409 protein-coding genes, 3 tRNA genes, 1 pseudogene and 1 riboswitch (1 of these 414 running past the window's edge) are annotated in these 424,245 nt (G+C 67.5%); of the genes and pseudogenes, 232 read left to right on the top strand and 181 right to left on the bottom strand.

The annotated features are described in order from the left end of the window. Window positions 1-351 precede the first annotated feature (351 nt). The 4 genes from GR702_RS02870 to mdoH all read left to right on the top strand — a co-directional run bounded on the left by GR702_RS02870 (window position 352) and on the right by mdoH (window position 6,007). A complete protein-coding gene (locus GR702_RS02870; protein WP_237449503.1) occupies window positions 352-1,401 on the top strand; it encodes an outer membrane factor lipoprotein domain-containing protein in 1,050 nt (349 codons plus the stop codon). After that, window positions 1,394-2,587, top strand: coding sequence for an efflux RND transporter periplasmic adaptor subunit (locus GR702_RS02865; protein WP_160984408.1), 1,194 nt, complete (start codon window positions 1,394-1,396; stop codon window positions 2,585-2,587). Before GR702_RS02870 ends, GR702_RS02865 begins: the two co-directional genes overlap by 8 nt. Before the next feature lie 94 nt (window positions 2,588-2,681). Beyond that, window positions 2,682-4,181, top strand: coding sequence for an OpgD/OpgG family glucan biosynthesis protein (locus GR702_RS02860; protein ID WP_160984407.1), 1,500 nt, complete (start codon window positions 2,682-2,684; stop codon window positions 4,179-4,181). Continuing rightward, complete coding sequence (gene mdoH / locus GR702_RS02855; RefSeq protein ID WP_160984406.1) at window positions 4,178-6,007, top strand: glucans biosynthesis glucosyltransferase MdoH; 1,830 nt, start codon at window positions 4,178-4,180, stop codon at window positions 6,005-6,007. Before GR702_RS02860 ends, mdoH begins: the two co-directional genes overlap by 4 nt. Here mdoH and GR702_RS02850 read toward each other — a convergent pair. Continuing rightward, complete coding sequence (locus GR702_RS02850) at window positions 5,989-7,302, bottom strand: cobyrinic acid a,c-diamide synthase CobB (protein WP_202407995.1); 1,314 nt, start codon at window positions 7,300-7,302, stop codon at window positions 5,989-5,991. The genes mdoH and GR702_RS02850 overlap by 19 nt on opposite strands. A gap of 72 nt (window positions 7,303-7,374) precedes the next feature. Continuing rightward, window positions 7,375-7,565, top strand: a riboswitch (cobalamin riboswitch). Between the two features lie 112 nt (window positions 7,566-7,677). Between GR702_RS02850 and GR702_RS02845 the strand changes: the two genes are divergently transcribed. The 9 genes from GR702_RS02845 to cobU all read left to right on the top strand — a co-directional run bounded on the left by GR702_RS02845 (window position 7,678) and on the right by cobU (window position 16,395). Then, complete coding sequence (locus tag GR702_RS02845; protein WP_160984405.1) at window positions 7,678-9,615, top strand: TonB-dependent receptor plug domain-containing protein; 1,938 nt, start codon at window positions 7,678-7,680, stop codon at window positions 9,613-9,615. Continuing rightward, a complete protein-coding gene (locus GR702_RS02840) occupies window positions 9,615-10,022 on the top strand; it encodes a DUF1636 domain-containing protein (RefSeq protein WP_160984404.1) in 408 nt (135 codons plus the stop codon). The genes GR702_RS02845 and GR702_RS02840 overlap by 1 nt, the downstream gene beginning before the upstream one ends. Further along, window positions 10,019-11,035 carry a nicotinate-nucleotide--dimethylbenzimidazole phosphoribosyltransferase gene (gene cobT / locus GR702_RS02835; protein WP_160984403.1) on the top strand — a complete coding sequence of 339 codons (1,017 nt, stop codon included), beginning with the start codon at window positions 10,019-10,021 and terminating at the stop codon, window positions 11,033-11,035. Before GR702_RS02840 ends, cobT begins: the two co-directional genes overlap by 4 nt. 7 nt (window positions 11,036-11,042) lie before the next feature. After that, a complete protein-coding gene (locus GR702_RS02830) occupies window positions 11,043-11,603 on the top strand; it encodes a histidine phosphatase family protein (protein WP_160984402.1) in 561 nt (186 codons plus the stop codon). A gap of 78 nt (window positions 11,604-11,681) precedes the next feature. Continuing rightward, window positions 11,682-12,392, top strand: a complete 711-nt coding sequence (locus tag GR702_RS02825; protein ID WP_160984401.1) for an adenosylcobinamide-GDP ribazoletransferase — start codon at window positions 11,682-11,684, stop codon at window positions 12,390-12,392. Next, window positions 12,389-13,372: a threonine-phosphate decarboxylase CobD gene (gene cobD / locus GR702_RS02820; RefSeq protein WP_160984400.1), complete on the top strand. Its 984-nt coding sequence runs from the start codon at window positions 12,389-12,391 to the stop codon at window positions 13,370-13,372. Before GR702_RS02825 ends, cobD begins: the two co-directional genes overlap by 4 nt. Beyond that, window positions 13,365-14,393 carry an adenosylcobinamide-phosphate synthase CbiB gene (gene cbiB / locus GR702_RS02815; RefSeq protein ID WP_160984399.1) on the top strand — a complete coding sequence of 343 codons (1,029 nt, stop codon included), beginning with the start codon at window positions 13,365-13,367 and terminating at the stop codon, window positions 14,391-14,393. Before cobD ends, cbiB begins: the two co-directional genes overlap by 8 nt. Then, the gene (locus GR702_RS02810; RefSeq protein WP_160984398.1) at window positions 14,381-15,889 is read left to right on the top strand and encodes a cobyric acid synthase; all 1,509 of its coding nucleotides are present in this window, start codon (window positions 14,381-14,383) and stop codon (window positions 15,887-15,889) included. The genes cbiB and GR702_RS02810 overlap by 13 nt, the downstream gene beginning before the upstream one ends. Further along, window positions 15,886-16,395 (top strand): bifunctional adenosylcobinamide kinase/adenosylcobinamide-phosphate guanylyltransferase, encoded by a 510-nt coding sequence (gene cobU, locus GR702_RS02805; RefSeq protein ID WP_160984397.1) that lies wholly within the window; start codon window positions 15,886-15,888, stop codon window positions 16,393-16,395. The genes GR702_RS02810 and cobU overlap by 4 nt, the downstream gene beginning before the upstream one ends. A 47-nt stretch (window positions 16,396-16,442) precedes the next feature. Here the strand turns inward: cobU and GR702_RS02800 are convergent. Beyond that, window positions 16,443-16,519 (bottom strand) — tRNA-Arg (locus GR702_RS02800). Window positions 16,520-16,634: 115 nt separating this feature from the next. Between GR702_RS02800 and GR702_RS02795 the strand changes: the two genes are divergently transcribed. From GR702_RS02795 to GR702_RS02735, 13 genes are all read left to right on the top strand, one after another. Then, window positions 16,635-17,120 carry an MmcB family DNA repair protein gene (locus tag GR702_RS02795; RefSeq protein ID WP_160984396.1) on the top strand — a complete coding sequence of 162 codons (486 nt, stop codon included), beginning with the start codon at window positions 16,635-16,637 and terminating at the stop codon, window positions 17,118-17,120. 296 nt (window positions 17,121-17,416) lie between these two features. Continuing rightward, a complete protein-coding gene (locus GR702_RS02790) occupies window positions 17,417-18,835 on the top strand; it encodes a DEAD/DEAH box helicase (protein ID WP_160984472.1) in 1,419 nt (472 codons plus the stop codon). Between the two features lie 93 nt (window positions 18,836-18,928). Beyond that, entirely contained in the window at window positions 18,929-19,693 is a 765-nt protein-coding gene (locus tag GR702_RS02785) for a sterol desaturase family protein (RefSeq protein WP_160984395.1), read from the top strand. A 14-nt stretch (window positions 19,694-19,707) separates the two neighbouring features. Next, on the top strand, window positions 19,708-20,109 hold the full coding sequence (locus GR702_RS02780; protein WP_160984394.1) for a DUF2141 domain-containing protein: 402 nt from the start codon (window positions 19,708-19,710) through the stop codon (window positions 20,107-20,109). Between the two features lie 42 nt (window positions 20,110-20,151). Continuing rightward, the gene (locus GR702_RS02775; RefSeq protein WP_160984393.1) at window positions 20,152-21,462 is read left to right on the top strand and encodes an MFS transporter; all 1,311 of its coding nucleotides are present in this window, start codon (window positions 20,152-20,154) and stop codon (window positions 21,460-21,462) included. 96 nt (window positions 21,463-21,558) lie between these two features. Continuing rightward, window positions 21,559-22,962: a PAS domain-containing protein gene (locus GR702_RS02770; RefSeq protein WP_160984392.1), complete on the top strand. Its 1,404-nt coding sequence runs from the start codon at window positions 21,559-21,561 to the stop codon at window positions 22,960-22,962. A gap of 155 nt (window positions 22,963-23,117) precedes the next feature. Next, entirely contained in the window at window positions 23,118-24,479 is a 1,362-nt protein-coding gene (locus GR702_RS02765) for a M48 family metalloprotease (RefSeq protein ID WP_160984391.1), read from the top strand. A gap of 40 nt (window positions 24,480-24,519) precedes the next feature. Continuing rightward, window positions 24,520-25,218 carry a DsbA family protein gene (locus GR702_RS02760; RefSeq protein WP_160984390.1) on the top strand — a complete coding sequence of 233 codons (699 nt, stop codon included), beginning with the start codon at window positions 24,520-24,522 and terminating at the stop codon, window positions 25,216-25,218. Window positions 25,219-25,310: 92 nt separating this feature from the next. Beyond that, window positions 25,311-26,474, top strand: coding sequence for a sensor histidine kinase (locus GR702_RS02755; protein ID WP_160984389.1), 1,164 nt, complete (start codon window positions 25,311-25,313; stop codon window positions 26,472-26,474). A 46-nt stretch (window positions 26,475-26,520) separates the two neighbouring features. Next, window positions 26,521-27,318, top strand: a complete 798-nt coding sequence (locus GR702_RS02750) for a LytR/AlgR family response regulator transcription factor (protein WP_160984388.1) — start codon at window positions 26,521-26,523, stop codon at window positions 27,316-27,318. Window positions 27,319-27,391: 73 nt separating this feature from the next. Beyond that, the gene (nadC, locus tag GR702_RS02745; RefSeq protein WP_160984387.1) at window positions 27,392-28,267 is read left to right on the top strand and encodes a carboxylating nicotinate-nucleotide diphosphorylase; all 876 of its coding nucleotides are present in this window, start codon (window positions 27,392-27,394) and stop codon (window positions 28,265-28,267) included. Further along, window positions 28,264-28,716, top strand: coding sequence for a hypothetical protein (locus GR702_RS02740; RefSeq protein WP_160984386.1), 453 nt, complete (start codon window positions 28,264-28,266; stop codon window positions 28,714-28,716). The genes nadC and GR702_RS02740 overlap by 4 nt, the downstream gene beginning before the upstream one ends. Then, on the top strand, window positions 28,713-29,417 hold the full coding sequence (locus GR702_RS02735) for a ribonuclease T2 family protein (protein ID WP_237449502.1): 705 nt from the start codon (window positions 28,713-28,715) through the stop codon (window positions 29,415-29,417). The genes GR702_RS02740 and GR702_RS02735 overlap by 4 nt, the downstream gene beginning before the upstream one ends. Before the next feature lie 21 nt (window positions 29,418-29,438). On the opposite strand, the gene GR702_RS02730 is transcribed toward GR702_RS02735, so the two are convergent. Beyond that, window positions 29,439-29,894 carry a nucleoside deaminase gene (locus GR702_RS02730; RefSeq protein WP_160984385.1) on the bottom strand — a complete coding sequence of 152 codons (456 nt, stop codon included), beginning with the start codon at window positions 29,892-29,894 and terminating at the stop codon, window positions 29,439-29,441. Between the two features lie 116 nt (window positions 29,895-30,010). Between GR702_RS02730 and rpmB the strand changes: the two genes are divergently transcribed. Next, the gene (rpmB, locus tag GR702_RS02725; protein WP_160984384.1) at window positions 30,011-30,295 is read left to right on the top strand and encodes a 50S ribosomal protein L28; all 285 of its coding nucleotides are present in this window, start codon (window positions 30,011-30,013) and stop codon (window positions 30,293-30,295) included. Window positions 30,296-30,417: 122 nt separating this feature from the next. On the opposite strand, the gene GR702_RS02720 is transcribed toward rpmB, so the two are convergent. From GR702_RS02720 to xseA, 4 genes are all read right to left on the bottom strand, one after another. Beyond that, complete coding sequence (locus GR702_RS02720) at window positions 30,418-31,413, bottom strand: esterase-like activity of phytase family protein (RefSeq protein ID WP_337192508.1); 996 nt, start codon at window positions 31,411-31,413, stop codon at window positions 30,418-30,420. A 77-nt stretch (window positions 31,414-31,490) separates the two neighbouring features. Further along, entirely contained in the window at window positions 31,491-32,333 is an 843-nt protein-coding gene (locus GR702_RS02715; RefSeq protein WP_237449526.1) for a M23 family metallopeptidase, read from the bottom strand. A 75-nt stretch (window positions 32,334-32,408) separates the two neighbouring features. Then, on the bottom strand, window positions 32,409-32,612 hold the full coding sequence (locus GR702_RS02710) for a DUF2093 domain-containing protein (RefSeq protein WP_160984383.1): 204 nt from the start codon (window positions 32,610-32,612) through the stop codon (window positions 32,409-32,411). A gap of 21 nt (window positions 32,613-32,633) precedes the next feature. Next, window positions 32,634-34,166, bottom strand: coding sequence for an exodeoxyribonuclease VII large subunit (gene xseA / locus GR702_RS02705; protein WP_160984382.1), 1,533 nt, complete (start codon window positions 34,164-34,166; stop codon window positions 32,634-32,636). 5 nt (window positions 34,167-34,171) lie between these two features. Here xseA and purD point away from each other — a divergent pair, with 5 nt between their 5' ends. From purD to GR702_RS02690, 3 genes are read left to right on the top strand one after another with little or no spacing between them, the layout of a single operon-like run. Further along, a complete protein-coding gene (gene purD / locus GR702_RS02700) occupies window positions 34,172-35,455 on the top strand; it encodes a phosphoribosylamine--glycine ligase (RefSeq protein WP_160984381.1) in 1,284 nt (427 codons plus the stop codon). Beyond that, the gene (locus GR702_RS02695) at window positions 35,448-35,975 is read left to right on the top strand and encodes a hypothetical protein (protein ID WP_160984380.1); all 528 of its coding nucleotides are present in this window, start codon (window positions 35,448-35,450) and stop codon (window positions 35,973-35,975) included. The genes purD and GR702_RS02695 overlap by 8 nt, the downstream gene beginning before the upstream one ends. Window positions 35,976-36,033: 58 nt before the next feature. Next, window positions 36,034-37,275, top strand: a complete 1,242-nt coding sequence (locus GR702_RS02690; protein ID WP_160984379.1) for an alkaline phosphatase family protein — start codon at window positions 36,034-36,036, stop codon at window positions 37,273-37,275. 35 nt (window positions 37,276-37,310) lie between these two features. Here GR702_RS02690 and GR702_RS02685 read toward each other — a convergent pair whose 3' ends face one another. Both GR702_RS02685 and GR702_RS02680 read right to left on the bottom strand, forming a co-directional pair. Beyond that, window positions 37,311-37,817 carry a 3'-5' exonuclease gene (locus GR702_RS02685; protein ID WP_160984378.1) on the bottom strand — a complete coding sequence of 169 codons (507 nt, stop codon included), beginning with the start codon at window positions 37,815-37,817 and terminating at the stop codon, window positions 37,311-37,313. A 16-nt stretch (window positions 37,818-37,833) separates the two neighbouring features. Next, window positions 37,834-38,829 carry an adenosine kinase gene (locus GR702_RS02680; RefSeq protein ID WP_160984377.1) on the bottom strand — a complete coding sequence of 332 codons (996 nt, stop codon included), beginning with the start codon at window positions 38,827-38,829 and terminating at the stop codon, window positions 37,834-37,836. A gap of 205 nt (window positions 38,830-39,034) precedes the next feature. On the opposite strand from GR702_RS02680, the gene GR702_RS02675 reads away from it, so the two are divergent. Beyond that, a complete protein-coding gene (locus tag GR702_RS02675) occupies window positions 39,035-39,505 on the top strand; it encodes a hypothetical protein (RefSeq protein WP_160984376.1) in 471 nt (156 codons plus the stop codon). A 49-nt stretch (window positions 39,506-39,554) separates the two neighbouring features. Here the strand turns inward: GR702_RS02675 and GR702_RS02670 are convergent, their stop codons facing one another. Then, a complete protein-coding gene (locus GR702_RS02670) occupies window positions 39,555-40,484 on the bottom strand; it encodes a cation diffusion facilitator family transporter (RefSeq protein WP_160984375.1) in 930 nt (309 codons plus the stop codon). Then, window positions 40,481-41,086: a pyridoxamine 5'-phosphate oxidase gene (pdxH, locus tag GR702_RS02665; RefSeq protein WP_160984468.1), complete on the bottom strand. Its 606-nt coding sequence runs from the start codon at window positions 41,084-41,086 to the stop codon at window positions 40,481-40,483. Before pdxH ends, GR702_RS02670 begins: the two co-directional genes overlap by 4 nt. Window positions 41,087-41,355: 269 nt before the next feature. On the opposite strand from pdxH, the gene GR702_RS02660 reads away from it, so the two are divergent. From GR702_RS02660 to fabI, 3 genes are read left to right on the top strand one after another with little or no spacing between them, the layout of a single operon-like run. After that, window positions 41,356-42,318: a DnaJ C-terminal domain-containing protein gene (locus GR702_RS02660; RefSeq protein ID WP_160984374.1), complete on the top strand. Its 963-nt coding sequence runs from the start codon at window positions 41,356-41,358 to the stop codon at window positions 42,316-42,318. Next, entirely contained in the window at window positions 42,308-43,273 is a 966-nt protein-coding gene (locus tag GR702_RS02655; protein WP_160984373.1) for a YihY/virulence factor BrkB family protein, read from the top strand. Before GR702_RS02660 ends, GR702_RS02655 begins: the two co-directional genes overlap by 11 nt. Further along, complete coding sequence (fabI, locus tag GR702_RS02650) at window positions 43,270-44,073, top strand: enoyl-ACP reductase FabI (RefSeq protein WP_160984372.1); 804 nt, start codon at window positions 43,270-43,272, stop codon at window positions 44,071-44,073. Before GR702_RS02655 ends, fabI begins: the two co-directional genes overlap by 4 nt. Window positions 44,074-44,165: 92 nt before the next feature. Here fabI and GR702_RS02645 read toward each other — a convergent pair whose 3' ends face one another. From GR702_RS02645 to GR702_RS02600, 10 genes are all read right to left on the bottom strand, one after another. After that, window positions 44,166-45,020 carry a sulfite exporter TauE/SafE family protein gene (locus GR702_RS02645; RefSeq protein WP_160984467.1) on the bottom strand — a complete coding sequence of 285 codons (855 nt, stop codon included), beginning with the start codon at window positions 45,018-45,020 and terminating at the stop codon, window positions 44,166-44,168. Between the two features lie 148 nt (window positions 45,021-45,168). After that, window positions 45,169-45,759, bottom strand: a complete 591-nt coding sequence (locus GR702_RS02640; RefSeq protein WP_160984371.1) for a hypothetical protein — start codon at window positions 45,757-45,759, stop codon at window positions 45,169-45,171. 179 nt (window positions 45,760-45,938) lie between these two features. Continuing rightward, window positions 45,939-46,460: a demethoxyubiquinone hydroxylase family protein gene (locus tag GR702_RS02635; RefSeq protein WP_160984370.1), complete on the bottom strand. Its 522-nt coding sequence runs from the start codon at window positions 46,458-46,460 to the stop codon at window positions 45,939-45,941. Beyond that, a complete protein-coding gene (locus GR702_RS02630) occupies window positions 46,457-46,957 on the bottom strand; it encodes a disulfide bond formation protein B (RefSeq protein ID WP_160984369.1) in 501 nt (166 codons plus the stop codon). The genes GR702_RS02635 and GR702_RS02630 overlap by 4 nt, the downstream gene beginning before the upstream one ends. Before the next feature lie 14 nt (window positions 46,958-46,971). Then, window positions 46,972-48,351 carry a S41 family peptidase gene (locus tag GR702_RS02625; RefSeq protein ID WP_202407992.1) on the bottom strand — a complete coding sequence of 460 codons (1,380 nt, stop codon included), beginning with the start codon at window positions 48,349-48,351 and terminating at the stop codon, window positions 46,972-46,974. A gap of 174 nt (window positions 48,352-48,525) precedes the next feature. Next, window positions 48,526-49,773, bottom strand: a complete 1,248-nt coding sequence (locus GR702_RS02620; RefSeq protein ID WP_337192506.1) for a murein hydrolase activator EnvC family protein — start codon at window positions 49,771-49,773, stop codon at window positions 48,526-48,528. A 52-nt stretch (window positions 49,774-49,825) separates the two neighbouring features. Beyond that, window positions 49,826-50,251 carry a 23S rRNA (pseudouridine(1915)-N(3))-methyltransferase RlmH gene (locus tag GR702_RS02615; protein ID WP_160984366.1) on the bottom strand — a complete coding sequence of 142 codons (426 nt, stop codon included), beginning with the start codon at window positions 50,249-50,251 and terminating at the stop codon, window positions 49,826-49,828. A 141-nt stretch (window positions 50,252-50,392) separates the two neighbouring features. Next, window positions 50,393-50,803 (bottom strand): ribosome silencing factor, encoded by a 411-nt coding sequence (gene rsfS, locus GR702_RS02610; RefSeq protein ID WP_202407991.1) that lies wholly within the window; start codon window positions 50,801-50,803, stop codon window positions 50,393-50,395. A 114-nt stretch (window positions 50,804-50,917) separates the two neighbouring features. After that, window positions 50,918-51,571 (bottom strand): nicotinate-nucleotide adenylyltransferase, encoded by a 654-nt coding sequence (locus GR702_RS02605; protein WP_160984465.1) that lies wholly within the window; start codon window positions 51,569-51,571, stop codon window positions 50,918-50,920. A 23-nt stretch (window positions 51,572-51,594) separates the two neighbouring features. Continuing rightward, complete coding sequence (locus GR702_RS02600; RefSeq protein ID WP_419880279.1) at window positions 51,595-52,890, bottom strand: glutamate-5-semialdehyde dehydrogenase; 1,296 nt, start codon at window positions 52,888-52,890, stop codon at window positions 51,595-51,597. Between the two features lie 374 nt (window positions 52,891-53,264). Between GR702_RS02600 and GR702_RS02595 the strand changes: the two genes are divergently transcribed. Together GR702_RS02595 and GR702_RS02590 are read left to right on the top strand one after the other, a co-directional pair. Then, window positions 53,265-54,338: a M23 family metallopeptidase gene (locus GR702_RS02595; protein WP_237449501.1), complete on the top strand. Its 1,074-nt coding sequence runs from the start codon at window positions 53,265-53,267 to the stop codon at window positions 54,336-54,338. Window positions 54,339-54,361: 23 nt separating this feature from the next. Then, window positions 54,362-54,787, top strand: coding sequence for a bactofilin family protein (locus tag GR702_RS02590; protein ID WP_160984363.1), 426 nt, complete (start codon window positions 54,362-54,364; stop codon window positions 54,785-54,787). 200 nt (window positions 54,788-54,987) lie between these two features. Here the strand turns inward: GR702_RS02590 and GR702_RS02585 are convergent, their stop codons facing one another. Both GR702_RS02585 and GR702_RS02580 read right to left on the bottom strand, forming a co-directional pair. Continuing rightward, the gene (locus GR702_RS02585; protein WP_160984362.1) at window positions 54,988-55,692 is read right to left on the bottom strand and encodes a DUF1013 domain-containing protein; all 705 of its coding nucleotides are present in this window, start codon (window positions 55,690-55,692) and stop codon (window positions 54,988-54,990) included. Window positions 55,693-55,895: 203 nt separating this feature from the next. Continuing rightward, window positions 55,896-56,873: an NAD(P)H-quinone oxidoreductase gene (locus GR702_RS02580; RefSeq protein ID WP_202407990.1), complete on the bottom strand. Its 978-nt coding sequence runs from the start codon at window positions 56,871-56,873 to the stop codon at window positions 55,896-55,898. Window positions 56,874-56,999: 126 nt separating this feature from the next. Here GR702_RS02580 and GR702_RS02575 point away from each other — a divergent pair, with 126 nt between their 5' ends. From GR702_RS02575 to GR702_RS02555, 5 genes are all read left to right on the top strand, one after another. Further along, window positions 57,000-57,218 (top strand): DUF1192 domain-containing protein, encoded by a 219-nt coding sequence (locus tag GR702_RS02575; RefSeq protein WP_160984360.1) that lies wholly within the window; start codon window positions 57,000-57,002, stop codon window positions 57,216-57,218. A 162-nt stretch (window positions 57,219-57,380) separates the two neighbouring features. Continuing rightward, entirely contained in the window at window positions 57,381-59,753 is a 2,373-nt protein-coding gene (clpA, locus tag GR702_RS02570; RefSeq protein ID WP_160984359.1) for an ATP-dependent Clp protease ATP-binding subunit ClpA, read from the top strand. A 96-nt stretch (window positions 59,754-59,849) separates the two neighbouring features. Continuing rightward, window positions 59,850-60,854: a ligase-associated DNA damage response exonuclease gene (locus GR702_RS02565; RefSeq protein ID WP_160984358.1), complete on the top strand. Its 1,005-nt coding sequence runs from the start codon at window positions 59,850-59,852 to the stop codon at window positions 60,852-60,854. A 54-nt stretch (window positions 60,855-60,908) separates the two neighbouring features. After that, on the top strand, window positions 60,909-62,516 hold the full coding sequence (locus tag GR702_RS02560; RefSeq protein ID WP_160984357.1) for a cisplatin damage response ATP-dependent DNA ligase: 1,608 nt from the start codon (window positions 60,909-60,911) through the stop codon (window positions 62,514-62,516). A gap of 74 nt (window positions 62,517-62,590) precedes the next feature. Beyond that, window positions 62,591-63,001, top strand: coding sequence for a globin domain-containing protein (locus tag GR702_RS02555; RefSeq protein ID WP_237449500.1), 411 nt, complete (start codon window positions 62,591-62,593; stop codon window positions 62,999-63,001). 55 nt (window positions 63,002-63,056) lie between these two features. Here the strand turns inward: GR702_RS02555 and GR702_RS02550 are convergent, their stop codons facing one another. The 6 genes from GR702_RS02550 to GR702_RS02525 all read right to left on the bottom strand — a co-directional run bounded on the left by GR702_RS02550 (window position 63,057) and on the right by GR702_RS02525 (window position 69,535). Then, complete coding sequence (locus GR702_RS02550) at window positions 63,057-63,335, bottom strand: DUF167 domain-containing protein (protein WP_160984355.1); 279 nt, start codon at window positions 63,333-63,335, stop codon at window positions 63,057-63,059. Then, window positions 63,335-63,898: a gamma carbonic anhydrase family protein gene (locus GR702_RS02545; RefSeq protein WP_160984354.1), complete on the bottom strand. Its 564-nt coding sequence runs from the start codon at window positions 63,896-63,898 to the stop codon at window positions 63,335-63,337. Before GR702_RS02545 ends, GR702_RS02550 begins: the two co-directional genes overlap by 1 nt. Beyond that, a complete protein-coding gene (locus tag GR702_RS02540) occupies window positions 63,895-66,138 on the bottom strand; it encodes a fused MFS/spermidine synthase (RefSeq protein WP_160984353.1) in 2,244 nt (747 codons plus the stop codon). The genes GR702_RS02545 and GR702_RS02540 overlap by 4 nt, the downstream gene beginning before the upstream one ends. Before the next feature lie 79 nt (window positions 66,139-66,217). Then, window positions 66,218-66,772, bottom strand: a complete 555-nt coding sequence (locus GR702_RS02535; protein WP_160984352.1) for a GNAT family N-acetyltransferase — start codon at window positions 66,770-66,772, stop codon at window positions 66,218-66,220. A gap of 1 nt (window position 66,773) precedes the next feature. Beyond that, window positions 66,774-67,781 (bottom strand): porphobilinogen synthase, encoded by a 1,008-nt coding sequence (hemB, locus tag GR702_RS02530; RefSeq protein WP_160984351.1) that lies wholly within the window; start codon window positions 67,779-67,781, stop codon window positions 66,774-66,776. 86 nt (window positions 67,782-67,867) lie between these two features. Beyond that, window positions 67,868-69,535 (bottom strand): M23 family metallopeptidase, encoded by a 1,668-nt coding sequence (locus GR702_RS02525; protein ID WP_160984350.1) that lies wholly within the window; start codon window positions 69,533-69,535, stop codon window positions 67,868-67,870. Between the two features lie 161 nt (window positions 69,536-69,696). Here GR702_RS02525 and GR702_RS02520 point away from each other — a divergent pair, with 161 nt between their 5' ends. From GR702_RS02520 to GR702_RS02500, 5 genes are all read left to right on the top strand, one after another. After that, window positions 69,697-72,333, top strand: a complete 2,637-nt coding sequence (locus GR702_RS02520) for a helicase-related protein (protein WP_160984349.1) — start codon at window positions 69,697-69,699, stop codon at window positions 72,331-72,333. A 19-nt stretch (window positions 72,334-72,352) separates the two neighbouring features. Further along, window positions 72,353-72,646 (top strand): S4 domain-containing protein, encoded by a 294-nt coding sequence (locus GR702_RS02515; RefSeq protein WP_202408027.1) that lies wholly within the window; start codon window positions 72,353-72,355, stop codon window positions 72,644-72,646. An 18-nt stretch (window positions 72,647-72,664) separates the two neighbouring features. Further along, window positions 72,665-73,003 (top strand): ferredoxin FdxA, encoded by a 339-nt coding sequence (fdxA, locus tag GR702_RS02510; RefSeq protein ID WP_160984347.1) that lies wholly within the window; start codon window positions 72,665-72,667, stop codon window positions 73,001-73,003. A gap of 340 nt (window positions 73,004-73,343) precedes the next feature. Next, window positions 73,344-73,877 carry a CarD family transcriptional regulator gene (locus GR702_RS02505; RefSeq protein ID WP_160984346.1) on the top strand — a complete coding sequence of 178 codons (534 nt, stop codon included), beginning with the start codon at window positions 73,344-73,346 and terminating at the stop codon, window positions 73,875-73,877. Window positions 73,878-74,038: 161 nt separating this feature from the next. Continuing rightward, window positions 74,039-74,347, top strand: a complete 309-nt coding sequence (locus GR702_RS02500; protein WP_160984345.1) for a hypothetical protein — start codon at window positions 74,039-74,041, stop codon at window positions 74,345-74,347. A 19-nt stretch (window positions 74,348-74,366) separates the two neighbouring features. On the opposite strand, the gene GR702_RS02495 is transcribed toward GR702_RS02500, so the two are convergent. Next, window positions 74,367-75,314, bottom strand: coding sequence for an L-threonylcarbamoyladenylate synthase (locus GR702_RS02495; RefSeq protein ID WP_160984344.1), 948 nt, complete (start codon window positions 75,312-75,314; stop codon window positions 74,367-74,369). A gap of 49 nt (window positions 75,315-75,363) precedes the next feature. On the opposite strand from GR702_RS02495, the gene GR702_RS02490 reads away from it, so the two are divergent. Next, complete coding sequence (locus GR702_RS02490; protein ID WP_160984343.1) at window positions 75,364-76,212, top strand: DUF815 domain-containing protein; 849 nt, start codon at window positions 75,364-75,366, stop codon at window positions 76,210-76,212. Between the two features lie 60 nt (window positions 76,213-76,272). Here the strand turns inward: GR702_RS02490 and GR702_RS02485 are convergent, their stop codons facing one another. Continuing rightward, window positions 76,273-77,748 (bottom strand): PQQ-dependent sugar dehydrogenase, encoded by a 1,476-nt coding sequence (locus GR702_RS02485; protein WP_160984342.1) that lies wholly within the window; start codon window positions 77,746-77,748, stop codon window positions 76,273-76,275. Window positions 77,749-77,810: 62 nt separating this feature from the next. Here GR702_RS02485 and GR702_RS02480 point away from each other — a divergent pair, with 62 nt between their 5' ends. Continuing rightward, window positions 77,811-78,293, top strand: a complete 483-nt coding sequence (locus GR702_RS02480; RefSeq protein WP_160984341.1) for a GAF domain-containing protein — start codon at window positions 77,811-77,813, stop codon at window positions 78,291-78,293. Between the two features lie 141 nt (window positions 78,294-78,434). Then, window positions 78,435-79,181: a glycine zipper 2TM domain-containing protein gene (locus tag GR702_RS02475; RefSeq protein ID WP_160984340.1), complete on the top strand. Its 747-nt coding sequence runs from the start codon at window positions 78,435-78,437 to the stop codon at window positions 79,179-79,181. A 55-nt stretch (window positions 79,182-79,236) separates the two neighbouring features. On the opposite strand, the gene GR702_RS02470 is transcribed toward GR702_RS02475, so the two are convergent. From GR702_RS02470 to GR702_RS02445, 6 genes are all read right to left on the bottom strand, one after another. Beyond that, complete coding sequence (locus GR702_RS02470) at window positions 79,237-80,211, bottom strand: ParB/RepB/Spo0J family partition protein (RefSeq protein WP_160984339.1); 975 nt, start codon at window positions 80,209-80,211, stop codon at window positions 79,237-79,239. Then, the gene (locus tag GR702_RS02465) at window positions 80,208-80,987 is read right to left on the bottom strand and encodes a ParA family protein (RefSeq protein ID WP_160984338.1); all 780 of its coding nucleotides are present in this window, start codon (window positions 80,985-80,987) and stop codon (window positions 80,208-80,210) included. Before GR702_RS02465 ends, GR702_RS02470 begins: the two co-directional genes overlap by 4 nt. Continuing rightward, on the bottom strand, window positions 80,984-81,625 hold the full coding sequence (gene rsmG, locus GR702_RS02460; RefSeq protein WP_337192505.1) for a 16S rRNA (guanine(527)-N(7))-methyltransferase RsmG: 642 nt from the start codon (window positions 81,623-81,625) through the stop codon (window positions 80,984-80,986). The genes GR702_RS02465 and rsmG overlap by 4 nt, the downstream gene beginning before the upstream one ends. Then, complete coding sequence (gene mnmG / locus GR702_RS02455; protein ID WP_160984337.1) at window positions 81,622-83,469, bottom strand: tRNA uridine-5-carboxymethylaminomethyl(34) synthesis enzyme MnmG; 1,848 nt, start codon at window positions 83,467-83,469, stop codon at window positions 81,622-81,624. Before mnmG ends, rsmG begins: the two co-directional genes overlap by 4 nt. Window positions 83,470-83,550: 81 nt before the next feature. Then, window positions 83,551-84,825: a tRNA uridine-5-carboxymethylaminomethyl(34) synthesis GTPase MnmE gene (gene mnmE, locus GR702_RS02450; RefSeq protein ID WP_160984336.1), complete on the bottom strand. Its 1,275-nt coding sequence runs from the start codon at window positions 84,823-84,825 to the stop codon at window positions 83,551-83,553. 46 nt (window positions 84,826-84,871) lie between these two features. Continuing rightward, entirely contained in the window at window positions 84,872-85,147 is a 276-nt protein-coding gene (locus tag GR702_RS02445) for a DUF6489 family protein (protein ID WP_160984335.1), read from the bottom strand. A gap of 115 nt (window positions 85,148-85,262) precedes the next feature. Here GR702_RS02445 and GR702_RS02440 point away from each other — a divergent pair, with 115 nt between their 5' ends. Both GR702_RS02440 and GR702_RS02435 read left to right on the top strand, forming a co-directional pair. Further along, window positions 85,263-85,961: a dienelactone hydrolase family protein gene (locus GR702_RS02440; RefSeq protein ID WP_160984334.1), complete on the top strand. Its 699-nt coding sequence runs from the start codon at window positions 85,263-85,265 to the stop codon at window positions 85,959-85,961. 20 nt (window positions 85,962-85,981) lie between these two features. Beyond that, window positions 85,982-86,950 carry a quinone oxidoreductase family protein gene (locus tag GR702_RS02435; protein ID WP_160984333.1) on the top strand — a complete coding sequence of 323 codons (969 nt, stop codon included), beginning with the start codon at window positions 85,982-85,984 and terminating at the stop codon, window positions 86,948-86,950. Window positions 86,951-87,047: 97 nt separating this feature from the next. Here the strand turns inward: GR702_RS02435 and GR702_RS02430 are convergent, their stop codons facing one another. The 5 genes from GR702_RS02430 to hemE form a co-directional block, all read right to left on the bottom strand. After that, window positions 87,048-87,767 carry a TerC family protein gene (locus GR702_RS02430; RefSeq protein ID WP_160984332.1) on the bottom strand — a complete coding sequence of 240 codons (720 nt, stop codon included), beginning with the start codon at window positions 87,765-87,767 and terminating at the stop codon, window positions 87,048-87,050. A gap of 15 nt (window positions 87,768-87,782) precedes the next feature. After that, a complete protein-coding gene (gene rho / locus GR702_RS02425; protein ID WP_132264295.1) occupies window positions 87,783-89,039 on the bottom strand; it encodes a transcription termination factor Rho in 1,257 nt (418 codons plus the stop codon). 220 nt (window positions 89,040-89,259) lie between these two features. Then, complete coding sequence (locus GR702_RS02420; protein ID WP_160984331.1) at window positions 89,260-89,613, bottom strand: hypothetical protein; 354 nt, start codon at window positions 89,611-89,613, stop codon at window positions 89,260-89,262. A gap of 43 nt (window positions 89,614-89,656) precedes the next feature. Next, window positions 89,657-90,097 (bottom strand): CopD family protein, encoded by a 441-nt coding sequence (locus GR702_RS02415; RefSeq protein ID WP_160984330.1) that lies wholly within the window; start codon window positions 90,095-90,097, stop codon window positions 89,657-89,659. A 47-nt stretch (window positions 90,098-90,144) separates the two neighbouring features. Next, window positions 90,145-91,179 (bottom strand): uroporphyrinogen decarboxylase, encoded by a 1,035-nt coding sequence (hemE, locus tag GR702_RS02410; protein WP_160984329.1) that lies wholly within the window; start codon window positions 91,177-91,179, stop codon window positions 90,145-90,147. A 347-nt stretch (window positions 91,180-91,526) separates the two neighbouring features. On the opposite strand from hemE, the gene GR702_RS02405 reads away from it, so the two are divergent. The 12 genes from GR702_RS02405 to GR702_RS02350 all read left to right on the top strand — a co-directional run bounded on the left by GR702_RS02405 (window position 91,527) and on the right by GR702_RS02350 (window position 99,643). Beyond that, on the top strand, window positions 91,527-92,372 hold the full coding sequence (locus GR702_RS02405) for a pyruvate, water dikinase regulatory protein (protein WP_160984328.1): 846 nt from the start codon (window positions 91,527-91,529) through the stop codon (window positions 92,370-92,372). 8 nt (window positions 92,373-92,380) lie between these two features. Further along, window positions 92,381-92,965: a Maf family protein gene (locus GR702_RS02400; protein ID WP_160984327.1), complete on the top strand. Its 585-nt coding sequence runs from the start codon at window positions 92,381-92,383 to the stop codon at window positions 92,963-92,965. After that, window positions 92,962-93,819, top strand: coding sequence for a shikimate dehydrogenase (locus GR702_RS02395; protein ID WP_160984326.1), 858 nt, complete (start codon window positions 92,962-92,964; stop codon window positions 93,817-93,819). Before GR702_RS02400 ends, GR702_RS02395 begins: the two co-directional genes overlap by 4 nt. Continuing rightward, window positions 93,816-94,403, top strand: coding sequence for a dephospho-CoA kinase (coaE, locus tag GR702_RS02390; RefSeq protein WP_160984325.1), 588 nt, complete (start codon window positions 93,816-93,818; stop codon window positions 94,401-94,403). The genes GR702_RS02395 and coaE overlap by 4 nt, the downstream gene beginning before the upstream one ends. Before the next feature lie 50 nt (window positions 94,404-94,453). Continuing rightward, the gene (gene dnaQ, locus GR702_RS02385; protein ID WP_160984324.1) at window positions 94,454-95,137 is read left to right on the top strand and encodes a DNA polymerase III subunit epsilon; all 684 of its coding nucleotides are present in this window, start codon (window positions 94,454-94,456) and stop codon (window positions 95,135-95,137) included. Between the two features lie 24 nt (window positions 95,138-95,161). Next, window positions 95,162-95,731, top strand: coding sequence for a ribosome hibernation-promoting factor, HPF/YfiA family (hpf, locus tag GR702_RS02380; RefSeq protein ID WP_160984323.1), 570 nt, complete (start codon window positions 95,162-95,164; stop codon window positions 95,729-95,731). Window positions 95,732-95,881: 150 nt separating this feature from the next. Next, a complete protein-coding gene (locus tag GR702_RS02375) occupies window positions 95,882-96,343 on the top strand; it encodes a PTS sugar transporter subunit IIA (protein WP_160984322.1) in 462 nt (153 codons plus the stop codon). Then, window positions 96,333-96,830: a PaaI family thioesterase gene (locus GR702_RS02370; RefSeq protein ID WP_160984321.1), complete on the top strand. Its 498-nt coding sequence runs from the start codon at window positions 96,333-96,335 to the stop codon at window positions 96,828-96,830. Before GR702_RS02375 ends, GR702_RS02370 begins: the two co-directional genes overlap by 11 nt. Before the next feature lie 4 nt (window positions 96,831-96,834). Further along, window positions 96,835-97,176 (top strand): DUF1491 family protein, encoded by a 342-nt coding sequence (locus GR702_RS02365; RefSeq protein ID WP_160984320.1) that lies wholly within the window; start codon window positions 96,835-96,837, stop codon window positions 97,174-97,176. A 183-nt stretch (window positions 97,177-97,359) separates the two neighbouring features. Beyond that, entirely contained in the window at window positions 97,360-98,004 is a 645-nt protein-coding gene (locus GR702_RS02360) for a cell wall hydrolase (protein WP_160984319.1), read from the top strand. Window positions 98,005-98,299: 295 nt separating this feature from the next. After that, window positions 98,300-99,070 carry a LuxR C-terminal-related transcriptional regulator gene (locus tag GR702_RS02355; RefSeq protein ID WP_237449499.1) on the top strand — a complete coding sequence of 257 codons (771 nt, stop codon included), beginning with the start codon at window positions 98,300-98,302 and terminating at the stop codon, window positions 99,068-99,070. A 339-nt stretch (window positions 99,071-99,409) separates the two neighbouring features. Next, the gene (locus tag GR702_RS02350) at window positions 99,410-99,643 is read left to right on the top strand and encodes a response regulator transcription factor (protein ID WP_160984318.1); all 234 of its coding nucleotides are present in this window, start codon (window positions 99,410-99,412) and stop codon (window positions 99,641-99,643) included. A 41-nt stretch (window positions 99,644-99,684) separates the two neighbouring features. Here GR702_RS02350 and GR702_RS02345 read toward each other — a convergent pair whose 3' ends face one another. The 7 genes from GR702_RS02345 to GR702_RS02315 form a co-directional block, all read right to left on the bottom strand. Then, window positions 99,685-100,365, bottom strand: coding sequence for a 4'-phosphopantetheinyl transferase superfamily protein (locus GR702_RS02345; protein WP_160984317.1), 681 nt, complete (start codon window positions 100,363-100,365; stop codon window positions 99,685-99,687). Window positions 100,366-100,378: 13 nt separating this feature from the next. After that, window positions 100,379-101,368, bottom strand: a complete 990-nt coding sequence (locus tag GR702_RS02340) for a glycosyltransferase family 2 protein (protein ID WP_337192504.1) — start codon at window positions 101,366-101,368, stop codon at window positions 100,379-100,381. After that, entirely contained in the window at window positions 101,365-107,865 is a 6,501-nt protein-coding gene (locus GR702_RS02335) for a type I polyketide synthase (RefSeq protein ID WP_160984315.1), read from the bottom strand. Before GR702_RS02335 ends, GR702_RS02340 begins: the two co-directional genes overlap by 4 nt. Before the next feature lie 3 nt (window positions 107,866-107,868). After that, window positions 107,869-112,590, bottom strand: coding sequence for a MupA/Atu3671 family FMN-dependent luciferase-like monooxygenase (locus tag GR702_RS02330; RefSeq protein WP_160984314.1), 4,722 nt, complete (start codon window positions 112,588-112,590; stop codon window positions 107,869-107,871). Window positions 112,591-112,716: 126 nt separating this feature from the next. Beyond that, a complete protein-coding gene (locus GR702_RS02325) occupies window positions 112,717-113,637 on the bottom strand; it encodes a glycosyltransferase family 2 protein (protein ID WP_160984313.1) in 921 nt (306 codons plus the stop codon). Beyond that, window positions 113,634-114,848, bottom strand: coding sequence for a glycosyltransferase family 2 protein (locus tag GR702_RS02320; protein ID WP_160984312.1), 1,215 nt, complete (start codon window positions 114,846-114,848; stop codon window positions 113,634-113,636). The genes GR702_RS02325 and GR702_RS02320 overlap by 4 nt, the downstream gene beginning before the upstream one ends. After that, on the bottom strand, window positions 114,848-115,711 hold the full coding sequence (locus GR702_RS02315) for a 2OG-Fe(II) oxygenase (protein ID WP_160984311.1): 864 nt from the start codon (window positions 115,709-115,711) through the stop codon (window positions 114,848-114,850). Before GR702_RS02315 ends, GR702_RS02320 begins: the two co-directional genes overlap by 1 nt. 195 nt (window positions 115,712-115,906) lie before the next feature. On the opposite strand from GR702_RS02315, the gene GR702_RS02310 reads away from it, so the two are divergent. Both GR702_RS02310 and GR702_RS02305 read left to right on the top strand, forming a co-directional pair. After that, window positions 115,907-117,169: a glycosyltransferase gene (locus GR702_RS02310; RefSeq protein WP_160984310.1), complete on the top strand. Its 1,263-nt coding sequence runs from the start codon at window positions 115,907-115,909 to the stop codon at window positions 117,167-117,169. Then, window positions 117,166-118,599 (top strand): oligosaccharide flippase family protein, encoded by a 1,434-nt coding sequence (locus tag GR702_RS02305; RefSeq protein ID WP_160984309.1) that lies wholly within the window; start codon window positions 117,166-117,168, stop codon window positions 118,597-118,599. The genes GR702_RS02310 and GR702_RS02305 overlap by 4 nt, the downstream gene beginning before the upstream one ends. 11 nt (window positions 118,600-118,610) lie before the next feature. Here the strand turns inward: GR702_RS02305 and GR702_RS02300 are convergent, their stop codons facing one another. Genes GR702_RS02300 through GR702_RS02290 form a run of 3 tightly spaced genes read right to left on the bottom strand, consistent with a single transcriptional unit; the run spans window position 118,611 to window position 122,818 of the window. After that, window positions 118,611-120,305: an O-antigen ligase family protein gene (locus GR702_RS02300; protein ID WP_337192503.1), complete on the bottom strand. Its 1,695-nt coding sequence runs from the start codon at window positions 120,303-120,305 to the stop codon at window positions 118,611-118,613. Next, on the bottom strand, window positions 120,302-121,861 hold the full coding sequence (locus GR702_RS02295) for a hypothetical protein (RefSeq protein WP_160984308.1): 1,560 nt from the start codon (window positions 121,859-121,861) through the stop codon (window positions 120,302-120,304). The genes GR702_RS02300 and GR702_RS02295 overlap by 4 nt, the downstream gene beginning before the upstream one ends. A 33-nt stretch (window positions 121,862-121,894) precedes the next feature. After that, window positions 121,895-122,818 (bottom strand): WecB/TagA/CpsF family glycosyltransferase, encoded by a 924-nt coding sequence (locus tag GR702_RS02290; protein ID WP_160984307.1) that lies wholly within the window; start codon window positions 122,816-122,818, stop codon window positions 121,895-121,897. Between the two features lie 241 nt (window positions 122,819-123,059). Here GR702_RS02290 and GR702_RS02285 point away from each other — a divergent pair, with 241 nt between their 5' ends. The 5 genes from GR702_RS02285 to GR702_RS02265 all read left to right on the top strand — a co-directional run bounded on the left by GR702_RS02285 (window position 123,060) and on the right by GR702_RS02265 (window position 128,220). Beyond that, window positions 123,060-123,773, top strand: coding sequence for a polysaccharide biosynthesis/export family protein (locus tag GR702_RS02285; protein WP_337192502.1), 714 nt, complete (start codon window positions 123,060-123,062; stop codon window positions 123,771-123,773). Between the two features lie 71 nt (window positions 123,774-123,844). After that, window positions 123,845-124,954, top strand: a complete 1,110-nt coding sequence (locus tag GR702_RS02280) for a hypothetical protein (protein ID WP_237449498.1) — start codon at window positions 123,845-123,847, stop codon at window positions 124,952-124,954. Beyond that, on the top strand, window positions 124,951-126,447 hold the full coding sequence (locus tag GR702_RS02275) for a GumC family protein (protein ID WP_160984305.1): 1,497 nt from the start codon (window positions 124,951-124,953) through the stop codon (window positions 126,445-126,447). Before GR702_RS02280 ends, GR702_RS02275 begins: the two co-directional genes overlap by 4 nt. Beyond that, the gene (locus tag GR702_RS02270; RefSeq protein ID WP_160984304.1) at window positions 126,444-127,229 is read left to right on the top strand and encodes a CpsD/CapB family tyrosine-protein kinase; all 786 of its coding nucleotides are present in this window, start codon (window positions 126,444-126,446) and stop codon (window positions 127,227-127,229) included. Before GR702_RS02275 ends, GR702_RS02270 begins: the two co-directional genes overlap by 4 nt. Window positions 127,230-127,251: 22 nt before the next feature. Beyond that, a complete protein-coding gene (locus GR702_RS02265; RefSeq protein WP_160984303.1) occupies window positions 127,252-128,220 on the top strand; it encodes a phytanoyl-CoA dioxygenase family protein in 969 nt (322 codons plus the stop codon). A gap of 26 nt (window positions 128,221-128,246) precedes the next feature. Here GR702_RS02265 and GR702_RS02260 read toward each other — a convergent pair whose 3' ends face one another. After that, entirely contained in the window at window positions 128,247-129,674 is a 1,428-nt protein-coding gene (locus tag GR702_RS02260; RefSeq protein WP_237449497.1) for a glycosyltransferase family 4 protein, read from the bottom strand. A gap of 63 nt (window positions 129,675-129,737) precedes the next feature. On the opposite strand from GR702_RS02260, the gene GR702_RS02255 reads away from it, so the two are divergent. Both GR702_RS02255 and GR702_RS02250 read left to right on the top strand, forming a co-directional pair. Continuing rightward, window positions 129,738-130,973 (top strand): cell wall hydrolase, encoded by a 1,236-nt coding sequence (locus tag GR702_RS02255; protein ID WP_337192501.1) that lies wholly within the window; start codon window positions 129,738-129,740, stop codon window positions 130,971-130,973. A gap of 140 nt (window positions 130,974-131,113) precedes the next feature. Beyond that, entirely contained in the window at window positions 131,114-132,262 is a 1,149-nt protein-coding gene (locus tag GR702_RS02250) for an acyltransferase family protein (protein WP_337192500.1), read from the top strand. Between the two features lie 32 nt (window positions 132,263-132,294). Here GR702_RS02250 and xth read toward each other — a convergent pair whose 3' ends face one another. The 3 genes from xth to GR702_RS02235 all read right to left on the bottom strand — a co-directional run bounded on the left by xth (window position 132,295) and on the right by GR702_RS02235 (window position 133,913). Beyond that, window positions 132,295-133,068, bottom strand: coding sequence for an exodeoxyribonuclease III (gene xth, locus GR702_RS02245; protein ID WP_160984302.1), 774 nt, complete (start codon window positions 133,066-133,068; stop codon window positions 132,295-132,297). Beyond that, window positions 133,065-133,397 (bottom strand): HesB/IscA family protein, encoded by a 333-nt coding sequence (locus GR702_RS02240; protein ID WP_160984301.1) that lies wholly within the window; start codon window positions 133,395-133,397, stop codon window positions 133,065-133,067. The genes xth and GR702_RS02240 overlap by 4 nt, the downstream gene beginning before the upstream one ends. Window positions 133,398-133,487: 90 nt before the next feature. Then, window positions 133,488-133,913, bottom strand: coding sequence for a CBS domain-containing protein (locus tag GR702_RS02235; RefSeq protein WP_160984300.1), 426 nt, complete (start codon window positions 133,911-133,913; stop codon window positions 133,488-133,490). 174 nt (window positions 133,914-134,087) lie between these two features. Between GR702_RS02235 and GR702_RS02230 the strand changes: the two genes are divergently transcribed. After that, window positions 134,088-134,378 carry a hypothetical protein gene (locus GR702_RS02230; protein WP_160984299.1) on the top strand — a complete coding sequence of 97 codons (291 nt, stop codon included), beginning with the start codon at window positions 134,088-134,090 and terminating at the stop codon, window positions 134,376-134,378. 64 nt (window positions 134,379-134,442) lie between these two features. Here the strand turns inward: GR702_RS02230 and GR702_RS02225 are convergent, their stop codons facing one another. From GR702_RS02225 to GR702_RS02205, 5 genes are all read right to left on the bottom strand, one after another. Then, window positions 134,443-134,838: a (2Fe-2S) ferredoxin domain-containing protein gene (locus GR702_RS02225; protein WP_160984298.1), complete on the bottom strand. Its 396-nt coding sequence runs from the start codon at window positions 134,836-134,838 to the stop codon at window positions 134,443-134,445. Then, entirely contained in the window at window positions 134,835-135,266 is a 432-nt protein-coding gene (locus GR702_RS02220) for an acyl-CoA thioesterase (protein ID WP_160984297.1), read from the bottom strand. The genes GR702_RS02225 and GR702_RS02220 overlap by 4 nt, the downstream gene beginning before the upstream one ends. Before the next feature lie 64 nt (window positions 135,267-135,330). After that, complete coding sequence (locus GR702_RS02215) at window positions 135,331-135,783, bottom strand: DUF2497 domain-containing protein (RefSeq protein ID WP_160984296.1); 453 nt, start codon at window positions 135,781-135,783, stop codon at window positions 135,331-135,333. A 100-nt stretch (window positions 135,784-135,883) separates the two neighbouring features. Continuing rightward, window positions 135,884-137,350 (bottom strand): TolC family outer membrane protein, encoded by a 1,467-nt coding sequence (locus GR702_RS02210; RefSeq protein ID WP_160984295.1) that lies wholly within the window; start codon window positions 137,348-137,350, stop codon window positions 135,884-135,886. Between the two features lie 2 nt (window positions 137,351-137,352). Continuing rightward, entirely contained in the window at window positions 137,353-137,973 is a 621-nt protein-coding gene (locus tag GR702_RS02205; RefSeq protein ID WP_160984294.1) for a protein-L-isoaspartate O-methyltransferase family protein, read from the bottom strand. Window positions 137,974-138,196: 223 nt separating this feature from the next. On the opposite strand from GR702_RS02205, the gene GR702_RS02200 reads away from it, so the two are divergent. From GR702_RS02200 to GR702_RS02190, 3 genes are all read left to right on the top strand, one after another. Beyond that, a complete protein-coding gene (locus tag GR702_RS02200) occupies window positions 138,197-139,720 on the top strand; it encodes a fumarate hydratase (protein WP_160984293.1) in 1,524 nt (507 codons plus the stop codon). Between the two features lie 301 nt (window positions 139,721-140,021). Next, window positions 140,022-141,404 carry a sensor histidine kinase gene (locus GR702_RS02195; RefSeq protein WP_160984292.1) on the top strand — a complete coding sequence of 461 codons (1,383 nt, stop codon included), beginning with the start codon at window positions 140,022-140,024 and terminating at the stop codon, window positions 141,402-141,404. Continuing rightward, complete coding sequence (locus tag GR702_RS02190) at window positions 141,397-142,191, top strand: LytR/AlgR family response regulator transcription factor (protein ID WP_337192499.1); 795 nt, start codon at window positions 141,397-141,399, stop codon at window positions 142,189-142,191. The genes GR702_RS02195 and GR702_RS02190 overlap by 8 nt, the downstream gene beginning before the upstream one ends. A 134-nt stretch (window positions 142,192-142,325) precedes the next feature. Here the strand turns inward: GR702_RS02190 and GR702_RS02185 are convergent, their stop codons facing one another. Further along, the gene (locus tag GR702_RS02185; RefSeq protein WP_160984290.1) at window positions 142,326-142,643 is read right to left on the bottom strand and encodes a UrcA family protein; all 318 of its coding nucleotides are present in this window, start codon (window positions 142,641-142,643) and stop codon (window positions 142,326-142,328) included. 494 nt (window positions 142,644-143,137) lie between these two features. Between GR702_RS02185 and GR702_RS02180 the strand changes: the two genes are divergently transcribed. After that, the gene (locus GR702_RS02180) at window positions 143,138-144,019 is read left to right on the top strand and encodes a diacylglycerol kinase family protein (RefSeq protein WP_160984289.1); all 882 of its coding nucleotides are present in this window, start codon (window positions 143,138-143,140) and stop codon (window positions 144,017-144,019) included. After that, window positions 144,019-144,918 (top strand): metallophosphoesterase family protein, encoded by a 900-nt coding sequence (locus GR702_RS02175; protein WP_202407988.1) that lies wholly within the window; start codon window positions 144,019-144,021, stop codon window positions 144,916-144,918. Before GR702_RS02180 ends, GR702_RS02175 begins: the two co-directional genes overlap by 1 nt. A gap of 86 nt (window positions 144,919-145,004) precedes the next feature. Here the strand turns inward: GR702_RS02175 and GR702_RS02170 are convergent, their stop codons facing one another. From GR702_RS02170 to GR702_RS02160, 3 genes are read right to left on the bottom strand one after another with little or no spacing between them, the layout of a single operon-like run. Further along, entirely contained in the window at window positions 145,005-145,736 is a 732-nt protein-coding gene (locus GR702_RS02170) for a GIN domain-containing protein (protein ID WP_160984288.1), read from the bottom strand. Between the two features lie 27 nt (window positions 145,737-145,763). Next, entirely contained in the window at window positions 145,764-146,330 is a 567-nt protein-coding gene (locus GR702_RS02165) for a DUF1700 domain-containing protein (RefSeq protein ID WP_160984287.1), read from the bottom strand. Next, the gene (locus tag GR702_RS02160; RefSeq protein WP_160984286.1) at window positions 146,320-146,706 is read right to left on the bottom strand and encodes a helix-turn-helix transcriptional regulator; all 387 of its coding nucleotides are present in this window, start codon (window positions 146,704-146,706) and stop codon (window positions 146,320-146,322) included. The genes GR702_RS02165 and GR702_RS02160 overlap by 11 nt, the downstream gene beginning before the upstream one ends. Before the next feature lie 201 nt (window positions 146,707-146,907). Between GR702_RS02160 and GR702_RS02155 the strand changes: the two genes are divergently transcribed. Beyond that, window positions 146,908-147,141: a ribbon-helix-helix domain-containing protein gene (locus tag GR702_RS02155; protein WP_160984285.1), complete on the top strand. Its 234-nt coding sequence runs from the start codon at window positions 146,908-146,910 to the stop codon at window positions 147,139-147,141. Window positions 147,142-147,166: 25 nt separating this feature from the next. Here the strand turns inward: GR702_RS02155 and GR702_RS02150 are convergent, their stop codons facing one another. The 3 genes from GR702_RS02150 to murA form a co-directional block, all read right to left on the bottom strand. Continuing rightward, complete coding sequence (locus tag GR702_RS02150) at window positions 147,167-147,649, bottom strand: phosphoesterase (protein WP_160984284.1); 483 nt, start codon at window positions 147,647-147,649, stop codon at window positions 147,167-147,169. Between the two features lie 145 nt (window positions 147,650-147,794). Further along, window positions 147,795-148,016 carry a hypothetical protein gene (locus GR702_RS02145; RefSeq protein ID WP_160984283.1) on the bottom strand — a complete coding sequence of 74 codons (222 nt, stop codon included), beginning with the start codon at window positions 148,014-148,016 and terminating at the stop codon, window positions 147,795-147,797. An 88-nt stretch (window positions 148,017-148,104) separates the two neighbouring features. Next, a complete protein-coding gene (gene murA / locus GR702_RS02140; protein WP_160984282.1) occupies window positions 148,105-149,388 on the bottom strand; it encodes a UDP-N-acetylglucosamine 1-carboxyvinyltransferase in 1,284 nt (427 codons plus the stop codon). A gap of 157 nt (window positions 149,389-149,545) precedes the next feature. Here murA and GR702_RS02135 point away from each other — a divergent pair, with 157 nt between their 5' ends. Beyond that, complete coding sequence (locus GR702_RS02135) at window positions 149,546-150,424, top strand: UTP--glucose-1-phosphate uridylyltransferase (protein WP_160984281.1); 879 nt, start codon at window positions 149,546-149,548, stop codon at window positions 150,422-150,424. A 70-nt stretch (window positions 150,425-150,494) separates the two neighbouring features. Here GR702_RS02135 and GR702_RS02130 read toward each other — a convergent pair whose 3' ends face one another. From GR702_RS02130 to GR702_RS02110, 5 genes are all read right to left on the bottom strand, one after another. Then, window positions 150,495-150,689 (bottom strand): hypothetical protein, encoded by a 195-nt coding sequence (locus GR702_RS02130; RefSeq protein ID WP_160984280.1) that lies wholly within the window; start codon window positions 150,687-150,689, stop codon window positions 150,495-150,497. A 16-nt stretch (window positions 150,690-150,705) separates the two neighbouring features. Beyond that, the gene (locus GR702_RS02125) at window positions 150,706-151,404 is read right to left on the bottom strand and encodes a lytic transglycosylase domain-containing protein (protein ID WP_237449496.1); all 699 of its coding nucleotides are present in this window, start codon (window positions 151,402-151,404) and stop codon (window positions 150,706-150,708) included. Window positions 151,405-151,559: 155 nt separating this feature from the next. After that, a complete protein-coding gene (locus tag GR702_RS02120; protein ID WP_160984279.1) occupies window positions 151,560-152,669 on the bottom strand; it encodes a phytase in 1,110 nt (369 codons plus the stop codon). Next, the gene (locus GR702_RS02115; RefSeq protein ID WP_160984278.1) at window positions 152,669-155,497 is read right to left on the bottom strand and encodes a TonB-dependent receptor; all 2,829 of its coding nucleotides are present in this window, start codon (window positions 155,495-155,497) and stop codon (window positions 152,669-152,671) included. Before GR702_RS02115 ends, GR702_RS02120 begins: the two co-directional genes overlap by 1 nt. Before the next feature lie 177 nt (window positions 155,498-155,674). Further along, a tRNA-Thr gene (locus GR702_RS02110) sits at window positions 155,675-155,749 on the bottom strand. 132 nt (window positions 155,750-155,881) lie between these two features. Between GR702_RS02110 and GR702_RS02105 the strand changes: the two genes are divergently transcribed. The 9 genes from GR702_RS02105 to GR702_RS02065 all read left to right on the top strand — a co-directional run bounded on the left by GR702_RS02105 (window position 155,882) and on the right by GR702_RS02065 (window position 163,987). Next, entirely contained in the window at window positions 155,882-156,061 is a 180-nt protein-coding gene (locus GR702_RS02105) for a hypothetical protein (RefSeq protein ID WP_160984277.1), read from the top strand. A 119-nt stretch (window positions 156,062-156,180) separates the two neighbouring features. Then, the gene (gpmA, locus tag GR702_RS02100) at window positions 156,181-156,867 is read left to right on the top strand and encodes a 2,3-diphosphoglycerate-dependent phosphoglycerate mutase (protein WP_160984276.1); all 687 of its coding nucleotides are present in this window, start codon (window positions 156,181-156,183) and stop codon (window positions 156,865-156,867) included. A gap of 72 nt (window positions 156,868-156,939) precedes the next feature. Continuing rightward, window positions 156,940-157,395: a 5-(carboxyamino)imidazole ribonucleotide mutase gene (purE, locus tag GR702_RS02095; RefSeq protein WP_160984455.1), complete on the top strand. Its 456-nt coding sequence runs from the start codon at window positions 156,940-156,942 to the stop codon at window positions 157,393-157,395. A 112-nt stretch (window positions 157,396-157,507) separates the two neighbouring features. Next, entirely contained in the window at window positions 157,508-158,566 is a 1,059-nt protein-coding gene (locus GR702_RS02090; protein ID WP_160984454.1) for a 5-(carboxyamino)imidazole ribonucleotide synthase, read from the top strand. Window positions 158,567-158,577: 11 nt separating this feature from the next. After that, window positions 158,578-159,081, top strand: coding sequence for a dihydrofolate reductase (locus tag GR702_RS02085; protein ID WP_337192498.1), 504 nt, complete (start codon window positions 158,578-158,580; stop codon window positions 159,079-159,081). A gap of 11 nt (window positions 159,082-159,092) precedes the next feature. Beyond that, window positions 159,093-160,025, top strand: a complete 933-nt coding sequence (locus GR702_RS02080; protein WP_202407987.1) for a bifunctional riboflavin kinase/FAD synthetase — start codon at window positions 159,093-159,095, stop codon at window positions 160,023-160,025. 96 nt (window positions 160,026-160,121) lie between these two features. Beyond that, window positions 160,122-163,037: an isoleucine--tRNA ligase gene (ileS, locus tag GR702_RS02075; RefSeq protein ID WP_160984274.1), complete on the top strand. Its 2,916-nt coding sequence runs from the start codon at window positions 160,122-160,124 to the stop codon at window positions 163,035-163,037. Beyond that, the gene (lspA, locus tag GR702_RS02070; protein ID WP_160984273.1) at window positions 163,034-163,564 is read left to right on the top strand and encodes a signal peptidase II; all 531 of its coding nucleotides are present in this window, start codon (window positions 163,034-163,036) and stop codon (window positions 163,562-163,564) included. The genes ileS and lspA overlap by 4 nt, the downstream gene beginning before the upstream one ends. A 3-nt stretch (window positions 163,565-163,567) precedes the next feature. Continuing rightward, window positions 163,568-163,987, top strand: coding sequence for a DUF3035 domain-containing protein (locus GR702_RS02065; RefSeq protein WP_160984272.1), 420 nt, complete (start codon window positions 163,568-163,570; stop codon window positions 163,985-163,987). Window positions 163,988-164,123: 136 nt separating this feature from the next. Here the strand turns inward: GR702_RS02065 and GR702_RS02060 are convergent, their stop codons facing one another. Next, on the bottom strand, window positions 164,124-165,458 hold the full coding sequence (locus tag GR702_RS02060; RefSeq protein WP_160984271.1) for a CNNM domain-containing protein: 1,335 nt from the start codon (window positions 165,456-165,458) through the stop codon (window positions 164,124-164,126). 190 nt (window positions 165,459-165,648) lie between these two features. Here GR702_RS02060 and GR702_RS02055 point away from each other — a divergent pair, with 190 nt between their 5' ends. After that, window positions 165,649-166,323, top strand: coding sequence for a YiaD family glycine zipper/OmpA-like lipoprotein (locus GR702_RS02055; RefSeq protein ID WP_160984270.1), 675 nt, complete (start codon window positions 165,649-165,651; stop codon window positions 166,321-166,323). A 186-nt stretch (window positions 166,324-166,509) separates the two neighbouring features. Beyond that, complete coding sequence (locus tag GR702_RS02050; protein WP_237449495.1) at window positions 166,510-168,078, top strand: DUF1570 domain-containing protein; 1,569 nt, start codon at window positions 166,510-166,512, stop codon at window positions 168,076-168,078. Between the two features lie 120 nt (window positions 168,079-168,198). Here GR702_RS02050 and ctrA read toward each other — a convergent pair whose 3' ends face one another. From ctrA to GR702_RS21980, 3 genes are all read right to left on the bottom strand, one after another. Further along, entirely contained in the window at window positions 168,199-168,894 is a 696-nt protein-coding gene (gene ctrA, locus GR702_RS02045) for a response regulator transcription factor CtrA (RefSeq protein WP_007688003.1), read from the bottom strand. Window positions 168,895-169,149: 255 nt separating this feature from the next. Then, window positions 169,150-170,514 carry a putative O-glycosylation ligase, exosortase A system-associated gene (locus GR702_RS02040; protein WP_160984269.1) on the bottom strand — a complete coding sequence of 455 codons (1,365 nt, stop codon included), beginning with the start codon at window positions 170,512-170,514 and terminating at the stop codon, window positions 169,150-169,152. Continuing rightward, entirely contained in the window at window positions 170,507-170,776 is a 270-nt protein-coding gene (locus tag GR702_RS21980; protein WP_202408026.1) for a hypothetical protein, read from the bottom strand. The genes GR702_RS02040 and GR702_RS21980 overlap by 8 nt, the downstream gene beginning before the upstream one ends. A gap of 66 nt (window positions 170,777-170,842) precedes the next feature. On the opposite strand from GR702_RS21980, the gene GR702_RS02035 reads away from it, so the two are divergent. From GR702_RS02035 to GR702_RS02010, 6 genes are all read left to right on the top strand, one after another. Next, window positions 170,843-172,078, top strand: a complete 1,236-nt coding sequence (locus GR702_RS02035) for a TIGR04063 family PEP-CTERM/XrtA system glycosyltransferase (RefSeq protein ID WP_160984268.1) — start codon at window positions 170,843-170,845, stop codon at window positions 172,076-172,078. 41 nt (window positions 172,079-172,119) lie between these two features. Then, entirely contained in the window at window positions 172,120-174,129 is a 2,010-nt protein-coding gene (locus GR702_RS02030) for a hypothetical protein (RefSeq protein ID WP_160984267.1), read from the top strand. 276 nt (window positions 174,130-174,405) lie between these two features. Continuing rightward, window positions 174,406-179,058, top strand: coding sequence for a glutamate synthase large subunit (gene gltB, locus GR702_RS02025; protein WP_160984266.1), 4,653 nt, complete (start codon window positions 174,406-174,408; stop codon window positions 179,056-179,058). A 17-nt stretch (window positions 179,059-179,075) separates the two neighbouring features. Next, window positions 179,076-180,509: a glutamate synthase subunit beta gene (locus tag GR702_RS02020; protein ID WP_160984265.1), complete on the top strand. Its 1,434-nt coding sequence runs from the start codon at window positions 179,076-179,078 to the stop codon at window positions 180,507-180,509. A gap of 173 nt (window positions 180,510-180,682) precedes the next feature. Then, on the top strand, window positions 180,683-181,006 hold the full coding sequence (locus GR702_RS02015; RefSeq protein WP_160984264.1) for a putative quinol monooxygenase: 324 nt from the start codon (window positions 180,683-180,685) through the stop codon (window positions 181,004-181,006). Window positions 181,007-181,317: 311 nt separating this feature from the next. Continuing rightward, entirely contained in the window at window positions 181,318-182,109 is a 792-nt protein-coding gene (locus GR702_RS02010; RefSeq protein ID WP_337192497.1) for a class I SAM-dependent methyltransferase, read from the top strand. Between the two features lie 70 nt (window positions 182,110-182,179). Here the strand turns inward: GR702_RS02010 and ung are convergent, their stop codons facing one another. Further along, on the bottom strand, window positions 182,180-182,860 hold the full coding sequence (ung, locus tag GR702_RS02005; RefSeq protein ID WP_160984262.1) for a uracil-DNA glycosylase: 681 nt from the start codon (window positions 182,858-182,860) through the stop codon (window positions 182,180-182,182). Between the two features lie 92 nt (window positions 182,861-182,952). Here ung and GR702_RS02000 point away from each other — a divergent pair, with 92 nt between their 5' ends. The 3 genes from GR702_RS02000 to GR702_RS01990 are packed head-to-tail and all read left to right on the top strand — an operon-like array spanning window position 182,953 to window position 184,778. Continuing rightward, window positions 182,953-183,576, top strand: a complete 624-nt coding sequence (locus GR702_RS02000) for a ribonuclease D (RefSeq protein ID WP_160984261.1) — start codon at window positions 182,953-182,955, stop codon at window positions 183,574-183,576. Window positions 183,577-183,603: 27 nt separating this feature from the next. After that, the gene (gene lptC / locus GR702_RS01995; RefSeq protein ID WP_160984260.1) at window positions 183,604-184,251 is read left to right on the top strand and encodes an LPS export ABC transporter periplasmic protein LptC; all 648 of its coding nucleotides are present in this window, start codon (window positions 183,604-183,606) and stop codon (window positions 184,249-184,251) included. Further along, window positions 184,248-184,778 carry an LptA/OstA family protein gene (locus GR702_RS01990; RefSeq protein WP_160984259.1) on the top strand — a complete coding sequence of 177 codons (531 nt, stop codon included), beginning with the start codon at window positions 184,248-184,250 and terminating at the stop codon, window positions 184,776-184,778. Before lptC ends, GR702_RS01990 begins: the two co-directional genes overlap by 4 nt. A 129-nt stretch (window positions 184,779-184,907) precedes the next feature. Here the strand turns inward: GR702_RS01990 and GR702_RS22245 are convergent, their stop codons facing one another. The 5 genes from GR702_RS22245 to GR702_RS01965 all read right to left on the bottom strand — a co-directional run bounded on the left by GR702_RS22245 (window position 184,908) and on the right by GR702_RS01965 (window position 191,074). Further along, window positions 184,908-186,305, bottom strand: coding sequence for a sugar transferase (locus GR702_RS22245; RefSeq protein WP_160984258.1), 1,398 nt, complete (start codon window positions 186,303-186,305; stop codon window positions 184,908-184,910). A 139-nt stretch (window positions 186,306-186,444) separates the two neighbouring features. Beyond that, the gene (gene holA, locus GR702_RS01980) at window positions 186,445-187,500 is read right to left on the bottom strand and encodes a DNA polymerase III subunit delta (RefSeq protein ID WP_160984257.1); all 1,056 of its coding nucleotides are present in this window, start codon (window positions 187,498-187,500) and stop codon (window positions 186,445-186,447) included. Window positions 187,501-187,505: 5 nt separating this feature from the next. Next, window positions 187,506-188,006: an LPS assembly lipoprotein LptE gene (gene lptE, locus GR702_RS01975; protein WP_160984256.1), complete on the bottom strand. Its 501-nt coding sequence runs from the start codon at window positions 188,004-188,006 to the stop codon at window positions 187,506-187,508. Then, window positions 188,003-190,534 carry a leucine--tRNA ligase gene (gene leuS, locus GR702_RS01970; protein ID WP_160984255.1) on the bottom strand — a complete coding sequence of 844 codons (2,532 nt, stop codon included), beginning with the start codon at window positions 190,532-190,534 and terminating at the stop codon, window positions 188,003-188,005. Before leuS ends, lptE begins: the two co-directional genes overlap by 4 nt. Window positions 190,535-190,606: 72 nt before the next feature. Next, entirely contained in the window at window positions 190,607-191,074 is a 468-nt protein-coding gene (locus GR702_RS01965; RefSeq protein WP_202408012.1) for a DUF3576 domain-containing protein, read from the bottom strand. Window positions 191,075-191,353: 279 nt separating this feature from the next. On the opposite strand from GR702_RS01965, the gene GR702_RS01960 reads away from it, so the two are divergent. Continuing rightward, entirely contained in the window at window positions 191,354-192,103 is a 750-nt protein-coding gene (locus GR702_RS01960) for a hypothetical protein (RefSeq protein WP_237449494.1), read from the top strand. 172 nt (window positions 192,104-192,275) lie between these two features. Further along, a complete protein-coding gene (gene phbB / locus GR702_RS01955; protein WP_160984254.1) occupies window positions 192,276-192,998 on the top strand; it encodes an acetoacetyl-CoA reductase in 723 nt (240 codons plus the stop codon). 646 nt (window positions 192,999-193,644) lie between these two features. On the opposite strand, the gene rpsI is transcribed toward phbB, so the two are convergent. From rpsI to GR702_RS01940, 3 genes are all read right to left on the bottom strand, one after another. Next, the gene (gene rpsI, locus GR702_RS01950; protein WP_160984253.1) at window positions 193,645-194,163 is read right to left on the bottom strand and encodes a 30S ribosomal protein S9; all 519 of its coding nucleotides are present in this window, start codon (window positions 194,161-194,163) and stop codon (window positions 193,645-193,647) included. After that, window positions 194,163-194,642 carry a 50S ribosomal protein L13 gene (rplM, locus tag GR702_RS01945; protein WP_160984252.1) on the bottom strand — a complete coding sequence of 160 codons (480 nt, stop codon included), beginning with the start codon at window positions 194,640-194,642 and terminating at the stop codon, window positions 194,163-194,165. The genes rpsI and rplM overlap by 1 nt, the downstream gene beginning before the upstream one ends. Window positions 194,643-194,791: 149 nt before the next feature. Continuing rightward, complete coding sequence (locus GR702_RS01940; RefSeq protein ID WP_160984251.1) at window positions 194,792-195,862, bottom strand: COX15/CtaA family protein; 1,071 nt, start codon at window positions 195,860-195,862, stop codon at window positions 194,792-194,794. 142 nt (window positions 195,863-196,004) lie between these two features. Between GR702_RS01940 and GR702_RS01935 the strand changes: the two genes are divergently transcribed. The 3 genes from GR702_RS01935 to GR702_RS01930 are packed head-to-tail and all read left to right on the top strand — an operon-like array spanning window position 196,005 to window position 197,441. After that, a complete protein-coding gene (locus GR702_RS01935; protein ID WP_160984250.1) occupies window positions 196,005-196,376 on the top strand; it encodes a MerC domain-containing protein in 372 nt (123 codons plus the stop codon). Between the two features lie 18 nt (window positions 196,377-196,394). Further along, window positions 196,395-196,607 (top strand): sulfur carrier protein ThiS, encoded by a 213-nt coding sequence (gene thiS / locus GR702_RS22625; protein ID WP_237449493.1) that lies wholly within the window; start codon window positions 196,395-196,397, stop codon window positions 196,605-196,607. 51 nt (window positions 196,608-196,658) lie between these two features. Beyond that, the gene (locus GR702_RS01930) at window positions 196,659-197,441 is read left to right on the top strand and encodes a thiazole synthase (RefSeq protein ID WP_337192496.1); all 783 of its coding nucleotides are present in this window, start codon (window positions 196,659-196,661) and stop codon (window positions 197,439-197,441) included. Between the two features lie 13 nt (window positions 197,442-197,454). Here the strand turns inward: GR702_RS01930 and GR702_RS01925 are convergent, their stop codons facing one another. After that, window positions 197,455-197,628: a hypothetical protein gene (locus GR702_RS01925; RefSeq protein WP_160984249.1), complete on the bottom strand. Its 174-nt coding sequence runs from the start codon at window positions 197,626-197,628 to the stop codon at window positions 197,455-197,457. Between the two features lie 216 nt (window positions 197,629-197,844). Between GR702_RS01925 and GR702_RS01920 the strand changes: the two genes are divergently transcribed. Continuing rightward, entirely contained in the window at window positions 197,845-198,369 is a 525-nt protein-coding gene (locus GR702_RS01920) for a hypothetical protein (protein WP_160984248.1), read from the top strand. On the opposite strand, the gene GR702_RS01915 is transcribed toward GR702_RS01920, so the two are convergent. The 4 genes from GR702_RS01915 to GR702_RS01900 form a co-directional block, all read right to left on the bottom strand. After that, window positions 198,336-199,523: a zinc-binding metallopeptidase family protein gene (locus GR702_RS01915; protein ID WP_160984247.1), complete on the bottom strand. Its 1,188-nt coding sequence runs from the start codon at window positions 199,521-199,523 to the stop codon at window positions 198,336-198,338. The genes GR702_RS01920 and GR702_RS01915 overlap by 34 nt on opposite strands. A gap of 106 nt (window positions 199,524-199,629) precedes the next feature. Beyond that, complete coding sequence (locus GR702_RS01910) at window positions 199,630-201,450, bottom strand: AMP-dependent synthetase/ligase (RefSeq protein WP_160984246.1); 1,821 nt, start codon at window positions 201,448-201,450, stop codon at window positions 199,630-199,632. 110 nt (window positions 201,451-201,560) lie between these two features. Further along, entirely contained in the window at window positions 201,561-203,315 is a 1,755-nt protein-coding gene (ggt, locus tag GR702_RS01905; protein ID WP_160984245.1) for a gamma-glutamyltransferase, read from the bottom strand. A gap of 10 nt (window positions 203,316-203,325) precedes the next feature. Further along, entirely contained in the window at window positions 203,326-204,372 is a 1,047-nt protein-coding gene (locus tag GR702_RS01900; RefSeq protein ID WP_160984244.1) for a quinone-dependent dihydroorotate dehydrogenase, read from the bottom strand. A 428-nt stretch (window positions 204,373-204,800) separates the two neighbouring features. Here GR702_RS01900 and GR702_RS01895 point away from each other — a divergent pair, with 428 nt between their 5' ends. Genes GR702_RS01895 through GR702_RS01860 form a run of 8 tightly spaced genes read left to right on the top strand, consistent with a single transcriptional unit; the run spans window position 204,801 to window position 210,893 of the window. Continuing rightward, window positions 204,801-205,253: an RrF2 family transcriptional regulator gene (locus GR702_RS01895; RefSeq protein WP_160984243.1), complete on the top strand. Its 453-nt coding sequence runs from the start codon at window positions 204,801-204,803 to the stop codon at window positions 205,251-205,253. A gap of 49 nt (window positions 205,254-205,302) precedes the next feature. Beyond that, complete coding sequence (sufB, locus tag GR702_RS01890) at window positions 205,303-206,793, top strand: Fe-S cluster assembly protein SufB (RefSeq protein ID WP_202408011.1); 1,491 nt, start codon at window positions 205,303-205,305, stop codon at window positions 206,791-206,793. Between the two features lie 53 nt (window positions 206,794-206,846). Further along, on the top strand, window positions 206,847-207,338 hold the full coding sequence (locus tag GR702_RS01885; protein WP_160984242.1) for an endonuclease domain-containing protein: 492 nt from the start codon (window positions 206,847-206,849) through the stop codon (window positions 207,336-207,338). Between the two features lie 16 nt (window positions 207,339-207,354). Continuing rightward, entirely contained in the window at window positions 207,355-208,110 is a 756-nt protein-coding gene (sufC, locus tag GR702_RS01880) for a Fe-S cluster assembly ATPase SufC (protein WP_160984448.1), read from the top strand. Next, window positions 208,107-208,844: a SufD family Fe-S cluster assembly protein gene (locus GR702_RS01875; protein WP_160984241.1), complete on the top strand. Its 738-nt coding sequence runs from the start codon at window positions 208,107-208,109 to the stop codon at window positions 208,842-208,844. The genes sufC and GR702_RS01875 overlap by 4 nt, the downstream gene beginning before the upstream one ends. Further along, window positions 208,841-210,046, top strand: coding sequence for a SufS family cysteine desulfurase (locus tag GR702_RS01870; protein WP_160984240.1), 1,206 nt, complete (start codon window positions 208,841-208,843; stop codon window positions 210,044-210,046). The genes GR702_RS01875 and GR702_RS01870 overlap by 4 nt, the downstream gene beginning before the upstream one ends. After that, the gene (locus tag GR702_RS01865; protein ID WP_160984239.1) at window positions 210,043-210,534 is read left to right on the top strand and encodes an SUF system Fe-S cluster assembly protein; all 492 of its coding nucleotides are present in this window, start codon (window positions 210,043-210,045) and stop codon (window positions 210,532-210,534) included. Before GR702_RS01870 ends, GR702_RS01865 begins: the two co-directional genes overlap by 4 nt. Further along, entirely contained in the window at window positions 210,534-210,893 is a 360-nt protein-coding gene (locus GR702_RS01860) for a HesB/IscA family protein (protein WP_160984238.1), read from the top strand. The genes GR702_RS01865 and GR702_RS01860 overlap by 1 nt, the downstream gene beginning before the upstream one ends. Before the next feature lie 57 nt (window positions 210,894-210,950). Here the strand turns inward: GR702_RS01860 and GR702_RS01855 are convergent, their stop codons facing one another. After that, entirely contained in the window at window positions 210,951-212,114 is a 1,164-nt protein-coding gene (locus GR702_RS01855; RefSeq protein ID WP_160984447.1) for a serine hydrolase domain-containing protein, read from the bottom strand. 32 nt (window positions 212,115-212,146) lie between these two features. Between GR702_RS01855 and GR702_RS01850 the strand changes: the two genes are divergently transcribed. Beyond that, complete coding sequence (locus tag GR702_RS01850) at window positions 212,147-212,566, top strand: hypothetical protein (protein WP_160984237.1); 420 nt, start codon at window positions 212,147-212,149, stop codon at window positions 212,564-212,566. Here GR702_RS01850 and mnmA read toward each other — a convergent pair whose 3' ends face one another. Further along, window positions 212,567-213,724 carry a tRNA 2-thiouridine(34) synthase MnmA gene (mnmA, locus tag GR702_RS01845; protein ID WP_160984236.1) on the bottom strand — a complete coding sequence of 386 codons (1,158 nt, stop codon included), beginning with the start codon at window positions 213,722-213,724 and terminating at the stop codon, window positions 212,567-212,569. Window positions 213,725-213,869: 145 nt separating this feature from the next. Between mnmA and GR702_RS01840 the strand changes: the two genes are divergently transcribed. The 6 genes from GR702_RS01840 to GR702_RS01815 all read left to right on the top strand — a co-directional run bounded on the left by GR702_RS01840 (window position 213,870) and on the right by GR702_RS01815 (window position 221,370). Next, a complete protein-coding gene (locus GR702_RS01840; RefSeq protein ID WP_160984235.1) occupies window positions 213,870-214,226 on the top strand; it encodes a hypothetical protein in 357 nt (118 codons plus the stop codon). Continuing rightward, window positions 214,223-214,522 (top strand): CtrA inhibitor SciP, encoded by a 300-nt coding sequence (gene sciP, locus GR702_RS01835; protein WP_160984234.1) that lies wholly within the window; start codon window positions 214,223-214,225, stop codon window positions 214,520-214,522. Before GR702_RS01840 ends, sciP begins: the two co-directional genes overlap by 4 nt. A gap of 297 nt (window positions 214,523-214,819) precedes the next feature. After that, window positions 214,820-216,058 carry an efflux RND transporter periplasmic adaptor subunit gene (locus GR702_RS01830; RefSeq protein WP_160984233.1) on the top strand — a complete coding sequence of 413 codons (1,239 nt, stop codon included), beginning with the start codon at window positions 214,820-214,822 and terminating at the stop codon, window positions 216,056-216,058. A 17-nt stretch (window positions 216,059-216,075) separates the two neighbouring features. Beyond that, window positions 216,076-219,510 carry an efflux RND transporter permease subunit gene (locus tag GR702_RS01825; RefSeq protein WP_160984232.1) on the top strand — a complete coding sequence of 1,145 codons (3,435 nt, stop codon included), beginning with the start codon at window positions 216,076-216,078 and terminating at the stop codon, window positions 219,508-219,510. Window positions 219,511-219,613: 103 nt separating this feature from the next. After that, window positions 219,614-220,822: a DUF445 domain-containing protein gene (locus GR702_RS01820; protein ID WP_160984446.1), complete on the top strand. Its 1,209-nt coding sequence runs from the start codon at window positions 219,614-219,616 to the stop codon at window positions 220,820-220,822. After that, entirely contained in the window at window positions 220,819-221,370 is a 552-nt protein-coding gene (locus GR702_RS01815; protein WP_337192495.1) for a GNAT family N-acetyltransferase, read from the top strand. Before GR702_RS01820 ends, GR702_RS01815 begins: the two co-directional genes overlap by 4 nt. Window positions 221,371-221,449: 79 nt before the next feature. Here GR702_RS01815 and GR702_RS01810 read toward each other — a convergent pair whose 3' ends face one another. The 4 genes from GR702_RS01810 to sucC form a co-directional block, all read right to left on the bottom strand. After that, window positions 221,450-222,310, bottom strand: a complete 861-nt coding sequence (locus tag GR702_RS01810; RefSeq protein WP_160984231.1) for a hypothetical protein — start codon at window positions 222,308-222,310, stop codon at window positions 221,450-221,452. Between the two features lie 113 nt (window positions 222,311-222,423). Next, window positions 222,424-223,353, bottom strand: a complete 930-nt coding sequence (locus tag GR702_RS01805) for an electron transfer flavoprotein subunit alpha/FixB family protein (RefSeq protein ID WP_160984230.1) — start codon at window positions 223,351-223,353, stop codon at window positions 222,424-222,426. Window position 223,354: 1 nt separating this feature from the next. Further along, the gene (locus tag GR702_RS01800) at window positions 223,355-224,101 is read right to left on the bottom strand and encodes an electron transfer flavoprotein subunit beta/FixA family protein (protein ID WP_160984229.1); all 747 of its coding nucleotides are present in this window, start codon (window positions 224,099-224,101) and stop codon (window positions 223,355-223,357) included. A gap of 251 nt (window positions 224,102-224,352) precedes the next feature. Continuing rightward, on the bottom strand, window positions 224,353-225,552 hold the full coding sequence (sucC, locus tag GR702_RS01795; protein ID WP_160984228.1) for an ADP-forming succinate--CoA ligase subunit beta: 1,200 nt from the start codon (window positions 225,550-225,552) through the stop codon (window positions 224,353-224,355). 186 nt (window positions 225,553-225,738) lie between these two features. On the opposite strand from sucC, the gene GR702_RS01790 reads away from it, so the two are divergent. Continuing rightward, the gene (locus tag GR702_RS01790) at window positions 225,739-226,533 is read left to right on the top strand and encodes a 3'(2'),5'-bisphosphate nucleotidase CysQ (protein ID WP_160984227.1); all 795 of its coding nucleotides are present in this window, start codon (window positions 225,739-225,741) and stop codon (window positions 226,531-226,533) included. Window positions 226,534-226,537: 4 nt separating this feature from the next. Here the strand turns inward: GR702_RS01790 and GR702_RS01785 are convergent, their stop codons facing one another. Both GR702_RS01785 and GR702_RS01780 read right to left on the bottom strand, forming a co-directional pair. Then, window positions 226,538-227,236 (bottom strand): LrgB family protein, encoded by a 699-nt coding sequence (locus tag GR702_RS01785; protein ID WP_160984226.1) that lies wholly within the window; start codon window positions 227,234-227,236, stop codon window positions 226,538-226,540. Continuing rightward, complete coding sequence (locus GR702_RS01780; RefSeq protein WP_337192494.1) at window positions 227,233-227,649, bottom strand: CidA/LrgA family protein; 417 nt, start codon at window positions 227,647-227,649, stop codon at window positions 227,233-227,235. Before GR702_RS01780 ends, GR702_RS01785 begins: the two co-directional genes overlap by 4 nt. A 93-nt stretch (window positions 227,650-227,742) precedes the next feature. Here GR702_RS01780 and trmB point away from each other — a divergent pair, with 93 nt between their 5' ends. Together trmB and GR702_RS01770 are read left to right on the top strand one after the other, a co-directional pair. Further along, window positions 227,743-228,474, top strand: a complete 732-nt coding sequence (gene trmB / locus GR702_RS01775) for a tRNA (guanine(46)-N(7))-methyltransferase TrmB (RefSeq protein ID WP_160984225.1) — start codon at window positions 227,743-227,745, stop codon at window positions 228,472-228,474. A gap of 152 nt (window positions 228,475-228,626) precedes the next feature. Continuing rightward, window positions 228,627-229,901 (top strand): MFS transporter, encoded by a 1,275-nt coding sequence (locus tag GR702_RS01770; protein ID WP_160984224.1) that lies wholly within the window; start codon window positions 228,627-228,629, stop codon window positions 229,899-229,901. A gap of 52 nt (window positions 229,902-229,953) precedes the next feature. On the opposite strand, the gene GR702_RS01765 is transcribed toward GR702_RS01770, so the two are convergent. The 7 genes from GR702_RS01765 to GR702_RS01735 form a co-directional block, all read right to left on the bottom strand. Beyond that, window positions 229,954-230,922: a family 8 glycosyl hydrolase gene (locus tag GR702_RS01765; RefSeq protein WP_237449515.1), complete on the bottom strand. Its 969-nt coding sequence runs from the start codon at window positions 230,920-230,922 to the stop codon at window positions 229,954-229,956. A 109-nt stretch (window positions 230,923-231,031) separates the two neighbouring features. After that, a complete protein-coding gene (gene bcsD, locus GR702_RS01760; RefSeq protein WP_160984222.1) occupies window positions 231,032-231,493 on the bottom strand; it encodes a cellulose biosynthesis protein BcsD in 462 nt (153 codons plus the stop codon). After that, entirely contained in the window at window positions 231,494-235,117 is a 3,624-nt protein-coding gene (locus tag GR702_RS01755; RefSeq protein ID WP_160984221.1) for a cellulose biosynthesis protein BcsC, read from the bottom strand. Further along, window positions 235,114-239,595: a UDP-forming cellulose synthase catalytic subunit gene (gene bcsA / locus GR702_RS01750; protein ID WP_160984443.1), complete on the bottom strand. Its 4,482-nt coding sequence runs from the start codon at window positions 239,593-239,595 to the stop codon at window positions 235,114-235,116. Before bcsA ends, GR702_RS01755 begins: the two co-directional genes overlap by 4 nt. After that, window positions 239,592-240,344 (bottom strand): cellulose synthase operon protein YhjQ/BcsQ, encoded by a 753-nt coding sequence (locus tag GR702_RS01745; protein ID WP_160984220.1) that lies wholly within the window; start codon window positions 240,342-240,344, stop codon window positions 239,592-239,594. Before GR702_RS01745 ends, bcsA begins: the two co-directional genes overlap by 4 nt. Continuing rightward, window positions 240,344-240,721, bottom strand: coding sequence for a hypothetical protein (locus GR702_RS01740; RefSeq protein WP_160984219.1), 378 nt, complete (start codon window positions 240,719-240,721; stop codon window positions 240,344-240,346). Before GR702_RS01740 ends, GR702_RS01745 begins: the two co-directional genes overlap by 1 nt. A gap of 13 nt (window positions 240,722-240,734) precedes the next feature. Beyond that, entirely contained in the window at window positions 240,735-241,043 is a 309-nt protein-coding gene (locus GR702_RS01735; RefSeq protein WP_160984218.1) for a hypothetical protein, read from the bottom strand. Here GR702_RS01735 and GR702_RS22235 point away from each other — a divergent pair. After that, a complete protein-coding gene (locus tag GR702_RS22235) occupies window positions 241,042-241,557 on the top strand; it encodes a hypothetical protein (protein ID WP_237449492.1) in 516 nt (171 codons plus the stop codon). The two genes, GR702_RS01735 and GR702_RS22235, sit on opposite strands and share 2 nt — an antisense overlap. 19 nt (window positions 241,558-241,576) lie before the next feature. Here GR702_RS22235 and GR702_RS01725 read toward each other — a convergent pair whose 3' ends face one another. Then, window positions 241,577-242,650: a S66 peptidase family protein gene (locus GR702_RS01725; RefSeq protein ID WP_160984217.1), complete on the bottom strand. Its 1,074-nt coding sequence runs from the start codon at window positions 242,648-242,650 to the stop codon at window positions 241,577-241,579. A gap of 104 nt (window positions 242,651-242,754) precedes the next feature. Here GR702_RS01725 and GR702_RS01720 point away from each other — a divergent pair, with 104 nt between their 5' ends. After that, window positions 242,755-243,630 (top strand): LOG family protein, encoded by an 876-nt coding sequence (locus tag GR702_RS01720; protein ID WP_160984216.1) that lies wholly within the window; start codon window positions 242,755-242,757, stop codon window positions 243,628-243,630. Window positions 243,631-243,706: 76 nt separating this feature from the next. On the opposite strand, the gene GR702_RS01715 is transcribed toward GR702_RS01720, so the two are convergent. Next, window positions 243,707-243,913, bottom strand: a complete 207-nt coding sequence (locus GR702_RS01715; RefSeq protein ID WP_160984215.1) for a hypothetical protein — start codon at window positions 243,911-243,913, stop codon at window positions 243,707-243,709. A 215-nt stretch (window positions 243,914-244,128) separates the two neighbouring features. Here GR702_RS01715 and GR702_RS01710 point away from each other — a divergent pair, with 215 nt between their 5' ends. Next, the gene (locus GR702_RS01710) at window positions 244,129-244,296 is read left to right on the top strand and encodes a hypothetical protein (RefSeq protein WP_160984214.1); all 168 of its coding nucleotides are present in this window, start codon (window positions 244,129-244,131) and stop codon (window positions 244,294-244,296) included. 67 nt (window positions 244,297-244,363) lie between these two features. Here GR702_RS01710 and thiD read toward each other — a convergent pair whose 3' ends face one another. The 3 genes from thiD to glmM are packed head-to-tail and all read right to left on the bottom strand — an operon-like array spanning window position 244,364 to window position 246,717. Next, window positions 244,364-245,113 carry a bifunctional hydroxymethylpyrimidine kinase/phosphomethylpyrimidine kinase gene (thiD, locus tag GR702_RS01705; RefSeq protein WP_160984213.1) on the bottom strand — a complete coding sequence of 250 codons (750 nt, stop codon included), beginning with the start codon at window positions 245,111-245,113 and terminating at the stop codon, window positions 244,364-244,366. A 36-nt stretch (window positions 245,114-245,149) separates the two neighbouring features. Next, a complete protein-coding gene (locus GR702_RS01700; RefSeq protein ID WP_160984212.1) occupies window positions 245,150-245,377 on the bottom strand; it encodes a DUF1272 domain-containing protein in 228 nt (75 codons plus the stop codon). After that, the gene (gene glmM, locus GR702_RS01695) at window positions 245,377-246,717 is read right to left on the bottom strand and encodes a phosphoglucosamine mutase (protein ID WP_160984211.1); all 1,341 of its coding nucleotides are present in this window, start codon (window positions 246,715-246,717) and stop codon (window positions 245,377-245,379) included. Before glmM ends, GR702_RS01700 begins: the two co-directional genes overlap by 1 nt. A gap of 699 nt (window positions 246,718-247,416) precedes the next feature. Here glmM and GR702_RS01690 point away from each other — a divergent pair. Next, on the top strand, window positions 247,417-248,703 hold the full coding sequence (locus GR702_RS01690; protein ID WP_160984210.1) for a dicarboxylate/amino acid:cation symporter: 1,287 nt from the start codon (window positions 247,417-247,419) through the stop codon (window positions 248,701-248,703). Window positions 248,704-248,765: 62 nt separating this feature from the next. Here GR702_RS01690 and GR702_RS01685 read toward each other — a convergent pair whose 3' ends face one another. Beyond that, on the bottom strand, window positions 248,766-249,374 hold the full coding sequence (locus GR702_RS01685) for an HNH endonuclease (RefSeq protein ID WP_160984209.1): 609 nt from the start codon (window positions 249,372-249,374) through the stop codon (window positions 248,766-248,768). 131 nt (window positions 249,375-249,505) lie between these two features. On the opposite strand from GR702_RS01685, the gene gluQRS reads away from it, so the two are divergent. The 5 genes from gluQRS to GR702_RS01660 all read left to right on the top strand — a co-directional run bounded on the left by gluQRS (window position 249,506) and on the right by GR702_RS01660 (window position 252,625). After that, a complete protein-coding gene (gene gluQRS / locus GR702_RS01680) occupies window positions 249,506-250,351 on the top strand; it encodes a tRNA glutamyl-Q(34) synthetase GluQRS (protein WP_160984208.1) in 846 nt (281 codons plus the stop codon). After that, on the top strand, window positions 250,348-250,581 hold the full coding sequence (locus tag GR702_RS01675; protein WP_160984207.1) for an HIG1 domain-containing protein: 234 nt from the start codon (window positions 250,348-250,350) through the stop codon (window positions 250,579-250,581). Before gluQRS ends, GR702_RS01675 begins: the two co-directional genes overlap by 4 nt. A gap of 57 nt (window positions 250,582-250,638) precedes the next feature. Next, window positions 250,639-251,229: a cob(I)yrinic acid a,c-diamide adenosyltransferase gene (locus GR702_RS01670; RefSeq protein WP_160984206.1), complete on the top strand. Its 591-nt coding sequence runs from the start codon at window positions 250,639-250,641 to the stop codon at window positions 251,227-251,229. Between the two features lie 63 nt (window positions 251,230-251,292). Continuing rightward, on the top strand, window positions 251,293-252,162 hold the full coding sequence (locus GR702_RS01665) for a 3-hydroxyacyl-CoA dehydrogenase NAD-binding domain-containing protein (protein ID WP_160984205.1): 870 nt from the start codon (window positions 251,293-251,295) through the stop codon (window positions 252,160-252,162). Window positions 252,163-252,298: 136 nt separating this feature from the next. After that, on the top strand, window positions 252,299-252,625 hold the full coding sequence (locus GR702_RS01660; protein WP_160984204.1) for a hypothetical protein: 327 nt from the start codon (window positions 252,299-252,301) through the stop codon (window positions 252,623-252,625). Window positions 252,626-252,688: 63 nt separating this feature from the next. Here GR702_RS01660 and mutS read toward each other — a convergent pair whose 3' ends face one another. Further along, window positions 252,689-255,295 carry a DNA mismatch repair protein MutS gene (gene mutS, locus GR702_RS01655; protein ID WP_237449491.1) on the bottom strand — a complete coding sequence of 869 codons (2,607 nt, stop codon included), beginning with the start codon at window positions 255,293-255,295 and terminating at the stop codon, window positions 252,689-252,691. A 115-nt stretch (window positions 255,296-255,410) separates the two neighbouring features. Between mutS and GR702_RS01650 the strand changes: the two genes are divergently transcribed. Next, entirely contained in the window at window positions 255,411-257,672 is a 2,262-nt protein-coding gene (locus GR702_RS01650) for an NADP-dependent malic enzyme (protein WP_160984203.1), read from the top strand. A gap of 84 nt (window positions 257,673-257,756) precedes the next feature. Here the strand turns inward: GR702_RS01650 and GR702_RS01645 are convergent, their stop codons facing one another. From GR702_RS01645 to polA, 3 genes are all read right to left on the bottom strand, one after another. Then, the gene (locus tag GR702_RS01645) at window positions 257,757-259,745 is read right to left on the bottom strand and encodes a TonB-dependent receptor domain-containing protein (protein ID WP_337192493.1); all 1,989 of its coding nucleotides are present in this window, start codon (window positions 259,743-259,745) and stop codon (window positions 257,757-257,759) included. Window positions 259,746-259,846: 101 nt separating this feature from the next. Beyond that, complete coding sequence (locus tag GR702_RS01640) at window positions 259,847-260,755, bottom strand: LysR family transcriptional regulator (RefSeq protein ID WP_160984202.1); 909 nt, start codon at window positions 260,753-260,755, stop codon at window positions 259,847-259,849. A 159-nt stretch (window positions 260,756-260,914) separates the two neighbouring features. Then, window positions 260,915-263,785 (bottom strand): DNA polymerase I, encoded by a 2,871-nt coding sequence (gene polA, locus GR702_RS01635; protein WP_160984201.1) that lies wholly within the window; start codon window positions 263,783-263,785, stop codon window positions 260,915-260,917. Between the two features lie 225 nt (window positions 263,786-264,010). On the opposite strand from polA, the gene GR702_RS01630 reads away from it, so the two are divergent. Further along, complete coding sequence (locus GR702_RS01630) at window positions 264,011-264,337, top strand: hypothetical protein (protein WP_160984200.1); 327 nt, start codon at window positions 264,011-264,013, stop codon at window positions 264,335-264,337. A 101-nt stretch (window positions 264,338-264,438) separates the two neighbouring features. Here the strand turns inward: GR702_RS01630 and GR702_RS01625 are convergent, their stop codons facing one another. From GR702_RS01625 to GR702_RS01610, 4 genes are all read right to left on the bottom strand, one after another. Then, window positions 264,439-265,521, bottom strand: coding sequence for a serine hydrolase (locus tag GR702_RS01625; RefSeq protein WP_160984199.1), 1,083 nt, complete (start codon window positions 265,519-265,521; stop codon window positions 264,439-264,441). 391 nt (window positions 265,522-265,912) lie between these two features. Beyond that, on the bottom strand, window positions 265,913-267,556 hold the full coding sequence (gene groL, locus GR702_RS01620) for a chaperonin GroEL (protein ID WP_160984198.1): 1,644 nt from the start codon (window positions 267,554-267,556) through the stop codon (window positions 265,913-265,915). A 52-nt stretch (window positions 267,557-267,608) separates the two neighbouring features. Beyond that, on the bottom strand, window positions 267,609-267,896 hold the full coding sequence (gene groES / locus GR702_RS01615; protein WP_160984197.1) for a co-chaperone GroES: 288 nt from the start codon (window positions 267,894-267,896) through the stop codon (window positions 267,609-267,611). A 215-nt stretch (window positions 267,897-268,111) separates the two neighbouring features. Continuing rightward, window positions 268,112-269,539, bottom strand: coding sequence for an MATE family efflux transporter (locus tag GR702_RS01610; RefSeq protein ID WP_160984196.1), 1,428 nt, complete (start codon window positions 269,537-269,539; stop codon window positions 268,112-268,114). A 121-nt stretch (window positions 269,540-269,660) separates the two neighbouring features. Between GR702_RS01610 and GR702_RS01605 the strand changes: the two genes are divergently transcribed. Continuing rightward, the gene (locus GR702_RS01605; RefSeq protein WP_160984195.1) at window positions 269,661-270,119 is read left to right on the top strand and encodes a c-type cytochrome; all 459 of its coding nucleotides are present in this window, start codon (window positions 269,661-269,663) and stop codon (window positions 270,117-270,119) included. Window positions 270,120-270,241: 122 nt separating this feature from the next. Here the strand turns inward: GR702_RS01605 and rplL are convergent, their stop codons facing one another. The 3 genes from rplL to GR702_RS01590 form a co-directional block, all read right to left on the bottom strand. Continuing rightward, window positions 270,242-270,619, bottom strand: a complete 378-nt coding sequence (rplL, locus tag GR702_RS01600) for a 50S ribosomal protein L7/L12 (protein WP_160984194.1) — start codon at window positions 270,617-270,619, stop codon at window positions 270,242-270,244. Window positions 270,620-270,705: 86 nt separating this feature from the next. Further along, the gene (gene rplJ, locus GR702_RS01595; protein ID WP_160984193.1) at window positions 270,706-271,221 is read right to left on the bottom strand and encodes a 50S ribosomal protein L10; all 516 of its coding nucleotides are present in this window, start codon (window positions 271,219-271,221) and stop codon (window positions 270,706-270,708) included. Between the two features lie 375 nt (window positions 271,222-271,596). Then, window positions 271,597-272,031: a hypothetical protein gene (locus GR702_RS01590; RefSeq protein ID WP_160984192.1), complete on the bottom strand. Its 435-nt coding sequence runs from the start codon at window positions 272,029-272,031 to the stop codon at window positions 271,597-271,599. A 460-nt stretch (window positions 272,032-272,491) separates the two neighbouring features. Here GR702_RS01590 and rpoB point away from each other — a divergent pair, with 460 nt between their 5' ends. The 3 genes from rpoB (at window position 272,492) to GR702_RS01575 (ending at window position 281,925) form a co-directional block, all read left to right on the top strand. After that, window positions 272,492-276,655 carry a DNA-directed RNA polymerase subunit beta gene (rpoB, locus tag GR702_RS01585; RefSeq protein WP_160984191.1) on the top strand — a complete coding sequence of 1,388 codons (4,164 nt, stop codon included), beginning with the start codon at window positions 272,492-272,494 and terminating at the stop codon, window positions 276,653-276,655. Window positions 276,656-276,734: 79 nt separating this feature from the next. Continuing rightward, window positions 276,735-281,039, top strand: coding sequence for a DNA-directed RNA polymerase subunit beta' (gene rpoC / locus GR702_RS01580; protein WP_160984190.1), 4,305 nt, complete (start codon window positions 276,735-276,737; stop codon window positions 281,037-281,039). Window positions 281,040-281,322: 283 nt separating this feature from the next. Next, window positions 281,323-281,925, top strand: coding sequence for a hypothetical protein (locus GR702_RS01575; protein ID WP_160984189.1), 603 nt, complete (start codon window positions 281,323-281,325; stop codon window positions 281,923-281,925). Between the two features lie 252 nt (window positions 281,926-282,177). On the opposite strand, the gene ispG is transcribed toward GR702_RS01575, so the two are convergent. Continuing rightward, a complete protein-coding gene (ispG, locus tag GR702_RS01570) occupies window positions 282,178-283,305 on the bottom strand; it encodes a flavodoxin-dependent (E)-4-hydroxy-3-methylbut-2-enyl-diphosphate synthase (protein ID WP_160984188.1) in 1,128 nt (375 codons plus the stop codon). Between the two features lie 91 nt (window positions 283,306-283,396). Between ispG and GR702_RS01565 the strand changes: the two genes are divergently transcribed. Beyond that, complete coding sequence (locus GR702_RS01565) at window positions 283,397-284,410, top strand: zinc transporter ZntB (RefSeq protein WP_160984187.1); 1,014 nt, start codon at window positions 283,397-283,399, stop codon at window positions 284,408-284,410. Between the two features lie 34 nt (window positions 284,411-284,444). Here GR702_RS01565 and GR702_RS01560 read toward each other — a convergent pair whose 3' ends face one another. The 9 genes from GR702_RS01560 to GR702_RS01520 all read right to left on the bottom strand — a co-directional run bounded on the left by GR702_RS01560 (window position 284,445) and on the right by GR702_RS01520 (window position 292,944). Further along, window positions 284,445-284,966, bottom strand: coding sequence for a GNAT family N-acetyltransferase (locus GR702_RS01560; protein WP_160984186.1), 522 nt, complete (start codon window positions 284,964-284,966; stop codon window positions 284,445-284,447). A gap of 88 nt (window positions 284,967-285,054) precedes the next feature. Then, window positions 285,055-285,540, bottom strand: a complete 486-nt coding sequence (locus GR702_RS01555) for a GNAT family N-acetyltransferase (protein WP_160984185.1) — start codon at window positions 285,538-285,540, stop codon at window positions 285,055-285,057. Window positions 285,541-285,543: 3 nt separating this feature from the next. Beyond that, window positions 285,544-286,494, bottom strand: coding sequence for an RDD family protein (locus tag GR702_RS01550; protein ID WP_160984184.1), 951 nt, complete (start codon window positions 286,492-286,494; stop codon window positions 285,544-285,546). Continuing rightward, the gene (locus GR702_RS01545) at window positions 286,491-287,528 is read right to left on the bottom strand and encodes a stage II sporulation protein M (protein ID WP_160984183.1); all 1,038 of its coding nucleotides are present in this window, start codon (window positions 287,526-287,528) and stop codon (window positions 286,491-286,493) included. The genes GR702_RS01550 and GR702_RS01545 overlap by 4 nt, the downstream gene beginning before the upstream one ends. Beyond that, a complete protein-coding gene (locus tag GR702_RS01540; protein WP_160984182.1) occupies window positions 287,525-288,910 on the bottom strand; it encodes a DUF58 domain-containing protein in 1,386 nt (461 codons plus the stop codon). Before GR702_RS01540 ends, GR702_RS01545 begins: the two co-directional genes overlap by 4 nt. Continuing rightward, on the bottom strand, window positions 288,907-289,884 hold the full coding sequence (locus GR702_RS01535) for an AAA family ATPase (protein ID WP_160984181.1): 978 nt from the start codon (window positions 289,882-289,884) through the stop codon (window positions 288,907-288,909). Before GR702_RS01535 ends, GR702_RS01540 begins: the two co-directional genes overlap by 4 nt. After that, window positions 289,881-291,203 (bottom strand): DUF4350 domain-containing protein, encoded by a 1,323-nt coding sequence (locus GR702_RS01530; protein WP_160984180.1) that lies wholly within the window; start codon window positions 291,201-291,203, stop codon window positions 289,881-289,883. Before GR702_RS01530 ends, GR702_RS01535 begins: the two co-directional genes overlap by 4 nt. Then, entirely contained in the window at window positions 291,200-291,856 is a 657-nt protein-coding gene (locus GR702_RS01525; RefSeq protein WP_160984179.1) for a hypothetical protein, read from the bottom strand. The genes GR702_RS01530 and GR702_RS01525 overlap by 4 nt, the downstream gene beginning before the upstream one ends. Window positions 291,857-292,044: 188 nt before the next feature. After that, the gene (locus GR702_RS01520) at window positions 292,045-292,944 is read right to left on the bottom strand and encodes a prephenate dehydratase (RefSeq protein WP_160984178.1); all 900 of its coding nucleotides are present in this window, start codon (window positions 292,942-292,944) and stop codon (window positions 292,045-292,047) included. A gap of 136 nt (window positions 292,945-293,080) precedes the next feature. On the opposite strand from GR702_RS01520, the gene GR702_RS01515 reads away from it, so the two are divergent. Next, on the top strand, window positions 293,081-293,788 hold the full coding sequence (locus tag GR702_RS01515; protein ID WP_160984177.1) for a c-type cytochrome: 708 nt from the start codon (window positions 293,081-293,083) through the stop codon (window positions 293,786-293,788). A gap of 540 nt (window positions 293,789-294,328) precedes the next feature. Here GR702_RS01515 and GR702_RS01510 read toward each other — a convergent pair. Next, on the bottom strand, window positions 294,329-295,000 hold the full coding sequence (locus GR702_RS01510; RefSeq protein ID WP_160984176.1) for an RlmE family RNA methyltransferase: 672 nt from the start codon (window positions 294,998-295,000) through the stop codon (window positions 294,329-294,331). After that, on the bottom strand, window positions 294,997-296,457 hold the full coding sequence (locus GR702_RS01505; RefSeq protein WP_160984175.1) for a Ppx/GppA phosphatase family protein: 1,461 nt from the start codon (window positions 296,455-296,457) through the stop codon (window positions 294,997-294,999). Before GR702_RS01505 ends, GR702_RS01510 begins: the two co-directional genes overlap by 4 nt. A gap of 200 nt (window positions 296,458-296,657) precedes the next feature. Between GR702_RS01505 and GR702_RS01500 the strand changes: the two genes are divergently transcribed. The 3 genes from GR702_RS01500 to GR702_RS01490 all read left to right on the top strand — a co-directional run bounded on the left by GR702_RS01500 (window position 296,658) and on the right by GR702_RS01490 (window position 298,981). Continuing rightward, window positions 296,658-296,731 (top strand) — tRNA-Gln (locus GR702_RS01500). A 149-nt stretch (window positions 296,732-296,880) separates the two neighbouring features. Further along, entirely contained in the window at window positions 296,881-298,224 is a 1,344-nt protein-coding gene (locus tag GR702_RS01495; RefSeq protein ID WP_160984174.1) for a phage integrase central domain-containing protein, read from the top strand. Continuing rightward, the gene (locus GR702_RS01490; protein ID WP_160984173.1) at window positions 298,184-298,981 is read left to right on the top strand and encodes a helix-turn-helix domain-containing protein; all 798 of its coding nucleotides are present in this window, start codon (window positions 298,184-298,186) and stop codon (window positions 298,979-298,981) included. Before GR702_RS01495 ends, GR702_RS01490 begins: the two co-directional genes overlap by 41 nt. A gap of 504 nt (window positions 298,982-299,485) precedes the next feature. On the opposite strand, the gene GR702_RS01485 is transcribed toward GR702_RS01490, so the two are convergent. From GR702_RS01485 to GR702_RS01475, 3 genes are all read right to left on the bottom strand, one after another. After that, window positions 299,486-300,295, bottom strand: coding sequence for a DNA adenine methylase (locus tag GR702_RS01485; protein ID WP_160984172.1), 810 nt, complete (start codon window positions 300,293-300,295; stop codon window positions 299,486-299,488). A 143-nt stretch (window positions 300,296-300,438) separates the two neighbouring features. Beyond that, complete coding sequence (locus GR702_RS01480; RefSeq protein ID WP_160984171.1) at window positions 300,439-301,476, bottom strand: phage portal protein; 1,038 nt, start codon at window positions 301,474-301,476, stop codon at window positions 300,439-300,441. After that, complete coding sequence (locus tag GR702_RS01475; RefSeq protein WP_160984170.1) at window positions 301,473-303,335, bottom strand: terminase large subunit domain-containing protein; 1,863 nt, start codon at window positions 303,333-303,335, stop codon at window positions 301,473-301,475. Before GR702_RS01475 ends, GR702_RS01480 begins: the two co-directional genes overlap by 4 nt. 175 nt (window positions 303,336-303,510) lie before the next feature. Here GR702_RS01475 and GR702_RS01470 point away from each other — a divergent pair, with 175 nt between their 5' ends. From GR702_RS01470 to GR702_RS01430, 9 genes are all read left to right on the top strand, one after another. Continuing rightward, window positions 303,511-304,389, top strand: coding sequence for a GPO family capsid scaffolding protein (locus GR702_RS01470; RefSeq protein WP_160984169.1), 879 nt, complete (start codon window positions 303,511-303,513; stop codon window positions 304,387-304,389). 52 nt (window positions 304,390-304,441) lie between these two features. Next, complete coding sequence (locus GR702_RS01465; protein WP_160984168.1) at window positions 304,442-305,473, top strand: phage major capsid protein, P2 family; 1,032 nt, start codon at window positions 304,442-304,444, stop codon at window positions 305,471-305,473. Between the two features lie 100 nt (window positions 305,474-305,573). After that, window positions 305,574-306,323: a phage terminase small subunit gene (gpM, locus tag GR702_RS01460; RefSeq protein WP_237449489.1), complete on the top strand. Its 750-nt coding sequence runs from the start codon at window positions 305,574-305,576 to the stop codon at window positions 306,321-306,323. A gap of 100 nt (window positions 306,324-306,423) precedes the next feature. Further along, the gene (locus GR702_RS01455; protein WP_160984167.1) at window positions 306,424-306,897 is read left to right on the top strand and encodes a head completion/stabilization protein; all 474 of its coding nucleotides are present in this window, start codon (window positions 306,424-306,426) and stop codon (window positions 306,895-306,897) included. Beyond that, on the top strand, window positions 306,897-307,121 hold the full coding sequence (locus GR702_RS01450) for a hypothetical protein (RefSeq protein WP_160984166.1): 225 nt from the start codon (window positions 306,897-306,899) through the stop codon (window positions 307,119-307,121). Before GR702_RS01455 ends, GR702_RS01450 begins: the two co-directional genes overlap by 1 nt. Window positions 307,122-307,311: 190 nt before the next feature. Beyond that, window positions 307,312-307,530 carry a tail protein X gene (locus GR702_RS01445; protein ID WP_160984165.1) on the top strand — a complete coding sequence of 73 codons (219 nt, stop codon included), beginning with the start codon at window positions 307,312-307,314 and terminating at the stop codon, window positions 307,528-307,530. Between the two features lie 4 nt (window positions 307,531-307,534). Next, entirely contained in the window at window positions 307,535-308,020 is a 486-nt protein-coding gene (locus GR702_RS01440) for a phage tail protein (protein WP_160984164.1), read from the top strand. Further along, on the top strand, window positions 308,020-308,496 hold the full coding sequence (locus GR702_RS01435; RefSeq protein WP_160984163.1) for a phage virion morphogenesis protein: 477 nt from the start codon (window positions 308,020-308,022) through the stop codon (window positions 308,494-308,496). The genes GR702_RS01440 and GR702_RS01435 overlap by 1 nt, the downstream gene beginning before the upstream one ends. A 532-nt stretch (window positions 308,497-309,028) precedes the next feature. Continuing rightward, window positions 309,029-310,219: an acyltransferase family protein gene (locus tag GR702_RS01430; protein WP_160984162.1), complete on the top strand. Its 1,191-nt coding sequence runs from the start codon at window positions 309,029-309,031 to the stop codon at window positions 310,217-310,219. Window positions 310,220-310,265: 46 nt separating this feature from the next. On the opposite strand, the gene GR702_RS01425 is transcribed toward GR702_RS01430, so the two are convergent. From GR702_RS01425 to GR702_RS01380, 11 genes are all read right to left on the bottom strand, one after another. Then, on the bottom strand, window positions 310,266-311,384 hold the full coding sequence (locus tag GR702_RS01425) for a glycosyltransferase family 4 protein (protein ID WP_160984161.1): 1,119 nt from the start codon (window positions 311,382-311,384) through the stop codon (window positions 310,266-310,268). Then, window positions 311,362-312,684, bottom strand: coding sequence for a lipopolysaccharide biosynthesis protein (locus GR702_RS01420; RefSeq protein WP_160984160.1), 1,323 nt, complete (start codon window positions 312,682-312,684; stop codon window positions 311,362-311,364). Before GR702_RS01420 ends, GR702_RS01425 begins: the two co-directional genes overlap by 23 nt. A gap of 186 nt (window positions 312,685-312,870) precedes the next feature. After that, window positions 312,871-313,434, bottom strand: coding sequence for a hypothetical protein (locus GR702_RS01415; RefSeq protein ID WP_160984159.1), 564 nt, complete (start codon window positions 313,432-313,434; stop codon window positions 312,871-312,873). Then, complete coding sequence (locus GR702_RS01410) at window positions 313,431-314,018, bottom strand: lysozyme (RefSeq protein WP_160984158.1); 588 nt, start codon at window positions 314,016-314,018, stop codon at window positions 313,431-313,433. Before GR702_RS01410 ends, GR702_RS01415 begins: the two co-directional genes overlap by 4 nt. Next, a complete protein-coding gene (locus GR702_RS01405) occupies window positions 314,008-314,250 on the bottom strand; it encodes a DUF7940 domain-containing protein (protein ID WP_160984157.1) in 243 nt (80 codons plus the stop codon). The genes GR702_RS01410 and GR702_RS01405 overlap by 11 nt, the downstream gene beginning before the upstream one ends. Beyond that, window positions 314,247-314,444 (bottom strand): hypothetical protein, encoded by a 198-nt coding sequence (locus GR702_RS21970; protein WP_202408025.1) that lies wholly within the window; start codon window positions 314,442-314,444, stop codon window positions 314,247-314,249. The genes GR702_RS01405 and GR702_RS21970 overlap by 4 nt, the downstream gene beginning before the upstream one ends. 7 nt (window positions 314,445-314,451) lie before the next feature. Continuing rightward, a complete protein-coding gene (locus tag GR702_RS01400) occupies window positions 314,452-314,694 on the bottom strand; it encodes a hypothetical protein (RefSeq protein WP_160984156.1) in 243 nt (80 codons plus the stop codon). Between the two features lie 14 nt (window positions 314,695-314,708). Then, window positions 314,709-317,633, bottom strand: coding sequence for a hypothetical protein (locus GR702_RS01395; protein WP_160984155.1), 2,925 nt, complete (start codon window positions 317,631-317,633; stop codon window positions 314,709-314,711). A 2-nt stretch (window positions 317,634-317,635) separates the two neighbouring features. Next, a complete protein-coding gene (locus tag GR702_RS01390; RefSeq protein WP_160984154.1) occupies window positions 317,636-318,841 on the bottom strand; it encodes a gp53-like domain-containing protein in 1,206 nt (401 codons plus the stop codon). After that, window positions 318,841-319,473: a phage tail protein I gene (locus GR702_RS01385; RefSeq protein ID WP_160984153.1), complete on the bottom strand. Its 633-nt coding sequence runs from the start codon at window positions 319,471-319,473 to the stop codon at window positions 318,841-318,843. Before GR702_RS01385 ends, GR702_RS01390 begins: the two co-directional genes overlap by 1 nt. Next, on the bottom strand, window positions 319,470-320,363 hold the full coding sequence (locus GR702_RS01380; RefSeq protein WP_160984152.1) for a baseplate assembly protein: 894 nt from the start codon (window positions 320,361-320,363) through the stop codon (window positions 319,470-319,472). The genes GR702_RS01385 and GR702_RS01380 overlap by 4 nt, the downstream gene beginning before the upstream one ends. 112 nt (window positions 320,364-320,475) lie before the next feature. Here GR702_RS01380 and GR702_RS01375 point away from each other — a divergent pair, with 112 nt between their 5' ends. From GR702_RS01375 to GR702_RS01335, 9 genes are all read left to right on the top strand, one after another. Then, window positions 320,476-321,012, top strand: coding sequence for a phage baseplate assembly protein V (locus GR702_RS01375; RefSeq protein ID WP_160984151.1), 537 nt, complete (start codon window positions 320,476-320,478; stop codon window positions 321,010-321,012). After that, entirely contained in the window at window positions 321,009-321,365 is a 357-nt protein-coding gene (locus GR702_RS01370; RefSeq protein ID WP_160984150.1) for a GPW/gp25 family protein, read from the top strand. The genes GR702_RS01375 and GR702_RS01370 overlap by 4 nt, the downstream gene beginning before the upstream one ends. 10 nt (window positions 321,366-321,375) lie before the next feature. After that, window positions 321,376-322,524, top strand: a complete 1,149-nt coding sequence (locus GR702_RS01365) for a phage tail sheath subtilisin-like domain-containing protein (RefSeq protein WP_160984149.1) — start codon at window positions 321,376-321,378, stop codon at window positions 322,522-322,524. 40 nt (window positions 322,525-322,564) lie between these two features. Continuing rightward, window positions 322,565-323,074, top strand: coding sequence for a phage major tail tube protein (locus tag GR702_RS01360; protein WP_160984148.1), 510 nt, complete (start codon window positions 322,565-322,567; stop codon window positions 323,072-323,074). Between the two features lie 117 nt (window positions 323,075-323,191). Further along, complete coding sequence (locus GR702_RS01355; RefSeq protein ID WP_160984147.1) at window positions 323,192-323,548, top strand: phage tail assembly protein; 357 nt, start codon at window positions 323,192-323,194, stop codon at window positions 323,546-323,548. A gap of 20 nt (window positions 323,549-323,568) precedes the next feature. Then, complete coding sequence (locus GR702_RS01350; RefSeq protein WP_337192492.1) at window positions 323,569-323,685, top strand: GpE family phage tail protein; 117 nt, start codon at window positions 323,569-323,571, stop codon at window positions 323,683-323,685. Between the two features lie 208 nt (window positions 323,686-323,893). Further along, the gene (locus GR702_RS01345; protein ID WP_160984146.1) at window positions 323,894-325,465 is read left to right on the top strand and encodes a phage tail tape measure protein; all 1,572 of its coding nucleotides are present in this window, start codon (window positions 323,894-323,896) and stop codon (window positions 325,463-325,465) included. Then, a complete protein-coding gene (locus GR702_RS01340; RefSeq protein WP_160984145.1) occupies window positions 325,465-325,839 on the top strand; it encodes a phage tail protein in 375 nt (124 codons plus the stop codon). The genes GR702_RS01345 and GR702_RS01340 overlap by 1 nt, the downstream gene beginning before the upstream one ends. Continuing rightward, on the top strand, window positions 325,836-326,870 hold the full coding sequence (locus GR702_RS01335; protein WP_202407986.1) for a contractile injection system protein, VgrG/Pvc8 family: 1,035 nt from the start codon (window positions 325,836-325,838) through the stop codon (window positions 326,868-326,870). Before GR702_RS01340 ends, GR702_RS01335 begins: the two co-directional genes overlap by 4 nt. A gap of 223 nt (window positions 326,871-327,093) precedes the next feature. On the opposite strand, the gene GR702_RS01330 is transcribed toward GR702_RS01335, so the two are convergent. Further along, window positions 327,094-327,720: a hypothetical protein gene (locus GR702_RS01330; protein WP_160984144.1), complete on the bottom strand. Its 627-nt coding sequence runs from the start codon at window positions 327,718-327,720 to the stop codon at window positions 327,094-327,096. On the opposite strand from GR702_RS01330, the gene GR702_RS01325 reads away from it, so the two are divergent. From GR702_RS01325 to GR702_RS01270, 14 genes and pseudogenes are all read left to right on the top strand, one after another. Beyond that, the gene (locus tag GR702_RS01325; protein ID WP_160984143.1) at window positions 327,719-328,087 is read left to right on the top strand and encodes a carph-isopro domain-containing protein; all 369 of its coding nucleotides are present in this window, start codon (window positions 327,719-327,721) and stop codon (window positions 328,085-328,087) included. The genes GR702_RS01330 and GR702_RS01325 overlap by 2 nt on opposite strands. Then, window positions 328,084-328,539 (top strand): hypothetical protein, encoded by a 456-nt coding sequence (locus GR702_RS01320; protein ID WP_160984142.1) that lies wholly within the window; start codon window positions 328,084-328,086, stop codon window positions 328,537-328,539. The genes GR702_RS01325 and GR702_RS01320 overlap by 4 nt, the downstream gene beginning before the upstream one ends. 3 nt (window positions 328,540-328,542) lie before the next feature. Beyond that, complete coding sequence (locus tag GR702_RS01315) at window positions 328,543-328,911, top strand: Ogr/Delta-like zinc finger protein (RefSeq protein ID WP_160984141.1); 369 nt, start codon at window positions 328,543-328,545, stop codon at window positions 328,909-328,911. A 13-nt stretch (window positions 328,912-328,924) separates the two neighbouring features. Further along, a complete protein-coding gene (locus tag GR702_RS01310; RefSeq protein ID WP_160984140.1) occupies window positions 328,925-329,101 on the top strand; it encodes a hypothetical protein in 177 nt (58 codons plus the stop codon). Between the two features lie 20 nt (window positions 329,102-329,121). Further along, window positions 329,122-329,334, top strand: a complete 213-nt coding sequence (locus GR702_RS01305) for a hypothetical protein (RefSeq protein ID WP_160984139.1) — start codon at window positions 329,122-329,124, stop codon at window positions 329,332-329,334. Then, entirely contained in the window at window positions 329,331-329,471 is a 141-nt protein-coding gene (locus GR702_RS01300) for a hypothetical protein (RefSeq protein WP_160984138.1), read from the top strand. The genes GR702_RS01305 and GR702_RS01300 overlap by 4 nt, the downstream gene beginning before the upstream one ends. Then, complete coding sequence (locus GR702_RS21965) at window positions 329,468-329,644, top strand: hypothetical protein (RefSeq protein ID WP_202407985.1); 177 nt, start codon at window positions 329,468-329,470, stop codon at window positions 329,642-329,644. The genes GR702_RS01300 and GR702_RS21965 overlap by 4 nt, the downstream gene beginning before the upstream one ends. An 8-nt stretch (window positions 329,645-329,652) precedes the next feature. Beyond that, window positions 329,653-329,835: pseudogene (locus GR702_RS01295) on the top strand (DNA translocase FtsK); the annotation flags it as partial. A gap of 42 nt (window positions 329,836-329,877) precedes the next feature. Further along, a complete protein-coding gene (locus GR702_RS01290) occupies window positions 329,878-330,141 on the top strand; it encodes a DUF2312 domain-containing protein (RefSeq protein ID WP_160984437.1) in 264 nt (87 codons plus the stop codon). 205 nt (window positions 330,142-330,346) lie between these two features. Next, a complete protein-coding gene (locus GR702_RS22530) occupies window positions 330,347-330,469 on the top strand; it encodes a hypothetical protein (RefSeq protein WP_272916638.1) in 123 nt (40 codons plus the stop codon). After that, window positions 330,466-330,738: a hypothetical protein gene (locus GR702_RS01285; protein ID WP_160984137.1), complete on the top strand. Its 273-nt coding sequence runs from the start codon at window positions 330,466-330,468 to the stop codon at window positions 330,736-330,738. The genes GR702_RS22530 and GR702_RS01285 overlap by 4 nt, the downstream gene beginning before the upstream one ends. Beyond that, a complete protein-coding gene (locus tag GR702_RS01280) occupies window positions 330,731-331,366 on the top strand; it encodes a hypothetical protein (protein WP_160984136.1) in 636 nt (211 codons plus the stop codon). Before GR702_RS01285 ends, GR702_RS01280 begins: the two co-directional genes overlap by 8 nt. A 46-nt stretch (window positions 331,367-331,412) precedes the next feature. Next, the gene (locus GR702_RS01275; RefSeq protein WP_160984135.1) at window positions 331,413-332,399 is read left to right on the top strand and encodes a PcfJ domain-containing protein; all 987 of its coding nucleotides are present in this window, start codon (window positions 331,413-331,415) and stop codon (window positions 332,397-332,399) included. A gap of 467 nt (window positions 332,400-332,866) precedes the next feature. Beyond that, window positions 332,867-333,067 carry a helix-turn-helix transcriptional regulator gene (locus GR702_RS01270; RefSeq protein ID WP_160984134.1) on the top strand — a complete coding sequence of 67 codons (201 nt, stop codon included), beginning with the start codon at window positions 332,867-332,869 and terminating at the stop codon, window positions 333,065-333,067. 279 nt (window positions 333,068-333,346) lie between these two features. Here GR702_RS01270 and GR702_RS01265 read toward each other — a convergent pair whose 3' ends face one another. The 4 genes from GR702_RS01265 to GR702_RS01250 form a co-directional block, all read right to left on the bottom strand. Continuing rightward, window positions 333,347-334,579: a phospholipase A gene (locus tag GR702_RS01265; protein ID WP_160984133.1), complete on the bottom strand. Its 1,233-nt coding sequence runs from the start codon at window positions 334,577-334,579 to the stop codon at window positions 333,347-333,349. A 238-nt stretch (window positions 334,580-334,817) separates the two neighbouring features. Next, window positions 334,818-335,840 carry a zinc-binding dehydrogenase gene (locus tag GR702_RS01260; RefSeq protein WP_160984132.1) on the bottom strand — a complete coding sequence of 341 codons (1,023 nt, stop codon included), beginning with the start codon at window positions 335,838-335,840 and terminating at the stop codon, window positions 334,818-334,820. 45 nt (window positions 335,841-335,885) lie between these two features. Further along, window positions 335,886-336,356 carry a MarR family winged helix-turn-helix transcriptional regulator gene (locus GR702_RS01255; RefSeq protein WP_160984131.1) on the bottom strand — a complete coding sequence of 157 codons (471 nt, stop codon included), beginning with the start codon at window positions 336,354-336,356 and terminating at the stop codon, window positions 335,886-335,888. Window positions 336,357-336,361: 5 nt separating this feature from the next. Continuing rightward, window positions 336,362-336,787, bottom strand: coding sequence for an organic hydroperoxide resistance protein (locus GR702_RS01250; protein ID WP_160984130.1), 426 nt, complete (start codon window positions 336,785-336,787; stop codon window positions 336,362-336,364). A 271-nt stretch (window positions 336,788-337,058) separates the two neighbouring features. Between GR702_RS01250 and GR702_RS01245 the strand changes: the two genes are divergently transcribed. Next, window positions 337,059-337,511 (top strand): tRNA (cytidine(34)-2'-O)-methyltransferase, encoded by a 453-nt coding sequence (locus tag GR702_RS01245; RefSeq protein ID WP_160984129.1) that lies wholly within the window; start codon window positions 337,059-337,061, stop codon window positions 337,509-337,511. Window positions 337,512-337,561: 50 nt separating this feature from the next. On the opposite strand, the gene GR702_RS01240 is transcribed toward GR702_RS01245, so the two are convergent. Beyond that, a complete protein-coding gene (locus GR702_RS01240; RefSeq protein WP_202407984.1) occupies window positions 337,562-338,365 on the bottom strand; it encodes a hypothetical protein in 804 nt (267 codons plus the stop codon). Then, complete coding sequence (locus GR702_RS01235; RefSeq protein ID WP_237449488.1) at window positions 338,365-340,440, bottom strand: TonB-dependent receptor domain-containing protein; 2,076 nt, start codon at window positions 340,438-340,440, stop codon at window positions 338,365-338,367. The genes GR702_RS01240 and GR702_RS01235 overlap by 1 nt, the downstream gene beginning before the upstream one ends. A 251-nt stretch (window positions 340,441-340,691) precedes the next feature. On the opposite strand from GR702_RS01235, the gene GR702_RS01230 reads away from it, so the two are divergent. The 3 genes from GR702_RS01230 (at window position 340,692) to GR702_RS01220 (ending at window position 342,561) form a co-directional block, all read left to right on the top strand. Further along, window positions 340,692-341,855: a mechanosensitive ion channel family protein gene (locus GR702_RS01230; protein ID WP_160984128.1), complete on the top strand. Its 1,164-nt coding sequence runs from the start codon at window positions 340,692-340,694 to the stop codon at window positions 341,853-341,855. A 229-nt stretch (window positions 341,856-342,084) separates the two neighbouring features. Then, a complete protein-coding gene (locus GR702_RS01225; protein WP_160984127.1) occupies window positions 342,085-342,291 on the top strand; it encodes a cold-shock protein in 207 nt (68 codons plus the stop codon). 66 nt (window positions 342,292-342,357) lie between these two features. Next, on the top strand, window positions 342,358-342,561 hold the full coding sequence (locus GR702_RS01220) for a hypothetical protein (protein WP_160984126.1): 204 nt from the start codon (window positions 342,358-342,360) through the stop codon (window positions 342,559-342,561). A gap of 76 nt (window positions 342,562-342,637) precedes the next feature. On the opposite strand, the gene GR702_RS01215 is transcribed toward GR702_RS01220, so the two are convergent. The 4 genes from GR702_RS01215 to GR702_RS01200 form a co-directional block, all read right to left on the bottom strand. Then, window positions 342,638-342,790 (bottom strand): hypothetical protein, encoded by a 153-nt coding sequence (locus tag GR702_RS01215; protein WP_160984125.1) that lies wholly within the window; start codon window positions 342,788-342,790, stop codon window positions 342,638-342,640. A 35-nt stretch (window positions 342,791-342,825) separates the two neighbouring features. Continuing rightward, window positions 342,826-343,089, bottom strand: coding sequence for a translation initiation factor IF-1 (gene infA / locus GR702_RS01210; RefSeq protein ID WP_160984124.1), 264 nt, complete (start codon window positions 343,087-343,089; stop codon window positions 342,826-342,828). A gap of 323 nt (window positions 343,090-343,412) precedes the next feature. Then, on the bottom strand, window positions 343,413-345,722 hold the full coding sequence (locus GR702_RS01205; RefSeq protein ID WP_160984123.1) for a CDC48 family AAA ATPase: 2,310 nt from the start codon (window positions 345,720-345,722) through the stop codon (window positions 343,413-343,415). 682 nt (window positions 345,723-346,404) lie between these two features. Continuing rightward, entirely contained in the window at window positions 346,405-347,262 is an 858-nt protein-coding gene (locus GR702_RS01200; protein WP_237449487.1) for a universal stress protein, read from the bottom strand. A gap of 251 nt (window positions 347,263-347,513) precedes the next feature. On the opposite strand from GR702_RS01200, the gene GR702_RS01195 reads away from it, so the two are divergent. The 5 genes from GR702_RS01195 (at window position 347,514) to GR702_RS01175 (ending at window position 351,331) form a co-directional block, all read left to right on the top strand. Then, window positions 347,514-348,221 (top strand): CoA transferase subunit A, encoded by a 708-nt coding sequence (locus GR702_RS01195; RefSeq protein ID WP_160984122.1) that lies wholly within the window; start codon window positions 347,514-347,516, stop codon window positions 348,219-348,221. Next, complete coding sequence (locus GR702_RS01190) at window positions 348,221-348,871, top strand: CoA transferase subunit B (protein WP_160984121.1); 651 nt, start codon at window positions 348,221-348,223, stop codon at window positions 348,869-348,871. Before GR702_RS01195 ends, GR702_RS01190 begins: the two co-directional genes overlap by 1 nt. Window positions 348,872-349,008: 137 nt before the next feature. Next, a complete protein-coding gene (locus tag GR702_RS01185) occupies window positions 349,009-349,698 on the top strand; it encodes a glutathione S-transferase family protein (RefSeq protein ID WP_160984120.1) in 690 nt (229 codons plus the stop codon). 5 nt (window positions 349,699-349,703) lie between these two features. After that, window positions 349,704-350,672 (top strand): NAD-dependent epimerase/dehydratase family protein, encoded by a 969-nt coding sequence (locus GR702_RS01180; protein ID WP_160984119.1) that lies wholly within the window; start codon window positions 349,704-349,706, stop codon window positions 350,670-350,672. Window positions 350,673-350,785: 113 nt separating this feature from the next. Continuing rightward, on the top strand, window positions 350,786-351,331 hold the full coding sequence (locus GR702_RS01175; RefSeq protein WP_160984118.1) for a glutathione peroxidase: 546 nt from the start codon (window positions 350,786-350,788) through the stop codon (window positions 351,329-351,331). A 22-nt stretch (window positions 351,332-351,353) separates the two neighbouring features. On the opposite strand, the gene GR702_RS01170 is transcribed toward GR702_RS01175, so the two are convergent. From GR702_RS01170 to GR702_RS01155, 4 genes are all read right to left on the bottom strand, one after another. Next, window positions 351,354-354,293: a CHAT domain-containing tetratricopeptide repeat protein gene (locus tag GR702_RS01170; RefSeq protein WP_160984117.1), complete on the bottom strand. Its 2,940-nt coding sequence runs from the start codon at window positions 354,291-354,293 to the stop codon at window positions 351,354-351,356. A gap of 127 nt (window positions 354,294-354,420) precedes the next feature. Next, entirely contained in the window at window positions 354,421-355,269 is an 849-nt protein-coding gene (locus GR702_RS01165; RefSeq protein ID WP_160984116.1) for a sulfurtransferase, read from the bottom strand. Between the two features lie 98 nt (window positions 355,270-355,367). Then, window positions 355,368-355,907, bottom strand: coding sequence for an inorganic diphosphatase (ppa, locus tag GR702_RS01160; RefSeq protein WP_160984115.1), 540 nt, complete (start codon window positions 355,905-355,907; stop codon window positions 355,368-355,370). Window positions 355,908-356,156: 249 nt separating this feature from the next. Further along, window positions 356,157-358,127, bottom strand: coding sequence for a M61 family metallopeptidase (locus GR702_RS01155; RefSeq protein ID WP_160984114.1), 1,971 nt, complete (start codon window positions 358,125-358,127; stop codon window positions 356,157-356,159). Window positions 358,128-358,232: 105 nt separating this feature from the next. Between GR702_RS01155 and hisS the strand changes: the two genes are divergently transcribed. The 6 genes from hisS (at window position 358,233) to metK (ending at window position 365,744) form a co-directional block, all read left to right on the top strand. Then, window positions 358,233-359,477, top strand: coding sequence for a histidine--tRNA ligase (hisS, locus tag GR702_RS01150; RefSeq protein WP_160984113.1), 1,245 nt, complete (start codon window positions 358,233-358,235; stop codon window positions 359,475-359,477). Window positions 359,478-359,565: 88 nt separating this feature from the next. Further along, on the top strand, window positions 359,566-360,636 hold the full coding sequence (prfA, locus tag GR702_RS01145) for a peptide chain release factor 1 (protein WP_160984112.1): 1,071 nt from the start codon (window positions 359,566-359,568) through the stop codon (window positions 360,634-360,636). Further along, window positions 360,629-361,483, top strand: a complete 855-nt coding sequence (prmC, locus tag GR702_RS01140; protein ID WP_160984111.1) for a peptide chain release factor N(5)-glutamine methyltransferase — start codon at window positions 360,629-360,631, stop codon at window positions 361,481-361,483. The genes prfA and prmC overlap by 8 nt, the downstream gene beginning before the upstream one ends. Before the next feature lie 231 nt (window positions 361,484-361,714). Next, entirely contained in the window at window positions 361,715-362,710 is a 996-nt protein-coding gene (locus tag GR702_RS01135) for a DUF4167 domain-containing protein (protein WP_160984110.1), read from the top strand. A 60-nt stretch (window positions 362,711-362,770) separates the two neighbouring features. After that, window positions 362,771-364,486 carry an apolipoprotein N-acyltransferase gene (gene lnt, locus GR702_RS01130; protein ID WP_160984109.1) on the top strand — a complete coding sequence of 572 codons (1,716 nt, stop codon included), beginning with the start codon at window positions 362,771-362,773 and terminating at the stop codon, window positions 364,484-364,486. Window positions 364,487-364,526: 40 nt separating this feature from the next. Beyond that, complete coding sequence (gene metK, locus GR702_RS01125; RefSeq protein WP_160984108.1) at window positions 364,527-365,744, top strand: methionine adenosyltransferase; 1,218 nt, start codon at window positions 364,527-364,529, stop codon at window positions 365,742-365,744. Between the two features lie 127 nt (window positions 365,745-365,871). Here metK and GR702_RS01120 read toward each other — a convergent pair whose 3' ends face one another. Beyond that, window positions 365,872-367,323, bottom strand: coding sequence for an NAD-dependent succinate-semialdehyde dehydrogenase (locus GR702_RS01120; protein WP_160984107.1), 1,452 nt, complete (start codon window positions 367,321-367,323; stop codon window positions 365,872-365,874). Between the two features lie 226 nt (window positions 367,324-367,549). On the opposite strand from GR702_RS01120, the gene GR702_RS01115 reads away from it, so the two are divergent. From GR702_RS01115 to GR702_RS01055, 13 genes are all read left to right on the top strand, one after another. Further along, window positions 367,550-369,007: an aldehyde dehydrogenase family protein gene (locus GR702_RS01115; protein WP_160984106.1), complete on the top strand. Its 1,458-nt coding sequence runs from the start codon at window positions 367,550-367,552 to the stop codon at window positions 369,005-369,007. 64 nt (window positions 369,008-369,071) lie between these two features. After that, the gene (locus tag GR702_RS01110) at window positions 369,072-369,872 is read left to right on the top strand and encodes an SDR family NAD(P)-dependent oxidoreductase (protein WP_160984105.1); all 801 of its coding nucleotides are present in this window, start codon (window positions 369,072-369,074) and stop codon (window positions 369,870-369,872) included. 2 nt (window positions 369,873-369,874) lie between these two features. Beyond that, window positions 369,875-371,194, top strand: a complete 1,320-nt coding sequence (locus tag GR702_RS01105; protein WP_160984104.1) for a cytochrome P450 — start codon at window positions 369,875-369,877, stop codon at window positions 371,192-371,194. An 8-nt stretch (window positions 371,195-371,202) separates the two neighbouring features. Then, window positions 371,203-372,228, top strand: a complete 1,026-nt coding sequence (locus tag GR702_RS01100; RefSeq protein WP_160984103.1) for an NADP-dependent oxidoreductase — start codon at window positions 371,203-371,205, stop codon at window positions 372,226-372,228. Between the two features lie 429 nt (window positions 372,229-372,657). Continuing rightward, window positions 372,658-373,659, top strand: a complete 1,002-nt coding sequence (locus tag GR702_RS01095; protein ID WP_160984102.1) for an LLM class flavin-dependent oxidoreductase — start codon at window positions 372,658-372,660, stop codon at window positions 373,657-373,659. A 221-nt stretch (window positions 373,660-373,880) separates the two neighbouring features. Beyond that, complete coding sequence (gene thrC / locus GR702_RS01090; protein ID WP_160984101.1) at window positions 373,881-375,284, top strand: threonine synthase; 1,404 nt, start codon at window positions 373,881-373,883, stop codon at window positions 375,282-375,284. Further along, a complete protein-coding gene (locus GR702_RS01085) occupies window positions 375,284-376,189 on the top strand; it encodes a class I SAM-dependent methyltransferase (RefSeq protein WP_160984100.1) in 906 nt (301 codons plus the stop codon). Before thrC ends, GR702_RS01085 begins: the two co-directional genes overlap by 1 nt. Window positions 376,190-376,199: 10 nt before the next feature. Further along, window positions 376,200-376,571 carry a dihydroneopterin aldolase gene (locus GR702_RS01080; protein ID WP_160984099.1) on the top strand — a complete coding sequence of 124 codons (372 nt, stop codon included), beginning with the start codon at window positions 376,200-376,202 and terminating at the stop codon, window positions 376,569-376,571. Next, window positions 376,571-376,912 (top strand): Rossmann fold domain-containing protein, encoded by a 342-nt coding sequence (locus GR702_RS01075; RefSeq protein WP_237449486.1) that lies wholly within the window; start codon window positions 376,571-376,573, stop codon window positions 376,910-376,912. Before GR702_RS01080 ends, GR702_RS01075 begins: the two co-directional genes overlap by 1 nt. Next, complete coding sequence (moaA, locus tag GR702_RS01070) at window positions 376,912-377,931, top strand: GTP 3',8-cyclase MoaA (protein WP_160984098.1); 1,020 nt, start codon at window positions 376,912-376,914, stop codon at window positions 377,929-377,931. The genes GR702_RS01075 and moaA overlap by 1 nt, the downstream gene beginning before the upstream one ends. A 3-nt stretch (window positions 377,932-377,934) precedes the next feature. Next, window positions 377,935-378,195, top strand: a complete 261-nt coding sequence (locus GR702_RS01065; RefSeq protein WP_160984097.1) for a MoaD/ThiS family protein — start codon at window positions 377,935-377,937, stop codon at window positions 378,193-378,195. 1 nt (window position 378,196) lies between these two features. Continuing rightward, a complete protein-coding gene (locus tag GR702_RS01060) occupies window positions 378,197-378,640 on the top strand; it encodes a molybdenum cofactor biosynthesis protein MoaE (RefSeq protein ID WP_160984096.1) in 444 nt (147 codons plus the stop codon). Window positions 378,641-378,719: 79 nt separating this feature from the next. Further along, window positions 378,720-379,139: a hypothetical protein gene (locus GR702_RS01055; RefSeq protein ID WP_160984095.1), complete on the top strand. Its 420-nt coding sequence runs from the start codon at window positions 378,720-378,722 to the stop codon at window positions 379,137-379,139. Between the two features lie 93 nt (window positions 379,140-379,232). Here the strand turns inward: GR702_RS01055 and GR702_RS01050 are convergent, their stop codons facing one another. Further along, window positions 379,233-379,760: a hypothetical protein gene (locus tag GR702_RS01050; RefSeq protein WP_160984094.1), complete on the bottom strand. Its 528-nt coding sequence runs from the start codon at window positions 379,758-379,760 to the stop codon at window positions 379,233-379,235. A 241-nt stretch (window positions 379,761-380,001) separates the two neighbouring features. Here GR702_RS01050 and rplU point away from each other — a divergent pair, with 241 nt between their 5' ends. From rplU to GR702_RS01030, 4 genes are all read left to right on the top strand, one after another. Continuing rightward, on the top strand, window positions 380,002-380,298 hold the full coding sequence (gene rplU, locus GR702_RS01045; protein WP_160984093.1) for a 50S ribosomal protein L21: 297 nt from the start codon (window positions 380,002-380,004) through the stop codon (window positions 380,296-380,298). Between the two features lie 25 nt (window positions 380,299-380,323). Further along, on the top strand, window positions 380,324-380,596 hold the full coding sequence (rpmA, locus tag GR702_RS01040; RefSeq protein ID WP_160984092.1) for a 50S ribosomal protein L27: 273 nt from the start codon (window positions 380,324-380,326) through the stop codon (window positions 380,594-380,596). Window positions 380,597-380,821: 225 nt separating this feature from the next. Further along, complete coding sequence (locus tag GR702_RS01035; RefSeq protein WP_160984091.1) at window positions 380,822-381,391, top strand: GNAT family N-acetyltransferase; 570 nt, start codon at window positions 380,822-380,824, stop codon at window positions 381,389-381,391. Between the two features lie 191 nt (window positions 381,392-381,582). Beyond that, a complete protein-coding gene (locus GR702_RS01030; RefSeq protein ID WP_160984090.1) occupies window positions 381,583-382,167 on the top strand; it encodes a GNAT family N-acetyltransferase in 585 nt (194 codons plus the stop codon). Window positions 382,168-382,170: 3 nt separating this feature from the next. Here GR702_RS01030 and ygfZ read toward each other — a convergent pair whose 3' ends face one another. Continuing rightward, window positions 382,171-382,920 (bottom strand): CAF17-like 4Fe-4S cluster assembly/insertion protein YgfZ, encoded by a 750-nt coding sequence (gene ygfZ / locus GR702_RS01025; RefSeq protein ID WP_160984089.1) that lies wholly within the window; start codon window positions 382,918-382,920, stop codon window positions 382,171-382,173. 31 nt (window positions 382,921-382,951) lie between these two features. Continuing rightward, window positions 382,952-383,866 carry a LysR family transcriptional regulator gene (locus tag GR702_RS01020; protein ID WP_160984088.1) on the bottom strand — a complete coding sequence of 305 codons (915 nt, stop codon included), beginning with the start codon at window positions 383,864-383,866 and terminating at the stop codon, window positions 382,952-382,954. A gap of 114 nt (window positions 383,867-383,980) precedes the next feature. On the opposite strand from GR702_RS01020, the gene GR702_RS01015 reads away from it, so the two are divergent. The 5 genes from GR702_RS01015 (at window position 383,981) to GR702_RS00995 (ending at window position 387,975) form a co-directional block, all read left to right on the top strand. Beyond that, complete coding sequence (locus GR702_RS01015; protein WP_160984087.1) at window positions 383,981-384,679, top strand: pirin family protein; 699 nt, start codon at window positions 383,981-383,983, stop codon at window positions 384,677-384,679. Window positions 384,680-384,758: 79 nt separating this feature from the next. After that, window positions 384,759-385,337 carry a nitroreductase family protein gene (locus GR702_RS01010; RefSeq protein WP_160984086.1) on the top strand — a complete coding sequence of 193 codons (579 nt, stop codon included), beginning with the start codon at window positions 384,759-384,761 and terminating at the stop codon, window positions 385,335-385,337. A gap of 129 nt (window positions 385,338-385,466) precedes the next feature. After that, the gene (locus GR702_RS01005) at window positions 385,467-385,799 is read left to right on the top strand and encodes a hypothetical protein (protein ID WP_160984085.1); all 333 of its coding nucleotides are present in this window, start codon (window positions 385,467-385,469) and stop codon (window positions 385,797-385,799) included. Window positions 385,800-385,870: 71 nt separating this feature from the next. Then, window positions 385,871-386,551, top strand: coding sequence for an HPP family protein (locus GR702_RS01000; protein ID WP_160984084.1), 681 nt, complete (start codon window positions 385,871-385,873; stop codon window positions 386,549-386,551). A 98-nt stretch (window positions 386,552-386,649) separates the two neighbouring features. Then, the gene (locus GR702_RS00995; RefSeq protein WP_160984083.1) at window positions 386,650-387,975 is read left to right on the top strand and encodes a dihydroorotase; all 1,326 of its coding nucleotides are present in this window, start codon (window positions 386,650-386,652) and stop codon (window positions 387,973-387,975) included. 22 nt (window positions 387,976-387,997) lie between these two features. On the opposite strand, the gene rarD is transcribed toward GR702_RS00995, so the two are convergent. Further along, a complete protein-coding gene (rarD, locus tag GR702_RS00990; RefSeq protein ID WP_160984082.1) occupies window positions 387,998-388,915 on the bottom strand; it encodes an EamA family transporter RarD in 918 nt (305 codons plus the stop codon). Between the two features lie 227 nt (window positions 388,916-389,142). On the opposite strand from rarD, the gene GR702_RS00985 reads away from it, so the two are divergent. Further along, window positions 389,143-389,568: a glycine zipper 2TM domain-containing protein gene (locus GR702_RS00985; RefSeq protein ID WP_160984081.1), complete on the top strand. Its 426-nt coding sequence runs from the start codon at window positions 389,143-389,145 to the stop codon at window positions 389,566-389,568. 259 nt (window positions 389,569-389,827) lie between these two features. Then, window positions 389,828-390,541, top strand: coding sequence for a hypothetical protein (locus tag GR702_RS00980; protein WP_160984080.1), 714 nt, complete (start codon window positions 389,828-389,830; stop codon window positions 390,539-390,541). Window positions 390,542-390,575: 34 nt separating this feature from the next. Here GR702_RS00980 and GR702_RS00975 read toward each other — a convergent pair whose 3' ends face one another. Continuing rightward, window positions 390,576-391,988, bottom strand: coding sequence for a succinylglutamate-semialdehyde dehydrogenase (locus GR702_RS00975; protein WP_160984079.1), 1,413 nt, complete (start codon window positions 391,986-391,988; stop codon window positions 390,576-390,578). 155 nt (window positions 391,989-392,143) lie between these two features. Then, window positions 392,144-393,559 (bottom strand): protein adenylyltransferase SelO family protein, encoded by a 1,416-nt coding sequence (locus GR702_RS00970; protein WP_160984432.1) that lies wholly within the window; start codon window positions 393,557-393,559, stop codon window positions 392,144-392,146. Between the two features lie 85 nt (window positions 393,560-393,644). Between GR702_RS00970 and GR702_RS00965 the strand changes: the two genes are divergently transcribed. The 5 genes from GR702_RS00965 (at window position 393,645) to GR702_RS00945 (ending at window position 399,356) form a co-directional block, all read left to right on the top strand. Continuing rightward, on the top strand, window positions 393,645-394,514 hold the full coding sequence (locus tag GR702_RS00965; protein WP_160984078.1) for an alpha/beta fold hydrolase: 870 nt from the start codon (window positions 393,645-393,647) through the stop codon (window positions 394,512-394,514). 3 nt (window positions 394,515-394,517) lie between these two features. Further along, on the top strand, window positions 394,518-395,645 hold the full coding sequence (locus GR702_RS00960; protein WP_160984077.1) for a glycosyltransferase: 1,128 nt from the start codon (window positions 394,518-394,520) through the stop codon (window positions 395,643-395,645). 122 nt (window positions 395,646-395,767) lie between these two features. Beyond that, a complete protein-coding gene (locus GR702_RS00955) occupies window positions 395,768-396,559 on the top strand; it encodes a tetratricopeptide repeat protein (RefSeq protein ID WP_202407983.1) in 792 nt (263 codons plus the stop codon). Window positions 396,560-396,582: 23 nt separating this feature from the next. Then, window positions 396,583-397,929, top strand: a complete 1,347-nt coding sequence (locus GR702_RS00950) for an outer membrane protein assembly factor BamB family protein (RefSeq protein WP_237449485.1) — start codon at window positions 396,583-396,585, stop codon at window positions 397,927-397,929. A gap of 83 nt (window positions 397,930-398,012) precedes the next feature. Then, window positions 398,013-399,356, top strand: coding sequence for a methyltransferase family protein (locus tag GR702_RS00945; protein WP_160984075.1), 1,344 nt, complete (start codon window positions 398,013-398,015; stop codon window positions 399,354-399,356). A gap of 46 nt (window positions 399,357-399,402) precedes the next feature. Here the strand turns inward: GR702_RS00945 and GR702_RS00940 are convergent, their stop codons facing one another. Then, window positions 399,403-400,776, bottom strand: coding sequence for a glutamate--cysteine ligase (locus tag GR702_RS00940; protein ID WP_160984074.1), 1,374 nt, complete (start codon window positions 400,774-400,776; stop codon window positions 399,403-399,405). A 57-nt stretch (window positions 400,777-400,833) separates the two neighbouring features. Then, window positions 400,834-401,592, bottom strand: coding sequence for a 16S rRNA (uracil(1498)-N(3))-methyltransferase (locus GR702_RS00935; protein ID WP_160984073.1), 759 nt, complete (start codon window positions 401,590-401,592; stop codon window positions 400,834-400,836). Between the two features lie 139 nt (window positions 401,593-401,731). On the opposite strand from GR702_RS00935, the gene ubiA reads away from it, so the two are divergent. Further along, window positions 401,732-402,646, top strand: coding sequence for a 4-hydroxybenzoate octaprenyltransferase (gene ubiA, locus GR702_RS00930; protein ID WP_160984072.1), 915 nt, complete (start codon window positions 401,732-401,734; stop codon window positions 402,644-402,646). A 103-nt stretch (window positions 402,647-402,749) separates the two neighbouring features. On the opposite strand, the gene mqo is transcribed toward ubiA, so the two are convergent. After that, on the bottom strand, window positions 402,750-404,432 hold the full coding sequence (mqo, locus tag GR702_RS00925) for a malate dehydrogenase (quinone) (protein WP_337192491.1): 1,683 nt from the start codon (window positions 404,430-404,432) through the stop codon (window positions 402,750-402,752). 345 nt (window positions 404,433-404,777) lie between these two features. On the opposite strand from mqo, the gene GR702_RS00920 reads away from it, so the two are divergent. Then, on the top strand, window positions 404,778-406,127 hold the full coding sequence (locus GR702_RS00920) for a glutamate--tRNA ligase (protein ID WP_160984070.1): 1,350 nt from the start codon (window positions 404,778-404,780) through the stop codon (window positions 406,125-406,127). A gap of 227 nt (window positions 406,128-406,354) precedes the next feature. Next, the gene (locus tag GR702_RS00915; protein WP_160984069.1) at window positions 406,355-407,383 is read left to right on the top strand and encodes an aspartate-semialdehyde dehydrogenase; all 1,029 of its coding nucleotides are present in this window, start codon (window positions 406,355-406,357) and stop codon (window positions 407,381-407,383) included. 49 nt (window positions 407,384-407,432) lie between these two features. Here GR702_RS00915 and GR702_RS00910 read toward each other — a convergent pair whose 3' ends face one another. The 3 genes from GR702_RS00910 to GR702_RS00900 all read right to left on the bottom strand — a co-directional run bounded on the left by GR702_RS00910 (window position 407,433) and on the right by GR702_RS00900 (window position 412,239). Further along, complete coding sequence (locus GR702_RS00910) at window positions 407,433-408,212, bottom strand: 3-hydroxybutyrate dehydrogenase (RefSeq protein WP_160984068.1); 780 nt, start codon at window positions 408,210-408,212, stop codon at window positions 407,433-407,435. A 22-nt stretch (window positions 408,213-408,234) separates the two neighbouring features. Next, window positions 408,235-409,398, bottom strand: coding sequence for a patatin-like phospholipase family protein (locus GR702_RS00905; protein ID WP_160984067.1), 1,164 nt, complete (start codon window positions 409,396-409,398; stop codon window positions 408,235-408,237). An 84-nt stretch (window positions 409,399-409,482) separates the two neighbouring features. Further along, window positions 409,483-412,239 (bottom strand): [protein-PII] uridylyltransferase, encoded by a 2,757-nt coding sequence (locus tag GR702_RS00900; protein WP_160984066.1) that lies wholly within the window; start codon window positions 412,237-412,239, stop codon window positions 409,483-409,485. A gap of 222 nt (window positions 412,240-412,461) precedes the next feature. On the opposite strand from GR702_RS00900, the gene lgt reads away from it, so the two are divergent. Together lgt and GR702_RS00890 are read left to right on the top strand one after the other, a co-directional pair. Next, window positions 412,462-413,361, top strand: a complete 900-nt coding sequence (lgt, locus tag GR702_RS00895; RefSeq protein WP_160984065.1) for a prolipoprotein diacylglyceryl transferase — start codon at window positions 412,462-412,464, stop codon at window positions 413,359-413,361. Window positions 413,362-413,372: 11 nt separating this feature from the next. Further along, complete coding sequence (locus GR702_RS00890) at window positions 413,373-414,437, top strand: class I SAM-dependent methyltransferase (protein WP_160984064.1); 1,065 nt, start codon at window positions 413,373-413,375, stop codon at window positions 414,435-414,437. A gap of 28 nt (window positions 414,438-414,465) precedes the next feature. Here GR702_RS00890 and GR702_RS00885 read toward each other — a convergent pair whose 3' ends face one another. Together GR702_RS00885 and GR702_RS00880 are read right to left on the bottom strand one after the other, a co-directional pair. Next, window positions 414,466-416,229, bottom strand: coding sequence for a bifunctional metallophosphatase/5'-nucleotidase (locus GR702_RS00885; RefSeq protein ID WP_160984063.1), 1,764 nt, complete (start codon window positions 416,227-416,229; stop codon window positions 414,466-414,468). A gap of 58 nt (window positions 416,230-416,287) precedes the next feature. Beyond that, a complete protein-coding gene (locus GR702_RS00880) occupies window positions 416,288-416,689 on the bottom strand; it encodes a metallopeptidase family protein (RefSeq protein WP_160984062.1) in 402 nt (133 codons plus the stop codon). A 161-nt stretch (window positions 416,690-416,850) separates the two neighbouring features. Here GR702_RS00880 and nagZ point away from each other — a divergent pair, with 161 nt between their 5' ends. The 6 genes from nagZ (at window position 416,851) to tatC (ending at window position 420,947) form a co-directional block, all read left to right on the top strand. Then, window positions 416,851-417,858 carry a beta-N-acetylhexosaminidase gene (nagZ, locus tag GR702_RS00875; protein ID WP_160984061.1) on the top strand — a complete coding sequence of 336 codons (1,008 nt, stop codon included), beginning with the start codon at window positions 416,851-416,853 and terminating at the stop codon, window positions 417,856-417,858. A 3-nt stretch (window positions 417,859-417,861) separates the two neighbouring features. Continuing rightward, the gene (locus tag GR702_RS00870; protein WP_160984060.1) at window positions 417,862-418,650 is read left to right on the top strand and encodes a segregation and condensation protein A; all 789 of its coding nucleotides are present in this window, start codon (window positions 417,862-417,864) and stop codon (window positions 418,648-418,650) included. Continuing rightward, window positions 418,647-419,291 (top strand): SMC-Scp complex subunit ScpB, encoded by a 645-nt coding sequence (gene scpB, locus GR702_RS00865; protein WP_160984059.1) that lies wholly within the window; start codon window positions 418,647-418,649, stop codon window positions 419,289-419,291. The genes GR702_RS00870 and scpB overlap by 4 nt, the downstream gene beginning before the upstream one ends. A 110-nt stretch (window positions 419,292-419,401) precedes the next feature. Next, window positions 419,402-419,656 (top strand): twin-arginine translocase TatA/TatE family subunit, encoded by a 255-nt coding sequence (locus GR702_RS00860; RefSeq protein ID WP_160984058.1) that lies wholly within the window; start codon window positions 419,402-419,404, stop codon window positions 419,654-419,656. A gap of 19 nt (window positions 419,657-419,675) precedes the next feature. After that, the gene (tatB, locus tag GR702_RS00855) at window positions 419,676-420,095 is read left to right on the top strand and encodes a Sec-independent protein translocase protein TatB (protein WP_160984057.1); all 420 of its coding nucleotides are present in this window, start codon (window positions 419,676-419,678) and stop codon (window positions 420,093-420,095) included. Between the two features lie 21 nt (window positions 420,096-420,116). Beyond that, entirely contained in the window at window positions 420,117-420,947 is an 831-nt protein-coding gene (tatC, locus tag GR702_RS00850; protein ID WP_160984056.1) for a twin-arginine translocase subunit TatC, read from the top strand. A 126-nt stretch (window positions 420,948-421,073) separates the two neighbouring features. Here the strand turns inward: tatC and GR702_RS00845 are convergent, their stop codons facing one another. Together GR702_RS00845 and GR702_RS00840 are read right to left on the bottom strand one after the other, a co-directional pair. After that, window positions 421,074-422,786, bottom strand: a complete 1,713-nt coding sequence (locus GR702_RS00845; RefSeq protein WP_419880278.1) for an amidohydrolase — start codon at window positions 422,784-422,786, stop codon at window positions 421,074-421,076. Continuing rightward, complete coding sequence (locus GR702_RS00840) at window positions 422,783-423,703, bottom strand: NAD(P)-dependent oxidoreductase (protein ID WP_160984055.1); 921 nt, start codon at window positions 423,701-423,703, stop codon at window positions 422,783-422,785. The genes GR702_RS00845 and GR702_RS00840 overlap by 4 nt, the downstream gene beginning before the upstream one ends. Before the next feature lie 149 nt (window positions 423,704-423,852). On the opposite strand from GR702_RS00840, the gene GR702_RS00835 reads away from it, so the two are divergent. Beyond that, on the top strand, window positions 423,853-424,245 hold the 5' end (the start) of the coding sequence (locus GR702_RS00835; RefSeq protein ID WP_160984054.1) for a threonine ammonia-lyase. The gene runs 864 nt beyond the window's last position; only the first 393 of its 1,257 coding nucleotides appear in the window; its start codon is at window positions 423,853-423,855; the stop codon falls past the right edge of the window.

Genomic DNA, 424,245 nt, shown 5'->3' with positions numbered 1-424,245 from the left:
ACATCCCCGATTTCTATCTCGAGGAGCACGTTGCCCGTCATGTCAGCAACCGCAGAAGCCAGTAAAACCGGTGCGTTCCGCTGCGGTGAACGGCCCTCTAAAGCTACCCCTCGATTCGGTCAACACCCTTTTTCAAAAAACTTTCATGAAAGCGGCGTATCAAGCTTCTCCCGCAGGTTTCCGGATGAAGCTACTCCAAGGGAGAGCCGGCGCTTCTGGCCCCTTTGCATGCTTCCGCCCACATTTGCGTGGCCCGCACTGCAGCCTGCGGCCTTCTGCGGCGTTCGCTGTCGCAGCAAGATTGCTTCACACCATCCAGGTGCTATCGCGTTGCCCGTGTCGACAAAGTTCATGACAGTAGCCCGCACCGGGCGCCCGGCCGCTCTCGCCCTTCTTTTCGCGAGCGCGGCATGCACGGCGAATGGCAGCCGCGTGGCGGATACTCCGGCCGTGGCAGGAAGCGACACGTCCGTGCAGAGCGCGCAACCTGCGGCACCCGCTTGGTGGACGCAGCTGAGCGACCCCTTGCTCGCCGCCCTCGTCAGGCAGGGGCTCGAGGCCAGCCAGGAGATTTCCTGCCAGATCGCGTCGCTTCGCAGCTTTGACGAGGAGACCGCAAGCGATGCCCGCCGCATCGGTGCGCGGATCGGGCGGTTCCTGGGCGACAGGAGCACGGCGCCCGGTCCCGCCGCGCGTGAGGAGCGCGTGGAGCGTGTCGCTTTGCGCCGTGCCCGCCTGGCAAGGCAAATCGCCGCTGCCTACGTCGATGTGCGCCGCCTGCAGCAGGACGTCGCCATTCGCAGTGCGCTGCGGAACCAGTTTCGGGACAACGCCGAAGTCGCGCAGTTCCGCCGGGAAGCAGGGCTTGTTCCCGCTCTGGACGGAGCACTCGCCCGCTCGCAGGACGAAGTGGCCCAGGGCGAACTCGGGTTCGCGCAGGGCCGCCTGGAAGACGCGGTGGGCGAGCTTGCCCGGCTTGTCGGCGAGAGGCCCGAGGCGCTGGCTGCCCGGCTCGCCCCCCCTTTGCCCCTTACTGATCCGCCGGTCGATCCGCTTGCCATGGCGCAGGCGGACGATCCCCGCCGGGCGAAGCTGGCCGACCAGATCCTGCGCGAGGCAAGGCTGGGCCAAGCCCTGGCGGAATCGCGCCGAACGGTTCGTGACGCGCGGAGTGCCTATCGCGGCGGGGCCGGCAGTTTCGCCACTCTCTATGTTGCCGAGGCTGCGGCTAACGCGGTCGAGCTGGCGCTGCTTGACGCACGCGCCGGCCGGATCGCGGCGACGCTCGATCTCTGGGCCGGGCAGGATCGCGACTGGGCGCGCGAAGGACTTGCGCCGGTTGTGGGCACGCATCCGCCCGCCACGGCGGAAACGATCACGGTGATGGCCGCTTGTGACTGAACAGGACACCCATACCCCGCTCGACACCCTGCTCGGAGCCTCGCCCCGGCATGTGCTGCGCCACTGGCTGAGCCTGCTGGTGCTGGCGATCGCCGCGCTGGCCGCGCTCGTCTTCTTCGTTCGCTTCGTCACTGGCGAGGATTCCCCGTACTATTCCGCGCCCGTCGAAAGAGGAGACCTCACGCCGCTGGTTTCCGAGCGCGGGATCGTGCGCGGAGCGGGCGAACTGACGGTCCCGGCCGGAGTGGCCGGGCGGATGACGTGGACCTCTGCGAAGACCAATGGAGCCGTCTCCAAGGGCGAGCTGCTTGCGGTGATCGACGCAGGGCAGGTGAAAACCGCGGTGGAGATCGACCGTTCTCGCCTCGCCGCCGCCGAGGCCTCGCTCGAAGGCGCGCAGGCCGCTGCGCACGATACGGGCGCGCGGCTTGCCCGGTTCGAGAGCGTCTGGAAGCGTTCGGGCGGACGCGCACCCTCGCTGAACGAGATCGAGCGTGCCCGGACCGAGGCGAGGCAAGCGGCACTGGCCGTCTCCTCCGCCAAGGCGGAAGTCCGCGCGGCGCAGCTGCAGCTGGGTGACGATCGCAGGCTGCAGGCGGGCGCAGAGGTGCGCGCGCCCATCGACGGCACGCTGGTGATGCGCCACGCGCAGCCCGGACAGGTGGTAGCGCAGGGCCAGCCGCTGTTCACCATTGCCGCCGGCCTTTCTCCGCTGACCGTCGATGTTCCCCTTGCCGGTCAGTCCAGCGCGCAGATCAAGGCGGGCACGCAGGCGCAGGTTCGGCTCGACGCGCTTCCCGATGTACCCCAGTCCGCCGCACTGACGCTGCTTCGCGTCACTCCGCCCCCGCAGTCCACCCCCCCGCGCGCGGTGTTCACCCTCTCCCGGCCTGATCCCCGCGTGAAGCCCGGCATGCCCGCCACGGTAGAGATCGAGCTTCCCGCCCGACGCGGCGTGCTGCTGGTGCCCGATGCTGCACTGCAGTTCGATCCGGCCAACCGGCACGCCCGCCGCCGCGAGCGGATCTATATCCTCGAGGCGGGCGAGCCGCGCCGGGTCTACGTCACCGTGGGCGGCAGCGACGGCAAGCGGACGGAGGTGTTCGCCAACGGGCTGGAGCCGGGCCAACAGGTGATCATCGGTTGGCGGGACGGGACGAGTGGACCCGAGGCGTCAGGACGCTGAAAGGTTTGCAGTGCAACAATCGGGCGGCCCATGCGTATGGGCACCGATTGCCAACTTGCCACCAAAGGGGTCAGTTCTGAATATCGACGGGCAGATGTCGCGCCGCCATGCGGTCAGGCTTATGGCAATGCTTGCGGCGGCAAGCGCGCTGCCGCAAGGCGTGAGCGCTGCCGTGAGCGGCAGGTTGGGCGCGCCTGCCCCGTTCTCGTGGGACAGGCTGGTCGCGCGTACACGTGCTCTGGCGCGCAGGCCCTTCGTCGAGACACCCGATTCGCCTCGTGCCGCCGCCGACTATGACGCGGCCGTGAAGCTGACCTACGGCAACGGCGAGGCCATCGCGGGCAACGTCCGCCTGTTCCCGGCAACGCGCGGCACGGCGCCCAAGCCGGTGCGCATCGCCATCGTGGAGAACGGACAGGCACGCGAGATCATCGACACCGACGGGCTCTTCGTGGGCGGGAGCAACACCGATCCCGTGGGCTTCCGGGTGATGGACGCCACCGGCCGGAGCGACTGGCTGGCCTTCCAAGGGGCGAGCTACTTCCGCTCCTCCGGTTCGCGCGATCAGTACGGGCTTTCGGCGCGGGCGATCGCCGTGGACACCGGCCTTGCCAAGGGAGAGGAGTTTCCCGCCTTCACCCACTTCTGGATCGAGCAGACCGGGCCCGACACGGTGCGCGTTCACGCCCTGCTCGATGGACCCAGCGTTGCGGGCGCCTATGCGTTCGAGTGCCGGAAGGGCCAGAATGCGGTGACGCAGGATGTCACGTCCGCCCTCTTCATGCGGCGCAACGTGGAGCAGCTGGGCCTTGCCGCTGCATCCAGCATGTTCTGGTACGACCAGTCGAGCCCGCCGGCCAAGCGCGATTGGCGACCGGAGATCCACGATTCGGACGGGCTCGCCATCTGGGCCGGCAACGGCGAGCGGATCTGGCGACCGCTCGAGAACCCGCCCGTGGCCAAGCTCCACGCATTCCGGGCGGAGGCCCCCAAGGGCTTCGGCCTGATCCAGCGCGACCAGAACTTCGATCATTATCAGGACGACGGCGTCTTCTACGATCGCCGCCCCTCGCTCTGGGTGGAGCCGAAAGGCGACTGGGGAGCGGGCGCGGTGTACCTCTACGAGATGCCGACCGCGAGCGAGACTCTCGACAATGTCGCCATGTTCTGGCGCGGGGACAAGCCCGCCAGGGCCGGCGAGCGGCGCGACTTCGCCTATCGTCTCACCTGGACATCGCAGGATCCCACCGCCGACAAGGCCTCGCGCTGCGTCGAAGTCTACGACGGGCCGGGCGGCATCCCCGGAGCGCCCCCGGTAGCGGGCGTGCGCAAGTTCGTGTTCGACTTCGCGGGCCCTGCCCTGTCGGGGCTGGACCGCGAAAGCGGGGTCACGCCCGAAACGGACCTGCCCAAGGGAGCCATCGTCTCTGCCGTCGCTTATCCCATCGCGGGGTCCGGCGCGCGCTGGCGGGTCATGATCGACGTGAGGAGCAAGGACGTGAGCCAGCCCCAGTTCCGCCTCTACCTCAAGCGGGGCGACACCGCGCTCAGCGAAACGGTCATCAAGTCGCTGGAAAGCGGGACGCCGGCATGAGCGCCACCCCTGTCCCGACCCTGGCGATGCTGCCGGCCGAAGCTCCGATGGCGATGCCGGTGCAGAACCTTTACGGCAATCCGCCCGGCGCCCGCGAGGTGCTGACCAGCCCGCACGGGATGCTGGTGAAGCGCCTGCTGCTGCTTGCCCTCACGGCCGTGATCGGCCTTGCCGCATCGAGCACGGTGCGCATGGAGCTTTCGCGCGACGGGCTGAGCCTGATCGAGATCGTGCTGCTGGCCTTCTTCGTCCCGCTGTTCTGCTGGATCGCCTTCGGCTTCGTCACTTCGACGATCGGTTTCCTCAAGCTCATCACCGGCGAGCATCCGGGCTTCACCGCCCTGCCCAGCCCAGCGTCGAGCCTGCGCCATCGCACGGCGGTGCTGATGCCCGTCTACAACGAGAGCGTGGAGGAAGTCTTCGCTCGCGTGCGCGCCATGGCGAACTCCATCGCGGCGGCGGGCGGCGCGCCGTGGATCGACTTCTTCGTGCTGAGCGATTCCAACCCCTTCCACGGCAAGCGCGAGGAAGCCGCATGGCGCGAACTTGCCGCCGAGGCACCGATCAAGGTCTATTACCGCCGCCGCGAGAAAAACATCGCCCGCAAGCCCGGCAACATTGCCGAGTGGGTGAAGCGCTTCGGATCGGCTTACGAGTGCATGCTCGTGCTCGATGCCGATTCGATGATGAGCGGCGACACCATCGTCGGCATGGCCTCGATCATGGAGGAGCGCCCGTCCATCGGCCTGCTCCAGACGGTGCCGATGATCACCAATGCGCGCACCCTGTTCCAGCGCTGGATGCAGTTCGCGAGCGAGGCCTACGGGCCGATCGCCAGCGCCGGGCTGCTCTGGTGGTCGGGATCGGAATCGAACTTCTGGGGCCACAACGCCATCGTGCGCACCCGCGCCTTTGCGCAATCCTGCGGCCTTCCCGAACTGCCGGGCAAGCCGCCGTTCGGTGGCCATATCCTCAGCCATGACATGCTGGAATCCGCACTGCTGCGCCGGCGCGGGTGGGCGGTGCACATGGTGATGATCGGCGGCTCCTACGAAGAGTTCCCGCCGACCATCGTCGACATGGCGATCCGCGACCGCCGGTGGATGCAGGGCAACCTGCAGCACCTGCAGCTGCTCGGCGCGTCTGGCCTGCACTGGGCCAGCCGCCTGCACCTGCTCATCGGTGCTTCGGCCTATCTCACCTCGCCGGGCTGGCTGCTGCTGATCCTGACGATGATCGGGCAGGTGGCGGCCGAAGGCACCGGAGGTTTCGTCACTCTCGCTCCGCCGAGCGTGCTGGCGCTTACCTTGGTGCTGCTGTTCGGGCCGAAGGTCATGGGCACGATCTGGATGCTGGCGGACCGCGACCGTCGACGCGCCTTCGGCGGTGCAGGCGCCATCCTGCGCACCGTTCCGCTCGAGATCGTGCTGGGCATGCTGCTTGCCCCGATCACCATGGTGACCCAGACCAAGGCGCTGCTCGGGCTGCTGCTGGGCATCTCGGCGGGCTGGAACACGCAGTCGCGCGATGCCCGGCGCATCACCGTGCGCGAGATCCTGCCCGACCTTCGCGAGCACCTGCTGCTGGGCGCGGCGTTCGCCGCCACCGCCTGGCTCGACCCGATGACGGCGCTGTGGCTTTCGCCCATCATTGTCGGCCTTGTCGCCTCTCCCTGGCTGATCAGCCTGACCTCGAGCGAGACGCTGGGCAGCCGCGCCGCCGCGGGCCGCTTCTTCCTCGTGCCGGAGCCAGGCATCACCGAGACGCCGCGCTTTCCCACGCCTGCCCCGCTGGCATCGGTGGAAGGTCAGGCGGTCGAGGCCTGAGCCGCGAAAAGGCGGGCGGCTGCGGCCGGAGCCGATGGGAAATAGAAGTGCATGTAGCTCGCGGTGAGCGAGCCTGCGCGGTAGATCGCCTCCCCCGGTCGGCCATCCGGGGTGCGGGCACGGACGACAGGCGGAAGCGCCGTTTGCATCCGCGAGTAGTGGAATGTGTGCCCGCGCAGGGTGCCGCCGGGCAGATCGACCTCCTGCATGCCGAGCGCCGCCAGCCGGGGCTGCATCGTCGCCATGCCGGGAAAGAGCCCCAGAAGATCGGCGCGTGCGCCTTTTCCATCGTCGAGCGCTTCGCAGGCGTAGAGCAGCCCCCCGCACTCGGCGAGGATCGGGCGGGCCGCGGTATGGTGCGCGCGGATCGACGCGAGCATGCCCCGGTCCGCGCAGAGTGTCTCCAGGTGAAGCTCTGGATAGCCGCCCGGCAGCCATAAGGCGTCGCAAACAGGCAGGCAGGCATCGCGCAAGGGAGAAAAGAACGAGAGCTGCGCTCCTGCCCGCTCCAGCCAATCGATGTTGGCGTGGTAGAGGAACGCAAAGGCCTCGTCCCGCGCTATCGCGACGCGCAATCCCGGCAGGAGGCGGCCGGGCTCAGCGCGCGAGGCGGCAGGAAACGCGACCGGCGGCGGCAGGTGCAGCGCGGCGTCTGGCAGAAGCGCGGCGGCGCGGGCCAGCCGCTGGTCAAGGTCGGGCAATTCGCTTGCCTGCACCAGGCCCAGGTGTCGTTCGGGCAGGGTGACGGCGGCTTCGCGAGCAAGGGCGCCGAGCCAGCGAACGCCTTCCGGCACGCTCTGGGCAAGCAGCTGCGCATGGCGTTCGCTGCCCACCCGGTTGGCGAGAACGGCGTGAAGGTCGAGCCCCGGGCGATAGGTCGCAAGTCCATGGACAAGCGCTCCGAAGGTCTGCGCCATGGCCGATCCATCCACCACGGCGAGCACCGGCAGGCCGAAGCGCTGCGCCAAATCGGCCGCGCTCGGGCTGCCGTCGAACAGGCCCATGACCCCTTCGACCAGGATCAGGTCGGCCTCTCCCGCAGCTTCGTGCAGCAGTGCGCGGCACTCCTCCTCGCCGCCCATGAACAGGTCGAGCTGGTGGACGGGCGATCCGCTGGCCGCTTCCAGCACCATGGGATCGAGGAAGTCCGGGCCGCACTTGAACACTCTCACCCGCCGACCGGCGTCGCGGTGCCGCCGGGCCAATGCGGCGGTGACGAGCGTCTTGCCCTGCCCGGAGGCGGGGGCGGCGACCATGAGCGCCGGGCAGTGTCTTGGGAGAGCGATGCGGTCCATCGCCCCGGCACCTATTCCCCGGGATCGCCCGGCGCAAGCATCGGCCACTTGCGCCGCGCCCGCTCGCACGATAGTTGCCGCACCGCGACAGGTTCCCCGAAGGGGGATTGAAAGGGAACGCGGGTGTAAGACCCGGGCTGCCCCTGCAACTGTAAGCGGAGAGCCACCGGCCACTATGCCATTGGGAATTCATCCTCCCGAGAAGGCGGCCGGAGCGGCATCGACCCGTGAGCCAGGAGACCTGCCCGTCGCAGTCGTTCTTCGACCGGACAGGGTGTGCCGGACGGACGGGGCCCGTTCCTCGCGTGACGACAGTGCAGCCTCGCAGGCGCCTTGCCTGCGGGGTCGATACCGTCTGCTTGAAGGAATGATCGCTTGAACACCCGCATTCTCACTGCCGCCCTGCTTGCCGCCGCCCCGGCCACCCCCGCCCTCGCCCAGACCGCTCCCGAACTGGCTGGCGGCAACGGCAACGAGGGTATCGTCGTCACCGCGCTGCGCACCCCGCTTGCGGTGGAGCGCATCTCCTCAAACGTCACCGTGCTCGACGAGGACGCGATCGTCGCTCTCCAGCCGGTCGCGGTGACCGACGCGCTGCTGCGCACGCCGGGCATCAGCCTGTCGCGCAACGGCGGCTACGGCACCACCACTTCGCTGCGCATTCGCGGCGCCGATGCGGGGCAGAGCGTCATGGTGATCGATGGCATGCGCATCTCCGATCCCTCGTCCACGGCGGGCGGATACGGCTTCTCCAACCTCTTCACCGACGACATCGACCGCATCGAGATCCTGCGCGGACCTCAGTCGATCCTGTGGGGCAGCGATGCGATCGGCGGCGTCGTCAACGTGCGCACCCGTCGTCCGACCCGGCCGCTCGAAGGCAGCTTCGCGCTCGAGGCCGGCACCTACGACACGGTTTCCGCGCGCGCTGGCATCGGCGGCACGTCCGAGGCGATCGACTGGCGCCTTGCCGGCTCGCACTTCACCACGCGCGGCATATCGGCGCGCGCCAACGGCACCGAGGCAGACGGCTTCACCCGCAGCAGCGGCAGCGGCACCGTCACCGTGCGGGTGGCACCGGGCGTCAGCCTCGACCTGCGCGGCTACTGGTCCACGTCCGACAACGACTTCGACGGCTTTTCGGGCGACACGCGCGCCTATGGTCTGACGGAGGAATGGTCGGGGTATGCCGGGCTCAACTTCGAACTGTTCGATGGCCGCCTCGTCAACCGCGTCGCGGTGCTCCAGACCGAGACCGACCGCGAGAACTACGACCCCACGCGCACCATCCGGCAGATCGACTTCGATGCCCACGGCCGCCTGCGCCGCTACGAATATCAGGGCACCTTCACCGCTTCCGAGATGGTGCAGGCGGTCTTCGGGGCAGAGCGCGAGGAGCAGCGCATGACCACCGCCTCGCCGTCCGACAGCACCGCGCCCTACACGCTCTCCCCCAACAGCGTGGACACCAACAGCGTCTACGGCGAACTGCGCGTGATGCCGCTTGCCGGACTGACCCTGAACGGCGGCGCGCGCTATTCCGACCAGTCGCGCTTTGGCGGCAACACCGTGCTCAGCGCAGGCGCGGTCTATACGCCGAACGAGGGCGCGACCGTGTTTCGCGCCAGCTACTCCGAGGGATACAAGGCGCCCTCGCTCTACCAGATGTTCAGCATCTACGGCGTCGACGATCTCTCGCCCGAGAAGGCCAAGGGCTGGGAAGTGGGCGCGGAGCATGCCTTCGGCGAGGCGCTGAAGCTCTCCGCCACCTGGTTCCAGCGCGACACCGACAACCTGATCGACTTCGCCTACTGCCCGACCAGCGGCGCGCAGCCCGAGGTCTGCTACATCCCGGGGACGCAGACCACGCGCTTCGGCTATTACGCCAACGTGCGGGCCGCCAAGGCGCGCGGGCTCGAGCTTGCCGCCGCCGGCAGGCTCGGCGTGTTCTTCGCGGAAGGCAACTACAGCTGGATCAAGGCCGAGGACCGCACCGAGGGCAGCAGCACTTATGGCCGCCAGCTGCAGCGGGTGCCGCGCCATCTCGCAAATGCCGAGGCCGGGATCGACCTTCCGCAGGGCCTGCGCGCCAGCGTCGCCGCGCGCTATTCCGGCGAAAGCTTCAACGCCGCCACTGGAACCGCCAAGCTCGACGATTACTGGCTGGTGGACCTTCGCGCGCAGTGGCAGGTCATGGAAGGCCTGATCGTGCAGGGCCGCGTCGAGAACCTGACGGACAAGGACTACGAGACCGTGGCCGGCTACGGTACGCTCGGCCGCACCGTCACCCTGGGTCTGAGGAGCCGCTTCTGATGCTTGAACCTGTCGCGCCCGGCCCCTCGGTGGTGGTCTGCAGCACCTGTCGCCTGAGCGCCGAGGAGCGCGAGGACGAGAGCGGCCGGCGCGGCGGCGCCTTGCTGGAGGATGCCCTGCGCGCCGTGCAGGGCCAGGACCCGGCGCTGCAGGGCGTGGAAGTGCAGGCCATGCCCTGCCTCTTCGCCTGCAGTCGCCACTGCACCGTCCACATCCGGGCGCCCGGCAAGGTCGGCTACGTGCTGGGCGACTTCGCTCCCGATGAGGACGCGGCCCGCGCGATCCTCGAATATGCAAGCGCCCACGCCGCGAGCGAGGAAGGGCGCGTGCCGTTCCGCGAATGGCCGCAGGGCGTCAAAGGGCATTTCATCACCCGGACCCCGCCCGAAGGCTTCGTCTGCACATGATCCGCTTCAGCGACCCTGCCGCCTTCGCCGCCGCGCTTGCCGCCCTGCCCAAACCCAATGCCGCCAGCCGGAACGCGGCGGAGCAGCGCCAGTCGCGGCTGACCAAGCCTGCCGGCTCGCTCGGCCGCCTGGAAGACATCGCCGGGTTCATGGCAGGCTGGCAGGGGAGCGAACGCCCCCGCGCCGACCGGGTGCAGGCGGTGGTCTTCGCCGGGAACCACGGGGTCGCCGCAAGGGGAGTGAGTGCCTACCCTCCCGAAGTCACTGCGCAGATGGTGGCCAACTTCGAGGCTGGGGGCGCTGCGATCAACGCCCTCACGCGTGCCTGCGGGGCCCGGCTCTCCGTCGTCCCGCTCCACCTTGAGCGTCCCACCGGCGACATCACGCGCGAACCCGCGATGAGCGTGGAAGACTGCCTCGATGCGCTGAACCAGGGCGCGGCCTCGTTGCAGGAGGGAACCCAGCTCTTCCTGGTGGGCGAGATGGGAATCGGCAACACCACGCCCGCCGCCGCCCTGTGCGCCCATGGCTTGGGCGGCGAGGCTGCGGCCTGGGTGGGGCGTGGCACGGGGCTGGACGATGCCGGGCTTGCCCGCAAGGCCGCTGCCGTGGATGCGGCGCTCGCCCTCCACGCCCACGCCTGCACCGATGCATTCGAGACCCTACGCCACCTTGGCGGGCGCGAGATCACGGCCATGGCGGGCGCGATCCTTGCCGCGCGCCTGCGCCGGGTGCCGGTCCTGCTCGACGGGTTCATCGCCTCCGCCGCGATCCTGCCGCTGGCCCGCGCGAACCCCTGCTTCACCCAGCATTGCATCGCCGCGCACTGTTCCGCCGAGGCCGGGCACGAGCGGCTGCTCCAGGCGCTGGGGCTGGAGCCGCTGCTGCGTCTCGGTCTCAGGCTTGGCGAGGCCAGCGGCGCCGCGCTTGCAGTGCCGATCGTGCGCGCCGCGCTGGTCGCCCACGACGAGATGGCGACTTTCGAGGAAGCCGCCGTCGCGGGCAGGCAATGAGCGTGGGATGAGCGGCATCCTCGTCCATCTGATGCGCCACGGCGCGCCGGAAACCCCCGGCCTCCTGCTGGGGCACCGCGACGATCCGCCGCTCCCATCCGGCATTTCCCGGTGCATCGACAATGCGCAGCCCCTCGGATTCGAGCGGGTGCTGTCTTCGGATCTCGCGCGCGCGCAAGTGCCCGCCCGCGCGATCGCCGGGTCGCGCGACGTACCCCATGCCTCTGACCCTCGCTGGCGGGAACTCGATTTCGGCGCTTGGACGGGCCATGCTCCGGGCGAGGTCGATCCGGCCGCCCACGCCCGGTTCTGGGACGATCCGGAGGTCCACGCTCCTCCGGAAGGCGAGCGCTGGTCGCAGTTGCGCCGCCGCGTGGGGCAGGCTCTTGCCGGGATCGAGGCGCCCACCCTCGTCGTGACCCACGCCGGTGCGATACGCGCGGCGCTGGCGGAAATGTTCCACATGGAACATCGTCAGGTCTGGGCTTTCGACCTGCCATGCTCCTGCGTGCTCTCTCTGCGTATCTGGCCGGGCGAGGCGGCTCAGATCGTGGGGCTGAAAGCATGAGGATCACACCGGGATGACGCCGCAGCAGCCTGCCCCGCCTGTGCTTTCACCTGGTCCTGCCCGGCGGGCGGTCGCGGCATGAAGCATCTTGTCCTTGCCCTGCAGTTCCTGACCCGGCTTCCCCTGCCCCCGGTGAAGGCGGATGCGGAGGATTTTGCCGCGGCCATGCGCTGGTTTCCGGTTGCGGGCCTTGTCGTCGGCGCTGCGGCGGCGCTGCCGTGGTGGCTGCTGGAGGGGCGCGACGCATGGCTAGGGGCACTTGCCGGCCTTGTCGGCTGGGTGGCGATCACGGGCGCGCTGCACCTTGACGGGCTGGGCGACGTGGCCGACGGGGCGGGTGCCGCGCATGGCGGTCGCCACCGGCTTTCCGCCGTGATGGCCGACCCGCACGTGGGCAGCTTCGCGGTGGTGGTGATCGTGCTGCAGCTGCTGGCCAAGCTGGTGCTGCTGCATGCGCTGTCGCCCGCGCAGGTCTGGGCACTGGTTGCGGTGCCCGCGCTCGCCCGCATCGCCCCGATCGGGTGGACGCTGTTCCTGCCCGCCCTTCACGAAGGGCTCGGCAGCCGCTTCCGGCCTGGCGTAACCACCCTCCACCTCGCCCTCTGGAGCCTTGCCGCGCTCGGTGTCGCGCTTGCCCTTGCTCCCGCGCTGCTGGCAGGGTTCCTTGCCGCGGCGCTCTGGGGCCGGTGGCTGCTCACCCGGCTGGGCGGGATCTCTGGCGACGGGCACGGCGCCGGGATCGAGCTGGTGGAAACCGCATTGCTGATCGCTCTGGTGCTCGCCCCGTGACCTCGCCGTTCCTTCACCATGGCGGAAGACTGGCAGAGGCTGCCCGGCGGTTCGGCGGCGCGCCGGAAGACTGGATCGACCTTTCCACCGGCCTCAATCCCGTCCCCTGGCCCGTGGATCGAGCACCGGCCGCCGACTGGCGCGCGCTGCCCGCCCCCGATGCGCTCGCGGCGCTCGAGCAGGCGGCGGCCCGTCACTTCGGAGCGGACCCGGCGCTCGTCTGCGCGGTTCCCGGCAGCGAGACCGCGCTGCGCCTGCTGGCAATGGTGCTGGGCCTGCCGGGGCGCGCTCTCGTTCCGGCCTACCGCACGCACGCGGAAGCCTTCGCCGCCTCCGCCCCGATCTCCTTCGGCGAGAGTCCCGCCACGTGCGAGGCGGTCGTCCTGGCCAACCCGAACAACCCCGACGGCATCCTGCGCGCGCCTGCCGACGTGCTTGACTGGCATGCGCGCATCGCATCCCACGGCGGCTGGCTCATCGTCGACGAAGCCTTTGCGGACTGCCATCGCGAAAGCAGCGTCGCTGCGCAGGTGGAGGAGGGGACAAGGCTGGTCGTTCTGCGCTCCTTCGGCAAGTTCTTCGGCCTTGCTGGGCTGCGCCTCGGCTTCGTCATCGCCCCGCCGGAGCTGGAGCAGGAACTGCGCCGCCTGCTGGGAAGCTGGCCGCTGCATGCCGCCGCGCTGGAAGTCGGGCCTGCCGCCTATGCCGATGCGCCATGGATCGAGCGGACGCGGCGCGAACTTCCCCGCCGGGCAGACGCGCTCGACCGGGTGCTCGCACGAAGCGGCCTTGCTCCCCAGGGTAACTGCCCGCTTTTCCGCTACGTGACCGGCCCCGGCGCACGCGACCTTTTCACCCGCCTTGCCCGGGCGCGCATCCTGACCCGCCCCTTTGCAGAGCGGGAGGATGCCCTGCGCCTTGGCGTACCTGCCGATCCGGGGCAGCTCGAACGGCTGGAACAGGCGCTCGCCCGTGGCTGAGCCTGTCGCCGCCGCGGCCCTCGCGATAGAAGCGCTGCTGGGCTGGCCGGCACGCCTCCACGCCGTCACCGGCCATCCGGTGGGCATCTTCGCAAGGATCATCCGCGCCTGCGACCGGCGGTTCAACCGGCCCAGCCTTGCGCCGCATCGTCGCCGCCTGGCAGGCATCGGCGCCATGGCGGCGCTTGTCCTTCCCGTGGCAGGCGTGGCGGCGCTGGCGGAGCATTATGCACGCGCGGCGCTCGGCCCCTACGCCTGGCCCGTGCTGGCGCTGCTCGCCTGGCCCGCCATCGCCGCGCGCAGTCTCGACGACCATGTCCGCCCGATCCTCGCCGCGCTGGAAGCGGGCGATCTTCCCGCCGCCCGAGTGTCGGTAGGCATGATCGTGGGCCGCGACACCGCCGCTCTCGATGCCCCCGCCGTTACCCGCGCCGCGATCGAAAGCCTTGCCGAAAGCTTCTGTGACGGCGTCGTCGCGCCCTTGTTCTGGCTGCTTGCGCTCGGCCTGCCGGGAGCCTGGGCCCTCAAGGCGATCAACACCGCAGACAGCATGATCGGCCACATGGAAGAGCCTTACCGCGACTACGGCTGGGCCGCCGCCCGGACCGACGATGCCGCGATGCTGCTGCCTGCCCGCCTTTCCGCGCTGCTCCTGTGCCTTGCGGCGCCGGGCGGCTGGCGCGTCATGGCCCGCGACCACGCGCTCCATGCCTCTCCCAACGCCGGATGGCCCGAGGCCGCGATGGCAGGCGCTCTGAATGTGCGTCTTGCAGGGCCGGTCGCCTACGAGGGCGTCGTCGCCGAAAAGCCGTGGATCGGCGGGGAAGGACGAGAGGCAGGACCCCACGACCTGCGCCGCGCCCTTGGCGTCTATCGCCGCGCCTGCGTGCTGCTGGGCGCGTTTGCCCTTACCGCAGCCCTGGGCGCCGCAGCCTTGGGCGCCGCAGCCCTCGGCGCCGCAGCCTTCGGAACCGCAGCCTTCGGAACCGCAGACTTGGGAGCCGCTTCATGGCAGGGCTGATGTTGCAGGGAACGGGGTCTGACGTCGGCAAGTCGGTGCTGGTCGCCGGGCTTTGCCGCGCCGCCGCCAATCGCGGCCTGCGGGTACTGCCCTTCAAGCCGCAGAACATGTCGAACAATGCCGCCGTCACTCCCGAGGGTGGCGAGATCGGCCGGGCGCAGGCGCTGCAGGCGCTGGCCGCGCGCGTGCCGCTCCAGGTGGACATGAACCCGGTGCTGCTCAAGCCGCAGGCGGACCGCACTTCGCAGCTGATCGTCCACGGCAAGGTGCGCGGCACGATAGGCGCGGCGAACTTTCGCGAGGCCCGTCGCCCGCTCCTGCCCGAAGTGCTCGAAAGCTACCGGCGCCTCGAGGCGCGCTGCGATCTCGTGCTGGTCGAGGGTGCGGGCTCGCCCGCAGAGATCAACCTTCGCGAAGGGGACATCGCCAACATGGGCTTCGCGCGGGCGGCAGGCGTGCCGGTGGTGCTGGCCGGAGACATCGACCGCGGCGGAGTGATCGCCGCCATCGTCGGCACCCGCGCCGTGATCGCGGCCGAGGACGCGGCCATGATCCATGGCTTCCTCATCAACAAGTTCCGGGGCGATCCCGCCCTTTTCGCCGATGGCTACGGCGCGATCGAACGGATGTCCGGCTGGCGCGGGTACGGCGTGCTGCCATGGGTGGCGGAAGTCTCGCAGCTGCCGAGCGAGGATGCCGTCATCCTCGAACGCGGGCTTCGCGGACGCGAGGGGAAAGTGCTTGTCGCCTGCCCGATCCTGCCGCGCATCGCGAACTTCGACGACCTCGATCCGCTGCGACAGGAGCCGGGGGTGGAGCTGGCGATGATCCCGCCCGGCACGCCCATCCCCGCCGAGGCGGACCTGGTGGTGCTTCCCGGCTCCAAGGCGACGATCGCGGATCTGGCTTTCCTGCGCGCGCAGGGCTGGGACATCGACGTGCTCGCGCACCGTCGGCGGGGGCGTGCGGTGCTGGGCATCTGCGGCGGCTACCAGATGCTGGGCCGCTCCATCGCGGACCCGCTCGGCATCGAGGGACCGGCCGGAGAGGTTCCGGGGCTCGGCCTGCTCGATGTCGCGACCGTGCTGGGGGACCGCAAGGCGCTGCGCCAGGTGGAAGGCACTGCTTGGGGCGCAGACTTCACCGGCTACGAGATGCACATGGGGGTGACGCAGGGCGCCGATGCCCAGCGCCCCTTCGCCCGCCTCGCCGACGCTCCAACGGCCGACGCGCGACCAGCCAACACGCGACCGACCGACACCCAGCCCGATGGCGCCACCAGCCGCGACGGGCTCGTGACCGGCACGTACTGCCATGGCCTGCTGGCACGCCCGGGACTGCGCGCCCGGCTGCTTGAGCGCATCGGCACCGCCTCCGACGGGGCGGACCACGATGCGCGCGTCGATGCAGCGCTCGATGCTCTGGCCGCCGCCATGGAGAGGCACCTCGACATCGACGGCCTGCTCGCGCTCGCCGGAACGGGAGCACACGGATGACCACTTCGCTTCTCGTCCTTGGCGGCGCCCGTTCGGGCAAGAGCCGCTATGCGCAAGGCAGGGCGGAGGCGCTTGCCGGAAACCTCGTCTACATCGCCACGGCCCAGGCCTTCGACGCCGAGATGACAGAGCGCATCGTGCGCCACCGCGACGACCGGGGACCGCGCTGGACCACGCTGGAGGAGCCTTTCGACCTCGCCGGCACCATCGCGCGGGCCTCGGACAGCGCTGGCGCCGTGCTGGTCGATTGCCTGACGCTGTGGTTGTCGAACCTGATGCTGGCGCAGATGCCGCCGGAGGCCGCGACCCATGCGCTGGCCGACGCGATCGCACGCTGCCCCTGCCCGATCGTGCTGGTATCCAACGAGGTCGGGCTCGGCATCGTCCCCGACAACGCGCTCGCCCGCGCCTTTCGCGACGAGGCCGGCCGCCTCAACCAGACCATCGCGGCACAGGCAACCGAAGTGCAGTTCATCGCCGCCGGACTGCCCCTGCGCCTGAAATGACCGCGACCGGCCGTGTCCGCGGACGAGAAGATGTCTTGATGAGGAAATGGTGCACCCGACAGGATTCGAACCTGTGGCCTCTGCCTTCGGAGGGCAGCGCTCTATCCAGCTGAGCTACGGGTGCAGTGGAGGCGCGGGTAGCAGAGGGCGGCGGGGGTTTCCAGCGGCAATTTGAGCACTTTGTGGAAGAGCGGCCGCAGCGGCTTGCAAGTTCTTCATATGTTCCTAAGATGGCGGCCATGGCCGAAGCCGATTCCCTTCCCTTCCTGAACACCGCCGCCGAAGTCGCGCGCGGGATCGCACGCCTGTTCGCGCGCAACGATGTGTGGTGCATGCCCGAGATGCCGCTGCGGTGCGGACGGCGCGCCGACCTCATGGGCATCGATGCCAAGGGGCACGTAATCATCGTCGAGATCAAGGTCTCGCGCGCGGACCTGCTCGGCGACGGCAAATGGCCCGACTATCTGGAATACTGCGACCGGTTCTACTGGGGCCTGTCGCCCGCGCTCGACAGGTCGCCGCTGGAGACCGACGCGTTTCTTCCCGAGCAGTGCGGGGTGATCGTCGCCGATGGCTACGATGCCGAGATCGTGCGCCCCGCCCCGCTCCATCAGCTCGCCGCCGCACGCCGCAAGGTCGAGACCGAGCGGCTGGCACGCGCCTCGCTGCGGCGCCTCGTCAACCACGGCGATCCCCATACGCGGCAATGGGGCGCGGAAGGCTGACCCGGCCTGGCGGCGCGCTTCGGGATGGTGCGGGCAATTTTCTTGCTTTTCCCTGCATCGGCCCTTATGTGAGCGTCCAGCAACCGGCGCGGGAAATCCGTTCCCGCCGCAATCCGCGAGCAGCGTGAGGTCGAGGCGCCTGTCGCCAGGACCGGTCCGGACTTACGGTTGCCACCAGCAAAAGCTTCCTTCCTCACGCAGGGTCGCCCGTAACGACACCTTGCCGTGCGCGCCCTCTTCGCAAAGCCCGTCTTTTCGAAAGCTGTGCGCCCCCGTGCCCTTTTGAAAGTGACATGATGTCCTATTTCTCCGAACTTGGCCTTGCCGAGCCCATTCTCCGCGCGCTCGAAGCCAAGGGCTACACCGATCCCTCGCCGATCCAGCGCCAGGCCATCCCGGCGCTGATGGAAGGCCGCGACCTGCTTGGCATCGCGCAGACCGGAACCGGCAAGACCGCCGCGTTCTCGCTCCCCTCGCTGCACCGCCTTGCCCAGGATCCCAAGCCGCGCCAGAACGCTGGCTGCCGCATGCTGGTGCTTTCGCCCACGCGCGAACTTGCAGCGCAGATCGCCGAGAACATGCGCGGCTACGCCAAGTTCCTGAACCTCTCGGTCCAGTGCATCTTCGGCGGCGTGCCGGTGGGCAAGCAGGCCCGCGCGCTGGAGCGTGGCTGCGACATCCTCGTCGCGACGCCGGGCCGCCTGCTCGACCTCATCGACCAGCGCGCGCTGACGCTCCGCCACGTCGAGATCTTCGTCCTCGACGAGGCCGACCAGATGATGGACCTTGGCTTCATCGTGCCGCTGAAGCGCGTGGCCGCGCTGCTGCCCAAGTCGCGACAGAGCCTGTTCTTCTCGGCCACCATGCCGCAGGCCATCGCCGAACTCGGCCGCCAGTTCATCAACGATCCCGTGAAGGTAGAGGTCGCCCCGCAGTCGACCACGGCCGAGCGCGTGGAGCAGTACGCGACTTTCATCAACCAGGCCGAAAAGCAGGCGCTGCTGACCCTTTCGCTGCGCGCCCGGCTTGCGCCTGACGCCGCGGAGAAGGCCGAACACGGCGCGATCGACCGTGCGCTCGTCTTCACCCGCACCAAGCATGGCGCGGACCGGGTGGTGCGCCACCTGGTGGCAGCGGGCATTCCCGCCGCCGCGATCCATGGCAACAAGAGCCAGGCCCAGCGCACTGCCGCTCTCGGCGGCTTCCGCCAGGGCACGATCCGCATCCTCGTCGCAACGGACATCGCCGCGCGCGGCATCGACGTCTCGGGCGTGAGCCACGTCTACAACTTCGAGATCCCCAACGTCGCCGAACAGTACGTGCACCGCATCGGCCGCACCGCGCGCGCCGGAGCAGACGGCGTGGCGATCAGCTACGTGGCGCCTGACGAGAAGCCCTATATCCGTGACATCGAGCGCCTGACCCGGGTCAAGCTCGCTGCGCTGCCGCTGCCGGAGGACTTCCAGAACCAGGCCGCGCGCCTTCCCGCTCCTGCCCGCAGCGCCCCCGCGCAGCCGCAGGGCAGCGGCCGCGGCCAGGGCGGGCGCAGCGCCGGCGGCAAGAGCGGTGGCGGCCAGCCCCGCCGCGACGGGCAGCGCTCCGAGCGCCGCGAAGGCGCGCCTGCCGAGGAGGGCGGCGAGCGCAAGCGTCGCTTCCGTCCGCGGGGCCCCAAGGGCCTGGGCTCGCACAAGGGTGCGGTCCGCCGCGCAGGCTGACGAGCGGACGGGACGGCCGGTGTGGCGGGGCTCGCGCCCTGCGGCCCGTCCATCCCTTCGCCACGAACTCGCGAAGTTCTAGTTCGAACGGCCATGGCGCCTGAGGCTTCCTTCATCGCGATCATCGCCAGCGCCGCTGCCATGACGGCGATCGTCGGCGGGCGATACCTCGCCACCTCCGGACTGTTCGCCTGGATCACCGGGCGCGTGCTTCCGGGACACTATGCAGGGCTCGATTCGCAGATCCGGCGGGAAATCCTGTGGTCGCTGGCGTCCGCTGCCATCTACGGAATACCGGCCGGCGTGGTCGCCTGGGGATGGCAGGCGCACGGCTGGACGCGCATCTACACCGACGCGGACACCTGGCCGCTGTGGTGGCTGCCGCTTTCCGTGCTGGTCTACCTGCTCCTTCACGACACCTGGTTCTACTGGACCCATCGCTGGATGCACCGGCCCCGTGTGTTTCGCGTGGCCCATGCGGTGCATCATGCCAGCCGCCCGCCCACGGCCTGGGCGGCGATGAGCTTCCACCCCCTCGAGGCGCTGACGGGGGCCATTGTGGTGCCTGGCCTGGTGTTCCTCGTACCCATCCACGTCGCCGCGCTGGGCACGGTGCTCACGATCATGACGGTGATGGGCATCACCAACCACATGGGCTGGGAACTGTTTCCCCGCCGCCTGGTGCATTCGCGTATCGGCCACTGGCTCATCACCGCCAGCCACCACCAGCGGCACCACGAAAGCTACCGATGCAACTACGGGCTCTATTTCCGTCACTGGGATCATCTGTGCGGCACCGACAGCGGGCTATCCGAGGCGTTCTCCCGCTCCTCGCCCTCGTCCCCGGCGCGGCCCTGACCGGCGGCGCGGCGATGGCGGCACCGGCGGCAGCCGCCCCGGCGCAGACCGGCGTGCAGGTCACGGTGACGCAGCTGCGATCCGCCAAGGGGCAGGTTCTGGCCTGCCTCACCGCGCGGGCCGATGCCTTTCCCGACTGTCACAAGGATCCGCTGGCCCGCAAGCTCACGATCCCCGCCGCCGAGCAGGTGGTGCTGGATTTCGGCGCCGTTCCGCAGGGACGCTACGCCGTTTCGGTGATCCACGACGAGAACGCGAACGGCAAGCTGGACACGCGGCTGATCATCCCGCGCGAAGGCTATGGCTTTTCGCGAGATGCCGCCGTGCGCATGGGGCCTCCAAGCTTCGATCGCGCCGCCGTGAGCGTGGAGGGAGAAGCCGTTCGCCTCACCATACGGATGCGTTATCTGCTCTAAGCGGGCTTGCCGCCCCCGGCCTCGCGGCCTACCCCTTGGAGGGTGCATGGCAAAGAGGACGCGATAGAGCACGCCGTCGAGAAGACGGTGGAGGTGACGACCGCCGGACTGGCCCCGCCACCCGCGCGCGGCAGCACGTTCTCGCCTTTCCGCTATCCGGTGTTCCGCGCGATCTGGACGGCCAACCTGTTCTCCAACCTGGGATCGACGCTGCAGGGCGTGGGCGCGGCCTGGCTGATGACCGAGCTGACCGCCTCGCACCAGCTCGTCGCCCTGGTGCAGGCCTCGGCCACGGTCCCGATCATGCTTTTCGGCGTGTTCGCGGGCGCCATCGCCGACAACTACGACCGGCGGCAGGTGATGCTGGTGGCGCAGGTGGGAATGCTCGTCGTCTCCTCCGCTTTGGCGGCGCTGGCCTATGCCCATCTCCTCAGCCCGTTCCTGCTGCTCGCCTTCACGCTGAGCGTCGGCATCGGCACTGCGCTCAATTCGCCTGCCTGGCAGGCCTCGGTGCGCCAGCAGGTGGAGCCGCGCGAGATACCCCAGGCGATCGCTCTCAACTCCATCTCGTTCAATATCGCCCGGTCCGTCGGACCTGCGCTGGGCGGGCTGCTCATGTCCATCTGGGACGTGTCCTTCGCCTTTGCCATCAACGCGGTAAGCTACATCGGGCTGATCGGCGTGCTCCTGTGGTGGCGGCCCGAGGCCCGGCCGGTGCAGGCAGACAGGCGCCCGATCCTGCCCGCCGTGGCGGTGGGCATCCGCTTCTGCGCGGCCAACCGCCCACTGCGCCGCCTGCTGCTGCGCGGTTTCGCGCTGGGCTTCAGCCTTTCGGCCTACCAGTCGCTCCTGCCCGCCGTGGTGAGCGGCAACCTTCGCGGCACCGAGCTCGACTTCGGGCTGATGCTGGGTCTCTTCGGCATCGGCTCGATCATCGCCGCGCCCCTTACCGGCACCATCCGGCGCCGCATCGGGCTGGAGGGCATCCTGGCGCTGGGCGCGGGGATGTTCGTGTTCTCGATGTCGCTCGTCGCCGAAGCGTTCGACATTCGCCACGCCCTGCCCGCCGCCTTCGTGGCGGGGCTGGCCTGGGTCATGATCCTGACGACGCTCAACACCGCCGTGCAACTGCGCTCGCCCGACGCGATCCTGGGCCGGTGCCTGTCGATCTACCAGGCGGTGACTTTTGGCGGCATGGCGGTGGGATCGTGGATCTGGGGATCGGTGGCCGACTGGAAGGGACTGCCGTTCGCGCTCCACGCCGGCTCGATCTTCCTCGCGCTCTCCTTCGTGCTCCTGCGCATCGTCGCGCCGCTGCCGAAGCCGGGCGAAGGCGTGCTGAAGCAGGATTGAAACAGCCGATCGGTGTTCGCCGCGCGGGCGCCTTAAAGGTTATTTCACCATGGTCGCGCACAACGGGGTTCCTACAGGGGCGAGTCGGGATACGGCATGGACAATCTGCGCGGTCAGTTTTCGGGGGATGACGAGCCCACCCAGCCGGCCCCCGGCGACGACGGCTCCACGGCGGACGGCTCGGCCGGGGCTGCCATAGCCGATGCCCCCCGCGCACCGGCGAAGGGGAACGACGAGCGGCGCATGCAGGTGCGCGCCTACAACTTCTGGGCAAGCCTCTTGGGCACCCGCGCCTTCCCCGACGTCGCCGACCTCAAGCCCGAGACCCTGCCCGATTTCGGCCCGCGCAGTGTCCTGCTCGACTTCACCCAAGGACTCGAGAGCCCCGCGATCGCGCATCTGGGCGCCCTGCTGGCGCAGGAATGCGAGACCGAAGAACCGCTGCGCACGCTCGATGCCGTGCCCAGCCGCTCGCTGCTCTCGCGCATCACCGACCACTACATGCAGATCCTCGCCAACGAGGCGCCGATCGGGTTCGAGGCCGAATTCGTCAACCACGCAGGCGTGACCATCCTCTACCGCGGCATCCTCCTGCCCTTTTCAAAGGGCGAGGACGAGGGCTCGGGCCGGATCGATTACATCTACGGCGTAATCAACTGGAAGGAGCGTGCGGGCCCCCTTGGTGACGAGGCACCCAAGCCCGCGCCCGCCCCGGTGCTCGGAGACGACAGCCAGGACGTGCGTCCCGCGATGCTGCGGGGGCTCGAGCCGCTTACCGAGTGGGCCGACGGACCTGCCGACCTTGGCATTTCGCCTGTCGACGTCTTTGCCCCTCTCGAACTGCCGCCCCCCGGCTTTGCGATGGACGCCGAGCCCACCTCGTTCCAGCCGGAACACTTCGCCCTCGCCGACTGGCTGGCCTCCGCGCGCGATCTGGCGGCGCAGGCGCGCGGGTGCGAGGAACGCTCGCGCCAGGCCCTCTACGATGCGGTCGGACGCGCCTATGACTTCGCCCTTGCCGCCGCGCAGGCGCCCGAGGACCTTGCCGAACTGCTCGAGGATGCCGGGATTGCGGAGCAGTCGCGCACGCCGATGCTGCCGCTGGTCAAGCTCGTATTCGGGGTCGATTACGACAAGACCCGGCTCGCCGAATATGCCGCCGCCGTCGCTCAGGCCGAGCGCCTCGGCCTTGCCCGGGGAACGCTGGCGGACCATCTCTCCCGAACTCCGGGCGGCTTGAAAGCCATGGTGCGGGCGGAACGCAGGGCGCGGCGCGGCGAGGAAGGAGCGGCGCCGGGATCGCTCTCGAGCGAGCGGGAACGTCTGGCGTCGGACCTGCGCGCCATGACCACCCGCCCGCTCGGCACCTTCGCAGACGATGGGGAAGAGTTCACCGTCCTCGTGGCGCGCCGCCTGCCTGGCGGCGAAGTCGTGCTCGTGGGCGAGGTGAGCGGGGACGACGCCCTTCTCCAGCGCGCGGCAAGGCACTTGCTGGGCTGAATACCCGCGTGGCCTTTGGCTTGGCCGGTCTGAAAGGAACGGGACCGGGCCGGGGAATTGTTGCAGCCCTTCCCTCGCGCCGCCGGGCTCTCTAGACAGGGCCCCTCATACCGGCTTCATCGCCGGTTAAGCCCTCTGGCCCCCAAAGAGGACCGATGCCGAAGCTGCGCCTTCCCGCACTGCTGCTCGCGACGATCGCCCTGCTGGGGCTGCCGGGCGCCCCGGCAGCCGCGCAGTCGATCCTGCGCGACGCGGAGACCGAGGCGCTTCTGCACGACATGGGCGCGCCGCTGATCAAGGCCACCGGCCTTGGCGTTAACAACGTCGATATCGTCCTCGTCAACGACATGTCCGTGAACGCCTTCGTCGCCGGCGGCCAGGCGGTCTATGTCAACGCGGGCCTCATCAACGAGGCCGACACCGCGGCCGAGGTGCAGGGCGTGATTGCGCACGAGCTCGGCCACGTCACGGGCGGACATGCGGTGCTCAACATGGGCGGCAAGAGCGCCACCAACATCTCGCTGCTTTCCCTGCTTCTGGGCGCGGCGGCGGCGGCCGCCGGGGGCGGCGAGGCGGCGATGGGCGTCATCATGGCGGGCCAGCAGGCGGCCATGGGCAAGTACCTTGCCTATAACCGCTCGCAGGAAGCCTCGGCCGATGCCGCCGGTGCGCAGTACCTTTCCGCAGCCGGGATCAGTGGGCGCGGCTCGCTCGACTTCTTCAAGAAGCTGCAGAACCTGGAATTCCGCTACGGCTATCGGCCCAAGGACGGCGACGAGTTCTATTCCAGCCACCCGCTCACCGCCGATCGCATCACCACGCTTCAGGACACCTACGAGGCCGACCCCGCTTGGACGAAGCCGGACGATGCCACCATCCAGAAGCGGTTCATGCGCGCCAAGGCCAAGCTCTATGGCTATCTCGCCAGCCCGCGCGAGGTGCTGCGCAAGTATCCCGTCACCGACAAGTCGGTGCCCGCCCGTTATGCACGCGCCTATGCCTACCACCGCGAATCACAGTTCGACCTTGCCCGCGCGGAAACCGAGGCTCTGATCGCAACCGATCCGGACGATCCCTACTTTCTCGAACTGGACGGGCAAATCCTTCTGGAAGCGGGCAAGCCGGCACAGGCCATGGTTCCGCTGCGCAAGGCGACCGAGCTTTCGGGCAATTCGCCGCTGATCGCCACGCTCTTCGGCCACGCCCTGATCGCGACGGAGGACCCGGCGAACTTCCGCGAAGCGCAGAGCGTGCTCAAGACCGCTGTCGCGCGCGACCGCGAGAATCCCTTCGCCTGGTACCAGCTGGGGGTCATCTACGCCGCCAACGGCGACTTGCCCCGCGCCTATCTTGCCAGCGCCGAGCAGCAGGTGCTCGCCGGGCGAATGGAAGAGGCCCTGCGCAGTGCGCAGGCCGCCGAGGCGGGGCTGCCCTCCGGCACCCCGGACTGGCTGCGCGCACAGGACATCGAGATGCAGGCGCGCGCCGAACTGGAACAGGACAGGAAGCGCCGCTAAGGCCCGCTTCACGCCGCGCGCACCAACCGACAGGAATACAATGGGCAACGCTTCCAAGTTTGCAATAATCGCCGGATGCCTCGTGCTGGTGGGTGTCGGCGGGTGGTACGGCGGGCGCGCCGCGGTCGAGAATGTCGTCCATGACTACATCCTGGGCCATCCCGAGATCCTGCCCCAAGCGATGGAGAACCTGCAGAAGCGCCAGGCCTCGCAGGCGCTGGCAGGCGTGCGCCAGAACGTGGAGACGCCTTTCCCGGGCGCTGTCCTGGGCAATCCCAACGGCAAGGTCACCCTGGTGGAGTTCACCGATTTCGCCTGCGGATACTGCCGCCAGAGCCTGGGCGACGTGGCGCAGCTCATCCGCAAGAACCCCGATCTGCGGATCGTCGTGCGCGAACTGCCGATCATCAGCCCGCACAGCCCGGATGCCGCCAAGATGGCGCTCGCCGCCGCCGAGCAGGGCAAGTACGCGCAGTTCCACGACGCCATGTTCGCCGCCGGGCAGGTCGATGGTCCCACGATCGATGCGGTGGCGCGGCAAGTAGGCCTCGACATGGATCGCGCGCGCCGCATCTCCGCGAGCCCGACGGTGGAGGCCGAACTTGCCCGCAATCTCGAGATCGCGCAGCGGCTCGGCTTCTCCGGCACGCCAAGCTGGATCGCGGGCGAACGCCTGATCGCCGGCGCCGTCGGCATAGAGCAGCTTTCCGAAGCGGTCGCCGCCGCGCGGGGGAACTGAACGTCGCCGCTTCCCGCCCGCGCGACCGGGTCGTCCGGGAAATCGGCCGAGCACGTTTTGCAACCGTCTAAAGGTTCGGCTAGGCTGGTCAGATGAGCGTCCTGCCCATTCAGCCGATCCCCTTCTTCGCCGACAAGGACAAGGCCTTCTGGCGCCTCCAGATCATCGGCTGGGGCGGGGCCATGGTCCTGCGCACGATGTCGACGCTGGCGAACAACCTGCCGCTCGCCTCGCTCGTCCTGGTGCTGATCGCGACGATCACGGGCTTTTCCATATCGCTCGTGCTCTCGGTGATCTACCGGACACTGATTTCCAAGCGCGCCCTCGTCACCTGGGGGCTCACGGTCCTGATTCTGCCCTTCGCGGTGGGGCTTCACGCCTTTATCGACGCCTGGGTGATCTCGCTGTGGCGGACCGAGGGCGACGCCAGCTTCACGCAGCTGTTCCTGGGCGTGTTCTACCTCGACGCGACGCTGCTGGGCGCCTGGACGGCGCTTTACTACATGGTCAACTTCTACCTCCAGGTGGAAGAACAGAACGACCAGCTGATCCGGCTCGAGAACCAGGCCACCAGCGCCCAGCTCGCCATGCTGCGCTACCAGCTGAACCCGCACTTCCTGTTCAACACGCTGAACTCGATCTCCACGCTGGTGCTGCTCAAGCAGACCGAGCCCGCCAACGCGATGCTCAGCCGCCTCTCCTCGTTCCTACGCTACACGCTGGTGAACAAGCCCTCGGCCCGCGTGACCGTGGCGCAGGAAGTGGAAACCCTGCAGCTCTACCTCGATATCGAGCGCATGCGCTTCGAGGACCGGCTGCGCACGACGTTCGACATCGATCCCGCCACCCAGAGCGCGCTTCTGCCCTCGCTGCTGCTGCAGCCGCTGGTGGAGAATGCCATCAAGTACGCCGTCAGCCAGCAGGAAATGGGCGCCGAGATCACTATCGCCTCGCAACTCGTCGGGCCGATGCTTCGCATCACCGTCTCCGATACGGGGCCGGGCTTGCAAAGCCCCACCACCGACAACAGGTTGTCAGGCATGACCTACGATGGAGGGGAGCCGGTATCGACCGGCGTGGGACTAGCCAACATCCGCGACCGCCTGTCGCAAGCCTACGGCGAAAATCACCGTTTCGAGACGATAGAGCCGCTCGAGGGCGGGTTCGCCGTTGTCATCGAAATCCCCGTCGATCGCCGCGAAACCATCGAGGACATGACCGAGCCACAGCGCCAGCCCGTTTCGGCGGCGCGATGAAACCTTTTTGGCCCGCACGCGTTTGGCGGGCCGGAGAAAGACACACATGACCATCCGCACGATCCTTGTCGACGACGAGAAACTCGCCATCCAGGGCCTGCAGCTTCGGCTCGAGAAATACCCCGACGTCGAGATCATCGACACGTGCGCCAACGGCCGCGAAGCCATCCGCAAGATCAAGACCGAAAAGCCGGACCTGGTCTTCCTCGACATCCAGATGCCCGGGTTCGACGGTTTCTCCGTCGTCAAGGGCGTGATGGAGATCGAGCCGCCGCTGTTCGTCTTCGTCACCGCCTATCAGGAGCACGCCGTTCGCGCCTTCGAAGCGAATGCGGTGAACTACCTGATGAAGCCCGTGGACGAGAGCAAGCTGGACGATACCCTCGCCCGCGTGCGCCAGCGCCTCTCCGAGAAGCGCTCCTCCGAAGAGGCGGAAAAGCTCAAGACCGTGCTGGCCGAAGTGGCGCCCGATGCGGTCGACCACATGCCCGAGGAAGCCGATCCGGGCTCCGACCGCTACGAGAAGCTCATCAACATCAAGGATCGCGGGCAGATCTTCCGCATCGACGTGGATTCGATCGAGCATATCGAAGCTGCCGGCGATTACATGTGCATCCGCACCGCCGACAATTCGCTGATCCTGCGCGAAACGATGAAGGACCTGGAACGCCGCCTCGATCCGCGCGTGTTCCAGCGCGTCCACCGCTCCACCATCGTCAACCTCAACCAGGTCCGCCAGGTGAAGCCGCACACCAATGGCGAGTGCTTCCTGGTCCTCGATTCGGGTGCGCAGGTGAAGGTCTCGCGCTCGTACCGCGACGTGATCGCGCGCTTCGTCCACTAGTCTAGGCGCACGCGTCCGCACGGGCTCTCCTGCCCTCTCGACAACCTGCGGATAACGCGCAAAGAACGCGGCCATGACCCACTTTGCGCTTCCCGCACTCGACCCGGCCGCCTTCGATCTTGCCGCATTCGTCAGCGCCACCCTCGCCGAAGATCTTGGCGAGGGTTTGCCGGGCGGTGGCCGCGACGTCACGTCCGAGAGCGTGATCGACGCGGACGCCCGGTTCTCCGGCGTCATGGACTCCCGCGATGCGATTACCGTCGCGGGCCTGCCGATCGCGGCGGCGTTCTTCCGCCAGCTCGACCCGGCGATGGAGATCGATATCCTCGTCGAGGAAGGCGCGCAGGTCTCGCCCGGCACCAACCTCATGCAGCTGAGCGGCAATGCGCGGGCCATGCTCACGGGCGAGCGCAGCGCCCTCAACACCGTGCAGCACCTCTCGGGCATCGCCACGATGACGCGCCAGTACGTCGATGCGATGAACGGCAACGCCACGCTGCTCGACACGCGCAAGACCATTCCGGGCCTGCGCCACCTTGAAAAGTACGCGACCCGGATGGGCGGCGCGAAAAACCACCGCATGGGCCTGTGGGATGCGGCGATGATCAAGGACAACCACGTCCTTGTCGCCGGCGGCGTCGGCCCGGCAGTCGCGCGGGCGAAGGCAGCGGAGGTCGCGCAGATCATCTGCGAGGTCGACCGTCTCGACCAGATAGAGCCGGCGATCGCGGCCGGCGCGCACCACCTGCTGCTCGACAACATGGGCCCTGACATGCTGCGCGAAGCCGTGGCTCTCGTCTCCGAGCGCGTGCCGACCGAAGCTTCAGGCGGCGTCAACCTTTCCACCATTGGCGCGATTGCCGCCACGGGCGTGACTTACGTCTCGGTCGGCCGCCTGACGCAAAGCGCGCCTGCAGCCGACATCGGACTGGATTTCACGCCGCTGTGACCTCCGACGAGGGCATGCGCAATCGCCCCAAGGTCATGCATCTGTTCAGCCGGTTGCTGCTTGCCGGCATCGGCTGCAACGTCGCGGCGATCCTGCTTTACCACGACCGCTTCCGTGCCGAGGCCGTGGCGGCGGGCCAGTCCGGCGCAGCCTGGCTTCTCTCGATCGTCTTCGTAGTGACGCTCTTCGGGTTCCTCTGGTGGCGCATCGCGCGCCGGGCGGGCAATCTCGCAAGGTGGCTGTTCATCGCGCTGAGCGTCACCAGCCTGTGGGAGATCGGCAAGTTCTATCGCCTGGGGCTGAAGTACGGATGGTTTTACGGCGTGCTCATGGTCTGCTCCTACCTTCTCGTCGCTGCGTGCAGCGCGATTCTCGTGCGCCGCGATGTCTCCCGCTGGCTTCGCAGCCGTGCCAGGACCGGCGAGATCGATCCGGACGTATTCGCATGACCCGCAGCGGATGGGCCGCTCTCGCCGCCACCGCCTTCATGCCCGGCTTGGCTTTAGCGCAGGCCTATCAGTGTCAGCTGCCGCCCCGGATCGCGCCGGTCCGCCCTGCCGTGCCGAGCGGCCCGGTGCGCCGCACGTCCATCGGCGCCTACACGCTCGCTGCCAGCTGGTCGCCCGATTACTGCAAGACGAGCGGCGATACCCGCTCGCTGCAGTGCTCGGCAAAGCGCGGCCGCTTCGGCTTCATCCTGCACGGGCTCTGGCCCGAGGCGGCACGCGGCCCCTCGCCTCAGTGGTGCGCCCTTAACCCCGTGCCTTCCCCGCAGCTCTTGCGCGAACATTTGTGCATGACCCCCTCGCCCGGTCTGCTGGCCCACGAATGGGCGAAGCACGGCAGTTGCATGGTGGGAACGCCGGAAAAGTACTTCCGCGTGAGCGCGATCCTCTGGCGCTCGATCCACTGGCCCGATGCGGACCGCCTCTCGCGCCGCAAGGACCTGACGGCAGGCATGCTGCGCGACGAATTCCTCGCCGCCAACCCCGGATGGAAGCGCGAATCGGTGGGCATCGAGGCGAGTCGCAAGGGCTGGCTGCGCGAACTGCGCCTCTGCTACCGCGCCGATTTCCGGCCCGGCCGCTGCCCGCCCGCGCGGTTCGGCCCGGCCGACACGGCTCCGCTGAAGATCTGGCGCGGGCTCTGACCGGGAAGCGGAGGTGCGCCCTCAGCGCCGCTCGCGAAAGAAACCGCGCAGGAGATCCGCCGATTCGGCCTCGCCGATGCCTGCGTATACCTCCGGCCGGTGAAGGCACTGCGGATGCTCGAACACGCGTGCCCCGTTCTCCACTGCCCCGCCCTTGGGATCAGACGCCCCGTAATAGAGACGCGCGATCCGTGCGTGGGCGATCGCGCCGGCACACATGGCGCACGGCTCCAGCGTGACCCACAGCTCGCATCCTTCGAGCCGTTCGTTGCCCAGGATGCGGGCGGCGGCGCGAATCGCCTCGATTTCGGCATGGCTGGTCGGGTCGTGCCTTTCGCGCGGGCCGTTGCGCCCCTGGGCCAGGACCCGGCCCTCCTTAACGACGACCGCGCCGATCGGGACTTCCCCCGCCTGAGCAGCCTCGCGCGCTTGCGCCAGGGCGAGCGCCATGTATTCGGGAAGGGGCCAGCGAGTCATGATTTCGCGCTAGCGCGTCAAAAACCTGTGCGCAACTTGACCTCGCGTGGCAGAATCGCTAATGGCGCGCCTTCCCGTGATCCACGGCATCCGATTTTTTTCGAGCGAGAGTAGACATGTCCCGCATCTGCGAACTGACCGGCAAGGGCCGCCAGGTCGGCTGCAACGTCAGCCACGCCAACAACAAGACCAAGCGCGTCTTCCTGCCCAACCTCCAGAACGTGACGCTTCTGTCGGAAGGCCTGGACCGCAGCTTCAAGTTCCGCGTGTCGACGCACGGCCTGCGTTCGGTCGAGCATAACGGCGGCCTCGACAACTGGCTGCTGAAGACCTCGGACACCAAGCTTTCGCCGCGCGCCGTCAAGGTGAAGCGCGAGCTTAAGAAGCAGCAGGCCGCCTGATCCGGCTGCCCTCCTTCGGGAGGGCACGATCGGCATTTGCCTGAAACGGCGTGCGGGACTTCGGTCCTGCGCGCCTTTTCGCTTTGGCTTGCCATGTTTCTGCGTTCCCTGAGCCGGCCCGCCTAGCGTGGCCACGGCAGCTTCGCCGGATCCACCGAAAGACGCCAGAGCAGCGTGCGCTGATAGTCCGCGTGGTTGTCGTCCGAGATCAGCCAGACCGACAACCTGCCATCGGCGCGGGGCTCGATCGTCATTCCTTCCAGATTGTCGATCGGCAGGACAGACGCCAGCCGCGCCACTTCCTTGATGCGCCAGACACCGCCTTCGCGAATCAGGCGCGGGTCACCGATCGCAAGCCGCGAGGCGAATCGCATCGGAAAGGGCCAGATCAGTCGCCGCATCAAAACGAGCACGCGCCCGTCGGGTATCTGCGCCATGTCCGTCACCGAGAAATGGTGCGGCCCTTCGATCGTGAAGCGCACGGGCTTGCCGCCCGCGATAGGATCGCGCGGGAACAGCAGCCCCGGGTTGCCGGTGCTCGCAAGGAAACGCCCCTGCACCTCGCGCACCGTGAGGAAGCGGCCGTCGGCCAGCCGCACCAGACTTTCCGGTCCACTGTTGAGCCCCCAGTGGCGCATCCCGGGCGGCCGCGCCCTGCCGTTCATCACCAGTCGGCGGTCGAGGCGGATGATTTCGTTGCGGCCTTCCAGTCCCACCCAGAACTGTCCGCTCGCCGGATCGCGCGTGGCCGACTCGACGTCGTTGAAGTCCTTGCTGCCCTTTGCGCTGAGCTTCAGGTCCCGCGCGCCGGGACCGGGTCCGGCCCGGTCGGGCGGGGTGAAGCGCAGCAGAGCGCCGCTGTCGCTGATCGCCACCCAGCGCTCGCCCGGCATGGCCAGCAGCGCCGAATAGCCGCCGAACCGAACGGAGCGGCTTTGCAGATGCCAGATGCGCTCAAGCCGGAATGCTCCCAGCCGCGCCGTCTCGCGCCGGGGCGGCAGCGGCAGCGCCTTCACCTTGAGGTTGAGCGGAAAGATCGGCTCCGGCGGCTTTTCACCGTGAGCCCACGTCATGGCGAGCAAGCCGATCAGGCCGATGGAACCGATGATGCGCTGCACGCGCGCTGCCTAGCGGCTTGGAACCCGGGCGCAAGACAGTTCGCGACCAGCGCCTGAAATCAACGGGGGAGAAGCTTTCAATCCGCCATCGGGCCGGTGAACAGCAGCGGGTCGAGCCGCGCCTCGTTCCACTTGATCGACCAGTGCAGATGCGGGCCCGTCGCGCGGCCGGTCATGCCGATGCGGCCGATCACCTGGCCTTGCCGCACGTGCTCGCCTTCCTTCACCAGGATCTGCGAGCAATGCAGGAACGCGCTGTTGAGGCCCATGCCGTGGTCCAGCATCAGCAGGTTGCCTTCGAGAGTGAAAGGCCGGTCTGCCGCCAGAATCACCACGCCGTCCGCAGGCGCCACGAAGGCTGTGCCGCTGGCCCCGGTGCTGACATCGAGGCCCGAGTGATAGGCGGCGGGCTCACCCCGGTAGACGCGCTGCGAGCCGAACCGGCCGGAAATGCGTCCCGTGACCGGCCAGACGAAGGCCTGCCGCCACCCTTGCGCCTGCGTCGGCATCGCCCGCGCCGCAGCGATGCGGGCGAGTTCCGGGCGACGCAGGGCCATGAAGGCTTCCGAAGGGCCGCCGGGCTTGCGGGCTACATTCACATGCTCGATCCGCCAGTCCCGAGGCTGCACCGCCACGCGCTGCTCGCCGATCGTGCCGTTCGCCAGCACCGTGCGCAGCACCGCCTGCGGCCCTGCATCGCGATCGAAAGCGGCAAACCACGTGCCGTCCGCCGCCACCTTCACGGGCGTGCCATCCAGCGAAAGCGTGCGCATCCCCTGCGGCAGCGTGCCGCGGATCCAGCCCCCCTGCGTGAGCTGTCCCGAGAAGGGCAGCAGTACCGCCTGTGCGGGCAAGCTCGGGGCAACGGGCGCGGGGACCAGCGGCCCGCCGAGAGAAGCAGACGCCGCGCGCAGCATCATCGGCACCGCCAGCGCGGTGCCGACCGCCACGGCGACCAGCAGCGCGAATACCCGCGAGGGTGCGCTCACAGCCGGTCAGGCCTGGCCGATCAACCGCTTCGTCGCGATTTCGGCGCTGGCGTAGGGCTCCTGCCGCTCGGCGCTCCAGTAACGGAGCAGTTCGAGCGGGATCTTCTCGCCGGTGACGGCACAAGTGACGTAGTGGCCCGCGCTCAGCACGCGGAAGCCGTTGGGGCCGTAGGCGAGCTTGGCGGGGCGATCTGCGGAGGACATCAGCATGGCTGCATGCTTAGCAGACCATCACGATCCGAACAAATCGTCCTGTCGCGGCGAACTTGGCGCCGGTCGCGCCGGTCGCGAGGGTCGCGAGGGTCGCCGCGGGGAAGTGGCCGGGGCCGGAGCCGGGGAAGCGGAGGTATCGGCAGCGGGGCCACCGGGCGTCACCGCAAGCTCCCCGTCGCGGAACTCGATCACCAGACCTGCTTCGCGCAGCGCCGCCTCGCGGCTCGTCACGGTCTTGCCCGAGGGCGCCTTGACCAGGGCATAGCCCCGCTGAAGCGGCAGGCGGGGATCGAGCTGGGGCAGGACCCGGGCGTAAGGGGCCAGCGCATCGCGCGCGAGGTCGCGCCGCCTCTCGAGCAGGCGCGGGACGAGGCCGATGCGGCCCAGCCGCTCGTCGCAGGCCTGAACCCGGTGGCGCAGCAGCGGAAGCGAAAGCCGCCCGGCGGCATGCTGCAGTTGCCGGGCCTTCGCCGTCGCCTCGTCGCGAAGGCCGCGGCGCAGGCGCTCGGACAGTTCGTGGAGCTTCTGCGCCTTGCTGGCAAGGATCGCCTCGGGCCGGGGCAGGCGCTGGACCCGCGCTTCCAGCCGCTCCCGCCCGAGCGTAACCGGGCGCAGGGCGCAGCGCCGCTTGCGATGAGCCAGGTCTCCAAGCTGCGCCAGCAGCTCGGCGCGCACGGGCACGGCCATTTCGGCCGCGGCCGTTGGCGTAGGCGCCCGGCGGTCGGCCGCATGGTCGCACAAGGTGGTGTCGGTTTCGTGGCCCACCGCCGAGATCACCGGAATGCTCGATTCGGCGACCGCGCGCACGACGATCTCCTCGTTGAAGCTCCAGAGGTCCTCGATCGACCCGCCGCCGCGCGCGACGATGACGATGTCGGGGCGCGGCACCGGTCCGCCGGGCGCGATGGCGGAAAAGCCGCGCACCGCATTGGCTACCTGCGCGGCCGCGCCCTCTCCCTGCACCAGCACCGGCCAGACCAGCACCCGGCTGGGGAAGCGGTCGGCCAGGCGGTGGAGGATGTCGCGGATCACCGCGCCAGTGGGCGAGGTGACGACACCGATGGTTTGCGGCAGGAACGGCAGCGCGCGCTTGCGTTCCGGGTTGAACAGTCCTTCGGCCGCGAGGCGGGCGCGCAGTTTCTCGAGCAGCGCCAGCAGCGCGCCCTCGCCCGCGATCTCCATAGTCTCGATGACGATCTGGTATTTGGAGCGGCCCGGATACGTCGTCAGCTTGCCCGTGGCGACGACCTCGATCCCGTCCTCGGGCCGGAAGGCGAGGCGCTGCGCACCGCCTTTCCACATGACCCCGTCGATCACCGCCTTGTCGTCCTTCAACGCACAATAGAGGTGGCCGGACGCCGCGCGCTTGACGCCGGAAAGCTCGCCGCGCAGGCGCACGAAGCCGAAGCGGTCCTCCACGGTGCGCTTGAGGAGGTTGGAAATCTCGCTGATCGAGAGCGGTGCGGCGTTGTTCCCCGCCGTCTCCTTCGCTACCAGCCCGCCTGAACCGTCGGCATGGTCATCGTCGTCGAAGAACGGATTGGAAGGCACGGGAAATGAACATCCTGCTATTGGGCTCGGGCGGCCGCGAACATGCGCTGGCGTGGAAGCTGGCGCAATCCCCGCGCTGCGATAGCCTGTGGGCCGCGCCAGGCAACCCCGGCATCTCCGAGGTCGCGACATGCATCGACCTCGACGCGCAAGACCACGGCGCGGTAATCGCCTTTTGCGAGGCGAACGTGATCGGCCTCGTCGTCATCGGGCCCGAAGCGCCGCTGGTGGATGGCCTTGCCGATTCGCTGCGGGGCGAAGGCTTCGCGGTGTTCGGGCCCAGCCGCGCGGCCGCGCAGCTAGAGGGATCGAAGGGCTTCACCAAGGACCTTTGCGCGCGCGCGGGCATCCCGACCGGCGGATACGAGCGCGTATCCTCGCAGGAGGCGGCCCTTTCGGCGCTCGCAAGGTTCGGCGCGCCTGTCGTCATCAAGGCCGACGGCCTCGCCGCAGGCAAGGGCGTGACGGTCGCCATGACCATGGCCGAAGCCGAGGAAGCGGTGCGCGACATCTTCGCCGGCCGCTTCGGTGAAGCAGGCGCGGAAGCCGTGATCGAGGAGTTCCTAGAGGGCGAGGAAGCCAGCTTCTTCGCGCTGACCGACGGGTCCACCATCGTCCCCTTCGCCTCGGCGCAGGACCACAAGCGCGTGGGCGACGGGGATACCGGGCCCAACACCGGCGGCATGGGTGCCTACAGCCCGGCTCTCGTGCTCACGCCCGAACTGCAGGCCGAGGCGATGACCAAGATCATCGCGCCCACCGTGCGCACTCTGGCGAACGAGGGCATGCCGTATTCGGGCGTGCTGTTCCTGGGGCTGATGCTGACAGCCAAAGGCCCGCAGCTGATCGAATACAACTGCCGCTTCGGCGATCCGGAATGCCAGGTCATGCTGATGCGCCTCGAATCCGACCTTGTGGAACTGCTCCACGCCTGCGCCGAGAACCGGCTGGCCGCGATCGAACCGCCGCGCTTTTCGGACGATGTGGCGCTCACCGTCGTCATGGCCGCGCGCGGCTATCCCGGCACGCCCGAGAAGGGCGGCGCGATCCGCGCGATCCCCGAAGCCGAGGCGCAAGGCGCCAAGGTCTTCCATGCGGGCACTGCGCTCGTGGCGGGCGGGCTGGTGGCGAACGGCGGGCGCGTGCTCAACGTGACGGCGCGGGCGGGCTCCGTCACCGAGGCGCAGCGCCGCGCCTATGCGGCGGTGGACGCGCTGGACTTCGACACCGGCTTCTGCCGCCGCGACATCGGGTGGCGCGAAGTGGCGCGCGAAAAGGCCGATGCCTAAGAACCCGGACACCATCCTGAAGCTCTCGCTGGCGGCGGCGGCGTTGATCGCCGGTGCGGGCGTGGGCTATCACTACGGCATCTACCTGCCGGCGCAGGACCTGCGCCGGCAGACGCAGGCGATGGCGGCCGAGCAGGCCAGGGCCGAGGCCGAGCACAAGGCGCTGACCGAGCGCGCCGCGCGCGAGGCGGCGGCGCAGACCGAATACCAGGACTGCACCGCTTTCGCCGAAACTTCCTACAAGGCGCGCTGGACGATGAGCTGCCGCAGCCTCCACGATGCGGACCTGGCTGCCTACGAGGACTGCGCCGACAACCTCTTCGCCACCGAGGAAGGCTGCCGGGCCAAAGTGCCGGTGCGCCCGGAACGCGACTGCGCCCTGCCCGCGCAAGTCGCCGATGCACTCACCCGTGCGCGCGACGAACGCAAGTCGCAGTGCCTGGCGAGGCTGGAAGCCATGCAGCGGGGCCGCCCCGCTTCCCCATTGCCGCCGACAGGGGATGCGACCGGCCTTCCCTGAGAGCGCGGCGAACCAACTTGCAATCGCATCGTCATGATTGCCGACCTAAAGGGCGGGCATGACAAGACTTTTCGCTTTCCTTGCCGCCGCCTTCGCCGCTCTTCTGCCCTCGCTGCCGGTTCACGCGCAGGCGTCGAAAGACGCGGTGACCATCCTTGTCTCGATAGACGGTTTCCGCGCCGACTACCTGGACCGGGGAGTGACACCCCATCTCTCGGCCCTTGCCCGGCACGGGATCAGCGCCGCCATGCGCCCGTCCTTCCCCAGCAAGACCTTCCCCAACCACTGGGCGATCGCGACGGGCAAGGTGCCCGACCGCAACGGCATCGTCGCCAACCGCTTCGAAGACCCCCGCCGCCCCGGCGAAGTGTTCACCATGGCAAGCCAGGACCCGTTCTGGTGGGGAGAGGCCGAACCCATCTGGGTCGCGGCGGAGCGCCAGGGCATCCGCACGGCGGCGATGTTCTGGCCGGGTTCGGGTATTGCCTGGGGCGGTGCCTATTCGGCCAAGCCCTTCCCCAGCACCGAGGGCGGAACCCGCCCGCAGGACTGGCAGCATTTCGACGGTGAAGTGACCGCCACGCAGCGCGTGGAAACCGTACTCGACTGGATGCGCCGTCCCGCCGACATACGTCCCCGCTTCGTCACCCTTTACTTCGACACGGTGGACACAGCAGGCCACCGCCATGGGCCGGACGATGCACGCACCACACAGGCGATCGCCGAGGTGGACCGCAGCATCGGCTCGCTCGTCGAGGGGCTTCGCAAGCTCGGCCGCGAGGCGAACCTCGTCATCGTCGCCGACCACGGGATGGCGGCGATTTCCGGCGAGCGCCACGTGACGCTGGACACCATCGTGGACGCCTCGCTTTACCGAGCGGTCGAGACTGGCCCGTTCGCGTCGCTCTACCCGACCGAAGGCAACGAGAAGAAGCTCGCCAAGGCGCTGCGCGGCCGCCACGAACACATGGAATGCTGGCCGCGAGAGGAGATCCCGGCGCGCCTGCGCTACGGCTCCAACCCGCGCGTCGCGCCGTGGTTCTGCCTTGCCGAGGTGGGCTGGATGATCGTGCCTGCCCGGCCCGAGGAGCCGGTCACGGGCGGGACGCACGGCTATGACAACGCCGCGCCGCAGATGGCTGCGCTGTTCGTGGCGGCAGGGCCCGCCTTCGCTCCGGCCGGTCGCCTCGCACCCTTCGACAACGTGGACGTGACGGCGCTGCTGCGCACGCTGCTGGGAATGCCCGCCGATCCCGACGCCGACGGCAACCTGGCCGCGTTCGGCAAGGCGCTGCGCTGAGGGAGCGGCAGCTATCGGGAGGAGGATGGGCCGCCTTAGGCCGCCTGTCCTTCCAGCAGCAGCTTCACAACCAGCGCCAGCCGCTTGGCGTCTTCACGGGCAAGGTGCTCCTGTGGCAGGCGCCGCTTCGCCTCTTCCAGCGCGGCGACGACCTGGGGGCGGGTGAAGCCCTGCTCGCTCATGAACTCGCCGAGGTAGCGCACCGGGAAAGGCAGCGGCTCGCGGATCGCATGGCACAGGACTTCGAGCCAGTATTCGTCGAGATCGGCATCGGCGTAGACATTGCAGCCGCGCACGAAGTCGATCATCTCGGCAAGGACCTGCTGCGGCGGCAGGCCCTCGCTCTCGAGCATTTGCGGGCTGATGCCGTGAAGCGCCTCGGCCTCGTCCGACCAGTCCCAGTAGCGCCACGCCTCCACCGGGCGGATCAGCCATGCCCGGCTGGAGCCGTCGATCCGGGCCACCGCGACCTCGATGGGATAGGACTGCCCGTATTCGGGCAGGCAGCTCGCCTCGAAGTCGATCAGTGCCGGACAGCTCAAACGGTGGCTCCTCGGTTCAGTTCATCCGCTTTGCGACGAAATCCGCAAGGTCGCATTCCGGCCGGGCGCCGTAGTGCGATATGATCTCGCTGGCGCAGATTGCGCCCATTGCAAGGCAATCCGCAAGGCCCTTGCCGCGCACGTGGCCATAGAGGAACCCGGCAGCGAAGAGATCGCCCGCGCCGGTGGTGTCGACCACCTTGTCGATCGGTTGCGCGGCCACTTCGACCCGCTCGCCTCCCGCGATCGCGACCGCGCCGTCCGCACCGCGCGTGACGACGAGAACCGGCACCCGCGCGCTCAGCTGCGCGACGCCATCCTCGAAGGAGGGCTTGCCGGTGAGCGTTGCCATCTCGTGCTCGTTGCAGAACATGATGTCCACCGCGCCGTCATCGATCAGCGACAGGAAGTCGAGCCGGTGCATGTCGATGATGAAGGATTCTGACGGCGTGAAGGCGATCTTGCGTCCTGCGGCGCGTGCCGCGGCGATCGCCTTGCGCATGGCCGCGCGCGGCTCGACCGGGTCCCACAGGTATCCCTCGAGGTAGAGCACGGCCGCGTCGGCGATCATGCCTTCGTCCACCATGTCCTCGGACAGGAGGTGCGATGCGCCCAGGAACGTGTTCATGGTGCGCTGCCCGTCGGGCGTCACGAAGATGAGGCAACGCGCGGTCGGCGTCTCGCCCGCGCGGGGCGGCACCGAGAACGCGATGCCGGCGGCGTGGATGTCATGGGTGAAGACCTCGCCCAGCTGGTCCGCGGCGACCTGGCCGACGAACCCGCACTTGGCGCCCAGCGCGGCGAGGCCCGCCAGCGTATTGGCCGCCGAACCGCCCGAAACCTCGCGCCCGGGGCCCATCGCGGCATACAGCGTGCGCGCCTGCTCGGCATCGATCAGCTGCATGCCGCCGTGGGTGAGGCCGAGTTCGTCGATCAGGGTTTCGGGGCAATGGGCGATGACGTCGATGATGGCATTGCCGATGGCGATGACGTCCAGCTTGGGTTGCGTCATGAGGGGCGTAAGATCCTTCGGATAAGAGCGGTATTCCCTGCGCCTAGCCTGCGCGGCGCGAAGGGACAAGGTTCACAGCGGAAGCAGGGTCTGCGGATGTACGGCCCCTGCCCGGACGCCCCTGACCTGCATTCGCCGCAATCAGGCGCATGTCCGGCGAAGGAGCGTTGACTCGCCCGGTGCGCCGCGCGATGTCGCCTGGACCATGTTCACGACCGTCACCGGCCCTGCCCGCCCGTCAAGCAGCCTCCGCCGCGTTCTTTCCGTCTCGCTCGCGCTGGGCCTGGCGATGGCGCTCGCGGCCTGCTCCTCGGGCAGCGGCGGCGTGGCGAGCGCGCCCCGGCCGCCCAAGCGCACCTCCGCCGTTCCTCCGGTGCGCCAGCCCACGCGAACCACGCCCCGCGATGCCGCCGTGCAGAACGTGCCGGGCCTGGAAGGCGTGATCGGCGCCAGCCAAAGCCAGCTGGTGCGCCTTTTCGGCGAGCCGCGCCTCGACGTGTGGGAGGGAGACGCGCGCAAGCTGCAGTTCACCGGGACGGCCTGCGTGCTCGACGTGTTCCTCTATCCCAGCACCAGTTCCAAGGAGCCGCGCGCCAGCTATGTCGATGCCCGCCGCTCCTCCGACGGACAGGACGTGGACCGCGCCGCCTGCGTGGGAGCGCTCAAGGGAAAGTGAGCACGCCCGCTTTCTCAGGGCAGATGAAGACCGGCAAGGCGCTGCGGCGCTAGTTCACGCGGATCGGCGGCAGCACGTCCTTGCCCGCCGGTCCTGCCTCGTCAACGAGCCCTTCGGGATCGGTGTGGATGAGGATTTCGGCGTCGGGAAAGGCGCCGCGCAGCGACGCTTCGATCCCCGCCATTACCCGGTGCGCCTCGCGCACGGTCATCTCCGGGTGGACCCAGATGTGGAACTGCACGAAGTCGCGGTTGCCCGAAGTGCGCGTGCGCAGGTCATGGACGCCGCTGATGTTGGGGTCGGTGGCCAGGATGTCGAGCAGCACGCTCTTCTTCTGTGGCGGCCATTCGTGGTCCATCAGCTGGTCGATGACCTGTTCGGACGCGCTCCACCCGCTCCACCCCAGCCACAAGGCGATGCCGAGACCGAACAGCGGGTCCGCTTGGGGCAGGCCGATGTAGCCGTCCAGCACGAGGGCGGCGATCACCGCCACGTTCAGCAGCAGGTCCGACTGGTAGTGGACGCTGTCGGTGGTGATCGCGAGGCTTCGGGTGCGGCGCACGACATGCTTCTGCCAGGCGATCAGCGCGCCGGTCACCACGATCGCCGCGATCGAGGCGCCGATGCCTTCGTGCGCAGCCTCCACCCGGTGGCCGACGAAGAGCTGTTCCACCGCCCGCGCGCCGATGGCCAGCGCCGAGATGGAGATCAGCACGATCTGGAACAGCGCGGCGATAGCTTCGGCCTTGCCGTGGCCGAAGCTGTGCTTGTCGTCCGCAGGCTGGGCGGCGATCCACACGCCGACGAGAGTGGCGACGCTGGCGACAAGGTCGAGCACCGTGTCGGCAAGACTGCCCAGCATTGCCGTGGAGCCGGTGGACCAGGCCGCATAGCCCTTGATCGCCAGCAGCAGGCACGCCGCCGCGATGCTCGCCAGCGCGGCGCTGCGGTTGAGCCGGGCCGCCTCGGGTGCGCTCACGGGTAGAGCAGCGTGCTGGCCCACCCTTCGGGCCCGTGCTCGAAGCGGCGGCGTTCGTGCAGGCGATAGGGGCGGTCGTGCCAGAACTCGATGGCGAGCGGGCGCACGCGCCAGCCGCTCCAGTGCGCCGGCCGCTCCACCTGGGCACCGGCGAAGCGGCTGCGCGCCTCCTCGTACCGCGTGAGGAAGGTGGCGCGCGTATCGAGCGTGGAGGACTGGTCGGAGGCAACGGCGCCCAGCTGCGAATCGCGTGCGCGCGAATGGAAATAGGCATCCGCCTCGGCCGGGCTCACCGGCGAGACGGGACCCTCGATGCGGATCTGACGGCGCAGGCTTTTCCAATGGAACAGGAGGGCGACGTTCGGGTTGGCGGCAAGCTCGCGGCCCTTGCGGCTGCGGCCATTGGTATAGAACACAAAGCCGTCGGGTCCGTGGCCCTTGAGGAGCACCATGCGGACCGAAGGCAGCCCGTCGGGTGTCGCGGTGGCAAGCGCCATCGCGTTCGAATCCTCCTCCAGCGGCCGCGCCTCATCGTACCACTGCGCGAACAGGGCGAAGGGGTCGCCGTGCGGGATCACCTCACGCAGCTGCTCGGCGTCGATGGCGGAAGGGGCATCGGTGGGGGAGGATGTGGACACGGGTCTGGACTGCCTTGCGATTGGTTAGGAATGGCCTCGCCTGCCGCCGCCGCCCGAACCTCGCCTTGATCGGGAACAACGGACGCGAGGCGCGGGCCATGCCGCGACGGGGTAGGAAACCCTGGCCCCTCCCGCAAGTTGCCCGCGACTAGCGACAATCGCGATGCCCCCGTTCCTCCCCCTTATCGTCAGGCTTGTCCAAATGCCCGCCGCAACCTAGCTAGGCAGTCATTATGGCAGCAGATCCCTATTCCATACTTGGCGTGTCGCGCGGCGCGAGCGAGAAGGACATCAAGTCCGCCTACCGCAAGCTTGCGAAGGAGCTGCACCCGGACACCAACAAGGACAATCCTCGCGCGGCCGAGCGCTTCAGCGAAGTGACCCGCGCCTACGACCTGCTTTCCGACAAGGCCAAGCGCGCCCAGTTCGATCGCGGCGAGATCGACGCAGAGGGCAATCCCGCCGGTCCGTTCGGCGGCGGCTTCGGCGGCGGGGGCTTCGGGGGTGGCCACGGCGGCCAGCGCGGTTTCGGCGGCGGCTTCGGAGCCGAGGATGGCATCGACATCGAGGACATCTTCGGCGGCATCTTCGGAGGCGGCCGTGCCGCCGGGATGGGCGGCGGCATGGGTGGCAGCGGGCCGGGAGGACGCAGCCGTGCGGCCCCGCGCGGCGCCAACGTCAACTATCGCCTTTCGGTCTCGCTGACGGACGCGGCCGAGCTGAAACCGCAGCGGATCACCCTGTCGGATGGCAAGACCATCGACCTCAAGCTTCCCGCAGGGCTTGAGGACGGCACGCAGATGCGCCTTTCGGGCAAGGGCGAGCCGGGACCGGGCGGGGCGGGCGATGCCATCGTCACGCTGCAGATCCAGCCGCACGCCTTTTTCCGCCAGGACGGCGACGACCTGCGGCTCGACCTGCCGATCACGCTGGACGAGGCGCTTGGCGGAGCGAAGGTCAAGGCGCCCACGGCGTCCGGCGCGGTCATGCTCTCGGTCCCTGCGCATGCCAGCTCGGGCAAGGTGCTGCGCCTCAAGGGCCGCGGCATGACGCGCAAGGACGGCAGCCGGGGCGACCAGCTCATCACGCTCCAGATCGTCCTTCCCGAGGGCGATACCGAGGCGGGACGCGATCTCGTCGCGCGGCTCGAGGGCTGGAGCGACGGCCGCGACGTGCGCGGCAAGCTTGGCGTCTGAAGCCCATAGCGAGCCGCTGAGGCAGAAGCTTCGCCGCAAGGCGGGCCCGGGCACGCGCTTCTTCCGCGTCGTCATGCGCGTGGTGGGGGGAACCTGGGACGACGGCTTCATCCATGCGGGCAACCTTGCCTACATGTCGCTGCTCTCGCTGTTTCCCTTCTTCATCGCCCTTGCCGCGATCCTCTCGGTGCTGGGCGAGCAGGACCAGATGGGCGCCTCTATCGATGCGATCCTGCGCGCACTCCCTCCGCGCGTGGGAGACGTGCTGCGCCCGGTCGCCCACGATGTCGCCGCGGCTCGGCACGGCTGGCTGCTCTGGATCGGCGGGCTGCTGGGCATGTGGACCGCGGGCAGCCTGATAGAGACCATCCGCGACATCCTCCACCGCGCCTATGACGTGAAGAAGCGCCCGCGCTTCTGGCGTTCGCGCCTGGTGTCGAGCGCGGTGATCTTCGGGTCGGTGCTGCTGCTGCTCGTCTCCCTCTCCTCGCAGGTCCTCCTCTCCACCGCCGAGACCGTGATCGCCACGCTGTTCCCGCGGCTGGGCAGCATGGCCGAGCAGATTGCCCTGTCGACCGCGATGAGCGGCGCGGGCATCTTCGTGTCGATCTACATGATATTCTACCTGCTCACCCCCCACGCCTACCAGAAGAGGCGCTATGCCAAATGGCCGGGCGCGGCGTTCGTCACGCTGTGGTGGCTGCTGGTCGCATGGGCGCTGCCCAAGGTGTTGCAGACATTCCTCATGTACGATCTGACCTACGGAAGCCTCGCCGGGGTGATGATCGCGCTTTTCTTTTTCTGGCTTGTCGGACTAGGGATGGTCATAGGCGCCGAACTCAATGCGGCGCTCGCGCAGGCGAACGAGGAAGGACCCCTTCCCGGGAGCCTCGCCACGGCGGCCCGGGGCACCCGGGGGCCGAACGATGAAAGTGTTACAGGAAGAAACGAATGACCGGTCTGATGCACGGTAAGCGCGGGTTGATCATGGGCCTGGCGAACGACAAGTCGCTGGCCTGGGGAATCGCCAAGAAACTGCACGAACAGGGCGCCGAGCTCGCCTTCTCCTACCAGGGCGATGCGCTGGCCAAGCGGGTGAGGCCCCTGGCCGAGAGCCTTGGCAGCGATTTCCTCATCGATTGCGACGTCTCCGACATGGCCGCGCTCGACGCCGCCTTTGCCGAGATCGAGCAGCGCTGGGGCAAGCTCGACTTCGTGGTTCACGCCATCGGCTTCTCGGACAAGAACGAGCTGCGCGGCAAGTACGTCGATACCAGCCTCGACAACTTCCTGATGACGATGAACATCTCCGCCTACAGCCTCGTCGCCGTCACCAGGCGCGCGGTGCCGCTGATGGCCGAAGGCGGCTCGATCGTGACGCTGACCTACTACGGCGCCGAAAAGGTCGTGCCGCACTACAACGTCATGGGCGTCGCCAAGGCCGCGCTCGAGACATCGGTGAAGTACCTTGCCAATGACCTGGGTCCGCTGGGCATCCGCGTGAACTCGATTTCGGCAGGCCCCATCAAGACGCTGGCCGCCAGCGGCATCGGCGACTTCCGCTACATCCTCAAGTGGAACGAGCTGAACTCGCCGCTGCGTCGTAACGTGACGATCGAGGACGTGGGCGGCGCCGGTCTCTACCTGCTGTCCGACCTGTCCTCCGGCGTCACCGGCGAGACCCATCATGTCGACTGCGGCTACCACGTGGTAGGCATGAAGCAGGAAGACGCGCCCGACATCGCGCTCGCCTGAGCCCGGCACGGCATACGCGAAAAAGGGCCGGAAGGATTGCTCCTCCGGCCCTTTTTCGTGGCCGACCTCGCGGGTGCGCGCGGAGCGTATCCTCAGCGCGTGCCTTGCGCCCGCTCCGGCGCGATCGCCTCCACTTTCACCTTCTCGGGCGCATAGGCCTTCACGAAAAGCTGCCATGAGGACACCGCGAGCACGGCCGCCAGCAGCGGCTGCAGCACCCGGTCGGGCGCATGCGAGGACAGGTAGCTGCCCGCCACGACGCCCGGGATCGAGCCGATCAAAAGGTTCGTCAGCAGCGCTGCGTCCACGTCGCCCATGATCCAGTGGCCCGTGCCCGCGATCAGCGCCAGCGGCACGGCGTGGGTGATGTCAGAACCGACGATGCGAGCCATCTGCAAGCGCGGATAGAGCATCAGCAGCACTGTCACGCCAATCGCGCCTGCGCCCACCGAGGAGACCGACACCGCCGCTCCGATCAGCGCGCCGAGCACCACGGTCCCGCCAACCACTCGCCTGCGCGAGCGGATCGCATCGAAGTCATGCGCATGGCGGAACAGCCACTTGCGCCCGGCGACCGCAATCGCCGTAAGCGCCAGGAGGCAGGCAAGGGCAACGAGGATGACGTGCTCGGCCGACTGTCCGATCCTGCCCACCCAGGCCAGCGCGGCGAGCGTCGCCAGAGCGGCGGGGATGCTGCCGGCGGCAAGGCGGCGCACGATCCCCCAGTCGACCGTCTCGCGCGAGCCATGGACGGTGGATCCCGCGATCTTCGTGATCGCCGCGAACAGCAGATCGGTGCCCACGGCCGTCTTTGCGCTTACACCGAACATCAGCACCAGCAGCGGGGTCATCAGCGAACCGCCGCCCACACCCGTCAATCCCACCAGCGCGCCCACGAGCAGCCCGGCCGCGGCGTGCAAGATATCGATCGAACCCATCACGACCATCGCGTCCCTCACCCATGCGCCCGCTTGAACCGCGCGACAGCGAATGAGCGCATCCGGCCAGCGCGGGCAAGCGGGTTACGGTTTCAGGGTGCGAAGCAGGGCTTGCGATCCGGTCGAGCGTGCGAAAGGCCCACCGCTGCGCCTGCCCTTACTGTCCCTGCGAGGTCGATGGGCTGGAGGCTGGCGCGGCAGCGGCGTCCTCTGCCGCCGCCTGTTCGGCAGCCTGGCGCTGGCGCTGCTCGAAGTAGGCCTTCTCAGCCTCTTCCACGCGCGCCTGCTGCTCGGCGGCATCGGTATCGATGGTGGAGAGCCGCTTCTCCCGCTCCGCCGCGATCAGTTCGCCAAAGCGCACCTCCGACCCGTTCGCGCGCTCGGCATATGCCTTGTCGATCAGGCTCTGGGTGCAGCCCAGCGAACCGCCCGGGCCGACCGGCGAACAGCTGAGGTTGCCGAAGGCGCCCACGGTTTCATAGGCCTGCACCTTGTTCGTCCACGCATCGGCCTGAGGCTGGTCGATCCCGCGCAGCGGCTCGGGGATGCGATAGCGCTCCTCTTCCGGCTTGCGCGCGCAGACGGTGATCTCGCCGCCGGTGGAAGCAGGGCAGGCATCGTCGCCATAGACGATGAGCTGGTTGACCCTTTCGTCGCCGTTGCCTTGCGCGGATTGGTCCTGCGCAAAGGCAGGCACGCCCGCAAGCAGGAGGGCGGCCATTGCGGCGAGGGTCGGACGGCGGGTCATCGCAGGGCTCCAGTGCTTCTGTTCGGCAAGTTTCAGCCGCGGTATAGGGCGCTCCCGGCTTGAACGATAGCTTAAGCGCAGGAGCTCATTTCACAAACCCGTCCACGCACGGAATCGTTCCGCCGGGCGCATGCTGTCGTGCGGGGCTGCAGGCGACGGCCCGCCCGGAGCCCGGTCGCCTAGATACGTTCGGACAGCTTGATCGCCACCCGGCAGCCCATGCGGATCGCGTGGAAGAGCAGCGGATAGGCCGGTGCCTTCTCGGCCCCTGCCGCGAGCGCCGCGTCACGGTGCTCGCGCTCGTCGTCGCGGAATTCGCGGATCACTTCGCCAAGCTCGGGATCGTCGCTGCCGAGTTCCTCGATCTGCTGGGTATAGTGCCGGTCGATCTCGGTCTCCACCGCGGCCGTGCAGGCCATGGCCGCCTCGGGACCGATCAGCGCCGTCGCCGCGCCCAGCGCATAGCCCGCGACGGACCAGACCGGCTGCAGGAGCGTGGGGCGAACCCGGCGGGCCGCGATCATCGCATCGAAGCGGGACTGGTGGTCGGCTTCCTGCGCGGCCATGGCAGCGATCTCGGCCGAGAGCGGCGCGCGCGTGCCCATGACGGCAAGCTGCCCGGCATAGATGCGCGTGGCCCCGTATTCCCCGGCCTGGTCGACGCGCAGCATCCGCTCGCTGCGCTGCTTGGTGCTATTCATCGCTTGGCCTTTCCGCCAGAGTTGCCCGATGCCGCAAGCAGGCCGAACACGGCCAGCGCCCCGGCTGTCGAGAACAGGAAGTTCCATCCCGCCAGCGAGATCCCGAACAGGTCCCAGGGCGATACGTCGCAGCGGATGACGGGTGCCTTGAGGATCGCTTCCAGCGGATCGCCGCCCGCCGCCAGCGGGCTTGCGGTGCAGGCGGTCATGCCTTCCCACCAGCCGTACTCCACCCCCGCATGGAAGCCGCCGATGAGCCCGGAGACGAGCGCGGCGAGCGCGGCCACGGCCACCAGCGGGCGCACCGGACGCCAGAAGAAGGCGAGCGCCGCCAGTGGGATCGCCAGCATGTGCGGGTAGCGCTGCCACCAGCACATTTCGCAGGGATGGAGCCCGAAGAGGTACTCGCTCGCCAGCGCGCCGCCGAGCAGCCCAGTCGGCACCAGGAGAGCGATCCAGCGCGCGGCGCGCACCGGGACGGCGACGGGGACGGCCATGCCGGGGACGGCCGTCAACGCTTGCCGGTGGGAGACGCCGCCGCCGCCAGCGCGGGTTTTCCGGCCGTGCGCTGCAGCGTCGAGATCGCATAGCTAAGCTGGAAATCCTTGATGCCCTGCCTCTCGAGCTCGGCGGCGGTCATCTTGAAACGCGGATCGTCGATCTTGTCGGTCTCCAGATCCTTGTCCTTTAGCGAGGCCTCGTTGATCAGGTGGCCGCGAAGATCGGATTCGCGCACCGCTCGCTCCGCCCGGGCGCGGGCGTCGGGATCGGAAAGCTGGGGCACCTTGATGTCGGGCACGATGCCGCCTTCCTGCACGGAATGGCCGGCCGGGGTGAAGTAGCGCGCGGTGGTGAGCTTGACCGCGCTTTCGTTGTCGAGCGGCAGGAAGGTCTGCACCGAGCCCTTGCCGAAAGTGCGCTCGCCCATGACGACCGCGCGCTTCTGGTCCTGCAGCGCACCGGCGACGATTTCCGAAGCGGACGCCGAGCCCGCATCCACCAGCACCACCACCGGCAGGCCCTTGGCCGCATCGCCGCGGAACATCGATTCGGCGCGGTAGAACTGGTTCTCGCTGGCATTGCGGCCGCGCTGCGAGACGATGTCGCCCTTTTCCAGGAAGAGGTCTGAAAGGGCCACCGCCTCGTCCAGCGAGCCGCCCGGGTTCGAGCGCAGGTCCAGCACGATCCCTGCGAGCTTGCCGCCGGTCTTGAGCGCAGCCTGCTTCTTGAGGTCGGTCAGCGCGTTGTTCACGTCGTTGCCCACATCGCGCGAGAACTCGTTCACCGAAATCACGCCCACGCCGTCCTTCAGCTCCCAGGTGACCGGCTCGAGCTCGATGACGCCGCGCGTCACGGTGACGTCGAAAGGCTCGTCGCGGCCCTGGCGGAAGATCGTCAGCCGGATCGAGGTTCCGGCCGCGCCGCGCATCTTCGACACGGCCTCGTCCAGATCGCGCTCGTAATAGAGCACGCCGTCGAGGTGGGTGATGTAGTCGCCGGCCTTGAGCCCTGCCTTCTCGGCCGGGCTGCCCTTGAACGGCGAGATGATCTTCACCGCGCCCTCGTCCTCAATCACGGAGAGGCCGAGGCCGGTATACTTGCCGTCGATCATCGTCTCCAGCCGCTGGAGCGAGGGACCGTCGAGATAGTTCGAGTGGGGATCGAGGCTGGCCAGCATCCCGTCGATCGCGCCCTTGAGCAGCTTGTCGTCGTCCACCTGGTCGACATAGTTCTCCTTCACGATCTCGTAGATGGTGAAGAGCTTGTCGAACTCGTGCGCGGCGCGGGTATCGACTGCGGCGAGCCCCGAGGTCGCTGCGGGCAGCACGGCCACGGCGGAAACCAGCAGCGCGGCCTTGAGGAATGCAGCGGGACGGAACGGGGTCTTCATCGGCGACTCTTTCAACGTCATCCGGCGGCGCGGCCGGTCAGGGTTCGGGCCCATCCTATCGCCCCGGCGCGGTGAACGCCAGCGGAACGGGGCCCCGTGCTTTAATGCTCGTGCCCTCATATGGGTGCGATCGCGGGACTGGAAAGGGCAGGTTCCACGTGAAACATCGCCGCGTCAGAGCGAACGGACGAATTGGAGCGGGTTCACCGGCTCGCCCTCGCGCCGAAGCTCGACCATGACGCGGGGTGCGCGGGGCCCAGCGTTGCCGATCGGCGATCCCGCAAGGACGCCCTCCCCGACCTGTACGTCAAGCTTGGCCAGGCCGGTGACGAGCGAGGTCCAGCCGCCTTCGTGCTGGATGATGACGATCCGGTCGTAGCCGCGATAGGGCCCGGCAAAGGCCACCCGGCCCGGCGCGGGAGACACCGCCTGCGCCATGGGGCGCGGCGCCAGCACCAGCCCCGCCGAGCGCGACTGGCCGGGCGCATCCTCGCCGAACCCGGTGACCAGACGGCCGGTCACGGGCAGGATATAGGCGGGGAGCCCCTGTGGCGGCGGCACGAACTGCGCGGCGGCGGGCACTCGCGCTTCCTCGGGCCGAAGAGGCCGCGCGATGGGTCCGGGCAGTGCGCCAAGCTGCGCGCGCAATTGTCCCTGCCGCCCCATTTCCTTCACCAGCGCTCCAAGATCGCGGGCCTTTTCCGCCAGCGCGAGAGCGCGGTCCCCTTCGCGCGCGGCGATCCCGGTCGCTTCCCGCCCGTCGAGCCGCTGGCGGGTTTCAAGCGCGGTCAGGTGCCGCCGGCGCTGGCGCATCTGTTCCTGCGCAGCGCCGAGCGCGGCGGCGGCGGCGCGCGCCTGCCCTTCCAGCGCGCGGCCTCGCTCGATCGCCTGCCGCAGACCGGCGGTGCGCCGCTCCACCTCGGGCAGCATGGTGTCGAGCATGGCGCGCATGTAGACCGCATCACGTACCGAGCCCGGGCGCAGCAGGGCCAGCAATGGTGGCCGCCGCGAAAGGCGCTGGAGAGCCCCGGTCAGCGCCGCGAGCGGACCCTGCCGCTCGGCAAGCTGCGCGCGCAGGCCCGCGCGCTGCGAGGCGATGAGCTGCATCCGGGCACGCTGCGCCGCAATGGCGGCCTCGGTTTCCTGGATGCGCGCTGCCACCGCAGCCGCTTCGCGCGCGGTGCTTTCAGCAGCTTTTGTAACCTGCCGGGCGCGCTGCTCCAGGGTTTCGGCCCGCTTGCGCGCAGCCGCGCCTTCCGCTTGCGCCGCGCGCATATCGGCCCGCGCCCGTCGGGCGTCGAGCGCGGGATCGAGCACGGCAAGCGTGTTCCCCTGCAGGGACGCCTGCGAAGTCGCCTGCGTGGCGAGCACCGCGGCAGCGCAGGCCGTAAGCAACAGGAAAGTGCGGGGACGAGGCTTCACGGCACTCGGACTAGGACAGCCGCGACCCATCGGGAAGAGGTTTTGCTTGGGCCTACCCCGAGCGATGATAGGGATGCCCGGCAAGGATGGCGGTGGCGCGCCAGAGCTGTTCGGCCAGCATGGCGCGCGCCATCAGGTGAGGCCAGGTCATGCGGCCGAAGCACAGGAGATGGTCTGCACGGGCGCGGGCTTCCTCGCCGTGTCCGTCCGCAGCGCCGATGAGGAAGCGGCATTCGCGCACTCCCTCGTCACGCCAGCGGCCGAGCAGCGCGGCGAACTCCTCGGAGCTCATCGCCTTGCCCCGCTCGTCCATCAGGACATCGCGGCTGGGCGTCTGCGCGGGCGGCGGGACCTTGCCACCCACGTCGGGCAATTCGCTGTGGCGAAACGGCCATGTGATTCGCCGGGCATAGCGGTCGAGCAGCTCCCCTTCGGGCGAGCGGGCGATCTTGCCGCGGGCGATGATGTGGAGAAGCATCGTGGAATGCGAAGCCGCACGAAGGACGCGTTCCGGGAAAGCGCTGCGATCCCGGCGCGGTTCGTGTCGCGAGGGCACCCGGCGCGCCTTGCGGAGACAGGCTCCGGCGCCGGGCTCATCCTCTGCGCGGCGGCGCCGGCCTCAGGCCGCGCCGGATGGTCCGTCGAAGCCCCACATCCTTTCCAGGTTGTAGAAGCTGCGCACTTCCGGACGGAAGAGGTGCACGACCACGCCGCCTGCGTCGATCAGGACCCAGTCGGCGGCCGGAAGACCTTCGATGCGCGGGTGGCCGAAACCGCCCTGCTTGAGGCGTTCGCCCAGCTTCTGCGCCATCGCGGCGACCTGGCGGGTGGAACGGCCCGAGCCGATCACCATGAAATCGGCGATGCTCGACTTGCCCTCGAGGTCGATGACGACGAGTTCCTGCACCTGGTCGTCGTCCAGCGACTGGAGGACGAGGGCCAGAAGCGGATCGTCGCTGTGGACGGAGGCGTTCTGGGCCGGGAGGGGCGTTGCGCCGGTAGGGGCCGGCTGTATCTGTGCCTGTGGCATCTTAGTTGGTGTCTGCTCCTTTCAGCGATCGCCCGCGCACGACGAAAACCGCCGCGTCTGGATCGATCGTGTGCTCGATGTGCCGGTTGCGCAGGAAAGGGGCCGCAAGGCCGCTCACTCTGCCGTTCCCGGAATGGTGCGGTGCGTGACTGCATCCCGCGAAGATCGCTTTACTGATCTTCGTGCCCAGTCCGGATCGGCCTGGCGTATCGCCGTTGCCGACCGCGTATCGGGGTCGAATCGCAATGTCACTAGCGCGGGTGCGCTCCACCTTTCCGGGTCGCGAAGACTGGTCACGGGCTTCCGGTGGCGGCCCAGCCAGGCCATCGCGGGGCTCGCGAGGGCAACGCCATCATACCCCGGACGGGCGATCACCGCAATCGGCATGATCCGCGCGATCGTCCGCCAGTCTTTCCAGCGGTGCAGCTGGGCGAGATTGTCGGCCCCCATGAGCCAGACGAAGCGGCGTTTCGGGTAGCGGCGCAAGAGTGCCCGCAGCGTGTCGACCGTGTAGCGGGTGCCGAGTTCACGCTCGATGGCGGTCACCCGGATTCGCGACCGCCGCGCCTGCCGCCTGGCCGATTCGACCCGTGTGGCAAGCGGCGCCATGCCCTTTGCGGGCTTCAGCGGATTGCCGGGCGATACCAGCCACCACGCCTCGTCCAGCGCCAGCGCCTTCATCGCGAACAGGGTGATGCGCCGGTGCCCGCCATGGGCCGGGTTGAAGCTGCCGCCAAGCAGGCCGACCGCCCCTCCCGCGCGCCGCATCCCGGCATGAACCATGCGGGCGGTCAGGGCCGCGCCTGCCCCGAGCCGCGCACCTGCCACTTGTAGGTGGTGAGGCCTTCGAGCGCGACCGGGCCCCGTGCGTGAAGCCGGCCGGTCGCGATGCCGATCTCGGCGCCGAGGCCGAACTCGCCCCCGTCGGCGAACTGGCTGGACGCGTTGACCATGACGATGGCGCTGTCGACCTCGTCGAGGAAGCGCTCGGCCGCCTCGCCGTCCGCGGTCACGATCGCGTCGGTATGGTGCGAGGAATGCGCCGCGATGTGTTCCAGCGCCGGCTCGATCCCGTCCACCACCGCCACCGAGAGCACGGCATCGAGGTACTCGGTGTCCCAGTCCTCGTCGCTCGCCGTGCCGATTCGCGGGTCGAGCGCCTGCGCGCGCGCGTCGCCGCGCAGTTCGCAGCCCGCATCGAGCAGCGCGGCGACCACCGCCTCGCTGGCGGGGAACTGGGTGTCGAGCAGCAGCGTCTCCATCGCCCCGCAGATCCCGGTCCGCCGCATCTTGGCGTTGAGCGCGAGGTTGCGGGCCATCTCCGGATCGGCGGCGGCGTGGATGTAGGTGTGGCAGATCCCGTCGAGATGGGCGAGCACGGGCACCCGCGCATCGGCCTGCACCCGCGCGACCAGGCTCTTGCCCCCGCGCGGCACGATCATGTCGATAAGCCCGGCCGCGGTGAGCATGGCGCCCACCACGGCGCGGTCCTGCGTGGGAACGAGCTGGATGGCGGCCGCCGGGATGCCTTCGCTCTCCAGCCCCGCCACGAGCGCTGCGTGGATGGCATGGTTGGAGTGCAGCGCCTCGCTACCGCCGCGCAGCAGCACCGCGTTGCCCGACCGCAGGCAGAGCGCCGCCGCGTCCGCCGTGACGTTGGGCCGGCTTTCGTAGATGATGCCGATCAGGCCGATCGGGATCCGCACGCGCGAAAGCCGCAGGCCGTTGGGCCTCTCGGCGGCGGAGATTACCTCGCCCACCGGATCGGGAAGAGCGGCGACCTGCTCCAACGCATCGGCAATGCCCTGCAGGCGAACCTCATCGAGCCGCAGCCGGTCGAGCAGCGCCGCGGAAAGGCCTTTCGCCTGGCCTGCGGCGATGTCCTGCGCGTTGGCGGCAAGGATGTCGCCATGGGCGGAGCGCAGCGCGGCGGCGGCGGCACGCAGCGCCTGTGCCTTGCGGTCCGGCGACAGGCGGGCGAGCACGCGCTGTGCGGCCCGTCCATCCTTCGCCAGCCGCGCGACGAGCGCCTCGGGGGTTTCCTGAACGGCCTGTGTGCCTGCCGCGTCGCCGGGATTGCTCTGCATGTCCATGGCGCCGGGCTAGCACCGGCACGCGGCCTTGTCACCGCCCGGCAGGGATGGCGAGTCTGTCTTGCGAACGTCACCTTGTGCTCAAAGGACGGTCGCATTCTGGCAGTTCGACGCAGGCACGAAACGGCTCGTTCCGGTGCTGAAAATGACAAACCGAGTTATATCCCTCAACTCGCCGCTGGTTCCTCCCGGCTCGACCTGATTCCGCACGGTCGCGGGGCGAGTCGATTCGCCAACGCGAATGCCGGCTGCTAGCGGGCACATCCGGGACTGAGACATAGAATCCAAGCGGGGTCGTTTTGTTATCCACATCAGCCGGGGCGCTCCTGCAGCGCCTCAGGACTGCGTTCCCTGATCGCGAGTTCATCATGCGGTCGAAGGGACAGGTCCGTTTCATCCGTGTTTCGTCGCGGAGCCAGAAGATCGCGGCGGGCGTTGCCGTGACGGTGCTTGGCGCGTGGTGCGTGTCGCTCGGCGCGATCGCGCTGTCGCAGGCATCCACCGCCGAGGCACAGGCCTCGCTTGCGCAGCGGGAGGCGCGGGTCGCGCGGGCCGAGGGCAAGGTCGCCCGCTACCACCAGAGCGTGGACGCGGTCGCCGCCGACCTCGGACGGCGCCAGCAGTTCATCGAACAGCTGGTCGACGCCCACATCGGCGACATCCCGGCAGACGAAGGTGCCCTCGCTCCCAAGGAGGAGCAGCCCGCCACCAAGATCAGCGCCGCGATGCCGGACGGCAGCGAGCTCGCCAGGGTCGAGGCCGGGCAGCTGGCGCTCGTCGAGCGGCTGACCCGCTACGCCGAACTGCGCTCGAAAGTGGCCACGGACGCGATTCGCAATCTCGGCCTCAATCCTGACGCGATGGCGGCCCGGGCGCGCACCGGTGAAGGTGGTCCGCTCATCAAGCTGGTGACCTCGGCAGACGGCAGCGTCGATCCGCGCTTCCGCCGGATGGGCCGCAGCCTTGCGCGCATGGATGCGCTGGAACGGGGCCTCGCCTCGATCCCGCAGGTCAGCCCGGCGCATGTCGCCTATGTCTCCTCCAGCTTCGGCTATCGTTCCGACCCGTTCACCGGCGGCGCCGCGTTCCACGCCGGGCTCGACTTTCCGGGCCCGATGGGCTCGCCGATCTACGCCGCCGCGAAGGGCCGCGTCACCTTCGTGGGAATCAAGTCCGGCTACGGAAACTGCGTGGAAGTGACTCACGGCAACGGACTGATGACCCGGTACGGCCACCTTTCCGGCTTCCATGCGAAAGTCGGGGAGCAGGTCGAGGCAGGCGCCCTGATCGCCGCCATGGGCAGCACCGGCCGATCGACCGGGCCGCACCTGCACTTCGAGGTGCGCGTGAACGACCGCCCGGTCAATCCGCGCCCGTTCCTGGAAGCCGCGCGCAATGGCCAGTTTGCCGGCCAATCCAGCAGCGGCGGAACCCACAAGTAAGCGTCAGAAGGAGAGAGACGGACATGGCCAAGGCATTCATCAGCGCCCGCGCCGTCAGCGCGGCGGGCACGAGCTTTTCGATGCTCGGCTCGGACACCGCGATCACCGGCAACATCTCGGCAAGCGCCGATCTCCACGTGGATGGCAGCGTCGACGGCGACATCAGCTGCAACGCGCTCGTTCAGGGTGAGGGAAGCGAGATCACCGGCGCGGTGCGCGCCGAAACCGTGCGTATCGCCGGTCTTGTGCGCGGTTCGGTCGCCGCGCGCGAGGTGGTCATCCTCAAGACGGCGCGTATCGAAGGCGACGTGGCCTACGACGCGCTGACCATCGAACAGGGTGCGCGGCTCGAAGGGCGCCTCAGCCCCAACGGCGGACAGATGCCGCCGGCAATCGCCCGCCTCCCCGCCGCAGAGGCCGAACTGATCCTGCCCGCAGCAGCGGAATAAGCTGGCAGGCCTGCGCGGCCGGTTTGCGGCAAGGGCAGGCAGTCACGGGCGCGCACCGTAAAGAAGCGCGCCTGATTAGGCTCGCCTGTAGCGCCGCATAGCGGCCGACCGCAGGCCGTTCCGCTTACTTCAAGTTCAGAAAGAAGCCCGCCCGCAGGCACCCGCGCATGTTCGCGAAGGTGCCTGCGGCGTTCCGGCGATTACTCGCCGCGTTCCTGTGCTTGGGCTGCCCGCTTGGCTTCGAGCCATGCGGCGACTTCGGCTTCCTGGGCCGCTTCGCTGGCGGCCTGTACGGCAGCCTGGCGCTCGGCGCGCAGTTCCTCGATCAGCGCCGAGCGATCGTCGGACAGGCGCTCGTCGCTCAGTCCGTCATCCTCGATGCCTGCCTTCTTGGCGGCCTTGGCGACGATGGCGTCGAGCTCGCGCTGCGAGCACAGGCCGAGCGTCACCGGATCCTTGGGCGTGATGTTGTTGATGTTCCAGTGCGAACGGTCGCGGATGGCCGCGATCGTGTTGCGCGTGGTGCCGATCAGCTTGCCGATCTGCGCGTCCGAGACCTCGGGGTGATTGCGCAGGATCCAGGCGATGCCGTCCGGCTTGTCCTGGCGCTTGGACACCGGGGTGTAGCGCGGGCCCTTGGTACGGTTCTGCGCGAGCGGCACCTTGTGCATGCGCAGCTTGTACTCGGGGTTGGCCTGCCCCTTCTCGATCTCTTCCATCGTCAGCTCGCCCGAGCGTACGGGATCGCGTCCGGTATACTTGCTGGATGCCAGATCGTCGGCCATGGCCTGGACTTCGAGCATGTGAAGACCGCAGAACTCTGCGATCTGCTCGAACGTCAGGGCAGTGCTGTCGACCAGCCACGAAGCGGTCGCGTGCGGCATCAGCGGAGTGGGCTGGCTCATGTCTCTATCTCCGGCGGAAACAATAAGGGCCACCCCTTGCGGAGCGGCCGAACCGGGTCGATCTAGGCGATCTTCGCGGATTCGGCAAGTAAAAGGCTCGAAAATCGCGGCACTTCACCGCAGCCCCGCCGCGACGTTCCACGTGGAACCTTTTCGCTGCCGCAGGCGCGCGCCGGCTTTGCGGTCTTCGGCTTTGGACCGCCTCAGGTCTCGAGCACGATCTTGCCGATGTGGTCGCCCGCTTCCATCCGCGCGTGCGCGGCGGCGGCCTCTGCCAGTGGAAAGCGCGTATCCATCACCGGCCGCAGCGCCCCTTCGGCGACGAGCGGCCAGGCGTTGTCGCGAATCTCCTGCGCCAGCAGCGTCTTGAACTGGGCCGAGCGCGGCCGCAGCGTGGAGCCGGTGAGCGTGTAGCGCCGCGACATGACCACCGCCATGTTGATCTCGGCCCTGGTCCCGCCCTGCACCGCGATGGTCACATGCCGGCCTTCGGGCGCAAGGCACTTCAGGTTGCGCGGGACATAGCTTCCCGCCACCATGTCGAGCACGAGGTCCACTCCCCGCCCTTCGGTGATCCGGGCCACTTCCTCCACGAAATCGGTGGCCTTGTAGTCGATCGCGTGGTGGGCGCCGATACCAAGTGCGGCGGCGCACTTGTCGGGCGAGCCGCAGGTGACGATCACCGTCAGCCCGAAGGCGCGCCCCAGCATCGTCGCCATCGTGCCGATCCCGCTGGTGCCGCCATGCACCAGCAGCGTCTCTCCCTCGCGCGCGCAGCAGCGCTCGAAAACGTTGTGCCAGACGGTGAAGAGCGTCTCAGGCAGCGCCGCCGCCTCGTCCATGGCGAGCCCGGCGGGCACCTGCAGGCAGTGCCCGGCATCGGCGATACAATATTGCGCATAGCCTCCGCCCGCGACCAGCGCGCAGACGCGCTCGCCCACGGCAATGCCGTCCACGCCTTCGCCCACGGCCGCGACAGTGCCCGAGATCTCCAGCCCGGGAATAGGCGAGGCACCGGGCGGCGGCGGATAGTTGCCCTGCCGCTGCACGACATCGGGCCGGTTGACGCCGGCGAAGGCCACTTTGACCAGCACTTCGCCGCGCCCCGGCACCGGCACGTCGAGCGTCTCTGCGCGGAGCACTTCGGGCCCACCGGGCTCGTCATAGCCCATAGCAGTCATAGTAGCGGGCGGATTCGCAGGCGCGGCGTCAGCTGACATCGGGGGTGTGTTGCCACAGCAAGCGGCTACGGGGAACACCTTTCGCCCCATTGACAGCCAGGGGATACCGTCCGATGCTGCTTTGCAATGGACGACGACGATCGACCGCGGCGGCGGCTTGTCGAAGGAGACTTCGGCGCTGCCAGCCTCCTCGCCAGCGAAAGCCTGGAGCGCTATTCGCTGGACGAATGCGACGCACGCATCGCCCTTCTGGAAGCCGAGATCGAACGGGTCCGCGCCCATAGAAACAAGTCCTCGGCCCACCGGCTCGCCGCCGACGCGCTGTTCAGGCCGCGATCATCTTGAAGGCGCCAGCCTTGCCACCCGGCCTTGTCACAAGGCTCCGATGCGGGGGCAATTGGCGGCAACCTCGCAACGGTCCTGATCGTTCCTATATCGTCGCTGAAACCTCTAGCCCGCCAAGCTCCCCCGCAAGGAGAGTCGTCCCTCGAAATGAAGGTCGCTTAAATGCCCAGTTTCGCCCAAAGCCTTGAAAAGACCCTGCACTCGGCTCTGTCTCACGCGTCTGAGCGCAGCCACGAGTACGCGACGCTCGAGCACCTGCTGCTCGCGCTGATCGACGACACCGACGCGGCCCAGGTCATGCAGGCTTGCGGCGTGGACCTGGGTGATCTGGGCGACGTGGTGCGCCAGTACCTCGATCAGGAATACCAGTCGCTCAAGACCGAGGAAAAGGGCGACCCCGCCCCGACCGCGGGCTTCCAGCGCGTGATCCAGCGCGCGATCCTGCATGTCCAGTCCTCGGGCAAGGACACGGTGACCGGCGCCAACGTGCTCGTCGCCCTGTTCTCCGAGCGCGACAGCTATGCGGTCTACTTCCTGCAGCAGCAGGACATGAGCCGGCTCGACGCGGTCAGCTATATCAGCCACGGCATCGGCAAGGGCGGCAAGCGCGTCGAGGAGCGCGGCCCGAAGGGCGCGGCGGACGACAGCACTCCCACGCCCGAGGACAAGAACGAGGCCAAGGCCGCCGCCGGCAACAAGAAGGATTCCGCGCTCGACCAGTTCACCGTCAATCTCAACGAGAAGGCGCTGAACGGCAAGGTCGACCCGCTGATCGGGCGCGGCCCCGAAGTGGACCGCACGATCCAGATCCTGTGCCGCCGCTCCAAGAACAACCCGCTCTACGTGGGTGATCCGGGCGTGGGCAAGACCGCCATCGCCGAGGGCCTTGCCCGCAAGATCGTCGAAGGCGAAGTGCCCGAGGTGCTGGCCGAGGCGGTGATCTATTCGCTCGACATGGGCTCGCTGCTGGCGGGCACGCGCTATCGCGGCGACTTTGAGGAACGCCTGAAGCAGGTCGTCTCCGAGTTGGAGAAGATGCCGCACGCGGTGCTGTTCATCGACGAGATCCACACCGTGATCGGGGCCGGCGCGACCAGCGGCGGCGCGATGGACGCATCGAACCTCCTCAAGCCCGCGCTTTCGGGCGGGACGATCCGCTGCATCGGCTCGACCACCTACAAGGAGTTCCGCAACCACTTCGAGAAGGACCGCGCCCTGCTGCGCCGGTTCCAGAAGATCGACGTGAACGAGCCCACGGTCGAGGATACGATCAAGATCCTCAAGGGCCTGCGCACCGCCTTCGAGGAGCACCACAAGGTCAAGTATACGCCCGACGCGATCAAGACCGCGGTGGAGCTTTCGGCGCGCTACATCAACGACCGCAAGCTGCCCGACAAGGCGATCGACGTGATCGACGAAGTGGGCGCGATGCAGATGCTGGTGCCGCCCAGCCGCCGCAAGAAGACGATCACCGCGCGCGAGATCGAGCAGGTGATCGCCACAATGGCGCGCATCCCGCCCAAGTCCGTCTCTTCGGACGACAAGAAGGCGCTGGAGAACCTTGAGCGTGACCTGAAGCGCGTGGTGTTCGGGCAGGACAAGGCGATCACCGTCCTTTCCACCGCCATGAAGCTCAGCCGCGCCGGACTTCGCGATCCGGACAAGCCGATCGGCTCGTTCCTGTTCTCCGGCCCCACGGGCGTCGGCAAAACCGAGGTCGCGCGCCAGCTCGCCCAGATCATGGGCATCGAGCTCAAGCGCTTCGACATGTCGGAATACATGGAGCGTCATTCGGTCAGCCGCCTGATCGGCGCGCCTCCGGGCTATGTTGGCTTCGACCAGGGCGGCCTCCTGACCGATGCGATCGACCAGAACCCGCACTGCGTCCTCCTGCTCGACGAGATCGAGAAGGCGCATCCCGACCTGTTCAACATCCTGCTGCAGGTGATGGACAACGGCCGCCTGACCGACCACCACGGCAAGACCGTGGACTTCCGCAACGTGGTCCTGATCATGACCACCAACGCGGGCGCGTCGGACATGGCAAGGCAGGGCATCGGCTTTGGCGACACGTCGAAGGCGGACGCTGGCGAAGAAGCGGTGAAGCAGATGTTCACGCCCGAATTCCGCAACCGCCTCGATGCCATCGTGCCCTTCGCCTACCTTGCCAAGGACACGATCAGCCGGGTGGTGGACAAGTTCATCCTCCAGCTCGAACTGCAGCTGGCCGACCAGAACGTCCACATCCAGTTCGATTCGGACGCGCGGACCTGGCTGGGCGACCGCGGCTACGACAAGCTCTACGGTGCGCGTCCGATGGGCCGCGTCATTCAGGAGAAGGTCAAGCAGCCGCTCGCCGAGGAACTCCTCTTCGGCAAGCTCGCGCACGGCGGCGAGGTTCACGTCTCGGTGAAGGACGATGGGCTCAATTTCGAGCTGACGCCTTCGGCCCCGCGCGTGTCCAAAGCGCGCAAGGCACCTGCCCGCACGGCCCGCAAGCCCGGCAACCAGCCGGAGACCAGCTCGGACGACTGACGCGGGCGCCTGCCCGCCCGGCAGGTACAACCCTGATCGAAGCTGACCCATCGACAAGGGCCGGGAACCACGCGGTTCCCGGCCCTTTTCTCATCCATGGCCCGTGAATTCTCCTGGATCAGACCCGAGCCCTGGGGAATCCATGTCGTCCCGGCGGACTGCTGGATCGATCCCGCCCGCCCTGTCGACCGCGCGCTCGTCACTCACGGCCATGCCGACCACGCGCGCGGCGGCCACGGCGAGACTTTCGCCACGCCCGAGACGCTGGCGATCATGAAGCTGCGCTATGCCACCGAGGACGGCGCGGTGCCGGTGCCTTATGGCGAGCGGATCGCGCTGGCGGGCGGCGTCCACGCCACGTGGATTCCCGCTGGCCATGTCCTGGGTTCCGCGCAGATCCTGCTCGAACACGCCGGCGAGCGGATCATCGTCACCGGCGATTTCAAGCGCCGCGCCGATCCCACCTGCCCTCCTTTCGAAGTAACGCCCTGCGACGTCCTCGTCACCGAAGCCACTTTCGGCCTCCCCGTCTTCCGCCACCCACCCGTGGAGCAGGAGATCGCCAAGCTGCTTGCCGCCCTTGCGGCCAACCCGGAGCGCTGCGTGCTGGTGGGCGCCTATGCGCTCGGCAAGGCGCAGCGGCTGATTGCCGAGCTTCGCCGCGCCGGGCACCACGACACCATCTGGCTCCACGGTGCGATGGAGCGCATGTGCCGGCTCTACGAGGATTGGGGCATCGCGCTTGGCGACCTGCGCCTTGTGTCCGACGCACGGCGCGAGGATCTGGCGGGCAGCGTGATCGTCGCTCCGCCGTCCGCGCTCAACGATCGCTGGAGCCGCCGCCTGCCCGAGCCGATCACCGCCATGGCCTCGGGCTGGATGCAGGTGCGGCAGCGCGCCCGCCAGCGCATGGTGGAACTGCCGCTGATCATATCCGACCACGCGGACTGGGACGAGCTGACCCGCACCGTGCAGGATGTGAACCCGGCGGAGACGTGGATCACCCATGGCCGCGAGGAAGCGATGCTGCGCTGGTGCCAGCTCAACCAGCGGCGGGCCCGGGCACTGGCTCTCGTGGGATATGAGGACGAGGATGATTGAGGCCGCTGACCACGACGGCGCCCGGCATCGGTACTTATCCGGTGCCGTCCGCTGATGGAGGATTTCGCCGCCCTGCTGGACGCGCTGGTCTATACCCGCAGCCGTAACGCCAAGCTCAAGCTCCTGGCCGACTACCTGCGCGAAACGCCCGATCCCGACCGGGGCTGGGCGCTGGCGGCGCTGACCGACGGGCTGGACTTCCCGGCGGTCAAGAGCTCCACCATCCGCAACCTCCTGACCGAACGCATCGACCCGGTGCTCTGGACACTGAGCCGTGACTACGTAGGCGATTCGGCGGAGACCGCCAGCCTGCTCTGGCCCGAACCCGCCGAGGCCCCTTCCCCGCCCACGGTGTCACAGGCGGTGGACGCGCTTTCACGCATGACCCGCGCGAACGTCATGACGGAGCTGCCCCGCCTGCTCGACAGGCTCGATGCGAACGGGCGCTATGCCCTGCTCAAGATGGCGACGGGCGCGATGCGCATCGGCATCTCGGCGCGGCTTGCCAAGACCGCGTTCGCGCAGGCCTTCGATGTCGCGGTGGAAGACGTCGAGGAGCACTGGCACGGCCAGTCGCCGCCCTACTCTGCGCTGTTCGACTGGGCGGCGCATGGCGCGGAGCCGCCGAGCAGCGAGGACCTGCCGCTGTTCCGCCCCTTCATGCTGGCGCACGGGCTGGAGGAGACGCAGGTCGACCTTGCCGACTATGCCGCCGAATGGAAGTGGGACGGCATCCGCGTGCAGGTGGTGCGCGCCGGTGGAGAGACCCGCGTCTACTCGCGTTCGGGCGACGACATTTCCGGCACTTTCCCCGAGATTGCCGAAGCCTTGCACATCGACGCCGTGCTCGACGGCGAACTGCTGGTGCGCGGCGTCCACCAGGGCGGCGAGGCGAATGAGCGCACGCAGGGCGGTGCTGCCAGCTTCAATGCCCTGCAACAGCGGCTCGGCCGCAAGACCGTCAGCCGCAAGATGCGCGAGGAATATCCCGCCTTCGTGCGCCTTTACGACGTACTCATCCTGGAAGGCGAGGACCTGCGCGCCCTGCCATGGACCGTGCGGCGCGCGGCGCTGGAGGCCCTGCTCCCTCGCCTGGAGCCCGACCGGTTCGACCTCTCCACCGTCATCCCGGCGGCCGACTTCGCCGAGCTTTCCGCCATCCGCGAGCGCGCGCGCGACGATGCGATCGAAGGCGTCATGCTTAAGCGGCGCGACAGTCCCTATGTCGCGGGCCGGAGGACGGGCCTGTGGTACAAGTGGAAGCGCGATCCGCTGCTGATCGACTGCGTGCTGATGTATGCCCAGCGCGGCTCCGGCAAGCGCAGCTCCTTCTATTCCGACTATACGTTCGGCTGCTGGGACGGCAATCCCGATGAAGGCGCGGAGCTGCTTCCCGTCGGCAAAGCCTACTTCGGCTTCACCGACGAGGAGCTGAAGTGGCTCGACCGCTATGTGCGCAACCATACCGTCAACCGCTTCGGTCCGGTGCGCGAGACGGACCGCACGCTGGTTTTCGAAGTGGCGTTCGATTCGGTCCATGCGAGCAAGCGGCACAAGTCGGGCGTGGCGATGCGCTTCCCGCGCATCAACCGCATCCGCTCCGACAAGCCGGCGCATGAGGCGGACCGTCTGGAGACGCTGCGCGGCCTCATTCGCGATTGACCCCGATCAAGGTTCCACGTGAAACATCCTGGATAGAAGGGTAAGCTGAACCTGCCTGCCCCCGGAGATCGATGTTGTCCGCCCCGTCCGAAGCTTCTCCAGCCGCCAGCGCGCCATCGCCGTTCGAGCGCCTTGGCGGCGCGCCCGTGTTCGAGGCGATCGCGGCGCGGTTCTACGACCTGATGGACACCGATCCGGCCTATGCCCGTCTTCGCGCCATGCACGCGGCCGATCTCGCCCGGGTGCGTGCCTCGTTGCCGCGCTTCCTGGCCGGTTGGGCGGGCGGCCCGCGCGACTGGTTCGAGGAGAACCCCGGGCGCTGCATGATGAGCCTGCATAGCGCCATGCCCATCGATGCCGAGACTGCGGGCCAGTGGGCCGAGGCCATGGAGCGCGCCATCGCCGACGTGGCGCCGCAGCCCTCGCTGATCGCGGCCAGCATGAGCGACACGCTGGCAAGGCTGGCGCGCGGGATGGCACGCTGAGGGCCACTGCTGCGAGACCGGTGTCCAGGCCGCTGCCCTGCCCCACCGACGCGGCTTAGCCGATCCGGAACTGCTTTTCGCGCGATGTGGCGCCTTTCACGAGCACGACGCGCGTAGGCGCGAGGCCAAGCGCCTGTGCAAGGAGTTCGCGAACGGCGTCGTTCGCCTCGCCATCCTGCGGCTTGGCACGGACCTTGGCCGAAAGGCGGCCGTCCGCGATCTCCAGCGCCTGCATGCGTGCGCCCGGCGTGACGTGCAGCGCAAGCCGCCCTTCCGCATCGACCAGGCTGCGCAGCGCCTCTGCTGGCGGCAGCGCAGTCCTTGCCCTCGCCATCAGGACGTGAGACCCAGCGCCTCGGCATGCATGCGCCCGTTGGCGACATAGCCCGCGACCCCCGCGCGGTTTGCTGCCATGGCCGCATCGTCGAGATCGCGCACGTACTTCGCGGGGCGCCCGATCCAGAGCTGGCGCGCGCCGATGCGCTTGCCGGTGAGCTGCGCACCTGCCGCCAGCATTCCGTCTGCCTCGATGTAGCTCGCGTCCATCACGATCGCGCCAAGCCCCACGAAGGCGCGGTCCTCCAGCGTGCAGCCATGCACCATGGCAAGGTGGCCGATCAGCACGTCGTCGCCGATGATGGTGGGAAAGCCATCCGGGTTGGACGGCTTGGGGCTGTCGCAATGGACGATGGAGCCGTCCTGAATGTTGGTGCGCGCGCCGATCACCACGCGGTGGACATCGGCGCGGATCACGCAGTTGTACCAGATGCTGGCATCGGGGCCGATCTCGACATCGCCGATGATCCGGCAGCCCGGCGCGATGAAGGCGCTGGAATGGATCTTCGGCGCCTTGCCGTGGATGGCGGCGATGGTGATGTCGGTGCGCGTCGCAGTCATGGTGTGCCTGTCAGCCTGTCCCAGCGCACGTAGGGGAGGATGGACGCGTGATCGTCCGTCCAGGGCCTCGGCGCCTGTTCCTTGAGCGGCGACCATGGGCTATCCGCCTCGCCCTGCGCAAGCCCTGCCAGAACCCCGCGGTCGGCCGAAAGCGCGATCCAGCGCGAGGGGGTGTAGCGGGTAGTGTCTCCCGGGTAGTCCAGCCGCGACAGCGCGTGCAGGGCCCCGTCGCGCGCATTCGCCCCGATCACGGGCGCAAGGTCGATGTAGCGGTTGGAGATGTGCAGCACCAGCAGCCCGCGCGGCGAAAGGGCGCGGCGGTAGACCTGCAGCGCCTCGCGCGTGAGGAGGTGCATCGGTATCGCGTCGGACGAGAATGCGTCGATCACCAGCACATCGAACGAGGCGGGCGGAAGATCGGCGAGCTTCAGCCGCGCATCGCCCAGGATCACCCGGGCTTCGGGCGTGCACTGGCGCAGGAACGTGAACTGCCCCTGGCGCGAGAAGGCGAGCACGACCGGGTCGATCTCGAAGAAGGTCCAGCGCTGTCCCGGCTGCGCCTGGCAGGCGAGCGAGCCGGTGCCCAGCCCGACGACGCCCACTTGCGCGCGCTGCCCGAGGATGCGCGGCACCGCCCGCAGCGCCAGCGCCACGCCGGAGGTCGGGCCGTAGTAGGTCAGCGCCTCGCGCGAGCGGGCGCGGCTTAGCGACTGCATGCCGTGCAGCGTGGTGCCGTGCGCCAGCGTGCGCACCTGCTCGTCGGGATCATCGCGCAGGGTATAGATGCCGAAGTAGCTGCGCGTGCGCTCGCCCCTTGCGCTTGCCTGGATGGTCCAGGCGCCGCCCTGCCCCACCATGGCCATCGCCAGCACCGCCACGAAAGCCGCGCGCCAGGCCATCACCATCAGCCCCGATCCGACGAGGAAGATCGTCAGCGCCAGCGCGGTCAGGTTGCTTTCAGGGCGCATGGCGTATTCGCTCAGTTGCCACGAGAGAAACCCCGCGAAGGCAAGGATCAGTCCAAGCGCGATGCGCGCCATGCCGGGGTCGGTGTCCTCGCCGCGCCAGCGCAGCAGCGGCTCCAGCGGCATGAGCAGCGCTGCGGAGAGGACCAGCAGCGGGTGCTCCCAGGCCCAGTCGAACACCAGCGGCGCGGCCAGCGCGGTGAACAGGCCGCCCAGCGCGCCGCCTGCGGACATCACGAGATAGAACCGCGTGAGTTGACCGGGGCCGGGCCGCAGATCGTACAGCCTTCCGTGCAGCGACACCGCCACGCAGAAGAGCATCAGGCAGGCCGCGCCCGCCATCCACAGCGTGCCCGAACCGGTGGAGAGCATGGCGAAGCTGCCCGCATAGAGCACCACCACCGGCGCGCCCCGGCTCACCATGGAAACCGCCCCGCACCCGTCCGCAAAGGCGATGACGAAGCTCAGGAGATAGAGGCCGAGCGGGATGACCCAGATCAGCGGCATCGCGAAGATGTCGGTGGTGAGATGCGTCGTGGTCGAGAGCATGAGCCCGGACGGTACGGCCGAAAGCAGCAGCCACAGCCCGACGGTGCGGGCGGGGATGGGCTCCGAACCCGACCCGCCGTCGCTCCCCCGCTCTCCCGACGAAGCGGTGAGGGTGGACTTCGCGGCGCGGCGGGTGAAGGCGGCGCAGGCGACGAGCAGGACCAGCAGGCCGAAGCCCGCGCTCCAGGCAAGGCTCTGTGCGCGCAGGCTCAGCAGCGGCTCGGCCAGCAACGGATAGGCGAGAAGCCCCGCGAAGCTGCCGAGGTTGGAAGCGGCATAGAGCGCCCATGGCTGCCCGGCGCCGTCACCGGCGGCATACCAGCGCTGCATCAGCGGCGCCTGCGCCGATACGACGAAGAACACAGGACCGATGCTGAAGCCCAGCAGCAGCGGCACCCACAGGGCTTCGGGAAGTCCCGCAGGCTGCGCAAGCGTGGCCAGTCCCACTGGCAGCGTCAGTGCGGCGAGCAGCAGGAGAGCAAGGTGGATGACCGCCTGTCGTCTCAGCGAGAAGCGGCCGAGCAGGTGCGCGTAGGCGTATCCTGCAAGCAGCAGCGCCTGGTACACCAGCATCGCGCTGTTCCAAACGTTCGGCGCGCCGCCAAGACGGGGCAGCGCCATGCGCGCGACCATCGGCTGCACGAGGAACAGGAGGAAGCTGCCGACGAGGATCGTCGCCACGAACAGCGGCCTGGCTGCCCGGGTGCCGCCCGCCGCCGGGCTCACGGCGCAGCGCGGCGATTGTGTCGGGTGAAGCGGCCCTTCACGCGCTTTCCCCTCATGCCGCCCCTCACGCGCTTGCCCCTCATGCCATTGCCCCGCTCCAGTCGGCGGCGGTCAGCGAATGGACGATGACGTCCCCGATCGGCGGCTCGAAGCGCGGATCGACATAGGCCAGCTCGTCGCGCCGCCGCATGCCAAGCCACAACATCAGCCCCCAGCTGGCGGTGTTCAGGATGTTGGTGAGCGCGAATATCTCACTCGCGCCGAAGCGGCCGAAGCCAAGGTCCAGCGAGGCGCTGGCGGCTTCCTTCGCATAGCCCTGCCCCCATGCGTCTTCGCGCAGGCGCCAGCCGATCTCCATCTCGCCCGGAAAGCTCGCGCCCGGCGCATCGATCTGCTTGAGGCCGCAGAAGCCCAGCATCGCGCCGTCTTCCTTGCGCTCCACCACCCAGAAGGTGTGCCCCAGCCGCTCCTGCAGGCGGGTAACGCGCTCGCCGAAAGCGGCAAGCCTGTCCGCGTCCATCACCCCGCCGAGCCAGCGCATGACGGCAGGCGTATTCGTCACCTGCGCGAAGCGGGCAAGGTCGCCTTCCCGCCAGTCGCGCAGGAGGAGGCGGGATGTTTCCACGTGGAACATCTCAGCTGGCAGGTCGATGGTTCAGCAGGCGCGCGGCATGGGCCGCGTGGTAGGTCAGCACGCCCGAAGCGCCCGCGCGCTTGAACGCGGTCAGCGTTTCGATCACCATCGCGTCGCGGTCGGCCGCGCCTGCCGTTACGGCATGCTCGATCATCGCGTATTCGCCCGAGACCTGATAGGCGAAGACGGGCACCTCGAAGGTGTCCTTCACCCGGCGGATGATGTCGAGATAGGGCAGGCCCGGCTTCACCATCACCGTATCCGCGCCTTCGGCAAGGTCCATCTCCACCTCGCGCAGCGCTTCCTCGGTGTTGGCGGGGTCCATCTGATAGGTCTTCTTGTCGCCCTTGAGCAGACCGCGCGATCCCACCGCATCGCGGAACGGGCCATAGAACGCAGAGGCGTACTTGGCGGCATAGCTCATGATCTGGACGTTGACGTGGCCCGCATCCTCCAGCGCGTCGCGGATGGCGCCGATGCGGCCATCCATCATGTCGGAGGGGGCGATGATGTCCGCGCCCGCGTTCGCCTGGTTGAGCGCCTGCCCGACCAGCGCCTCCACCGTCTCGTCATTGAGGACATAGCCCGCCTCGTCGATCAGCCCGTCCTGCCCATGGCTGGTATAGGGATCGAGCGCGACATCGGTGAGGAGGCCGATCCGGTCGCCCAGGTCTTCGCGCACGGCGCGGATCGCGCGGCACATCAGGTTGTCGGGATTGAGCGCTTCGGCCCCGTCCTCGCTGCGGCGTTCGGGTTGGGTGTGCGGGAACAGGGCGAGCACGGGAATGCCAAGCTCGACCGCTTCGCGCGCGCGCGCGACGATCCCGTCCACCGACCAGCGTGAGACGCCCGGCAGCGCGGCGATCGGCTGCTCCACGCCTTCGCCCTCGGTGATGAACAAAGGCCAGATGAGGTCGGCCGCGGTCAGCGCGGTCTCGCGGTGGAGCGCGCGGCTCCATGCGGTGGCGCGGGTGCGGCGAAGGCGGGTGTGGGGATAAGTGCCGGTCATGGCGCGTTGCTTGCCGCAAAACCGCCCCGCGTTCAATCGCGAGGGCGTTGCGAAGTACGACGCGCGCGGGGTTTCCCGCGCCGTCCTCAGTCAGCCAGCTTGTCGATCTCGCGCCGGGGCATGTCGGCCTCTGCCCCGCTCTCGGCAATGGAGGCAAGCGCCGCGCCCGGAGCCACGCCCATCAGCGCGCGGAGCCTTGCCTTGAAGGCATCGCGCTCGCGCCCGTCGATCTGCGGTCGCTGGGTCACCGCTATGCCTGCGGGATTGATCGTGCGCCCGCCGCGATAGGCCTCGAAGTGAAGGTGCGGCCCGGTGGAAAGCCCGGTGGAGCCGACATAGCCGATGACCTGCCCTGCCCGCACCCGCGTGCCGCCGGAAACCGCGATGCGGCTCATATGGCCATAGCCTGTATCGAGCCCGCCGCCATGGCGCAGGCGCACATAGTTCCCGTGGCCCCCATGCCGACCGGCGAACGCGACGGTGCCGTCCGCCACGGCATAGATCGGAGAGCCGTAGCGCGCGCCGAAATCGATCCCGGCGTGCATTCGCACATAGCCCAGGATCGGGTGCCGCCGCGCGCCGTAGGGCGAAGTCACGCGTCCCGCCACCGGCTGGCCGATCGGCACGCTGCGCGCCTGGCCGACGGCGGTGGCCGGAAACATGCCGCCCTCCCCGCCCCAGCGCACCAGCTGCAAACTGGGTTTCCCGCCCCGCTCGACCCCGGCGTAGAGTAGATCGCCCACCTGCTTCTCGCCCTTGGCGGAGCGCTTGTAGGCAACGATGATGTCGAACTGGTCCTTCGCGCCGAGATCGCTTTCGAGGCTGACGTACTTGTCGAGCGCGCGCAGGTAGGACTGGATGGCCGCTACCGGCGCCCCGGCATTGCGGGCGGATCGATAGAGGCTGGAGCCCACGGTTCCACGGATCCGCAACGGCGTCTCGTCGACGCGGATGGGATGGCGCTCCAGCGCGAGTGCGCCGCCCTTGCGCTCGATCGAAAGGTCAAGGTCGAAACGGGCCCGGAAGGCCAGCGCCTCGAGCGCACGCGGCGCGCCGGCTGCCGGGCGCTTGCCCAGCGCGATGTCGAACTGCGTGCCCGGCGTGATGCCGTCTGCGGGCACGACACCGCCCACGAGGCCGGAGACCTGCGCGATGTCCGCCGCGCCCAGCCCCGCGCGCCCGAGCATGCGGGCCAGGCTATCGCCGCTGCCGAAGGTGGACACCATCTGAATCAGCGGGCGCTCCGGCACGTTCGCCAGGGGGCGCACCAGCGGCGTCGCACCCATGCGGCGCCCGCTGTCGCCGCCGAGCGCGAGCGGCGCGATCGACTGGCTGCGAAACTCGTCGCCTGCAGCCGTGTCGAGCGGCATGGCGCTCGCGACATCGACCGCGGTGAAGTCCGGGCACAGGGCTATGGCGGCGGCGCCAAGGCCCAGCATGGTGGCGAGGCCGCGCAGCCATCTGGCGCTGCCGATGTCCACGGCAAGGTCGGGAGCAAGGTCCCTGCCTTCGCACCAGCCCTCGATGGCGGTGCGCCAGCGTGCGAGCCGTGCCGGCGCCGCGACAGCAGCCGGCGGCGTCTGGTGGATCGGCTCGGCAGTGTGCGGGGCGGGAAAGGCCAGGACGAGCGAGGCCTCACGCGAGGAGCGCGCAGTTGCCCGCGCGGCATCGACCGCAGCCGTCGGTGCCTTGTCGACATCGCCGGCATGCTCGCCGCGACGATCGGTGCTGTCCTGCTTGAGCGCCCTGAACAAACGCGCGGTCCTTCACAACCCGTCCACCCGCCGGAGCGGCCTTGCGCGTTTCCCATGGCGATACAAGGTTAAGACCCCCCTAAGATTGTGGATTTGCGCGCAGACTTTCGTCGGGGCGAGTCTTGCGGGCGGCGGGCTGCGGTGCCACATTCCCCAGTGCAATGGCTCAAGATCGGACTGCCTCGGCCCGAAGCGAAACCCCTACTGGGGTAAAGGCCGTGCTCGGGCCCACGAACACGGGCAAGACCCACCTCGCGATAGAGCGCATGTGCGCCCATTCCAGCGGCATGATCGGTTTCCCGCTGCGTCTCCTCGCGCGCGAGGTCTATGATCGGGTGGTGAAGATCAAGGGCGAGAAGAGCGTCGCCCTCATCACCGGCGAGGAACGGATCGAGCCGCCGGGCGCGCGCTATCTCCTGTGCACCGCCGAAGCCATGCCCGTAACCGAGCGCTCGATGGCCTTCGTCGCCATCGACGAGGCGCAGCTCGCCGCCGACCGCGAGCGCGGCCACGTCTTCACTGATCGCCTGCTCCATGCGCGCGGACGCGAGGAGACGATGATCCTGGGCTCCTCCACGGTGGAGCCGCTGGTGCGCGCGCTGGTGCCCGGCGTGGAGGTCGTCACCCGTCCGCGCTTCTCCACGCTCAGCCACGCGGGCGCGAAGAAGCTGAGCCGGGTGCCGCCGCGCAGCGCCATCGTCGCGTTCTCCACCGAGCAGGTCTATGCCATCGCCGAGATGCTGCGCCGGTTCCGGGGCGGCGCCGCGGTGGTGATGGGCGCGCTTTCGCCCCAGACCCGCAATGCGCAAGTGGCGCTCTACCAGTCGGGAGAGGTGGACTATCTCGTCGCCACTGACGCGATCGGCATGGGTCTCAACCTCGATGTGGAGCATGTCGCCTTTGCGGGCCTGTCGAAGTACGACGGGCGCCGCCACCGCCGCCTGACCCCGCCCGAGATGGCGCAGATCGCCGGGCGCGCCGGGCGCCACCAGAAGGACGGCACTTTCGGCACGCTGACCGGCTCGGGCGGTCACGATTCCGAGTTCGACGCCGAGGAAGTCTATGCGATCGAGGAACACCGCTTCGCGCCCCTGACGCGCCTGTTCTGGCGCGAGCCCGAACCGCGCTTCGACAGTCTCGCCGCCCTCATCGCCGACCTGGAGACGCCGCCCCTCCGGCCCGAACTCGCTCCTGCGCCCGAGGCGATCGACCTTGGCGTGCTAAAGCGCCTCGCCGACGAAGGCGCGGTCGCCGATACGGTGCGCGGGCACGGGCAGGTCCGCCGCTTCTGGGACGTGTGCCGGCTGCCCGATTTCCGCCAGCAGGGCGTGGAGACGCACTCGCGCTTCGTCGCCCGCCTGTGGCAGGACCTGAGGCAGGGCGAACTCGGCGCCGATTTCGTCGCCGGCCAGATCGCCCAGCTCGACCGCACAGGGGGTGACATCGACACGCTGCAGGGACGCATCGCCGCCATCCGATCCTGGGCCTATATCGCCCAGCGACCGGACTGGGTCCTCGCCCGAGACGAGATGGCCGCCCGCGCCCGCGCGGTGGAAGCGCGCCTGTCCGACGCCCTCCATGGCAAGCTGACCGAGCGTTTCATCAACCGGCGCACCGCCGTGCTGATGAAGAAGCTCGGACCCGATGCCGGGCTGCTCTCCGTGCGGCTCGAGGACGAGGAAGTGCTGGTCGAGGGCGAGCACATCGGCTCGCTGCGCGGCTTCGCCTTCCAGGTCGATCCGGGCGCGCGCCTCACCGACCGCAAGCTGCTGCTGGCTGCGGCCGAAAAGCACCTCGCGCGTCTGCTCCAGACCCGTGCGGACGCGCTGGTGGAAGCCCTTCACGAAGGCAGCGCCGATGTCGCGCTTCGGGATGGGGCGATCGTGTGGGATGGGCAGAAGCTTGCCGTGCTGGCGCCCGGCCGTTCGCTGCTGGCGCCGGTGCTGGTCCCCGACCGCACGCTCGATGCCGTGCCCGGCCCGTCGCGCAAGGCGCTTGTCGCCGCTCTCGAGGCCTGGCTGGAGGCCGCGCTGGAGCCACTCGCACCGCTGCGCAAGCTGGACGACGCCAGCCGCGCACAGGAATCCGGGCCCGAGCTTCGCGCGCTGCTGATCGCGCTTGTCGATCGCGGCGGCATGGCCCCGCGCGAGCAGACCGGGGTGGACCGGCTCGACAAGGCACGCCGGACCATGCTGACGCGGCTCGGCGTGCGGGTGGGCGCGCTCGATCTCTATGTGCCGGCCATGCTGCGCCCGCAGGCGATCGGCTTGTGGCGCCAGCTTGCAGCCGTCGCCGGCAAGCCCGCCGCGGCTGCGCCCGATCCGCGCATGGCCCCCGCCCTTCCCGCCGGCAACCGCCGTCCGCCCCCCGGTTACCGGAATCTTGGCAAGCAGCTCCTGCGCCTCGACATCGCCGACAAGCTGCTGCGCGAGGCGCACGATGCCCGCACCGGCACGATCGCGGCGGCCGACAGGGCGACTGGCGGCAAGGGCCCCCGTGGCAAGGGCCGCAGCCGAGGCGGCGCAAGCAGGAAGGAGGCGGAGCAGGCGCGCACCGGTTTCACGCTCGAGCCGGCCCGTGCGGTATCGATGGGGCTTACCACTGTCAGCTATGCCCGGCTGCTGCGGATGGGCGGCTTCCAGCCTATCGCGCCGCGCCCCCTGGCGGACGGCGCGCATGGCCCGCCCGCGCCGCTGCGCTGGCGCTGGCGTCCGCCCCGCCGCCACGTGGAGCCCGAAGTCGCCGCTCCCGCCCGGCGCGACGGCGCTTTCGCCGCGCTCGCGGACATGGTGCGCTGATGCCCCGCCGGACCGCCGCGTGAGGATCGACAAGCTCCTCTGGTTCCTGCGCCTCGCAAAGACCCGCCCGCTCGCGCAGGCCCTGGCCGAGGAAGGGCACATCCGCCTCAACGGGCGGCGGGTGGACCGGGCTCACCAGAAGATCGCCGTGGGCGATGTGCTCACCGTTCCGATAGCTGCGGGAGTGCGGGTGATAGAAGTTCTTTCCATTCCAGTCCGCCGTGGCCCCGCCGGCGAGGCCCAGGGCTGCTACAGAGTGCTTGACGGCAGGCCCGTCGATCCCATAGCAGCGGCCCACTCGAATGGTGCCTGAAGGAAGGATTGTGCACTCATGACGTATGTCGTCACCGACGCCTGCATCAGGTGCAAGTACACTGACTGCGTGGAAGTCTGCCCCGTGGATTGCTTCTACGAGGGCGAGAACATGCTCGTCATCAATCCCAGCGAGTGCATCGACTGCGGCGTCTGCGAACCGGAGTGCCCGGCCGAGGCGATCCTTCCCGACACGGAAAGCGGTCTCGAGCAGTGGATGGAGATCAACGCCAAGTACTCGGCGGAGTGGCCCAACCTCACCACGCGCAAGGATGCGCCGGCCGATGCCGACGAGATGAAGAGCGTGGAAGGCAAGTTCGAGAAGTTCTTCTCGCCCGAACCCGGCGAGGGCGACTGAGTTTTTCCGCGCGCGCAGCGGCGGAGTCCCGCTCTGCGCAAAGGCGCGGCTCGCGCGAACAGCATCGATTTGAGGGCCTTGAAGGCCCGTCCGGAGGCGCGACGTGAAAACGTTTTTGCGCCTCTGGCAATTTTCGCGCATCGGTGATATATAAGCGTGCAACTGCCCGGGCCCTCTGCTCGTTCGGCAGGCTTTTTCATATGTGAGGCAGGGTTCGAAAGCAGACGGTTGGGAGAGTGATCTGACCGGGCGGCGAGGGCTTTCATGTGCCCTCATGTCGCACCTCCCGGTTTTCTCCCAGTTCGGGACAACGGGAACCCTGCAGGTGAAAGGACGATACATGGCAACCAGGGCCGATGCCTTCGATGTTGGAGATTACGTCGTTTACCCGAAGCATGGCGTAGGTCGGGTCATCGAGTTGCAGAAGCAGGAAATTGCCGGGATGCAGCTCGAACTCTATGTGCTGAGGTTCGAGAAGGAACGCATGACCCTGCGCGTTCCGGTGAACAAGGTCGAGTCGATCGGGATGCGCAAGCTATCGTCCGACAAGACCCTGCGCGAAGCGCTGCAGACGCTCACCGGCAAGCCCAAGGTGAAGCGCACCATGTGGTCGCGCCGTGCGCAGGAATACGAAGCCAAGATCAACTCGGGCGACCTCGTGTCGATCGCCGAAGTCACGCGCGACCTGTTCCGCGCCGACGATCAGCCCGAGCAGAGCTATTCCGAGCGCCAGATATTCGAGGCTGCCTCCTCGCGCCTGGCGCGTGAGCTTGCCGCCATGGAAAAGACCGACGAACCCGCCGCGCTCAAGAAGATCCTGGCGATCCTGAACGAGCACGCGCCCAAGTACTACGACACGGCCGAGACCGCCTGAGGCGTTTTCACCGCCGCGTTCCACGTGGAACAATGAAGGCCGCTTCCCACCCGGGAGGCGGCCTTTTTCGTGATCCGGCCCGCATGGTGCCCCGCATCGCTCCCGGCCCGCCGCATTCGGTCGTTGCACCTTTGCCTCCGGCGTGGGACGGTGGTCCCGCCATGAACCGCCCTGCCCTTCTGCTGGCCGCTGCCGCCAGCCTCGTCACGCTCACCGGCTGTGTCCGCACGGTCGCCAGCGTCGTCACCGCGCCTGTCCGCGTCGCAGGCAAGGCGGTGGACTGGACGACCACCAGCCAGTCCGAGGCCGACGAGAAGCGCGGCCGCGAACTGCGCAAGCGCGAGGAGGAGATCGGCAAGATCGATCGGCGCTATCAGAAGAACCTGCGCAAGTGCCGCGAGGGCGACGAACAGGCCTGCGACGCTGCACGCGACGATTACGCCCGCATCGAAGACCTTCGCCGCTATTGAGTGCAACCGCGTCTGCCGATCAGGCGGCGGCGCGCTTCAGCCGGTCGTTGATGGCCGCGCCGATGTCGCCCCCCGGGATCGGCGCCACCGCGATTCGCGGCCGAGGCGCAGCCGCGGCCTCGTGCAGCAGCGCGTAGAGCCGCGCCGCCGCCTCTACCAGGTCGCCGCTCGCCGACAGGGATGCATCGCCTGCCACCGGGCCAAAGCCAACGTGGAACTCGTCCGGCTCGGCCGAGAGCGCGTTCAGGCGCACCGGCTTCCCCGGCGCATAGTGGCTGGCCAGCTGGCCCGGCGCTTCGATGGCCTTTGAAAGGACTGGCTCGCTTTCAATGCCCAGCACGGCTGCGATCCGCGCTTCGGCGATCGGTCCCGGCCGCAGGATCTGCCAGCGGCCATCTTCGCGCAGGGCGACGATGGTGGATTCCAGCCCCGCCTCGCAGGTGCCGCCATCGATCACCGCATCGACATTGCTCCCCAGCGAGGCGACGACATGCGCGGCCTCTGTCGGACTGACACCGCCGCTGCGGTTGGCCGAAGGCGCGGCCAGCGCAACGCCTGCCGCCGCGATCACCGCCTGCATCACGGGATGCGCGGGGCAGCGCAGCGCCAGCGTGGGAAGCCCTGCCGTCACTGCGGGCGCGATTGGCGCGCCTTCCCGTAGCGGCAGCACCATCGTCAGCGCGCCCGGCCAGAACGCCCGGGCAAGCGCGTGCGCGCGCGCGTCGAACCGGGCCAGAGCCTGTGCCGAGGCAATATCCGCTACGTGGACGATCAGCGGATTGAAGCTTGGCCGCCCCTTGGCGCGGTAGATCGCCGCGACAGACTCGTCCCGGTCCGCCCGGGCGGCGAGGCCGTAGACCGTTTCGGTGGGCACTGCCACGAGCCGTCCGTCCTGCAGCATGCGGCCCGCGGCGCTGACGCCTTCCGGACCGGTGTCGAGCATGATGGGCTGGGTGGCGTGTTCCATGCCTCGCCGCTATAGCCGCCCGCGACGAAAGCCAAGGAAAAGCGCATCGATGACGTCCGCCCCGAATGCCTCCGGCGACAGCCCCGAACTCCTGACTCGCATCGCGCAGGCGCTGGAACGCCTGGCTCCGCCCGCGCCCGTGCGGACCGACTGGCTGGCCCACCCCGCCTATGTGTGGACGGGCGAGGCGGCGCGCGGGGTGGAGAAGCTGGACGCCCCTGCCCTTTCGCTGCTGCGCGGCATCGACACCCAGAAGGAGCGCGTGGTCACCAACGTCGAGCGGCTCGCTGCGGGACATGCCGCGCATGACATGCTGCTGTGGGGTTCGCGCGGAATGGGCAAGTCGGCCGTGCTGCGCGCTGCGGTAAAGGCCGCAGACCAGGCGCATCCCGGCCGGATCGCGCTGGTGCAGGTGGCGCAGGAAGCGCTTTCGGGCGTCTCCGCCCTTTTCGCCGCGCTCGGCACGGTGGAGCGCAGCTTCCTCGTCTTCATCGACGATCTCGGCTTCGAGGAAGGGGACGGCGCAGGCCCGCGCATCCTGCGTTCATGGCTGGAAGGCGGTGTCGAGGCGCGGCCCGCGAACGTGCGCCTTGCCGTCACTTCCAACCGCCGGGCGATCGTGGGCCGCACGATGGCCGAGCAGGACGACCCGATCAACGCCCGCGACATCGTGGACGAGAAGCTCGCGCTGGCCGACCGCTTCGGCCTTTCGATCGGCTTCCACAACTGCGACCAGGACGCCTATCTCGCCATCATCGGCGGCTATGCGCAGGATTTCGCCCTTGACTGGGACCAGGCCGACGCGCTCGAATGGTCGCGCCGCCGCGGAGCCCGCTCCGGCCGTGTCGCCTGGCAATACGTCAACGAACTGGCGGGGCGGGCCGGCAAGGCGATCTGACGCCACGGACCGTCGGCAAAGAGGGACGCCCGGAAAGGCGCCCTTCGTCCGAATACCGCCTCACGGCAGCAGCTTGTCCACTTCCTTGCGGAAGCCGCCGATCATCTGCCCGGGCGCGGTGGGATCCTTGATTTCCTTGAGCGGCTTCATGTGCTCGGTCTCGACCGGCCGGATCGCGGCGGATGGCTGCGCGCCGGGCGACACCACGCGCCAGACGATCCCGGCGGTGTCGTCGCTCACCAGCAGCGCGCCGCCCTTGTCGAAAGTGACCCAGGTAGGCCGGCCCCGTGTCTCGCCGTTGTCCTTCAGGAAGCCGGTGAGGACCGGCTGCGGCTTTACGTCCCGTGGGTTGCCGTTGGCGTCGAAAGGCACGAATACCACGTCATAGCCTGCCGCCGGACGCCGGTTCCAAGAACCGTGCCGCGCGATGAACGCCCCGTTCGCGTACCCCTCGCCCATGCGGTTGCCGCCGTTCGCGAAAGCCAGCCCCAGCACCGAGACATGCGCGCCCATTGCATACTCGGGCTTGCGCGTATATTCGATCATGTAGGTCTGCATCGGCCATTCGACCCGCTCGTCGAACGTGTTCTTCCAGTAGACCCAGGGCCAGCCGTACTGCGCGCCAACCGGCACGTTGGTCAGGTAATCGGGCACGAGATCGGGGCCGAGCATGTCCCGCTCCTGCACGGTCGCCCACATCTCCCCGGTGGAGGGGTTCCACGCCATTCCGTTGGGATTGCGCATGCCGGCGGCGAACTGGCGGCGGCGGCCGGTGTCGATGTCGACCTCCCAGATCATCGCGCGGCCTTCCTCGGCCTCCATCCCGTCGTCGGCGATGTTGGTCTTCGATCCGACCGCCACGTAGAGGTGCTTGCCGTCCGCGCTCAGCAGGAGATTGCGCATCCAGTGGCCGCCGCCCGGCATGTCCATCAGCTTGCGCAGCGGCTTGCCTTCGATCGAGACGGCGCCCGGCTGGAAGGCGAACTCATAGACCGCGTCGTGGTTAGCGACGTAGAGCCTGCCATCGCGGTAGGCCATGCCGGAAGGCGAGTGCAGGTCCGCGCTGCGCAGGGTGAAGCGCCCTTCCGCGCGGCCGTCTCCATCGACGTCGCGCAGCAGGACGATCCGGTCGGGAGAAGGCTCGCCCGCGCCTACCCGGCCCATGACGAGGTCCTTCACGAAGCCGGTGAAGCCCGGCGATCCTTCGCGCGGGGGTGCGTTGGTCTCGGCCACGAGCACGTCGCCGTTGGGCAGCGTCAGCATCGTGCGCGGATGGTTCAGCCCTTCCGCGAAGCGCCTGACGGCCAGCCCCGGCGCGGCTTTCGGCGCTTCGCCCTTCGCCCAACCGACGGGATTGGCGAGCTTCATGCTGGGGATCCACTGCGGGTCCGGCTCCACCAGCTGCGGATCGCGGCCCGTGGTGGCGTCGCTCGGCAGGTCGGAGGTGTTGGAGTGGATGCCCCAGTAGACGAACCCGGCCGCGGCCAGGACGATCAAGGTGGAAGCGATGGCGGTCTTCTTGACGATCGGGTTCATGCCCATCGAGATAGGCGAGCGCCGCCTAGCCGACAACAGCGAGTTGCGCTAACGCAGCCGCCATGTACGACTTTGCTCCCGCCGCGAACGCGGCCAAGCCCGAACTCTACAGCTCCCTTGCCCGCGCCGCCGATGCGCTGGTGCAGGGCGAACCCGACGCGGTCGCCAACATGGCCAACATGGCGGCGGCGATCTGGCAGTTCGTGCCCGATCTCAACTGGGCGGGCTTTTATCGGGTGGTTGCCGACGAACTGGTCCTGGGGCCTTTCATCGGCAAGCCCGCCTGCATCCGCATCCCCTTCGGCACGGGCGTATGCGGCACGGTCGCCGCGCTCGGCACGACGCAGGTGGTGCCCGACGTGCACGCCTTCCCGGGCCACATCGCCTGCGACGCGGACAGCCGCTCGGAGCTGGTGGTGCCCGTCCTGCGCGACGGCAAGGTCATCGCGGTGATCGATCTCGACAGCCCGACGCCGGGCCGCTTCGACGATGAGGACGCGGCCGGAATGCAGCTGCTGGCACAGGTCGCCGCGCTGGCGATCTGAAGGCGCGCGCGCCAGACTGCGCCGAAACGGGACAACGCCAAGGCCGCCCAGCCCGGCCCTTGGTCTCGCGGGCAACAGGATGCTAGACAAACCGTTAGCTAACGGGACTGATCCAGTGTCCCGGCCGCGAAAGGGTGTCCCATGCGTCTTCGTCTTCCCCACGCCGCACTGGCGGCGCTGTCCTTTGCCGCTGTGCCTGCCCATGCGCAGGACAGCGCCGGGGCGGACTATGCCGCGCAGGGCTATGACGAGGCCGATGCTGGCTACCCCGAGGCGGAATACATGCCTCCCCAGCCTGGCACCTACCATCCGGCGGACGCACGCGAGGCATGGCTGGCCGATTGCCGCCAACGCCTCGCCGCGCGCGATCGCGGCGTGGGCGGCGCTCTCATCGGCGGCGCAGCGGGCGGCCTTGCCGGCAACCGCATCGCTGGACGGGGCAACCGCACCGTGGGCACCATCGCGGGAGCCGCCGTCGGGGCGGCGGCCGGGGCCGTGATCGACAAGGCCGAGGACAGCGGCCGCGACCGCGACGAATGCGAAGCCTATCTGGATGATTACTATGCCCGCGCCGCAGGGGGCTACTATCCCGGGCAGGGATACCCGCAGCAGGGCTACTATTCCGTGCCCACGGGCGGGGCGGGCTATGCGCCCTACGCGGGTGGGTATGCCCCATACGGCTATGGATACGGTGCGCCCGGGTGCTGCATGGCGCAGCCGATGATGATGGTCCCGGTCCGCCGGGCCGAGCCGGAATGCACCGAGACCATCGAATACGTCTACGAGGATGTGCCGGTCCGCCCCGCCCGCCGTGCCGCCCCGCGCCGCAAGGCAGCGGTGGACAAGCGGGTCAGGATCGCTCCCGGCAAGCGCGTGCCGGTGCGCTGACCGGAAGGCGCGAGCCGGAAGCGCGTAGCTCCGGCAGGTGCGCTTCAGGCCCCCGTCAGATCCCGCCGCCCGTCAGCCGCTGGCAAACGAGGTCGAGCTGGTCGAGCGTGGAATAGCGGATCGTCACCGTGCCCGATGCCAGATCGGCGTTGGAGTCGATCTTCACCGGAAGGCCCAGGAACTCCTCGAGGTGGTTCTGCACCGCCTCGATGTCGGCATTGCCTGCCCCGCCCTCGCGCGCGGTGCGCGGACGGCGCGGCCCGGTCTCGCCACGCTGCTTTCGGCGCACCAGCTTCTCGACATCGCGCACGGACATCTGCCGGGTCACGGCAGCCTCGGCGATGTCTTCCGCTCCATCGCAGCCGATGAGCGCGCGGGCATGACCCATCGAAAGGTCGCCCTTCTCCACCAGCGAGATCACTCCGTCGGGCAGGGCAAGCAGGCGCTGGAAGTTGGCGACGTGGCTACGACTTTTGTCGACCATCCGGGCGATCTCGGCCTGCGTCATGCCTTCCATCTCGGATAGGCGGTTATACGCGCGCGCTTCCTCGATCGGGTTCAGGTCCTCGCGCTGGAGGTTCTCGATCAGCGCCAGCGCCATGACCTCGCGGTCGGTGAGGTCGCGCACGAGCGCGGGAATCTCGTGGAGCTGCGCCTTCTGCGCCGCCCGCCAGCGGCGCTCGCCCGCCACCAGCTGGTAGCGCCCGTTATCGAGCGGGCGCACGATGATGGGCTGGATCACCCCCCGCTGCGCGATGGAAGCGGCCAGTTCCTCCAGCGCGGCTTCCTCGAAGTACCGCCGCGGCTGATGCGGGTCGGGCTGGATTTCGGCGATGGAGAGCACCGCCAGCCCACCCGAGCGCGAGGCCGGGCCGCTGCCACCGCCGCTCGCAGCGGCAACGGGTTCCTCGCGGCGGGTTTCGCCCAGCAGCGCGCCAAGGCCGCGGCCAAGCCCCTTGGGCTTCTGCCGGGGCGCCGGGCTGGCGCCCGCGCCAGGCACGCTGAAGCGGACAATGGGGTCGTCGTTCATGCCGCTATCCTCTTTTCGGGCAGCCTGGTGATCAGCTCACGCGCGAGCGCCATGTAGGCGCGGCTGCCGGCGCAGGCGTGATCGTAGATGAGCGCCGGGACTCCATGGCTCGGAGCCTCCGAAAGGCGCACGTTGCGCGGAATGGTAGTCTCGAAGATAAGCTGGCCAAGGCACGAGCGCACGTCCTCGGAGACCTGCTCGGTCAGGCGGTTGCGCCGGTCGAACATGGTCAGCGCGATGCCGATGATGCCAAGGTCGGGGTTGAAGCGCTGCTGCACCCGCTCCACGGTGGTGAGCAGCTGGCTCAGCCCCTCGAGCGCGAAGAACTCGCACTGCAGAGGCACCAGCAGGGTATCTGCGGCGGTCAGCGCGTTGAGCGTCAGGAGCCCCAGCGAAGGCGGGCAGTCGATCAAGCACACGTCGTAACCTAGATCGGGCGCGCGCAGCGCACGCTGCAGGCGGTGCGCCCGGTCATCCGCGTTCACCAGCTCCACTTCCGCGCCGGACAGGTCCACGGTTGCAGGCAGCAGGTCGAGCCCGGGGATGCGCGTGGACATCACGCACTGCGACACCGGCACCCGATCGACCAGCACATCGTAGGAGGAAGCCTCGCGCGCAGAGGCGGAGACGCCCACGCCAGTCGAGGCGTTGCCCTGCGGATCGAGATCGATCAGCAGGGTCTTCCACCCGGTCGCCGCCAGCGCGGTGGCAACGTTGATGGCGGTAGTCGTCTTGCCGACGCCGCCCTTCTGGTTGGCAATGGCGATGCGGATCATCTGCTCTTACCCTTCCCGCCGGCTAGCGTGCCGACAATGATGCCTGCCTGCGGGTCCGTCAAAGACTGTTCCACGTGGAACACATGCCGCCAGTTGCGAAGGTCTGCCAGTTCTTGGCTGGCAGACTGCCCTTTGGGCAACAGCCAGATCGTGTCACTTGTGGAAAATCGCGACGATAAGGCGAGCAATTTGTCCAGCGGCGCAAATGCGCGGGCCGAAATGACGCTGCAGGGCTGCGAGGCGACTAGTTCCAGGCGCTGGCCGATCACCTGCGCCTTCCCGAGCCCCATCGCCACCCGTGCCCGGTCCAACCATTCGATCCGCCGCGTGCGCGATTCGACCATCAGCACCTCGGTCTCTGGCCGAAGCGCTGCCACCACGAGGCCGGGGAATCCGGCGCCGGTACCAAGGTCGATCCATGGCAAAGATGTTTCACGTGGAACATGCGGGAGCAGCTGCGCGCTGTCGAGGATGTGCCGCAGCCAGACCTGTTCCAGGCTCCGGCTTGAAACGAGGTTCTGGCGGGTGTTCTCCTCGCGCAGCATGTCGACCAGCACGCCGAGCCGCGCCATCGCCGCCTCGTCGCATCCCGGCAGCGCCCGCAGCCAGTCGCGGGCCTCGTCTTCGGTCGTGATCACGCAGCCTCCCTGCGGGCATGGACAAGCAATGCGGCAAGCGCTGCCGGGGTTATGCCGGGCAGGCGCCCGGCCGCCGCCAGCGTCGCGGGCTGGGCGCGGGTCAGCCGCTCCACCATCTCGCGCGAGAGGCCGGGCGTGCGGTCATAGGGGAAGCCATCGCCCAGCGGCAGCGATTCGCTTGCGCGAAGGTCGCGCAGTTCCCGCTCCTGCCGTTCAAGGTATGGCGCATAGACCGCGTCCTCCGCCAGTTCCTCGACCAGCGCGGCACCCTGACGCAGCGCGGGATCGATCCAAGGCGACAGCGCCGCGATCTCCACACCGCCGAACCGGAGCCATTCGCGCAGCGGCAGGCGCCCCGCGTCCGTACGGACAGGCAGGCCTGCCGCCGCCAGCTCACTCGCCGGAGCGACGGTGCCAAGCGCCGCGTCGAGCTTGGCGCGCGCCTCTTCCCTCTTCGCAAACCATGCGCGCCGTTCGGCACCTACCGCTCCGGCCTGCAGCGCCAGCGGCGTCAGGCGAGTGGAAGCGTTGTTGGCGCGAAGGCGCAGGCGGTACTCGGCGCGGGCCGTCAGCATGCGGTAAGGCTCGCTCACCCCGTGAAGCGTGAGGTCGTCGATCATCACCGCCATGTAGCTGTTCGCGCGGTCCAGCGCCGGCGCCGCGCGGCCCAGAACATCCGCAGCCGCGTGGAGCCCGGCGACGAGCCCCTGCGCCGCCGCTTCCTCGTAGCCAGTGGTCCCGTTGATCTGACCGGCGCAATACAGGCCAGGGATGTCGCGAAGCTCAAGGCTGGTTCTCAGCGCGCGCGGATCGATATGGTCGTACTCCACCGCATAGCCGGGCACTTCCATCTCGACCCGTTCAAGCCCCTCCATGGTGCGCAGCATGGCAAGCTGCACATCGGCGGGAAGTGAGGTGCTGATGCCGTTGGGGTAGACGAGGTGCGTGGAAAGGCCTTCCGGCTCCAGGAACACCTGATGCCCGTCGCGGTCGGCGAAGCGGTGGATCTTGTCCTCGATCGAGGGGCAATAGCGCGGACCCTGCGCGCCGATCGCGCCCGAGAACAGCGGCGAGCGGTGCAGGTTGGCGCGGATCACGTCGTGGCTGGCGGCGTTGGTCCGGGTGATGGCGCAAAACACCTGTGGCACGCGCCTGCCCTTCCCCATCGCCGACATCGTCCAGTCCTCCCCGTCGGAGGGCTGCTGGTTGAGGCGCGACCAGTCTATCGTGCGGCCATCGAGGCGCGGCGGCGTGCCGGTCTTGAGCCGGGCCATGGGCAGCGCCGCCTCGCGCATCTGCGCGGCGAGGCGCTGCGCCGAGGCTTCGCCGATACGCCCGCCGACAAGCCGTTCCTCGCCCCGGAATAGAGTGCCGCCAAGGAACGTCCCGGTGCACAGGATCACCGCCCGCGCGCCGAGGCGAGTGCCGTCCGCAAGGTCGATGCCGACCGTCCGTCCGCCCTCCATGACCAGCGCCGCCGCCTCGCCCGCGACGAGCGTCAGGTCGCCCTGGTGCTGGAGGAGGCGCTGGATCTCGGCCTTGAACAGGCGGCGGTCGGCCTGCACCCGCGGCCCCTGCACAGCGCTGCCTTTCGAGCGGTTGAGCATGCGATAGTGAATGGCCGCCGCATCCGCTGCGCGGGCGATTAGCCCGTCGAAGGCGTCCACCTCGCGGACCAGGTGGCCCTTGCCGAGGCCGCCGATGGCCGGGTTGCAGCTCATCGCGCCCACCGCATCAAGGTCGAAGCTGACGAGTGCCACGCGTGCGCCCATGCGCGCAGCGACAGCTGCCGCCTCGCAGCCGGCATGGCCGCCGCCGATCACGATAACGTCGAAGGAGTGCATTCGCGCGCCTTTATCGCACAGCAGGATTCGCGTCAAAGCACCATGCGCCAGTCCGGCAATGTTTCACGTGGAACAAGCGGTCTACTTGCCGATGCAGAAGCGACCGAACAGAGTGTCGAGCATGTCCTCGGTCGCTGCCCGGCCAATTAGCGCGTCGAAGGAAAGACGGGTGCGGCGCAGGCACTCGGCGACGAGAAGCGGATCGCGCTCTTCCATGCCATCGCGCAGGGCCTGCATGGCATCGGCCAGCAGCCCATGTTGCCGCGCGTTGAGAGCGGCGTCGCCGGGCCGTGGCATGGCCTGCCTTGCAGTCTCCACCATGTCGCGGCGCAGCCCGTCCAGCCCTTCGCCGGTCATGGCCGAGACGGCATGGCGAGCCGCGCGCTTGCCCCTGCCCCCACGGTCGATCTGGGCAGCGATCTCCCAGCTGCCGTGCGGCCCCTGCCCTTCATAGCCCAGCCACAGAACGAGATCGGCCCGCTCCAACGCGGCTCGGGCACGGTCGATGCCGATGGCCTCGATTTCGTCCTGAGTTTGATCGCGCAGACCGGCGGTATCGGCGAAGACGAAAGGGACGCCGGTGATGGCAACGGAGCGGGTCAGCACATCGCGAGTGGTCCCGGCGAGCGGGGCGGTGATCGCTGCCTCGTCCTCTACCAGCGCGTTGAACAAGGTGCTCTTGCCCGCGTTCGGCGGTCCGGCCAGCACCACGCGAAAACCATCGCGCAGGGTCTCCGCACGCGGCCGCGACAGCCATGCCGCCAGTTCGCGGACGAGGCCCTCGAGGCGAGGCATGAAGTCATCCGGCAGGTCGGCGACGTCATCCTCCTCCCCGAAATCGAGCACGGCTTCCACCGCTGCGGATGCGGAAAGGACAGCCGCGCGCCAGCCCTCGACTTGCGTGGAGAAGGTTCCCCCGGCCATGGCGATGGCGCTGCGGCGCTGCAGTTCGGTTTCGGCTGCCAGCAGATCGGCCAAGCCTTCCGCCTCGGCAAGGTCTATGCGTCCGTTCGCGAAGGCGCGGCGGGTGAACTCTCCCGGAACCGCCGGTCGCAGCCCCGGCATCGACGCCAGCGCCGCTTCCACCGCTGCGACGACGGCCCGCCCGCCGTGCAGGTGCAGCTCGGCCAGGTCCTCGCCCGTGGCGGTCGCAGGGCCGGGGAACCACAGCACCAGCGCCCGGTCGAGCTCTGTTCCACGTGGAACACGCAAGGTCCGATAGCTGGCCCGGCGCGGTTCCGGAAGGCGGCCACTCAACGCGGCGAGCGCCTCGCCTGCCTGAGGGCCGCTTAGCCGCAGAACGGCGATGGCGGCAGGCGGGGCCCCGCTCGACAGGGCGAAGATCGTATCGGTCATCGGCTTGATGGATGCAGCAGGTAACGGCCGGCCTTGCGAGGAGCGCTTATTCCGGATCGTTCCTGGGCTTGGTGCCTGCCCCGGCGCCGGACATGCCCATGGCTACGCCGCTTTCGATGAACTGCTGGAACAGCTTGAGACCGAACTGGCCCATCGGCGCGATCTGCTTCGTCAGTTCGTTGAGCTGGTCGAAATTGCCCGTGCCCTTCATCGCTGCCGTCAGCGCATCGACGTAGACGTCGTTGGCACGGGTGACATCGGGAAGGCCCAGAAAACGCCTTGCTTCCTCCGGGGAGCATTCGACCTCGACATTGACCTTCATCCGCGCGGCCTCCCTTTATCCGGAAATTCGCAGCATGGGTGACACATGCGCTTGGCAAAGTCCATTGCAAGTGCCTAACTCCGCCACTCACCGGCACGCCACAGGAGAGACCTGCATGTCCACCAACACCGAAATCCCGACCCTTGAGGCAGACGGCATGATCCCGGCCTACGTCGCGCGCCCGGAAGGCCCGGCCAAAGGTGCGATCATCGTCCAGCAGGAGATCTTCGGCGTCGATGAAGGCATCCGCCGCAAGGCCGATCACTGGGCATCGCTCGGCTATCTCGCGGTCGCGCCCGACACCTTCTGGCGCCAGAAGCCCGGGGTCGAGCTGAGCCCGTACGATGAAGGCGAGTTCAAGCAGGCCATCGACTACATGAACGGCCACGACTTCGACCTCGGCATCCGCGACATCGAGGCGGTAATCCACTGGATCCGCCGCGAGCAGGGCGTGGCGAAGGTGGGCTTCGTCGGCTTCTGCATGGGCGGCAAGATCGCCTACATGGCTGCAGCGCGCACCGACGTGGACGCATCGGTCGGGTACTACGGCGTCGCGATCGACCAGATGCTGAACGAGAAGCACGCCATCGCCAGGCCGCTGATGCTTCATATGCCGACCGCCGATCACTTCGTGGACGCCGCCGCGCAGAAGGCCATGCACGAGGGGCTCGACGATCACCCCAAGGTCACGCTCCACGACTACGAAGGGCTCGACCACGGCTTCGCCGCCGAGATTGGCGAGCGCCGCGACGAGGCGGGCGCGCAGCTTGCCGACAGCCGCACCGAGGCGTTCTTCGCCGAGCACGTGGGCTGAGGGAAACGGGAGCCGGGACGATGGCGCAGGCATACAGGATGATCGTGCGCTCGCACGGCGGCCCCGAAGCGATCGAGCGCGAGGAGATCGACATCCCCTCGCCCGGTCCCGGCGAGGTGGTGATCGAGACCGAGGCCGTGGGCCTGAACTTCATCGACACTTACTATCGCAAGGGCCTCTACCCCGACGCCCTGCCCATCGCGCTCGGATCGGAAAGCGTCGGGCGGATCGTCTCGGTGGGCGAAGGCGTGGAGGACTTCTCCATCGGCGAGCGCGTGGGCGCCACGCAGAACGGCGGCGCCTATGCCACGCACCGCGCATTCCCGGCCGCCAAAGCAATCCGCATCCCCGAGGAGATCGCGCCGCAGGTCGCCGCCGCCGCCATGCTGAAGGGCCTCACCGCCTGCTACCTGGCCGAGGAGACCTTCCCTGCCGAAGAAGGCGACATCGCCCTCGTCCACTCGGCGGCGGGCGGCGTCGGCTCGCTGCTGGTGCCCTGGCTCATCGACAAGGGAGTGACGGTGATCGCCCATGTCGGCTCGCCCGAAAAGGCCGCGGGGGTGCCGGGGCCGCACGTCCTCACCTGCCCCTTCGACGAACTTGCCGAGGCGGTGCGCGCGATCACCGGGGGAGAGATGTGCAACGTCGTCTACGACGGCGTGGGCGCGGCAAGCTGGGATGCCTCGCTTGCCTGCCTTGCGCCGCTGGGCCTGATGGTAAGCTACGGCAACGCCTCCGGGCCGGTGCCTCCGGTCTCCGTGCTCGACCTGATGCGCGGCGGCTCGCTGTTCCTCACGCGCCCCACGCTGGCGCACTATGTCGCCACGCCCGAGGCGCTGGCGGACAGCGCCGAGGAACTATTCTCGCGCATTGCCGACGGCGTGCTCGAGGTAAAGATCGGGCAGACCTTCGCCCTGTCGGATGCGGCCGAGGCGCACCGGGCGCTGGAGAGCCGGAGCACGACCGGATCGACGATCCTGCTGCCGTGACCGGCGGATAAAGAAACGGCCGGGATCGCGTGTCCGGCTTTCTCCGCAGGCGCCCTGATGCAAGAAGGGCCCGGATCGCTCCGGGCCCTTCCTTGTTTCAGAACAGCGACACGATGCCGAGCGCCGGGTCGGTCCACCCGTCGTAGATCATCTTGCAGGCCACGTAGAGGATGACCGCCAGGCCGATATAGGCGATCCAGCGGTAACGCTCGATGTAGCGGGCGATCAGATTGGCCGCGACGCCCATCAGCACGACGGAGAGCAGCAGGCCGACGATGAGGATCCCCGGATGCTCGCGCGCCGCACCGGCGACCGCGAGCACGTTGTCGAGGCTCATCGAGACGTCGGCCACGGCCACGGCCCAAGCCGCGGCGGCGAAGCTGCGCGCCGGCCTCAGCCCGCTGCCTTCATCTCCCACAATCTCGGGCGAACCCTCGCTCTGGCCGGTGTGACGCAGTTCGCGCCAGAACTTCCATGCCACCCACAGCAGCAGGAGACCGCCCGCGAAGATCAGGCCGACGATACCGAGCAGCCATGTCACCATGAGCGCGAAGGCGATGCGCAGCACCAGCGCGGCGCCGATGCCGATGAGGATGACCTTCTTGCGGTCTGCCGTGGGAAGGCCGGCGGCGAGTGCACCCACGACGATCGCGTTGTCGCCCGCGAGCAGCAGGTCGATCATCAGCACCTGGCCGAACGCCGACAACGCGGCGGGCTCGGAGATGTTCGAGAAGTCGGCGATGATGTGCTGCCACACATCGCCAAGACCGCCGACCGGCGCTGCGGCAGCGGCGGCGAGAATCGAGATTAGATCCATGATCCGCGCCCCTCCTTACTGGTTCATGGTCGAGAAGAAGTCCTCGTTGGTCTTCGAGTCCTTCATCTTGTCGAGCAGGAACTCCATCGCATCGACGGTGCCCATCTGCATCAGGATGCGGCGCAGGACCCACATCTTGGTGAGCTGGTCTTTGGGAACCAGCAGCTCTTCCTTGCGGGTGCCGGACTTGCCGACGTCGAGCGCGGGGAAGATGCGCTTGTCGGCCACCTTGCGGTCGAGGACGATTTCGGAGTTACCGGTGCCCTTGAACTCTTCGAAGATGACTTCGTCCATGCGGCTGCCGGTATCGATCAGCGCGGTGGCGATGATGGAGAGCGAGCCGCCCTCCTCGATGTTGCGGGCAGCGCCGAAGAAGCGCTTGGGGCGCTGCAGGGCATTCGCGTCGACACCGCCGGTCAGCACCTTGCCCGAGGAAGGCACCACGGTGTTGTAGGCACGCCCAAGGCGCGTGATCGAGTCCAGCAGGATCACCACGTCGCGCTTGTGCTCGACCAGGCGCTTGGCCTTCTCGATCACCATCTCGGCTACCTGCACGTGGCGCTGCGCGGGTTCGTCGAAGGTGGAGGAGATGACCTCGCCCTTCACGCTGCGCTGCATGTCGGTGACTTCCTCGGGGCGCTCGTCGACGAGCAGGACGAGGAGGAACACCTCGGGATGGTTGTCGGTGATGGCCTTGGCCATGTTCTGCAGCAGCACGGTCTTGCCGGTGCGCGGCGGCGCGACGATCAGCGCGCGCTGGCCCTTGCCCTGCGGGCTGATGAGGTCGATCACGCGCGCGGACTTGTCCTTGACCGTGGGGTCGAGGCAGTCGAGCTTGAGGCGCTGGTCGGGATAGAGCGGCGTCAGGTTGTCGAAGTTGACGCGGTGGCGCACCACGTCGGGATCGTCGAAGTTGACGCTGATGAGCTTGGTGATGGCGAAGTAGCGCTCGCCGTCCTTGGGCGCGCGGATCTCGCCTTCCACCGTGTCGCCGGTGCGCAGGCCCCATTTGCGGACCTGGTTGGGCGAGACGTAGATGTCGTCCGGGCCGGCGAGATAGTTCGCCTCGGGGCTGCGCAGGAAGCCGAAACCGTCGGTCAGCACTTCGATGGTGCCCTGCCCGATGATTTCCTCGCCGTCCTCGGCCACTTCCTTGAGGATCGCGAACATGAGGTCCTGGCGGCGCAGCGTGGAGGCGCCCTCGACGCCCAGTTCCTCTGCCATTTCGACCAGTTCGGCCGATGATTTCTTCTTGAGTTCTTTCAGGTGCATTCTTGTGGATTCCAGATGGATTTGGCCAGATGGATTTGGAGTGTCGGCCGGCGGGATCGGAGGGCTTGGGGAAAGCGGATCCGGGCAGGAGACAAAGGCTCGCGCCCTGTTGCCGGAACGCTGCCGTCGATAAGCCTTCGCGAAGACGCGGTCAACGAGTCAATCTGCGAGACGAGGCCTCGCAGCGCCCGGTCGCCACGGCGCCACCGCTGCCGTCATTTCACGAGCGGGGACCGTTCGCCTCCGCGACCTTGGACATCGCCTCGCCAAGGGCGCTGAGCGCCTCACCGGTGGCTGCCATCTCACCCGCGCAGCGCAGGCCGTGCGATGGAAGCGAGTCCAGGAACTCCTGAGACTGCACCAGCTCGACGAGAAGCTCGTTGAGCGCAAGGTCGGGTTCGCGCGCCTTGATGCGCCCGAGGTAGTAGAGCAGCCCACCCACCGCGCCCGAACGGTCGGCTTCCTTCGCGTCCTCGCCCGCGATGAAGGAGAACACCGAAAGGCATTCCACATCGGCCCTCACTGCGGGTGACAGGGCCGAGAGGCTAGCGGACAAGGCGATCGCGGTGAACATGACGGGCCAACTCCGCTGGCGGGACGAACCGGGCGCTAACCCCTCAGAACGGCTTCACGATCACGAGGATGACGATCACGACGGCGGCAAGGCCGGGTACTTCGTTCAGCAGCCGCAGCTTTCGCCCGCTGAGCGGACGCTCGCCGCGGGCCAGCTTCTTCCCGTAGGCCACGAGCCAGCCGTGGTAGCCCGAAAGCAGGATCACGAACAGCAGCTTGGCGTGGAGCCAGCCTTCGCTGAAGGCGCCGATGGCAAGCGCCGTCAGCACGCCGAGCACCCAGGTCAGGATCATCGCCGGGGTAAGGATGATCCGGCGCAGCTTCGCCTCGCGGTCAACCCAGCGCAGCGCCTCGGCCGAGCCCGGCTCGGCTTCCTGGTGGTAGACGAAGTAGCGGGGCAGCATGAACAGCCCCGCCATCCAGAAGATTACGAAGATGACGTGCCCGGCCTTCAGCCAGGGATAGAGAGTCGCAAGGATGGCCATGGTTCCTGTTCCCTAGCGGACCGGGCGCCCGCGCTCAATGATCCGTGTCAACGCCGCCAGCCGCGAACGGTGGCAAGCAGCCGCTCGACATGGGCGATGGGGGTATGCTGCCCGATGCCGTGGCCAAGGTTGAAGACGTGGGGACGGTCAGCGAAAGCATCGAGCACCGAACGCGCCGCGCTGTCGAGTTCCCCGCCGCCGGCGAGCAGGAGCAGCGGGTCCAGGTTTCCCTGTACCGGTAGCCCTTCCGGAAGCGAGCGTGCCGCCCACACGGGGTCGATGGTCTCATCGACGCCCACGGCATCGACTCCGGTCTCACGGGCATAGGCAGGCAGCTTTTCGCCCGCGCCCTTGGGGAAGCCGATGATCGGCGTGTCCGGGTGGCGGGCCTTCACGGCGGACACGATTGCGGCATTGGGCGCGATGACCCAGCGTTCGAACTGCGCGGGGCTGAGCGTGCCGGCCCAGGAATCGAACAGTTGCACCGCCTCCGCGCCCGCTTCGATCTGGCCGCACAGGTATTCGACCGTGACTTCGCTGACCGCCTCGATGATCGCCTGGAAGGCCTGCGGATCGCGATAGGCCATGGCGCGCGTGTCGTGCTGGTCGCGGCTGCCCTCGCCCGCGACCATGTAGGTGGCGACCGTCCAGGCTGATCCAGCGAAGCCCAGCATGGTCTTGTCCGCCGCCAGCGCGCCGCGCACCTTGCGCACCGTCTCGTAGATCGGAGTCAGCCGGGAAGGCACCGCGACCAGGCTCTCCAGCGCGCTGTCCACGAGACGGGGCGAGAGCCGGGGGCCTTCGCCGGCGAGGAACTGCAGGTCCTGGCCCATCGCATAGGGCACGATGAGGATGTCCGAGAACAGGATCGCGCCATCGAATCCGAAGCGGCGGATCGGCTGCAACGTAATCTCGGCGGCGGCGTTGGTATCGTAGACGAGCGCCAGGAATCCGCCCTTCTCGGCCCGCAGCTCGCGATATTCGGGGAGGTAGCGTCCCGCCTGTCGCATCAGCCAGATCGGGCGGCCTGAATCAGCCTCGATGGGAGCGCCGCGCAGGGTGTCGAGAAGCAGGCCGGGCATCGCGTTTTCGTCCAATCCAAAAAAATGAAGATTTTATATAAGGATGATGGAGTCTGTTGGTCCTGTGGATACTGGGGACCACGGCGCATTGCCCGAATTGTACCCGGTTGAACAGACCCGAGGGCGGGTCGCGACTCTGGCTCGGCCTTGAGTCAACGAAAGCTTGTTCGCCTTGTCCACAGGCTGTGGACCGACTCCCGCAACCTGTCCAGAACATGACTCGTTGAATCCCGTCAGCGGGCAGGAATCACCGTGCCCGAGTTGTCACCGGGTCCCTCCCGTGGTTTATGCCGCCATATATCCACAAGCGGCACCCGCGCCGACGACAGGCCCGCCAAAGGACCCTCATGGCACGTTTCCACCTCCACCTGCTCTCTGACTCCACCGGCGAGACGCTGGAGATGATCGCCAAGGCCGCTCTCGCCCAGTTCGACGATTCCGATGTCCTGCGCCATTTCTGGCCGATGGTCCGCTCGCAGCAGCACCTCGACCGGATCATGGGCGAGATCGCCGCGAACCCGGGGCTCGTCTTCTTCACGCTGGTGAACGAAGAGACGCGCGGCCGCCTTGAGGAGCGCTGCCAGACGCTGGGCCTTCCAGCCATCGCCGTGCTCGACGGCGTGACCGATGCGCTGGAAGCGCTGCTGGGGCAGGAAGCGAAAGGCCGCCCCGGTCGCCAGCACCGGCTCGACGATGCCTATTTCGCGCGAGTGGACGCGATCCAGTTCACCATCGCCCACGACGACGGCATCGCCTGGGAAGAGTGGGAAGAGGCCGACATCGTGCTCGCGGGCGTATCGCGCACGAGCAAGACCCCCACCTCGATCTATCTCGCCAATCGCGGGTACAAGGTGGCGAACATCCCGATCGTGGTGGAAAGCCCTCCGCCGCCGTCGCTGTTCGGATTGAAGCGGCCGCTGGTGGTGGGCCTCACCACCGCGCCCGACCGGCTCATCCAGATCCGGCGCAACCGCCTGCTCTCGCTCAGCCAGTCACCCGATACCGACTATGTGGACAACGAGAAGGTGGACCGCGAACTCAAGTATGCGCGCCGCATGTTCGCGGACAATTCCTGGCCGGTGATCGACGTTACCCGGCGCTCGATCGAAGAGACCGCAGCGGCCGTCATCAACCTTTACAACGAACGCCGGGCTGCGGGCGAAAGCGGCCAGGTCGGCCCCAAACCCATCTGAAAGAGCCCATGATCGTCCTTGCTTCCAAAAGCGCCTCGCGGCGCGCCATGCTCGAAGGGGCCGGCATCGCTTTCGAGAGCCGCCCGGCCGACGTGGACGAGCGCGCCATCGAGGCCGGGCTTGGCGACGCCTCTCCCGCCGCTGCCGCGCTCGCGCTGGCAGTCGCCAAGGCGGAGCATGTTTCACGTGGAACACCCGAAGCGCTGGTGCTCGGCAGCGATTCGCTCGTTTCATGCGGTGGGCGTCGCTTCGACAAGCCGGAGAGCCGCGCCGATGCGGCCGCCCACCTCGCCTTCTTCTCGGGCAAGATCATGGAACTCCACAGCGCCGCCGCCCTCGTGCGGAACGGCGAAGTGGTCTGGGTCGAAGCGGCACGCGCCGATCTCCACGTGGCGCAGCTTTCGCCGGATTTCATCGACCGCTATCTTGATGCCGAGTGGCCGCAGATCGCGGCTTGCGTAGGATGCTTCCGCATCGAGGCGCGCGGCGTCCAGCTGTTCGAGCGGATCGAGGGCGACTATTTCACGATCCTCGGCATGCCGCTGCTCAAGGTGCAGGCGGCATTGCGCAAGCTGGGAGTGCTGGAAACGTGAGCGTGCCTTATGCCGAAGTGATCGGCGACCCCATCGCACAATCGAAATCGCCCGCGATCCATGGCTTCTGGCTTTCCGAACTGGACATGGAAGGTCGCTACGATCCGTGCCTGGTGCGGCTCGACGAGCTGGGTGGCTATCTGGAACAGCGCCGCGCCGACCCGAACTGGCGCGGCTGCAACGTGACGATGCCGCACAAGCTGACGATCGTTCCCCTGCTCGACCGGCTCGATACACTGGCAGCACGGATCGGCGCGGTGAACACCGTGGTGCGGGAAGCAGACGGCACACTGACCGGCTACAACACCGATGCGCCCGGCTTCCTGGAACCGGTGCGGGCAGAGATCGAAAAGGTCCACCTGTTCCGCATGGCACGCGTGCTGGGTACCGGCGGCGCCGCGCGCGCGATCCTGGCCGCGCTTGCCGACGCCAAGTTCGTCATCGTTCTGGCCGGACGCGATCCGGCGAAGGCGCGCGCCATGCTCGACGAACTGGCGCCCGGCGGAGAGCATCATGCCATCGCTCTCGATCACTTCGCGCAACCGACGGACTTCGCCTTCGACGACAGGGAGCACTGCCTCGACCTGATCGTCAACGCCAGCCCGCTCGGCATGGACGGGCAGCCGCCCCTGCCCTTCGACTTCAGCCACGCGCCGCCGCGCAGCGTCGTCTACGACATCGTCACCAGCCCGCTCGACACCGCGTTCCTCCAGCGCGCGCGCGCCGCAGGTTTCGAGACGGTGGACGGGCTTTCGATGCTCATCGGGCAGGCGGACATCGCCTTCACCCACTTCTTCGGCGCCCGCCCTCCCCGCGCGCGCGATGCGGCTTTGCGCGAACGGATCATGGGATGAAGATCCTCGGCCTCACCGGATCGATCGGCATGGGCAAGTCCACCGTCGCCGCGATGCTGCGCGACATGGGGGTGCCGGTCTTCGATGCGGATGCGGCCGTCCACGAACTGCAGGGGCCGCGCGGCGCTCTTGTGCCCTCGATCGAAGCGGCGTTTCCCGGAACGACGGGACCGGACGGCGTCGACCGGGCAAGGCTTGGCGCTGCGGTTTTCGCGGACAAGGCGGCGCTGGAGCGGCTGGAGCGGATCGTCCATCCCGCCGTCGCGGCGATGCGCGGCGATTTCCTGCGCGACAATGCAGGGGCGCCGCTGGTCGTCTTCGACATACCGCTCCTCTATGAGAAAGGCGGCGACAAGGGCCTCGACGCGGTTGCCGTCGTGTCCGCCCCGGCCGAGCAGCAGCGCGAACGGGTGCTGGCAAGGCCCGGCATGACGGCGGAAAAGTTCGATCGCATCCTGGCCCTTCAGGTCCCCGACGCTCAGAAGCGCGCGCGCGCCGATCATGTGATCGACACCGGTGTCTCGCTCGAGGGGACGCGCGAACAGGTGGCCGGTATCGTGCGGGCGCTGACCCGAGCGGATTAATAGACGGCAAACCCTTGCGCTCCCCCCCTCCTAGGCAGATATGGAGAGGGATGAGAGAGATCATCTTCGATACCGAAACGACTGGCTTTGACCCCAGGAACGGGGACCGCATGGTGGAGATCGGCTGCATCGAGATGGTCAACCGGGTGGCCACGGGCCGCACTTTCCACGCCTATTTCAATCCCGAGCGCGCGATGCCCGCCGAGGCGGAAGCAGTGCACGGCCTGTCCGACGCCTTCCTGGCGGACAAACCGCTGTTTTCCGCCCTGGCGCAGGACTTCCTCGACTTCATCGGTGACAGCCCGATGATCGCGCACAACGCCTCGTTCGACTTCAACTTCATCAATTGCGAACTGCAGTCCTGCGGCCATCCCGAGGTGGAAATGCACCGCATGGTCGATACGGTCGCCCTCGCCCGCGTGCGTCATCCGGGCGCCAAGCTCACGCTCGATGCCTTGTGCTCGCGCTACGGGATCGACCGCAGCCATCGCACCAAGCACGGCGCCCTGCTCGACGCCGAATTGCTCGCCCAAGTCTATGTGGAACTGCGTGGCGGCCGTCAGATCGGCCTCGAACTTGTCGCAGAAAACACTGAGATCGTGACGGAAATCAAGGTCCTCAGCACGAAGAACCGTATTTTCCGTCAGCCGCGCCCCCACGCGGCCACCGTGGAGGAACTTGCTGCCCACGCAGCGTTTCTCAAGTCGGTCGATACCCCTCTCTGGGGTGCCTGAACTCTAATAAAGGAGAATACGCCCATGGATATCCGCGTCTCCGGTCACCAGGTCGAAACTGGCGAGGCCCTGCAGGCCCACGCCAACGAGCGGCTCACGGCGATCATCGAGAAGTATTTCAACAGGGCGCTGTCCTCGCAGGTCACTTTCAGCAAGGCGCCGGCTGGTGCCTTTCGCTGCGACATCGTCATGCACGTGATGCAGAACCTGGTGCTGAAGGGCACTGGCAGCGCGCAGGACGCCCATGTCTCCTTCGACCAGTCCGCCGAGAAGATCGACAAGCAGCTGCGCCGCTACAAGCGCCGCCTCAAGGATCGCCACGAGCAGGCCGCGCACAGCGCCGCCGTCGAGGAAGCGGCATACATCATCTTCGAGGAATCGCAGGCCAACGACGACGATGAACCCGAAGTCGATGCTCCGGTCGTCATTGCCGAGACGCGCGTCGACGTTCCCGAGGCGACCGTTTCTGATGCGGTGATGATGCTCGACTTGCGCAATACTACGGCGCTTCTTTTCAAAAACGCTGGCACCGGTCGCCACAATATGGTCTACCGCCGTGGAGACGGGTCGATCGGGTGGGTCGAACCGCACTGATCGACGGCCCTTGGTTGACGTCCCGGGCCAAAGGCCACACGGGCGTTGCCGCTTCCGGACTTCGCTGAAAGGAAGAAAACCCCCGGTTTCGCCGGGGGTTTGGGGTATGCAGCACTTGGAAACCGGTCGAACTCTAGTATCAGAAAAGAAATGAGCGGGCTTTTTGCACTGTTGCCCGAGGCCGTCATCACGGTCGACGCGGACAGCAAGGACATCATTCTGGACAGGCTCGCGGGCCTGTTCGCCAAGGTCTATGGCCTCGATCCCGCCGCCGTTCTGGCGCGCGTGGCCGAGCGCGAGCAGCTGGGCAGCACCGGATTCGGCCGCCGCATCGCGATCCCCCACGCCCGCCTTCCCGGCCTCACGCGGCCGGTCGCCGCGTTCATGCGGCTCGATTCGCCGGTGGACTTCGATGCGGCCGATGGCATGCCGGTCGATCTTGTCTTCGGCCTGCTTTCTCCCGAGGGCGCAGGCGCGACGCATCTTCACGCCCTCGCCGCGATCTCGCGCATGATGCGCGACGAACGCATGCGCGACGCGCTCCTCGCCGCGCCGGGGACGGAGGCCATCTACGCGCTTCTCAGCAATGTCATCGACCGCGATGCCGCATGACCTGACAGCGGGGCCGGAGAGTGCCGGCTCGCACGGTGCGGCCCTGCACTGGCGCGCGCTCGAAGGGCTCTATGCCTCGGCCCCGATCAACCACTTGTTCCGCTCCTCGCTCGAGATCACCGGAGAGGGGCAGTCGCGCATCACTTTCACGGTGGAGCCGGACTGCTTCCATGCGGCGGGCGCGGCGCATGGCACGATATACTTCAAAATGCTGGACGATGCGGCCTTCTATGCCGCCAACACCCACGTCACCGATCGTTTCCTGCTGACGACATCGTTCAACATGCACCTCAGCAAGCCGATCCGCGGCGGGCGCATCGTCGCCGAAGGCCGCTGGGTGAGCGGCAGGCGGCGGGTGCTGGTGGCCGAATCCTGGCTGCTGGACGAGGACGGGGACGAGTGCGGACGCGGCACCGGCACGTTCATGCGCTCGCGCATCGCGCTGTCCGGCCTGCCGGGCTACTCCGTCCTTCCGCCCAAGGCCTGAAGGAATGGACGCACGCCTTCCCGCGCACCTCGAAGTTTCCGGACTGATTCGCCGCGTCAATGCCGAAGGCGGCTTCGCGGCAGTGCTTGCGAAAGGCGAACGCGACGCCGGGACGATCCTTGCGGTGCTGACGCACAACGGTGCGTCCGGCCGGATCTACGAGCGCATGCCCGATCTCGACGGCGCGCGGAAGTGGCGCTGCACCCGCCGACACGACGCTGAAAAGCCGGATGAATTCCAATCGTACCTGGACCGGCGGCGTGCACAGGATCCCGACATGTGGATCGTGGAACTCGACAGCGCGGACGCGGAACGCTTCATCGGTGTCGAACCCGACAAAGGTTGACTTGCACGGCGTGCAAGGTAAGTGCGCCTTCGCAAGCGCGAAAGCGGCATGGGTGGCACTGCGGTCGCCCGGCTAGCACGCAGACGGGGAATCGTCGGCAGGCTCGTACGGAAACTGAACGTCCTTCGCGGGCATTCCGTTCCAGCCTGTGTCGGACCGGTTCACCGCCCTTGATATGATTACATGCGAAGCAAGGTTGAGTGGGCAAGCGCGATGGCGCTCGCCGCGACGGTACTGACCGCCCTTTTGAGCGCCCAGGGTTCGGGCGCGGCCGCATCGGACCTCATTCCGATCCTCACCAATCCGGTGGCCGAAACGAAACCCGCCGTCACGTTCGAGAACCACCCCGTGGTTCAGTCGCTGCCCACCGTCGAGCGCGCGCAACCGGCCGATGCGGTGGACGCCGATGGGGATGCCGACACGCTTCCCGAACTGGTGTCGCAGCAGGCCATGCCCGATCAACTGTCGAGCGAAATGCGCTGCCTGGCTGGCGCGATCTACTTCGAGGCGCGCGGCGAGACGCTGGAAGGCCAGCTTGCGGTGGGCCGGGTGATCGTCAACCGTGCGAACTCGGGCCGCTTTCCAAGCAGCTACTGCGGCGTCGTCTACCAGCCTTCGCAATTCTCCTTCGTGCGCGGCCGCTCGATGCCGTCGGTGCGCGAGAACTCCGATGACTGGCGCGAAGCCGTCGCGGTCGCGCAGATCGCCAGCGAAGGCCGCTGGCACAGCCCTGCCCGGGGCGCGCTGTTCTTCCATGCCACCCGCGTCTCGCCCAAGTGGCGGCTGACCCGTCTGGCACGCGTCGATAACCACGTCTTCTATCGCTGAACCAACCGATCCGGCGCGCCCTCCGTCGCGGGCGCGCCGCTGCCGCCGGGCGCCCGCTCCGCCCCCGTGCGCTATCTTGCGTGTCCGCTGCTCCAGATTTCCCAAAGCACGCATAATGTAATGCCGATGCTGGACAGTGCTGCGGCACCGTATTCGCGTATCCAACGGACCGTTTCGAAGGGCGGTTGTGCCGGGAAGGCCGGAACACAACGTCAACTTACATCAAAAGATGTCTGTGAAATTCCGCAAAATACCAATGGGTTTTACGGCATTGTCAAAATTTTCACCATGACACATGTTGAAGGCCCTGCCGCATGGCAACCGGAGAGAAGGCCTGATCACCGACATGCCGGCATCGATTTCAGTCGCCATCAGAAGTTCGATCATTCGCGAGGGATTGCGCCGCATCCTCTCCGATTCCCTGTTCGATGTCAGTGAATCGGTCTCCAGCCTTGAGGAACTGCAGCTGGCGGAACATTCCGGCGGCGAACAGCATCTTCTGGTCGTGGAGCGCGACCTGCTGCGCCCGCCGCTGAGCGCCGATCTCGAAGCCCTCGCCTCCGAGCATCCCGGCGTGCGGGTGGTCGTGCTCACCAGCGCCTTCACTTTCGACGAGATGATCGCGGCCTACTCGGCAGGGGTCTATGCCTACTTTCCCGACGATGTGCCCTACATGTCGCTCGTTGCCGTGCTGCAGATGGTCTCAAACGGGCAGAAGGTGGCCTCGCACGAGGCGGTGAACTACCTCGTCAGCCTGCCCTCGGCCTCGCTCCGCACGGTCGATTCGGCCAGCGCCAGTCTCTTCAACTTCCGCGAGCGCGAATTGCGCGTGCTCGAGTTCCTGGCCCTTGGACAACCGAACAAGGCGATCTCGCGCGAACTGGGCATCAACGAATCCTCGGTGAAGGCCGCGGTCAAGGCGATCCTGCGCAAGCTGGGGGTGGAGAACCGCACCCAGGCGGCGGTGATGGCGCGCGAGCTGATCAGCCAGCGGCGCCCTCCTACCGGCAAGACGCAGCATGACAGCGCGCGCGCCTCTTCTCAGGCGTCGGTGGCAGCGGACTGAACCGCCCTGCCTTTCCGGCTTGATGCCGGCAGTCCCAAAACTGTAAAGCAATGATCCCGTCCTAGAAAGGACGGGTGAGCTAATCCGTCTGTAATGTGGGGCTTTCGAAACAGTTCGTTACAGAAAACATCATTAACATAGGGTGATTTTCATGGGCGTTACGAACACCGTTAGATTCGCATATACAGAGTTTTCGGAATCCCATTTTAGTGCACCAGTTTACCCAAGTTGGCAGTCTTATAGGTAGAATCCCCAAAATTTCGCGTGACTCTCGCATGGGGTGATGCGACATTCAATTTATGGGGTTAACTTACTCCATTTTGGTAAAGGGGGAGTTCAATGTATCGAGTTGGGGTAAATGAGAACGTCCAGCTGACATCTCGGGAACTCGATGTACTTCAGTACGTCGCGATGGGAAGGTCGGCTAAGGAAACGGCTATTGAACTCAATATTGCACCATGCACGGTCGAGCGGCACGTCGAGAACGTGCGGCTGAAGACCAGGACACGCAATCGCGCGCACATGATTGCCTATGTCATTCGTGAAGGGCTGCTGCAGCCTGCCACCACCTGAACACGCAGCAGATCCGTTCTCGTACAAGATTCCTTACGTTACTACCGGCCCCTCCGGGCCCAAGCCGCCAACAGGCCGCCCTTCGGGTTCAGCACCTCACTTTCGACGACCTCCTGTTCGATGAGAACGCTTCGGATGCCGCATCCCACGCCGCATTCGTATGATGCAGGGGAAATCGTCAGCCCTTTGCCAAGGGCTTTCGAGCACGCCTCCTTCCTGACCCAGACCGTCAGGAACGCCGGGCCTGCCTCCTCCGGAGAAATACCCGCCAGTTGCGCGATCTCGCGCCGGGTATAGTACATCGACGCCAGCCCCGCCGCGTCCGCGATCGGCTGCACCACTTCCAGATCGACGCCGATTTCCCTTGCCCCGTCCACGCCCACCAGCGCGAAGTCGCCGCTGTAGCTCAGGCTGCAGTGGACAGCGGGCGCATCCACGAGCACCGGCTTGCCGTGCTCGCCCGGCAGGTAGGTCTGTGCGGCAGCAGGGATGCCGGTGATCGTTTCCACAAGCAGCCTGAGCGCGCAGTGCGCGGCCTGGTAGCGATGGCGCAGCGCCGCGTGGGCGAAGCGCTCGGCACGCTCGTGCTCGGCCGCGCTCAGGCATTGAAGCAGTGCAGGGCGGGGCTGGTGCCCGGTTTCGATCAGCCAGAGCGGGAAGGGCGCCGGGATGCGCTCCGCCGTCTCAAGCTCGCCCAAGGCTGCGTCGGCAAGGGTCTGCACCGCGCCCGGCCCGTCAGGCGCGGCCCGACACAAGCAGGCTGTGGCGAAGGAAATCGCTCAGCAGCCGGGGCGGATCGGAGCGGGGCGCACGGCGCAGCGCCTGTTTGCCAAGGTGGAAGGCATGCCCGCAGATCCACGCAAGGTCCGCCGCCAGCGCATAGCCGCGCCCGTGGTTCTTGCGGAAGTAGCGCGCGCGCGAATCGAACCAGTAGCGCGGGACGCGCCGGCGCGCCGCATCGGCGCCGGTGACGCCGGTGCTTTGCCCGGCGATGTGCAGCACGACAGCCTGGGGAACGTACCAAGTTTCCCAGCCCCGCTTTCGGGCGGCACGGCAGAAGTCGGTCTCCTCGTAGTAGAGGAAATAGCCTTCATCGAAGCGCAGCCCTTGTTCCAGCACTTCGCGGCGCACGGCCATGCTGGCGCCCGAGACCCAGTCGGCGCGGGCAGCCTCGGCGCCCATGGTGCGCAACGTGGAATGGCGGGACAGCAGCCGCGAGGCCGGGGCCCAGCGCAGCGCGCGCTCCAGTTCGCCAAGGACGGTCGGGAAGCGGAAGGCATGCGGCCAGGGCGTTCCGTCGCCAAGCAGCAGGGCGGTGCCGGCGATCCCGGCGGCGGGATGGGCATGCAGGAAGCCGGCGAGCTGCGCCGCCGCGCCGGGCATGACGCGGGTGTCGGGGTTGAGCAGCCAGACCGCGCGGGCGTCACTCTCCCGGTCGAGGGCGTGGGCGATCCCGAGGTTGCAACCGGCTCCGAACCCGCCGTTGACAGGCGAGGGGATCAGGCGCGCCCAGTCCCATCCCTCGCGCAGGATCGCCGCTTCGATGATGGCTGCCGATCCGTCCTGCGACGCGTTATCGACGACGATCGCCCGAAGGCTTGCGCCGCGCCCCCGCTCGGCGGCGAGGCTGGCCAGGCAACCGACCACCAGCGGACCTGTGCGGTAGTTGACGATCACGACGTCGAGGGGGAAGTGCGGCGCGGTAGCCGGATGCTGGTCGCTCACTCCGCCGCCTCCACCAGCACAGCGAGCGCATCGTCGTCGTTCCCGCCCGCAGCGCCGTGCCATGCGCCATGTTCGGCGATCGCCTCGTCGAGCGCGGCCTGGAACAGCGGGGCCAAAGTATCGACGTGCGGTTCCTGCAGGTTGCTGCTGTGGCCACCCGGCACGTCGAGGATCACGATGTCCTCGCGCACCCGCTTGCCCCAGCCCAGCGCAAAGTCGCGGTAGACCATGCGATAGGGCGTGTCGTCGGTGATGCCGGTATCGTCGGCCGCCTTGAACAGCGCCACGCTGGCCGAGTGGAGGATGCCCATCGGCCGGTGTTCCTTGTGGGCGACCTCGTAGAGCTTGAGGAACGGGATCGCCGGTTCCTCGCCGTTCGCCTGCGGGGCGGCATCGCCGGGCTGCTCGCCTGCGCGCAGGGCACGAACGGTTCGCCGGTCGCGCGCTTCGCGCAGCCGCGATTCGACTTCCCAGCGCGCCAGGTTCCAGGCCTTGCGGGCGAGGTCGGGCACCACCTGTGCGAGATCGCTCGATCCCAGCATCGCCGCCACCCGGGCGAGGCGCGCGCGCGATTCGCCGAAGCGGTGCTTGCGTGCCTCCACGTCGGCCGCGTCGATGATGCCGACGAACGCCACCTGCTGGCCTGCGCCCTGCAGCTGCTGCGCCATCTCGAAAGCGATGACGCCGCCCGCGCAAAGCCCGGCGAGAAGATAGGGCCCATGTGCCTGAACGGCGCGCATCTGCTGGATGTAGTGGCTTGCCATCTCGTCGATCCGAGTGTGGGCGTAGTTGCCGTCCGCCTTGCGCAGCGGCTCCAGTCCCAGGATCGGGCGCGCGGGATCGAGCCTCAGGGCAAGGCCGCGGTAGAGCAGCGTCTCGCCAAGGCCGTCATGCACGAAGAACAGCGGCGTGACCTGCGATCCCTTGCGGATGGTGACGACGCCCGAGGGCAGCTGCTCCCCGCCGGCGGCGGCGATGTCGGGCGCGCGTCCCTCGGGGTCGATCACGGCAGCGAGGTTTGCGACGGTGGGCTGGCCCAGCATCGTTGCGAGGGGCAGGGTCTTGCCCGTCTTGCGGCGCAGGCGGTTGGTGAACTGCACCGCCAGCAGCGAGTGCCCGCCAAGGTCGAAGAAGTTGTCGTGACGGCCCACCGCTTCCATTCCCAGGAGCTCGCACCAAAGGTCGGCGATGACCTGCTCGACCGGGGTTGCCGGCAGGTCCGCCGCTTCGCCTGCCGCCCCGCCACCCGCGCCGTCCCGCCGCACGGCGCGTGGTGGCGCGCGCAGGCGGGAAAGGACGCCGTCCAGTTCATAGGGCGAGATCACCGTGTGCGATCCGCTGCGGCCCGAGAGCAGGCGCGCGACGACCTCGACGCCTTCCTCGGGAAGGATACCTTCTGCCGCGGGGGCCCATCCATCGCCGCTCGTCGCGGCGGTGGCGGCCGGTGCTTCGGCAAGCGGTGCCGCCCGGGCAGAGAGCAGGGCCGCATCGGCCATGCGCATCATCGTGAACTCACGCACTTCGGCGAGGACCAGCCCGTCGGCATCGGTGATGGTGACGTTGAAGACCGCGGTGTGGCCGGTCTCGTCGCCCGAGACCAGGCGCACGTGGCTCCAGATGCGGGCGGGCAGCGGCGCGTAGGCCAGGAAGCGGCGGTAGGTGAACGGTGCATAGAACGCGCGCGAGGGGTCGCGGCCGGGGATCAGCGTTTGCGCACCTGCGGTCGCGAAGTCGAGCAGGGCGGGGTGAAGGCCGAAATCCGCCACTTCGCCATGGAACGCCTCGGGCAGGTCGAGCTGGAGCAGTGCTTCGGGGCCCTGTGCGTTGGCAAGGGCTTGCGAGACGGTGTTCCAGCGTGGGCCGAATGCCATCATCGGCTGGTCCTGCGCCCCGCAGCGTGCAGGCGCGCAGCGCTCGGCAATGGCGCCAAGGTCGAGCGAGGCGCGCAGTGGGGGGAGCGCGTGAGCGCGCACGAGCCCGTGGGCATGCTCGGTCCAACCGGCGGGCCCGGGCTGGACGGGGCGGCCGAGAAGCCGCACCCGCCAGCCCGCGCCTGCGCGCCTGCGCACATGGATGCGCAGTTCGCGCGCGGTACCGTCCGGGACCGCGAATGGCTTGAGGAACGTGAAGTCCGACAGCTCCAGCGGCCCTTCGCATACGAGCGCAACTGCTGCCCGGGACATCTCCAGCAGGGATGTCCCGGGCAGCAGCGCACCGGCATCGACGACGCGATGCTCATCGAGCACCCAATGCCGTTCGGGGGTTAGGATGCCGGTGACCACGAATTCATCATCGGAGATGGTGCAGACCCGCTCGAGGAAGGGGTGCGCCACCGTCTTCCCGGTGCCGAGGTCTTCGGGAAGAGCGCTCGCGCAGCCGTCGCGGCTGCCGAGCGAGGCGGCCATGCCGACTTCGGCCCACTGGCTCCATCCGACCGACTGCACGCGCGTCAGCGGATCGCCTCGCCGCGCCTGTGCATAGGCATCAAGGAAGGCATTGGCGGCCGCATAGTCCACCTGCCCCGCGATGCCCGCAAAGGCGCTGATGGAGGAGAACAGGAGCATGAACCGGGGCGAATGGCCGGCCAGCGCCGCTTCCAGCGCCAGCGTGCCTGCGACCTTGGGGCGCAGCACCGTTTCCACCGCAGCGCGAGTCCGCGTTTCGATGAGGCCGTCGTCCAGTGTGCCGGCGGCGTGGAACACCCCGTCGATGCGGCCAAGGCGCTCGCACGCGCGGCGAATGCCGCGTGCGAGTGCCCGCTCGTCCGCCACGTCGGCCTGCAGCAGCTCGATCTCGGCGCCTGCCGCCTCGAGCGCGAGGAGCCTGCGCACCTTCTCCTCGATGCCGAGCGCAAGCTCTCCGCGTGAGAGCATCTGGGCCCACTGGTCGCGCGGGGGCAGGGCGCTGCGCCCCACCAGGATCAGGCGTGCCTTCCAGCGGTGGGCGAGGTGGTCGGCGATGGCAAGGCCAAGGCCGCCGAGGCCTCCGGTGACAAGGTAGGTGCCGCGCTCCTCCAGCCATGTCTCCTCAGCCGGGGAGAGGGGCCCGCGCACGCCCTGGTAGCCGAGGCGCCAGCGCTCGCCCGCGCGCAGGGCCACGTCTCCGCCCACAGCGCCGCGCGCCTCGCGCCCCAGCGAGATCTCGTCGATCACCGCGTCCGCCTGCCGTGCCGTGAGGGTGGGGGAAGCAGCGGCCGAGGGGTCGATGTCGATGGCGCGCACTTCGATGCCGGGGTACTCCGCGCCAACCGTGCGCGCAGCGCCGAGCGCCGTGGCCTTGAGCGGAAGCAGGCCGGTCTCGCCCGCCACGCGCTGGGCGTTGTCGGTAACGAGGCCGAGGACGATCGCGTTCTCATCCGTCAGTGCGGCGAGTTCGGGAGAAAGCGCGATCAGGGCATGAAGCCCGAGATCCAGCACCGTCTGCTCGGCTAAAGCGGGCCTGCGGCGGGTGCCGGAACCGTTGGCGAGCCAGGCGTGGTAAACCTGCCCGGGCATCCGCGCAGTGGTGGCAAGCCGGGCGAACAGGCGCGCCCAGTCTTCGCGCCGGGTGGGTTGCAGGCAGAAGTGTTCGCCGCTTTCGCCGTAGCGGGCGGCGACGCTGACCGTCACCGTCGGCACGCCGCGATCGCGCAGGCGACGGGCGAGCGTCTCGCCAAAGCCGTCGCTGCCGCACAGCACCAGCGCCGGGCCGGTGGGTGGGGGTGCCGGGGGCAGGTTCTCGCGGCTCCAGACCGGCTCATGAGCCCAGTCCTCCAGCGCGAGGCGTGCATCGCTGTCGGCCTTTGTGCCCGCGTGGTGCAGCGTGGCGCCCGGTTCCACCCAGTGGCGCTGGCGATCGAAACGATAGGTGGGAAGCGGCAGGCGCAGGCGGCGCTCCTCCCCCCAGAAGGCCTGCCAGTCCGGATCGACGCCGAGCGCCCAGAGCTCTCCCAACGCTTCCAGCAGGCGCTGGTCGTCGGCTACGTCCTCCTGCGGGTGGCGCATGGAAGCGACGAGCGGCTGGGAAGGGCGCCGCGCCGGGTGCTGGCGGGCAAGGCTCGTCATGCTGCGCCCCGGTCCCACTTCGAGAAGCACCTGCTCGCCTTGTGCAAGCAGGCACTGCAATCCGTCGGTGTAGCGAACCGGTTCGCGCAAGTGGCGCACCCAGTATTCCGGATCGGTCGCCTCCGAGGCTTCCACCCACTTGCCCGTGAGATTGGAAGCGAAAGGGATCTGCGGCGGGCTGAAGGTCAGGCTGCGCAGCAGGGCGCGGAATTCCGGCAGGATCGGGTCGAGCATGGCAGAGTGCGCGGCGACCTCGATCGGGATCGCCTGCGCCTCGATCTCCTTCGCGCGCAGCTGGGCGAGGAAGCTCTCGATCGCCTGCGCAGCGCCGGAAACCACGCAAAGGCCGGGCGCATTGATCGTGGCGATGGAAAGCTGGGGGGGAAGCAGCGGGGCAAGCTCCGCCTCCGACAGGGGCACGCTGATCATGCCGCCGCTTGCCGTCGTCTCGAACAGGCGGCCGCGCGCGTGGACGATGCGAAGACCGGTTTCCAGGTCGATCACGCCCGCGATGTGGGCTGCGGCATATTCCCCGCAGCTGTGGCCGATCATGGCCGTGGGAACGATGCCGAGCGACATCCACAAGCGCGCCAGCGCCGTCTGCACCAGGAACAGCGCGGGCAGGGCGTTGGAGGGCCGCTCAAGCTGCGCGGCGGCCTCTACGCGCTCGCTCTCGGCGGGGAACAGCCAGCGCTTCAGTTCCGGCACGCCGATGCGTGCAAGAACGGCAAGGCCGCGGTCGATGTCGGCGCGGAAGGCGGGCTCGCTCTCGTAGAGGCCGTGCGCCATGTCGACATGCTGCAGCCCGCCACCGCAGAACTGGAAGGCGACCGGGCGGCCGGGGACCGCCGGCTGCCGGGCCGAGGCATGGCGGCTGGCAGCGGCGAGGGCACTGGCCGCGCCCTCTGCGTTCTGCGCCACGGCGAAGCGGCGCCAGGCAAGATGGCGGCGGCCCTGCGCGAGCGTGAAGGCGGCATCGGCCAGCCCGGTCCCGGCGTGAGTGGCGAAGTGGTCGGCAAGCGCGGCGGCGTTGGCGTCGGCCGCGGTTTCGCTGGCGCCGGACGTCACGAGGAGCTGGCGCCGCCGGCTTGGCCCGCCGGGGGCCCGCACGGGGGCTTCCTCCATGACGACGTGGGCATTGGTGCCGCCCACGCCCAGGGAGCTGACCCCGGCGCGACGGGGGCGTTCGTCGCGTCGGGGCCAGCGCGCGCTGGCGGCCTGCACCCGGAAGGGGCCGGCATCCAGTGCGCATTCGGGATTGGGAGCGGTGAAGTGGGGAACCGGCGGCAGCTCTTCGTGGCGAAGGGCGAGCGCCACCTTGATGATGCCCGCCGCGCCCGCTGCGGTATCGGTATGGCCGATGTTCGCCTTGACCGAGCCGAGCCCGCAAGGCGCGTCGCGGGGGCCGCCTTGCGCGAAAGCCTGCCGGAGCGCGGCGACCTCGATGGGATCGCCGATGGGGGTGCCGGTGCCGTGCGCCTCGACATAGTCGATGCCCGAGGGATCAACGCCCGAGACGGCAAGCGCCTCGGCGATCACCGCGGCCTGCCCGTCGACGCTCGGGGCCAGATAGCCCACCTTGCCGCTGCCGTCGTTGTTGATCGCGGAACCCCGGATCACCGCATGGATGTGGTCGCCGCTCGCGATCGCGTCCTCGAGCCGCCGCAGCGCCACGACGGCGACGCCGCTGCCGAACACGGTGCCTTTCGACTGCGCATCGAAGGGGCGGCAGTGCCCGTCTGGCGAAAGGATCTCGCCTTCCTCGTACAGGTAGCCCTGGCGATGCGGCAGCTCGATCGAGGCGCCGCCCGCCAGCGCCATGTCGCACTCACCCGAAAGCAGGCTCTGGGCCGCCATGTGGATCGACACCAGCGAAGTGGAGCAGGCGGTCTGCACGTTGATGCTCGGCCCCTTGAGGTCGAGCAGGTAGGAGACGCGCGTGGTCAGGAAGTCCTTGTCGTTGCTGGTGTGGCGCAGCAGGAACAGGCCGACCTCGTCCACCAGCTTGCCGTTGGTGAGCAGGTTGTAGGGCATGTAGGCGTTGTGGCCAGATCCCGCGAAGACGCCGATGGGCCCCTCGAAGCCCGCGGGCGTGTGGCCTGCATCCTCCAGCGCTTCCCACGCGCATTCCAGGAAGTGCCGGTGCTGCGGATCCATGATCGACGCATCGCGCTTCGAAAGGCCGAACAGCGCAGGGTCGAAGCATTCCATATCCGCGAGAGGAGCGCCCCGCCGGACGTAGGCGGGGTTGCGCAGCAGGGCTGGCGGGACTCCGGCGGAGAGAAGCTCGTCTTCCGGAAAGGTCTCCACCGCCTCGCGCCCTTCGCGCAGCAGCTGCCAGAAGGTGTCGGGGCTGCGCACGCCGGCGAAGCGGCACGACATTCCGACGATGGCGATGGCGTTCTCCGTGCCGGGGAAGTTGTCCCCGTCGAACGATCCGATGGGCTCATGCATGGTTCAGACCCTCATCCCGGCGCGGGCCATGCTGCGGCGACGGTTCATGTCGCGGCGCATCTCGGCGCGGTTCTGGCCGCCGAGCGCGGCGGCGTTGCTGGTGCCATCGGCCGCGCTCGCACCCGAAAGGTGCGCACCGAGCGAGGCGATGGTGGGAAAGCGGAAGATGTCGGTCAGCTGGACCGGCTGTTCCAGTTCGGCGCAAAGGCGGCGGTGGACCTGGATCGCAAGCAGCGAGTGACCCCCGATGTCGAAGAAGTTGTCGGTCAGGCGCACTTGCCCCAGCTTCAGCAGGTCGCACCATATGCTGCGGATCTGCGCCTCGATCCCGTTGGCGGCGATGGCGGCCTCGGCCTCGAGGTTATCGACCACCACGGAGACCGGCTCGGGCAGCGCCTTGCGGTCGATCTTGCCGTTGGGCGTGCGGGGCAGCGCGTCGAGCAGCACGAAGTTGCCGGGCACCATGAAGTCGGGCAGGCTTTCGCGCAGGTACGTCCGCAGGTCTTCCACGGCAGGGGCATCGTCGCGGGGCGCAAGGTAGGCGACGAGGCGGGTGGCCGTGCCTTCCCGGCGGGGCACGACCACCGCTTCGGTGACACCGGGGTGCGCGGTCAGCGCGGCCTCGATCTCGCCCAGTTCGATGCGGTAGCCGCGGATCTTCACCTGGTGGTCGAGACGGCCGAGGAATTCGAGAGTTCCATCCGCGCGCTGGCGGGCAAGGTCGCCGGTGCGATAGGCCCGCTCGCCCGGGATAAAGGGATGGGCGGTGAAGCGCTCCGCCGTCAGTTCGGGCCGCGCGTGATAGCCGCGCACCACGCCCGCCCCGCCGATCACGAGCTCTCCCGGCGTTCCCTGCCGTACCGGCTGTCCGCGCCGGTCGAGGATGTAGATCTGCTGGTTGAGCAGCGGACGGCCGAGCGGAGGAGCCGTGTCGCTCGCGTCCAGCACGTGGACGGCGGACCACACGGTCGTCTCGGTGGGGCCGTACATGTTCATGACGCCGCCCTGGACAAGCCCCGTCATGTCCTGCGCCAGTTGCGGCGGGAAGGCCTCTCCTCCCACCATCAGGCGCTGGAGCCGCGCCAGCTGGGCGCGCGATGTATCGTCGGCGGCCAGCACCTGCAGCAGCGAGGGCGTGCACTGGAGGTGCGTGACGCCGTGCCGGGCCATGAGCGCGTGCAGCGGGCATTCCTGCGCCGTGGCGGCGCCCTGCGTCAGCTCGCGCAGGCGGGCGATGGCGGGCAGGTGCGCGATCACCGTGCGGGTATCCACCCCGAAGTCGACGAGGCAGCCGATCTCGTCCACGCCCAGCCCGGCAAGGCGCTCGACCAGCGCCACGTTGTCGTCCGGGGTGCCGAACAGGCCGCTGGTCTCGAAGTAGCGGTTGAAGGCATGCTCCAGCAGCGCATCGGTTTCCGCGCCGCTGAGATCGGAAAGCTCCAGCCGGTTGCCTGCGACCTCGACGGTGCCGTCCGCTCGCTTGAACGTGGGGAAGGACCAGGCGTATTCCTTCAGGAGATTGGTGGACGTGCGAAGGTACTCGATCAGCGGGCCGCGCACCGCCTTGCGCACCGCAGCCTCGCTGTCACCCAGGAAGGTGTGCAGCATGAGCGTGACGCGGCCTTCGCCGGCATGGCCCGCCTCGGCCCAGGCGGCGCGGTAGGCGGCGATCTTCGCGGCCACTTCCTCGATCGACTGGCCAAGAAGGTGGGTAAGCACGTTGGCGCCCGTGCGGCCCGCCTCGCGGAAGGTGGAGACACTGCCCGCAGAGGTGATCCAGCAGGGCAGTTCGGGCTGCACCGGGCGGGGGTAGGTCAGCACTTCCACGTCGTGGCCCAAGGGCCCGGGATAGCTGCGCGGCTGGCCTCTCCACAGGGCGCGCACGTCGTCGATGCAGCGCGCCAGCGTGGCAGGACGGTCGGCAAAGGCGGCGGGGTTCAGCACGAAGTCGTTGGGCTGCCAGCCCGAGGCGAAGGCGATGCCCACCCGCCCGTTCGAGATATTGTCCACCAGCGCCCATTCCTCGGCGATGCGCAAGGGGTGGTGGAGCGTTCCCACCACGCTGCCTGCGCGGATGGCGATACGCGAGGTCGTGGCGGCGATGGCGGCGGCGGTCACGGCCGGGTTGGGGTAGGGACCGCCGAAGTCGTGGAAGTGGCGCTCGGGCGTCCAGATCGCCTCGAAGCCGTTGGCATCGGCGAAGCGGGCGCCTTGCAGCAGCAGGTCGTATTGCTCGGCCGCGCTGCCGGCGTTGGAGCTGGCGAAGTAGAACAGGCTGAAACCGACGGGGCGGCTCGTTGCCGTGGCTGAGGCGACGTCGCCGCGCACCTCGCGCTCGCTGGCGATGACCACGTGGTAGCCGTGCATGAGCGGCCACATCAGCTCCAGCGTCGAGATGTCGAAGCTGAGGCTGGTCACCGCAAGCCAGGTCCCCTCCGGCTCGATGTGGCGGTCCATGCCGGCATAGAAGTTGAGGAGGGTATGGTGTTCGACCATGACGCCCTTGGGCAGCCCGGTGGAGCCCGATGTGTAGATCATGTAGGCAAGGTTCCCGCCTGCCACCGTCGCGCCGACGGGCGAGGCGGGCTGCCGGGCGAAGTCGGCCGCCATGGCATCGACAAGGAGGACCGGCGCCGCCGTCTGCGGCAGGTCGGCGGCAAGGCCGCTCTCGCTCAGGATCAGGGCAAGGCCGGAATCCGCGATCATGTGGGCGATGCGGTCTGCCGGATAAGAGGGGTCGAGCGGGACATAGGCGCCGCCCGCCTTGTGCACGCCGATCAGGCACGCGAGCATCTGGACCGAGCGCGAAAGATGAAGGCCGACCAGCACTTCGGGGCCGATCCCGCGCGCTGCCAGTTCATGGGCGATGCGGTTCGACAGCGCGTCCAGCTCCGCATAGCTGAGCGAGGTGCCCAGCGCGGTCACGGCGGTGTGCGCGGGCGTGCGTGCCGCCTGCTGGGTGAAGTGGTGGTACCATGCAGGGCCCGTCGGGACGGGGCCCGAAGTGGCGTTCCAGTCATGGAGCACGCGTTCGCGCTCGCGCTCATCCAGCATGGAAAGGGTGCCCACCGGCGCGGTCGGCGCGGCGATGGCGGCGGCGCAGAGGGCATCGAAGCCGCGCGCCAGGTCCTCGGCATCGACGCGGTCGATCCGTGCGGCATCGAAGCTCCAGCGCATCGCGCCGTCTTCAAGGCAGATCGCGAGGTCGAGCACCGCCTCGCCGGCGGGGATGGCGTCGCCCAGGCTCTCGACGAGGCGGACCCGGACGGGATGGCCGAATCCCACGCGGCCGCGCAGTTCGGGGCTGCGGGCGATGAGGTCGCCCGCGATGGCGACGTGGCGGTGAAGCCCGGCCACTTCGGCCTGAACCGCGTCGCGCAGCTGCGCGAAAGAGGCGGTGAAATCGACGTTCAGCCGCAGCGGAACTTCGGGAGCGAACCAGCCCGCCACATCGTCGAGCCGAGCCCGGCTCACCATGTCGGCATAGCCCACTTCCACGCTGTCGCGGTCCGCCGCGCGCGCCAGCCACAGCAACGTGGCGGCCAGCACTTCGGAGCGGTCGAGGCCGGCGGGCAGCGGCCGGTCGAAGGCGATGTCGAAAGCGGGGCGTTCCCCTTGCGCGCTGGCCGCGCCGGGGCGGAACTGGGGCAACTGCAGGCTTTCGCGAAGCTGCAGGCGCCGGCGCCACCATGCCTCATGACGACCCGCCGCAGCGTCGAGCGCGTCGAGCTGGCCGCGCAGGAAGGCGAGGGGGCCGGTGTCGAGGGAGGTGAAGCTGCCCGCCTCGATCAGGATCCGGGAAAGCTCGCCGCCGGAAAGTTCCGCGCCGTCGAGCGTGGCGAGGCTGTCGATCCTCAGGTCTGCATCGGCGGTCGCCACCACCGGGGTGGGGCCGGACAGCACCATCGTGCCGGGCGCCTGGCCCGATGCGCTCGCCAGCGGCGTCACCTGCCGCACCAGCAGCAGCCGATCGCCAAGGAGCGCCTTGGGCGCGCCCAGCGGGTTGGCATAGAGCCCGAAGTCGAGCGCGCGCACCATCGCGGCGATCTCTTCGGCGGGGCGGTTCCAGTCGATCGTGGCCGCGGCCGCAGGACGGCTGGCGCGGGTATACATCCTGTCGGGCGCACGTTCCTGGGGCCGCGCCTGCGCGATCGTGCCGTCGAGGTTCCGGATCATGGCCGCAAAGCAGCGCAGCCCGGCCTCGAAGCAGCGGGTGTTGAGCGAGAGCGCGGTTTCCTGCGCGGCGATCTCGAAATGCTCGCAGATCAGGACAGCGCCCTCGTCCACCGCTCCCGTCATCAGGTGCCAGGTCACGCCGTGGCTTTCGGCACCCTCGAGCAGGGCCCAGGCGGGCGTGTTCAGCCCGGCGCGCTCGGGCAAGGGACCGTCGTGGAAATTGATCGCCGCGCGCGAGGCGAGCGCGAGCACATCGGGACCGAGCACCGACAGGTTCGAGATGCTGAAGAGGTAGTCCACCGTACCAAGGCCGGCGGCCGGAAGGTCGCGCGGTTTCTCGTGCAGCGGCAACCCTGCGCGGCGTGCCCAGTCGGCGGCGGGGGAACCGGGGGCGGCGACGACGGCGACGATCTCGTGACCGTGATGAAGCAACAGCTTGCCGCACTCGGCAAGAAGTGTCTCGTTACCGATTATAACGGTTCGAAAAGGACGATGGTAGTTATTGTCCAGGTCGAGTGAAATAGCGGTAGGATTTTCTGTCGCCGTCATGCTTTGCCCCATGATCATGGACTTTTCAGTCCGGTGGCAAAGTATTTGAACGACGCTGCGATAGCTATCTTTCGAACACAGTCCCTATTTTTCGGGTGGTTCGTTTTCGTTTCGTAAGAGCAGGCGCTATTTGTACTCGATCAGCCGCGTCTTGCAGGCCTCGGGCCGTCTGGAGCGTGCATGGGCGCGGCGCCAGTAGTCGATCTGGCCCTGAAGATGCGGGACCTTGCCGATGGTCATCCATGTGGCCTGCAGCGCGTCCCGGCTGATCCGGATGCGCAGCCACAGGAAAGGCCAGAAGGGCCAGGCCAGCGGCATGCCCCAGACCACGTTGCTGACCACCTGGTGCCTCAGGACGCGGTTGTCGCCGCCGCGCATGGAGACGGCCTCTGCCGTGGCGTAGCCGCTGCGGCGGTTGCGCTGCCACCACTGCCCGAAGCGCGTCATCGCCGCGTCGTGGAGCGTCATGTCCCCCTCGATCCGGCGGATCAGCCAGCCTCGCCTGCGTATGCGGTGGCACAGCTCCGGCTCCTCGCCGGCGATCAGGCTCTCGTCGTAGCCCCTGACGGCCTTGAGCGCGGCGGCGCGGAACAGCGCGTCTCCGCCGACGGTGAGCGCCAGCCCTACGGGAGTGTTCCACTCGTCGTCGCAGAGCCGGTTGTAGGGGCTGGCGCCCGGATAGCGTTCGCGCCGCCGCCCGCATACGGCGGCCAGCCGGTGATCGGCGGCGAGGGCGGCCACGGCATGCTCGACCCACCCGGGGAAAAGCTCGCAGTCGCCATCGATGAAGTGGACGAAGGCCAGCAGCGGGTCGTCCCGCAGGAGCCACTGGAAACCGGCATTGCGCGCGCGCGCCGCCGTGAAGGGCAGGGCGGGGTCGAGTTCCACCACGGCCACCTGCCGCGAGCGTGCGAGCGCCACGCTGTCGTCGCTGGAGCCCGAATCCACGTAGATGGCCTTGTGACCGGTGGCGAGCACGCTGTCGATGCACGCGGCGAGCCGCGCGCCTTCGTTGCGGCCGATGATGACGAAACCTAGGTTCTTCATGGGAGACGTTCCGTGCGGGTCCATTCGCGTTCGCGGCGAGTCACGAACTGGAGGATGAGCGGCAGCTTCCACAGGAAGTAGCCGGGCAGGTCGGCAAGGTTGCGCCAGGGCAGCACGCCGCGCCCGTGCGTCCACCAGGCGCGGCCCACGCCGAGCAGGGCCGCGAGCTGCGCCGCCACCAGCACGCCGAAGGGAGCGCCCGCGCCGTCCAGCGCGAACACCACCACGCAGGCCGCCAGCGAGGTGAGCGCGAGCAGCACCGTTGGCGGTACTATCAGGTCCAGCGCCACCACGGCGAGCCGCCATCCCCCACGCCCCGGCCGGGACAGGGCACGGGCGAGCAGGCGCGGGACGTAGCGGGCGGCCGTCTGCATCATCCCGTGCTCCCACCGCCGCCGCTGGCTGCCGGTGCCCGCCACCGTGCTGGGCGCGCTGACCACGCGCGCGGCAGGCTCCACCACCACTCTTTCCCCGGCTAGCAGCAGGTCGAGTCCCATCTCCAGGTCCTCCACCAGGGAAGTGCCGGGCCACCGCATCGTCAGGAACAGCGCGCGCGGAAAGGCCATCCCCGATCCGTGTAGCAGGGCCGCTCCCGCAAGCCTGTCGAGCGCCTGCTGGCGCACCAGGTTCTTGATGAGGAAGGCGAAGCTTGAGATGCGCACGATGGGGCTCGGCGCGGTGGACCGCGCTTCTTTCTGCGGCTCGAACAGGAACACGGCCTGCACTGCGGCGTGCCGGTGCTCGGCCGTGGCGGCCAGCGCCGGGAGCGCACCCGGCCCGGGGTGGCAGTCCGCGTCGACGACGAGAACGGCACCGGGCCGCTCGCCGGGCGCAGGACGGTAGGCGGCGATGAACAGGCGTCCGAATTCCAGCGCGTGGCCTTTTCCCCGAATGGCGGGTTCGTGCCGCTCGATCACCGTCGCGCCAAGCGCGCGGGCACGCGCGGCGGTGTCGTCCGAGCAGTTGTCCGCCACCACGACCAGCTCGTCCGCAGCGCGCAGCTGCGCCAGGACGGCGCGGACCGAAGCCTCGATGCCGCTCGCTTCGTCATGGGCGGGCATGAGGACGATGAAAGGCGATGCCCGGACGGCGGCTCGCGTCGCCACGCGGCCGCTGCCCACGAGGCACTCCAGTGCCAGGGTCAGCAGGGGAACGCTGGTCGCCAGCGCGGTGCTCCAGGCAAGCATTGAGGGCAGGGCAATTGCCGGCATCACGGCCGCGCGGCAGACTGCTCGGCGACGAGCGGCGCGAGCGGCTCGCGGCCGCGCCGCTGGAGGATCGGCGGCATCCAGTCGGACTTGAGGTTCTGGAAGCGGATGCGCCAGTCCGTGCGGTCGGTGGTGCCGGGCCTGACGCGGAAGTCGGTGGTCCGCTCGATCTCGGGCAGCGGCGCGGCGATGGCGGTGTAGTAGTAGGTGGCAATCGAGCGGCGCGACCGGCCCTGCGGGCACGCGAGCGGCTCGGGGTGGCCGTGGAAGGTGTCGCGGTCGGTGCTGAAGATCACCGCGCGGCCAAGTTCGGGCAGGACCGAGCGGCGCGCCTGCTTCATGTCCTGGTCCCACAGTTCCAGCGCCCCGCCATAGTCCGGGTCCCAGTCCTCGTTGAGATAGATCAGCAGGTTGAGCCGCCGTTCCACTTTCATGCGGCCGTGGTGCGGGAAGTCGGCGTGGATGCCCAGGTGTCCGCCGCGCCGCGTCTCGTGAAGCCCGGCGCCCGAGTGATAGGGGTCCGCGATCAGCCCCCGGATGCCGGTCATCTCGCTGAGAAAGGCCAGGAACGCGCGCGAGTTCAGCTCGGCGAAGAGCATGCGGGTGTGGGCGCCGGTGCACTGGTCGGGACGGAACTGGAACTTCAGGCGTTCCTGGTCGCGATCGAAATAGTCGCGGCCCGTGCTGTCGGGGAACTCCGCGAGCACGCCGCGCAGGAACGCGGGATCGAGGAAATCGTCGATGACGACGTGCGGGAACGGGTCCGCCGCGCGATACTGGGCCGACTTCTCGGCGCCGGCCGCGCGACAGGCATCATGGTCGAAGCAATGGTAGCCGCCCAGATCGGTCAGGCCGAGAAATGCCATCAGGTCCTCCTGTCTTGCGCCGACGCGCAAGGGGCGCCCCCGTGCAGGGGCCGTTCGCAGGCAGGATAGGGCCGGGCACCCCCGCTGGGGCAGACCTGAAAACCCCTAGGATGTTCTCATGATCGACACCCACCACGGCGCGCCAATAGACTGCCGGGCAAAGCTGCCGCTGCGGCATGCAAGGAGATCCGGCACGTGCATATCGGGCTTTGCTCACCCCATTGGCCCCCCTCGCGCGGGGCCAATGGGATCGTCAGCTACGTCGCCGAAGTGCGACGGCACTTCCTTGCATGCGGGCATGACGTGTCAGTCGTTTCGGAAGGGAACCTGATCGCGGCGGACGAAAGCGTCACCCCGCTTGCCCCGCGCACCAGCGCCGGCAGGGCCCTGGCGCGTGCGGGCGAGAGCATCGCCTGGCGCTTCGACCGCTCCTCGGGCGCGCTTGCGCCGCTGGGCCGCATCCTTGCACGGGAAGTGGCCGCCGCCCATCGCATCAAGCCCTTCGACGTGTTCGAGATGGAGGAAAGTTTCGGCTGGTGCGAGATGGTGGGCAAGGCGATCGACGTGCCCGTCGTGACGCGGCTGCACGGGCCTCATATCGTCAAGCCGGTGCGCACGCTCACCCCGGCGCAGCGTCGCTCGGACGAGGCGCGGTGCCGGGCGGAGGCGCGCGCAGTACGCGCCTCGACGCTGGTGACCTCGCCCACCCGCGCGATCCTGAACGAGACATGTGACAAGTACGGGCGGGAGGCCGGGAAGCTCTCGCTCGTCATCCCCAATCCCATCGGCATGGACCCGCAGGCACCCCGCTGGAAGGTGGAGGCATGCGAGCCGGGTCACATCCTTGCGATCGGGCGGTTTGACTTCTGGAAAGGCGCGGACACCATGCTGCTCGCCTTCGATCGGCTGCTGCAGACGCGGCCCGATGCCCGCCTGACGATGGTTGGCCCGGACGAAGGGCTGGAAACCGTGCCGGGCGAGAAGGTGGGCTTCGCGCAGTTCGCACAGGGCCGCCTTTCGCCCGAGGCGCGAGAGCGGATCACCTTCACCGGCAAGCTTTCCCCGGCGCAGATCGCGCCGCTGCGCCTCCGGGCGATGGTGCAGGTCTGCGCCTCGCGCTGGGAGAGTTTCCCCTATGTCCTGCTGGAAGGCATGGCGGCGGGGTGCCCGCTGGTGTCCACCGCATGGCCTGCCGCCGGGGAAGTGATCGTCGATGGAGAGACGGGCCTGCTCACCCCCGTCGCCGATCCGCAGGCGCTGGCGGCGACGCTGGACCGCCTGCTTGGCGACCCGGCCCTTGCGGCGCGTCTCGGCGCCGCCGCGCGCAGGCGGTGCGAGGATGTCTTCGCGACAGAGGTGGTGGGGAAACGCCTTCTGGAGCTTTACGCCGCCGCGATCGGGAACGGTCCGCCGGGGCCGAAGCCGGACGCGCGGGCAAGGGAACTCGAACTCCAATGAGCACGCAGGCAGCCGGCGCCGACTGGTCGCCGTCCACACCCTCCCATCTCCCGGCGTCCGTTCCTGCACCTCTCCCGGCGCCTCCCACTGCACCGGGACTTGCCGAACGCCTGCGCGGCGTCCTGCTTCGCGACACCAACATCGTCGTCGCCTCTGTTATTGCCAACAACCTCCTGCGCGCGGTCAGCAGCATGATCCTGACGCGCCTGCTGGTGCCGGAGGTGTTCGGCATCTCGGGCGTCATCGCCTCGCTGCAGTTCACCGTCGCGCTTGCCAGCGACCTTGGCTTCCAGGCCTTCGTGGTGCGGCAGAAGGATGGCGACAGGAAAGCCTTCCTCGACACCGTATGGACCGTCTCGTTCCTGCGCTCGCTGCTGCTGGCGGCGGTGCTGGCGGCCATCGCCGTTCCGGCCTCGCACGCGCTCGGCCGCCCCGAACTCGCCGCGGCGATTGCGGCTTCGGGCCTCGTCTTCGCGGTCGACGGGTTGGCCTCGGTCAGCCTGCTGAGCGCGCTGCGACACCGCCAGATCCTGCGCCTTTCCACGCTGGAGATCGCCGCGCTCGTGGTGCAGATCGCCGCCAGCGCGCTGCTGGCGTGGGCCTGGGGCAACTACTGGGCGATCCTGGGCGGGATGCTGGTGGGCAGTACGGTCAAGGCCGTGCTCAGCTATGCCATGTTCGGGCAGGGCCTGCATCGCTTCACGCTTGAGGCGGGAACGCTGCGCCAGCTGTGGTCATTCGCCCGCTACGTGACCGGCTCCAGCCTCATCTACCTGCTCGTCACCCAGTGCGACAAGCTGGTGCTCGCCAAGCTGATGCCGCTGGACCATTTCGGCTTCTACGTGCTCGCCGGAAACCTGGCGTCAGCGCCGCTGGGCTTTGCCGCCAACTATGCCAGCCGGGTGCTCTACCCCGCCTACGCGCGGTTGTGGCACGAGGAAGCACCTGACCTGCGGGCGCAGTTCTATGCGCGGCGACGCGTGCCCTCGATGCTCTATGCTCTGGCGACCGGCGGGATCATCGGCAGCGCGCCGCTCGTCATCGGCGTGCTCTACGATCCGCGCTATGCGCAGGCGGCACTCTATCTGCAGATCCTGTGCATCTCCTCGCTCCTCGCGCTGCCCTCGAACGCTGCGAACGAAAGCCTGACCGCCACCGGCCGCGTGCGTGCCACGCTGGAGGCGAGCATCGCCAAGCTCGCATGGCTCGCCAGCGCGGGCACCGCCGGGTATCTCGTGTGGGGGCAGTTCGGGCTGGTGCTGGCCGTCGGCCTGATGGAAGGTTCGGCGCTGGCCATCAAGTGGCTGCGCATGCACCAGGCCCATCTGCTGGACCTGCGGGAGGAAGCGCTGTTCCTTGTCGCCGGAGCGGCGGGGGCAGCCACGGGCTTCGCGACTGACGCGGTGCTCGCCCCGGTGCTGCTGCACTGACCGACGAAGGACTAGCGGACTAGCGGGTCCTGAGGCCGCCCCGGCAGTCCTGCGGCAAGTTGCGGCCATACCGGCTGCGCATGTTCCTCCGCCTTCTCCTCCTCCTCGTGCCAGTAGGTCCGGCAGGCGGCGCGCAGGGCGGCGGCAAAGCCGAAGAAGCCGAACGCGAGGAGCGAGGGTCGCAGGCCGAACGAGGTGAACACCAGCGTCATCCCCAGCATCGCCACGCAGCCGAACACGAAGGCGGCGGGCGCGTAGGCATCGATCTCCACCAGCGTCCAGCGCCTGCTCCACAACATCGCCAGCGGCGAGAACAGGTTGGCGACGAACACCAGCAGTCCCGGCAGCCCGGCGACGAGGCCGAACCACAGGTAGCTGTTCACATAGTCGATGATCCCCTCGCCCTGCCGCATGTCGTTCAGCCGGCTTTCGAGCTGGGCCGAGGAATAGCCGATGATCGGGCTTTTCCAGAACTCCTCGCTGCCGCGCTGGAGGAGATTGCGCCGGTATTCCGCAGTGTCGCTGCCCTGCCCCGAAAGGCCGAGCGATTCCGACCAGTCGGGCGAGGAACTGGCGACGAACACCACCATCGTGATCGCCGCCGCGGTCGGCACCAGCTTGTGCAGCAGGGCGCTCCAGCGGTCGACGAAGATGTCGGCCAGCGCGATCGCCAGGCCAAGGCCGACCCAGGCGTTGCGCGATTGGGGGCTGGACAGGCCCGCGAACGTCACCGCGAAGAGCAGGGCGTGGCGGGCGCGGGTGCGGAAATCGTCGCGCAGCAGCCATAGGGCGAAAGCGCACATGGCAAGGACGAGCGCCATCGAGGTCGGCTCGTTGAACGGCCCGCCCGCCCGCAGCATGGCGCCGCGCATCTTGACGATCAGGAGCATCGGCACGTTGTGGCGCCAGTACAGCTCGTTGTAGATCGGCCAGGTCTGCGACACCTCGAAGACCAGCACGGGGGCGATCGCCGCTCCCGCGCAGGCCAGCCAGCGCAGCGCCGAGCGCATCGCCTCGACCACCGGCAGGCTGCGGCTGAGGATGAAGTAGGGCAGCCCGTAGTCCAGCGCGACGTTGATCGCGGTGCGCATGAAGTGCGTGAAGCTCGTTTCCCGAGCGAGCCCGAAGACCAGCACCACAAGCAGCAGGCTCACGCGCCGGTCGTCCGCACCCGATATCCGGCAGCGGCGCGGGTCCCTGAGGACGAGGAGGGCCGATCCGATCGCCAGCGCATCGTGGACGCCGAAGTCGAACAGCCGGGTGCCGCCGAACTCGAACGTCATGTCGAGGCCGGGCAGCAGCAGCAGGCTGAACAGGTAGATGCCCGCCACCCGTTCCAGCCGCCCTGCGAACAGCGGCACCCAAGCCAGCATGACGAGATAGACGAGCCAGATGTTGGGCAGCATCCATGCCGTCACGGGCATGAAGAAGGCCATCGCGACCGCGCGGGTCGCCATGTCGCGGCGCAGCGGTGCCCGCAGCGCCCACACGAACAGCAGCACGCCCAGCATGCTGATGCAGCCGGCATAGAACGCGGGCTTGTACAGGAAAAAGCAGGCGGTTGCAGCGATGGCCACGCCGAGCGCCAGCAGCGGTGCATTGCCCCCGCCCCCCTCGTGCGACCAGTCCTCGTCTATCCTGCCGGCCGCAGTCGCGCCGATCACGTTCCCGCCGACCCGTTCGATCGCGCCCTCGTGGTCCTTCACTTATGCCCCTCCAGGAAATGACGCACCGCGCGGTACTTGGGCGCCTGCGCCAGCGGCTGGCCGCCATATTCGCGCAGCCCCCACGAGCCGTATTCGGCGATGGGGGCGGTCGATGCATAGAGTGTCAGCGTATCGCCGAAGCCCTCGCGCCAGCCCGCGAGGTAGCGGGCGTAGGCATCGCCCATGCGCGGGTCGCGCTGCAGCGCGCGGGCAAGGGCCAGGTCGCGGGTGACGAGATGCTGCCCGCCCTCGTAGGCGATGTAGCGCTTGCCGTGCGCGGCGGCGATGCGGCGGTTTTCGCGCGCCATGGCGAAAGTGCGCTCGATGGCGGCGGGAAGCTCGGCCAGGATGGCGTCGGCATCGGCGGCCTTGCGGCCCTCCACCTCCAGCCAGAAGTAGGGCGCGGTCGCCAGCGCATCGACCCATTCGGCACTGTCGCCATGACCAAGGACGATGGCGGCGAGGGCGGGATTGGCGTTCTGGGTGGCCGCCACCCGCACCAGCGCTCCGGGGCGGTCGGCGTAGACCTCGCTCCAGACGCGCATCGCCGCGACCATGCGCTGGGCATAGCGTTCCATCTGCGCCCGGGCGGGGTCTCCGCCGCCAAGGCCCATCGCGATCCCTTCCGCCCGGGCATCGCGGGCGGCGGGGAACAGGTCGTTCCACACCTCGTTCCCCAGCTCCACGTAGACGCGGCGCTCCGGCCCCAGCCGATCATGGACGAGCCGGGCGAATGCGCGCACCCATGCTTCGTCGGCATGGTAGGGCATCGTGAACCAGGGATCGGCGCCTGCCGCCTTCGCCAGATCGACCATGTCCTCCACCGATACGCCGCCCGCTCCGACCTGCGAGGACGAGCGCGGCAAGGTGCGCGCGCTCCAGTCGCTTCTCGGGTTCTGGTTGGTGTGCTGCCAGTCCATGAACCGGATGACCGCGAAGTCCGAGGCGAACGCCATGAAGGCGGGATCGAAGCGCGCGGCGGGCGAAGTGCCTTCGCGGCGGCAGTCGAGGTCGCGCAGCGGGTCGGCCCGGTCGGTGTCCATGAGCGTGAGCCATGCGCCTTCGCCTTCCGCCCCGGTCGGGGCCAGTTCGAGATCGAGGCTGCGCGCATCGCCTGAGACCACGCGCGCCACGCCCCCGGCGCCAAGCTCTCCCTTTCCCGCGAAAGTGCAGTGCACGCGCACCGTGCGGAAAGGCGCGGGCGGCAGGACCAAGGGGCGCGGCGCCGTCTGCCCGGGCTCAAGGTAGCGGATCCAGCCGAGCGGATCGAGCTGCGCGGGGGGAAAAGCCTTCCAGCTGCCCGTGCGCGCTTCGAACCATTCGCTCTGCGCGATCATGTTGGCGAAGACCTGCTGCCGGTTGCCGGTGTCGATCCCGAACAGGTTGATCCCCAGCTGCATCGCGCGCCGGGCGGGTAGGGGCGAGGGCTCACCGGCAGGGAAGGCGAGGCCCGTCGCCCCGCGCAGGGCGCCGGCGCGCGGGGGATCGGCGAAGTGCGCACAGACCGGCAGGGACACCGCCGCTGCCGCAAGGCTGGCCAGGATCGTGCGCCTCACCTTCAGCGCTCCGCTCCCTGCCCGGGCCATCTCTCACCCACCGAGCGGGACCCGCGCGGCGCTCCCCGCAGGCATGGGCGCGCGGCGCCGCCAGTCCTGATGGATGCGGAAGATCTGCGGCCCTTCGATAAGGTAGCGTCGCCACATTCGCTGCGGGTTCGAGCAGAGGCGGAAGAACCATTCGAGCGACATCTGCTGCATGACCGCAGGCGCGCGCTCCTGCTCGCCCGAGAGGAATTCCAGGCTCGCCCCGATACAGAAGCCGATGCCCCTGCTGCCCCGGGCCTTGGCGACGCGGCGGGCCACGATCTCCTGCTGCGGCGAACCGACCGCGAGGAACGAGTAGCGTGCCCCGGCATCGACCAGGAAGCGCACGGCACGGGCCGTCTCTCGCGGGTCGTGGATGAAGCCCATCGGCGGATTGTAGTGCTTCACGTCGACAAGCCCGAACCGCTCGACGATGCTGGCGACCGTCGCTTCGCTGCCGCCCAGGATGGCGATCGGATCGCGAGGCGCGATGCCTTCCTGGAACAGCCGAAGCGTCAGGTCGCTGCCCGTCACCACCGGCAGTTCGCGCCCGTCCCCATGCGCGAGGCGGGCCAGGATGCGGCTGTCGCACAGCGTCATCCAGGCGGCGCGATAGGCGGGCCACAGGTCGGACCGGCGGCGCAGCAGGCGCACGACATGGTCGACGTTGGGCGTGACGACATAAGTGAAGGGAGCCGAGGCGGGGCGTTCGATCACCGCCTCCAGCGCCAGCGTCAGGTCTAGCGGCGTGAAGTCGAGTTCGAGGAACTCCACGTCCGCTCCGCGCGGCGCAGGTGACGGTGTGGTCTGCACGGCCGCCGTCACCCGCACGGGCGCTTGCCGCGTCAGCGCCGGCGCGAGCACCGGCGGCAGGCCTGCGACAACGGGCGCGGGCGCTAGGATCGACGTTTCCAGATTTGCAAGCGACATGGCTGTGCCTCCCCGTCGGCACTATGGCGCACGAGGCGGCCTCCGGTCTTCCCGAGGAACACCGATGGCCTTTGGACCTGCGGGTTTTTGCCACCCGGATTTCCCTGCTCTCATGGGCATGGTCCCATGCGCATTTTCCCCCACGGATAAGGGAGCCCCCCTTTGCGCGAATTACACAGCGCGCCTCCTCCGGATAGTTTTCGGGGCAGGTCGGCATCTCATGCGGGCCGAGGGGGTGAACGTGAATTCTTCAACGCTTTCAAGGGACCGCGATCCCGGTCCGGCCAGGAACAAGCGCCGCAGCCACGTCCTGCCGCGCGCCGCTTTCGGCCAAGTCGCGGCGATGTTCATGCTGGTCGCGTCCGGGACGATTTCGGCCACGCCCGCCAGCGCCGGGACGCAGGTTCCGGCGCAGGCCGTGGCGCCCGCCGCCGCCGCCGCGCCTGCGCGCTACACGATCAACACCGGCGACCAGCTCGACGTCTTCGTCTGGGGCGAGGAGCGCATGCAGCGCCAGGTGCTGGTGCAGCCCGACGGCACGTTCGCGTTCCCGCTCGCCGGCACGATCCGCGCCGCGGGCCGCAACGTCTCCGACATCGCGGACGAGATCCGCGAGCGCATTTCGCTGAACTACACCTCGGCTCCGCCCGACGTGACCGTCTCGGTGCGCGAGACGGAAGGCACCCGCTTCTATGTGCTGGGCAAGGTGAAGCAGCCCGGCAGCTTCGCGAGCGGAACCCGCCCCAACGTGCTCCAGGCGCTCAGCATGGCGGGCGGGGCGGACGAGTTCGCCGACATCGGCAACGCCGTCATCATGCGCCAGACCCCGCAGGGCGAGATCGTGGAGCCGGTGCGCCTGAAGCGGCTGCTCAAGGGAGGCCGCTCGCTGAAGTCCGGCGCACTTTCCAATCCGTTGCCGACCCTTTCGAGCGGCGACGTCCTCATCGTCCCGTGACGGGGCGGCGCCGTGCTTCGCTGCCTGTCCCCGCTCCCGCCGTTCTGGCCCGAGCCATCCTTGCACCGGTCGTGCTTGCTCCTGCCGTCTGGGCCTCCGCTCCGGCGGCGGCGCAGGAGGCGCCTTACATCGAATTCGACATGACCGTGGTCACCGGACGAAACCCGTTCCTGCTGCCCGGGGACGATGCGATCACCACGGCGGGAGAGATGGGCGCGCGGGGCGCGGCCACGATCGATGTCGACCATGCCAGCACCCTCGCGCTCGACGGGCGCGTGGCCTATCGCAAGTACGATCGCAGGTTCGGCTCCTTCGTGCTTGGCAACGCCCGCGCCGATTTCGACCACCGCAGCGACGAGCACCTCTCGACGCGGACCGGTGCATCCTACGAGCGGTATCTCCCGCTGGAGGGCATGGTCGCCAGCATCGATGCCGCCATCGACCCGGTCAGCCTGCAGGAACGCTACGTCGTCGATCAGGACGTGCGCTGGCGGCCGGACAGGCAGACGACCGTTACCGGCATGGCCATGTGGAGCCGCATCGCTCCGCAAGGATCGCTTCTCCTTTCGCGGACCGATGCCGTCACTCTGGTGCTGAGCGGCGAGCGCCGCCTGGCACGCTTCACCTGGATCGGCCTTGAAAGCCAGGCGACCTTCAGCGACACGGCGGACGGCAGCAACTCGCGCGCGGCCACTGTCCGGGTGAAGGGCGGGGCGCGGCTGGCAAAGGGCCTCACCGCCGACATCTCGCTCGGCCTCGCCACGATCTCGCAAGGCTATCCCGGTCGCCCCCGCAGCGGCGGTTCGGGGCAATTCAGCGCCCTCGGCTCGATCTGCTACGATCCGCGCCGCTTCCGCCTGTGCGTCACCGGGCGGCTCGCCCCCACGGTCACCAGCTTCGAGGGCATCCGGCGCGAAAAGTCGCTGAACGCGCGCTTCGACCTGCGGCTCATGCCGCGCGCCGAATTCAGCCTCGAGGCGGACTACCGGTCCATGCCCGGGGTCGGCCAGATGACCGACCCGGAAGTCATGCGCGCGTCCGCCCGCTTCCAGCGCCAGATCGGCAAGTACGTGAAGCTCCAGCTCGGCGCGGACTACGACCGCCGCACCGGCATCGCCAGCCAGAGCCTCGATTCCTGGACCGCCAGGATCGGCGCCACTTTCCGGATACCCAGCCTATGAACAGCACGATCTCTCCATCCGGGCGGCTTCATCACGCAGGGATGCGCCCCGAGCCCGAAGGCTTTGCGCTTCACCCCGCGGAAGTCCTGAACATGCTGCGACGGCGCTGGCGCTGGCTGATCGCACCCACCGTGCTGGGGGCTGTCGCAGGCGTGGCGGTGATCGCCACGCGCGAGCCGGTCTATCGCTCCACGGCGACGCTGCTGATCGATTCGCCGCAGATCCCCACGAACCTCGTCGCTTCTCCGCTGACCGACATCGCCGACGAGCGGATCGCCAAGATCCGCCAGCAGATCGTCAGCCGCGACAGCCTGACCGGGCTGATCGACCGTAACGGCCTCTACCCCGAGGAACGGGCCGGCATAGAGGAGCCCAAGCTCCTCGACCTGATGCGCGGCGCTGTGGGCGTCAATCTGGTGGCGGCCAACCAGAACCAGGGCCGGGGCGGCGGGACGATCGCCTTCAACCTCTCGTTCGACTACAGCGACGCGCAGAAGGCCCGCGCGGTGACCGAGCAGCTGACCCGGATGTTCATCGTCGAGGACAAGCGCTTCCGCACCGAGCAGGCGAGCGGGACCGCCGCCTTCCTTGCGCAGCGTTCGGGGGAGATGCGCCGCCAGCTTGCCGAACTCGACGCGCGCCGCCGCGGCGTGGAAGCCCGGTATGCAGGCTCCCTGCCGAGCGACGTTTCGCTGAGTTCGCAGTCCAGCTCGGCGCTGCGGGCCGAAATCTCGCGCACGGATGCCGAAACGCAGGGCCTCGTCCAGCAGAGCGGCCTCCTTGCCGCGCGTCAGCAGGAACTGGAGCGCAGTCCTCCCGCCGGGGCGGAGAACCTGCACCGCGCCGAGGAACGGCTCGCCCGCCTGCTCGCCACCCATTCGGAGAAGTTCCCCGATGTCATCGCCGCCCGGGCCGAGGTCGAGCGGCAGAAGGCCTCGCTCAGCCGCCAGCCCGCCAGCAGCACGATGCTGATCCAGGCCGAGATCGCCGCCAGCCGGGAGCGCATCGCCACTCTGGCCTCGCGCCGGGCGGAACTGGTCGGCACGCTGGGCGAACTCGACCGGCGCATCGCCATGGCGCCGCAGTCCGCCTACGAACTCAACCAGATCGGCCGCGACTACGACAACATCAAGCGCCAGTACGAATCGCTGCGCGACAAGCAGCTGGAAGCGCAAGTCGCCGCCAATCTCCAGTCGGAGGACAAGGGCGAGCGTTTCACCGTGGTGGATCCGCCGAACCTGCCGCTCCATCCGCTAGGCTCACCGCGCTGGATGGTGCTGCTGCAGGGGATCGCGGCGGGCTTCTTCCTCGGCCTTGCGCTGGTGGTCGGGCGGGAACTGTTCGCCGGGATCATCCATGGCGCCGAGAGCCTGCGCCGCGCCGTCCGCGCGCCGATCCTTGGAACGCTGGGCACCACCAGCACCACTCCCGCCGGCGCCTGGCTGCCAGGCCTTGGCGGAGGAACACCCTCGATCACGGGAGCAGGCCGATGAACGCCGAGATGCAATTCTTTCAGCAAGGCCGGCCGCAGGGCCGAATAGAGCTGATGCCCGCCCTTGGCGTGACGCTGGAGCCTGATCCCCAGCACCTTGCCGCCAACGGGATCGCTGGCTTCGGGGCGATGAGCGATGCGATCCAGCCACTGATGATGGCGCGCTCGGCGCTTCTCGATCATGCACGCAGCAGCGGGCACCGCCGCTTCGCGATCACCTCGGCCGAGCCGGGGAACGGAAAGACCCACATCGCCGCCAACCTTGCCGCGGTGCTTGCGCGCGTGCACCCGGCGGTGCTGGTGGAGCTCGACCTTCGCCGTCCTTCGCTGGGGGAGCGGCTGGGGCTGCCCGCCGACGCCCTGGGGGTGGACGATTTCCTCTCCGGCGAGTGCCCCTGGGGCGCGACCGAGATGCGCTTCGAGGGGGTGGACCTTGCGATCCATCGGGTGCGGCGGCAGCGGGCGGGGGCCGAGAGCCTGCTCGCCTCGCCGGCCCTGCCGCTCGCGCTCGACCGCGCTAGCGAGAGCGGCGCGATCTGCATCGTCGATACCCCGCCCGCCATCCTCAGCGACGACCTGCTGCTCATCGCGCAGGCCGTCGACGGCGTGATCGTGGTGGCCGAGGAAGGCCGCTCCAGCAAGCGCGGCCTCCAGGAGATCGTGCGGGTGGTGAGCCCGACGCCGGTCATCGGATCGATCCTCAACCGGTCGATCACGCTCCCTCGCCGCCGCGAGGGCTACGACTACTACCAGGCCGCGACAAAGAACGTCGCGCCGGCCTGATCGCCGCGACCGGAGAGAACCCATGCCAGCCCTGATTTCCGAAAAGCGGGCGCGGTGGCTGCGCGACCTGCCGGCCCGCACCGCGCTCAAGGCCTTCAACCAGCGGCACGTGCGCCGCTGGCTGGGCCAGCGCCATGCCGCCGCCGTGGACCGCCACGCGCCCCGCCTGCCCGACACGGACGAGGTGGCCGCCGGGATCGTCCAGGCGCTGGACCGCAACGGCGTGTGCGTCACCTCGCTCGACGCGCTTGGCCTGGGGCTGCAGTCGCTCGCCGTCCTGGATCTCGCCAACAGCCTGGCACAGGCCTTCGCGCCCGAAGCGCGGGCGCTCTCGCAGGCCGGGCAGCAGTTCATCATCGTCCCACCGGCCGAGATCGTGCGCAATCCCGCGATCTTCCATTGGGGGCTGCAGGACCGGCTGCTCGACATCGCGGAAGCCTATATCGGCCTACCCGTCGCCTATGACGGGGTGGCGATCAACTATACCGTGGCGGATGGACGCGAGGTCTCCACCCGCAAGTGGCACCGCGACTGGGAAGACCGGCGCATGCTGAAGGTCGCGCTCTATGTTCATGACGTCGATGCCGAGGGCGGGCCGTTCGAGGCCATTGCGCGGCACGACACGGTGCAGAGCGACCACGAAGGGTACGACTACGAGCTGGCCGACGATGCCGAACTGGCGCGGCGGCTTGGCGCGGACTTCGCGGACGACGTGGTGAGCTGCACCGGCAGGCGTGGCACCGTGGTGTTCTGCGACACCGCGCGCTTCTTCCACCGCGGCAAGCCTGCCACCGCGCGCGACCGGGCAGCGGTGTTCTACAGCTATTTCGCCAATCCGCCCCGCCATCCGTTCCTGTGCGAGCGCACCGGGATGGACCGCGCCGATGCGGTCCGCCTCGCAAGCACGCTGCCCGAGCGCCAGCGCCGCGCCGCCAACTGGCGGCAGGAGCTTTCGCCGGTGCTGAGGATGATCCCCTCGGCCAGCCTCTGACGAAGCGGGACGGGGGAGCGGGCGGCTTAGCGTCGCCCTGTTCGCCGGCCCGCCCGGCGTTCTGCCAGCGGCTCCAGCAGCGCGGCGAGCAGCGCTCCGCTCCGGGTGGGATCGTGCCGCTCGCCAACGCGCAGCCGGGCGCGCTCGCCCATGGCGGCGAGTTCCTCGGGCCAGGCGTCGAGCGCGGCATCCATGGCTTCCTCCAGCGCCGCGACGGAGCCTGCGGGCACCAGCCAGCCGACCGATGCGTCCACCAGTTCGGGGATGCCGGCGATGGCGGTAGCGATCGCGGGTACGCGCATGGCCATCGCTTCCATGAGCACGACCGGCAGGCCCTCTGCAAAGCTGGGAAGCACCAGCGCGCGAACCCCGCCCAGCGCTTCGCGGATTGTCTCGGGCGAGGCCCAGCCGCGCAGCTTCACCACCTCGCCAAGTCGCAGCCGCTCGATATGGGCCTCGATGATCGCGCGGTCCTCGCCGTCGCCCACGATGTCGAGCAGCACCGGCCGCCGCGAGGCGACACGTGCGATCGCCTCCAGCAGCAAGGGCAGCCCTTTCTGCGCGCTGAGGCGGGCCACGCACAGGAAGCGGACGGTATCCCTTTCCGCGACTTTCCCCGGCGTCTCTCCCCGGTGCAGGAACAGCGGATCGGGCGTGCAGTGGACCACGTGGATGCGCGGCCAGTGGTCCGGGTGCGACCATCGCATCAGCTGCGAGCGCCCGAAGCTCGACACGCCCACGACGAACGCGGCCTCGGCGATCTTCCCGGCAAGATCGAGCGCGCGCGGCGCATCGAATTCGTCGGGGCCATGCGCGGTGAAGCTGTAGGTGAGGGGGGCCATTCGCGCGGCGAGGCGGACGACCGTGGCCGGGTTGGTGCCGAAGTGCGCATGGACATGGCCGATCCCGCGCCGCTCGCAGTGCCGGGCGACCAGCGCGCCTTCCGCGAAGTAGGCGAGCGCGCGCACGCAGCCCGCGATCCCGCCGCGCCCTGCTTGCCTGCCCCGCCATGCCAGAGCCAGCGCGCCCAGCGCTGCACGCGGCCGGGTGCATACCTGCCCCGTCACGGCGGAGACGAGGGCGAACGGCCGTTCGAGGATCGCGCTCGTCCGCTGCGCCTCGGCCCGGTCGTCCGGAGCGAGGTCGCCGGTGCGGCGGATGGTCAGCCGCTCCACCGCGATCCCGCGCCGCTCCAGCGCGGCGATCTCGGTGCGGATGAAGCTGTGGCTGATCTTGGGATAGACGTTGCTGAGGTAGGCGACGGCCATCCGTTCGCCCGCAACCGGATGGGAAACGCGGGCCCTGCGCGCGTCGATGAAGGGGGCTGCGCGGGCCGCATCGCTCCACTCGTCGCGCAGGAACGCCAGGGGGCCGGGCAGCACCTGTTCCGGGTTCTCGATTGTCGGGCGATTATGCATCGGGCCATTATGCGGGGCGCTTGCGGTGCTTTGCATTGCGTGTTTCCCGTATGAGATTTGGCCTGTGGCGCGTGGGAGCGGGATCGCCCGGATGCACGCGTGCCCGTGCGCATGGGACAAGGGCGGCTCGATTGGGAGACGGTCCTTGCCGGTGCAGCCACAGCCATGAACGCCGCAGATCGCCTGCTTGGGGCCGGGAAGGCCATGGCGGGCGGAGCCTTGTGGTTCGTGCTGGGAGCGACAGTGCCGGCTGCCGATCCGCTGGTCGGGGTGGCACCGCAAGCGGCAGCGCTCGCCGGGCCCTTTGCTGCCGGGCCCCACCTTGCCATGGGGCTGCCGGTTGGGCCGGGCGCGATGGACCCGCGTGAAAGCGCCGAGGGGAAGCTCGCGCTGGCCCTGAACGCGGCCGTTCCGCTGGCGCGCGGGCCGCTGGTGCCTGCACTGCCGTTCTTCCCTTCGGCTCAGGCGCAGGACCTTGCCCGCGCCGTCGATTGCCTGGCCGCAGCGCAGTATTACGAAGCGGGTCGGGGCGCGAGCGACCAGCGCGCCGTGGCGCAGGTGGTGCTCAACCGGGTGCGCCACCGCGCCTTCCCCGCAACGGTGTGCGGCGTCGTGTTCCAGGGAGCGGAGCGCTCCACTGGCTGCCAGTTCACCTTTACCTGCGATGGCGCGCTGGCCCGGCGCGATCCTTCGGCCGAAGCCTGGGAGGAGGCGCGCCGCACCGCCGCCGCCATGCTGCAGGGGCAGGTGGAGCCCACGGTTGGCCTTGCCACGCACTACCACACCGACTGGGTCAGCCCCGCGTGGGACCGCTCGATGGACAAGATCGCGGCCGTGCGCACGCACCTGTTCTACCGCTGGCGCGGTTGGCAGACGTTCGACAAGCCCTATCCCGGCAGCGAGCCGCGCATTCCGGCGCTCGCCCGCCTCTCGGCATTCCATCGCGACCTGCCCGGTGGAGCGGGCGCGGGCAGCAGTCCGCCGCCCGAGACGGTCGTGCCCGCCCCGGCGCCATCTCCAATGCCTGCCGCGTCGCTGTCGCTGGCGAAGCCGGTCACTGCGACTGCCGGCGTCTTCCTGGCGACCCTGCCACCCGGCGCCGGGGCGGAGAGCTTCCCGGCGCTTGCCGAACGCCGCTGCGCCGGGCTGGCGGACTGCCGCTTCATCGGCTGGACCGATAGCGCCCGCACGCCCCGCGCCCTGCCGATGCCGGGCAGTTCGGTCGATACGATCGCCTTCGTCTTCACCCGGCGCCGGGGAGCGGAGACGCTGCGGTGGGACTGCACCGCCTTCGCCCGGGCGGACCCGGGAGAGTGCATCCGCCGGGGCACCTGACGGCTTGTTCCACGTGGAACGCACCGGCGCGCCCCTCCCGATTTCTCCGCCCGCAATCTGCCATCCGCTTTGCCGCGATGATGAGAAGTGGGCGGGGCTGATATTCTCCACACCGACTTACATCCAAGCCCGGAGCTGCCGTGAGACCTTCACTTTTCCCGCCGGCCAAGCTGGTCCCCACCGAGCCGGGGGAAGTGCGCCGCAATCACTTCAACGCGATCCGGCTCGCCATGGCGATGGCGGTGATCTGGTCGCACTGCTTCGCGCTCTATTGGGGAACGGAAGAGAACGAGCCCGTGTCGCTGCTGCTGGGCGGGCTCTACAACGCCGGTAGCGTGGGCGTGCGGGTGTTCTTCATCATCAGCGGCTTCCTGATCGCGCAAAGCTGGATCGCCAGCCGCAGCCGGGCAGACTATTTCGCCAAGCGGGTGAAGCGCATCTACCCGGGCTTTATCGTGGCGACGGCGGTCTGCACGTTCATCGTCGTGCCCGCCTATGCCAGCGCGGGCTGGAGCCTCGTCACTCCGGGAGCGGTGGTGCAATGGGCATGGCATGCGCTGACGCTCCACGGCGAGGTTCCCGGCGCCGACGCCTTTGCCGGCAATCCCGGGCAGGCGGTGAACGGCGCGCTCTGGAGCATCCGCTACGAGGCATGGTGCTACGTCGGCGTCGCGGTGCTGGGCATCGCGGGACTGATCCGCCGCCCCTGGACCGTGCTGGCCGTGTTGCTGGGCGTGATCGCCGGCAAGGCCCTCCTCGACATTGCCGGAAAGCAGCCCGGCGGCGGGATCATCGAAGCGGTGTTCGGCTGGCCCTATGCCTGGTTTTCGCTGGCGCCGTGCTTTCTCATCGGCCTGCTGGCGCAGGTCTATGGCAAGGCCATACCGCGCAGCCCGCTGCTGCTGGCGGGCCTCCTTGCCGCCCTGATTGCCGCCGCGCAGGCAGGCGCAGGCGCAGGGCCGCAGGGCCGTGTCGCCTTCGACATCCTGTTCCCTTTCGCGGCCGCCTACGCGGTATTCTACCTTGCCTACAGCCGCGCCGTGAACCTGCCGGACGCGGCGCGCTTCGGAGATTTCTCCTACGGCGCCTATCTTTATGGCTTCCCCATCCAGCAGATGGTGAAGGCAAGCCTGGGACTGCCCTTCGCGGTCTATGTCGTTGCGTGCCTGGCGCTTTCGCTCATGGCCGGCGTGGCGAGCTGGAACCTTGTGGAGCAGTGGTTCGTGCGGCCTCGCCCGCCGCGGCCGCGCCGCCCGGCGGTGGCTGTCGGCGGCATGGAGCCCGCCTGACGCCGCGCCGGCCCCGCGCCGCCAGCCGCGCTTCAGCGGCTCAGTTCGACCCAGACGGGAGCATGGTCGCTGGCCTTTTCGCGGCCCCTGTGCACCTTGTCGACGCCGCAGGAGACCAGGCGATCGGCCAGTTCCGGCGAGAGCAGCGAATGGTCGATGCGGAAACCATGGTCGCGCTGCCATGCACCAGCCTGATAGTCCCAGAAGGTCCATACTCCGCCGCGCGGATTGTGCGTGGCGAGCGCGTCGGTCCAGCCATCGCCCAGCAGGCGGGAATAGGCGTCACGCGAACCGGTCTGCATGAGCGCATCCGCTGCCATGGCAGGGGGGGACCACACGTCGCGGTCGGTGGGAATGACGTTGTAGTCGCCGGTGACGATCGCTGGCACTTCCTCGGCCAGGATCGCGTTCATGCGCCTGCGCAGGCGCTCCATCCAGCGCAGCTTGTAGTCGTACTTGGGGCCGGGCACGGGATTGCCGTTGGGCAGGTAGATGCACACGACGCGCACCCCCATCACGTCCGCCTCGAGGTAGCGGGAATGTTCGTCCTCAGGCTCGCCCTCAAGCCCGCGCTGGACTTCGACGGGCATTTCGCCGTCGGCCAGAATGGCGACGCCGTTGAAGCCCTTCTGGCCGTGCCAGATGCCCCGGTAGCCCAGCTTCTCGAACTCGGCGATGGGGAAGCCTTCGTCCTGCGTCTTGATCTCCTGCAGGCAGGCGACCGCAGGGCGCGTTTCCTCCAGCCATTCCAGCAGGCGGGGAAGGCGTGCCTTCACCCCGTTTATGTTGAACGTGGAGATCTTCATACCGAGAAGCTGGACCCGCAGCCGCAACCCGCCGCCGCATTGGGGTTCTCGACCTTGAAGGCCGCGCCTCCCAGCGATTCCACGAAGTCCACCACGCAGCCCGAAACAAGGTCGAGGCTGACGGGATCGACCACCAGCCTGACGCCGTCGGTCTCCGTCACGCTGTCCTCGTCCTCGGGTGCGTCGGCCAGGCCGAACCGGTACTGGAAGCCCGAGCAGCCGCCACCTTCCACCGCCAGGCGCAGGATGGCGGGCTTGCCCTGCTTGCTCGCGATGGCGGCGACCCGCGCGGCGGCCGAGGGGCTGAGTGTCAGGCTGTTCTGGTCCATGCCGCCGATGTAGGCGCGCGGTGCCCGGGGGGCAAGTTCCGAGGCTTCACGAGCGCGCTCGATGCGCCACCCGGCAGGCGGCGCGGGTCCTCACACGGCCTGGATATAGTCCCGCATCGCCGCGGCTTCCGATTCGATCTTGTCGATCCGGTATTTCACCAGATCCCCGATCGAGACGAACGAGACCATGCGCCCGCCCGAAACCACCGGCAGGTGGCGGATGCGCCGCCGGGTCATGAGCGAGAGCGCCGCCATGACCGAAGTCTCCGGCTCCACCGTCACCGGCGAGGCGGTCATAATGTGGCCCAGCGGCATGTCCAGCACCTGCGCGCCCATTTCGTGCAGGCGGTAGATCACGTCGCGTTCGGAGAAGATGCCCGCGATCTCGCCGTCCTCCATCACCGGGACCGCGCCGATGCGCCGGTCGGCCAGCAGGGCCACCGCATCGCGCACGGTGGTGGAGACGTCGCAGGTGACGATATCGGCACGGCCTTCGATGATGCGACCTATGGTCATGATCCTGTTCTCCCGGTTGAGGGCCTGTCTCTTGCGGTCTGCCCGTGGGCGAGGATACCACATGGCCGGGCGGGGTGCCACTTGGGGCATGACCCGATGCAAGCCGCGCCGGATTTGCCTGCGGGCACCCCGGATTTGCTTGCGGGCAGGGCCAGGCGGGCCCAGATAGGCGGCATGATACCGCGTTCCCCTCTCGACGATCCGGAGAAGGCCGCCCATGCTTGGGCGCGCTACCTGCGCGTCATGCGCTGGATGCTGACGGTGACGGTGGGGCTGGTGATCGGCTCGCTGCTTCTGCTCTACCGTTCGAACGGCATGGTCTCGATCCACTTCTACATCGCGACCGCGCTGGGCGTCGGCTTCACGATGCTGCTGGCATCCGCGCTGATGGGGCTGGTTTTCCTCTCCAGCGGCAGCGGGCACGACGAGGTCATGTCAGAGCCGCACGACGAGGAGAAGGGCTGAAGCCCGCGCGGAGGCTGGCGATTCCATCCGTAGCACTGGCGCTATCCAGGGTGCGCGGGGCCGTTCAGGCCGGACGCCTCAGGCGGTAGCGCTCCACCGGCGTGCCGCCGATCAGGTGCTCCTGGATGATCGCTTCCAGCACGTCCTCGGTGCAGGAATGGTACCACACGCCGTCCGGCCAGACGACCGCGACGGGGCCTGCGTGGCAGATGCGCAGGCAATCCGCCTTGGTCCGCGCAACCCCGCCACCTGTGGCCGTTCGCGGGCCGTCGAGCCCTAGCTGCTTCAGCCGCTTCTTCAGGTACTTCCACGCGGCTTGCCCTTCGGAAGGTGAGCAGCATTCGCCTTTCTGCGGCTCGGCGCAGATGAAGATGTGGCGCTCCACGCTGTCGCTGCCGGTCTTGGCGAAGGCTTCCTCGGCCTTGCGCAGGTCTCGCCCGGCGGGATGATCCCCGCTCATGGCCGCAGCCTCCACCGGTCCGCCTGCCGGGCGAATTCCCGCGGCAGGGGCGCCGGCCCGTCCTTGCCCACCGCCACCATGGTGCTGCGAGCGAAAGCGACAAGCCGGCCCTCCTGCATGGCGAGCTGGACGAGGCGATGGCTGGTGCGGCCGGTGTCCTCCAGCGCGCAGTGCACCGTCACGGGCTCGGGATAGTGCGCCTCGCCAAGGTATTCGATGGCGATGCTCGCGATCATCGAGGCCAGGCCGGCAAGCCCGTCGCGGTAGCCGCAGGCGTGATGGAAGCGCACGCGGCTGTCCTCGAAGTAGCCCGCGATGGCGACGTTGTTGATGTGCATGTTGACGTCGAGATCGCCGAAGCGCATTTCGATGTCGGACGAGAAGGGATAGCGCTGCGGTTGCAGCAGCGCGGGATCGGGCCTTGGCATGGCACGAAAGGTAGGGAGCGCGACCGCCCCGGTCCACCCCTCTCCTTGAACCCTGCTTGTGCGGTCAGGTCTTCTTGCCGACGATGCGGGCGATCTCGGCGGCGACGAGGCGCTCCACCATCGGGGGCAGGTTGCGGTCCAGCCACTCGGCAAGGGCGGGACGCAGAAGCTCGCGGGTCAGCCCTTCGAGCGAGGTCTCGCCCGAGCGGACGATCTGCGGCTGCGCACCCGGTTCGGACAGCATGGCGAGCGCCGCCAGCGATTCGCGCATGGAATTGCGGGCCTGTGCATGGACGAGCGCGGGCTCGTCCTCCGCCGTTTCGGACGGGGTGGCGGGGATCTGCGCGGTCTCGGACAGTTCCAGCACGTCGTCCTCCCCGCTTTCCTCAGGCGCGGCGGCAAACGGATCGTGGCGCGGCCGGGCGGCGGGCGCGGCATCTACACGGGCGTCGCGCGCGATGACCTGCTTGATCGACTGGAGGATCTCCTCGACCGAAGGTTCGCCGTTCTGACGCATCTGCACTGTTCCCCGTTGGTGCCCGAATATCGGAACCGCGGGATTAACCTTGGCACCGATGGCTGTGCAAGCGGTTTGTAGGCTCAGGCGGTTTGTAGGCTCAGGGTTCCTGCGCCTCGGGGATCGAGCCGTTCTGCGCCGGCGTTCCCGTGGTGCGGGTGGAGCGTGCCACCGGCGCCGGATCGTCGTCCCAGTCCAGCACCTTGCCGCGCACGCGCTCGTAATTGACTTCCGGGTCGTAGAGCGTGCCGCCTTCCAGGTTCAGATCGCGCGCTTCGGCGCGGCCCATCGCCGCCAGCACCGAGAAGCCGGCGACATAGGCGTTGCGGCGGGCCGTGACGAGCGTGACCTGTGCGTTCAGCAGTTCGTTCTCGGCATCGAGGATGTCGAGGATGGTGCGCCGCCCTACCGAGTTCTCGGCCCGCACGCCCTCGAGGCTGAGCGCGGCGGCGTCCACCGCCACCTGCGAGGAGCGGATGAGGTCGTTGGAAGCAATCCACGAGGTATAGGCGGAGCGCACTTGCGCGATGATGTCGCGCTCGGTGGCGATTTCCTGTTCGAGCGCGGCCGAGGCGGTAGCCTGCGCCTGGCGGCGCTGCGCGGCGGGAAGGCCGCCCTGGAAGATCGGGATCGAAAGCTGGGCACCCGCCTGCGCGGCGCTGTCGCTTTGCGAGACGCCCGAACTCGGCACCCCGCGTGCCAGCGTGTTGAAGTAATTGTTGTACGACCCCTGCCCGAACAGGCGGACTGTGGGCAGGCGGCTCGCGCCGGCGACGTCGATGTCCTTCTCGGCGGCCCGCGCCCTCTCGCGCGCGCCGATGAGGTCGGGGTTGGAATCGAGCGCGATGGTGGCGGCCTCGTCGGCGCTGCCGGGAAGATTGGGCAGCGGCGGCGGCGCTTCCAGCACGCCGGGCACCGTGCCGATCAGCCGGATGTAGGTCTCGCGCGCCGAAGCGAGGTTGGATTCGGCGGTGAGCAGGTCGCTCTGCGCCACGGCCAGGCGCGACTGCGATTGCGCCACGTCGGTGCGGGTGAGATTGCCGATCTCGAACCGATCGCCCGTCGCCTCGAGGTTGGTCTGCAGGACGCTGACGTTCTTGCGGTTAAGTCCGACGATCGCCTCGGTGCGGATCACGTCCATATAGGCCGCGACGACTTGCGAGAACAGCGTGCTTTCGGAGCCGCGAAGATCGGCCTGCCCGGCTTCCACGCGGATCTTGGCGGCCTTGATGCGGTTCTTGACGCCGCCGCCCGAATAGATCGGCACGCCCAGGTCCGCCCCGGCGGTGAACACGCGCGAGGGGGCGTTGAACGAGTTCTCGCTCTGCTTCAGGTATTCGGTGAAAGTGCCCTGCGCGCTTGCGGAGGGCAGCCCCGCCGCGCGCGCGATCGGCACGTTCTCGTCGTTGGCACGCTGCTGCGCGCGGGCGGCCTCGAGCGTCGGATTGGTCTGGTAGGCCGAGATCAGCGCATCGCGAAGGGTTTCGGCCTGCGCAGGTGCGCCCGCCGCCATCAGTATCAGACATCCCCCCGCAAGCAGCCCGGCACGCTTCGCGAACCGGGCCATGCTCAGAAGCTCCAGCGTTTGGGCGCTGCGAGTTCGGGAAGGACCGGAATGCCCATTTCGGCAAGCGGAAGCAGCGAGACGACGCCCGCGGCCTTGGTGCCGACTGCAAGGCGTGTGACGCCGCGCGACACCTGGCCCGTCACCAGGCGGCCGCCTTCGACGAGGCGCGCGCACAGCGCTTCGGGCAGGACTTCGATGGCGCCGTCGATGACGATCAGCGAATACCCGCCTTCGCCTTCCGCCGCCGCATCGCCGGGCGCGACGACATCGACGCTGCCCGCCAGCGGGCGCAGCAGCGCTGCAAGGTAGCCGATGGAATCGCCCACGAGCAGCACCTTGTCGGTCGCATTGGGCGCGGCTTCGGCCAGCATGCGGCCATGGACGATCGGCGCTGCAAGGAAGCGGCCATCGCCGAGCGGGATCGCACGGTCGATATAGGCGGCATCGCGCATGGCGGCCGGAACGTAGTCTTCACGGGCAATGCCGCCCATCGCCTCGAGCACCCAGGGCTCGTTCACGCCGCTGGTGCGCAACTGGCTGGTGATCATGGCGCGGCGCGCCTCGGAGATGGCGCCGGTGGTATTGAAGCCGGCAGGCGCCGACCGATCCTCGGTCAAGGTCATCAGGTGCAGTTCCCTCACTCGTTCGCAAGCAGCCGCTGTCCGGCTGGCGAAGGCGGCATTTATGGGCTGCCTTCTAGGCGAAGCGGCCGGGCACGCCAAGCCATTTGCGTATACGCCGGTCGATCAATTCAAGCACTTTGACGATAGCGCCCCTGCGGCCTATGGCACCGCCAAAAGTCACGTGATCCGCCAGAACGGACCAGAAAAAACCGGAGCCAATTCCATGACAGATATGGTCACCATCCGCGAAGAGGACCTGATCGAGTCCGTAGCCGATGCACTTCAGTACATCAGCTACTATCACCCGATGGACTACATCCGCGCGCTGGGCGATGCCTACGAGGCGGAGCAGGGCCCCGCCGCCCGCGACGCCATCGCGCAGATACTCACCAACAGCCGGATGTGCGCCGAGGGCCATCGCCCGATCTGCCAGGACACCGGCATCGTCAACGTCTTCATCGAGTGGGGCCAGAACTGCCGTCTGGAGAGCGACCGCTCGCTCCAGGATGTCGTCGATGACGGCGTGCGCCGCGCCTACAACCATCCCGAGAACCGCCTGCGCGCCTCGGTGCTGGCCGATCCCGCCTTCACGCGCCGCAACACCAGGGACAACACTCCTTGCGTCCTGTCGGTCAGCATGGTGCCGGGCTCGAAGATCTCGGTGGACGTCGCGGCCAAGGGCGGCGGCTCGGAGAACAAGTCGAAGTTCAAGATGATGAACCCCAGCGATTCCATCGTCGACTGGGTGATCGAGATGCTGCCGCAGATGGGCGCGGGCTGGTGCCCGCCCGGCATGCTGGGCATCGGCATCGGCGGCACCGCCGAACACTGCGTCAAGCTCGCCAAGCAGAGCCTGATGGAGCCGATCGACATGGCCCAGCTCAAGGCGCGCGGGCCTCAAAACGACATCGAGGCGCTCCGCATCGAGATCTTCGACAAGGTCAACGCGCTCGGTATCGGCGCGCAGGGGCTTGGCGGGCTTGCCACCATCCTCGACGTCAAGATCCTGGACTGGCCGTGCCATGCCGCGGGCAAGCCGGTCGCGATGATTCCGAACTGCGCCGCCACCCGGCACGCGCACTTCACGCTGGACGGCTCGGGCCCGAGCTATCTCGAGACCCCGAACCTCGACGAGTGGCCGCAGGTGGAGTGGAAGCCGAGCAAGGAAGCCAAAAAGGTCAACCTCGACACGCTGACGGCCCAGGAAGTGCAGAGCTGGAAGCAGGGCGACCGGCTGCTGCTCAACGGCAAGATGCTGACCGGGCGCGACGCGGCGCACAAGCGCATCGCCGACATGTTGGCGCGCGGCGAGGAACTGCCCGTCGATTTCCGCGGGCGCGTGATCTACTATGTCGGGCCGGTCGACCCGGTGCGCGAGGAAGTCGTCGGCCCGGCGGGCCCCACCACCGCGACGCGCATGGACAAGTTCTCCGACACCATGCTCGACCTCGGCCTTCTCGCCAGCATCGGCAAGTCCGAGCGCGGCCCGGCGGCGACCGCCTCGATCGCCCGGCACAAGTCGGCATACCTGATGGCGGTCGGCGGTGCGGCCTACCTCGTGGCGCGGGCCATCAAGGAAGCCAGGATCGTCGGCTTCGAGGACCTCGGCATGGAAGCGATCTACGAGTTCACCGTGCAGGACATGCCGGTGACCGTGGCGGTCGACAGCGAGGGCAACAACGTCCACACGCTGGCCCCGCCGGTGTGGAAGGCGAAGATTGCCGAGGAGCACCTGCTGGCGGACTGATCCGCCGACGCCTTGCCCGGTGGCGACTGCGCCTTCGGGGCTGACGGGCCCCGCCTGTCCTTCTCTTTCCAGGAGCGGGATGAGCGGGGCCTTCGTGCGTCGGTATCACCAAAGACAGCAGCGGAGCCGCCCCGACGGGGAGAGCCGATGTTCCACATGGAACATTGCCGTTGCCATACGGGCATAGCCTCGTGCGGGATGTTCCACATGGAACATTTTTGTGCCCTGCTCGACGAACCGCTTACTGCTGCCGATCGGGGAACTGGCGTGAAAGGCGGCTTTCGCGCTATCCCGGGGCATAATGGCAACCGTCGCATCCACTCCGCGCGTTCCGGCGCGGCTCGTCCTTCTGTCGCTCGCTGCCCTGTGGGCCTGCTACTTCATCGTGGCGACGCTGCGAGGCGTGGTCATGGGGATAGACCTTGGCTGGCCGATCGTCTCGCGGCGGCTGACGATCTGCATCGTCTCGATGCTGGTCATGGCGGCGGTGTGGCCGCTGCTCCAGCTTCTCGACCGCAAGTCGGGCCCGATGCGCTTTGCCATCGTTCTGATCGGCGCGCTGCCGCTTTCGCTGGCGCTCAGCCTCGTCAACGGGGTGATCTTTCGCGACGTGGAAGTCGCCGGCTACGGGGATGAGCACGATGCCGCCGCGATCAAGGCAGGCAACGTGCGCATCTCGCGCGACGAGGCGGGCAACATCCTCGTCGATCTTCCCAAGATGGGCCAGCCGCCTGCGCCGCCCGCCCCGCCGGCTCCTCCGCAGTCTGCCCCGGAAGGCGCTTCGAGCGAACCCGCGCCTGCCGTGCCCGCGCCGCCTCCGGTCCCTGTTCCTCCCGCGCAGTCGCCCGAACCGCAAGGAGAGGACAGGTCCGATTCGTCGATCACCATCCATACCGGATCGATGCTGGGCGAGGGGCTGGAGCATTGGGCATCCATCGCCGACACCGCATTCGGACGATATTTCCTCGTCCTTGCCTGGGTCGCGCTCTACTTCGCGCTGGCCAAGGCGGAGGAGGCCCGCGCGGCGGAAAGACGCGAAGGCGAATACCGCCGCGCGGCCGAGGCGGCGGAACTTCGCTCGCTGCGCTACCAGGTCAATCCGCACTTCCTGTTCAACACGCTCAACTCGCTTTCGGCGCTGGTGATGACCGGGCGGCAGGACGATGCGGAGGAGATGATCCAGACGCTATCCACCTTCTACCGCCGCACGCTGACGGGCGACACCACCAACGACATCTCGCTCGCGGACGAGATCGAACTGCAGCGGCTTTACTTCGCGATCGAGGCGGTTCGCTTTCCCAATCGATTGCGGGCCAACATCGATGTTGACGAGGCCGCTCTCGATGCGAAAGTCCCCGGCATGATCCTGCAGCCGCTTGTCGAGAACTCAGTGAAGTATGCGGTCGCCGCCACGCAGCGACCGGTCACCATCGCGATCGAGGCGCGGCGCGAAGGCGGGCAGCTGGTGATCGCCGTGCACGACGACGGCCCGGGCGAGAGCGAAAGCGCAGTTGGAAGGAAGGCGGAAGGCTGCGGGATCGGCCTCGTCAATGTGCGCGACCGGCTGCGCGCGCGTTATGGCAGCGCAGCGACGATCAGCTACGGCCCGCGCGACGAGGGCGGCTTCGCGACGATCCTGCGCATGCCGCTGGAAACCGGCGAACTGGAGCCCACCCGTGGCTGATCCGGAAGGCACGGCGCCCTCCGCTCCGCTCCGCACGCTCATCGTCGACGACGAGCCGCTGGCGGTGGAGCGCATGCAGGTCATCTGCGCGCGGATCGAGGGCATTTCGGTGATCGGCACGGCAAGCGATGGGCAGGCGGCGTTGCGCCTGATCGAAGCGCTCGGGCCCGATCTCGTGCTGCTCGACCTGACGATGCCGGAGACCGACGGGCTTGCCGTTGCGCGCAAGCTGGGGGGGCAACCAGGCGCTCCCGCCGTCATCTTCGTCACCGCGCATGACGAGTTCGCCGTGGAGGCGTTCGATCTCGATGCGGTGGACTATGTGCTCAAGCCCGTCGCGCCCGACCGGCTGCAGCGCGCCGTCGCGCGCGTGATCTCGCGCCGGGGCGAGCGCTCGCAGCCGCAGGCCAGCCGCTGGCTCGAGGAGTTCTGGGTGCCGCACCGTTCCGAACTGGTGCGCGTTGCCGCTACCGAAGTGCACCGCATCGATGCGGAGCGCGACTATGTGCGGTTGCACGTAGGGGGGCATGGGGCGGGGCAGGGCGCGGGGCAGGGCGCGGGAGGGCAGAGCTATCTCCTGCTCCAGACCATCACCAGCCTGGAGGAGCGGCTCGATCCCGAGCGCTTCATCCGCATCCACCGCAGCTGCATCCTGCAGCGAAACCACGTCACGGGCCTGCGCCACGAGGGGCTCGGCGTCTGGTCGGCGGAGACAGCGGACGGGCAGGCGCTGCGCATCGGGCGCACGTATCTTCCCGCCGTGAAGAAGATGGCGGGGCGCGGGTAAGGCGGACCTGCGCGCACCCCTGGGCATCGATGACGGGGCACGGCCCACAAAAAATTGGCGGACCGCGAGGGCCCGCCAGTGTTTTTTCCGGGTCTTTTCTCTTTTGGGACCTGGATGAAAAAGGGGCGGGCGCCTCAGCCGCCGAGGCGGGTATCGTCCGACTTCTCGATAGCGCTGGCGACCTGTTCGCGCACCTGCGACATCGCCTGAGCGAAGCAGACCCGGTCGACCGGCTCAAGGCGCGTGCCGGTGCTGGGCCGCGAGGAGCAGACGGTGCGGGCTGCCTTGCGGATGCGGCTTTGCAGCTGCTCCTGGCCGCCGGCAGTGGCAAGATCGAGGTCGTTGTAGCGCACTTCCCGGCTCGAGGTGAGCGGTGCGGCGAAGCTGGCCGGAGCGGAGAACAGACCGACGGTGCAGACAGCGGCGGCGACGAATACGGTGGTCTTGAACATGATGCTTTCCTCCTCAGGTTTGAGCCTTGGGGAAGAGTTTCTCCGTCCGGCTCGATGAGTGTGATGTGCACCCGTTCCCGGCGGCGTTCACGCGCAGGTCGATTGGCCGCAGTGGCGTGCCGACGAAGGCATAGCCGGGCGGACGAACGACATTACGGCCCGACGAACGACAGGCGGTGCCCAGTAGAGGGAGGCGAATCGCATAGTTGCGCAAGCGGCCGGCGTTGCCGATTCGGCGAACCGGTACTGTCGCGCTCGGCTCCATAGACCTGAGCGGCGACGATCTCGTCGATCCCGGTACTCTGTTTCGGCGTCCTCAACTTCGCCGCGAGCGAGGCGGTGATCGAAAGCGGCCATCCGATGATCGCGCAAGTGCCCGGGCGGCTCTGAGATCGAAGGCGCTCGGGAGCGGGGAAGCGGAACGGGCCGGGCCGCTGCGGCCATCAACGCAGCGGCGGCGGGAACCCTTGTGCCTGCCCGGGGCTTCTGGCGGCATGGCACATGCGAACGGTGATCCCGGCGCCCCGCGCGCGAAAGTCTGGCTTGTCTGCAACGAGGCGAGCGGCAGCAACGATATCGCGGCGGTGGAAGCCCTCAAGGAGGCTTTCGCGCAGGCGGGTTTCGCGCTCGAGCGGATCCTGCGCTTCCCCGACGATCCCGCGCCCGATCCGCAGGAGCTCGATGCGGCAGGCGTCGATATCCTCAGCGTGTTCGGGGGAGACGGGACCACGCACTCGGTCGTAACTTCGGCATGGGGCTGGCGCGGCGCGCTGCTGGTGCTGCCGGGCGGCACCATGAACATGCTCGCCAAGCGCCTCCACGGCGACGTTCCCGCGCCCGAGATCGTCCTGAAACTGGGCCGGATGCCGCTCGCCACGGCGCGCCCGCAGGTCATCCATTCGCGCCACGGCATCGGTCTCACCGGGGCTCTGGCCGGGCCGGGCACGGTCTGGAACGAAGTTCGCGAGGCGATGCGTGCGGTCAACATAGTGGAATTCGTCACTTCCACGCGTGAGGCGATCAGCCAGTCGACTAGCGGGCCGAAAGTGGTCTGCGCCGATGTCGACTGCGGACGCGAGGACGGCTATGCCGCGATCACGGTGGTTCCCACGGACGATGGGCTGGAAGCGAACGGCTACTATGCGGAATCGCTCGCGGACTATGCCGGGCAGGGCATCGCCCTCCTCAACCGCGATTTCCGTGACGGGCCGCACGACGAACTGGGCCTGCACAAGACCGTGCGCCTTGTCTGCCCGGCCGGTCAGCCGATGGGACTGCTGATCGACGGCGAGCCTTTCGAGGGCGCGGTCGAAGAGACATTCGAACTGGGTCCCTGCGAGGTCGACCTGGTGACGACGAAGGAGTTTGACGGATAATGCACGCCACGGTCGGCTCGATGCCCAGCGGATCGCCTTCGGGCGGCCCCTTGCGGCTGTTCCACCTCAGCGACATCCATTTCGGGCTGGAGGACCGCCGCGCGCTGGACTGGGTGAAAGACTGCATCGAGCGCGAGCGGCCGCACGCCGTCGCGATCACCGGCGACCTGACGATGCGTGCCCGCCATCCCGAGTTCCGCGCCGCCTGCGAATGGATCCAGGCACTGGACGTGCCCGTCACGGTGGAAGTGGGCAACCACGACATCCCCTACTTCAATCTCTACGCCCGGTTCTTCGCTCCCTACGCGCGGTTCAAGGCGATCGAGAAGCTGGTGGAGACGCAGCTTGACCTGCCCAACTTGGCGATCGTCCCGCTTCGCACCACCACCCGGGCGCAGTGGCAGCGCTTTCCCTGGTCGAACGGCTGGGTCACGGAGCGCGCTCTTGGCCACACGCTCGAGGCGATCGACGCGCTGCCTGCAGGCACCCGCGTGCTTGTCGCGGCGCATCATCCGCTGACGGAGCGCCGGGCCGACGGCAAGCTGCTGACGATCAACGGAACACGAACGATGGAAGTTCTTGCCGGCCGCAAGGTCATGGGCATCATGACCGGGCATGTCCACGATCCGTTCGACATGGTGCAGCAGACCCCGGCGGGCCCGCTGCGCATGATCGGCGCGGGCACGCTGTCGCTGCGCATCCGCTCCACCCCCCCCAGCTTCAACGAGATCGTGATCGATGGCGACGAGGTGAAAGTGACCGCCCGCAACCTGGAGCAGGTGCCCACCCCGGCCATGCAGATCGACCGGATACCCGAGAATGCGCTGCCCCCCCGCAGCCCGGAGGAGCCCGTCTCTCCCGTCGCCACGGTGCCGCCGGTCGACCCGCCGGTGCATTGAGCAGGCGGGCGGCGCGCGCCTGACAGCAGAAAGGCCGCGCTGCCCGGTGGCAGCGCGGCCTTTGCCTGTATTCGCTATGGCAAGATTCAGTAATCGTGGTCGATGTCGCCGATGCCGTTCATCTGGCTTCGCAGCGTTGCCGGCTTGCGGACCAGCGTGACGTTGCCCGCGCCGTTGATCTCGACGTCGACAGTGCCGGTCGCACCCAAGGTCACGTCGCCCACGCCGTCGATCCGCACGGTGGCGTCGCGGCCCTCGACCTTGCCGAGGTCGATGCTGCCCGCGCCGTCGGCGGTCACGAACATGCGGTCCACCTTGCCCGACGCTTCGAGATCGATGGCCCCGCGTGAGTTGAGGCGCAGGCTTTCCTGCTGAAGGCCGGTCATCCTGACGTCGCCCGGTGCGTCAAGGTCGAGGCCCGCGATCTCGGGGGCGGTGATCCGAACCTTGAGGCCCCGGCGCATGTTCCCCGACCCCTTGAGCGAGAGGCGACCGTCTTCCCACACGAGCCTGTCGAGAATGCGTGCCGGGCCGCTGACCGTCATCTCGGCCTTGTCGCCCCGGGTGAACTCCAGTTCCACCGGGATTTCCATCGCCAGCTGGCTACCCGACTGGATGGCGAAAGTGCGCGTGGCGGCCGGTCCGTTGGACTTGGCGTCGTCCCCGTTCCCGTCTTCGTCGTCGAAGGTCCAGGTCCAGCTGTGGTTTGCGTCCATCTCGGCGGTAAAGCGGTCGCCGCCGATGGCCCATGCCGCGCTGAACGCGACGATGGAGAGAACGACGCCGCTGGCGAATACGATGAGCAGTTTCCTGAGCATCTTGCAGTTCCTTTCTTCTTTTCGCGTTCAGGCTTCGGAGTGGATGGCGGGCTCGATCACCCGGTAGTGCAGGCGGCCAAACCACATCAGGGCATTGACGATCCAGATGCTGACGAGCGTGAGCAGGGCCGCTGCGGCGATCGCCGCGCTCATGATGCCAAGGCCGCCGAGGATCGATACCAGCGGCCCTCCCGGAAAGCCGCTGAACGGCCCGGCGATAAGGATGAACCCACCGGCGATAAAGGCCGCGAGCGCTCCCACGAAGAGGCCGAAGACCACGCCCAGAACCGGCAGCACGATCGGCAGCAGGATGAGAATGTCGATCGTCGCCAGACCCATGAAGGCAAGGATCGCGCTCCAGGCGGAAGAGGGCGAGGCATCGCTCTTCCAGTTGCGGAAACCGGCCTCGAAGCGCAGTTCGCGCGCCAGCCTGCCGGGATTGCCCAGCGCCGCGGCGACTTCCTCTTCGCTGCGCCCCTCGGCGAGGCCGGCGGCGAAGTGCTCTTCGTAATCGGCGACGATCTCGTCGACGGTGTCCTGCGGCATGCCCTTGAGGCCGGCCTTCAGGCGCTTGATGAACTCGTTACGCTTCATGGCTGGCTTCCCCTTCCTGCACGGGCGCTTGGTCATGGCTGGTTGGCGAGGCGGCTCCGGGGCCTGCGATCAGGGCATCGACGGCGGCGGTGAAGCCGCGCCATTCGTCGCTCTGCTCGGCAAGGCGCGCGCGGCCGGTCTCGGTGATGCGATAATACTTGCGCGAAGGTCCCGAGGGCGATTCCTCGAGATAGGTACCGACTAGGCCCTCGGACTGCATGCGGCGCATCAGCGGGTAGATCGTGCCTTCGCCCATGTCGACCGCGTCGGCCATGCGGCTCGCGATCTCGTAGGCGTAGCTGTCCCCCCGCGAAAGCAGCGCGAGCACGCAAAGGCCGAGCACCCCTTTCTTCAACTGGATTTCGATTTCGGACACGAATCATCTCCTGCGGACAAGACCTGTGTATCGCCAGCTACCATGCGACGCAAGATACCTTGTGTAAGCGGGTACAAGTTTTGGCACGGTACCTGTCGGAGGCAGGTAGCATGCACCGCATCATCGAAGAGAATGACCGGATTCCGAGGTTTTGCCTCCACTGAGCTTGGGGAAATTGTGCAGGTGCGTTAGGCTTCGCACATGCCCGACCTTTATCACCCGCCTATAAAGCGCTCGGTCGAGATTGCCGGGCACAAGACTTCCATCAGCCTCGAACCGGTGTTCTGGGACATGCTGAAGCAGGCGGCGCAGCGCCATGCCGTTCCGCTGAATGCGCTTGTCGCGCGCATCGACGCGGCCCGGCTCGAAGCGGATACGCCTCCGGGCCTTGCAAGCGCGATCAGGGTCTGGCTGGTGATGGCCGAGAAAGACTAAGCCGGTGCCAAACTAGGGTTGGACTTTACGCCGCCTGGCGAACCTCTGCACTGCTCTGGAGGATGGCCTCCAGACTTACGGGTCCCCAACCGATCCGCTCTGCAGAAACGCACAGGTGACCTTCCGGCGATGGGCGGCGCGAGCGGCCGTAGATGACGCGCGTCTCCTCGGGTGCGCTTTCAAATTCGCTCGAAAGGTAGAACACGCCGCCCGGCGTCTCGATGAAGCGGCCCTCGCATACGCTTTCATAGCGGCGGGTGGACAGGCAGTTCCAGGCGGGCGGGTCGAGGTGGCCGCGGACCAGATGCTTGCGGCCCGGCAAGCCGGCAAGATGAACCGGATTACCCACGTTGCCAAGGATCCACACGGTGTCTTCCGGAGCCACCCGGGTGCGCCAGGTCTCGCAGATCCGGCGCGCCATGTCGCGGCAGTCGGCAAAGCCGTGCGCCTGCGCCTGTCGGGCACTGATGCCGTCGAAATGCAGGTTCGCGACTAAGTGGATCGCCATTTCTTGCTCCTGTCCCTCAGGAGTTTCAACGGCTTGGCAGGAGCTTCGTTCCTGGCGCCCAGGAATGCGCACGAAAAAGGGGCAGGGAAGCACTTTCGCGCTGCCCCGCCCCTTCCTGATGGTTTCGGGTATGTCGCCGCTGGCGTCAGTACGTCGACGGCGGATCGCTTGCCGGGAAGCTCTCGTCGATCGCCTCGTCGGTCTTGCTCCAGGCCTTGGGCGGCGTGGTCATGTGTTCGGGGCCGGAATCGCGCACGGTGGCCTTTTCACTGCCGCCGGCGAGCCCCAGCTCCTGCTTGTTGTTCATGGCATACTTGTAGAGCGCGTAACCGACGGCTCCGGCCGCAGCCAACTTGATAAGGCCCATGACGATACTCCTCTCGGTAGTTCGGGAAGAGCAACGCGCGATGTTGCGCGAAGGTTTCTCGATTAGAGCGCCGGTAGGCCCGGCAGGCTTATTCTCCGCCGACCCGTTCGATCTGTGCGCCCACCAGCGCCAGCTTTTCCTCGAGCCGTTCGTAGCCGCGGTCGAGATGGTAGAGGCGGTGAACCTGCGTGCGTCCCTCTGCCGCGAGCCCGGCGATCACCAGGCTCATCGATGCGCGAAGGTCGGTCGCCATGACGTCGGCGCCGGTCAGCTTGCCCACCCCGTGAACCACGGCGGTGCGGCCCTTGGTCTCGATGTGCGCGCCCATGCGGTTGAGTTCGGGCACGTGCATGTAGCGGTTTTCGAAGATGGTCTCGGTCAGCACGCTCGACCCCTCGGCGCGGCACAGCAGCGCCATCAGCTGGGCCTGCATGTCGGTGGCGAAGCCGGGGTAGGGCGCGGTGGAAAGGGTCACGGGGCGAAGCTTGCCGTCGGCCGCCACGTGCAGGCCCTCGGCCGTAGGCTCGACGTGAACGCCCGCGTCGCGCAGGGCCTGCACGGTCGCTTCCATGTCCTCGATCCTGGCGCCCTTCAGCGTCACCTCGCCGCCTGTGATCGCCGCCGCGCAGGCATAGGAGCCGGCCTCGATCCGGTCCGGCATGACCATGTAGGTCGCACCGTGCAGGCGCGGGACGCCGTGGATGGTGAGGTCGGACGTGCCGATGCCCTCGATCTGCGCGCCCATGGCGACCAGCAGGTTGCACAGGTCGACGATCTCGGGCTCGCGCGCGGCATTGTGGAGCGTCGACTTGCCCTTGCACAGGACCGCGGTCATCAGCGCGTTCTCGGTCGCGCCCACGGACACCACGGGGAAGGAGTAGCGCCCGCCCGGCAGGCCGCCGTCCGGCGCGATCGCGCGCACGTAGCCTGCCGCCATCTCGATCGTGGCGCCCAGCGCCTCCATGACCTTGAGGTGCAGGTCGATCGGGCGGTTGCCGATCGCGCAGCCGCCGGGCAGCGAAACGGTCGCCTCGCCCATGCGCGCCAGCATGGGGCCAAGGACCAGGATCGAGGCGCGCATCTTGCGCACCAGGTCGTAAGGGGCGACCGAGCTGGTGATGCGGGTGGCCTGCAGGGTCATCACGCGCCCGAAGTCCTCGGGACGGCTGCCCGCGATGGCGGTGGAGACGCCGAACTGGTTCATCAGGTGCTGGAACCCGTCGATGTCGGCCAGGCGCGGCAGGTTGCGCAGCGTCAGCGGCTCTTCGGTGAGCAGCGCGCAAGGGACGAGGGTAAGCGCCGCGTTCTTCGCGCCCGAGACGGGGATGGTGCCGGAAAGGCGCTTGCCGCCTTCGATGATGATCTTGTCCATTCCCCGTCCTTTAGCGCCAAACGCACGGCGAGCAACGGGAGCCGATGCAAAAGAGCGGCGGATTAAGGGAACCTTAGGGTTAACATGGCCTTGTTGCGTACTTCGATTTTTGGCGCTTTAACCGCACTGCAACATGAGCGAGGCACGATCCGGATCCATGAGTGACACTTTCCGCAAGCCCGTCCGCAAGGCCGTATTCCCCGTCGCTGGTCTCGGCACCCGCTTCCTTCCCGCCACCAAGGCGATTCCCAAGGAGCTGCTGCCGGTCGTCGACCGCCCCCTGATCCAGTACGCCGTCGACGAGGCGCGCGAGGCGGGGATCGAGGAGTTCGTCTTCGTCACGGGCCGCGGCAAGACCGCGATCGTCGAGCATTTCGACACCGCCTACGAACTCGAAGCCACCATGACCGGGCGCGGCAAGTCGCTGGAGCCGCTCGACCCCACGCGCATCCAGCCCGGCAATCTCGTCACCGTGCGCCAGCAGGTGCCGCTCGGGCTTGGCCATGCGGTGTGGTGCGCGCGCGCGGTCATCGGCGACGAGCCTTTCGCGATCTTCCTGCCCGACGAACTGATGTACGGCTCGCCCGGCTGCATGAAGCAGATGGTCGAGGCCTACGACGAAGTGGGCGGCAACCTCGTCTCGGTGCTCGAAGTGCCGATGGAGGAGGTCTCCAGCTACGGCGTGATCGCGCCGGGCGCTGTGAACGGCGCGCTGACCGAGGTGAAGGGCCTGGTTGAAAAGCCCAAGGTGGCCGAAGCGCCCTCGAACAAGATCGTCTCGGGGCGCTACATCCTGCAGCCCGAAGTCATGGGCCTGCTTGAAACGCAGGGCAAGGGTGCGGGCGGCGAGATCCAGCTGACCGATTCGATGGCCAAGCTGATCGGGCAGCAGCCGTTCCACGCCGTGACCTTTGCCGGGCGCCGGTTCGACTGCGGGTCGAAGCTGGGCTTCGTCGAGGCGACGCTGGCGATCGCGCTCGACCGTCCCGACCTTGGCGACGAGGTGCGCGCGATGGCGAAGAAGATGCTGGGCTGATCCGGCCCGGGCCTCGTGCAGGTCTCTTTGGAAGCGCGTCGCCGCAAGGTGGCGCGCTTCTTCGTCACGATCAGCGCTGCGCTTGCCCCGTCGCTGCCGGCGAGAGGATGGGGGTGGTGGTCGGAACTTGCGCGCTCAGGATGACGGCGCCGGCGACAAGGCCCGCTAATCCCCGGGCATGGCGCCTGCCCCGCAGGTCGAGCACCGCGCGCACGATGCAGTAGGCGCCTGCCGGCAGCAGCGCGAAGGCCCGGCCCCGGCTCATTTCGGGGGCCGTGGACTTATCGGCGTACCGGGTCTGTCAGGCGCGCCATGATCGCGGCCACATAGGCCCGTGTTTCGCGGATGTTGGGAATGCCGCCTGCGCGGACGACGCGGGCGGGTCCGGCATTGTAGGCGGCCAAGGCCTTCTCGATGTCGCCGCCGAATGCGTCGAGCTGCATGCGAAGGTATCGCGCCCCGCCTTCGAGGTTGGAGACCGGGTCGGCCGAATTTACGCCCATCTGCGCCGCCGTTCCCGGCATGAGCTGCGCCAGCCCGCGCGCACCGACGGGAGAGCGGGCAAGCTCGTTCCAGCGGCTTTCCTGCCAGACCACGGCCTCGAGCAGGGCCGGGCTGATGTCGTACTTGGCGGCAAGCAGGGCGACTCGCTGGCGCCAGCGGTCGGGCCCGGCCGCGTCGAGCGCTTCGGTGAGCGAAAGCGGGTGGATCTGCGAGCTGACGGCCATGGGCTCGTCGCCCTGTACCAGCCCGATTTCCTCGGGCGGGACCGGGACGGGGGAGCCGATGACGCCCACGCCGGCCAGGTTCTCCATCGGCGCGAACTCGGATCCGGGTTGCACCTTGGGGCCGCCCGCCACCCACTCGGCACCCGAGGCGCCGATCTGCATGACGTCGGCGTGGCAAGTGCCGGGAACCGCGAAGGCCAGCACGGTAGCCAGCAGGAGGGCTGAGGCGCGGACTGCACGGGCAGGCTTCATCGATTCGGGGTTCCTCACCATGTCCCCGCCTCTATCCCATTTGCGAGAGCGATGCGACGGATCATCAGACCGTGTTTCCACGTGGAACATGCTGCGACCGGCGCAGGACCGGGGAGGCTGCGGGCAGGCACGTAGGCGCTTGCCCGCAGCCATGCTCAGCGCAGGCCCAGCGCCGCCTTGATCGAGGCCCAGGACAGCATCTTGAAGTTCTGGGCGTGCGGCGCGTTGTCGCCGTCCTGCGCCATGAACACGCCTTCGGGGAAGGTGGGGCCGAAGTCGCCCACGATCAGTTCGATCCCGTCGGTCTCGCTGGTGCCGCCCAGTCCGCCGCCGTTGACGCGGAACCGGCCGGCCAGCTTTCCGCTGGCCAGATCGTAGAGGGCATAGGCATTGTCCCCCTGGCTGGAGGCGACGAGCCACGCACGGCCATCGGCCTCGCGGGCGATGGCAAGGCCCTCGACATCGTCGACCAGACCGTCCGCTTCGCCGACGCGGGCATAAGCCTCGCCGGACAGAGTGGCGGGGGCGAGCGGCACTTTCCAGATGCCCACGTCCTCTTCCGCGACGTAGAGCGTGCCTGTCGCATCGTCGACGACGCAGCCTTCGGACTGGGTCGCGAACTTCACGTCGCGCAGATGCTCGGCCGCGATCGTCCCGGCCCTGTCGACCAGGCGGCTTTCGGCGACCGTGCCATCCTTGAGGACGACATAGGCGCGCGCCAGTTCACCCGCGGCAAGCGGCGCGCCCATGCAGAAGCCGTAAGCTTCGGCGGGGGCATGGCCCGGCTTCAGGAAGCTCTGGGCGCCAAGGACGGCGAGCTTGCCGCTGGCACCGTCGAGAGCGAACAGGGCGATGCGCGGCTCGGCGCGGTCGGTCCGGTCGCTCGCGCCGACGAGGATGCGCCGCGAACCGTCCGCCATGCGCACTTCGCGCAGGTCCGCATTGTTGAGCGCGCCTGCGGGCGAGAAGTCGCGCACCTTGCCGTCGAGCCCGTAGACGTAGAGGCCGGCCTTCTTGTCGGTGCCGAGCAGCAGGCTGGCGGCGGGGTTCGCCGCGTTGCGCCAGATGGCCGGGTCGTCGGCCGCATCGGCGGCGGCGGTGCCGACCGGGGTGGTCTCGGCCTGGGCGGGAATGTCGGTTGCCGCATAGCGCGGGCGCGGAGCCTCGGCCTGCGGGGCCGTGGTGGCGCAGGCGGTGAGCAGAAGCGCCGGCAGCAATGCTGCCGAGCCCTTCCTTGCGGCCTTCACGATGTCGTGTCCTGCCATCAGAACGAAACCCGCGCGCCGAACTTCACGGTCGAGCCGTATTCCTCGTACTGCAGCAGGCGCTGGGCACCTGCGAAGTTCTGGTAGGCGTAGTACTTGGCGTTGTTGACGTTCACCCAGTCCGCGAACACGCGGATGTTCTCGGTCACCTTGTACTTGGCCGAGAGGTCGAGCTGGAAGTGCTGGTTGACGATCCGGTCCTGATCGACGCTGGAGCCCACCTCGTCGAGGTACTTGTCGCGGAAGGTTCCGGCAGCGCGCAGGCTGATCGGGCCCTTCTCATAGCCGATAACGGCGTTGAAGGTGTTGCGCGACGAGCTGGGCAGCGAGATGCGGCGCGAGACCTGCGCGCCGCCGTCGTTCTCGTAGGAGATCGAACCGCGGGCGTAGGTATAGGTGTAGTTCACCTGGGCCAGCAGGCCGTCGAACGGCGCGGGGAGCATCGAGAAGACCTGGCTGTAGCCAAGCTCCACGCCTGCGACCTCGGCCTTGCCGCCGTTCACCGCCTGGTCGACCTCGGTATATTCGACGCCGTTGAAAGTGCCGCCCGCGGTCGATCCCTGGGTGTAGATGAAGTCGTCGATCGACTTGTAGAACGCGCCGAAGGTGAACGCGCCGTTGTTGGTGAAGTAGTACTCGAACCCGGCGTCCAGGTTCCAGGACTGGTAGGGCTTGAGGTAAGGGTTGCCGAACTCGGCCTCGCCGTCCTCGTTGATCGAGTAGCTGGGGGCCATGTCGGCGAAGTTGGGGCGCATCAGGGTCTTGTAGCCGGCGAAGCGGGCGACGAGGTTCTCCTGCGGGCTCCAGCGCACGGTGAGGCTGGGCAGCCAGTTGGTGTAGTTGCGCTTGTAGGCGACGGGCGACACGTCGATCGCGGTCACGTCCTCGCCTTCCTCGTCCTCGGACACGCTGACGGCGACCAGGTTGCCGTTCAGTTCGTTGTGCGTGCGCTCCATGCGGACGCCGCCGATCACGCGCAGGGTGCTGGAATCCCAGCGGCCGAGCAGGTAGCCGGCGATGATGTCCTCGCGCACGCCGAAGTCGCTGATCGAGCTGTCGATCAGGCTGTCTTCGGGATTGAACTCGAAGCCCGCGGTGTTGGCGAGGTAGAAGTCGGCCGAACCGCGCTTGTTGGCGACCGGCCCCATGTCGAGCAGGCGATAGGTCTGCGAGCCGAGCACGTCGGCCAGCGTCAGGTCGCCGTCATAGCCGTCGAAGCGGCTCATGTTGAAGTCGTAGGTCTTCTTGCGCCAGCGGGCCTTGGCACCGGCCTGGACGGTGAAGTCTCCGGAGGTGCCGGCGAAGGTGTGGGCGAGATCGGCCTTGACGGCGTACTCCTCGTCCCGGCCGTCGGAGAGCGTGGTCAGCTCGAGGCGATCGAACTCGTAGTTCGACGCATCGTTCACGAGCCCGGCACCGCTGGTGACCGAATAGCGCGGGAAGTACCGGCCGGAGTTGTCGATGTTGATGGCGACGCCCGAATCGTTCTCGAACTCGGCAGCGAAGCGCATCGGATCGAGCGAGAAGGTCTCCTTCTCCGTCGACTTGGCATAGCTTGCCTGCCAGTTGAACTTCCAGGTTCCGGTATCGGTGTCGCTGCCGATCGCGACCGAGCGGATGCGCTGGCGCTCGAAGCGGTCCTTGTGGTCGCGCTCGATCGTCAGCGCGTCGCCGTCGTCGAGAGAGCCGGTGTCCAGCGTCAGGCCGGAAGCAGACGCGGTGGCGCCTCCGAAATCGCCGAAGTCGAACGTGGTGCGGCGACGGTATTCCTGGTCGTCGAACTGGGCCCAGTTGCCGCGCACATAGGCCTTGGTGGTGTCGGACACGCGCCAGTCGAACGAAAGCGCGGCGTTGATGCGCGTGCGCTCGACGTCATAGTCGCGATATTCGAGGGTTTCGGCGTAAGCGTTGTCATCGTCGTCGCTCGTCCAGTCGGCGGCCTCGACGTTGTCGGTCTCGAACTTGCGCTTGTAGTAGCTGACCGAGCCCGCGACGCCGAAATCGTCGCCCAGCTTCTGGACGAAATCGAGCGAGCCCTTGGGCGTCACCTTGCCCGAGTAGTCGTTCCAGCTGCCTTCCGCGCTCAGCGAGTAGCGGTTCTTCCGGGAATCGAAGGCGCTGGTGGTGTTGATCTCGATCGAGGCGCCCACGAAGTCGCCGTCCATGTCCGGGGTGAAGGACTTCTTGACCTCGATCGATTCGATCGTGTCGGACGAGACCACGTCGAGCGCGACCTGGCGCACGTCGGCTTCGGGAGCGGGCAGGCGCACGCCGTTGAGCGAAGTGGAGTTGAGGTTCGGATTGAGGCCGCGCACGGCTACGAAGCGGCCTTCGCCCTGGTCGTTCAGGATGTTGACGCCGGGCAGACGGCGCAGCGATTCGGCGACGTTCTGGTCGGGGAACTGACCCACGGCGTCACGGGTCAGGACCGATTCCACGCCATCCGCCGCGCGCTGGCGGGACAGGGCGCTGGTCAGGTTGGAGATCTGGCCCGTGACGAGGATGTCGCCGCCGCCGATCGCGTCCAGGTTGAAGTCGGTGGAGATGCGGCCCGTCGCGGGAACGGTGACGGACTGCGTGGTCACTTCCGCACCGACGTAGCGGGTTTCCAGCGTGTAGGTGCCCGCCGGAACGTCGCCGAACACGTAAGTGCCGGCGCGATCTGTCTCGGCGGTGCGGTTCAGCTCGACGATGCGGACCGTGGCGGACTGCAGGCCGCGCACGCCGGTGGCGTCGGTGACGTGGCCGGTCACTTCGCCTGCATGGGCGATCGTGGCGAAGGACGCCGAGGCGAGCAGCCCCGCAAGGAGCTGGATCGAACGTTTCATGGCTGGAAGGGTTCCCTGTAGCAACGCTTTGTCTGTTGCAGGGGCCCCTAGGGCGCTTTCGTGACAGTCCCGTGCGATTGCCAAGACAGTTTTATGACGCTCGCTGCGCTGCAGCAGGACGCACGGCCAGTATCGGCAGGGCCAGGTAAGCAATTGCCATCAAGTAGGGGTGGGGAATGGTGCTGCTAGGGAGGATTGAACTCCCGACCTCACCCTTACCAAGGGTGCGCTCTACCACTGAGCTACAGCAGCGCCGTTCCAGGCCCCGGCGGTGCGGGGCAGATGTCCCGGTCACCCCGGGACAGGGGGGCGCTATTGGTCGCAGCCGAAGCGATTGTCAAGCGCCGCTTGCGCTTTGTGTGTCGCGGAGGCATTCGGTGAAGCATGGATGACCCTCGAGCGACACGGCAGAACGGCACTCAGACCGCGGAAAAGCTGACGCGCGAGGAGCGGCTGGCCGCCAAGCTGCGCGAGAACCTGCGCCGCCGCAAGGCGCAGGCGCGCGCCGTCGCTGCCCCTCCCGCCACGCCTCTTCAGGGCGATCCGGCAAAGGATCGCGAATAGCGAATCGGTCAGGCTTCCCAAATCGGCCCCGGAAAGCTAGGGCCCCACACGCCAGATACTGGCCCGCAGTTTGATCGACCTCGCGACGCGCTCGCGTCGCCAGCAAAGGGAGCTACGCCTTGCCTCGCCTGATCCTTCTTCGCCACGGCCAGAGCCAATGGAACCTCGAGAACCGCTTCACCGGCTGGTGGGACGTGGACGTGACCGAAAAGGGCGAGGCCGAGGCACGCGCCGCCGGTGCGCTGCTGAAGGAGAAGGGGCTGCTGCCCGACGTGGCCTTCACATCGCTGCAGACGCGCGCGATCAAGACCCTGCACTTCGCGCTGGAGGCCGCGGGCATCCTGTGGATTCCCGAAACCAAGGACTGGCGCCTGAACGAGCGCCACTATGGCGGCCTGACCGGACTCGACAAGGCGGAGACGGCGGCCAAGCATGGCGAGGACCAGGTGAAGATCTGGCGCCGCAGCTTCGACATCCCGCCCCCGGTCATGGATCGCGGCACAGAGTTCGACCTGTCGGGCGATCCGCGCTACGCCGGCATCGACGTGCCCATGACCGAGAGCCTGAAGGACACCATCGCGCGCGTCCTGCCATATTACGAAGGCTCGATCGTGCCGCACCTGCATGCGGGCTCGACCGTGCTTGTCGCCGCGCACGGCAATTCGCTGCGCGCGCTGGAAAAGCACCTCTCGGGTATCTCGGACGAGGAGATTACCGGGCTGGAGATTCCGACCGGCCAGCCGATCGTCTACGAACTGTCGGACGATCTCGCCGTGCTCGACCGCTACTACCTCTCGGAGCGCTGAGCCGTGGCCGAGGCCCAGCCGTCGGTCGCTCCCCCGGTCGCCCCCGCGGTGGCCCCCCCGGTCGCCATCGTGATGGGCAGCCAGTCCGACTGGCCGACCATGACCAAGGCCGCGGAGATGCTCGACAGGCTCGGTGTCGCCTGGGACGCGCGGATCGTCTCGGCGCACCGCACGCCCGAGCGGCTGGTGGACTTCGCACACGGCGCGGAGGATGAAGGCTTCAAGGTGATCGTGGCCGGAGCGGGGGGTGCTGCGCACCTGCCGGGCATGGTGGCCTCGATGACCCATCTTCCGGTGCTGGGCGTGCCCGTGCAGTCGAAGGCGCTTTCGGGCCAGGACAGCCTGCTTTCGATCGTCCAGATGCCGGCGGGGATCCCGGTCGGCACCCTGGCGATCGGTGAGGCGGGCGCGGCCAATGCAGGGCTCCTCGCCGCCGCGATCCTGGCGACGGGCGACGAGGCGCTGGCCGCGCGGCTCAAGGCGTTCCGCGCCGCCCAGACGGCGAGCGTGGCGGAGAAGCCGGCCTGAAGGGCGGCAGGGCCCTCGTGCGAGCGGCGGGCCCGAACTTGTAAGTAACTGGATAAGGCCCGCGTCCTTCGCATATCGCAGGGCCGGGGCACAAGGCAGGCGTAAAGGCGTGATGATCTCTCCTGGCGAAACCATCGGCATCCTTGGCGGCGGCCAGCTCGGGCGGATGATCGCCGTGGCGGCGGCGCAGCTGGGCTATCGCTGCCACGTCTATGCCCCAGAGGCCGATTCGGTCGCGGCCGAGGTCTGCGCCGAATTCACCTGCGCGGCCTGGGACGATGCCGATGCCATGGGCCGGTTCGCCGCCGCCTGCGCCGTCGTCACCTACGAGTTCGAGAACGTGCCCGTCGCCTCGCTCGCGGCGCTGGGCGAGACGCCGCTGCTTGCCTCGCCGCTCGCGCTGGAAACCGCGCAGGACCGGCTGAACGAAAAGCGCTTCGTCGCCGCGCTGGGCGGCCGGCCGGCGCCGTTTGCCCCGGTGGACAACGCGGCCGACCTTGCCGCCGCGATCTCGGCGATCGGCCTGCCGGGCATCCTCAAGACCCGGCGCGACGGATACGACGGCAAGGGCCAGTGGCGTATCATGACGGCCGCGGATGCCGAGGGTCTGGACCTGCCCGGGGTTCCGCTGGTCTACGAAGGCTTCGTCTCCTTCTTCGCCGAATTCTCAGTGATCCTGTGCCGGGGCGGGGACGGCGAGATCCGCTTCTTCGATTCGGCGCACAACGTGCACGAAGGCGGCATCCTCTCCGTCAGCACGGTGCCCGCGCCCGCCCGCCTGCTCGAACAGGTGCCCGCCGCGCGCGACCTCGCGGCCAGCGTGGCGCAGGCGCTGGACTATGTCGGCGTGCTCACGCTCGAATTCTTCGCGACGGACGAGGGCCCCGTCTTCAACGAGATGGCCCCGCGCGTCCACAACTCGGGCCACTGGACGATAGAGGGTGCGGTCACCTCGCAGTTCGAGAACCACGTGCGCGCCATCTGCGGGCTGCCGCTGGGCGACACGAGGCTTGCCGCGAAGGCGGTCGAGATGCGCAACCTCATCGGCGACGAGGCGCACGAATGGCCCGAGATCCTGGCGGATCCGGTCAATCGCCTGCACCTCTACGGCAAGGGCGATGCGCGCCCGGGCCGCAAGATGGGCCACGTCACCCGCCTGACGCTGGACTGAAGGGACGGGGCGTGGCGCAGGACATCTTCCTCATCTACGCCCGGGCGGCGAACGGCGTCATCGGCCGCGACGGCGCCCTGCCATGGCGCCTGCCCGCCGATCTGCGGCGCTTCAAGGCGCTGACGATGGGCAAGCCGATGGTGATGGGCCGCAAGACCTTCGAGAGCTTTCCCGCGCCCCTTCCGGGACGCCGCCACATAGTGCTCACCCGCGATGTCGCCTGGCAGGCGCCGGGCGCGGAGCCCGTGCATTCGGTGGAGGAGGCACTTGCCCTTGCCCGTCAGGGCGAAAGCGGGGGCGAGGGCCAGGTGGCGGTGATCGGCGGCGCGGAAATCAACGCGCTGTTCCTGCCGCTTGCCTCGCGCATCGAGCTTACCGAGGTCGCGGGCGATTATGAAGGCGATACGGTGATGCCCGCGGTCGGGCCCGAATGGCGGGAGAGCGCGCGCGAAACGCACGATGCGCAGGGTGCATTCCCGGCGCATGCTTTCGTGACGCTCGAGCGCGCCCTATAGCCGGCACACCGATGATTCGCCTCGACAACCGACAGCCCGTTCCCGAATCGCTGCGCGGCGCCGTGCTGGCGCTGGGCAATTTCGACGGCTTCCACCAGGGCCATCAGGCCGTGGTGGGCGAGGCGATTCGCTGGGCGCGGGCGGAAGGGCGGGCGGCGATCGTCGCCACGTTCGATCCGCATCCCGTCCGCCACTTCAAGCCTGACGCCGAACCGTTCCGCCTCACCACGCTGGCCCAGCGGCAGGAGCTTTTCGCAGGCGCCGGGGCCGATGCCATGCTGGTGCTGCACTTCGACACTGCGATGGCCGCGATGCCGGCGGACCATTGGGTGGAGGAGATGCTGGTGCGCCACATGGGCGCGGCGGGCGTGGTCACCGGGCAGGACTTCACTTTCGGGCGCGCCCGCGGCGGCAATCCGGCGGTGCTGAGCGAGGTCGGCGCGCGGCACGGACTGCAGGGGCGCACGGTCGGTCCGGTCAGCGACGCCGGGGGCACCATATCCTCCAGCCGTATCCGCGAGGCGCTCAAGGCGGGCGACTGCCAGCTGGCGGCTCGCCTGCTTACCCGCCCGTTCGCCATGCGCGGGCGGGTCCAGCATGGCGACAAGCTGGGCCGCACGATCGGCTATCCCACCGCCAACATCGACATGGCGAACTACCTGCGCCCGCTTTACGGCATCTACGCCGTCACCGGCCGCATGCCCGACGGACGCCTGGTCAAGGGCGCGGCGAACATCGGCATCCGGCCCACGTTCGATCCCCCGAAGGAACTGCTGGAGCCCCACTTCTTCGACTTCGCAGGCGATCTCTACGGGCAGGAGATCGAGGTGGCCTTTCACCATTTCCTGCGACCCGAGGCGAAGTTCGATTCGCTCGATGCGCTGATCGAGCAGATGGACCGCGATTGCGACCGCGCGCGCGACCTGCTGGCGGACCTTGCCTGACCCCGACCTTGCCTGACGCCTGAAGCGGTCAGTCGACCGGCGACGAAATCGCCGCACTTCCAACGATCCCGCAATTGTTCTAGTGCGCGAGACCTTATGACCGAACAGCGTGACTATCGCAGCACCGTCTTCCTGCCGAAGACCGATTTCCCCATGAAAGCCGGGCTCCCGCAGAAGGAGCCGGGCATTCTTGCGCGCTGGCAGGCGGAGAAGATCTACGAGAAGACGCGGCAAAGCCGCCGTGGCCGCGAGAAATTCGTGCTGCACGATGGCCCGCCCTACGCCAACGGCGACATGCACATCGGCCACGCCCTGAACCACATCCTCAAGGACATGGTGGTGCGCACCCAGACGCTGCTGGGCAAGGACGCGCCTTACGTGCCCGGCTGGGACTGTCACGGCCTGCCCATCGAGTGGAAGGTCGAGGAAGAGTACCGCAAGAAGAAAAAGAACAAGGACGAGGTTCCGGCGCAGGAATTCCGCGCCGAGTGCCGCACCTATGCGCAAGGGTGGGTGAACGTCCAGCGCGAGCAGTTGAAGCGGCTGGGCATCAACGGCGACTGGGACAATCCGTACCTGACGATGGACTTCCAGGCCGAAGCCACGATCGTGGGCGAACTGCTGAAATTCGCTGAGAACGGGATGCTCTATCGCGGCGCCAAGCCGGTGATGTGGTCGCCGGTGGAAAAGACCGCGCTGGCCGAAGCCGAGGTCGAGTACGAGGACATCACCTCGACCCAGATCGACGTGGCGTTCGAGATCGTCGAGTCGGCTGTGCCGGAACTGGTCGGCGCCCATGCCGTGATCTGGACGACCACGCCCTGGACGATCCCGGTGAACCAGGCTTTGGCGTATGGGCCTGAGGTGGAGTACCACCATTACCGCGCGCACGACGGACGGCGCTTCATCGTCGCCGTGCCGCTGCTCGAGGCGTTCTTCGCGCGCACCGGCCTTGGTCCGCTCGCCGAGAACATGATCGGCGATGCGGACTTTGCCGAATACGCGCTCGGCACCTTCAAGGGCTCCGACCTTGCCGGAACTCTCGCGCGGCACCCGATGCACGCGCTGGGCGGCTTCTTCGCGGAGCCGCGTCCGCTGCTCGCCGGCGATTTTGTCACCACCGACAGCGGCACCGGCCTCGTCCACATGGCGCCCGACCATGGCGAGGACGACTTCGAGCTGTGCAAGGCCCACGGCATCAACCCCAAGTTCGTGGTCGAGGCCGACGGCAAGTACCGAGAGGACTGGCCGTGGCTGGCGGGGCAGGGCTCGGTCATCAACCCCAAGTTCAACGCGCCCGACGGCCCGATCTGCACGGACCTGCGCGAAACCGGCGCGCTGCTGGCCGCCTCGGCGGACTACAAGCACAGCTACCCGCACTCGTGGCGCTCGAAGGCCAAGGTCATCTACCGCTGCACCCCGCAGTGGTTCGTGCCGATGGACAAGGCGATGACGCACATCTCGCCCAAGTCCTCCGCCGACCGCCGCTGGGAGAACGAGGGCGGCGCGATCGATCCGGTGGAAGAGGAGCTTTGCTCCGCGCCCACGCTGCGGCAGGCGGCGCTCAAGGCCATCTCCGACACCCGCTTCGTCCCCGAAAAGGGCCGCAATCGCATCGGCGCGATGGTGGAGGGCCGGCCCGACTGGGTGCTTTCCCGCCAGCGCGCCTGGGGCGTGCCGATCACGCTGTTCGTGAACCGCAAGACCGGCGAGTACCTCGTCGACGAGGCGGTGAACGATCGCATCCGCGCAGCGATCCTCGCAAACGGCGTCGATGGCTGGTCGGATGAAGCGGCGCAGGACCTGCTCGGCCCCGACTACGATGCCCAGGACTACGAGCGCGTCTCCGACATTCTCGACGTCTGGTTCGATTCGGGATCGACCCACGCCTTCGTGATGGAATCGGGCCGCTGGCCGGACCTGCTGAGGCCGGAAGGATATCACGGCCCCAAGGCCGACCTCTACCTCGAAGGCAGCGACCAGCATCGCGGCTGGTTCCAGTCCTCGCTGCTGGAAAGCTGCGCCACGCGCGGCCATGCGCCCTACAAGGCCATCCTGACCCACGGCTTCACCATGGACGCCAAGGGCATGAAGATGTCGAAGTCGCTGGGCAACACCATCAGCCCGCTAAAGGTGATGGAGACCAACGGCGCCGACATCATCCGCCTCTGGGCGCTCAGTGTCGATTTCACCGAAGACCACCGCATCGGCGACGAGATCCTCAAGGGCGTGGCCGACCAGTACCGCAAGCTGCGCAACACCCTGCGCTATCTGTTGGGCGCGCTCGACGGGTTCGAGGAGGAAGTCCAGGAATTCGGGCGCCTGCCGGTGGAGCAGATGCCCGAGCTGGAGCGCTATGTGCTCTCGCTGCTGGCGCAGCTGGACACCGCGCTGCGCGAAGCGGTCGATACCTTCGACTTCAACACTTACGTGCGCTCGCTGCTGGATTTCTGCAACGAGGATCTTTCGGCCTTCTTCTTCGACATCCGCAAGGACTGCCTCTACTGCGATGCGCCTGCGGATCCGAAGCGCCGGGCCTACCGCACGGTGCTGGACGTGCTGTTCCACGCACTGATCCGCTACGCCGCGCCGGTGATCGTCTTCACTGCCGAGGAAACCTGGGCCTCGCGCTATCCGGCCGATGTCGAGGCGGGCGGCAGCGTCCACCTGCTGGAATGGCCGCAGGTGCCCGCCGTCGAAGCGGACGGCGCCAAGTGGGCGGAGCTTCGCGCCCTCCGCGAGAAGGTGACCGAGGCGATCGAGCCGCTGCGCCGCGAGAAGGTCATCGGCTCCAGCCTTGCCGCGCTCGTCACCGTGCCGGAAACCGCGCCCGAGACCGACCTTTCCGAGCTGTTCATCACCGGGACAGTCACGCGCGGGCAGGGCGCGGAGGTGAGCGTCACTCCATCCACCGACCACAAGTGCGGCCGCTGCTGGCGCCATCTTCCCGAAGTGACGGAGGATGGCGACTTGTGCGACCGCTGCGAGAACGTGGTGGAGACTCTGGCATGAACCCCTGGCGCAAGCGCCTGATCGGGCTGCTGGTCGCGGCGGTGGTCTTCGCTCTCGATGTCGGCATCAAGAGCTGGGTCGTGGGCGGGCTTCGCCTGAACGAGATCCAGCAGGTCTACGTCCTGCCGTTCTTCAACCTGACATGGACACAGAACTTCGGCGTTTCGCTGGGCCTGTTCACCGCCGGATCGCCCGAGGCACGCTGGGCGCTGGTGGCGATGACGGGCGCGATCGCCGCGTTCGTGCTGGTGTGGCTCCTGCGCGAGCGCAAGCTGCCCGATATCGTGGCGCTGGGGCTTGTGCTGGGCGGCGCGGCGGGCAACATCCGCGATCGCTATACCGTCGGCTACGTGATCGACTATGCGGACTTCCACATCGGCAGCGTCCGCCCGTTTCTCATCTTCAATCTCGCCGATGCGGCGATCACCATCGGCGTCCTGATAATCCTTGCCCGATCCCTGCTTTCGCGCGACAAGCCCGAGAAAGCGGCGCAACCCGCCCACGAGGCTCAAGAGAATGCGAGTTAATTGATGCGCATGAAGAAAACCGGTGCTCTCCTTCTCGTCACGGCCGGAGCGGTCCTGTTGTCGGCTTGCGGCAGCACCGGGCTGTTCGACCGCACCCGTCCGGACGAGTTCGCGGTGCAGCGCCAGACGCCGCTGGTGGTGCCGCCCGACTTTTCGCTGAGCCCGCCCAAGGAAGGCCAGCCGCGCCCTGCGGACGAATCGCTGCAGCAGCAGACGCTCGACGCGCTGTTCGGCGGCCCGCAGGCCCGCAGCGAGATCGAGAAGTCGACGCTGAGCCTTGCCGGAACATCGGACCCCGCGATCCGCTCGACGGTGGGCGATCCGGGTACCTACACGGTCGCCAAGGGCCAGGTGACGCGCGCGATCCTGGCGGCTCCCGAAGGTGACGGGCGCGACGCACAGACCTCCGTCGGCGGCGCCTGAGCGCCGGGACTTCCCGGAAGCCGCAAGGCTCCATCGGAGATGCGAAAAGGCCGGGCTTCCACCCGGCCTTTTTCGTTGCTGCTGGTGCGGGCAGAGTGCCGGTGGCCCGTTAAGCCGGCGGGCCGGCGATACCGGTTCAGCTTTCGCCGCTCACCCCGTCGCCCTCGTGCTCGCCGGCTTCGGCGCTGACCAGGATCTTGTCGATCTTGAGACCGTCCATGTCCACGACCTCGAACCGCCAGCCCTGCTCGGTGAAGTGCTCGCCCTCGTGCGGGACCTTCTTGAGAACGGCCAGGACATAGCCGGCGAGCGTCGCGAACTCACGGTCGTCGGGAAGCGTCATGCCCAGTCGGTCGGCCAGCGAATCGGCCGGCATCGCGCCCGAGACCAGCAGCGATCCGTCCTCGCGCGTCACCACGAGAGGCTCGTCGCCCTCATCCTGGTGGGCGACGAAGGTGCCTGCCAGCGCCGACAGCACGTCGGACGGCGTGACCACGCCTTCCAGATGGCCATACTCGTCATGGACCATCGCCATCGCGACCTCGGCGGTCTGCAGCTTGCGCAGGGCATCCATGGCGTCGAGCTGGTCGGGGATGACCTCGGCCCTGCGCATCATCGCCCGCACGTCGACCGGGCGACCGGCGACAAGGCAGGCGAGCACTTCGCGCACCTTGAGGATGCCGACCACGTCGTCCGGTCCGCCTGGCCCGGTCACGGGCAGCAGCGAATGGGGCGAGGCTTCGATCTTGGCGCGCAGCTGGGCCCCGTCGGCGTCGACGTCGATCCAGTCGATCTGGTTGCGCGGGGTCATCAGCTCGCGCACGGGGCGCTCGGCCAGGCGCAGGACGCCCGTCATCATCGCGCGCTCCTCTTCCTCGATCACGCCGGTGCGAGTGGCTTCGGCGAAGATCATCTGCAGTTCCTCGGCCGTCAGCTGCTCGGAATTGCCGCTGCGGATGGAGAAGAGCCGCAGGATCAGCGCGGAGGAGCGGTCCAGCAGCCACACGAAGGGGCCCATGGCCCGCGCCAGCAGGCTCATCGGGCGCGCCATGATCAGCGCCACCGGCTCGGCCATGCGCAGGGCCAGCTGCTTGGGCACCAGTTCGCCCACCACGACGCTGGCATAAGTCGTCGCCATGATGACGAGCGCGAAGCCGGCCTCTCCCGCAAAACGGGCAGGCACGCCCAGCGCCGCCAGACGCTCGCCCACCGGCCCGCCGAGGCTTGAGCCCGAATAAGCGCCTGCCACGATGCCGATGAGCGTGATGCCGATCTGAACGGTGGAGAGGAAGCGCCCGGGATCTGCCGCAAGGTCCATCGCCGTCTGCGCCGCTCGGCTCCCCCGCTCTGCCTGACCGCGCAGGCGCGCCGGGCGCGCGGAGACGATGGCCAGTTCGGACATCGAGAACAAGCCGTTGAGCAGGATCAGGCCGGCGATGATGAGGAGGTCAGTCCAGGGAAAGGGCGTCACAATGACCCACCGCTAGCAGAATTCCGGCCGCGTGCGAAGCGTTCGTGATCGGGCGCAATAAATTGCAACGTCGGGGCTGTCAGGGAACAGATGCAGGCGGGACGGGTTGAGCGGGCATCATCCATTTGCCATTCATGGTCACTACAGCACACAGATGTCCTCACAGGGCACAAAGAAGAAGGGCCACACGATGAACAAGTCGCGTCTCGTCACGTCTGCAGCCGCGGTACTCGCGCTGGTTTCCGTTTCCGCCTGCGTCACCGACCCCAACACGGGCGAGCGCAAGGTCTCGCGTACCGCGATCGGCGGCGCGGGCGGCGCCGGCCTCGGCTATCTGCTGGGCAGCGTCATCGGCGGCAAGACCGCGCGCATAGTCGGCGCTGGGATCGGCGGCGTTGCGGGCGGTGTCGTCGGCTACCAGATGGACAAGCAGATCAAGGAACTGAAGGAGCAGACCGCCGGTTCGGGCATCGACGTCAGCCAGGAAGGCGATGGCATTCTCGTGAACCTGCCCGACGTCACTTTCGCGGTCGATTCGACCGTGATCAGCCCTTCGTTCCAGGCCTCGCTGGACAAGGTCGCGCAGTCGATGATCCAGTATCCGAACAGCCTGATCGACGTCTACGGCCACACCGATTCGACCGGCTCGGCCACGTACAACATGGACTTGTCGAAGCGCCGCGCGGATGCGGTCGGACGCTACCTGATCAGCCGCGGCGTGTCCTCGTCCCGCATCCAGACGCAGGGCATGGGCAAGAACTATCCGGTGGCCGACAACACCACGGTGGAAGGCCGCGCGCTCAACCGCCGCGTGGAGATCAAGATCACTCCGGTGACGACCGACGACGTCAACGCCGCGCGTTGATCGAAGTCCCTCTTCAGAGAAAAGAAAATCGGGGGTCGGTGCCATGCACCGGCCCCTTTTCGTGACGGCCGCCCCGCTCCTGCACACACCCCGGCCTCCTGCTCGGGCGCCGCGAATTACCCCGGTGTAACTTGCATCGCGCCCTTCGCGCGCTAGTCTGCCGGAAACCGGTTTCGGGGGGCACCGATGCGATCGATCAAATGGATGGCCCTTGCGGCCGTGGTTCTTGTGGGCGCGAACGCCCGCGCGGCACGCGCCGAGGCGCCGTGGCTCGAGGCGTCGAGCGAACACTTCGTCATCTACGCGCAGGACAGCCAGCGCGACATCACCCGCTTCTCGCAGCAGCTTGAGCGCTATCATTCCGGGATGGCGCTGCTCCTCTCCTCGACGGCGCCGGTGCCGAGCCCGTCGAATCGGGTGACCGTCTATGTCGTGCGAAGCGAAAGCAAGGTGCGCGAGCTTTATGGCGAAGGCAGCAAGTACGTGGGCGGCTTCTACGTGCCGCGCGCGGGCGGGTCGCTGGCGATCGTGCCTGCCGTGACTTCGGCGAACGGGGTGGCGAACTGGTCGATGGTGGTGCTGCTGCACGAGTATGCGCACCACTTCCTGATCTCGTCCAACCCGATGGCGATGCCGCGCTGGGCGAGCGAAGGCGCGGCCGAGTTCTTCGCCTCGAGCAAGTTCGAGGCGGACGGCGGCATCTGGCTCGGACGCCCCGCGCAGCACCGTGCGGGCGAACTCTATTTCGCGAAGGATGTCGAGGCGGCCGACCTGCTCGACCCCGCCGCCTACGAAAGCCGGAAGAACAAGAGCTACGATGCCTTCTACGGCAAGAGCTGGCTCTTGTACCATTACCTGACTTTCGACCCGGCCCGCAAAGGCCAGCTTACCCGCTACTTCGAACTGCTGCGCGCAGGGAAGGGACAGCGCGAGGCGGCGTCGCAGGCTTTCGGCGACTTCGATGTGCTGGAGAAGGACCTTGGCAAGTACCTGAAGAAAAGCCGGATGGCGGCGGTGCGGCTGACACCTGACATGGTGCCGGCGGGCGCCGTCACCGTGCGGGCGCTTGCGGCGGGCGAAAGCGCGATCATGCCGGTGCGCATCCGCTCGCGCCGGGGCGTCTCCTCGCCGGAGGAGGCCAGCGCCCTGCTGGCGGAAGCCCGCGAAATCGCGGCGCGCTACCCCGACGACCCGGCGGTTCTCTCCGCGCTTGCCGAATGCGAGTTCGATGCGGGCAACGATGCCGAGGCCATCGCCGCTGCGGACCGGGCTATCGCCGCCGATCGCACGCAGGTCGATGCCTATGTCCAGAAGGGGTATGCGCTGATGCGGCGCGCTGCCCAGGCGCCGGATGCGGCTGCCGCGTACAAGGCGGCGCGCGCGCCGTTCATCGCGCTCAACCGGATCGAGAACGATCATCCGCTGCCGCTGGTCTACTTCTATCGCAGCTACGCGGAGCAGGGGGTGGAGCCGCCCCCACTCGCGCTCGACGGGCTGATCCGGGCGAGCCAGCTTGCGCCGTTCGATCACGGCCTACGCATGAACCTGGGCCAGGCGCTGCTGCGCGCCGGGCGGCGGGAGGATGCCCGCACCATCCTGTTGCCTGTTGCCTACAACCCGCACGGCGGCGGCGGCGCGGAACATGCCCGCAGGATCGTGGAGCGCATTGCCAGCGATCCCGCCTGGAAAGGCGAGGGCGACACGTTCGAGGGTGCCGCCGAAGAAGAAGCCGCCACTCCCCCGCCTGCGGGCTGATCGAAATGCAACGGCCGGGCTCCCCTGGTGCGGGAAGCCCGGCCGTTACAGTCCTGCAAGGGGTGCAGGGTCGTGCCGGTGGAAAGCGCTCCCTGAATAGGAAGCGCCTGCCGTTATCGGTCAGGCGGCCTCGGCGGCCTCGTCCGGATCGCGAAGGACATAGCCGCGTCCCCACACCGTCTCGATGTAGTTGGCGCCGCCGCAGGCATGGGCAAGCTTCTTGCGCAGCTTGCAGATGAAGACGTCGATGATCTTCAGCTCCGGCTCGTCCATGCCGCCATAGAGGTGGTTGAGGAACATTTCCTTGGTCAGCGTGGTGCCCTTGCGCAGCGAGAGCAGTTCCAGCATCGCGTATTCCTTGCCCGTCAGGTGCACGCGCGCGCCATCGACCTCGACGGTCTTGGCGTCGAGGTTGACCACCAGCTTGCCGGTGCGGATGACCGACTGCGAGTGGCCCTTGGAGCGGCGCACGACGGCGTGGATGCGGGCGATCAGTTCTTCGCGGTGGAACGGCTTGGTCACGTAGTCGTCGGCGCCGAAGCCGAACGAGCGGACCTTGCTGTCCATCTCGGAGATGCCGGACAGGATCAAGACCGGCGTCTGCACCTTGGCGACGCGCAGCTTCTTGAGCACGTCGTAGCCGTGCATGTCGGGCAGGTTCAGGTCGAGAAGGATGATGTCGTAGTCGTAGAGCTTGCCCAGATCGAGGCCTTCTTCGCCCAGATCCGTAGAATAGACATTGAAGCCCTCCGCGGTCAGCATGAGCTCGATAGCCCGGGCCGTGGTCGGTTCATCCTCGATCAGCAGCACTCGCATGGGTCGATAGTCCCTTCTTGCCCCTTATGCCCCGGCGGCGATCCAGCGCCGTTTACGGACATTGCCCTGTATTAACCATATGACCATTGATGGTTAAAGGTTAATTTGCCGTAAACGCAGGAATGTTCCGTAGGTTGACTTCCGAGGTCCTCTTCGCGCGATGCCGCGCGGTCCGCGCCATCTCAGCTGATAACGGCGGCGGGTGGTTAATGTTAAGGATTGCGCGAAAGAAAGTGCAAACGCTTTTGTCGCCCGTCAGGCCGCAGGAGTCCTGACCGGGCTGCGCGGGCGATGGCGAAGCGGCTGCGGCGCGGGCTGCGAGATTCGCTTCAGGTAGCTCCACAGGCCGCACTGCAGGCCGATCAGCATCAGGATGAAGGGCTGGAAAGCGATGCCCACGAAAAGCGAGCCGACAAGGTAGACGACATGCGCCAGCTGCAGCGCGTTCGCCAGCGGCGCGGCCCATGCCTCCTCCGGGCCGGTGCGCAGCTTCCAGCGGCGGCGGACGATCTCCATCTGCACCAGTCCCGAAGCCTGGAGCACCAGCCACAGCAGAAGGCCCGGGTAACCCTGCTCGCCCAGCATCTCGAAGTAGCTGGAGTGGAAGGCGCGCCCTTCCTCCACGACCTTGCTGCGCGTCACGGTGGAGGTTCCCCCTTCCGTGCGGGTCGTCACCGTGTCGTAGGAAACCCGGCTGGAGAGGTAGACCTCGAACCCGCCACCGAACGGATGGGCGCGGGCATAGTCCATGGTCCACTTCCACACGCCAAGGCGGGTGCTGGCCGACTGGTCGGCCTGGTGATCCTCGATCGTGTCCATCCGCGCGAGGAACGACTGCGGCAGGAACGGCACCGCGATCATCATCGCGAGCGCCATTCCGGCCGAGATCAGAATGCGGTGCCTAGCCGTCCGCAGATAGAGCACGCACAGGACGCCAAGGCACATCAGGCCGGTGCGCGCCTGCGTGCCCACGGGAATGAGCGCGCATGCGAAGATCAGCGCGGCGGTGAAGGTCCACACCCTCCAGTCGGGCGGGAAGATCGTGCCATGCCTCGCCAGCCACAGCGCCAGAGGGATGATGGCGATGGCGACGCAGGAGAGGATCGAGCCTTCGTAAAGGCCGGTGTTGTTCTCCACAAAGATTCGCAAGGCTCCATACCCGCCCCCGCCGGTCGCGGTCTTGATCCCGCCGTCGATGATGAGCGCGCTTGCCGAAAGCACCATGATCAGCGCCACCGCCTCGATGCGCAGGCGCGTGCGCAGGGTCAGCGGAAGGAACATGGCGAAGACCAGCGCCTTCCATACCCACGACCACTTGTTCAGCGCCTCGGTGGGGTAATCCGCCGAGAGGGTGGTGGCCAGGCAATAGAGCAGCAGCGCCCCCAGCAGGCCCTGCCGCCAGGTGAAGCGGGCGTCGCGCTTGTCGTCGAAGGCCAGCCAGCCCAGGAACGCTGCCGCAAACGCGATCAGCGACGTGGGCATGCGGGTCAGGAATCCCCACGAGATGATCTGCGGGGCGACGATGTCGACATAGAGGTAGCACAGCACCCAGATGAAGGGGCGCCTGAAGCCCAGCACGATGAGGCTGGCGAAGAAACCCGTAAGCGCGAGGTTAAGCATCGCCGCCGCCGCCGGGCTGCCCGTCCGTCTGGCTGTCCACCGACCCATCAGCGCGCCGCACTCGCATTTCGCGGGCCGGCTGCGCCTTTGTACGCATCCGCATCACCCCGCGTGCCTCGCGGTGGGCGGCTGGCCGCGATGCGTCCACGGCTGGCGACGGGACATCCCGCATCTCGACGTCAAGTTCCGGGCGCCGCAGCAGGCGCCAGGCGGCGAGCAGCAGCAGTCCATGCGACAGGGAAAGAGCGAGGATGTCGACCATCTGGCAAGTGCGTTAGCAGCGCCGGGTTGACGGCGCGTTAAGCGTTCCTAGCATAGGAAACCCGCCATGACACGAAGCCTTCGCATCCTCCACGTGCTCGATCACTCGCTGCCGATTCACAGTGGGTACACTTTCCGCACGCGTGCGATCCTGAAGGCGCAGGCCGCACTCGGGATCGAGGTGCGGGCGGTCACCGGCCCGCGCTACAATCCGGACGAGGGTCAGGTGGAGGAACACGACGGGCTCCTGTTCCATCGTACCTCGGGGAAGGCCACGGGCTTGCCCGGTATCCGGGAATGGCGCGAGATCGGGCTGTTCGAACGGGGGATCGAGCAGGTGGTGGCGCAGTGGCGTCCCGATGTCATCCACGCCCATTCTCCGGTGCTGTGCGGACAGGCGGCCCTGCGAGTCGCGCGCCGGCACGGCATTCCGCTCGTCTACGAGATCCGCGCCTTCTGGGAGGATGCGGCGGTGGGCAACGGCACCGGCCGTGAAGGCTCGCTCAAGTACCGGCTGGTCCGTGCGCTCGAAAGCCGGGTGGTCCGCCGCGCCGATGCCGTGGTCACGATCTGCGAGGGGCTGCGCCGCGATCTGGTTGCGCGCGGGACACCGGCGGAGAAGATCACCGTCATGCCTAACGGCGTCGATCTCGACCTGTTCGGCACACCCCTGCCGCGCGATGCAGGCCTTGCCCGCGAGCTGGGTCTCGATGGTCCGGTGATCGGCTTCATCGGCAGCTTCTACGACTACGAAGGGCTCGACGTGCTGATCGCCGCGATGCCCGGGCTCGTCGCCCGCCAGCCGGCCGCGCGCCTGCTCATGGTCGGCGGCGGCCCGCGCGAGGAAGCGCTGCGGGCCCAGGCCGCCGCCTCGCCTGTGGCCCGGGCCATCCGCTTCATCGGGCGGGTTCCGCACCACGAGGTAGACCGCTACTACGCCTTGTGCGACGTCATGGCCTATCCCCGCAAGAAGAGCCGGCTGACCGATCTTGTGACCCCGCTCAAGCCGCTGGAGGCGATGGCACAGGGCAAGCTCGTCGCGGCAAGCGACGTGGGAGGGCACCGCGAACTGGTCACCCATGGGGAGACCGGCGTCCTCTTCGCGCCCGACGATGCAGCCGCCTGCGCCGCTGCGCTTGCCGACCTGCTGGAGCGGCGCGGCGAGTGGGACGCCTTCCGCCGGGCCGGCCGCAAGCATGTGGAAACCCGGCACGACTGGGCGTACAACGCGGCACGTTATCCTCTCATTTACCAAATGCTGGCACCACAAGCTGCTGAAGACGCGATCGGGGTTGCCGCCTGAAACGGGCCGCGCGTGCAGCACGACAAGACGAGGTAATCTACGTGGCCGACCAAAAACGCAGGAACGCAGGCGCAGAGCCGATCAGTCGCCATCCGCTGTTCCCGGCCATCGTCGCGCTGTGGGGCGGGGCGTTCTTCGGCCTTGCCAGCATCGCCGTCAGCCCCGCCTTGATCGAGCGACTGGTCCTTGCCACCGGCATCGACCGGATCGTCCCGATGGCCGCACCCCCGCTCGGCACGACCACGCGGATCCTTCTCGCTCTTGCCGCCACAACGCTGGGCGCCATCGCCGGCTTCCTGGCGGCCCGCCGCTTCGCCCGCCCGGCAAGCGGCAGCGCGCAGGCGCCGGGATCGTCCGCTGATTTCGACTTTGAAGAGGGCGAGGCACCCCGCCGCTCGCGCATGCCGGGCCGCCAGCGTGCGCTGGCCGCGCTCGAGGATGCCCCCACGGACGAGACCCAGGCTCCGGCCGCGGCCCGCGATGCGGACGAACGCGAGCCTGCCCGTCACGAGCCTGCCCGTCACGAACCGGCCCGCCACGAGCCTGCGGCCGAGCAGCCGCAGATCCTGAACGTCGCGGATCTCGATCTCGATGACCTGGACGGCCCTGCGTCCATCCGCGAAACGGACCTGCAAGGCGACGATCAGGCTGAAAGGCCTGCGCCTGCCTTCCGCCCGCACATCTCCGCTGTCGAACTCGACGAGGACGAGGCACAGGCAAGCCTTCCCGCATGGCTCGATGCCGAGGCGGCGTGGCGCGAGCCGGAACCGGGCTCCCCTTCGGGCGAGGGCGCGGTCCTCCCTTCGATCCCGGAAGGCGAGCGCGGTTTCCAGCAGATTTTCCAGGCCCAGTTAGATCAGGCCGGGATCGGGCAGGACGCGATTGCGCGGAGCGACGATCAGGCAGGTCCCGGCTTCAAGCTGCTTCCGCGCCTGCAGTCCATTGGTTCGGCCGCCGCCGAGCCGCCGCGCGCAGACGCCTCCGACGCCGCAGCGCCCGAACATATGTCGGCCGTATCGACCCGCAAGGATACGCAACGCGCTTTCGAGGCTCGCCCAACCGCAGAGGCGACCGCAGAGGCGACCGCAGCGCGCCGCATCGCGGAGGCCGACCTTCAGGACCTCTCGCCGGTCGAACTGCTCGAGCGCCTGGCCCTCGCCATGGCAGAGCGCCGCGAGCGGGCCCGCCGCGTTGCCGAGACGGCTGCGCCCAGCGTGCCGGCTCCGCCCGTCGTGTCGGCCGAGTTCACGCCGCTGCGCGAGGTGTCGCCCGCCGGGGAGAGTGCCGCTTCCGGAGCCCGGCCCTTCGACGCACCCCCCGCTTTCGAGCGGCTTGCCCCTGCGCCGTTCGCCGCTCCCGCCCCGTTCCTTGTGCCCGTCGTCGACAGTCCCGAGGATGCGCAGGGCACCATCGATGTCTCGCCCCACGGCGGCGGCGAGACCGCCCTTGCCGAGCCTTCGCCGGTGCCGCAGGCGCTTCGGCCCTTGTCCTTCGGCGAAGAGGCCGAGGTCGAGGGCTCGCTCCCCGGCTACGTCCCGCCGCGCCACATCGGTCTGACGGCGGTGGATAGTCCCCCCTTCGCCGCCCCGCCTTTCTCGGCCCCACCTTTCTCGGCAGCCTCGTTCCCGACGAGCCCCTTCCTCGACACGGACGCCGAGCAGGAGGATGACGAGGAAACCGCGCTGCAGCAGGGCTATTCCTCACTGCTCAACCTCTCGCGCCAGGCCGGTGCACGCCGCAACATGGCGCGGGCGATCCGCTTTGCGGAGCCCGAACCCCTGCCTGCGGACGAGGGCGAAGAGGCCGAGGCGTCGCATTGGCCCCGCGCGGTGCAGGACGACGCCGATGGCGAGCAGATGGCTCACCAAACGTCTTTCGCCCGCCCCACGCTGGCATCGCCTCCCGCGCAGTCGGCGGATACGGCTTCGGACGGTGAGGAAAGGCTGTTCGACGCGCCCGGAACGCGGCCCGATGCCTCCAGCCCGGAAGCGACGGAACGCGCGCTTCGTGCAGCGCTCGCCACTCTCCAGCGCATGAGCGGAGCCGCCTGAAGCCGCCCTTCCGCGTTCCCCCGAGTTCGAAAAATGCTGAAAACCCCGCCCGGCGATTACCTGGGCGGGGTTTTCTGATAATAAAATGCCGCAGAAACGGGGGTTCACGCGTGCAATCCTGCGCAAGGGTCCTCATCGCGGTTGCAAAACGGTCTCTCAATCGTCATGGGGACCGTGGGGACACTATGCCGCGTGGGGTCGGTGCACGATTCGTGCGCTTCCGCAGGCTTGCCAGTGCGCCCCGGTCAAAAAATGTGACAGGATGGGTTTTTATCGATGGGATTTCCTAAGCCCCAGGGCCTCTATGACGCGCGTAACGAACACGATTCCTGCGGTGTGGGCTTCGTAGCCCATATCAAGGGCCAGAAAACGCATGCGATCATTACCCAGGCGCTGGAGATCCTGAAAAACATCGATCATCGCGGAGCGGTGGGTGCCGACCCGCTGCTGGGCGACGGCGCGGGCATCCTGACCCAGCTTCCCGACCAGCTGCTGCGCACCTGGGCCACTGCCCGGGGCCTCGATCTGCCGCAACCGGGCGACTATGCGGTCGCCATGTGCTTCCTGCCGCAGGACGAGCCTGCGCGCGAGATGATCGTCTCGATCTTCGAGAAGTTCATCAAGAAGGAAGGCCAGACCCTGGTCGGCTGGCGCGACGTGCCGGTCACGATCGACGGGCTCGGCAAGACCGTGCTCGAATCGATGCCGGTAATCCGCCAGTGCCTCGTCGGCCGCGGCGACAACTGCGCCGACCAGGACGCTTTCGAGCGCAAGATCCTGGCGATCCGCAAGCAGACGCAGAATCCGCTGGCAGCGCTCGCGGAAAAGCACGGAATGCCGGGCCTCAAGGAGCTCTACATGCCGAGCTTCTCGAGCCGCACGATTGTCTACAAGGGCCTGCTGCTGGCGACCCAGGTCGGCTCGTTCTACGACGACCTGCGCAACCCCGAGTTCGTCTCGGCGCTCGGCCTCGTGCACCAGCGCTTCTCGACCAACACTTTCCCGAGCTGGAAGCTGGCGCATCCGTTCCGCTTCATGGCGCACAACGGCGAGATCAACACCGTTCGCGGCAACGTGAACTGGATGAACGCGCGCCGCCGCACGATGGAATCGGAACTGCTCGGCGCCGACCTCGACAAGATGTGGCCGCTGATCCCGCACGGCCAATCGGACACCGCCTGCCTCGACAACGCGTTCGAACTGCTGCTCGCGGGCGGGTACAGCCTTGCCCACGCGATGATGATCCTTATCCCCGAGGCGTGGACCGGCAACCCGCTGATGACGGCCGAGCGCCGTGCGTTCTACGAATACCACGCCGCGCTGATGGAGCCGTGGGACGGCCCCGCCGCCGTCGCCTTCACCGATGGCCGCCAGATCGGCGCCACGCTGGACCGCAACGGCCTGCGCCCCGCGCGCTTCCTCGTCACCGACGACGACCTGTGCGTCATGGCGTCGGAAAGCGGCGTCCTTCCGATCAAGGAAGACAACATCGTGCGCAAGTGGCGTCTCCAGCCCGGCCGCATGCTGCTGATCGACTTCGAGGAAGGCCGCATCATCGAGGACGAGGAGATCAAGACCAAGCTGGCCGAGGCCGAGCCCTATGAAAAGTGGCTCGACCAGGCGCAGTACAAGCTGGCCGACCTCGACGTGATCGAGCCGGAACTGGCCGAGCTGCCCCAGCCCACCGGCACGCTGCTCGATCGCCAGCAGGCCTTCGGCTACACGCAGGAGGACGTCTCGCGCTTCCTCGAACCGATGGCGCTGATGGCGGACGATCCGCTCGGCTCCATGGGAACCGACACGCCGATTCCGGTCCTCTCGTCGAAGTCGCGCCTGCTGTACGACTACTTCAAGCAGAACTTCGCGCAGGTCACCAACCCGCCGATCGATCCGATCCGCGAGGAACTGGTGATGAGCCTCGTCACCATGATCGGCCCGCGCCCGAACCTGCTTGGCCATGATGCCGGCACCCACAAGCGCCTGGAAGCCAGCCAGCCGATCCTGACCGACCTTGGCCTCGCCAAGATCCGCTCGGTGGAAGCCGCGCTCGACGGCGCGTTCCGCACCGGCACCATCGACATGACCTGGGACGCCGCATCGGGCGCCGAGGGCCTGGAGATGGCCATCCGCGAGATGTGCTGGGCCGCGACCGAGGCCGTGCTGGCAGACAAGAACATCCTGATCCTGTCCGACCGCGCGCAAGGTCCGGACCGCATCCCGATGCCGGCGCTGCTGGCAACGGCGGCCGTCCACCATCACCTCGTCCGGCAGGGCCTGCGCATGCAGACCGGCCTCGTCGTGGAAACCGGCGAGGCGCGCGAAGTGCACCACTTCTGCGCGCTGGCCGGCTATGGCGCGGAAGCGATCAACCCTTACCTCGCGCTCGAGACGATCGAGGCGATCCGCGTGCGCAAGAACCTGCCGGTCACGGCCGAGCAGGCGGCGAAGAACTACGTCTACGCCATCGGCAAGGGCATTCGGAAGGTCATGTCCAAGATGGGCATCTCGACCTACCAGTCGTACTGCGGCGCGCAGATCTTCGACGCGGTCGGCCTGTCCACCGCCTTCGTCGAGAAGTACTTCACCGGCACCGCCACCACCATCGAGGGCGCGGGCCTTGCCGAGATCGCGGAAGAGACCGTGCGCCGCCATGCGGCCGCCTACGGCGACAACCCGGTCTACAAGAACATGCTCGACGTGGGCGGTATCTACGGCGCGCGCGTGCGCGGCGAGGAGCACGCCTGGACCAGCACCAACATCGGCCTGCTCCAGCACGCCGTGCGCGGCAACGTGCCTGAAAAGTACCGGGAGTTCGCGCAGACCATCAACGACCAGTCGGAGCGCATGCTCACGATCCGGGGCCTGATGGACTTCGTGCACGGCCAGTCGATCCCGATCGACGAGGTCGAGCCGGCGAGCGAGATCGTCAAGCGCTTCGCCACCGGTGCGATGAGCTACGGGTCGATCTCGTGGGAAGCGCACACCACGCTGGCGCTGGCGATGAACCGCATCGGCGGCAAGTCGAACACGGGCGAAGGCGGCGAGGATCCCCGTCGCTTCAAGCCCCTGCCCAACGGCGACACGATGCGTTCGTCGATCAAGCAGGTCGCCTCCGGCCGCTTCGGCGTCACCACCGAGTACCTCGTCAACGCGGACGACATCCAGATCAAGATGGCGCAGGGCGCAAAGCCCGGCGAAGGCGGCCAGCTGCCCGGTGACAAGGTCGACAAGACCATCGGCGCCACCCGTCACTCGACGCCGGGCGTGGGCCTCATCAGCCCGCCCCCGCATCACGACATCTACTCGATCGAGGACATCGCGCAGCTCATCCACGACCTCAAGAACGTGAACCCCAAGGCGCGCGTCTCGGTCAAGCTGGTGTCCGAGGTGGGCGTTGGCACGGTTGCCGCGGGCGTCTCCAAGGCGCGGGCCGACCACATCACGATCGCCGGCTACGAAGGCGGCACGGGTGCATCGCCGCTGACCTCGCTGACGCACGCAGGCTCGCCCTGGGAGATCGGCCTTGCCGAGACCCAGCAGACCCTGCTGCTCAACAACCTGCGCAGCCGCGTGGTGGTGCAGGCCGACGGCGGCCTTCGCACCGGGCGCGACGTGGCGGTTGCCGCGCTGCTGGGCGCGGACGAGTTCGGCTTCGCCACCGCCCCGCTCATCGCGGCCGGCTGCATCATGATGCGCAAGTGCCACCTCAACACCTGCCCGGTCGGCGTGGCGACGCAGGATCCCGTCCTGCGCGGCCGCTTCACCGGCCAGCCCGAGCACGTGATCAACTACTTCTTCTTCGTCGCTGAGGAACTGCGCGCGATCATGGCCGAGCTTGGTTTCCGCACCGTGCCCGAGATGGTGGGCCGGGTGGACCGCCTCGACATGAAGAAGGCGATCTCGCACTGGAAGGCGAAGGGCGTCGATCTCTCGAAGCTGCTCTACAAGGCGCCGCTGGGCGACAGCCCGTCGCTCAACTGGTCGCAGGTGCAGGATCACGGCCTCGAGAACGCGCTGGACAACGCGCTGATTGAGGCGGCAGGCGATGCACTGGAGCGCCGCGAGGCGGTGCGGATCGAAAAGCCGATCATCAACGTCAACCGCACGGTCGGCGCGATGCTCTCGGGCGAGGTGGCGCGCAGGTACGGCCACGCCGGCCTGCCGGACAACACGATCAACGTGAAGCTCACCGGCGTTGCCGGCCAGAGCTTCGCCGCCTGGCTCGCCCATGGCGTCACGCTCGACCTGACCGGCGATGCCAACGACTACGTGGGCAAGGGCCTCTCAGGCGGCCGCGTGATCGTGCGCCAGCCCGGCCATGTCGATCGCGACCCGACGAAGAACATCATCGTCGGCAATACGGTGCTCTACGGCGCGATCTCGGGCGAGGCGTTCTTCAACGGCGTCGCGGGCGAACGTTTCGCCGTGCGCAATTCGGGCGCGATCGCGGTGGTCGAGGGCTGCGGCGACCATGGCTGCGAATACATGACCGGCGGCGTCGTGACGGTGCTGGGCAAGACCGGCCGGAACTTCGCGGCGGGCATGTCGGGCGGCGTCGCCTACGTCTACGACGAGGATGGCCAGTTCGCGAAGCTGGTGAACCCCTCGATGGTCGAGCTGCTGCCGGTGACGGCGCAGGCCGACGAGGATGAAGGCGCGGTCGAAAGTTCGTGGGGCCGTCCGCAGCAGCGCACCGCCTCGGTCACCGACCTCGGCATGGGCGACATGCTGCGCCACGACGCGGAGCGCCTGCGCATCCTGCTCGAACGCCACCACCTGCACACCGGCTCGAAGCGGGCCCGTGCGCTGCTCGACGACTGGTCAAACGCGCTGGGCAAGTTCGTCAAGGTGATGCCGCGCGACTATGCCAAGGCTCTGCGCCAGCAGGAGGCCGAGCGCCTCGAAGCCGCCTCGGTCGCAGCAGAATAATTCAGGATTGCAATAAGATGGGTAAGGAAACCGGCTTTCTCGAACTCGACCGCCAGGACCGCACGTATGGTCCGGTCGAGGAACGGCTGAAGAACTACAACGAGTTCGTCGTCCCGCTCGCGCCGCAGGCGCTGAAGGACCAGGCCTCGCGCTGCATGAACTGCGGCGTGCCGCACTGCCACACCGGCTGTCCGGTGAACAACATCATCCCGGACTGGAACCACCTGGTCTACGAGGACGACTTCCGCAACGCCCTGGAAGTCCTCCACTCGACCAACAACTTCCCCGAGTTCACCGGCCGCATCTGCCCCGCGCCGTGCGAGGCGGCCTGCACGCTGAACATCATCGACGAGCCGGTGACGATCAAGTCGATCGAATGCGCCATCGTCGACAAGGGCTGGGCCGAGGGGTGGATCACCCCGCAGCCGGCGAAGCGCCGCACCGGCAAGTCGGTCGCGGTCGTGGGCTCGGGCCCGGCGGGAATGGCCTGCGCGCAGCAACTCGCGCGCGCAGGGCACGCGGTCACCGTTTTCGAGAAGAACGACCGCGTGGGCGGGCTGATGCGCTACGGCATCCCCGACTTCAAGCTGGAGAAGCACCTCATCAACCGCCGTCTGGTGCAGATGATGGCGGAAGGCGTGGAGTTCAAAACGTCCACCGAGGTGGGCGTCACCGTATCGGTCGCCTCGCTCAAGGAGAACTTCGACGCGGTGGTCTTCGCCGGCGGCGCCGAGGACCCGCGCCCGCTCGCGATCCCGGGCTTCGAACTGCCGGGCGTGCGCTTCGCGATGGAGTTCCTGACGCAGCAGAACAAGCGCAACGCGGGCGACGACGAGGTGCGCGCGGCGCCCCGCGGCACGCTTTCGGCCACCGGCAAGCACGTCATCGTCATCGGCGGCGGCGACACCGGTTCGGACTGCGTAGGCACTTCGAACCGCCAGGGCGCGGCTTCGGTCACTCAGCTTGAAATCATGCCCAAGCCGCCCGAGAAGGAAGACAAGGCAATGTCGTGGCCATTCTGGCCGCTCAAGCTGCGTACCTCCTCCAGCCACGAGGAAGGCGCGGACCGCGATTGGGCTGTGCTGACCAAGCGCGTCATCGGCGACAACGACGTCAAGGGCCTGGAATGCGTTCGCGTCGAGTGGATCGACGGCAAGATGCAGGAAGTGCCCGGCAGCGAGTTCACGCTGAAGGCCGACCTCATCTTCCTCGCCATGGGCTTCCTCGGCCCTCGCAAGGCCGGCATGCTCGACCAGTCGGGCGTGGAGCTGGATCCGCGCGGCAACGTCAAGGCGAACGTCTTCGAATACCGCACCAGCGACGACAGGATCTGGTCGTGCGGGGACATGCGCCGGGGCCAGTCGCTGGTCGTCTGGGCGATCCGCGAAGGCCGCCAGTGCGCCCGCTCGGTCGATGAAGCGCTGATGGGCAGGAGCGATCTGCCGCGCTGAGCCAGACCGCATGCAAATATCAGTTCCCTTGCAGGAAGAGGGGCGTGCCGAAAGGTGCGCCCCTTTTGTTTGTGCAATGCTCCACGTGTAACAGCCGCCGATGCGATGACTTGGCGCGCTACTTGACGCAGGCGCCCGGCGTGGGTTCCTTTCGCAGCGCAAGAGGAACGTGCATGCTGCTGGAAATCGCCGAGATCGAAGTGCGCTCCGGTGCCGGGGACGAGTTTGCAGCGGCCATCCGCAGGCACGGCATGGCTGACCTCGCCGCCTGCGACGGCGTGGTCTCCGCCTGCTTCGGACGTGGGGTGGAAAACCCCGAGAAGTTCACCTTCAACGTGGTCTGGACCTCGATGGAGGCGCACGAAGATGCGCGCGGCCTCGAAGCCTTCGCCAGATTCCGCGCAGCCTTCGGTGACCTGACCTTGCGCGGCACGCTGAGCCACTACGAGATGGACGATGCGCTCCCCGGTCCGGCGGGTGAGGGGCGGCGTCAATAAGAATCCCGTCGCGTCACCCCGCAAGGGCAAGTGTCCCGCTCAATGCTTCTTGCCAGGCAACGGAAAAATTGGGTCATGCGGAGACGCAGAGGCGCAGAGATGTACACGAGGCCGCGGCCTGTTTCTGCCCCTGCAAACTTGGTGACAACCGCAACATTGAAAGAAAAGACGGGATCACCTTAAAAGCTACACCTCCGCGTCTCCGCGTGACCCATCCTTCCTTGCAAAGCACTTCCGACCAGCAGCGTGAATGCGTGGATCGTAGCCAGTTTGCTCTATGGAGAGGCAGATGACTTGCCCACCTCAGGCTCATGCTTTATCGTGTGATAATGTCTCATTGGAAGCCGACGCCCGCTAATCCGGCCAACGCACCCAGCGCCCGGTTCTTTCCCCACATAGGCATCAACCCGGGCATGCGCGTGCTTGATGTAGGTTGCGCCAACGGCGATCTCACCCGCGCTATGGCCTCACTGGTCGGCCGCGGGGGCGAGGTCGTCGGCATTGACAGCAGCGAAGAAGCACTGGTTTCGGCACGCGCCATCCAACCTGATCCGCTGAGCGCCTCGATCCGCTACCAACGAGCCGATCTAAGCCGCGATCTACCGGAACTAGGCCTTTTTGACGCAATCGTTGGCCGCCGTGTGTTGATGTACCTTCCAGATGCGGCTGAAACGCTGGCGCGGCTTGCACGTTTGGCTAACCCTGGTGCGATCATGGCCTTTCAGGAGCATGCGCGCGCTGATCTTCCGGCCGGGTTAAGCGATCTGCCGGTGCATCGGCGATGGTACGGTTTGGTCTGGGACACGATTACGGCCGAGGGCGGTGACGTCACCTTAGGGTATCGTTTGGCGGATCTGGTTCACTCGGTCGGCACCGTTATAGAGCATGCGCGGAGCGAAGGCGTGCTCATCCAGGCGTGGGAGGATTCTTTCCTGCCGACATTGGTGCGGGTCATGCTTCCTCGCATGATGGAGCACGGCGTCGCCAGCGAAGATGATGTCGATCTAGACTCACTCGCCCAGCGCATCGATGACGAGCGCCTGATCTCGAAGGGCACGATTTTCTGGGATCTAGCGTTCCTCGTGTCAGGTCGTTTCAGCTAAACGGCCGACAGCCTGCACCAGACCCGCTCTTCCTCCGGATGTCTGAGTTGAGGCATGACCAGCCCTGGCCCTACCACTCTATCCGTCCGCGGCCGTGCTCTTCGAGGAAGGCGTTGGCGCGGCTGAAGTGGCGGCAGCCGAAGAAGCCGGTGTGGGCGGACAGGGGGCTTGGGTGCGGGGCGGTGAGCACGAGGTGGTGGCTCTGGGCGAGCCCGGGAACGCGCATCGCCTTCTTCCGGGCGTGATTGCCCCATAGCAGGAACACGCAAGGCTCGGCCTTGGCGGCGACCGCGGCGACGGCGGCGTCGGTGATCGCCTCCCAGCCGCGGTTCTGGTGCGAGCCCGCCTGCCCTTCCTCCACCGTCAGCGCGTTGTTGAGCAGCAGCACGCCCTGCCGCGCCCAGTGCTCCAGGTTGCCGTGGCCCGGCGCCGCGACCCCGCAGTCGGTCGCCAGCTCCTTGTACATGTTGACCAGCGAAGGCGGCACCCGAACCCCCTCCTGCACCGAGAAGGCAAGGCCATGGGCCTGTCCGGCCCCGTGATAGGGATCCTGCCCCAGGATGACGACGCGCACTTCGGATAGCGGCGTCAGCTCGAACGCGCGCAGACGGCTTCCGCGCGGGGGAAAGATGCGCTTGCCCGCCGCCTCCTCGGCACTGAGCCAGCCGCCCAGGCGGCGTGCCTCGGGCGTCTCGAGCGCCGGCGAAAGGGCGGGGGCCCAGCTGGAGGGTATGTCCTGTGTTGCGGCCATGTCGCCAAGCTCCCGAAAAACCTGCACGCCGGCGCAAGTAGGCGCGTGCGCCATTGCGCAATTCCGGCCCAGTCCCTAAGCATTTCCTGATTATGGCTGTCCATCTCCACGAAGAAGATCTCCCCGAAGGCGTGCTTGCGCCGGGGCCCGTCGCTGTCGACACCGAGACCATGGGCCTCATCACGGCCCGTGACCGGCTTTGCGTCGTCCAGATTTCCGATGGTGGGGGCGACGAGCATCTCGTCCGCTTCGCGCCGGGCAGCGCCTATGCCGCGCCCAACCTTCGCGACGTGTTGGCCGACCCCGCCCGCCTGAAGCTCTATCACTTCGCCCGCTTCGATCTTGCCGCGATCCAGCACTACCTCGGCGTCACCGCCGCGCCGGTCTTCTGCACCAAGATCGCCAGCAAGCTGGTGCGCACCTACACCGATCGCCATGGTCTCAAGGATCTCGTCCGCGAGCTGCTCGGCAAGGAAGTGTCGAAGCAGCAGCAGTCGAGCGACTGGGGCGCGCCCGAGCTGACCGAGGCGCAGAAGGACTATGCCGCTTCGGACGTGCGCTATCTTCACGCCATGCACGCGATTCTGGTGGAACGCCTGGCGCGCGAGCATCGCACCGAGATCGCGCAGGCCTGCTTCGACTTCCTTCCCGCCCGCGCCCGCCTCGATCTGGCCGGCTGGCCCGAACACGACATCTTCAGCCACGAAGCAGCCTGATCGCCCGCCGGGAGTTACTGAGCCGCCATGTCCGTCCAAGCCGTAGAGATCCGCAATCGCCGCCGGCACCTTGCCGCGCCCGGCGGTTCGCACGACCGGCTTGTCGCGTTCCTCGCCAAGGCACTGCCGGCGGGAATCGGCGTCGTGGCGGCGATCATGATCCTCGTGCCGCTCTCGCCGCGCGGAGAGATCAGCTTCCTGCTCGATCGCAACAAGGTTGCCGTCACCAGCGAGCGCCTGGCCGTGGATGACGCGGCTTACCGGGGCAAGGACAACAAGGATCGCGGATTCGTGGTCACTGCCGGCACCGCCGTGCAGCAGAGCGCGACGACGCCGGTCGTTCGCATGCAGACCCTGAAGGCGCTGCTGAACCTCCATGACGGCCCGGCCCAGATCGTCGCTCCGACCGGGGCGTACAATTACGATACCGAGCAGCTTTCGGTGGATGGGCCGGTCAACTTCGCCGCTCCGGAAGGCTATCGGATGACCACCAGCACTGTCGCCGTGGACGTGAGGCAGCAGGTTGCCGTAGGGTCCGGCGGGGTCGAGGGAACGGTGCCTACCGGCACTTTCCGGGCCGATTCGATGAGGGCAGATCTCGAGAACCGGACTGTCACGCTGGAAGGCAATGCCCGGCTGCGCATGACGCCCGGAAAGCTTAGGATACCGCAATGAACGCCGCTCCCAAGACGCTCACCCGCGCCGCTCTCGCCATTCCGGCGCTGGGGCTCGCCGCCCTGGCCGCGGCACCTTCCGCCATCGATGCGCAGGTGCTTTCCGGCCACAACAGCAACGCGCCGGTGGACTATGCCGCCGACCGGATCGAGCTGCAGGACAAGCAGGACCGCGTGATCCTTTCGGGCAATGTCGATGTGAAGCAGGCCGAACTTCGCCTGCGCGCCGCGCGCACTGTAGTGAACTTCACCAATGCCGGCTCGATGCAGATACAGCGCATCACCGCGAGCGGCGGCGTCGTGGTCACGCGCAACGACGAGGTGGCGACGGGCGATGTCGGCATCTACGACTTCAACAAGAAGATCATCACGATGACCGGCAATGCCACGATCAAGCGCGGCAACGGCGATACGCTGCGTGGCGGGCGGCTCGTGGTCGATCTGAACAGCGGCGTTTCCTCCGCCTCGGGCGGGCCGGGCGGCCGCGTCACGGGTACGTTCTCGGTTCCCAAGCAGAACGGAAACTGACCCTTCGCGGCAGAGCCTCACGGGGTCAGGCTCGCTCCCATGGTGAAGCAGGTCACTTCGGTGAACGTGCCGGGTTTCGGAAGTTGCGCCTGACCTGAAGACGGCAACCGGAAAGCGCGAGCGAGCCTGTCAGAAAGCCCGGTCGTGGACCAGCACGCGCATGGTCAGGAAGATGATCTGGATGTCGCGCATGATCGTCCAGCCCTCGAGATATTCAAGGTCGGCCTGCAGGCGGTTGACGAGATCCGATTCGTGGTCGGTCGCCCCGCGGAAGCCGCGCACCTGCGCCAGGCCCGAGAGGCCCGGCTTGAGCGAGTGGCGCTGCCAGTAACGCAGGTCCACTTCCCAGAACAGCTTGTCCCCGGCCAGCGAGCCCGTGGCGTGCGGGCGCGGGCCAACCAGGCTCATGTCGCCCAGCAGTACGTTGAACAGCTGCGGCAACTCGTCGATGCTGGTCTTTCGAATGAAGCGGCCAACACGGGTGATCCGCTGGTCGTCGCGCGATGCCGAGACGTTGCCGTCGCTGTCGCACAGCGCTTCGGACATCGAGCGGAACTTGTACATGTTGAAGAAGCGGTTGCCCCGGCCCATGCGGCGCTGGTTGAAGAAGACCGAGCCACCATCCTGCAGCTTGATCGCCAGCGCCACCGTGATGAGCAGCGGCGAGAGCACCAGGATCGCGGTGCCGGCAAAGGCGACATCGAACAGGCGCTTGATCGCCCGCTCGCGAAGGCCAAGAGGCCCTGCCGAGACCAGCAGCAGCCCGTGCTTGCCCACCACGCGCGCGCCTTGCGCGCCGAGGCGAGCGACCTCGTCGTCGAGCACCTCGCCATCGACGTTGGCGCCCTTGAGCATCATCGCCCATTCCGCCCTGCGTCCCGAAGGGCAGCTCACCACCACGCGGTCGATGTTGCGCAGCACGAGGCCGATGCGGTCCAGCGCGTTGGGGTCGTTGAGATTGGGGCGCAGGCCCATCGCCGCCGCCGAGATGCGGATCGCGCCGCGCAGCTCCACCCGCGGGCCACCATCGTCGATGATGAGTTCGTTGAGCACGTTCTCGCCGCAGCGCCACCGCACCAGGCTGCGCAGCTGGAGGCGCAGCCAGGCGATCACGCACATCGCCAGGATCGCCCCGCCGTTGAAGCCCATGCGCGAGACGTCGGCGTTAGGGCGGATCAGGAACTGCACGAAGACGACCACCACGACCGAGATCGCGATGGCCACAAGCGCGCGGAAGACGCCGGTCCAGCCCTGCTGCAGCGAGGTGGTGGAATAGGCCCCGTTGTAGAGCGCGAGCGTGAGATAGATCGGCAGGATGAGCTGCGCGTGGACGAGGCTCGGCGCAAACCCGTCCGTCCCCGCAAGCAGGTAGCCCATCGCCGAAAAGCCGGTGAAGATGGCGAGTATGTCCGCCAGGACGAGTGCGAGGTAGCACTGGAGGCGGCGGCGTTCGCGCGAGGGCGCGACGAGCAGGCTGTCGAACTCCGTCCGCTCGAGGAGCGGTGAAGCGGCGAATGGCGCGTTCATCTGCCCGGCCCTCCTGCTTGCGATTTCACGCCGATCATCCCTCAAACAAACGCCATCGGCGCGCGCGGCACGCTGAATGCTGCGGCGCAATAGGTATACGCCCGTATGAACTTCGGAGGCAACCGGAAAAGAGTATTCGTCAGGACGTGGTAATTGACAGGTGTCTGGATTCGGGACGTGCCGAACGCGCTATTGTCAAAAGTCCTTCCGACAAAAGTAGTTCTGCATGCTGACTGTTTGCGAGCAAGGTCTGGTGCAGCATGACGAGCCGCGCGACGAGCCTTTCGAGTTTTGCGCCGCGCCAGATCTGCAGCTGTACCGCAAGGGCAGGCTGGTCCTTCCAGAACACGCGCCGGGCACCGGCCTCGGCCTTGAGGAAGCCGGCCACGTCGCGCCCGTCGCCGAGGCGTGCGGCAAGGCCCGCCAATTGAGCGGCCCGCCGCTCGAAGGCGAGAAGGAGGCCGACCGGGTTCAAGCCCTGCTCGCGCATGCGGCGAAGTTCCGGGCCCACCGCTTCGCGCCGGCCGCCCAGCACGGCATCGACGAGCGAACCGAAGCCCTCGTCCTCGGTCGAGGCGCCCACGGCATCGACATCGGTCATGGCAACGGGCCGCGGCGTTTCGGCCGATGCGTCGAGGTAGAGGGCGATCTTCGTGACTTCGGAACGGGCGATGCGGGTGTCCAGCCCGGCACCGCGGGCGATCCGCTCGGCGATCTCGCTGCCGATCTTGAGCCCTGCGGCATTGGCCATCGTGCGCACGGAAGCCGTGACTGCCGCAAGGTCGGGCGGGTAGAACATCGCGACCAGCGCGTCGGCGCGGGCGGCAAGCAGCTTGGCCGTGCGGGACTTGTCCGTCGCGCCCGTCGCGACGACGAGGACGGGGCAGCCGGAGACTTCGTTTTCCAGCAGGGTCTGCACGGCGTCGTGCGCCTCGTCCCCGGCCGCGCGAACCCAGATGTGGCGAGCGCCCCCGAACAGCGAAGTGGAGCGCGCCTCGTCGCCCAGGCGCACCGGATCGCGGCGCAGCTCCGCGCCCGTCATCTCCACCCGTTCGCCGGGATCGGGGAGCAGCGAGGCGATGCGGGTGGCAGCGTCGAACGCACTCGCCTCGTCGGGGCCGCAGAAGAAGAAGACCCGCGCCTCGCGCGCGGCGCGCGCCGCCAGCCCGGCGAATTCCTTCTGGGAGGCCTTCACGGCCCTTACTGGGTCGTGTCGCCGCGCAGGCGCAGCGCGACATTGGTGACAATGCGCGTCGCCACGTCTTTCGCCATGTTCTCAAGCGCGGTCTGCTCGGCCGCGATCGTCGCATAGTCGGACGAAACCACGTCGATGCCGGCGTCAGAGCCGGCAGTGGCGTCCACCACGACCTCGCCGCTGTTCTGGTCGACGAGCTGGTAGCGGGCGCGCAGGGTGCGCCGCTCACGCCCGACGGTGTCGTTGGAGAGCAGTGCGAAGCTTTCCAGCCTGTCGTCCAGGCGCACGTCGAGCCGGTAGCGGGAAGGGACGTCCTTCTGCCCGGACATGCCGAGTTCGTCGACCAGCGCGTTACGCACCAGCCAGCCGGCACGTCCTTCGATGGCTGAGACCTGCACGCCTGCAAGACCCTGGGCGACGGCGGCATTCCCGCCTCCGGCGTACATCGGCGTCAGCCCGCAGCCGGCCAGGGCCAGCGCTCCGAAAAGGGCCGCGAAGGCCTTCACGCGACGACGTTCACGAGACGGTCGGGCACTACGATCACCTTGCGCACCTGGGCTCCATCGAGCGCACGCTGCACCTTCTCGCTGGCAAGGGCAAGCGCCTCCAGCTCCTCCTTCGAGGTGCCCTTCGCGACAGTGAGCGTATCGCGCAGCTTGCCCTTGACCTGGACCGCGACAGTGACCTCGTCGTCCACAAGCAGCGCGGGATCGACATCGGGCCATGCGGCGTCGGCTACGAGGGTCGCGCTCTCGCCTGCGCCGACAGTCGCCCACGCCTCTTCGGCAAGGTGGGGCATCATCGGCGCGACCAGCAGCAGCAGGCTCCGGATCGCCGCCGAGCGACTGGCGGAGGGCGCGGCCTTTTCGATCACCCCGGTCAGCTCGTAGATGCGGGCCACGGCCTTGTTGAAGCCCAGCGACTCGATGTCGCCGGCGATAGCGGCGATGGTCTGGTGAACCTTGCGATCCACGGCCTTGTCCTCGCCCTGCGCCGCAGGGTCATGCTGCGCGAAGAGGCGCCACAGGCGCTGGACGAAGCGGCCGCAGCCTTCGATCCCGGCCTCGGACCACGGCAGGTCGCGCTCTGGCGGGCTGTCTGAGAGCATGAACCAGCGGATCGCGTCGGCGCCGTAAGTCGCGACAATCTCGTCGGGATCGACGACGTTCTTCTTCGACTTCGACATCTTGATGACGCGGCCGACTTCCACCGGGGCGCGATCGGCCCGCAGAGTGGCGCCTTCGGAAGTACGCTCGACCTCGCCCGGCGCGAAGTAGACCGGCTGGCCGTTCGCGTCGTTGATGCGGAAGTAGGTTTCGTGCGTGACCATGCCTTGCGTGAACAGGCTGCCGAACGGCTCCTTCACCTCGATCTTGCCGATGCGGGCAAGTGCGCGGGTCCAGAAGCGGGCGTAGAGCAGGTGCAGGATCGCATGCTCGATGCCGCCGATGTACTGCTCCACCGGCAGCCACTCGGCGATCTTCGCAGGGTCGAACGGGCGGTCCCCGGGCTGGCTGGCGAAGCGCAGGAAGTACCACGAGCTGTCGACGAACGTGTCGAGCGTGTCGGTCTCGCGCCGGGCGGCATGGCCGCACTGCGGGCAGTCGACGTGCTTCCATGTGGGGTGGCGGACCAGCGGGTTGCCGGGCGTCTGGAAGTCGACGTCTTCGGGCAGGGTTACGGGCAGGTGCTTCTTGGGCACCGGCACCACGCCGCAGACCTCGCAGTGGATGAAGGGGATCGGCGTGCCCCAGTAGCGCTGGCGCGAAACGCCCCAGTCGCGCAGGCGCCACACCGTCTTGCCTTCGCCCCAGCCTTCGCCCTCGGCACGCGCGATGACGGCGGCCTTGGCTTCGGCCACGCTCATGCCGTCGAGGAAGGCGGAGTTGACGAGCACGCCGTCGCCGGCCTCGCTCTCGCCGTCGAAGGGCTTTTCGGCCTCCTGGGCGCTTGCGGCGACGACGCGCAGGATCGGCAGGTCGTACTTGGTGGCGAACTCGAAGTCGCGCTGGTCGTGGCCGGGTACGGCCATGACGGCGCCGGTGCCGTAGTCCATCAGCACGAAGTTGGCGATGTAGACCGGCAGCTCCGCGCCCGTGAACGAGTGACGGGCCTTGATGCCGGTGTCGAAGCCCAGCTTCTCGGCCGTCTCCAGTTCAGCGGCGGTGGTGCCGCCCTGCTTGCACAGCGCGATGAAGTCCTGAACGTCCTTGCGGCCCGTGGCGGCGGTCTGGGCGATTGGGTGATCCGCCGCGACTGCCACGAAGCTTGCCCCGAAGATGGTGTCGGGACGGGTGGAATAGACCTCGACCGTGCCCCCGGTGGAAAGGTCGAACCTGAACTGCAGGCCCTGACTCTTGCCGATCCAGTTCTCCTGCATGGTGCGGACCTTTTCGGGCCACTTGTCGAGGGTGGAGAGGCCTTCCAGCAGTTCCTCGGCGAAGTCGGTGATCTTGAGGAACCACTGGGAAAGCTTGCGCTTCTCCACCAGCGCGCCCGAGCGCCAGCCGCGCCCGTCGATCACCTGCTCGTTCGCGAGCACGGTCTGGTCCACCGGATCCCAATTGACCGCCGATTCCTTGCGATAGACGAGGCCATGCTCGTACAGATCGAGGAATAGCGCCTGTTCGTGGCCGTAGTATTCCGGCTCGCAGGTGGCGATCTCGCGGCTCCAGTCGAGCGCGAAGCCCAGGCGCTTCAACTGCGCCTTCATGTTGGCGATGTTCTCGCGCGTCCAGCCGCCGGGGTGGACGCCCTTTTCCATCGCCGCATTCTCTGCCGGCATGCCGAAGGCGTCCCAGCCCATGGGGTGGAGGACCTCGAAGCCCTTCATCCGCTTGTAGCGGGCCAGCACATCGCCCATCGTGTAGTTGCGTACATGGCCGATGTGGATGCGGCCCGAGGGGTAGGGGAACATCTCCAGGACGTAGCTGCGGGGCTTCGAGGAAGTGTCGTCGGCGCGGAAGCTCTGCGCTTCGTCCCACGCCGCCTGCCAGCGCGTGTCCGCCTGTGCGGGATCGAACCGCTCGGTCATCTTGGTATGATCTCCTGCGGGGTACGACCCGCCTCAACGACTGGGGCGGCGCGCCGGGCCGCCCGATGAATGTTATCCGCCTACCGAATCGCGGCGCAGGTCGCGGGCGCGGGTGAGGATGATGTCCTCAAGCTTCTGGACGGTGGCCGCCTGAACGGGAGCCGGCACCCAGCCCGAGCCCTGCGACACTTCGCGCACGGCGGTCACCTTGAGCGCATCGGCGCGCAGGTTCTGGTCAAGGATCATGATCGATACCTTGACGCGCTCGGTCGGGGTCTTGGGATTGACGTACCAGTCGGTGATGATGACGCCGCCCGCGCTGTCCGACTGGAGCAGCGGCATGAACGAGACCGAATCGAGGCTGGCGCGCCAGAGATAGCTGTTCACGCCGATGGTGGTGACCATCGAGGGGGCTAGCGTCGCCTTCTCCTTTTCGCGTCCGCCGCCGCAACCGGCCAGGGCGAGCGCCGCCACGGCGCAGAAACCCGCAGCCGCGAACGTGCGCAGGGTAGGAAGGCCGGTATCGGTGCTGCCTGTCATCGTAATTCCCAGTTCCATGCCGGCGCCGGTGCAATCCGCCACGAACGGGGGGATGCGAGCCGGAGCCATCGTCAAGTGCCTCTATAACCGCCGCGGGCCGGGCGGCAAGTGCGCCCGCGCAGCATCCCCGTCCTAGGACGCGACGCTGAGCGCGGGCTGAACGCGGTGCCCTCTCCCCAGCATGCTCAGGACGTGTTAATCCTGCCGGCGCATTATTCCCGCACGCCTTTCCTTCAGGAAGGCTGTCAGGGTCACGGCAAAGAACGACAGGGTACGAAAATGGCTGAGCGCGGCGCCGCTTCGAAGAACGGGATGAAGGGAAGCCTGCTGCTGGCAGGCTGCGTGAGCCTGCTTGCGCTGCCCAGTGCCGTACTGGCCTTCTCCACCGATTTCGATTCCCCAGGCCGCGGCGGCAAGATCGATTCGCTCGATCCCGAACTCTCGTCCGAGAACTTCTCGCGCGCCATCGCCATGCGCTCGCTTGCGAAAGGGCAGATGTTCCCCTTCACGCCCGCGGGAACCCCGAACCGGCAGGACAGGGCGGTGACTGTCGCGGTCCGCGTCGATCCCGAGGCGGCGCAGGCGATCATCGTACACGGCCGCTCGCCCATGGCGCAGGCGGGGCAGGACGCCGGACGCCTGCGCATCTCCCCCACCGCGTTCAATCTGGGTGTATCGCGCGGCTACCAGAACTTCGCGCAGAGCCTTGTGGCCCAGCCTCCTGCGCGTCCTCTGGCGGAAATGCCCGATCTCAAGAAGTTCAGCCTCACTCCGGGCGCCGCGAAGAAGGACGAATCGCGCTTCTCGCCGCGCATCTCGATTGACGAGAAGCACGCGCCCGGCCGCGCGCCCCGCACTTTCTCGGGCGAGGCGGGCGAGGTGGACCTGGGCGGCGCCTACCGCGTGACCGAGAACCTCAACCTGACCGCCGGCGTGCGCTATTCGCAAGAGCGGGAGCGTCTCGTGCCGCTCACCGACGGCAAGCAGGACAGCCAGGCGGTCTATGTGGGCACACAGTTCCGCTTCTAGTCCGCTTTGTTTCCAGGCCGTTGCGATGCCGCTAGAGGCAAACGCGATTGCACAATGCGCATCTATGAACATCCCTAACAGGTGCAGTTAGGTCAAAGGCTGGCCTTGCGGCCGTCATATTCCTTCCATAGCACTGTCTTCGGTGGATGCTGACACATGCGAAAGGCTTGATATGGCGCGCGTAGCAATTGTTACCGGTGGAACTCGGGGTATTGGCAAGGCTGTCTCGCTTGCGTTGCAGGAGCGCGGGCACACCGTCGTGGCGAACTATGCCGGCAACGACGAGAAGGCCAGGGCCTTCACCGAGGAGACCGGCATCGCCGCCTACAAGTGGGACGTGGGCGATCACGAGGCGACGCTGGATGGCTGCGCCCGGGTGAGCGAAGAAGTCGGCCCGATCGACATCGTCATCAACAACGCGGGCATCACTCGCGACGGCGTGCTGCAGCGCATGAGCTTCGATGACTGGAACGATGTCATGCGCATCAACCTGGGCGGCTGCTTCAACATGGCGAAGGCGACTTTCGCCGGGATGCGCGAGCGCGGATGGGGGCGCATCGTCAACATCGGCTCGATCAACGGGCAGGCGGGGCAGTACGGCCAGGTGAACTATGCCGCCGCCAAGAGCGGCATCCACGGTTTCACCAAGGCGCTGGCGCAGGAAGGCGCCAAGTACGGCGTCACGGTCAACGCGATCGCGCCCGGCTACATCGACACCGATATGGTCTCGGCAGTGCCGGCGCCCGTGCTCGAGAAGATCGTCGCCAAGATCCCCGTGGGCCGTCTTGGCAACGCCTACGAGATCGCGCGCGGCTGTGCCTTCCTGTGCTCTGAGAACGCGGGCTTCGTCACCGGTTCCACGCTGAGCATCAACGGCGGCCAGCACATGTATTGAGCCGGCTGGTCGGTGGGAGCCAATCCGCTCCTGCTTGAACTCGCGGCCGTAAGGGCGTAAAGCTAACGCCGCAAACGACGCTGGCCCTTCGGGTGACCATGTGGATCAAGCCCTCGCCGCTGCAACGGCGGGGGCTTTGTCGTTGGAGGGGTATGGGAGATGCGCTGCAACGCATCCCCCACCCGCAGCCTACTTCCGGCCTTTCACCTCGACCACCTTCAGGATGAGAGTGGCGAACGTGAAAAGAGATCCGAGGAAGAGGCACAAGTCAGCAAACGACACTGGCTTTCCCTCCGAGGAGCGACGGCAGGATTGCCGACCCGACCATTCTATAGGAAAAATCCTACGTGTTCCACCTTTGTTCTTGCGGGCACCTCTTTGCCGGAGGCCCGCAGAACCGGCCTCGCGCCCCAGCGTAGGAGCTTCAGGGGCGGAAAAGCGCACGGCGATCCGTTGGCCCCGCCGGTCCGAGTCGGCCTCGATGCCCGCGTCGGACACAATCCCCGAATGACCGGCAGACCTTCGGCGAGGCCGACAAGCGGCGTGCACCCCGCGCCGAAGGCGGAGCTGCACCGATACGACGGGCAACAAAAAAGGCTCGCGGTCGCCCGCGAGCCTCTTTCGTAAGCCGTAGCTCTGGAAGCGATCAGCGCTTCGAGAACTGGAAGCTGCGGCGTGCCTTGGCGCGGCCGTACTTCTTGCGCTCGACGACACGCGGGTCGCGGGTCAGGAAGCCGGCGGCCTTGACGGAGGCGCGCAGGGCGGGCTCGTACTTGGCAAGAGCCTGTGCGATGCCGTGCTTCACGGCGCCGGCCTGGCCCGAGAGGCCACCACCCTTGACGGTTGCGATGACATCGTACTGCTCTTCGCGACCGGCGACCTGGAAGGTCTGGTTGATCACGAGGCGCAGGGTCGGACGCGCGAAGTAGACTGCCTGGTCGCGGCCATTGACGGTGATCTTGCCCGAACCGGGCTTGATCCACACGCGGGCGACGGCATCCTTGCGGCGGCCGGTGGCGTAGGCGCGGCCCTGCGCGTCGATCTGCTGCTCGCGCAGCGGAGCGTTCGAAACGGGAGCAGCGGCGACCGGAGCGTCAGCGACAGTGACGTTGCCGGCGATCTCGCCGAGGTCGGAAAGGCTCTGAACGGTATCGTTGTCGGACATTACGCGCCCACCTTGTTCTTGCGGTTCATGGAAGCGACGTCGAGCGCTTCGGGCTGGGTACCACCGTGCGGGTGCTCGCTGCCTGCGTAGAGGTGCAGGGCGCGCATCTGGTCGCGGCCGAGCGGACCACGCGGGATCATGCGCTCAACGGCCTTCTCGAGCACGCGCTCGGGGAAACGACCGGCGAGGACCTTGTCCGCGGTCACTTCCTTGATGCCGCCGGCATAACCGGTGTGCTTGTAGTAGGTCTGCTGCTTCAGCTTGTTGCCGGTGAAGCGGACCTTCTCGGCGTTGATGACGACGACATGGTCGCCGCAATCGACGTGCGGGGTGAAGCTCGGCTTGTGCTTGCCGCGCAGGAGGTCGGCGATGATGACGGCGAGACGGCCAACCACCAGACCTTCGGCATCGATCAGATGCCACTTCTTTTCCACCTCGGCCGGCTTGATCGACCGGGTGACCTTCGTGAGCGCCTTCATGGCTGGTCTATCCCTATGTGTTCGTGCGCCGGCCACGGGACCGAATCCCGGGAAGCGCGGAAGGCGGCCAAATCGTCGAAACCGCCCTCTAAGTCAAGCAGACTGCGGGATTGCAGAGAGGTAAAATGATACCGCAGCCCGCAAGGCGGTCAGGTACGGCGTCCCAGGGCATGCGCGCCCCACACGCTCGCCGCCACCAGAAGCGCGCCGCAAAGCTGGTGAGCCACCGCCAGCCACAGGGCGACGCCGGACCATACTGTCGCGATACCCAGCAGCACCTGCCCGCCGAAAGCGCAGTGCACGGCGACGGAGACCAGCCGCTGGTGCCGGGCACGAAGCTTGCGGCCCATGACGACAAGGACGATCACCACGGCCCAGGCCCACCAGCGATGGACGAAGTGGGTAAGATAGGGGTCGTTCACCAAGGCATGGAGCGTGCCCTTCATCCACTCCACGCCTTCGGGGAAGAGGCTGCCCTGCATGAGCGGCCAGGCGTCCGAGCTGAACCAGCCCGCGCCCGCGACCACGCCGGAGCGCAGCCCGGCCACCATGGCGCCCATGAACAGCTGGAAGGCCAGCATCGCCAGCGCGGCAAGGCAGAAGCCCGTCAGGCGCGCGCGGGGCTCCCCCCGGCTAAGCGCGGCAAGGTCGAGCGCGGTCCACACCAGGCCTGCAAGCGTGAACAGCGCCACCAGCAGGTGCGCGGCAAGGCGGAAATGGCTCACCCGGTCGAGCGCTTCGGCGCTGAGGCCTGAGGAGACCATCCACCAGCCCACCACCCCCTGCAACCCGCCGAGCGCCAGAAGCGCCAGTAGGCGGGGCTTGTAGCCGAGCGGGATGGTTCGCTTGTACCAGAACCACGCCAGCGGCAGCGCGAAGGCCAGGCCGATGACGCGGGCCAGCAGGCGGTGCACCCATTCCCAGAAGTAGATGAACTTGTACTGCGCCAGCGTCATCCCCGCGGGGCCGTTGACCTCCAGGTATTGCGGGATGTGCTTGTAACGTTCGAACTCGGCCTGCCATTGCCCTTCGCTCAGCGGCGGGATGGCGCCGGTCAGCGGCTTCCACTGCGTGATCGAAAGACCCGATTCGGTCAGCCGGGTAATGCCGCCCACCGCGACGATGAGGACGACGAGAACGGCCACGCAAAGCAGCCAGCGCACCATCGCGGCAATATCGTCGCTGGTCCCGATGATCGGGCGACCGTCATTCACTCTCATGTTCGCGCCACTTCCTTCATGCCGGTTCCCTGCGGTTTCACAGGCCTTTTCGCAAGGGCCACGTCGATGGATCGTGTCATCGGACTGTCAATCGCAACGGAAGGGCTTGATAGATGATACAACGTTACATACATGGCACCTCATGCGCCGAGCCATTACCGCGATTCGCAACCGTCTTGACCGCTTCGGGATCATTCTGAGCGGGCTTTGTGCCGTGCACTGCGTGCTGGGCGTCGTGCTCGTCGGTGTTCTGGGGCTTGGCGGAGAAGTGCTTCTCTCGCCCGAGATCCACCGCATTGGCCTTGCCATGGCGGTGGGCATCGGCGCCGCTTCGCTTGGCTTCGGCGTACTGCGCCATGGCCGCATCGCGCCACTGGCGATCGGCGGCGTGGGGCTTGCGCTCATGGCGCTCGCGCTGTTCGTCGGGCATGGCGTTCCCGAGGCAGTGCTGACGATCATGGGCGTGGGCCTGGTGGCCTATGCCCACATTCGGAACTTGCACGCCGCCTGCTGAGCGCTATTGCCCGGGCCCATGGCTGACGAACTCCTGCTTACCGTCAACGGCGAGATGCGCCGCATCGCCGCCGGCTCCACCATCGCCGACCTCGTGGCGAGCCTCGGGCTCGATCCCCGGAAAGTCGCGGTCGAGCACAACGCGCAGATCGCCCCGCGCTCCACGCTGGGCGATGTCGCGCTGGACGACGGCGACGTGCTGGAGATCGTCCACTTCGTCGGCGGCGGCTGAACGCGCGCAGCCGCCCGCCCGACTCCAGACCTCGCCCGAAAGGACGCCTTCGTGACCGAAACCACCGCCGACACCTGGACCGTTGCAGGTCGCACCTTCACCTCGCGCCTCATCGTCGGCACGGGCAAGTACAAGGACTTCGAGCAGAACGCGGCCGCCGTGGCGGCCAGCGGCGCGGAAATCGTCACGGTGGCGGTGCGCAGGGTCAACGTGTCGGACCCCAAGGCGCCGATGCTGACCGACTACATCGATCCGAAGAAGATCACCTATCTTCCCAACACCGCTGGCTGCTTCACCGCCGACGATGCCATCCGCACCCTGCGCCTCGCGCGCGAGGCAGGCGGCTGGGACCTGGTGAAGCTGGAAGTGCTGGGAGAGGCGCGCACGCTCTACCCCGACATGCGCGAGACGCTGAAGGCGACCGAGGTCCTGGCGAAGGAAGGCTTCCTGCCGATGGTCTACTGCGTCGACGATCCGATTGCCGCGCGCCAGCTCGAGGAAGCCGGCGCGGTGGCGATTATGCCGCTGGGCGCGCCGATCGGCTCGGGCCTTGGCATCCAGAACAAGGTGACCGTGCGCCTCATCGTCGAGGGAGCCAAGGTGCCGGTGCTGGTGGACGCGGGCGTGGGAACGGCTTCGGAAGCTGCCGTAGCGATGGAACTTGGCTGCGACGGCGTGCTGATGAACACCGCCATCGCCGAGGCGAAGGATCCCATCCGCATGGCCCGCGCCATGAAGCTGGCGGTCGAAGCCGGACGCGACGCCTATCTTGCGGGCCGCATGCAGACCCGGCGCTATGCCGATCCCTCGAGCCCGCTGGCCGGCCTGATCTGAGAACCGGCGCGCGTCAGTTCGCGCGCCGCTCTTCCTCACGCACGTCCTCGCGCACCTTCTGTGCAGACTGGTGCGAGAGCGGATCGAGCCTGCGGTTGCGGCGCCAGTAGCTGATGCCGCCGTAAAGGATCGCCAGTCCAAGCACGATCGGCCCGCCGATGATGACGAAAGCCCAAAGGTTTTCCATGCAGTCTCTCCTCGCCCGCGCCTGCTGCCGGACCTGAACGGAAATGCCCGCCGCGTGCGGTTCGTTCCCGGGCGGCCCGTCCGATCGTTCGGGGAGAATTGCCGCGCTTATCCGTGCACAAACGTTTGCATGGTAAATCTGCGGGAAAGGAGAAGCGTGATTTACTGTGTGTCGGACGGGGGTTTGCCCCGTCCATCGTGAACTTCGGAAAAACACATGGCCCACACCGTCACCACCAGTCTTGCCATCGGCGAACTTCGCGAGTTCGCCAGCTTCGCTCCCTGCGAACAGCGCTACATCCGTCGCAGCCTCGACATCGGCCTGCGCCGGCATGACGCCACCATCCTTTGGGCCCGCGACGAGGATGAACGCGAATCGATTCGCGACCAGTACGAGGCCTATCGCGAGCTGAAAGCGCTGCGGCGGATGGAAATCGCCGACGACGCGCTGGACATCGAAGCGCTGATGGGCAAGCTCGTTCGGGTCGCCGCGTATGACCTGGGGCAAGGGCGGCTTCTCGGATTCTCGGCCTTCCGCTTCCTTTACGAACGCCTGCTCGGCGCCTGGGTGCGCCCGTGGTTGCCGGGCGCCTTCTGCGGCGCGGCCGCCCTGCCGCACCTGCACCCCGACCAGCGGCGCAAGCTGCTTCACTCGATCAGCGAAGCGGTTGCGACGGCGCCCGGCTGGTCCGAGCGGGAACCGGCCTTCTATCCGGAATTCATCGACGACACCGCTGCCTGAGCTGGCGCCGAGGCGGGGACCGGCGCCTTCGCTGGCATCCCCCCGTCGCGGGAGCGGGCGTCCTCATGCCCGGCGCGCCGACCCTTGGCCACTAGCTTCTGCACATAGTCCAGCTTGGCGACGATCGCTGGGGAAAGGTGGAAGGGGTAAAGATCGGGCAGGCCCATCGAGCGATTGATCGCGTTCATCGCAAACGACAGCGGCGCCATCGCGTCGGCCAGCGCCTGTGCATCGGCGGTATAGGGATCGAAGCCGGGCTCCACTTCCAGCCCCTCGCTGTCGCCCGGAAGCGCCGCTAGGCTAAGGTCGAACCCGCCTGCCGCCGCCAGCACATCGACGATGTGAAGATAGTGCGCGAAAGTCTCGGCAAAGTCTTCCCAGGGGTGCGAAGTCGCGTAGAAGCTGACGAAATCGTCCGTCCACACCTTGCTGCCATCGTCGGCGTAGTGCGCCTGCAGGCTCTGCTGGTAATCGACCTGCTCGTCGCCGAACACTGCGCGAAACGCTTCGAGTTCCCCCGGATCGGTCTCCGCCAGCCGGGACCAGTAGTGATGGCCTACTTCGTGGCGGAAGTGGCCCAGGAGCGTGCGATAGGGCTCGCCCATGGCAAGGCGGATGCGTTCGCGCTCGGCATCGTCCGCCTCGATGAGGTTCAGCGTGATGAGGCCGCCGTCGTGCCCGGTGACGATTTGCGGCGTGCCGGCCTGCTCGGCGGCGGCATCGTAGAGGAAATCGAAGGCGAGCCCTTGCTTCACCTCCCCTTGTGCCTCTTCCACCTTGGTCTCGAGCGGCAGGCCGAGCCTCAGCAGCGAATGAAACAGGCGCCGCTTGGCTGCCTCGATCTTCGCCCAGCGCGGCGGAACCGAGGGTTCGGTCAGGTCGGGGATCGTGCGGTTGTGGCGGCAGGCGCGGCACATCGGCGTGGTATCGTCGGCCGCGACGAGCCAGTTGCAGATCTGGTAGGCGTTGTTGTTCGCACAGACGACCACGTCCGCCACCGCGCCCTTGCCGTCCCGCCAGACGGTGGCCTCGTCGGCCAGGAAGCGGAAGCCGTCGATCTCGGGATCGTACCCCAGCGTGGCCTGGCAGCCGGGGCAGACCCGGACCTCGAAATGGTTGAGCCGGCTACAGTTGGGACAGGCAAGTGCGCGCATGGGCGTGGGATTTCCTGGCAGTTGTCCCGCGAACAACGCCGGATTGCCCCGCACGTTTCCAGCCTGTGACGATCCCTGTCCCGGATCGGGTGGATCGCGGGCCTTCTCAGGCCCTGTAGAGCATGTCCATGCGCGCGCCGTAGCGCTCCTTGAGCTTGTGCCGACGGATTTTGAGGCTGGGCGTCATTTCCTCGTTCTCGATCGAGAACGGCTCGTCGGCGAAAGCGAACTGGCGCACCTTCTCGATCACCGAAAGATCCGCGTTGACCCGGTCGATGGCGCTGCGGATCGCGGCCCGGAACGCGGGCAGTTCCTGAAGCGCGCGGATGTCGAACTTCTCGCCGTTGGCCTGCGCCCATTCCAGCGCCCAGTCCGCGTCGGGCACGACAAGGCCGACGATGTAGGGCCGCCGGTCGCCCGACACCATTGCCTGCGCGAGTTCGGGCTGGAGCGTGAGCATCGATTCGACCTTCTGGGGCGAGATGTTGTCGCCCTTGTCGTTGACGATCATGTCCTTCTTGCGGTCGGTGATCATGATGCGGCCCTTCTCGTCGAAGTGGCCGATGTCGCCGGTGTGGAGCCAGCCGCCGCGAAGCACATTGGCGCTGGCAGCCTCGTTCTGCCAGTAGCCCGCCATCACCAGCTCGCCGCAGACGAGGATCTCGCCGTCTTCCGCGATCCGCACCTCCACCCCGCGCAGCGGCGGTCCGACCGTGTCGAACTTGACCCCGGCGGCAGGGCGGTTGCAGCTGATGATCGGCCCTGCCTCGGTCTGTCCGTAGCCTTGCAGCAGCGTCAGCCCCATGGCCTCGAAGAACACGCCGATCTCGGGATTGAGCGGCGCCCCGCCCGAGACGAGCGCCTTGATCCGTCCGCCGAAGCGGGCGCGCACCTTGGGCCGCAGCGTGCGCTCGATCAGCGCGTCGAGCGGATAGTCGGTGAGACGGCGCTTGCCGGCCTGCCGGCGCATGCCGCCCGCGATGGCCCAGTCCATCAGCCTTGCGGCCGCCGCGCCCTGCTTTTCGATCTGGCGCATGATGCGCGTGCGCAGCACTTCGAACAGGCGCGGTACCACGACCATCACGGTGGGGCGCACCTCCTCGATGTTCGCGGCCAGCTTGTCGAGCCCTTCGGAGTAGTAGATCTCGCCGCCGAGGCCGATGGGAAGAAGCTGCCCGCCGGTATGTTCATAGGCGTGGCTCAGCGGCAGGAAGGAGAGGAATATCTCGCGCTTGTCCGGCCCCCTGTCCCAGCCGAAATCCTCGTCGATGACCTGCGCCGCGCCGTAGACATTGGAAAGCAGCATGCCGTGATGCTGGCGCACCCCGCGCGGCGCGCCACCGGTGCCGCTGGTGTAGATGATGCAGGCAAGATCCTTGCGGCCCACCGAGGCCATCCGCTCGTCCACGCGGGCGCGGGCGGCCACGGCGTCGCCGCCCGCGATCAGGTCGTCCCACAGGTGCGTCTCGTAGGCGCCGCCCTGCATGGGCACGAGCGGCTCCATGCCGATGACGTGCCGGCACATGTCGGTCTGCACGATGGCGGGGAGCAGCGCCTTGCCCAGCTTGGCGGTGGAAACGATGGCCGCGCGCGCTCCGGAGTTCTCCAGGATGTGGATGTGGTCGCGCGTGGTGTTGGTAGTGTAGGTCGGCACCGTCACGCAGCCTGCCGCCATGATCGCGAGATCGGCAATGCACCATTCGGGCCGGTTCTCCGAGACGATCAGCACCCGCTCGCCCGGTCGCAGGCCCATCTTGCGCAAGGCGGTGGCAAGAAGGCACACCCGCCGGGCCGTCTCAGCCCAGCTGATCGCCACCCACTGCCCTTCGTGCTTGGCCCGCAGCATCGGCGCCTCGCCGAGCAGATCGGCGCGGGACAGGAACAGCGAGACGATGTTCGGGCTCCGGTCGAAGTCGGCAAGTTCCATGGCGTGGGGTAATCCTCTCAGCGTTCTGGTTTGCTGGAACGTCTAGGCCTGCGTCGCGGTTGCGGCAACCGGCGAGGCGGGCCAAGGCTCAGGCGTGCCGGCATGCGGTCTCACTCGGCTATCGCCACGCCTTCGCTGCGGGGATCGCCCGCTCCCGCCAGCCTGCCGTCGACCACCGCGATGGCGTTGGTTTTCAGCGGCATCTGCGCGGCCTTCACCGGATGTCCCAGCGCGGTGAGCGCCGGAATCATGGCCTCGAGCCGCGATCCCTTCTCTACGTTGACGGTATCGCCGGGCGCGAACAGCACGGGCAGCGCAAGTGCCTTGTCCACGGGCAGCTTCCAGTCGAGCACGCCGATCAGCGCACGGGTCACCTGCACCGGGATCGTTGCGCCGCCGGCCGCGCCGACCACGAACAGCAGCTTTCCATCCGGCCCATAGACAAGCGTCGGCGCCATCGAACTGCGCGGGCGCTTCCCGCCCTCGACGCGGTTCGCCACCGGCACGCCGTCCTTCTCGGGCACGAAGCTGAAGTCGGTCAGCTCGTTGTTGAGGTAGAAGCCGCCCGCCATCAGTCCCGATCCGAAGGCGCTTTCGATGGTGGATGTCCACGAGGCTGCATTGCCCTGCCGGTCGATGACGACGAAGTGCGAGGTGCCGTGTTCCTCCGGTCCCTCGCCAAGGGCCAGGCCGGGGGCGGGCAGTCCAGCGGTGACCTTGGTCATCGCCCTGTCGGCCGAGATCAGCGCTCCCCGGCGGCGAAGGTATGCAGGGTCCAGCAGCGCCTTTACCGGAACCGGCACGAAGTCGGGGTCCGCCAGGAAAAGGTCGCGGTCCGCATAGGCAAGGCGCTGCGATTCGGCGATGAGGTGCCACGCCTTCGCCGAGTCGGGGCCGAGCGCGGCAAGGTCGAAGCCTTCGAGCTGCACCAGCGTCGCCAGGACCGTGGTGGCGCCGGACGAGGGCGGGCCCATGCTGCAGATCCTGTAGACGCGGTACTTCGCGCAAAGCCCGGGGCGCTGCCTGGCCGCGAAGCCTGCGATGTCGGCTTCGGTCATCTTGCCGTCGGCCGGTGTCTCGGCGGCGACCTTCGTCGCGATCTCGCGGGCAAGCTCGCCCTTGTAGAAGCCTTCCGCCCCCTTGGCGGCGAGCATCTCCAGCGTCCCGGCAAGGGCCGGGTTGCGGATCGTGGTGCCGAGCGGCAGCGGCTTGCCGTCCACGCCGTAGAAGATTGCGCGGGCCTGCGGATCGTGCGCGCCGGTGTGGGCGGAGTTGGCCAGCGCATCATGGCCGCGCCGCGAGAGCACGAAGCCGTCGCGGGCAAGTTCGATGGCGGGCTGGAACAGGGTGGCCCAGGGCAGGCGGCCGTGCGCGGCGTGCGCGCTTGCGGCAAGGGCGATGCTGCCGGGCACGCCCACGCTGCGTCCGCCGATCACCGCCGTGCGGAAAGGCAGCGGCTGGCCCGAGGCATCGAGAAAGCGCCGGGGCGTGGCCGCGGCAGGTGCCGTCTCGCGTCCGTCCCACGATTCGATTTGGCCCTGTTCGTCCGCCAGCAGCAGGAAGCCGCCACCCCCGATGCCGGAGCTTTGCGGTTCGACGACGGTGAGCGCCAGCATCGTTGCGATGGCGGCATCGGTGGCGCTGCCGCCCTGCCGCAGGATCCTTGCGCCGGCCTCTGCCGCGCGCGGGTCCGCCGCGCTGACCATGCCCTTCTCGAACACGGCATGGCCGGGAGCGGACGCGCTGTTCACCGGAGCAGGCGCCGCGATGGTCGGGGAAGTGCTCGTCGCCGCGCATCCGGCGAGGTTCAGGGCCAGGGTCAGGGCGAGCGGGGCGAAGAGCCCCCGGGTCAGGCTTCTGGACATCGCCGCGTGGTTATTCGCTTCCGACCGCGTCTGCAATCGATGCGAACCCTTCGCGCTTCAATAGCTTCGCCAATCCGCTGTTGATGGTCCTGGCGATGGAGGGGCCCTCGTAGACCATGGCGCTGTAAAGCTGCACGAGACTGGCGCCGGCCCTGATGCGGGCGAAGGCGTCCTCCGCGGTGGCGATGCCGCCCACGCCGACCAGAGGCACCGCGCCGCCCGTCGCCTTGCGGAAGTCGCGCAGGCGCTGCTGGGCAAGGTCGCGCAGCGGAGCGCCGGACAGGCCCCCCGTCTCGCTGCGGTGCGCCGAGGCAAGCGCCGGGCGCGAGATCGTGGTGTTCGAGACGATCAGTGCGCCAAGCCGGCGTTCGATGGCGATCCGGGCGATCGCGTCGATGTCGGCCGGCTCGAGGTCGGGCGCCACCTTCAGGAACACGGGAGGACGGCGGCCGGGCGCACATGCCTCGTCGCGGGCAGCCAGAACGGCGTCGAGAAGTCCGGTAAGCGCCGATTCGTCCTGCAGCGCGCGCAGGCCCGGCGTGTTGGGGCTCGAGATGTTGATGGCCAGATAGCCTGCCAGCGGCGCCATCAGCCTTGCCATCACCGCGTAGTCCGCCACCCGATCGGCCGAATCCTTGTTCGCTCCGATGTTGATGCCGACCACGCCCGGCTTTCCAAGACGCGCCTCGAGGCGTTCCACAGCCGCCTGCGCCCCGCCGTTGTTGAAGCCCATGCGGTTGATGACGGCCCGGTCCTCGACCAGGCGGAACAGGCGCGGGCGGGGATTGCCCGCCTGCGGCAGCGGGGTGATCGAGCCCACCTCGGCGAACCCGAAGCCCAGCCGCAGGAGCGCGTCGGGCACTTCGCCGTCCTTGTCGAACCCGGCCGCCATGCCGACCGGGCTGGGAAAGCGGATGCCCGCAACTTCGCTGGCCAGCAAAGGGGAGGGGGACGGCACTCGGCGCGGCGGCGCCACCTTCAGCGCGGAGAGCGCGAGGCCATGCGCCTTCTCGGCATCGATTCGGAAAAGGGCGGGGCGGAAGAGGGAATAGAGCACGAGTCCGCATAACGCCGACGAGGGTGTTGCTCAAACGCTTCTTCTCGCTGCGAGCGCGAGATGAAAAAGCCCGTTAGGCCATTTGGGCCGCCGTGCATGTCGCGTTTATACAATGAATCGACCCCGCCGGGGCATACACGAGACCTGCGACCCGAAGGGCTCGTCGCGGGATGCGCTCGAGTTCTTTATTACCTTGATGGCGGCTGCCGGTTTCGACCGACAGCCGCCTTTTTTCTTCGCGCAATCTATCGCGCAGTCCATCGCTCCGGCCGCAGCATATTGCGCAATCGGCATCTTTTCGGCACTGGCGCCCGCCTGACGCGGCGCGGGGCTCACGCGAAACAACCATTGAAACCGGCCGCCGCCTGCACTAGGTGAAATCGGAAGAAATCGCTCCGATTTAGCTCCGGGGTGCGGAAACCACGAAGATGCGCCTGTCCAGCATGGCAGACTATGCCGTGATCATCATGTCCGCTGCAGCGCGGCATTGCGGCACCTGCGCGCTGGTCGAGCAGGGGGGCGAATCGCCTGTCCGCAGCCGGGCGCGGGTTTCCGCAGCGCAGCTCGCGGAAGAGACCGGGCTGCCGGTGCCGACCGTGCAGAAGCTGGTCAGCAAGCTGGCGGCGGCCGGGCTCATGCGCTCGTCGCGCGGGGTGGGCGGCGGGCTCAGGCTGGCGCGCCCGCCGGCGGCGATTTCGCTTGCCGACATCGTGGAGGCAGTGGAAGGGCCCATCGCGCTCACCGCCTGCCTGGACCCGGTGAAGAGCGACTGCACTCTGGAGAGCGGCTGCAACGTCAAGAGCCACTGGCCGCAGGTGAACGCCGCGGTGCGCGGCGCGCTTGCGCAAGTCGTGCTGACCCAGCTCGTCGAGGAAGTTTGAGATGACCGAGGAAAGCAATTCGATGGCGCCGGAAATGGAAGGCTCCGCAATGGAAGGCTCCACGATGGAAGCCCCCGAGCGCGACCAGGCCGCGCGTGAGGCGGCGGCACGGGTCGCCGACTACGAGCACGGCTGGTCGTCCGACATCGAGCAGGAATACGGGCCCAAGGGCCTGTCGGAAGATACCATCCGGTTCATCTCGGCCAAGAAGGACGAGCCTGAATGGATGCTCGACTGGCGGCTGAAAGCCTATGCCCGCTGGCTCGAGATGACGCCGCCCGACTGGGCCAAGCTCGACGTTCCGCCGATCGACTATCAGGAAGCCTACTACTGGGCCGCGCCCAAGAAGAAGGACGGGCCCGCCAGCCTCGACGAGGTCGATCCCGAGATCCTGCGCGTCTACGAGAAGCTGGGCATTCCGCTGGAGGAGCAGAAGGTGCTCGCCGGCGTGGAAGGCGCGCGCAAGGTCGCGGTGGATGCGGTGTTCGATTCGGTCTCGGTCGCCACCACCTTCCGCAAGGAGCTGGAGCAGGCGGGCGTGATCTTCCGCTCGATCTCCGAGGCGATCCGCGAATTTCCCGAGCTGGTGAAGAAGTGGCTCGGCAAAGTCGTGCCCATGCACGACAACTACTTCGCCACGCTGAACTGCGCGGTCTTCTCGGACGGGACTTTCGTCTACATCCCCGAAGGCGTGCGCTGCCCCATGGAGCTGTCCACCTATTTCCGCATCAACGCGGAGAACACCGGACAGTTCGAGCGCACGCTCATCATCGCCGAGAAGGGCTCATACGTCTCCTATCTCGAGGGCTGCACCGCGCCCCAGCGCGACGAGAACCAGCTGCACGCCGCGGTGGTCGAACTGGTCGCGATGGAGGATGCGGAGATCAAGTATTCCACCGTCCAGAACTGGTATCCCGGCGATGCCCACGGCAAGGGCGGCATCTACAACTTCGTCACCAAGCGCGGCCTGTGCCAGGGTGCCCGTTCCAAGATCAGCTGGACCCAGGTGGAGACCGGCTCCGCGGTCACCTGGAAGTACCCCAGCTGCGTCCTCAACGGCGAGGATTCGGTGGGCGAGTTCTATTCGGTGGCTGTCACCAACAACCACCAGCAGGCCGATACCGGCACCAAGATGATCCATAACGGCCGTGGCAGCCGCTCGACGATCATTTCCAAGGGCATCTCGGCGGGCAAGTCGAACAACACCTATCGCGGGCTGGTGCGCGTGGCCGCCAATGCGGACGGCGTGCGAAACTTCACCCAGTGCGATTCGCTGCTGCTCGGCAAGGAGTGCGGCGCGCATACGGTCCCTTATATCGAGGTGCGCAACCCCAGCGCCCAGATCGAGCATGAGGCGACCACCAGCAAGATCAGCGACGACCAGCTGTTCTACGCCATGCAGCGCGGGCTCGACACGGAGGCGGCGGTGGCGCTGATCGTCAACGGCTTCGCCAAAGAAGTGCTGCAGCAGCTGCCGATGGAGTTCGCGGTGGAAGCGCAGAAGCTGCTCGGCATCAGCCTTGAAGGCAGCGTCGGGTAACGGCGCGTCAGCCGCCTGCACGAAGAAAATAGAAGACACGAAGGATGGAAACCATGACCGCCGCCCGCAAGACACTGGGCATCAGCCTCGCGACAGGCGAGCCCAGGGCAGATGCCAAGGCGAGCTTCGCCGTCACCGGCAAACGCCTGGAGACGCTGAAGGAGCGCGCCCGCGACCAGCGCCGCAATCCCACCGAGGCGCAGAAGGCGCTCTGGGCAGAGCTGTCGGGCTCGAAGCTGGGCGGCGTCAAGTTCATCCGGCAATCGGTGGTCGGCTCGGCGATCGTCGACTTCGCCTGCCCTTCGCGCTGGATCGTGATCCAGCTCAGCGCCGCCGATTCGAACCCGGACGTCAACGAACTGCAGGACCGCAAGCTCACCGAAGTGGGCGTGCGCGTGCTGCGCTTCTCCGAGGAGGAAGTGCTGGAGCAGCCGGAAAGCGTGATGCGCGAAATCAACGCCGAGCTGAACGTTCCGTTCGACAAGCGCTCGGCACGCAGGAAGGCAGGCTCGCGTCCGACGACGTTCACGAGCGACGAGGGTTGAGGAAGCGGTGATGACCATGCTCAAGATTGAAAATCTCCAGGCCACCGTCGCCGACAAGCCGATCCTCAAGGGACTGTCGCTCACCATCAACCCGGGCGAGATCCACGCGATCATGGGCCCGAACGGGGCGGGCAAGTCGACCCTTGGCTACACGCTCGGCGGCCGTCCGGGCTATGAGGTCACCGGCGGGTCGGTCGACTTCGCGGGCGTCGACCTGCTCGGGCTCGAGCCGCACGAGCGCGCCGCGGCGGGCCTGTTCCTCGGCTTCCAATACCCGGTCGAGATCCCGGGCGTCTCCTTCGTCCAGTTCCTGCGCGAGGCGGCCAACGCCCAGCGCACCGGTCGGGGCGAGGAGCCGCTTTCGGGCGGCGAGTTCCTGAAGCTCGCGCGGGAAAAGGCGGGCCTGCTGCGCATGGACATGGACATGCTCAAGCGGCCGGTGAACGTCGGCTTCTCGGGTGGCGAGAAGAAGCGCGCCGAGATGGTTCAGATGGGCATCCTCGATCCCAAACTCGCCATTCTCGACGAGACCGACTCCGGCCTCGACATCGACGCGCTGCGCATCTGCGGCGAAGGCATCAACGCGATCATGCGCCGGCCCGACAAGGCCGTGCTGCTGATCACGCACTACCAGCGCCTGCTCGATTACGTGAAGCCCGACTTCGTCCACGTCCTTGCAGGCGGGCGCATCGTCAAGACCGGCGGCCCTGACCTTGCCCTGAGGCTGGAGGAAGAGGGCTACGAGGCCGTGGTGCAGGAAACCGCTGCATGAATGTCGAGCTGACCCTGCCAAGCCGCAAGGACGAGGACTACCGCTACTCGGACATCGAGGCGCTGCGTGGGGTCTGGCCGATCCTGCCCGAGGCGATCGACCTCGCCGATGGCGAGGAAGGCTCGCTGCAGATCGTCGAAACGGACGCTGCCCCGGTGGCGCGCCGGCTAGCGATCACGCTTGGCAGGAACGCGAAGTTCGACCTTCGCGTGCTGACCGCCGGGCCTGCCTACGGCCGCATTGCCATCGATGTGCGGCTGGAAGAGGGCGCCGACTTCACGTTCGGCGCGGCGCAGCTGGCGACCGGCCGCGAGACGCTGGAGATCGTCACCGAAGTCACCCACGCGGGGCTTGATGCCACTTCGGCGCAGATCGTGCGCACCGCGCTCGCGGGCCATTCCACCGGCACTTATCTCGGCCGCATCGCGGTGGAGCGCGGCGCCGACGGCACCGACGCCGAACAGTCGGTCCGGGCCATGCTGCTCGACCGTACGGCAACGGCCAACGCCCGTCCCGAGCTTGAAATCTACGCCGACGACGTCAAGGCCGCTCACGGCTGCGCGGTGGGCGAACTCGATGCGAACGGCCTGTTCTACCTCACCAGCCGGGGCCTCACCCCGGCGCAGGCCAAGCGGCTGATGCTGCAGGCCTTCATCGCCGAAGCCTTCACCGGCGCGCCCGGCGAGGCGGAGCTGAGCGCGGCGGCGATCGCCAGGCTGGAGGCCATACTGTGACGCTGGAAACCGCAGAACTCGTGGTCAAGGACCAGTTCCCGGGCCTCGCTGGCGACTGGCACTACCTCGACACCGCCGCGACCGCGCAGAAGCCGCTCGCCGTGATCGAGGCGACCGTTCGCGCCATGGGCGAGGATTACGCCACGGTGCATCGCGGCGTCTATGCGCGCTCGGCCGACATGACGCTGGCGTTCGAGGCCGCGCGCCGCCGGGCCGCCGCCTTCATGAACGCACGCGAGGATGAGATCGTCCTCACGCGCGGCGCAACCGAATCGATCAATCTCGTCGCGCAGACCTGGGGCGCCGCCAACCTCAAGGCCGGAGACCGCATTCTCCTTTCGATGCTGGAGCATCACTCCAACATCGTGCCCTGGCAGATGCTTGCCGAGAAGAACGGGGTGGCGATTGACGTCTGCCCGCTGACCGAAGACGGCCGCATCGACCTTGCGGCGGCGGAACGCATCCTGACGCCGGCGCACAAGCTCGTCGCCTTCGCGCATGTGTCCAACGTGCTCGGCTCGGTGCTCCACGTGGAACATGCCGCGAAACTGGCCCATGCGGTCGGCGCGAAGCTGCTCATCGACGGCTGCCAGGCCGCGCCCCGCCTCGCGCTCGACATGGCGGCATTCGACTGCGACTTCTACGCCTTCTCGGCGCACAAGCTCTATGGCCCGACCGGAGTCGGGGTTCTGTGGGCGCGCAAGGACATCCTCGATGGCATGCCGCCATGGCAGGGCGGCGGCGCGATGATCGACCGGGTGACTTTCGAGAAGACGACCTTCGCTCCGGCGCCGCAGCGCTTCGAGGCGGGCACGCCCAACATCATCGAGGCGCTGGGCATGGCCAAGGCGATGGACTGGCTCTCGGCCATCGGGCTCGACCGTGCCGAGCGCCACGAGCGCGACCTTGCCGTGCTGCTGCGCACCGAACTGCGCAAGCGCAACGACGTGACCCTGTTCGGGCCGGACGATTCGCTCGGCATCGTCAGTTTCGCGCTCGACGGGGTGCATCCGCACGACCTCGGCACCATATTGGACGAGGAAGGCGTAGCGATCCGCGCCGGCCACCATTGCGCCCAGCCGCTCATGGAGCATCTGGGCGTCCCCGCGACGGCGCGGGCCAGCTTCGGCCTCTACAGCGACGAAGCGGATATCGAGGCGCTCCTGAAAGGGATCGAGCGCACACGGAGAATCTTCGCATGAGTGACGAAAAGCCAACCTTCAGCGTCGAGGAAATCGACGCGGCGCCGACGCCGCCGCGCGCCCGTGTCGACGATGCGGCGGCTCCGGCCGCGACCATGGCCGAGGCCCCTGCGGAGCGCAGGCGCGACTATCTCGACGGGTTCCTGGCCGAAAAGCCGCAGGACATCGATCCGGCAGCGCCGGGCGGGGCGATCTACGATGGCGTGATCGACGCCCTGAAGGAGATCTTCGACCCCGAGATCCCGGTCAACATCTACGACCTTGGGCTCATCTACGGCGTGGAGGTTTCCCCCGAAGCCGCGGTCGCCGTGACGATGACGCTGACGACGCCCCACTGCCCGGTGGCGGAATCGATGCCGGGCGAAGTGGAAATGCGCGTCGCGGCCGTGCCGGGCGTGCGCGACTGCGAAGTCAATCTGGTATGGGATCCGCCGTGGGACATGGCCAAGATGTCCGACGAGGCGAAGCTTGAACTGGGGATGCTGTGATGAGCACTGCAACGACCACCCGCGCCCGCCCCGCTGCCGTCGTGCTGACGCCCAGCGCCGAGGCACGCATCGCCCGGCTCATGGCGCAAGCGCCCGAGGGCGCGATCGGCGTCAAGCTTTCCACGCCCCGGCGCGGCTGCTCGGGCCTGGCCTATTCGGTCGATTACGTGACCGAGGAAGCGCGTTTCGACGAGAAGATCGAGACTCCCGGCGGCGTCTTCTACATCGATGGCGCTTCGGTGCTGTACCTCGTGGGCAGCACGATGGACTGGGTGGAGGACGATTTCACCGCAGGGTTCGTCTTCAACAATCCCAACGCCAAGGGCGCCTGCGGCTGCGGCGAGAGCTTCACGATCTGACCGTCGGCCTCGCGGACGTCGCCGCTGCCAAGCCGCGGCGCTCGCTCGGGCGGGCTACTACTCCCGTCCGCCCGGGAACAGCGCCAGGAGCGCGCCCAGGCGGTCGTGCAATTCGCCCTTTTGCCCGGCATTGCTCTGGCCGATGCGCACCACCGTCAGCAACTGGTCGGGCGAGCCGACCACGTATTGCCCGTATTCGCCCAGGCACCCGAACAGGTTGCGCGGCGCGGTGCCGGGGAACAGGCGGGCATTCTCTCCCGCCTCCCCGCGGTTGAGCCACACGCCCGCGCCGTAGTTCGCTTCGCGCGGAGAAGGCTCCAGCATGAACTGCACCCACCGGCGCGGAAGGATCTGCGCGCCGCCGACCGAGCCGGAATGGCGCAGGAATTCCCCGAGCTTCGCCCAGTCGCGCGCGCTCGCGTGGATCATGCCGGAGCCGATCATCGTGCCCGCGCGGTCGTATTCCACCAGGGTCGAATTCATGCCGATCGGCAAAAGCACGCGGTTCCTCAGGTAGTCGCCCACGGCCTGTCGCCGTCTTGCCGGGTTGCTGTCGGGTGAAAGCACCCGAGCTGCAAGGTCGGCCAGAATGACGGCGCTGGCGGAGGAGTGCTCGAAGGTCTTGCCCGCCGGGGCTTCCAACGGCTGCGCCTCGGCGTAGGCGGCCATGTCGTCGCGCCCGTCGAGGAAGAGCATGCGCATGCGGTCGGATTCGGTCTCGAGCATCCCGGTGCCCGCCACCGCCGTTTCGTCGTGCCGCAGGCCCGAGCGCATCTGCAGCAGCTGCTTGAGCGTCACAGCGCCGCGCGGATCGCCGGGGCGCTGCCATTCCGGCACCGGCGCCGATTCGTTCAGCCGCAGCCGGCCGTCGCTCACCAGCTGGCCGATCATCAGCGCGGTCACGCACTGGCCCACGCTCCATGCGGGCAGGCGCGTTTCGGCCCGAACGCCGGCGCCGTAGCGCTCGGCGATGACCGAGCCGCGCTTCATGACGACGAGAGCGTCCGTCCGCCCGGCCGCTTCCTCGTCGAACAATGCGTCGATGGCGCGGCCGAGCGCCTGGCGCGGCGCTCCTCCATCGTCACGGATCGCGGCCTGCGATTCGGCGCTGGGCGGAGGAGGGCCTTCCGGGCCGGACTGTCCACAGGCAGCCAGCATCGCGAGGGGAAGGGTTGGCAGCGCAAGGAGGGCGAGGATATGGGGGAGGCGGCGCACCGGCATGACGCGCGGTGTGATGTGCGAGGCGCTGACGAATGGCAACAGCCGGGAATTCCGGAGCGGGGGACAAGGTTTCCTCAAGGGATCGGGCTTCTGCGAAAGACGCACTCCCCACGCGGCAACCCTCCCGCTGGAAGCGCAACCTTGTCCTGCTGGTGCTTCTGGCGCTTTGCGGATGGCTTGCCGTCGCATGGAAGGGCCTTCGCGAAGAGGCGCAGGTCGGCGCCGCCTATGGCGCGCGCGTGGGCTGCGTCTGCCGCTTCGTTTCCGGGCGCGAGCTCGACGCCTGCGAGGGAGACCTCAAGTCAGCCCCCCTCAGCGGCATCGCCGGCATGGTCTCGCTGACGCAGGACCCGGCAACGCGCACCGTCACCGGCTCGGTGCCAATGCTCGCCAGTCGCAGCGCCGACTTCCGGGAGGGCAGGGGGTGCCAGCTGGAGCCCTGGAGGGACTGATCAGCCCGCCGCGCTCTCGGTCGAATCGATCCAACCGCCGCCGACCACCCGGTCGCCTGCGTAGATGACGGCCGCCTGGCCGGGCGCGACACCATATTCGGGCTCGGCGAAGCGGATCGTCACCTCGCCGCCGTCACCCAGCGCTCCTTCCAGAGTGACCGGCACGGGCTTGGCGAGCGAGCGGACCTTGGCGGTGAGCGGCGCGTCCGGCAGCGGACCGATGCGGTTGGTTTCAACCACCCGGGCAGACGCGGTGGCGAGCAGGCGGCGCGGGCCGACGCGAACCTGCCGGCTCTGCGCTTCGATCCCGGTCACATACAGCGGTTCGGGCTGGCCGCCGATCTCCAGTCCGCGCCGCTGCCCCACGGTGTAGTGGATCACGCCGCGATGCCGGCCCAGCACCGCGCCTGTCTCGGCATGGACGATCTCGCCGGGCGCCTCGCCTTCTGGGCGCACCGAGCGCACGACTTTCGCGTAGTCGCCATCGGGCACGAAGCAGATGTCTTGGCTGTCGGGCTTGGCCGCGTTGCGCAGGCCCGCCGCTTCGGCAAGGCGGCGCGTCTCGGTCTTGGGCAGGCCGCCAAGGGGAAAGCGCAGGTAGTCGAGCTGGGCCTCGGTCGTGCCGTAGAGGAAGTAGCTCTGGTCGCGCGCGGGATCGAAGGCGCGGTGCAGCTCGGCCCCGGCAGCCCCCATCACGCGGCGCACGTAGTGACCGGTCGCAAGGCAGTCCGCGCCCAGTTCGCGGGCCATCGTCAGCAGGTCGGTGAACTTGGGCCCCATGTTGCAGCGGATGCAGGGGATGGGCGTGCGTCCCGCGAGATAGTCGTCAGCGAAGCGCTCTACGACCTCCTCGCGAAAGGCGCTCTCGTGGTCGAAGACGTAATGCGCGATGCCCAGGCGATCCGCCACGGCGCGCGCGTCGCGGATGTCGTCGCCTGCACAGCAGGCGCCCTTGCGGCCGGTCGCGGCGCCGTAATCGTAGAGCTGGAGAGTGACGCCGATCACTTCGGCGCCGCTCGCTGCGGCAAGCGCGGCGACGACCGAGCTGTCGACGCCGCCCGACATGGCGACGACGATGCGGCGAGCGGCAAGGGGAACGGGAAGCTGGAACAGCTCGGCCGGGTCGAGCCCGGCAAACAGGTCTGCGGAAAGGGTCATGGTCGGCGCGCTCATACAGCGAAACGGGCCTGTTTCCTACCTGCCGCGTTTTGGGTCCCTTCGCGGCTGGATGCCGGAACCGGTAAAGGATGCGTAAAGCTCGTTTTTACGATCCCTTGACCAGACCCGGGTTATGGCACTGTCCATGAACAACGCACATGAACATAACTCCCCGGAAACAGGGGAAGCGCAGGGTCGCGCGCGTGCTGGGTTCGTCGATCTCCAGATGCCGGGCGATCCGGAGCAGATGGACTGGCAGGCATTGCGATCCCGACTTTTCACATCCCGCGAGAAGGAGCCGGCACTGCCTGTCAGCGCTGCCAGTCCCCGGCGCCTGTACCGGCGGGGCAGCTTTCACGGCTGCGCGGCATCGGCGTTAACCGTTTACCAAGAATCCTCAAGATTCGTTAACCCTGATGGTTCAAGCAATGGCAAGCCAGCTGGAGCAAATGTTTCCGCGGTCGCCGAGTTTGATGTGAGCGGCGGACGAGGGCAAGAATGATCGAGAACCAGAAAATCCGGCCTGCGCAGGTGATCGGACCGCTTGGCGAACCGCTGACGGTGGATTCGCTGCCGCCTGCGAACACCACGCGCTGGGTCGTGCGCCGCAAGGCCGAGGTCGTCGCCGCCGTGAATGGCGGACTGCTGACGATCGACGAGGTGTGCGAGCGGTATCAGCTCACGCTCGAGGAATTCGCCTCGTGGCAGCGCGCGGTCGACCGGTCGGGGATGCAGGGCCTGCGCGTCACGCGGATTCAGCACTACCGCGACCTTTACGAGCGCCAGCAGAAGTACTGAAACCGGCCGCCAAGACCGCCGGAAATGAAAAGGCGACCACGAGGACGGCTTCGTGGTCGCCTTTTCACATTATGGCCCAGCGATATAGGGCCAGCCCGCCGGGCAGCCGCATCGAAGTCGTTCGTCGATGCAGATCGGCTGCGAACCGACTGCAGATTGCCACTCAGTTGCCGCACGTATATGGAACGAACGGATTTGTGCCACACTGCGGTCCGTGCCCAAGGGGGAGCGCGGAAGCAGGTGCGGCGGGAGAAATCACGCCGCCCGAGATGCGCGTGTGGTGCTTGCGGTGACCGGATGAACTACGACAGCAAGATTGAACCCGGCCGGGTCGATACCGGCAACCATGCGCATGAGCATGTCGCTGCCGGGGGAAGCGGCGCGTCTGCCGATCCGCTGGCGATCGACACCGAGCAGGAACGCCGCTCGCGCCGCTGGATCTGGATCGTGGCCGCTGTCGTGGGCGCGGCGATCGTTGCCATCTGGTTCCTCGTCCATGGCGGGTCCAAGGAAGAGGCCGCAGGGACGGGCGCCGCGCAGGTGCCGGTCGTCACTGTCGTCGTGCCCGGCCGCTCCACCGTTGCCGGGGAGATCACCGCCACCGGAACGCTGGGCGCGCGCCGCACGATGCCGGTGGGGTCGGTCGGCGAAGGCGGCGAGGTGCGCGAGATTCGCGTCGACGCTGGCGACTGGGTGGCGCAGGGCCAAGTCCTTGCCGTGATCGACCGTTCGGTGCAGGCGCAGGCCGCCGCAAGCCAGGCGGCGCAGGTACAAGTGGCCGCCGCAGACGCGCGCATCGCCCAGTCCAACCTCGACCGCGGACTGAAGCTCGTGGACCGCGGCTTCATCTCGAAGGCCGATATCGACAGTCTGACCGCCACCCGCGACGCCGCCGTCGCGCGCGTCAACGTCGCGCGGGCCACGCTGGGCCAGCTGCGTGCGCAGAACGCCCGTCTCAACATCGTCGCTCCCGCAGCTGGCCTCGTCCTTGAACGGAACGTTGAGCTTGGCCAGGTGGTCGGCGGCGGCACCGGGGTGCTGTTCAGCCTCGCCAAGGGCGGCGAGATGGAAATGCTCGCCAACCTGTCGGAGGCCGATCTCGCGGCCCTGCGGGTCGGCGTGGAGGCCAACGTGAAGCCGGTGGGATCGGGGCGCACTTTCAAGGGGCAGGTCTGGCAGCTCTCGCCCGTGATCGACACCAACACCCGCCAGGGCACCGCGCGCATCGCGCTGAGCTACGATCCGGCCCTGCGCCCGGGCGGCTTTGCCAGCGCCGTCATCGCAAGCGGGGCGGTCGTCGCGCCGATGCTGCCCGAATCCGCGATCCAGAACGATGCTAAGGGCTCGTTCGTCTACGTCGTCGACAATGCCGGCAAGGTTCACCGCCGCGCGGTCGCCACCGGCATGGTCACGGCCCGAGGCATCACCATCAAGTCCGGCCTCAACGGCTCGGAGAAGGTGGTCCTTCGCGCAGGCGGCTTCCTCAACGACGGGGACAAGGTGAAGACCCGGCCCGCCGCTTCCACCGCCAACTGACGGACGGGCCTGCAACCATGCGCAACATCTCGGCCTGGTCGATCCGCAATCCGATCATCCCCATCGTCTTTTTCATCGGCCTGATGATCGCGGGCATCGTCTCGTTCAACCGGATGGACGTGAACAACATGCCGGACATCGAGTTGCCCGGCGTTCACGTCGGCGTCTCGCAGCCCGGCGCGGCGCCGACCGAGATCGAGACCCAGATCACCCAGATCGTCGAAGGCGCGGTGCGCTCGATCCCCGGCGTCGACGAGATCCAGTCGACCGCTTCGGAGGGCCGTTCGACGACGATGGTGTTCTTCACCGTCGGCACCGATCCCGACGTCGCCACCCAGCAGGTGAAGAACGCGGTCGACCAGGTGCGCGGCGAACTTCCCGAAGGCATCCTCGAACCGCAGGTCTCAAAGATCGAGGCGGGCGGCGGCGGCAGCCTCGCCTACTTCGCCGTCGCCGCCGACGACATGACGATCGAGCAGCTGAGCTGGTTCGTCGACGACACCATCTCCAAGACCCTGCTCTCGGTGCCCGGCATGGCGACCGTCTCGCGCGATGGGGGCGTCAACCGCGAGATTCGCGTGGTGGTCGATCCCAACCGCATGGTGGCGATGGGGGTCAGCGCCAACGACGTGAACAACGTGCTGCGGCAGGTGAACGTCGATGCCGCGGGCGGCCAGGCGGAGATCGCGGGATCGCGTCAGTCGGTTCGCGTGCTCGGCAATGCCGAGGATGCCTATGCCCTGTCGCAGACGCGCATCAACCTGGGCAACGGGCGCTCGGTCAAGCTGGCCGACATCGCCGAGGTGTTCGATGGCTATTCCGACCGCACGGATGTTGCGCGGGTGGACGGGCGCGAAGTGGTGACTTTCGGCTTCGAACGCGCGCGCGGCGCATCCGACGTCACCGTCTACGACGAAGCGGCGAAGAAGCTCGACCAGATCCGCAAGGAACACCCGGACATCCACATCACGCAGCTGTTCAGCCAGGTGGACTACACCCGCGGGCAGTATACCAGTTCGATGGAGGCCCTGGTCGAAGGCGCGGTTCTGGCGATCGTGATCGTCTACCTCTTTCTGCGCGACTGGCGCGCAACGATGATCTCGGCCCTTGCGATCCCGCTTTCGGCGATCCCGACCTTCTGGTTCATGGACCTGCTCGGCTTCTCGCTGAACTTCCTCTCGCTCCTCGCGCTCAGCCTGGTGGCGGGCGTGCTGGTCGACGATGCCATCGTCGAGATCGAGAACATCGTCAGACACATGCGCATGGGCAAGAGCGCGTACCAGGCCTCGATCGACGCCGCGGACGAGATCGGCCTCGCTGTCGTCGCGACCACGTTCTCGATCGTGGCGGTGTTCCTGCCCGTTGGCCTGATGCCGGGCATCCCAGGCCAGTTCTTCAAGGCTTTCGGCCTCACCGTGGTCGCCGCCGTGCTGATGAGCCTTGCGGTCGCGCGCGTCATCACGCCGATGGTCGCGGCCTACTTCCTCAAGGCCCACGGCCATGCCGAACATGGCGGCGGCAAGGCCATGGACCTCTACATGAAGGTCCTCGCCTGGACGCTCGACAGCCGCGAGGCGATCCGCCTGAAGGCTGCGCTGGTGCCGCAGCCGCGGCGCTGGTGGTATCCGCTCGTGGCGACGCTGGCCTTCGTGCTGCTCATCGCGGCGGGGCTTGGCCTCGCGGGCGTGCTGTTCTCGTCGATCCAGGCCGGGCTGACGAAGCTGGGGCTCGAGAAATCGGCCTTCGTGCTGGCGGCGGTGCTTGCGCCGCTCGGCCTGCCGGTCGCCATCTGGGCGCTCGGCAAGGCTTTCCGCCTCCTCGCCCATGGCCTCGGCGCTCTGGGGCGGTGGTATCGCTACTTCACCGACCGCGTGATCGCGCGCATGCACGACCATCGGTTCTATGCCTTCTGCGCCTCGATCTATGCGCTGGTGTTGACTTTCGCGCTTCTTGCGGGCCTGCCGCAGCAGTTCCAGCCGAACACCAACAACGACACCAGCGAGGTCAAGGTCGAGATGGTGCCGGGCACCACGCTCGAGCAGAGCCAGGCCGTGACCGGCCGTGTCACCGCGCTGCTGGAGAAGCAGCCCGAGGTAGAGCGCGTGCTCGAATTCTCGGGAGAGGGATCGGGAACGCTCTATATCGCGCTGAAGGCCGCCAACGAACGCGATGCGACCAGCATCGAATTCGAGCGCAGGCTCGCCCCGGCGCTCCAGGGCATTCCCGATGCGCGCGTGACGTTCGCCTCCCAGTCGGGGGGATTCGGAAGCGGGCGCGACATCTCCGTCATGCTCTCGGGAAGCGATTCCGAGCTGCTGAACAGGACCGCGCAGACCCTTGTCGAGCAGATGCGCACGGTGCCCGGCGTAGTGGCACCGCGGATCGCCGCCGACCTGCAGCGGCCCGAACTGGTCATCGTTCCCCGGCTCGACCTTGCCGCGCAGCTTGGCGTGACCACCGGCGCGCTCAGCCAAACGATCCGCATCGCGACGATGGGCGAGATCGACCAGAACACGGCCAAGTTCTCGCTCAGCGATCGCCAGATCCCGATCCGGGTCATCCTCGACCGAACCTCGCGCCGCGATTTCTCGACGATCGAGAATCTGCCCGTCGCTACGACGAACGGCGGATCGGTGCCGCTCAGTCGTGTTGCCGAAATCCGCTTCGGCGCCGGACCCACGCAGATCCAGCGGTACAACCAGTCGCGCCGCATCTTCGTGGGCGCGGACCTGGGGCAGGGGCAGGTAAAGGGTCCGGCGATGGCCGCGATCCAGCAGTTGCCGATCATGAAGAGCCTGCCCTCGGGCGTCTCGAATGCTCCGGTGGGAGAGGACAAGTGGCAGGCCGAGATGATCAGCAACTTCGTCATCGCGGTGATCAGCGGCATCTTCCTGGTCTTCGCGGTGCTGGTGCTGCTCTACAAGCGCTTCGTCTCGCCGCTGGTGAACATGGCCTCGCTGCTGCTGGCGCCTTTGGGAGGCATGCTGGCGCTGACGGCGACCGGGCAGCCCATCTCCATGCCGGTCTACATCGGCATCCTGATGCTGCTGGGCATCGTCGCCAAGAACTCGATCCTGCTGATCGACTTCGCGATCGAGGAGATGGCCAAGGGGGTGAACAAGCTCGATGCGATCATGGACGCCGGCCACAAGCGCGCGCAGCCGATCGTCATGACCACGGTCGCGATGACGGCGGGCATGATCCCCACTGCCCTGTCGCTTTCGGGCGATGGCGCCTTCCGCGCGCCGATGGGGGTGACGGTGATCGGCGGTCTGGTGCTCTCCACCCTGCTGACTCTCGTCATCGTGCCTGCAGCCTTCAGCCTTGCCGATGGTTTCGAGAAGCGGGTCGGGCCAAGGCTGCGCAAGTCGCTGCTGACGTATGATCCGAAGCAGCATGGCCCCGGTGCGGCGGGGTCTCACGAAACCTATCGGCCGCAACCGGCCGAATAACGGCCGCCTGAAAGGCCGGACGGAAAGGAAAGCATTGCCGCCAGCCGGGCGCAGTTCAGGGGGACCAGCGTTGAAGGGCGTCCTGCAGGATCGGGCCCGGCGTATGCGCCTGTTCGCGACCGGCCTGCTGCTGTTCATGGCCGCCGCTTTCGTGCTGCTGCGCCGCTATGGCGGCGATGGCGCCGGGTGGGGATACGCGACGGCGTTCACCGAGGCGGCGATGGTGGGCGGCCTGGCCGACTGGTTCGCCGTGACGGCACTGTTTCGCCACCCCCTTGGCCTGCCGATCCCCCACACCGCGATCATCCCGGTGAACAAGAACCGTATCGCCGATTCCATGGCGACCTTCCTTCGAGACAATTTCCTGACGCCGCAGGTGGTCGCGCGCCGCGTCACCGGGTTCAACTTCGCCGGCGCCGCCGGAGGGTTCCTGACCGATCCCGGACGGGGCGGGCAGTCCCGCTTGCGGGCGGGAGCGGCCAATCTCCTTGCCGACGTGCTCGAATCGCTCGACCCTGACCGGCTGGGCGATCAGGTTCGCACAGGGCTCGCGCGCCAGCTCGAGCGGGTGGAGGTCGCGCCGCTTCTGGGGCAGATGCTTTCGGCCATGATCGCCGACCGCCGGCACCTCCCGCTCGTGGAAGGGGCCGTGCGCTGGATCGGCGAGGCGCTGGAAGCCAACGAAGAGATGGTCCGCACGATGATACGCGAGCGGGCGCATGGTCTGCTGCGACTGACCGGGCTTGATTCGCGCATCGCCAACTCGGTGCTCGATGGCCTGTACAAGCTCCTTGCGGAGATGATCGTGCAGCCCGACCACCCGCTCAAGGTGAAGGTGGAGCAGATGCTCGAAAGCCTCGCTGACCGTCTCGTCAACGACCCTGAAACGCGCGAACGGGTGGAGAATGCCAAGCGCGAACTGATCGCCAATCCCGCCGTGGGGAAGTGGTGGCAGGCGGTATGGGAACGCCTTCGCCTCAAGCTGATCGGCGCCGCGCGACGTCCCGACACGGCGCTTGGCGGTCACCTGACGACGATGCTGGCCGAGCTTGGCGGCGCGCTGAAGGATGATCCGCGCCTGCAGGGACAGATCAACCGCTTCGCCCGCCGCACGCTCGTCGGCGTGACTGCGCGCTATGGGGACGAGATCGTACGCCTCGTCTCGGAAACCGTGAAACGCTGGGATGCGCGCACCGTCAGCGACCGCATCGAGGGCGCGGTGGGCCGCGACCTGCAGTTCATCCGCATCAACGGCACGCTGGTGGGCGGCCTCTTCGGCGTTGCCATCCATGCGGTGGACCAGCTTCTGTGATCGGGGACACGGGGCCTATCCTGACGACCCGGCGCTTCGATCTCTGGAGGCCTTCGGCGCACGACCTCGAAGGCCTGTGCCGGCTTCTGGCGGACGAGGAAACCCGTCGCTTCCTTGGCCCCGCGCGGGCGGAACCCCATGCGCAGTTCGACCGCCTGATGCGCAACGCGGGCTCGTGGGCCCTGCGCGGCTATGGCACCTTCATCGTGCGCCCGCGCGGCGAAGGGGAGATCGTCGGCACATGCGGCATCTTTCACAGCTACCGCGGGTTCGGGGCAGCGCTCGGGCTCGACGACGTGCCGGAAGCGGGCTGGATCGTGCGCCACGACCACCACGGGCAAGGTGTCGCGCGCGAAGTCATGGACGCGGCGCTGGCCTGGTTCGACGCCGCCCACGGCCCACGCCGCATCGCCTGCATGATTGAGGAGGGCAACCTGCCCTCCCGGCGCCTCGCCGAACGCCTCGGCTTCACGCACTACGCCACGCACGAGCTCGAGGAGGGCGACGAGAAGGTCCCGCTCCTCCTGCTGGAGCGGGTGGCCCGCTAGGTTGGAGCGGGATTGCAATTGCCGGACATAAACCGGGTCTACCTGGCTCCTGGCGCGCGCCCTTGTGCAAGGATCTAGCTCAGTAGTTCGGGCGGTGGTTTATGGCACCGTAGAAGTACCATGAGACGGGCGTACCATTCTTATCCTGTGCGGGCGTGAAGCGCATCTTGAGCACGGACTTGCAGAGCAGTTCATTGACGGTTTCTTGCGTGGACTGAATTATGTGGCATCTGTGGGCGATGCCTTGAGCGTCCACCACGACGCGAAACGTGAAGCGATCGCTTCTGCCAGGGCTTTCCAGAGCTTTGGGATATGATTGGTCGAAGGTTTTCGCTAACCCTTGAGCGTCGATGACCGCTGGTTCATGGGCCAGTATATCTCGAGTGGCGGGCGTCACCCCCCATCCTGTGAACATGTCCTCGACACACTTGTGCAAGGCCTGCAGCGGTGCCGCCATGTTCCCGGACTGCAGAAGCAAAGCGCTGTTTCGACTCGAGATGCCGACTTGACTGATTTGCTGCTCGAAAATGAGGTTCGGACCGAGAGAGTCCTTATCTCGGCCGCCGTCAGGAAGAAGCTGCGCATTTGCGATCAACGAACTGCCGTAGACAGTGTTCACAGCGCTCATCGGATCGCCGGCCTTTACCAGTGCTCCGTTGCCAAAGTCGAAGCTGACGCCGTTTTTCGCTTGAATATAGGAGACCGGCGGCCCGGCTACTTCGATCTCGATAGCCGCGCTCAGCCCCATTTGCCGAATGCGAAGCATTGTAGGTTTATCGACGGGGCCAAACTTGCGGATGAGATCGCAGGAACTATCGCCCCAATTCACGTTCCATGTCGTAATTGGTTTCAGCACCACCGGCTTGTCGGCAGCAGACGCTGCGGAGCCGCCGCTCATGAGCAGGCTCAGCGCCGCTAGTGCAAGGAACGCGCGTGTCATCCGTACTTACCCCTGTATCGGCCCTGCCCGGCCGCGTCAGGCAGCTTGCCCAACGAAAAACCCCCGGATTTGCATCCGGGGGTCATGGTAGGGTTGCACGTGGAACGTTGCAATCACAGCTTGCCGGTCAGCTCCGGCACGGCGGTGAACAGGTCGGCAACGAGACCGATGTCCGCGACCTGGAAGATCGGGGCGTCCTCGTCCTTGTTGATGGCGATGATGGTCTTGGAATCCTTCATGCCCGCAAGGTGCTGGATTGCGCCCGAGATGCCGACGGCGATGTAGACTTCGGGAGCCACGATCTTGCCGGTCTGGCCAACCTGGTAGTCGTTGGGCACGTAGCCTGCATCGACCGCAGCGCGGCTGGCGCCGACGGCGGCGCCCAGCTTGTCGGCGAGCGGCAGGATGGTGGCCTCAAAGGTCTCCGAATCCTTGAGCGCCCGGCCGCCCGAGACGATGATCTTCGCGCTGGTCAGTTCCGGACGCTCCGACTTGGCGAGTTCCGCACCCACGAAGCTGGAAAGACCGGCGTCACCCGCGCCCGAGACGTCCTCGACCACGCCCGAGCCGCCGGTGGCCTCTGCCTTGGCGAAGGCGGTACCGCGCACGGTGATCACCAGCTTGGCATCGCTCGATTCGACAGTGGCGATGGCGTTGCCCGCGTAGATCGGGCGGGTGAAGGTCTTGTCGCCCTCCACCGAGAGGATGTCGGAGATTTGCGCCACGTCGAGCAGGGCGGCGACGCGCGGCGCGATGTTCTTGCCGGTGGTGGTGGCAGGCACCACGAAGGCATCGTGGTGCCCCATGAGGTCCACGATCAGCGGGGCGACGTTTTCCGCCAGCGCGTGCTCGTAGGCGGCATCGTCGGCGAGGTGGACCTTGCCCACCCCCGCGATCTGCGCGGCGGCGTCGGCCACACCGCGCGCGCCGGAACCGGCCACGAGCAGGTGGACTTCACCCAGCTTGGCGGCAGCCGTGACGGCGGAGAGCGTGGCATCCTTGACGGAAGCGTTGTCGTGTTCGACCCAGACGAGAGTCTTCATGTCAGGCTACTCCCATTTCCTTGAGCTTGGCGACGAGCGCGTCGACGTCCGCCACCTTGATGCCGGCCGAGCGGACAGCGGGCTCCGAGACCTTGAGGGTCTTGAGACGCGGCGCGATGTCCACGCCGTAGTCTGCGGGGGCCTTCACATCGAGCTGCTTCTTCTTCGCCTTCATGATGTTGGGCAGCGAGGCATAGCGCGGCTCGTTGAGGCGCAGGTCGGTGGTGACGATGGCGGGAAGCGAGAGCCTGACCGTTTCCAGGCCACCATCGACTTCGCGGGTGACGGAAACGTGATCGCCGTCGATCTCGACCTTGCTGGCGAAAGTGCCCTGCGGGCGCCCGAGAAGGGCGGCGAGCATCTGGCCGGTCTGGTTCGAATCGTCGTCGATCGCCTGCTTGCCGAGAATCACCAGACCGGGGTTTTCTTCACCGACGATGGCTTTCAGGATCTTGGCGACCGCGAGCGGCTCCACTTCGGCATCTGTCTCGACCAGGATGGCGCGATCCGCACCCATGGCCAGCGCGGTGCGCAAGGTTTCCTGCGCTTTCGTCGGCCCGACTGAGATTGCGACGATCTCCTCCGCCTTGCCCGCTTCCTTGAGGCGGATGGCTTCCTCGACGGCGATTTCGTCGAAGGGGTTCATGCTCATCTTGACGTTGGCGAGGTCGACGCCGGTGCCGTCGGCCTTGACCCGCGGCTTCACGTTGTAATCGATCACCCGCTTCACGGGGACGAGGATCTTCATTGCGATATGTCCTCTCACTGCTGGACGGCCATTTAACCGCGCGATTAAAATCTGGAGGCGAGCTATCGCGTCCCTTTACCCTTGCGTCAAGCCCTGCTGAAACGCGAACACCTTGGGGGTGGGAAAGCGCAGCTACGCCACAATGTTGCGTGGCGACCATGCAGAAACGGCGGGGGTCGCGAAACCCCCGCCGTTTGCATGTTTGTCAAGTGATCGTGAGCACGAAGCGCTCAGCTGTCCGTCGGGCGCGATCAGGCGACCTTCTGGACTTCAGCGACGATCTTCTTGGCCGCGTCGCCAAGGTCGTTGGCAGGGACGATCGCGAGGCCGGAATTGGCCAGGATGTCCTTGCCCTGCTGCACGTTGGTGCCTTCGAGGCGGACGACGAGGGGAACCTGCAGGTTCACTTCCTTGGCCGCGGCGACGATGCCCTCGGCGATGACGTCGCACTTCATGATGCCGCCGAAGATGTTCACGAGGATGCCCTTCACGGCCGGGTCCGCGAGGATGATCTTGAACGCCGCGGTGACCTTCTCCTTGTTGGCGCCGCCGCCGACGTCGAGGAAGTTGGCCGGGAACATGCCGTTCAGCTTGATGATGTCCATCGTCGCCATGGCGAGGCCCGCGCCGTTCACCATGCAGCCGATGTCGCCATCGAGCTTGATGTAGGCGAGGTCGTACTTCGAAGCTTCGACTTCGGCCGGATCTTCCTCGGTCTCGTCGCGCAGGGCCTGCACGTCGGGGTGGCGGTAGAGCGCGTTCGAATCGAAGCTCATCTTGGTGTCGAGGACGAGCAGGTTGCCGTCCTTGGTCTCGACCAGCGGGTTGATCTCGAGCATGTCGCAGTCGAGCGCGATGAACGCCTCGTAGAGCTGCTTGGCGATCTTCTGGGCCTGCTTGTTGAGGTCACCGGTCAGCTTCAGCGCGAAAGCCACCGCACGGCCGTGGTGCGCCTGGAAGCCGCTGGCGGTGTCGATGGTGACGGTGGTGATCTTCTCGGGCGTGGAGTGAGCGACTTCCTCGATGTCCATGCCGCCTTCGGTCGACACGATCATGGCGACGCGGCTGGAGGCGCGGTCGACGACCATCGAGAGGTAGTATTCGCTGGCGATGTCGACGCCGTCGGTCACGTAGAGGCGGTTCACCTGCTTGCCGGCTTCACCGGTCTGCACGGTGACGAGCGTGTTGCCGAGCATTTCCTTGGCGAACGACTCGACCTCTTCGATCGACTTGGCGAGGCGAACGCCGCCCTTGGCATCGGCGCCGAGTTCCTTGAACTTGCCCTTGCCGCGGCCGCCGGCGTGGATCTGCGCCTTGACGACGTAGAGCGGTCCGGGGAGCTGCTTGGCGGCAGCGACCGCTTCCTCTACGGTCAGCGCTGCAATGCCGGCGGGGATGCCCACGCCATACTTCGCGAGGAGTTCCTTGGCCTGGTATTCGTGGATGTTCATCGCTCAAATCGCTTTCTGCTGGAGGTTCCCGGGGAAGGCGCCGTAGCCATTAGTTCGCGTGCCGCCTAAGCACATCCTGGCTGCCTTGAAAAGGCCCGGCGCCTGCGCAAATGCACAGCAGGAGAGATTTTGATTGCCGTGAAATGATAACAGTTCGCAATAGCAATTATCCGCCGAAAGATGCCCATGATCGATCGTGACAGACTGGAAGCCATTGTTCGCGAAGCGGGCCGCATCGCCCTGGCAGGCTGGCCCGGCGACGGGCATGTCCTCGAATCGTGGGAAAAGACGCCCGGCAGTCCCGTTTGCACGGCCGATCTTGCCGTCGACGCATTCCTGAAAACCGAGCTGAAGGCCCTGCTTCCTGCGGCGGGCTGGCTCTCGGAGGAGACGGTCGATACCCGCGCGCGCCAGCAGACCGAACTGGTCTGGCTGGTCGATCCGATCGACGGAACGCGCGACTTCATTCGGGGCCGCACCGGATGGGCCATCTCGGTCGCGCTCGTCAGCACGCGCCGCCCGCTGCTCGGCTATCTCTACGCGCCCGTGCGGCGACGGGCGGAAGGGGGCGAGTTCTGGTCGGCCGAAGCGGGCAAGGGCGCCTGGCGCAATGGCGAGCGACTCGTCGCCAGCACACGCGCCGCGCTCGCCGGGGCACGCGTCCCCGCGCACAAGCTGGCACCCGAAGACAGCGACCTGACGCTTGTCGACCAGCCCAACTCGATTGCCCTTCGCATGGCGATGGTGGCGGCGGGAGAAGCGGACCTCCTGGCGACGCTGCGCTGGGGTTACGAATGGGACATCGCCGCCGCCGGGCTCATCGCGCGCGAAGCGGGCGCGGTGGTGACGGACGCTTTCGGGCAGCCGCTCAACTACAACAAGCACGATCCCCGCGCTTTCGGGGTCATGGTGGCATCGACCGGGATCCACGCCGCCGCCGTGGAGCGGCTTGCCGAGCGGGCCGCGCGCTACTCCGCCTGACCGTTCAGACGAGCGCGGCGACCAGCGAGAGCAGCGCCGCCGTCGCGACAGCGTTGAGCGCCATCCCCAGGCTGGCGAGCGCGCCGGCGGTGGCATCCACCTGAAAGGCCCGTGCGGCGCCCATGCCATGCGCGGCCACGCCGATCGCAAAGCCACGGGCGCGGTAGTCGCGAAGGCCGAGCAGGTTCAGCACCGGCGTCGCGATCATGGCCCCGACCACGCCCGCGAACAGCACGATCACCGCCGCCAGCGCCGGAATGCCGCCAAGCTGGCCCGCGACCGCCATTGCCACGGGCGTGGTGGTCGCACGCGGGGCGATGGAGGCGAGGATCGTCCACGGAGGGCCGAACAGGGCGAGCACGCCCACGGCGCTGACCATGGAGGTCACCGCTCCCGCAATCAGGGCAAGCGCAATCGGCGCGGCGAGCCGGCGGATGCGCTCCCGCTCGCGCCAGACGGGGACCGCAAGGCCGACGACCGCCGGTCCCAGCAGCAGGCTGAGCGGCATCGTGGCTGCCTTGTATGTTTCATAGGTCGTGCCGGTCGCCAGTAGCATTGCGATCAGCACGGGCGTGCTCCAGAGCACCGGATGGCACAGCGGATGTCGGTTCATCCGCCGCGAGAGCGTGTCGAAGGCCTCGAACAGCCCGATCGTCGCCGTCAGCCAGAACAGCGGTGTCGCAAGGAGCGCCGCCTCGTTCATGGCGCTTCGCTTTCCGAGGCGACGCGGCGGAGCGCCCAGCGGAAGACCAGCGCGGTCACCACGAGCGTGAGCACGGTAGAGAGGGTGGTCGCGATCACCAGCGAGACACCGTACCGCGAGAGCACGGCTCCCTCGTCGACAAGGCCGACGGCCGCGGGCACGAACATGACGGCAAGGTGCGCCGTGAGCCACGCGGTAACGGCGCCAAGCCCCGGCCGCTCGCGCGGGAAGAGCGCCAGCCAGCACAGCAGCAGGACCATGCCGATAACGGCTCCAGGCAGGGCGATACCGGAAAGACGGTGGATACCCTCGCCGGCAAGCTGGCAGGCAAGGAGCAGGAAGATGGCGCGCAGCATCGAGAGATAAGACAGCGCCCGCGGCGCGGTGGCAATGCGTTTTCGGGGGAAGCGCAAGTTGCGCCGCGCAACTGCGGGACCGTTCGGGGGGACTGCCCGGGCGCAACACCGGATTGACCGCGAAGCGCGTCGATGCCAGTGGCGCGCGGCATGACGGCACACAAACCCGGCGACCCGACCACGCTCAACCGCCTTTACGGCCGCGCCAAGGGCAAGCCCCTGCGCGCCGGGCAGCAGGGCCTCGTCGAGGATCTCCTGCCCCGCATCTCCATGCCCGCGCAAGGTCCGATCACCTCGCAGGTGCTGTTCGGCGACGATCGCCCGTTGCACTTCGAGATCGGCTTCGGCGGGGGCGAGCACATGGCCGCGCGTGCCGACATGCTGCCCGACCACGGCTTTATCGGTGCCGAGCCCTTCCTCAACGGGGTGGCCCAGGCGCTGCTCCATGTCAGCGGCGGAAGCTCCGAATCGAAAGGGGGCGAGCACCCGCCTCTCGGCAACGTGCGCATCCACCACGGCGATGCGCTGGAAGTGCTTGCCCGGATCCCGGACGGCTCGCTCTCGTTCCTCTACCTCCTCCATCCGGACCCCTGGCCCAAGGCCCGCCATGCCAAGCGGCGCATGATGAACGAAGGGCCTGTGAACATGTTCGCGGCCAAGCTGAAGCCGGGCGGCGAGTTCCGCTTCGGGACGGACCATGACGTCTACTTGCGGCATGCGCTGATGATCATGCAGCGCCACAGCCACCAGTTCGAATGGCTTTGCGAACGGCCGCGCGACTTCCAGGTGCGCCCGGGCGGCTGGCCGGAGACCCGCTACGAGAACAAGGCCCGCACCGTCTACGGCCATGAGGTCTGGTATTTCCGCTATCGCCGGAAGTAAGCGCTGCAACGAAAACTGCGCCGGCGCGTCCTGCCAGCGCTGTCGCCAGAGGTTTCCGCAGGCAATCGGCCCCGGACGTTGCTCGAAGCTCTCGCCATCGCCCATGGCTGCCGTTAGAGGAGCTTCCAGACTTGACGGCAGGAGAGACGAGAGTGGCGACGAGGGCAACACCCGGCGGTAACGTCTATCGTCAGCACGCGCGCGTGCTGACTGCCAGCCTCGTTGGCACCGCGGTCGAGTTCTACGACTTCTACATCTATGCCACCGCCGCCGCGCTGGTGTTCGGGCCGCTGTTCTTCCCGTCCGATTCGGCAACGGTCCAGCACCTTGCCGCATACGCCAGCTTCGCCATCGCGTTCATCGCAAGGCCGGTCGGCGCGACGCTGTTCGGCCACTTCGGCGACCGGGTGGGGCGCAAGTCGACGCTGGTCGCCTCGCTGCTCCTGATGGGCGGGGCCACGGTGCTGATCGGCATCCTGCCCACGTACCAGTCGGTCGGGTGGGTCGCGCCGCTTCTGTTGTGCACCATGCGCTTCGCACAGGGTCTCGGCCTTGGCGGGGAATGGGGCGGCGCGGCGCTGCTGGCGGTGGAGAACGCGCCTCCCGGCTATGCCGCGCGCTTCGGCATGTTTCCGCAGCTTGGCGCCCCGGTCGGCTTCCTTGCGGCCAACGGCCTGTTCCTCGTCATCAGCGCGACGCTCAGCGAAGCGGATTTCGCCGCCTGGGGATGGCGCATACCGTTCCTGCTGAGTTCGGTCCTTGTCGGCCTTGGCCTGTGGATCCGCTTCCGCCTTGCCGAAAGCCCGGTGTTCGAGGCCGAGGTGGACCATCACCGCTCCATCCCTATCGTGGAGCTGTTCCGCAGCCACTTGCGCGAAACGGTTGCGGGCACCTTCGCGGTGATCGCCTGCTTCGCGCTCTACTATCTCGCGACGACTTTCGCGCTTGGCTACGGCACGGGGACGCTGGGCTATGACCGGCAGACCTTCCTTGGCGTCCAGCTCTTCGCGATCCTGTTCATGGCGGTGGGGATCGTCTTCGCGGGCTATGCCGCAGACCGGCACAGTTCGCGCAGCGTCCTGATCGCGGGGTGCTTCCTCTCCATCGTCATCGGCGTCATCATGGGGCTGATGTTCACCGCCGGGTCGCTGTGGATGATCGGCGCGTTCCTGTGCCTGGCGCTGTTCACCATGGGTCTCGTCTACGGACCCATCGCCGAGCTTCTGCCGCGCCTGTTCGATGCGCGCGTGCGCTACACCGGCGCCTCGATCGCGTTCAACGTGGGCGGCATCTTCGGGGGCGGCTTCGCACCCGCGATCGCGCAGGGACTGGCCGACAGCGGCGGCGTGCTGTTCGTCGGCCTCTACATCTCGGGCGCGGCGCTGCTGAGCCTGGGCGGCCTCATCGCGATCCGGGGGCGGGCCTAGCTCGCGCGATCCGAAGGTTGCGGCCAAGCCGCGACCCCCGGCCTCGCGCCCATCACAGCCGCGCTAGCATCTGCAGCGAGGCCGAGAAGTAGTCCGTGTCCAGCACCGCCGGGGCAGGCCCTCCCACCAGCCGCGAGGCGATCGCCGCGCCGCCGCTGGAGAGCGCGTAGTTCGCTTCCTCGCCCGTCACCACGTCGATGAAGGCAGGGATCGGGCGCTGCTGCGCAAGGCACGAACGCCACCATTGCGCGACCGGCTGGACGAGAGCGGCCCGTCCGCCGATCACCGCGTAGAGGGGGATGCGGATCGCGTCATAGCTGAAGCGCGGCGGCTTGTCGGGTGCGGGGGCGACATCGTCCTTCCCGGTCACGACCACCCAGTCGCACGGCAGGCCATGGGTGCCGAAGCGCGAGAGCCTGGTCACCGCCTCGGCGTCGCGGATCACCGCGCCCCAGGCCGATGCGCCGTCCATCTTCGCGAAGTGGTCGAGCGCGGGCCACACGAAGTACGAGGGGTTGAGTGTAACCTGCCCGGGCTGGTCGAAGCCCACGATGCCCGGAAGCAGCAGGCTGCGGCCGAAGCGCTGGACCACGCAGTGGGCGCGGATCGCGGCGCGGATCTGCGCCGCCCGCTCCAACCATGCGGGCTGCGACCAGCGCTCGCCGCCGAGTGCCAGGGCCCAGGCGATGACGAGATCGCCGTCGGTCGCGTTGTTGGGGTCGGAAACCGGCACTGACTGGCGCGGATCGTATCGCCAGGAATGAAGCGCCATGTCCTGACGGCCGAGCGTCTCCTGCGTCCACTTGGCGATGCGCTCGAACGCCTCGCGGTCACCGGCGCGCAGGGCGAGGATCAGGCCGTAGCTCTGGCCCTCGCTGTGGCTGATGCGGCCATTGCCGGTATCCACCACCCGGCCCTCGGGAGCGAGGTAGCGGTCGCGCCATTGCGTCCAGAAGCTGTCGGTCACCTGCGGGGTACGTCCCTGGCTTGTCCCGGTGTTGCATGCCGCCGTCAGGGCCATCAGCGTCCCGAGCGAGAACGTGCGACGGTCCACGGCCGGGAACAGGCTCCTGCGCCTGCTGGCGGTGCCGGCCAAGGCGGCCTCGGCGTCGAGTTGGGCGGGAGTCCGGTCAGCGGCCATGGCGCACCTCGAGCGTATCTGCTTGCCATTGTGCGCTCGTGCGCAGCGCGGGGCCGCTTCCCAGCACGCGGAACCAGCTGTCGTATGCGCCTTCGAGGACGCCGGTCAGCATCCGCTTCCAGGTGCCCTGCGGGTCCGGGGCGATGCGGTCGGGAAGGTTGCGGTGGTGCACGACGATCGCTTCCGCGCCGAGTGCCAGCTCGATCTCGCCCCAGCCGAGCACCTGCCAGAAGGCGTTGATGCGCGCGGCGAGGACTGCAGTGTCGTTCACGCCCTCGAGCGGCTCCAGAGCGGCCATGCGGCGGCCGATGGCGAGGAAGAAGCCGCGCGTCTGTGCCTCGGGAACGCCGTCGCACAGTTCGGCGGCCACCGAAATGGCCATCAGGGCAAGGCCGCCCGCGCCGATGCCGTCGGGTTCCTTGCTGGCCGGGGGAAATGCCTGCATCTTCATTTATCTGGTGCTCCCGAAGCTCTGGCGCACGCCGAGCATGCTGCGGAATTCGTCGTAACTGCCGAAAGTATTGTAGCTGAGGTCGCCGCCGATGCGGGTGCTGCGGTTCAGCTTGTAGTACATCGATCCCTGTGCCGAGAGCGCGAAGCCGGTCTTGCTCAGGCTGTCGTAGCCGGCACGTACGTCGTCGTTCAGGGCCTTGAGGTTGTCCAGCTCGGCCTGGGCGACGAGATCGGTGGGGTAGAGCGGGCTCTCGTCTTCCTTGTAGCTCTGGAAGCCGGGGGTGAACGATGCCGCCACGTCCCACTGCTCGTCCTGCAAGGTGTAGTTCACCGGGAAGCCGACCGAGATGAAGCTTTGCGGGCTGAAGTAGCCGCCGTTGCCGTAAGTGAAGTAGTTCTGGCTGCGGTCGTAGCCCTGGTAGTTCACGTTGAGGCCGACCGTGACCGAGGAGTGCTGCCCGCGATAGGCCTGCAGGTATCCGCCCACATTGGCCTCGAAGCCGTCGTTCCGCGCGACGTTGGTGCCGCGGAAGCGATAGTAGCGGCCCTCGCCGTAGACGCCCGATCCGTCCTCGTCATAGGACATGCCCACGCCCGCGCCGGTGCGCATGACCTGACCCCAGCGCTCGCCGGTGACAGGATCGCGCGTGCCCGCATAGGAGACGACCGAATCGGTGACGGGCTTGCGCTCGGCAAAGGCGGTGGCGCGAAGGCCCGGGCTGAGCTCCGGGCTGATCGCCGCGCGTCCGGCAAACCTGGTCTTGCCCATGCCGATCGGCGTGGTGCCCACTTCCACCTGCACCGCATCGCTTTCGTACCCGACCGAGAACGCCGCGCCCGAGGCCTGCTGGCTCTCGGCGTTGACGAGGGGGGAGGGCACTTCGTCGACGATCGCCTGGGCTTCCGCCGTCGCGTTGCGGCCGAAGCGCGCGAGGCCTGATCCGGTGGGGCGGCCCGCATCGGCGACCACCGCTTCCGCCCTGGCGAAGACCCGGCCTGCCAGCGCGCCGGTGGAGACCTTTGCCGAACCCTTGATCTCGTCGAGCTGCGACAGCCCTTCCTCGCCCGAGCGCGAGCGATAGGCGGTCTCAACGTCGACACGCGGGCCGCTGTCCTGTGCCAGGCTGTCGATCTCGGACTGGATCTGCGTCATCACCGGATCGCCCGCATAGGCGAGGGGAACCTGCGGCGCGGAGTAGCCGCCCGAGGTGCCCGGGAGCGGGGCAGGGGCCGCGAAGGCGCTCTGCTGCGGCGCGGCGATGCTGGCCGGCGAGGCATAGCGATCGGGCGCGGCGAAGGAGGTCTGCGGGCTGGCATAGCCGCCGAAGCCGGTCTGCGTTCCGGTGGTCATGGGAGCGGGGGCTGCCTGAGCGAAACCGGAAGCCTGCGGCGCGCCGCCGCCGCTCAGGGCTCCATAGCCGAAGCCGCTCGCCTGGGCCTGCGCCTGCGGATAGGCGGCGGGAAGGCGAGTGCCGCCGCTCAGGGCGAAGGGATTGACCGGTGCCGGGGCGGCAAAGGCCTGGCTGCGGAAGGGATTGTTCCCCGCCTGCCCGCCCATGCCCTGCCCGCCCATTCCCGGGCCTGCATTGGCGAAGGGGTTGCCGCCCATCGCCATGCCCGCGCCGCTCTGGCGGGCGTAGAGTTCGCGCGCTTCCTTGAGCAGGTTCACGGCAGCGCGATCGTTGCCGCGCGCCCGCTCGACATTGGCGAGCGCCATGGGCACGCGGTAGTCCTGCCCGTGCGTCTGCAGCACCTGGCGCTGCGCCTGCTTGGAAAGGTCGCTGTCGCCCGCCGCCTCGGCCGTGTCCGCCAGCCCGAGCAGCGCATCGCGGTCCCCCGGCTTGCGCGCCAGCACCAGCTGGTAGCTCTGCGCTGCTTTGGCGGGCATGCCGCCGGTCTGGTAGAGCCGGGCGAGGGCCGAGAGTATCTCCGGGTTGTCCGGCGCGGCTGCGTAGGCCTGCTGCAGGATGTCGAAGCTTTCGGCATAGCGTCCGCCGAGCCGCGCCGCATCGGCCTGGCTCACCATCAGCCCGGCGCTGATGCGCGCATAGGCGCGCTGCCCGTCGGCTGAAGTGCCCGCCATCTGCCCGGCGCGCTGCAGCGCCAGCTGGGCAAGATCGTCGCGGCCGGTGCGGGCAAGAACCCCGATCAGCCCTTCATAGTCGTCTATCGTGTCGATCCGGCCGTTCAGCGCCGCTTCCGCGACCTGGGCCGCGCCTTGCGTGTCACCGAGGTCGAAGAGGGTGTTGGCGACGGCCGCCTGCTTGCCTGCGGGCACCGAAGCCATCGAACCGAGCTGGCGCATGGCCGAGATCGCCTGCGCCTGCTGTCCGCTGGCCGCCATGGCGCGGGCGCGGGCGATGGCGGCGTCGGTCTTCACGCCGAGGGCCAGGTTGCGCATGGGTGCGGTGCGCTGGGCTTCGGGGACCATGGAGATCAGGCGGTCGGCCTCGTTCACGCGGCCAAGGTCATTGTTGAGGAGCGCGGCGGCATAGAGCGAATCGGGTTGCCCGTTGGCGACGAGCGAGCGGATCAGCGATTCCGCCTCGGGCACGCGGCCGCGCCGGATTTGGAACTGCGCGAATTCATAGCGAATCCACGGATCGCTGGGGTCGAGGACGAGGCCGTTCTGGAACTCGCGCGTGGCGCCAAGGTCGTCCCCCTGTTCCGCCGCCGCGAGAGCGCGGCCGCGCGTGGCGCGCAGCTGCAGGCGCTTGTCGTCCGCGGCCGAGCCGCCACCGGCGCTCCCCGCCTGCCGGTAGAGGTCTGCGGCGTCGGCGTAGCGGCCCTGCCGCTCGTAGATGTCGGCCAGCAGTTCGAGCGCGGGCCCCGGCTCCTTGTAGCCCGAGCGGACGAGCGCTTCGGCGCGTCCCTGCGCATCGGCAAGGCGGTTCTGGTTCACCAGCGCGCGGGTTTCCTCGACGCCGGCGAAGAACCGGGCCGAGGCGAGGCCTTCCGCCCACTGGCTGGCCTTGCCCGCCTGCGAAGCCTGTTCCAGCAGGCTTGCCGCCTCGGCGAAGTTCCCCTCGCGAAGGCGCACGAGGCCAAGGCCGCCCAGCGCATCGGGATCGCGCCGGTTGACGCCAAGGGCACGCTGGAACTGCGAGGCGGCGGTCTCGAGATTGCCGTCGTTCAAGGCATCGAAGCCCGAGACGCGGGCCCGGCCCGCCCGGTCGGCGGCGGAGACCGGTGCGCTGGCTGCGGGCTTTGCGGCCGGGCGCGCAGTCGCGGCGGCCGTGCGGGCGGGGGCCTGAGCCGGTGTCGGCGCAGGTGCCTGGGCCGGTTTGGGTGCGGGCTTCGCGGCGGCAGGTTTCGGCGCGGCGGGCTTGGGCGCGGCAGACCTGGGCGCGGGGCGCGGCGCGGCCGCGCTCCTGAGTGCGGGATGGTTGGGGTCGAGCGCGCGGGCACGGCGCAGGGCCTGCTGCGCCAGATCCTCGCGGCCCTTGGAGCGCCAGTACTGCGCCTGCTTCACCAGCGCCTCCACGCCCGCGCTCTGCGCCTGCGCATCGAGAGGCAGGACCATCGGCGCCAGGCCGCTCGCCGCCGTGGAAAGCAGAAGCGCCAGCCCCAATCTGCCGGTGCGCTTCAGACTGCCGGTGCGCGGGGTCGGGGAACGGGTCATGCGTGGTCGTCCTGACGGCCGAGGCGGCGTTGTGCCTGACGGCGAAAGTAGAGGTAGGCAGGTCCGGCAAGGATCGCGGCGAGGACGAGCGTGAACAGGCCCAGCATCATCGGGCGCTGGCTGGTCCAGTAGGCCAGCTTCATCCAGATCGGCAGCGAGCCGACCCAGTAGCGCTCGGTGATGGCGAAGCTGGTCATCCCGTCGCCGCGCGTGACCGCGAGGTCACCCTGCACGGAGGCGTTGATCTTGGTGTCCGACAGGCCCTGGACCAGCGCGGGCAACGCGCCGCCGTCATCGGCCAGCAGCGCCACCACGGTGCGGTCAGAGGCATAGGGCGAGCGGAAGCTGACGATGCCCGAGAAGCCGCGCGCATCGTAGACGAGCGGAGCGGCGGCCATCGGATCGTTCATCTGCGTGCCTCCGAACAGCGACGTCACGTATTGCAGCGGCGAACGCTCGGCCACGCGCAGGCGCCCGCCTTCCCAGCGCACCGGAGCGTTCGCGAACATGTCCGCGCCCGCAAGGCCGGTGCCGCCGACGACAAGCACGTCCTGGCCGGCCAGCCGGTCGGGATCGATGGTGGAGGTGACGGTGACCGCCGTGACCGGCACGCCGGTCGAGTCGCCGAAGCGGCCCATCAGCGTCAGGAACGCCTCGATCGAGGCGAGCGAGGGGTTCTCGGCGACAACGACGGTGGTCTGCGCAAGGTCGGGGCTGGCAGTGAAGGGGAAGCCGGCGCCCGCGAACGTCGCGAGATCGGGCATCATGATGGCGTGGTAGGCGCTGGTGAGGTCGATCGTGCTGGTCGGATCGATGGAGACGCGCACGTTCTCGGGAAGAGTGCCGGTGCACTTCTTCTTGTCGGCGATGATCAGGTTGTAGTCCATCGACAACTCGTTCTGGCCGAACAGGTTGTAGCGAGGGAGGATCACCGATGCGTCGGAATCGTAGCTCTTGGCCCCCGATGCGCCGAACAGGCCGCTCCACCACTTGGCGCCGAGCGGAAGCGTCTGGAGGTACTGGCCGTTGATCGACACGTCGAGGCGCGAGGCCCTGCGATCGAGCCACTGCGCGATCGGGTAGCGGTACGAGAGGTTGAGCTTGCCGCCCTCGCGCGGCCAGAAGAACAGGTCGGGCGAGACGCGAAAGCGGGCGGAGAGCGGACCGGGCGGGATGCCCATGCCCTGCAGCGCGTAGGATTCGGTGATCGAACCAAGCTGCACGGGCTTCTCGGTCGAGAGCCAGCGCAGCGCGCCATAGCGCGGCCAGGCAGGGATGCGCACGCCGTCGAAGGACATGCGCGTTCCTCCGAAGACGCCGCGACCGAGCGCGACGGCGGCGGCGGCGGTGCGCAGTTCCTCGTCGTTGCGGCCCATGAGGACCAGCAGGGTACCGGTGGGGTCGTTGGGGTTGCGCACGGCGGCGGCGGACGCGCCCGAGGGAGCGGCGATCTCGAGCCCGGGGATCGACTGCCCGGCCTTGAGGAAGACGATCGCGTTGCCGCGGGGGATCTGGCCTATCACCGGCCGGAATGCGAAGCCGCGGTAGCTGGCGAGCGAGCCCAGCCAGCTCGCCGTGGCGGCGGCGGCCTGCAGCTCCCCGGCCCGGGGCTGGCCGGCGAAGACGAAGGGCATGCGCAGCGGCACGTTCTGGCCCTTGTCGAAGAAGGGCAGCGGCAGGCGGGCGAGGTCGGGCCCATAGGGCAGCGGCTGATAGGCGAAATCGAACCACGAGCGCACGTTGCTCACGTTGGCCCACAGCGAGGAGTGGAACGGATCCTCGCAGTCGCGCGCATAGTGGCCGATGAGGCGCAGGTTCAGCTGGTTGTCGCCCGGCAGGAACAGGGCCGGGTTCACCGGCACGTCGATCACCTGCCCGGCTGAGTTGGCGCGGGTGAGGGGGATCGTCTGCGCGACCTCGCCGTTGACGATGACCACCAGCTGGCTGAGGTCGTCGAGCATCGAGGGCGACCAGGCCAGGTTCAGGCGCAGCACGGCGCCGGTGACGACGCGGTCCTGGCGCATGCCGAAAGGAATGCCGATTTCGCCGCGCGTGCCCTGCAGGCGGATCGGTCGGCTGAGCCGCAGGTCCTTGAGCGTCAGACGTTCGGAAAGCGCGCCCCCGGCATTGCCCGAAGTTCCGGCGGCCGAAGTTCCGGCGCCCGAACCTGCGGCAGACGCGGCGGTGCCGGCGGCCGAAGCGGACTGGGCGTGGACTTCGGTAGTGCCGAAGAAGATGCCCGCAGCGCCCAGCGCGATGGCGCCCAGGAGAGCGGCGGCCTTGGCGAGGCCGGCCAGCGACCTGCCGCCTTCCTTCGCCTTCGCGGCTTCTTTGGCCTCGGCCTCGGCGGCGGCCTTGCGCGTGACCTCGATGCGGCGCATGGCGCGGCGCTCGGCGAAATTCAGTCCCAGCATGCGCTTCAAGGTCACCATGTCCACCCGGATGATGTCGGCAAGGGAGCGCAGGCCGGAGATCGACTTGCGCGGGCCGGAAGGCTGCCATGCATCGGCACGGCCCATGACGGCGCGCACCAGGTGGCGCCCGGCGAGAGTGTCCAGCTGCTCGAAGCGGACATAGGCATTGGCGGCATCGGTGCGCATAGTCCTGACCGGGATCGAGAGGACTTCGTCCCCCATGGCCATGGTGATGTGGCGCACGGTGCGGTCCTTGCTCGGCAGCTCGGAGGGGAGCGACAGCGCCGCGCCGCCCATCGAGATGTCGATCGTGCGCGCCGGGACGACATGGCCGGAGGCGAGATAGGCGGTTACCGGCAGCTCCACCGGGATGCGGATGTCGACGCGGGCCTGCTTCGTCTCGCGGGCGACCGATACGGCGGCCAGCAGGATGACGAGGCTGAAGCTGGCCCAGGCGACGTTCAGCACCAGCGTATCGGTCTGGATGTTGAAGAGGTAGGGGAAGAAGGCCCATTTCACGACCGCCATCGTGATGCCCAGCACGATGAGCCCAATGCAGATCAGGTGCGGCTTGACGATCGCCCAGTCGAAATAGGTCTTGTCCAGCAGCGAGCCCTTGTCGGTCACGTTGAACTTGCCCTTACGCGGCTGGAACCAGGTGATGACGGTGGGCTTCACGAGGTGGAAGCACAGGATCGTCTCGTAGACCTCGCCCCAGAACGGCGGGCGGTCCGCGCCTTGCGTGCGCTCGTTCGCCACGGCCGAGCAGTAGAGGTGCGGCATGGCGTAAGCGAAGATCAGCGAGGCCGAGGCCTGGATGATGTTCTGGCCGAAGATCAGGTAGGCGAGCGGGCTGGTCAGGAACACAATGCGCGGCAGCGGATACTGGAAGTGCAGCATGGCGTTCAGGTAGCAGAGGCGCTGCTGCCAGGTGAGCCCGCGGCCCTTCAGCGGATTGTCGATGCGCAGGATCTGCGTCATCCCGCGTGCCCAGCGGATGCGCTGGCCCACGTGCAGGACGAGGCGCTCGGTGGCGAGCCCTGCCGACAGGCGTGCCGAGATGTAGGCGGTGTTCCAGCCGGTGCGCTGCAGCTTGAGAGCGGTATGCGCGTCCTCGGTCACGGTCTCGCCCGCGAAGCCGTTGGTCTCCATCAGCGCCTCGCGCCGGATGATCGCGCACGAACCGCAGAAGAACGTGGCGTTCCACAGGTCGTTGCCGCCCTGCACCGCGCCGTAGAACAGGTCGCCCTCGCCCGCCATGTCGCCCATGGTGGAGGCAAGGTTGCGCTGCACCGGATCGGGCGAATACATGTGGTGCGGGGTCTGGATCAGCGCCAGGCGCGGATCGCGCTGGAACCAGGCGACGGTCAGCTGCAGGAAGGCGCGCGTGGGCACGTGGTCGCAGTCGAAGATCGCGATCAGTTCGCCGTCGGTCTTCTTCATCGCGGCGTTGAGATTGCCGGCCTTGGCGTGCAGGTTGTTGTCGCGCGTGATGTAGCCGCAGCCCGCTTCCTTGGCGAAGGCGCGGAACTCGGCGCGCTTGCCGTCGTCGAGGATGAAGACGCGGTAGCGGTCGACCGGGTAGTCGAGGTCCATCGCGGCGAAGACCGTGTTGCGCACGATCTCCAGACTCTCGTTGTAGGTGGGGATGTAGATGTCCACCGTGGGCCAGGTATCCGGGTCGCCCTGCGGCTCGACCACGGGGCGCTCGAGCGGCCAGCTGGTCTGCAGGAAGCCCAGCATGAGGATGACCCAGGCATAGAGCTCGGCCAGGTAGAGCCCGCCGCCGAAGAGGAATTCGGGCAGGGTGCCGAACGAAAGCGTCTGGGTGGTGCGCCAGAAGATGTAGCGCGTGGATACCAGGATCGCGAGAACGCCGAGCGCGAGCGCGCCCTTGCGGCCCCTCCAGCGCTTGAGCACCAGCGCGCCGAGGATGGTCACGCCCGCGCAGATCCACTGGGCCTGGCCATCAAGCGGTACGCCGATCACCAGCGCGGCGACCAGCACGATCGGGACGATCGCGGCGTACCGGAACGCCTTGTTCGAGGCCAGGCGGGCGATCATGCGGCGCGGCTCGCCGAAGCGGCGCCGGTCGTTCCGCGCGAGACCCACGGACGCCCGGGGGTCTCCAGAGCCGGCACCAGCGCGGCACCGATCGCGCGCACGTCGCTGAGCGCGGCGCTGGTCGGGGCATAGCGGGCGAGCGGCTGGAGCATGGCCATGGCCTCGGGCACGGACTCGTCGAGGCGGACGCGGCCCAGCTGCCGTGCACCGATCAGTTCGCGGATGAAGGCGGCCGAATGGCGCGACAGGCGGCGGGTCTCGTCCAGGGCATTGATCGCGAAAGTGGTGCGCGCGATGGTCTCGGCGCTCGCCTCGCCCAGCGCCTGCGGCAGCAGGGCCAGCGTGTCGGGCGCGGCGTTGAGGACGCACAGGTTGGCGCTGGCGTGGGGGATCACGCGCCGCGCGAAGTGGAATTCGCTCGCCGGCACGTCGATCACCATGACCCTGTCGAGCCCGGTGCCCAGGTAGCCAAGGTCCTGCAGCGTCGGCATGAAGTCCGGGTCGTCGATGGCGTGGACATGGCTGCGCAGGTTGATCCCGCCGGCAAGGACCGCGTCCTCTGCGGGCGCGAAAAGCGAAGGCAGGGTAAGCGCGGGTTGCAGGCCGAAGTGGAGCAGCATGGTGTCGCGCTCGGCGACGGTGAGCACGGTGACTTCGGCCCCCGCCTCGGACAGCGCCATGGCGACATGCGCCGCGATGAAGGTGATGCCGGCTCCGCCCTTGAGCCCGTGGCAGACGATGACGGCCATCAGATTTCTCCCCGCGAGCCGAGTTCGGACAAGTGGCGCAGCATGGCGCGGACGTCCTGCACCTGCGCCGGTGGAGCGCGGCGTTCGGCCACGGTACCGGCCCCGTCGCCATAGCGGCTGAACAGGGCGGCAAGCGGTTCGGGCCGGGCACCGGCCAGGACTTCGACAGGCGCGGAGGCGGCGGGCTCGGCCCCCGCCTTGGCCCCCGCCTCGGCTACGGCCGCATCGGCCTGGTCTATCGCCTGCATGCGCGGATCGCGCAGAAGCGCCTCGTAGATCGGCCATAGCTCGAGCTCGCTGAAGCGATCCTCGAACTCCTTGTAGGCGAAGTCGGTCTTCCCCAGCCGGTCGAGCAGATTTCTGGCATCGATGCGCATACGAACCCCTGTATCAACACGTATTTTCTGCACAAACAATGGTTAAGAAAGCATTGCCGCCGTGGTGAAGGGCGGGGCTTTGGGGTTCGGAAAAGGCTGGAAAACGGCGGAATTGCAGGAGTTTTGTCCACTCCGGCTGCAACTTGGAGGCAATTGGGCTCGCAATCCTTTGCATATTTACTGCATTATGTAACTGGCAAATATTCGCGCCGTCTTCCCGAATCAGTTGAAATACGAGGGCAGTGGAGACGGTGCGGGCAAGGTTTTGCCGGTAGGAACGCGCCCGATGGAACCCGTAATTCCGCCCGAGGATTCGCGGCATGATTGAGCCTTCGCCCCGACCCGCCCCGGCGGAATGGGCATCCCTTCCTGCCGAGGCCGTCCTCCCTGTGGAGGCTGGAGGCATCGGCATCAGCATCGGCAATGCCGGGGGCAACGCCGGAAGCATCGACGGCGGCCTTGGCGAAGGGCTGCGCGTCGCCGAGCGCGAGCCGGTGGAGATGATGGCCCATTTCCGCCGCGGCATCGCGAGCACGACCGTGATGCTCAAGGATCTGACGCCTTTCGGCGCGCGTGTCGAAGGCGTGGGCGCGCTGGAAGTGGACGAGATGATCACGCTCTCGCTGCCGGGCTGCCGTCCCTCGCTCGCGTTCGTGGCCTGGGCGAACGCGCACTGCGCAGGCCTCGAGTTCGTCGAGCCGCTGCCGGCCGAGCTCTTCGCCGACCTGGTGGCGCATTACGGCATGAGCGCTGCCGGCTCCGATGGCATGTCCGGCGCGGCATCCGGCGGAGCATCCGGCCAAGGGGCCACCGTGGAACTGCGTACGGGCGTCTGAGAAGTTCGCCTTGAAATGCTCAGGAAACCGCCGGTTCGAGCAGGCGGATGGTTCCCGCCTGCGCGTCCATCTCCGCCATCGCGCCCACCGGCACGCTGACCTGCCCCGCGACGTGGCCGATCATTGCGCCCTGAAACGCGGGCACTCCGAGCGTGCCGAACTGCCGGTCCAGCACTTCGTAGACGGTGAAATTCGAATAGCCGCCGCCTGGATTCTCGCAGTGCGTGCACTGGCCGAAGACCACGCCGGCAACCCGTTCGAGCACGCCCGCCAGCGCCAGCTGCGTCAGCATGCGGTCGATGCGGTATTCGGACTCGTTGGTGTCCTCCAGGAACAGGATGGCGCCGGTGAAGTCCGGCAGCCAGGGCGTTCCCACCAGCGCGCTCAGCACCGTGAGGTTGCCGCCCAGCAACCGGCCGCGTGCCTTGCCGGCGCGGAAGGTGCGGGGAGAGGAGCGGCCCGCGAGGTTGGCGCCGGAATAGTGCGCGACCGAATACGTGGGCGTCGCTCCCTCGAAGGCGACGCTCCGGAACGATTCCCAGGCCGATGGCGGCCACGATGTCGAGGCGTTCGGTCCATGGACCGAGACGACCCCGTAGCGGGCAAGCGCGAGGCAGAGCGCGGTATTGTCGCTGAACCCGGTGAACAGCTTGGGCCGACGGGCGATGGCAGCGAAGTCGAGGTGGGGCAGCAGCCGCGCCGAACCCCAGCCGCCGCGCACCGCCATCACGGCGCGCACGCCTTCGTCCGCGAACATCGCATTGAAATCGCGCGCACGCACTTCGTCGGACCCGGCCAGATAGCCCTCGCGCGTGGTCAGGTGGGGCGCGAAGCGCGGCTCCAGGCCCATGGCGCGAACGGTCTCGGCGATCTCGTCGAGGCCGAAGCGGTCGGCGATGAAGCCCGCAGGCGCCACGAGGCCAAGCACGTCGCCATTGCGCAGGCGCGGCGGGCGGACCATATTGCGTGGAACCGGCGGCGGCGTCGTGCGCGCAAGGGCCCCGACGCTCGATAGCGCGAAGATGCCGCCGCCGATCTCTGCAAGCGCTTGTCTGCGCGCGACGGCCCCGGTGGTGAACTGCCTTATAGTCATCCCTGCAAGCCTATAGCCTGTGCGTCTTCGCGCAACCGGCCGCTTGCGGAGTCGTTGCCCCAACTTCGCCCGAGGCGACATTCCCGCCGGGCCATGGAGTTTCAATGACCGAACAAGAAGACAAGGATCTCACCCAGCGCCGGTTCTACAAGGCCGAGCAGGAGGCCGGGTTCGCCGAACAGCAGGCCGAGACGATCCAGACCGAGCACCCCGCCTACCAGCTCGCCTTCCGCGACACCGACTTCCTCCTGCGCGACGAGCTGCGCCCCGTGCGCTTCCAGCTTGAGCTGCTGAAGCCCGAGATGCTGCTGGAGGAGGCGAACATCGGCTCCACTCTCGTCATGTACGGATCGGCGCGCATCCCGTCGCCCGACAAGGCCGATGCGCTGATCGAGATGGCCGCCACCGATTACCAGAAGAAGGTCGCCGCACGGCTTGCCGACAAGGCGAAGTACTACGACGAGGCCCGCAAGCTCGCGCGGCTCGCCAGCCAGGCCGCGATCGTCGAGAAGGGGATGCGCCAGTTCGTGGTCTGCTCGGGCGGAGGCCCCTCGATCATGGAGGCGGCAAATCGCGGCGCGGCGGACGTGGGGGCGGAGTCGGTCGGCCTCAACATCGTGCTGCCGCATGAACAGGCGCCCAACCGCTTCGTGACGCCGCGCCTCTCGTTCCAGTTCCACTACTTTGCGCTGCGCAAGATGCACTTCCTGCTGCGTGCGCGCGCCGTCGCGGTGTTCCCCGGCGGGTTCGGCACGTTCGACGAGTTCTTCGAACTGCTCACCTTGATCCAGACCGGCAAGATGAAGCCGATCCCGATCCTGCTCTACGGCCGCGAGTTCTGGGAGCGGGTGATCGACTTCGAGGCCCTGGCGGAGGAAGGCACGATCAATCCCGGAGACCTGGAGCTGTTCCGCTGGTGCGAGACCGCCGAAGAGGGCTGGGACCACATCAGCCGGTTCTACCAGCTGGATATCGCATAGCAAAACGCCCGTGGAAGGGGCCTTGCGGCGGCGGACGGTGTCCGTGCCGCAAGGCCGCTTCCATCGGGGAAGAAGGTCAGTCGTCGCCGATGATGGCGCCGGCCGTACCGCCGACGACCGCGCCCTCGGTGGTTCCAAGACCCGTCGCCTTGCCCGCGACCGCGCCGCCGGCGCCGCCGATCAGGCCACCCGCCGTCGCCCCGCGCGAGCAGGCGCCAAGGCTCATCGCGCCAGCCACGAGCAGACCGATGGCGGCGATTTTCGCTTTCGAATTCAGATGCATATTGTTCTCCAGAGAGTGTCTTTCCACAGGATGAACGAACTGCAGCCCCGACGCCCGGTTCCGTGACATTGCGTGTCTTTACTGCGGGCGCGGGTTCGCGCGGCGCAACCTTCGAGAAAATCGAACGGTTAGCGTGAACTTATCCCGGTATTCCGGGAAGCGCGGCAGGTGCATCTGCAGCGGCGAACCACAGAACGCCAGCAGGACCCGAACCCATGAGCCGCTTCATCGAACCCCTGAACGAACGCACCCGCATCCTTGCCGATTTTGCGCAGCCGGTGATCGTGGCGATGGGCACTGCCGGGCTGACCGGCGGGGCCATGGCAGCGATGGGCATGCTGGCCGACACCGCCCTGCGCATGCGCCGGGCGCGCGCGCTCTAGTCTGCGGTCCCCCGTCCCGGTCCTCAACCCCGGACCTGCCGCGCCGGGAGTGCCGAAGGGCCTGCGCTCAGCGGACCGCGTGGTGTCCCATGGGGCCGTGGCCCTTGCCGAAGCCCGGCGCTGCCAGCAGGGCCGCGCGCACGAAGTCGCGGGCGTCCTCGATCGCCTCGGCCAGCGGCGCGCCCTGGCCCAGGAACGTGGCGATCGCGCTTGAAAGGGTGCAGCCGGTGCCATGAGTATGGCGGGTGTCGATACGCGGCGCGGTCCAGACCTGCGGCTCGTGTCCGGGAAGGATGAGGCGGTCCACCACCGTATCGCCCGGAGCATCGCCGCCCTTGGCGATGTAGGCGACGCCCAGCGCCGCCAGTGCCGCATCCCCGCCCAGCGCCGCCAGTTCGTCGACATTGGGGGTCGTCAGGCAGGCGACGTGCATCAGCCGCTCGAAAGCCGCGACGGTCGCCTCGTCGGCCAGCACCGACCCGGCGGTGGAGACCATGACCGGATCGAACACGATCGGCACGCCCAGTCCCTCCAGCCGCTCGGCGACCACGTGCGCGATCTCGGCGCTGCCCAGCATCCCGATCTTCACGGCATCGACGCCGATGTCGCCGATGCAGGCGTCGATCTGGCTGGCGACCATTTCCGCCGGCATCGTCTCCACCGCGGTCACGCCCATGGTGCTCTGCGCCGTCACCGCGGTGATCGCGGTCATGGCATAGCCGCCCAGCAGGGTGATGGTCTTGATGTCGGCCTGGATGCCGGCGCCGCCGGAACTGTCGGAGCCGGCGATCGAGAGAATGCGGGGAGCCTGGTTCATCGGTTTCCCTTGCCGTTTCGGCGGCGAGGTGTCGAGTCAGTCCTTGAACCTTCTGACCTTCGAGGGCGGCGCCGAATCGTGGTGCCGCTTGGCGCGCGTGGGCCGATCCACCAGTTCGCCGCCGCAGTCAGGGCAATGGTCGTCGAGGTCCTCGGCGCAGGGAGCGCAGTAGGTGCATTCGAAGCTGCAGATGAAGGCGCCGGGCGCCTCGGCGGGAAGATCGGTGCCGCAGCGCTGGCAATCGGGGCGCATTTCAAGAGCCATTACGCGGCAGCCTTCTCGACGGCGTGACAGATGGAAGCGACAGCCGCCTCGACCTCGGCGGCATCGTCGCCTTCGGCCATGACGCGGATCACCGGCTCGGTTCCCGAGGGCCGGATGACCAGGCGGCCGCGTCCGTCGAGCGCGCTTTGTGCATCGGCGATGGCGGCTTTCACGCTCTGCGCCTCCAGCGGCTTGCCGCCGGCGAAACGCACGTTGCGCAAAAGCTGCGGCACGGGATCGAAGAGGTGGAGCAGCTCGCTCGCCCGCTTGCCCGACTGGACGAGCGCGCAGAGCACCTGAAGCGCGGCCACGGTGCCGTCGCCGGTCGTCGCATGGTCCAGCAGGATCATGTGGCCCGACTGCTCGCCGCCCACGTTGAAACCGCCGCCGCGCATGCGTTCGAGCACGTGGCGGTCGCCCACGGCGGTGCGTTCGAGCGCGAGGCCGAGGCCGTTGAGGTAGCGCTCGAGCCCGAGGTTCGACATGACCGTCGCCACCACGCCGCCGCCGCGCAGGGTGCCCTGGGCGGCGAACTGGCTGCCGATCAGCGCCATGATCTGGTCGCCGTCGACCGTTTGTCCCTTCTCGTCGACCACGATCAGCCGGTCGGCATCGCCATCGAGCGCGATGCCGATGTCGGCGCCCGAGGAGACGACGGTTTCCTGCAGCAGTTCGACATGGGTGGATCCGCAGCGATCGTTGATGTTCCTGCCGTTGGGATTGACCCCCACCGCGACGATCTCGGCGCCAAGCTCCCAGAAGGCGGAAGGCGCCACCTGGTAGGCCGCGCCATTGGCGCAGTCGACCGCGATCTTCAGCCCGTCGAGGCGGACGGTCGAAGGCAGCGAGGTCTTGACGGCGTGGATGTAGCGGCCGCGCGCATCCTCGATGCGGCGCGCGCGCCCGATCTCGGGCGAGGCGGCGAGGGCGAGGTCCTGCCCCAGCATCGCCTCGATCGCCAGTTCGTCCTCGTCCGAAAGCTTGAAGCCATCGGGGCCGAACAGCTTGATGCCGTTGTCCTCGTAAGGGTTGTGGCTGGCCGAAATCATGACCCCCACGTCGGCGCGCAGTTCGCGCGTGAGAAGGGCGACGGCGGGCGTTGGCATCGGGCCCAGCAGCACCACGTCCATGCCCACGCTGGTGAAGCCCGCGACCATCGCGTTCTCCAGCATGTAGCCCGAAAGACGCGTGTCCTTGCCGATGACGACCCGGTGGCGATGGGCACCGCGCAGGAAGCGCGTGCCCGCTGCCTGACCGACCTTCATCGCCATGGCGGCGGTCATTGCCCCCTGGTTGGTGCGGCCGCGAATGCCGTCGGTGCCGAAGAACTGCTTGCCCATTGCCTGAAGCGAATCCCGATTGTCTCTTGCCGCATGGCGCATAGGCCGCGGCCGTTACCGGAACCTGAATGCGCGTATGGGCGGCATTTGGGAATGCGGCATGAGCGGATTTTGCCGGATTTCGCCGGATTTCTCGACGACGCGCGCGCCGACATGCCGAATGCCCGCTGGCGAGTGCGGGCGTAACGCCGGGGGAAATGCGCGGGGGACGGATACCCGGAAAGGGGTATCGGGCCGGCTTCGTGAGCGCCCTATCGGGCACTCGGTAATTGCGGCTCCTTGCGAACGGCCCGGTAGCGGCATGGCAGCCCGGCTCGACCCTCAGCGAAAGCGGTTCGGAAACGGCGCGCGGGCTCGCGAAAAGGCACCGGTTCCAAAGCTTGGCGGGAAGCGTCCTCTTATCAGGAGTCACGCCGTTTGCGCCGCGCCTTGCCTGTCTTCCCCTGACAAGAGGAGCAGGCGGATGAACGCTTCCGGTGGCACACGGGGGCCTTGTGCCCACGATGCCGACCCGATGATCCTCCAGCCGTGTACCTCGGCCGGAAGATGTCGGAGCGTATAACCTAATTGGTTATATTCGTCAAGAGTGCACCCGCGCTTTGCGGCAGAACGCGAAGGGACCTGCTCGGCCGCACGGCCTTTCCTCATAAGCTCCGCGTCTCGCTTCCCTTACGCCGCGCGGCTGACTATCTGTCGGCGATGACCGCTTCCTCGACGCCGCCGTCCCCTTCCACCGGCGCTTCCCGCATCCCCGAGATCAGGGTGCCCGGGGTGCTGACGCTCCTCGGGCTGGTCGCGGGGTTGCTCATCGGCCTTGCGATCGCCGGACGGCCCTTTGCCCCGGATGTGCTTTCCGTCACCGGCCCGGTCGGCTCGCTGTGGCTGCAGGGTCTGCAGATGACCATCCTGCCGCTGGTCGCGGGGCTGCTGTTCTCTGGGATAGTCGAGACCGTGGCCGCCGCCCGGGCGGGCCCCATGGCGCGGCGCACGCTGGGCATCATCGTCGGATTCCTTGCTTTCAGCGCGACGCTCGGCGCGGTGCTGATGCCGCTTCTGCTCGACCTGTTTCCCGTGCCCGCCGGCATCAACTTTCAGCATGGCGAGGACCCGGGAAAAGTGCCCGGCATTGCCGATTTCCTGTCCTCCCTCCTGCCCGAGAACGTGATCTCGGCGGCGGCCGGCAACGCGATGCTGCCGGTGATCGTCTTCGTGGCGCTGTTCGCCTTCGCCTCGACCCGGCTTGGCGACGAGCCGCGCCGCGCGCTGGCCGTGCTGTTCGAGGGACTGGCGGGCGCGATGATGGTGGTGATCGGCTGGGTGCTCGGCCTTGCCCCCATCGGGGTCTTCGCGCTGGGCCTGACGCTGGGCGTGCGCAGCGGCGGCGCGGCGCTGGGCGCGCTGGCGCACTACATCGTGTTGATGATCACGGTCGGCAGCGTAGTGATGATCGCGGGCTACATCATCGCCTCGACCGTAGGGCGCAAGCGGCTGGGCGCCTTCGCCGCCGCCATGTTGCCCGCGCAGGTCGTCGCTATCTCCACCCAGTCCTCGCTCGCGACGCTGCCTTCCATGCTGGGCTCCAGCCACCGGCTGGGGGTATCTTCCACCACGTCCGAGTTCGCGCTGCCGCTGGCGGTCACGCTGTTCCGCGCGACGGGCCCGGCGATGAACATGGCCGTGGCGATCTATGCCGCGAAGCTGGCCGGGCTGGAGCTGACCACGGCCGCGCTGGCGGCGGGCACCTTCGTGGCCTTCGCCACAACCTTCGGAGCGGTATCGCTGCCCGGCACGATCAGCTTCGTCTCCTCGATCGGCCCCATCGCGGCGGCCATGGGCGTGCCGCTCTGGCCGCTCGGCGTGCTCGTCGCGGTGGAAGTGCTGCCCGATCTTATGCGCACGCTGGGCAACGTCACCATGGACGTGGCGCTGACGACTGCGGTGGACGCGGGCGAAAAGGACCCGCCCACCCGCGAGACCATCCACTGAGGGTGCCATCGAGCCCAGGCGGTGTTGACGAGCGGTGTTTGCGGTCTGACTGGCGGAGCGCCCTACTCCTCCAGCTCGATGTCCCAGTAGAGCCAGTCGCGCCAGGTTTCGTGGAGGTAGTTGGGCGGAAAGGCCCGGCCGCGCTCCTGCAGCTGCCAGCTGGTAGGGCGGATCGGCTGGACCAGCGGCGGCATGTTCGCCTGTTTGGGCGTGCGCCCGCCCTTGCGCAGGTTGCAGGGCGAGCAGGCGGTGAGGATGTTCTCCCAGCTCGTCCGCCCGCCCAGACGGCGCGGCACCACATGGTCGAAGGTGAGGTTCTGCGGGCTGCCGCAGTACTGGCAGCTGAACCGGTCGCGCAGGAACAGATTGAAGCGGGTGAAGGCGGGGAACTCGCTCGGCTTCACGTACTGGCGCAGCGCGATCACCGAGGGGATCTGCATCGTCCAGCTGGGGCTGTGCACCGCGCGTTCGTAGCTGGAGATGATATCGACCCTTTCCAGCACCACCGCCTTGATCGCGGTCTGCCAGGGCCAGAGGGAGAGGGGATAGTAGGAAAGCGGCGTGTAATCCGCATTGAGGACGAGGGCAGGGCAGTCTGAAAGACTTCGGGAGGGGTCATCCTCCGCGCTGCGGAACCGGGCCGCGCGCTCGATCAGGTCCGACCTGAGCATGGCCTCCTGTCGCAGGCTATCATTGCTGTTTGATGGCAACGCATAGGGACTTTGCAGCACTTGGGCAGGTCCGCGTCAAGATGGCGCGAACCGGGCTCGCCAGCAATCCACAGTCTGGCTAACGAGCAGCGATGATCCGCACGCGCTTCGCCCCCAGCCCCAACGGCCCGCTCCACCTCGGCCACGCCTATGCGGCGATCGTCGCCCACGATGCGGCGCGCGAAAGGGGCGGGGCGTTCGTCCTGCGGATCGAGGACATCGACGGGGAGCGCAGCCGCGCGCAGGTCGTGGAGGAGTTCTTCCTCGACCTGGAATGGCTCGGCCTTGCATGGGACGGAGACGCGGTGTTCCAGTCGCGCCGCCTTGCAACCTACGCCGATGCGGGAGAGCGGCTGCAGGCCATGGGGCTGCTTTATCCCTGCACCTGCACCCGCGCCGAGATCGCCGCCGCCGCGAAGGCCTGGGGACCGGACGGGCCGGTCTATCCCGGCACCTGCCGCCACCGCGAGGTCGATCCCGCCAATGCCGCGTGGCGCCTGGACGTGGGCAAGGCGATGGCGCTCACCGGCCCGCTCGAATGGCGGGACGAGGCGGCGGGCCCGCAAGCGGCGGTGCCGCAGGTGTTCGGCGATGTCGTGCTGCTGAGGAAGGACCTGCCAGCCAGCTACCACCTTGCCGCCACCCTCGACGATGCGGGGGACGGGATCACTCTCGTCACGCGCGGCATGGACCTTTTCGCGGCCAGCCACATCCATCGCCTGCTCCAGGCGCTGCTGGACCTGCCGGTGCCAACCTGGCTGCACCATCCGCTGCTTCTGGAGGCGGACGGGCGCAAGCTCGCCAAGCGGCGCGGCGCGCCTTCGCTTGCGGACCGGCGGCGGGCCGGAGAGGATGGCGCGGTCATCGCCCGGGCACTGCGCGAAGGGCGGCTGCCCGCTGGCATTTCGCTTTCGCAGGGCGTACACCATTCGCCATGAGCTACATCCTCGTCCCCGTCATCGTCGTGCTGGTGATCATGGTCATCGTCAGCCTCGTTCGCGGCATCGTCGCCTTCCTGAACTCGACGAGGGAGGACCTGCACCGCGATCCCTCCGCCACCGGGCCGAGCGCGAACCAGCTGCTGCAGAACCGGATGATGTTCAACCGCATCAAGTACCAGGCTGCCGCCGTGCTCGTGTGCGCCCTGCTGCTGGCGATGGCGCGCTAGTTCCAGGCGGCAGGACGTCACCGGTTCACCGCGAGAAACGAAGGAGGAAGCGCGCCCATGGTGCGGCTCAACAAGATCTATACCCGCACCGGCGACGATGGTTCGACCGGCCTTGTCGACGGCTCGCGCCTTCCCAAGCACGCCGCCCGGATGGAAGCGATCGGCGCGGTGGACGAGGCGAACAGCGCGATCGGCCTCGCAGTCTGCGCGCTGGCGGCCACGCCCGACGGCACCGGACATGCGGCGAGCCTGACGCGTATCCAGAACGACCTGTTCGACCTTGGCGCCGACCTTGCCACGCCCGCCGCGCCGGATGACGATTTCGCGCCCGGCGAGATGACGCTGCGCATCGTTCCCGCGCAGGTAGCCTGGCTGGAGAGCGCGATCGACGAGATCAATGCGCGCCTTTCCCCGCTGCGCAGCTTCATCCTGCCGGGCGGCAGCGAGGCGGCGGCGCGCGTCCACATCGCGCGTGCCTCCACCCGCGCGGCGGAGCGGCGGGCCACTGCCGCCGCCGCGCAGGAGGCGATCAACCCCGCAGCGCTCGCCTATCTCAACCGGCTGAGCGACTTCCTCTTCGTGCTCGCCCGGGCGGTCAATTCCGACGGCGCGGACGACGTGCTTTGGGTGCCGGGACAGAATCGCTAGGTTCGCGTGCCGGCACAGGGCGCTAACACGGCGTCGGTTTCGATCGGAGAGGGAGTTCAGGCAGTGCAGTCAGTGGGCATCATCGGCGCAGGCATCATGGGTTCGGGCATCGCCCAGACCGTGGCGGACAAGGGCATGGACGTGGTCCTGACCGACGTTGCCCTGGAAAATGCCGAGAAGGGCAAGGCGGGCATCTCCAAGAGCCTCGCGAAGCTGGTCGCCAAGGAGAAGATCACGCAGGAGCACGCAGAGGCGCTGCTGGCGCGGATCACTCCGGCGGGCGATTATTCGGCGCTTTCCGGCTGCGACCTCATCATCGAGGCCGCGACCGAGCGTGAGGACATCAAGGCCCGGATCTTCGAGGCCGTGGGTGCGGTGCTCGCGCCCGGCGCGCTGCTGGCATCCAACACCAGCTCTATCCCGATCACCCGCATGGCCGCCGGCTCGCCCGATCCCGCACGCTTCTGCGGTCTGCACTTCTTCAATCCCGTGCCGGTCATGGGCCTCGTCGAGGTGATCCCCGGCCTCGCCACCTCGACAGAGACGGTCGAGAAGATGAAGGCATTCGGCGAGAAGCTGGGCAAGACGGTGGTCCTTGCAGGCGACGAACCCGGTTTCGTGGTCAACCGCATCCTGTGCCCGATGCTGAACGAGGCGATCTTCGTGCTGGGCGCGGGGATCGGCTCCGTCGAGGATATCGACGCGGGCTGCCGGATCGGCCTCAACCACCCGATGGGACCGCTGACGCTGGCGGACTTCGTGGGCCTCGACACGCTCTACGAGATCATGAAGGTGTTCCACCAGACCACCGGCGATCCCAAGTACCGCCCCGCGCCGCTGCTGCAGAAGTACGTCGAGGCAGGCTGGTACGGGCGCAAGACGGGCAAGGGCTTCTACGACTATTCGGGCGAGGAGCCCGTGCCCACGCGCTGATCCTGGCGCGCGTTTTCCGGTGCTTCCCGTCATTTCCGCCCGGCGCCCGGAAGACGGGCGGGGATGACGGGCCCGATTGACAGGGCAGGAACCCCGCCCTGCGCCCGCCCGTTATCTCCTGCAAAGGAGACTATCCATGATCGAACGCCCCGACGACGACGACCTCGCTCCCGAGACCGACAACGACGAGCAGGAAGAAGAAGGCGCGCAGGCCCAGACCGTCACCGACGAGGCCTATAACCGCGACACCTCGACGCATGCGCTGAGCGACAGCGAGAAGGCGAAGGGCGGCATCGGCGACGAGGACGACATCACCGACATCGTCGATCACATGAACCAGATGGACACGAGCGGGAACATCGACATGTCCGCCTACGACGGCGAGGATACGATGGACGACCTCGAGAACCGCTACGGCCGCCGCAATGCCGCAGACGACGAGTTCGCAGACGACGACAGCTGACTGTCGGGCTGACTGACGCAGACCGTCTCGCAGGCCCGGGCGCGACTGCCCCGGGCCTGCGAACTATTGCGTATCGCTGCCCGCCTCGCGCTTCAGGTCATAGAGGATCTCGAGCGCATCGCGCGGGGCGAGCGCATCGACATCCATGTCGCGCAGCTTCTCGCGCAGGGTGTCGCACTCCGCCTCGCGCGTGACCTGCGCGGCGGCGAAGAGCGGCAGGTCGCCAAGCCCGGCCGCCAGCCCCCCTGTCTCGGCGCGGCCTTTCTCAAGCTTTTCCAGGACCGACTTGGCGCGGCTGATGACCTTGGGCGGCACCCCCGCAAGCCGCGCGACGGCAAGGCCGTAGCTGCGGTCGGCGGGGCCTTCCGCGAGTTCGTGCAGCAGGACGAGGTCCCCTTTCCACTCGCGCGCGCGGACATGGTGGAGCGAAAGCGCCTCGCAAGTCTCTGCCAGCCTTGCGAGTTCGTGATAGTGCGTGGCGAAGAGGCACCGGCAGCGGTTGGTCTCGTGCACCGCCTCGGCGACGGCCCAGGCGAGAGCGAGGCCGTCGTAAGTGGAAGTGCCGCGCCCCACTTCGTCGAGGATGACAAAGCTGGCGGGCGTCGCCTGCGCGAGGATGGCGGCGGTCTCCACCATCTCGACCATGAAGGTCGAGCGCCCGCGCGCCAGGTTGTCCGATGCGCCCACGCGGCTGAACAGGCGGTCCACCATGCCGATGCGCGCGGAGCGGGCAGGCACGAAGCCGCCGGCCTGCGCCAGCAGCACGATCAGCGCGTTCTGGCGCAGGAAAGTGGACTTGCCGCCCATGTTGGGCCCGCCGATCAGCCAGAGCCGGTCGTGGCTGGCAAGGCGGCAGTCGTTGGCGACGAAGCGCTCGCCCTGCCGGGCCAGGGCGTCCTCGACCACCGGATGGCGGCCGCCCGCGATCTCGAGCGACAGGCCGTCCACCACCTGCGGCTTCGTCCAGCCGCCCTCGGCCGCGCGCTCGGCCTGCCCTGCGGCGACGTCGATGCGGGCGAGCGCGGCGGCCGTGGCGGCGATCCCGCGCCTTGCCGCCACCGCTTCGCCAACGAGCGCCTCGAAATGACTCTCCTCCGCGGCGAGAGCATGGGCGCCCGCCTCGGTGATGCGCGCGGCTTCCTCGTGGAGGGCGAGCGCGTTGAAGCGCATGGCGCCGGCCATGGTCTGGCGGTGCGAGAAGCCGCTGTCCGCCTCGAGCAGCCGGTCGGCGTGGCGCTGGGGAACCTCGACGAAATAGCCCAGCACGTTGTTGTGCTTGATCTTGAGCGCGGAGACGCCGGTTTCCTCGCGGTACTTCGCCTCCAGCGCGGCGATGGCGCGCCGGGCGTTGCCCGACATGACCCGCAGTTCGTCCAGCGCGGCGTCATAGCTGGCGGCGATGTAGCCGCCCTGTCCCCGCTCGGTCGGCGGGCTTTCCACCAGCGCGCGGGCGAAGTGGTCCACCAGCGCGGCATGGCCGCCGAGCGCGGGAAGCAGGCGTTCGAGCAGGACGGGTAGCCCGTCCATCCCCGCCAGCCGCTCGCCCACCGACCTCGCGCCCGAAAGCCCATCGCGCAGCTGACCCAGGTCTCGCGGGGAGCCACGGCCCGCGACCACCCGCCCCAGCGCCCGGCCAAGGTCGGGGAGCGCTCGCAGCGAAGTGCGAAGATCTTCGCGCAGCAGCGGATCGTCGTGCAGCCACTCGACCATCTCGAGCCGCTCGGCGATGGCGAGCCGGTCGGTGAGCGGGGCGGAAAGATCGTCGGCCAGCTGGCGCGCACCCGCGCCGGTGACGCAGCGGTCGATGGCGTCGATCAGGCTGCCCTTGCGCCCCCCGCCAGAGGACTCGAGGATTTCCAGGCTGGCGCGCGTCGCCTCGTCCATGGCGAGGACCGCGTCCCCCCGCCGCGCCTCGGGCGGGAGCAGCAGCGGCAGGTTCCCGCGCCCGACATGGTCGAGATAGGCGATCAGCCCCCCGGCGGCGGCCAGCATGGGGCGGGTGAAAGTGCCGAAGCCGTCCAGCGTTGCGACGCCGTGAACCAGTTTCAGCCGCGCCTCGCCCCCTTCCGATGAGAACTCGTGCGCCGAGCGGGCGATGGCGCTTTCCGGCGCGAGTTCCCAGCCCTCGGGCACGACAAGCTCGCTCGCGCCGATGCGGGCGAGGGCGGCGGGCAGGTTCGCGGGCGCGCATTCCTCCAGCTCCATCCGGCCGGTGGAGATATCGACCGCCGCGATGCCGACAGCGCCGCGCACCTCGCAGGTGGCGGCCAGCACGTTGGCGCGGCGCGGCTCGAGCAGCGATTCCTCGGTCAGCGTGCCGGCCGTCACGAAGCGCACGATGTCGCGCGCGACGAGCGCCTTGTAGCCGCCGCGCTTCTTCGCCTCGGCCGGGGTTTCCGTCTGCTCGGCGATGGCGACGCGGCAGCCCGCCTTGATCAGCCTTGCAAGGTATCCTTCGGCGGCGTGGACCGGAACGCCGCACATCGGGATGGGCGCGCCCGCATGTTCGCCGCGCGTGGTGAGCGCGATGTCGAGGATAGCGGCGGCGGTCTTCGCATCCTCGAAGAACAGCTCGAAGAAGTCGCCCATGCGGTAGAACAGCAGGCAGTCTCCCGCGTCCTCGCGAAGGGCGAGATATTGAGCCATCATGGGAGTCGGGGCCGAGGTCATGGCGGCTGCGTTAGCGGCTGCGTTGCGTGCTTGGGAAGCGCTGCGACACATCCTTTCCCCTATCGCGTGGGCGAGAGATTGGTTAGGGCCCGAGGCGAAACCGGGAGATCACGCTTTGTCCGATAAGTCCAAGGTCCAGTTCACCGAGCGCGAGGCGCTGTTCTATCACCAGACCCAGCGGCCGGGTAAGATCGAGATCATCGCTTCCAAGCCGATGGCGACGCAGCGCGACCTTAGCCTCGCCTATTCGCCGGGCGTTGCGGTGCCGGTGCAGGCCATCGCCGACGATCCCGCGACCGCGTACGACTATACCGCGAAGGGCAACCTCGTCGCGGTCATCTCGAATGGCACGGCGATCCTGGGCATGGGCAATCTCGGCGCGCTGGCATCGAAGCCGGTGATGGAAGGCAAGGCGGTGCTGTTCAAGCGCTTCGCCGACGTCGATTCCATCGACATCGAGCTTGCCAGCGAAGACACCGAGGCGCTGATCGAGGCCATCGCGATGATGGAGCCCAGCTTCGGCGGCATCAACCTGGAAGACATCAAGGCGCCCGAGTGCTTCATCATCGAGCAGGCCCTGCGCGAGCGGATGAACATCCCGGTCATGCACGACGACCAGCACGGCACCGCGATCATCGCGGCGGCGGGCCTCATCAACGCCTGCCTCATCACCGGGCGCAAGCTGGACGAGATCAAGGTGGTGGTGAACGGCGCGGGCGCATCGGCGCTTGCCTGCACCTCGCTGATCAAGTCGATGGGCGTGCGCCACGAAAACGTGCTGGTGTGCGACACGCGCGGCGTGATCTATCCGGGGCGTGAGCGCGTGGACCAGTTCAAGTCCACCCACGCGGTCGCCACCGACAAGCGCACCCTGCTCGATGCGATCGAGGGCGCGGACGTGTTCCTCGGCCTCTCGGCCAAGGGCGCGGTGACGCAGGACATGGTGAAGCTGATGGCGCCCGAGCCGATCATCTTCGCGATGGCCAACCCCGACCCGGAGATCACTCCGCCCGAGGCCAAGGCCGTGCGCCCCGACGCGATCGTCGCCACCGGCCGCTCGGATTATCCGAACCAGGTCAACAACGTGCTGGGCTTCCCCTTCATCTTCCGCGGCGCGCTCGACGTGCGGGCCACCGCGATCAACGAGGAGATGAAGATCGCGGCTGCCACCGCCATCGCCGAGCTGGCGCGCGAGCAGGTCCACGAGGATGTCGCCGCAGCCTATGGCGAGGCGCAGCAGTTCGGGCGCGACTACATCATTCCCGCGCCGTTCGACCCGCGCCTGATGGAAGTGGTGCCGATGGCGGTCGCCAGGGCGGCCATGGATTCGGGCGTGGCGCAGAAGCCGATCGAGGACTTCGAGGCCTACCGCGACCAGCTCAAGGCGCGGCTCAATCCCACCACTTCGGTGCTCACCCGCGTCTACGAGCAGGTCCGCGCCAATCCCAAGCGGATGATCTTCGCCGAGGCCGACAACGAAGTGGTCCTTCGCGCCGCGATCCAGTACCGCGACTTCGGCTACGGCGAGCCGGTGCTGGTGGGCCGCAGCCAGGTTATCCTCGACAAGATGGCCGAGCTTGGCGTGCCGAACCCCGAGAGCTTCCACATCGAGAACTCGATGGTGTCCGAACACGTCGCCCCGATGGTGGAGATGGTGTACGAACGCCTCAAGCGTCGCGGCTTCCTGCAGCGCGACGTGCAGCGCATGGTCAATACCGACCGCAACATCTTCGCCTCCGGCCTGCTGAAGCTGGGCGTCGGTGATGCGATGGTCACCGGCATGACCCGCCCCTTCGCACAGACCATCAAGGAAGTGCGGCGGGTGCTCGATCCGGCCGAGGGCAAGCTGGCCTTCGGCATCCACATGCTGGTGGGCAAGAACCACACCGTGTTCATGGCCGACACCACGATCAACGAGCGTCCCGATGCCGCGCAGCTCGCGGTGATCGCCAGGGAGACCGCCGCAGTCGCCCGTCGCCTCGGGCACGAGCCGCGCGTCGCCTTCCTCAGCTATTCCACTTTCGGCAATCCTTCGGGCAAGTGGCTGGAGCAGACCCGCGAGGCGATCCGCATCCTCGACGAGGAGCAGGTGGACTTCGAGTACGAGGGCGAGATGGCGCCCGACGCCGCGCTCAATCCCAAGATCATGGCGCTCTATCCGTTCAGCCGCCTGTCGGCGCCGGCCAACGTGCTGATCATGCCGGGGCTGCAGTCGGCCAACATCTCGGCCAAGCTGCTCAAGGAGATCGGCGGCACCACCTCGATCGGCCCGATGCTGCTGGGAGCGGAGAAGCCGGTGCAGATCGTTCCGATGACCGCGATCGCGCCCGAGGTCCTGACCCTGGCCGTGCTGGCGGCCGCCGGCATCGCCGGCTGACAGCGCCGGTATCCTAAAGAAAAAGGAGCGCGGGAGGGGCATCCCTCTCGCGCTCCTTTTTGTTTCCTTGCGTGTCGGGCTTCCTCAGAAGCGGGCGGTCACGCCCATCCAGACGCGCGCCGGATCGATCAGGTAGCCGGCCTCGTCGTAGTCCAGCCGCTTGTCGAGCAGGTTCTGCACGCCGGCGTGGAAGGTGAAGTCGGGCGAGACCTTGTACGATCCGCCGATGTCCACCGTGGTGTACGAATCGACGACCAGGTTGTTGCCGCTGATCTGCGCCTCGGTGACGGCTTCCTCGCCCCGGAAGATGGCCCGCGCATAAGCGGAGAAGCGGTTGCCCGGCCGCCAGTTCAGCGAGGCGCTGGCCTGCTGCTTGGGCGTGTCGTTAAGCGCCGCGCCCGCGTTCGCGCCGGACAGCTGTTCGGAATCGGTAAGCGTGCCCGTGGCGTTGAAGCGCAGCGTTCCGGTGAGCTTCACGTCCACGGTCGCCTCGATGCCCCGAACCTTGGCCTTGTCGACGTTGACGTAAGTCGTTGGCGGGCGGCCCAGCGAGCTGACCGGCTCGTCGATGCACCATGCGCCCGCTTCCTCGCAGGTGATGCGGGTGATCTTGTCGTTGAAGCGGGTGTCGTAGGCGGTGAGGCTGGCCTGGAACCCGTTGCCTTCGTACATCGCCACCGCCTCGATCGTGCGCGAGGTTTCGGCCTCGAGGTCGGGGTTGCCGTAGATCGTGCCGCCGCGGCTGGTCTGGCCCCAGTCCGACAGGGTCTGGCGCAGGTTCGGCGCGCGGAAGCCCTGCGAGTAGCCGCCCTTCAGCGTGAAGCGCTCGGTCGCGTTCCAGACCGCGTAGATGCGCGGGGTCCAGTGCGCACCGTACTGCTCGTCGTTGTCGAGCCGGATGCCGCCGGTGAGGCGCAGGTTGTCGAGGATGGTCAGCTCGTCCTCAGCGAACAGCGCCCAGTTGGTGCGGCTCGCGCCGGTGCGGGTGGAGCCCGAGAGGCGGTTGCTGGTAAGGTCCGTCATGTCCTCGTTGCGGTAGAAGCCGCCAAGGCTCAGCATGTTCGAGGGCAGCGGCACCGACCAGATGGACTGCGCCACGGTGTTCTTGATGCGCTTCTCGCCCTCGACGTGCTCGGCGTCCTCGTACTGGACGTAAGTGTCGGACGAGGCGAAGCCCCAGCGCCCCTGGTGGCTGGCGGAGGCGACGTAGCGGTTCTGCGTCATCGTCGATTCGGTGCCGCGCGGTGCGGTCGCGCTGATCTCGACGGTCTTGCCTGCGGTGGCGAGCGTCTTCTGGCGGTAATAGCCGCCCTCGATCAGGAAGTCATGATCGGCACCGGCGGAGAAGCCGATCTTGCCGGCCAGGCTCTCGTCCTTGCGCTCGGGCGTGCCGCCGACCACGCGGTCCTCGGTGCGGCGGTTGATCGAACCCTGCAACTGCAGGCCGACGCCAGAGGTCACGGGCCCCGAGAGGTAGAAGTTGGCGTCGGCGAAGTTGCCGTAGTCATCCGCCAGCTGCATCGTGCCGTTGGCGCGCACGCTGCCGCGCCAGCTCGGCGCGATGCGGCGGGTGATGACGTTGACCACGCCGCCCATCGCATCCGAGCCGTAGAGCGAGGACATCGGCCCGCGCACCACCTCGATGCGCTCGATCGATTCGAGCGGAGGCAGTAGCCCGCCTTCCGAGATGGAGCCGCCGTTGGTACGCGATTCGCGGCTGCTCAGGCGTTTGCCGTCGACGAGGATCAGGGTGTACTGCGGGGACATGCCGCGAATGGAGATGTCGCGGCTGTTGCCTTCGCCGGGCGTCACGGTGACGCCCGGGATCTCCAGCAGCGCGTCGGTGACTTCGCGGTAGGGCAGGCGCTCGATGTCCTCGCGGGTGATGACGCTGATCGAGGCGGGCGCGTCCTTGACTTCCTGCTCGCGGCTCGTGGCGGTGACGACGATCGTCGAGGCGTTGGTCGCCTCGTTCTGCTCGGCGGCCTCGGCGGCGCGTGCCGGCGCCTGTTGAGCCATGATGGCGAACGTCAGCAACGCCGCGCCGCAGCGCAGCCTGGTCTTGTCGGACACGAGAACCCCCTTGAAACGTATGCAGTTGCTAATGCAAACAGATTGCAACAACGCCTTCGCTTGCGGCGGGGCCGAGGCCAACACTCAATTTCGGATATCGCCTATTCGGCGGGAACCATGCAGGCGGCGTTCAGCCGCTCCCGCAGCCAGGCGGATGCGGGATCGCGCTGGCTGCGCTCGTGCCACAGCAGCCAGTAGTCGAGCTTGCCGATCTCTTCGGGTGCGGGTCTTGCCGACAGTGCATTGCCCCGCGCGAAGCCCTGGAGCGCGCGTGAAGGCACGACCATGACGAGATCGCCCGCCAGCAGCAGGTCGGGGGCCAGCGCGAAGTACGGTACGCTCGCCGCCACCCGGCGTCCCTCTGCCGCCGGTCCGAGCACCATGGCAACCCGGTCGAGCTCGGCGTCGCTTACGGTCAGGCCAAGGTGCGGATGGGCAAGGAACGCGTCCAGAGAGACCGGCCCGTCCTCGACCGCAAGCGGGTGGCCGGGCCGGGTGACGCAGACGAAGCTGTCGCGAAAGAGGTGCAGCTGGTGCATCTGCGAGGCGTCGTGCTCGAGCCCGGAAATGGCGATGTCGATGTCGCCTTGGGCGAGCGAGCGGTGTGTTGCATGGTTGAGCGGCAGCACGTCGATCGCGATACCGGGCGCCTCTTCCCGCAGTGCTGCGAGAGCGGGAAGGATCACCGCCATGACGCCGAAATCGGTGGAGGCGATACGGAACCGGCGCTCCACGCCTGCGGGATCGAACGTGCGCTCCGTCAGCAGCGACGAGGTTGTGGCCACCCAGTCCGCCAGCTTGCCCACCAGCTCGTCGCCGCGGTGCGTGCGGATCATTCCCGCGCCCGAGCGCACCAGCAAGGGATCGTTCAGCGCCTCGCGCAGCTTTGCGAGCGAACGGCTGATGCTGGGTTGGCTGGTGCCGAGCATGAGCGCCGTGCCGCTGACGCTCTTGGTCTTGAGCAGCATGGCGAGCACGAGGAGCAGGTTGGGGGAAAGCGAGGGGATCATTGCGAGGGAGTTGCATTAGCATCTGCCCCTGCGCGCGACCAGCCTTGCGCCGCCGCGCGAAACACTTTGCAACGCGGCGGGCCGGTGGTCGCCCCCGGCACGGCCACCTCCTTTGCCGAAGCTGGCCGCGCCGCGCCGGGTCGTCGAAAGTGCCCGAAGCTAGTGCGCCGCGCCCCAGCTTGCCCCGAAGCCGATCTCCACGCCCAGCGGCACGTCGAGGCTGACGGCAGGCAGCGCCGCTTCGGCCATGACCTGCCGGATCACCGGCGCGGCGGCCTGCGCATCGCTTTCGGGCAGTTCGAACACGAGTTCGTCGTGGACCTGCAGCAGCATCCGCACGTGGCCGAGCCCTGCGGTGGCAAGCGCCGGGCCCATGCGCACCATCGCGCGCTTGATGATGTCGGCGCTGGTGCCCTGGATCGGCGCGTTGATGGCCGCGCGCTCGCTGCCCTGTCGCTCCGCCTGATTCTTCGAGTTCACGCGCGGGAACCAGGTCTTGCGGCCGAACAGCGTTTCGGAATAGCCCTTGGCGCGCACGCTCTCCAGCGTCTCGTGGATATAGCGCTGGATGCCCGGAAACCGCTCGAAGTAGCGGTCGATCATCGCCTGCGCCTCGTCCGCCCCGACGCCGAGCCGCCCGCCCAGCCCCCAGCGCGAGATGCCGTAGAGGATCGCGAAGTTGATCGTCTTGGCCCGCCCGCGCGTGTCGCGATCCACCGTGCCGAACATTTCCATGGCCGTGCGCGAGTGGATGTCCTCGCCGCTGGCGAAGGCTTCCTTGAGGCTGGGCACGTCGGCCATGTGGGCCGCAAGGCGCAGTTCGATCTGCGAGTAGTCGGCCGAGAGCAGCACATTGCCCGGCTCGGCCACGAAGCAGTCGCGGATCTGGCGGCCGATCTCGGTGCGGATCGGGATGTTCTGGAGGTTCGGGTCGGTGGACGAGAGGCGCCCGGTCTGGGCGCCGACAAGGCTGTAGCTGGTGTGGACGCGTCCCGTCGCCGGGTTGATCGCGGCCTGCAGCGCCTCGGTGTAGGTGGAGCGCAGCTTGGAGAGCTGGCGCCACTCCAGAACCTGCGTCGCCACTTCGGCGCCTTGCCCGGCCAGTCCCTCGAGCACCGACTGGTCGGTGGAATACTGGCCGCTCTTGCCCTTCTTGCCGCCCTTGTAGCCCAGCTTCTCGAACAGGATGTCGCCAAGCTGCTTGGGGCTGCCGATGGTGAACTCCTGGCCCACCTTGGCGAAGATCTCGCGCTCCAGCGCGCCGATCGCCTCGGCGAACTGGCTGGAGAGCCCGGCGAGCCGGTCGCGGTCCACCTTGATGCCGTGCCGCTCCATCTGCGCGACGACCGGGATCAGCGGGCGGTCGACCCGCTCGTAGATGCGCGTGCCGCCCTCAAAGGAAAGGCGCGGGCGAAGCTGGCTGTGCAGCCGCCAGGTGACGTCCGCGTCCTCGGCGGCGTATTGCGTGGCGCGGTCGAGCGGGACTTCGCCGAAGGGGATCGCCTTCTTGCCGGTGCCGCAGATGTCCTTGAAGGTGAGCGTGGTGTGCGAAAGGTGGCGCTGGGCCAGCTCGTCCATGCCGTGCCCGCCGCCGATCCCGTCGAGCGAGCGCCCGGCGTCGAGGCAGAAGCTGACGATCATCGTATCGTCCACCGGCGCCACGTGGATGCCGTGGCGCGCCAGGATGTTGATGTCGTACTTGATGTTCTGGCCGACCTTCAGCACCGCGTCGCTTTCCAGCAGCGGCTTCAGGCGGGCGAGCGCCTGGGCAATCGGCACCTGCTGCGGCTTCTCGGCGAACATGTCGCTGCCGCCGTGGCCGAGCGGGATGTAGCAGGCCTGGTTCGGGCCCACGGCGAGGCTGATGCCCGCAAGCTCGGCCCGCATCGCATCGAGCGCGGAGGTTTCGGTGTCGATGGCGACGAGGCGCGCGGCGGCGGCGCGAGCGATCCATTCGTCCAGCTGCGCCTCGGTGGTGACGCACTCGTAGGCCGTGCGGTCGATGGCGGGCCATTCGGGCAGGGGCTGGCGCGCCGCGCCTTCCGCTCCGCTCCCGCCCGTCCCTTCAGCGGCAGCCGTGACGCGCTTGGCCGGGTTCAGCTGCGTGGCGCGCTCCGGGCTGCCGGTGCCGCCATCCAGGCGCTTCAGCAGGCTGGTGAAGCCATGGCGGCCCAGGAATGCGGCGAGCGGCTCGGACGGGATCGCGTCGAGCCTGAACTCGTCGAGCGGCATGGGCAGCGTGCAGTCTTCCTTGAGCGTGACCAGCACCTTGGAAAGGCGGGCCTGCTCGGCCTGCTCGATCAGGCGCTCCTGCAGCTTGGACTTCTTCATCGAGGGCGCGGCGGCCAGCGCGCTTTCGAGGTCGCCATAGTCCTGGATCAGCTTGGTCGCGGTCTTGGGACCGACGCCGAAGACGCCGGGCACGTTGTCGACCGAATCGCCCATGAGCGCCAGCACGTCGCCCACCTTCTCGGGCGGCACGCCGAACTTCTCGATCACCTCTGGAATGTCGATGCGCTGGTTCTTCATGGTGTCCAGCATGTCGATGCAGCCGCCCTCTATCCCGTCATGGGGCTGGGCGCACTTGCCCACCAGCTGCATGAGGTCCTTGTCGGAAGAGACGATCGTCACGTCCCAGCCCCGCCGCGTGGCCTCGCGCGCGTAGGAGGCGATGAGGTCGTCCGCCTCGAAGCCCACTTCCTCGATGCAGGGAAGCGAGAAGGCGCGCGTCGCCTCGCGGATCAGGGGGAACTGGGGGACCAGATCCTCCGGCGGGGGCGGGCGGTTGGCCTTGTACTGGTCATAGATGTCGTTGCGAAACGATATCGAACTGGCGTCGAGGATCACGGCGAGATGCGTGGGGCCATCCGCCTTGTTGAGGTCCTCGGCAAGCTTCCACAGCATCGTCGTGTAGCCGTAGACCGCGCCCACCGGCGTCCCTTCCGGGTTGGTGAGAGGCGGCAGGCGGTGATAGGCGCGGAAGATATAGGCCGAGCCGTCGACGAGGTAGAGGTGCTGCTTGGAATCCATCGCCGTTCCCTAGCAGCGCCGGACGGATACGTCAGCAGCCCTGTCCATCGCACGGCCCGTTGCACGGCGATTGCGACCAGGCAGGAACCGCGCACCGTCGCAGGAGTTTCTGCCGGGCGCTTGAAACGCCGCGCGTGCTCTCGTACCCACGGCCCGCCCGATGAACGAGGCGCTCGCGGCGGCATGCCGACGGGGTTTCATCGCAGAGAAGAGGGATACACACTTATGCGCAAGATCGTTTTCGCCGCCGCAGCCACCGTGGCCGCCATGTCGCTCGCCGCCTGTTCGGAAAAGACCCAGGACGCCACCGAAGCGGTCGCATCGTCCGCCGGTGACGACATCGAGGCCGCCGCTTCCGACGTGGGCGACGCCATGGGCAACGTCGGCGACAAGGCTTCCGAGGCCGCCAACGATACTGCCGATGCCGCCAAGGATGCCGCCGCCGACGCCGAGAAGACCACGGACGACATCGCCGCCGACGCCGAGAAGGCCGCCAACGACGTCGCCAAGGAAATGGACGACCACACGGACGGCAACCCGCAGACCAACTGATCCGGGGGCACTGCCCGGAACGGAAAAGGGGCCTTTGGGGCCCCTTTTTTGTGCGTGGCGGTGAGAGGAAGCTCGCCGGCTCGAAACCCGGCGGCCGGTGCCTAGCGCGAGGCCGTGCGGGTCGGTCCTTCGGCGAGATAGCCGTTGTAGATCGTGCGGGCGATGCTGGCGATGCGCGCTTCGCGTCCCGGGCGCCCGCCCTGGCCGGTGACGTAGATGGCGACGGCGAAGACGCGCCCGTCCGGGGTCTGGATGATGCCCACGTCGCTGGACGTGTTGTTGAGCGAGCCGGTCTTGTGCGAGACCCTGGCTTCGGCGGGCAGGCCCGCGGGAATGCGGCGCCTGCCGGTGACGCAGCGGCTCATGGCTCCCATGATCACGCTGCGGCTCGATGGGCTCAGCCACTTGCCCTGGTAGATGCCCGAGAGCAGCTTGACCATGGCGAGCGGGGTGGCGCTGTCGCGCTTGTCGACGACGCGGGCCGGGTCGATCGCTCCGTCATCCCGCACCAGCGTCGCGATGTCGCGGTCGATGTGCCAGTCCTCGATCCCGGCGCGGTCGATCCAGGCGTTGACGGCCTTGGGGCCGCCCACGACCTTGAGCAGCGCGTCGGTGGCATAGTTGTTCGAGCGCGTGATCATCAGTTCGATCAGGCGCGAGGCCGTCATGTACTCGCCCGGACGAACCGGCGCGACGGCGCTCGAGAAGGGGCGCGAGGCGACCGGCACCATCAGCGGGAATTCGCTGGAAAGGCTCCACTTGCCCTTGTCGACGCCTTCCAGGAAAGTTGCCGCGATGGCGATCTTGCTGGTGCTGGCCATCGGGAACCGCTGGTTGCCCAGCACGTCGACCATGCGTCCGGTGGAAAGGTCCATCGCCGCCACGCCGATGCGGCCCTGCGAGGCATTGGCCACGGCGGCGAGTTGTTGGCCAAAAGGAGAGGAGTAGCTGCGCGGGCCGCGCTGCTCGGTGCCGAACAGATCGTCGAAGCTGTTCTGGATCTGGACCACCTGGTCGGTCGCACGCGACACCGGTGCCCCGACGGGCGAGGTCATCGGCACGACGTGCTGCGCCAGAGCGGCACCTTGTGGCAGAAGCGCAGCAGCGGCCGTTGCCGCCGCCACGGCGAGAAAGCGTCCGACGCGGCTCGCGCGTCGTGCAGGAAGTCGGTCTGCCCCGGTCATGCAGTCCCCACCTTATCTTGTCCAAGTTCCCAATCGGTTAACGGGCCAGCGACAAAACGCCAGAGTCGAGCGACGAAGCGCGTTCCACATGCGGCAATTTCCTGATTGCGCACATTCCTTTCACCAGCTGGTACGATTCTGGCGAAAGGACGTGAGGAGCTATTCGATATCGACATGCACCTTTCATGGTCCTGAACCGGGCAGCCCGCTGGCTGTTGCGGCGGGGAGACAGTGAGCAGGCACGCGGCCCTTGCCGCGCACGCGCCCAGATGCCCGGGGAAGCGGCCTCGGGTGGTCCGCGCGTGCCCACACCTCTTCCCGCGCAAGCGAAAGGGGCCGGGAGATCGCTCTCCCGGCCCCTTCCTGTTGGTCGCGTGGACGATGAGGTTTCTTAGAAGCCCATGTCACCCATGCCGCCCATGCCGCCGGGCATTGCCGGCATCGCGGGCTTGTCCTCGGCGCGCTCGACGATCGCGGCTTCGGTGGTGATCAGCAGGCCTGCGACCGACGAGGCGTCCTGCAGCGCGGTGCGCACGACCTTGGTCGGGTCGATGACGCCGGCGGCCTTCAGGTTCTCGTAGACTTCGGTGGCGGCGTTGAAGCCGATGCCTTCGTCCGACTGGTCGAGCAGCTTGCCCGCGACGACTGCGCCGTCGTTGCCGGCGTTCTCGGCGATCTGGCGAACCGGAGCCGCGATCGCCTTGCGGACGATGTCGATGCCGCGGGTCTGGTCCTCGTTGGCGCCGCTGAGGCCCTCGAGAGCGCGCGTTGCGTAGAGCAGCGCGGTGCCGCCGCCGGGGACGATGCCTTCTTCAACGGCAGCGCGGGTGGCGTGCAGCGCGTCGTCGACGCGGTCCTTGCGCTCCTTCACCTCGACTTCGGTGGCACCGCCGACCTTGATGACGGCGACGCCGCCGGCCAGCTTCGCGAGGCGCTCCTGGAGCTTCTCGCGGTCGTAGTCGCTGGTGGTGACTTCGATCTGGGCGCGGATCTGCTCGACGCGTGCCTTGATCTCGTCAGCCGAACCGGCGCCATCGACGATGGTGGTGTTGTCCTTGTCGATGGTGACCTTCTTGGCCTGGCCCAGCATGCCGAGCGTGACGCTCTCGAGCTTGATGCCGAGGTCTTCCGAGATCATCTCGCCGGCGGTCAGCGTGGCGATATCGCCCAGCATGGCCTTGCGACGGTCGCCGAAGCCCGGAGCCTTGACGGCAGCGATCTTGAGGCCGCCGCGCAGCTTGTTGACGACGAGCGTGGCCAGAGCCTCGCCCTCGATGTCCTCGGCGATGATGAGGAGCGGACGGCCCGACTGGACAACCGCTTCCAGGATCGGAAGCAGCGACTGCAGCGACGACAGCTTCTTCTCGTGGATGAGGATGTACGGGTTCTCGAGCTCGACCGTCATCTTCTCGGGGTTGGTGACGAAGTAGGGCGAGAGGTAGCCGCGGTCGAACTGCATGCCCTCGACAACGTCGAGTTCGAATTCGAGACCCTTGGCCTCCTCGACGGTGATGACGCCTTCCTTGCCGACCTTTTCCATGGCCTCGGCGATCTTCTCGCCGACTTCACGGTCGCCGTTGGCCGAGATCACGCCGACCTGAGCGATTTCCGAGGAACCGGCGACCGGGGTCGAACGGGCCTTGAGGTTCTCGACGACCTTGAGGACGGCGAGGTCGATGCCGCGCTTGAGGTCCATGGGGTTGGTGCCGGCCGCAACCGACTTCATGCCCTCGCGAACGATCGCCTGGGCGAGGACGGTCGCGGTGGTGGTGCCGTCACCGGCCTTGTCGTTGGCCTTCGAGGCCACTTCGCGCAGCATCTGCGCGCCCATGTTCTCGAACTTGTCCTTGAGTTCGATTTCCTTGGCGACCGAGACACCGTCCTTGGTGATGCGCGGAGCGCCGAAGCTCTTTTCGATCACGACGTTGCGGCCCTTGGGGCCCAGGGTCACCTTGACGGCATTGGCGAGAGTGTCGACACCGGCGAGAATGCGCTCGCGAGCGTCGCGCGAGAACTTTACGTCCTTGGCTGCCATTTTGAATTCCTTCAGTAAATCAGGGTGTGGTTTCGGTTATCAGGGGTTCGGCTCAGCCGATCACGCCCAGGATGTCCGATTCCTTCATGATCAGCAGGTCTTCGCCGCCGACCTTCACTTCGGTGCCTGACCACTTGCCGAACAGCACGCGGTCGCCGACCTTGACGTCGAGCGGAGTGACGGTGCCGTTCTCGGCGCGGGTGCCGGTGCCGACGGAGACGATTTCGCCTTCAGCGGGCTTTTCCTTGGCGCTGTCGGGGATGATGATGCCACCGGCCGTCTTTTCCTCGGCCTCGACGCGGCGCACGAGAACACGGTCGTGCAGCGGGCGGAAAGTCATTGGGGTGTCTCCCTATATCCAACGAACTGAAATTGGGGTTGGCACTCTACACTCGGGAGTGCCAACGGCGCTGGATATGGTCCGAGCCCGGCAGGGCGTCAAGCGGGCTCTCGCAGAAAAAATTCAGGCCGGGTTCGGTATCGCGGCGGCGAGGCAGGCAAGGGAGTGGCAGGCACGGCTAGGATGACCCGCTTCGATGACCGAAGGATGACGGCTCAGGCGATCGCCGCGTGGATGATCGGGGCGGCGTGGGGCGACGGCGCGGTTTCAGGCACGAGGCGGAACCGCTCGCGCCAGTGCCAGCGGGCCAGGAGAAGGATCGCCGCGACCGTCAGGCCCACGGCAAGTCCGATCCAAACGCCTGTGCCTTCCAGCGGCGTGAACAGGCCGAGCACGACGGAGGTGGCGAAGCCAGCGGCCCAGTAGCCGACGATGGCGATAATCGCGGGCACGCGGGTGTCCTGTATCCCGCGCAGCGCGCCTGCGACGATCGCCTGGACGCCGTCGGTCAACTGGAAGACGGCGGCCACGAACAGGTACTGCATGGCAAGCGCGACCAGCCCCGCGTTCACCGGCGCGTCCACGTCGATGTAGGCAGAGATGAAGAGGCGGGGGAACAGCAGCATGGCAAGCGCGGAAACGCCCACGAAGGCAAGGCCGATGGCGATGGCCGCCCAGCCCGCTCGCCCGATGGCGGCGCGATCCCCGGCGCCGTAGTGGTAGCCGACCCGGATCGTTGCGGCCTGGCCGATGCCGAAGGGGACCTGGAAGGCGAAAGCCGCGATCTGCAGCGCCACGGTATGGGCGGCAAGCTCTGCCTCTCCGACCCGGCCCATGAGGAAGGCCGCGCCGCTGAACAGCCCGCCCTCGGCGATGAGCGTGGCCGAGATCGGCAGCCCCAGCGCGAGCATCTGGCGCAGGCGGCTCCACTCCGGACGCCACCAGCGGCCGAAGACATGGAAGCGGCGCAACTGGCGGTCGGTGCCGATGGCGAGGGCATAGGCGAGCACCGTGACGCAGGCGGTGATCGTACTCGCCAGCGCCGAGCCGGTCAGCCCGAGGGCGGGCATGCCAAGGTTGCCGAAGACGAGCGCGTAGTTGCCGAGGGCGTTGACGCCGATCGCCAGAGCGGTGATCAGCGTGGCGAAGAACGGCCGGCCCAGCGCCGAGACGAAAGTGCGCAGCACGTTGGCTATCGCCATGGGCACCAGCGCCAGCGAAAGCACCTGGATGAAGTGCCCGGAAATGGCGGCGATGCGCGGCTCCTGCCCGGTGGCCAGCATGATCCACTCGCCGAAGAAGGAGATCGCCACCGCGCCGAGGCCAAGGCCGACCGCCAGCCACAAGGCCATGCGGGTCGAGCGCCGCACCTCGCGCACGGAATTGCGGCGGCGGCCCACTTCGGCCGCGATCAGCGGGGCGACGGCTCCGGTGACGCCGTTCAGCCCCATCATCAGCACGGCCACGATGGCGACGGCAAGGCTGGATGCGGCGAGCGCTTCCTGGCCGAGCCGGGCGACGAAGATCACGTCGATCGCGAAGACCGCCATCTGCAGCATGTTGGCGAGCGCCAAGGGCCCCGCAAGGCGCAGGGTGGCGGCAAGCTCGGCGCGGAGCGGATGGACTTGGTGGCTCTCCCTCATACCGGGGCCGCGATAGGGCCTTGGGCGCAGGCAGGGAAGCGATTTCCTTGGGGTCGGCACGCCGCTTCTCTTTGCCGGCGGGCTGTATTAGGTGCCGTGCCGATCAAGGAGAGGTTCTGCGATGATGACCACCCGCCGTGCGCTCGCGCTTCCCCTCGCGGCGATCCTGGCGAGCTGCGGCGGCACGAAGGATGAGGCTTCCACCCCGGCCGCGAGCGGTTCGCCTGCTTCTCCGGCCGTCTCTGCCCCCGCCACCTCTGCCGCCATCACCGATCCGGCGCCGCCCGCCTTCATGGTGTGCCGCTCTTGCCATTCCACGCAGGCCAGCCAGAACGGGATCGGCCCCACGCTGGCGGGCGTCGTGGGCGCGAAGGCGGGCTCCACGCCCGGCTATGCCTTCAGCCCGGCGCTGCGCGCGTCCGGCATAACGTGGGATCGCGCCAGCCTCGACACATGGCTGCAGGGACCGATGAAGATGGTCCCCGGGACCAAGATGGTGCTTCCCGTCTCCGACCCGCAGAAACGCCGGGCCATCATCGACTACCTGGAGACGCTCAAGCCGCAGCAGGCGCGCGAGTAACCGCCGGGCGGCTCGGCCGTTCATGCGGGCAGCGCATGCGAAAAGGGCGGCGCCTTGCGGCACCGCCCTTTCCTGCAACTGCCCGGGTCCCGTGTCTGTTCGACAGGAAACCGGGAAGAAGATTACTTGAGCTCGACGGTGCCGCCGGCTTCCTCGATCTTCTTCTTGATCTCTTCGGCTTCAGCCTTCGAAGCGCCTTCCTTGACGGCCTTCGGAGCGCCTTCGACAAGAGCCTTGGCTTCAGCGAGGCCCAGGCCGGTGATGGCGCGGACTTCCTTGATGACCTGGATCTTCTTGCCACCGTCGCCGGTGAGGATCACGTCGAATTCGGTCTTCTCTTCAGCGGCGGCGCCAGCGTCGCCACCGGCAGCCGGGGCTGCAACGGCAACGGCGGCAGCGGCGGAAACGCCCCATGCCTCTTCGAGAGCCTTGGCGAGGTCAGCGGCCTCGAGGACGGTCAGCTGCGACAGTTCTTCAACAAGCTTGGCGATATCGGCCATGTTACTTCACTCCTGATCTGTGGTCCCGCCGACGCCTCATGCGGCAGCGGGATAAATCGTTAGAAACGCAATGCTGGGCTCGCGGCTCAGGCAGCGTCCTTCTCGGCGTAGGCGGCAAAGACGCGAGCCAGCTTGGCCGCCGGAGCGGTCGAAAGCTGGGCGATCTTGGTCGCCGGAGCCTGGACGAGGCCGATGAGCTTGGCGCGCAGTTCGTCGAGCGAGGGCATCGAGGCCAGAGCCTTGACGCCTTCGGGGGTCAGAACCTGCGAACCCATCGCGCCGCCGACGATCTCGATCTTGTCGGTCGTCTTGGCGAATTCGACGACGGCCTTGGCGGCTGCGACGGGGTCCACCGAAGTGGCGATGGCCGTCGGGCCGGTCAGGAAGTCGCCGACGCCGACATAGTCGGTGTCCGCGATGGCAAGCTTGGCAAGACGGTTCTTCGCAACCTTGTAGTCCGCGCCAACTTCACGCATCTTTCCGCGCAGGGCGGTGGACTGGGCCACCGTCATGCCGAGGTTGCGGGTGATGACCACCGCGCCGGCCTCGGAAAAGATCGCGTTGAGCTGGGCGACCGATTCGGCTTTCTGCGAACGATCCATGCCTTACTCCTTCACAATGGCCGCGAGAGGCGAACCCCGCGCAGCCGGCTACGTATTGTCCGAAGCGCTCCACCGGAATCCGGTGTCGCACTGCGGGCGAGTCCGTCGAAGGGGAAGGAGTTTTCGTGCCGTGGCACGAAAGGTGGCACCATGCTCGAAGGAGCGCAGGGCCGGGTGATTTCCTTGTCCCCGTCTAGGCTGCAGATTAAGGGGGAAGCCCCCGGCAGCGGTCTCGGACGGATGATCGGCGCAGAATCACTGTGCCGCTCGGAGCGGGCCAATGGCGCAAGCAGGGGCGCTAGTCAAGGTCCGAGAGGCGCAGCGCCGCAAGGTTGCGTGATGGCGCGCCCAGGGAAGCGTCATTTGGCGCGGACCTCAGCGCCGGGCGTGATGAGGGCTATGCCGGTCCTCGTCCGTGCGATGCTCGGGCCGTCTGCGACGCATGGCGGCGATGCCGGCGGCGGAAACTCCCGCCGCGGCGAGCAGCCCCGCAACGCCCGCCAGCGGCAGGTCGGCCGTCCGGCGCGACGGCGGAGCGACGCGAGCGGGAGCAGGTCCGGCGGGCGGCACCGCGCCTTGGGCCAGCGCGCCATCGACGGCGGTGCCTCTGGACTCGGATGTCGGGACACGCGGCGGAACCCTTGCGGCATGCGGGCCGGGCGCTGCCGCATCCGAAGTGATCTGCGCCGGAGCCGGAGCGGTGGCCGCTCCATCCTGCGCCAGTCCCGCCTCCGGCACCGCCGCCAGGGCAAGGAGGGTGGCTGCTGCGGCCGTGCCGCGAAACGGGCGGGGTGCGCGAATGTGGTCCATGACAGTAACAACGCGCTTCGCCGCATCCGGAGCCCGCAAGCGCACAAATACTGGACAAGTCGAAGGGCCTTGCCGGACGAGGCGATACTTGCCGCCGTCATCGCCAGTACCCTGGATGAACCTGACGCGTTTAGGGTTCAGGCGCGCGGAGATGCGCTGCGCCGCGTTTGACAGGGCGCTGCCCGGGTCCTATATGGCGGCCTCGCTCGGTCGCTTCGAGCAAGACGGGTCCATGCGCGGGGACTTGTCCGGGAAGGAGGCGATACCGGGTTTCATCCGACGTGTAAGGCTGCTGGCCGCAGGGTGTTCCCATGCTAGGGAATCCGCGCGCCGTGCGGCCTTTTCGCGTTTCGGATGACCTGCCTCGCGGCAGGAGGCATCGTTCTCGCGGCAACGAAATTTTCCGGTCCGGTTCGGCTAGCGAATCGGTCCGCCAGAAGCGAAGAGGCAAGACCAGCTCATGGCCACCAAGCCCATCGACCACGCCCTGTTGCGCTCCGCCAAGAAGCGCATCCGCAAGATCTTCGGCGACATCCACGAAGTCGTCCAGATGCCCAACCTGATCGAGGTCCAGCGCGAGAGCTACGAGCAGTTCCTGCGCTCCGATCCGGCAACGGGCTATGTCTCGGGCCTGGAGAAGACGCTGCGCTCGGTATTCCCGATCCGCGACTTCGCGGGCACCAGCGAGCTGGACTTCGTCCACTACGAGCTGGAAGACCCCAAGTACGACGTGACCGAGTGTCGCCAGCGCGGCATCACCTATGCCGCCCCGATGAAGGTCACGCTGCGCCTCATCGTGTTCGAGGTCGACGCCGAGACCGAGACCCGTTCGGTCCTCGATATCAAGGAGCAGGACGTCTACATGGGCGACATGCCCCTGATGACGGAGAACGGCACCTTCTTCATCAACGGCACCGAGCGCGTGATCGTCAGCCAGATGCACCGCTCGCCGGGCGTCCTGTTCGACCACGACCGCGGCAAGACCCACGCTTCGGGCAAGTTCCTCTTCGCCGCCCGCGTGATCCCGTACCGTGGTTCGTGGCTCGACTTCGAGTTCGACGCCAAGGACATCGTCAACGTCCGCATCGACCGCAAGCGCAAGCTGCCCGTCACCTCGCTGCTCTTCGCGCTGGGTCTCGACAGCGAGGCGATCCTCGACCACTTCTACGCCACCATCTCGTGGAAGCGCGGGTCGGGTGGCTGGCAGCTGCCCTATGCTCCCGAGGCATGGCGCGGCGCCAAGCCGGCGTTCGACATCGTCGATGCGAAGTCGGGCGAAGTCGTGTTCCCGGCCGGCACCAAGATCAGCCCCCGCGCCGCCAACAAGGCGCAGAAGGACGGTCTCGAGGAGCTGCTGATCCCGACCGAGGAAATCTTCGGGCGCTATTCGGCCAAGGACCTCATCGACGAGTCGACGGGCCGCATCTACATCGAGGCGGGCGACGAAGTCAGCCCCGAGAACCTCGAGGCGCTCGACCGTGCCGGCTTCGACCAGATCGACCTGCTCGACATCGACGAGATCAACACCGGTCCCTGGATCCGCAACACGCTCAAGGCCGACAAGGCCGAGAACCGCGAGATGGGCCTGGAAGCCATCTACAAGGTCATGCGTCCGGGCGAACCGCCGACGAAGGAAACCGCCGAAGCCCTGTTCGACGGCCTGTTCTTCGATGCGGACCGCTACGACCTCTCGGCCGTGGGCCGCGTGAAGCTGAACATGCGCCTTGGCCTCGACGCCGAGGACACCGTCACCACCCTGCGCACCGAGGACATCCTCGCGGTCGTCAAGGAACTGGTCGGCCTCAAGGACGGCAAGGGCGAGATCGACGACATCGACAACCTCGGCAACCGCCGCGTGCGTTCGGTGGGCGAGCTGCTCGAGAACCAGTACCGCGTCGGCCTCCTGCGCATGGAGCGTGCGGTCAAGGAGCGCATGTCGTCGGTCGACGTGTCGACGGTCATGCCAAACGACCTCATCAACGCGAAGCCCGCCGTGGCTGCGGTGCGCGAGTTCTTCGGCTCCTCGCAGCTCTCGCAGTTCATGGACCAGACCAACCCGCTTTCGGAAGTCACCCACAAGCGCCGCGTTTCGGCGCTTGGCCCGGGCGGTCTCACCCGTGAGCGCGCCGGCTTCGAAGTCCGCGACGTCCACCCGACCCACTACGGCCGCATCTGCCCGATCGAAACGCCGGAAGGCCCGAACATCGGTCTGATCAACTCGCTTTCCACCTTCGCCCGCGTCAACAAGTACGGCTTCATCGAGACGCCGTACCGCAAGGTGATCGACGGCAAGGTGACCGGCGAGGTCGTGTACCTCTCGGCCATGGAAGAGCAGAAGCACACCGTCGCGCAGGCGTCGGCCGCCACCAACGAGGACGGCAGCTTCGCGGAAGAGCTCGTCTCGGCCCGCCAGAACGGCGAGTTCGTGATGAGCCCGCGCGACCAGATCACACTGATGGACGTCTCGCCCAAGCAGCTCGTCTCGGTCGCCGCGTCGCTCATTCCGTTCCTCGAGAACGACGACGCCAACCGCGCTCTCATGGGCTCGAACATGCAGCGTCAGGCCGTGCCGCTCGTCAAGGCCGACGCGCCTTACGTGGGCACCGGCATGGAAGAGACCGTGGCGCGCGATTCGGGCGCTGCGATCTCGGCCCTGCGCGCCGGTATCGTCGACCAGGTCGACGCGACCCGTATCGTCATCCGCGCCAGCGGCGACATCGAGCCGGGCAAGTCGGGCGTCGACATCTACCGCCTCCAGAAGTTCGAGCGTTCCAACCAGTCGACCTGCATCAACCAGCGCCCGCTGGTGAAGGTGGGCGAGATCGTCCAGGCCGGCACCATCATCGCCGACGGCCCGTCGACCGAGTTCGGCGAGCTGGCGCTGGGCCGCAACGTGCTGGTCGCGTTCATGCCCTGGAACGGCTACAACTACGAGGACTCGATCCTCATCTCCGAGCGCATCGTGAAGGACGACGTGTTCACGTCGATCCACATCGACGAGTTCGAAGTCATGGCCCGCGACACCAAGCTGGGTCCGGAGGACATCACCCGCGACATCCCGAACGTCGGCGAGGAAGCCCTGCGCAACCTCGACGAGGCGGGCATCGTCTACATCGGTGCCGAAGTGCACCCGGGCGACATCCTGGTCGGCAAGATCACGCCCAAGGGTGAATCGCCGATGACGCCGGAAGAAAAGCTGCTGCGCGCCATCTTCGGTGAAAAGGCTTCGGACGTTCGCGATACCTCGCTGCGTCTCCCGCCGGGCGTCTCGGGCACCATCGTCGACGTGCGCGTCTTCAACCGCCACGGCATCGAGGTGGACGATCGTACCCGCGCGATCCAGAACGAGGAAATCGAACGCCTCGCCAAGGACCGCGAGGACGAGCGCGCGATCCTCAACCGCGCCACCTACAACCGTCTGAAGGACATGCTCCTCGGCCAGGTCGCGACTGCCGCGCCCAAGGGCCTCAAGAAGGGCATCGAGATCACCGACGAGGTGCTGGACGAGGTCGAGCGTCACGAGTGGTGGAAGTTCGCGGTCGCCGACGACCACGTGCAGTCGCAGCTCGAGGCGGTGAAGACCCAGTACGACCTTACCGTGAAGGCGATCCAGGAGAAGTTCGAGGACCGCAAGGAGAAGCTGGAACGCGGCGACGAGCTGGCGCCCGGCGTGCTCAAGATGGTCAAGGTCTTCGTCGCGGTGAAGCGCAAGCTGCAGCCGGGCGACAAGATGGCCGGCCGCCACGGCAACAAGGGCATCATCAGCCGCATCCTGCCGCTGGAGGACATGCCCTTCCTGGAAGACGGCACCCCCGTGGACTTCGTGATGAACCCGCTCGGCGTGCCTTCGCGCATGAACGTGGGCCAGATCTTCGAGACGCACCTTGGCTGGGCTGCCCGCGGCTTGGGCGCGCGTATCGGCGAAGCTCTGGACGCATGGCGTGCCGCCAACCCGAACCCGGTCGCCGGCCAGCCGCCGGAAGCCGTTCGTGAACTGCTCACCGAGATCTACGGCGACAACTACGCCAAGGACATCGCGGAGCGCACCGACGACCAGATCGTCGAGTTCGCGGATTCGGTTCGCAAGGGCGTCCCGATGGGCTCGCCGGTCTTCGACGGCGCGGTCGAGAAGGACGTGTCCGACATGCTCAAGCTCGCCGGGCTGGACGAATCGGGCCAGGTGAACCTGTTCGACGGGCGCACCGGCGACAGGTTCGACCGCAAGGTGACTGTCGGCATGAAGTACGTGCTCAAGCTGCACCACCTCGTCGACGACAAGATCCACGCCCGTTCGATCGGTCCGTACTCGCTCGTCACCCAGCAGCCGCTGGGCGGTAAGGCGCAGTTCGGCGGCCAGCGCTTTGGTGAGATGGAGGTCTGGGCTCTCCAGGCCTACGGCGCGGCGTATACCCTGCAGGAAATGCTGACGGTGAAGTCGGACGACGTGGTCGGCCGCACCAAGGTCTACGAAGCGATCGTCAAGGGCGACGACACCTTCGAGGCCGGCATTCCCGAGAGCTTCAACGTTCTCGTCAAGGAAATGCGCAGCCTCGGCCTCAACGTCGAACTCTCGTCGCTGGACGACAGCGAGGACGACGACGGCGTGGCGCTCGCGGCGGAGTAAGGGATTTCGGGCGGGGCCTTCGCGCCTCGCCCTTCCCTCCCCGCGCAGAGAAAGAATTCACCCCCAGAGGGATTGAACTATGAACGACCTGACCAAGTTCACGAACCAGATGGCCAAGCCCGAGACGTTCGACCAGATCCAGATCGGACTGGCGAGCCCCGAGCGTATCCGCTCCTGGTCCTTCGGCGAGATCAAGAAGCCGGAAACCATCAACTACCGCACGTTCAAGCCCGAGCGTGACGGCCTGTTCTGCGCCCGCATCTTCGGTCCCGTGAAGGACTACGAGTGCCTTTGCGGCAAGTACAAGCGCATGAAGTACAAGGGCGTCGTGTGCGAGAAGTGCGGCGTCGAGGTCACCGTGACCAAGGTGCGCCGCGAGCGCATGGGCCACATCGAGCTGGCCGCGCCGGTCGCGCACATCTGGTTCCTCAAGTCGCTGCCCTCGCGCATCGGCCTGCTGCTTGACATGCAGCTCAAGCTGCTCGAGCGCGTCCTTTACTTCGAGAGCTACATCGTGATCGAGCCGGGCCTGACCCCGCTCGAGAAGTACCAGCTCCTGACCGAAGACGAGATGCTCGACGCGCAGGACGAGTATGGCGAAGACGCCTTCTCGGCCGGCATCGGCGCCGAGGCGGTGAAGCAGATGCTCATCGCGCTCGACCTCGAGCAGGAGCGCGCCGACCTTCTGCAGGAGCTTGAGACGACCAAGTCGGAGCTCAAGCCCAAGAAGATCATCAAGCGCCTCAAGGTGGTGGAATCGTTCATCGATTCGGGCAACCGCCCCGAGTGGATGATCCTCGACGTCGTGCCGGTCATCCCGCCCGAACTGCGCCCGCTGGTGCCGCTGGACGGTGGCCGCTTCGCGACCTCGGACCTCAACGACCTGTATCGCCGCGTCATCAACCGCAACAACCGCCTCAAGCGCCTGATCGAGCTGCGCGCGCCCGACATCATCGTGCGCAACGAAAAGCGCATGCTGCAGGAAGCGGTCGACGCGCTGTTCGACAACGGCCGCCGCGGTCGCGTCATCACCGGCGCCAACAAGCGTCCGCTGAAGTCGCTGTCCGACATGCTCAAGGGCAAGCAGGGCCGCTTCCGCCAGAACCTGCTTGGCAAGCGCGTCGACTATTCGGGCCGTTCGGTCATCGTGACCGGTCCCGAGCTCAAGCTGCACCAGTGCGGCCTGCCCAAGAAGATGGCGCTCGAGCTGTTCAAGCCGTTCATCTACGCCCGCCTCGATGCCAAGGGTCTCTCCATGACCCTGAAGCAGGCCAAGAAGTGGGTCGAGAAGGAGCGCAAGGAAGTCTGGGACATCCTCGACGAAGTCATTCGTGAGCACCCGGTCATGCTGAACCGCGCGCCCACGCTCCACCGCCTCGGCATCCAGGCGTTCGAGCCCGTGCTGATCGAGGGCAAGGCGATCCAGCTGCACCCGCTCGTCTGCTCGGCCTTCAACGCCGACTTCGACGGTGACCAGATGGCCGTCCACGTGCCGCTTTCGCTGGAAGCCCAGCTCGAAGCGCGCGTGCTGATGATGTCGACCAACAACATCCTCTCGCCCGCCAATGGCAAGCCGATCATCGTGCCTTCGCAGGACATGGTTCTTGGCCTGTACTATCTGTCGCTCGACCGCGACGGCGAGCCGGGCGAGGGCATGAAGTTCTCCGACATGGCCGAAGTGCACCAGGCGCTTCACGTGGGCGCCGTCACGCTGCACTCGAAGATCGAGGCCCGCGTGCCGCAGACCGACGAGAACGGCCAGCAGTACATGGCGCGCTTCGAGACCACTCCGGGCCGCATGCTCCTTGCCGAGTGCCTGCCCAAGTCGCACAAGGTGCCTTTCGACGTCGTCAACCGCCTTCTCACCAAGAAGGAAATCGGGGACGTCATCGACCAGGTGTATCGTCACACCGGCCAGAAGGACACGGTGCTCTTCGCCGACGCCATCATGAGCCTTGGCTTCCGCCACGCGTTCAAGGCGGGCATCTCGTTCGGCAAGGACGACATGATCATCCCCGAGAGCAAGGTCGCTCTCGTCGCCGAGACCAAGGAACTGGTTGCCGACTACGAGCAGCAGTACCAGGACGGCCTGATCACCCAGCAGGAGAAGTACAACAAGGTGATCGACGCCTGGAGCCGCTGCGGCGACCAGGTGGCGAACGCCATGATGGACGAGATCAAGGCCCAGCCGATCGATCCCGAGACGGGCCGCATGGCCCAGATCAACTCGATCTACATGATGAGCCACTCGGGCGCCCGTGGTAGCCCGGCGCAGATGAAGCAGCTTGCCGGCATGCGCGGCCTCATGGCCAAGCCGTCGGGCGAGATCATCGAGACCCCGATCATCTCGAACTTCAAGGAAGGCCTGACCGTCCTTGAATACTTCAACTCGACCCACGGCGCCCGCAAGGGCCTGGCGGACACGGCGCTCAAGACGGCGAACTCGGGTTACCTGACCCGCCGTCTGGTCGACGTGTCGCAGGACTGCGTCGTCGTCGTCGACGACTGCGGCACCGAGCGCGCGCTGGAAATGCGCTCGATCGTGCAGGGCGGTTCGGTGATCGCCTCGCTTGCCGAGCGTATCCTGGGCCGTACCCTGGCCGAGGACATCGTCGACAAGGAAGGCAACACCATCGCGGTCAAGGGCCAGCTCCTCGACGAAGCGGCGGTCGCTGCGATCGAGACCACCGGCCTGCAGTCGGCGCGCATCCGCTCGCCGCTGATCTGCGAAGCTACGCAGGGCGTCTGCGGCACCTGCTACGGGCGTGACCTTGCCCGTGGTACGCCGGTGAACATCGGTGAAGCCGTCGGCGTCATCGCGGCGCAGTCGATCGGTGAGCCGGGCACGCAGCTGACCATGCGTACCTTCCACATCGGCGGCGCGGCGCAGCTCAACGAGACCTCGCACCTCGAAGCGATCAGCGCGGGCCATGTCGAATATCGCGACATCCCCACGATCGTCGACAAGCGCGGCCGTCGCCTGAGCCTTGCCCGCAACGGCGAGATCGTGCTGTTCGACACCGAGGGCCGCGAGCGCGCGCTGCACCGCGTGCCTTACGGTACGGTGCTGCTCCACACGAGCGGCGCCAAGGTCGAGCAGGGCGAGCGCCTGGCCGAGTGGGATCCGTTCACCCTGCCGATCATCACCGAGACCTCGGGCGTGATCAAGTACCAGGACCTGATCGATACCCGCACGCTGACCGAGCATGTCGACGATGCGACCGGCATGACCAGCCGCGTCGTGACCGAGGACCGTTCCTCCAGCCGCGCGAAGAAGAAGGAGGACCTGCGTCCCCGCCTGACGCTTCTCGACGATGCGAGCGGCGAGGCCGCGCGCTACATGCTGGCGCCGGGCACCACGCTCTCGGTCGAGGACGGCCAGACGGTCGAGGCGGGCGACATCATCGCCCGTGCCAGCCGCGAAGCCGCCAAGACCCGCGACATCACCGGTGGTCTGCCGCGCGTTGCCGAGCTGTTCGAGGCCCGCAAGCCGAAGGACAACGCGGTCATCGCCAAGGTCTCGGGCCGCGTCGAGTTCGTCCGTGACTACAAGGCCAAGCGCAAGATCGCGATCATCCCCGAGGAGGGTGAACCGGTCGAGTACCTGATCCCCAAGTCCAAGGTCGTCGACGTTCAGGAAGGCGACTGGGTCAAGAAGGGCGACAACCTGGTTTCGGGCTCGCCCGATCCGCACGACATCCTGGAAGTCCTCGGCGTGGAAGCGCTGGCGGAATACCTGGTGGCGGAAATCCAGGAAGTCTACCGCTTGCAGGGCGTGAAGATCAACGACAAGCACATCGAGGTGATCGTTCGCCAGATGCTGCAGAAGGTCGAGATCACCGACGGCGGCGACACCACGCTGCTGGCGGCCGAGCAGGTCGACTACGAGGAGATGGCCGAGGTCAACGCCAAGCTCGCCCCCGGCCAGAAGCCGGCCGAGGGCAAGCCGGTGCTGCTGGGCATCACCAAGGCCTCGCTGCAGACCCGCTCGTTCATCTCCGCGGCGTCGTTCCAGGAAACCACCCGCGTGCTCACGCAGGCGGCGGTCGAGGGCAAGAAGGACTCGCTGATCGGTCTCAAGGAGAACGTGATCGTGGGTCGCCTCATCCCGGCAGGCACGGGTGCGGGCATGAACCGCGTCCGCGTGGCGGCCTCCAGCCGTGACGCGGCCCTGCGTGCGGCCACCCGCCGCGTGCAGGAGGCCATGATCCTCGCCAACACGGCCGAGGAAGAGCACCGGGCGGAACTGGCTCGCGATCCGGCGGACGACCTGGGCGACAGCCCGCTGGCAGCCGTCGAGGGCGAGACCCACGGCACCGACGCCGACGCCGGCGACTACCTGATCAAGGGCGACGATCAGGCGGAAGGCAACACCGAGGCATAAGCCTCGAGCGCCTGCCTCGGCCAAGCGAACGACCCCGCTGGAGCGATCCGGCGGGGTTTTTCGTGCCAGCGACCATCGGGCAGGGCGCGGGGGTCTCTATCGGCATGCAAGCCGCTTTCCTTCGCGCGGCGAGCGTATCGGACAGTCCGTTACTGCATGCGGTCCTCGGCCTCCTGAGGGGCCGAGAGGGATGGAAAGCGGACGCAGGTTCGTAGCGGTGGCAGAGAACTGGAATGACCAATCCGTTCATGCTAAATGGATTTTAAACTAGGAACTAATTAGCATGGTAATTGGCATAATTTCACTGGCAGGTGCATTAGTTGCTGCTTCTGCCGACCAGAGGGTAGCAAACCAACTTTTTCAGAGAATTGCGACCGCGCGTGTAAGTGCGACCTCAAATGAGCCTCTTTACCAAGCTGTTACATTGGACGTGGCTCCGGACGGAAAGATTACTGCCTGCGATCCGGGAGAAGGACAGGGTGATACAGCCAACCTCGGAAAAATCTGTTCCATGACTCTCGGCATCAGATTTATTGCTGCAAAAATCGAGGGAAAACCGTCATATGGCCGTATTCGCACAATCATCACTGTGTACAGCCCTCCAATGGACAAGCCGCAGATCGAATTACGGCCGGAGCAAGTACTGAGCGTTAACCGGTTGCCCAACGGAAAAAATGGCACCCTCGACATTAAAACAAATCTACTCATTTCCGCTACGGGGTTAGTCGACCGTTGCGAAGCGGGCAATGACGAGCCCCAAGCTTATGCAAATGTCGCTTGCGCTCAAATGGTCGGCGTAACGGCCCCCGTGTTGATAGATCGTTCAGGGGCCGCAGTGAGCTACGTTAAAGAGGTCCATACTCGATTCGTCAAAGAAGGCGATTGATTGGCTGTTGAACAGACGCCAATATGCGTTGTGTTTCACTCAGTGGAACTTAAGGCGCGGCTTCTGCAATGACCGCAACGGGGCGGAAGCGGACAGGCTGCTTTCGGGATCATCACGGCGAGTATGAGGGCCCAGGAGCGATCGGGTCCGGAAGGGCGGAGCTTTCGCGCCCGGCAGCGCTTGGCCTGAATGCCGGTTCGCGCCGCCGCGCCGCCGCGCCGCAGCGGGGCGCGGTCCTGTCGCTCGGCGCGGTTACTCTGCCGCTACCGCCTGCTCCTGCGCGGCGGCTTCCATCTCGGCGGCCTTGGCTTCGACGAGGCTGACGATGTGGTCCAGCATGGTCTCGCTCTGGATCACATGGTCGGTCACGCCTGAGAGGTAGACCATGTGCTTGCCGTTGCCGCCGCCGGTGAGGCCGATGTCGGTCTCGCGCGCTTCGCCCGGGCCGTTGACGACGCAGCCCAGGACCGAGAGCGAGATCGGCGTCTTGATGTGCTGCAGGCGTTCCTCCAGCGCTTCCACCGTGCGGATCACGTCGAAGCCCTGCCGTGCGCACGAGGGGCACGAGACGACACGCACGCCGCGCGTGCGCAGGCCCAGCGCCTTCAGCATCTCGAAGCCGACGCGCACTTCCTCTTCCGGTTCGGCCGAGAGCGAGACGCGCAAGGTGTCGCCGATGCCCGACCAGAGCAGCATGCCCATGCCGATGGAGGACTTGACGGTGCCGCCGATCAGGCCGCCTGCTTCGGTTATGCCGAGGTGCAGCGGGCAGTCCACCGCGTCGGCAAGGCCCTGGTAGGCGGCGACGGCGAGGAACACGTCGCTGGCTTTCACGGCCACCTTGTATTCGTGGAAGTCGTGGTCCTGCAGCAGCTTGATGTGGTCCAGCGCCGATTCGACCAGCGCTTCGGGACAGGGCTCGCCGTATTTCTCGAGCAGGTCCTTTTCCAGGCTGCCCGCGTTCACGCCGATGCGGATGGCGCAGCCGTTGGCCTTCGCCGCGCGCACCACTTCGGCCACGCGGTCGTGCGAGCCGATGTTGCCGGGATTGATGCGCAGGCACGCAGCGCCTGCGTCCGCCGCCTCGAGCGCGCGCTTGTAGTGGAAGTGGATGTCGGCGATGAGCGGCACCTGTGCCGCGCGCGCGATCTCGCGGAAGGCGGCGGTGCTTTCCACGTCCGGGCAGGACACGCGGATCAGGTCGGCGCCCGCATCCTCGCACCGGCGGATCTGGTCGATCGTGGCCTTCGCGTCGGAAGTGAGGGTGTTGGTCATGGTCTGCACCGTGATCGGCGCATCGCCCCCGACGGGGACATTGCCGACCATGATCTGGCGGCTCTTGCGGCGCTCGATGTCGCGCCAGGGACGGATGGAAGACATGCGCTCTTCCATAGCCGCTCAAGGTGACGGATTGAAGCCAATTCGGCCGAGGCGGCTTTTGCCCCGTGGCGATCTGGTGCATGGAGAGGCGATGATCGAGGACATGCCGACCGACGCCGACCGGACCGATGATCTGCCGCTGCTGTTCGGCCGGGTGCTCGACGGGACGGGCGGCGCGCGCCACATCGCCTGGGCCGAGGTGCAGGACTGGGCGCCCACACGCGGCGGGGAAGTGCTCTGGCTGCACCTCCTGCGGGACCATCCCGGCGTGCAGCAATGGCTGCAGGACCATCTTGGCGTGCCCGACCCCACTGCCGAACTGCTGACCAGCGATGCCACCCGCCCGCGCGCGTTCCGCGAGGGCGAGACGCTCGTCGCCACGCTGCGGGGGATCAACTTCAACCCCGGCGCGGCGCCCGAGGACATGCTCTCGATCCAGCTGTGGTGCGACGGGGTGCGCGTCGTCACCCTGCGGCGGGCCGCCCTGCAGACCCCGCGCCTGGTGGCCGACGATCTCGACGCGGGCAAGGGGCCGGTCGATGCCGGCTCGCTCGTCACGGCTGTGACCGAGCATCTGATCGACCGCATGAGCCCCGCCATCGTCGACATGAACGCGATGATCGACGAGCTGGAGGCCGAGGACGCCGAGAAGGACACCGACGGCACGCTCGACCGGATCGCCACCATACGGCGCAACTGCCTGGCGCTGAAGCGGCACATGTCTCCGCAGCACGAGGCGCTGATGGCGATCTCCACCGGCGCGCCCGCGTGGTTCGAGGACCACGACCGGCGCGAGATCGCCGAGTCCATCGCGCGCCTGCGCCGCTATCTGGATGACATCGACATCAGCAAGGAATCGGCGCTGGTGCTGCAGGACGACATTCGCGCCCGGGCCGCCGCGAACACCCAGCGCACGCAATACGTGCTGGCCGTGGTGGCGGGCGTGTTCCTGCCGCTGACCTTCATAACGGGCCTGCTCGGCATTAACGTCGGCGACATTCCCCTGGCGGATCAGGGCTCCCACGGGTTCTGGATCGTCGCGGGGCTGTGCGCGGTGATCCTGGCCGTGGAAGTGCTGCTGCTGCGACGCCTGAAGTGGGTCTGACTCCGAACGCGAAGAGGCTACTTGCTACCGCCGCCTAGCGGTCCAGCAGCTTTGCGAAGAGGAACTCCTCGTCGCGCTGCTCGCCGACCATGAAGTGGATGTCGGCCACCTTGCCGAAGCCGTAGCGGGCGTAGAACTTCTGCGCGCCCGGATTGTCGGAATAGACCGAGAGCTGGATCTCGTCCGCGCCGAAGCCTGCGGCCTCTTCCCCGGCGCGGGCCATGAGGGCGGAACCGATGCCCTGCCCGGTCGCCGCAGGGGCGGTGTAGAGCTGCTTGAGTTCGATCACGTTCGCGCCCCGGGCATGCTCGGGCCAGCCGCAGGCCATGATGAGCTTGCAGTAACCCAGCAAGTGGCCGCCTTTGTCTTGTGCAAGGAAGACGCGGTAGGCGGGATCGGCGATCTCGCGTGCCACGATCGCTTCGGTGTGCGCCTGCGAGAGGAAGGCGGCAAGGTCCTCTGCGCGGTAGAGATGGCCGAACTTGGCAACGAAGCTGTCGGTCCCGAGCCGGGCGAGGGCGCCGGCATCGGCAACGTTTGCGAAACGGATGTCCATGGCGGCACTTAGGGGCGCCGGGCCCTCGTCGTCAATCGCGTGGCGGGAGCGGGACAGGAGCGGGACCGGGACCGTCAGGCGGGTAACGTCATTCCGCCGCCGATGCGCGCAGTTCCAGCGTCATGCACATCGAGAAATCGTCCGTGACGTAGCTGCCGAAAGGCGGGCAGGGGGTGAAGCCATGGGCCAGGTAGAGCGTCTGTGCGGGCAGGAACGGCGCGGGGCGTCCGGTTTCCAGGCTCACCCGCGAATACCCCCGCTCGCGCGCCTCCTCCAGCAGGCGCAGCAGGATGGCGCGGCCGACGCCGCGCTGCCGGTAGCCCGGCGCGACGCGCATGGACTTCAGCTCGCCGTGGTCCGCATCGAGGTGCTTGATCGCGCCGCAGCCGGCCAGCATGTCGCCGTCCCAAGCCGAGAAGAAGCGGACGTCGCTTTGCCGCAGGCGCTCGGCCGGCATGGCGTGGACGCTTTCGGGCGGCGACCAGCGGTGCATCTCGTCGAGGTGGAACTGCAGAAGGGCGAGCACCGCCTCGCCGCCCAGGTCGTCCGGCACGATGCGCAAGTTCCCGATCATCGCCTAGCCTTCCGAATGCTTGTCGGCCTTGCGCCGGCCCATGCGCATTCCCGCTTCCAGACGGGCGCGCAACTGGGTGTAGTAGTCCGAAAGGAACCGCCGTTCGTCGCCCCACCCGTCCTCGCGGCCGATCTTGGCGGCGATGGTCTGGTAGACCGTCTCGATCGCCTCCTCGCGCCCGTCGCGCAGCACGCGTTCGAGCGACTGAAGCTCGAACTCGCCGTAGACCGCCAGTTCCGCCTCCTCGAAGCGGTAGCGCCGCGCCAAGGGGGACTGCTCCGCCGCTGCTGTGTCCTGTGCCGCCGCTCCTGCCGCCCGCTCGCCGTGCAGGCTCATCGCCGCTTCCAGCTTGCGGCGCGGGCGTTCGAGGACCCAGCTCCCCGCGATCACGTCGCCTGCGCGCAGGCGGTCGCGGTTGAACAGGGGGAAGAGCATGAAGATCGCGAACCAGCCCGTGGCCGCCAGCCAGGCCATCCCGCTGTCGGCGCCCGCCATCATGATGAGCGGAATGGGCAGGAACAGTTCGATGTCGCGCAGCAGATTGCGGGCGATGACCATCTCGGCGGTGAGGCGTCCGCCGTCGCGCGCGGCGATGCGGATGCCGGCAAGCCGCTTGCCCGGCGTCGCGCCGCGCGGCCCCAGCTCGAAGTATAGGAAATAGGCGTTGCGGAACAGGAACATGATGATGATCCACACGATCATCAGGAACTGCATCGCCTTGGCCCCGGGGCCGTTCCCGCCCGCCTCGCGCACGAACTCGCCCGCGCCGCCCGCGATCTGGGCGAGCGCCAGCGTGGTGCCGATCATCAGCAGCAGGATAATCAGGAGATCGAGGATCAGCGCGCCCAGCCGCGCGCCCGCCCCCGCGACGGTGACCGGCAGCGAAATGCCCTCGGGCGTGACGAGCACGCGCTCCTTGCGCAGCCGCGCCCGCCGCATCGTGGCGATGCTCATGGCCGCCTGCCCGCGCCGCGCCCGAAGGCGAAGAAGTAGGCGCACCAGCCCGCCAGCATGAACCCGCCGATTGCGAAGCGGCCGAAGGTGTCGTCGACCAGCTGGCGCGCGAACCCTTCGAGAAGGGCAGCGACCACCAGCATCAGCACCACCCCCGCCATCACCAGCGCCGCGCGCCTCCCCGCTTCCGCCGAGGCCTGGAGGATCGGACGCTCGCCGGGGAAAGCGATGGCCCTGCCGATGTGGAGACCGGCCGCGCCGGCCAGAAGGATGGCGAAAAGCTCGGTCGTGCCGTGAACGCAGATCCAGCCTGCGAAGTCGGTCAGCAGCCCCGCGCCGTGATAGAGCCAGGCCATGGCGCCCAGCAGCGCAAGGTTGTGGACGAGCAGCAGCAGCGTCGGGATGCCGAACGCGAAGCCCAGCGCGAAGGCGAGGATGGAGACTTGCGCGTTGTTGCTGAACAGCTTGGCGGCGAACACGCTCATGCCTTCCTGCTTGCTGTCGCCAAACAGCGTCGCGCGCAGGGCCTCGGGCGAGGCGCCGGGCACGCGCGGTCCCGCCATCTCGCGCGACATGAGGGCGAAGTACCACTCGGGATCGTGCGAGACGAGCAGCCAGCCGACGACGACGCCCGCGACCATCACGGCAAGCGCGACCACGATGTCGAGCCAGATGCCGCGCACCGCCGCGCTCCACCCGCCGCCCAGGAACCCACGCAGCCACTCGGTCAACGACGAGCGCGGCCCGTAGACGACGAACCAGGCGCGCTGCACCAGCGCCTCGAGATAGGCGAGGGTCGCTGCATCGAGCGAGGTCTCGCGCGCGATCGAAAGGCTGGAGGCGACGGTGCGGTAAAGGCCGGGCAGCGCCAGCAGGTCCTCGTCCGGGATGCGGCGCAGGCGGCCTTTCTCCATGCGGGTGACGATGGCTTCCAGCCGCTGCCAGTCTGCCTCGCGCTCGATGCGGAAGCGGTCGGAGCGCAGGGCGGCAAGCTCGATGGCGTTCGTGGAAGGGGTGGCGGAAAGGGCGTTCATCCGATCGCTCCCGATCGCTTGATGGCTAGATAGGCGTCGAGCAGGCGCGTGCCGACCGTGCGCCAGGGCGCTTCCACCACGTCGACGCCGAGCTGGCGCAGGCGTCGGGTCACCAGTGCGCGCTGGCGCAGCAGCATGTCGGCCGAAACCGCCATCGACAGCGTCTCCATGTCCTCGGGCGGGGCGGCGGAAAGGCCTTCCAGCTCCTCGTCGTCCATCGTCACGAACAGCACGACATGGCGCGAGACGAGGCGCCCGATGCTCTCGATCATCAGTTCGGCGCTGGTGGGATCGGTGAACTCGGAGAAGACGACGATCAGCGAGCGGCGCTGCAGGCGACTGGCGAGCGTCGCCAGCGCGAGCGTGAAGTTCGGCTCCTCGGAGCGGTACTCCAGCCCGGCGGCGGCGCGCTGCAGGCGGTGGAAATCACCGCTCGCGCCGATGAAGGGGGTGGATACCTCGGGCCGCGAGGCGAAGCCGAACAGCGCCACCCGGTCACCGCCGCGCAGGGCGACGAAGGCGGTGGCGAGCGCGGCCGACACCGCCCGGTCCAGCCTTGGCATGCCGGCGATCGGCTCGCACATCGACTGGCCGCAGTCGAAGGCGAAGACGATCTGGCTGTTGCGCTCGGTCTCGTATTCCTTGGCGTAGAGGTGGACGTGGCGGGCGGAGGATTTCCAGTCGATCCGGCGGCGGTCCATGCCGGGCTGGTACTCGGCAAGCGATTCGAACTGCGTGCCCTCGCCCCGGATGCGGCGGGCGAGAAGGCCGAACTGGGCATCCTTCAGGAACGTCTGCAGGGTGGGGGAGCGCACGGCGGCGATGTTGGGCCACACCCGGACCTCTCGCCCGAGGTCGCCGGACAGTTGCCGCGCGCCAAGGCCCAGCGGCCCGCGCCATCGCAGCCACACCCGGCCCACCCCGGCGGTGCCGCGCCGCGAAGGCGCGAACGTGCCGGCCCCGTGCCAGCCGTGCCCGCCGCGCTTCACGTCGTCGCCGGGTCGCTCGCCTGTGGTGAGCCCGCCTTGGTCGGGTGCGAGCGCGCCTTCGTTGCGTGCGAGCACGACGTCCAGGCGGCCGCCCGGAACAAGGCGCGGATCGCATTCCAGCGCCATCTCCGCGCTCGAGGGAGAGCCGGTGAAGCGCACCTGCGCGGACATGGCATGGGGATCGCCCACCTCGATGTCGGTGGGGACGCGAACCTCCAGCCCTTCGGCCCGGCCCGCGAGCAGGGCATCGGCGACCACGAGCACCAGCACGACCAGCCCGGCCACGGGCGCGAGCACCCACAGGGCAGGGCTCGCCGCCGCGATCACCAGCGCCAGCGGCGCGGCGAGCGCCAGCAGCACGGCGGCGCGCGCGGTGGGAACGATGGGGTTCAACGCGGCGCTTCGGTCTGCTCGACGAGCTGGCCGACCAGCACTTCGACCTGCTTGCCCTCGATCTCGGCGGCGGGACTGAGCAGCAGGCGGTGGCGCAGGACGGCGGAGCTGAGCGCCTTCACATCGTCGGGCACCACGTAGTCGCGTCCATCAAGCGCGGCGCGCGCGCGCGCGGCGCCGGCCAGCAGCACGGCCGCGCGCGGCGAAGCGCCGGAGGCGAGGTCGGCGCTCTCGCGCGTGGCGCGCACGAGGCGCACGATATAGTCGACCACGCTTTCCGCCAGCCGCACCGAGGCGACCGCCCGGGTCGCCGCCTCGAGCTGCGCGGCGCTGACGACGGGCACGATGCCGAGGTCCGCCGGGCTCGGCGCGCCCCGGTTCTCGCCATAACGCGCGACGATGCTGCGCTCCTCCTCCACGCTGGGATAATCCACCAGCAGCTTGAACAGGAAGCGGTCGAGCTGGGCCTCGGGCAGGGGATAGACGCCCTGGCTCTCGATCGGGTTCTGCGTGGCCACCACGGTGAAGTGCGCGGGCAGCGCGTGCGCGGCGCCGTCCAGCGTGACGCGGCGTTCCTGCATGGCTTCGAGCAGCGCCGCCTGCGTCTTGGGCGGTGTGCGGTTGATCTCGTCGGCGAGCAGGAGGTCGCAGAAGATCGGCCCGCGCGTAAGCGTGAACTGGCTGGTCTGGAAGTTGAACAGGTTGGAGCCCAGGATGTCGCCGGGCATCAGGTCGGGGGTGAACTGGATGCGCCCGAAGCCAAGGCCCAGCGTCGCCGCGAAGCACTGCGCGAGGAACGTCTTGGCCGTGCCCGGGGGGCCTTCCAGCAGTACATGGCCGCGCGCCATCAGCGCGATCAGCAGGTGATCCACCGTCTCGGCCTGCCCGACGACGCCCTTGGCCACTTCGGCGCGGATCGCCTCTGCCAGCGCTGCGACCTGCGCGATGTCGTCAAAAGCGGGCGTATCGGTCATCGGATCAGCATCCTTTCGAGCGCGTGGAGATCGCGCGCGGCTTTCAGAAGGTCGTGCGGACGGCGGGCGGCCTGAAGGCGCGCGGCGGTCACGGTGAAAGGTTCGGCCTGCGGCGCGCGCGCGGCGAGCGCGCGGTCTATGGCCGCGTCCGCGCGCTCCGGCGGAAGGCCGCGCGGCAGGGCAAGGGCGCGGGCCAGCCGCTCGCGAACGCGCTCGGCATAAGGGCGGCCGAGCAGGTGAAGGCGGCGGGCGCGGCGGATGAAGCCTGCCGAATTGCTCACCAGCGCGCGCTTGCCGAAAGCAATGACCCGGTCGGGCGCGAGCGGCGGCCCGAAGCGCAGGAAGGCGCGCCAGCCCAGCACCAGCGCGGCGAGCAGGAGGCACAGCGTGGCGGCGAGGAAGGGCGGGGTGAAGGCGAGCGTCAGCAGGTTCTGCGAGCGGCCATAGCCGGGCAGCGTCATGTCGAAGCCGACGGGATCGCCGGGCGCCACCCCGCTGGCGCGGACCAGCGCCTCGGCCAGCCGGGCGTTCTCGAAGCGGGCCATGCCGTAGTTGTCGAGCAGGTCGGGCTCGAACACGACGATGGTGGGATAGAGATCCTCGTCCTCGCCCGAGTGGAGCACCCGGTCCTGCGCGATCGCTTCCAGCTGCGGGTAATAGCCGCCATCGTCGAGGAACCCGGCGAGCGTGAAGGCGCCCCTGCCGCCCGAGACGATGCGCACCAGCCCGGTGCCCGCGCCCGGCTGGATGTGGCGATGGTCGGGCAGCACGCCGGAAAGGCCCGCGCCTTGCCATACGGCACGGCCCCGCGGGCGTGCGGCCTGGTGGACGGAAAGCTCGTCTAGGAAGCCGCGCCACTGCGGCGGGCTGATGCCGTTGAGGCGCACCCAGCCTTCGCGCGCCTGCTTGCGCTCGTTGCCAGAGGGTGCCGCGACCGACCACTTGGGCACGATGACGAGAGTGGGGCCGACATAGCGGCGGGCGGCGGCGACCTTCGCGATCTCCTCGCCGTCGGCGAAGGCGGGCGGGGTCAGGACAAGGAGCCCGCCGCGCTCGAGCGCGCCTTCGTTGCGAACGCGCGAGACCGCGTAGCCGCGTCGCTCGAGGTAGCGGGCGAAGGCGGAATAGCCGTTGAGGCCGCGGCCTTCGGCATGGGCCTGACCGTCGTTGGCCTCGCCCATCCCGGTGCCGGTCGCGATCATCCACAGCAGCGCCACGAACAGCGCCGAGCCGAGCAGCACGATGGCCAGCACCGCCCAGCGCGAGAACGGGTTCGTGCCGACGGGGACGGCAGTGGAAGGCGGCGGGGCGCCGTTCATGTCCGCAGCTCGATCTTGGCGAACTGCGCATAGGCGGAACGCGCCGCCGCCCAGTCGTCCCCATCCAGGTCGCGCAAGGCGAAGACCGCGCGCTCCACTCGCTCGGCGATCACCGCGAAAGCGCGCCGGCCGGTGTCCGGAAGCGCCGGCAGCACGGCGATCTCGCGCGCGGTGGACGCGGCGCTGAGCCAGTCAGGCCTTGCGTCGCGGATCTGGCGCACGCTGCGCTGCAGGAGGAGGTGGGCCGCCTCGCCGTAGCGCCCTTCGCCCGCCAGCCGGTCGGCGTCGGCGAGCAGGGCCATGGCCTCGGCGCGGACCGGGGTCCAGTGCGGGGCCTCCTCGTCCGCCGGGCGGGCGCGGCGCCGCTCGATCAGCGGCTCGACGACGATGCGCCACACGAGGAACAGCGCGAGCGCTGCGCCCAGCGCGATCAGCACGTACTGGAACACCGGCCAGGACATGCCGAGAAGCCGGCCGATCGGCTCGAAGATCGCTTCCAGCAGGCGGCCGATGGCCTTGAGCCATTCGGGCGTTCCCGCCGGCTGGCTTTCGGGCGGGGGCGGGGGGAGAGGGGCGTACTGGATGTCGGCGGCATCGCGCACGGCGCGCCAGTCCTGCGCCGCGCCGGCGGCAGGATCCGCGCTCGCGGCCATTCCCGCCTGCTGACTTGCGCCCATCGTCACGCACAGCAGGATTGCATTTGCAAGGAGGCCGCGCAAGGCATTGCGGCAAAGTGTTAATCGCGCGTCGTCAATGCCGGGCGGGCCGCGCCCGATCCGGGCGGCGGCGGGACGTTCACGCCCTCCGGCCCGAAGCTCTCTGGCCCGTGCCCCCGGCCCCGTCAGCCGCGCGGGCGAGCCTGACGATACGTGCCCAGCGGACGGACGTACTTGCAGTGGAACGCCAGCTCCTGCAGCGCGCTGTCGACGCGCGGGTCGCCCGGCGCGCCTTCGATGTCGGCGTAGAAGGTGGTGGCCGCGAAGCTGGCGCCGATCTGGTAGCTCTCCAGCTTGGTCATGTTGACCCCGTTCGTCGCGAAGCCGCCAAGCGCCTTGTAGAGGGCGGCGGGGATGTTCTTCACCTCGAAGATGAAAGTGGTCATCGCCGTCTGGCCGCGCAGGTCGAAGGGGTCCAGCGGCTCGCGTGCCAGCGCCACGAACCGGGTGGTGTTGTCGGCCGCGTCCTCCACGTTCTCGGCGATCACGTCGAGGCCGTAGAGTTCGGCCGCGAGCCGGGGCGCGATGGCGCAGGCGGCCGGATCGCCGGCCTCGCGCACCAGGGCGGCGGCTCCTGCGGTGTCGGCATAGGCCATCGGCACGATGCCGCGCTCGCGCAAGTAGTGGCGCGACTGGCCAAGCGCCTGCGGGTGGCTGTAGGCGGCCTTGAACGGGCCGCGCGCGCCCGGAAGCGCCATCAGGTCGTGATGGATCGACATGAAATGCTCGCCCACGATCGACAGGCCGCTTTCGGGGAGCAGGAAATGGATGTCCGCGACCCGGCCGTGCTGCGAGTTCTCGATAGGGATGAGCGCGCGGTCGGCGCGGCCTTCCTTCACCGCATCCAGCGCGTCCTCGAATGAGAAGCACGGCAGCGGCAGGCAATGCGCGTCGTGCTCGAGCGCGGCGCGGTGCCCGTTGCAGCCGGGCGCGCCCTGCAGCGCGACGGCCCGCGCGGGAGCCTCGAGGGCGGCGGCTTCCATCTCGGCGACGAGAGCGATGGCGGGCTGAGGATAGGCGTTCATGACGTGCGCGCGATTAGGACGAGCCGGGGCGCGGCGCAATGGCCGATATCCTGAATGGCTCTTGCGCTGGATCAAGGCGCCCACTAGAGCCCGAAGCCACAGGATGAGCTATATTTAGCCGCAGGGGCATGCACGAATGGACGATCGTTTCAATACTATCGCCGGCTGGACTCTATTCTCGGGCATCGTCGGCCTGGGACTGACCATCGCCAGCGGGATGTACTTCCAGGCTGACAAGCACCATGCCCCCGAAACCCCGGGCTTCGCCGTGGAAGGCGTCGCCGAGGAAGGCGAAGGCGGCGGCGACGTCCCCATCGCGACCCTGCTGGCCAGCGCCGACCTTGCCAAGGGCGAGGCGACTTTCGCCAAGTGCACCTCCTGCCACACGATCAACGCGGGCGGCGCCAACGGCATCGGCCCCAACCTGCATGCCGTGGTGGGCGAAGGCATCGGCACGGGGGCAAACGGCTTCCCCTTCTCCGACGCGCTCAAGAGCAAGGGCGGCACCTGGACCTTCGACGCGCTGAACGAATGGCTCAAGAGCCCGAAGGCCTTCGCGCCGGGCACCAAGATGACGTTCGCGGGCCTTTCCAAGCCGGAAGACCGTGCGAACATCATCGCCTACCTGAATTCGCAGGGCTCCAACCTTCCGCTCCCTGCCGCACCGGCAGAGGGTGCTGCCGCGCCGGCTGAAGGCGCCGCGGCTCCCGCCCAAGGCGGAGACGCCGCCGCCGCGCCTGCGGGCGAGCCCACCGGCGTTCCCGCCGGCCAGCCCGGCGTCGCCAACCGCGCCGTGGGCGCCGTCTCGGAGACGCAGGCCAAGGTCGGCTCCAGCGAGCCCTGATCGCGCGATCGAACCCGGCGATCCGCCAGGTCGGTGGAAGACGGTCCGCAAGCGCCACCGAGTCGCCTGCGGGCCGTCTTCGTCACAGCGCATGGAAAAGCCATCGTCTGGATGTACGCCGGCCGCGGGCAGGCCTCATCGCCCGCTGGCGAGTGCGGGGTAACGCCGGGGGAGAAGTTCAGCGGACGGCGAGGCGGTCGGCGCTGGGGTTCCTTGCGGGCATCACGCAAGGACTGCCGGTTCAAACCTTTTGTTCGCCGAGGGCCACGGGAGAGGCTATGAGAAACTCCCGAGAGCCGAGCCCGTGCGGTGCGCGGGGGTGACGGGCAGGGCTCGCATCCCATGCCGTCTTCCCTGAGGGCATACCCTCATCTTCGTCCGCGCATCCTGATGTGGCTGTTCCGGTGTCCACGACCGAAACGCCGACCGCGCCGGGAGAGAAGAAGCGTCAGCTACACGCTCCCGGCCCGCCGCTTGTTCGATCGTGATCCCAAGGATCGCAATCGATGCTGCGGCGTATAACCTAAATGGTTATGTGTGTCAAGCCTCGGACCGACCCTTGAAGCCTTTGGCGATCACGTACCATTCGGACGAATCCTTGCGGCTTGCGGGCGGCTTGGCGTGCTTGACGCTGCTGAAATGGCGCTTGAGCAGGCCGAGCAGTTCGGTGTCGGTGCCGCCCGCCAGAACTTTGGCGACGAAGGCGCCGCCCGGCGCCATCGACTGGATCGCAAAGTCCGCCGCGGTCTCCACAAGGCCCATGGTGCGCAAATGGTCGGTCTGCTTGTGGCCCACGGTGTTCGCCGCCATGTCCGACAGGACAAGATCCGGCGCGCCTTCCAGTGCGCCTTCCAGCGCTGCGGGCGCCTCGTCGGCCATGAAGTCCATCTGGAACAGGGTCACGCCCTCGATCGGGTCGGTGGGCAGCAGGTCGATGCCCACGACCCTGGCCTTGGGCACCTTGAGGCGCAGCACCTGGCTCCACCCGCCGGGCGCGACGCCAAGGTCGACCGCGCGGGTCACGCCTTTGAACAGGTCGAACTTCTCGTCCAGTTCCAGAAGCTTGTAGGCCGCCCGGCTGCGGTAGCCGTCGGCCTTTGCCTTCTTCACGTAAGGATCGTTCAACTGGCGCGTCAGCCAGCGCGCCGAACTTGTCGTACGCTTCTTGGCGGTGCGCAGCCGCTCACCGGGGTCTTTGCCGGAACGGCTCATCGGGCACCTACTGCATTGCGGACGGCATCGGCGGGGGATCGGCCGGGCCGCAGCCCGCCCCCGCGCGCCTGGCCGTGGTTGTGGGAAGCGATCAGGCTGCGCAGGATGCCTTCGCGGATGCCGCGATCCGCAACGCCCAGGCGCGCGGCGGGCCACAGGTCGAGGATGGCCTCGAGGATGGCGCAGCCCGCCACCACGAGGTCCGCCCGCTCGCGCCCGATGCAGGCCACCTCGCGCCGCTCATCGAGCGACATCGAGGACAGGCGCGAGGAGATCCCGCGCATGGATTCGGCCGGCACGATCAGCCCGTCCACCATCCGGCGGTCGTACTGCGGAAGTTCGAGATGGAGGCTGGCGAGCGTGGTCACCGTGCCGCTGGTGCCGAGCAGGCGCAGCGGGCCTTCCTGGCTGGCGCTTTCGCGCGCGGGCGCCACGCGCTTGGAGAAGGCGGCGAAGCTTTCCGCGACGAGGCTGTGCATGTGGCGGTAGCGATCGAGGCGCTGCTGGTGCGTGGCGCCTTCGCTGCCGCAGCTTTCCGTCAGCGAGACGACGCCCCAGGGCACGCTTTGCCAGTCGAGGATGCGCGGCACGGTGCCGGTGCTCTCGATCAGCACGAGTTCGGTCGATCCGCCGCCGATGTCGAAGATCATGGCCGGGCCGAAGCCGTCCTCCAGCAGGACGTGGCAGCCCAGCACGGCAAGGCGCGCTTCCTCGCGCGCGCTGATGATGTCGAGAGCGATGCCGGTCTCGCGCCGGACGCGTTCGATGAATTCGGGGCCGTTGGCGGCGCGCCGGCATGCCTCGGTCGCCACCGAGCGGGCGAGGTAGACGTTGCGGCGCATCAGCTTGTCCGCGCAGATCCGCAGCGCCGAAAGCGTGCGCTCCATCGCCGCGTCGGACAGCCGTCCGCTCTGCGCGATCCCCTCGCCAAGGCGCACCACGCGGCTGAAGGCGTCGATCACGGTGAAGTTCTCGCCCGAGGGACGCGCGATCAGCAGGCGGCAGTTGTTCGTGCCAAGATCGATGGCGGCGTAGGACTGGCGCGGCAGGGGCGAGGAGGCGGTGGATGCCGCTCCCGACAGCGACCCCGACGGCGATGCGGGCGCCAATGCGGGCGCCAATGCGGGCGATGGTAGAGGCGGGTGGCCCGTAGTCGCGTGCGGGCCGGAAAGGAGCGCTCCGGCCGCGACGGGCTGCACCTCCGCCTTCGCCGGCGATCCCCTGTCGGGAGATCCCTTCGCCTTCGCCGCGGGCCGGGCCCGGGGCTGCTGTTCTGCGCGCGGCGCTTTGCCGGCCTCGGAAACCCGCGCGCCTGCCGGAGGGCGCGTCTTCACCTTGGCTGTGCCGTTGGGCGAAGACCCGCCGGGCGCGCCCGACTTTCCTCTCCGACCCTTTCGCCGCCGTCCACTGCGGCCCGACACATCGACTTTCGCAACCGGCGGATCTTGCTCCGCCATGATGACTATTCTCGTTCACATATCTTCCCGCCAGGCCGGCGGGCACCTGCCCTGATGCTAACGCCCTATGTGCAAAGGCACAAGTGGCGCCGCGCGGAGTGCTTTTCGCCCGTCCGCGAGGGAGCGCGGGAGCCCTCGAACCGAATTTCACCAAGGCGCTTGACCCGAATCGCAAGCGCCTCTAGAGGGGCGCCCTCCGGTGCCCCGTCGTCTAATGGTAAGACTACGGATTCTGATTCCGTCTATCGAGGTTCGAATCCTCGCGGGGCATCCAATCTCCAATTTCAGCCGGTGTCATCCAGTCGCAGCGCCCTTGCGCAAGCGCCTGTTTGTCTGGCATTCCTGTCTCATGCAGTGTCACCCGATTTCACCCAAGCGCAGCCCTCGCGGGGGTACTCTTCGGGGTAGCGGGGGTATCGCACCGTGCTGACGGATGCGGCCTGCCGAAAGGCGGTGCCAGGCGAGAAGGACCGGAAGATGTTCGACGAGCGGGGCCTGTACCTGCTCGTGCGGAAAACGGGTTCGAAGCTCTGGCGGTTGAAGTACCGCTTCGCGGGCAAGGAGAAGCTGCTCGCAATCGGCCCTTATCCCGAGGTCACAATCACGCAAGCGCGCAACGCGCGGGACAAGGCCCAGCAGCAGCTACGCGACGGCATCGACCCGTCCGCCGAGAAGCAGGACAGGAAGGCACAGGCCGCAGCCGACGCGCTGGACAGCTTCGAGAAGATCGCGCGCGCCTGGCACGCGGTGAAGGCGAAGGCGCTTTCCGAACGATACGCGGCGCACATTCTGAGCCGACTGGAGAACAACGTCTTCTCCTCGCTCGGGCCGAAGCCAATCCGCAGCATCACCGCGCCGATGGTGCTGGCCATGATACGCAAGATCGAGCAACGCGGCGCGCACGATATGGCGCACCGAGTGCGCAATCACGTCTCGGACGTCTTTGTGTGGGCGATCGCATCGGGGCTGGCGGATACGGACCCGGCTGCGATCATCAAGAAGGCGCTTGCACCCACGGACCCGAAGCTCCGGCCAGCCATGGTGAAGGTGGCAGATGCCCGGCAGCTGCTGGCCGCGATCGAGGACCTGCCCGGCACGCACTGGTCTACTCTTCTAGCCTCGCGGCTGCTTGCGTTGACCGCAGCGCGGCCGGGCGTGGTGCGCTTGGCCGAACGGCAGGAGTTCGAGGGGCTGGACGGGAACAATCCTCTCTGGCGCATCCCGGCCGCGAAGATGAAACTCACGCGCTCGCAGAAGCGCGATATCACGTGGGAATTCGTCATTCCGCTGTCGCGGGACGCCGCGGCAACTGCGCGGGCGGCGATCTCGGAAAGCCCGGCCTGCCGCGAGACGGAAGGGCCCTCCTGGCTGTTCCCGGGCGTGGGCGGGTGGAAGCGTCCGATGAGCGACAGCACGCTGAGCAAGATCTATCGGGACGCGGGATTCACGGGGCTGCACGTACCGCATGGTTGGCGGTCGACATTCTCGACGATCATGAACGAACGCGCCGCGATGGAGGATCAGGAGCGCGACCGCGCGATCATCGACCTCATGCTCGCGCACGCGCAGCAAGGCGTGGAGCCGATCTACAATCGCGCCATGTATCTGCCTCGCAGGAGGCATCTGGCGCAGGTATGGGCCGACCTGCTGATGCAGGGTGCGGTGGAGCCGCACTTGCTGTTGCCGGAACATCGGCCATGGCGCGCGCCGTCCGGGGAGACCGGGCATGAGCGGCGATCGCGCAGGAAACGGACTCTGGCGGCGTAGCTACGACGTCGATGACGCGCGTGCCCAGGTCTCCACGATCTACTGGGAGCCGACGCCGAAGAAGGAGAACTTCCACCGCTTCACGGACGTGTACCGCGACACGGTAGAGGCCTATGCGGATCACGTTCGCGAGCATGGCAAGACGCTTCCGATCTCGCAGAACGCGCTCCGCGTGTTGCGAGCCCTGTTCGGGGTCATGGATGGAAAGACAGGCCGCTGCGATCCCAGCCTTGACGAAATCTCCAAACGGAGCCGCCTCTCCCGTCGCACGGTTGTGCGCATGCTGGAAACCCTGCGCGAACACCGCATCGTCGACTGGGTGCGGCGCACGGTGAAAACCGGCAACGCGAAAGGAGAAGGTCCGCAGCGTCAGCAAACGAGTAACGCCTACTTCATCGACATGGTGAAACTGCCGATCGAGATCGTGCGCACCTTGCGCCAGAAGCTTGGCGGCAAGCTGCGCGAGAAGGTCCGTCACCTCGAGGGATCAGGCGCGGTTCCGAACCGCATGGCGATCAAGGCAGAGCGGCTGCTCAAGAGCCTCACTGGCTCCTTGTCGGCAGGCGTAGGACGCGAGCACTCCGAACGGCGGGCTCTTGCAAGCGGAACAGCGACCTCGCGCCTGGCGCACATGTACGGCGGCGACATCGACGCCATGCGTCAGCACGAGGAGATGCTTGGCCTTTCTTCTGTACCTAGTGCGAGTGCCAACCTGGCATTGTACCCCCGGCTACAGACCTTAAAGGAAAAGGACTGAGGGCGCTTAGGGCGCCCTCAGGCGTCAAGTTTGTATTGCCCCCATGCCTTGATGTCTCTTCCCGCCTTCAGCGGAGCGCCAGCGGAGCCGGCGTGTGAGGGCGGCTGCGCCGCCCGGGTATCCGAGGGGGCAAGGAGCAAGGGCCGTGCCATTCCCAAACGGCGCGTAACCGGACGGGGCGTGCAAAATAGCGCCAAAAACGCGCGAAGCGCCTCTCACCGTCGTGGGGCGGGCCAAACCGCCATGGTCCGGGGTGCGCAGTGGCGATGGGGCATGCGAAAATACCGGCCAAAGAGCGAGCAGGCGAGGCGTGGGGGCAAGCGCGGCGCGCGGGGTCAGGGTGCGGGTGGCGGCGTTGCCGGGCCGCGCAATATTCTTTCGTCGGCGGGGCGGCCGGGCTGCAGTGACGGCGGCGAGACCGAGCACCTTCAGTCGGCGCCCAACGAAAAAGGGCCCGGGGAATGATCCCCGAGCCCTCGACCTCGACCGCTGGTGGCGTGCCGATCAGTTCGTGATGATGACCTCGCCCACCTGCTTGGCCGCGCCGGCGCCGATGGTGTAGCTCAGCTGCTCCTCTCGGAACTGGAAGCCGGTGAAGATCCGGCGCACTTCCGGATGATCATTGAGCGACAGGACGAACCGGCCGCGCACGCCGCGCAGCTGCTCGGCCATGGCTTCGAACTCGCCCCGGCCGAACATGTCGCAGCCATAGTCGTCCTCGCTGCCGTAGTACGGCGGATCGAGGTAGAACAGCGTCCCCGGCCGATCGTACCGCCTGATGAAGTCTGACCAGGGCAACCGCTCGATCGTCACCCCCGCGAGGCGCTCATGGACCGCCTCGATCATGGGCCCCAGCTTCGTCACGTCGAAGCGTGCCGGGTTCTCGGCCGAGACACCAAACGTCTTGCCCCGCACCTTGCCCCCGAACGCCAGGCGCTGCAGGTAGAGGAACCGCGCCGAGCGCTGCATGTCGGTCAGCGAACTGGGTTCGAGCGCGAGAAGCTTCTCGAACCCGGCCCGGCTTGTCACCTGCCAGCGCAGCATGTCGAGGAAGGCAAGGTAGTGGTGCTGGATCACGCGGAAGAACGTGGCCACGTCCTCGGACCAGTCGTTGATGACCTCGGCCTTCGGCTTGTGATCGCGGCGCAGGAAGACGCCGCCCATTCCGACGAATACCTCGGCATAGGTGCGGTGCTCGATCGAGTTGATCAGCGCCACCAGGCGCTTGGCGAGTTGGCGCTTGCCGCCAATGTACGGCGCCAGCGGCCGCACGGGATCGACCCGCTCGAGAGACGAGAGAGGGCTCGACAGCATTAACAGTGTTCCTTATTTGTTCCCGCGCCGACTCGGCAGGCGGGGTGGCCCCAAGGCGGGACCGATTGGGATCATGACGAGCTTTCCTCTCGTCGGACGTTGGCGTTGCACCGCCCTCGTCCCCCGCCTCTCGGCCGGGAATATCAGACCGGCAGGGCTGCGCCCGGCAGAGCCATGGCTGGACGTTCGAAGCGCACCGCCTCCACACCCAGCCAATCGTTCACCTCGCGCATGCGCTCCTGTATCGGCACGATCTCCATCTCGTAGAACATCGCGGCGGCATCTTTCACGTTGCCGAACCCGGCCGTGCTCTTGGGCACCATGCCGATCAGCTGGGGCGGCACGCGATGCGCGGCGAGCAGGTCCTCGGCCGTCACGTTTTTGATGTTGAGGAACTCGTCGTTCGCGCCCACCGACGCGATCGGAATGATGCGAACGCTGTCCTTGTCGCCCTTGGGCAAGTGCAGGAAGAAGTTGCGGAAGTTGCCCGGGCCCTTCGAATCCCGCATCGCCTGGCGGATCGCCTTGCTGTCCCCGTCGCTCAGCCCCTCGTCGGTGATGGCCAGGATGTAGCCGGCGTGCGAGCCGTTCAGGTAGTACTTGCGCCGGAACAGGGTCGCGCTCTCATTCAGCAAGCCCGACTGCAGGGCCGAGAGATACTCGGGCATGCCGTAGATTTCCTGCATCGGGTCGGGCTCGGCCAGATGGTGGATCGCGCCCGGGACATACTCCACCGCGTCGGAGCGGATGTACTGGCGCGGCACCCACCAGAACTGTCCAGGCTGTACCCCGACGCGCGTGTACGCCGCAGGCGACCGCCTAAGGCCGGCCGGGCGCCCGATGCGGTCGGACACGCGCTCGAGGTACGCATTGCCCATGATGAGCCAGTCCAGTGCCCATCCCGCAAACTCGGCCTTTGGCAGCAAGGCGCTAGGCACGAAGCTCGCCGCCAGCAGGTTCCGCTTCAGTAGGATGGCGGACTGGTGGTGCGGCGCCATGCGATAGCAGCGGCCGAGGCCTGCCAGCGACACCGGCGGCTCGTACCAGCTGCCATTGTGGGCCACTTCGAACAAGTCGAAGATTTCGCGCCGGTCGAGCATCGGTACGGGATCGCCGAAGGCGAACGCGCTGGTGCCGGGGGGCGCATCGAGAGTCGCGGGCAGAGTGGCCTGCTCGGTCATGAGAAAATCTCCAGGGTAGAGCCGCCGCCCACGGGTTCGGTGATGTCGAGCGGTTCGAAGAAGAGGGCGTGCATCGTCGCCCACGCAAGATCGGCATGGCCGACGCCGCCGGAGCGGCTCGCGACGTATGTCACCTGCGTGCCGCCCTTCGTGATCTCGGGCCGGATCGCCATGAAGGCGGCCATCATGTCCAGCCACCCGGCGTCGAATTCCAGGCGGCCGGCAGTGACGACGTTCTTGGCCTTCAGGACCATCGCCGTCTTCGTCTGGACGGAATAGGTGATCGGTTCGGCGGAGGGGAACCACTTGCACACCAGCTGGTGCACCGCCTTGCCGGCTCCGGTCACGTCGATGCCGATCTTGGTGACGTTGTACTTCGCGCACATCGCCTTGATGGCGTCTGCCTGCGCGTCGAACTGCAGGCCCTTCAGGCGCTTCTTTTCGAGGATGCGGAACTTGCCGCCCGGCTTGGTCGGCGCGGCGATGGCCACAAGCGCCGCGTCGTCGCCGGTCGCGCTCTCGCTGGCATTGGGATCGTACCCCAGCCACACTTCGCCCTCGTACGGCCGCAGGGCGTAGGGCTGGTAATCGCGCCAGGTGTCCCAACTGTCGACCATGCACCGTCGCATCGCCTGAAACGGGAACATCGACTGGCTGTCGTCGAGGAAGATGCAGCGAAACAGGTTGTCGAATTCGTCCGATGCATATTCCAGCTGCAGCCGCTCGACATTGACGAGATTGAAGCCGCCTTCGACCGCGTCATAAACGGTTACGATCTGCCGCCAGATTTCATCGGGCCCGAGCACGCCCCGCTTCAGGGCCTCGTGGCTGACATCGATCTTGAGCCGGTCGGCCTTGGCCCTACGCTTGTTGATGCGCTCGCCCGTCCACATGGGATAGGCCTCGTGCGCCAGCGTGCTGGGGGTGGAGAACAGCGTGCGGGTGAAATGCTCGTGGGTGGCGATGGCCGAGGCCACCTTGAACAGTTCCTCGAACCCGTAAATCCAGAAGCATTCGTCGATTATGACGTCGCCGGTATAGCCCTGCGCTGTGCGATAATTCGTGCCCAGGAAGTACAGCGTGACGGCTTCGAGCGCTTGGCCGTTCTCGTCCTCGCCGCGCTGGATCACCATCGGATCGCCGGCAAGCGCGATGCCGCAGACCTTCTGCACCCACTGGACGATGTAGTTGCGGAAGATGTTCGCCTGTGCGCGCGATGCGGAGATGAAAATCTGGCTCTTGCCGGTCTCCAGCGCCACCAGTAGGCGTTCGCGGGCGAAGTACCACGTCGCGCCGATCTGGCGCGATTTCAGGATCATGCGCGTGCGCTGCGAGGTGGTCGCCAGCCATGCCTGCTGGTGACCGAACAGCCCGTCCTCGAGATCCGCGCGCAGCTTGGCCAGCATGTCGCGCGTGATCAGGTTCTTGGTCTTCTCCTTCTTGGCGTTCGTCGCCTTCGCGCCGTTGGAGCGGGCCGGGTTGAGGTCCGCCTCGTTGCCGCCATCGGCATACCGCGCCATCCGCGCCAAGCGCTCGAACTGACGGCCGAGAAGGTCGATCTCCTTGAAGTCGTGGCCGGTCTTGTTCTCCTTGGCCATCAACGTCAGGTAGCGCTCGAGCGTGCCTTCCTCGGCGCGCTGGATGGCGGGCGCATCGTCCCACTTGTGACGCACCTTCCACGAGTAGACCGTGTGATAGGGGACGCCGATCTCCTCGCAGACCTGCTGGATCGTCCAGCCCCGCCAGAACAGCGAACGGGCCATGGTGCGCTTGGCGACGATCGCGGGCACGGCGCCGGGCGCGGGCGTTTCGCCCACGGCTTCCTCGTCGACCTCGATCTGTGCTGCCTTGCTCGCCATGGGCCCACGCTAAGGGCGAAATCGGCCTCGCTCTAACGGGTGGGGTTGTGGAGCGCGGCGGCCACAACGCGCACGCGTTGCGAAGAAGCCTCCAACCCTGTCCTCTGGCCCCACTGAATTTGGCCAGCCCCTACCAGCGACGGGGCGCCGCGAACCAGAGGACCGGAGCACACCGATGGCAGACCCCCGCTTTTTCCGCGTGGCCGTTGAAGGCGACACGACCGACGGCCGCAAGATCACGCGGCAGGACATTCTCGACTGCGCCGAGACCTTCAACCCGCAGCTGTATGGGGTGCGCATCAACCTTGAGCACTATCGCAGCATCGTTCCCGGCGGTCCGTTCGACATGCTGGGCGATGTCAGCGCCGTGAAGGCGGAAGAGATCGACCTGCCGGTTGGCAACGTGACCCAGAAGGCCATGGCCCTGTTCGCCGCGATCACGCCGCTGCCCGCCTTCGTGGACATCAACAAGAAGAAGCAGAAGGTTTTCTCGTCGATCGAGATCGGCCAGAACTGCCGGGGCACCGGCAAGGCGTACCTTGTCGGCATGGCCGCCACCGACAGCCCTGCCTCGTTCGGCACCGAGGCTCTGGAATTCGCGGCCAAGACGCCCGGCTTCTACTCGAACCGCAAGCTCGCGGCCGACAACCTGCTCTGCCAGGCCCACGAAATTCCGCAGGAGATTTTCGCGGCCGAGCAGCCCGGGGCCGAGCCTGATCCCACGGGCATCCTCGCCTCGGCCAAGGCATTCTTCGATCGCTTCACCAAGGCCCCCGAGACGGTCCAGCAGCAAGGCCAGACCCCGCCTCAGGGCCAGAGCCCCGCTGCCCCCGCTACCGCGCCTCAGGGCGACGCCATGGCCGCCTTCGGCATGATGTTCGCGCAGATGTCGACCACGCTCGACAAGATCGCGACCGACAGCACGGCCGGGCTGGCCAAGCTCACCGCCGATCTCGCGGCGCTGACCACCAAGGTCGACGCCGCCCCCGCCGGCAACTTCACCCAGCGCCAGCCCGCCACCGGCGGGGCGGCCACGGTTCGCACCGACTGCTGATCCCCTTCAACCGACGCGCCGCCAGCCTCCCACCGTTCAAGGACCACCACCCATGAAGAATGAAACTCTCGCCCTGTTCACCGCGATGGTCGAGAACATCGCCTCGCTGAACGGCGTCTCGGCGGCGACCGCGCAGACCCGCAAGTTCGCGGTCGCGCCGACAGTGCAGCAGAAGCTGCAGCAGCGCGTGCAGGAATCGAGCGCCTTCCTGTCGCTGATCAACATGAGCCCGGTCGACGAAATGTCGGGTGCACTGCTTGGCCTCGGCGTGGGCAGCCCGATCGCGAGCCGAACCAACACGGCGGCCGGTACGCGCCGCGTTGGCCGCGATCCCAGCACGATGGACGAGCGCACCTACACTTGCGTGCAGACCAACTTCGATGTGGCGCTGCGCTATGCCAAGATCGACATGTGGGCCAAGTTCCCCGAGTTCGAGACACTCTGGCGCGATAACAACGTCAAGCGCTTCGCACTCGACCGCATCCTGATCGGCTTCAACGGAACCAGCGCCGCTGCCGCTGCGACCACGAACCCGACGACGACGCCGCTGCTTACCGACGTCAACATCGGTTGGCTGCAGAAGATGCGCGCCGAGAACGCCGCCCGCGTGCTCGACGAAGGCGAGACGGATGGCAAGGTGACCTATGGCGAAGGCGGCGACTACGCGACGCTCGACGCTCTCGTCTGGGACGCCAAGGAGAGCCTGCTCGCCCCCTGGGCCAAGGATGACACCGAACTGGTGGCCATCGTCGGCGGCGACCTGCTTCACGACAAGTACTTCCCCATGATCAATCAGGCGGAAGCGCCGACCGAGCAGCTGGCCCGCGACCTGATCATGTCCACCAAGCGCCTCGGCCAGCTGCCGGCGGTGCGTGTGCCCGGCATGCCTAACGGCAAGGTGTTCATCACCCGCTTCGACAATCTGTCGATCTACTACCAGGACGGCAAGCAGCGCCGCCTGATCAAGGACGAGCCCGAACTCGATCAGGTCACCGACTACAACTCGTCCAACGAGGCATACGTGATCGAGGACCTCGATTGCGCCTGCCTCGTGGAGAACATCGAGGCGATGCCCGCCGCCTGACCCGACAAAAGGCGGCCGGTCCCTTCAAGCCGCCTTTCCTGCCCCCGCCCGTCTCTTTGAACCACGGGCGGGGCAGGTTCCTTTCTGGAGCCCGCCCGCCATGCGTATCTCTCCCGCCCAAGCCAGCCTGCAGCGAAAGCTCGCCGCCGCATCGCGCCCCGATGCCGCGCCCGCCGGCCGCGCCGTCCCCATGCCGACAGACGGCCCCGTCGCCAGCGAATACCAGCTGCTCCTGGCCGCGCTGGGCATCGACCTTAACACCTTGCGCAACACCCAGTCCACGGAACGAAAGATCGAAGCCAAGCGCACCATGATCGAGAAGTACCGTGCATGGGTGGAAGGCGCGGCCGACGCCTCGGCCGGCGCGCAGGACGAGATCGTTTCGACGATGATGGTCTGGGCCATCGACATCAACGACTGGCCGCTCGCGCTCAAGCTTGCCGAATACGTGCTGCTGGCCGGCATCAACCTGCCCGAACGCTACAACCGCGCCGCCGCCACGCTGATCGCCGAGGAGATCGCGCAAGTGGCCATCGACGCGCCTGGCGCCGTTCCCCTCGAGGTACTCAACGCCGTGGCCGATCTGGTCAGCGATGCCGATATCTTCGATCAGGTGCGCGCCAAGCTGGAGAAGGCCTTCGGCCTCGCCTTCAAGGTCCGGGCCGACGCCTTCGATCCAACGGCCGAAAGTGCTGTCGCCGGGGGCAAGCCCGCGCTCCTTGCCGCAGCCATCGGCCATCTGGATCGCGCGATCGCGCTCCATGCCGGCTGCGGCGCCAAGAAGATCAAGCAGGCGATGGAGGCCGAACTGAAGAAGCTCGCTGCCTCGCCTGCAGCACCACCCGCTTAACCAGCTGCGCCACCGCGCCGGGGGGCGGAGCAGAACCGGGAAGGCACCAGCCTACCCCGGTCCCTGATCCTCACCCCCCACCCCTTCCCGAGGACCCGCCATGTCGTTCGTCGCCCTGCCGCCCACTCCCGCCAGCCCGGCCGCGTCCGTCGTCCCCGGCGATGGTTGGTATCCGGACATCGACTGCAACGACTTCCGAAACGCGCTGCGCATGGGCGAGATGATCACGCACGATCGCCTGGTCGGCGCGATCGAGGGCGCTCAGGTGACGGTGGAGGGCGAACTGGCGGCATGGCGGGCGGCGTGCGAGATGTGGGGCGCAGCCACGCTGGCCGACGTCGAGCCGAACCGCATGAGTGGCGGCCAGCACCGCCTAACGCTGATCTATACCCGCGCCGTGCGCATGCACGCCGCAGCCGAACTGGCAGAGACGCACCGCGACCTGACGGCAACGCAGGACGGGCAGGCGCGGGCCGACACCGAAGAGACCACTGCCCGGGAATACCTGCGCCGCGCCACTCACGCCGTGCGCGACATCCTCGGCGTCACTCGCACCGCCGTGGAGTTGATCTGATGGTCACCATGCACGTCTTCCGTTGCGGCAACAAAGCCTTAGTGATCGAGCAGGTTTCGCATTGGTGGGTAGCTCCAGACCCACATTCCGGTCCTGTCCTTTTCGTATCCATGCAGAATGGCCAGCATGTGACCTTTGACCGGAAGGATGCACCGGACGGCACCGATGGGTATGCGATCGAACAGGGCCTCCTGACCTTCCTCGAACGTGTTGGGCGACAATGAGCGCGGCGCATTCTCTTTCGCCGGAGGAGCGCGCCATCGTGGATGCAGCCGCGCGCATTTGGAACGACTTCCTAGACCTCCCGATTGAACATCCATGCGATCGGCAGGAGTTCTGTGCGGCCGTTCATGCGGTGCAAGCGCTCGTCCTGATGCGTCCTGGCCGCCGGGCATACAACGCTGACGCGGCGCCATGACCTCCACTGTCATCGCGCTTCAGGGCGACACAATGGACCTCATCTGCTGGCGCGTCCTCGGCACCACGGAAGGCCAAGTCGTCGAGCAGGCATATGCTCTCAACCCCGGCCTTGCCGCGCTTGGTACTATCCTGCCCGAGGGCACCGAAGTGATCTTGCCCGACCCGCCCGCCGCCGCCGCTGTCGCGCTGCAGACCATCAACCTGTGGGACTGACCGCATGAAGAAGCCCGGGCTCTTGCGCGCCGCCATCGCCGCCCTCCTGCCCGACATGGCTCGCGACCCGGACCGCCTGGCAATGTGGGTGGAACGCGGCAATGTGCGCGCCACGGGCAACGCACAGCGGGGCTTTTCGTGGGAGTACGACCTGATCGTCGTTGCGGAGAACTACACTGGCGATCCGGCGCAGCTGTTCTTCGTCGTCGTGGACTGGCTGCGCGTCCAGCAACCAGACCTGTTGCAGGCGAACAGCCCCGGTTTTCCGTTCGAGGTTGACGTGATCGACGCCAGAACCGTCGACGTGCGGATGACGCTGCCGCTGCGCGAGGTTGTCACCGCCGCGCTGGTGGGCGGTGAGTGGCAGCTTACCGTAGTGGCCGAAACGGTCCCCCTCCTTCCCGACGATACTCCGCTGCGCGCCAACGAGGCCCCGCTGGCCTCGATCTGGGCAAGGGGTGATGACGAGCCGTTTCAGGTCGCGCCCTGATGGCTGACGGCTTCGCGGAACTCGAGTCTTTCCTGACGGCCGAAATGGCCAAGCTGTCGCCCGCCCGGCGCCGCCGCATGACGCGCAAGATCGGGATGGAGATCCGCAAGGCGAATGCGAAGCGTATAGCCGAGAACATCCAGCCAGACGGCACTCCGATGCAGGCGCGCAAACCTCGGAGGCTGACAGCGGGAAAGGGCGCAATCAAGCGCGGCCGAATGTTCCGCAAGATGCGTCTGGCGCGGTCCTTCAAGATCAACCCCTCCGCAGATGGCGTGTCGGTAGGCTTCGAAGGCATTGTAGCGCACACCGCTCGCGCTCACCACTACGGCCTGGCCGACTTCGTCGGGCGAACCGAAGCCGGAAGGCCGGTGCGGGCGAAATACCCGGAACGCATGTTGCTCGGCTTCGCGTCTGAGGATCTTGAAGCAGTTACGGAAATCGTGCTCAGTCTCCTAGCCCGTCCTATTCATTAAGCGCCTGCCTTCCCGAGCGCGCGCCTGCTCTGCGGATTTTCGACGCAATCAGGTCGAGCGGGATCGTAGCGTCTTTTCCATCGCGTGGGATCGAGAGGTTTGCTGGGTTAAGGGCGGGGTGTGGGTGTTCTGCGGCACGGCCGCACAGGCTAAGTCAGGGGTATCCTGAGCGCGGCGGCAATGGTGTGGAGCACGCCGGCGTCGGGACAGGCGGAAGCCAAGGCGATACGAAGCGGGGGGCGGTATCGATGCCGAGCGTGCTGGCCTCGATCCGGGGCAACGACACGGCGCATTTCCAGCTCTTCGCGCCATAGCGGATCTTTCCCGGAGAAGGGATGGCTTAGACACCCAATTTCCTACTTCAGAACGGAACCTTGCGCTACTCCCGCCAACCCTCTCGGGCGCTCCGATGTGTAATAGAGGCTAGTGATCGACTTGCGGGTAACGGCCTAGGTCGACCGTCTGCGCGGGGAAGCTCTTGGCTGCTCCGGCAAGGATGGCAAGCGGCATCATACGGCACCCGCTATTTGGCATGTTCAACCTCGCTATTGCCTGCTGGAAGCGTGCTCGCGGTTGCGGTATGCCGAGGCGGCTCGAACGGGGGGGTGCGGTGAAAGACGGAGTTGCCGATACGAAGAATGATCAAGCGGGGCTACCACTGGCCGCCACCTTGCAACGGCACCGGTTCGTTTTCCTCGATGCTCTACGCGGGTTAGCTGCGGTCATGGTTGTCTTCTATCATCGCCGTGAGCTATTACCAAATGGCTTGGCCGAGCATGGCTATCTCGCGGTGGACTTCTTCTTCATGCTAAGCGGTTTCGTGATCGCGTATGCCTACGAGGACAAGTTACGGACTGGGATGTCTCGAACGAGCTTTATTGTCCGACGCCTACAAAGGCTAATGCCCCTCGTAATTCTTGGTGCATGCTTGGGCCTATTCGTCGAAGTTCTGAAGGCTCTAACAAAGCATAGCACTGACAGACTAATTGATGCGGTTATCGCCTTCCCTTTTGCAGCGCTTTCACTGCCAAACCTGCCAAATTCTTCTTCTGAGATATTCCTGCTCAATCCCCCGACATGGTCTCTGTTTTTTGAGCTCATCGCGAATGTATTATATGCTCTTTTTATAAAGAGATTAAGTAACACAGTTGTAATCTCTGTCGCCTTGGCGAGTGGCGCCGCGCTGTTCGTGATATCCACGAATTTTGACAGTGTTGAGGTTGGTCAGAATTTCGACAACGTACAGTACGGCATTTTTCAGGTTTTATTCCCTTTTTCAACAGGGATACTTTTGTTTCGGTACCGCCTGCAGTCAACGAACACTGTAAGCGGTTTCGTCGCGGCAGTGCTTGCCGTTGTGCTCTTTGCAGTCTTGTTTACCCCAGTCCTGCCTGCCGGGAGTAACTACCTGTATGACTTTGCCTTAGTGGCCATGCTCTTCCCTCTCACAATCTACATCGGCGCAAGGGTGGCAATCTCATCTGGTTGGTTTGCCCTTTTCATTGAGGCAGCAGGCATGCTGTCTTACGCGGTTTATATCACTCACGTGCCTTTGCTTGATGCCCTGGATTATCCGCTCGCGTGGCTCTCCGCATTATCCCCGATAAAGATGGTGGTGTATGTCGGAGTTGTCATCATCGCAGCCTATGGCGCAACAGCCTTTTACGACGCCCGCATCCAGGCTTACTTCAAACGCAAGAACACGCCGCGGCGAGCATGGTGAGATAGACCCTTTGGTTGAAGGAAGGTCTCATCTCGCGCTGTGGCAATCACCGTCTGTGAGGCAATATTCCGACGCCCAGCTTGCCGTAGGCCTCGAACGTGCGCTCGGCAGTATCTCGCCAGTTCATGCGCTTCGCCCATGCAACGCCGGCGCTTGACATCCGTGCCCAAAGATCATCGTCGGTCAACGTACAGTGCATCGCTTGAGCAATGTCCGCCCGATTTCTCGGATCTACCACGAACCCGGTGCATCCATCTTGGATGGCCCCCAAATTTCCGCCTTCTCGCGACCCTATGGTCGGCAGCCCTTTTGCTGACGCCTCGAGATGGACCAAACCGAAACCCTCGAAATGATCGTACTCCCGCAGAGCGGGCATGCAAAACACTCGTGAGCTGCGATAAAGCTCTTCGAGGACATCCTCCGTCACCTCCCCCAATAGCCTGACCTTGCCCTCCAGGCCGCGTTTCGAAATCTCGTTCCGCAGCCGAATGACATACGAGTCTGTCTCGGAGATCGAACCCGCTATGACAAGTTTCGCGTCGGGAACCCAGCGTAGCAGATCGGCGAAGGCGAGGACGTTCACGAGCATACCCTTACGTGGTTTGACGGACCCCACCGAAAGAATGGTGCGGGATCTGGCAGCGAGAGGCCGTGGAACAGGATCAATCAACTCTTGGCCGACGCCAAGCGGCACGACCTGCGCGTTCGTGTAGCGAGCGCCCATTGCTTCCTCCGACTGCTTTAGAGTGTATTCGCTGTTAGCGAGGACCAAATCAGCAGATCGGAAGGCGCGGCGTAGAAGTAAGCCCTTCAACCCTCGAATTGGGGCAACGGCATAGGTGCCATGAAGGGTTAGCACGAACGGCAAGCCTAGGATCGCGGCGAGCTTCGATCCAGTTTGTGCCGTCGTTTCATCAAGCGCATGGATTGCACCGACGCCAAGTCGAAGTGAAGCCAGCTTTTGAGCGTCGGCTCTCGCTTGGAATATGTCCTGCAGTTTCCATCTGGTAGGGCCTAGAAGCGGAAGTTCACCTTGAGACGGTCCCGCAGGTGTGCAGGTCAAGGCCTCCACGCCAAGTTCACGCAGGCCTTCAATTAACTCGACCGAGTATCGTCCCCAGCCTTGTCGAGGGTTAAGATCTTTAGCGAGGTAAAGTACCTTCATCGTGGTCCCTGCATTTCTCTCGTCTGAGAACGACGAGTAGCCAAACAAGCGAGGCGCTGTAACCGACTGTCCAAGCGACAGAAGTGGCGACGGCTGGCCCCGTTCCTTGCAGAAGGTAGATGCCCAGGGCCATCGATGCCACGTAAGCCGCGAAATTCATGAAGCTGATATGCAGCATAGCACGCACCTCGCGTAGTGCGATGAGTGCTGGCGTCACCCAGAACAGGCTTGTCGACACTGCTGTGCCGACGAGGAGAATGCGGAACGGCAACACCGCGCCGGCGTATTGCGGGCCATAAATCATCTTTATGACAGCGGGCAGCGCAATCGCGATCACCGCACACCCTGCAAGCACTAACGCCGCAAACGGGACAGCCACGCGACGAACGACGGACAGAACCGCAGCGGCTCCATTTCTACGAATTTCCGCGAAATCTTGCAGTATGAGTGTCGCTATCGCTTGAGTGACTAGCTGTACTACCGACACCAACGATCGCGCGAGACGATAGAAGCCAACGGAGCTGTCGGAGGCCACAAGGCCAACGACCAGAGTATCCCCCTCCTTCATCAATGAAGAAAGGCATGACGACAGATAGCCCGCGCCCATCATCTTCCAAAAACCGGCACGCCATCTGGGTTTCAAGGATCTCAGGTTGCCGAGCGGAAGCAAGGCAACTCCGGCGCGCTTAGCGGTTGAGCGTGTTTGATCAACCTTGACCACAAGGAACACCGTCTGCGCTGCGACGTAGCTCAGCGCGGCCAGGAACAAGCCTTTGCCAAAAACCGCAAGCAGCACTGCAATCAAGCAAAGCTGCATCATGGCCTGCGCAGTGGGCAGCAAAGATAGGGCTTTGATGCGCTTCTCATCACGCATCAGACTCATCCAGGCGGCGTCACCAAAGCTTAAAAATCGGTAAAGCCCGATTAAAGCAGCAGCGACTACAATATCCCACGTGGCACGAATGCCGCCGAGAAGCGCAACGCCCATAATGAACGTAGCAAAGCCGGCCATCAGTTTGGTCGCGAACTCTACTATAAGCGCTGACGACAAGTATACTTGGGCCGAGTTTGCATCGTTCTGTTCACGTGCTTCTACCCAGAAGCAAGTTAACGACTCAGACGTTCTAAACGCTAAAAAGTTTGCTATCAAAGAAGACGCCGAGATCAGAAGTGCCCATTTTCCGAATTGCTCGGGACCGAAAGCGCGAGCTAAAATCACGCTTTGGATCAGGGTGATCGCAACGCTTGCAAGCTGGCCGCCCAGCATAGCGGAGCTATTTATCAGAAGGCGGCCGATCATCAATCATGTTCCGAGACGCGTTGCAAAGGTTCCTGCCAACCGGCTGCATGAGGGCCTGACAAGCATCCGGCGCTGTCGCTAACTGCTTTCCTACTGCACCGCAACATGAAACGTGCGAGGCATTGCTCGCCTATCGGTCGCAAAAATGCCCCGCTGTCCCGCCGGCGGGCTTTTCAGTTTTACTCGTCATTCAGCCGGGACAGCTAGTCCGGCTGAAATGAGCGAGAGAGCCCATTCGTGGGCAGCTAGAGCGTATGCGAAGTTGCCATCGCATGTTCGGAGGTCGGTTTCGTCCGCCATGACGGCTTCGGGGGCGGCGGGAGAAGGAACTCCGGCACCGAGATCATCGGCGGGGCTGGTGGAAACGGCGGAACCGCTTCCGGCCCGCAGGCGGCGAGAAGCGATGTAGTTGCGCAGACCAGCATTGTCGGTCTCCAGCGCGTCGTGGGTAGTCTGAGCATTGGAAGCGATCTCCTGTGACTTGCGTTTTGCAGCGGCGACCGCCGCACGGGCAGTAGTGACTTGCCTCCTCCAGGCCTCGCTATCGGCCTTGCGGCCCATCTGTTCTGCACTGAGCGCGGCGCGGACTTCGTTGCGCTCGGCCCGAACCTTCTCCTTGCCGCTCCACTGCAATGCGGCAACGGCGCACCATGCCAAGGTGGCGAACACCCACGGGTGCGCCCACACAAAGCCAATCACCGCGACGATCAGCTTTCGCCCGAGGCCTAGAAGAGCCAGGAGCGCTCTCATGCCAGCCCCTTGAGGCAGATAGCCCGCTCACGCCCGCGCCGCGCCGTTAGGCCTGCTACAGGGCGAAGCACGCCATTCACACGCGCCTTGTTCCACATGTCGAAGGCATCGCATCCGGCTCGCCACTCGCCGGCGTTGAAGCGCCGCGCGACGGTGGAGCCACAGTATCCGCCCACGCCGATGTTGTAGGCCAACAGAACGGCCGCCACCCGCTGATAGTCGCGGCCGGGTTCCGCCAGAGGCGGCGTGCAACGCATCACGCCCCGCGCGTGCTTTGTCAGTTCCGCCTCGAGGAGCGCTCCGCACTGCGCCTCGGTGTAGTGCTGGCCCATCTCGACTCCCTGAGTGATCCCGTCGCAGGCCGTGGGAACACCGGCGATGTCGCGGTAAGCGCTTAGGTACTGCGGTCCCGAGACGTGCCTGACCATCGCAGTTCCATCGGTGGCAACAGTGGCCTGAACGGTTCGCCCGCTCTCCTCCTTTGGAGTCTCTACCAGCAGCAGGGTCGCAGACAGCAAGCCGACGACCGCCGCGAGTGTCCCGCCTTTCGCGCCGGGCGAAAGGGTCTTCGGGTTATCGGCCATGTGTGGCATCCTTTCGCTGGGTGATCCTGAGGCCGATTGCGGTGCCGGCGAGCACCACGCCGAGAAGCGGCTGCGCCCATTGCGGCAACAATGCGGTGACTTGGGCAAAGCCCTTTGGGTCGGACGCGGCCCAGCTGGTCACCGCGCCGCCGATCACAGCGAAGTGCACACTGGACCATCGCCACCAGTCCCGTGCGCCTGGCACTAGGCGCGCCTTGAGGCGGTCGATCATGCTTCGGGTTCCCTTCGTCTCACGAGCCGCTGCACGGTCTCGGTTTCGTAGATGCGGATTGCGGTCCACAGGATGGTGAGCAGGGAAGCGACGGCAGGCAGCACGCTGATGAGGCTCCCCAGCAAAGCGGTGAAAGACAGGGCGTCGAAGGCGACCTTGAGCCCATCGGGAAGGTGATCGAGTGCGGCCTTCATTACCGCCTCACGCGCCGATCGCAGTCAGCACGTTTCCGAGCTGGGCAAGCTGAGCCTTCACGCTGGCGCGGTAGCTTTCGACCCACATTTCGACGGCGTCGTAATCCTCGTCGGTCGGGCGGGCGGTATCGGCCGCGTCGTACATGAGGTGGGCGTTGCGGATGCGCCCGACGTTCGCCGCTTCCTGCTCGGTGCGGGCATTCTGCTCGATCACGTCGAGCATCGCGAGAAGATCGTCTCGTCTGGCCATAGTTATGGCTCCTTTCATGCGCGCATACGGCGCGAGGTGATGAACAGGCGGCCGGGCGCAAGATCGACGGCGGCGCCGGCAGGGTTGGGATCGCGTACGAAGGCCTTCACCGTGTCACGCGCTGTGCAGTAGCCGCCGAACTGCAGGCGGGTGTTGTTCATTTCGTGGGTGACAGTGATCGCATCGCCCGGCTCGACGCCCAGGTGCGGGAAGATACTTCCGAACTCAAAGAAACCACCCGCACCAATCGATGGAGGATTAACTCCGGATGCCACAGAAACATGGTCGCTATCGATTGCTGTTATGGCAGTCGCCTGCGTTATATACTGTGCGAAGGCCGCTGCTTTTTGGACGTTCCTCAGTCGAAGGAAACCGATGCCGCCTTGAGTGGTGTTGCCGCCTATGACCGTACCCCCCGGTCCCGTTACCAAACCTCGAATGACCGCCTCGGGTACGTTGTTGATCTCGACATGCGAGAAGCCCGGGCCGACCGAAACAATTCGGGTCGGCATGTCTATGTAGAAACACGAAAGCCTGATGTCCGAAACGTATGCCCTCGACCCGATGGGCGCTGCGACAGACATTCCGAGCCCAACGACAGCATCCCTGACTCGGGTTCTGCCGAGTGTCTTGATGTTCGACACTTCGTTATACCCGGTGGAAATGCTGTCCACGATCGAGGTGTAATGGCCGTTGGTGACGGTCACGTCCTTGATTACAGATCGACCGCTGCCGCCGTTTGCCGTGTCGATGGCGTGGAAACTGCCGCTGACCCTCGTAGCGTTCCAGTTCGATCCGGCACGGATGAGCTGATAGAGTTCATTTGGAACCAAGTACCCGGAGGTTATGGCGGAACCATCCGCCCTCAGGATCGGCTCCCCATTCAGGGTTGCCGCGCCTGTGTTCGCTATGGGGAACATGACAAACAAGGCGTCGGAATAATCATCCGGGTAAGGATGGTTGCATACATATGCGTTCACCACGCCAGAGAGTTCGGGGACAAATCGCCCCGTTCCCGTATAAGGTTTTCCAGACTCGTCGATAAGTATCATGGCGTTATCGGCGGCACTGTAATAAAATGCTTTCCTATAGCCGTTCGTCACCGTCTCGCTATTTGGAATATCGGAGAGCCCGTTCGCCGTTTGAACTTTGATGGTAATGGGAGCGCTGTCGCCAATTGTCATTGTTGCGCCCGCAGTCATTGTAGTCATCGGGGTAGCCCAGTAGGTCTTACCATCCAGCAGGACGCCCGGAAGCGCGATGTTATTACCGATGCCCGAAACGACAGGCACGCGGTCGTCCCATCTGACAGCACGAATGCGGTAGCGATTTCCGCTAACGTCCAAGGTTGCGCGGTAGATCACATCTGTGCGCAACTGCCCCGGGTAAATGGCTGCGCCATTCTCAGCATTTACCATGAGTTTTGCGCCAAAACCCCCAACATCAAGAGTTGGCGCATTGGTCGTGTTTACGGCGTGCGGAACGAAAAAGTAATCGTAAGCGTCCGTAAGCGCTGTATCCATGCGCAGATATGATACGGCGTAAGCGTCGTTACCGGCCGAGGTGGAGGTAACAATCGGTTCCCACAGCCATTCAATATCGAACCCACCGGATAGCTCTACGTCAGGACCATCAATTCGCATCGCGCAGTTCATCCGAGGATGCAGACGAGTCCGGTAACGAATTGGTCCGTGCTGGCGGGTGCGGCTCGACTTGACTGCAATACCACCTTGACCATTGCTGGCGTTTTCGACGGTGATATTACCAAGGCTTACTCTATCGCCGGCGAAGTAAACGGCTTCCGTGTTTGACGAGTTACCATTCAGGCAGTCCACTCGCGTCACGAAAATATCGTCCACATAGATGTCGTAACCGAACGCCTGCACGCCGTTCGACTGCCCGTTCGAGATCACGCCATCAACGTGAATGCTCTCCATGTGAATATGGCCGTTGTACACGAGATCGTGCGGGTATGCTCCGACGCGGACGGCTTGATAATTGCGATTTCGGCAGAAAATGCTGCGCAGGTAGGCACGTCGGAAGCCATTGGCCTGCCAGCGGATGCCTTGACCTTTGCCGACGCCACTGGCGAATGCTGTGCTGTCGATATTGATCATCTCAAGAATGAGATCGCGAATGCGAAAATTCTCAAGTGTATTGAAGATCAGGCCTTGACCGCAGTTCAGGTGGTCGATGTTGCGCAGGACGATGTCATGATCGCTCAAGTCGATCCCGTTGGTGTCGCACGATAGCAGCGCCGAGAAATTCTCGAAGCGAAGCCCCTCCATTTCAATCGGAGCGCGAACAGCCATGAAGTTCTTGCTGCTATCGCCATCCGTCGCCACGAACCGCCCGCCGTCGCCCCGCAGTATCAGTTTGTCCGTGATTGGCAGAACCGAAGACCACTGCGCGCCGACGCGGAAGGTATCGACGCCAAGGTCGACCGTCTTGCCCGCCGTCATCGCCTCGGTCAGCGCGGCGCGGATGGCAGCGCCGCTGTCGAGCGCGATGTTGCTGGTATCGACGCCAGCCATCTTGGCCAGCACCATGACCTTGCTGTTCACGGCCGGGGCGATGCCGTCCATGTAGGCCTTGGACGGCAGTTCGCCGGGCAGCTTCGTCGCCACGCCGCCGACATTGCGGTAATCCTCGGCATAAGTGTCGCCGACGCCGCGCACGCGAAAGTCGTTGCCTTCGGGGGTGGCGAGCAGGCCTGCTTCCACCGTGTCGAACAGGTGAGCGCCGATCGCGGCCGAAGCCGCGGCAAGCTCTGCCTTGGCGACATGGCCTGCCGCCGCATCGACGAAGGGCTTTGCCGCCGGCGCCACGATGTCGATGATCGCGGCGGCGCGCGTGGTGCCGTTCTTGACGACGGGGACGAGTTCCTGCCCGTTCGCTTCAAGCGGGGTCAGGCGGTTCAGCTGGGCAATCTTGGCCATGCTCAGTACCCCACGGCGATGTAGCAGGTCGGATCGTTCTCATCGTCGGCGCTGAAGACGGAGAAGCCGGCCTTGGTGATGGTGGAGACGATGACGGCAGGCGTATTGTCCTGCGAGCCGGTGCCCGGATTGTAGACGCCGCTGACCACGGCCGAGAAACAGGCGGTGGGGAAGTCTGACCGGAACGAGACGTTCGTCGTGGCGTTGGCGGTGGCCGTGAAGCGCCCCCAGGCGATCTGGAAGCCGAAGAAGCGCAGGAAGCCGTTCTCCTCCAGCACCATCGTGATCGGGCCAAGGCGGCGGGGCGTGACCACCTTGTCATCGGCGGTGCCCGCGACGATGTCCGCAGCGCTGGCCTCGGTGACGGTGAGCGTGCGGCTTTGCGACAGGTCGCCCCCGCCCGATACCAGGCCGCCCCCCGTGATCGTTCGCCCGCGCAGCGTGTCGATGGCACTGCCGACATTGTCGAGCACGGTTCGCAGGCGGCGGGGCGTGACCACCTTGTCGCCCACTGTCCCGGCATCGATCTCGGCCGCGCTCGCCTCGCTCACTGTCAGCGTGCGATCGGCCGTGAGGTTGCCCCCGCCGCTGACAAGGCCGCCGCCGCTGATCGTGATGCCTCGCAGCGCCGTGACGCCCGCCATGACCGCCGCGATGGACGTGGTCAGCGACGTGAACAGGGCATCCCGCACCGCCTTGAGCTTGCGAGGCGTGACGATCGCCTGATCGTCGGTGCCGGTGTCTGTCTCGGCCTGCGTTGCCAGGCGGGCGACGCCGCGCATCGCTTCGGTAGCGGGGGGCCAGATGAAGGTGGCGTTGCTGAAGGTGATCTCGGCCAGGACGTCCGCGTTGAAGGCGATGTCGAAGGCCATCAGCGCGAAAGCCACGCCTGCCTTGCTGAGCACCGGCTGCGGCGAACTGAAGGTGGCGAATAGCGTGCCGTCCGACAGGAACAGGCCGAAGCCGTTGGCGCTCCACACGTCGGCCGAGGTGTCGTAGGCGGTGATGTGCGCGACGTTCGGCGCCGCCGCCACGCCGGAGGCGATGTCGAGCCGCTTGAACTCGCCGGGAAGCGCCGTGAGCGTGGGCGCCGCCACGAACGAGCGAGCCGTCAGGCCCAGCTGCGAGATCACCGTCTTGGCGGTGCCGTCAGGCGCGGTAACGGCGGCAAGGCCCGCCGTCGTCAGTTGCAGGGCAAGCGCTGCCATCAGTAGGTCTCCAGAAAGTCGCTGTCGCTGTCGCCGTTGAGGATCGGCTCGCCGTCTTCGGTCTGCAGGGTGGCCATCCAGTCACGGCTCTGATCAAGGCCGGCCGCGTAGTCGGCGCGGCCGACGCTGCCCGCCATGCCCCCGGCCGCCAGAAACATGGCGGCCGTAAGGTCGAGGTTCTGCACGAAGTCGAAGTGCGCGCGCAGCGGCTTGGCGGCGGCCACGTCGGCAACGATCGCCTCTGTGGTCTCGACCGTCAGGAAGCTGGCGGGGATGACGTTGGCAGGCGCGAACACCTCGAAGGTGTGGGGCGGGCGAACGGGATTGGCCTCGAACCACTCGACGATGGCCAGCGCCGGATGGAACCGGCCCAGCGTCTGCTCCACCGCCGCGCGGGTGCCCTTGATCTTGTGGAACGCGGTCGCGGCGGCAACGGCTTCGCGCTTCTGCGCTTCCGTCCAGGCCGCGTCCCAATGGCTGATCGCCAGTTCGGAGGCGAGGAACGGCAGCACATCGGCCGGGCAGGTCCACGGGTCGCGCAGCGTTTCGACGGCCCCGATGTCGATCCGTGCGAGCATCGCGTCCTCAAGCGCGCGTTCGGCCTTGCTGGCGTTGGGCGGCAGCAGGCTCATAGCTCGGTGCCCCCGATGCGCAGGTTGATCACGGTGGGCTCGGGAAAGTGCGCCATGTCCACCGGAGTGTCGGCGGCCGGCGAAATCAGCCGCACGCGCTGGACGTTGCCGACATGCAGCGCGGCGATGTGCGCCGAACAGGCGATGTCGCGGCCCAGCTTGCGGGTCGATGCAAGATAAGCGTCCAGGCTCTTGCGCGCCGTGTCCAGGATCAGCTGCTGGTCGGGGCCGGCGAAGGGAAAGATTTCCGCCTCGATCGCGTAGCGCACGGGCTGCGCCTCCTGCACGGTGACACGGTCGGTCAGCGGCCGCACGGGGCCTTTCAGCAGCGCGGCGACGGCGCTCAGCACATCGGCCGAAGGAACGCCGCCATTGCTGCGGGACATGACGGTGACCACCACATCGCCGGGTGCAGGAGAAGTTGCCGTAGCATCGGCCACATCGCCGTGCGCCGCTCGGGCATGATGGACATAGGCCAGTTCAGGGCCCGCGACCGAGAAGCTATGGCGCGCTAGCTGGATGCGCTGGCGGAAGGAGGCATCGCTTTCCAGCACCGCAGCCGTCGTCTCGGTCGCGGGAGTTACCACGAGGCGGGCGACATCGTTCAGCGCGCCGAGCTGGTCGAGATTGCTGCCGCTTGCGTAGGCCAGAAGGAGGCCGCGTGCCGTGTCGTTGAACGCTTGCGCAAGAACCTGCTCGTCGTAGCTATCCGCTTCGATCAGCTTCACCGCCGGGTCGCTTTCAACCAGCGCAGTAAACTCGGCATGCAGTTCGATCAGCCGGGCCAGCTTGCCCGCGCGGCGTGCGGCCAAGTCCGGTTGCGCAACCAGCTCGGGCGCAGGGACGGTCGATAGATCGACGGCGGGGGAAGTGGCGATGGAACCTACCATGTCCCCAGCTATCGGCAGGCTTCGGCCTTACTTCCACCCGCGCGCGTTGTAGCGCCGGGGCCTCACAACCTCCCGGTGTGGCGCGGATTTTCGGGGTCGCCATGGTAGGGGCATGAGAACGCCCGAAGACGCTCCCACCGATCCCGATACGCTGCTGCGCTATGCCACCGTCGCCTCTGTCGACCTTGGCACGGCCCGCTGTACCGTCCTGCTGGATGACGACGTGGAATCTCCGGCCCTGCCGTGGCTCGCGCCGCGCATGGGCGAGACCCGTGTCTGGCTCCCGCCAAGCGTCGGAGAGCAGGTCATGCTGTTCTGCCCTGGCGGGGAGATTGGCGCCGGCATCGTTGCGGGCGGCGTGGTCTCCGACGCGAACTCCGCGCCGTCAGACGAAGCCGTCCCACAAATCCACTTCAAGGATGGCGCCATCTTCTCCTACGACCCGGAGACGTCCGAACTGCTGATCCAGCTGCCGCCCGGCGGGTCCACCGTACTGGTCTCGGACACCGTCGACATCGCCGGGGACGTGAACGTAACCGGGAAGGTCACGGCCGGCGAGGACGTGATTGCCGGCAGCGTCAGCCTCAAGAGCCACAAGCACACCGGTGTTGCCGCAGGCACGGCCCAGTCCGGGGCACCGCTGCCATGACTTCCTTCACGGGGATGAGCGCTACGACCGGCGGCGCGCTCTCGGGAGACGAGCACCTGGCGCAGTCGATCCGGGATATCGTCACCACGCCGATCGGCAGCCGGGTCATGCTGCGCGAATACGGCTGCTACCTGTTCGATCTGCTCGACCGGCCGCTGACGCGCGCCACCCTCCTGCTGGGTGCGATGGCTGTGACGATAGCGCTCGCCCGATGGGAGCCGCGCATCGCAGTCACGCAGGTTACCTTCGAAGGCGACTTCGCAGCCGGGCAGGCCGTCCTGAACGTCACCGGCAATCGCACCGACGTCGCCGGCAACGCCCTCACCCGCCTCACCATTCCCCTTTCCCGATAGGAGCCGCACCATGCACGGCATCAAGACGAACGTCCTTCTCACCGGCACCCGCACGATCGCCAGCCTTGCCTCTGGCGTGATCGGCCTGATCGCCACAGCCAGTGCATCTGCAGGCGCGGCCACTCTCGCGCTCGATGCCGCGTTCCCGCTGAACAAGCCGGTGCTGATCACCGATGTTCGCAAGGCGATCGGACAGGCGGGCACGGGCGGCACGCTGTTGCCTTCGCTCGAGGCGATCTACGATCAGGTCAGTCCGATCGTCATCGTCGTGCGTGTTGCCGAGGCAGAGGGCGAGGATCAGGACGAGGCCGTAATCGGCAGCGCGGGCGCCTACAGCGGCATCTACGCTCTTCTGGCAGCCGAGGCCCAGACGGGCTATCGACCGCGCGTGATCGGCGCGCCGGGGCTCGACAGCCAGGCCGTGACCACCGCACTCGCCTCCGTTGCGATGAAGCTGCGCGCCCGCGTCTATGCGCGCGGCATCGGTGCCACGATCACGGAAGTGAAGGCGTACCGCCAGAACTTCTCGGCCCGCGAACTCTCGATCATTTGGCCGAACTGGTCGAACGCCTTCGCCGGCGATGCCGTCGCCCGCGCCCTCGGCCTTCGCGCCGCGATCGACGAGACCCATGGCTGGCACAAGTCGCTCAGCAACGTGCCGGTCCACGGGGTGACCGGGATATCGGAAAACCTGTTCTTCGACATCCAGGACGAGACCACCGACGTCGCCTCGCTGAACGACAGCGACATCGTCACCCTGATCCGTTCGCCCTCGGGTGGCTTCGTCTACTGGGGCAATCGCACCTGTTCCGACGAACCGCTGTTCGCGTTCGAGCCAGCGGTGCGGACCTCGCAAGTCCTGCAGGATGAGATCGCCAAGGGGTTGGTCTGGGCGGTCGACAAGCCGCTGACCATGGCGTTGATCAAGGACATTCTCGAGACCATCAATGCGCGCTTCCGCAGCCTCGTGGTGCAGGGCCGTCTTATCGGCGGGCGCGCCTGGTTCGATCCGGCGTTGAACAGTGCGGCCGACCTCGCCGCCGGCAAGCTGGTCATCGACTATGACTTCACCCCGGCCGCCCCGCTCGAGGGACTGACCCTCAACCAGCGCATCACCGACAAGTACTACGCCGATCTCGCCGCCGCGCTGGCCGCCTGATCCCGCCCGTACCTGATCGAACCTCTACTGGAGAACGACGATGGGTTTCCCCTCGAAACTGAAAGACCTCAACCTCTACGGCGACGGCGAAAGCTGGAAGGGCGAAGTGGCCGAATGCACCATCCCCAAGCTGGTCCTCAAGATGGAGGACTGGCGTGGCGGCGGCATGATCGGCCCGGTGCCGATCGATCAGGGCCTCGATAAGCTGGAATTCGAGTTCAAGGCCGGTGGCCTGCTGCTCTCGCCGCTCCAGCAGTTCGGAGCGCCCGCCGCTGACGCCGCGCAGCTGCGCTTCGCGGGGGCTTACCAGAACGACCACAGCGGCGTGGAGAACTACGCCGAAGTGGTTGCGCGAGGCCGCTACAGCGAGGTGGACTTCGGAACCCAGAAGGTCGGCGACGACACCGAGACCACCTACAAGATGGCCTGCGCCTACTACAAGCTGGTGCTCGACAACACGGTCATCCTCGAGATCGACCTGCTCGCGGGCATCTTCGTCGTCTTCGGCGTGGATCGCTACGCGGAACGCCGCCAGGCGCTGGGCGCCTGACCTATCCGGCCGCCGCCCTCCCCTCGGCGGCCCGATCCCCCCGTTCCGGTGAATTCTGGCGGGCGCGCCGGAAGGGGGACACTATCCGCCCGCCGCTGACACACGAGGCCCGCCCTAATGGCTACCCAGACCCCCGAAGCCGACATTCCCGCACCTTCGCAGCCCCAGACCGTCAGGATCACGCTCACCACCCCGATCCAGCGCGGCGAAAGCACCATTTACGAGATCGTCCTGCGCAAGCCCAAGGCTGGCGAACTGCGCTCGCTCAAGGTCGAGGACGTGTTCACCACCGACGTGAACACGCTGTTCGTGCTCCTGCCGCGCATCTCCATGCCGACCCTGCTCGAGAAGGACATCGCCAATCTCGAGTCCGAGGACCTGCTGGAGTTCGCGGGCGCGGTGAAGGGTTTTTTTATGCCCGCCGCGATGAAGGCGGCGGTGGCCAGGATGGCGGGCGCTTCCGACCCGGCCTGATCGAGCACTGGATAGCCAACGTGGCGGCGGTCTTCCACTGGCCGCCGTCCGAGGTGCTGGCGATGGAGATAGAGGAACTCGCCATGTGGTCTGATCTCGCCGTGCAGCGGTGGAACACGATGAACCGGGTGGAATAGCCACATGTCGAACAACAAGCTCAATCTGCTGTTCCAGTTCACCGGGATCGACAAGGTTTCGGACAACATCAAGAACATCGTCGGCGCCGGCAAGCGCGGCGCCGAATCCATGCGCGAGATGCAGCGCGAGGTCCGCCTGATGGAGAGGGACCTCGCGCGCGTGCAGCGCACCCTCGCCCGGGGCGGATCGCAGAGCGGCGGCCTCATCATGGCAGAGCGCGAACTGGCCGAGGCGATCGAGCGCACGAACCGGCAGATTGATGAACAGCAGGCAAAGCTTGAGCGCATCGAAACCGTAAGATCGGGGGCGGTTAAGGTCGCGGGGATGGCTGGCCGGGCCGGAGCGGCCGCGACCGCGACGTTGACTGTTCCCTTGCTCGCGTTTGGCCGCGCCGCGTTTCAGGCCGCCGTGGATGCTGGCGAACTGGAAAGTGCGTTCAACGTGACCTTCGGCAAGCAGGCGGCGGCAATGGATGCCTGGGCGGGCAGGACCGGAGACGCGATTGGCCGAACCAAGGTCGAGCTTATGGACGCCGCCAACACCTTCGGCATCTTTTTCAACATGGCAGACCCGTCCAAGTCAGCAGCCATGAGCCAGCAGTTCGCACTTCTCGCGCAAGATTTGTCGAGCTTCTACAACGTCGACCCTGGGACAGCGATGGATAAACTGCGATCCGGGCTGACCGGCGAAAGCGAGCCACTGCGCGACTTCGGTGTTTTCATGACCGAGGCTGCGGTGAAGGCCGCTGCGTTAAAGATGGGTTTGAAGCCAGTCGGAAAGGAATTTACTGAACAGCAGAAGATCATGGCGCGCGCCGCTCTCATCATGGAGTCGACACGGTCTGCGCAGGGGGACCTGTTGCGAACCAGCGACCAGACCGCAAACAAGCTGCGCGCCGCTGACGCTGCATGGCAAAACATGACATTGACGATCGGGCAGGAGCTTATTCCTGCCCTGACGCCGGCAATCTCGACCTTCACCGACCTGATCAAGAGCTTCGCAGGCCTTTCCCCCGAGACGCGCAAGTGGATCGTCATCGGGGGCGGGATGCTTGCGGTGCTCGGTCCGATCTTGTTGGGCTTCTCCGCTGTTGCAGGCGCGGTTGCCACCTTGGCACCGATCATCATCGGCATCGGATCGGCGTTTGGAACGGTGGCCTCCATTATCGGCGGTGTGGCTGCAGCCATTGGGGCTGTTCCGCTATTGATCGCGGCTGCGGTCGCTGCGGTTGGGGTGGCTGCGTACATGATCTACACGCACTGGGATCAGGTGGAGTCTGCCCTGGGCAGCGGCATCGCCTGGCTCAAAGGCGTGTTCAATGCCCTGCCAGCATGGATGCGCAACATCGGCTCCATGATGATGCAGGGCCTGCTCATGTCTCTCAACCCGGCGCTGCTTGTGGGCAAGCTGATCGGCATCGCCAAGGCAGGCGTCACCGCTTTCAAGAACTACTTCGGCATCAGGAGCCCCTCTCGCCTGTTCATGGAAATGGGCGGCCACATCAACGACGGGCTCGGCATCGGCTTGGAGAAGGGCAAGGGTCGGCCGGTGCGGGCCGTCGGCCGCATGGCCGGCGCCGTCGCTGGTGCGGGAGCGATGGCGCTCTCGCCGGCAGCAGCTGCACCGCGCGCGCAGCAGTCGGCCGCTCCCGCCAAGATCGAGATCCACGTTCACCAGATGCCCGGCGAAAATTCGGAGGCGTTGGCACAGCGCGTCGCCGAACTGGTCGAGCAGGCGCAGCGGCAGAGCGCGCGGCGCGGATACGGAGACGATTTCTGATGCTTTTCGCCCTCGGCATGTTCGTCTTCGACAGCAACACTGCTCTGCCCGACAGCCTCACGCGTCGCCGGGACTGGCGGCACGAGCGCACCGATCGTTTCGGTGCGCGCGCGGCCAGCCAGTTCACCGGACCGGGAGAGGACAGGATCACGCTTGCCGGCACCCTCGTGCCGGAACTGCTGGGTGATTACTCGTCGATCGAAACGCTGGCCGAACTGGCCGAGGATGGGGAAGCGCTGCCGCTGCTGGACGGCCGTCACGTCAAGATCGGCACGTTCACGATCGACGCGATAGACGAGGACAAAAGCAACCTGACCGATGACGGCCGGGCCCGCCAGAACGCCTTCACCATCACCCTGACGCGTGTCGCATGAAGGACGGCGATCCGATCATCGTCACGGCGCGCCATGTCGAAGCCCGCGCGGCGTGGGACGTAACTCTTGATGGCGTCAGCCTGACCAGCACTATCGCCCCGCGCCTGATCTCCCTGCGTTTGTCAGAGCGGCGAGGCGAGGAGGCGGATGAACTGGAGATCGTCGTGCACGATCACGATGGCCAGTTCGCGCCCCCGCCGCAGGGTTCGATCCTGCGGGTGTCGCTGGGATGGCTGCAGGGGACCGGCGTTACGCCCGGCCTCGTGGACAAGGGCGGCTTCATCGTCGACGAACTCAGCTGGGAAGGCCCTCCCGATCGCGTTTCCGTTCGTGCCCGCAGCGCCGATTTCAAGAACAGCTTCCGCACCCGCATCAATCAGGTCTGGAAGGATACGACGCTCGGCGCCATCGTGGCCGCCATCGCCGGCCGGCACGGCCTTGTGCCGCGCTGCCATGCTGAACTGGCAGACCGGTCGGTCTCGGCGGCCGAACAGGGCAACAAGTCGGACATGCAGTTCCTTCGCGATCTGGCGCGGCGCTATGACGCCACGTCAACGGTGAAGGCCGGTGCCCTGATCTTCGTGCCGATCGGCGCCACTACCACCGCCACGGGTGCTGCCCTGCCCACCGGGCAGATCAGCCGCAGCGATTGCAGCCGCTACTCCTGGAAACGCTGCGCGCGGGATAAGGGGCAGGACGGGGCCGAGGCCCAGTACCACGACACCAAGGCCGGGAAGCGCGAGACGGTAAGCACCGGTGGAACGAACAAGAAGCGCCTGAAGCGTGTCTACGCCAGCAAGGCCGATGCAGATGCGGCCAGCAAAGCAGAACATCAGCGCCTGCAGCGCGCCAGCGCCAGCCTTGATCTCGATCTGTCGCTTGGCAATCCGTTGTTGATCCCCGGGATGCATGTGACCGTTTCGGACTTCAAGCCGCACGTCGATGCCGCGAAGTGGCTCATTGCCTCGGCCGATCACCAGATGGACGGGCGTGGGCTGTCCACTCGGCTGCAGCTGGAGGTGCTAGCCTAGTCCCGGAGATTGTCGTCGTTATCCGCACAGCCACGACGAGACGCACATAACCTGCGGTCAACAAGGAAATTTTCATGCCTGTGCACTTACGGGTTTCCTACACGGCTCGTCCCGCTAAATTCGGAACGAATCGAGAACATGCGGGGTCGCGAAGTGAGCAGCAATATTTATCGACTGACGCCGGGGTGCGACCTCGCGTGCCTGCGATGCAGCGTAGCCTGCGCTACAGCCGTGGCGAATCGCGACGACCTTTGGCGTGCCCTCGAGGCGGCAAGGCGGGAACAGGCTCTTCGTCCGAGCCCTCTTCATAAACGTCAGGTCCGATCGCTGCGAACCCAGTTGGAAGCCGCTGAGCAAGAATGCGGGCGGCTTCAGCCCGAGTCGCGTCTTCCGGAATCAAGGCTAGAAGTGTTTCAAACATTGCAGCGAGGGCTGCTTCACTAGGAAGGCACACCGGCAGGTTGATCCAGTGGCGCTTGGGTTGAGCAGCCTCAATTTCACGCACCTCAGGTTCAGCCTCGGCCTCGCTCAACCCGGCAAGCTTCATGACTTCCATGGGGTCCACGCCATATCGGGATAGGACGTCCGCGATTTGGCGGGTGAACTCGAGCGGAAGTTCGCGCTTTTTGAAGCGCTTTGAGTCCTCGAAGTAGACGTAGCGTGGAAACGTAACCCCCAGCTCCTCGGCCATCTTGCGAATCGATAGGCGGGGAACGGCGGAAATCCGCAGTTCTTTCAGGCGTTCGGGGACAGACTTGGTCATTTGCGCATGCCGTGCGGAAATCTGATACGATGTCAGTCCCAAAAAAGATTTGCCAAGCGTTTCATTTTCCCGCACATGCGTGTTCATGGAACCGCAGATCTCGATTTTCACACTGTTCGACGGCATTAGGCCGATGGCTCGGGAACTTTCCGAGTCTCCCTCAACCGTGGCTGGTTGGAAGCGCAACGATCGCATCCCCGCTGAAAAGCAACCGCACGTTCTGGCGGTCGGTTTGGCTCTCGGACTGCCCGTCACGGCAGAACTGGTCATCTTCCCTTCGGGAGATGTCCCTGAAGCTGTTGCCCGTGCTGCCCACCAAGATCGCCCCTGCACTCCGGCAGAAGCGAGCCCTGATGCCGCTCCTGTCTTCCACGGCGTAGATCGCGCCGGCGGCACGAGATACGGAAAACACCGGGCGGCTTTGCACACTTGTGACCGCACGGTGCAGGCATGACGAAGCCTCGCCAACCGCTCACCCAGTACCGCGCGCTCGAAACCGTCGCTGACCTTCTGGGATGGGAAACCTGCGCCGAAATCGTCGAGATGTCCGTCTCGATGACCCGCAAGCTGGGCGATCCCGACACCGGCCGCGAACTCAAGTATCGCGATGCGATCCGCCTCGATGCTGCGTTCCGCCAGGCAGGAGGCGCGTGCTCGCCGTTTCTCGACTGCCATGCTGCGCGCCTGGGCATCGACACCACTGCGGCCGGGGCAGATGCCACTTGCCTGATGAAGGCCTCCGGCATTGCGGCCAAGGAAAGCGGAGAGGCCATGAATGCCGTCATGCAGGCGGCCAGCAGTGGCGATCCGGCCGCGCGCCTTGCAGCTATCCGCGAGGGCGAGGAAGCCATGCAGGCTTGGGCCGCGCTCCTCCACAACCTCAAATCGCAAGCGTCGGGGACCTGATCGATGTCGGGGGGACACAAGCAAACGGCCGCAGAGGACGTCGCCAGCGTCGTAGCCGAAGACGACGCCGGCCGGTTCGCGCCTCTCTACTGCCCGCACTGTGGCTTTCGAGGTCGCATCCGCTCCAGCAAGCAGGTCACCGGCCAGCACAGGGACATGTACTACCAGTGCGTCAACCTGTTCTGCAGCCACAGCTGGCGCGCGTCGCTCGCATACGAATACGGGATCGTCCCCAGCGGCATCCCCAATCCCAAGGTCGACCTGCCGCTGCGCCCCATGGAGCGGCAAGCCTTTCTTGAAGCCACGCGCCCGCGTGACGCCACACAGCCAGACATGTTCGAACTCGGCCCGCCCTCGGCGGAAGCCGCCTGAAAGGCATCCTCACATGCTGAAACCTGATGTGCACTCCATGGAGTGCGCCTGCCGCGCCTGCACCCCGCCGCCGCTGGATGGCGGTGCAATCTTCCTCGGCCTCGGCGCCGCTGCCGTCTTCTGCGTGTCGATACTGCTGATCGCTTTCGTGGTCGGTCTGCAGGTCGACAGCCTCTCCACCTTCCGCTGATCAAATCGAAAGGCCCCGCCATGCGCCTCAATCGTCAATCCGCGCCCGCCACGCGCCGCACGCCCCCGCAATTCACCTTCATCTGCAACGCCTGCGAGTGCGTCGAGCACACGCGCAGCACCGCGTTGCCGAAAGGGTGGACACGCAAGGAGTCTCGCCGCGACATACACGTCTATTGCGGGCCCTGCACCGTCAGCGCAGAGCAGCGCGTCCTTTCGGGCCGCCGCCAGTGACCGGCTCCCTTGCCGCCTGGCGCGATCTCTGGCGAAGCGCTCCCTGCGATGTCCAGCAGGACACGGTGCGCCTCGTCCTCATGACGCCCGCCATTGCTTACGCCTTCGCGCTTCTCTGGACGATGCTGCCGTCATGACGCCGATCGCCCAGCACATTCGCGAAGGCCGCGACGCCGTCATCGCCGAACGCCTGCTTGCCGCCCCGCCGGCACGCAATCCCTACTCCCCCACCAGCAAGCGCGGCCTGTTCTGGCAGCGCGGCGCCGATCACGCCCGGGCGAAGATCGACGAACTCCTGAGGATCGGCTGATGACCACTGAAACTGATCACTACGGCACCGCCGTCGCGCTCGTGCGCGAGCACGACAAGGCCTCCACCTCGTGGCTGCAGCGCAAGATCGGCGTGGGATACAACACCGCCGCCTTGCTGGTCGAGCGCATGGAACGCGACGGCATCGTCTCCGCACCCGACGACGTCGGCCGCCGCGTCGTCCTCGGCGACGACGGACAGGCGCTCACCCCGTCCGCGCCGGCCGAACAGCAGATGACCATCCCGGTCGATCTCCCGAAAGAGAACCGCGCCGCCGACGATCGGCTGCGGCTCCTGATCGAGCGCGTGGAGCGCCTCGAGGAAGAGAAGAAGGGCCTCAGCGACGATATCCGTGACGTCTACAACGAGGCCAAAGCGGTCGGGTACGACGTCAAGATCATGCGCCAGATCGTGCGCATTCGTAAGATGAAGCCCGACGATCGCCGCGAAATGGACATGCTGCTCGACACCTACAAGTGCAGCCTGGGGATCGACTGATCCATGTTCCGCCTGCCGCGCCTCTTCCGCCGGAAGGCGGCCACCACCACCGCCGCGCAGACCCTCGGGCAACGCAGCGCCGAGGTGCGCGCCGCCAAGGCGCGGCAGGATCGCGAAAAGTCCGCGCCATGGCCAACCAACTGCGCGCCGACATGCGCGCCGCGGGCCACTCCGACCTCCCCGAAATCGACTGGAGCACCTTCAAATGAGCGAGACGGCCGCCCGCTTCTACCGCTTCACCGTGCCCGGCCTGCGCGGCTTCGCCGCTACCGGCCCCGCCATCGCCGCGATTTGCGGCCACGTCCTGCTTCGCGGGGTGAACTGGTGAACATCAGCCCTGCCGCGCTCTTCGAAGCGCCCGACCTCGACCTTGCGGACTTCGACGCCAACTTGCGCGCGATCCGCACCGCCAGTCAGCCGCTCGCGTTCGAACCCGTCCGCTTGGCCGCCGCGTACCGCGCCAAGCCCCGCCGGCTCTGGAAGCCGGTGCCGACCTTCGCGGCTCCGACGCCCGGCCCGTGCCCGAACTGCGGCACACGTGGCGTGATCGGCTGCGAACACTTCCTTCCGTTCGGGAAGGAGGCCGGCCGTGGCTGAAAAGGGAATCATCTTCTCCGCGCCGATGGTGCAGGCGCTGCTCGGCGGGAGGAAAACACAAACCCGCCGCATCCTGAAGCCGCAGCCGGGCGATACACTTGCAGCAGGCAAGCGGGTCGATCATGTTGGCGACTACTGCACAGGCGCTCCCCAGCACGGGCAGGCCTACTACTGGCGCGCGAACGGCAGTTGGAACAGCAGCGAGCGCTTTCACCTGCCTTATGCCTCTGGCGACCGCCTCTACGTTAGAGAGAGCGCGCTTTACTGGATCAGGCGCAGCGATAACCAGCGCGATAAGGTCGCTGCGTTCAAGGCCGATGGCTACGAGCTTGGGGACGGCGAACGCTGGACGCCATCGATCCACATGCCGCGCCACTTCTCGCGCATCTGGCTGGCGGTTACCGAAGTGCGTGTCCAGCGGTTGAAGGAGTGCAGCGAGGCGGATGCGATCGCGGAGGGCATTGAGGGTTTCGCCTGTACCGGCGGGACAGCTTGGCGCGATTACGTTGGGGGGATGGGTTCAATGTTCGCGACCCTGGCAACCCGGCTACGCGCAGCTACGCTACCCTCTGGAACAGCCTCCACACCGTCGAGGGCGAGCGGTGGCAGGACAATCCATGGGTCGTAGCAGTCAGCTTTGATGTCCATCGCGGCAATATAGACGCGGTGGCGACATGAACGAGGCGCTCTCCCCTCGCGCCCGCGCCGTCACCCTGTTCCCGAATCAGGGCATGCACCGCAACGCGCTCTTCCTGGCGGACCTGCACCCGCGCGCGATCGATTATCTAGAACAGGCCCCCGTCCTCGCAGCCTCGTTCGGTGTAAAGGTGAACACGAAGGCGGACAGGCTCTACATCGCCAGTCGCATCGCAGGCCCTATCCAGCGGGGGGAGCGTCTGCGCTCGGTCATGGCGGCAGTCGCAATCGCCGGGCCACTCCGTAAGCTCAAGGCTTCCTGTATCGTCCCTTACATGGCGGAATTCGTTCGCGAGTTGAACGATCTCGACCCCTCGACCCTCTCGCAGGCGATCCCGGAGAAGCCCGGCGCGCAGCGCAAATGGCTCCGCTCGCTGCGCCAATACCGCCGCCGCCTCGTGCTCAACCGCGCTTCGCCCAAGCGCGGCTTCGCGTGGATCGCCCGGCATGCCCAGCGCTGCGGCGATGGCCAGGCGGAAGACTTTGCGGATTACCTCGCCAGGCACCACTTGGCTGACGTCGAACGATGGTCGTTCGAGCGCATGGAGAACGAGGTTGAGCTTTGGCACGATCGCCTGGCCGCCAACCGCAATCTCAGCGCCTACGGCCTTGGCCTGACGCCCTCTACGCTGATCGACCTGAGCGACTGGCCCGACCACGCCGAAGTCGCCGGCTTCGAATTCTTCAAGCTGGCCACTCCGGGCATGCTCCTCGAGGAGGGAGCGCGAATGCGTCACTGTGTGGCTAGCTACATCCCGCGCGTAATGGCGGGCGACTGCCACATCTATTCCGTTCGCGCCGACATGCGCCGCATGGCCACCGTCGAGATCGTCGGCGGGCACGTCCAGCAGCTTAAGGCCTTCGCGAACAAGGCGGCCAGCGCCGCAGTCTGGAAGGCCACCACTGCCTTCATCGACGGGCATTGCCCCGAACTTGCCAACCTCCCGAAAGGACGAGCCGCATGAGCGCCGTCGCTCAACTCCACCTCTTCGCGGACGCGGCCCACCCTTTTCGAGTGGCGCCAAGCCACGCGTTGTGAAGCCCCGCCTCCACAAACCAACCCCCATTCACAAGCCAAAAAAGGCCTTAAGGCTCATGACCTTGACAACCCCACGACAGGCGAGCAACGTGCCCGCGGTCGTTACGAAAAAGGTAGCGATGCGGATTTGCAGCCGCTATGTACGACGCCGTCCGGCGCGCCCCGTTTTGCGGAGCGCGTTTTTCTTTGGTCGGGCGCACCGTGAGGCTTTCGGGCCTGCCGGTTCTGGCAATGTACACCGGTCTGCAAACTCGGTGACGCCCGACCTCCAGAATTGCAGCTGGTCGAAGGGTCCTCTTGCTGGGACATTGCCCTTTGACTGCGCCAGTTTCTTCTCTGAATCGCTACCTTGCACCTCCCACTCGCGCGCCGAGCGCGCTCAGGGAGGCGCGCATGCGTAACGCTGCCTCGGGCCGTTTCCTGCGCATCAACGACATCGTCGCAGAGACCTCGCTCTCCCGCTCGACCATCTATCGCATGGTCGCGAAGGGCCAATTCCCCGCGCCCGTCCAACTCTCCGCCAACCGCGTCGCGTGGATGGAGGGTGCTGTTCAGGGCTGGAAGAACCAGCAGGCTGGAGGCCCCCCGATATAGAGCCCGAGGGGGTACAGATGGGGGTATAGATCGATACGACATTCTAAAATTCGATTGTATTGTAGGGGCTTAGCTGTGCGTTCCAATTCCTCGCGGGGCATCCAGGAACTTCCACTGACAGCGTTGATATTCACAGCCTGGTCCGGCTTTCCGCTTGGTGCGTTCCTTCTCCAGACGCGACATCGCCTCCCTCATGCTGCTCCCGGCCGGCCGGGCGTCCAGGCTATGCGGCGAAGCCGGCGTTAGCCGCCAGACCGCACACCGACGCCCCGCCTTCGCTCACCGCACGAGCGCCACGCCGATCCGCAGGCGCGTCATGCGCCGCCTGTAGTCCAGCAGGTTCTCTCCATATCCTGTGAAGGTCTGGCCGAAGAGGTAGAAGTCCGGCCCGCCTCCCAGAATGCGGCGCAGGGGGTAGGACAGGTCCGCCGCGATGGCGCCTTTGCCGCTGCCGATGTTGAGGCGGCTCGATGTCGAGAGGCGCAGCCCGTTCTCCTCGCCGATTTCCACGAACAGGCCCGTGTTGCCGCGATAGCGCCGAATGTCCGGATTGTCCGAAAGATCGCCAGCATAGAGCCACGCGCGCGGCGCCACCGTCAGGCGGATGTCGTCGCCCAGCGAGAACGCCGCCATCGGCGCGATATAGACGGTGTTGAGACTGCGCGAAAACTCGCCGTCGCGGCCGTTGGACTCGTGCCGCAGGCCGATCTGCGCGCTCAGCGTCGTGCTGTCCGACACGGCTTTGGGCGGGGTCACATAGAAGACTTCCGGTTGGAAATCGATGTTGCGGAAAGGCGAGGAGTCCCCCCCAAGGTCCCAGAACATGCGCTGCGTGTAGGCGAAGTAGAAGCCGTCGGTCCACTTTTGCCGGTCGGGGCGGGTCTGGCTGCCGAACAGCTGGTACTTAAAGCTGATCTGTATGCGTGCCTCGCTGTCGGTGTCGGGGCCGTAGACGGCATAGATCGGCTCGTGGGCGCTCAGGTTCTCGATGAAGGCGTTGCCTACCGTGCGATCGGTCGGCGGCGGGGTCGGCGGGAACGAGGCGGGAGCCGGTGGGGAGGCCGGGGCGGTGGCCTGCGCGATGGCGACGGGTTCGGCCGCCGACGACACCGGAGCGGCGGCCGCAAGCGTCACCGCCTGCCCGCCCCAGATCGGCACCGACAGCGAAGCGCCGTCCTGGAAGCTCGCAGGGGCCAACAGGTAGCGGGCAGTGGCGAACTGTCCGGGAGCGACCGTCAGCGTGGCGGGCGTCGCCGCCTCCCGCCGCAGCATGACGGTGCGCCCCGCACCGATGGCTTCGGGCCGCCCAAGACGGGCCTCGACCAGTTCCGGCACGGTCGCATCCGCAATGTCCTTCCCGGTGTTGAGCAGGCGGACATCTATCCGCGCGCCGCCATCGGGCTCCGCATCGACATGCCCGATCAGGGTCTCGATGCCGTCCTGCGCGTGCGCGGCTCCGGGCCGAGCAGCCGCGAGAGCCAGCGCAAGCGAGAACATGAGCGCGCTTTTCATCGGCTTGGTCGCCTTTCCTTGTGGCCAGTCCGAGACCCATAAGCCGCACAGCGTGTCAGACAAGAAGTGTGTGAGCACTCCCGAGCGCTTTTCTTGCCGTGGCACCTGCAAGGCTCATGGTGGCGCGAATTCGCCAGCCCGCGCCATTTCGGCGTCCATTATCATGAACGAGGGTAGGCAGGCCGGATCGTGGCCGGGCCTGAGATCGGGTCTTGCCGGCAGGGATCGACCTGCCTCGTCAATCCTTTCCGACCCGGATCACGACCTTGCCGAAGTGCGATTGGCCCCGCACGTGGGCAATGGCATCGTCGGCCGTGCCGAGATCGTAGATGCTGTCGATCACGGGATCGTAGCCGTTGATTTCGATCGCGCGGCACATGGCGTCAAGGTGCTCCCGGCTGCCGACCGTTACGCCCCTGACGGTCAGGTTGCGCTGCATCACCAAGGCGAGCGGGAATGTGGCGGATTCGAAGCCGGTCAGGACACCGATCACCGAGACGTGGCCTCCCACCCGGGTCGCCTGGATGGCTTTGCCGACCGTCTCGCCGCCCGCGACTTCGACGACGGCATCGACGCCCTTGCCATCCGTCATGTCGAGCACGGCGGTATGCCAGTCAGGCTGGTCGCGGTAGTTGATTGTCTCGTGGGCACCCAGCGCGCGAGCCCGCTCGAGCTTCTCGTCGGAGGATGAGGTGATGATGACGCGCGCACCCTGCATGCGGGCAAAGGCGAGCGCCGCGAGCGAGACACCGCCCGTCCCCTGAAGCAGGACGGTCTGACCGGGCCTGATCTGCGCCTCTTCCACCACGCTGCGCCATGCCGTCAGCCCAGCACAGCCGAGCGTCGCGATGTCTTCGTGGGTGAGGTTGGCGGGCGAATGGACGACCGCGCGTGCCGGAACGCAGACATGCGTCTGCAGCGCGCCGTCGACCTGATCGCCGAGCACCGGCTGCATCAAGCCGGCATCGACCGGCCCTCGCTCCCATTTCAGGAAGAAGCACGGAATGACGCGATCACCGGCGGCGAACCCCTCCACCCCGGCGCCGACTTCCAGCACGGTCGCCGACGCGTCGGAAAAGGGGACGCGCGGCACCGGCAGTCCCGGGATGCCCCCGTCGATGCCGATCAGGTCGTGGAAATTGATGCTGGTGGCATGCACCCCAAGCAACAGCTCGCCAGAGCGCGGCGAGGGCACGTCGCGCTGTATGACGCCTGACAGGACGCCGTCGCCGATGATCTGTCTCGCTTGTCCTTTGATCACTCGGAAATCCTTTCAATCGGCAATCGGGCGGGCCGCGACCGGTTCTCAGGTGCCCAGTTGCTCTTCAAGATCGGAGATGTACTGGTCGAGCTGCTGCCCAAGCTCGTCGAAGTCGCCAGGGGAGAGGCAGGTCTCCTGCGCAAGTGCCTCGAGCATCGCGTCCGCGCGCCCGCGCAAGGCGCGCCCGGTCTCGGTAAGAGCGACCAGGACCCGCCGTTCGTCTGCCGTGTCACGCCGTCGCTGAACCAGTCCGGCGGTTTCCATCCGCTTGAGCAGCGGCGTCAGCGTGCCGCTGTCCAGATGCAGTCGCTCACCCAGTTGGCCGACCGACTGCGGCTCAACCTCCCACAAGATCAGCATGACGAGATATTGCGGATAGGTAAGCCCCATCGCATCCAGATGCTGGCGGTACAGTCGCGTCACGAGGTTGGAGGCGACATAGAGCCGGAAGCAGACCTGCCGCTCCAGCAGGAGCCGGCTTGAACCGTCCGCATCTCCGTTCCGGGTCGCCTCCATGGTCCTTACCGCGTGCTCACGTTGATCTGCACGTCGATGTTGCCCTTCACCGCATTGGAGTACGGGCAGACCGCGTGAGCGGCGCTAACGACCTCTTCGGCCTTCGTCTGATCGAGCCCGGCGATCTCGACGTCGAGCGTGACGGCCAGGTTGAACCCGCCGGCGCCATTGGGCAGCAGGCCCACTTCTCCAACGACCACGATGTCATCGTCACGAACCTTGTCGCTCTGGCTGCGGGTGACGTGGATCACGGCATTCTCGAAACAGGCTGCGTAGCCAGCGGCGAACAGCTGCTCGGGGTTGGTCGCTCCCCCTTTGCCGCCCAGTTCCTTGGGCATGGCGAGCTGCAGGTTGAGAATGCCGTCCTCGCTCCTGACGGAACCGGCACGACCGCCGACGGCGGTGACTTTGGTGGTATAGAGATGGCTCATGGCTGTGTCCTTCTATTGCTGTTGAACGCAATATAGCGAGCAATTGAATTTTGCACAATGTTTTTCGCGTACGTCTTTATCGAGCGCCAACCTCTGGAAAGGCTATCGCTGGAGCGCACATGGCGTTCCGTCATCGACGCCGCCGCGCGATCACCGGTGTCCATGCCGTGTTGAAGGGCATCCCTCCAAACCTCAGGACAATCCGCATTCGCCCCTCGAGGCGCGGCAGGGCGGGCTTGCATGGAAGGCGCGGCGGCGGCAGGGAGCGGGCATGCGCATTGCTCTTTTCGAACCGGAGATCGCCGGAAACGTCGGCGCCGTCCTGCGCCTTGGCGCGTGCCTTGGCGCGGGGGTCGATCTGATCGAGCCGATGGGCTTCGTCTGGGACGACAGGCGGGTGCGCCGCGCGGCCATGGACTACATCGACCACGTGGAGGTCACCCGCCACGCAGGGTTCGATGCCTTCCGGGCTGCGATGGGTACGCGGCGGCTGGTGCTCTTCACCACCAAGAGCAGCGAAGACGCCTATGCCTTCCGCTTTCAGCCCGACGACGTGCTGCTGTTCGGCAAGGAGAGCGCGGGCGTGCCGGCCGAGGTTTCCGCCGTGTGCGAGGCACGGGTGCGATTGCCCATGCGCCCGCAGGTGCGCTCGATGAACCTCGCCACCTCCGCCGCCCTCGCCCTGGGCGAGGCGCTGCGCCAGACCGGGACCCTGCCCGGCTGAGGGGCCCCGTCCGGCTGGCGGAGGCCTGCCCTGCGGATGCCTGGCGAGCGTCAGGCCCGGCGCGGCTCGGCGGCGATCACGTAGTCGTGCCCGCAGGGGAGGGAGCCCGCCTCTTCCACATGAGCGAGGGCCTCGTCGCGCAGGGCTGCCGCGTGGCTTTCGAGCGCGGCGGCGAGGGCGCGGTCGGCAAGCCGGGCGAGACGCTGGGCGCACATGGCGATCTGCGCCTCCACGAAGCGACGGCCGAAGCGGATCGGGAAGCGCTCGGCGGAAACAGGTTCGAAGCCGGAGCGGCGCAGGTTCTCCACCACCCACTCTGCCGGATACTCGCGGTAGGGGCGCTCGCCCGCCAGCAGCAGGCACGAATCGCGCAGGCGCCCGATGCGCCACACGATGTGCGCGGCCCGCTCGCGCGGCGGGTCCGCCGGCACATAGGGGTCGATCCCCACGACATAGAGCCGCCCCGCCGTGAGTGGACGCAGGCGGGCGAACAGGCGCTCCTGGAAATAGGGCGCGAAGCCGTCGATCGCGCCGAGCAGGTAGTCGGCAAGCACGGTGTCGTAAGTCTCGCCCGCCAGCAGGGCCGGATCGGCCCAGTTGCCCAGCACGATCCGGTCGGCGGGCCGCCGCCGCGCCTCGGCGAGGGCTTGCACCTGCAGGGCGTGCCCCTCGGCGCCGGTCACCGCGGTCCAGCGCTCGGTGGAGAGCGACTGGATCCAGCGGATCGAGCCCGAACCGGTGCCCGCATCGAGAACCGACCCCCATGACCGATCGCCGTGCAGGGCCTCGATGTGGGCGAACAGCGTGGAGGCGGCCACGCTGTCCCCCGCCACGCTGTCCCCCGCCGCCTGCATCAGAACGTCGTCCGCAGGCCGAAGACCACGTTGCGCCCGCGCAAGGGAGAGGCGTCCTTGATGAAGGATGCGTGGTTGAAGGCGAGCGCGTTGGTCAGGTTGCTGCCCCGCACGTAGAGCTCCGCCGCCTGCTGGCCGAGCGACAGCTTGTAGGCCACGGTGGCGTTCACCATGTCGTAGCCCGGCGTGCGGGTCTCGTACTCGGCGATGCGGTCCTGCTCGAAGACGCGGAAGTACTCGGCATCGATCGCGAAACCGCCCAGCCGCAGGTCGCCGCGCGCGCCGAGGCGGCCCGCCGGGATGCGCGGCAGGTCTCCGCCATCGTCCTTGAACTTGGCGCGCACGTAGTCGCCGAAGACGGCAAGGCCAAGGTTCGGCGAGAACTGGTGGTGGATCTCGCCGTCGATACCGGTGAACGAGGCGTCCTGCGCGGTGTAGCCGATCAGGCGGAAGTCCTCGAACCGGTCCAGCGTCCGGGCGAAGATATAGCCGTCGAAGTCCTGGTGGTACGCGCCCAGGGTGAAGTGCGTGTCGCCCAGCGACTTGCGCACCGTCAGGTCGACCGAGTGCGCGGTCTCCTTGCCAAGGCTCGCACCGCCGATCTCGTACGTGTTGGTGGCAAGGTGCACGCCGCGCGCGAACAGTTCCTGCGCCGTGGGTGCGCGCTGCGAGCGGGCAAGCGAGAGCGCGAGCGAATAGCCGCTGCCGCTTTCCCAGATCGCGGCGCCCGATACGGAGAACGGATTATGCTCGGCGCGCCGGTCGAGCGTCGTCTCGATCCGCTGCCAGTCCTGGCGAACCGCTGCCTCGAGCCGCACCGGGCCAAGCTGCAGCGTCTCGAACAGGAACAGGCCGGTGCTGGTGGTCTCGCTTTCGGGCAGGTAGGCTTCCACGCCCGCCGCGCTGAAATCGCTCTTCGCGTGCTGCACGCCGAACGTGCCGCGAAGCCCGCCAAGCGGACGGTGCGTCAGTTCCAGACGGACATCGTGCGCCTTGTTGCGGAACGTGGTGGCGACCTCGTCGTGCTCCAGTTCCTCGTGGCGATACTTCGTCAGTCCCGCGCGGAAGCGGACGCGCTCGAAGCCGGGCAGCGGATCTTCGTAGTCGCTGCGGATGTCGATCCGTTCGCTGCGCAGGCGAACGTAGGGCACCTCGTGCTCCTCCCCGCCATGTTCGTGCTCATGGTCGTGATCATGCTCGTGGCTGTGGTCGTGCCCGCCGCAGTGCAGGCTGGAGCCGTGCGGGTGGCAGTCCTCGTAGTCGTGGCTGTGGCCGGGCAGTCCGTATTCGCTGGTCTGCCGCGTATAGGCAGCGCCCAGATACCCGCGCTCGCCCACCCACGCGCCGCCGACCGACCAGGTCGTGGTGTCGTTGTACGAGCCGTCGACGTGGCGCTCGCCGAAGCGGGAAGGGACGCGGTAGTCGTCGCTTGAGCGCGCGACGCCCTCCACCCGCACCGCGAAATTGCCGATGCTGCCGGTCAGTCCGCCCACCAGCGACTGCTCGTTGTCGGCCGTGCCGAGGCGGCCTTCCGCAGCGCCCTCGATGCCGTCGGTGGGAAGCGAGGTCGGGATCTTGCTGTCGAGCAGGTTCACCGCGCCGCCGATCGCGCCGCCGCCGTAGAGCAGCGTCGCCGGGCCGCGAAGCACCTCGATCCCCTGCAGCAGCAGCGGCTCGGTGACGACCGCGTGATCGGGCGAGACCTGCGAGGCGTCCTGGATCTGCGATGCGTCGGAGAGCACCTGCACGCGGGGCGCGGTCTGGCCGCGAATCACGGGGCGGCTCGCGCCTCCGCCGAAGTTGTCGAAGTTGACGCCGGGCTGGCCTGCCAAGGTCTCACCCAGTGTCGCCTGGCGGCGGTGGACCAGATCGTCGCCGTTGAGCGTGAGGACGGGCGTGACGGTCTGGTCGGCCCGCTGCCGCAGCGCCGTGGCAGTGACGACGATGTCGTCGGAGCGGTGCGTGCCGGTGGACTCGATGCCGCCTTGCGGGGCGGCGGCCTGCTGCTGGGCCATCGCCGCGGGCGCCGCGATGCAGGCGCCGGCCACCGACGCCAGAAGTATTCCATGCTTCATGCCGATTATTCCCCTCATGGCCATGAAGCCCGCCTCTTAGATCATGCAGTGATGATACAACATCACATTTTTGTGTCGAATGATTGCTTGGCCCGCTCAGTTGCCGTTGGTTCGCGGCTACGCGGAGTTCCGGAGGGTGCCTGCGAGGTGCCTGAGCTGCCCTGCCGGCCCGGAACGCTGCGGCGCCCGCTGTACGCGACGTGCTGCGCTGCGGCCGGAACCTGCTGCGCCGCAGCATCGTTCCAGTCGTCATGATCGACCTCATCGAACGCTATGTCACAGGCCTGCCGGACTGGGCGGAGCGACCGCTGGTCGCGGTGCTGGCCGCCATGCTGGGCACTCTCATCGCGCTCGCCCTTCATGCGGTGCTGTTCCGTGTGCTCGGCCGGATCACGCGGGCGAGCGCCAGCGAGGCGGACGATATCGTCGTCAACCGGCTGCAGCGGCCCACCCGCTGGGCCTTCGTGGCGGTCGGCATCGTCCTCGCCGCGCGCGAGACGCCTGCTCTGGAGGCAATCTGGTCCCGCTTCTCGGGCTTCGTCATGCCGATCCTGACGGGATGGATCGCCATCGCGGTGCTTCACGCCCTTGTCGAAGCGATGATCGTGCGTGCGGACATCACGGTCGAGAACAACCGCAACGCCCGGCGGAGGCGCACCCGGCTGTCGATCTTCAGCCGCATCGGCACTTTCCTCATCGTGTTCCTGAGCGTCGCGGGCGTGCTCGCCTCGATCCCCGGCGTGCGCGAAGTGGGCGTGACGCTGATGGCATCGGCCGGACTCGCGGCGCTGGCGGTGGGCGCCGCCGCGCAGCCCGCGCTCAAGGCCCTCATCGCCGGTTTCCAGATGGCCATGACCGAGCCGATCTCCATTGACGACGTCATCATCCTCGACGGCGAATGGGGCCGGATCGAAGACATTCGCACGACTTACGTGGTGGTGCGCCTGTGGGACGATCGGCGCCTGGTGGTGCCGTCCAACCGCTTCCTCGAGGATACTTTCCAGAACTGGACCAAGACCACCTCGCAGCTGCTGGGCACGGTCTTCCTCTACCTCGACCACGGAGCCGACATCGCGCCGATCCGCGAGGAGTATACCCGCCAGATCACCACTCACCGCCTGTGGGACAAGCGCGCGCAGATCCTCCAGGTGACCGACTGCCGCGACGCGACGCTCGAGGTCCGCCTGCTCATGAGCGCGCGCGACGGGCCGACGCTCTTCGATCTGCGCTGCGAGATCCGCGAATCGATGATGGAGTGGATCCGCCGCGAGATGCCAGAGGCGCTCGCCCGCCGCCGCGAGCTGCAGGTCGCTCCCATGGAGCTTGCGGCCGCGCCCTCGATGATAGAGGCGATGTCGGCCACCGCCTCGCCCGCGAACGGCAACGGGCGCGGCTCCGCGGGCGCTCCGCACTGACTTGCGGCAAATGATCGTTAGGTCGATTGGGGCGGGCGTGGTAGGCTACGCCCGCTGACGTCGAACTTTGCGACGGTTTTCGGCAATATTGGGCGTCTTGCCATGGAATACTGTTCCAGCAAATTCGCCCGCTTGCGGCGATTTCCTTTCACTTGACGACTTGACGCACGACCGCCCGGCGCATCCCGCGCGAGGCGGCAACAACACCGTTTCTTGAAAGGAAACAGTCATGCCGACAGGCGTCGTGAAATTCTTCAACACCGACAAGGGCTTTGGCTTCATCTCTCCGGAAGATGGCGGCACGGACAGCTTCGTGCACATCACCGCCGTCCAGAACTCGGGCATGCAGTCGCTCGACCGGGACCAGCGCGTCTCCTACGAGATCGAAGTGGGCCGCAACGGCAAGGCTTCGGCCGTCAACCTGCGCTCGGTCTGAACGCGCAGCGTTCGGGGAGGCGCGCTGCCGCTTCCCCGCAGGCACACTCTCGACAGGAGAAGGCGCATGACGTTCAGCCGTGAATTCTGTGATGGTCGCGCGCTCGAGGCGGCGCAGGCCGCGTCCAACGCGAAGCTGGACAATGTCCGCGACCGCGAGCTGCGCTCGGAAGCGGCGTGGCGGGCCATGTCGGACCGCATCCGGAGCATCGAGGAAGCGCGCACCGCGCGCGAAGCCGCGCGGGTGGCGGGCGAGTCCGGTTCGTTGTGAGGGAAGCTTGGGGTGAAGGGAGGTCGGGCCCGGCTTTGTCGCCGGGCCTGACCCTCTTTCCTCTTCGTGCCTTCGGTCAGTCCACCATCTCGGCAACCAGGTGACGAAGGTCTTCCCTGGTGAGCAGTCCGGCCCCGTCGATGCGCGCTGCGGCGCGGAGGGCGGCGTTGTGGTGAATGAAGGTTTTGGTCTTGGGGCGGCTCAGTCCGCCCGTGATGTTGGTATTCATGTTTTCCTGTAATCCCGGCCCCTGGCCGGTTGGTGTTATCGTCTGAAATTGCCGCGCCGCGGTGCCGGACCCTGTCCGGGCGTGCGCTCGCGGAAGACGATGCGACCCTTGGTGAGGTCGTAGGGCGTCATTTCCACGTGGACACGATCGCCGACGACCGAGCGGATGCGGAACTTGCGCATCTTGCCGGCGGTGTAGGCGATGATCTTGTGCTCGTTGTCGAGCAGGACGGCGAAGCGCCCATCGGGAAGTATTTCCTCGATGTAGCCTTCCATCGTCAGCAGTTCTTCCTTGGCCAAAGTCTTCAGTTCCGAATAAATGCAAATGCCTGCCAGCCGCGCCCGGAAGAGCGCAGGAGCAAGCCAAGCAGCTAGAAAAGGGAGGCAAGGCCGCAGTCAGCGGCTGCACGAAAGTCCCGTCGCAAGCGACGCAGCACGGCTCATATAGGCCAAGGTGCCGGAAATTGCAACCGCGCGGCGGCGCCCGGCCTTAGGGACACGCGGGAGGCCATTCCGGCTGCGCCGGGCGGCACAGGAACAGGCGGTCGGCTGCCGATCGAAGCCCGGCCCACGCAGGGCCGGGCTGTCACGGCTACGAACGGCAGGCGACGCGCCTGCAGGCCTCAGTGCTTGCGCTCGCGCGTGCTCTCCACCATGCCGGGGACAAGGAAGCCGATCGGCGTCATTTCCATCGCGCGCTTCTTCAGCTCGCCCTTCATGCGCTCGTATTCCGCTTCCATATCCTCGGTCACGGTGGCGCGGCTGTCCTCCAGCGCCTCGGCGAAGTCCTCGCCCGTCACCTGCTCGACCGACGCCCCGCGCTTGCGGATCGCGATGAGGCCAGCGCGGCGCACGACATCCTCGAGGTCGGCGCCGGTGAAGCGCTCGGTCTGGCTGGCGATGTATTCCAGCGACACATCCTCGGCCAGCGGCATCCGGCTCGTGTGGATGCCCAGGATGTGCTGGCGCCCGGGCGCGTCCGGAGTGCCGACATAGACCAGTTCGTCGAAGCGGCCCGGTCGCAGGAGAGCCGGGTCGACAAGGGCAGGCCGGTTGGTGGCGCCGATCAGGACGACCGACTGCAGTTCCTCCATCCCGTCCATCTCGGCCAGGATGGTGTTGACCACGCGCCCGGTCACTTGCGGTTCGCCGCCGCCGCCACCCATGCCGCGGGCCGGCACGAGGCTGTCGATCTCGTCGATGAAGATCACGCAGGGCGCCACCTGACGGGCACGGGCGAAGAGGCGGGCGATCTGCTGCTCGCTCTCGCCGTACCACTTCGACAGCAGGTCGGACGACTTGATCGAGATGAAGTTCGCTTCCGCTTCCTTGGCCACCGCCTTGGCCAGCAGCGTCTTGCCGGTTCCGGGCGGGCCATAGAGGAGGAAGCCCTTCGCCGGGCGGATGCCCAGCTTGTGGAACGCCTCCGGGTTCTTCAGCGGCAGCTCGACGCCTTCCCTCAGCTTGAGCTGCGCATCGTCGAGGCCGCCGATGTCCGCCCAGCCGATGTTCGGCACCTGCACCATCACCTCGCGCATGGCGGAGGGCTGGACGCGCTTGAGAGCAGCCAGGAAGTCCTCGCGGATGACCTGCAGGTTGTCGAGCACTTCGGCGGGGATGGTCCGCGCCTCGAGGTCGAGCTTGGGCATGATCCTGCGCACCGCCTCGATCGCGGCCTCGCGCGCCAGGGCAGCCAGGTCCGCGCCCACGAAGCCATGGGTGGTGCGGGCCAGTTCGCGCAGGTCCACCTTGTCGCCCAGCGGCATGCCGCGCGTGTGGATGCCCAGGATCTCGCGCCGGCCGCTTTCGTCCGGCACGCCGATCACGATCTCGCGGTCGAAGCGGCCCGGCCGGCGCAGCGCCTCGTCGATGGCATCGGGGCGATTGGTCGCGGCGATGACGACGACGTGGGCGCGGCTGTTCAGCCCGTCCATCAGCGTCAGCAGCTGCGCGACGAGGCGCTTTTCCGCCTCGCCGTGGACCTGACTGCGCTTGGGCGCGATCGAATCGATCTCGTCGATGAAGACGATGGCGGGCGCGGACTTGGTCGCCTCCTCGAACACCTCGCGCAGGTGCTTCTCGCTCTCGCCATAACCCGAGCCCATGATCTCCGGCCCGTTGATCGAGAAGAAGCTCGCCTCGCTCTCGTTGGCGACGGCCTGCGCAAGGCGGGTCTTGCCGGTTCCCGGCGGGCCGTGGAGGAGCACGCCCTTGGGCGGCGCGACGCCGAGCCGGGTGAACAGTTCGGGATAGCGCAAGGGCAGTTCCACCATCTCGCGCAGCTGGCGGATGGTGTCGCCCATGCCGCCCACGTCGTCGTAGTTGACGTCGCCGCGCGCGTCGTGCGCCTCCTCGAAGGTCTCGCGCAGCTCGACCTCGGTGTTCTCGTCGATGTGGACGATGCCGCGCGGGGTCGTGGATACCACGTTGAGGCGGATCTGCGTCAGCGCATAGGCGGGCGCGTTGAACATGCGGCGCAGCTGGGGCGGAATGTCCGCCACCTGCTGCTGCCCGGTCGTGGCGACGAGGTCCCCCTGGACCATCGGGCGCCCGAAGAAGTTGCGCTTGAGCGCGGCGGAGGGGCCCTGCAGGCGCATGTCCTTCTGCGCCGGCGCGAAGACGACGCGCTGCGCAGCGCGCGATTCCGCCTTGCGTACGACCACATGGTCGCCCGAGCCGACTTCCGCATTGCCGCGCTGAAGCCCGTCAAGGCGGATGACCTGCAGGCTCTCGTCCTCGTCATAGGCGAGCACGGCCCGCGCGACGGTCACGGTCTTGCCGGTGATCTCCAGCACGTCGCCTTCCATCGCGCCGATTTCGGACAGGGCGCTGCGCGAGAGGCGGGCGATGCCCTGTCCGCTCTCTTCCTGGCGGGCGGCCGCGACCTGCAGCCTGACCATGCGCTCGTCTGTCCTGATTTCCGATTCCGCCATCGCGCTTCCCTTCTTCGATCCCGTCCGACAGCCTCGGCGCCCGCGGCGCGGCCCGGCCGGGCGGCGAAGTCGAAGCTAGGTATCGCCTCGAGGGTTTTCAAAGGGCCCGACGGGACTGCAACCCGGGCAGGCGAAGCCGGTTCCCCCGATTCGGCCGCGCGCTGATCCAGAGCCGCCGAACTGCCTTGCCTCGCGTGCCTCTTTTCCGGGCAGCGGCAATGGCAGGCAGGGTGGGAGTGCAACCAAATCGCTGCCTAAAAAACAGGCAAAAAAATGGCCCGATCGTTGCCGACCGAGCCGTGGAAGTTTTGGGAGAGGATGCCTGAAAGGCACTGTCTAAGTGCCCCATTCGCGGCTTTTGTGCAAGTGCGAAATGACGGCTTTCGGTTGCATAAAGCGCAATATCGGTTGCGTGCGCTGGACGGTACTCGTTCATCGTCCGGTCGAAAGCGGCTATCTGACGCCGTTTCAATACCTGAATTCGGGTTCAAGTTGTGATCGCCGTCTGGGCGCTGGCGGCTACGCCGGGGCGATGGCTGCAAACGTTTCTTGCTGCACCGCGAGATACACTTGCCCTCCTTGGGAAACCGGCGTGCCAGGGCCGGAGGCCAGTCATCCAGAAACAATGCGGGCCGCCGCTCCGTTCGTGGAGCGACGGCCCGCCGGACCCATGGAACGTGCGTCAGTGCGCGAGGAGGAGGGCCGGGGCCTCCGGAGAATTGAGGAAGTGCGCGGTCACGCCGCCGAACAGGAATTCGCGCATACGGCTCTTTCCGTAGGCACCCATGACGAGGAGGTCGGCCCCGGCGCGGCTCACCGCGGCAGCCAGCGTCTGCTCGGTCGAATCGCGGCGTTCGTGTTCCTCGAACCCGGCATGGATGTCGTGCCGGGAAAGGTATCGCAGCGCTTCCGCCGCCGGGAAGCCGCCCTTCTTCTCGGTGACGGAAACCATGGTCACGGCGGCGCACGTGGCGAGGAGCGGAAGCGCACCGCGAAGCGCGGCCGCCGATTGCTCGCCGCCGTCCCATGCCACGCAGGCGCGGCGGACGGGCATCTCCATCGGCCGTTCGTCGGGCAGCGCGAGGATCGGCGTGCGCGAGGTCAGCGCAAGGTCTCCCGCCAGACCGCCCGAGCGCGAGACGACGATGAGGTCGGCCAGCCGCGCCGCGTGGGAAAGCGCCGTCACCGGCTCATCCTCGCAGCGCACGACGTCGAACGTCACGCCGCTTGCCGCAAGCTGGCTCTCGACTGCGGTGGCGACCGCATCGTCCTCGGCGCGCGCCTTTTCCAGCGCGTCGGTCATCACGTAGCTTCCGCCCATCGGGTCCATCGCGATGTAGCGCGAAACCGGCGTGTCGACGAGCACGGTCACATGGCCGCCGCCGTGGCGGGCGATGTTTGCTGCGGTCTGGATGCGGGCATGAGTGCCCTTCTTGCGGTCGGCGTTGACGAGTATCGAGCGCATGGTCAGTCTCCCTTCTGGTCGGGCCAGTCTAGCCCGCTTGGGTGCCGGCTCCATGACCGGGATCAAACGCGCCATTCTTCCATCGTGGAAGGCGCAAGCGCGCGGGCGCCACGGCGAAAAACGAGCGGCCGCGCAGCGGGCTGCGGCGGACACACGCGGTAACATGGCGCCGCCGGAAGACCTTACGCCGTCACAGGATCGATCGCCAGCTGCGATGCGCTTCATCCGATAACCACTTCTATCGGAACCGATAAACAACAATGGCTATTCGTGATCGAAGAAGCTGTCTAACTTCCGCTCGAAACGGCAAGAGAGGATTTGCCTGGATGAACAAGATCTATCCCACCGCCGGGGCCGCGCTGGAAGGCGTGCTCAGGGACGGGCTGCTGATCGCCAGCGGGGGTTTCGGCCTATGCGGCATTCCCGAGCGGCTGCTCGATGCCGTTCGCGATTCGGGCGTGCGCGACCTGACTTTCGCGTCGAACAATGCCGGCATCGACAACGAGGGCATCGGCAAGCTGCTGCGTACCCGGCAGGTCCGCAAGATGATCTCGTCCTACGTGGGCGAGAACAAGGAGTTCGAACGCCAGTTCCTCGCCGGCGAGCTCGAGGTGGAGTTCTGTCCCCAGGGCACTCTGGCCGAGCGCATGCGTGCGGGCGGTGCCGGCATCCCGGGCTTCTACACGAAGACCGGCGTGGGCACGCAAGTCGCCGAGGGCAAGGAAGTGAAGGCCTTCCGGGGCGAGGAGTATATCCTGGAAGAAGGCATCTTCGCCGACCTCAGCCTCGTCAAGGCGTGGAAGGCGGACGAGACCGGCAATGTCGTGTTCCGCAAGACCGCCCGCAACTTCAACGTGCCCGCCGCCACTTGCGGCAAGGTCTGCGTGGTGGAGGTTGAGGAGATAGTGCCCGTGGGCAGCCTCGATCCCGACGCGATCCACCTGCCCGGGGTCTTCGTGCAGCGCATCGTGCTCGGCGCGCCCTACGACAAGAAGATCGAATTCGCGACGACGCGCGAAAGGGAGGCCGTCTGATGGCGCAGGAAACCAGGGGCTGGTCCCGCAATGAAATGGCCGCGCGCGCGGCGAAGGAACTTCAGGACGGGTTCTACGTGAACCTGGGCATCGGCATCCCCACGCTGGTGGCGAACTATGTGCCCAAGGACATCACCGTCACGCTGCAGAGCGAGAACGGGATGCTGGGCATCGGGCCGTTCCCCTACCCGGACGAGATGGACCCCGACCTCATCAACGCGGGCAAGCAGACGATCAGCGAACTGCCGCACTCTGCCTATTTCGACAGCGCGACCAGCTTCGGCATGATCCGTGGCGGGCATATCGACCTGACCGTGCTGGGCGCGATGGAAGTGGCCGAGAACGGCGACATCGCCAACTGGATGATCCCGGGCAAGATGATCAAGGGCATGGGCGGCGCGATGGACCTCGTCGCGGGCGTCAAGAAGATCATCGTGGTGATGGAGCACACCTCCAAGAACGGCGAGCCCAAGTTCATCCCGTCCTGTACCCTGCCGCTTACCGGGCGAAACGTGGTGGACATGGTGATCACCGACCTCGCGGTGTTCCAGCGGCCGGACCATGCCAGCCCCTTCAGGCTGGTTGAGCCGGCGCCCGGCGTGAGCCTGGAGGAGATCGCCGCCAAGACGACCGCGCATTACGTGACCTGAGGGGCGCACCGCTCCTCACGCCGGCGCGCGATTTGGCTCTTTCCTTTTATCGTCATCCCCGCGATGGCTGGGTGACGATTTAAGGGGGGCCGGTGACGCGTTCGCCGGCCGGAAGGCGCGAACCGCAAAGGGCCATCATGACCTACACGCTGATCACCGCGAACCGGAACTATTCCAGCTGGTCGCTGCGGCCCTGGATACTGATGAAGGCGCTGGACATCCCCTTCGAGGACGAAATCGAGCTGTTCACCATGCCGGTGAACTACGACGCGTTCCGCAGCTTCTCGCCCACGGGCCAAGTGCCTGTGCTGATCGACGGCGAGCGCACGATCTGGGATTCGCTGGGCATCGCGCTCTACCTTGCCGACCGGCATCCCGGCGCATGGCCCGCCGACGAGGAAGCGCGCGCCTTTGCCCAGTCGGCCGTGTGCGAGATGCACGGCGGCTTCCCGGCGCTTCGCGGCTTCTGCACGATGAACGTGGGCGTGCGCGTGAAGCCGAGGCCGATGGACGGACAGCTGGTGCGCGAGGTCTACCGCATCCGCGAGATCTTTGAGGAGGGCCTCGCGCGTTTTGGGGGGCCGTGGCTGGCGGGCTCCTCGTTCACCGTGCTCGACGCCTTCTATGCCCCCGTGGCCTTCCGCGTGCGCACGTACGGCCTCGACGTGGGGCGCGGCCAGGCGTGGGTGGACGCCATGCTCGCCCACCCGGCCATGCGCCAGTGGGAAGAGGAAGCGCTTGCCGAGGAATGGCGCGAGGAAAGCCACGAGGCCGAACTGGTGGCGGCGGGCGAGATGATCGCCGATTATCGCACCGGCGGCCGCTGAAGCCCATGCGCATCCTGCTGACAGGCTCATCGGGCTGGCTCGGCAGGCATCTGGCGCCGCTGCTGCGCTCGCGCGGGCACGAGCTCGTCGGCCTCGACGTGGCGCCCGGCCCGGCGACGGCGATCGTCGGGTCGGTGGCCGACCGGGCGCTCGTGTTCCAGGTGATCGCGCATCACGGCATCGAGGCGGTGATCCACTCGGGCGCGCTGCACCAGCCCGATATCGCCCGCTTCCCGCGCCAGGCCTTCATCGACGTCAACGTGACCGGTACGCTCAACCTGCTGGAGGCCGCCGCCCAGGCTGGCCACTCGCGCTTCGTCTACACCTCGACCACATCGCTCATGGTGCGCGACGATGTTCGTGCGGGCCCGGGCGAGGGCGGCGCGTGGTGGATGGACGAGAGCTTCGGCCCTGTCGCGCCGCGCAACGTCTACGGCGTGACCAAGCGGGCCGCGGAAGATCTGTGCCGCCTTGTCTCGCGCGAGAGCGGGATGGCCGTGGCGATCCTGCGCACCGGGCGCTTCTTCCCCGAGGATGACGACGATCCCGGCTCGATCCTCGAGGGCGCCGCCCCGAGCGGTCCGAACCTCAAGGCGAACGAGTTCCTCAACCGCCGCCTTACCGTGGCGGACGCGGCGCTCGCCCATCTCGCCGCGCTGGAGCGGGCGAAAGGGTGCGAGACCTTCGTCCTTTCCGCAAGCCCGCCCTTCACGCGCGCGGACGCGGCCGAACTCGCGGTGGACGCCCGCGCCGTGATCGGGCGCTACTTTCCCGATGCGGGGGCTGTTTATGCGCAGGCGGGCTGGAGCCTGCCCGAGCGGATCGAGCGCGTCTACGATCCCGCCAAGGCCGCGCGCCTGCTCGGCTGGCAGGCCAACACCGATTTCGCGAGCATACTCGCGGCCCTTCGGGATGGCGCGCCGATGCCGTTCGCGCACGAGCCGGACTGGGTTTCGCCCGTGCTGCGGCGCTAGCCCGGCGACTGGCGGAGTGATGGGTGCGGGTCGCAAGGGCAGCCCGGCCGTCTTGCGGCCATGCGGGGAGCGGCCCATAACGCCGCGAACGTCATCCCATGGGAGAATTACGAATGGCAGACCTCGCCTCCATCCCGCTCGAGCGTATCGACGGCACGTCCGACACTCTCGCGTCCCATGCGGGCAAAGTCCTCCTCGTCGTCAACGTGGCGTCGAAGTGCGGTCTCACCCCGCAGTACGAAGGGCTTGAGGCGATCTACCAGGAGTACCGGGACCGGGGCTTCGAGGTCCTGGGCTTTCCCGCCAACGACTTCGGCGCGCAAGAACCGGGCACGCACGAGGAAATCGCCGAGTTCTGCTCGATCAACTACGGGGTTTCGTTCCCGCTCTTCGCCAAGGCCGACGTGACCGGCGAGGGCAAGCAGCCGCTCTACGCCGCTCTCATCGAGGCGGTGCCGGCCAAGCAGGGCGACGTGGAGGGCATGAAGGAACGCTTCCGCGGCTACGGCATGACCCCGAACGAGGACCCGGAAGTCCTGTGGAACTTCGAGAAGTTCCTGATCGCGCGCGACGGTTCGGTCGTCGGCCGCTTCGCGCCGGGCACCGATCCCAGGGACCCGCTGCTCGTTGCCGCGATCGAGGCCGAACTCGCGAAGTAGCCGTTCCGCGCGCCGAGCCCCCTCAGTCGCCCACCAGCACGAAGGGCGCCCAGGCCGCCGGATGGGCGCCGCCCGGAATGGAGGCGTCGCGCAGGACGGAAAGCTGCGCGGTGCGCAGCGCCTGCGCGCGTGACTGGCCCGCGTTCGCCTCTTCCAGCGTGCGCAGGGTGAGGCGGCTGGCCACGTCGTCGCGCACCGGCCAGTGCGACAGCAGCAGCGCGCGCGATCCCGCAGAGATGAACGCGCGCGCCAGTCCGGAATAGGTGGGCGCGTTCTCGCTTTCCCCGGCACTGGTATCGCAGGCGGAAAGGATGACCCAGTCCGCGTCGAGCCGCAGCTGCGCCACTTCGGAGGCGGTGAGCAATCCATCGTCCTGCGCCGTGGCGGCGAGCGGCGGGGCCAGCACAAGGGCCGGCTCCACCACTCCGCGCAGCGCGCCGCCCACCAGCCCGTGCGTGGCGAAAGCTATCACCCGCGCCTGCTCGAGCGGGGCCTGCTTCAGGGCCGTCTCGGTGGCGCTGGCGCCGATCAGCAGCCGGGTGGGGCCCGAGAAGCGGCTGGCCATGTCCTGCAGTTCCCGCGCGGCATCGGGCAGAGCGGCGAGCCGGGCCAGTGCGCCGGCCTGCCCGATGCCGCGCATGGTGTCGCTCTTCACCGGTGTCCCCGTGCCCGCCGCCGGTTCTGCCGGCGCGCCCGGCAGCGGCGCTCCGATCCCGGCGAAAGCGAGCGCGCCGCGTGCCTCGCGCGCGGGGCGGGGCAGGGGGGCGGCGCTGATCATCACGCTTACCGCATGGTCCCGCACCAGCCAGCGCGTGCGGCGCAGCGCTGCGGGATCGGCATCGTCTCCCCGTGGCGGCTGAGTGACCAGCGCGGCGAAGGGGATGGTCGCCAGGCTGCCCGGCGCCAGCACCACCAGTTCGCGCACCGATCCCAGCAACGGGCGCAGCGCCTGGGGCACGATCACGCGATAAAGCTCATGCGCCGCCTGCCGATCGAAACCGGCGTGCTCCTGGTCGAGGAGGCCGCCTTCCACCGACGCGCGCAGCCGCTGCTGCAGCTCCACCAGCCGCCTTGCCGCGATCGAGGACTGGCCAAGGGCAACGCCCCCGCGCGTGACCAGCTGGCTGACGAGCCCGCCATCGTCGTTGCCGATCAGCAGCAGGCCCTGCCCCGGCCGAAGCCGGGCGCGTGCATCCGCCAACCTGGCGGGTTCAACGGCCGTCAGCGCCCGATAGCCGGGCACCAGACTGGAAAGCTCGGCATCGGCGGCGCGCACCTGTTCCTCGAGCGCGGCGATCCTTGTGCCAAGATCGGCAGTGGCGGCGGGATCGCGCTGGATCGCCGCCTGGTCGAGCGACTTGCGCAGCTGTCGCCCCTGCGCCGCCAGTGCCAGATAGCGCCGTATCGCCTCGCGGGCCTCGGGGCCATATTCCTCCCGCAGCAATCCCAGCGAGGAGAACGCGCCCTGCAGGTCTCCAAGGTTCACCATCTGCAGCGCGTCGAAGACCTCCGCCTGCCGCCCCGCCTGTGCACAGACGCGCACCAGGTCCATGAACGCACTTCGGGTGTCGGCGGCGATCCCCATGATGTCGCTGCGGGCAGTGGCGCGGTCGAGCAGCCGCGCGCGCGCGGGGGCAAGCGCTTCGCCCAGCATGGCGGCGGCCTGCGCCGGGCGGCCTTCGTCGGCGATCAGGCGCGCTGTGACCGCCGCCGCGGCGATCCGGCCCCTTGTCCCGGGACCAGCGACTTTCGCGTAGCCTTCGCGCGCATGTGCCAGGAGCGCAGCGGCCTCTTCCCTGCGATCGGCATGGGACAGCGCCGAGGCCAGGTTGATCTCGGCGTTCAGCACCACCGGATCCTCGGGCGATGCGGCGTACCTGCGCGCGATCGACAGCGCCTTCTCGCGCATCGCCAGGCTGGCGGCCGCATCGCCGGCCCAGGCGGCCGCGCGGGCCTGCTGCCCGATCATCGTCGCCAGTCCGCTGGCCTGCAGGCGGTCGGGGTGCGCCTCGAAGATCGCGACGGCCCTGTCGTAGAGCGGCCCGGCCTCGGCCCGCAGCCCCGCATTGTCGAGCGCGTAGGCGAGGCTGTGGATCGACATCGCCAGCTGCGGACTGTCCGGCGGCAGGATCGCGCGGCGCTTTTCGAGCGCCGCCCGCAGGATCGGGATGGCCTGCGCGTACTGTCCCGCCTCGGACAGGATCGTGCCAAGCTGCTGGGTGGCGGTGGCGCGGATGCGGTGGTTTTCGGGCAGGTGCGCCTCGGCCCAGGCGGCCGCTTCGCGCGCGGTTACCACGGCGTCCTGCGCGTCGCCGGCGTAGAGTTGCAGCGCTGACAGGCTGACGCCGCGACTGGCGGGACTTTCAGGTCTCTCGCCCGTGGCCAGTGCACGAGCGCGCGCAATCGCCAGGGACTCGGCGACGGGGGCGAGGGCATCCCGCTGGCGTCCGCGCTGATATGCCACCACGCCGATGCCATAGAGCGCATCGCCGTATTCTGCGCTCGTGCGGCCGCCCAATCTTTCAGCCAGTGCAAGCGCGCGGCGGCTGTATGCCTCCGCCTCGTCGAGGCGGCCCAGCGCACCATGTTCGCCGCCGATATGCAGCAGGAGGCTGGCCCGGTCCAGTGTGGGCGGAGCCCCGCGCGCCTCCAGCGCCGCGTCGACCTCGGTGAACAGCGCCAGCGCCTCTTCCGTGCGGTCGAGCTCGGAAAGGGCCTGCGCCCGGATGGCGCGGGCATAGAGCAGCGCTATCGGATCCACCGCCGGCGCGGCCGCCGCGCGTGCGAGGACCGCGTCCACATGGCGCAGAGCCGCAGCCGGATCGCCCGAGATATCGTAGCCGCGCAAGGCATCGAGCTCCACCGCGACCGGCGCCACTTGCGACGGCGCCGCCGCCGCAAGGCCAGCGGGGACCCCGGCGGCGAGGACTGACAGCACGGCTGCGAACCAGAACTTGCGCATCCAGTCTCCACCTGCCCGGACGACGGGCGAACGGCCCGCAACCGGCCGTTTCACGGATTGAAGGAGAAGCGCCTTTGCCGCCTGAATTCAACTCACAAGTTCTGTAATGATCGGCGCCGGCCGCCGGTTACGCCCCGGTCGCGACGGGACGGGCCGGATCGGCGATCCACTCGCTCCATGAACCGGGGTAGAGCCGGGGTGCGCGAAGCCCCGCGACGGCCATCGCCAGCGCATTGTGACAGGCGGTGACGCCCGAGCCGCACTGCACGATCGCGGGTGCTCCATCGAGCAGGGCCGAGAACTCCGCCGCAAGGGAGGCGCTGTCGCGAAAGCGTCCGCCCGCATCCAGGTTGTCGCGAAAGAAGCGGTTGCGCGCGCCGGGGATGTGGCCTGCGACAGGGTCGAGCGGGTGAGGCTCCCCGGCAAAGCGTGAAGGGTCGCGCGCATCGAGGACCCGTGCCGTCCCGCCTTCGATGTTGGCAAGCACTTCGGCGGTGGTGACAGGGGCGGGAACGAGGCTTTCTCCCGCCTCGAAGTCACCCGGCGTGGCCGCCTGCGGCGTGCCCGTCTCGAGCGGGAGCCCGGCGGCGGTCCACGCCTGCAAGCCCCCGTCGAGCACTGCGACGGGTGCGTGGCCCAGCCAGCGCAACAGCCACCAGGCCCGCGCGGCCCAGGCCCCGCCGCTATTGTCGCAGGCGACGACCTGCTGGTCCTTGCGCAACCCCTGGGCACGCAGCCAGGCCGCCAGCACGGCAGGCTCGGGGAGCGGATGGCGTCCGTTGCTCCCGTCCGGGGCGGAGGCGAGGTCGGTGTCGAGATCGGCGTGGCGGGCGCCCGGGATGTGTCCTTGCGCAAAGGCCTGCCTGCCCTTGTCGGGCGCGCCGAGTTCGAACGCGCAGTCGAGGACGAGCACGTCCCCGCCGGAAGTCAGCAGGGCGTGCAGGTCATCGACGCCGATCAGCGTTTCGTAGCTCATGATGGTGTTTATGCCTGTCTTTCGAGGACGAAAAAAGGGGCCGACAGCTTGCGCCGCCGACCCCTCGTCCACATGGGAAGTGGAATGGTCGAAGGAGATCAGTCCTTCTTGTTCGCTTCGTAGCGCTCGATCGCTTCCAGCACGATCTTGCGCGCGTCGTCCGCATCGCCCCAGGTGCCGACGCGAACCCACTTTTCCTTCTCGAGGTCCTTGTAGTGGGTGAAGAAGTGCTCGACCTGCTTGTAGACGATCTCGGGCAGGTCGTCCTTCTCGTTCACGTTCGAGTAGTACGGGAAGGTGGAGTCGATCGGCACGCAGAGCAGCTTCTCGTCGCCGCCATGCTCGTCCTCGAGGTTGAGCACCGCGATCGGGCGCACGCGCACCACGCAGCCCGGGATGAAGGGCGAGCGGGCGACGACCAGCGCGTCGAGCGGGTCGCCGTCGGGCGAAAGGGTGTGCGGCACGAAGCCGTAGTTCGCCGGGTAGCGCATCGGCGTGTGCAGGATGCGATCCACGAACAGCGCTCCCGAAGCCTTGTCGAACTCGTACTTGACCGGCTCGCCGCCGACAGGAACTTCGATGACGACGTTGAGGTTTTCCGGCGGATTGTCGCCAACGGGGATCATGTCGATGCGCATAACGGTCCTTGCTTTACTGGCGCGCCGAAGACGCACCGTTTGGATCACGATGCGGCGGGCTTAGCGGCGCAACTATTGCACTGCAACAGGCTATTGGAATGAACGTAGTCGAGAATTCGTACTGATTTGGACGCGCTGGGCCGGGGCCTCGAACGACCTTGCGCGATGTATACTTTCACGCAGGGTCGTGTGGGTGCCGGGGCCTCTGCCGCGTCCGGCGTCCCTCGAACAAATACTGCTTGCCTGCCCTCAGTTCTTGCGGGCGGCGAGCAGCCGGTCGAGCGCGTTCTCGCGGCCCGGGGTGGTGCTCTCGAGCGCGGGGTAGCGCAGGCCGCCGTGGTAGTCGATCGAGACGGTCTGGTAGCGATCGTCACGGCGCACCAGCAGCGCGATCGGCTCCTTCGAGGACTTTGCGGCGGTGATCGCCTTCTTCATGACGTCCTCGGAATAGGCGGTGCCGTTCACCGCCGTGACCTTCACCCCGTTGACGATGCCCGCATCGTAGGCCGGGCCGTCCCACAAGGTGGCCGTCACATCGCCGTCCTTGTCGAGCGTGATGCCCAGCGAATACGTGAGGTCGAGGTTCTTGCGCGCGCTGGCCACGCCCTTGTCGTAGGCGTTCGGCTTGTCCTTCCAGACCAGCTTGTAGCCGCCCATCTCGATGCCCTTGAGCGGAGCGGGCTGGTTCGTCGCGTAGAGGCGCGTGCGCAGGAAATCCGCCCAGTCATGGGCATAGACCCCGTTCAGGGTGCTTACGACCTCGTCGAAGTCGTAAGTCAGTTCGCCCCAGTCGCCATCGCGCACGCCGAAGAACGCGCGGGCGAAATCGTCGAGCCCCCTGGCGCCGCGGGTGCCGTGCCGGATGATCTGGTCCGCCTCCAGCCAGACCAGCGCGCCCTCCACGTAGTAGTCCTCGCTACGGGTGAGCGACGAATAGGGCAGCGGCCTGCGGCGATTGAGCTGCGGCGCGTGAACCGTATCCTCGACGGAGCGCCAGCCGCGCCCCGGCGTGCCTTCGGCATACTTGGCGGCGGCCGTCGCGAAGTTGCCCAGGATCGTCTCGCGCTTCTGCACGCCCGACCTTGCCGCCAGGACATAGCCCCAGAACTGCGTCTGCCCCTCGTAGACCCACAAAAGCGTGTTCTGCATCGGCTGCTGGTAGTCCGGGGTCCAGGCATCTGCGCCGCGCCTGTACTTGCCGTTCCAGCTGTGCACGAACTCGTGCGCGATGACGTTGCGGTCCCAGTCCATGTCGGCCCAGTCGATCCAGGACTTGGGCTCCTGCTGGTTTTCGCTCGAACGGTGATGCTCGAGGCCGATCCCTCCCAGCCGGTCGGAGAGCGCCAGCAGGAAGTCGTAGTGATCGAAATGCCGCGCGCCGAAAGTCGCCAGCGCCTCGGTGACGAGGTTGCGGTAGGTCTGCAGGTTCTCGGGCTTGATGGCGAGCAGTTCGGGCTCGTCGGCGACGACGTCCATGTAGACGTTCTGCCCCAGGTCCCACCGCTGCGCATGGATGCCAGCGAAGATCGGGGAGTCGACGAGGCGCTCGTAGTCGGTTGCGCTCCAGCTGATCCTGTCGCCTGCGCGGCTCATGCCGTCGAGCGCGGTGTAGACGGTCCAGCCCTTGGGAAATGTGACCGTCGGCTTCACGGCGATGCCGCGGGTGTAGTAGCCGGCCGGATAGAGGCTCATCTTCTCCCACTGGAGGTTGAGCATCTCGCGCGTCATCGTCACGCGGCCTTCGCTCGACTGCAGCGGCGAGGTGTGGACGAACCTGGCCGTCACCGTCTTCGTGCCCTGCGGCAGCGCGAGGTGGAAGGCGTTGACCGCCACCGTATCGCGCGTCCAGGGAATTTCCTTGCCATCCGCGAAGAAGTGGATCTGCGCGAGAAGGGCATAGGGGCCTGTCTCGGAGTGGTTGCCCGGCAGCCAGCCCGGCTGGAGCAGGGTGAGCTGCGAGGTGCCGGCCGCGACCGGGAAGGTCTGCGTGACGCCGTAGATGCCGCGCTCCACGTCGCTCGCATCGATGGTCAGCCCGACCGTGCCGGGATAGGGCACGTCGCGCGCGGCGGGAAGCGCGGGCGGCAGCGGTGGGGCCGTCGGTGTCGAGCGGCTGGCGTCCTGCGCCGGGGCGGCGGTGGCAAGAAGCACGGTCGAGGCGAGCACGGTCGGGGCGAGCACGGAGGCGAGAAGCGCGGGGGTCGCGAAACGGTTGATCATCATGCGTTTCCTCGTCCCTTCCGCCCGATTTGGCAACCGCTCAATCGACGCATTTCCCTCGCGACCACTTCCCCAGCCGCCGCGCGTCGGCTAAGCGCGCGCGTCATGAACACCACACCACAGGCCATCCGCGGGACCCAGGACATCTTCGGCGCGGAGGCGGAAGCCTTCGCCCATGTCGTCGAGACGTTCGAGCGCGTGCGCCGCCTCTATCGCTTCCGCCGGGTGGAGATGCCGGTCTTCGAGAAGACCACCGTGTTCTCGCGCTCGCTGGGCGAGACGACGGACGTGGTTTCCAAGGAAATGTATTCGTTCGAGGACCGGGGTGGCGAATCGCTCACGCTGCGGCCCGAGTTTACCGCCGGCATCGCTCGCGCCTACCTGACCGACGGCTGGAAGCAGTTCGCCCCGCTCAAGGTGGCGACGCACGGACCGCTGTTCCGCTACGAGCGGCCGCAGAAGGGCCGCTATCGCCAGTTCCACCAGATCGACGCCGAGGTCATCGGCGCGGCCGAGCCGATGGCGGACGTGGAGCTTCTGGTGATGGCGGACCAGCTGCTCAAGGAACTGGGCATCGCCCAAGGCGTGACGCTGCAGCTCAACACGCTGGGCGATGCTGCCAGCCGCGATGCCTGGCGCGCCGCGCTCGTCGAGTATTTCCGCGACCACAGGGCTTCGCTGTCGGAGGATTCGCAGGACCGGCTGGAACGCAACCCGCTGCGCATCCTCGATTCCAAGGATCCGCGCGACAAGCCCTTCACGGCCGACGCGCCCCGGATAGACGATTTCCTCTCGGCCGAGGCGCAGGAGTTCTTCGGGGCGGTGACACAAGGGCTCGAAGCGGCCTCGGTGGACTTCGTCCGCGCTCCGGCCCTTGTGCGTGGGCTGGACTACTACAGGCACACCGCTTTCGAATTTGTGACAGATCGCCTCGGCGCGCAGGGCACGGTGCTGGGCGGTGGCCGCTACGATGGCCTCATGGTCGCGCTGGGCGGGCCGGAGACCCCGGCGGTCGGCTGGGCGGCGGGGATCGAGCGGCTGGCGATGCTGGTCGCCGATGCGGGGGGCGCTGCGGAGGAGCCGCTGACCGCGATCCTCGCAGTCGAGGACGATGCGGCGCTGCCTTTCGCGCTCAAGGCCCTTACCGCTCTACGCCACCAGGGCATCGACGCCGAGATGATCGCGACGGGTTCCCCGCGCAAGCGCTTCGACAAGGCCGTGAAGTTGGGCGCCAGGGTGCTCGTCTCGTTCGTCGTCAAGGACGGGGTGCCGACCGCCAACCTGCGCGCCGGCGATACCACGCCCGCGCGCCTGGCGGTCGAGCAGGTGCTGGTTTCGATCCAGCCGTGACACGGGCGCTGAACCTGACCGGCCGGGCGCATCGCAGCCTCGCCGCTCGCGGGCGAATGGCGGGGACGGTCCGCGCAGAGGCGACGGCGTGAGCATTTCCGACGCCCGCCTCGCTCAGATCGCCGCCCGTTTCGCCGAGCTAGAGGCGCGCCTCGCCTCGGGCACGCTGGAGGGGGATGCCTTCGTCGCCGCCAGCCGCGACTACGCCGAGCTTGAACCCGTCACGCGGGTGGCGACCGAGGTCGTCTCGATGCGCGGCGAACTGGAAGCGCTGGCCGGGATCGAGGATCCCGATCCCGAGATGCGCGCCCTTGCCGCGGAGGAAGCAGCGCGCATCAGGGCCGAACTGCCCGACGCCGAGCGCCGCCTCGCGATCGCCATGCTGCCGCGCGATGCGGCGGACGTGCGCCCCGCCATGCTCGAAATCCGCGCCGGCACCGGCGGGGACGAGGCCGCGCTCTTCGCCGCCGACCTCTACCGCATGTACGAACGCTACGCCGCCGAGCAGGGCTGGCGGGTGGAGATGGTGAGCGCCAACGCCAGCGATGTGGGCGGCTTCAAGGAAGTCGTCGCCAACGTCTCGGGATCGGGCGTGTTCGCCAAGCTCAAGTTCGAAAGCGGCGTCCACCGCGTCCAGCGCGTTCCCGTCACCGAAAGCGGCGGGCGTATTCACACCTCCGCGGCGACGGTGGCGGTGCTGCCCGAGCCTACCGAGGTGGATGTCCAGATCGAGGACAAGGACCTCAAGATCGACATCTACCGTGCCTCGGGAGCGGGCGGGCAGCACGTCAACACCACCGATTCGGCCGTGCGCATCACCCATCTCCCGACCAATCTCGTGGTGATCTGCCAGGACGAGCGCAGCCAGCACAAGAACAAGGCCAAGGCCATGCAGGTCCTGCGCGCGCGTCTCTACGAGAAGATGCGCGACGAGGCGCAAGGGGCCGAGGCGGAAGCGAGGCGGGCGATGGTCGGCTCGGGCGACCGGTCCGAGCGCATCCGCACCTACAACTTCCCCCAGGGGCGCGTGACCGACCACCGCATCAACCTGACCCTCCATCGCCTCCCCGAGATCCTGGAAGGGCCGGGGCTCGGCGAGCTGGTCGATTCGCTCATCGCCGAGGACGAGGCCAAGCGCCTTGCCGCGATGGATGGCTGAGCGCAGCGTCGCCGACGCCATCCGCGACGCGGCCGAGCGCCTGGCAGCCACCAGCGACACCGCCCGTCTCGATGCAGAGGTGCTGATGGCCCACGTGCTTGGCACCGACCGCTCGGCCCTGCTGCTGCGCCACATGCGCGAGGCAGCGCCCGCCGCCTTCGCATCGCTGGTCGAGCGACGGGCAGTCTGCGAACCGGTGGCCTACATCACCGGGCGGCAGGAATTCTTTGGACTGCCCTTCATCGTCGGCGCCGACGTGCTGATACCGCGCGGCGATTCAGAGACGCTGGTGGAAGCCGCGCTGGCCGCCCGACCCCGCGCGCGCTCGGTCCTCGATTGCGGCACCGGCTCGGGCGCGCTGCTCCTTGCGGTGCTGGCGAACCTGCCCGAGGCCCATGGCGTGGGGATCGACGTCTCGGCCGGCGCGCTCGCCACTGCCTCGGCCAACGCGCGGGCTCTGGGTCTTGAAGGCCGCGCGGCCATGGTCTGCGCCGACTGGCACCTGCCCGGGTGGGACGAGAGCCTGGGTGGCCCGTTCGACCTCGTGCTGGCCAATCCCCCCTATGTCGAGGACCATGCCGTGCTCGATACGTCCGTGCACGCGTTCGAGCCTGCCGGCGCCTTGTTCTCGGGGCCGGAAGGGCTGGACGATTACAGGGTGCTGGTGCCGCAGCTTCCGCGCCTGCTCGCCCCCGGCGGGCTGGCGCTTGTGGAGATCGGGCACCGGCAGGCGGATGCGGTCTGTGCGATCGGCACCGCCTGCGGGCTTTCGCCGCAACTTCACCATGATCTTGCGAGGCGCGCTCGGGTCATCGCGTTTTCGGTGGGAAACGGAGACGAGGGGTAAGTTTTCGCTTGGAATTGGGCTGTACAATGCCTAAAGATTGACCCGAACCGGCCTATGGACGATGTTTTCCCATACCCGGTTCGCCTCCAGCATTTGCTAGCGGTCGTGTCACAGGCACGGCAACGCAGATGTGGAACTCGCGGCAGCCGGGGGCCAGCCGGGATCACAGACGTTCGGCAGGCCGGCCCGGGAGGCTCGGGTCGATGCCAGGGGTTTTGAGGAACTTCATCCTTGAATAACAATCGTGGTAACAACAACAATAACCGCAGGCGTGGCCGCGGTAACAACAATCGCCAGCAGGGCGGCCAGCAGACGAACCGGATCGACAGCAGGGCCCGCGGCAACGCGCCCCAGATGCTCGAGAAGTATCGGAAGCTGGCGCACGATGCGCATCTCAACGGAGATCGCGTGACGGAGGAATACAACCTCCAGTTCGCCGATCACTACTTCCGCGTCATCGCGGACCAGAAGCAGCGCCAGGAAGAATCGCGCCAGCCGCGCCGCGACGATCGTCCGTCCGACTATGGCGACGATTACGGGGTCGAGTACGATCCCTACGGCGAAGCTCCGGCACCTTCCGCGCAGCAGCAGAGTGACCGCGCACCGCGTCAGGACCGAGAGCCCCGTCAGGACCGAGAGCCCCGTCAGGACCGAGAGCCCCGCCAGGACCGTGAACCGCGTGAGCATCGGGAGCCTCGTGGAGATCGCGGCGAACAGCGCGGCGAGAACCGCCAGGAACCGCGTTTCGAGCGCGAGCAGCGCGCCGAGCCGGTCGCCGACGAAGCGGCCGAGGAATACGCCGGTAATGGCACCGGCACCGAGCCGGTCGCCGGTTCGGTGTACGAGCCGCCCGAGAACCCCTTCGTGCGTGACAGCCGTGGCCCCGGTCGTGGCCTGAAGCAGCGCAAGCCCCGCGCTCCGCGCGGCGGCGATGTCGCCGAGGGCGAAGCTGCCACCGCTTCCGCTTTGCAGGGACCGGCTGATGCAGGCGCCGAGGCTCCGCAGGGCGACTTCGACGCGGCGACCCTGCCGCCCGCCATCTCCGCGCGCCCCGCACGCAAGCCGCGCGCCACAGCGCCCGTCGCAGCTGCCGAGGCGGAGGCCCCGGCCGAAGCTCCCGCCGGAGCGGCTGGCGAACCCGCCGCCGAGGAGAAGCCCCGTCGCCGTCGCACCCGCAAGCCCGCGGCCGACGATGCAGGAGTCACTCCCGAAGCCGTGAACGGCTGATCATCCATCCCGGCGTGATGCAAGCAGGCTTGCGTCACGCCGGTGGGGCCTTACAAGCCCATGGCGATGCAGTCCGAACGGCGCGCTTCGCCCTTTCCCCCCTTCCTTGCCAGCATGCTGGCTCCCGGCAAGGCGCGCGGCCGTGCCCTTGCCGCCATGGCTGCGGGAGTGCTCGCCGCCTGCGGTTTCCAGCCCCTCGCGCTTTGGCCGTTGACGCTTCTGGCGATCGCGTGGCTGCTTGAACTGGCCATGCAGGCGCGCACCGGGCGGCAGGTCTTCGCGCTCGGCTGGTTCTTCGGCCTCGGCCATTTCACGCTCGGCAACAACTGGATCGCAACGGCCTTCACCTACCAGGCCGAGATGCCCGCATGGCTCGGGATGATCGCGGTGGTGCTACTGGCCCTCTACCTCGCGTTGTTCCCCGCCGCCGCGACCCTGGCGGCATGGCTGCTGGCCCGACCGGACCGGGGGCAAGGGCAAGGGCGGGGGCGGGGGCGAGTCCGCGCGTTCGGTGCACTCTGCCTCGCCTTTGCCGCAACCTGGATCGTCACCGAGTGGATGCGCGGGTGGCTCTTCACCGGCTTTGCATGGAACCCGCTGGGCGTGGCGCTGCTCGGGCCGTTCGACAGCAGGGGCCTTGCCCTGCTTGCTCCCTGGATCGGCACTTACGGCCTGTCGGGCGTGCTCGTTCTGTTGGCGGCGGTGCCCGGCGTTTGCGCCCGGGCCGCTGTCCCGGCACTCAGCCCCACTGGTGCCGACACGGCAGAGGGCCGCGTGCGGTGGCTCTGGGCGGTGCCTGTTGCCGGGGGCGCAGTGGCTCTCGCCGCCGTCATGTACCTGCCCGCCTCGCGGGAGGTGAAGGGCGCCGTTCCCTACACGCTGGTCCAGCCCGACCTGCGGCAGGAGGTGATCGACGATCCCCGGCATTACGAGCCGAACTTCCTCAAGCTCGCCGCGCTTTCCCTGCCTCGTCGGCCGGGGGACCGAAGGCTGGTGCTCTGGCCCGAATCCGGCCTTGGCGACTTCCTGCGCGACGGCTATCCCTCGTACCTCTACAGCGCCTATACTTACGCCGGTGATCCGGTGGTCGCCCGGCGGCGCATCGGCCGGGTGATCGGTCCCTACGGGCTTCTTCTCACCGGCGCCGTCGATCTCGTGATCGACAGGGGGGACCAGGTGGCCGCGCGCAACTCGGTCACGGCAATCGATGGCGGGGGCGCGATCCTCGCGGGCTACTCCAAGGCGCATCTGGTCCCTTATGGCGAGTACCTGCCGATGCGGGAATTGCTCGAACCCCTGGGCGCCAGCCGGCTCGTCGCCGGCAGCCTGGACTTCTGGCCCGGCCCGGGACCGCGCACGATCGACCTTGGCGCCTATGGCGAGGTGGGCGTGCAGATCTGCTACGAGATCGTCTTCAGCGGCGAGGTCGTCGATCCTGCGAACCGCCCCGACTATATCTTCAACCCGTCCAACGACGGCTGGTTCGGCTCGTGGGGGCCGCCGCAGCATCTGGCGCAGGCGCGCCTTCGCGCGATCGAGGAAGGGCTGCCGGTGCTGCGCTCCACCACCACCGGGATCAGCGCGGTGATCGACGCTGACGGTATCGTGCGCGCCTTCGTGCCCCGGCATCGCACCGGGCGGCTCGACGGGATGATCCCGCCTCCCCATGCGCCCACCGCCTTCGCCCGCTTTGGCAACGCGTTGCCGCTGGCGCTTTGTGCGCTGCTTGCTTTTGCAAGCCTTTGCGTGGTTGCGCTCGGCCGCAGGCGGGGCTAAACCACCCACATAAAGCTTCCTTTATATCCCAAGGTCCATCATGCGCAGCAACTACGTCTTCACGTCCGAGAGCGTCTCGGAAGGGCATCCCGACAAGGTTTCGGACCAGATTTCCGACGCCATCGTTGACCTCTTCCTTTCGAAGGATCCGGAGGCGCGCGTCGCCTGCGAGACCCTGACCACCACGCAGCGTGTCGTCCTCGCCGGCGAAGTGCGGGGCAAAGGCATGATCGACAAGCATGGCCATTGGGAAGACGGCGCGCAGGAGGAAATCCAGCAGGTCGTGCGCGAGACCGTGAAGCGCATCGGCTACGAGCAGGCGGGCTTCCACTGGCAGGATCTCCTGTTCGAGAACCACCTCCATCCGCAGAGCGCGGACATCGCGCAGGGCGTGGACTCCGACGGCAACAAGGACGAAGGCGCGGGCGACCAGGGCATCATGTTCGGGTTCGCCTGCGACGAGACGCCGGACCTCATGCCCGCCACGCTTGACTACAGCCACAAGATCCTCGAGCGCCTCGCCGCCGACCGCCACTCGGGCGCGGCGCCTTTCCTTGAACCCGACGCCAAGAGCCAGGTGACCCTGCGCTTCGTGGATGGCGTGCCGGTGGAAGCGACCGCCGTCGTCGTCTCGACCCAGCACAAGGCGGGCTATCATGAGGGTGAGGGCGATGCGCAGCTCAAGGCCTATGTGAAGAAGGCGGTCTCCGAGATCCTGCCCGAGGGCTTCGTGACCGACGCCACCCGCTTCCACATCAATCCCACCGGCAAGTTCGAGATCGGTGGACCCGACGGCGATGCCGGCCTGACCGGCCGCAAGATCATCGTCGACACTTACGGCGGCGCTGCTCCGCACGGCGGCGGCGCGTTTTCGGGCAAGGACCCCACCAAGGTCGATCGCTCGGCCGCCTACGTCACGCGCTATCTTGCCAAGAACGTTGTCGCCGCGGGTCTCGCCAAGCGCTGCACGATCCAGGTTTCCTACGCCATCGGCGTCTCGGAGCCGCTGTCGCTCTATGTCGACACGCATGGCACCGGCACCGCGACGGACGCCGAACTCGAGGCGGCGATCACGAAGGTCGCGGCGGACAAGCTGGGCGGCCTGACCCCGCGCGGCATTCGCGTGGGCCTTGGCCTGAACAAGCCGATCTACGGCAAGACCGCCGCCTACGGCCACTTCGGCCGCAAGCCCGAGGGCGACCTGTTCCCCTGGGAACGCACCGACCTGGCCGATGCGCTCAAGGCCGCACTTGGCTGAACCTGCGGGGCAGTGACAAGCGCAAAGGCCGGGCCGGAGACAACCTCCGGCCCGGCCTTTTCCTTTGCGAAGATGCGCCTTTTCTGCCGCGCGATACAGGGCATCGCCGGGGCGGCGCGCCAGCGCTTCAGGCGGGCGCGATGCCCATGCACAGGTACTTGACCTCCATGTAGTCGTCGAGGCCGTAGTGCGAACCCTCACGGCCGAGGCCGGACTGCTTGACGCCGCCGAAAGGTGCGACCTCGGTGGAGATGAGGCCGGTGTTGATGCCCACCATGCCCGCTTCCAGCCCCTCGGCTACGCGCCACACGCGCGAGATGTCGCGGGCGTAGAAGTAGCTCGCCAGGCCGAACTCGGTATCGTTGGCCATGCGGATGGCCTCCGCCTCTTCGGTGAAGCGGATCACGCCGGCCAGCGGGCCGAAGGTTTCCTCCCGCGCGAGCTTCATGTCGGGAAGGACGCCCGCGATCACCGTCGGGTTGAAGAAGCTGCCGCCGCGCTCGTTCCGTTGCCCGCCCGCCAGCACGCGCGCGCCGCCGTCGATCGCGTCCTTCAGGTGCTCCTCAACCTTCTCCACCGCCTTCTCGTCGATCAGCGGGCCGACCTCGGTGCCTTCGTCGAGGCCGTAGCCGACCTTCATCCCGCTCACGCGGGCGGCAAGCTTCTCGACGAATTCGTCATAGACGCCGTCCTGCACGTAGAACCTGTTGGTGCATACGCAGGTCTGGCCGCCGTTGCGGAACTTGGAGATCATCGCACCTTCGATCGCGGCATCGACGTCGGCGTCGTCGAAGACGAGGAACGGCGCATTGCCGCCCAGTTCCATCGAGCACTTCTTGATGGTCTCCGCGCACTCGCGCAGCAGGTCGCGGCCGATCTCGGTCGAGCCGGTGAAGGTCAGCTTGGCGACCTTGGGGCTGGCGGTCAGCGCCGATCCGATCTGGCCCGCGCTGCCGGTGACGACGTTGACCACGCCTTTGGGGATGCCGGCCATTTCGCACAGCCGCGCGATCGCGAGCGCCGAGTAGGGCGTGGCGGAGGCGGGCTTGATGACGATGGTGCAGCCCGCCGCCAGCGCCGGGCCCAGCTTTCGGGTGATCATCGCATTGGGGAAGTTCCACGGCGTGATCGCCGCGACGACGCCGACGCCCTGCTTGATGACGACGATGCGCCGGTCGGCGGCATGGCCGGGAATCACGTCGCCATAGGCGCGCTTGCCCTCTTCGGCGAACCATTCGATGAAGCCGGCGCCATAGGCGATTTCGCCGCGCCCTTCGGCAAGGGGCTTGCCCTGTTCGCGGCTGAGCAGTTCGCCAAGGTCATCCTGATGCTCCATCATCAGGTCGTAGAGTTTGCGCATCAGCTTGGCGCGTTCGCCGGCGGTCCTGGCGCGCCAGGCGGGAAGGGCGGCCTCGGCGGCGTCTATCGCGCGTGCGGTTTCGTCCGCGCCCATCTTCGGGACGGTGCCGATGACCGCGCCCGAGCCTGGATCGGTGACCTCGAACGTCGCGCCCGAGTCCGCGTCTACCCACGCGCCATCGATGTAGCACTGGTGCTTCAGGAAGTCGGTGTAGGCCATTTCGCGCGGTTCCTCGTGTGCTTTGCCGGGAGGGGTGCGCCTTGCCGAAGAAGGCGCCTGCGGGTTCCGGCATGGTCTAGGCATCCGCCCTAGACCTTACAAGGCGCGCGCACCTCCTCGCATAATCGAGAGTTGGTCCGTTCACGCCCGCATTGACGCTTCCTCCCGCGTTCACTAGTCTGATCGGCGAACAATTATTCACATATAGGAACCTCGGGAGGGCCCTTTGGATTACGCGGGATACATCGACGGCGCTTTCGTGGTGGGTGAAGGCAAGCGGTTCGCCGTGCAAAACCCATCCGACGAGTCGGTGGTGGCCGAAGTCGTCGGGGTTTCCGAAAGGCAGGCCGATGCGGCGATCAGGGCAGCAAGGCGCGCCTTCGATTCGGGCGAATGGTCCGGCCTGACGATGAAAGCGCGCGCTGCTGCGATGACCCGCTTCGGCGAGGCGATGCGCAGGCGGGCCGACTGGCTCGGGGATTGCGCCGTCAACGAGGCCGGCTGTCCGGTCTCCTCCACGGTGATGGGCGCGCAGGTCCATGTGCCGCTGCGCATGACCGACGAGATCATCGACCTGTTCCTGCACCTGCCCGAGCATGAGGAGAACCCGCTGCCGATCCATGAGCGGGTGAACCCCTACTTCACGGTGCAGAGCGTGAAGCGATGGTCGCCGCTGGGCGTGGTCTCGGCGATCTCGGCCTACAATGTGCCGTTCTACACCGCGTTCTGGAAAGTGGTGCCGGCGCTCATGGCGGGCGACACGGTGATCCTGCGGCCCAACCCGCTGACGCCCATATCTTCTATGATCTTCGCCGAGGCGGCAGAGGAAGCGGGGCTGCCGCGCGGGGTGTTGAACGTCATCGTCGAGCCGGGGCTGGAAGGCGGCCTTGCCATGACCACGGACCCGCGTGTCGACATGGTCTCCTTCACCGGCTCGTGCACGGTCGGCGCCAAAGTGGCGGAGCAGGCCGCGCCCACGCTCAAGCGGCTCGTGCTGGAACTGGGCGGCAAGTCCGCGCAGATATACCTGCCCGATGCAGTCGGCCGCGCGGCTTCGGCGGCGCACTCGGTCTGCACCTCGCACGCCGGGCAGGGCTGCGTGCTGGGCACTCGCGTCTTCGTGCCCGAGGAGAGCAAGGCCGAAGTGCTGGAAGGCATGGCGAAGGCGCTGTCGGCGGTGAAGATCGGTCCGGCCAGCGATCCCGCCACCCAGCTGGGGCCGGTGATCAGCGCCGCCCAGCGTGATCGCTGCGAGCATTTCACACAGGCGGCGGTGGAGGCTGGCGGCCACGTGGTGTGCGGCGGCAAGCGGCCGGAAGGCTTGGACAAGGGCTTCTACTGGGAGCCGACCGTGCTCGACCTGCCGGACAATTCGAACCCCGCCGCGCAGGAGGAGATCTTCGGCCCGGTGGTGGGCGTCATCGGCTACCGCGACCTCGACCATGCGGTGGAGATGGCCAACGACTCGCGCTTCGGCCTCTCGGGCTGGGTGCACGGGGCGAACAAGGTGAAGGCGCTGGAGGTGGGCCTCAGGATCCGCAGCGGCGCGGTCAACGTCAACGGCGCGTTGATGTCGAGCTACGCCAGCGGCGGCGGCATCAAGATGAGCGGCCTTGGCCGCGAGCGCGGCGTCGAGGGCCTGCGCGAATTCCAGCTGATGACGACGCTGAACATCGGCGGGTGAAGGTTGGCCGAGGAACACCGCCCGGCGGCGCGGGACCCGGGAAGGCATGAGAGGAGAGGCACGGATGGACGGACTGGTTCAGGGCAAGGTGGCGCTCATCACCGGCGCGGGCTCGGGCGTGGGGCGCGCGGCGGTGCTGCTGTTCTGCGAGCACGGCGCTAAAGTGATCGCGGCCGACATCGACGGCACCAGTGCCGAGGAGACCGCGAGGCTGGCCGCAGCTGCGGGCGGCGAGGCGGTGGCGGTGACCTGCAACGTCGCCGACCCGACCAGCGTCGATGCGGCGGTGGCAAAGGCGGTGGAGGCCTTTGGCCGGCTCGACGTGGTCTACAACAACGCCGGCATCACCATCAGCCCGATACCCGGCAAGGGTCTGCGCTCGCTGGTCGAGTGCGATCCCGAGGAGATGAAGCGGGTGGAAGACGTCAACATCAACGGCGTGGTCTATGGCTGTCAGGCGGCGATCCGGCAGTTCGAGGCGCAAGGGGGCGGGGGCGCGATCGTCTCCACCGCCTCGGTCGCGGGGCTGATGGGCTATGGCGGCGTGCTCTACGGCACCACCAAGGGCGCCGTCGTCCAGCTTACCCGCGCGCTGGCGATCGAGGTGGCGGACAAGGGCATCCGCGTGAACGCCGTGTGCCCGGCAGGCATGCTCACCCGCTACGCCGGCATGGACCCCGACGGCGAGCACCGCGGCCGGGTCCTCGAAGGCATGGGCAAGGCGCACCCGCTGGGCAGAGCCATCGATCCGCGCGACACGGCGTCGGCGGCGATGTTCCTGTGCTCGGACCTGGCGAGCAACATCACGGGCGTGAACCTGCCGGTCGACGGCGGGCTCTACGCCGGTCGCAAGGTGGGAGGCTGATCATGGCGACCTGTCCCATGCGCGGCGGCAACTCGGCCGCCCTCGCCTCTCTGATGAGCGACAACCCGCGCTACGCCGAGATGTTCGACGTCAACAAGGAAAACGCCAACGCCGGCGTCGACAACAACCGCGACTACACCGATGACATGAACGCGCTGCGCGAGGCGGCGCCGGTCCACAAGGGATCCTTGCGCGAACTGCTCGGCGTGCCGGAGATCGCGCACTCGATGGGGCCGCCGCGCGATGCGATGACCTTCTTCTCATGGCGGGCCTGCGAGATCGGCTTCCGCGAGAACCTGCTGTTCTCATCCGAAGGCTACAACGAGAGCCCCGGCGTGCGCACCATCGGGCCGACAATCCTGTCTATGGTCGGCAAGCCGCACAAGCGCCTTCGCTCCGCCGCGCAGCCGCTCTTCAAGCGGCCAAAGGTGATCGACTGGTGGAACCGTCGCTGGATCGAGGAGACGGTCGACGCGCTGCTCGACCGGCTGCTGGACGAGCAGGCGACCGACCTCAACACCCAGCTCTGCGCCCGCCTGCCGATGGCCACCGTGACCCGCGCGATCGGGCTGGAGGGCGAGGACGTGATCGAGTTTCGCTATCAGCTCAACCGCGCCACGTTCGGTGCGGCCAAGCTGGGCCCACAGGAGGCTGCCGCCTCGCGCGCATGGGTCGATCAGACCTTGCGCGACCTGATCGCCGAGAACACCCGCAATCCCGGCGACAACCTCATCACCGGCCTCATCGCCAGCGAGATCGTCGACGAGGAGGACGGCTTCAAGCGCAAGCTGACCGAGGACGAGATCTTCGGCTATTGCAAGCTGGCGATCTTTGCGGGCGGCGGCACCACCTGGCGGCAGCTGGGCATCACCATCGATGCGCTGATGAACCACCGCCACTTCTGGGAAGCCTGCGCCAAGGACCGCTCGCTGGTCGAGCTGGCGGTGGAGGAATCGCTGCGCTGGCGCTGCACTGATCCGATGATGCCGCGCCTCTGCGTGGAGGACACCGATGTGGAGGGCGTGCCCGTGCCGGCCGGCACCCGCGTGTTCCTGTGCTTCGGCGCGGCGAACCACGATCCCGCCGTGTTCGAGAACCCGCTCGAATACGACATCTTCCGCAAGAAGCAGGCGAACATGGGCTTCGGCTACGGCCCGCACCGGTGCCTCGGCATCGAGGTGGCACGCCAAGAGATGATCGTCGCGATCAACGGCCTGCTGGATCGCTTCCCGAACATGACGCTCGATCCCGCCATGCCGAAGCCGGAATATCGCGGGCTCGAGCACCGGGGCATGACGGCGGTGACCGTGAGGCTGAAGTGAACGGTGCGATGAAGCAGGTCGCCCTGGCCGCCTACGCGCGCGGCAACCCAAGGGCCTCGGACTTCCGCGTGGAGGAGGTGCCGGTGCCGCAGCCGGGACGCGGCGAGATACTGCTTCGCACGCTCTACCTCGCCCTCGACCCGCTGCTGCGCTTCTCGGTGGACGAGACGACGCTGACCGGCGCGAGCCGGGTGGAACCGGGCAGCGTCATGGTGGGGCCAGCGGTGGGCGAAGTCGTCGCCTCCAACCACCCGGACTACGCACCCGGCGACGTCGTCGAGGCCCGCTCGGGCTGGCAGGAGTACTGCGTGCTCGCGCCCGACAAGAGCGACTATCGCGGCCCGCCGCGCAAGCTCGATCCCGCGCGGGCGCCGGTCTCCACCGCGCTCGGTGCCCTCGGCGGGCCGGGGCAGACCGCCTACGAGGGGATCGTCAGGGTCGGCCGCGTCACGGCGGGCGACACGGTGGTGATCTCCGCCGCCGGCGGGGCGGTGGGCTCGATCGCGGGGCAGATCGTCAAGGTGCTCGGCGGTCGCGCGGTCGGCATCGCCGGCGGGGCGGCGAAGTGCGCGGCGCTGCTCGACCTCGGCTTCGATGCCGCGGCGAACTACAAGGCGCCCGACTTCGCCGCACAGCTGGCTGCAGCGCTGCCGCAAGGCGCGGACGTCTACCTCGACAACGTGGGGGGCGACGTGACCATGGCGGTGCTGCCGCATCTCAAACGCGGCGCACGCATGCCGATGTGCGGCTTCATCGCCTATTACGGCGTCGGGATGGAAGGCCCCGGCCCCGATCGCCTGCCCGGTTTCTATCGCCAGATCATGAACAAGGGCCTCGAGATAAAGGGGTTCGCGGGCATGCTGGGCGGGCAGAAGGGGCTGGAGGACATCGCCGGGTGGATGAGAGCGGGCCGGATCCGCTTCGCCGAGGCCTTCGTGGAAGGCATCGAAGCCGCCCCTGAGGCCTTTTCAAGCGTGTTTTCGGGCCACGACCACGTCGGCAAGCTGCTGGTGCGCGTCGCGCCCGAGGCTTGAGCCGGGCGACCGGTTCCGCGCGCGGCCGAAGGCAGACATGCATGCGCTCCACCGGCCTGACCGAGACTCGGGAAATGACTGATATCGTCCCTGCGTGAAGACATGCCTCGTCGGCCTGTCGACCTTGAAGTTTGTCATGCTTCCGGATTTACTGAATCCGCCTGGCAGACACCAGTGCAGCGGAAGGCACGATGTCGGTCTTCCTCGCCTCGCCTCGCCTCGCCTCGCCTCGCCTCGCCTCGCCTCGCCTCGCCTCGCCTCGCCTCGCCTCGCCTCGCCTCGCCTCGCCTCGCCTCGCCTCGCCTCGCAGACGCGGGATCGCGGCCGCGTCCACCGTCCATGGCCGAAAGGGGATGAGCCGATGCACTGCCACCGGTGGGCTCGCCGCGACCGCGCGGACCCGTCCTACAAAGCTTTGGGAGCCTGACTGTGAAGGACTTCAAGATAACCGTTTCGTTCGACATGCGCTCGCCGGAGTGGGCAACGCCCACGCCCGAGCTCTACCGCGCCGCGATCGAGATGGCCGCCTTCGCCGACCGGATCGGCGCCGACCAGATCGGCCTCATGCAGCATCACGGGTCGGACGACGGCTACCTGCCCCAGCCTTTCGCGCTGGCGGGGGGCATGGCGGCAGTGACGAGCCGCATCCGCTTCCTTCTCGGCGCGGTGATCCTGCCGCTCCACGATCCGCTCGAGCTCGCCGAGCAGATAGCGGTGGTCGACAACATGTCGAACGGGCGCCTGGGGGTGATCTTCGGGGCGGGCTATGTGCCCTATGAATTCGCGATGTTCCGCAAGTCCCTCAAGGATCGCGCGAAGCTGATGGACGACGGGCTCGACATCGTCCTTCGGGCGTTGAGGGGCGAGCGGTTCGAGGCGGATGGCCGTCCCATCTTCGTGCGTCCCTTGCCCGTGCAGGAGCCCGAAGACATTGTCCTCGTCGGCGGCGGCGTTCCTGCCGCGGCGAGACGGGCGGCCCGGTTCGGCGTGGGGTTCGGACCCATGAAGGGCGAACTCGTGGACCTCTACCTTGCGGAGTGCGAGCGCCTTGGCCATCGCCCCCGCACCTACTTCCGCCCGCGCCCGGGAATGCCGCTCGCCGTCCACCTCTGCGAGGACCCGGACCGGGGCTGGGAGGCGATCGCGCCGCACGCCGTCCACGTCATCACCGAATATGCCAAGTGGGCGCAGGCCGAAGGCGAGGAAACGAACTCTCCGTTCAAGGGCCTGACCGATCCGGCCGTCCTTCGCCACGCAGGCATGTTCGCCGCGTGGACGCCACAAATGCTGCTGGAGAGGGTAAGCGCTGCGGAAGGCGGCAGCATCGGCTTCCAGCCCTTGCTGGGCGGCCTCTCGCCCGAAGAAGGCTGGAAGAGCCTGAAACTTCTGGAAGCCACGATGCCTGCCCTGCGCGAGGCGATCGGGAGCTGAGGCCGCCTGCATCGAGCCCGGCGGGTTCCACGTCGCGCCGCCGGACTTCGAACCATGCAAATGCCGCAGGCGATGAGGCGCGTTCGCGCTTGCGTGCGGCCGCGCGCGCGGGGCGGACGTTCGCCGCCTTCGTTTGAGCACCTTCCCGCTTCCAATCTTTCTTGCAAGGGCCGCACGACAGGCTTTTCATTTCCTCCCGCCCTCGCTAACCGCGCTTTCCCATGGACTACATCAGCACCCGCGGCAGCGCACCGGCGCTCGACTTCGAAGGCGCGACGCTCGCCGGGCTCGCATCGGACGGCGGGCTCTATGTCCCGCGCGAGTGGCCGCGCTTCTCTGCGGACGAGATCGCGGCGATGGCGGGCCTCCCTTATGCCGAGCTGGCGGCAAGGGTCATGGCGCCGTTCGTCAAGGGAAGCCTGAGCGAGGAGCGCCTGCTCGAACTGACCCGGCAGGCCTATGGCCGCTTCGCGCACGACGCGGTGACGCCGCTGAAACAGCTGGACGGGCAGCAGTGGCTGCTGGAGCTTTTCCATGGCCCGACCCTGGCGTTCAAGGACGTCGCGCTGCAGCTGCTGGGGCTGCTGTTCGAGGAGTTCCTCGGCCGATCCGACCGTAACCTCACCATCGTGGGCGCGACTTCGGGCGATACCGGCTCCGCCGCGATCGACGCAGTGGCCGGCCGGGCGAAGGTGGACATCTTCATGCTCCATCCCAAGGGCCGCGTGTCCGACGTACAGCGTCGCCAGATGACGACGGTGCTGGCGCCCAACGTCCACAACATCGCGCTCGAGCACGCCAACTTCGACGATGCACAGGCAATCGTGAAGCGCGTGTTCAACGATTCCCACATGACCGACCGCTTCGCCATCGGCGCGGTGAACTCGATCAACTGGGCTCGCCTGATGGCGCAGGTGGTCTATTACTTCGCAGCCGCGCTCCAGCTTGGCGCGCCGCACCGCAAGGTGGCGTTCTCAGTGCCGACGGGCAATTTCGGCGACGTGTTCGCCGGATACGTGGCGGCGCAGATGGGCCTGCCGATCGAAAAGCTGATCGTCGCCACCAACGTCAACGACATCCTGCACCGCGCTCTCGCGCAGGGCGACTACTCGCAAGGGACCGTGACGCCCACCGCCGCCCCTTCGATGGACATCCAGGTTTCTTCGAACTTCGAGCGCCTGCTGTTCGACCTTGGCGGCCGCGACGGCAAGGCGCTGGCCGAGCAGATGGCGGGCTTCGAGGCGACCCGGGCGATGCAGCTCACCAATGCGCAGCGCGAGGGCGCAGCGGCCCTGTTCACCTCGGCCCGCGCCGACGCGGACGAGATGGCCTCGACCATCCGCTGGGCATGGGAAAGCTGCGGCGAGATGATCGACCCGCACACCGCCTGCGGCCTCTTCGCGGCGCGCGCGGCCGGCCTGCCGCAGGACGTGCCCGTCGTCACGCTGGCGACCGCGCATCCCGCCAAGTTCCCCGAGGCGGTCGAACGGGCGACCGGGCATCGTCCCTCCCTTCCAACCCGCGTGGGCGATCTGTTCGAGCGCGAGGAGAAGTGCACCACGCTTCCCGGCACGTTCGAGGCCGTCACCGAGTTCGTCGCCATTCACGCCGTGCCGAAAGCCTGATGGCGACGCTTTCCACGCAGCCGCTGATCCTCGCGGGAGAGGGCTGGGCGGACTACGGCCTCGTCGATTCGGGGCATGGCCGCAAGCTGGAGCGCTACGGCGCATACCGCTTCGTGCGTCCCGAACCGCAGGCGATGTGGAGCCCGCGCGTGAGCGAGGGCGAGTGGGACGCGCATGGCGAGTTCGTGCCCGGCTCCGACGAGGACGGCGGAGGCAGGTGGCAGTTCGACAAGGCGGTGCCGCGCGACGGCTGGGACCTCGCGTGGAACGAGGTGGCCTTCACCGCTCAGTGCACGCCTTTCCGCCACCTGGGCTTCTTCCCGGACATGGCGCCGGTATGGGACTGGATGCGCACGATGCTGGCGGGCAGGACCGATGCCAGCACGATGAACCTGTTCGGCTACACCGGGGTGGGCACGCTGGCGCTTTCCGCCCATGGTCCCGTGACGCATGTGGACGCCTCGAAGAAGTCGGTCGCCCAGGCGCGTGAGAATGCGGCGCTGGCAGGGCTGCAGGATCGCCCGGTGCGCTGGATGATCGACGATGCGGCCAAGTTCGCGGCGCGCGAGGTGCGCCGGGAAAAGCGCTACGACGGCATCATCCTCGATCCGCCCAAGTTCGGGCGCGGGCCCGGTGGCGAGACCTGGCGGCTGGAGGAAAACCTGCCTGCCCTGCTGGCCGACTGCCGCCGGCTGCTCGATGCGGACAGCCGGTTCCTGTTCCTCACCGTCTACGCCGTTCGCATGTCGTCCCTGGCGCTCGCGGGGCTGATGGACGAGCTTTTCGCCGACCTGCCGGGTACGATCGAGCATGGCGACCTCGCCGTGCGCGAGGACGCGGGCAAGGATGGCGAGGGGCGACTTCTCCCCACCGCGATATTCGCGCGCTGGTCCAATCCCGGCTAAGGGGCCGCACATGGCCGATTCGCTGATCCTTGAAATTGCCGACTTCGAGCAGGACGTCCTCACGGGCATCTATTCGGAGGAAACCGGCAAGCCGCAGCCGCTGCGCTTCACCATCTCGGTGCGCCTGCGCCCTGCCGAACGCTACGCACCCGACACCCCGCTGACCGCCAGCAAGAACTACATGGACCTGAAGTTCGCCGCTTCCGAGGCGCTTCCCGCCGGTGTCCACTTCAAGCTGATCGAGGCGGTGGCCGACCACGTGTGCGAAACCCTGTTCCTTCAGGACGAGAGGGTTGAGGCGGTGACGGTCAAGATCGTCAAGCTGGCGCTGACCGAAGCCAACGAGAAGATCGGCATGACGCTCACCCGCGAGCGCCGCTGATGGAACTGCTGCACCTCGGGCCGCTGTCGGACGACGCGCTCGAGGCTGCGGCCGATTTCCACGCCCGCCTGCTGCCTTCGCTCGAAGCCACGATGCTGGCGGGCGCCGATCCCCTGACGCTGGTGTTCCTGCCTGCAGGGCCCGATCACCGCGCCTGGCGACTGGCGGCGGTGCAGGGCCTTGCCCGCCGTTTCGCGCCCTCGCGGATCAATGCCGTGGAGAGCGACGACGAGGCGTCGACGGCCGCGTGCGCACGTTGGCTCGACGGTGCCGGAGGCGTGACCGGGCAATTGCTGCCGCTGGATGGAACTGGGGCGGGCGGAGTGCTATATCCCACCTGATGTCATCACCAGCGCCTCTTGTTGATCAGTTCCAGCGCCGGATCACCTACCTGCGCCTGTCGGTCACCGATCGCTGCGACTTGCGGTGCGCCTACTGCATGCCCGAACGCATGACGTTCCTGCCGCGCAAGGACGTGCTGACGCTCGACGAAATGCACGATCTCGCGCTCGGCTTTATGGCGCGGGGCATCACCCGGATCCGCCTGACCGGAGGGGAGCCGCTGGTCCGCCGCGACATGATCGAGCTGGTGCAGGCGCTCGGCCGCCGGATCGGCGCGGATGACGGCCGCGGCCATCTCGAGGAACTGACCCTCACCACCAACGGCACGCGGCTGGCGGAGTTCGCCGAGCCGCTTCGCGCGGCGGGCGTGCGGCGGATCAACGTATCGCTGGATACGCTCGACCGCGAGTCGTTCGCGCGGCTGACACGGCGCGATTCGCTTCCCCAGGTGCTGGAAGGGCTCGCGGCGGCCAAGGCGGCAGGGCTGCGTGTCAAGCTCAACACCGTCGCGCTCAAGGGCGTGAACGAGCACGAGATCGCCGACCTTGTCGCCTGGGCCCACGGCCAGAGCTTCGAAGCGACCCTGATCGAGGTCATGCCGCTTGGCGACGTGGAGGAGGACCGGATCGATCACTACCTCCCGCTCGTCGCCGTTCAGGAGGACCTTGCCCGGCGCTGGACGCTGACGCCGAGCGGCCACCGCACCGGCGGTCCGGCGCGCTACTGGGATGTGGCGGAAACGGGTGGCCGGCTGGGCCTTATCACGCCGCTGACCAACAACTTCTGCGATGGCTGCAACCGCATTCGCGTGACCGCGACCGGCCAGCTCTACGCCTGCCTCGGCGGCAACGAACAGGTGGACCTGCGCGCCGCGCTGCGCAGCGCCGATCCTAGAGGCGCCCTGGACGAGGCGCTGGACGTCGCCATGAAGATCAAGCCCGCGCGCCACAACTTCGCGATCGACGCGCGCGGCGCCGTGCCTGCGCTGGCGCGCCACATGTCGATGACCGGGGGCTGAGGAATGGCGGCAAGGCTGGTGTTCCTGGGGCGGCTCGAGGAGCTGGCCGGAAGCGGTGATGCGGCACTTGCGCTTGCGGCTCCCCTGAACTGGCAGGCGCTGGTCGAGCGGCTGTCGGCCGAGTTCGATCCGCTCCTCGGCGAAGCCATCTGCGGCGACCGCGTCCGGGTCGCTATCAACGGCGCGCTCGTGGCGGAAAAGCAAGCCCTGGTGCTGGGCGACGGCGACGAACTCGCCTTCCTTCCCCCTGTGTCGGGCGGCTGACATGTCGGACGTTCGTCTCCTGACGGATCGGTTCGACCCGGCGGAAGAGCTTGCCGCCTTCACTGCCGCGCATCCGCAGGCGGGCGGGATCGTCAGCTTCCTGGGTCAGGTGCGCGAGGGCGGCGGTGTCGAAGCGCTGGAGCTGCGGCACTATGCTCCGCTGACGCTGCCGGCGATGCGCGAGCTTGCCGAAGGCGTGCGCGGGCGGTGGGTGCTCGACGGACTGCTCGTCGTCCATCGCAGCGGGGTGATGGTCCCGGGTGAGCCCATCGTCTTTGTCGCCGCCGCGGCGCGTCACCGCCGGGATGCCTTCGCCGCCGCGGACTTCGCGATGGACCACCTGAAGAGCGAATCGTGGTTCTGGAAGCGCGAGAAGGCCGGCGGCGAATGGCGCTGGATCGAGCCGCGCGCGCAGGATTTCGAGGACCTTTCCCGCTGGGCATGATTGTCCGCAAGGTTTGACCGCAATCAAGGAAATGGCGCGAACAGAAGCGCAATAGCTGGTCACCCAAGGAGATCAGCACATGTCCCAGCGTCATACCCTGCAGGAACTTGCCGCCCTCGCCATAGTGACGAGCGCGCCGGCGCGTACCAAAGTAGACCGCAACTTCGGCTTGCCGACCGGCCTCTACCTGGCGACGGTCGGCCTCTACCTCGCTTTCATCGGCGTCATGGCTTCGGTGTTCATGAACCCCGAACTCGCCATCCCGATGGTGATCTTCGCAGGTTTCGTCCTGATCGCCTTCGGCCTTGCCGGCTACTGGACGAGAATGAAGCCCGACAATGATACCGCGCCGCTGAGCTGGGGGCAGTTCGCGAGCGAGGGTATCGATACTCTGAGCGGAAGGCTCACGGCCACCGAAGCGGCCGTCCAGGTGCTCATGCTTCCCGTGCTGATCCTGGGCTGGGCCCTGGCGGTCGCGGTCATAGTGGCCTTCACCTGACAAGCGCCGCCTGGGTCGGGGGGCTTCAGGCGCGGCTTCGATGACGTTCGGAGAGCCTCACCCTCGCAAGGGGGTGGGGCTTTTCGCGCCGAATCAGGTCTTGAGGCGGGAGGACAGGCTGGCGATCACGCCGTCCTGCGCGTCGATGAGGGCGGCCACCTGAGCGCGCGCCTCGGCAATGGCGCTGACGCTCGGCGACTCCCGGAGCGGAGCGGTCTCGCGTGCCTGCGCATACAGCACGTCGAGGTCGGCCAGTGCTCCCATGCCGCTCGAACGGCTTGATTCCAGCCTTGCGAGCGCGACGCTCGCCGCGCTCCACGAATCGCTGCCAACCCCGCCCGCTGCCGAGACGGCGCGTTGGGCCTCGGTGCGATTGGCCTGGAACTGGCGATCCGCGGCCTGCGCGACCTTGACCAGGCCTGCAAGGCGGCTGACCAGATCGGCGCTGGCCGGCGGCAAAGGTGGAAGAGGCTGGGCCGCTTCTCCGCCTGCGGGGACGCCCGAGGCGCTCTGCCGCTCGACGTCGCGCACGGCGAGCGAAGGATAAGTGCCGGAGGTGGAGCAGGCCGCCATGCCGAAGGGAAGCAGCAGGCCGAGGATACGGGCTTTCGCACGGGTCATCGTGCTGCCATAGCATGGCCGCAGGGGAGTGGGAGGGCCTTTCGCCGAGTTATCCGGCAAGCAACCCATCTGTTGACACGAATCGGTCGATCCACTAACGGCACCCTCTCTTTCCGGCACCCCGCGGCAAGCGGGGCGGTCGGCGCGTCGCCCGAATGGCTCACGGTCCTCAGGACCTAGAGCGGCCGGGGCAGGTTTGTTTCGGCTCGTTTCGAGCATATTGATATTAGGTAAGGGCACCATGTTCGCAGTTGTGCGCACGGGCGGCAAGCAGTACCGGGTTGCCGCCGGAGACAAGATCGCGGTCGAGAAGCTGGCTGGTGAAGCCGGTGACAAGATCAACCTGGGCGACATCCTCCTCGCCGGCAAGGATGGCGAGCTCGCCGACGTCGCCAACGTGACCGTCGCTGCCGAGATCATCGCGCAGGCCAAGAGCGAGAAGGTCGTGGTGTTCAAGAAGCGCCGCCGCCACAACTATCGTCGCAAGAACGGCCACCGCCAGCAGATGACCCTGCTGCGCATCGTGTCCGTCGGCTGACCCCAAGATTTCGGAGTAACCAGCAATGGCACATAAGAAAGCAGGCGGTTCGTCGCGCAACGGTCGCGACTCCGCGGGCCGCCGTCTCGGCGTGAAGAAGTTCGGCGGTCAGGAAGTGATCGGCGGCAACATCATCATCCGCCAGCGCGGCACCCGGGTGTACCCGGGCGTGAACGTCGGCATGGGCAAGGATCACACCCTGTTCGCGCTGGCCGAAGGTCGCGTACGCTTCCACGACGGCAAACAGGGCCGCAAGTACGTGTCGGTTGACGCGCAGCTCGCGGAAGCCGCCGAATAATCGGATGGTTCCTGCCTGGGCCGTCCTGACGGGATGGCCCCGCCACACTCCTTGAAGGGTGTGGCAGAACAGAGGGAGAGGGCACCCGCCCGTCTCCCTTTTTTCGTTTCTCCCTCCGCCACCGGTGTCGACGCTCCATCTTGGAGCCTCGTTCAGGCACTTGCGTAATTGCACTGTCACGCGCGGCCGCTAGCGGGCGCGCGGGGCGGATGGAGAGATACGAAGATGTTCATTCGCAGCGAAAGGCTGTTCCTGCGTCCCGGCTGGTCCGAGGACTGCGCCGATCTCCTGTCCCTGATCTCCGACGAGGCGATCGTCCGCAATCTGGCGAACGTTCCCTGGCCCTATACCGCCGAGGACGCGCGCCGTTTCATCGAACTTCCGCAGGATCGGCTGCTGCCCCGGTTCCTCATCACCGTGCCCGGTGCTCAGGGTGCGCGCATCGTCGGCGGCTGCGGGCTCTCCGCGCTCGATGGCGAGACGAACCTGGGCTACTGGATCGTTCCGGGGGAATGGGGCCGCGGATATGCGAGCGAAGCGGCGCGCGCGGTGCTGGGGCTTGCCCACGCGCTCGGTCATCGCCGCATCGTGGCCAGCCACTACATCGACAATGCCGCTTCGGGCCGGGTGCTCGAGAAGGTGGGCTTCCGTCGTACGGGCCGCGTCGTGGAACGCTTCAGCAAGGGGCGCGGCTTCGCCAGCCCCTCTCGCGAGTACGAGGTCCTGTTCGGCTCGACGGGCGATTCGCCCGAAGACTGGGGCGGTGACGATTCGATGGCCCGCTGCGCGGCGTAAGCAAGGCGCGACTCGCACAAATGCAGGACGCTGCGGCTGCCCAGGGGAAGTACTCAGGGCAGCCGTTACCCTTCGTTAATTGCGGCATGTCAGGACCTTACCGCAGGCTGCGATCGCCATGCAGCAAACTTCGTGCATTGTGCCAAGCTTGCGTGCATGATCCCCGTACAAATACGACGGAGAACCATGGAATGTTCGTCCGCACGGAGAGACTGTTTCTAAGGCCCGCCTGGCCGGAAGACCTGGACGATCTCGTCGAGGTGCTCTCGGAGGAGGACATCCAGCGCAATGTCGGGGTGACGCCGCTGCCGCGCACCGCGCAGGAGCTTCGCGCCTATCTCGATCGCCCGCGAAATCCCCGCCTGCCGCACTTCTTCATGTACCTGCGCGGTGCCGACGGCCCCCAGCTGGTCGGCGGCGTCGGCCTTGGCCGTTATGAAGGCGATGTCGAGGTCGGATACTGGATCGGAGCGCGTCATCGGGGCCGGGGGCTTGCGGGAGAAGCGCTGCGGGCGGTGGTCGCGCAGGCCCGAGTGCTGGGCTATCCCAGGCTGATCGCCAGCGATTTCGCCGACACGCCAGGAACCCACCAGGTCCTGGAAAGCGCAGGCTTCCGCGACACGGGGCAGGTCCGCTCGCGCTACAGCGCCGCCCGTGCCATGGAGCATGCAGCCCGCATCTATGTCGCCGAACTACAGCGCCGCGCCGCGCCGCGCCAAACCACGATCACGCCCGCGACTGTCGCGCCGGCGGCGATCCAGCCAGCGGCCGCCTGATCCTCAGGCCTCGAGCGCCAGCCAGCGAGGCCGCACCTCCGGGGTGATGTCTTCCAGCCGCAGGTGATCGACGGCAAGGCCGAGATTAGGGTAGGCAGCGCGGCGGCGCTTTTCGTCGGAGCGTTCGAGCGGAACCACCACGAGGCGACGGTTGACCTTGGAGCGCCAGTTCATTCGCGCGGTATTTTCCTGGCCCACGTAGCAGCCCTTGGTGAAGCTGACGCCGTTGAGCTCGGCAGCGTTGCACTCCAGCCAGAGCGTCTCGCCCTCGCCCAGTTCGGCACGGCCTTCCGCAACGCCTTGCGCGAGCCGGTGCGCGCGCCAGGCCGCGTCCGCGCCGTGCAGGGCATCCTGCGCACCGGTTTCGTCGATGGCGGCGATCCAACGCTCGCCCAAGGCCGGGAGGCGCGGGTCCGACGCCGCGCCGTCGCCGACATGCGGCCGCCAGTGAACGGCGAGGCGCTCCTCGCGGGCGATGTCGATCGCCTTGCGAAGCCGGTACATCGCCAGCCGCTTAATCAATGCGTCCGCCACGTCCGCCTCGCAATCGATCAGCAGACCCTCGCCGCCGGGCCAGACGATGAAGTCGAACAGGGCCTTGCCCTGCGGCGTCAGCAGTCCGGCCCAGACCGGCAGCGGCCCGGCGACATCGGCGGTGACGAGGCCCTGGAGGAAATCGACGACGTTCTCTCCCGAATCGGGGCGTGGAGAAAGCCGGATCAGGGCGCGGTCGAACAGGCGGGTTGCGGTCATGGTGCCTAAGTGGGGCGAACAGCAGGGATGCTCAAGAGCCTGCGGGACACTTCGCCAGACGGGCGCGGAACTCGTCCAGCACCCATAGCGCTGCCGGGCCCGGCGGAGTGTCCTTGCGCCAGAGCGCGACAAGCGCATAGTCGATGACGGGCCGTTCGGGCAGCCGCAGCTCGACGAGGGCGCCGGTGTCGAGGTCGATCCTGACGACATGACGGGGCATCGAGCCCCAGCCGATGCCTTCGCGCAGCAGCGCATGCTTGGCGCCGAGATCCGCCAGCCGCCACGACCGCGGGCTGAAAACCGAGAAATCCCGTCCGTCGGTCAGGGGCGAGCGGTCGGTAAGCACCAGCTGCAGATGCTTGCGCGCTTCGCCCGGAGCAATACGGTCCATGCAGGCAAGGGGGTGGTCCGGCGCGGCGACGGCGACCAGCTCCACCGAACCGATCTGCTCGCGCTCTATATCGGGGAGGTCCAGTATGTCCGGCCCGGCGACGGCGAGTGTCGCGCGCCCTTCCAGCGCCAGCGCCGCGACCGCCCCCAGCGCTTCGACGTGGAGGCGCAGGGAGACGGTGGGAAAGCGCACCTGAAAGTCGCGGAGCAGGCGGGCGAGCACATGGCCGGGCACCATCACGTCGACCGCGAGCGCCAACTCCGCCTCCAGCCCCTGGCGCAGGCTGCGCACCTTGGCGAGAAGCGCATCGACATCGTCCGAGATCGCGTGAGCCTCGGAAAGCAGGGCGCGGCCCGCCTCCGTCAGGCTCGGCTTGCGCGATCCCTCACGGTCGAACAGGCGCACGTCCAGCTGTAACTCGAGCTGCGAGATGGCGTAGCTGACCACCGAGATCGCGCGGCCGAGCTTTCGCGCAGCGCCATTGAAGCTGCCTTCCTCGACCACGGCGAGGAAGCTGCGCAAGTGATCCAGACTGGGCGGGACAAGATCGACCATTCAGCTTTTCCGAACGACACCGCCGATTTTATCGCAATTATACGGTTGCCTTGCAAGGTGTAGATGGGCTTCAACACCGGTCGTTTCCGGCCGCACCCTGCGAGGAAAACAGCCATGATCGAACTCCGCCCGTTCAACAGCCTCGGCGCCGCCAACCACGGCTGGCTCGATGCGCATCACCATTTCTCCTTCGCCGACTACCACGATCCCGCCCGCACCAACTGGGGCCGCCTGCGGGTGTGGAACGACGACACAATCGCCGCGAAGACCGGCTTCCCGCCGCACCCGCATCGCGACATGGAGATCGTCACTTATGTCCGCAAAGGCGCAATCACGCACCGCGACAGCCTTGGCAACACCGGCCGCACCGAGGCGGGCGATGTGCAGGTGATGAGCGCGGGCACCGGCATCCAGCATTCCGAGTACAACCTGGAAGACGAGGACACCACGCTCTTCCAGATCTGGATCATGCCGGACCGCCGCGGCGAGGAGCCTGCCTGGGGCGCGCGCCCCTTCCCCAAGGGCGACCGCTCGGGCCGTTTCGTCACTCTGGCAAGCGGCATCGCCGGCGACGCGGATGCCTTGCCGATCAATGCCGATGCCCGCGTGCTCGGCGCGACGGTCAAGGCGTGCGAGACGGTGACCTATCCGACCGAAGCTGGCCGCCACGCCTACCTGGTGCCTGCGACCGGGCGCATCCGGATCGGCGAAGTGGAGGCGAATGCCCGCGACGGCGTGGCCATCACCGGGCTCGACACCATTACCGTGACCGCGCTCGAGGATGCCGAACTGGTTCTCGTGGACGCGGCCTAAGATCTCGCGGGCGGGGACCTCTCCGGTTGCCCGCCCGCGTTCCATCCTCTCCCAACCTGAGCAGACAAGGAACTCTTCGATGACCGGACGTATTGCCCACCCCAAGATCGAGAAGCTGATCGTCGATCGCTGGAGCCCGCGCGCCTTCGACGGTAGCGAGATCCCGCAGGACGACCTCGACGCGATCCTCGAGGCTGCAGGCTGGGCCCCTTCCGCTTACAACGTGCAGCCCTGGACCTTCCTCTATGCGAAGAAGGGCGATGCCAACTGGGACCTGTTCCTCGACCAGCTGATCGACTTCAACAAGGGCTGGGCGAAGGATGCCTCGGCGCTCGTCTTCGTCGTCTCCGACAAGTACATGCGCTCGGAGAAGGGCAATTCGGACAATCACAGCCACAGCTTCGATGCAGGCGCGGCATGGGCGCTGGCGGCGCTGCAGGCGCAGGCCCTGGGCTATCACACCCATGGCATGACCGGCCTGAAGTTCGGCGAGGCGGAAGCCGCGCTGGGCATTCCCGAGGATCATCGCCTGGAGGCCGCGTTCACCATCGGCCGGCAGGGCGACAAGGCGACGCTGCCCGACTTCCTGCAGGAGCGCGAAGTGCCCAGCACGCGCAAGCCGCTTTCCGAGATCGCGAAGGCAGGCAAGTTCGCCTGATCGCCGGTACGCGGACGATTGCAGGTCCGGTTCCACGTGGAACCGGACCTTTTTCGCGTCGCGAGCGGTCACGAAATGGCCGCTTTTGCATGGCCATCTGCAACCCCGGTTCCTTGCCGCGAGGGTGCGATGCCGATCACCGACCTGCCGCCCGCTCCGCCCGCGTTCGAGGCATCGGCCTTCGATCTTGAACAGATGGCACCGGCGCAGGGAGGGGACTTCCGGGCCGTGAAGCCGCGCTGCCCGCAGGGGCGTCCCGGTGAAATCGTGGTCTGCGCGCCCGATCCCGAAAAAGAACGCGTGCGTCCCCTGCCCGATACCTACGTCGTGGCCGATGGGCCGCCGCGCGCCGAAATCCAGCTCAACGATGCCGTCACTCTGGATGCGCATCTCGATTCGGCGACGATGCCCAACGGCCAGACCGCGCAGCGGATCATGGTGGGAGCCAAGATCAAGTTCTGATAGCCGCGCTTGCCTTGCCGAAAGGCGCGCCCGTCTCGTCATCGCGGCCAAGCTGCGCCATAGGGCGCGCCATGACGGCACAATCGGCAACGGCAGACTGGCGCGCGCGCGCCATGGGGCATCTCGGCTGGGCGCGCGGCGCGATCGGCGCAGGGCTGGGCATCGCGCTTGCGGGCGGCATCACATGGCTCATGCTGCGCGTACCGGCGGGCGGCTCGATGCAGGCGCTGCCTTTCCTTGTCGCGCCGCTGGGCGCTTCGGCCGTTCTGGTGTTCTGCGTCCCGGCGAGCCCGCTGGCGCAGCCCTGGCCCGTCATCGGAGGAGACCTGCTTTCCGCCATGATCGGCATTGCCGCAGGCCACCTGATCGGCGATCCGTGGATGGCGGGCAGCGTTGCCGTGGGCGCGGCGATCGCGGTCATGTCGCTCGCGCGCTGCCTCCATCCGCCGGGCGGCGCATGCGCCTTGCTCTGCGCGCTGGGAGCATCGGGCCCCGCGCCCTGGGACTGGAGCTGGATGGCGCCGATCGCGGTCAACGTCCTGCTGCTCTGCGCGACCGGCTGGCTCTACAACAACCTGACCGGCCATCCCTGGCCGCATCGCCCGCCCCGCGTTCCCCACGTCGCCCTTGCGCCGGCTTATACCCGCGAGGACATCGTGGCCGTGCTGGAGGACTGGAACGAGGTGCTGGACGTCGACGTCGACGATCTCGACGCGTTCGTGCAGGCGCTGCTGCGCCGTGGGCGGGGCTGATCGCGCCGGGCAGGCGGTGCGCGGCGACAAGCTGCCTTGAAAGCGCGGGTCCGGCGGCCTAGGTCGGCTGCGTCCCTATAAAAGCAGGAAGGCCGGCGATGAGCGCAACCGCACCCGAACTCGTTCTTGGCGGTGGCACCGTCCACACGCCCAGTGGCCCTGTCGTCGCCGACGTCGCCGTGCGCGACGGGCGGATCCTTGGCATAGGCTCCTATCCCGATGCCGCGCGCCGGATCGACTGCACCGGCCTCGACGTGCTGCCCGGCGTCATCGACAGCCAGGTCCACTTCCGCGAGCCTGGGCTCGAGCACAAGGAAGACCTCGAGACCGGCAGCCGCGCCGCGGTGATGGGAGGCATCACCGCCGTGTTCGAGATGCCGAACACCAACCCCAACACCGACACGTTCGAGCGCGTGAACGACAAGCTGGTGCGCGCGCACCACCGGATGCACTGCGACCATGCCTTCTATGTCGGCGCGACTGCGGACAACGCGGTCGAACTGGCGGAGCTGGAGCGCATCCCCGGCACGGCGGGCGTCAAGATCTTCATGGGCGCCTCGACCGGGAGCCTTCTGGTGGCCGAGGATGAGCAGCTTGCCCGCGTCCTTGCCCATGGCCGCCGCCGCGTCGCCATCCATGCCGAGGACGAGGAGCGGATGAACGCGCGCAAGGACCTGCGGATCGAAGGCGATCCCTCCAGCCACCCGGTCTGGCGCGACGACGAGAGTGCGATGCTGGCGACGAAGCGCATCCTGCGCCTCGCACGCGAGGCGCGGCGCCCGATCCACATCCTCCACGTCACCACGCCTGCCGAACTGGAGCTGATCTCCGCGCACCGCGATATCGCCACGTGCGAGGTGACGCCCCAGCACCTCACCCTTGCGGCGGAGGAAGCCTATCCCGCGATCGGCACGTTCGCGCAGATGAACCCGCCCATCCGTTCGGCCACCCATCGCGACGGACTGTGGCACTGGCTGCGCCAGGGCGTGCCCGACGTGCTCGGCTCGGATCACGCGCCCCACACGCGCGAGGAAAAGGCCAAGCCATATCCCGCCAGCCCCTCGGGCATGCCGGGCGTGCAGACGCTGCTCCCGCTGATGCTCGATCACGTCGCCAAGGGCCGCCTCTCGCTGGAGCGGCTGATCGACATGACGTCCGCAGGCGTGCAGCGCGTCTTCGGCCTTGTCGGCAAGGGCCGCATCGCCGCAGGCTACGACGCCGACTTTACCATTATCGACCGCAAGGGCCGCTTCACCGTGACCGAGGACTGGGTGGAAAGCCGCTGCGGATGGTCGCCGTTCACCGGGATGGAGCTGGAAGGCCGCGTCGTGGGCACGATCGTGCGCGGCCATGCGGCGATGTGGGAAGGCCAACTCGGCAATCAGGCCGTGGGCGAGCCGCTGCGTTTCGCAGGCGCTCTCTAAAAGGCTTCCCTTTCGTCCCGGATCAGCTCCGGGGCGAGAGGGACCGGCGCTTGCGGCGGGAAAGGATATCCCAGCAGAACACGCCGATGGCGGTCCAGATGAACAGGAAGCAGACCAGCTGGATCGGTCGCAGCTCTTCCTCGAAGACGAAGACGCTGAACAGGAACAGGCCCGTTGGCGTCACGAACTGGATGAAGCCCAGGACCGAGAAGTCCAGCCGCCTTGCGGCGCTGGCGAAGAGCATGAGGGGGATCGCGGTCAGTGGCCCCGCGCATGCCAGCAGCAGGTCCAGCCGCAGGGACGCGCCCATCGCCAGCCCCTGCGGGCCGGCGGCCTGAAAGGCGAGCAGCGCCAGGCCGGGCAGCAGCAGGACGATCGTCTCCACGGTGAGGCCGGGCAGCGCATCCACCGGCACCAGCTTGCGGACCAGTCCATAGCCCGCGAAGCTCAGCGCCATGACCAGGCTGATCCACAAGGTGTCGAGCGCGCCCTGCGCCAGCAGCGCCACGCCGATCGCGGCCAGAGCCACGGCGATCCACTGGCGCCGCGTCAGCTTTTCGTGAAGGAAGATCGTGCCGGCCAGCACGTTGACCAGCGGATTGATATAGTAGCCAAGGCTGGCCGCCAGCACGTGGCCTTCCATGACGGCGATCACGTAGATCAGCCAGTTGGTGCCGATCAGCAGTCCGCTGACCGCCAATGCGCCCAGTACGCGCGAGGTCGTCAGTGCGGTTCGCAGCGCCGGCGCCTGACGGGTGAGGAGAACCACCGCAAGGCAGAACGGCAGAGTGAACATCAGCCGCCAAACCACCACCTCGAACGGCGGAACTTCCCGCAGCAATGCGAAATAGAGCGGGAACAGACTCCAGACGGCATAGGCGCCGAATGCCTGCGGCAGGCCGGATGCCATCGCGCCGGGCCGGGCGCTTGTTTCCTTCATGAACGGTCCTTGCAGGCTAAACGGAGGATTTGCGGCTCGGGCACGGCTTAGAAGGAGGCAAGCGAGGGAGCAACATCTCGCTCCATCCCCGGTGGGAGCTCGGTTCATCGCATAATGCATTCCTGACGACCGCATTGCGGATCGTTCAGGTAAGTGGTCCTAAAGATGAATGCAGAAAGCGGATCGACTCGGATGGCCGGTTCGCCTCACCGCAAGGAGAGAACGACATGAACGCATTCTTCAAGGCTTCCGCCATCGCCGCCGCCGCTGCCAGCCTCGCCACTGCGATGCCCGCGACGGCAGCGATCGCCACTCACGCGCCGACCGGCTTCACTGCTCCTGGCGAACAGGTTTCCGAGTACGGCCGCCAGCGCTATTCGCGCGAGGATTACCGGCGCGGATATGGCAACCGGAACGATCGCTACGATCGCCGCGACTATCGCAACGCCCGCTCGTGGCGCGGCAACGACGGCCGTTACTACTGCCGCAAGTCGAACGGGACCACCGGTCTGCTGGTCGGCGGCGTTGCAGGGGCGCTTGCCGGACGGGCGATCGACAGCCGCGGCGACCGGGCGACCGGCACTCTGCTCGGCGCGGCCGCCGGCGCTCTGCTCGGCCGCGAAGTGGAACGCGGCGGCTCGAACTGCCGCTGATCGCTGGAACGACATAAGGATTTCCCCGCGCGAACGGCGACGGGCGGGGAAGTCGTCCGGCCGTTAACGCGGCCGGACGGGAGGGCGTCTGCACCTGCGGGCGCCCTCTTTCATGTGTCCTTCGCTGCGGAAAACCGACCTTCCTCTCCTTCCCGAAATGGGACGGAGCGATCCGGCCTCTGGCACTTGGCCGCCTTATCGCCTTTTCCTACGACAACTGAGGAGAAGGCCCACCCGGGCTCGATGAAGGACGCGCCCGATGATGACCCATGCCCGCTTCGCCATGCTTGGTATCGCAGGAACGCTGCTGCTTGCGGGCTGCGATGCGAAGGACCGCCAGCCCGAACCGTCGGCAAGCGATGCGGCGCTGAACGGCGCGCTCGGCGACCAGATCATGGTGGACCCGGAGATGGCGGGCGGGCAGGGCGCGGCGGTCAAGGCGGGCTCGGCCCGGATCACGGTCCCGCCGCAGGATCGTACGCCCGAAGCGATCGCTGCGGCGAGGAAGCAGGCCGCGCAACTGGCAGGCGGCAGCCTGAAGCCCGCGCCCCGCGCGCAGCCGGGGAGCGCCAGCGCGCTTGCAGAGGGTGCGGCGACGGCCGCGCAGGTGGCTGCAGCCTCGAAGGCGGCGCGGGCCGACTGTTCGGCCAAGGTCCAGTATTCCAACACCTGGGCGGCGAAGCTTCCCTCGCAGCTGCCGGTCTATCCGCGCGGCGCCGTGCAGGAAGCCGCCGGGGTGGATGCGGACGGCTGCGCGCTGCGCGTCGTCAACTTCGTGACGCCGGTAGCGATCGGCGATGTCGTCAGCTTCTACTACACCAAGGCATCGGGCGCCGGGTACAGCGCCGAGTACCGGCTCGATGGCAAGGACCACGTACTGGGCGGTCGCAAGGACGGGCGGGCATACGTGGTCTATGCCCGCAAGCTGGAGGACGGCCTGACCGAGGTCGATCTCGTCACCAGCGGGAAGTAGCGCTGCAGTTTGCAGTCCCGCCCGCGCGGAAGCGTTATTGCCTGAGCCCTACGCCGATGACCGCGCGGGGCTGTTCCATCTCCCCCGAGGCGACCGGATAGGCGCAATAGTCCGCAGCATAGAAGCCGGTGGGCCGGTGGTTGCCCGAAAGGCCCACGCCGCCCATCGGAGCGGAGTGGCTGGGCCCCACGGTCGCCCGGTTCCAGTTGACGATCCCTGCCCGCACATTCGCCCAGAAGCGATTGTATTCCTGCGGCGTGCCGCCCACGAGTGCTGCGGCCAGGCCATAGCGGGTGGCGTTGGCCTCGGCGATCGCCTCGTCGAAATCGGAGACGCGGATCACTTGCAGGATGGGGCCGAACAGCTCCACGTCGGGGCGCTCCTGCATTCCCGTCACGTCGATGATCGCCGGGCTGAGGAAGGGCAGGGCATCGTCCATGCGCACGAGGTGCTTGATCGCCCGTCCGCCGTGGCTGAGCAGGTAGAGGAAGCTTTCCGTCAGCCCGTCGGCGGCGGCTCCATCAATGACCGGTCCCATGAAGGGCACGGGTTCGTCGAACGGTCCGCCGACGATGACGCGGTCTGCCAGAGCCTTCACTTCGGCAAGGAGGGCATCGTAAAGCGTATCGCGCACTATCAGGCGACGCGCCGCGGTGCAGCGCTGGCCGGCCGTGGCAAAGGCCGACTGCACGACGAGCGCGGCCGCGTCGGTCAGCTTCGGGGTGTTCCAGACCACCATCGCATTGTTCCCGCCCATCTCCAGCGCCACCATCTTGTCGGGCCGGGCGGCGAGGCGCCGGTTGATGGCGATGCCGTTGCTGGCGGAGCCGGTGAACAGCACGCCGTCCACGCCTTCGTGGGCGACGAAGGCGGCTCCTTCGGCCGGTCCTCCGCACGCGAACTGCAGCACCGCCGCCGAGATGCCTGCCCGGTGGAAGCACCGCGCCAGCAGTTCTCCGGAGGCTGGCGCTCGCTCGCTCGGCTTGAAGATCACGGTGTTGCCGGCCAGCAGGGCCGGTACGATATGGGCGTTCGGCAGGTGAGCCGGGTAGTTGAACGGGCCCAGCACCAGAAGCACGCCGTGGGGCTTGTGCCGCACCGCCATCGTGCCTTGCAGCGCGGAATCGAGCTTACGCTGCGCCGTCCGCTCGGCATAGGAGCGGACCGAGACTTCCACCTTGGCGATCACCGCGTCCACTTCGGCGCGGGCCTCCCACAAGGGCTTGCCCACTTCGCGCGCGATCGTCGTGGCAAGCTTCTCGGCGTCCTTGCGCACCTCGTTGGCGAAGCGGCGCAGCAGTTCGATCCGGGTGGAAAGCGGCTGGGCGGCCCAGGCTGGCCAGGCGCGGCACGCGCGCGTCACGGTCTCGTCCACGTCGGCCACCGGCCCACGCCACACTTCCGCGCCGGTCGCCGGCTCCCAGGAAATCACTTCCGCCTTGCTCACGTTCCTCTCGGACCCCCGACCGGTGCCAGCCCCGTGCGCTCATCGGCAGGGCTGGTGACTGAACCGTCCATTGCGGCAGATGATCCGGTAACGACAAGTGATCGAAATTTCACGACACTTGCGCACGTAGACATACAGGGGCTGCCCAGGGCCGACTAGGATTGCGCCGGAGCCTGCCCGAGCGGGCGGGGAGCCGGGCCGAGCAGCGCGCCCAGCCGGCGGATGGCGTCCACCTTCGCGTGCATTTCGCTCCAGTCGTCATGCCGGTCTATGGCGGCCCAGATACGCTCGACCTCCTCGATCAGAATGTCGGGCGGCGCATCCTCGCTCCAGAACGGATCGTCGATGGCGGCGGCAGGCTCGTAGCGGCGCAGGAGCTGGCCGAACTCGTCGTCGCCTGCGGCGCGGCCTGCGCGATGGTCGAAGAAGAACCGGTCGGGAGCCACGCCGCTTGCCGTCATGGCGCCTTCCGCCGCCTGAACCAGGGCCGTGTCCGCTTCCGTCCCTTGCGGGACCACGCCAAGGCGCCAGGCGAAGCGGCGGCACATCGCCTCATGGTAGAGCAGGCCGAACCGGTCGAGCGCGGCCACGAGCGGCGCGGTCTCGGCCAGAGCCCTGAGCGCCACTGCCAGCTGGCCGCAGTTCCACAGCAGCGCCTCGGGCTGCCGGCCGAAGGCATAGAGGCCCGCATGATCGAAGTATGCTGCGGTGAAGCGCGGATCCCATTTCGGCAGCCAGCGCCATGGCCCGTAATCGAAGCTTTCGCCCGAAACATTCATGTTGTCCGTGTTGAGCACGCCGTGGACGAACCCGGCCACCATCCACGAAGCCGCAAGGTCTGCCAGCCGCTCCACCACCTGGTGCATCAGGATCACCGCAGGCTCGTCGCGCGCGGGCGCGTCCTCGGGCGGAAGCGAGCCGGGGAATGCATCGAGGCAGTAGTCCACAAGAGCCGCCATGTGCTCCTTCTCCTCCAGCGCGGCCAGGCGCTGGAAGCTGCCGATGCGGATGTGGCCATGGGACAGGCGCACCAGCACGGCGGAACGCGTGGGCGAGGGCTCATCGCCGCGCCACAGGTCCTCGCCCGTCTCGATCACCGAGAAAGTCTTGCTGGTATAGACGCCGAGCGCCTCCAGCATTTCAGTGGCGAGGATCTCGCGCACGGCACCTTTCAGCGTCAGGCGGCCGTCTCCCCCCCGGCTCCACGGCGTCTGCCCCGAACCCTTGGTGCCAAGGTCGAGCAGGCGACCCTGCCCGTCGCGCATCTGGGCGAAGAGAAAGCCTCGCCCGTCGCCTAGGTCAGGGTTGTACTGGTGGAACTGATGGCCGTGATACCGCAGTGCCAGAGGTTGCGGCAGATTGCCCGCCAGCGGCTCGAACCGGCCGAAATGCCCCGTCCATCGCGCGTCATCGAGATCGGCGAGGCCCACTGCGGCGGCCCAGCGATCGTTGCGCCAGCGAAGCTCGTGCCGTGGGAAGGCGGCGGCGGGCACCGGATCGGCTATCCAGCCGGAGATCGCCTCGATACGCGGATCGGGACGATAGGGCGCGGGTTGCGGTTCGCTTTGCATCAGGCGATAGTGGGGCGCCCAGGCCTGCCGATCAAGGCGGGTGAGTTTCCTGCCCCTTTGCGTTTTCAAGAGGTCGCCGCCCGGAATGAAGGTTTTCGAGGATCGCTTCTGGTCGAGCCGTGACGGTCTCAAGCTGCATTTTCGCGATTATGCGCCTTCGCCGGAAGAGGCAGACGGCGGCCTTCCCGTGCTGTGCCTCCACGGCTTGACGCGCAACGCCCGCGACTTCGACGTTCTCGCGCCGATGCTGGGCAGGCGCCGCCGCGTGATCTGTCCCGACCTGCGCGGCCGCGGCGACAGTGAATACGCCCGCGATTCCGCCACCTACACCCCGGTCCAGTACGGCGAGGACGTTCTCGCGCTGCTGGAGCAGGAAGGCATCGAGCGCTTCGTCGCGATCGGCACCTCGCTTGGCGGGCTGATGATCATGGGACTGGCCGCGCTCATACCCGGGCGGATCGCGGGCGCGGTGTTCAACGACGTAGGCCCGTGGCTGGAGCCCGCCGGGCTCGCGCGGATCAAGGACTATGTCGGGCAGGGCCGCTCCTTCCCCACCTGGGTCCACGCGGCGCGCGGGCTGGAGGATCTGCAGGGCGCGGCGCATCCGGGCCAGACGCTCGACTTCTGGATCGGGATGGCCAAGCGGTTGATGACGATCGCGGGCAACGGCCGCGTGGTGTTCGACTATGACATGAAGATCGCCGAGCCATTCCTCGACCTGGAAGTGGCAGACCAGCCGGATCTCTGGCCCGCATGGGAGGCGCTGTCGGGCACTGAAGTGCTGATCGTGCGCGGCGCCCTGTCCGACCTCCTTTCTGCCGACACGCTCGAGGAGATGGTGCGCCGTCTTCCTTCGGCAGAGGCGCTGACGCTGCCGGGCGTCGGCCACGCGCCGACGCTGGACGAGCCGCAGTCGGTCGCCGCCATCGAACGGCTGCTGGCCCGCGTGCGCTGACCCTTGCGCTTCCTTCACCTCCATTCCAGCTTCGCCCCGGGCGGCAAGGAGCTGCGCGCCGCGCGGCTGATGAACGTGTTCGGTCCGGGCATCGAGCATGCAGTCGTTTCCGCGCAGCCCGGCGCGCACGGCGCGAAGGCAGCCCTCGATCCCGGCCTGCAGGTGACGTTTCCCGGCGCATTTCCCAGTCTTCAGGGCCGCCCGACTCCTCTGCGTCTCTGGCGGATAGCGCAGGCCATGCGCCGCTTCGACCTCGTCCTCACCTACAACTGGGGGGCGATGGACGCGGTCCTGGCGCACCGGCTCTACGGAAGGATCCTGAGCCTGCCGCCGCTCGTCCACCACGAGGACGGCTTCAACGAGGATGAGGCGAGCGGGCTCAAGCGCTCGCGCAACCTGTTCAGGCGGCTGGCCCTCGGCCGTGCGGCAGCGCTGGTCGTTCCCTCGCGCCGGCTGGAGCAGATCGCGCTGGGCGCATGGAAGCAGCCCCCTGCGCGCGTCAGGCTCATCAGCAACGGCATCCCGGTCGCCACCTACCGCGAGGCACCTGCAGCAGGCGCCATCCCGGGCCTTGCCAAGATTCCGGGCGAGAAGTGGGTGGGCACGCTGGCGGGCCTGCGCGCGGTCAAGAACCTGCCGCGCATGGTCCGCGCCTTCGCCACACTGGCGCCGGACTGGCGTCTCGTCATCCTCGGAGAAGGGCCCGAGCGCGCGGCCATCGCCGCGCAGGCTGCCGCCTTGGGCGTGGCGGACCGGGTCCATATGCCCGGCTTCGTGCCCGAACCTGCGCGGGCGGTGGGTCTCTTCGATCTCTTCGCCCTGTCCTCCGACAGCGAGCAGTTCCCGATCTCGGTGGTGGAGGCGATGGCGGCGGGCCTTGCGGTGGCGTCCCCTGCCGTCGGCGACGTCGCGGGCATGGTGGCGGCGGAAAACCGCCCCTACGTGGCCCCGCCCGGAGACGAGGCGGCGCTGGCCTTTGCCATGGCGCAACTCGCTTCGGACGATGGCCTGCGCCGCCGCATCGGCGATGCGAACCGGCTCCACGCGGAGGCGCTCTACGATGAAAACGGCATGATCGCCGCCTATGCCAGCGTCTATGGCTCGGCCATGGGGCTTGCCCGGTTTCCCTAGGCAAAGTCGTTCAGCGATGCTTCACGCCGGGGCATGCACCGATCATCCCCGTTGAAAAGCACCGTCCATCCGCTAAACAGCGCCGCAACCATCCCGATTTTTCCGCAGAAAGCGCCCTGATCTTGGCCCTGCCTCCCGATACTACTTCCGCTTCCAGTGCCCGAGACGCCGCGCAGCGCGAGGTCTTCATGCGCGAGGTCGACGATGCCGTCCGCCAGGACCAGCTCGAAGGCTTCATGAGCCGTTACGGCAAGGCCGTGCTGGCGATCCTTGTTATCGGCCTCTTGGCTCTTGGCGGCTGGATCTACTGGGATCACCGGCAGACCAGGGCGCGCGAGGAACAGGCCGAGGCTTATGTCCAGGCGCTCGACGCGCTGCAGGTGGACAATCTCGATGTCGCCAAGGCGAAGCTGGCGCCGATCGCCGCCGCTTCGGGTTCGGACGCGAACGCCACTTCGGCGCGCCTGCTGCTCGGCGGCATCGCGTTGCGGCAGGACCGGAAGGCCGATGCGCTAAAGCTGTTCCGCCAGGTTGCGGGTGACAGCAGCGCGCCGCAGCCGATGCGCGACCTTGCCACGGTGCGCGAAGTGGGCGCGGATTTCGACGCGATGAAGCCGCAGGACGTGGTCGACCGGCTGAAGCCCCTCGCCGTGCCGGGCAACCCCTGGTTCGGCGTGGCGGGCGAGATGGTGGGAATGGCCTACCTCAAGCAGGGCAAGCAGGACCAGGCAGGTCCGCTCTTCGCCGCCATCGCCAAGGACGAGAGCGCCGAGAGCGGGCTGCGCAGCCGTGCACGCCAGCTGGCTGCGGTGCTCGGCATCGATGCGGTGGACGACATCGTGGACGACAAGGGTCAGCCCATAGGCAAGCCGGCGGCGAAGCCGGGCGCCGATGATGCGGAAGCCGGAGAATGAGCATGTCTCGCAAGGATGTTCGCATGAAAAGTACGCCTTCGGCCCGCAAGGTCGTTCCGCTGATCGCGCTGGCGCTGGTCATGGGCCTGTCGGGCTGCAAGATCTTCGGCGGCGGCAAGGGTCCTGCCAAGACCCCGACCGTCGGTGAGCGCGTGCCGATTCTCTCGCGGATCGAGAGCGGCGCCAAGGTGGACCCTACCCTCGGCGCGGTTTCCGTGATCCTGCCCCCGGCAGAGGTCAACCAGACCTGGGCACAGGGCGGCGGCACCGCCAGCAAGGCCTATGGCCATCTTGCCCTTGCCGACAATCCCAGCCGTGCCTGGACAGCGCAGATCGCCGGCTCCTCGAACCGGCGACGCCTTGCCGCCTCGCCCGTCATCGGCGGCGGCAAGCTGTTCGTGATGGACACCGATGGCGTCGTGCACGCTTTCGATGCGCAGAGCGGCGCCAGGCTGTGGACCAAGAGCTTCTCGGTCGAGGGCAGCAATGAAAACTCGGTGTTCGGCGGCGGCGTCAGCGTCGATGGCGACCGCGTCTATGTGACCACCGGCCTTGGCGAAGTGGCCGCCCTTAACGCGGCCGATGGCAGCCAGGTGTGGTCGAAGAAGCCCGCCGGGCCCCTGCGCGGCTCGCCCACGGTTGCGTTCAACTCCGTCTTCGTGATGACGCAGGACAACCAGATCGCCGCTCTAAACGCGGCTGACGGTACCTCGGTCTGGAGCGAATCGGCCTCGCTCACCCAGTCGGGTGTGTTCGGCGTCGCTACCCCGGCTGCAGGGCAGGGCACCGTGATCGCCGGCTTCTCGTCGGGCGAACTGGTCGCCTATCGCTACGAGAATGGCCGCCAGCTGTGGTCGGACGCGCTTGCGCGCACCTCGATCTCCACCGAAGTCGGCAGCCTCACCGACGTGGACGCCGATCCGATTATCGATCGGGGCCGGGTCTATGCCCTGGGGCAGGGCGGGCGCATGGCGGCCTACGAACTGGTCACCGGCCAGCGCGTCTGGGAACTCAACCTCGCGGGTATCTCCACGCCCGTCGTGGCCGGCGACTGGGTCTTCACGCTGGACGATCACGCAGAAATCCTGGCCATCGCACGTTCCACGGGCAAGGTGCGCTGGCTGACGGAACTGCAGCGCTACCGTAACGCCAAGAAGCGCAAGGGCGCGTACTTCTGGGTGGGTCCGGTCCTCGCCGGCAACAAGCTGTGGATCGCCAATTCGCAGGGCGATCTGATGACCGTGGACCCGGCAAGCGGCACGCCTACGCCTTTCGCCGAACTGGACGGCCCGGTTTCGCTGGCGCCCGTCGTGGCCAACCAGACCCTCTACATCCTCGACGATTCGGGCCGGATCACGGCCTATCGCTGAAACGTGGTGCCGCCGCTTCGTGGCATCGGGGCGGCGGCGCAGGGTTTGCGCCCCCTTAACCATTTGCGCTTAGGCGAAGGCGCATGAATCCTGCCCATCCAGCAGCCGCCACGGCCCGGCCTTCGAGCGACGTTTCGGCCGGTGTGGGCCTCGCGGGTGTCGTCACCCTGATCGCGTGGCTGCTGGTGTGCCGCAACTGGGCCGGCATCGCGGAGCACCTCGCTCTTCCCGGGCCTCGCGCGCCGCTGAGCGGCCCTTACGCCGCCGTCGCGACACTGTTCCTGACCGGCGCTGCAATGAGCGCATGGTCCCTGGCGGTTGATAAGGTACATCGCCGCCCGTCCACCGGGATCGACTGGTCGCGCCGCCGGGCGCTTTCCGAAACGCTCGACATCTCGATCACCAAGATCGCCGGGCTATGGGCCACATGGGCGGCGATCGCGTGCTTCTACTGCATCTGCCGCTGGTACTGGGACGGGCAGTACGTTTTCGCCATGCAGATGCTGGGGGCGGCCGCAGTGCCGCTCTTCCTGCTGTCCGTGCCTTACGTCCTGTGGCTCGATGGCGTCATGGTCGAGCCGCGCGATTCGTCCTGGCACTTCGGCGCGATGGTCACGGGCGGGGGCAGGTGGGACGCCGAAGAGGTGAAGAAGCACTGGCGCGCCTGGGCGATCAAGGGCTTCTTCGGTGCCTTCATGATCTCGATCCTGCCCGGCGGCTTCGGCAACGTGGTGGAGGCGGACTTTGCCGCCATGGCCCGCGATCCGGTGGACCTGGGCTCAACACTGATCGAGGCGCTGTTCCTGATCGACGTGCAGATCGGCACCGTGGGCTATCTCTTCACTTTCCGCCCGCTGGACGCGCACATCCGCAGCGGCAATCCCCTGCTTGCGGGGTGGGTGGCGGCGTTGATCTGCTACCCCCCGTTCGTCTGGGGCACGATGGGCCGGGCGGACGTGCTGGGCTACGAAGTCAACACCGGAGGGTGGGCCTACTGGATGGAAGGGCATCCGGGGCTGCTGTGGTGCTGGGCGGCCGTCATGGTGGCGCTGACGGCGATCTACGCCTGGGCCACCTTCGCGTTCGGGCTGCGTTTCTCGAACCTGACTTACCGCGGAGTGCTGACCAACGGCCCGTACCGCTTCACGCGCCACCCGGCTTATCTGTCCAAGAACCTGTTCTGGTGGGCGTCCGTGCTGCCTTTCCTCGTCACCAACGGTTCGCTGACGGATGCGATCCGCAACACCGTACTGCTGGCTGTCGTGAGCGGCATATACTACTGGCGCGCGCGCACCGAGGAAGCCCACCTTCTGGCGGAAGACGCGAAGTACAGGGAATACCACGCCTGGATGGGGCAAAACGCGTTCATCACGCGCACCCTGACTGGGCTTGGCCGGAAGTTGAAGCCCCGAAACCGCTTCGCCTGACCCATCCCCGCGCCCTGGCCAAGGACAGTGGCGCGGCGGAAAGGGATCAGAAGCTCTTTACCGCATAGATGCGCGAGATGTCTTCGCTCCACTCGCCATGGTAGAGGTCGAGCAGGCGCTGGGCAGGCACCTTGCCGCTCTTGACGATCTCGGCGAGCGGTTCGAGGTAGCCGGTCTCGTTGTCGCCGCCGGCGTTGAGGCGGCCGCGCGCCGCAAGGCCGCTTCGCGCGATGTCGAGCACCGGGGCCGCGATGTCCCGCAAGGTGCCGCCGCCGGGAAGTGGTGCATCGAGGCCAAGCCGGGGCGCATCGGCACGCAGCGCTTCGCGGCCTTCCATGTCCCAGTCCCGGACAAGATCCCAGGCGGCGTCGAGCGCTCCCTGATCGTAGAGCAGGCCCACCCAGAACGCGGGCAGGGCGCAGATGCGGCTCCACGGGCCGCCATCCGCGCCGCGCATCTCGAGGAAGGACTTGAGGCGCACTTCGGGAAAGGCGGTGGAGAGGTGATCCTGCCAGTCGGAAAGGCGCGGCAGCTCTCCGGGAAGAACGGAAAGCTCGCCCTTGAGGAAGTCGCGAAAGGAGAGCCCGGCCGCGTCGATGTATTTGCCGTCGCGGAACACGAAGTACATGGGCACGTCGAGCATGTACTCGACATAGCGTTCATAGCCGAAGCCATCTTCGAACACGAAAGGCAGCATGCCCGTGCGCGCCGGGTCGGTGTCGGACCAGATGTGGCTGCGATAGGAAAGATAGCCGTTCGGCCGGCCCTCGGTGAACGGCGAGTTCGCGAAGAGCGCCGTCGCCAGCGGCTGGAGGGCAAGGCTGGTGCGGAACTTCTTCACCATGTCGGCCTCGCTCGAATAGTCGAGGTTGACCTGGATGGTGCAGGTGCGCAGCATCATGTCGAGGCCCATCGAGCCCACGCGCGGCATGTGCTGCAGCATGATGCCATAGCGGCCTTTGGGCATGATCGGCAGCTCTTCACGCGTCTTGTCGGGCCACATGCCAAGGCCGAGGTAGGCCTTTCCGATCCGCTCGCCGATCGCCTTGACCTGAGCCAGGTGACGGCCCGTTTCGGCGCAGGTTTCGTGCAGGTTTTCGAGCGGCGCGCCGGAGAGCTCGAGCTGGCCGGCAGGTTCCAGGCTGACGTTGCCGTCCGCACCCTTCATCGCGATGACGTTGCCGCCTTCGACGATGGGTTCCCAGCCGAATTCGGTGAGGTTGTTCAGGAGATCGCGGATGCCGCCGGGCTCGTCATACGAGGGCGCATGGTGGTCCAGCGTATCGTAGACGAACTTCTCATGTTCGGTCCCGATGCGCCACGCCTCGCGCGGCTTTTCGCCCGCGGCCATGGGCGCGGCGAGTTGATCCAGGCTTTCGATCACCGGATCTTCGCGATCCGAAACCTCACGGGTGCTCATGGCCGCGGAAGTAGAGCGCCGCGCGAGCCTTCGCTACAACTTTTTGTACCGGTCAGTTTATTGTGCGCGTCCCGACCAGTCGCCGGCAGTAGCCATCCACACGCCGATCGCGGAAATGCAGGCGGTTTCCGCGCGCAGGATGCGGGGGCCCAGCGTGATCGCGCGAGCGCTCGGGTGCGCGCGGACAAGGGCGCGTTCCTCTTCGTCGAAGCCGCCTTCCGGACCGACAAGGAGAGCGGCGGGTCCCGGGTTTGCGGCGAAGGCCGCCACGGCCGGTTCACCCCCTTGCTCGTCGGCGAAGAACAGTGTCCGCTCCTGCGGCCAATCGCGCAGCAGCGCCTCCAGCTTAGCGACCGGCTCGATGCGGGGGAGAGCGGTGCGGGCGCACTGCTCGGCCGCTTCGGAGACGATGCTGTGGGCGCGCTCCGGGTTGAGCTTGTCGGCAACGCAGCGCCGGGTGACCAGCGGGCGAATCGCGGCCACGCCAAGCTCCGTCGCCTTCTCGAGGACGAGGTCGAAGTTGGGCTTCTTGAGCAGCGCCGCGCAGAGCACGAAGTCGGGCACATCCTCGCGCGGGCGCAATTGTCGGCGCACGGCAAGGACCACGTCCCGCTTGCCGGCCGATAGCACCTCGCAGGCCCATTCGCCCGTCCTGTCGTCGCAGGCGACCACGGCGTCGCCCGGCGTCACGCGCATCACCTTGCCAAGGTAATGCGCCTGTGCGCCTTCGATCACGATCTGCGCGCCCTCCGACAGCAGGTCGCCAACGAAAAGGCGCGGGGCCGAGCGGGGTGGCCAGGCGGGTACGGCAGGCATCTGTCGGCGGCTTTCGAAGAAGGAACAGGGCTGGGCGGCCTTGTCGGACAATCGCGCGCGGGATGCAACGGGCGGGACCAAGCGTGCCTCAGGCACGTTCAAGCATGACAGATTTGGCGCGATAGAATAGGGAAGAGGCGTGACTATCCCAACGCTCGTTCCTGACAGCCAGCATCGCGGCCTCGTCTCGCTTCTGCCGCAGCCGCTTCGCGACTACGCCATGCTGGCGCGCTTCGACCGTCCCATCGGGTCATGGCTTCTGTTCTGGCCCTGCGCGTGGGGCGTGCTGCTTGCCGGCGGTGAAAGCCGCTGGGACATCATCCTGTGGATGCTGGTGGGCTCCATCGCGATGCGGGGCGCGGGGTGCGTCTACAACGATATCGTCGACGCCGACCTCGACCGCAAAGTGGCGCGCACCGCGCTGCGACCCGTGGCGAGTGGGCGGGTGAGCCGGCTTGCGGCCTGGGGCTGGCTCGCGGCGCTGTGCCTGATCGGCCTGATCGTCCTTGCGCAGCTGAACCCGACGGCGCAGCTCGTTGCCGTGGGCAGCGTGGTGCTGGTGGCGGCCTATCCCTTCATGAAGCGAATCACCTGGTGGCCCCAGGCGTGGCTTGGCATGGTCTTCACCTGGGGCATCCTGGTGGGCTGGACAGAGATCCGGAGCGATCATCTCGGGGCGATGTTCGCGTTTTACGCCGGGGCGATCGCCTGGTGCATCGGCTATGACACGATCTACGCGCTGCAGGATCGCGAGGACGACGCGCTGGTCGGCATCCGGTCTTCCGCCCTGCGGCTGGGCTCGAAGGTTCGGGCCGGGGTAGGCGGGTTCTATGCCCTGGCGCTGTTGCTGTGGGCCATCGCGTTCTGGATTGTGCGACCCGACTGGGTGGCGCTCGTCGCCCTGCTTCCGATGGCGCTGCACCTGGGTTTCCAGGTTTCCACGCTCGACCCTGCGGATGGCGAGAACGCCCTCGCCCGCTTCCGCTCCAACCGCGACGCGGGCCTGGTAATGGCGCTGGCCTGCTGGGTCGTAGGAAACGCCGGCATCATCTGACGCAGGCATTCCATCGGGAAGCCGGGTCTGCTACGGACAAGACAAAGGGCGGCCCCATTGCTGCGGCCGCCCTTCGCGTCTTCGTCGTGACGGCAGGCGCCGGTCAGAGCGCCTGTTCCTCCGTATTGAGGTTGCGACCGCTCGGCCTCGCCGGAGCCTTCGCGGGACGCGCGCCCGGCACCAGGTCTTCTGGCACGTCGAGGTAGGGCAGGTGCAGCGCCTCGCTGGTCATGCGGCGAACCTGGTTGGTCAGCCGGGGCTGCGCGTTCAGCTTGCGGCCAATCGAAGGGATCATGGCGCGGATCTTGGGCGCCCAGACGCCGTCCGCCTGCTGCGGGAAGGCCTTGTCCAGGACCTTGAGCATGATGCCGGGCGATGTCGAAGCACCCGGCGAAGCACCGAGCAGCGCGGCGATCGTGCCGTCCTTGTCAGTGACGATCTCGGTGCCGAACTGCAGGACCGCGCCGTTCTTGGGATCGCGCTTGATGATCTGCACACGCTGGCCTGCCGTTATAAGCTTCCAGTCGCCGCGCTTGGCCTGCGGGAAGTACTTCACCAACTCGGCCTGGCGATCGGCGTCGGTGAGCGTGGCCTGCTGGGCGAGGTATTTCACGAGATCGAGGTTCTCGATGCCCACCTTGGTCATCGGCACCACATTGGTGTCGTAGACCGAGTTGAACAGGTCCGTCCACGATCCGTTCTTGAGGAACTTCGTGCTCTGCAGCGCGAAGGGCCCGAACAGCGTCACCGATTTCCCGTCGAGCTTGCGTGCGTCAAGATGCGGAACGGACATGGGCGGCGCGCCGGTCTCGGCCATGCCATAGACCTTGACGTGGTGGCGCTCGGCCACGGCAGGCGTTTCGAAGGCGAGGAACTGCCCGCCGACCGGGAAGCCCGCATAGTTCTTGGCCTCGGGGATCCCCGAGAGCTGCAGCAGCTTGAGCGCCGCTCCGCCGGCTCCAATGAACACGAACCGCGACTTGATGGTGCGATCGGTCTTGCCCTTCAGGTCGTGGACCGTGACGTTCCAGGTCTTGTCCGCATTCTGGCTGAGGCCCCTGACTTCGTGCGAGAGCGAGAGGTGGAAGTTGGGATTGCGCTTGAGAGCAGCGGTCAGGCTGCGGGTGATGACGCCGAAGTTCACGTCGGTGCCTAGCGGCATGTACGTGGCGGCCACCTTCTGCGCGGGATCGCGCCCCTGCATGACCAGCGGCGCCCACCTGGCGATCTGCGCAGGGTCCTGGGTGAACTGCATGCCGTAGAACAGCGGGTTGCGCACCAGCGCCTCCTGACGCTTGCGCAGGTAGGCGATGTTCTCGTCACCCCAGACGAAGCTCATGTGCGGGGTGGGATTGATGAACTGCGAAGGCTCCGGCAGCCGGCCTTGGGCCACTTCGTGCGCCCAGAACTGGCGGGAGACTTCGAAGCTTTCGGCGATGTCCACAGCCTTCTCGGTCGCGATTGAGCCGTCGGGCTTCTGCGGCGTATAGTTCAGTTCGGCAAAGCCCGAGTGCCCGGTGCCCGCGTTGTTCCAGCCGTTGGAGCTTTCCTCCGCGACATTGTCCATCCGCTCGAACAGGTGAACGTTCCAGCTGGGCTCCAGCTCCTGCAGGTAGGTGGCCAGCGTCACGCTCATGATGCCGCCGCCGATCAGGACGACGTCTACTGGCTTCTCGTTCTCCGCTTCGGACGAGCCGCCCCAGCTGACCGGACGGAAAAGGAAGGCCAGCCCGGCGATGGCGAGCACCAGCACGGCGATCCCGATGATCTTGAGGGTTCGCTTCACGACGACGCCTCGCGCGTCGGAGCGAATGAAGGGCTTGGGTTCATGAGTTTTTCCGCTTCTCGTTTTTTCTGTTCTGTCCGGGGTCATCGGCCCTTTCGCCGGCTCCCGCGCGGGCGGGATTATCCTGGGCCCGGCAAAGCGGGTCAAACCGTCCAATTTCTTGAGATTGTCTGGTAATTACAAATAGATGGTGAATGGATGAGGTCATGCGTGTGTCGAAATTCGCCCGACCATAGCTTCGGATGTGCAGAAAATTGCACGTGGGGTTGAAGCTTCACCTGGCTTCGCCCCGCACGTTTCAGCGCGCGTTTGACCTCGGCTTCGCCGCCCCGTAATCGCGCCGGTATGACCGTTACACGCTTTGCCCCTTCGCCCACCGGGCACCTCCACGTCGGCAACCTGCGCACGGCGCTGCACAACTTCCTGCTGGCGAAGCAGTCGGGCGGCCGGTTCCTCCTGCGCATCGACGACACCGATGCCGCGCGCAGCCGTGAGGAATACGTCGTGGCCATTCGCGAGGATCTCGCCTGGCTCGGCCTGCATCCCGAGGCGGAGGAGCGGCAGTCGGTCCGCTCCGCCATATACGAGGAGGCGTTCGCCACTCTTGAGGCGGCGGGGCGTGTCTATCCGTGCTGGGAGAGCCCGCAGGAACTGGACCTGAAGCGCAAGGTCCTGCTCGGGCGCGGGCTTCCGCCGATCTACGACCGGGCGGCCCTTGGCCTCACCGAGGATGAGAAAGCGGCCCGCATCGCTGCCGGCGACCTGCCGCACTGGCGCTTCCTGCTGGACCGGGACGAGCCGATCGCATGGGACGACGGCGTTCGTGGTCCGCAGAAGTTCGATCCCGCGCAAATGAGCGACCCGGTGGTGCGCCGCGCCGACGGCTCGTGGCTCTATATGCTGCCTTCCGTGATCGACGATGTGGCCATGGGGGTGACGAGCATCCTGCGGGGCGAAGACCATGTCTCCAACACTGCTGCGCAGGTGCAGATGTTCACCGCGCTCGGCGCGCCCGTTCCGGCGTTCGCCCACGAGGCTCTGCTGGTGGGGAGCGAGGGCAAGCTTTCGAAACGTCTCGGTTCCTTGGGCGCCGCGCACTTCCGCGAGGCCGGGATCGAGCCGCAGGCGCTCGTCGCGCTGCTTGGCCGGCTGGGGACCAGCGATCCGGTGGACCCCTCGCTCGGGCTGGAGGAACTGGCCGCCGCATTCGACCTGTCGCGCTTCGGCCGCGCGCCGGCGCGCTTCGACGAGGCGGAACTCGAGCGCGTGAACGCTGCCGTCGTTCATGATCTGCCGTTCGCGGCAGTGCATGCCCGTCTTCCCGATGGCATGGACGAGGCCGCGTGGCAGGCTATACGCCCCAACCTCACCCGCGTTGCCGAGGCCGGGGACTGGTGGCAGGTCGTGACAGGGCCGGTGGCGGCTCCGGCGATGACGGACGAGGATCGCAGCTTCTGCGTCCAGGCGGCGGCGACGCTCGCCTCGCTCGAGTGGTCAGGCGCGGTGTGGAAGGACCTGACGGCCGCTCTCAAGGAGGCGACCGGCCGCAAAGGCAAGGCGCTTTTCCTGCCGCTGCGGCAGGCACTTACCGGAATGGACCACGGCCCCGACATGGCCGCGCTGCTGCCGCTGATCGGGCGCGACGCCGCCGAGCAGCGGCTGCGCCCCGGAGCCCGGGACGCTTTTTCGCTGTAAGATAAATTCCGTTTACAGCCCCTGCGCTTGTCGCTAATGGCGCTGGCATGTTCGCTAAGCCGATCATTATTACTACCCCGAAACCGACCGCCATCGCGTGGTCGGTGTCGGCGGTGTGCGTGATCTGAAGCAACACCCGGACATCGACCCCGCATAACGGCAGGCGGGGCTTTCTTCTTGAAACACAATGACCTCGCGCTGCTCCCTGGATTTGGAGAAGCATAGTCATGGTTGCAAAGTTCGCCCCCGGTCAGCAGCTCAACGTCGGCATCGTCGGCGCTACCGGGCTCGTCGGCTCGATGATCCGCGAGATCCTCGCCGAGCGCGCGTTCCCCGTCGCTTCGCTGCGCCTTTTCGCGTCGGCACGGTCAGCGGGCAAGGAGATCGACGGCGTGGTGGTCGAAGATGCCGCGACGGCCGACTTCTCGGGGCTCGATGTGGTCCTGTTCTCGGCGGGCGGCTCGACCGCGAAGGAACTGGCTCCCAGGGCGGCGGCTGCCGGCGCGATCGTCATCGACAACTCCTCTGCCTTCCGCTCGGATCCGGAGGTGCCGCTCGTCGTTGCCGAAGTGAACCCGCATGCGCTGGCGAACCTGCCCAAGGGCATCGTCGCCAACCCCAACTGCACCACCATGGCGGCGATGCCGGTCCTGCATCCGCTCCATGACGAAGCCGGGCTCAAGCGCCTCGTCGTCTCCACCTATCAGGCGGTCTCGGGTGGCGGGCTGGAAGGCATCGAGGTTCTCGCCAGCCAAATTGAGCATGTCGGCGATCGCACGCGCGAGCTCGCGGCGGGCGACACCGCGCCGCTGCTGCCCGAGGCAAAGAAGTGGGCGGTGCCGATGGCGCACAACGTCGTGCCGCTGAACTACGTATATGCCGAAGACGGCTACACCGAGGAAGAAATCAAGCTCCGCGACGAGAGCCGCAAGATCCTCGAGATTCCCGGGCTACCGGTCTCGGGAACTTGCGTGCGTGTCCCGGTCTTCACCGGCCACTCGCTGTCGATCAATGCCGAATTCGAGCGTCCGGTCAGCGTCGAGCGCGCGCTCGAACTGCTGGGTCAGGCGCCCGGCGTGGTGGTGACCGAAGTTCCCAACCCTCTCGAGGCGACCGGCAAGGACCCGGTCTTCGTAGGCCGGGTGCGCCGCGACCCGGGCGTTGAGAACGGCCTTGCGCTGTTCCTCTCGAACGACAACTTGCGCAAGGGGGCGGCGCTCAACGCGGTTCAGATCGCCGAAGCGCTGATCGGCTGATAGCGACGAGGGCGCGCGTCCGGGTGGCGCGCGCCCTCACTTTCTTTCGTCACTCCATGAACCAGCCGTGGCTTGCCACCAGGGACTGGCCGGTCAGCGCATTGGTCTGGAAGGCCGCGAAGAACAGGGCGACTTCCGCGATGTCGTCCACGGTGGTGAATTCGCCATCGACCGTCTGGCCGAGCATCACCTTCTTGACCACGTCCTGCTCGGAAATACCGAGTTCCCTCGCTTGTTCGGGGATCTGCTTGTCCACCAGCGGGGTCCGCACGAAGCCGGGACAGATCACATTGGTGCGCACGCCCTTCTTGCCGCCTTCCTTGGCGATCACGCGGCTGAGGCCGAGCAGGCCGTGCTTCGCGGTGACATAGGCGCTTTTGAGCGGGCTTGCCTCCTTGGAATGGACCGAGCCCATGAAGATCACCGCGCCCGATCCTTGCGCGTACATGTGCGGCAGCACTGCCTTCGACGTGAGGAACGCGCCGTCGAGGTGGATCGCCAGCATCTTCTTCCAGTCGGCATAGGCGAAGCTCTCGACCGGGTTGACGATCTGGATGCCCGCGTTGGAGACCAGCACGTCAACCGTGCCCCATGCCTCGACCGCCTTGGCGACGCCTTCGTTGACCTGCTCCTCGCTGGTCACGTCCATGGCCACGGCCATCGCCTTGCCGCCTTGAGCGCCTATATCGTCGGCAGCCTTCTGCGCAGCCTCCAGGTTGAGATCGGCGATGACGATCCTGCCGCCTTCCCCGGCATACTTGTGAGCGATGGCGTTGCCGATCCCGCTGGCGGCGCCGGTGACGATGCAGACCTTGTCGTGAAGTTTCATGCAGCTACTCCCATCTTGTTCGTCAGGCACTCAGCGGCTTTTCCGGGTGCACGCCCGCCAGATCGAAGGTGACGATCTCGTCGGGCTTGAGATTGCGCTCCAGCCAGTCGGGATGGACCAGCGAGCGGTGCGCGTCGGCACGGCCGGCGGCCCAGTGCTCGTCTATCGTCATGCGCGAGAACTCGTAGTCCTTGGAGTTGGTCTCGTAGTCGTCGGGACGATTGATGAGGTGCATGACCGCCACCGCGCCCGCAGGCCGGCAATCGAGCAGGCGGGCAAGGTCCGGATCGTCCTGGAATTCGGGTGGAAGCCGCTGGGCCAGCCGCTTGGCCGCGGCGCACATCTGCTGGAGCTTCTTCGACTGGTCGGTCCCCAGACGCGTGCGGCTGGAGAAACGAATGTCCTTTTCGCGCTGGGCGACGTCGGCCATCGTGCGCGGCACGATCCCGCGCGATGAGAACAGGTCCACCTGGTACACCGTCATCTCGCAGGAGGGACGGTTGTCGAGCACGTACTGGAGCGGAGTGTTCGAGACGAGCCCGCCGTCCCAGTACCATTCTCCGTCGATCTCCACCGGCGGGAAACCGGGCGGCAGTGCGCCGCTTGCCATGATGTGCTCGGGTCGGATGGTCCGCTCGGTGTTGTCGAAATAGGCGAAGTTGCCGTTCAGCATGTTCACCGCGCCCACGCTGAAGCGCAGGTCCGTGCGGTTGAGCCGGTCGAAATCGACGAGGTCGAGCAGCGTGTTGCGCAAGGGCGTGGTGTCGTAATAGCTGAGCCGCCCGAGTTCCGCAGGCCATTCGGGCAGCGGAAGAGGGATGCGCGGGGTGAAGAAGCCGGGCGCGCCGAACGCCGCCACCCACTGTGCCGAGGCCTCGTTGAAGGTGCGGCGCGCGAAGCCGAGCGGCTCGTCGAGCCGGTAGAGAAGTTCGGAGGAGACCTGCCGCCAGAACTTTCGCAGCGCGGCGACGCGGTCCTGCGGAGCGTTACCGGCTATGATGGCCGCATTGATGGCGCCGATCGAAATGCCGGCAACCCAGTCGGGCTGGGCATCGTCTTCGGCGAGAGCCTCGTAGACGCCGGCCTGATAGGCGCCAAGCGCGCCGCCGCCCTGCAGGACGAGGACGGTCTGCGGCCGAAGGTTGGACGAGGGGTGCGAGCGGGTGACGGAAGAACTCTGGGTCAAATGTTCTGCCCCGTTTTGTTGCAGTGCAACAGGTGGGACGATCCGGACGCCGTTTCAACTCCTGTTTTCACCCACGGCCTGCTTTCAGGCGGCCGCCTCGGCTGCGATCGATTCGGTGGCGGCTTCCAGCAGCCGGCGCTCCACCGCCTTCAGCCGTTGCGGCGCGGTGAGCTTTTCGCCCAGGAGGTCGGTCACGTAGAAAGTGTCCGCCGCGCGTTCGCCGTAAGTGGCGATATGGGCGGAATGGACCATTAGCTTCGATTCGAACAGCGCATGGGCCAGCCGGTTGAGCAGCGCAGGCTTGTCGCGGGCGTTGACTTCGACGACGGTGAAGCGGTTGGATGCCTTGTTGTCGAACAGCACGCGCGGGCGCACCTCGAAGGCGTCGGCCCGGGGGCGCGCGTCCGGCTTGGCGACAAGCTGGGGCAGGATCCTGATGCGGTTGGCGAGCGCGCTCTCGATCGACGTGCCGAGGCGTTCGAGCTGGCTCGCCTCCATGAACGGGCGACCAAGGGGATCCTGCACGAGGAAATTGTCCACCGCGCGTCCAGAGCGCGTCGTGTGAATGCGCGCGTCGATGATGTTGCCGCCCGCCAGGTGGATGCCGCCGGCGATCCGATAGAACAGTCCCGGGTGGTCGGACGCGATCACCGTCACCAGCGTGGCGCCGCGCGCGGGGTAGTACTCGGTCGAGATCGAGAGCGGCTCGTTCGCGCTGGCCACGAGCTGCACGAGGTTGCGCGCGATCACGTCCTCGGGTTCGGCGATCCAGTAGGCATCGCCCATGGCCGCTCCGATCCTGTCGATCAGGCCCGGGTACTCGCCCCCCAGCGCCGCCACGGCTGCCTTCTTCGCTTCCACCCGCTTGGGACGTCCGAACTCTGCATGGCCGAGGCGGAGGCGCTCTTCCGCGGCGCCGTAAAGCGTGGCGATGAGCTGGCGCTTCCATGAGTTCCACGTACCCGGGCCCACCGCCCGGATATCGACGATGGTCAGCACCGTCAGCTGGCGCAGGCGATCGACGGACTGAACGACCTCGACGAAGTCGGCGATGGTCTTGCCGTCCGACAAGTCGCGCTTCATCGCCGTGGCCGAAAGCAGCAGGTGATGGCGCACCAGCCATGAGACGAGCTCGGTTTCCTCCTCGTCCAGCCCGAAGCGCGGACACAGCTTCAGCGCGATTTCCGCGCCAAGGATGGAGTGATCGCCCTTGCGGCCCTTGGCAATGTCGTGAAGCAGCGTTGCCACGTAGAGCGCCCGGCGCGAGCGGAGCTTGTGGATCACCTCGTGCGCGAGCGGGTGGTCGTCCTTCAGCTCGCCCTTCTCGATGCGGGCGACAAGGCCGATGGCGCGGATGGTATGCTCGTCCACCGTGTAGTGGTGGTACATGTCGAACTGCATCTGCGCGTTCACGCGGCCGAACTCGGTCACGAAACGGCCGAAGACCCCCGCTTCGTTGAAGCTGCGCAGCGCCACCTCGGGATTGTTGCGGCTGGTGAGCAGCTCCATGAACAGCTCGTTGGCGCGCCGGTCCATCCGCACCTCGTCGCGAATCAGCGCGGCATCGCGGGAGATCAGGCGCAGCGTTTCGGGATGGATCTCCAGCCGCTCGCGGTCGGCCAGCACGAAGATCTCGAGCATGCGCACCGGATCGCGGGCGAACCAGTCGTCCGAGGGCGCGCGTACGCGGCCGCCGAACACCTTGTAGCCCTTCACGATGCGCTCCTTGGCGCGGAAGCCGGCCAGCAGGCCGCGCGGCTGGCGCTTGGCGAACTGGTCGTCCAGCTGGGCGAGGAAGACGCCGGTCAGGTTGCCGACCACTTTCGCCTGCAGGAAGAACATCTGCATGAACCGTTCGACCGCGCTTTTCCCGGGGCGGTCGGAGTAGTTCATGCGGGCCGCCACCTCGCGCTGCATGTCGAAGGTCAGGCGATCCTCGGCGCGGCGGGTGATGGTGTGAAGGTGGCAGCGCACCGCCCAGAAGAAGTTCTCGGCGCGGCGAAACGAGCGGTATTCCTTGTGAGTGAGCAGGCCCACGTCCACCAGCTCGGCGGGCGAGCGGACCTTGTGGATGTACTTGCCGATCCAGTAGAGCGTGTGGAGGTCGCGCAGGCCCCCCTTTCCTTCCTTGATGTTCGGTTCGACCACATAGCGGCTGTCGCCCATGCGCTTGTGGCGCTCCTCGCGCTCGGTCAGCTTCTCGACCACGAACTGCCGCTCGGTGCCCGAGACGACGTCGCGAAAGAAACGGGTGCGCGCTTCCTCGAACAGGTCCTGGTCGCCCCAGACGTAGCGGCCCTCCAGCATCGCGGTGCGGATCGTCAGGTCCGACTTCGACATGCGCACCATGTCGTCCAGCGAGCGGCTGGAATGGCCGACCTTCAGCGACAGGTCCCACATGAAGTAAAGCATCGCCTCGATGACCTGCTCGCACCAGGGCGTCTGCTTGATGGGCGTGAGGAAGGCGATGTCGACATCGGAATGGGGCGCCATCTCGCCCCGGCCATAGCCGCCCACCGCCATGATCGTCAGCCGCTCGCCCTTGGAGCGGTTGCTGGCAGGGTAGACGTTGGCGACGACGTGGTCATGGATCACGCGGATCAGCTGGTCGATCAGGAACGCCTGCGCCTCGGCCACCTCGTGGCCTGCGGAGGGCTTGCCGATGAGCCGGCGGGCGATCTCGGCCCGGCCGTTCTCCAGCGCCGTGCGCAGCAGCTCGACGATCACCTTGCGGCCCTTGACGCCGCCATGCTCGGCAACGGTCGCCTCGATCCGCTCGACGAGGTCGCGCCGGTCGATCACGGAACGGGGAGAGGGGATGCGGATCACGCTGCTGCTCATGCCTCAGCATCTAGGGGCTGGGACGGCGAAGGGAAAGACGGCAGGTGCCGCGCAGGCTGCGGATATTCGCGAGGCTCCCCGCTCCGCGACCAGGCGATCGGCCGATTATCCCTGCCGATTCGAATTGCCGGCTACCATCGCGTGGCGGCCTATGCCAGAAGGCCGGCCATTCAAGGCGCCCCGCCCAGAGCGCCCGGACATGAAGCACGCGAGGTCCAAGACTTGTCCCTGACACTGCTCGCCGCAGCCGCGGCAGAGGCGCACGAGCCCATCTACTGGGTCAACCTGGGCCTCAAGAACTACCTGTTCCGCATCGGCAGCTTCGAACTGCGCTGGTATTCGCTCGCCTACCTGGCGGGTATCGTGCTGGGCTATTGGCACCTGACGCGCATGATCAAGGCACCCGGCGCGCCGCTCGCGCAGCGCCATGCCGACGACCTGTTCTTCTACTGCACGATCGGCATCATCCTGGGGGGAAGGCTGGGCTATGCCACCTTCTACACGGGCGGCAGCTCCAACATCCCCAGCCTGTGGACCCAGCCGTCCGAGCTGTTCAAGCTCTGGCACGGGGGCATGAGCTTCCACGGCGGCCTCATCGGCGTGCTGCTGGCGCTGGCATGGGTGGCGTGGCGCAACAAGCTGAACTTCGTTCGGGTGGCGGACTACATCGCGGTCTGCGTGCCTTTCGGCATGCTGTTCGGTCGCCTTGCCAACTTCGTGAACGGCGAGCTGTGGGGCCGGGTGGTTTCCGGCTATGTGCCCTGGGCCATGGTCTTCCCCGACGCGCCCGACCAGTTGCCACGGCACCCGAGCCAGCTTTACGAAGCCGGCCTCGAAGGACTGGCGATGATCGTCATCATGCTGGTGCTGTTCTGGAAGACGCGTGCCCGCTTCCGCCCGGGCCTGCTCGTCGGCGTATTCACCGCCGGCATCGCCGCGGCCCGCTTCACCGTGGAATTCTACCGCGAGCCCGACAAGCAGCTGTCGCAGTTCGCCGAGGCGACGGGACTGTCGATGGGGCAGTGGCTCACCATTCCGCTCATCCTCCTCGGCCTGTTCCTGATCGCACGCGCCCTGTCGCGCCCGGCGCTCTCTACGCGGCGCCCGATCGAGATCACCTGAGGAACGGGCGCATGGCAGAGAGCGACTCGCTCGGCTCCGTGTTCCAGCGCCTGATTGCCCGGTTCGGGCCCATCACGCTGCAGCACTACATGGGCGAATCGAATGCGCGCTACTACGCGGGCAAGGATCCGCTCGGCAGCGGCGGCGACTTCATCACCGCGCCCGAGATCAGCCAGATGTTCGGCGAGCTGATCGGCCTCTGGCTGGTCGACATCTGGGTGCGCGCCGGGCGTCCCGTGCCGGTGCACTATGTGGAACTTGGTCCCGGCCGGGGTACGCTGGCACGCGATGCGCTGCGGGCGATGAAGCGGCAGGGGCTGGCACCGCATGTCCACTTCGTGGAAGGGTCGGCCGCGCTGCGCGCTCTGCAACGCGGCGCCGTGCCCGAGGCTCAGTGGCATGACGATCTCGCGACGCTGCCCACGGATGCCCCGCTGCTGATCGTCGCCAACGAATTTCTGGATGCCCTGCCTGTCCGCCAGCTGGTGAAGACGCCTGAAGGCTGGCGCGAGCGGATGGTCGACTGGCAGGTAGGTCAGGACGGCGAGGGCCGGTTACTGCCGGTTGCCGGCGACAAGCCGATGGATGCCGCGGTTCCGGAACACCTGCTGCAGGCGCCCGACCAGACCCTGATCGAGACGTGCCCGGGTGCAGCCGCCGCCGTCGACGAGATCGCTCGCCGGCTGGCCGGGCAGGGAGGCGCGGCTCTGCTGATCGACTACGGCTATGCCGAGCCCCGGTCGGGCTCGACGCTACAGGCGCTCAAGGATCACACCAAGGTGGATCCTTTCGCGCTGCCGGGAGAGGCGGATCTCACCTGCCTGGTCGATTTCGCCACGATGGCCGAAGTGGCCGCCGCGGGCGGGGCGCGTCACCTGGGCACGGTAGGGCAGGGCGCATTCCTGCGCGCGCTCGGCATCGATATGCGCGCGGCCCAGCTGGCGGCAGCGGCCCCGCAGCAATCGCCGGCGATCGAAGCGGCCCGGGACCGGCTGGTCGAGGATGACCAGATGGGGAACTTGTTCAAGGTCATGGGCCTTGCCGCACCGGAATGGCCGCTCGGTGCGGGTTTCTAATCGATAGAAGGGCGGCGCTCCCTCCGTCCTACTTCACCTTTGAGGTGCGGGTTTCCTGCGGCACCTGACGCACCGGAGCGGCCTTGATCCAGTCTTCCAGCGCATCGATGTCGATCGCGCCGCGAGTGCGATCGGTGCCCTTTGCGAAAGTGGAATAGCCGTCACCCCCTTCGGCGAGGAAGTTGACCACGCTCACCCTGTACGTGCCTGTGGCGAGCACGGGCTTGCCGTCCAGCGTCAGCGACACGATACGCGCGCCCGATGGCCTGGACATGTCGTAGGTAAAGGCGGTCCCCGCGGAGGGCGAGAGGACCTGCTTGGGGCCATTGTCATCAAGGCCCTCCTCGATGACGGCCCGCAGCTGAGCGCCCGTGAGGGTCATCGTCACCAGTTCGTTGTTGAAGGGCTGCACCGCATAGAGCTGGCCGAAAGTCACGCTGCCGTCGGCGGCCGGAACCAGCGAAGCGCGGATGCCGAAGGGATTGGTGAACGAGATCTGCGCACCGGCCGACCGTGTGGCCGCAAGCTGCCCGTCGGCGATCAGGTTGCCCAGAGAGCCGCCCGTGCCCGACTCCTCGCCATCGGCCTTGGATGCGCTTCCGGCGATCCGCCCGACGGGCCGCGCCACGAGCGAGAGTGAGGCGTCCTTGTAGCGCTTGACGTAGGCGGCAACATCGGCGCGAGGCGCGAAGGGCGGGAAGGCGTCGGTCGTCGCGACATCCCCCCGGCTCGACGTGAAGGGCTCGGACTGGACGATGACGTTGTGGGCGGCCGAGGAAACGACGCGGTGGCTGGCCGGATCGATCTTCAGCGTGATGTCGGTGACGAGTTCACCGTAGACGCCCGCGCTCGTCAGCAGGATCGGCGCGCCGGTGCCGGCCGGTTGGTAGTTGCAGACATAGGACCAGTGCGTATGGCCCGAGACCACGACATCGACGCCGGGCGACAGGCGGTCGAGGATGGGCGTGATGTCGCCGGCGAAATCGGCACAGCCGTTGGGGTCGCCGGCGGGCGTCTTGCCGCCCTGGTGGATGAGCACGACGACCGCATCGGCTCCTGCCGCCCGGAGCACCGGCACGGCCTTGTTGATGGCCTCTGCCTCGTCACCAAAGGTCAGTCCGGCAATCTGGGTGGGCGACACCAGCGTGGGCACCGACTTGAGCGAAAGACCGATGAAGCCGACCGTCACCTTGTCCGCGCCCTCGCCGAAGCTCTTGAGGCCGGTCGCCGGAAACAGTGTGCTGCCATCCGCCTTGAACGTGCTGGCCGCCAGGTACTTGTACCGTGCTCCGGTGAACTGCTCGAGCTGGCATGGCTGGAGCCGTCCGGTCTTTTCGCAGCCGCCGTTCTGCAGGCGCTGGAGTTCCTTCCAGCCGCGATCGAACTCGTGGTTGCCGACCGCGTTGAATTCCACGCCGATGCGGTTGAGCACGCCCACCGACGGCTCGTCGAGGTAGAGCGAGGAAGCCAGCTGCGAGGCGCTGGTGAGGTCGCCCGCCGCCACGACGACGGTATTGGCGTGGCGGGCCTTGATCGAATCGACCGCGGAAGCGAGCCACGCGCCTCCTCCCGCCGGGACCGACAGCATCGAGCCGTCGGGCTGCTTCACCAGGACGGCCTGCCGGGGCGGCTCGAGCGCGCCGTGAAAGTCGTTGATCGCTACGATGCCCACTTCCACCGGACCCGAAGGCGCGGCGGGCGCTGCCGTGTTGCGGCCCGCCTGGGGGGCGGCGCAAGCGGCAAGCAGGGAAAAGGCGAGGAGTGGGAGGGCCCGAACGTGAATGAGAGTCATGGCCGCGCTCTATCCCACGCAAGCATGACGTTCAAAGGACCAATTTGCGACGCGGCCGTCAGCGCGCCTGGTCTTCCAGCGCATGCATGGCCTCGTCGGAGAGGCCGAAGTGATGGCCGACCTCGTGGATGACGACATGGGTCACGAGATCCTCCAGCCCCACAGCGCTCTCGCACCATTCTGCGAGCAGGGGCTGGCGATAGAGAGTGATGCGCGGGGGGAACTCTCCCGAGACCCAGACCGAATCGGAATCCATCGAACGACCGTGGTAAAGGCCGGTGAGTTCGAAGGGATCCTCGATCTCCATGTCCCGCAGGGTTTCCTCGTCGGCGAACTCCTCGATGTGGACGGTGATCCCGTCCAGATGCCGGGCGAAAGGCTCGGGGATGCGCGCAAAGGCCGCCTGGGCGAGCGCCTCGAAATCCGCAGGGGAGGGGGGAGGTCCGAACGAGCGTGTCATGGAGGCGATTGTGGCACCGTTCCGCGCCAGATGTCGAGCACCGCGCCTGCAGATGCCCGCAGGGCGCTGCGTTATGCCTGACGGTGCCCGCGTTTGTCCATCCACATCCCGCTGCCCTCGCTTCCTTGCGGAGCGCTCCGGTTTCTGCGACCAAACCAGGCATGACCCCGGCGATATTCGGCCTTTCCGGCCTGACCCTCACCGATGACGAGCGCGCCTTCTTCCGCGATGCCGACCCGGCCGGCTATGTCCTGTTCGGGCGCAACGCGCAGAGCCGCGAACAGGTTCGCGCGCTGACCGACGACCTTCGCTCGATCCACGGGCGTGAACGCCTGCTGATCTGCGTGGACCAGGAAGGCGGCCGCGTGGCGCGGATGAAGCCGCCCGTCTGGCCGAAATACCCGCCGGGCGAGGTGTTCGACCGTCTATACGACATGGCCCCCGCCAGCGCGATCGAGGCCGCCCGCCTCAACGCCCACGCGCTCGGCCTCGACCTTGCCGAAGGCGGGATCACCGTCGACCTTCACCCCTCGCTCGACGTAAGGCAGCCCGGCGCCCACGACGTGATAGGCGACCGTGCGCTCGGATCCGAGCCGATGCGCGTCGCCGCGCTTGGCCGCGCCATCCTCGACGGCTTCGCGCGCGCAGGGATCGCGGGGTGCATCAAGCACATGCCCGGCCATGGCCGCGCCATGGCGGACAGCCACAAGGAACTGCCGACCGTCGCCGCCTCGGCAGAGGAACTTGAACTCGACCTCGCGCCGTTCCGGGCGCTCGCCGGTGCCGCGATCGGCATGACGGCGCACGTGCTCTATTCCGCGTGGGATAATCAGAACCCGTGCACGCTGTCGCCCACCGTCATCGGTGATGTGATCCGGGGAAGCATCGGCTTCGACGGACTGCTGATGAGCGATGACCTCGACATGGAGGCGCTTTCGGGTTCCGTGCCCGAGCGGGCGGCGGGCGCGGTCGCGGCCGGCTGCGATCTCGCGCTCAACTGCTGGGCGAAGATGGACGACATGATCGGCATCGCGCAGGTCCTTCCCGCCATCACCGACCAGGCCCGGGCACGGCTCGACCGCGCGCTTTCCGTCGGCGCCGCAATGCCCGCCGCGTTCGACAACGCTCAACTGCTCGCCCGCCGCGATGCGCTGCTGGCGCTTGCGTGACGAATGGCCACCCTGTTTGATGACGAGTGGGAGGTCGAGGATCGCACCGGGGCCAGGGACGACAAGCTCTACCTCGAGATAGAGGGGTGGGAAGGCCCGCTCGACCTGCTTCTCGACCTTGCCCGGCGGCAGAAGGTGGACTTGCGGGTCATTTCCATCCTCCAGCTGGTGGACGCATACCTCACCTATATCGAGGAGGCCGAGGCGCTGCGGCTGGAACTGGCGGCCGACTACCTGGTCATGGCGGCATGGCTTGCGTATCTGAAATCCGCGCTGCTGCTGCCTCGCGACGAGGCCGAGGATCCGAGCCCCGAAGAGATGGCGCTTCGCCTGCAGCTTCGCCTCCAGCGCCTTGGGGCGATGCGGGAGGCCGCGGCGCGGCTGATGGCGCGCGACCGGCTGGGCCGTGACGTTTTCCTGCGCGGCGCCCCCGAGGGACTGCGCATCGAGCGCAAGTCGTCATGGCGGTGCGAATGGCTGGATCTCGTGCGCGCCTATGGCGACGTGAGGATGCGGTCAGAGCCGGTGGTCCACATGGTACGCGAACGCATGGTGATGACCTTGGACAGCGCGATCAGCCGGGTGTCCTCGATGCTGGGCGTCGCGATCGACTGGATGGACCTTCGCGACTTCCTTCCGCCCGCCCATGACGGCTGGGCCGATCCGCGCCTGCGCCGCTCCGCACTGGCGTCCAGCTTCGTCGCGGCGCTTGAACTCGCCCGCACCGGCCGCGCCGAGATCGTGCAGGAGGAGACATTCGGGCCGGTGCGGCTCAGGGCGCCCAAGCCATGACCACTGCGCAACCGCACACGCCCGATGATGTTTCCCGCGCCATCGAGGCGACGCTGTTCGCGAGCGAGCAGCCGCTCACCGCCGACCAGATCGCGCTTCACCTCGGCCTTGGCGAAAGCGGGGGGGACGGCGTTCGCGCCACCCTCGCCGAGCTTGAGCGAGACTACGAACCGCGCGGCATCCGGCTCGTCCAGCGCGGCGGACGCTGGCATTTCGAAACGGCTCCCGACCTTGCCCACCTGCTGCGGCGGGAGAAGGAGGAGCTTCGCCGCCTCAGCCGTGCAGCGACCGAGGTGCTTGCGATCGTGGCTTACCACGAGCCGGTCAGCCGCGCCGAGATCGAGGCGATTCGCGGCGTGCAGACCGCCAAGGGCACGCTTGACGTGCTCCTGGAGGCGGGATGGGTGCGTGTCGCAGGGCGCAGGGAAGTGCCGGGCCGGCCGGTGATCTACGCGACGACTCCTGCCTTCCTCGACCATTTCGGCCTCGCCTCGCGCCGGGAACTGCCGGGCATCGACGAATTGCGCGCGGCGGGCTTGCTCGACCCGGTGGATGAGGACATGATCGGGGCTGGTCTCGGTGCTCCCCGGAGCGGGAACGAAAAGCCCGGTTTCCTGGCGATCGAGGATGATCCTGACTGAACGGTGACGGCCACGGGTCAGAACCATGACGGGCTGGCAACTTACCGACAAAGCGCCTAGATGAGCGCGCGACGATGGTCGGAATCGACTGTCCTTTTGGAGTTGAGGTTATGGGTAGCTTCTCGATCTGGCACTGGATGATCGTTCTCGTGATCGTGCTCGTGCTGTTCGGACGCGGCCGCGTGTCGGAAATCATGGGTGACTTCGGCAAGGGCATCAAGAGCTTCAAGCAAGGCATGAACGAGGAAGAGGCCCGCAAGGCCGATGCCGACAAGCCGGTCGTGCCGCCCGCGCAGATTTCCGCCACCAAGGTCGATCCGGTCGCCGCGCCGAGCGCGACCGAGACCAAGAACGAGCAGGTCTGAGCGAAGGGCCTGACAGGCGATGTTCGACATCGGCGCTTCCGAACTGCTGATGATCGTGGTCGTGGCGGTCGTCGTCATCGGCCCCAAGGACATGCCCATGGCGCTGCGCACCGCCGGTCGGTGGATCGGCAAGATGCGCAAGGTATCGAACCATTTCAGGGCCGGTCTCGACGCCATGGTGCGCGAGGCCGAGCTGGAGGAAATGGAACGCAAGTGGCGCGAGCAGAACGAGGCCATCATGAAGGCCAGCCCGCAGCTGCCTTCCATGAACCCTACTGCGGAGGACATGCAGGCACCGACGGCTTCGTCCCAGACTGTGCCCACGCCCGCGTCCTCGCCCCCGGCTACGTCCACGCCCGAAACGGAAGGGGCAGCGGCCGGAGACGCCCGGGCCGAGAACCGGCAGGCCGAACTGCAGCTACCGCCGCCCCCGCCCTGATGCCAGCTTGAGAAACCCGCCATGCAGCCCTTCCGCATAGCCGACATCGACGACACCCAGGCTCCCCTGCTCGATCACCTGGTCGAGCTGCGTGGCCGGCTGCTGCGTGCGTTCCTGGCCTTCGCGGCGGCCTTCGCGGTGTGCTTCTATTTCTCGGGCGACATTTTCTCGTTCCTTGTCCGCCCGTTGACCGAAGCCTTTCCGCCGGGAGAGGGCAGGCTGATCTACACCAAGCTCTACGAAGCCTTCTTCGTGGAAGTGAAGATCGCCATGTTCGCGGCCTTCTTCGTCAGCTTTCCGGTGATCGCCAACCAGCTCTGGGCCTTCATCGCCCCGGGGCTCTACGCGAAGGAAAAGAAGGCGTTCCTGCCTTTCCTTGTCGCGACGCCGGTGCTTTTCACCATGGGCGCGGCACTGGCCTACTACGTGGTCATGCCCACGGCATTCCACTTCTTCCTCGGCTTCGAGGGGCAGAAAGGTGGCCTGAAGCTCGAGGCGCTGCCCGGCACCGGCGACTACCTGGCGCTCGTCATGCAGTTCATCCTCGCCTTCGGCATCAGCTTCCTGCTGCCGGTGTTGCTGATGTTGCTCAACCGGGCGGGCATCGTCACGCGCCAGCAGTGCGTGGCGGCGCGGCGCTACGCGATCGTGGGCGTGTTCATCATCGCCGCGGTGGCGACGCCGCCGGACGTGATCTCGCAGCTGCTGCTGGCGATACCGCTGCTCATGCTTTTCGAGGGCACGCTGGTCGTCATGTGGTTCACCGAGCGCCGCGACGCACGGGAGCGTGCGGCGGAAGAAAGGGCGATCCAGAAGGAAGCCGAAGCGGCGGGCCGCGCCGCCGCCGAGTAGGATAAGGCGCGCGCTCGGCTCCCAGGCGAGGGCTACCACGGCGCCCTGCCACAACCGCTTCCCTCCCGAGCGATACCGGGCAATCTCTTCGCGACAGGATGGCAGACACCCGCCGAAGCCTGCGAGCTATTTCTCTCGCCGAACTCCGGCCTTGCCACCATCCTGCGCGGCGGACCATGCGAGTTTGCCGCCGATCCACGTTTCAAGCACCCGCGTCTGCCGCAAGGCCGGCGCATCGGCGGTCATCGGGTCCTGGTCCACGAACAGGAAGTCTGCGCGGAACCCTTTTGCGATCCGACCGAGCCGGTTCTCCGCGAAAAGCGAATAGGCCGCTCCAGTGGTGTAGGCGGCCAGCGCCGCCTCGCGGGTCAGGGCCTCTTGCGCTTGCCAGCCGCCTGCGGGTTGCCCGTCCGCGCCCTGGCGGGTGATCGCCACGGCCAGACCTTCGAAGGGGCGTGCAGGCTCCACGGGCGTGTCCGAACCGAAGGCCAAAGTCGCTCCCGCCGCCGCGATAGACTTCCAGGCGTAGGCGCCTGCCAGCCGGCTTTGCCCCAGCCGCGCCTCAGCCATGGTGCGGTCGGAAGCCTCGTGCTGCGGCTGCATCGAGGCGATCACGCCATTGCGGGCGAAGCGCGCGATGTCGGCGGGATCGACCACCTGCGCATGCTCGATGCGCCAGCGCCGGTCGCCCTTGTAGGTGGCCGAAAGGTCTTCGATCGCCCCCAGCACGGCGGCATTCGCGGCATCGCCGATGGCGTGGACGGCGATCTGGAAGTTGTCCATTGCCGCGCGGCTCATCAGGTTGCCAAGCTGCGTCTGACCCATCTGCGGCAGGCCCGAGGATTTGGGATCATCGGCATAGGGCGCCTTCAGCCATGCTCCGCGTGATCCCAGCGCACCATCGAGGTACAGCTTGACGCCGTTCATCTTCAGCCGGTCGTCATAGAGCCAGGGCGAAGGGCCCGGGCCGCCGATGAGGCTCATCGCGTCGATCCCGCCCGCATAGGAGACGATGCGCACGCGAAGCTCTCCGTCGTCGGCGGCGCGGCGGTAGGTCTGCCAGTCCTCGATCGTGGTGCCCATGTCGGCCACGGTGGTGACGCCCTGTGCCAGCAAGGCAAGCTGCGCCTCGCCAAGGGCGGTATCCCGGTCCTCGGGACGCACGCGAGGGAGTCTGGCCTGGACGAGCGCCGTCGCCGCATCGATGAAGACGCCCGCAGGTGCCTTTGAACCGCTCGCCCGCACGATCTCGCCGCCTTTCGGATCGGCGGTGGAAGCAGTGACCCCTGCGGCCGCGAGCGCGGCGCTGTTCGCCCAGCCCGCATGGCCGTCGATCCGGGTGAGCCATGCGGGCTTGCCCCCGGTCACTTCATCGAGTTCGGCAGCGGTGGGCATGCGATCCATCCCCCACTGGGCCTGGTTCCAGCCTCCGCCCAGGATCCAGGGCGCGTCGGGGTGCGCAGCCGCCCACGCCGCCACGCGCGAAAGCGCCTCGTCCAGCGAGCGGGCGGTGGAAAGGTCCAGCGTCATCCGCGCGAAGCCCGTGTCCATGACGTGGCCGTGCGCGTCGATCATGCCGGGAACCAGCACCCGGCCCTTGCCATCGACCTGATACTCGACCTTCTTCGGCCGCTTGTCGCCCTTGTGGTAGACCTGCGTGACGCGGCCGTCAGGGGCGATCAGGAAACCCTGGAAGCGCTCGATGCCGCCCTTTCCATCGGGAGAGATGCCATCGACGTTGTCGACAAGCACGTCTGCGAAGGCGGGGGACGCGGTGAGGGAAGCCGCCAAGGCGGTTCCGGCGAGCAGCGCGAGGGCTGCTCCTGTAGGATGCTTCACTTCTTGCCCTTCTTGGGGAGTCGCTTGATGATCGCGCTCGTGTCGAGCCTGCCGCCGCCCTGCGCCTGTATTTCGGAAAAGAACTGATCGACAAGGGCCGCGACCGGCAGGGACACCCCAAGGCCGCGCCCTTCCTCAAGGCTGAGCCCGAGGTCCTTGCGCATCCAGTCGATGGCGAAACCGAAATCGAATTCGTCCGCGTCCATCGATGTCCAGCGATTGTCCATCTGCCACGACTGGGCAGCGCCGCCGGAAATCGCCTCGTAAACCTTTGCCATGTCGAGGTGGGAGGCCTGGGCGAAGCGAACCGCCTCGGCCAGGGCGGCGACGTTCCCGGCGATGCAGATCTGGTTGGCCATCTTGGCGATCTGCCCCGAACCCGGCTTGCCGACGTGGACGATGCGGCTGGAATAGGCCTCCATGATGGGCCGCGCCGCTTCGATCGCATCGTCGCGCCCGCCGCACATCAGGGTGAGCGTGCCTTTCTCCGCACCGATCTGCGAGCCCGTCATGGGAGCATCGACGCAGTGAATCTTGAGGTCGCGCGCCTCAACCGAGATCTGGCGCGCGATGCGGGCCGACACGGTGGTGTGATCGATGAACACGCCGCCGCGTTTCAGCATTCGGAAGACGCCGTTGGGCCCAAGGACGACATCGGCAAGGTCGTCGTCGTTGCCCACGCAGGTGATCACGATGTCGGCATCCTGCGCCGCGTGTGCAGGGTTGGCGGCGATGCGATGGGCAAGGCCCGGGTTCTGTGCGCTCCACTTGCGCGCGCGCTCGGGCGTGCGGTTGTAGATCGTCAGTTCGTGGCCGGCCTCTCCTATGTGCCGGGCGATCGCGCCGCCCATCGTGCCGAGACCGATCATCGACACCTTGCGGCGCTCTATGCTGCTTGCTGCGGTGCTTTCGCTCATGGAGGCGTTCTAGCGCGTTTTGTCCAAAAGCAAACCGGTCAGCGGCCGTTTCATGTGTTGGCGGCAGCGGATTCGGTGGGAATGCCGACCATGCGGAACCGGGCCGAAGCTTGCTTTCATTTTGCCGCCGTTTCCTTTAGTCGCGCCCAATGGACCAGACTTTGCTCAGCACCGCACCCGGGGCCCTCGTCGACGCGCCCCTGACCGCAGCCGATGTTCGCGCGGCGGCAGAGCGGATTGCGGGCAAGGTCGTGCGCACGCCTACCGAATACAGCGCCACGCTGAGCGCGATCACCGGTGCCGAGATCTACCTGAAGTTCGAGAACCTGCAGTTCACCGCCGCCTACAAGGAACGGGGCGCTCTCAATGCCCTGCTGCAGTTGCCGGAGGACCGCAAGTCGCGCGGGGTCATCGCGGCTTCGGCGGGCAACCATGCGCAGGGGCTCAGCTACCACGGCACGCGCCTGGGCGTTCCGGTGACGATCGTCATGCCCAAGACCACGCCCACCGTGAAGGTCATGCAGACCGAGAGCGTGGGCGGG

The organism is Novosphingobium silvae (assembly GCF_009856825.1).
In the GTDB taxonomy this organism is placed as follows: domain Bacteria; phylum Pseudomonadota; class Alphaproteobacteria; order Sphingomonadales; family Sphingomonadaceae; genus Novosphingobium; species Novosphingobium silvae.
This window is presented reverse-complemented; position numbering and strand designations above follow the sequence as displayed.

What these genes read in the sequence shown, in the direction of transcription:
- GR702_RS01470 (WP_160984169.1), top strand. Translation starts at nt 303,511, where the DNA reads ATGGCAGACCCCCGCTTTTTCCGCGTGGCCGTTGAAGGCGACACGACC.
- GR702_RS02040 (WP_160984269.1), bottom strand. Translation starts at nt 170,514, where the DNA reads ATGCTTAACCTCGCGCTTACGGGTTTCTTCGCCAGCCTCATCGTGCTG.
- GR702_RS01065 (WP_160984097.1), top strand. Translation starts at nt 377,935, where the DNA reads ATGGCGGCAAGGCTGGTGTTCCTGGGGCGGCTCGAGGAGCTGGCCGGA.
- GR702_RS02695 (WP_160984380.1), top strand. Translation starts at nt 35,448, where the DNA reads ATGCCTAAGAACCCGGACACCATCCTGAAGCTCTCGCTGGCGGCGGCG.
- GR702_RS02445 (WP_160984335.1), bottom strand. Translation starts at nt 85,147, where the DNA reads ATGAAGGTCAATGTCGAGGTCGAATGCTCCCCGGAGGAAGCAAGGCGT.
- GR702_RS01085 (WP_160984100.1), top strand. Translation starts at nt 375,284, where the DNA reads ATGGCGACGCTTTCCACGCAGCCGCTGATCCTCGCGGGAGAGGGCTGG.
- GR702_RS01715 (WP_160984215.1), bottom strand. Translation starts at nt 243,913, where the DNA reads ATGCATCTGAATTCGAAAGCGAAAATCGCCGCCATCGGTCTGCTCGTG.
- rplL (WP_160984194.1), bottom strand. Translation starts at nt 270,619, where the DNA reads ATGGCCGATATCGCCAAGCTTGTTGAAGAACTGTCGCAGCTGACCGTC.
- GR702_RS02680 (WP_160984377.1), bottom strand. Translation starts at nt 38,829, where the DNA reads ATGACGCAACCCAAGCTGGACGTCATCGCCATCGGCAATGCCATCATC.
- GR702_RS01250 (WP_160984130.1), bottom strand. Translation starts at nt 336,787, where the DNA reads ATGAGCCATCTCTATACCACCAAAGTCACCGCCGTCGGCGGTCGTGCC.
- hemE (WP_160984329.1), bottom strand. Translation starts at nt 91,179, where the DNA reads ATGCCCGGCCTGCTTCTCGACACCCTGCGCGGCGCTCCCATCGAGGCT.
- GR702_RS02330 (WP_160984314.1), bottom strand. Translation starts at nt 112,590, where the DNA reads ATGACGGCGACAGAAAATCCTACCGCTATTTCACTCGACCTGGACAAT.
- GR702_RS02185 (WP_160984290.1), bottom strand. Translation starts at nt 142,643, where the DNA reads ATGTTCAAGACCACCGTATTCGTCGCCGCCGCTGTCTGCACCGTCGGT.
- GR702_RS02335 (WP_160984315.1), bottom strand. Translation starts at nt 107,865, where the DNA reads ATGCATGAGCCCATCGGATCGTTCGACGGGGACAACTTCCCCGGCACG.
- GR702_RS01660 (WP_160984204.1), top strand. Translation starts at nt 252,299, where the DNA reads ATGATCGAACGCCCCGACGACGACGACCTCGCTCCCGAGACCGACAAC.
- GR702_RS02730 (WP_160984385.1), bottom strand. Translation starts at nt 29,894, where the DNA reads ATGACTCGCTGGCCCCTTCCCGAATACATGGCGCTCGCCCTGGCGCAA.
- GR702_RS02675 (WP_160984376.1), top strand. Translation starts at nt 39,035, where the DNA reads ATGTTCACGACCGTCACCGGCCCTGCCCGCCCGTCAAGCAGCCTCCGC.
- GR702_RS01735 (WP_160984218.1), bottom strand. Translation starts at nt 241,043, where the DNA reads ATGCCGCGAATCCTCGGGCGGAATTACGGGTTCCATCGGGCGCGTTCC.
- GR702_RS02120 (WP_160984279.1), bottom strand. Translation starts at nt 152,669, where the DNA reads ATGGCAGGACACGACATCGTGAAGGCCGCAAGGAAGGGCTCGGCAGCA.
- trmB (WP_160984225.1), top strand. Translation starts at nt 227,743, where the DNA reads ATGACGGCACACAAACCCGGCGACCCGACCACGCTCAACCGCCTTTAC.
- GR702_RS02375 (WP_160984322.1), top strand. Translation starts at nt 95,882, where the DNA reads ATGAGCGGGCTTTTTGCACTGTTGCCCGAGGCCGTCATCACGGTCGAC.
- GR702_RS01535 (WP_160984181.1), bottom strand. Translation starts at nt 289,884, where the DNA reads ATGACCGATACGCCCGCTTTTGACGACATCGCGCAGGTCGCAGCGCTG.
- rplM (WP_160984252.1), bottom strand. Translation starts at nt 194,642, where the DNA reads ATGAAGGCGCTCACGAAGGTCACCCGGTCGATCAAGCCGGCCGAGGTG.
- GR702_RS00940 (WP_160984074.1), bottom strand. Translation starts at nt 400,776, where the DNA reads ATGAGCACCCGTGAGGTTTCGGATCGCGAAGATCCGGTGATCGAAAGC.
- GR702_RS02400 (WP_160984327.1), top strand. Translation starts at nt 92,381, where the DNA reads ATGATCGTCCTTGCTTCCAAAAGCGCCTCGCGGCGCGCCATGCTCGAA.
- GR702_RS02210 (WP_160984295.1), bottom strand. Translation starts at nt 137,350, where the DNA reads ATGGCCCGGTTCGCGAAGCGTGCCGGGCTGCTTGCGGGGGGATGTCTG.
- GR702_RS02750 (WP_160984388.1), top strand. Translation starts at nt 26,521, where the DNA reads ATGACCATCCGCACGATCCTTGTCGACGACGAGAAACTCGCCATCCAG.
- GR702_RS01830 (WP_160984233.1), top strand. Translation starts at nt 214,820, where the DNA reads ATGAACTACGACAGCAAGATTGAACCCGGCCGGGTCGATACCGGCAAC.
- GR702_RS01875 (WP_160984241.1), top strand. Translation starts at nt 208,107, where the DNA reads ATGAATGTCGAGCTGACCCTGCCAAGCCGCAAGGACGAGGACTACCGC.
- GR702_RS02175 (WP_202407988.1), top strand. Translation starts at nt 144,019, where the DNA reads ATGCACGCCACGGTCGGCTCGATGCCCAGCGGATCGCCTTCGGGCGGC.
- GR702_RS02155 (WP_160984285.1), top strand. Translation starts at nt 146,908, where the DNA reads ATGCCCGACCTTTATCACCCGCCTATAAAGCGCTCGGTCGAGATTGCC.
- GR702_RS02350 (WP_160984318.1), top strand. Translation starts at nt 99,410, where the DNA reads ATGTATCGAGTTGGGGTAAATGAGAACGTCCAGCTGACATCTCGGGAA.
- GR702_RS00950 (WP_237449485.1), top strand. Translation starts at nt 396,583, where the DNA reads ATGAAAAGTACGCCTTCGGCCCGCAAGGTCGTTCCGCTGATCGCGCTG.
- GR702_RS02415 (WP_160984330.1), bottom strand. Translation starts at nt 90,097, where the DNA reads ATGGCCATCCTTGCGACTCTCTATCCCTGGCTGAAGGCCGGGCACGTC.
- GR702_RS01515 (WP_160984177.1), top strand. Translation starts at nt 293,081, where the DNA reads ATGGACGATCGTTTCAATACTATCGCCGGCTGGACTCTATTCTCGGGC.
- GR702_RS01685 (WP_160984209.1), bottom strand. Translation starts at nt 249,374, where the DNA reads ATGCTCAGGTCGGACCTGATCGAGCGCGCGGCCCGGTTCCGCAGCGCG.
- GR702_RS02265 (WP_160984303.1), top strand. Translation starts at nt 127,252, where the DNA reads ATGCCAGCCCTGATTTCCGAAAAGCGGGCGCGGTGGCTGCGCGACCTG.
- hemB (WP_160984351.1), bottom strand. Translation starts at nt 67,781, where the DNA reads ATGACCGGCACTTATCCCCACACCCGCCTTCGCCGCACCCGCGCCACC.
- gluQRS (WP_160984208.1), top strand. Translation starts at nt 249,506, where the DNA reads ATGATCCGCACGCGCTTCGCCCCCAGCCCCAACGGCCCGCTCCACCTC.
- GR702_RS02840 (WP_160984404.1), top strand. Translation starts at nt 9,615, where the DNA reads ATGCTTGAACCTGTCGCGCCCGGCCCCTCGGTGGTGGTCTGCAGCACC.
- GR702_RS02010 (WP_337192497.1), top strand. Translation starts at nt 181,318, where the DNA reads ATGCTTTATCGTGTGATAATGTCTCATTGGAAGCCGACGCCCGCTAAT.
- GR702_RS01270 (WP_160984134.1), top strand. Translation starts at nt 332,867, where the DNA reads ATGCGTAACGCTGCCTCGGGCCGTTTCCTGCGCATCAACGACATCGTC.
- GR702_RS01810 (WP_160984231.1), bottom strand. Translation starts at nt 222,310, where the DNA reads ATGACACGCGCGTTCCTTGCACTAGCGGCGCTGAGCCTGCTCATGAGC.
- GR702_RS02640 (WP_160984371.1), bottom strand. Translation starts at nt 45,759, where the DNA reads ATGACCCGCCGTCCGACCCTCGCCGCAATGGCCGCCCTCCTGCTTGCG.
- GR702_RS22245 (WP_160984258.1), bottom strand. Translation starts at nt 186,305, where the DNA reads ATGAACGCGCCATTCGCCGCTTCACCGCTCCTCGAGCGGACGGAGTTC.
- GR702_RS01745 (WP_160984220.1), bottom strand. Translation starts at nt 240,344, where the DNA reads ATGGCCGTCATCGTCTGCCACGGGCTCAAGGGCGGAGCCGGCATCACC.
- GR702_RS02785 (WP_160984395.1), top strand. Translation starts at nt 18,929, where the DNA reads ATGGCGCCTGAGGCTTCCTTCATCGCGATCATCGCCAGCGCCGCTGCC.
- GR702_RS02520 (WP_160984349.1), top strand. Translation starts at nt 69,697, where the DNA reads ATGGCTCAAGATCGGACTGCCTCGGCCCGAAGCGAAACCCCTACTGGG.
- GR702_RS02480 (WP_160984341.1), top strand. Translation starts at nt 77,811, where the DNA reads ATGTACGACTTTGCTCCCGCCGCGAACGCGGCCAAGCCCGAACTCTAC.
- GR702_RS01360 (WP_160984148.1), top strand. Translation starts at nt 322,565, where the DNA reads ATGGGTTTCCCCTCGAAACTGAAAGACCTCAACCTCTACGGCGACGGC.
- GR702_RS00995 (WP_160984083.1), top strand. Translation starts at nt 386,650, where the DNA reads ATGAGCGCAACCGCACCCGAACTCGTTCTTGGCGGTGGCACCGTCCAC.
- GR702_RS01550 (WP_160984184.1), bottom strand. Translation starts at nt 286,494, where the DNA reads ATGAGCATCGCCACGATGCGGCGGGCGCGGCTGCGCAAGGAGCGCGTG.
- GR702_RS01185 (WP_160984120.1), top strand. Translation starts at nt 349,009, where the DNA reads ATGACCTACACGCTGATCACCGCGAACCGGAACTATTCCAGCTGGTCG.
- GR702_RS01245 (WP_160984129.1), top strand. Translation starts at nt 337,059, where the DNA reads ATGCGCATTGCTCTTTTCGAACCGGAGATCGCCGGAAACGTCGGCGCC.
- GR702_RS00985 (WP_160984081.1), top strand. Translation starts at nt 389,143, where the DNA reads ATGAACGCATTCTTCAAGGCTTCCGCCATCGCCGCCGCCGCTGCCAGC.
- GR702_RS01480 (WP_160984171.1), bottom strand. Translation starts at nt 301,476, where the DNA reads ATGACCGAGCAGGCCACTCTGCCCGCGACTCTCGATGCGCCCCCCGGC.
- GR702_RS01475 (WP_160984170.1), bottom strand. Translation starts at nt 303,335, where the DNA reads ATGGCGAGCAAGGCAGCACAGATCGAGGTCGACGAGGAAGCCGTGGGC.
- GR702_RS01455 (WP_160984167.1), top strand. Translation starts at nt 306,424, where the DNA reads ATGTCGTTCGTCGCCCTGCCGCCCACTCCCGCCAGCCCGGCCGCGTCC.
- GR702_RS02630 (WP_160984369.1), bottom strand. Translation starts at nt 46,957, where the DNA reads ATGGCCGTCCCCGTCGCCGTCCCGGTGCGCGCCGCGCGCTGGATCGCT.
- GR702_RS22530 (WP_272916638.1), top strand. Translation starts at nt 330,347, where the DNA reads ATGAGCGAGACGGCCGCCCGCTTCTACCGCTTCACCGTGCCCGGCCTG.
- GR702_RS01720 (WP_160984216.1), top strand. Translation starts at nt 242,755, where the DNA reads ATGACCGAACAAGAAGACAAGGATCTCACCCAGCGCCGGTTCTACAAG.
- tatC (WP_160984056.1), top strand. Translation starts at nt 420,117, where the DNA reads ATGCAGCCCTTCCGCATAGCCGACATCGACGACACCCAGGCTCCCCTG.
- rsfS (WP_202407991.1), bottom strand. Translation starts at nt 50,803, where the DNA reads ATGCCACAGGCACAGATACAGCCGGCCCCTACCGGCGCAACGCCCCTC.
- moaA (WP_160984098.1), top strand. Translation starts at nt 376,912, where the DNA reads ATGTCATCACCAGCGCCTCTTGTTGATCAGTTCCAGCGCCGGATCACC.
- GR702_RS02430 (WP_160984332.1), bottom strand. Translation starts at nt 87,767, where the DNA reads ATGGATCTAATCTCGATTCTCGCCGCCGCTGCCGCAGCGCCGGTCGGC.
- GR702_RS00965 (WP_160984078.1), top strand. Translation starts at nt 393,645, where the DNA reads ATGAAGGTTTTCGAGGATCGCTTCTGGTCGAGCCGTGACGGTCTCAAG.
- GR702_RS01100 (WP_160984103.1), top strand. Translation starts at nt 371,203, where the DNA reads ATGAAGCAGGTCGCCCTGGCCGCCTACGCGCGCGGCAACCCAAGGGCC.
- GR702_RS01630 (WP_160984200.1), top strand. Translation starts at nt 264,011, where the DNA reads ATGCGCAAGATCGTTTTCGCCGCCGCAGCCACCGTGGCCGCCATGTCG.
- GR702_RS01375 (WP_160984151.1), top strand. Translation starts at nt 320,476, where the DNA reads ATGAGAACGCCCGAAGACGCTCCCACCGATCCCGATACGCTGCTGCGC.
- GR702_RS01805 (WP_160984230.1), bottom strand. Translation starts at nt 223,353, where the DNA reads ATGAAGACTCTCGTCTGGGTCGAACACGACAACGCTTCCGTCAAGGAT.
- GR702_RS01440 (WP_160984164.1), top strand. Translation starts at nt 307,535, where the DNA reads ATGAAGAAGCCCGGGCTCTTGCGCGCCGCCATCGCCGCCCTCCTGCCC.
- sucC (WP_160984228.1), bottom strand. Translation starts at nt 225,552, where the DNA reads ATGAACATCCACGAATACCAGGCCAAGGAACTCCTCGCGAAGTATGGC.
- GR702_RS01380 (WP_160984152.1), bottom strand. Translation starts at nt 320,363, where the DNA reads ATGGTAGGTTCCATCGCCACTTCCCCCGCCGTCGATCTATCGACCGTC.
- GR702_RS01855 (WP_160984447.1), bottom strand. Translation starts at nt 212,114, where the DNA reads ATGCCGGTGCGCCGCCTCCCCCATATCCTCGCCCTCCTTGCGCTGCCA.
- GR702_RS01785 (WP_160984226.1), bottom strand. Translation starts at nt 227,236, where the DNA reads ATGAACGAGGCGGCGCTCCTTGCGACACCGCTGTTCTGGCTGACGGCG.
- GR702_RS01215 (WP_160984125.1), bottom strand. Translation starts at nt 342,790, where the DNA reads ATGAATACCAACATCACGGGCGGACTGAGCCGCCCCAAGACCAAAACC.
- sciP (WP_160984234.1), top strand. Translation starts at nt 214,223, where the DNA reads ATGATCGAGAACCAGAAAATCCGGCCTGCGCAGGTGATCGGACCGCTT.
- nagZ (WP_160984061.1), top strand. Translation starts at nt 416,851, where the DNA reads ATGACCCCGGCGATATTCGGCCTTTCCGGCCTGACCCTCACCGATGAC.
- GR702_RS01385 (WP_160984153.1), bottom strand. Translation starts at nt 319,473, where the DNA reads ATGAGCCTGCTGCCGCCCAACGCCAGCAAGGCCGAACGCGCGCTTGAG.
- nadC (WP_160984387.1), top strand. Translation starts at nt 27,392, where the DNA reads ATGACCCACTTTGCGCTTCCCGCACTCGACCCGGCCGCCTTCGATCTT.
- GR702_RS01155 (WP_160984114.1), bottom strand. Translation starts at nt 358,127, where the DNA reads ATGATCAACCGTTTCGCGACCCCCGCGCTTCTCGCCTCCGTGCTCGCC.
- ygfZ (WP_160984089.1), bottom strand. Translation starts at nt 382,920, where the DNA reads ATGACCGCAACCCGCCTGTTCGACCGCGCCCTGATCCGGCTTTCTCCA.
- GR702_RS02240 (WP_160984301.1), bottom strand. Translation starts at nt 133,397, where the DNA reads ATGGACCAGAACAGCCTGACACTCAGCCCCTCGGCCGCCGCGCGGGTC.
- GR702_RS02485 (WP_160984342.1), bottom strand. Translation starts at nt 77,748, where the DNA reads ATGAACCCGATCGTCAAGAAGACCGCCATCGCTTCCACCTTGATCGTC.
- GR702_RS01050 (WP_160984094.1), bottom strand. Translation starts at nt 379,760, where the DNA reads ATGACCCGTGCGAAAGCCCGTATCCTCGGCCTGCTGCTTCCCTTCGGC.
- GR702_RS02325 (WP_160984313.1), bottom strand. Translation starts at nt 113,637, where the DNA reads ATGAAGAACCTAGGTTTCGTCATCATCGGCCGCAACGAAGGCGCGCGG.
- GR702_RS01195 (WP_160984122.1), top strand. Translation starts at nt 347,514, where the DNA reads ATGAACAAGATCTATCCCACCGCCGGGGCCGCGCTGGAAGGCGTGCTC.
- GR702_RS02715 (WP_237449526.1), bottom strand. Translation starts at nt 32,333, where the DNA reads ATGATGCTGCGCGCGGCGTCTGCTTCTCTCGGCGGGCCGCTGGTCCCC.
- GR702_RS01415 (WP_160984159.1), bottom strand. Translation starts at nt 313,434, where the DNA reads ATGAGAGCGCTCCTGGCTCTTCTAGGCCTCGGGCGAAAGCTGATCGTC.
- rpsI (WP_160984253.1), bottom strand. Translation starts at nt 194,163, where the DNA reads ATGTCCGACAACGATACCGTTCAGAGCCTTTCCGACCTCGGCGAGATC.
- GR702_RS01755 (WP_160984221.1), bottom strand. Translation starts at nt 235,117, where the DNA reads ATGACCCGTTCCCCGACCCCGCGCACCGGCAGTCTGAAGCGCACCGGC.
- GR702_RS02055 (WP_160984270.1), top strand. Translation starts at nt 165,649, where the DNA reads ATGAACAAGTCGCGTCTCGTCACGTCTGCAGCCGCGGTACTCGCGCTG.
- cobT (WP_160984403.1), top strand. Translation starts at nt 10,019, where the DNA reads ATGATCCGCTTCAGCGACCCTGCCGCCTTCGCCGCCGCGCTTGCCGCC.
- groL (WP_160984198.1), bottom strand. Translation starts at nt 267,556, where the DNA reads ATGGCAGCCAAGGACGTAAAGTTCTCGCGCGACGCTCGCGAGCGCATT.
- GR702_RS02230 (WP_160984299.1), top strand. Translation starts at nt 134,088, where the DNA reads ATGATACCGCGTTCCCCTCTCGACGATCCGGAGAAGGCCGCCCATGCT.
- GR702_RS02050 (WP_237449495.1), top strand. Translation starts at nt 166,510, where the DNA reads ATGCGATCGATCAAATGGATGGCCCTTGCGGCCGTGGTTCTTGTGGGC.
- mnmG (WP_160984337.1), bottom strand. Translation starts at nt 83,469, where the DNA reads ATGCACTCCTTCGACGTTATCGTGATCGGCGGCGGCCATGCCGGCTGC.
- GR702_RS01220 (WP_160984126.1), top strand. Translation starts at nt 342,358, where the DNA reads ATGACGTTCAGCCGTGAATTCTGTGATGGTCGCGCGCTCGAGGCGGCG.
- GR702_RS01800 (WP_160984229.1), bottom strand. Translation starts at nt 224,101, where the DNA reads ATGAAGATCCTCGTCCCCGTGAAGCGGGTGATCGATTACAACGTGAAG.
- GR702_RS02360 (WP_160984319.1), top strand. Translation starts at nt 97,360, where the DNA reads ATGCGAAGCAAGGTTGAGTGGGCAAGCGCGATGGCGCTCGCCGCGACG.
- GR702_RS01055 (WP_160984095.1), top strand. Translation starts at nt 378,720, where the DNA reads ATGTCCCAGCGTCATACCCTGCAGGAACTTGCCGCCCTCGCCATAGTG.
- thrC (WP_160984101.1), top strand. Translation starts at nt 373,881, where the DNA reads ATGGACTACATCAGCACCCGCGGCAGCGCACCGGCGCTCGACTTCGAA.
- fdxA (WP_160984347.1), top strand. Translation starts at nt 72,665, where the DNA reads ATGACGTATGTCGTCACCGACGCCTGCATCAGGTGCAAGTACACTGAC.
- GR702_RS01725 (WP_160984217.1), bottom strand. Translation starts at nt 242,650, where the DNA reads ATGACTATAAGGCAGTTCACCACCGGGGCCGTCGCGCGCAGACAAGCG.
- GR702_RS01625 (WP_160984199.1), bottom strand. Translation starts at nt 265,521, where the DNA reads ATGACCGGGGCAGACCGACTTCCTGCACGACGCGCGAGCCGCGTCGGA.
- GR702_RS01490 (WP_160984173.1), top strand. Translation starts at nt 298,184, where the DNA reads ATGAGCGGCGATCGCGCAGGAAACGGACTCTGGCGGCGTAGCTACGAC.
- GR702_RS02755 (WP_160984389.1), top strand. Translation starts at nt 25,311, where the DNA reads ATGAGCGTCCTGCCCATTCAGCCGATCCCCTTCTTCGCCGACAAGGAC.
- GR702_RS02440 (WP_160984334.1), top strand. Translation starts at nt 85,263, where the DNA reads ATGTCCACCAACACCGAAATCCCGACCCTTGAGGCAGACGGCATGATC.
- GR702_RS02205 (WP_160984294.1), bottom strand. Translation starts at nt 137,973, where the DNA reads ATGACCTTGACCGAGGATCGGTCGGCGCCTGCCGGCTTCAATACCACC.
- bcsD (WP_160984222.1), bottom strand. Translation starts at nt 231,493, where the DNA reads ATGAAGATGCAGGCATTTCCCCCGGCCAGCAAGGAACCCGACGGCATC.
- hisS (WP_160984113.1), top strand. Translation starts at nt 358,233, where the DNA reads ATGAACACCACACCACAGGCCATCCGCGGGACCCAGGACATCTTCGGC.
- GR702_RS01545 (WP_160984183.1), bottom strand. Translation starts at nt 287,528, where the DNA reads ATGAACGCCCTTTCCGCCACCCCTTCCACGAACGCCATCGAGCTTGCC.
- GR702_RS01690 (WP_160984210.1), top strand. Translation starts at nt 247,417, where the DNA reads ATGACCGCTTCCTCGACGCCGCCGTCCCCTTCCACCGGCGCTTCCCGC.
- GR702_RS01345 (WP_160984146.1), top strand. Translation starts at nt 323,894, where the DNA reads ATGGCAGAGCGCGAACTGGCCGAGGCGATCGAGCGCACGAACCGGCAG.
- GR702_RS01030 (WP_160984090.1), top strand. Translation starts at nt 381,583, where the DNA reads ATGTTCGTCCGCACGGAGAGACTGTTTCTAAGGCCCGCCTGGCCGGAA.
- GR702_RS01790 (WP_160984227.1), top strand. Translation starts at nt 225,739, where the DNA reads ATGATCGATCGTGACAGACTGGAAGCCATTGTTCGCGAAGCGGGCCGC.
- GR702_RS01395 (WP_160984155.1), bottom strand. Translation starts at nt 317,633, where the DNA reads ATGGCCAAGATTGCCCAGCTGAACCGCCTGACCCCGCTTGAAGCGAAC.
- ctrA (WP_007688003.1), bottom strand. Translation starts at nt 168,894, where the DNA reads ATGCGAGTGCTGCTGATCGAGGATGAACCGACCACGGCCCGGGCTATC.
- GR702_RS02625 (WP_202407992.1), bottom strand. Translation starts at nt 48,351, where the DNA reads ATGAAGACCCCGTTCCGTCCCGCTGCATTCCTCAAGGCCGCGCTGCTG.
- rpmA (WP_160984092.1), top strand. Translation starts at nt 380,324, where the DNA reads ATGGCACATAAGAAAGCAGGCGGTTCGTCGCGCAACGGTCGCGACTCC.
- GR702_RS02365 (WP_160984320.1), top strand. Translation starts at nt 96,835, where the DNA reads ATGGACGCACGCCTTCCCGCGCACCTCGAAGTTTCCGGACTGATTCGC.
- GR702_RS02825 (WP_160984401.1), top strand. Translation starts at nt 11,682, where the DNA reads ATGAAGCATCTTGTCCTTGCCCTGCAGTTCCTGACCCGGCTTCCCCTG.
- GR702_RS02000 (WP_160984261.1), top strand. Translation starts at nt 182,953, where the DNA reads ATGGCTGTCCATCTCCACGAAGAAGATCTCCCCGAAGGCGTGCTTGCG.
- GR702_RS02355 (WP_237449499.1), top strand. Translation starts at nt 98,300, where the DNA reads ATGTTGAAGGCCCTGCCGCATGGCAACCGGAGAGAAGGCCTGATCACC.
- polA (WP_160984201.1), bottom strand. Translation starts at nt 263,785, where the DNA reads ATGGATTCCAAGCAGCACCTCTACCTCGTCGACGGCTCGGCCTATATC.
- GR702_RS02420 (WP_160984331.1), bottom strand. Translation starts at nt 89,613, where the DNA reads ATGTTCACCGCGATCGCCTTGTCCGCTAGCCTCTCGGCCCTGTCACCC.
- rpmB (WP_160984384.1), top strand. Translation starts at nt 30,011, where the DNA reads ATGTCCCGCATCTGCGAACTGACCGGCAAGGGCCGCCAGGTCGGCTGC.
- GR702_RS01825 (WP_160984232.1), top strand. Translation starts at nt 216,076, where the DNA reads ATGCGCAACATCTCGGCCTGGTCGATCCGCAATCCGATCATCCCCATC.
- GR702_RS02830 (WP_160984402.1), top strand. Translation starts at nt 11,043, where the DNA reads ATGAGCGGCATCCTCGTCCATCTGATGCGCCACGGCGCGCCGGAAACC.
- lspA (WP_160984273.1), top strand. Translation starts at nt 163,034, where the DNA reads ATGAACCCCTGGCGCAAGCGCCTGATCGGGCTGCTGGTCGCGGCGGTG.
- GR702_RS01035 (WP_160984091.1), top strand. Translation starts at nt 380,822, where the DNA reads ATGTTCATTCGCAGCGAAAGGCTGTTCCTGCGTCCCGGCTGGTCCGAG.
- GR702_RS02405 (WP_160984328.1), top strand. Translation starts at nt 91,527, where the DNA reads ATGGCACGTTTCCACCTCCACCTGCTCTCTGACTCCACCGGCGAGACG.
- GR702_RS02575 (WP_160984360.1), top strand. Translation starts at nt 57,000, where the DNA reads ATGGACGACGACGATCGACCGCGGCGGCGGCTTGTCGAAGGAGACTTC.
- GR702_RS01235 (WP_237449488.1), bottom strand. Translation starts at nt 340,440, where the DNA reads ATGAAGCATGGAATACTTCTGGCGTCGGTGGCCGGCGCCTGCATCGCG.
- GR702_RS01200 (WP_237449487.1), bottom strand. Translation starts at nt 347,262, where the DNA reads ATGGCGCGTTTGATCCCGGTCATGGAGCCGGCACCCAAGCGGGCTAGA.
- GR702_RS02130 (WP_160984280.1), bottom strand. Translation starts at nt 150,689, where the DNA reads ATGAGCCGGGGCCGGGCCTTCGCGCTGCTGCCGGCAGGCGCCTACTGC.
- GR702_RS01700 (WP_160984212.1), bottom strand. Translation starts at nt 245,377, where the DNA reads ATGGCTCTTGAAATGCGCCCCGATTGCCAGCGCTGCGGCACCGATCTT.
- GR702_RS02645 (WP_160984467.1), bottom strand. Translation starts at nt 45,020, where the DNA reads ATGGTCGTGATGGGTTCGATCGATATCTTGCACGCCGCGGCCGGGCTG.
- GR702_RS01190 (WP_160984121.1), top strand. Translation starts at nt 348,221, where the DNA reads ATGGCGCAGGAAACCAGGGGCTGGTCCCGCAATGAAATGGCCGCGCGC.
- ggt (WP_160984245.1), bottom strand. Translation starts at nt 203,315, where the DNA reads ATGTCCAGAAGCCTGACCCGGGGGCTCTTCGCCCCGCTCGCCCTGACC.
- GR702_RS02220 (WP_160984297.1), bottom strand. Translation starts at nt 135,266, where the DNA reads ATGCCAAGGCCCGATCCCGCGCTGCTGCAACCGCAGCGCTATCCCTTC.
- ung (WP_160984262.1), bottom strand. Translation starts at nt 182,860, where the DNA reads ATGGCCGCAACACAGGACATACCCTCCAGCTGGGCCCCCGCCCTTTCG.
- GR702_RS01000 (WP_160984084.1), top strand. Translation starts at nt 385,871, where the DNA reads ATGACGGCACAATCGGCAACGGCAGACTGGCGCGCGCGCGCCATGGGG.
- GR702_RS01420 (WP_160984160.1), bottom strand. Translation starts at nt 312,684, where the DNA reads ATGATCGGCCGCCTTCTGATAAATAGCTCCGCTATGCTGGGCGGCCAG.
- lptC (WP_160984260.1), top strand. Translation starts at nt 183,604, where the DNA reads ATGTCCGTCCAAGCCGTAGAGATCCGCAATCGCCGCCGGCACCTTGCC.
- GR702_RS01390 (WP_160984154.1), bottom strand. Translation starts at nt 318,841, where the DNA reads ATGGCAGCGCTTGCCCTGCAACTGACGACGGCGGGCCTTGCCGCCGTT.
- GR702_RS01910 (WP_160984246.1), bottom strand. Translation starts at nt 201,450, where the DNA reads ATGGAACTTGCCGACTTCGACCGGAGCCCGAACATCGTCTCGCTGTTC.
- glmM (WP_160984211.1), bottom strand. Translation starts at nt 246,717, where the DNA reads ATGGGCAAGCAGTTCTTCGGCACCGACGGCATTCGCGGCCGCACCAAC.
- GR702_RS01465 (WP_160984168.1), top strand. Translation starts at nt 304,442, where the DNA reads ATGAAGAATGAAACTCTCGCCCTGTTCACCGCGATGGTCGAGAACATC.
- GR702_RS00945 (WP_160984075.1), top strand. Translation starts at nt 398,013, where the DNA reads ATGAATCCTGCCCATCCAGCAGCCGCCACGGCCCGGCCTTCGAGCGAC.
- GR702_RS02810 (WP_160984398.1), top strand. Translation starts at nt 14,381, where the DNA reads ATGGCAGGGCTGATGTTGCAGGGAACGGGGTCTGACGTCGGCAAGTCG.
- GR702_RS01005 (WP_160984085.1), top strand. Translation starts at nt 385,467, where the DNA reads ATGCCGATCACCGACCTGCCGCCCGCTCCGCCCGCGTTCGAGGCATCG.
- GR702_RS01605 (WP_160984195.1), top strand. Translation starts at nt 269,661, where the DNA reads ATGATGACCACCCGCCGTGCGCTCGCGCTTCCCCTCGCGGCGATCCTG.
- GR702_RS02290 (WP_160984307.1), bottom strand. Translation starts at nt 122,818, where the DNA reads ATGTCGCTTGCAAATCTGGAAACGTCGATCCTAGCGCCCGCGCCCGTT.
- GR702_RS01305 (WP_160984139.1), top strand. Translation starts at nt 329,122, where the DNA reads ATGCGCCTCAATCGTCAATCCGCGCCCGCCACGCGCCGCACGCCCCCG.
- GR702_RS01405 (WP_160984157.1), bottom strand. Translation starts at nt 314,250, where the DNA reads ATGATCGACCGCCTCAAGGCGCGCCTAGTGCCAGGCGCACGGGACTGG.
- GR702_RS02195 (WP_160984292.1), top strand. Translation starts at nt 140,022, where the DNA reads ATGGCAACCGTCGCATCCACTCCGCGCGTTCCGGCGCGGCTCGTCCTT.
- leuS (WP_160984255.1), bottom strand. Translation starts at nt 190,534, where the DNA reads ATGACCGAGCGGTTCGATCCCGCACAGGCGGACACGCGCTGGCAGGCG.
- GR702_RS01205 (WP_160984123.1), bottom strand. Translation starts at nt 345,722, where the DNA reads ATGGCGGAATCGGAAATCAGGACAGACGAGCGCATGGTCAGGCTGCAG.
- GR702_RS01560 (WP_160984186.1), bottom strand. Translation starts at nt 284,966, where the DNA reads ATGGACATCCGTTTCGCAAACGTTGCCGATGCCGGCGCCCTCGCCCGG.
- mutS (WP_237449491.1), bottom strand. Translation starts at nt 255,295, where the DNA reads ATGACCTCGGCCCCGACTCCCATGATGGCTCAATATCTCGCCCTTCGC.
- thiS (WP_237449493.1), top strand. Translation starts at nt 196,395, where the DNA reads ATGGCTGACGAACTCCTGCTTACCGTCAACGGCGAGATGCGCCGCATC.
- GR702_RS01310 (WP_160984140.1), top strand. Translation starts at nt 328,925, where the DNA reads ATGCTGAAACCTGATGTGCACTCCATGGAGTGCGCCTGCCGCGCCTGC.
- GR702_RS01450 (WP_160984166.1), top strand. Translation starts at nt 306,897, where the DNA reads ATGGTCACCATGCACGTCTTCCGTTGCGGCAACAAAGCCTTAGTGATC.
- GR702_RS01610 (WP_160984196.1), bottom strand. Translation starts at nt 269,539, where the DNA reads ATGAGGGAGAGCCACCAAGTCCATCCGCTCCGCGCCGAGCTTGCCGCC.
- coaE (WP_160984325.1), top strand. Translation starts at nt 93,816, where the DNA reads ATGAAGATCCTCGGCCTCACCGGATCGATCGGCATGGGCAAGTCCACC.
- GR702_RS21980 (WP_202408026.1), bottom strand. Translation starts at nt 170,776, where the DNA reads ATGGTCGACATCCTCGCTCTTTCCCTGTCGCATGGACTGCTGCTGCTC.
- GR702_RS00970 (WP_160984432.1), bottom strand. Translation starts at nt 393,559, where the DNA reads ATGCAAAGCGAACCGCAACCCGCGCCCTATCGTCCCGATCCGCGTATC.
- GR702_RS02165 (WP_160984287.1), bottom strand. Translation starts at nt 146,330, where the DNA reads ATGAAGCGTAACGAGTTCATCAAGCGCCTGAAGGCCGGCCTCAAGGGC.
- GR702_RS02560 (WP_160984357.1), top strand. Translation starts at nt 60,909, where the DNA reads ATGGAGGATTTCGCCGCCCTGCTGGACGCGCTGGTCTATACCCGCAGC.
- rho (WP_132264295.1), bottom strand. Translation starts at nt 89,039, where the DNA reads ATGCACCTGAAAGAACTCAAGAAGAAATCATCGGCCGAACTGGTCGAA.
- tatB (WP_160984057.1), top strand. Translation starts at nt 419,676, where the DNA reads ATGTTCGACATCGGCGCTTCCGAACTGCTGATGATCGTGGTCGTGGCG.
- groES (WP_160984197.1), bottom strand. Translation starts at nt 267,896, where the DNA reads ATGACTTTCCGCCCGCTGCACGACCGTGTTCTCGTGCGCCGCGTCGAG.
- GR702_RS01105 (WP_160984104.1), top strand. Translation starts at nt 369,875, where the DNA reads ATGGCGACCTGTCCCATGCGCGGCGGCAACTCGGCCGCCCTCGCCTCT.
- GR702_RS01895 (WP_160984243.1), top strand. Translation starts at nt 204,801, where the DNA reads ATGCGCCTGTCCAGCATGGCAGACTATGCCGTGATCATCATGTCCGCT.
- rpoB (WP_160984191.1), top strand. Translation starts at nt 272,492, where the DNA reads ATGGCCACCAAGCCCATCGACCACGCCCTGTTGCGCTCCGCCAAGAAG.
- GR702_RS00880 (WP_160984062.1), bottom strand. Translation starts at nt 416,689, where the DNA reads ATGACACGCTCGTTCGGACCTCCCCCCTCCCCTGCGGATTTCGAGGCG.
- GR702_RS01555 (WP_160984185.1), bottom strand. Translation starts at nt 285,540, where the DNA reads ATGATCGGGAACTTGCGCATCGTGCCGGACGACCTGGGCGGCGAGGCG.
- scpB (WP_160984059.1), top strand. Translation starts at nt 418,647, where the DNA reads ATGACCACTGCGCAACCGCACACGCCCGATGATGTTTCCCGCGCCATC.
- GR702_RS01960 (WP_237449494.1), top strand. Translation starts at nt 191,354, where the DNA reads ATGGCTGAGCGCGGCGCCGCTTCGAAGAACGGGATGAAGGGAAGCCTG.
- GR702_RS02465 (WP_160984338.1), bottom strand. Translation starts at nt 80,987, where the DNA reads ATGATCCGCATCGCCATTGCCAACCAGAAGGGCGGCGTCGGCAAGACG.
- rplU (WP_160984093.1), top strand. Translation starts at nt 380,002, where the DNA reads ATGTTCGCAGTTGTGCGCACGGGCGGCAAGCAGTACCGGGTTGCCGCC.
- GR702_RS01435 (WP_160984163.1), top strand. Translation starts at nt 308,020, where the DNA reads ATGGCTGACGGCTTCGCGGAACTCGAGTCTTTCCTGACGGCCGAAATG.
- clpA (WP_160984359.1), top strand. Translation starts at nt 57,381, where the DNA reads ATGCCCAGTTTCGCCCAAAGCCTTGAAAAGACCCTGCACTCGGCTCTG.
- GR702_RS01400 (WP_160984156.1), bottom strand. Translation starts at nt 314,694, where the DNA reads ATGGCCAGACGAGACGATCTTCTCGCGATGCTCGACGTGATCGAGCAG.
- lnt (WP_160984109.1), top strand. Translation starts at nt 362,771, where the DNA reads ATGGCGATGCAGTCCGAACGGCGCGCTTCGCCCTTTCCCCCCTTCCTT.
- GR702_RS01225 (WP_160984127.1), top strand. Translation starts at nt 342,085, where the DNA reads ATGCCGACAGGCGTCGTGAAATTCTTCAACACCGACAAGGGCTTTGGC.
- GR702_RS02505 (WP_160984346.1), top strand. Translation starts at nt 73,344, where the DNA reads ATGGCAACCAGGGCCGATGCCTTCGATGTTGGAGATTACGTCGTTTAC.
- GR702_RS02370 (WP_160984321.1), top strand. Translation starts at nt 96,333, where the DNA reads ATGCCGCATGACCTGACAGCGGGGCCGGAGAGTGCCGGCTCGCACGGT.
- GR702_RS02580 (WP_202407990.1), bottom strand. Translation starts at nt 56,873, where the DNA reads ATGACTGCTATGGGCTATGACGAGCCCGGTGGGCCCGAAGTGCTCCGC.
- GR702_RS01265 (WP_160984133.1), bottom strand. Translation starts at nt 334,579, where the DNA reads ATGAAAAGCGCGCTCATGTTCTCGCTTGCGCTGGCTCTCGCGGCTGCT.
- rplJ (WP_160984193.1), bottom strand. Translation starts at nt 271,221, where the DNA reads ATGGATCGTTCGCAGAAAGCCGAATCGGTCGCCCAGCTCAACGCGATC.
- GR702_RS02020 (WP_160984265.1), top strand. Translation starts at nt 179,076, where the DNA reads ATGGGTAAGGAAACCGGCTTTCTCGAACTCGACCGCCAGGACCGCACG.
- thiD (WP_160984213.1), bottom strand. Translation starts at nt 245,113, where the DNA reads ATGAACCAGGCTCCCCGCATTCTCTCGATCGCCGGCTCCGACAGTTCC.
- GR702_RS01850 (WP_160984237.1), top strand. Translation starts at nt 212,147, where the DNA reads ATGGCAACAGCCGGGAATTCCGGAGCGGGGGACAAGGTTTCCTCAAGG.
- GR702_RS02270 (WP_160984304.1), top strand. Translation starts at nt 126,444, where the DNA reads ATGAACGCCGAGATGCAATTCTTTCAGCAAGGCCGGCCGCAGGGCCGA.
- GR702_RS02135 (WP_160984281.1), top strand. Translation starts at nt 149,546, where the DNA reads ATGAGTGACACTTTCCGCAAGCCCGTCCGCAAGGCCGTATTCCCCGTC.
- GR702_RS02035 (WP_160984268.1), top strand. Translation starts at nt 170,843, where the DNA reads ATGACACGAAGCCTTCGCATCCTCCACGTGCTCGATCACTCGCTGCCG.
- GR702_RS01525 (WP_160984179.1), bottom strand. Translation starts at nt 291,856, where the DNA reads ATGGCCGCGAGCGCGGATCCTGCCGCCGGCGCGGCGCAGGACTGGCGC.
- GR702_RS02080 (WP_202407987.1), top strand. Translation starts at nt 159,093, where the DNA reads ATGATTCGCCTCGACAACCGACAGCCCGTTCCCGAATCGCTGCGCGGC.
- GR702_RS01330 (WP_160984144.1), bottom strand. Translation starts at nt 327,720, where the DNA reads ATGAACACGCATGTGCGGGAAAATGAAACGCTTGGCAAATCTTTTTTG.
- GR702_RS02015 (WP_160984264.1), top strand. Translation starts at nt 180,683, where the DNA reads ATGCTGCTGGAAATCGCCGAGATCGAAGTGCGCTCCGGTGCCGGGGAC.
- GR702_RS01370 (WP_160984150.1), top strand. Translation starts at nt 321,009, where the DNA reads ATGACTTCCTTCACGGGGATGAGCGCTACGACCGGCGGCGCGCTCTCG.
- GR702_RS01940 (WP_160984251.1), bottom strand. Translation starts at nt 195,862, where the DNA reads ATGAGAGTGAATGACGGTCGCCCGATCATCGGGACCAGCGACGATATT.
- GR702_RS02320 (WP_160984312.1), bottom strand. Translation starts at nt 114,848, where the DNA reads ATGCCGGCAATTGCCCTGCCCTCAATGCTTGCCTGGAGCACCGCGCTG.
- rarD (WP_160984082.1), bottom strand. Translation starts at nt 388,915, where the DNA reads ATGAAGGAAACAAGCGCCCGGCCCGGCGCGATGGCATCCGGCCTGCCG.
- GR702_RS01335 (WP_202407986.1), top strand. Translation starts at nt 325,836, where the DNA reads ATGAAGGACGGCGATCCGATCATCGTCACGGCGCGCCATGTCGAAGCC.
- GR702_RS01840 (WP_160984235.1), top strand. Translation starts at nt 213,870, where the DNA reads ATGAACAACGCACATGAACATAACTCCCCGGAAACAGGGGAAGCGCAG.
- GR702_RS01565 (WP_160984187.1), top strand. Translation starts at nt 283,397, where the DNA reads ATGATCGAGGACATGCCGACCGACGCCGACCGGACCGATGATCTGCCG.
- GR702_RS02735 (WP_237449502.1), top strand. Translation starts at nt 28,713, where the DNA reads ATGACCCGCAGCGGATGGGCCGCTCTCGCCGCCACCGCCTTCATGCCC.
- GR702_RS02235 (WP_160984300.1), bottom strand. Translation starts at nt 133,913, where the DNA reads ATGACCATAGGTCGCATCATCGAAGGCCGTGCCGATATCGTCACCTGC.
- GR702_RS00860 (WP_160984058.1), top strand. Translation starts at nt 419,402, where the DNA reads ATGGGTAGCTTCTCGATCTGGCACTGGATGATCGTTCTCGTGATCGTG.
- GR702_RS01765 (WP_237449515.1), bottom strand. Translation starts at nt 230,922, where the DNA reads ATGGCCCTGACGGCGGCATGCAACACCGGGACAAGCCAGGGACGTACC.
- GR702_RS02600 (WP_419880279.1), bottom strand. Translation starts at nt 52,890, where the DNA reads ATGCAGAGCAATCCCGGCGACGCGGCAGGCACACAGGCCGTTCAGGAA.
- GR702_RS02590 (WP_160984363.1), top strand. Translation starts at nt 54,362, where the DNA reads ATGGCCAAGGCATTCATCAGCGCCCGCGCCGTCAGCGCGGCGGGCACG.
- GR702_RS02615 (WP_160984366.1), bottom strand. Translation starts at nt 50,251, where the DNA reads ATGCTTCTCCACATCATCGCCCGCGGCAAGATCGCCCGCTCGCCCGAA.
- GR702_RS00870 (WP_160984060.1), top strand. Translation starts at nt 417,862, where the DNA reads ATGGCCACCCTGTTTGATGACGAGTGGGAGGTCGAGGATCGCACCGGG.
- GR702_RS01530 (WP_160984180.1), bottom strand. Translation starts at nt 291,203, where the DNA reads ATGAACGGCGCCCCGCCGCCTTCCACTGCCGTCCCCGTCGGCACGAAC.
- GR702_RS02105 (WP_160984277.1), top strand. Translation starts at nt 155,882, where the DNA reads ATGGATGACCCTCGAGCGACACGGCAGAACGGCACTCAGACCGCGGAA.
- GR702_RS02215 (WP_160984296.1), bottom strand. Translation starts at nt 135,783, where the DNA reads ATGCGTCAGAACGGCGAACCTTCGGTCGAGGAGATCCTCCAGTCGATC.
- GR702_RS02870 (WP_237449503.1), top strand. Translation starts at nt 352, where the DNA reads ATGACAGTAGCCCGCACCGGGCGCCCGGCCGCTCTCGCCCTTCTTTTC.
- GR702_RS00885 (WP_160984063.1), bottom strand. Translation starts at nt 416,229, where the DNA reads ATGACTCTCATTCACGTTCGGGCCCTCCCACTCCTCGCCTTTTCCCTG.
- GR702_RS02115 (WP_160984278.1), bottom strand. Translation starts at nt 155,497, where the DNA reads ATGAAACGTTCGATCCAGCTCCTTGCGGGGCTGCTCGCCTCGGCGTCC.
- GR702_RS02470 (WP_160984339.1), bottom strand. Translation starts at nt 80,211, where the DNA reads ATGAACGACGACCCCATTGTCCGCTTCAGCGTGCCTGGCGCGGGCGCC.
- GR702_RS01935 (WP_160984250.1), top strand. Translation starts at nt 196,005, where the DNA reads ATGCGCCGAGCCATTACCGCGATTCGCAACCGTCTTGACCGCTTCGGG.
- GR702_RS02495 (WP_160984344.1), bottom strand. Translation starts at nt 75,314, where the DNA reads ATGGAACACGCCACCCAGCCCATCATGCTCGACACCGGTCCGGAAGGC.
- GR702_RS02790 (WP_160984472.1), top strand. Translation starts at nt 17,417, where the DNA reads ATGTCCTATTTCTCCGAACTTGGCCTTGCCGAGCCCATTCTCCGCGCG.
- phbB (WP_160984254.1), top strand. Translation starts at nt 192,276, where the DNA reads ATGGCGCGCGTAGCAATTGTTACCGGTGGAACTCGGGGTATTGGCAAG.
- GR702_RS01865 (WP_160984239.1), top strand. Translation starts at nt 210,043, where the DNA reads ATGAGTGACGAAAAGCCAACCTTCAGCGTCGAGGAAATCGACGCGGCG.
- GR702_RS01430 (WP_160984162.1), top strand. Translation starts at nt 309,029, where the DNA reads ATGTTCAACCTCGCTATTGCCTGCTGGAAGCGTGCTCGCGGTTGCGGT.
- GR702_RS02275 (WP_160984305.1), top strand. Translation starts at nt 124,951, where the DNA reads ATGAACAGCACGATCTCTCCATCCGGGCGGCTTCATCACGCAGGGATG.
- GR702_RS01080 (WP_160984099.1), top strand. Translation starts at nt 376,200, where the DNA reads ATGGCCGATTCGCTGATCCTTGAAATTGCCGACTTCGAGCAGGACGTC.
- GR702_RS01120 (WP_160984107.1), bottom strand. Translation starts at nt 367,323, where the DNA reads ATGGCCTACACCGACTTCCTGAAGCACCAGTGCTACATCGATGGCGCG.
- GR702_RS01325 (WP_160984143.1), top strand. Translation starts at nt 327,719, where the DNA reads ATGGAACCGCAGATCTCGATTTTCACACTGTTCGACGGCATTAGGCCG.
- GR702_RS02125 (WP_237449496.1), bottom strand. Translation starts at nt 151,404, where the DNA reads ATGAAGCCTGCCCGTGCAGTCCGCGCCTCAGCCCTCCTGCTGGCTACC.
- sufC (WP_160984448.1), top strand. Translation starts at nt 207,355, where the DNA reads ATGCTCAAGATTGAAAATCTCCAGGCCACCGTCGCCGACAAGCCGATC.
- GR702_RS01425 (WP_160984161.1), bottom strand. Translation starts at nt 311,384, where the DNA reads ATGAAGGTACTTTACCTCGCTAAAGATCTTAACCCTCGACAAGGCTGG.
- GR702_RS02765 (WP_160984391.1), top strand. Translation starts at nt 23,118, where the DNA reads ATGCCGAAGCTGCGCCTTCCCGCACTGCTGCTCGCGACGATCGCCCTG.
- GR702_RS01410 (WP_160984158.1), bottom strand. Translation starts at nt 314,018, where the DNA reads ATGGCCGATAACCCGAAGACCCTTTCGCCCGGCGCGAAAGGCGGGACA.
- GR702_RS00980 (WP_160984080.1), top strand. Translation starts at nt 389,828, where the DNA reads ATGATGACCCATGCCCGCTTCGCCATGCTTGGTATCGCAGGAACGCTG.
- fabI (WP_160984372.1), top strand. Translation starts at nt 43,270, where the DNA reads ATGACCGGTCTGATGCACGGTAAGCGCGGGTTGATCATGGGCCTGGCG.
- GR702_RS21970 (WP_202408025.1), bottom strand. Translation starts at nt 314,444, where the DNA reads ATGAAGGCCGCACTCGATCACCTTCCCGATGGGCTCAAGGTCGCCTTC.
- GR702_RS02550 (WP_160984355.1), bottom strand. Translation starts at nt 63,335, where the DNA reads ATGGCGAGGGCAAGGACTGCGCTGCCGCCAGCAGAGGCGCTGCGCAGC.
- GR702_RS02500 (WP_160984345.1), top strand. Translation starts at nt 74,039, where the DNA reads ATGAACCGCCCTGCCCTTCTGCTGGCCGCTGCCGCCAGCCTCGTCACG.
- GR702_RS01990 (WP_160984259.1), top strand. Translation starts at nt 184,248, where the DNA reads ATGAACGCCGCTCCCAAGACGCTCACCCGCGCCGCTCTCGCCATTCCG.
- ppa (WP_160984115.1), bottom strand. Translation starts at nt 355,907, where the DNA reads ATGCGCATCGACATGATCCCCGTTGGCGACAATCCGCCGGAAAACCTC.
- GR702_RS00935 (WP_160984073.1), bottom strand. Translation starts at nt 401,592, where the DNA reads ATGCCTGCCGTACCCGCCTGGCCACCCCGCTCGGCCCCGCGCCTTTTC.
- GR702_RS01075 (WP_237449486.1), top strand. Translation starts at nt 376,571, where the DNA reads ATGGAACTGCTGCACCTCGGGCCGCTGTCGGACGACGCGCTCGAGGCT.
- GR702_RS00890 (WP_160984064.1), top strand. Translation starts at nt 413,373, where the DNA reads ATGGCAGAGAGCGACTCGCTCGGCTCCGTGTTCCAGCGCCTGATTGCC.
- purE (WP_160984455.1), top strand. Translation starts at nt 156,940, where the DNA reads ATGGGCAGCCAGTCCGACTGGCCGACCATGACCAAGGCCGCGGAGATG.
- GR702_RS02780 (WP_160984394.1), top strand. Translation starts at nt 19,708, where the DNA reads ATGGCGGCACCGGCGGCAGCCGCCCCGGCGCAGACCGGCGTGCAGGTC.
- GR702_RS00840 (WP_160984055.1), bottom strand. Translation starts at nt 423,703, where the DNA reads ATGAGCGAAAGCACCGCAGCAAGCAGCATAGAGCGCCGCAAGGTGTCG.
- GR702_RS01240 (WP_202407984.1), bottom strand. Translation starts at nt 338,365, where the DNA reads ATGCAGGCGGCGGGGGACAGCGTGGCGGGGGACAGCGTGGCCGCCTCC.
- gltB (WP_160984266.1), top strand. Translation starts at nt 174,406, where the DNA reads ATGGGATTTCCTAAGCCCCAGGGCCTCTATGACGCGCGTAACGAACAC.
- GR702_RS01340 (WP_160984145.1), top strand. Translation starts at nt 325,465, where the DNA reads ATGCTTTTCGCCCTCGGCATGTTCGTCTTCGACAGCAACACTGCTCTG.
- GR702_RS02435 (WP_160984333.1), top strand. Translation starts at nt 85,982, where the DNA reads ATGGCGCAGGCATACAGGATGATCGTGCGCTCGCACGGCGGCCCCGAA.
- murA (WP_160984282.1), bottom strand. Translation starts at nt 149,388, where the DNA reads ATGGACAAGATCATCATCGAAGGCGGCAAGCGCCTTTCCGGCACCATC.
- mnmE (WP_160984336.1), bottom strand. Translation starts at nt 84,825, where the DNA reads ATGACCGATACGATCTTCGCCCTGTCGAGCGGGGCCCCGCCTGCCGCC.
- xth (WP_160984302.1), bottom strand. Translation starts at nt 133,068, where the DNA reads ATGAAGATCTCCACGTTCAACATAAACGGGGTGAAGGCACGCCTTCCC.
- GR702_RS00910 (WP_160984068.1), bottom strand. Translation starts at nt 408,212, where the DNA reads ATGAAACTTCACGACAAGGTCTGCATCGTCACCGGCGCCGCCAGCGGG.
- GR702_RS02710 (WP_160984383.1), bottom strand. Translation starts at nt 32,612, where the DNA reads ATGCTGATGTCCTCCGCAGATCGCCCCGCCAAGCTCGCCTACGGCCCC.
- GR702_RS02585 (WP_160984362.1), bottom strand. Translation starts at nt 55,692, where the DNA reads ATGAGCCAGCCCACTCCGCTGATGCCGCACGCGACCGCTTCGTGGCTG.
- GR702_RS01175 (WP_160984118.1), top strand. Translation starts at nt 350,786, where the DNA reads ATGGCAGACCTCGCCTCCATCCCGCTCGAGCGTATCGACGGCACGTCC.
- GR702_RS02225 (WP_160984298.1), bottom strand. Translation starts at nt 134,838, where the DNA reads ATGAGCGGGGATCATCCCGCCGGGCGAGACCTGCGCAAGGCCGAGGAA.
- GR702_RS01820 (WP_160984446.1), top strand. Translation starts at nt 219,614, where the DNA reads ATGCGCCTGTTCGCGACCGGCCTGCTGCTGTTCATGGCCGCCGCTTTC.
- GR702_RS01860 (WP_160984238.1), top strand. Translation starts at nt 210,534, where the DNA reads ATGAGCACTGCAACGACCACCCGCGCCCGCCCCGCTGCCGTCGTGCTG.
- GR702_RS01485 (WP_160984172.1), bottom strand. Translation starts at nt 300,295, where the DNA reads ATGCTGTCGAGCCCTCTCTCGTCTCTCGAGCGGGTCGATCCCGTGCGG.
- GR702_RS01165 (WP_160984116.1), bottom strand. Translation starts at nt 355,269, where the DNA reads ATGAGCTACGAAACGCTGATCGGCGTCGATGACCTGCACGCCCTGCTG.
- GR702_RS01505 (WP_160984175.1), bottom strand. Translation starts at nt 296,457, where the DNA reads ATGGCGGAGCAAGATCCGCCGGTTGCGAAAGTCGATGTGTCGGGCCGC.
- purD (WP_160984381.1), top strand. Translation starts at nt 34,172, where the DNA reads ATGAACATCCTGCTATTGGGCTCGGGCGGCCGCGAACATGCGCTGGCG.
- GR702_RS02170 (WP_160984288.1), bottom strand. Translation starts at nt 145,736, where the DNA reads ATGCTCAGGAAACTGCTCATCGTATTCGCCAGCGGCGTCGTTCTCTCC.
- GR702_RS01275 (WP_160984135.1), top strand. Translation starts at nt 331,413, where the DNA reads ATGAACGAGGCGCTCTCCCCTCGCGCCCGCGCCGTCACCCTGTTCCCG.
- GR702_RS01575 (WP_160984189.1), top strand. Translation starts at nt 281,323, where the DNA reads ATGGTAATTGGCATAATTTCACTGGCAGGTGCATTAGTTGCTGCTTCT.
- GR702_RS02145 (WP_160984283.1), bottom strand. Translation starts at nt 148,016, where the DNA reads ATGGGCCTTATCAAGTTGGCTGCGGCCGGAGCCGTCGGTTACGCGCTC.
- dnaQ (WP_160984324.1), top strand. Translation starts at nt 94,454, where the DNA reads ATGAGAGAGATCATCTTCGATACCGAAACGACTGGCTTTGACCCCAGG.
- GR702_RS01320 (WP_160984142.1), top strand. Translation starts at nt 328,084, where the DNA reads ATGACGAAGCCTCGCCAACCGCTCACCCAGTACCGCGCGCTCGAAACC.
- GR702_RS01640 (WP_160984202.1), bottom strand. Translation starts at nt 260,755, where the DNA reads ATGATCCCCTCGCTTTCCCCCAACCTGCTCCTCGTGCTCGCCATGCTG.
- gpM (WP_237449489.1), top strand. Translation starts at nt 305,574, where the DNA reads ATGCGTATCTCTCCCGCCCAAGCCAGCCTGCAGCGAAAGCTCGCCGCC.
- GR702_RS01020 (WP_160984088.1), bottom strand. Translation starts at nt 383,866, where the DNA reads ATGGTCGATCTTGTCCCGCCCAGTCTGGATCACTTGCGCAGCTTCCTC.
- GR702_RS00900 (WP_160984066.1), bottom strand. Translation starts at nt 412,239, where the DNA reads ATGAGCAGCAGCGTGATCCGCATCCCCTCTCCCCGTTCCGTGATCGAC.
- GR702_RS00920 (WP_160984070.1), top strand. Translation starts at nt 404,778, where the DNA reads ATGACCGTTACACGCTTTGCCCCTTCGCCCACCGGGCACCTCCACGTC.
- metK (WP_160984108.1), top strand. Translation starts at nt 364,527, where the DNA reads ATGCGCAGCAACTACGTCTTCACGTCCGAGAGCGTCTCGGAAGGGCAT.
- GR702_RS02860 (WP_160984407.1), top strand. Translation starts at nt 2,682, where the DNA reads ATGTCGCGCCGCCATGCGGTCAGGCTTATGGCAATGCTTGCGGCGGCA.
- GR702_RS01060 (WP_160984096.1), top strand. Translation starts at nt 378,197, where the DNA reads ATGTCGGACGTTCGTCTCCTGACGGATCGGTTCGACCCGGCGGAAGAG.
- bcsA (WP_160984443.1), bottom strand. Translation starts at nt 239,595, where the DNA reads ATGATCGCCCGCCTGGCCTCGAACAAGGCGTTCCGGTACGCCGCGATC.
- sufB (WP_202408011.1), top strand. Translation starts at nt 205,303, where the DNA reads ATGGAAGGCTCCACGATGGAAGCCCCCGAGCGCGACCAGGCCGCGCGT.
- ileS (WP_160984274.1), top strand. Translation starts at nt 160,122, where the DNA reads ATGACCGAACAGCGTGACTATCGCAGCACCGTCTTCCTGCCGAAGACC.
- GR702_RS01445 (WP_160984165.1), top strand. Translation starts at nt 307,312, where the DNA reads ATGACCTCCACTGTCATCGCGCTTCAGGGCGACACAATGGACCTCATC.
- GR702_RS01010 (WP_160984086.1), top strand. Translation starts at nt 384,759, where the DNA reads ATGACCGGACGTATTGCCCACCCCAAGATCGAGAAGCTGATCGTCGAT.
- GR702_RS01925 (WP_160984249.1), bottom strand. Translation starts at nt 197,628, where the DNA reads ATGGAAAACCTTTGGGCTTTCGTCATCATCGGCGGGCCGATCGTGCTT.
- GR702_RS02180 (WP_160984289.1), top strand. Translation starts at nt 143,138, where the DNA reads ATGGCACATGCGAACGGTGATCCCGGCGCCCCGCGCGCGAAAGTCTGG.
- GR702_RS01915 (WP_160984247.1), bottom strand. Translation starts at nt 199,523, where the DNA reads ATGCGCGCACTTGCCTGTCCCAACTGTAGCCGGCTCAACCATTTCGAG.
- ispG (WP_160984188.1), bottom strand. Translation starts at nt 283,305, where the DNA reads ATGTCTTCCATCCGTCCCTGGCGCGACATCGAGCGCCGCAAGAGCCGC.
- GR702_RS02315 (WP_160984311.1), bottom strand. Translation starts at nt 115,711, where the DNA reads ATGGCATTTCTCGGCCTGACCGATCTGGGCGGCTACCATTGCTTCGAC.
- GR702_RS02565 (WP_160984358.1), top strand. Translation starts at nt 59,850, where the DNA reads ATGGCCCGTGAATTCTCCTGGATCAGACCCGAGCCCTGGGGAATCCAT.
- GR702_RS01740 (WP_160984219.1), bottom strand. Translation starts at nt 240,721, where the DNA reads ATGCGCATCGATGCCAGAAATCTGCTCGACCGGCTGGGGAAGACCGAC.
- mdoH (WP_160984406.1), top strand. Translation starts at nt 4,178, where the DNA reads ATGAGCGCCACCCCTGTCCCGACCCTGGCGATGCTGCCGGCCGAAGCT.
- GR702_RS01110 (WP_160984105.1), top strand. Translation starts at nt 369,072, where the DNA reads ATGGACGGACTGGTTCAGGGCAAGGTGGCGCTCATCACCGGCGCGGGC.
- GR702_RS02475 (WP_160984340.1), top strand. Translation starts at nt 78,435, where the DNA reads ATGCGTCTTCGTCTTCCCCACGCCGCACTGGCGGCGCTGTCCTTTGCC.
- hpf (WP_160984323.1), top strand. Translation starts at nt 95,162, where the DNA reads ATGGATATCCGCGTCTCCGGTCACCAGGTCGAAACTGGCGAGGCCCTG.
- GR702_RS02065 (WP_160984272.1), top strand. Translation starts at nt 163,568, where the DNA reads ATGCGCATGAAGAAAACCGGTGCTCTCCTTCTCGTCACGGCCGGAGCG.
- GR702_RS01015 (WP_160984087.1), top strand. Translation starts at nt 383,981, where the DNA reads ATGATCGAACTCCGCCCGTTCAACAGCCTCGGCGCCGCCAACCACGGC.
- GR702_RS01710 (WP_160984214.1), top strand. Translation starts at nt 244,129, where the DNA reads ATGAGCCGCTTCATCGAACCCCTGAACGAACGCACCCGCATCCTTGCC.
- GR702_RS02770 (WP_160984392.1), top strand. Translation starts at nt 21,559, where the DNA reads ATGGACAATCTGCGCGGTCAGTTTTCGGGGGATGACGAGCCCACCCAG.
- GR702_RS02690 (WP_160984379.1), top strand. Translation starts at nt 36,034, where the DNA reads ATGACAAGACTTTTCGCTTTCCTTGCCGCCGCCTTCGCCGCTCTTCTG.
- GR702_RS01590 (WP_160984192.1), bottom strand. Translation starts at nt 272,031, where the DNA reads ATGGACCACATTCGCGCACCCCGCCCGTTTCGCGGCACGGCCGCAGCA.
- GR702_RS02660 (WP_160984374.1), top strand. Translation starts at nt 41,356, where the DNA reads ATGGCAGCAGATCCCTATTCCATACTTGGCGTGTCGCGCGGCGCGAGC.
- GR702_RS01355 (WP_160984147.1), top strand. Translation starts at nt 323,192, where the DNA reads ATGGCTACCCAGACCCCCGAAGCCGACATTCCCGCACCTTCGCAGCCC.
- GR702_RS01255 (WP_160984131.1), bottom strand. Translation starts at nt 336,356, where the DNA reads ATGGAGGCGACCCGGAACGGAGATGCGGACGGTTCAAGCCGGCTCCTG.
- GR702_RS01365 (WP_160984149.1), top strand. Translation starts at nt 321,376, where the DNA reads ATGCACGGCATCAAGACGAACGTCCTTCTCACCGGCACCCGCACGATC.
- GR702_RS02760 (WP_160984390.1), top strand. Translation starts at nt 24,520, where the DNA reads ATGGGCAACGCTTCCAAGTTTGCAATAATCGCCGGATGCCTCGTGCTG.
- GR702_RS02260 (WP_237449497.1), bottom strand. Translation starts at nt 129,674, where the DNA reads ATGCAAAGCACCGCAAGCGCCCCGCATAATGGCCCGATGCATAATCGC.
- GR702_RS02795 (WP_160984396.1), top strand. Translation starts at nt 16,635, where the DNA reads ATGGCCGAAGCCGATTCCCTTCCCTTCCTGAACACCGCCGCCGAAGTC.
- GR702_RS02635 (WP_160984370.1), bottom strand. Translation starts at nt 46,460, where the DNA reads ATGAATAGCACCAAGCAGCGCAGCGAGCGGATGCTGCGCGTCGACCAG.
- GR702_RS01290 (WP_160984437.1), top strand. Translation starts at nt 329,878, where the DNA reads ATGACCATCCCGGTCGATCTCCCGAAAGAGAACCGCGCCGCCGACGAT.
- GR702_RS21965 (WP_202407985.1), top strand. Translation starts at nt 329,468, where the DNA reads ATGACGCCGATCGCCCAGCACATTCGCGAAGGCCGCGACGCCGTCATC.
- GR702_RS01920 (WP_160984248.1), top strand. Translation starts at nt 197,845, where the DNA reads ATGGCCCACACCGTCACCACCAGTCTTGCCATCGGCGAACTTCGCGAG.
- GR702_RS01180 (WP_160984119.1), top strand. Translation starts at nt 349,704, where the DNA reads ATGCGCATCCTGCTGACAGGCTCATCGGGCTGGCTCGGCAGGCATCTG.
- GR702_RS22235 (WP_237449492.1), top strand. Translation starts at nt 241,042, where the DNA reads ATGATTGAGCCTTCGCCCCGACCCGCCCCGGCGGAATGGGCATCCCTT.
- GR702_RS01315 (WP_160984141.1), top strand. Translation starts at nt 328,543, where the DNA reads ATGTCGGGGGGACACAAGCAAACGGCCGCAGAGGACGTCGCCAGCGTC.
- GR702_RS02150 (WP_160984284.1), bottom strand. Translation starts at nt 147,649, where the DNA reads ATGGCGATCCACTTAGTCGCGAACCTGCATTTCGACGGCATCAGTGCC.
- prmC (WP_160984111.1), top strand. Translation starts at nt 360,629, where the DNA reads ATGGCTGAGCGCAGCGTCGCCGACGCCATCCGCGACGCGGCCGAGCGC.
- GR702_RS02200 (WP_160984293.1), top strand. Translation starts at nt 138,197, where the DNA reads ATGACAGATATGGTCACCATCCGCGAAGAGGACCTGATCGAGTCCGTA.
- GR702_RS01170 (WP_160984117.1), bottom strand. Translation starts at nt 354,293, where the DNA reads ATGCGCAAGTTCTGGTTCGCAGCCGTGCTGTCAGTCCTCGCCGCCGGG.
- GR702_RS02850 (WP_202407995.1), bottom strand. Translation starts at nt 7,302, where the DNA reads ATGGACCGCATCGCTCTCCCAAGACACTGCCCGGCGCTCATGGTCGCC.
- GR702_RS02545 (WP_160984354.1), bottom strand. Translation starts at nt 63,898, where the DNA reads ATGACTGCGACGCGCACCGACATCACCATCGCCGCCATCCACGGCAAG.
- GR702_RS02605 (WP_160984465.1), bottom strand. Translation starts at nt 51,571, where the DNA reads ATGCGGCGCGCGGGAGGGGCGGTCGGCCTGCTTGGCGGCAGCTTCAAC.
- rpoC (WP_160984190.1), top strand. Translation starts at nt 276,735, where the DNA reads ATGAACGACCTGACCAAGTTCACGAACCAGATGGCCAAGCCCGAGACG.
- cobU (WP_160984397.1), top strand. Translation starts at nt 15,886, where the DNA reads ATGACCACTTCGCTTCTCGTCCTTGGCGGCGCCCGTTCGGGCAAGAGC.
- GR702_RS01670 (WP_160984206.1), top strand. Translation starts at nt 250,639, where the DNA reads ATGGTGCGGCTCAACAAGATCTATACCCGCACCGGCGACGATGGTTCG.
- GR702_RS02090 (WP_160984454.1), top strand. Translation starts at nt 157,508, where the DNA reads ATGATCTCTCCTGGCGAAACCATCGGCATCCTTGGCGGCGGCCAGCTC.
- GR702_RS02305 (WP_160984309.1), top strand. Translation starts at nt 117,166, where the DNA reads ATGAGCACGCAGGCAGCCGGCGCCGACTGGTCGCCGTCCACACCCTCC.
- GR702_RS02490 (WP_160984343.1), top strand. Translation starts at nt 75,364, where the DNA reads ATGACGTCCGCCCCGAATGCCTCCGGCGACAGCCCCGAACTCCTGACT.
- GR702_RS01885 (WP_160984242.1), top strand. Translation starts at nt 206,847, where the DNA reads ATGACCGCCGCCCGCAAGACACTGGGCATCAGCCTCGCGACAGGCGAG.
- GR702_RS01230 (WP_160984128.1), top strand. Translation starts at nt 340,692, where the DNA reads ATGATCGACCTCATCGAACGCTATGTCACAGGCCTGCCGGACTGGGCG.
- mnmA (WP_160984236.1), bottom strand. Translation starts at nt 213,724, where the DNA reads ATGACCCTTTCCGCAGACCTGTTTGCCGGGCTCGACCCGGCCGAGCTG.
- GR702_RS00915 (WP_160984069.1), top strand. Translation starts at nt 406,355, where the DNA reads ATGGTTGCAAAGTTCGCCCCCGGTCAGCAGCTCAACGTCGGCATCGTC.
- GR702_RS01510 (WP_160984176.1), bottom strand. Translation starts at nt 295,000, where the DNA reads ATGAGCCGTTCCGGCAAAGACCCCGGTGAGCGGCTGCGCACCGCCAAG.
- GR702_RS01520 (WP_160984178.1), bottom strand. Translation starts at nt 292,944, where the DNA reads ATGAACGCCTATCCTCAGCCCGCCATCGCTCTCGTCGCCGAGATGGAA.
- GR702_RS01675 (WP_160984207.1), top strand. Translation starts at nt 250,348, where the DNA reads ATGAGCTACATCCTCGTCCCCGTCATCGTCGTGCTGGTGATCATGGTC.
- GR702_RS01965 (WP_202408012.1), bottom strand. Translation starts at nt 191,074, where the DNA reads ATGACAGGCAGCACCGATACCGGCCTTCCTACCCTGCGCACGTTCGCG.
- GR702_RS02535 (WP_160984352.1), bottom strand. Translation starts at nt 66,772, where the DNA reads ATGTTCCACGTGGAAACATCCCGCCTCCTCCTGCGCGACTGGCGGGAA.
- GR702_RS02595 (WP_237449501.1), top strand. Translation starts at nt 53,265, where the DNA reads ATGCGGTCGAAGGGACAGGTCCGTTTCATCCGTGTTTCGTCGCGGAGC.